The sequence below is a fragment of the Sporosarcina sp. P34 genome, from assembly GCF_002743375.1.
Classification (GTDB): Bacteria; Bacillota; Bacilli; order Bacillales_A; family Planococcaceae; genus Sporosarcina.
The window spans coordinates 57,672-519,044 of record NZ_PDZC01000001.1 but is presented as its reverse complement, the minus strand read 5'-3'; the positions used below and the strand labels follow the sequence as shown (position 1 = coordinate 519,044).

463 protein-coding genes, 1 other RNA gene, 1 pseudogene, 2 riboswitches and 1 other annotated feature (2 of these 468 running past the window's edge) are annotated in these 461,373 nt (G+C 41.1%); of the genes and pseudogenes, 53 read left to right on the top strand and 412 right to left on the bottom strand.

Features of this window, described 5'->3' with window-relative positions; genetic code table 11:
• Window positions 1-18, bottom strand: the start of a protein-coding gene (locus tag CSV63_RS02615) for a DEAD/DEAH box helicase (RefSeq protein WP_099694414.1). It extends 1,278 nt beyond the left edge of the window; only the first 18 of its 1,296 coding nucleotides appear in the window; it begins with the start codon at window positions 16-18; its stop codon lies beyond the left edge, outside the window.
• Window positions 19-127: 109 nt separating this feature from the next.
• Between CSV63_RS02615 and vrrA the strand changes: the two genes are divergently transcribed.
• Window positions 128-577 (top strand): VrrA/YqfQ family protein, encoded by a 450-nt coding sequence (vrrA, locus tag CSV63_RS02610; protein WP_099694413.1) that lies wholly within the window; start codon window positions 128-130, stop codon window positions 575-577.
• A 69-nt stretch (window positions 578-646) separates the two neighbouring features.
• Window positions 647-1,612: a 4-hydroxy-3-methylbut-2-enyl diphosphate reductase gene (locus tag CSV63_RS02605; protein WP_099694412.1), complete on the top strand. Its 966-nt coding sequence runs from the start codon at window positions 647-649 to the stop codon at window positions 1,610-1,612.
• A gap of 40 nt (window positions 1,613-1,652) precedes the next feature.
• Here the strand turns inward: CSV63_RS02605 and CSV63_RS02600 are convergent, their stop codons facing one another.
• The 9 genes from CSV63_RS02600 to ccpN form a co-directional block, all read right to left on the bottom strand.
• Complete coding sequence (locus CSV63_RS02600) at window positions 1,653-2,774, bottom strand: Nif3-like dinuclear metal center hexameric protein (protein ID WP_099694411.1); 1,122 nt, start codon at window positions 2,772-2,774, stop codon at window positions 1,653-1,655.
• Window positions 2,761-3,468 (bottom strand): tRNA (adenine(22)-N(1))-methyltransferase, encoded by a 708-nt coding sequence (locus CSV63_RS02595; RefSeq protein WP_099694410.1) that lies wholly within the window; start codon window positions 3,466-3,468, stop codon window positions 2,761-2,763. Before CSV63_RS02595 ends, CSV63_RS02600 begins: the two co-directional genes overlap by 14 nt.
• Before the next feature lie 117 nt (window positions 3,469-3,585).
• Window positions 3,586-3,960 carry a c-type cytochrome gene (locus CSV63_RS02590; RefSeq protein WP_199203583.1) on the bottom strand — a complete coding sequence of 125 codons (375 nt, stop codon included), beginning with the start codon at window positions 3,958-3,960 and terminating at the stop codon, window positions 3,586-3,588.
• Window positions 3,961-4,098: 138 nt separating this feature from the next.
• A complete protein-coding gene (locus tag CSV63_RS02585; RefSeq protein WP_099694641.1) occupies window positions 4,099-5,238 on the bottom strand; it encodes an acyl-CoA dehydrogenase family protein in 1,140 nt (379 codons plus the stop codon).
• Window positions 5,239-5,349: 111 nt separating this feature from the next.
• On the bottom strand, window positions 5,350-5,916 hold the full coding sequence (locus tag CSV63_RS02580) for a hypothetical protein (protein ID WP_099694408.1): 567 nt from the start codon (window positions 5,914-5,916) through the stop codon (window positions 5,350-5,352).
• An 80-nt stretch (window positions 5,917-5,996) separates the two neighbouring features.
• On the bottom strand, window positions 5,997-7,166 hold the full coding sequence (gene rpoD, locus CSV63_RS02575; protein WP_099694407.1) for an RNA polymerase sigma factor RpoD: 1,170 nt from the start codon (window positions 7,164-7,166) through the stop codon (window positions 5,997-5,999).
• A gap of 15 nt (window positions 7,167-7,181) precedes the next feature.
• Window positions 7,182-8,999 (bottom strand): DNA primase, encoded by a 1,818-nt coding sequence (dnaG, locus tag CSV63_RS02570; protein ID WP_099694406.1) that lies wholly within the window; start codon window positions 8,997-8,999, stop codon window positions 7,182-7,184.
• 167 nt (window positions 9,000-9,166) lie between these two features.
• Window positions 9,167-9,985, bottom strand: a complete 819-nt coding sequence (locus CSV63_RS02565; RefSeq protein ID WP_099694405.1) for a pyruvate, water dikinase regulatory protein — start codon at window positions 9,983-9,985, stop codon at window positions 9,167-9,169.
• An 11-nt stretch (window positions 9,986-9,996) separates the two neighbouring features.
• The gene (ccpN, locus tag CSV63_RS02560) at window positions 9,997-10,635 is read right to left on the bottom strand and encodes a transcriptional regulator CcpN (protein WP_099630211.1); all 639 of its coding nucleotides are present in this window, start codon (window positions 10,633-10,635) and stop codon (window positions 9,997-9,999) included.
• Between the two features lie 314 nt (window positions 10,636-10,949).
• Between ccpN and CSV63_RS02555 the strand changes: the two genes are divergently transcribed.
• Window positions 10,950-12,329, top strand: a complete 1,380-nt coding sequence (locus CSV63_RS02555) for a glycine--tRNA ligase (RefSeq protein WP_099694404.1) — start codon at window positions 10,950-10,952, stop codon at window positions 12,327-12,329.
• Window positions 12,330-12,357: 28 nt separating this feature from the next.
• Here CSV63_RS02555 and recO read toward each other — a convergent pair whose 3' ends face one another.
• The 18 genes from recO to CSV63_RS02465 form a co-directional block, all read right to left on the bottom strand.
• Window positions 12,358-13,152 (bottom strand): DNA repair protein RecO, encoded by a 795-nt coding sequence (gene recO, locus CSV63_RS02550; RefSeq protein WP_099694403.1) that lies wholly within the window; start codon window positions 13,150-13,152, stop codon window positions 12,358-12,360.
• A 30-nt stretch (window positions 13,153-13,182) separates the two neighbouring features.
• On the bottom strand, window positions 13,183-14,091 hold the full coding sequence (gene era / locus CSV63_RS02545) for a GTPase Era (RefSeq protein WP_099694402.1): 909 nt from the start codon (window positions 14,089-14,091) through the stop codon (window positions 13,183-13,185).
• Window positions 14,072-14,485: a cytidine deaminase gene (locus CSV63_RS02540; protein WP_099694401.1), complete on the bottom strand. Its 414-nt coding sequence runs from the start codon at window positions 14,483-14,485 to the stop codon at window positions 14,072-14,074. The genes era and CSV63_RS02540 overlap by 20 nt, the downstream gene beginning before the upstream one ends.
• A gap of 28 nt (window positions 14,486-14,513) precedes the next feature.
• A complete protein-coding gene (locus tag CSV63_RS02535) occupies window positions 14,514-14,864 on the bottom strand; it encodes a diacylglycerol kinase family protein (protein ID WP_099694400.1) in 351 nt (116 codons plus the stop codon).
• Window positions 14,865-14,868: 4 nt separating this feature from the next.
• Window positions 14,869-15,342, bottom strand: a complete 474-nt coding sequence (gene ybeY, locus CSV63_RS02530; protein ID WP_099694399.1) for an rRNA maturation RNase YbeY — start codon at window positions 15,340-15,342, stop codon at window positions 14,869-14,871.
• A 15-nt stretch (window positions 15,343-15,357) separates the two neighbouring features.
• Window positions 15,358-17,475 (bottom strand): HD family phosphohydrolase, encoded by a 2,118-nt coding sequence (locus CSV63_RS02525; protein ID WP_099694398.1) that lies wholly within the window; start codon window positions 17,473-17,475, stop codon window positions 15,358-15,360.
• A 79-nt stretch (window positions 17,476-17,554) separates the two neighbouring features.
• Window positions 17,555-18,517: a PhoH family protein gene (locus tag CSV63_RS02520; protein ID WP_199203582.1), complete on the bottom strand. Its 963-nt coding sequence runs from the start codon at window positions 18,515-18,517 to the stop codon at window positions 17,555-17,557.
• Between the two features lie 5 nt (window positions 18,518-18,522).
• Window positions 18,523-19,614, bottom strand: a complete 1,092-nt coding sequence (locus CSV63_RS02515; protein ID WP_099694396.1) for a sporulation protein YqfD — start codon at window positions 19,612-19,614, stop codon at window positions 18,523-18,525.
• The gene (locus tag CSV63_RS02510) at window positions 19,604-19,861 is read right to left on the bottom strand and encodes a YabP/YqfC family sporulation protein (protein WP_099637309.1); all 258 of its coding nucleotides are present in this window, start codon (window positions 19,859-19,861) and stop codon (window positions 19,604-19,606) included. Before CSV63_RS02510 ends, CSV63_RS02515 begins: the two co-directional genes overlap by 11 nt.
• A gap of 47 nt (window positions 19,862-19,908) precedes the next feature.
• The gene (locus tag CSV63_RS02505; protein ID WP_099694395.1) at window positions 19,909-20,427 is read right to left on the bottom strand and encodes a hypothetical protein; all 519 of its coding nucleotides are present in this window, start codon (window positions 20,425-20,427) and stop codon (window positions 19,909-19,911) included.
• A gap of 30 nt (window positions 20,428-20,457) precedes the next feature.
• Window positions 20,458-21,453, bottom strand: coding sequence for a flotillin-like protein FloA (gene floA / locus CSV63_RS02500; RefSeq protein WP_099694640.1), 996 nt, complete (start codon window positions 21,451-21,453; stop codon window positions 20,458-20,460).
• Window positions 21,453-22,787: an NfeD family protein gene (locus CSV63_RS02495; protein WP_099694394.1), complete on the bottom strand. Its 1,335-nt coding sequence runs from the start codon at window positions 22,785-22,787 to the stop codon at window positions 21,453-21,455. Before CSV63_RS02495 ends, floA begins: the two co-directional genes overlap by 1 nt.
• A gap of 689 nt (window positions 22,788-23,476) precedes the next feature.
• Window positions 23,477-23,650 (bottom strand): 30S ribosomal protein S21, encoded by a 174-nt coding sequence (gene rpsU, locus CSV63_RS02490; RefSeq protein WP_029054680.1) that lies wholly within the window; start codon window positions 23,648-23,650, stop codon window positions 23,477-23,479.
• Between the two features lie 144 nt (window positions 23,651-23,794).
• Complete coding sequence (gene deoC, locus CSV63_RS02485; RefSeq protein WP_099694639.1) at window positions 23,795-24,466, bottom strand: deoxyribose-phosphate aldolase; 672 nt, start codon at window positions 24,464-24,466, stop codon at window positions 23,795-23,797.
• Between the two features lie 94 nt (window positions 24,467-24,560).
• On the bottom strand, window positions 24,561-25,919 hold the full coding sequence (gene mtaB / locus CSV63_RS02480; protein ID WP_099694393.1) for a tRNA (N(6)-L-threonylcarbamoyladenosine(37)-C(2))-methylthiotransferase MtaB: 1,359 nt from the start codon (window positions 25,917-25,919) through the stop codon (window positions 24,561-24,563).
• Window positions 25,920-26,530: 611 nt separating this feature from the next.
• Window positions 26,531-27,826 carry a hypothetical protein gene (locus tag CSV63_RS02475; RefSeq protein ID WP_099626500.1) on the bottom strand — a complete coding sequence of 432 codons (1,296 nt, stop codon included), beginning with the start codon at window positions 27,824-27,826 and terminating at the stop codon, window positions 26,531-26,533.
• Window positions 27,827-27,964: 138 nt separating this feature from the next.
• On the bottom strand, window positions 27,965-29,371 hold the full coding sequence (locus tag CSV63_RS02470) for a M20 family metallopeptidase (protein ID WP_099626499.1): 1,407 nt from the start codon (window positions 29,369-29,371) through the stop codon (window positions 27,965-27,967).
• A 39-nt stretch (window positions 29,372-29,410) separates the two neighbouring features.
• Window positions 29,411-30,628 carry an MFS transporter gene (locus tag CSV63_RS02465; protein WP_099694392.1) on the bottom strand — a complete coding sequence of 406 codons (1,218 nt, stop codon included), beginning with the start codon at window positions 30,626-30,628 and terminating at the stop codon, window positions 29,411-29,413.
• A 276-nt stretch (window positions 30,629-30,904) separates the two neighbouring features.
• Here CSV63_RS02465 and CSV63_RS16400 point away from each other — a divergent pair, with 276 nt between their 5' ends.
• Both CSV63_RS16400 and CSV63_RS02460 read left to right on the top strand, forming a co-directional pair.
• Complete coding sequence (locus CSV63_RS16400) at window positions 30,905-31,060, top strand: hypothetical protein (protein ID WP_158233891.1); 156 nt, start codon at window positions 30,905-30,907, stop codon at window positions 31,058-31,060.
• 11 nt (window positions 31,061-31,071) lie between these two features.
• Window positions 31,072-31,554, top strand: coding sequence for a hypothetical protein (locus tag CSV63_RS02460; RefSeq protein ID WP_099694391.1), 483 nt, complete (start codon window positions 31,072-31,074; stop codon window positions 31,552-31,554).
• A gap of 154 nt (window positions 31,555-31,708) precedes the next feature.
• Here CSV63_RS02460 and CSV63_RS02455 read toward each other — a convergent pair whose 3' ends face one another.
• The 10 genes from CSV63_RS02455 to gpr form a co-directional block, all read right to left on the bottom strand.
• Window positions 31,709-32,449 (bottom strand): 16S rRNA (uracil(1498)-N(3))-methyltransferase, encoded by a 741-nt coding sequence (locus tag CSV63_RS02455; RefSeq protein WP_099694390.1) that lies wholly within the window; start codon window positions 32,447-32,449, stop codon window positions 31,709-31,711.
• Window positions 32,450-32,451: 2 nt separating this feature from the next.
• A complete protein-coding gene (gene prmA / locus CSV63_RS02450) occupies window positions 32,452-33,396 on the bottom strand; it encodes a 50S ribosomal protein L11 methyltransferase (protein ID WP_099694389.1) in 945 nt (314 codons plus the stop codon).
• A 15-nt stretch (window positions 33,397-33,411) separates the two neighbouring features.
• Entirely contained in the window at window positions 33,412-34,533 is a 1,122-nt protein-coding gene (dnaJ, locus tag CSV63_RS02445) for a molecular chaperone DnaJ (RefSeq protein WP_099694388.1), read from the bottom strand.
• 136 nt (window positions 34,534-34,669) lie between these two features.
• A complete protein-coding gene (gene dnaK, locus CSV63_RS02440; protein ID WP_099694387.1) occupies window positions 34,670-36,505 on the bottom strand; it encodes a molecular chaperone DnaK in 1,836 nt (611 codons plus the stop codon).
• Between the two features lie 38 nt (window positions 36,506-36,543).
• Window positions 36,544-37,125 (bottom strand): nucleotide exchange factor GrpE, encoded by a 582-nt coding sequence (grpE, locus tag CSV63_RS02435; RefSeq protein ID WP_099694386.1) that lies wholly within the window; start codon window positions 37,123-37,125, stop codon window positions 36,544-36,546.
• A complete protein-coding gene (gene hrcA, locus CSV63_RS02430; protein ID WP_099694385.1) occupies window positions 37,122-38,177 on the bottom strand; it encodes a heat-inducible transcriptional repressor HrcA in 1,056 nt (351 codons plus the stop codon). Before hrcA ends, grpE begins: the two co-directional genes overlap by 4 nt.
• Before the next feature lie 90 nt (window positions 38,178-38,267).
• On the bottom strand, window positions 38,268-39,407 hold the full coding sequence (gene hemW, locus CSV63_RS02425) for a radical SAM family heme chaperone HemW (protein ID WP_099694384.1): 1,140 nt from the start codon (window positions 39,405-39,407) through the stop codon (window positions 38,268-38,270).
• A gap of 71 nt (window positions 39,408-39,478) precedes the next feature.
• Window positions 39,479-41,302: a translation elongation factor 4 gene (gene lepA, locus CSV63_RS02420; protein WP_099694383.1), complete on the bottom strand. Its 1,824-nt coding sequence runs from the start codon at window positions 41,300-41,302 to the stop codon at window positions 39,479-39,481.
• A gap of 83 nt (window positions 41,303-41,385) precedes the next feature.
• Window positions 41,386-42,186 carry a stage II sporulation protein P gene (gene spoIIP, locus CSV63_RS02415; protein ID WP_233191929.1) on the bottom strand — a complete coding sequence of 267 codons (801 nt, stop codon included), beginning with the start codon at window positions 42,184-42,186 and terminating at the stop codon, window positions 41,386-41,388.
• Between the two features lie 53 nt (window positions 42,187-42,239).
• Window positions 42,240-43,277, bottom strand: a complete 1,038-nt coding sequence (gene gpr, locus CSV63_RS02410; protein ID WP_099694382.1) for a GPR endopeptidase — start codon at window positions 43,275-43,277, stop codon at window positions 42,240-42,242.
• A 194-nt stretch (window positions 43,278-43,471) separates the two neighbouring features.
• Between gpr and rpsT the strand changes: the two genes are divergently transcribed.
• Window positions 43,472-43,723: a 30S ribosomal protein S20 gene (rpsT, locus tag CSV63_RS02405; protein WP_099694381.1), complete on the top strand. Its 252-nt coding sequence runs from the start codon at window positions 43,472-43,474 to the stop codon at window positions 43,721-43,723.
• A 50-nt stretch (window positions 43,724-43,773) separates the two neighbouring features.
• Here the strand turns inward: rpsT and holA are convergent, their stop codons facing one another.
• Complete coding sequence (gene holA / locus CSV63_RS02400) at window positions 43,774-44,781, bottom strand: DNA polymerase III subunit delta (RefSeq protein WP_099694380.1); 1,008 nt, start codon at window positions 44,779-44,781, stop codon at window positions 43,774-43,776.
• 102 nt (window positions 44,782-44,883) lie between these two features.
• Between holA and CSV63_RS16395 the strand changes: the two genes are divergently transcribed.
• Entirely contained in the window at window positions 44,884-45,048 is a 165-nt protein-coding gene (locus CSV63_RS16395; RefSeq protein ID WP_158233890.1) for a hypothetical protein, read from the top strand.
• A gap of 174 nt (window positions 45,049-45,222) precedes the next feature.
• Window positions 45,223-45,357, top strand: coding sequence for a YqzM family protein (locus CSV63_RS02395; RefSeq protein ID WP_099694379.1), 135 nt, complete (start codon window positions 45,223-45,225; stop codon window positions 45,355-45,357).
• 59 nt (window positions 45,358-45,416) lie between these two features.
• Here CSV63_RS02395 and CSV63_RS02390 read toward each other — a convergent pair whose 3' ends face one another.
• The 11 genes from CSV63_RS02390 to CSV63_RS02340 all read right to left on the bottom strand — a co-directional run bounded on the left by CSV63_RS02390 (window position 45,417) and on the right by CSV63_RS02340 (window position 53,988).
• Window positions 45,417-47,453: a DNA internalization-related competence protein ComEC/Rec2 gene (locus CSV63_RS02390; protein WP_158233889.1), complete on the bottom strand. Its 2,037-nt coding sequence runs from the start codon at window positions 47,451-47,453 to the stop codon at window positions 45,417-45,419.
• Window positions 47,454-47,695: 242 nt separating this feature from the next.
• The gene (locus tag CSV63_RS02385) at window positions 47,696-48,259 is read right to left on the bottom strand and encodes a ComE operon protein 2 (RefSeq protein ID WP_099637325.1); all 564 of its coding nucleotides are present in this window, start codon (window positions 48,257-48,259) and stop codon (window positions 47,696-47,698) included.
• Between the two features lie 13 nt (window positions 48,260-48,272).
• Window positions 48,273-48,938 (bottom strand): helix-hairpin-helix domain-containing protein, encoded by a 666-nt coding sequence (locus CSV63_RS02380; RefSeq protein WP_233191928.1) that lies wholly within the window; start codon window positions 48,936-48,938, stop codon window positions 48,273-48,275.
• 68 nt (window positions 48,939-49,006) lie between these two features.
• Window positions 49,007-49,747, bottom strand: coding sequence for a class I SAM-dependent DNA methyltransferase (locus CSV63_RS02375; RefSeq protein WP_099694377.1), 741 nt, complete (start codon window positions 49,745-49,747; stop codon window positions 49,007-49,009).
• Window positions 49,744-50,088 (bottom strand): ribosome silencing factor, encoded by a 345-nt coding sequence (gene rsfS, locus CSV63_RS02370; protein ID WP_099694376.1) that lies wholly within the window; start codon window positions 50,086-50,088, stop codon window positions 49,744-49,746. Before rsfS ends, CSV63_RS02375 begins: the two co-directional genes overlap by 4 nt.
• Window positions 50,089-50,091: 3 nt before the next feature.
• Window positions 50,092-50,664 carry a bis(5'-nucleosyl)-tetraphosphatase (symmetrical) YqeK gene (gene yqeK, locus CSV63_RS02365; protein ID WP_099694375.1) on the bottom strand — a complete coding sequence of 191 codons (573 nt, stop codon included), beginning with the start codon at window positions 50,662-50,664 and terminating at the stop codon, window positions 50,092-50,094.
• Window positions 50,639-51,223: a nicotinate-nucleotide adenylyltransferase gene (locus CSV63_RS02360; protein WP_099694374.1), complete on the bottom strand. Its 585-nt coding sequence runs from the start codon at window positions 51,221-51,223 to the stop codon at window positions 50,639-50,641. Before CSV63_RS02360 ends, yqeK begins: the two co-directional genes overlap by 26 nt.
• Before the next feature lie 10 nt (window positions 51,224-51,233).
• A complete protein-coding gene (yhbY, locus tag CSV63_RS02355) occupies window positions 51,234-51,524 on the bottom strand; it encodes a ribosome assembly RNA-binding protein YhbY (RefSeq protein WP_099694373.1) in 291 nt (96 codons plus the stop codon).
• 2 nt (window positions 51,525-51,526) lie between these two features.
• Complete coding sequence (gene aroE / locus CSV63_RS02350) at window positions 51,527-52,348, bottom strand: shikimate dehydrogenase (protein WP_099694372.1); 822 nt, start codon at window positions 52,346-52,348, stop codon at window positions 51,527-51,529.
• Between the two features lie 21 nt (window positions 52,349-52,369).
• The gene (yqeH, locus tag CSV63_RS02345; RefSeq protein ID WP_199203580.1) at window positions 52,370-53,470 is read right to left on the bottom strand and encodes a ribosome biogenesis GTPase YqeH; all 1,101 of its coding nucleotides are present in this window, start codon (window positions 53,468-53,470) and stop codon (window positions 52,370-52,372) included.
• A 2-nt stretch (window positions 53,471-53,472) separates the two neighbouring features.
• Window positions 53,473-53,988: a YqeG family HAD IIIA-type phosphatase gene (locus tag CSV63_RS02340; protein ID WP_099694370.1), complete on the bottom strand. Its 516-nt coding sequence runs from the start codon at window positions 53,986-53,988 to the stop codon at window positions 53,473-53,475.
• A gap of 155 nt (window positions 53,989-54,143) precedes the next feature.
• Here CSV63_RS02340 and sigK point away from each other — a divergent pair, with 155 nt between their 5' ends.
• Entirely contained in the window at window positions 54,144-54,842 is a 699-nt protein-coding gene (sigK, locus tag CSV63_RS02335; RefSeq protein WP_099694369.1) for an RNA polymerase sporulation sigma factor SigK, read from the top strand.
• A gap of 220 nt (window positions 54,843-55,062) precedes the next feature.
• Here the strand turns inward: sigK and mtnN are convergent, their stop codons facing one another.
• From mtnN to cymR, 15 genes are all read right to left on the bottom strand, one after another.
• Window positions 55,063-55,755: a 5'-methylthioadenosine/S-adenosylhomocysteine nucleosidase gene (gene mtnN, locus CSV63_RS02330; RefSeq protein ID WP_099694368.1), complete on the bottom strand. Its 693-nt coding sequence runs from the start codon at window positions 55,753-55,755 to the stop codon at window positions 55,063-55,065.
• 72 nt (window positions 55,756-55,827) lie between these two features.
• The gene (locus CSV63_RS02325) at window positions 55,828-56,559 is read right to left on the bottom strand and encodes a DUF1510 family protein (protein ID WP_158233888.1); all 732 of its coding nucleotides are present in this window, start codon (window positions 56,557-56,559) and stop codon (window positions 55,828-55,830) included.
• 98 nt (window positions 56,560-56,657) lie between these two features.
• The gene (gene greA / locus CSV63_RS02320) at window positions 56,658-57,134 is read right to left on the bottom strand and encodes a transcription elongation factor GreA (RefSeq protein ID WP_099694366.1); all 477 of its coding nucleotides are present in this window, start codon (window positions 57,132-57,134) and stop codon (window positions 56,658-56,660) included.
• A 217-nt stretch (window positions 57,135-57,351) separates the two neighbouring features.
• On the bottom strand, window positions 57,352-57,987 hold the full coding sequence (udk, locus tag CSV63_RS02315) for a uridine kinase (RefSeq protein ID WP_099694365.1): 636 nt from the start codon (window positions 57,985-57,987) through the stop codon (window positions 57,352-57,354).
• A 30-nt stretch (window positions 57,988-58,017) separates the two neighbouring features.
• On the bottom strand, window positions 58,018-58,653 hold the full coding sequence (locus CSV63_RS02310) for an O-methyltransferase (RefSeq protein WP_099694364.1): 636 nt from the start codon (window positions 58,651-58,653) through the stop codon (window positions 58,018-58,020).
• A 23-nt stretch (window positions 58,654-58,676) separates the two neighbouring features.
• On the bottom strand, window positions 58,677-59,855 hold the full coding sequence (mltG, locus tag CSV63_RS02305) for an endolytic transglycosylase MltG (RefSeq protein ID WP_099694363.1): 1,179 nt from the start codon (window positions 59,853-59,855) through the stop codon (window positions 58,677-58,679).
• A 51-nt stretch (window positions 59,856-59,906) separates the two neighbouring features.
• Window positions 59,907-60,197 (bottom strand): DUF1292 domain-containing protein, encoded by a 291-nt coding sequence (locus CSV63_RS02300; RefSeq protein ID WP_099694362.1) that lies wholly within the window; start codon window positions 60,195-60,197, stop codon window positions 59,907-59,909.
• A 13-nt stretch (window positions 60,198-60,210) separates the two neighbouring features.
• Complete coding sequence (gene ruvX / locus CSV63_RS02295; RefSeq protein ID WP_099694361.1) at window positions 60,211-60,630, bottom strand: Holliday junction resolvase RuvX; 420 nt, start codon at window positions 60,628-60,630, stop codon at window positions 60,211-60,213.
• Entirely contained in the window at window positions 60,627-60,899 is a 273-nt protein-coding gene (locus CSV63_RS02290; protein WP_099694360.1) for an IreB family regulatory phosphoprotein, read from the bottom strand. The genes ruvX and CSV63_RS02290 overlap by 4 nt, the downstream gene beginning before the upstream one ends.
• Window positions 60,900-61,098: 199 nt before the next feature.
• Window positions 61,099-63,732, bottom strand: a complete 2,634-nt coding sequence (alaS, locus tag CSV63_RS02285; RefSeq protein WP_099694359.1) for an alanine--tRNA ligase — start codon at window positions 63,730-63,732, stop codon at window positions 61,099-61,101.
• A 288-nt stretch (window positions 63,733-64,020) separates the two neighbouring features.
• A complete protein-coding gene (gene recD2 / locus CSV63_RS02280) occupies window positions 64,021-66,447 on the bottom strand; it encodes an SF1B family DNA helicase RecD2 (RefSeq protein ID WP_099694358.1) in 2,427 nt (808 codons plus the stop codon).
• 31 nt (window positions 66,448-66,478) lie between these two features.
• A complete protein-coding gene (locus CSV63_RS02275) occupies window positions 66,479-67,144 on the bottom strand; it encodes a tetratricopeptide repeat protein (RefSeq protein ID WP_099694357.1) in 666 nt (221 codons plus the stop codon).
• A 12-nt stretch (window positions 67,145-67,156) separates the two neighbouring features.
• The gene (gene mnmA, locus CSV63_RS02270; RefSeq protein WP_099694356.1) at window positions 67,157-68,275 is read right to left on the bottom strand and encodes a tRNA 2-thiouridine(34) synthase MnmA; all 1,119 of its coding nucleotides are present in this window, start codon (window positions 68,273-68,275) and stop codon (window positions 67,157-67,159) included.
• Between the two features lie 21 nt (window positions 68,276-68,296).
• Window positions 68,297-69,445 (bottom strand): cysteine desulfurase family protein, encoded by a 1,149-nt coding sequence (locus CSV63_RS02265; protein ID WP_099694355.1) that lies wholly within the window; start codon window positions 69,443-69,445, stop codon window positions 68,297-68,299.
• Between the two features lie 12 nt (window positions 69,446-69,457).
• Window positions 69,458-69,877 (bottom strand): cysteine metabolism transcriptional regulator CymR, encoded by a 420-nt coding sequence (cymR, locus tag CSV63_RS02260; RefSeq protein WP_099694354.1) that lies wholly within the window; start codon window positions 69,875-69,877, stop codon window positions 69,458-69,460.
• Window positions 69,878-70,003: 126 nt separating this feature from the next.
• Between cymR and CSV63_RS02255 the strand changes: the two genes are divergently transcribed.
• Window positions 70,004-71,299 (top strand): replication-associated recombination protein A, encoded by a 1,296-nt coding sequence (locus CSV63_RS02255; RefSeq protein ID WP_099694353.1) that lies wholly within the window; start codon window positions 70,004-70,006, stop codon window positions 71,297-71,299.
• Between the two features lie 64 nt (window positions 71,300-71,363).
• Here CSV63_RS02255 and CSV63_RS02250 read toward each other — a convergent pair whose 3' ends face one another.
• From CSV63_RS02250 to nadC, 6 genes are all read right to left on the bottom strand, one after another.
• Window positions 71,364-72,164 (bottom strand): DUF6612 family protein, encoded by an 801-nt coding sequence (locus tag CSV63_RS02250; protein ID WP_099694352.1) that lies wholly within the window; start codon window positions 72,162-72,164, stop codon window positions 71,364-71,366.
• Between the two features lie 90 nt (window positions 72,165-72,254).
• The gene (locus tag CSV63_RS02245; protein WP_099694351.1) at window positions 72,255-73,334 is read right to left on the bottom strand and encodes a branched-chain amino acid aminotransferase; all 1,080 of its coding nucleotides are present in this window, start codon (window positions 73,332-73,334) and stop codon (window positions 72,255-72,257) included.
• Between the two features lie 19 nt (window positions 73,335-73,353).
• Complete coding sequence (locus CSV63_RS02240) at window positions 73,354-74,598, bottom strand: glutamate-5-semialdehyde dehydrogenase (protein ID WP_099694350.1); 1,245 nt, start codon at window positions 74,596-74,598, stop codon at window positions 73,354-73,356.
• Between the two features lie 19 nt (window positions 74,599-74,617).
• Window positions 74,618-75,709, bottom strand: coding sequence for a glutamate 5-kinase (gene proB / locus CSV63_RS02235; protein WP_099694349.1), 1,092 nt, complete (start codon window positions 75,707-75,709; stop codon window positions 74,618-74,620).
• 332 nt (window positions 75,710-76,041) lie between these two features.
• On the bottom strand, window positions 76,042-77,151 hold the full coding sequence (gene nadA / locus CSV63_RS02230; protein WP_099694348.1) for a quinolinate synthase NadA: 1,110 nt from the start codon (window positions 77,149-77,151) through the stop codon (window positions 76,042-76,044).
• Window positions 77,142-78,005 carry a carboxylating nicotinate-nucleotide diphosphorylase gene (gene nadC / locus CSV63_RS02225; RefSeq protein WP_099694347.1) on the bottom strand — a complete coding sequence of 288 codons (864 nt, stop codon included), beginning with the start codon at window positions 78,003-78,005 and terminating at the stop codon, window positions 77,142-77,144. Before nadC ends, nadA begins: the two co-directional genes overlap by 10 nt.
• Before the next feature lie 108 nt (window positions 78,006-78,113).
• Between nadC and CSV63_RS02220 the strand changes: the two genes are divergently transcribed.
• On the top strand, window positions 78,114-79,265 hold the full coding sequence (locus CSV63_RS02220) for an IscS subfamily cysteine desulfurase (protein ID WP_099694346.1): 1,152 nt from the start codon (window positions 78,114-78,116) through the stop codon (window positions 79,263-79,265).
• A 16-nt stretch (window positions 79,266-79,281) separates the two neighbouring features.
• Window positions 79,282-79,821: a transcription repressor NadR gene (locus tag CSV63_RS02215; protein ID WP_099694345.1), complete on the top strand. Its 540-nt coding sequence runs from the start codon at window positions 79,282-79,284 to the stop codon at window positions 79,819-79,821.
• A 13-nt stretch (window positions 79,822-79,834) separates the two neighbouring features.
• Here the strand turns inward: CSV63_RS02215 and CSV63_RS02210 are convergent, their stop codons facing one another.
• Complete coding sequence (locus CSV63_RS02210) at window positions 79,835-80,527, bottom strand: LrgB family protein (protein ID WP_099694344.1); 693 nt, start codon at window positions 80,525-80,527, stop codon at window positions 79,835-79,837.
• Window positions 80,524-80,901 (bottom strand): CidA/LrgA family holin-like protein, encoded by a 378-nt coding sequence (locus tag CSV63_RS02205; RefSeq protein ID WP_099694343.1) that lies wholly within the window; start codon window positions 80,899-80,901, stop codon window positions 80,524-80,526. The genes CSV63_RS02210 and CSV63_RS02205 overlap by 4 nt, the downstream gene beginning before the upstream one ends.
• Before the next feature lie 245 nt (window positions 80,902-81,146).
• Between CSV63_RS02205 and CSV63_RS02200 the strand changes: the two genes are divergently transcribed.
• Window positions 81,147-81,359, top strand: a complete 213-nt coding sequence (locus CSV63_RS02200; RefSeq protein WP_083035681.1) for a cold-shock protein — start codon at window positions 81,147-81,149, stop codon at window positions 81,357-81,359.
• Window positions 81,360-81,435: 76 nt separating this feature from the next.
• On the opposite strand, the gene CSV63_RS02195 is transcribed toward CSV63_RS02200, so the two are convergent.
• On the bottom strand, window positions 81,436-81,633 hold the full coding sequence (locus tag CSV63_RS02195; RefSeq protein ID WP_085133446.1) for a zinc-finger domain-containing protein: 198 nt from the start codon (window positions 81,631-81,633) through the stop codon (window positions 81,436-81,438).
• 109 nt (window positions 81,634-81,742) lie between these two features.
• Between CSV63_RS02195 and CSV63_RS02190 the strand changes: the two genes are divergently transcribed.
• The gene (locus CSV63_RS02190) at window positions 81,743-82,144 is read left to right on the top strand and encodes a reverse transcriptase-like protein (RefSeq protein WP_099694636.1); all 402 of its coding nucleotides are present in this window, start codon (window positions 81,743-81,745) and stop codon (window positions 82,142-82,144) included.
• A gap of 665 nt (window positions 82,145-82,809) precedes the next feature.
• Here the strand turns inward: CSV63_RS02190 and CSV63_RS02185 are convergent.
• From CSV63_RS02185 to CSV63_RS02125, 11 genes are all read right to left on the bottom strand, one after another.
• Window positions 82,810-83,580: an ABC transporter permease gene (locus CSV63_RS02185; protein WP_099694342.1), complete on the bottom strand. Its 771-nt coding sequence runs from the start codon at window positions 83,578-83,580 to the stop codon at window positions 82,810-82,812.
• Between the two features lie 12 nt (window positions 83,581-83,592).
• Window positions 83,593-84,507 carry an ABC transporter ATP-binding protein gene (locus CSV63_RS02180; protein ID WP_099694341.1) on the bottom strand — a complete coding sequence of 305 codons (915 nt, stop codon included), beginning with the start codon at window positions 84,505-84,507 and terminating at the stop codon, window positions 83,593-83,595.
• Between the two features lie 923 nt (window positions 84,508-85,430).
• A complete protein-coding gene (gene yghU, locus CSV63_RS02170; RefSeq protein ID WP_099694339.1) occupies window positions 85,431-86,219 on the bottom strand; it encodes a glutathione-dependent disulfide-bond oxidoreductase in 789 nt (262 codons plus the stop codon).
• Between the two features lie 786 nt (window positions 86,220-87,005).
• Window positions 87,006-87,476, bottom strand: a complete 471-nt coding sequence (locus CSV63_RS02160; protein WP_099694337.1) for a hypothetical protein — start codon at window positions 87,474-87,476, stop codon at window positions 87,006-87,008.
• Between the two features lie 435 nt (window positions 87,477-87,911).
• Window positions 87,912-88,445 carry an RDD family protein gene (locus tag CSV63_RS02155; RefSeq protein WP_099694336.1) on the bottom strand — a complete coding sequence of 178 codons (534 nt, stop codon included), beginning with the start codon at window positions 88,443-88,445 and terminating at the stop codon, window positions 87,912-87,914.
• Between the two features lie 88 nt (window positions 88,446-88,533).
• Window positions 88,534-88,764, bottom strand: a complete 231-nt coding sequence (locus tag CSV63_RS02150) for a hypothetical protein (protein ID WP_099694335.1) — start codon at window positions 88,762-88,764, stop codon at window positions 88,534-88,536.
• A 471-nt stretch (window positions 88,765-89,235) separates the two neighbouring features.
• Window positions 89,236-89,676: a terpene synthase gene (locus tag CSV63_RS02145; protein WP_099694334.1), complete on the bottom strand. Its 441-nt coding sequence runs from the start codon at window positions 89,674-89,676 to the stop codon at window positions 89,236-89,238.
• An 86-nt stretch (window positions 89,677-89,762) separates the two neighbouring features.
• Window positions 89,763-89,954 carry a hypothetical protein gene (locus tag CSV63_RS02140; protein ID WP_099694333.1) on the bottom strand — a complete coding sequence of 64 codons (192 nt, stop codon included), beginning with the start codon at window positions 89,952-89,954 and terminating at the stop codon, window positions 89,763-89,765.
• A 192-nt stretch (window positions 89,955-90,146) separates the two neighbouring features.
• On the bottom strand, window positions 90,147-90,746 hold the full coding sequence (locus CSV63_RS02135) for a metallophosphoesterase family protein (RefSeq protein ID WP_099694332.1): 600 nt from the start codon (window positions 90,744-90,746) through the stop codon (window positions 90,147-90,149).
• 6 nt (window positions 90,747-90,752) lie between these two features.
• The gene (locus CSV63_RS02130) at window positions 90,753-91,577 is read right to left on the bottom strand and encodes a sulfurtransferase (RefSeq protein ID WP_099694331.1); all 825 of its coding nucleotides are present in this window, start codon (window positions 91,575-91,577) and stop codon (window positions 90,753-90,755) included.
• On the bottom strand, window positions 91,574-95,167 hold the full coding sequence (locus CSV63_RS02125) for a dynamin family protein (RefSeq protein ID WP_099694330.1): 3,594 nt from the start codon (window positions 95,165-95,167) through the stop codon (window positions 91,574-91,576). The genes CSV63_RS02130 and CSV63_RS02125 overlap by 4 nt, the downstream gene beginning before the upstream one ends.
• Before the next feature lie 234 nt (window positions 95,168-95,401).
• Here CSV63_RS02125 and CSV63_RS02120 point away from each other — a divergent pair, with 234 nt between their 5' ends.
• A complete protein-coding gene (locus CSV63_RS02120) occupies window positions 95,402-95,860 on the top strand; it encodes a chemotaxis protein CheX (protein ID WP_099694329.1) in 459 nt (152 codons plus the stop codon).
• A gap of 60 nt (window positions 95,861-95,920) precedes the next feature.
• On the opposite strand, the gene CSV63_RS02115 is transcribed toward CSV63_RS02120, so the two are convergent.
• The 3 genes from CSV63_RS02115 to rnpB all read right to left on the bottom strand — a co-directional run bounded on the left by CSV63_RS02115 (window position 95,921) and on the right by rnpB (window position 99,529).
• Window positions 95,921-97,822 (bottom strand): ATP-dependent DNA helicase, encoded by a 1,902-nt coding sequence (locus CSV63_RS02115; RefSeq protein ID WP_099694328.1) that lies wholly within the window; start codon window positions 97,820-97,822, stop codon window positions 95,921-95,923.
• A gap of 62 nt (window positions 97,823-97,884) precedes the next feature.
• Window positions 97,885-99,012, bottom strand: a complete 1,128-nt coding sequence (locus CSV63_RS02110) for a THUMP domain-containing class I SAM-dependent RNA methyltransferase (protein ID WP_099694327.1) — start codon at window positions 99,010-99,012, stop codon at window positions 97,885-97,887.
• 141 nt (window positions 99,013-99,153) lie between these two features.
• Window positions 99,154-99,529, bottom strand: an RNA gene (gene rnpB, locus CSV63_RS02105) — RNase P RNA component class B.
• A 412-nt stretch (window positions 99,530-99,941) separates the two neighbouring features.
• On the opposite strand from rnpB, the gene CSV63_RS02100 reads away from it, so the two are divergent.
• Together CSV63_RS02100 and CSV63_RS02095 are read left to right on the top strand one after the other, a co-directional pair.
• Window positions 99,942-102,206 (top strand): ATP-binding cassette domain-containing protein, encoded by a 2,265-nt coding sequence (locus CSV63_RS02100; RefSeq protein ID WP_099694326.1) that lies wholly within the window; start codon window positions 99,942-99,944, stop codon window positions 102,204-102,206.
• Window positions 102,207-102,244: 38 nt separating this feature from the next.
• Window positions 102,245-102,919 (top strand): DNA-3-methyladenine glycosylase family protein, encoded by a 675-nt coding sequence (locus tag CSV63_RS02095; protein WP_158233887.1) that lies wholly within the window; start codon window positions 102,245-102,247, stop codon window positions 102,917-102,919.
• A 57-nt stretch (window positions 102,920-102,976) separates the two neighbouring features.
• Here the strand turns inward: CSV63_RS02095 and gpsB are convergent, their stop codons facing one another.
• From gpsB to CSV63_RS02080, 3 genes are all read right to left on the bottom strand, one after another.
• The gene (gpsB, locus tag CSV63_RS02090) at window positions 102,977-103,276 is read right to left on the bottom strand and encodes a cell division regulator GpsB (protein WP_099631597.1); all 300 of its coding nucleotides are present in this window, start codon (window positions 103,274-103,276) and stop codon (window positions 102,977-102,979) included.
• Between the two features lie 77 nt (window positions 103,277-103,353).
• On the bottom strand, window positions 103,354-104,628 hold the full coding sequence (locus CSV63_RS02085) for a ribonuclease H-like domain-containing protein (RefSeq protein WP_099694324.1): 1,275 nt from the start codon (window positions 104,626-104,628) through the stop codon (window positions 103,354-103,356).
• A 281-nt stretch (window positions 104,629-104,909) separates the two neighbouring features.
• A complete protein-coding gene (locus CSV63_RS02080) occupies window positions 104,910-105,131 on the bottom strand; it encodes a transcriptional regulator (RefSeq protein WP_099694323.1) in 222 nt (73 codons plus the stop codon).
• Window positions 105,132-105,257: 126 nt separating this feature from the next.
• Here CSV63_RS02080 and CSV63_RS02075 point away from each other — a divergent pair, with 126 nt between their 5' ends.
• Window positions 105,258-105,704 (top strand): DUF4385 domain-containing protein, encoded by a 447-nt coding sequence (locus tag CSV63_RS02075; RefSeq protein WP_099694322.1) that lies wholly within the window; start codon window positions 105,258-105,260, stop codon window positions 105,702-105,704.
• Between the two features lie 111 nt (window positions 105,705-105,815).
• Here CSV63_RS02075 and CSV63_RS02070 read toward each other — a convergent pair whose 3' ends face one another.
• The 4 genes from CSV63_RS02070 to CSV63_RS02055 all read right to left on the bottom strand — a co-directional run bounded on the left by CSV63_RS02070 (window position 105,816) and on the right by CSV63_RS02055 (window position 111,474).
• On the bottom strand, window positions 105,816-106,175 hold the full coding sequence (locus CSV63_RS02070) for a DUF488 domain-containing protein (RefSeq protein WP_483315654.1): 360 nt from the start codon (window positions 106,173-106,175) through the stop codon (window positions 105,816-105,818).
• Between the two features lie 296 nt (window positions 106,176-106,471).
• Window positions 106,472-108,667 carry a 5'-nucleotidase C-terminal domain-containing protein gene (locus CSV63_RS02065; RefSeq protein ID WP_099694320.1) on the bottom strand — a complete coding sequence of 732 codons (2,196 nt, stop codon included), beginning with the start codon at window positions 108,665-108,667 and terminating at the stop codon, window positions 106,472-106,474.
• A 172-nt stretch (window positions 108,668-108,839) separates the two neighbouring features.
• Window positions 108,840-111,104 carry a DEAD/DEAH box helicase gene (locus CSV63_RS02060; protein ID WP_099694319.1) on the bottom strand — a complete coding sequence of 755 codons (2,265 nt, stop codon included), beginning with the start codon at window positions 111,102-111,104 and terminating at the stop codon, window positions 108,840-108,842.
• Window positions 111,097-111,474 carry a YppE family protein gene (locus tag CSV63_RS02055; protein WP_099694318.1) on the bottom strand — a complete coding sequence of 126 codons (378 nt, stop codon included), beginning with the start codon at window positions 111,472-111,474 and terminating at the stop codon, window positions 111,097-111,099. The genes CSV63_RS02060 and CSV63_RS02055 overlap by 8 nt, the downstream gene beginning before the upstream one ends.
• 198 nt (window positions 111,475-111,672) lie before the next feature.
• On the opposite strand from CSV63_RS02055, the gene recU reads away from it, so the two are divergent.
• Together recU and CSV63_RS02045 are read left to right on the top strand one after the other, a co-directional pair.
• The gene (gene recU / locus CSV63_RS02050) at window positions 111,673-112,284 is read left to right on the top strand and encodes a Holliday junction resolvase RecU (RefSeq protein ID WP_099694317.1); all 612 of its coding nucleotides are present in this window, start codon (window positions 111,673-111,675) and stop codon (window positions 112,282-112,284) included.
• Between the two features lie 24 nt (window positions 112,285-112,308).
• The gene (locus CSV63_RS02045; protein ID WP_099694316.1) at window positions 112,309-115,032 is read left to right on the top strand and encodes a transglycosylase domain-containing protein; all 2,724 of its coding nucleotides are present in this window, start codon (window positions 112,309-112,311) and stop codon (window positions 115,030-115,032) included.
• Window positions 115,033-115,076: 44 nt separating this feature from the next.
• Here CSV63_RS02045 and CSV63_RS02040 read toward each other — a convergent pair whose 3' ends face one another.
• The 14 genes from CSV63_RS02040 to CSV63_RS01975 form a co-directional block, all read right to left on the bottom strand.
• On the bottom strand, window positions 115,077-115,412 hold the full coding sequence (locus tag CSV63_RS02040; RefSeq protein WP_099694315.1) for a YpoC family protein: 336 nt from the start codon (window positions 115,410-115,412) through the stop codon (window positions 115,077-115,079).
• On the bottom strand, window positions 115,409-116,056 hold the full coding sequence (gene nth, locus CSV63_RS02035) for an endonuclease III (protein WP_099694314.1): 648 nt from the start codon (window positions 116,054-116,056) through the stop codon (window positions 115,409-115,411). Before nth ends, CSV63_RS02040 begins: the two co-directional genes overlap by 4 nt.
• A gap of 9 nt (window positions 116,057-116,065) precedes the next feature.
• Window positions 116,066-116,773 carry a DnaD domain-containing protein gene (locus CSV63_RS02030; RefSeq protein ID WP_099694313.1) on the bottom strand — a complete coding sequence of 236 codons (708 nt, stop codon included), beginning with the start codon at window positions 116,771-116,773 and terminating at the stop codon, window positions 116,066-116,068.
• A gap of 44 nt (window positions 116,774-116,817) precedes the next feature.
• Window positions 116,818-118,011: a pyridoxal phosphate-dependent aminotransferase gene (locus CSV63_RS02025; protein ID WP_099694312.1), complete on the bottom strand. Its 1,194-nt coding sequence runs from the start codon at window positions 118,009-118,011 to the stop codon at window positions 116,818-116,820.
• A 37-nt stretch (window positions 118,012-118,048) separates the two neighbouring features.
• Window positions 118,049-118,528 carry a cell wall elongation regulator TseB-like domain-containing protein gene (locus CSV63_RS02020; RefSeq protein ID WP_099694311.1) on the bottom strand — a complete coding sequence of 160 codons (480 nt, stop codon included), beginning with the start codon at window positions 118,526-118,528 and terminating at the stop codon, window positions 118,049-118,051.
• A gap of 72 nt (window positions 118,529-118,600) precedes the next feature.
• The gene (gene dinG, locus CSV63_RS02015) at window positions 118,601-121,372 is read right to left on the bottom strand and encodes an ATP-dependent DNA helicase DinG (protein WP_099694310.1); all 2,772 of its coding nucleotides are present in this window, start codon (window positions 121,370-121,372) and stop codon (window positions 118,601-118,603) included.
• A 317-nt stretch (window positions 121,373-121,689) separates the two neighbouring features.
• Window positions 121,690-122,073, bottom strand: coding sequence for an aspartate 1-decarboxylase (gene panD, locus CSV63_RS02010; protein ID WP_099694309.1), 384 nt, complete (start codon window positions 122,071-122,073; stop codon window positions 121,690-121,692).
• Entirely contained in the window at window positions 122,066-122,947 is an 882-nt protein-coding gene (gene panC, locus CSV63_RS02005; protein WP_369823772.1) for a pantoate--beta-alanine ligase, read from the bottom strand. The genes panD and panC overlap by 8 nt, the downstream gene beginning before the upstream one ends.
• A complete protein-coding gene (gene panB, locus CSV63_RS02000; protein ID WP_099694308.1) occupies window positions 122,944-123,783 on the bottom strand; it encodes a 3-methyl-2-oxobutanoate hydroxymethyltransferase in 840 nt (279 codons plus the stop codon). The genes panC and panB overlap by 4 nt, the downstream gene beginning before the upstream one ends.
• Before the next feature lie 246 nt (window positions 123,784-124,029).
• Entirely contained in the window at window positions 124,030-125,013 is a 984-nt protein-coding gene (locus tag CSV63_RS01995) for a biotin--[acetyl-CoA-carboxylase] ligase (RefSeq protein WP_099694307.1), read from the bottom strand.
• On the bottom strand, window positions 124,991-126,160 hold the full coding sequence (locus CSV63_RS01990; RefSeq protein WP_099694306.1) for a CCA tRNA nucleotidyltransferase: 1,170 nt from the start codon (window positions 126,158-126,160) through the stop codon (window positions 124,991-124,993). The genes CSV63_RS01995 and CSV63_RS01990 overlap by 23 nt, the downstream gene beginning before the upstream one ends.
• A complete protein-coding gene (gene bshA / locus CSV63_RS01985) occupies window positions 126,157-127,296 on the bottom strand; it encodes an N-acetyl-alpha-D-glucosaminyl L-malate synthase BshA (protein WP_099694305.1) in 1,140 nt (379 codons plus the stop codon). The genes CSV63_RS01990 and bshA overlap by 4 nt, the downstream gene beginning before the upstream one ends.
• A 25-nt stretch (window positions 127,297-127,321) precedes the next feature.
• Window positions 127,322-128,122, bottom strand: coding sequence for a 4-hydroxy-tetrahydrodipicolinate reductase (gene dapB, locus CSV63_RS01980; protein ID WP_099694304.1), 801 nt, complete (start codon window positions 128,120-128,122; stop codon window positions 127,322-127,324).
• Window positions 128,112-128,438: a nucleotide pyrophosphohydrolase gene (locus CSV63_RS01975; RefSeq protein WP_099694634.1), complete on the bottom strand. Its 327-nt coding sequence runs from the start codon at window positions 128,436-128,438 to the stop codon at window positions 128,112-128,114. The genes dapB and CSV63_RS01975 overlap by 11 nt, the downstream gene beginning before the upstream one ends.
• Window positions 128,439-128,630: 192 nt before the next feature.
• On the opposite strand from CSV63_RS01975, the gene CSV63_RS01970 reads away from it, so the two are divergent.
• A complete protein-coding gene (locus CSV63_RS01970) occupies window positions 128,631-129,503 on the top strand; it encodes a YitT family protein (protein WP_099694303.1) in 873 nt (290 codons plus the stop codon).
• A 38-nt stretch (window positions 129,504-129,541) separates the two neighbouring features.
• On the opposite strand, the gene CSV63_RS01965 is transcribed toward CSV63_RS01970, so the two are convergent.
• The 39 genes from CSV63_RS01965 to CSV63_RS01775 all read right to left on the bottom strand — a co-directional run bounded on the left by CSV63_RS01965 (window position 129,542) and on the right by CSV63_RS01775 (window position 163,698).
• Entirely contained in the window at window positions 129,542-130,210 is a 669-nt protein-coding gene (locus CSV63_RS01965; protein ID WP_369823771.1) for a zinc metallopeptidase, read from the bottom strand.
• A gap of 65 nt (window positions 130,211-130,275) precedes the next feature.
• Window positions 130,276-130,881 carry a lipoprotein heptaprenylglyceryl N-acetyltransferase LhaT gene (gene lhaT, locus CSV63_RS01960; protein WP_369823770.1) on the bottom strand — a complete coding sequence of 202 codons (606 nt, stop codon included), beginning with the start codon at window positions 130,879-130,881 and terminating at the stop codon, window positions 130,276-130,278.
• A gap of 96 nt (window positions 130,882-130,977) precedes the next feature.
• On the bottom strand, window positions 130,978-131,745 hold the full coding sequence (locus CSV63_RS01955; RefSeq protein ID WP_099694300.1) for a menaquinol-cytochrome c reductase cytochrome b/c subunit: 768 nt from the start codon (window positions 131,743-131,745) through the stop codon (window positions 130,978-130,980).
• Between the two features lie 51 nt (window positions 131,746-131,796).
• Entirely contained in the window at window positions 131,797-132,471 is a 675-nt protein-coding gene (qcrB, locus tag CSV63_RS01950; RefSeq protein WP_099694299.1) for a menaquinol-cytochrome c reductase cytochrome b subunit, read from the bottom strand.
• Between the two features lie 22 nt (window positions 132,472-132,493).
• The gene (locus CSV63_RS01945) at window positions 132,494-132,997 is read right to left on the bottom strand and encodes a QcrA and Rieske domain-containing protein (RefSeq protein ID WP_099694298.1); all 504 of its coding nucleotides are present in this window, start codon (window positions 132,995-132,997) and stop codon (window positions 132,494-132,496) included.
• A 318-nt stretch (window positions 132,998-133,315) separates the two neighbouring features.
• Window positions 133,316-133,765: a DUF2487 family protein gene (locus CSV63_RS01940; RefSeq protein WP_158233886.1), complete on the bottom strand. Its 450-nt coding sequence runs from the start codon at window positions 133,763-133,765 to the stop codon at window positions 133,316-133,318.
• A gap of 85 nt (window positions 133,766-133,850) precedes the next feature.
• Window positions 133,851-134,411 (bottom strand): ReoY family proteolytic degradation factor, encoded by a 561-nt coding sequence (locus tag CSV63_RS01935; protein WP_099694296.1) that lies wholly within the window; start codon window positions 134,409-134,411, stop codon window positions 133,851-133,853.
• A gap of 1 nt (window position 134,412) precedes the next feature.
• Window positions 134,413-135,675 carry a tetratricopeptide repeat protein gene (locus CSV63_RS01930; RefSeq protein ID WP_099694295.1) on the bottom strand — a complete coding sequence of 421 codons (1,263 nt, stop codon included), beginning with the start codon at window positions 135,673-135,675 and terminating at the stop codon, window positions 134,413-134,415.
• 27 nt (window positions 135,676-135,702) lie between these two features.
• Window positions 135,703-136,998 carry a 3-phosphoshikimate 1-carboxyvinyltransferase gene (aroA, locus tag CSV63_RS01925; protein WP_099694294.1) on the bottom strand — a complete coding sequence of 432 codons (1,296 nt, stop codon included), beginning with the start codon at window positions 136,996-136,998 and terminating at the stop codon, window positions 135,703-135,705.
• 15 nt (window positions 136,999-137,013) lie between these two features.
• Complete coding sequence (locus tag CSV63_RS01920; protein ID WP_099694293.1) at window positions 137,014-138,126, bottom strand: prephenate dehydrogenase; 1,113 nt, start codon at window positions 138,124-138,126, stop codon at window positions 137,014-137,016.
• A 12-nt stretch (window positions 138,127-138,138) separates the two neighbouring features.
• Entirely contained in the window at window positions 138,139-139,230 is a 1,092-nt protein-coding gene (gene hisC, locus CSV63_RS01915; RefSeq protein ID WP_099694292.1) for a histidinol-phosphate transaminase, read from the bottom strand.
• Between the two features lie 24 nt (window positions 139,231-139,254).
• Entirely contained in the window at window positions 139,255-139,620 is a 366-nt protein-coding gene (aroH, locus tag CSV63_RS01910; protein WP_099694291.1) for a chorismate mutase, read from the bottom strand.
• The gene (gene aroB / locus CSV63_RS01905; protein WP_099694290.1) at window positions 139,617-140,723 is read right to left on the bottom strand and encodes a 3-dehydroquinate synthase; all 1,107 of its coding nucleotides are present in this window, start codon (window positions 140,721-140,723) and stop codon (window positions 139,617-139,619) included. Before aroB ends, aroH begins: the two co-directional genes overlap by 4 nt.
• Window position 140,724: 1 nt before the next feature.
• Entirely contained in the window at window positions 140,725-141,906 is a 1,182-nt protein-coding gene (gene aroC, locus CSV63_RS01900; RefSeq protein ID WP_099694289.1) for a chorismate synthase, read from the bottom strand.
• A gap of 26 nt (window positions 141,907-141,932) precedes the next feature.
• Window positions 141,933-142,703, bottom strand: coding sequence for a CheR family methyltransferase (locus tag CSV63_RS01895; protein WP_099694288.1), 771 nt, complete (start codon window positions 142,701-142,703; stop codon window positions 141,933-141,935).
• A 115-nt stretch (window positions 142,704-142,818) separates the two neighbouring features.
• The gene (gene ndk / locus CSV63_RS01890) at window positions 142,819-143,265 is read right to left on the bottom strand and encodes a nucleoside-diphosphate kinase (RefSeq protein ID WP_099631561.1); all 447 of its coding nucleotides are present in this window, start codon (window positions 143,263-143,265) and stop codon (window positions 142,819-142,821) included.
• 90 nt (window positions 143,266-143,355) lie between these two features.
• On the bottom strand, window positions 143,356-144,330 hold the full coding sequence (locus tag CSV63_RS01885; protein ID WP_099694633.1) for a polyprenyl synthetase family protein: 975 nt from the start codon (window positions 144,328-144,330) through the stop codon (window positions 143,356-143,358).
• A 26-nt stretch (window positions 144,331-144,356) separates the two neighbouring features.
• Window positions 144,357-145,052 carry a demethylmenaquinone methyltransferase gene (locus CSV63_RS01880; protein WP_099694287.1) on the bottom strand — a complete coding sequence of 232 codons (696 nt, stop codon included), beginning with the start codon at window positions 145,050-145,052 and terminating at the stop codon, window positions 144,357-144,359.
• Between the two features lie 36 nt (window positions 145,053-145,088).
• The gene (locus CSV63_RS01875; protein WP_099694286.1) at window positions 145,089-145,835 is read right to left on the bottom strand and encodes a heptaprenyl diphosphate synthase component 1; all 747 of its coding nucleotides are present in this window, start codon (window positions 145,833-145,835) and stop codon (window positions 145,089-145,091) included.
• The gene (gene mtrB / locus CSV63_RS01870) at window positions 145,832-146,053 is read right to left on the bottom strand and encodes a trp RNA-binding attenuation protein MtrB (protein ID WP_029053045.1); all 222 of its coding nucleotides are present in this window, start codon (window positions 146,051-146,053) and stop codon (window positions 145,832-145,834) included. The genes CSV63_RS01875 and mtrB overlap by 4 nt, the downstream gene beginning before the upstream one ends.
• A gap of 65 nt (window positions 146,054-146,118) precedes the next feature.
• Window positions 146,119-146,688 carry a GTP cyclohydrolase I FolE gene (gene folE / locus CSV63_RS01865; protein WP_099694285.1) on the bottom strand — a complete coding sequence of 190 codons (570 nt, stop codon included), beginning with the start codon at window positions 146,686-146,688 and terminating at the stop codon, window positions 146,119-146,121.
• Between the two features lie 179 nt (window positions 146,689-146,867).
• Complete coding sequence (locus CSV63_RS01860) at window positions 146,868-147,140, bottom strand: HU family DNA-binding protein (protein WP_037561579.1); 273 nt, start codon at window positions 147,138-147,140, stop codon at window positions 146,868-146,870.
• 216 nt (window positions 147,141-147,356) lie between these two features.
• Window positions 147,357-148,835: a stage IV sporulation protein A gene (gene spoIVA, locus CSV63_RS01855; RefSeq protein ID WP_099694284.1), complete on the bottom strand. Its 1,479-nt coding sequence runs from the start codon at window positions 148,833-148,835 to the stop codon at window positions 147,357-147,359.
• A gap of 428 nt (window positions 148,836-149,263) precedes the next feature.
• Window positions 149,264-149,974 carry an LptM family lipoprotein gene (locus CSV63_RS01850; RefSeq protein ID WP_099694283.1) on the bottom strand — a complete coding sequence of 237 codons (711 nt, stop codon included), beginning with the start codon at window positions 149,972-149,974 and terminating at the stop codon, window positions 149,264-149,266.
• Window positions 149,975-149,977: 3 nt separating this feature from the next.
• A complete protein-coding gene (locus CSV63_RS01845; RefSeq protein ID WP_099694282.1) occupies window positions 149,978-150,181 on the bottom strand; it encodes a DUF2768 domain-containing protein in 204 nt (67 codons plus the stop codon).
• Window positions 150,182-150,201: 20 nt separating this feature from the next.
• Window positions 150,202-151,221 (bottom strand): NAD(P)H-dependent glycerol-3-phosphate dehydrogenase, encoded by a 1,020-nt coding sequence (locus CSV63_RS01840; RefSeq protein ID WP_099694281.1) that lies wholly within the window; start codon window positions 151,219-151,221, stop codon window positions 150,202-150,204.
• Between the two features lie 26 nt (window positions 151,222-151,247).
• A complete protein-coding gene (der, locus tag CSV63_RS01835; RefSeq protein ID WP_099631554.1) occupies window positions 151,248-152,558 on the bottom strand; it encodes a ribosome biogenesis GTPase Der in 1,311 nt (436 codons plus the stop codon).
• 130 nt (window positions 152,559-152,688) lie between these two features.
• Window positions 152,689-153,831, bottom strand: coding sequence for a 30S ribosomal protein S1 (gene rpsA / locus CSV63_RS01830; RefSeq protein WP_099694280.1), 1,143 nt, complete (start codon window positions 153,829-153,831; stop codon window positions 152,689-152,691).
• A 79-nt stretch (window positions 153,832-153,910) separates the two neighbouring features.
• Window positions 153,911-154,495 (bottom strand): lysophospholipid acyltransferase family protein, encoded by a 585-nt coding sequence (locus tag CSV63_RS01825; protein WP_099694279.1) that lies wholly within the window; start codon window positions 154,493-154,495, stop codon window positions 153,911-153,913.
• Complete coding sequence (gene cmk / locus CSV63_RS01820) at window positions 154,492-155,169, bottom strand: (d)CMP kinase (protein ID WP_099694278.1); 678 nt, start codon at window positions 155,167-155,169, stop codon at window positions 154,492-154,494. The genes CSV63_RS01825 and cmk overlap by 4 nt, the downstream gene beginning before the upstream one ends.
• Before the next feature lie 76 nt (window positions 155,170-155,245).
• A complete protein-coding gene (locus tag CSV63_RS01815) occupies window positions 155,246-155,887 on the bottom strand; it encodes a flagellar brake protein (RefSeq protein ID WP_158233885.1) in 642 nt (213 codons plus the stop codon).
• A 64-nt stretch (window positions 155,888-155,951) separates the two neighbouring features.
• Window positions 155,952-157,235: a PepSY1/2 domain-containing protein gene (locus tag CSV63_RS01810; protein WP_099694276.1), complete on the bottom strand. Its 1,284-nt coding sequence runs from the start codon at window positions 157,233-157,235 to the stop codon at window positions 155,952-155,954.
• 22 nt (window positions 157,236-157,257) lie between these two features.
• Complete coding sequence (gene sleB / locus CSV63_RS01805) at window positions 157,258-158,055, bottom strand: spore cortex-lytic enzyme (RefSeq protein WP_099694275.1); 798 nt, start codon at window positions 158,053-158,055, stop codon at window positions 157,258-157,260.
• Between the two features lie 98 nt (window positions 158,056-158,153).
• Window positions 158,154-158,834 (bottom strand): glutamic-type intramembrane protease PrsW, encoded by a 681-nt coding sequence (gene prsW / locus CSV63_RS01800; RefSeq protein WP_099694274.1) that lies wholly within the window; start codon window positions 158,832-158,834, stop codon window positions 158,154-158,156.
• Between the two features lie 79 nt (window positions 158,835-158,913).
• Window positions 158,914-159,876 carry a YpdA family putative bacillithiol disulfide reductase gene (locus CSV63_RS01795; protein ID WP_099694273.1) on the bottom strand — a complete coding sequence of 321 codons (963 nt, stop codon included), beginning with the start codon at window positions 159,874-159,876 and terminating at the stop codon, window positions 158,914-158,916.
• A 28-nt stretch (window positions 159,877-159,904) separates the two neighbouring features.
• Window positions 159,905-160,669: a metallophosphoesterase gene (locus CSV63_RS01790; protein WP_099694272.1), complete on the bottom strand. Its 765-nt coding sequence runs from the start codon at window positions 160,667-160,669 to the stop codon at window positions 159,905-159,907.
• A gap of 107 nt (window positions 160,670-160,776) precedes the next feature.
• Window positions 160,777-161,082 (bottom strand): hypothetical protein, encoded by a 306-nt coding sequence (locus CSV63_RS01785; RefSeq protein ID WP_099694271.1) that lies wholly within the window; start codon window positions 161,080-161,082, stop codon window positions 160,777-160,779.
• A 148-nt stretch (window positions 161,083-161,230) separates the two neighbouring features.
• Window positions 161,231-162,670 (bottom strand): RecQ family ATP-dependent DNA helicase, encoded by a 1,440-nt coding sequence (locus CSV63_RS01780; RefSeq protein WP_158233884.1) that lies wholly within the window; start codon window positions 162,668-162,670, stop codon window positions 161,231-161,233.
• Window positions 162,670-163,698 (bottom strand): YpbB family protein, encoded by a 1,029-nt coding sequence (locus CSV63_RS01775; RefSeq protein ID WP_099694269.1) that lies wholly within the window; start codon window positions 163,696-163,698, stop codon window positions 162,670-162,672. Before CSV63_RS01775 ends, CSV63_RS01780 begins: the two co-directional genes overlap by 1 nt.
• Window positions 163,699-163,811: 113 nt before the next feature.
• Between CSV63_RS01775 and CSV63_RS01770 the strand changes: the two genes are divergently transcribed.
• Window positions 163,812-164,069: a ferredoxin gene (locus tag CSV63_RS01770; protein WP_099631542.1), complete on the top strand. Its 258-nt coding sequence runs from the start codon at window positions 163,812-163,814 to the stop codon at window positions 164,067-164,069.
• Window positions 164,070-164,174: 105 nt separating this feature from the next.
• Here CSV63_RS01770 and CSV63_RS01765 read toward each other — a convergent pair whose 3' ends face one another.
• The 12 genes from CSV63_RS01765 to CSV63_RS01710 form a co-directional block, all read right to left on the bottom strand.
• Window positions 164,175-164,756 (bottom strand): ECF transporter S component, encoded by a 582-nt coding sequence (locus tag CSV63_RS01765; protein ID WP_099694268.1) that lies wholly within the window; start codon window positions 164,754-164,756, stop codon window positions 164,175-164,177.
• Window positions 164,757-164,946: 190 nt separating this feature from the next.
• A riboswitch (FMN riboswitch) is annotated at window positions 164,947-165,081 on the bottom strand.
• 72 nt (window positions 165,082-165,153) lie between these two features.
• Entirely contained in the window at window positions 165,154-166,353 is a 1,200-nt protein-coding gene (locus CSV63_RS01760; protein ID WP_099694267.1) for a hypothetical protein, read from the bottom strand.
• A gap of 1 nt (window position 166,354) precedes the next feature.
• Window positions 166,355-166,882, bottom strand: coding sequence for a sigma-70 family RNA polymerase sigma factor (locus tag CSV63_RS01755; protein WP_099694266.1), 528 nt, complete (start codon window positions 166,880-166,882; stop codon window positions 166,355-166,357).
• A 45-nt stretch (window positions 166,883-166,927) separates the two neighbouring features.
• On the bottom strand, window positions 166,928-168,718 hold the full coding sequence (locus CSV63_RS01750; RefSeq protein WP_099694265.1) for an ATP-binding protein: 1,791 nt from the start codon (window positions 168,716-168,718) through the stop codon (window positions 166,928-166,930).
• The gene (locus CSV63_RS01745; protein ID WP_099694264.1) at window positions 168,715-169,434 is read right to left on the bottom strand and encodes a response regulator transcription factor; all 720 of its coding nucleotides are present in this window, start codon (window positions 169,432-169,434) and stop codon (window positions 168,715-168,717) included. Before CSV63_RS01745 ends, CSV63_RS01750 begins: the two co-directional genes overlap by 4 nt.
• A gap of 104 nt (window positions 169,435-169,538) precedes the next feature.
• The gene (ccsB, locus tag CSV63_RS01740; RefSeq protein ID WP_099694263.1) at window positions 169,539-170,723 is read right to left on the bottom strand and encodes a c-type cytochrome biogenesis protein CcsB; all 1,185 of its coding nucleotides are present in this window, start codon (window positions 170,721-170,723) and stop codon (window positions 169,539-169,541) included.
• Complete coding sequence (gene resB / locus CSV63_RS01735) at window positions 170,714-172,372, bottom strand: cytochrome c biogenesis protein ResB (RefSeq protein ID WP_099694262.1); 1,659 nt, start codon at window positions 172,370-172,372, stop codon at window positions 170,714-170,716. Before resB ends, ccsB begins: the two co-directional genes overlap by 10 nt.
• A gap of 15 nt (window positions 172,373-172,387) precedes the next feature.
• Window positions 172,388-172,918: a thiol-disulfide oxidoreductase ResA gene (gene resA / locus CSV63_RS01730; RefSeq protein WP_099694261.1), complete on the bottom strand. Its 531-nt coding sequence runs from the start codon at window positions 172,916-172,918 to the stop codon at window positions 172,388-172,390.
• A 104-nt stretch (window positions 172,919-173,022) separates the two neighbouring features.
• Window positions 173,023-173,754: a pseudouridine synthase gene (locus tag CSV63_RS01725; protein ID WP_099694260.1), complete on the bottom strand. Its 732-nt coding sequence runs from the start codon at window positions 173,752-173,754 to the stop codon at window positions 173,023-173,025.
• A 107-nt stretch (window positions 173,755-173,861) separates the two neighbouring features.
• Window positions 173,862-174,866, bottom strand: coding sequence for a D-alanyl-D-alanine carboxypeptidase family protein (locus CSV63_RS01720; RefSeq protein ID WP_199203578.1), 1,005 nt, complete (start codon window positions 174,864-174,866; stop codon window positions 173,862-173,864).
• Window positions 174,863-175,474: an SMC-Scp complex subunit ScpB gene (scpB, locus tag CSV63_RS01715; protein WP_099694259.1), complete on the bottom strand. Its 612-nt coding sequence runs from the start codon at window positions 175,472-175,474 to the stop codon at window positions 174,863-174,865. Before scpB ends, CSV63_RS01720 begins: the two co-directional genes overlap by 4 nt.
• Before the next feature lie 13 nt (window positions 175,475-175,487).
• Window positions 175,488-176,219: a segregation/condensation protein A gene (locus CSV63_RS01710; protein ID WP_099694258.1), complete on the bottom strand. Its 732-nt coding sequence runs from the start codon at window positions 176,217-176,219 to the stop codon at window positions 175,488-175,490.
• Window positions 176,220-176,256: 37 nt separating this feature from the next.
• Between CSV63_RS01710 and CSV63_RS01705 the strand changes: the two genes are divergently transcribed.
• Window positions 176,257-176,766, top strand: a complete 510-nt coding sequence (locus CSV63_RS01705; protein WP_099694257.1) for a DUF309 domain-containing protein — start codon at window positions 176,257-176,259, stop codon at window positions 176,764-176,766.
• Here CSV63_RS01705 and CSV63_RS01700 read toward each other — a convergent pair.
• The 12 genes from CSV63_RS01700 to CSV63_RS01645 all read right to left on the bottom strand — a co-directional run bounded on the left by CSV63_RS01700 (window position 176,763) and on the right by CSV63_RS01645 (window position 187,419).
• On the bottom strand, window positions 176,763-177,137 hold the full coding sequence (locus tag CSV63_RS01700; protein ID WP_099675057.1) for a GNAT family N-acetyltransferase: 375 nt from the start codon (window positions 177,135-177,137) through the stop codon (window positions 176,763-176,765). The two genes, CSV63_RS01705 and CSV63_RS01700, sit on opposite strands and share 4 nt — an antisense overlap.
• Window positions 177,138-177,317: 180 nt before the next feature.
• The gene (gene lysA / locus CSV63_RS01695) at window positions 177,318-178,643 is read right to left on the bottom strand and encodes a diaminopimelate decarboxylase (protein ID WP_099694256.1); all 1,326 of its coding nucleotides are present in this window, start codon (window positions 178,641-178,643) and stop codon (window positions 177,318-177,320) included.
• 86 nt (window positions 178,644-178,729) lie between these two features.
• Window positions 178,730-180,187, bottom strand: a complete 1,458-nt coding sequence (locus CSV63_RS01690; protein WP_099694255.1) for a spore germination protein — start codon at window positions 180,185-180,187, stop codon at window positions 178,730-178,732.
• 1 nt (window position 180,188) lies between these two features.
• Complete coding sequence (locus tag CSV63_RS01685) at window positions 180,189-180,977, bottom strand: SigF/SigG family RNA polymerase sporulation sigma factor (protein ID WP_099631528.1); 789 nt, start codon at window positions 180,975-180,977, stop codon at window positions 180,189-180,191.
• Window positions 180,978-180,980: 3 nt separating this feature from the next.
• Window positions 180,981-181,427: an anti-sigma F factor gene (gene spoIIAB, locus CSV63_RS01680; RefSeq protein WP_099631527.1), complete on the bottom strand. Its 447-nt coding sequence runs from the start codon at window positions 181,425-181,427 to the stop codon at window positions 180,981-180,983.
• A complete protein-coding gene (locus CSV63_RS01675) occupies window positions 181,417-181,770 on the bottom strand; it encodes an STAS domain-containing protein (protein WP_233191927.1) in 354 nt (117 codons plus the stop codon). The genes spoIIAB and CSV63_RS01675 overlap by 11 nt, the downstream gene beginning before the upstream one ends.
• Before the next feature lie 507 nt (window positions 181,771-182,277).
• A complete protein-coding gene (locus tag CSV63_RS01670; RefSeq protein ID WP_099694631.1) occupies window positions 182,278-183,573 on the bottom strand; it encodes a pyrimidine-nucleoside phosphorylase in 1,296 nt (431 codons plus the stop codon).
• Between the two features lie 7 nt (window positions 183,574-183,580).
• A complete protein-coding gene (deoB, locus tag CSV63_RS01665) occupies window positions 183,581-184,774 on the bottom strand; it encodes a phosphopentomutase (RefSeq protein ID WP_099694253.1) in 1,194 nt (397 codons plus the stop codon).
• 24 nt (window positions 184,775-184,798) lie between these two features.
• Window positions 184,799-185,689, bottom strand: a complete 891-nt coding sequence (gene xerD, locus CSV63_RS01660) for a site-specific tyrosine recombinase XerD (protein WP_099694252.1) — start codon at window positions 185,687-185,689, stop codon at window positions 184,799-184,801.
• A gap of 44 nt (window positions 185,690-185,733) precedes the next feature.
• The gene (gene fur / locus CSV63_RS01655) at window positions 185,734-186,210 is read right to left on the bottom strand and encodes a ferric iron uptake transcriptional regulator (RefSeq protein ID WP_099631523.1); all 477 of its coding nucleotides are present in this window, start codon (window positions 186,208-186,210) and stop codon (window positions 185,734-185,736) included.
• Between the two features lie 98 nt (window positions 186,211-186,308).
• Entirely contained in the window at window positions 186,309-186,821 is a 513-nt protein-coding gene (locus tag CSV63_RS01650) for a hypothetical protein (protein ID WP_099694251.1), read from the bottom strand.
• 64 nt (window positions 186,822-186,885) lie between these two features.
• Window positions 186,886-187,419 (bottom strand): NUDIX hydrolase, encoded by a 534-nt coding sequence (locus tag CSV63_RS01645; protein WP_099631521.1) that lies wholly within the window; start codon window positions 187,417-187,419, stop codon window positions 186,886-186,888.
• A gap of 72 nt (window positions 187,420-187,491) precedes the next feature.
• Between CSV63_RS01645 and CSV63_RS01640 the strand changes: the two genes are divergently transcribed.
• The gene (locus tag CSV63_RS01640) at window positions 187,492-188,391 is read left to right on the top strand and encodes an aldo/keto reductase (protein ID WP_099694250.1); all 900 of its coding nucleotides are present in this window, start codon (window positions 187,492-187,494) and stop codon (window positions 188,389-188,391) included.
• 44 nt (window positions 188,392-188,435) lie between these two features.
• Here the strand turns inward: CSV63_RS01640 and CSV63_RS01635 are convergent, their stop codons facing one another.
• The 3 genes from CSV63_RS01635 to CSV63_RS01625 all read right to left on the bottom strand — a co-directional run bounded on the left by CSV63_RS01635 (window position 188,436) and on the right by CSV63_RS01625 (window position 191,740).
• Window positions 188,436-189,791 (bottom strand): nucleobase:cation symporter-2 family protein, encoded by a 1,356-nt coding sequence (locus CSV63_RS01635; RefSeq protein ID WP_099694249.1) that lies wholly within the window; start codon window positions 189,789-189,791, stop codon window positions 188,436-188,438.
• Window positions 189,788-190,375, bottom strand: coding sequence for a xanthine phosphoribosyltransferase (locus CSV63_RS01630; RefSeq protein ID WP_029053093.1), 588 nt, complete (start codon window positions 190,373-190,375; stop codon window positions 189,788-189,790). Before CSV63_RS01630 ends, CSV63_RS01635 begins: the two co-directional genes overlap by 4 nt.
• Window positions 190,376-190,505: 130 nt before the next feature.
• Window positions 190,506-190,607, bottom strand: a riboswitch (purine riboswitch).
• Between the two features lie 203 nt (window positions 190,608-190,810).
• Window positions 190,811-191,740 (bottom strand): AEC family transporter, encoded by a 930-nt coding sequence (locus tag CSV63_RS01625; RefSeq protein ID WP_099694248.1) that lies wholly within the window; start codon window positions 191,738-191,740, stop codon window positions 190,811-190,813.
• Window positions 191,741-191,813: 73 nt separating this feature from the next.
• Here CSV63_RS01625 and CSV63_RS01620 point away from each other — a divergent pair, with 73 nt between their 5' ends.
• Window positions 191,814-193,043, top strand: a complete 1,230-nt coding sequence (locus tag CSV63_RS01620; protein ID WP_199203577.1) for a CynX/NimT family MFS transporter — start codon at window positions 191,814-191,816, stop codon at window positions 193,041-193,043.
• Window positions 193,044-193,169: 126 nt separating this feature from the next.
• Here the strand turns inward: CSV63_RS01620 and CSV63_RS01615 are convergent, their stop codons facing one another.
• On the bottom strand, window positions 193,170-194,015 hold the full coding sequence (locus tag CSV63_RS01615) for a VOC family protein (RefSeq protein ID WP_099694246.1): 846 nt from the start codon (window positions 194,013-194,015) through the stop codon (window positions 193,170-193,172).
• 502 nt (window positions 194,016-194,517) lie between these two features.
• Between CSV63_RS01615 and CSV63_RS01610 the strand changes: the two genes are divergently transcribed.
• The gene (locus CSV63_RS01610; RefSeq protein WP_099694245.1) at window positions 194,518-195,048 is read left to right on the top strand and encodes a helix-turn-helix domain-containing protein; all 531 of its coding nucleotides are present in this window, start codon (window positions 194,518-194,520) and stop codon (window positions 195,046-195,048) included.
• A 170-nt stretch (window positions 195,049-195,218) separates the two neighbouring features.
• On the opposite strand, the gene CSV63_RS01605 is transcribed toward CSV63_RS01610, so the two are convergent.
• From CSV63_RS01605 to CSV63_RS01595, 3 genes are all read right to left on the bottom strand, one after another.
• A complete protein-coding gene (locus CSV63_RS01605; protein ID WP_099694244.1) occupies window positions 195,219-195,977 on the bottom strand; it encodes an exodeoxyribonuclease III in 759 nt (252 codons plus the stop codon).
• A gap of 20 nt (window positions 195,978-195,997) precedes the next feature.
• Entirely contained in the window at window positions 195,998-196,909 is a 912-nt protein-coding gene (locus CSV63_RS01600) for a pseudouridine-5'-phosphate glycosidase (protein ID WP_099694243.1), read from the bottom strand.
• 64 nt (window positions 196,910-196,973) lie between these two features.
• The gene (locus CSV63_RS01595; protein WP_099694242.1) at window positions 196,974-198,098 is read right to left on the bottom strand and encodes an NAD(P)/FAD-dependent oxidoreductase; all 1,125 of its coding nucleotides are present in this window, start codon (window positions 198,096-198,098) and stop codon (window positions 196,974-196,976) included.
• A 130-nt stretch (window positions 198,099-198,228) separates the two neighbouring features.
• Between CSV63_RS01595 and CSV63_RS01590 the strand changes: the two genes are divergently transcribed.
• Window positions 198,229-199,329 (top strand): branched-chain amino acid aminotransferase, encoded by a 1,101-nt coding sequence (locus CSV63_RS01590; RefSeq protein ID WP_369823769.1) that lies wholly within the window; start codon window positions 198,229-198,231, stop codon window positions 199,327-199,329.
• Between the two features lie 49 nt (window positions 199,330-199,378).
• Here CSV63_RS01590 and CSV63_RS01585 read toward each other — a convergent pair whose 3' ends face one another.
• The 9 genes from CSV63_RS01585 to CSV63_RS01545 all read right to left on the bottom strand — a co-directional run bounded on the left by CSV63_RS01585 (window position 199,379) and on the right by CSV63_RS01545 (window position 209,675).
• On the bottom strand, window positions 199,379-200,176 hold the full coding sequence (locus tag CSV63_RS01585; protein ID WP_099694240.1) for an ABC transporter ATP-binding protein: 798 nt from the start codon (window positions 200,174-200,176) through the stop codon (window positions 199,379-199,381).
• Window positions 200,151-201,194: an ABC transporter permease gene (locus CSV63_RS01580; RefSeq protein WP_099694239.1), complete on the bottom strand. Its 1,044-nt coding sequence runs from the start codon at window positions 201,192-201,194 to the stop codon at window positions 200,151-200,153. Before CSV63_RS01580 ends, CSV63_RS01585 begins: the two co-directional genes overlap by 26 nt.
• Window positions 201,195-201,217: 23 nt before the next feature.
• A complete protein-coding gene (locus CSV63_RS01575) occupies window positions 201,218-202,228 on the bottom strand; it encodes an ABC transporter substrate-binding protein (protein ID WP_099631015.1) in 1,011 nt (336 codons plus the stop codon).
• 243 nt (window positions 202,229-202,471) lie between these two features.
• Window positions 202,472-203,221 carry an amino acid ABC transporter ATP-binding protein gene (locus CSV63_RS01570; protein WP_099694238.1) on the bottom strand — a complete coding sequence of 250 codons (750 nt, stop codon included), beginning with the start codon at window positions 203,219-203,221 and terminating at the stop codon, window positions 202,472-202,474.
• Window positions 203,222-203,233: 12 nt separating this feature from the next.
• Window positions 203,234-203,893, bottom strand: coding sequence for an amino acid ABC transporter permease (locus tag CSV63_RS01565; RefSeq protein WP_099694237.1), 660 nt, complete (start codon window positions 203,891-203,893; stop codon window positions 203,234-203,236).
• A gap of 109 nt (window positions 203,894-204,002) precedes the next feature.
• On the bottom strand, window positions 204,003-204,806 hold the full coding sequence (locus tag CSV63_RS01560) for an amino acid ABC transporter substrate-binding protein (RefSeq protein ID WP_099694236.1): 804 nt from the start codon (window positions 204,804-204,806) through the stop codon (window positions 204,003-204,005).
• A 168-nt stretch (window positions 204,807-204,974) separates the two neighbouring features.
• A complete protein-coding gene (locus CSV63_RS01555; RefSeq protein WP_099694235.1) occupies window positions 204,975-206,366 on the bottom strand; it encodes a SpoVR family protein in 1,392 nt (463 codons plus the stop codon).
• A complete protein-coding gene (yhbH, locus tag CSV63_RS01550; RefSeq protein ID WP_099694234.1) occupies window positions 206,363-207,523 on the bottom strand; it encodes a sporulation protein YhbH in 1,161 nt (386 codons plus the stop codon). The genes CSV63_RS01555 and yhbH overlap by 4 nt, the downstream gene beginning before the upstream one ends.
• A gap of 253 nt (window positions 207,524-207,776) precedes the next feature.
• Window positions 207,777-209,675 (bottom strand): PrkA family serine protein kinase, encoded by a 1,899-nt coding sequence (locus CSV63_RS01545; RefSeq protein ID WP_369823768.1) that lies wholly within the window; start codon window positions 209,673-209,675, stop codon window positions 207,777-207,779.
• Window positions 209,676-209,835: 160 nt separating this feature from the next.
• Here CSV63_RS01545 and CSV63_RS01540 point away from each other — a divergent pair, with 160 nt between their 5' ends.
• Window positions 209,836-210,699 carry a YitT family protein gene (locus CSV63_RS01540; RefSeq protein ID WP_099694232.1) on the top strand — a complete coding sequence of 288 codons (864 nt, stop codon included), beginning with the start codon at window positions 209,836-209,838 and terminating at the stop codon, window positions 210,697-210,699.
• A gap of 39 nt (window positions 210,700-210,738) precedes the next feature.
• Here the strand turns inward: CSV63_RS01540 and purU are convergent, their stop codons facing one another.
• From purU to fdhF, 3 genes are all read right to left on the bottom strand, one after another.
• Complete coding sequence (gene purU, locus CSV63_RS01535) at window positions 210,739-211,647, bottom strand: formyltetrahydrofolate deformylase (protein WP_099694231.1); 909 nt, start codon at window positions 211,645-211,647, stop codon at window positions 210,739-210,741.
• 118 nt (window positions 211,648-211,765) lie between these two features.
• Window positions 211,766-212,254, bottom strand: a complete 489-nt coding sequence (locus CSV63_RS01530; RefSeq protein WP_099694230.1) for a helical membrane plugin domain-containing protein — start codon at window positions 212,252-212,254, stop codon at window positions 211,766-211,768.
• Window positions 212,255-212,272: 18 nt separating this feature from the next.
• Window positions 212,273-215,197 (bottom strand): formate dehydrogenase subunit alpha, encoded by a 2,925-nt coding sequence (fdhF, locus tag CSV63_RS01525; RefSeq protein ID WP_099694229.1) that lies wholly within the window; start codon window positions 215,195-215,197, stop codon window positions 212,273-212,275.
• Between the two features lie 261 nt (window positions 215,198-215,458).
• Here fdhF and CSV63_RS01520 point away from each other — a divergent pair, with 261 nt between their 5' ends.
• The 3 genes from CSV63_RS01520 to CSV63_RS01510 all read left to right on the top strand — a co-directional run bounded on the left by CSV63_RS01520 (window position 215,459) and on the right by CSV63_RS01510 (window position 218,117).
• Window positions 215,459-215,800 (top strand): Na-translocating system protein MpsC family protein, encoded by a 342-nt coding sequence (locus CSV63_RS01520; protein WP_099631004.1) that lies wholly within the window; start codon window positions 215,459-215,461, stop codon window positions 215,798-215,800.
• Between the two features lie 14 nt (window positions 215,801-215,814).
• A complete protein-coding gene (fdhD, locus tag CSV63_RS01515; protein WP_099694228.1) occupies window positions 215,815-216,630 on the top strand; it encodes a formate dehydrogenase accessory sulfurtransferase FdhD in 816 nt (271 codons plus the stop codon).
• 206 nt (window positions 216,631-216,836) lie between these two features.
• Window positions 216,837-218,117, top strand: a complete 1,281-nt coding sequence (locus tag CSV63_RS01510) for an L-lactate MFS transporter (protein ID WP_099694227.1) — start codon at window positions 216,837-216,839, stop codon at window positions 218,115-218,117.
• A 43-nt stretch (window positions 218,118-218,160) separates the two neighbouring features.
• Here CSV63_RS01510 and ypfJ read toward each other — a convergent pair whose 3' ends face one another.
• Window positions 218,161-219,003 (bottom strand): KPN_02809 family neutral zinc metallopeptidase, encoded by an 843-nt coding sequence (gene ypfJ / locus CSV63_RS01505; protein WP_099694226.1) that lies wholly within the window; start codon window positions 219,001-219,003, stop codon window positions 218,161-218,163.
• A 217-nt stretch (window positions 219,004-219,220) separates the two neighbouring features.
• Here ypfJ and serC point away from each other — a divergent pair, with 217 nt between their 5' ends.
• Window positions 219,221-220,315 (top strand): 3-phosphoserine/phosphohydroxythreonine transaminase, encoded by a 1,095-nt coding sequence (gene serC, locus CSV63_RS01500; protein WP_369823767.1) that lies wholly within the window; start codon window positions 219,221-219,223, stop codon window positions 220,313-220,315.
• A 37-nt stretch (window positions 220,316-220,352) separates the two neighbouring features.
• Here serC and CSV63_RS01495 read toward each other — a convergent pair whose 3' ends face one another.
• The 3 genes from CSV63_RS01495 to CSV63_RS01485 form a co-directional block, all read right to left on the bottom strand.
• On the bottom strand, window positions 220,353-221,204 hold the full coding sequence (locus tag CSV63_RS01495; RefSeq protein ID WP_099694225.1) for an STAS domain-containing protein: 852 nt from the start codon (window positions 221,202-221,204) through the stop codon (window positions 220,353-220,355).
• Between the two features lie 30 nt (window positions 221,205-221,234).
• On the bottom strand, window positions 221,235-221,660 hold the full coding sequence (locus CSV63_RS01490; protein WP_099694224.1) for a hypothetical protein: 426 nt from the start codon (window positions 221,658-221,660) through the stop codon (window positions 221,235-221,237).
• A gap of 85 nt (window positions 221,661-221,745) precedes the next feature.
• Entirely contained in the window at window positions 221,746-222,003 is a 258-nt protein-coding gene (locus CSV63_RS01485) for a YqkE family protein (RefSeq protein WP_099694223.1), read from the bottom strand.
• A gap of 128 nt (window positions 222,004-222,131) precedes the next feature.
• On the opposite strand from CSV63_RS01485, the pseudogene CSV63_RS01480 reads away from it, so the two are divergent.
• Window positions 222,132-223,027 (top strand): annotated as a pseudogene (locus CSV63_RS01480) (hydroxymethylglutaryl-CoA lyase).
• A 14-nt stretch (window positions 223,028-223,041) separates the two neighbouring features.
• A complete protein-coding gene (locus CSV63_RS01475) occupies window positions 223,042-223,968 on the top strand; it encodes an alpha/beta hydrolase (RefSeq protein ID WP_099694222.1) in 927 nt (308 codons plus the stop codon).
• A 61-nt stretch (window positions 223,969-224,029) separates the two neighbouring features.
• On the opposite strand, the gene CSV63_RS01470 is transcribed toward CSV63_RS01475, so the two are convergent.
• The 6 genes from CSV63_RS01470 to yneA all read right to left on the bottom strand — a co-directional run bounded on the left by CSV63_RS01470 (window position 224,030) and on the right by yneA (window position 228,355).
• The gene (locus CSV63_RS01470; RefSeq protein ID WP_029053123.1) at window positions 224,030-224,266 is read right to left on the bottom strand and encodes a YneF family protein; all 237 of its coding nucleotides are present in this window, start codon (window positions 224,264-224,266) and stop codon (window positions 224,030-224,032) included.
• Window positions 224,267-224,376: 110 nt separating this feature from the next.
• Window positions 224,377-224,817 carry a sporulation inhibitor of replication protein SirA gene (sirA, locus tag CSV63_RS01465; RefSeq protein ID WP_099694221.1) on the bottom strand — a complete coding sequence of 147 codons (441 nt, stop codon included), beginning with the start codon at window positions 224,815-224,817 and terminating at the stop codon, window positions 224,377-224,379.
• 142 nt (window positions 224,818-224,959) lie between these two features.
• On the bottom strand, window positions 224,960-226,966 hold the full coding sequence (gene tkt / locus CSV63_RS01460; RefSeq protein WP_099694220.1) for a transketolase: 2,007 nt from the start codon (window positions 226,964-226,966) through the stop codon (window positions 224,960-224,962).
• Window positions 226,967-227,074: 108 nt separating this feature from the next.
• Window positions 227,075-227,311, bottom strand: a complete 237-nt coding sequence (locus CSV63_RS01455) for a DUF896 domain-containing protein (protein ID WP_099630993.1) — start codon at window positions 227,309-227,311, stop codon at window positions 227,075-227,077.
• A 67-nt stretch (window positions 227,312-227,378) separates the two neighbouring features.
• Window positions 227,379-228,032 carry a YneB family resolvase-like protein gene (locus tag CSV63_RS01450; protein ID WP_099694219.1) on the bottom strand — a complete coding sequence of 218 codons (654 nt, stop codon included), beginning with the start codon at window positions 228,030-228,032 and terminating at the stop codon, window positions 227,379-227,381.
• The gene (gene yneA, locus CSV63_RS01445; RefSeq protein ID WP_099694218.1) at window positions 228,029-228,355 is read right to left on the bottom strand and encodes a cell division suppressor protein YneA; all 327 of its coding nucleotides are present in this window, start codon (window positions 228,353-228,355) and stop codon (window positions 228,029-228,031) included. The genes CSV63_RS01450 and yneA overlap by 4 nt, the downstream gene beginning before the upstream one ends.
• A gap of 195 nt (window positions 228,356-228,550) precedes the next feature.
• Here yneA and lexA point away from each other — a divergent pair, with 195 nt between their 5' ends.
• Window positions 228,551-229,171 (top strand): transcriptional repressor LexA, encoded by a 621-nt coding sequence (gene lexA, locus CSV63_RS01440; RefSeq protein ID WP_099630991.1) that lies wholly within the window; start codon window positions 228,551-228,553, stop codon window positions 229,169-229,171.
• A 54-nt stretch (window positions 229,172-229,225) separates the two neighbouring features.
• Here the strand turns inward: lexA and CSV63_RS01435 are convergent, their stop codons facing one another.
• The 121 genes from CSV63_RS01435 to CSV63_RS00830 all read right to left on the bottom strand — a co-directional run bounded on the left by CSV63_RS01435 (window position 229,226) and on the right by CSV63_RS00830 (window position 354,164).
• Window positions 229,226-230,485 carry a methionine gamma-lyase family protein gene (locus CSV63_RS01435; protein ID WP_099694217.1) on the bottom strand — a complete coding sequence of 420 codons (1,260 nt, stop codon included), beginning with the start codon at window positions 230,483-230,485 and terminating at the stop codon, window positions 229,226-229,228.
• 95 nt (window positions 230,486-230,580) lie between these two features.
• Entirely contained in the window at window positions 230,581-230,805 is a 225-nt protein-coding gene (gene hfq / locus CSV63_RS01430; RefSeq protein WP_099630989.1) for an RNA chaperone Hfq, read from the bottom strand.
• Between the two features lie 40 nt (window positions 230,806-230,845).
• Entirely contained in the window at window positions 230,846-231,778 is a 933-nt protein-coding gene (miaA, locus tag CSV63_RS01425) for a tRNA (adenosine(37)-N6)-dimethylallyltransferase MiaA (protein WP_099694216.1), read from the bottom strand.
• Complete coding sequence (locus tag CSV63_RS01420; RefSeq protein ID WP_099694215.1) at window positions 231,762-232,688, bottom strand: alpha/beta hydrolase; 927 nt, start codon at window positions 232,686-232,688, stop codon at window positions 231,762-231,764. Before CSV63_RS01420 ends, miaA begins: the two co-directional genes overlap by 17 nt.
• Window positions 232,685-234,325: a glycerol-3-phosphate dehydrogenase/oxidase gene (locus CSV63_RS01415; protein WP_099694214.1), complete on the bottom strand. Its 1,641-nt coding sequence runs from the start codon at window positions 234,323-234,325 to the stop codon at window positions 232,685-232,687. Before CSV63_RS01415 ends, CSV63_RS01420 begins: the two co-directional genes overlap by 4 nt.
• A 27-nt stretch (window positions 234,326-234,352) precedes the next feature.
• Window positions 234,353-236,176 carry a DNA mismatch repair endonuclease MutL gene (gene mutL / locus CSV63_RS01410; protein ID WP_099694213.1) on the bottom strand — a complete coding sequence of 608 codons (1,824 nt, stop codon included), beginning with the start codon at window positions 236,174-236,176 and terminating at the stop codon, window positions 234,353-234,355.
• Between the two features lie 5 nt (window positions 236,177-236,181).
• Window positions 236,182-238,749 (bottom strand): DNA mismatch repair protein MutS, encoded by a 2,568-nt coding sequence (mutS, locus tag CSV63_RS01405; protein ID WP_099694212.1) that lies wholly within the window; start codon window positions 238,747-238,749, stop codon window positions 236,182-236,184.
• 195 nt (window positions 238,750-238,944) lie between these two features.
• On the bottom strand, window positions 238,945-239,445 hold the full coding sequence (locus tag CSV63_RS01400; protein ID WP_099694211.1) for an immunoglobulin-like domain-containing protein: 501 nt from the start codon (window positions 239,443-239,445) through the stop codon (window positions 238,945-238,947).
• A gap of 116 nt (window positions 239,446-239,561) precedes the next feature.
• Window positions 239,562-240,122 carry an outer spore coat protein CotE gene (cotE, locus tag CSV63_RS01395; protein WP_255397300.1) on the bottom strand — a complete coding sequence of 187 codons (561 nt, stop codon included), beginning with the start codon at window positions 240,120-240,122 and terminating at the stop codon, window positions 239,562-239,564.
• A gap of 117 nt (window positions 240,123-240,239) precedes the next feature.
• Window positions 240,240-240,674, bottom strand: a complete 435-nt coding sequence (locus tag CSV63_RS01390) for a YlbF/YmcA family competence regulator (RefSeq protein ID WP_199203576.1) — start codon at window positions 240,672-240,674, stop codon at window positions 240,240-240,242.
• Window positions 240,674-242,221, bottom strand: coding sequence for a tRNA (N6-isopentenyl adenosine(37)-C2)-methylthiotransferase MiaB (gene miaB / locus CSV63_RS01385; protein ID WP_099694209.1), 1,548 nt, complete (start codon window positions 242,219-242,221; stop codon window positions 240,674-240,676). Before miaB ends, CSV63_RS01390 begins: the two co-directional genes overlap by 1 nt.
• Window positions 242,222-242,370: 149 nt before the next feature.
• Entirely contained in the window at window positions 242,371-242,640 is a 270-nt protein-coding gene (locus CSV63_RS01380) for a stage V sporulation protein S (protein ID WP_099630978.1), read from the bottom strand.
• 92 nt (window positions 242,641-242,732) lie between these two features.
• Window positions 242,733-243,530, bottom strand: coding sequence for a TIGR00282 family metallophosphoesterase (locus CSV63_RS01375; RefSeq protein ID WP_099694208.1), 798 nt, complete (start codon window positions 243,528-243,530; stop codon window positions 242,733-242,735).
• Window positions 243,531-243,597: 67 nt separating this feature from the next.
• Window positions 243,598-245,157 carry a ribonuclease Y gene (gene rny, locus CSV63_RS01370; protein ID WP_099694207.1) on the bottom strand — a complete coding sequence of 520 codons (1,560 nt, stop codon included), beginning with the start codon at window positions 245,155-245,157 and terminating at the stop codon, window positions 243,598-243,600.
• Between the two features lie 549 nt (window positions 245,158-245,706).
• Window positions 245,707-246,768 (bottom strand): recombinase RecA, encoded by a 1,062-nt coding sequence (recA, locus tag CSV63_RS01365; RefSeq protein WP_099694206.1) that lies wholly within the window; start codon window positions 246,766-246,768, stop codon window positions 245,707-245,709.
• A gap of 166 nt (window positions 246,769-246,934) precedes the next feature.
• Complete coding sequence (locus tag CSV63_RS01360; RefSeq protein ID WP_099694205.1) at window positions 246,935-248,191, bottom strand: competence/damage-inducible protein A; 1,257 nt, start codon at window positions 248,189-248,191, stop codon at window positions 246,935-246,937.
• Window positions 248,192-248,207: 16 nt separating this feature from the next.
• Window positions 248,208-248,786, bottom strand: coding sequence for a CDP-diacylglycerol--glycerol-3-phosphate 3-phosphatidyltransferase (pgsA, locus tag CSV63_RS01355; protein WP_099694204.1), 579 nt, complete (start codon window positions 248,784-248,786; stop codon window positions 248,208-248,210).
• A 74-nt stretch (window positions 248,787-248,860) separates the two neighbouring features.
• A complete protein-coding gene (locus tag CSV63_RS01350) occupies window positions 248,861-249,670 on the bottom strand; it encodes a helix-turn-helix domain-containing protein (protein WP_099694203.1) in 810 nt (269 codons plus the stop codon).
• Between the two features lie 27 nt (window positions 249,671-249,697).
• Window positions 249,698-250,492: a DUF3388 domain-containing protein gene (locus CSV63_RS01345; RefSeq protein ID WP_099675104.1), complete on the bottom strand. Its 795-nt coding sequence runs from the start codon at window positions 250,490-250,492 to the stop codon at window positions 249,698-249,700.
• 132 nt (window positions 250,493-250,624) lie between these two features.
• On the bottom strand, window positions 250,625-251,353 hold the full coding sequence (gene ymfI / locus CSV63_RS01340) for an elongation factor P 5-aminopentanone reductase (protein ID WP_099694202.1): 729 nt from the start codon (window positions 251,351-251,353) through the stop codon (window positions 250,625-250,627).
• Between the two features lie 2 nt (window positions 251,354-251,355).
• Complete coding sequence (gene yfmH / locus CSV63_RS01335) at window positions 251,356-252,651, bottom strand: EF-P 5-aminopentanol modification-associated protein YfmH (RefSeq protein WP_099694201.1); 1,296 nt, start codon at window positions 252,649-252,651, stop codon at window positions 251,356-251,358.
• A complete protein-coding gene (gene yfmF / locus CSV63_RS01330; RefSeq protein ID WP_099694200.1) occupies window positions 252,648-253,922 on the bottom strand; it encodes an EF-P 5-aminopentanol modification-associated protein YfmF in 1,275 nt (424 codons plus the stop codon). The genes yfmH and yfmF overlap by 4 nt, the downstream gene beginning before the upstream one ends.
• 207 nt (window positions 253,923-254,129) lie before the next feature.
• On the bottom strand, window positions 254,130-255,083 hold the full coding sequence (locus CSV63_RS01325) for an ABC transporter permease (RefSeq protein WP_099694199.1): 954 nt from the start codon (window positions 255,081-255,083) through the stop codon (window positions 254,130-254,132).
• A 1-nt stretch (window position 255,084) separates the two neighbouring features.
• Entirely contained in the window at window positions 255,085-256,131 is a 1,047-nt protein-coding gene (locus tag CSV63_RS01320) for an ABC transporter permease (protein WP_099694198.1), read from the bottom strand.
• Window positions 256,121-257,689 carry an ABC transporter ATP-binding protein gene (locus CSV63_RS01315; RefSeq protein ID WP_099694197.1) on the bottom strand — a complete coding sequence of 523 codons (1,569 nt, stop codon included), beginning with the start codon at window positions 257,687-257,689 and terminating at the stop codon, window positions 256,121-256,123. Before CSV63_RS01315 ends, CSV63_RS01320 begins: the two co-directional genes overlap by 11 nt.
• 260 nt (window positions 257,690-257,949) lie before the next feature.
• Entirely contained in the window at window positions 257,950-259,038 is a 1,089-nt protein-coding gene (locus CSV63_RS01310) for a BMP family lipoprotein (RefSeq protein WP_099694196.1), read from the bottom strand.
• Window positions 259,039-259,388: 350 nt separating this feature from the next.
• Entirely contained in the window at window positions 259,389-261,731 is a 2,343-nt protein-coding gene (locus CSV63_RS01305) for a DNA translocase FtsK (protein WP_099694195.1), read from the bottom strand.
• Between the two features lie 88 nt (window positions 261,732-261,819).
• Window positions 261,820-263,487 carry a ribonuclease J gene (locus CSV63_RS01300; RefSeq protein WP_099694194.1) on the bottom strand — a complete coding sequence of 556 codons (1,668 nt, stop codon included), beginning with the start codon at window positions 263,485-263,487 and terminating at the stop codon, window positions 261,820-261,822.
• Between the two features lie 113 nt (window positions 263,488-263,600).
• The gene (dapA, locus tag CSV63_RS01295) at window positions 263,601-264,491 is read right to left on the bottom strand and encodes a 4-hydroxy-tetrahydrodipicolinate synthase (protein WP_233191926.1); all 891 of its coding nucleotides are present in this window, start codon (window positions 264,489-264,491) and stop codon (window positions 263,601-263,603) included.
• A 310-nt stretch (window positions 264,492-264,801) separates the two neighbouring features.
• Window positions 264,802-265,827, bottom strand: a complete 1,026-nt coding sequence (gene asd / locus CSV63_RS01285; protein ID WP_099694191.1) for an aspartate-semialdehyde dehydrogenase — start codon at window positions 265,825-265,827, stop codon at window positions 264,802-264,804.
• 116 nt (window positions 265,828-265,943) lie between these two features.
• On the bottom strand, window positions 265,944-266,534 hold the full coding sequence (locus CSV63_RS01280) for a dipicolinate synthase subunit B (protein ID WP_099694190.1): 591 nt from the start codon (window positions 266,532-266,534) through the stop codon (window positions 265,944-265,946).
• Window positions 266,507-267,313: a hypothetical protein gene (locus tag CSV63_RS01275; protein WP_099694189.1), complete on the bottom strand. Its 807-nt coding sequence runs from the start codon at window positions 267,311-267,313 to the stop codon at window positions 266,507-266,509. The genes CSV63_RS01280 and CSV63_RS01275 overlap by 28 nt, the downstream gene beginning before the upstream one ends.
• Window positions 267,306-267,584, bottom strand: coding sequence for a YlmC/YmxH family sporulation protein (locus tag CSV63_RS01270; protein WP_099630958.1), 279 nt, complete (start codon window positions 267,582-267,584; stop codon window positions 267,306-267,308). Before CSV63_RS01270 ends, CSV63_RS01275 begins: the two co-directional genes overlap by 8 nt.
• A gap of 57 nt (window positions 267,585-267,641) precedes the next feature.
• Window positions 267,642-268,901, bottom strand: a complete 1,260-nt coding sequence (locus CSV63_RS01265) for a M16 family metallopeptidase (RefSeq protein ID WP_099694188.1) — start codon at window positions 268,899-268,901, stop codon at window positions 267,642-267,644.
• 79 nt (window positions 268,902-268,980) lie between these two features.
• Window positions 268,981-271,101: a polyribonucleotide nucleotidyltransferase gene (gene pnp, locus CSV63_RS01260; RefSeq protein ID WP_099694187.1), complete on the bottom strand. Its 2,121-nt coding sequence runs from the start codon at window positions 271,099-271,101 to the stop codon at window positions 268,981-268,983.
• Between the two features lie 140 nt (window positions 271,102-271,241).
• Entirely contained in the window at window positions 271,242-271,511 is a 270-nt protein-coding gene (rpsO, locus tag CSV63_RS01255; RefSeq protein ID WP_099694186.1) for a 30S ribosomal protein S15, read from the bottom strand.
• A gap of 131 nt (window positions 271,512-271,642) precedes the next feature.
• Entirely contained in the window at window positions 271,643-272,581 is a 939-nt protein-coding gene (gene ribF / locus CSV63_RS01250) for a riboflavin biosynthesis protein RibF (RefSeq protein ID WP_099694185.1), read from the bottom strand.
• A 12-nt stretch (window positions 272,582-272,593) separates the two neighbouring features.
• Entirely contained in the window at window positions 272,594-273,505 is a 912-nt protein-coding gene (truB, locus tag CSV63_RS01245; RefSeq protein WP_099694184.1) for a tRNA pseudouridine(55) synthase TruB, read from the bottom strand.
• A gap of 97 nt (window positions 273,506-273,602) precedes the next feature.
• The gene (rbfA, locus tag CSV63_RS01240; protein ID WP_029053165.1) at window positions 273,603-273,953 is read right to left on the bottom strand and encodes a 30S ribosome-binding factor RbfA; all 351 of its coding nucleotides are present in this window, start codon (window positions 273,951-273,953) and stop codon (window positions 273,603-273,605) included.
• Between the two features lie 22 nt (window positions 273,954-273,975).
• Window positions 273,976-274,254, bottom strand: coding sequence for a DUF503 domain-containing protein (locus CSV63_RS01235; RefSeq protein ID WP_099630952.1), 279 nt, complete (start codon window positions 274,252-274,254; stop codon window positions 273,976-273,978).
• Entirely contained in the window at window positions 274,251-276,536 is a 2,286-nt protein-coding gene (gene infB, locus CSV63_RS01230; protein ID WP_099694183.1) for a translation initiation factor IF-2, read from the bottom strand. The genes CSV63_RS01235 and infB overlap by 4 nt, the downstream gene beginning before the upstream one ends.
• Entirely contained in the window at window positions 276,514-276,864 is a 351-nt protein-coding gene (locus CSV63_RS01225) for a YlxQ family RNA-binding protein (RefSeq protein ID WP_099694182.1), read from the bottom strand. Before CSV63_RS01225 ends, infB begins: the two co-directional genes overlap by 23 nt.
• A complete protein-coding gene (rnpM, locus tag CSV63_RS01220) occupies window positions 276,861-277,139 on the bottom strand; it encodes an RNase P modulator RnpM (RefSeq protein ID WP_099631034.1) in 279 nt (92 codons plus the stop codon). The genes CSV63_RS01225 and rnpM overlap by 4 nt, the downstream gene beginning before the upstream one ends.
• 21 nt (window positions 277,140-277,160) lie before the next feature.
• The gene (gene nusA / locus CSV63_RS01215; RefSeq protein ID WP_099694181.1) at window positions 277,161-278,354 is read right to left on the bottom strand and encodes a transcription termination factor NusA; all 1,194 of its coding nucleotides are present in this window, start codon (window positions 278,352-278,354) and stop codon (window positions 277,161-277,163) included.
• An 83-nt stretch (window positions 278,355-278,437) separates the two neighbouring features.
• Window positions 278,438-278,908, bottom strand: a complete 471-nt coding sequence (gene rimP / locus CSV63_RS01210; protein ID WP_099694180.1) for a ribosome maturation factor RimP — start codon at window positions 278,906-278,908, stop codon at window positions 278,438-278,440.
• A 141-nt stretch (window positions 278,909-279,049) separates the two neighbouring features.
• Complete coding sequence (locus CSV63_RS01205; protein ID WP_099694179.1) at window positions 279,050-283,357, bottom strand: PolC-type DNA polymerase III; 4,308 nt, start codon at window positions 283,355-283,357, stop codon at window positions 279,050-279,052.
• A 64-nt stretch (window positions 283,358-283,421) separates the two neighbouring features.
• Window positions 283,422-285,116, bottom strand: coding sequence for a proline--tRNA ligase (locus tag CSV63_RS01200; RefSeq protein WP_099694629.1), 1,695 nt, complete (start codon window positions 285,114-285,116; stop codon window positions 283,422-283,424).
• Window positions 285,117-285,134: 18 nt separating this feature from the next.
• Window positions 285,135-286,394, bottom strand: coding sequence for an RIP metalloprotease RseP (rseP, locus tag CSV63_RS01195; protein WP_099694178.1), 1,260 nt, complete (start codon window positions 286,392-286,394; stop codon window positions 285,135-285,137).
• A gap of 36 nt (window positions 286,395-286,430) precedes the next feature.
• On the bottom strand, window positions 286,431-287,585 hold the full coding sequence (dxr, locus tag CSV63_RS01190; RefSeq protein WP_099694177.1) for a 1-deoxy-D-xylulose-5-phosphate reductoisomerase: 1,155 nt from the start codon (window positions 287,583-287,585) through the stop codon (window positions 286,431-286,433).
• Between the two features lie 19 nt (window positions 287,586-287,604).
• Window positions 287,605-288,399 (bottom strand): phosphatidate cytidylyltransferase, encoded by a 795-nt coding sequence (locus CSV63_RS01185; protein ID WP_099694176.1) that lies wholly within the window; start codon window positions 288,397-288,399, stop codon window positions 287,605-287,607.
• A complete protein-coding gene (locus CSV63_RS01180; RefSeq protein WP_099694175.1) occupies window positions 288,396-289,187 on the bottom strand; it encodes an undecaprenyl pyrophosphate synthase in 792 nt (263 codons plus the stop codon). The genes CSV63_RS01185 and CSV63_RS01180 overlap by 4 nt, the downstream gene beginning before the upstream one ends.
• A 132-nt stretch (window positions 289,188-289,319) precedes the next feature.
• On the bottom strand, window positions 289,320-289,877 hold the full coding sequence (gene frr / locus CSV63_RS01175) for a ribosome recycling factor (RefSeq protein WP_099694174.1): 558 nt from the start codon (window positions 289,875-289,877) through the stop codon (window positions 289,320-289,322).
• Window positions 289,874-290,602: a UMP kinase gene (gene pyrH / locus CSV63_RS01170; RefSeq protein ID WP_099694173.1), complete on the bottom strand. Its 729-nt coding sequence runs from the start codon at window positions 290,600-290,602 to the stop codon at window positions 289,874-289,876. The genes frr and pyrH overlap by 4 nt, the downstream gene beginning before the upstream one ends.
• A 79-nt stretch (window positions 290,603-290,681) precedes the next feature.
• Complete coding sequence (tsf, locus tag CSV63_RS01165) at window positions 290,682-291,569, bottom strand: translation elongation factor Ts (RefSeq protein ID WP_099694172.1); 888 nt, start codon at window positions 291,567-291,569, stop codon at window positions 290,682-290,684.
• A 98-nt stretch (window positions 291,570-291,667) separates the two neighbouring features.
• Entirely contained in the window at window positions 291,668-292,405 is a 738-nt protein-coding gene (rpsB, locus tag CSV63_RS01160) for a 30S ribosomal protein S2 (protein WP_099630940.1), read from the bottom strand.
• A 153-nt stretch (window positions 292,406-292,558) separates the two neighbouring features.
• Window positions 292,559-293,071 (bottom strand): hypothetical protein, encoded by a 513-nt coding sequence (locus CSV63_RS01155; RefSeq protein WP_099694171.1) that lies wholly within the window; start codon window positions 293,069-293,071, stop codon window positions 292,559-292,561.
• A gap of 4 nt (window positions 293,072-293,075) precedes the next feature.
• The gene (locus CSV63_RS16695; protein WP_233191925.1) at window positions 293,076-293,366 is read right to left on the bottom strand and encodes an RNA polymerase subunit sigma; all 291 of its coding nucleotides are present in this window, start codon (window positions 293,364-293,366) and stop codon (window positions 293,076-293,078) included.
• Entirely contained in the window at window positions 293,363-294,139 is a 777-nt protein-coding gene (locus tag CSV63_RS01145) for a FliA/WhiG family RNA polymerase sigma factor (protein ID WP_099694170.1), read from the bottom strand. The genes CSV63_RS16695 and CSV63_RS01145 overlap by 4 nt, the downstream gene beginning before the upstream one ends.
• Before the next feature lie 115 nt (window positions 294,140-294,254).
• Complete coding sequence (locus CSV63_RS01140) at window positions 294,255-294,749, bottom strand: chemotaxis protein CheD (protein ID WP_099694169.1); 495 nt, start codon at window positions 294,747-294,749, stop codon at window positions 294,255-294,257.
• Window positions 294,750-295,382 carry a chemotaxis protein CheC gene (locus CSV63_RS01135; RefSeq protein WP_099694168.1) on the bottom strand — a complete coding sequence of 211 codons (633 nt, stop codon included), beginning with the start codon at window positions 295,380-295,382 and terminating at the stop codon, window positions 294,750-294,752.
• Entirely contained in the window at window positions 295,372-295,839 is a 468-nt protein-coding gene (locus CSV63_RS01130) for a chemotaxis protein CheW (protein ID WP_099635957.1), read from the bottom strand. The genes CSV63_RS01135 and CSV63_RS01130 overlap by 11 nt, the downstream gene beginning before the upstream one ends.
• 13 nt (window positions 295,840-295,852) lie before the next feature.
• Window positions 295,853-297,922, bottom strand: a complete 2,070-nt coding sequence (locus tag CSV63_RS01125) for a chemotaxis protein CheA (protein WP_099694167.1) — start codon at window positions 297,920-297,922, stop codon at window positions 295,853-295,855.
• A gap of 15 nt (window positions 297,923-297,937) precedes the next feature.
• A complete protein-coding gene (locus tag CSV63_RS01120) occupies window positions 297,938-299,017 on the bottom strand; it encodes a protein-glutamate methylesterase/protein-glutamine glutaminase (protein WP_369823778.1) in 1,080 nt (359 codons plus the stop codon).
• Between the two features lie 52 nt (window positions 299,018-299,069).
• The gene (locus tag CSV63_RS01115) at window positions 299,070-299,936 is read right to left on the bottom strand and encodes a MinD/ParA family protein (RefSeq protein WP_099694165.1); all 867 of its coding nucleotides are present in this window, start codon (window positions 299,934-299,936) and stop codon (window positions 299,070-299,072) included.
• Window positions 299,929-301,041, bottom strand: coding sequence for a flagellar biosynthesis GTPase FlhF (gene flhF, locus CSV63_RS01110; protein ID WP_099694164.1), 1,113 nt, complete (start codon window positions 301,039-301,041; stop codon window positions 299,929-299,931). The genes CSV63_RS01115 and flhF overlap by 8 nt, the downstream gene beginning before the upstream one ends.
• Entirely contained in the window at window positions 301,041-303,071 is a 2,031-nt protein-coding gene (gene flhA / locus CSV63_RS01105; RefSeq protein WP_099694163.1) for a flagellar biosynthesis protein FlhA, read from the bottom strand. The genes flhF and flhA overlap by 1 nt, the downstream gene beginning before the upstream one ends.
• Window positions 303,072-303,095: 24 nt before the next feature.
• Complete coding sequence (gene flhB / locus CSV63_RS01100; protein ID WP_099694162.1) at window positions 303,096-304,187, bottom strand: flagellar biosynthesis protein FlhB; 1,092 nt, start codon at window positions 304,185-304,187, stop codon at window positions 303,096-303,098.
• Window positions 304,180-304,956 carry a flagellar biosynthetic protein FliR gene (fliR, locus tag CSV63_RS01095; protein ID WP_099675129.1) on the bottom strand — a complete coding sequence of 259 codons (777 nt, stop codon included), beginning with the start codon at window positions 304,954-304,956 and terminating at the stop codon, window positions 304,180-304,182. Before fliR ends, flhB begins: the two co-directional genes overlap by 8 nt.
• Window positions 304,957-304,960: 4 nt before the next feature.
• On the bottom strand, window positions 304,961-305,230 hold the full coding sequence (gene fliQ, locus CSV63_RS01090; protein ID WP_099694161.1) for a flagellar biosynthesis protein FliQ: 270 nt from the start codon (window positions 305,228-305,230) through the stop codon (window positions 304,961-304,963).
• A gap of 12 nt (window positions 305,231-305,242) precedes the next feature.
• Window positions 305,243-305,908, bottom strand: coding sequence for a flagellar type III secretion system pore protein FliP (fliP, locus tag CSV63_RS01085; RefSeq protein ID WP_099694160.1), 666 nt, complete (start codon window positions 305,906-305,908; stop codon window positions 305,243-305,245).
• On the bottom strand, window positions 305,901-306,566 hold the full coding sequence (locus tag CSV63_RS01080; RefSeq protein WP_099694159.1) for a flagellar biosynthetic protein FliO: 666 nt from the start codon (window positions 306,564-306,566) through the stop codon (window positions 305,901-305,903). Before CSV63_RS01080 ends, fliP begins: the two co-directional genes overlap by 8 nt.
• Window positions 306,567-306,575: 9 nt before the next feature.
• Window positions 306,576-306,938 (bottom strand): response regulator, encoded by a 363-nt coding sequence (locus tag CSV63_RS01075; RefSeq protein WP_099630924.1) that lies wholly within the window; start codon window positions 306,936-306,938, stop codon window positions 306,576-306,578.
• 22 nt (window positions 306,939-306,960) lie between these two features.
• Window positions 306,961-308,139: a flagellar motor switch phosphatase FliY gene (fliY, locus tag CSV63_RS01070; RefSeq protein ID WP_099694628.1), complete on the bottom strand. Its 1,179-nt coding sequence runs from the start codon at window positions 308,137-308,139 to the stop codon at window positions 306,961-306,963.
• Window positions 308,132-309,133, bottom strand: coding sequence for a flagellar motor switch protein FliM (gene fliM / locus CSV63_RS01065; protein ID WP_099694158.1), 1,002 nt, complete (start codon window positions 309,131-309,133; stop codon window positions 308,132-308,134). The genes fliY and fliM overlap by 8 nt, the downstream gene beginning before the upstream one ends.
• A gap of 48 nt (window positions 309,134-309,181) precedes the next feature.
• Window positions 309,182-309,613, bottom strand: a complete 432-nt coding sequence (fliL, locus tag CSV63_RS01060; RefSeq protein WP_099630922.1) for a flagellar basal body-associated protein FliL — start codon at window positions 309,611-309,613, stop codon at window positions 309,182-309,184.
• Window positions 309,603-309,827 carry a flagellar FlbD family protein gene (locus tag CSV63_RS01055; protein WP_085133241.1) on the bottom strand — a complete coding sequence of 75 codons (225 nt, stop codon included), beginning with the start codon at window positions 309,825-309,827 and terminating at the stop codon, window positions 309,603-309,605. Before CSV63_RS01055 ends, fliL begins: the two co-directional genes overlap by 11 nt.
• A gap of 54 nt (window positions 309,828-309,881) precedes the next feature.
• On the bottom strand, window positions 309,882-310,697 hold the full coding sequence (gene flgG, locus CSV63_RS01050; RefSeq protein WP_099694157.1) for a flagellar basal body rod protein FlgG: 816 nt from the start codon (window positions 310,695-310,697) through the stop codon (window positions 309,882-309,884).
• Between the two features lie 84 nt (window positions 310,698-310,781).
• Window positions 310,782-311,153, bottom strand: a complete 372-nt coding sequence (locus tag CSV63_RS01045; RefSeq protein ID WP_099694156.1) for a TIGR02530 family flagellar biosynthesis protein — start codon at window positions 311,151-311,153, stop codon at window positions 310,782-310,784.
• Window positions 311,154-311,170: 17 nt separating this feature from the next.
• Window positions 311,171-311,860 carry a flagellar hook assembly protein FlgD gene (gene flgD / locus CSV63_RS01040; protein ID WP_099694155.1) on the bottom strand — a complete coding sequence of 230 codons (690 nt, stop codon included), beginning with the start codon at window positions 311,858-311,860 and terminating at the stop codon, window positions 311,171-311,173.
• 3 nt (window positions 311,861-311,863) lie between these two features.
• Window positions 311,864-313,270: a flagellar hook-length control protein FliK gene (locus CSV63_RS01035; RefSeq protein WP_158233883.1), complete on the bottom strand. Its 1,407-nt coding sequence runs from the start codon at window positions 313,268-313,270 to the stop codon at window positions 311,864-311,866.
• 28 nt (window positions 313,271-313,298) lie between these two features.
• Window positions 313,299-313,910, bottom strand: a complete 612-nt coding sequence (locus CSV63_RS01030; RefSeq protein WP_099694153.1) for a MotE family protein — start codon at window positions 313,908-313,910, stop codon at window positions 313,299-313,301.
• A gap of 1 nt (window position 313,911) precedes the next feature.
• The gene (gene fliJ / locus CSV63_RS01025; protein ID WP_099694152.1) at window positions 313,912-314,364 is read right to left on the bottom strand and encodes a flagellar export protein FliJ; all 453 of its coding nucleotides are present in this window, start codon (window positions 314,362-314,364) and stop codon (window positions 313,912-313,914) included.
• Window positions 314,361-315,701 carry a flagellar protein export ATPase FliI gene (gene fliI / locus CSV63_RS01020; RefSeq protein WP_099694151.1) on the bottom strand — a complete coding sequence of 447 codons (1,341 nt, stop codon included), beginning with the start codon at window positions 315,699-315,701 and terminating at the stop codon, window positions 314,361-314,363. Before fliI ends, fliJ begins: the two co-directional genes overlap by 4 nt.
• Complete coding sequence (gene fliH, locus CSV63_RS01015) at window positions 315,698-316,471, bottom strand: flagellar assembly protein FliH (protein WP_158233882.1); 774 nt, start codon at window positions 316,469-316,471, stop codon at window positions 315,698-315,700. The genes fliI and fliH overlap by 4 nt, the downstream gene beginning before the upstream one ends.
• Window positions 316,464-317,477: a flagellar motor switch protein FliG gene (gene fliG / locus CSV63_RS01010; RefSeq protein ID WP_085133234.1), complete on the bottom strand. Its 1,014-nt coding sequence runs from the start codon at window positions 317,475-317,477 to the stop codon at window positions 316,464-316,466. The genes fliH and fliG overlap by 8 nt, the downstream gene beginning before the upstream one ends.
• Before the next feature lie 13 nt (window positions 317,478-317,490).
• Window positions 317,491-319,092: a flagellar basal-body MS-ring/collar protein FliF gene (fliF, locus tag CSV63_RS01005; protein ID WP_099694149.1), complete on the bottom strand. Its 1,602-nt coding sequence runs from the start codon at window positions 319,090-319,092 to the stop codon at window positions 317,491-317,493.
• A gap of 61 nt (window positions 319,093-319,153) precedes the next feature.
• On the bottom strand, window positions 319,154-319,462 hold the full coding sequence (fliE, locus tag CSV63_RS01000) for a flagellar hook-basal body complex protein FliE (RefSeq protein WP_099694148.1): 309 nt from the start codon (window positions 319,460-319,462) through the stop codon (window positions 319,154-319,156).
• A 30-nt stretch (window positions 319,463-319,492) separates the two neighbouring features.
• Entirely contained in the window at window positions 319,493-319,954 is a 462-nt protein-coding gene (gene flgC / locus CSV63_RS00995; protein ID WP_099694147.1) for a flagellar basal body rod protein FlgC, read from the bottom strand.
• Between the two features lie 2 nt (window positions 319,955-319,956).
• Window positions 319,957-320,346: a flagellar basal body rod protein FlgB gene (gene flgB, locus CSV63_RS00990; RefSeq protein WP_099675140.1), complete on the bottom strand. Its 390-nt coding sequence runs from the start codon at window positions 320,344-320,346 to the stop codon at window positions 319,957-319,959.
• 535 nt (window positions 320,347-320,881) lie between these two features.
• Entirely contained in the window at window positions 320,882-321,658 is a 777-nt protein-coding gene (codY, locus tag CSV63_RS00985) for a GTP-sensing pleiotropic transcriptional regulator CodY (protein ID WP_099694146.1), read from the bottom strand.
• Window positions 321,659-321,744: 86 nt separating this feature from the next.
• Complete coding sequence (gene hslU, locus CSV63_RS00980; protein ID WP_369823766.1) at window positions 321,745-323,136, bottom strand: ATP-dependent protease ATPase subunit HslU; 1,392 nt, start codon at window positions 323,134-323,136, stop codon at window positions 321,745-321,747.
• The gene (hslV, locus tag CSV63_RS00975) at window positions 323,137-323,676 is read right to left on the bottom strand and encodes an ATP-dependent protease subunit HslV (RefSeq protein WP_099694145.1); all 540 of its coding nucleotides are present in this window, start codon (window positions 323,674-323,676) and stop codon (window positions 323,137-323,139) included. It lies immediately after the preceding gene.
• Window positions 323,677-323,684: 8 nt separating this feature from the next.
• A complete protein-coding gene (gene xerC / locus CSV63_RS00970) occupies window positions 323,685-324,584 on the bottom strand; it encodes a tyrosine recombinase XerC (protein WP_099694144.1) in 900 nt (299 codons plus the stop codon).
• 381 nt (window positions 324,585-324,965) lie between these two features.
• The gene (gene trmFO / locus CSV63_RS00965) at window positions 324,966-326,276 is read right to left on the bottom strand and encodes an FADH(2)-oxidizing methylenetetrahydrofolate--tRNA-(uracil(54)-C(5))-methyltransferase TrmFO (RefSeq protein ID WP_099694143.1); all 1,311 of its coding nucleotides are present in this window, start codon (window positions 326,274-326,276) and stop codon (window positions 324,966-324,968) included.
• A gap of 43 nt (window positions 326,277-326,319) precedes the next feature.
• Window positions 326,320-328,395: a type I DNA topoisomerase gene (gene topA, locus CSV63_RS00960; RefSeq protein ID WP_099694142.1), complete on the bottom strand. Its 2,076-nt coding sequence runs from the start codon at window positions 328,393-328,395 to the stop codon at window positions 326,320-326,322.
• A 122-nt stretch (window positions 328,396-328,517) separates the two neighbouring features.
• Window positions 328,518-329,399: a DNA-processing protein DprA gene (gene dprA / locus CSV63_RS00955; protein ID WP_099694141.1), complete on the bottom strand. Its 882-nt coding sequence runs from the start codon at window positions 329,397-329,399 to the stop codon at window positions 328,518-328,520.
• 73 nt (window positions 329,400-329,472) lie between these two features.
• Window positions 329,473-330,375 (bottom strand): succinate--CoA ligase subunit alpha, encoded by a 903-nt coding sequence (gene sucD / locus CSV63_RS00950; protein ID WP_099694140.1) that lies wholly within the window; start codon window positions 330,373-330,375, stop codon window positions 329,473-329,475.
• Window positions 330,376-330,393: 18 nt separating this feature from the next.
• On the bottom strand, window positions 330,394-331,554 hold the full coding sequence (sucC, locus tag CSV63_RS00945) for an ADP-forming succinate--CoA ligase subunit beta (RefSeq protein WP_099694139.1): 1,161 nt from the start codon (window positions 331,552-331,554) through the stop codon (window positions 330,394-330,396).
• Window positions 331,555-331,688: 134 nt separating this feature from the next.
• Window positions 331,689-331,976 carry an EscU/YscU/HrcU family type III secretion system export apparatus switch protein gene (locus CSV63_RS00940; RefSeq protein ID WP_099694138.1) on the bottom strand — a complete coding sequence of 96 codons (288 nt, stop codon included), beginning with the start codon at window positions 331,974-331,976 and terminating at the stop codon, window positions 331,689-331,691.
• A complete protein-coding gene (locus CSV63_RS00935; protein ID WP_099694137.1) occupies window positions 331,973-334,189 on the bottom strand; it encodes a hypothetical protein in 2,217 nt (738 codons plus the stop codon). The genes CSV63_RS00940 and CSV63_RS00935 overlap by 4 nt, the downstream gene beginning before the upstream one ends.
• The gene (locus CSV63_RS00930) at window positions 334,186-334,959 is read right to left on the bottom strand and encodes a ribonuclease HII (RefSeq protein WP_099694136.1); all 774 of its coding nucleotides are present in this window, start codon (window positions 334,957-334,959) and stop codon (window positions 334,186-334,188) included. Before CSV63_RS00930 ends, CSV63_RS00935 begins: the two co-directional genes overlap by 4 nt.
• A 115-nt stretch (window positions 334,960-335,074) precedes the next feature.
• Window positions 335,075-335,929, bottom strand: a complete 855-nt coding sequence (ylqF, locus tag CSV63_RS00925) for a ribosome biogenesis GTPase YlqF (protein ID WP_099635937.1) — start codon at window positions 335,927-335,929, stop codon at window positions 335,075-335,077.
• An 18-nt stretch (window positions 335,930-335,947) separates the two neighbouring features.
• Window positions 335,948-336,514: a signal peptidase I gene (gene lepB / locus CSV63_RS00920; RefSeq protein ID WP_369823765.1), complete on the bottom strand. Its 567-nt coding sequence runs from the start codon at window positions 336,512-336,514 to the stop codon at window positions 335,948-335,950.
• Between the two features lie 103 nt (window positions 336,515-336,617).
• Window positions 336,618-336,962, bottom strand: coding sequence for a 50S ribosomal protein L19 (gene rplS / locus CSV63_RS00915; protein ID WP_099630898.1), 345 nt, complete (start codon window positions 336,960-336,962; stop codon window positions 336,618-336,620).
• A 127-nt stretch (window positions 336,963-337,089) separates the two neighbouring features.
• Window positions 337,090-337,827: a tRNA (guanosine(37)-N1)-methyltransferase TrmD gene (gene trmD / locus CSV63_RS00910; RefSeq protein ID WP_099694626.1), complete on the bottom strand. Its 738-nt coding sequence runs from the start codon at window positions 337,825-337,827 to the stop codon at window positions 337,090-337,092.
• On the bottom strand, window positions 337,827-338,342 hold the full coding sequence (gene rimM / locus CSV63_RS00905; protein WP_099675148.1) for a ribosome maturation factor RimM: 516 nt from the start codon (window positions 338,340-338,342) through the stop codon (window positions 337,827-337,829). Before rimM ends, trmD begins: the two co-directional genes overlap by 1 nt.
• 76 nt (window positions 338,343-338,418) lie before the next feature.
• Window positions 338,419-338,652, bottom strand: coding sequence for a KH domain-containing protein (locus CSV63_RS00900; RefSeq protein WP_099630895.1), 234 nt, complete (start codon window positions 338,650-338,652; stop codon window positions 338,419-338,421).
• 15 nt (window positions 338,653-338,667) lie between these two features.
• A complete protein-coding gene (gene rpsP / locus CSV63_RS00895; RefSeq protein ID WP_029052320.1) occupies window positions 338,668-338,940 on the bottom strand; it encodes a 30S ribosomal protein S16 in 273 nt (90 codons plus the stop codon).
• A gap of 92 nt (window positions 338,941-339,032) precedes the next feature.
• A complete protein-coding gene (gene ffh, locus CSV63_RS00890) occupies window positions 339,033-340,388 on the bottom strand; it encodes a signal recognition particle protein (RefSeq protein ID WP_099694134.1) in 1,356 nt (451 codons plus the stop codon).
• Between the two features lie 12 nt (window positions 340,389-340,400).
• Entirely contained in the window at window positions 340,401-340,730 is a 330-nt protein-coding gene (locus CSV63_RS00885; RefSeq protein ID WP_099694625.1) for a putative DNA-binding protein, read from the bottom strand.
• 60 nt (window positions 340,731-340,790) lie between these two features.
• Window positions 340,791-341,813 (bottom strand): signal recognition particle-docking protein FtsY, encoded by a 1,023-nt coding sequence (gene ftsY / locus CSV63_RS00880; RefSeq protein WP_099694133.1) that lies wholly within the window; start codon window positions 341,811-341,813, stop codon window positions 340,791-340,793.
• A 12-nt stretch (window positions 341,814-341,825) separates the two neighbouring features.
• Complete coding sequence (gene smc, locus CSV63_RS00875) at window positions 341,826-345,383, bottom strand: chromosome segregation protein SMC (protein WP_158233881.1); 3,558 nt, start codon at window positions 345,381-345,383, stop codon at window positions 341,826-341,828.
• A 2-nt stretch (window positions 345,384-345,385) separates the two neighbouring features.
• Window positions 345,386-346,153: a ribonuclease III gene (rnc, locus tag CSV63_RS00870; RefSeq protein ID WP_099694131.1), complete on the bottom strand. Its 768-nt coding sequence runs from the start codon at window positions 346,151-346,153 to the stop codon at window positions 345,386-345,388.
• A 106-nt stretch (window positions 346,154-346,259) separates the two neighbouring features.
• Window positions 346,260-346,499, bottom strand: coding sequence for an acyl carrier protein (locus CSV63_RS00865; protein ID WP_085133672.1), 240 nt, complete (start codon window positions 346,497-346,499; stop codon window positions 346,260-346,262).
• 111 nt (window positions 346,500-346,610) lie between these two features.
• Entirely contained in the window at window positions 346,611-347,357 is a 747-nt protein-coding gene (gene fabG, locus CSV63_RS00860; protein ID WP_099694130.1) for a 3-oxoacyl-[acyl-carrier-protein] reductase, read from the bottom strand.
• A complete protein-coding gene (gene fabD / locus CSV63_RS00855) occupies window positions 347,357-348,301 on the bottom strand; it encodes an ACP S-malonyltransferase (RefSeq protein WP_099694129.1) in 945 nt (314 codons plus the stop codon). The genes fabG and fabD overlap by 1 nt, the downstream gene beginning before the upstream one ends.
• Window positions 348,298-349,290, bottom strand: coding sequence for a phosphate acyltransferase PlsX (plsX, locus tag CSV63_RS00850; RefSeq protein ID WP_099694128.1), 993 nt, complete (start codon window positions 349,288-349,290; stop codon window positions 348,298-348,300). The genes fabD and plsX overlap by 4 nt, the downstream gene beginning before the upstream one ends.
• Window positions 349,291-349,296: 6 nt before the next feature.
• Complete coding sequence (fapR, locus tag CSV63_RS00845) at window positions 349,297-349,869, bottom strand: transcription factor FapR (RefSeq protein ID WP_099694127.1); 573 nt, start codon at window positions 349,867-349,869, stop codon at window positions 349,297-349,299.
• A 100-nt stretch (window positions 349,870-349,969) separates the two neighbouring features.
• Complete coding sequence (gene recG / locus CSV63_RS00840) at window positions 349,970-352,009, bottom strand: ATP-dependent DNA helicase RecG (RefSeq protein WP_099694126.1); 2,040 nt, start codon at window positions 352,007-352,009, stop codon at window positions 349,970-349,972.
• A 118-nt stretch (window positions 352,010-352,127) separates the two neighbouring features.
• Entirely contained in the window at window positions 352,128-353,783 is a 1,656-nt protein-coding gene (locus CSV63_RS00835; RefSeq protein WP_099694125.1) for a DAK2 domain-containing protein, read from the bottom strand.
• An 18-nt stretch (window positions 353,784-353,801) separates the two neighbouring features.
• Entirely contained in the window at window positions 353,802-354,164 is a 363-nt protein-coding gene (locus CSV63_RS00830) for an Asp23/Gls24 family envelope stress response protein (RefSeq protein ID WP_099630885.1), read from the bottom strand.
• A 214-nt stretch (window positions 354,165-354,378) separates the two neighbouring features.
• Between CSV63_RS00830 and rpmB the strand changes: the two genes are divergently transcribed.
• Entirely contained in the window at window positions 354,379-354,567 is a 189-nt protein-coding gene (gene rpmB / locus CSV63_RS00825) for a 50S ribosomal protein L28 (RefSeq protein ID WP_029052334.1), read from the top strand.
• A gap of 106 nt (window positions 354,568-354,673) precedes the next feature.
• On the opposite strand, the gene spoVM is transcribed toward rpmB, so the two are convergent.
• The 13 genes from spoVM to gmk form a co-directional block, all read right to left on the bottom strand.
• Complete coding sequence (gene spoVM, locus CSV63_RS00820; protein ID WP_099626352.1) at window positions 354,674-354,835, bottom strand: stage V sporulation protein SpoVM; 162 nt, start codon at window positions 354,833-354,835, stop codon at window positions 354,674-354,676.
• Window positions 354,836-354,850: 15 nt separating this feature from the next.
• A complete protein-coding gene (locus CSV63_RS00815; RefSeq protein WP_099694124.1) occupies window positions 354,851-355,504 on the bottom strand; it encodes a thiamine diphosphokinase in 654 nt (217 codons plus the stop codon).
• Window positions 355,501-356,169 (bottom strand): ribulose-phosphate 3-epimerase, encoded by a 669-nt coding sequence (gene rpe / locus CSV63_RS00810; protein WP_099694123.1) that lies wholly within the window; start codon window positions 356,167-356,169, stop codon window positions 355,501-355,503. The genes CSV63_RS00815 and rpe overlap by 4 nt, the downstream gene beginning before the upstream one ends.
• Window positions 356,170-356,171: 2 nt before the next feature.
• On the bottom strand, window positions 356,172-357,053 hold the full coding sequence (rsgA, locus tag CSV63_RS00805; RefSeq protein ID WP_099694122.1) for a ribosome small subunit-dependent GTPase A: 882 nt from the start codon (window positions 357,051-357,053) through the stop codon (window positions 356,172-356,174).
• 12 nt (window positions 357,054-357,065) lie between these two features.
• Complete coding sequence (pknB, locus tag CSV63_RS00800; RefSeq protein WP_099694121.1) at window positions 357,066-359,060, bottom strand: Stk1 family PASTA domain-containing Ser/Thr kinase; 1,995 nt, start codon at window positions 359,058-359,060, stop codon at window positions 357,066-357,068.
• The gene (locus tag CSV63_RS00795; protein WP_099694120.1) at window positions 359,057-359,815 is read right to left on the bottom strand and encodes a Stp1/IreP family PP2C-type Ser/Thr phosphatase; all 759 of its coding nucleotides are present in this window, start codon (window positions 359,813-359,815) and stop codon (window positions 359,057-359,059) included. Before CSV63_RS00795 ends, pknB begins: the two co-directional genes overlap by 4 nt.
• Before the next feature lie 28 nt (window positions 359,816-359,843).
• On the bottom strand, window positions 359,844-361,184 hold the full coding sequence (gene rsmB / locus CSV63_RS00790; RefSeq protein ID WP_099694119.1) for a 16S rRNA (cytosine(967)-C(5))-methyltransferase RsmB: 1,341 nt from the start codon (window positions 361,182-361,184) through the stop codon (window positions 359,844-359,846).
• Entirely contained in the window at window positions 361,181-362,119 is a 939-nt protein-coding gene (gene fmt, locus CSV63_RS00785) for a methionyl-tRNA formyltransferase (RefSeq protein WP_099694118.1), read from the bottom strand. The genes rsmB and fmt overlap by 4 nt, the downstream gene beginning before the upstream one ends.
• Window positions 362,116-362,607, bottom strand: a complete 492-nt coding sequence (gene def, locus CSV63_RS00780; RefSeq protein WP_099694117.1) for a peptide deformylase — start codon at window positions 362,605-362,607, stop codon at window positions 362,116-362,118. Before def (CSV63_RS00780) ends, fmt begins: the two co-directional genes overlap by 4 nt.
• Before the next feature lie 29 nt (window positions 362,608-362,636).
• The gene (gene priA, locus CSV63_RS00775; RefSeq protein ID WP_099694116.1) at window positions 362,637-365,045 is read right to left on the bottom strand and encodes a primosomal protein N'; all 2,409 of its coding nucleotides are present in this window, start codon (window positions 365,043-365,045) and stop codon (window positions 362,637-362,639) included.
• Window positions 365,035-366,255, bottom strand: coding sequence for a bifunctional phosphopantothenoylcysteine decarboxylase/phosphopantothenate--cysteine ligase CoaBC (gene coaBC / locus CSV63_RS00770; RefSeq protein WP_099635924.1), 1,221 nt, complete (start codon window positions 366,253-366,255; stop codon window positions 365,035-365,037). The genes priA and coaBC overlap by 11 nt, the downstream gene beginning before the upstream one ends.
• A gap of 77 nt (window positions 366,256-366,332) precedes the next feature.
• Entirely contained in the window at window positions 366,333-366,557 is a 225-nt protein-coding gene (rpoZ, locus tag CSV63_RS00765) for a DNA-directed RNA polymerase subunit omega (protein WP_099635923.1), read from the bottom strand.
• Between the two features lie 3 nt (window positions 366,558-366,560).
• A complete protein-coding gene (gene gmk / locus CSV63_RS00760; RefSeq protein WP_085133192.1) occupies window positions 366,561-367,178 on the bottom strand; it encodes a guanylate kinase in 618 nt (205 codons plus the stop codon).
• A gap of 427 nt (window positions 367,179-367,605) precedes the next feature.
• Between gmk and CSV63_RS00755 the strand changes: the two genes are divergently transcribed.
• Entirely contained in the window at window positions 367,606-369,291 is a 1,686-nt protein-coding gene (locus CSV63_RS00755; RefSeq protein WP_099694115.1) for an Rqc2 family fibronectin-binding protein, read from the top strand.
• Between the two features lie 326 nt (window positions 369,292-369,617).
• Here the strand turns inward: CSV63_RS00755 and pyrE are convergent, their stop codons facing one another.
• The 44 genes from pyrE to CSV63_RS00535 all read right to left on the bottom strand — a co-directional run bounded on the left by pyrE (window position 369,618) and on the right by CSV63_RS00535 (window position 413,927).
• Entirely contained in the window at window positions 369,618-370,247 is a 630-nt protein-coding gene (gene pyrE, locus CSV63_RS00750) for an orotate phosphoribosyltransferase (protein WP_099694114.1), read from the bottom strand.
• Window positions 370,244-370,957 (bottom strand): orotidine-5'-phosphate decarboxylase, encoded by a 714-nt coding sequence (gene pyrF / locus CSV63_RS00745; RefSeq protein ID WP_099694113.1) that lies wholly within the window; start codon window positions 370,955-370,957, stop codon window positions 370,244-370,246. Before pyrF ends, pyrE begins: the two co-directional genes overlap by 4 nt.
• Window positions 370,954-371,868, bottom strand: coding sequence for a dihydroorotate dehydrogenase (locus CSV63_RS00740; RefSeq protein ID WP_099694112.1), 915 nt, complete (start codon window positions 371,866-371,868; stop codon window positions 370,954-370,956). The genes pyrF and CSV63_RS00740 overlap by 4 nt, the downstream gene beginning before the upstream one ends.
• A complete protein-coding gene (locus tag CSV63_RS00735) occupies window positions 371,865-372,644 on the bottom strand; it encodes a dihydroorotate dehydrogenase electron transfer subunit (RefSeq protein ID WP_099694111.1) in 780 nt (259 codons plus the stop codon). The genes CSV63_RS00740 and CSV63_RS00735 overlap by 4 nt, the downstream gene beginning before the upstream one ends.
• Window positions 372,641-375,838, bottom strand: a complete 3,198-nt coding sequence (carB, locus tag CSV63_RS00730; protein WP_099694110.1) for a carbamoyl-phosphate synthase large subunit — start codon at window positions 375,836-375,838, stop codon at window positions 372,641-372,643. The genes CSV63_RS00735 and carB overlap by 4 nt, the downstream gene beginning before the upstream one ends.
• Window positions 375,831-376,931 carry a carbamoyl phosphate synthase small subunit gene (locus CSV63_RS00725; RefSeq protein WP_099694109.1) on the bottom strand — a complete coding sequence of 367 codons (1,101 nt, stop codon included), beginning with the start codon at window positions 376,929-376,931 and terminating at the stop codon, window positions 375,831-375,833. The genes carB and CSV63_RS00725 overlap by 8 nt, the downstream gene beginning before the upstream one ends.
• Complete coding sequence (locus CSV63_RS00720) at window positions 376,931-378,208, bottom strand: dihydroorotase (RefSeq protein ID WP_099694108.1); 1,278 nt, start codon at window positions 378,206-378,208, stop codon at window positions 376,931-376,933. Before CSV63_RS00720 ends, CSV63_RS00725 begins: the two co-directional genes overlap by 1 nt.
• 1 nt (window position 378,209) lies before the next feature.
• On the bottom strand, window positions 378,210-379,088 hold the full coding sequence (locus CSV63_RS00715; RefSeq protein WP_099694107.1) for an aspartate carbamoyltransferase catalytic subunit: 879 nt from the start codon (window positions 379,086-379,088) through the stop codon (window positions 378,210-378,212).
• A gap of 54 nt (window positions 379,089-379,142) precedes the next feature.
• Entirely contained in the window at window positions 379,143-380,429 is a 1,287-nt protein-coding gene (locus tag CSV63_RS00710; RefSeq protein WP_099694106.1) for a uracil-xanthine permease family protein, read from the bottom strand.
• Window positions 380,430-380,449: 20 nt separating this feature from the next.
• Window positions 380,450-380,998 (bottom strand): bifunctional pyr operon transcriptional regulator/uracil phosphoribosyltransferase PyrR, encoded by a 549-nt coding sequence (gene pyrR / locus CSV63_RS00705; protein ID WP_099694105.1) that lies wholly within the window; start codon window positions 380,996-380,998, stop codon window positions 380,450-380,452.
• Between the two features lie 226 nt (window positions 380,999-381,224).
• Complete coding sequence (locus CSV63_RS00700) at window positions 381,225-382,130, bottom strand: RluA family pseudouridine synthase (RefSeq protein ID WP_099694104.1); 906 nt, start codon at window positions 382,128-382,130, stop codon at window positions 381,225-381,227.
• Window positions 382,130-382,606 carry a signal peptidase II gene (gene lspA, locus CSV63_RS00695; RefSeq protein WP_099694103.1) on the bottom strand — a complete coding sequence of 159 codons (477 nt, stop codon included), beginning with the start codon at window positions 382,604-382,606 and terminating at the stop codon, window positions 382,130-382,132. The genes CSV63_RS00700 and lspA overlap by 1 nt, the downstream gene beginning before the upstream one ends.
• 138 nt (window positions 382,607-382,744) lie before the next feature.
• Window positions 382,745-385,504, bottom strand: a complete 2,760-nt coding sequence (gene ileS, locus CSV63_RS00690) for an isoleucine--tRNA ligase (RefSeq protein ID WP_099694102.1) — start codon at window positions 385,502-385,504, stop codon at window positions 382,745-382,747.
• A gap of 105 nt (window positions 385,505-385,609) precedes the next feature.
• Window positions 385,610-385,830 (bottom strand) — a binding site (T-box leader).
• 42 nt (window positions 385,831-385,872) lie between these two features.
• Entirely contained in the window at window positions 385,873-386,439 is a 567-nt protein-coding gene (locus tag CSV63_RS00685; RefSeq protein ID WP_099635912.1) for a DivIVA domain-containing protein, read from the bottom strand.
• Between the two features lie 99 nt (window positions 386,440-386,538).
• On the bottom strand, window positions 386,539-387,315 hold the full coding sequence (locus CSV63_RS00680; protein WP_099694101.1) for a YlmH family RNA-binding protein: 777 nt from the start codon (window positions 387,313-387,315) through the stop codon (window positions 386,539-386,541).
• A 69-nt stretch (window positions 387,316-387,384) separates the two neighbouring features.
• Entirely contained in the window at window positions 387,385-387,675 is a 291-nt protein-coding gene (locus tag CSV63_RS00675; RefSeq protein WP_099635910.1) for a YggT family protein, read from the bottom strand.
• A gap of 65 nt (window positions 387,676-387,740) precedes the next feature.
• Entirely contained in the window at window positions 387,741-388,238 is a 498-nt protein-coding gene (locus CSV63_RS00670; protein WP_099694100.1) for a cell division protein SepF, read from the bottom strand.
• Window positions 388,235-388,945, bottom strand: coding sequence for a YggS family pyridoxal phosphate-dependent enzyme (locus tag CSV63_RS00665; protein WP_099694099.1), 711 nt, complete (start codon window positions 388,943-388,945; stop codon window positions 388,235-388,237). The genes CSV63_RS00670 and CSV63_RS00665 overlap by 4 nt, the downstream gene beginning before the upstream one ends.
• A 48-nt stretch (window positions 388,946-388,993) precedes the next feature.
• Entirely contained in the window at window positions 388,994-389,239 is a 246-nt protein-coding gene (locus CSV63_RS00660) for a PRC-barrel domain-containing protein (RefSeq protein WP_158233880.1), read from the bottom strand.
• 226 nt (window positions 389,240-389,465) lie between these two features.
• Window positions 389,466-390,251, bottom strand: a complete 786-nt coding sequence (gene sigG, locus CSV63_RS00655; RefSeq protein WP_099694097.1) for an RNA polymerase sporulation sigma factor SigG — start codon at window positions 390,249-390,251, stop codon at window positions 389,466-389,468.
• A 104-nt stretch (window positions 390,252-390,355) separates the two neighbouring features.
• Complete coding sequence (gene sigE / locus CSV63_RS00650; protein WP_099694096.1) at window positions 390,356-391,066, bottom strand: RNA polymerase sporulation sigma factor SigE; 711 nt, start codon at window positions 391,064-391,066, stop codon at window positions 390,356-390,358.
• Window positions 391,060-391,908, bottom strand: a complete 849-nt coding sequence (locus CSV63_RS00645) for a sigma-E processing peptidase SpoIIGA (RefSeq protein WP_099694095.1) — start codon at window positions 391,906-391,908, stop codon at window positions 391,060-391,062. Before CSV63_RS00645 ends, sigE begins: the two co-directional genes overlap by 7 nt.
• 179 nt (window positions 391,909-392,087) lie before the next feature.
• Complete coding sequence (gene ftsZ, locus CSV63_RS00640) at window positions 392,088-393,260, bottom strand: cell division protein FtsZ (protein WP_099694094.1); 1,173 nt, start codon at window positions 393,258-393,260, stop codon at window positions 392,088-392,090.
• Window positions 393,261-393,309: 49 nt separating this feature from the next.
• Window positions 393,310-394,596 carry a cell division protein FtsA gene (ftsA, locus tag CSV63_RS00635; RefSeq protein WP_099694093.1) on the bottom strand — a complete coding sequence of 429 codons (1,287 nt, stop codon included), beginning with the start codon at window positions 394,594-394,596 and terminating at the stop codon, window positions 393,310-393,312.
• Between the two features lie 100 nt (window positions 394,597-394,696).
• Window positions 394,697-395,062 carry a small basic family protein gene (locus CSV63_RS00630; RefSeq protein WP_099630850.1) on the bottom strand — a complete coding sequence of 122 codons (366 nt, stop codon included), beginning with the start codon at window positions 395,060-395,062 and terminating at the stop codon, window positions 394,697-394,699.
• Window positions 395,063-395,069: 7 nt separating this feature from the next.
• Window positions 395,070-395,786: a DUF881 domain-containing protein gene (locus tag CSV63_RS00625; RefSeq protein WP_158233879.1), complete on the bottom strand. Its 717-nt coding sequence runs from the start codon at window positions 395,784-395,786 to the stop codon at window positions 395,070-395,072.
• Window positions 395,787-395,806: 20 nt separating this feature from the next.
• Complete coding sequence (locus CSV63_RS00620; RefSeq protein ID WP_233191924.1) at window positions 395,807-396,532, bottom strand: DUF881 domain-containing protein; 726 nt, start codon at window positions 396,530-396,532, stop codon at window positions 395,807-395,809.
• On the bottom strand, window positions 396,507-397,367 hold the full coding sequence (locus CSV63_RS00615) for a cell division protein FtsQ/DivIB (RefSeq protein ID WP_099694090.1): 861 nt from the start codon (window positions 397,365-397,367) through the stop codon (window positions 396,507-396,509). Before CSV63_RS00615 ends, CSV63_RS00620 begins: the two co-directional genes overlap by 26 nt.
• Before the next feature lie 14 nt (window positions 397,368-397,381).
• Complete coding sequence (gene ftsW, locus CSV63_RS00610) at window positions 397,382-398,470, bottom strand: putative lipid II flippase FtsW (RefSeq protein ID WP_099694089.1); 1,089 nt, start codon at window positions 398,468-398,470, stop codon at window positions 397,382-397,384.
• Window positions 398,471-398,527: 57 nt separating this feature from the next.
• On the bottom strand, window positions 398,528-399,877 hold the full coding sequence (gene murD, locus CSV63_RS00605; protein ID WP_099694088.1) for a UDP-N-acetylmuramoyl-L-alanine--D-glutamate ligase: 1,350 nt from the start codon (window positions 399,875-399,877) through the stop codon (window positions 398,528-398,530).
• Complete coding sequence (gene mraY / locus CSV63_RS00600) at window positions 399,878-400,849, bottom strand: phospho-N-acetylmuramoyl-pentapeptide-transferase (RefSeq protein WP_099694087.1); 972 nt, start codon at window positions 400,847-400,849, stop codon at window positions 399,878-399,880.
• Window positions 400,850-400,895: 46 nt separating this feature from the next.
• Entirely contained in the window at window positions 400,896-402,791 is a 1,896-nt protein-coding gene (locus tag CSV63_RS00595; RefSeq protein WP_099694624.1) for a penicillin-binding transpeptidase domain-containing protein, read from the bottom strand.
• A 71-nt stretch (window positions 402,792-402,862) separates the two neighbouring features.
• Entirely contained in the window at window positions 402,863-405,052 is a 2,190-nt protein-coding gene (locus CSV63_RS00590) for a penicillin-binding protein (protein WP_233191923.1), read from the bottom strand.
• A gap of 32 nt (window positions 405,053-405,084) precedes the next feature.
• Window positions 405,085-405,456: a cell division protein FtsL gene (ftsL, locus tag CSV63_RS00585; protein WP_099694085.1), complete on the bottom strand. Its 372-nt coding sequence runs from the start codon at window positions 405,454-405,456 to the stop codon at window positions 405,085-405,087.
• Window positions 405,457-405,473: 17 nt separating this feature from the next.
• Window positions 405,474-406,406, bottom strand: coding sequence for a 16S rRNA (cytosine(1402)-N(4))-methyltransferase RsmH (gene rsmH / locus CSV63_RS00580; RefSeq protein WP_099694084.1), 933 nt, complete (start codon window positions 406,404-406,406; stop codon window positions 405,474-405,476).
• A 17-nt stretch (window positions 406,407-406,423) separates the two neighbouring features.
• The gene (gene mraZ, locus CSV63_RS00575) at window positions 406,424-406,855 is read right to left on the bottom strand and encodes a division/cell wall cluster transcriptional repressor MraZ (RefSeq protein ID WP_099694623.1); all 432 of its coding nucleotides are present in this window, start codon (window positions 406,853-406,855) and stop codon (window positions 406,424-406,426) included.
• 530 nt (window positions 406,856-407,385) lie between these two features.
• Window positions 407,386-409,002, bottom strand: coding sequence for a bacillithiol biosynthesis cysteine-adding enzyme BshC (gene bshC / locus CSV63_RS00570; RefSeq protein ID WP_158233878.1), 1,617 nt, complete (start codon window positions 409,000-409,002; stop codon window positions 407,386-407,388).
• Window positions 409,003-409,086: 84 nt separating this feature from the next.
• On the bottom strand, window positions 409,087-409,467 hold the full coding sequence (locus CSV63_RS00565) for a DUF3397 domain-containing protein (protein WP_158233877.1): 381 nt from the start codon (window positions 409,465-409,467) through the stop codon (window positions 409,087-409,089).
• Complete coding sequence (locus CSV63_RS00560; RefSeq protein WP_158233876.1) at window positions 409,461-410,354, bottom strand: ketopantoate reductase family protein; 894 nt, start codon at window positions 410,352-410,354, stop codon at window positions 409,461-409,463. The genes CSV63_RS00565 and CSV63_RS00560 overlap by 7 nt, the downstream gene beginning before the upstream one ends.
• 55 nt (window positions 410,355-410,409) lie before the next feature.
• Window positions 410,410-411,897 carry an acyl-CoA carboxylase subunit beta gene (locus tag CSV63_RS00555; protein ID WP_099694622.1) on the bottom strand — a complete coding sequence of 496 codons (1,488 nt, stop codon included), beginning with the start codon at window positions 411,895-411,897 and terminating at the stop codon, window positions 410,410-410,412.
• Between the two features lie 81 nt (window positions 411,898-411,978).
• A complete protein-coding gene (locus CSV63_RS00550) occupies window positions 411,979-412,194 on the bottom strand; it encodes an acetyl-CoA carboxylase biotin carboxyl carrier protein subunit (protein ID WP_099694080.1) in 216 nt (71 codons plus the stop codon).
• 136 nt (window positions 412,195-412,330) lie between these two features.
• The gene (locus CSV63_RS00545; RefSeq protein WP_099694079.1) at window positions 412,331-413,092 is read right to left on the bottom strand and encodes an enoyl-CoA hydratase/isomerase family protein; all 762 of its coding nucleotides are present in this window, start codon (window positions 413,090-413,092) and stop codon (window positions 412,331-412,333) included.
• Window positions 413,093-413,198: 106 nt separating this feature from the next.
• A complete protein-coding gene (gene rpmF / locus CSV63_RS00540) occupies window positions 413,199-413,372 on the bottom strand; it encodes a 50S ribosomal protein L32 (protein ID WP_099630836.1) in 174 nt (57 codons plus the stop codon).
• A gap of 24 nt (window positions 413,373-413,396) precedes the next feature.
• On the bottom strand, window positions 413,397-413,927 hold the full coding sequence (locus CSV63_RS00535) for a YceD family protein (protein ID WP_099694078.1): 531 nt from the start codon (window positions 413,925-413,927) through the stop codon (window positions 413,397-413,399).
• A 126-nt stretch (window positions 413,928-414,053) separates the two neighbouring features.
• Between CSV63_RS00535 and CSV63_RS00530 the strand changes: the two genes are divergently transcribed.
• Window positions 414,054-415,232, top strand: a complete 1,179-nt coding sequence (locus tag CSV63_RS00530) for a nucleotidyltransferase (protein ID WP_099694077.1) — start codon at window positions 414,054-414,056, stop codon at window positions 415,230-415,232.
• Between the two features lie 4 nt (window positions 415,233-415,236).
• Here the strand turns inward: CSV63_RS00530 and CSV63_RS00525 are convergent, their stop codons facing one another.
• The gene (locus CSV63_RS00525; RefSeq protein WP_099694076.1) at window positions 415,237-416,283 is read right to left on the bottom strand and encodes a SepM family pheromone-processing serine protease; all 1,047 of its coding nucleotides are present in this window, start codon (window positions 416,281-416,283) and stop codon (window positions 415,237-415,239) included.
• 127 nt (window positions 416,284-416,410) lie between these two features.
• Here CSV63_RS00525 and CSV63_RS00520 point away from each other — a divergent pair, with 127 nt between their 5' ends.
• On the top strand, window positions 416,411-417,292 hold the full coding sequence (locus CSV63_RS00520) for a hypothetical protein (protein WP_099694075.1): 882 nt from the start codon (window positions 416,411-416,413) through the stop codon (window positions 417,290-417,292).
• Between the two features lie 385 nt (window positions 417,293-417,677).
• Here CSV63_RS00520 and coaD read toward each other — a convergent pair whose 3' ends face one another.
• From coaD to CSV63_RS00505, 3 genes are read right to left on the bottom strand one after another with little or no spacing between them, the layout of a single operon-like run.
• On the bottom strand, window positions 417,678-418,160 hold the full coding sequence (gene coaD, locus CSV63_RS00515) for a pantetheine-phosphate adenylyltransferase (RefSeq protein ID WP_099694074.1): 483 nt from the start codon (window positions 418,158-418,160) through the stop codon (window positions 417,678-417,680).
• 4 nt (window positions 418,161-418,164) lie between these two features.
• A complete protein-coding gene (gene rsmD / locus CSV63_RS00510; protein ID WP_099694073.1) occupies window positions 418,165-418,719 on the bottom strand; it encodes a 16S rRNA (guanine(966)-N(2))-methyltransferase RsmD in 555 nt (184 codons plus the stop codon).
• Window positions 418,716-420,158 carry a hypothetical protein gene (locus CSV63_RS00505; RefSeq protein ID WP_099694072.1) on the bottom strand — a complete coding sequence of 481 codons (1,443 nt, stop codon included), beginning with the start codon at window positions 420,156-420,158 and terminating at the stop codon, window positions 418,716-418,718. Before CSV63_RS00505 ends, rsmD begins: the two co-directional genes overlap by 4 nt.
• 71 nt (window positions 420,159-420,229) lie before the next feature.
• On the opposite strand from CSV63_RS00505, the gene CSV63_RS00500 reads away from it, so the two are divergent.
• Window positions 420,230-420,625, top strand: a complete 396-nt coding sequence (locus tag CSV63_RS00500) for a DUF7147 family protein (RefSeq protein ID WP_369823764.1) — start codon at window positions 420,230-420,232, stop codon at window positions 420,623-420,625.
• Between the two features lie 14 nt (window positions 420,626-420,639).
• Here the strand turns inward: CSV63_RS00500 and CSV63_RS00495 are convergent, their stop codons facing one another.
• Entirely contained in the window at window positions 420,640-420,912 is a 273-nt protein-coding gene (locus CSV63_RS00495; protein ID WP_029052395.1) for a YlbG family protein, read from the bottom strand.
• Window positions 420,913-421,189: 277 nt separating this feature from the next.
• Between CSV63_RS00495 and CSV63_RS00490 the strand changes: the two genes are divergently transcribed.
• The gene (locus CSV63_RS00490; RefSeq protein WP_099694071.1) at window positions 421,190-422,059 is read left to right on the top strand and encodes a glycerophosphodiester phosphodiesterase; all 870 of its coding nucleotides are present in this window, start codon (window positions 421,190-421,192) and stop codon (window positions 422,057-422,059) included.
• A 151-nt stretch (window positions 422,060-422,210) separates the two neighbouring features.
• Here the strand turns inward: CSV63_RS00490 and CSV63_RS00485 are convergent, their stop codons facing one another.
• Together CSV63_RS00485 and CSV63_RS00480 are read right to left on the bottom strand one after the other, a co-directional pair.
• Window positions 422,211-422,654: a YlbF/YmcA family competence regulator gene (locus CSV63_RS00485; RefSeq protein ID WP_099694620.1), complete on the bottom strand. Its 444-nt coding sequence runs from the start codon at window positions 422,652-422,654 to the stop codon at window positions 422,211-422,213.
• 68 nt (window positions 422,655-422,722) lie between these two features.
• The gene (locus tag CSV63_RS00480; protein ID WP_158233875.1) at window positions 422,723-424,135 is read right to left on the bottom strand and encodes a Mur ligase family protein; all 1,413 of its coding nucleotides are present in this window, start codon (window positions 424,133-424,135) and stop codon (window positions 422,723-422,725) included.
• 111 nt (window positions 424,136-424,246) lie between these two features.
• On the opposite strand from CSV63_RS00480, the gene CSV63_RS00475 reads away from it, so the two are divergent.
• Window positions 424,247-424,978, top strand: a complete 732-nt coding sequence (locus CSV63_RS00475) for an amino acid kinase family protein (protein ID WP_099694069.1) — start codon at window positions 424,247-424,249, stop codon at window positions 424,976-424,978.
• On the opposite strand, the gene CSV63_RS00470 is transcribed toward CSV63_RS00475, so the two are convergent.
• Complete coding sequence (locus tag CSV63_RS00470) at window positions 424,975-425,991, bottom strand: CAP domain-containing protein (protein WP_158233874.1); 1,017 nt, start codon at window positions 425,989-425,991, stop codon at window positions 424,975-424,977. The two genes, CSV63_RS00475 and CSV63_RS00470, sit on opposite strands and share 4 nt — an antisense overlap.
• A 332-nt stretch (window positions 425,992-426,323) precedes the next feature.
• On the opposite strand from CSV63_RS00470, the gene CSV63_RS00465 reads away from it, so the two are divergent.
• Together CSV63_RS00465 and ytvI are read left to right on the top strand one after the other, a co-directional pair.
• A complete protein-coding gene (locus CSV63_RS00465) occupies window positions 426,324-426,683 on the top strand; it encodes a YugN family protein (protein ID WP_099633075.1) in 360 nt (119 codons plus the stop codon).
• Between the two features lie 104 nt (window positions 426,684-426,787).
• Complete coding sequence (ytvI, locus tag CSV63_RS00460; RefSeq protein ID WP_099694067.1) at window positions 426,788-427,843, top strand: sporulation integral membrane protein YtvI; 1,056 nt, start codon at window positions 426,788-426,790, stop codon at window positions 427,841-427,843.
• Between the two features lie 386 nt (window positions 427,844-428,229).
• On the opposite strand, the gene ctaG is transcribed toward ytvI, so the two are convergent.
• From ctaG to cyoE, 6 genes are all read right to left on the bottom strand, one after another.
• The gene (ctaG, locus tag CSV63_RS00455) at window positions 428,230-429,153 is read right to left on the bottom strand and encodes a cytochrome c oxidase assembly factor CtaG (RefSeq protein WP_099694066.1); all 924 of its coding nucleotides are present in this window, start codon (window positions 429,151-429,153) and stop codon (window positions 428,230-428,232) included.
• 223 nt (window positions 429,154-429,376) lie between these two features.
• Entirely contained in the window at window positions 429,377-429,724 is a 348-nt protein-coding gene (locus CSV63_RS00450; protein ID WP_099632354.1) for a cytochrome C oxidase subunit IV family protein, read from the bottom strand.
• Window positions 429,724-430,350 (bottom strand): cytochrome c oxidase subunit 3, encoded by a 627-nt coding sequence (locus CSV63_RS00445; protein WP_099632355.1) that lies wholly within the window; start codon window positions 430,348-430,350, stop codon window positions 429,724-429,726. Before CSV63_RS00445 ends, CSV63_RS00450 begins: the two co-directional genes overlap by 1 nt.
• A complete protein-coding gene (locus tag CSV63_RS00440; protein ID WP_099694065.1) occupies window positions 430,350-432,227 on the bottom strand; it encodes a cytochrome c oxidase subunit I in 1,878 nt (625 codons plus the stop codon). Before CSV63_RS00440 ends, CSV63_RS00445 begins: the two co-directional genes overlap by 1 nt.
• 33 nt (window positions 432,228-432,260) lie before the next feature.
• Window positions 432,261-433,328 carry a cytochrome c oxidase subunit II gene (gene coxB / locus CSV63_RS00435; RefSeq protein WP_099694064.1) on the bottom strand — a complete coding sequence of 356 codons (1,068 nt, stop codon included), beginning with the start codon at window positions 433,326-433,328 and terminating at the stop codon, window positions 432,261-432,263.
• Window positions 433,329-433,430: 102 nt separating this feature from the next.
• Window positions 433,431-434,348: a heme o synthase gene (gene cyoE, locus CSV63_RS00430; RefSeq protein ID WP_099694063.1), complete on the bottom strand. Its 918-nt coding sequence runs from the start codon at window positions 434,346-434,348 to the stop codon at window positions 433,431-433,433.
• Between the two features lie 374 nt (window positions 434,349-434,722).
• Here cyoE and CSV63_RS00425 point away from each other — a divergent pair, with 374 nt between their 5' ends.
• Window positions 434,723-435,667 (top strand): COX15/CtaA family protein, encoded by a 945-nt coding sequence (locus tag CSV63_RS00425; protein ID WP_099694062.1) that lies wholly within the window; start codon window positions 434,723-434,725, stop codon window positions 435,665-435,667.
• 102 nt (window positions 435,668-435,769) lie between these two features.
• Here CSV63_RS00425 and pyc read toward each other — a convergent pair whose 3' ends face one another.
• The 3 genes from pyc to CSV63_RS00410 form a co-directional block, all read right to left on the bottom strand.
• Window positions 435,770-439,213: a pyruvate carboxylase gene (pyc, locus tag CSV63_RS00420; protein WP_099694061.1), complete on the bottom strand. Its 3,444-nt coding sequence runs from the start codon at window positions 439,211-439,213 to the stop codon at window positions 435,770-435,772.
• Window positions 439,214-439,230: 17 nt separating this feature from the next.
• Window positions 439,231-440,400 (bottom strand): FtsW/RodA/SpoVE family cell cycle protein, encoded by a 1,170-nt coding sequence (locus CSV63_RS00415; RefSeq protein WP_099694060.1) that lies wholly within the window; start codon window positions 440,398-440,400, stop codon window positions 439,231-439,233.
• 64 nt (window positions 440,401-440,464) lie between these two features.
• Window positions 440,465-440,746 carry an Fpa/YlaN family protein gene (locus tag CSV63_RS00410; RefSeq protein ID WP_099694059.1) on the bottom strand — a complete coding sequence of 94 codons (282 nt, stop codon included), beginning with the start codon at window positions 440,744-440,746 and terminating at the stop codon, window positions 440,465-440,467.
• Between the two features lie 176 nt (window positions 440,747-440,922).
• Here CSV63_RS00410 and CSV63_RS00405 point away from each other — a divergent pair, with 176 nt between their 5' ends.
• On the top strand, window positions 440,923-441,420 hold the full coding sequence (locus tag CSV63_RS00405; protein WP_099694058.1) for a hypothetical protein: 498 nt from the start codon (window positions 440,923-440,925) through the stop codon (window positions 441,418-441,420).
• 13 nt (window positions 441,421-441,433) lie between these two features.
• Window positions 441,434-441,637, top strand: a complete 204-nt coding sequence (locus CSV63_RS00400; RefSeq protein ID WP_085133126.1) for a YlaI family protein — start codon at window positions 441,434-441,436, stop codon at window positions 441,635-441,637.
• 19 nt (window positions 441,638-441,656) lie between these two features.
• Here the strand turns inward: CSV63_RS00400 and CSV63_RS00395 are convergent, their stop codons facing one another.
• Both CSV63_RS00395 and typA read right to left on the bottom strand, forming a co-directional pair.
• Window positions 441,657-441,992: a YlaH-like family protein gene (locus tag CSV63_RS00395; protein WP_369802560.1), complete on the bottom strand. Its 336-nt coding sequence runs from the start codon at window positions 441,990-441,992 to the stop codon at window positions 441,657-441,659.
• Window positions 441,993-442,016: 24 nt separating this feature from the next.
• The gene (typA, locus tag CSV63_RS00390; protein WP_099694057.1) at window positions 442,017-443,858 is read right to left on the bottom strand and encodes a translational GTPase TypA; all 1,842 of its coding nucleotides are present in this window, start codon (window positions 443,856-443,858) and stop codon (window positions 442,017-442,019) included.
• A 100-nt stretch (window positions 443,859-443,958) separates the two neighbouring features.
• On the opposite strand from typA, the gene CSV63_RS00385 reads away from it, so the two are divergent.
• Complete coding sequence (locus CSV63_RS00385; protein ID WP_099671901.1) at window positions 443,959-444,144, top strand: YlaF family protein; 186 nt, start codon at window positions 443,959-443,961, stop codon at window positions 444,142-444,144.
• Window positions 444,145-444,199: 55 nt separating this feature from the next.
• On the opposite strand, the gene CSV63_RS00380 is transcribed toward CSV63_RS00385, so the two are convergent.
• Window positions 444,200-444,991 carry an inositol monophosphatase family protein gene (locus CSV63_RS00380; protein ID WP_099694056.1) on the bottom strand — a complete coding sequence of 264 codons (792 nt, stop codon included), beginning with the start codon at window positions 444,989-444,991 and terminating at the stop codon, window positions 444,200-444,202.
• Window positions 444,992-445,144: 153 nt separating this feature from the next.
• Window positions 445,145-445,345 carry a hypothetical protein gene (locus CSV63_RS00375; protein WP_099694055.1) on the bottom strand — a complete coding sequence of 67 codons (201 nt, stop codon included), beginning with the start codon at window positions 445,343-445,345 and terminating at the stop codon, window positions 445,145-445,147.
• A 158-nt stretch (window positions 445,346-445,503) separates the two neighbouring features.
• Here CSV63_RS00375 and CSV63_RS00370 point away from each other — a divergent pair, with 158 nt between their 5' ends.
• On the top strand, window positions 445,504-446,136 hold the full coding sequence (locus CSV63_RS00370) for a YktB family protein (protein WP_099694054.1): 633 nt from the start codon (window positions 445,504-445,506) through the stop codon (window positions 446,134-446,136).
• A gap of 271 nt (window positions 446,137-446,407) precedes the next feature.
• Here the strand turns inward: CSV63_RS00370 and CSV63_RS00365 are convergent, their stop codons facing one another.
• From CSV63_RS00365 to CSV63_RS00335, 7 genes are all read right to left on the bottom strand, one after another.
• On the bottom strand, window positions 446,408-446,686 hold the full coding sequence (locus CSV63_RS00365; RefSeq protein WP_099694053.1) for a UPF0223 family protein: 279 nt from the start codon (window positions 446,684-446,686) through the stop codon (window positions 446,408-446,410).
• 12 nt (window positions 446,687-446,698) lie between these two features.
• Window positions 446,699-447,658, bottom strand: coding sequence for an NAD(P)H-dependent flavin oxidoreductase (locus tag CSV63_RS00360; protein ID WP_099694052.1), 960 nt, complete (start codon window positions 447,656-447,658; stop codon window positions 446,699-446,701).
• Between the two features lie 76 nt (window positions 447,659-447,734).
• Entirely contained in the window at window positions 447,735-449,147 is a 1,413-nt protein-coding gene (gene lpdA / locus CSV63_RS00355; RefSeq protein WP_099694051.1) for a dihydrolipoyl dehydrogenase, read from the bottom strand.
• 4 nt (window positions 449,148-449,151) lie between these two features.
• A complete protein-coding gene (locus CSV63_RS00350) occupies window positions 449,152-450,522 on the bottom strand; it encodes a dihydrolipoamide acetyltransferase family protein (protein WP_099694050.1) in 1,371 nt (456 codons plus the stop codon).
• Window positions 450,523-450,557: 35 nt separating this feature from the next.
• The gene (locus tag CSV63_RS00345; protein ID WP_099694049.1) at window positions 450,558-451,535 is read right to left on the bottom strand and encodes an alpha-ketoacid dehydrogenase subunit beta; all 978 of its coding nucleotides are present in this window, start codon (window positions 451,533-451,535) and stop codon (window positions 450,558-450,560) included.
• 3 nt (window positions 451,536-451,538) lie between these two features.
• On the bottom strand, window positions 451,539-452,654 hold the full coding sequence (gene pdhA / locus CSV63_RS00340; RefSeq protein ID WP_099694048.1) for a pyruvate dehydrogenase (acetyl-transferring) E1 component subunit alpha: 1,116 nt from the start codon (window positions 452,652-452,654) through the stop codon (window positions 451,539-451,541).
• A gap of 327 nt (window positions 452,655-452,981) precedes the next feature.
• The gene (locus tag CSV63_RS00335) at window positions 452,982-453,620 is read right to left on the bottom strand and encodes a YkyA family protein (RefSeq protein ID WP_099694047.1); all 639 of its coding nucleotides are present in this window, start codon (window positions 453,618-453,620) and stop codon (window positions 452,982-452,984) included.
• Between the two features lie 169 nt (window positions 453,621-453,789).
• Between CSV63_RS00335 and def (CSV63_RS00330) the strand changes: the two genes are divergently transcribed.
• The 3 genes from def (CSV63_RS00330) to rnjA all read left to right on the top strand — a co-directional run bounded on the left by def (CSV63_RS00330) (window position 453,790) and on the right by rnjA (window position 456,469).
• Window positions 453,790-454,347 (top strand): peptide deformylase, encoded by a 558-nt coding sequence (def, locus tag CSV63_RS00330; RefSeq protein ID WP_099632375.1) that lies wholly within the window; start codon window positions 453,790-453,792, stop codon window positions 454,345-454,347.
• A gap of 241 nt (window positions 454,348-454,588) precedes the next feature.
• Complete coding sequence (locus CSV63_RS00325; protein WP_099694046.1) at window positions 454,589-454,798, top strand: DNA-dependent RNA polymerase subunit epsilon; 210 nt, start codon at window positions 454,589-454,591, stop codon at window positions 454,796-454,798.
• 3 nt (window positions 454,799-454,801) lie between these two features.
• Complete coding sequence (gene rnjA, locus CSV63_RS00320; RefSeq protein WP_099671891.1) at window positions 454,802-456,469, top strand: ribonuclease J1; 1,668 nt, start codon at window positions 454,802-454,804, stop codon at window positions 456,467-456,469.
• Window positions 456,470-456,622: 153 nt separating this feature from the next.
• Here rnjA and CSV63_RS00315 read toward each other — a convergent pair whose 3' ends face one another.
• The 5 genes from CSV63_RS00315 to CSV63_RS00295 are packed head-to-tail and all read right to left on the bottom strand — an operon-like array spanning window position 456,623 to window position 461,091.
• Window positions 456,623-457,282, bottom strand: coding sequence for a potassium channel family protein (locus CSV63_RS00315; protein ID WP_085428510.1), 660 nt, complete (start codon window positions 457,280-457,282; stop codon window positions 456,623-456,625).
• A 36-nt stretch (window positions 457,283-457,318) separates the two neighbouring features.
• A complete protein-coding gene (locus CSV63_RS00310; RefSeq protein ID WP_099694045.1) occupies window positions 457,319-458,392 on the bottom strand; it encodes an ABC transporter substrate-binding protein in 1,074 nt (357 codons plus the stop codon).
• Window positions 458,389-459,186, bottom strand: a complete 798-nt coding sequence (locus CSV63_RS00305) for an ABC transporter permease (RefSeq protein WP_099694044.1) — start codon at window positions 459,184-459,186, stop codon at window positions 458,389-458,391. The genes CSV63_RS00310 and CSV63_RS00305 overlap by 4 nt, the downstream gene beginning before the upstream one ends.
• Entirely contained in the window at window positions 459,183-459,995 is an 813-nt protein-coding gene (locus CSV63_RS00300) for an ABC transporter permease (RefSeq protein ID WP_099635691.1), read from the bottom strand. The genes CSV63_RS00305 and CSV63_RS00300 overlap by 4 nt, the downstream gene beginning before the upstream one ends.
• Window positions 459,985-461,091 carry an ABC transporter ATP-binding protein gene (locus CSV63_RS00295; protein ID WP_199175222.1) on the bottom strand — a complete coding sequence of 369 codons (1,107 nt, stop codon included), beginning with the start codon at window positions 461,089-461,091 and terminating at the stop codon, window positions 459,985-459,987. Before CSV63_RS00295 ends, CSV63_RS00300 begins: the two co-directional genes overlap by 11 nt.
• A 201-nt stretch (window positions 461,092-461,292) precedes the next feature.
• On the opposite strand from CSV63_RS00295, the gene CSV63_RS00290 reads away from it, so the two are divergent.
• On the top strand, window positions 461,293-461,373 hold the start of the coding sequence (locus CSV63_RS00290; RefSeq protein WP_099635693.1) for a hypothetical protein. 222 nt of this gene lie beyond the right edge of the window; the window shows 81 of its 303 coding nt (coding positions 1-81); its start codon is at window positions 461,293-461,295; its stop codon lies beyond the right edge, outside the window.

The window sequence follows — 461,373 nt, the reverse complement described above, 5'->3', positions numbered from 1 at the left end:
ATCAGTAAATTTAGACATATCGTTCCTCCTCTAGATAAATCTTATTGTACCATGATTCGGTGCCATCAGTGGTTTTTTTCGCATAGGATATAGGGGAAACAACTAAAAAATTAGAAAGGAGTTCGTGATGAGATATCAATCATTTTATCCGTTCAGCAATCAGCCACCTCAGTCTAGGATGACACCTAACACTCCGCCTATTCAACAAAGGGCGCCCATGCCTTTCCCTCAAGGCATGCAAGGGAATCCCAGGGGTCCGCGGGAAATGCGTGGCGGTGCTCCGCAACAGCAAGCAGGCATGCAAGAAAACGGTCCTTCACGGGCTGAACAATATATGCAAACCGCCAATCGTTTTTTCAATACCGCCCAACAATTTGCACCATTAGTTCAGCAGTTTGCACCACTTGTCCAGAATTTACCGGCTATGTGGCGATTATATAAAGGGGTACAATCTATGCCGGACGCACCGACAGCCTCTTCCGCTCCACGTCCAAGTGGTCCGCGAACGTCAAGTCCTGTACCTCCTCAAGCCACTAATCAGCCATCTTTACCGCGAATTTTTCAACCTCCCTTCTGAACTCTTTGAATCGTCCATGAATCTCCGCTATAATGAAAGAGAAGTTAGTAGAGGAGTGGAGTGGAATAAATGAAAGTACTCAAGATATCACCAAGAGGTTATTGTTATGGTGTAGTTGATGCGATGGTCATTGCGAGGAATGCTGCGCTAGATCCTACCCTGCCGAGACCCATTTATATATTAGGCATGATCGTCCACAACAAACATGTAACAGATGCATTCGAAGAAGACGGAATTATCACGTTGGACGGCGAAAACCGCCTGGAAATTTTACGCAAAGTAGATAAGGGAACTGTAATCTACACAGCACACGGTGTTTCACCTGAAGTTCGCCAATTAGCAAAAGAAAAAGGATTGGTCGCAATCGATGCAACATGTCCTGACGTTTCCGTTACACACGACTTAATTGAAGAAAAAGTAGCTGAAGGCTATGACATTCTTTATATTGGTAAAAAGCACCATCCAGAACCCGAAGGCGCGATTGGCGTTGCCCCAGATTCTGTTCACTTAATTGAACGTCTTGAAGATATTGATAACTTAGAGATTACCAATGACAAACTACTGGTTACAAATCAAACAACCATGAGTCAATGGGATGTTGCACATCTCATGGAAGAGTTGCAACGTAAATTCCCTCACATTGAAGTACATCAAGAAATTTGTCTAGCTACACAAGTTCGTCAAGAAGCTGTAGCAGAACAAGCCGGCGAGGCAGAGTTGCTGATCGTTGTCGGAGATCCGAAAAGTAATAACTCCAACCGTTTAACGCAAGTATCGGTAGAAATTGCAAATACACCTTCATACCGCGTCTCAGACGTCTCAGAAATTGATCCTGCATGGTTAATGGACATTGAGACAGTAGCGGTCACGGCAGGTGCTTCTACCCCTACAATAATCGTTAGAGAAGTTATAGAGTTCCTAAACAAATTTGACCAAGAAGATCCTACAACACATCATCCGGAGAGAAAGTTTAAACTTGAAAAAATCTTGCCAAAAGTCAAGAATCCGTCTCCTGTTATCCGGATCGAACCATAAATAACAAAAAAACCGTCGAGTTTGTGCTCGACGGTTTTTTTTACGATAGGAATTGAAAAGGCTCAGTAATGACTTTCGATTCAATAAATTCAACAGGTAATTTATTTTCTTTACACAGTTCTGTCATTTTATTCGCAACGCCAGCAATCATAATTTTTTCGATATTATGCCCTGGATCTACAATGGCAAGATCGAGTGCTTGCGCGTCTTGCGCGACGTGATAATACATATCCCCTGTCACGAATACATCGGCTCCTTTTCTCTTCGCAGCCGTAATGTACTTATTCCCATCGCCACCGAGAACCGCCACTTTACGAATTTTTCTCTCCGGATCACCTACGAAACGTAATGCGGGAACTTCGAATATATTTTTTACATGTTGTGCGAATTCCTTTAGTGTCATCTCTTCAGCGATTTGTCCGATACGCCCGATCCCTTGTTCATTCGTTTTCTGCTCCATTTTCACTAAATCAAATGCCGGTTCTTCATAAGGATGCGCGGCAAACATCGCTTTGATGACTTTAACTTGCTGACTTTCCGCAAAAACGACTTCAATTCGCTCTTCATCCACAAGTGTCGGTTCGCCTACTTCTCCGATTGCCGGATTTGCCCCTGCAACCGGTGTAAATCGTCCAGTACCTTGCGAGCTAAAACTGCATGCCTGGTAATCGCCAATCGCACCCGCTCCAGCAGATGCTAATTTCTGACGCAATGCATCAGCATCTTCTAACGGGCAAAATACCGCAAGTTTCATCAAATGTTCAGAGTTTGTCATATCGATCGGCTCCGTCTGCTGTATACCAAGACGTTCCGCTAACATATCATTGACGCCACCTGCTGCAATGTCCAGATTGGTATGAGCAGCGTAGACCGCAATATTATGCTTGATACATTTCTCAATCATTTTTCCTTGTGGTGTATCGGTTAGAATAGATTTAACGGGACGGAATAATGGAGGGTGATGTGCAATCACGAGAGTTGCCCCATTTTCAATTGCCTCATCAATCACTTGTTCATTGACGTCTAGCGTAACTAGAACTTTATCAATGGGACGATTCAATTGGCCGATGTGCAGTCCAATTGGGTCTCCTTCAAATGCAAGTCGCTTCGGTGACCACTTTTCAAATAGTTCAATGATCTGATATCCATTACTTTTCTTCATGTGCTAACACCTTCCTGACTAATTCTATATTTTCTTGTATGTTTGCTTTTTTTTGCTTAATTTCTTCTGTTGGTTCTGCGTTATCCAGGGCTTTTATGACCCGCTGCCATTCCAGCATCTCCCGCTCCCACTTCGCGCGGAATACCGTAGATAATTTACGTCGTAAAACTGGCCCAACGAGCAAATCCGTTCTCGTGTAATCAGCCGTTCCTCTTTCTAACACTAAGACTTCATAAATTTTACTGTCTTCTTGTAAAATCTCTTCGTCTACAATAATAAATCCATTTGCTACAGCCCATTCCCGAATCGCGATCGCATGCAGATTAGGTTGTGCGATGATCCGCTGTACATGCTTCAGACGATTCTTACCCGCTTCTAAGATGGATGTAATCAATGTTCCACCCATTCCAGCAATCGTTACGGTTTCGACATGATCAGCATCTTCTATCGCTTGTAAACCATTTGCTAGACGCACTTCAATACGATCCGCAAAACCATGAAGATCTACATTGCGTGTCGCCGCTTCAAAGGGACCTGTCACCACTTCTCCTGCGATAGCCTTCCGTATCTTGCCTTTATTCATCAAATAGCATGGGAGATAGGCATGATCACTACCAATATCCGCAAGCACAGTTTGATTCGGTACAAAACTGGCCACCATCGCCAGACGTTCCGATAATTGATTGGTATTCATGGTTCCCCGCCTTTCATTCTTATCTATTGTATAATCGCTACTCATTTCATGCAATGCAAAAGAGCCAGTAAACCAAGAGTTACTCCGGTTTACTGGCTCTTTAAATTAAGTAGACAATCAGTCTAATGATAAAATGTAATCAACCATTTCATCTATGTTCTCATCAGGAACTAGTCCAGCTGGCATTGCAGTTCCAGCAACACCGTCTTTGATTGCATCATGTGCTTCTTTTGCGTCAAGTGAGCTATTTAAAGCCGGCCCCATTCCGCCTGCCAAGCCATCGCCGTGACAACTAATACACTTCTGTTGAGCAACTGCTTCTGCATCAAATTCGCCAGTGTTTGCACTTTCTTCAGTTGTTTGCTCAGTGCCTTCTTCGTTAGCTCCAGCAATTTCCTTTTTTTGATCTAAGCCATAAAGTGACATGAAGAAAACCAGTCCAATTCCGAGTGCGAAAATTAGGAAAAATGGTACAACAGGATTTTTATTCATTGGATTACCCTCCTTCACCAGAATCTATTCTGTAAAAGATACAGTATACAATTAACATTGTACTGTATCTATAAGAAAACTGAAAGTGTTATTGGACGACTTTTCGTCTTTTGTGACAGAATCGCCATAATTCGCAATTCAGCAACCTAGTTGTCTAGCAATGACCATCCGCTGTACTTCTGAAGTACCTTCTCCAATTTCAAGAAGCTTGGCATCACGTAAATAACGTTCGACTTCATACTCGCGCATATAGCCATAGCCACCGTGTATTTGGATCGCTTCATTGGCAACTTCCATAGCAATTTCGGAAGCATATAATTTACACATCGAAGCTTCTTTTGTAAACTTTCTACCTTGGTCTTTCAGCCAGGCCGCTTTATACACCATAGTCCTTGCAAGTTCGATCTTCATCGCCATATCAGCCAGTTTGAATTGTGTAATTTGGAAAGAGGATAACGTCTTTCCGAATTGCTTACGTTCTTTTGAGTACTTCAAAGCCCTCTCATATGCTGCCTGCGCAATACCTACTGCCATCGCACCGATACCGATACGACCACCGTCAAGCGTTACAAGGAATTGCTGAAGCCCTTTTCCACTCTCGCCAAGTAGATTCTCTTCTGGAACTACTACATCTTCAAGCAATAATTCTGTTGTATTGGAAGCATGCAAGCCCATCTTTTCATAATTATCAATAATTTTAAAGCCTTTTAAATCTGTCGGTACGATAATTGCGCTAATCTCTTTCTTGCCGTCTTCACGACCCGTCACAGCAGTCAATGCTAGGTGTTTAGCATAGCTTGCATTGGTAATATAGACCTTTGAGCCGTTGATCGTATACTGCCCATTAGAAAGCACAGCAGACGTCTCTGTTCCACCAGCATCAGACCCAGCATTAGGCTCTGTCAAACCAAAAGCCCCAAAGGATTCGCCAGTACAGATCGGCGTTAGATACTTCTGCTTTTGTTCTTTTGTTCCAAATAAGTTGAGAGGTGCACCACCTAGTGAAATATGAGCGGAATACGTAATACCCGTCGATGCACATGCACGGCTCAATTCTTCCGTCACAATAGCAAAACTGATCGTGTCTGCTCCACCACCCCCGTATTTCTCGGGAAATGGTAAGCCCATCATCCCCATTTCTGAAAGTTTTTGAAAAATTTCCACCGGGAACTTTCCCGTGCGATCACGATCTACTGCACCTGGCGCTACTTCCTCATTCGAAAAATCTCTCATCAGTTTTTTCACCATTTGCTGTTCTTGAGTTAAATCAAAATTCATCATGATCATCCTCTCTACACTTATACCATTCTATTACATTTGTAAGCCCTTACATTACAGTATATAGAAAACGGACGGAATATAACAATACCTTCATCACATTCCGTCCGTTTATATAGATAATAGTAAAAATGCGACTACTGTTAATAGACCTAGTGAGCCTGAAATAGTAAAGTATAGCAACTTTAATATTCTTCCAGTAAATAACCATAAACCACAATTCAACACGAGAAGTCCGACCAATAATGTCGTGTCCCCATCAAAAAATGCAGTCCAAATCTTCAATGACATCATCAATAAAAGAAAAGCCATCGATATGTAGAGAAATGGTGCAAAACCTTTCTTAATGAATGTTTTTCTTGATACGAACGTGAGGAAAGTCAAAGCCAATACAGCTGCAACAGTCAATGTGGCGACTGGATATTCCGTCAGTACAAACATAGCAATGGATGCTACACCTGCCAGCAATAAGCTAATAAGCAAAATCATAAATTGTTTGGCTCGCAACTTTCTGCGTTCCCTTTGAAGGGTGGAAGATTCTTTCTCTGCCACTTCGTCGGGATCTTCTCCTTGTGCATACAAGGTTATGAGGAAATCACAATAATGCTCAGGCAAGAGTTTATTGGCTTTCCAATACCGGATTTCAGAAATGATGATCTGTTTCTTATCTATAGCCATCCTTTCTCCTCCAATAGTATCAATCTTCTTTTTTTAAATAAAGAATAAAAAGCATCGGCTATTTCCAGCCGATGCACCTATTATTCTAAGAAGTCTTTAAGTCGTTTGCTGCGTGATGGGTGGCGTAACTTTCTAAGTGCTTTTGCTTCAATCTGACGAATACGCTCACGCGTAACACCAAATACTTTGCCCACTTCTTCAAGCGTACGTGTGCGGCCATCGTCTAGACCAAAACGTAAACGTAATACATTTTCTTCACGATCTGTTAACGTATCTAAAACATCTTCAAGTTGTTCCTTTAACAATTCATAAGCTGCATGGTCTGAAGGAGACTGCGCTTCTGAGTCTTCGATAAAATCACCAAGATGGGAGTCGTCTTCTTCACCAATTGGCGTTTCCAATGAAACAGGCTCTTGAGCAATCTTCAATATTTCACGAACTTTTTCTGGAGTCAAGTCCATTTCTTCTCCGATTTCTTCAGGGGAAGGCTCTCGTCCTAAATCTTGGAGTAATTGACGCTGAACACGAATCAATTTATTGATCGTTTCCACCATATGCACAGGAATACGAATGGTACGTGCTTGATCTGCAATTGCGCGTGTGATTGCCTGACGGATCCACCAAGTTGCATACGTACTGAATTTAAAGCCTTTCGTATGGTCAAATTTCTCTACAGCTTTAATAAGACCCATATTTCCTTCTTGAATCAAATCTAGGAATAGCATACCGCGACCGACATAGCGTTTTGCAATACTGACAACTAAACGTAAGTTCGCTTCAGCCAATTTCTTTTTGGCATTCTCACCACGAATAATAGTAGCATCTAATGCAGGAGTCATTTTCCCTGTTTCCTCAAGCTCTTTTTCAGCAGCTAAACCATCGATAATCCGAATCGCTAACTCTACTTCTTCTTTACCCGTCAATAAATCTACTCGTCCTATTTCTTTTAAATACATACGGACTGGATCGTTGATTCTTACGCCAGGTGGTACACTTAAATCATTTAAATCAAATTGCTCTTCTTTTTCAGCCTTGGGATCAGCTTCTTCTTTTCTATCCATTTCGATTTCTTGCGCTTCAATCTGATCTAAAAACTCCTCAAATTGGTCTGGCTCCATTTCGAAAGAAGCCAATTTTTCTGTTACATCCTCTAATGTTAGTTCACCTGTTTTTTTACCTGCTTCAATAATTGCTGCTTTTGCTTCTTCAAGAGTCAATTCTACTTCTCCCGTTTGTTCTTCTTTTGTCATAGTGACTATACCTCCTTACAGAACCTTTAACGATCTCACAAGCTGGATTACTTCCGAGGCCAACTCCATTGCTTTCAGTAGGTCGTTCCTTTTTTCTGCTTCTTTAGATTCGTGCCGCTTTTGATCAATTAGACGTTTCATTTGATTTCTTTTTAAATGACGGATACAGTCATTTACTTCTTGTGTGGTATGCTCTTTTGAACGTTCAGTTAAGATGGCTTCCATGACGACTTTCTTCAGTTGCCGGTCTTCCAACATTTCTGCAAATCGCTGATAGTTTGGCAAATCATATTGTTCATAAAACGCTGCCAACTTAAAGAATATTTTAATGACATCATCTCTTACAAATAAATCTTGAAGTTCCAGTCGTTTTTCCTCGAATAGATCTGCGTCCATCAGCAGATGTGCAAGAAGTAATTGTTCCGCGCGATCTGTTTCTGTACGATTCGCCGGGACTCTCGTTACTTGTACAGTTCTGCTTTCATCAGGACTTGAATCATGCGATTGTTTCGATTGTTTTGCCTTTTTCGCAATCGACTTAGTAAATTCTTGTTCAAGTGACTCTTTTGAAGCATGGGTTTCATTGTGGAGTTGCTGGATCAATAAATCTTTCTCGATAGGAGAACAACGGTGAGCCAGTTCGTCAAATACTTCGTGTACGTATTGCTTGATATCATGATCGACAGATAAATTCTTATCTCTTCTATAGTAGGCCGCTACAAAAGAAATATAGGACAACGCCTGATCAAGCACTTTTTCCGAAAACACTTCTGAACCATGCTGACTGATATAATCATCAGGGTCCATTTTGTCAGGCAATGTGGCAACGAGTACATCCATTGCGCTATCCATCAATTGGTCAGCAAATCGTTTGGCAGCCCCCCAGCCAGCTGAGTCACCATCACAGCAAATGACGATTTTTTTTGCCATTCGCTTTAATTTCACGATATGATGCGCGGATAATGCAGTACCCATAACAGCCACTGTATTTCCTATTCCGCCACGATCTGCTGCAATCGTATCCATGAAACCTTCGAATAATACTACTTTACCCGTTTTTCGAACATTAAGACGTGCTCGGTGAAAATTAAACAAAACCTTGCTTTTTTCAAAGACGGGAGTTTCTGGACTATTGATATATTTAGCGTCAGAAGAAGAATCCTCCAACCTTCTGCCGGAGAATGCGATGGTTGCGCCATTATCATCCTGAATTGGAAACATGATCCTTCCCCTGAAACGGTCAAAATAACCTGAGCCATCTTCTTTATGGAAACAAAGTCCTGCCGTTTCCATTTCTTGCATATCAAAACCTTGTCTCTTTAGCAGTGCCGATAAGGCATCTGACTGAACAGGAGACCATCCTATTTCATACTGTTCTATCTCATCACGCGTAAATCCTCTTTTTTCTAGATATTCTAATGCTTTTTCGCCTTCTATGGTGTTTAAGAGCAGATGGCTATAAAAATTAGCAGCCAGTGTGTAGGCTTTCAGCATTTTTTGATTAGACGAGGATTTTGACGCTTGGTTGTCTGTTTGGGAACTTTCCAACTCTACTCCCATTCGACTGCCTAGTTTGACGATGGAGTCAATGAATGATCGATTTTCCATATCCATCATGAACGTGATGGCATTACCGCTTGCGCCGCAACCAAAACAATGGAATAATTGCTTGTCTTCGGAAACAGAGAAAGACGGGCTACCTTCTTCATGGAATGGGCAGAGTCCAAACCAGTTTTTACCTCTTTTTGCTAATTGGACATATTCGCTGATTAAATCGACAATGTCAGTTCCTGAACGGATTTCCTCAATTGTTTCGTCAGATATTCTTGTCATTCTATCACCATTTCCACTCTATATACATAAATTCTAGACGTTTTCCAAAAATCCTTCTTTATCGACATTTTTTGCTATAATTATTTTCAGTATCTGCAATTATGTCACATTTATGACATATTAGCCGAGTAGAGACACACAGAAAAAAGAAGACCCAACTAAATCGTTCAGTTGGCCTTCCTTGCAGAAAATGCTTTTAGAATCGTATTGGCTGTCTCTTCTACCGCGCGATTCGTCACATCGATGACTTTACAACCGACACGTGTAGTAATTTCATTGAAATAGTCCATCTCCTGTTGAATACGTGCTATTTTCGCATAGTTTGCATCATCTTTCAAGCCTAATGCCTCCAAGCGAGATTTCCGAATCGAATTTAATTGCTCAATGGAAATACATAGACCAAAGCACTTTGTAGGGTCAATGGAGAAAAGTTCTGATGGTGGGTCTACTTCTGGCATAAGGGGCACATTGGCCACTTTAAAACCTTTATTCGCGAGATATTGAGATAATGGGGTTTTGGATGTTCGCGACACACCGATTAGAACCATGTCTGCTTCCAATATGCCACGCGTGTCTCTTCCGTCATCATAGCGAACTGCAAACTCGATTGCTTCGATTTTTTTGAAATAGTCGTCATCCAACTTCCTGACAAGACCCGGCTCTTCAAATGGTTGTTGTTTCAATTGGTTCCCCATCTTCTCAATCAATGGACCGAGTAAGTCTACGAAAGGAACTTCCAATTCTTCACAAAGGACATATAGCTGTTCCCTCATCTGGCTTTTGACCAAAGTAAAGACAATCAACGCTTGCTGTTGCTTTGCCAAGAATACAATTTCTTCTAATTGTGAATTCTCTTCTATATATGAAAATCTTTTTATTGAAACCGTCTCTAAATCGTGACGAAACTGACTCGCAGCCGCTTTCGTCACAAGACCTGCAGTTTCCCCGACGGAATCAGAGACAATGAATAATGTGAATTTTGTCATGTAGTCACTCCTCACACATCTTGATCTTCCACTAATGAAAGAAAAGCGGCAGTAATATTTGTTTTTGTCACTCGTCCCATAACTTCAAGTCCGTTTTTACGCTCTTGAACTATAGGTAATGAATCGATTTGGCTGTCCATCATTTTTTTGGCAACGGAAATGAGTGTATCTTCTTTTTTGCAATATGTGACATTCGGCATTCTTGTCATAATGACATGCACGGGTATCTTTTCTAGTTCTGTTCTTCCGATGCTCGTTCTCAACAGATCCTTACGTGATACAACGCCTGTCAATAATGACTGCTGGTCCACTACGAATAGCGTTCCAACATCCTCTAAAAACAGTTGGCAAATCGCGTCATATACTGATAGATTTTCAGTGATGACGACTGGCCTCGATTGATAATTAGCTACAATCATATCCACCATGCCATCCGCAACGGATTTAATAGGTTTCTTACCAGAATAGAAATAACCTACACGCGGTCGTGCATCCAAAAATCCAGCCATCGTCAAGATTGCTAAATCTGGTCGGATCGTAGCGCGTGCCAAATGTAAACGTTCAGCAATTTGCTCTCCTGTAATCGGACCGTTTCCTTTGACGATGTCGAGGATTTCATTCTGACGTGTATTTAATTCCAAACATGTCACCGCCTTCAGACTTCAAAGTTGTATTTACTGTCTAATTATATATCAACACGCTCGCTATTGCGAAGAAAGGAGAAGCATGCTAAACTAATTTTGAATCAAGTAAACGAAGAACGGTCAATAAGTAGTGTATATTTTGAGCGAACAGGGATAGTGAAAGCCTGTACCTACACGAAACGGCAGCCGGGAGTTGAAACATTCATTATGAAAGTGGGTTGAAAAACCAATCGGGGTGGAACCGCGGGTTATCATGCACTCGTCCCCGGACATGATCTATGTCCGGAGACGTGTGCTTATTTTAATTGGAGGCGTTTAGAATGTTATCTATGGAACAAGTAGTCAATCTTTCAAAACAACGGGGATTCGTATTCCCAGGGTCTGATATTTATGGCGGTTTAGCGAACACTTGGGATTACGGTCCACTAGGTGTCGAACTAAAAAATAATATCAAGCGTGCTTGGTGGCAGAAATTCATCCAGGAATCACCTTATAACGTAGGTCTTGATTCCGCAATCTTAATGAACCCAAAAGTTTGGGAAGCATCCGGTCATATTGGAAACTTCAATGATCCGATGATCGATTGTAAAAAATGTAAAACCCGCCACCGTGCAGACAAATTAATTGAAGAAGCTTTGGATGCAAAGGGAATTGAAATGGTCGTTGATGGCCTTCCGTTTGATAAAATGTTCGATTTGATTCAAGAACACGAAATCAAATGTCCTACATGTGATGCGTTGGATTATACTGAAATCCGTCAATTCAACTTAATGTTCAAAACAAGCCAAGGTGTAACAGATTCTTCTGCTAACCAAATCTTCCTACGTCCTGAAACAGCACAAGGTATCTTCGTGAACTTCAAAAATGTTCAACGCTCTATGAGAAAGAAAGTACCTTTTGGTATTGCACAAGTAGGAAAAAGTTTCCGTAACGAAATCACACCAGGTAACTTCACATTCCGTACTCGTGAGTTCGAACAAATGGAACTTGAATTCTTCTGTAAGCCAGGCGACGATGAGCAGTGGTATAAGTACTGGATTGACCAGTCTGAAGGATTATTATTGAAACTTGGTTTGAAGAAAGATAATATTCGTCTTCGCGAACACAATGAAGATGAGCTATCCCACTATTCTAAAGGAACTGTGGACATCGAATACAAATTCCCATTCGGCTGGGGAGAGCTATGGGGAATCGCTAACCGTACCGACTTCGACTTGAAGCGTCATATGGAATATTCAGGCGAGGACTTCCATTACCAAGATCCAATTACGAATGAAAAATACGTACCATACTGTATCGAGCCTTCCGTTGGTGCGGACCGCGTAACGTTGGCTTTCCTATGTGACGCATTTGATACGGAGGAACTTGAAGACGGCGATACACGTACCGTTCTTCGTTTCCACCCAGCATTAGCACCAATCAAAGCAGCAGTCCTTCCATTGTCTAAAAAACTTGCGGACGATGCAGAAAAAGTATATGCAGAGCTTTCAAAGCATTTCCCAGTACAATATGATGATTCCCAATCTATCGGACGCCGTTACCGTCGTCAAGATGAAATCGGAACTCCATTCTGTATTACATTTGACTTTGATTCACTAGAAGACCAACAAGTGACTGTTCGTCACCGTGATTCTATGGAACAAGAACGTATGCCTATTGCAGACGTTACAGCATATATCCAAAAACACCTACAATTCTAATTATAGGAAAGCCCAGGAGAAGTTGGCATCAGCCTTCCTCTTCTGGGCTTTCTTTAGTTCGTTCTTTTGGTTTTTGCAATTCAGGTGTACGTTCCAATTGCTCAATGAACTTTCTGGATTTTAAATAGATTCCGGTTTGCTCTTGATAAATCGTCGAAACCAGCTTCGCCATAAATGTTTTCGTCTGTTTCTTCAACGTCAGCTTACCAATCTGATCTAGCGGAACATTATAAAACATTCGAATCAATTTAATTTGTGTAGGTGACAGCCGAATGATATACGGATCGATATGAAAACAGCGATGACAGAGAAAACCAATCTGCTGAAAAGAAAATGCGAATTCACCTTCTGTAGCGCCACAACTTGCACACTCGTGAAGTATAGGATGTATTCCAGCAACCGGCAGCATCTTCCACTGAACGAACAGTGTGATGGCTTCTGCGTCATAGCCTTCTTCCATAGCATGAAATGACTCGTCAAGCAAACGAAATATGCTTGCATTCGGCTGTTCAGATTCCGTTAGGCGATCAAGCAACTCTACAATCAAACCCGCATATGCAGTCGTCTCTAAATCAGAGCGAATGTGACGGACGCTGCTGATAAGCTCGCCTTGCTCAAGCGATCCCATGCCCCTGCTTGCACGAACAAGAAAATAGCCGTGCGTAAAGGTTTGTGTAATAGCCGCTAAGCGACTCGCGGGCTTTTTCGCACCTCTTGCCATCGTCGTGATCTTTCCCGCTTCTTTCGTATAGATCGTCACGATTTTATTGGATTCTCCGTAAGGGATACTTTTGATAATGTAGCCTTCCAACTTATTCAGCAACACGTTCTCTCCTTTAGCAGGACAGACAGCTTAGTAGTCTTCCTCGTTAAATCCGAATTCTTTCAAACGACTTGGACGGTTACGCCAGTCTTTTTGGACTTTCACCCATAGCTCTAAATATACTTTATGTCCAAGCAACATTTCGATATCTTTTCTTGCCTTCACACCGATTTCTTTTAAGAGCTTACCACCTTTACCGATGACAATCCCTTTTTGTGAATCACGTTCCACAATGATGGTCGCGCGGATATGCGTTTTGTCAGTTACAGGGTCTTGCTCGATGCTTTCAATCGCCACCGCAATCGAGTGCGGAATTTCTTCGCGTGTAGTATGCAACACTTTTTCACGAATCATTTCGGAAATGATGAAACGTTCTGGGTGATCCGTCACTTGCTCTGCATCATAAAATTGTGGGCCTTCTTCTAGATAACTTTCTAGCGTTTCCACCAATCGTTCAATATTGTTACCATTTAGCGCGGAGATTGGAACTACTTCCGCAAAGTTCATTTCATTTGTATACGATGTAATGATCTCGAATAATTGATCAGGATGCACAAGATCGATTTTATTGATGACCAAAAATACAGGAGTCTTGGATTTCTCGAGCCATTCCATAATATATCTATCACCTGTACCGATTTTTTCATCCGCATTGACCATAAACATGATGACGTCGACTTCGCTTAACGTACTGCGTGTCACTTTCAACATGAAGTCGCCTAGGCGGTGTTTCGGTTTGTGAACACCTGGTGTATCGATGAAAATCATCTGAGATGTATCGGTTGTCACAATTCCCTGGACTTTATTTCGTGTAGTTTGCGGCTTGTCGCTCATAATCGCAATTTTTTGACCGACCATGCGGTTAATAAATGTAGATTTCCCTACATTGGGACGTCCGATAATGGAAATGAAGCCTGACTTAAAGTTGTTCTTCTGCATAATCTAAATCCTCCTTGGAAAAAGCACCCGGCAATAGCTGGTCTACTGTTGTTTCGTGTATATCACCTTTCACATTCGTCAAGTATACAGGCATGTTCGGTGCGCAAAATTCCGCAATGACTTGGCGGCAAGAACCGCACGGCGCGATTGGACCTTCCGTATCGCCAATTACTGTGATTGACTTGAACGATGTAACACCTTCAGATACCGCTTTAAAAATAGCTGTTCTCTCTGCACAATTGGATAAACCATACGCAGAGTTTTCAATATTGCATCCACGATATATCGTACCGTCACTAGCCTCTAGTGCAGCACCTACTGGAAATTTCGAATAGGGAACATAGGCCGTTTTCATCGCTTGCTTTGCTTCATTCATTAATTGTTCTACTTGCATCTACATACCATCCCTTCATTCGATCAATTTATCCAAACCATTTTGGAAAGAAAATTATACAGCCGACAATCGCGCTGGCTATGGCAAACACGAAAACGGATCCGGCTGCAATATCTTTTGCTTTTTTCGCTAGTGGATGGAATTCCGTTGTGACAAGATCCACTACATATTCCACTGCTGTATTCATTAATTCAAGCGCCATCACTCCTGCAATGACGATAAAAATAATCATCCATTCTGTTTGTGACAGACCGGTGAACCAACCCGCAATCAACACGATCATTGCGGATACACCATGAGATTTCATATTCCGACCTTGCCTAAAGCCGTCTTTAATGCCTTCCCACGCATAGATGAATGATTTCAAGAATTTCTGCATAGACTCACTGCCGTTCCAAACCGAATGCAGTTAAAATTTCCGTCTGTCTACCGAACATTTCACGTTCTTCCTCTTCATCGAGATGGTCATATCCGAGTAAATGCAAGAATCCGTGTAATGCAAGAAATCCCAGTTCCCGCTCGAACGAGTGATTGTATTCAAGAGCCTGACGTTTTGCTGTATCGATGGAAATCACGATATCCCCCAGTACAACAGGCATATCGCTTTCTTGAACAATTGCCACTTCTCCTTCCGACAATTCTTCTAGTGCAAATGAAATAACGTCGGTTGGACGGTCTTTGCCTCTGTACTCAGCATTCACAGCTTGAATGGATTCATCATCCATAAACGTAATAGACAACTCATACAGACCTTCCATTTTCTCCATTTTTGATGCGTGAGTCAACAAATCCTTGATCAAAGCTTCCGAACTCGGTTCCACGATTTCTGTTTCATCTTCGAAATAAAAATCTATCATAGTTGCTCTGCTCCTTTACTTATCGGGATATTCAATCCGATTATGGAAGATCCCGTTTAACGTTTCATTAATGGCTTGTTTCACTAGTTTAATTTCTTTTAACGACAAATCACATTCATCAAATTGATCATCTTCTAATTTCCCACGCACAATCGCGTTGACGAGCGTGGCAATTTTTTCAGGTGTCGGTTCTTTCATAGAACGCACCGCAGCTTCTACACTGTCTGCAATCATGATCACTGCATTTTCTTTCGTTTGCGGTTTTGGTCCAGGATAACGGAAATCGTCTTCCTTCACAACTGGATTGGTTTCTTTCGCTTTCAGATAAAAGAATCTGACGCTACTCGTTCCATGGTGCTGTCTCGCAATAGCTATAAGCTCTTTTGGCATACGGTGCTTTTCCAAAATTTTCGCTCCATCTTCCGCGTGGGCTATAATCATATCACGACTTTTCTCGGGTGTCAGTGCATCATGTAGATTACGGCCATTATGTTGATTTTCAATGAAGAATCCTGGGTGTATAGTCTTCCCGATATCATGATAATAGCTGCCAACACGCGCGAGCAACCCATTGGCTCCAATTGCCTCACACGCCGCATCCGCTATATTCGCAACCATAATGCTGTGATGATAGGTTCCCGGCGTCTCCACTAAGATTTTCTTTAGGAGCGGATGATTAGGATTTGAGAGCTCCACTAATCGCATATTAGAAAGCAAATGAAAACTCGATTCGAAAAATGGCAATAACCCCATCGTCAAAGCCCCAGACAACAAACCTGATGAGATGGCTGCCCCCGCATAGAAAATCAGCTCGGGTGTTGTATAACTAGTCTGTGTCATCAATAAATAAAATATGATGAACATCATGTTTGATCCTGCCACACCGAGACTTGTCTGTAGAATCGTTGAGCGTCTCCCATGTTCACTTAGTAAATAAATACTCACAATCCCACCGAATAGAATATACAGCGCTACTTCCATTTGCATAATTGCCGCCAAGCCTTCTTGCATCATGATACCGGCTGTCGCAGACGTAATAATCGTCGCAAGTACTGCTGAACGCTCGTTAATTAATAGCTTGATCAACATCGGCACGAGAGCCGTCGGAAATAAAAACGCAATGAGGACATCAAACTCACGATCGATATAGCCGACGATTTTCATTAAAACAACGGATAGTAGTAAAATACAATAGAAAATAACTAGTGCTTTCTTTTTGAATGCTTCATCTCTTTTGGACTTGCCGAAGTGTATGGCAATCAAACCTGATACGAACAAAATAAACAAAATAATGCCGAACATCGGTTTAAGTGAAGACTGATTAGTAAGGACTCCAGAAAGCTTGAGCTGGTGATACACATCACGATCGATCAACTGTCCTTCACGTACGATGACTTGTCCTTGTAAAATACGAATGGCTTCAACTGAAGCTCGCGCATCCGTCCGATTCTTAACAGTCAATTCTTCATCGACAACCTCTGTTTCCACCACTGCCATTCGCCCGAGGGATAGCGCAACATCAAGCAAATCTCTCGGTAGGGTAGTAGTTTCACGAATTCTGCGCTCCACTTCATAGCGATGAATCGGCACTTGTTCAGCTTTAAACGGCTTTGATAACTCTCTTCCCACTACAAGTGTCAGTAATTCATGCAAATTATTTAGATCATTTTGTTCAGCCGTAAGTAGCTGCTTAAGCTGATCATGTGTAACGGGTAATAAAGTTTGTTCTTTTTCCAGCCCTTCCAATTTCTCTTGAAGTAGCTTCATTTTTGAACTTGACGTCATATCAGGATCTTCTGTCGCTTCGACTTTGACATCACTGACTGCAGTAAAGATGGAACCGAGGATCGCTTGGCGGTTTTTCATAACATCCTCTGAGAAACGATAGGAATTAGGTACCGCCTGTTCTGCCCGTACACGTTCAAGTTCGGTTTTTTCGATATCTTCTATTGTTTTAGGTGAACGTATAGTTTTCGGTGAAATTTCAAAAGCCGAAATTTCGTACGTTTCGTTTTGTGTACTGCCATACATTAGAAAAAACAATGGGATACTGGAAAGAGAGACGACAAGAAGCAAAAGAAAGGTAAATTTCACTTTTCTTAGTTGTGAAAATAGTTCCTTTAAAGCTGTCATGCAATTGCCTCCTTTTCGGCAAATGGTCCGCACATGAATGGGTAACTATGTATATTCATCATTCAAAAAAAGCAGTCAATTAATTAGTTGACTGCTCTTTCTCATATGCATCAATGATCTTCGCAACAATCGGATGTCGGACTACGTCACCTTGTTCCAAATACATGAATTGGATATCTTGCACGTTCTTCAAAATATGTTCTGCAACATTTAGACCAGAATCTACACCACGAGGTAAATCAATTTGCGTTTTATCACCTGTGATGACCATTTTCGATCCAAAACCGAGACGAGTCAAAAACATTTTCATCTGAGCTTTCGTGGTGTTTTGTGCTTCGTCTAAAATAACGAATGCATCGTCAAGCGTTCTTCCACGCATGTACGCAAGTGGTGCAATTTCAATGACTCCACGTTCCATAAGACGTTCTGTATGTTCGGCTCCTAGCACGTCGTGTAACGCGTCGTAAAGAGGACGAAGGTACGGGTCAACTTTTTCTTTCAAGTCGCCTGGAAGGAATCCTAAGCTCTCTCCAGCTTCAACGGCAGGTCGGGTCAACACAATTCGTTTTACTGAACCCGTTTTCATTGCCTGCACCGCCATCACGACAGCGAGATACGTCTTTCCTGTTCCGGCAGGTCCGATACAAAACACTAGATCTCTTGAACGAATTGCCTGGACATATTCTCTTTGTCCAATGGTTTTTGCACGAATAACTTTCCCTTTTGTATTGCGTGCAATTTCTTCATCGTATAAAGAAGAGAAATATTCAATCGTGCCATTTCTCGCCATTTCTATCGCTGTGGCCACATCGCGTAAATTAATATTAATACCTTTACGGATCACTTTCAATAACTGCTCGAGCAATGTTTTCGCAGCTACCGCTTGTTCTTCTGCTCCACTGATCGAGATATTTTCACCTCTAGTGTGGATTGAAACTTTCAATTCCTCTTCAATTAAATTCATGTTCTGATCGGAAATGCCAAGAAGCATAATCGCTTCGTTCGGTTCTTCAATATGAAGTTGAAGTAAATGTTCGCTCAATATTTTCAGTCTCCTTGAGTTATAGGTCGTTTTTCAGCAATGTTTTCATTAAGTAAAAATAGTATAGTCCCACTCACTTTATCATTAGTAAAGGATACATGTAAAATGTTTTCTTCTTTAATTATGCGTTCATTTGTTTTCTTTGACAATAAATCATACTTGATCAACGGCAATATGATGGTCTCTTCCATTCCTTTCTTCAAAAACACTTCCTGAATATGCGTTTCTTTCAACTTATCCATCACAATAGGGTTTCTAAAACGTATATCTTTTATCTGGTTACCTGTCCATGGCTTTTGCCAACTGATATTCACATTTTCTTCTCCTTGAATCGAATAACTAATCGTCCGGGGTAATTCAAAATGACATTCTAACCAGTAGTCAGCAAAGACTTCTCCATCTGCCCCTACTACTGTCGTTTTCTCTCCTTGTTCTAGAATACCTGTTGCTAGCATATCACCTTTTTTTACGGTTTGATGAATGATACTCGCTCTTTCTCCTCTCGTTAACGCAAAGTGTGTAATGACTCCTCCTGTTTTTGCTACTAGATGGGAGGGCTTTTCTTTCACTTCTTCTTTCACTTCAGTGGAAAGTGGAGCAAGCATCGGTGAAACAGTTAACGAAGTACCTGTCTTTGAGAACCGGATCCACGATAGAGAGGGTTCATCTTGCATCAGCAGTCGACGAATTTCATCTTCTTCCGGTAATTTGGATAATAAAGTAGGCGCTGTAATTCGCGCTTTCTGCATCTTGTTTTCCATTCGTTGCGCAATTTCCGGTACATCACTTTCCACTGTGATATTCCACAGAAACAATGATGCAACTAGCGGGATGACACAGACGATTAAGAACAATGAAGATGCGAATAGTCGATGCTGAACTGTATCCTGACCTTTACGCCTGATTTGTACTTTCACACGGTATTTTCTTCTATAACGACGGATAATTTGAATTCCTTTTGAATCCGTCTCAAAAAACATTGCACTTCCAGAGACATACAAGCTGCTGATCTTGACATGCTCTCTTTGTAACCTACTTAGAAAAACAGAACCGTTACGAACATCTTTCACCTGAACTTCAAATCGTTTAGTACTCATGGCTGTTTCCTTCTTCAGGCGTAAAACGCACCGTTACTTCCTGCAGTTCGTCGATCGATATATGGGCGTGTTGTTCAGTCAGCATTAGAACTGTTACATCTTCTCCTTTGACAGTCATGACATAGTCATTCGTTTGAAAGGATACGGATTGTTCGCTTAATGCAAGCAAGCGATAGTTGCCGGTAATCCGCAATGAGTTGAATTCATCTAGAATAATGGATGGATGAAGTGCGAATAATTTTTTCATGAAAAAACCCCCTGTCTCATCCTATGAAAAGACAGGGGGCGGCATGATTACCGTTTTGATTTTGGTGGACCTAAAATTTCTGCATAGACAATCCCTTGCATGATCTGCTGCGGAGTTTTCGGAATTAAGTCTTCCTGCAAGATGGGTTCATCTTCTAACATGATCTTCCCTCCATGTAGTCTACCTCTTCCCGTTTGACGTTCTGAACGTGACGCAGAAGCAGACTTAGCTGGCTTTTTAGGCTCTGCATAGAAAATTTCCGACTGAGGCGCCTGCGTCTTTACAGGCTGTTCAGGTTCTTTCGTTTCTTGTTGGAGATCTTGGAATTCCTTTTGAATATCTTCGAATAGGTTCCTAGATAATTCCTTCAACGAACGCGGCTTCTCTTCAGGAGTTGCATAGGTCCGCTGCGTTTCTCTCTGCTTCATTTGACGTTGAGTTGGTTGTGCTGGCCATTGCTGGCTAGGCGGTCGCTTCGGTTTTCCATCTGGTTTCTCTTGGTCTTTCTTTTTACCGAATAGAGAACCCAAAGCCAGCATAATGACAAAAATTATCAGTTGTTCCATTATGCATCCCCTTCCCGGGAATTCATCTCGTTATGATTGATCTTTCTTTGGTTGTTGATCCGAACCTGTTTTACTGATAGAATCCCGCATGCTTGTATCTGCTTGGATATTTTTATAATTCATATAATCCATGATTCCGATATTTCCTGAACGCAAAGCTTCTGCCATAGCTAAAGGTACTTCGGCTTCCGCACCCACAACTTTCGAGCGCATCTCCTGCGTTTTTGCCTTCATCTCTTGTTCACTCGCAACAGCCATCGCACGGCGTTCTTCCGCTTTTGCTTGGGCAATATTTTTATCTGCCATCGCTTGTTCAGTCTGAAGTTCCGCTCCGATGTTTTTACCGATATCCACGTCAGCAATATCAATCGAGAGAATTTCAAACGCTGTACCTGAATCCAAACCTTTTTTTAGAACAGTTTGGGAAATCATATCCGGATTTTCCAGTACTTTTGCGTGGCTGATAGAAGAACCAATTGTCGATACGATACCTTCACCAACACGCGCAACGACTGTTTCTTCACCTGCTCCACCGACTAGTCGGTCGATGTTTGCACGGACTGTAATACGAGCTTTCGCTTTCACTTCGATACCGTTCATCGCAACACCTGCGATAAATGGTGTTTCGATTACTTTCGGGTTAACGGACATTTGAACTGCTTCCAAAACGTCACGTCCTGCCAAGTCAATCGCTTGTGCTCTTTCGAAAGTCAAGTCGATGTTCGCACGTTGCGCAGCAATCAATGCATTTACAACGCGGTCAACATTACCACCTGCTAAGTAATGGCTTTCCAACTGGTTGATCGATACTGTTAGACCCGCTTTATGTGCTTTAATTAACGGGTTAACTACCCTGCTCGGGATAACCCGACGTAAACGCATACCGACTAACGTGAAGATACTTACCCGTACGCCTGCCGCCATTGCGGAAATCCATAGTGTGACTGGCACAAATGTAAAGAATACCGCCAGTACGATGATGATAATGAAGACTGCAGCTACCAGTCCGATTGTTCCTAGTCCCATCATAAGCCTTGTTCCTCCTCTTTCTTCTCTCTTACTACAATTCTGAAACCTTCTACTGCTACGACAACTACTTGTTTACCACTCTCGATATAACGACCTTCTGATACTACATCGATTCGTTCACCGTCCAACTCGGCGACACCCGATGGATAAAGTGGTGTAATGGTTGTAGCAACTTTCTGCAACAATTCATTACGATTTTTGTTGGAGACGTAACCGCTTTCCGTATCCATCGTATCCATTAAAATGATTTTGTTCAACAGATGAAGTTTTTTACCGAAGAATTTCATAATAACCACTACTCCTATACATGCTACGGCTATCGCAATTAGCACCGAGATTGCCATGAATGCCAAGTTTGTGCCTGCCATTAAAATACTTCCTATGATAGCCAAGACTCCGAAGATACCCGCTATCCCCCCTGCAACAAAGAATTCGGCAATAATAAGGGCGACGCCGAGCAGGAATAATAACAATGTTTCATAACCTGCAAGACCCGCTACTGTGTGTCCGTAGAAGAATAAAAACAGAGCGGTTAACCCCATGCTTCCCGGCACACCAAAGCCCGGTGAATATAATTCAACAATCAGTCCGAGACTTGCAACAGAAAGTAAAATCGGTACTACGACCGGGTGGGTGATGAATCGCGCCATTTTCTCTGCAAACGTTTCCGTTGTAGAAATAACTTGCGCGCCTTCCAAATCTAGCTTCTTAAGTAACTCATCAAATGTAGCCACTGTACCTTCACTGTACTTCACTTGTTCAGCTTCGTCAGCAGTAAGAGTCAGAAGTTCCCCTTTTTGTGCACGCAAGTCTGGCAGATCGATTTCAGGATTTGCCATGGCAAGTGCATATTGTGGGTCACGGCCTGAGTGCTTTGCGGCATTTTTCATTTGCGCCAACCAATAACTATTGGCTTTCGTTTCTGCTGCATTTCCAGATCCATCGATGACTTGTGCAGCACCGATTGAACCGTTTGGTGTCATGTAGATTTCATCTGCATAGAGCGCAAGGAAAGCTCCCGCAGATAGTGCTCGGTCGTTGATGAAAGCGATAATTTTTACATCATCAGTCGTTTTCATCAGCTTGGCGATTTGATCAGCGGCGTCTACAAACCCTCCAGGAGTGTCTATATCCAACACAATCGTCTCTGCACCTTCAGCTTTAGCTTCTTTGAATGAACGCTGTAGGAAGGCATGCAGCCCCTTTTCTACTTCTTGGTGAAGGGGTACGCGATATACTTTTGTTTCAGCTGCGTCTGAGTGTATAAAAGGCAACGCGATTGTACCGATGAATAAAATGAGCAGAAAAACTGACCTAATCATTTTAGACATTATTTTCTCACCTCTCTCTACTGCCTATTATACTTACTATTTACGTTTGAAGAAGCATTTGGTTTCATTTAATCGCAATTAAATAAAAGTTTTTCTTGCTGTGTGTCATAGCTCGTTAGTATATGGATAAAATAAGCAGAATAGTTGAAGCCTTGTTTAAAGTTGTAGTGGATGAAGGTTAAATTAGAAGACTGAATTAGTATCTATGAGGGGATGGAGTGGAGATACTTAGAATATTCATCGGAGCAAGTAAGTGAAGTATTTTTGTATCTAAACTTAATTAAGTTAAAGTTCAAAATAGATTATGAACATAATTTCAATGCACATCAAAAAGTATCATCCATTCACATTGTATGGGATTGCCGCGTAGGAGGGGCGACTCCCAAAGGATCAGTTCGACAGGCGAGACAACCAAAGAGAGCGAGAGCCGTAACGAAGAACGGCTTTTGCGAGTAAAAGCGAAGCGTTAGGAGCACATCTTTGCATTTGCGACTGGTTGGCTCGCCGCGAACCCTCAGGAAAGCGTCCCCTCCGAAGTACCAATCCCCACCCCTACACTTTCGCCAACTACTCCTATAAATGGCTTAGTTAATTCCAGACAATAAAATAAACCGAAAATCCATGGAAGGATTTTCGGTTTATAAGAAATTACATTAGTAGGTAATATCAAAATTCAATGTAGGCAGAGATTAGAACTTGCGCTTACGTGCAGCTTCTGATTTCTTTTTACGTTTTACACTTGGCTTATCATAGAATTCACGCTTTCTACTCTCTTGTATTGTACCACTCTTGGATACAGTACGTTTGAAGCGGCGAAGAGCGTCTTCAAGTGATTCATTTTTGCGAACGACTGTCTTAGTCATATCTCTTGTCCCTCCCTCCAAACACACACTTCGAAACATAGCACTTTGCTATGTACTATAAAATTATATCGTATATTTTCTGATTGGTCAATAAAAACTATTAGAATATCATGAGAAGTTTTACGAATTACTCTATTGCAGTGATCAATAATCGGCTGATGATGATAGGCCTTCCATGATGGAAACACCCGAACTCGCACCAATGCGTGTTGCACCCGACTCCATCATACGATCTACGTCTTCTACACTGCGCACACCGCCACTCGCCTTGACTCCAATTGACGGTCCTACTACAGCACGCATCAGCTTCACGTCTTCTGAAGTTGCACCGCCAGTAGAGAACCCAGTCGATGTTTTAACGAAGTCTGCTCCTGCGAGCACTGCCAGTTCACATGCTGTACGTTTTTGGATATCGTCCAGCAAAGATGTTTCAATTATCACTTTTACTAAAGCCTGACCTTTTGCCGCTTCTACAACAGCTGCAATGTCATTTTGTACTTGTTCAAGCAATCCACTTTGTAATGCACCAATATTGATGACCATATCTACTTCCGTGGCCCCGTTAGCAATCGCATCTTTTGTCTCGAACGCTTTCACTTCAGATGTGCTTGCACCTAAAGGGAAGCCAATCACAGTGCATACTTTTACTTCCGTGTTTTGAAGAGCTTCTGCAGCTGTTTTGACCCAAGTCGGATTAACACATACCGAAGCGAAAGTATATTTCTTAGCCTCTTCACACAATTCCAGTACTTGCTGTTTTGTTGCTTCTGCCTTTAACAGCGTATGATCGATATAAGCGGCATAGTTTGTAGTCAATAAAAGCGCTCCTTTTTTACGTACCGTTTTTTTCAGTATAACAAAGCTTACATTTTGTTGCACGAAAAAGACCACCCATTACAGGTGGTCCATATTAAGCCATGATTTTTTCTTCTGTAAGTACACGAACAGGTTGACCTTCACTGTAAGGATAGCCCGCTTTTGTAATTTTCACTTTTACAATTTGTCCGATCATCGTTTCATCTGCCGGCAAGACTACTTTCAAATAATTATCTGTATAGCCTACATAGAGATTTTGATCCGCGTCGTCTTTAAAGCTTTCTTCCGGAATAACTTCGAGTACTTCACCTTCAAAACGAGCAGCGTAATTTTTTGCTAATTGATCGTTCAATGTTAATAAACGGTGGACGCGTTCGTTTTTCACATTTTCGTCGACTTGATCTTCCATTCGAGCAGCAGGTGTGCCAGTTCTCTTCGAATAAGGGAACACATGGAGTTCAGAAAACTTATGGTCACGAATAAAGTTATAGGTTTCCATAAATTCCTCTTCCGTTTCACCCGGGAAACCTACGATGACGTCAGATGTAATAGCGAGATCCGGCAACGCTTCATTCAGACGCTGTAGACGATCAGAGAAAAATTCCATTGTGTATTTACGGCGCATACGTTTGAGTACAGTATCTGAACCTGACTGAATAGGAATATGCAAGTGGCGTACAACAATATCAGAATCGCGTAATACGTCGATTACTTCATCTGTTAATTGGCTCGCTTCGATTGAACTAATACGTAAACGTTTCAATCCTTTTACTTGCTGTTCCAAGTCACGTAACAGACGAGCTAAGTTATAGCCTTTTAGATCTTCACCGTAACCACCTGTATGAATACCTGTTAGGACAATTTCAAGATAGCCTGCGTCGACAAGTTGCTGTGCTTGATGGATCACTTCTTCAGGATCACGTGAGCGCATTAATCCTCTAGCCCACGGAATGATACAGAATGTACAGAAGTTATTACAACCTTCTTGTATTTTTAACGAAGCACGTGTGCGATCAGTGAATGACGGTACGTCGAGTTCTTCGTAGACACGGTTTTTCATAATGTTGCGCACCGCATTAATCGGTTGGCGCTCTTCACGGAATTGGTCAATCAGCCCAAGTAGTTTTGAACGATCTTGTGTACCTACCACAATATCCACACCTGGAATCGCCATAATTTCTGCTGGTGATGTTTGCGCATAACAACCCGTTACACAGATTACTGCGTCTGGATTTTTACGAATAGCACGTCGGATCACTTGTCGGCTCTTTTTATCACCGGTATTCGTAACGGTACATGTATTAATAACATAGACATCAGAATTCTGATCAAACTCTGCTCTTTCATAGTCTGCTTCTTGGAACAGTTGCCAAATAGCTTCTGTTTCATAATGATTCACTTTACAACCTAGCGTATGAAAAGCTACGGTTTTCGTAAGCTCATTGTTACTCATATTTATTTTTCATCCTTTCATTACACTCAATAAAAAACACGACTTAAACTATAATATCACAATCGTGCATAAGGGGCATAATGCAACCTTACTAGAAAGAAAAAACGGTCTGCAAACTTCAAAAAATTCCTGCTTGTTAGTCGATACGAAAAGGAATGTTTTTAACAAGCCCAAATTAATACATAAAAATTGATTCATTGACTAATACATCGCCCTTTTTCAACAAATCAAAAAAACAGGGAGCATGTTAACGTGCGCTTCCTGCTTTGTCTTTTAAAAGGACCTTTCTTCTTTAAACTGCAATAACTAACGAACAATCTATTTTGGGTGCAATACTATTTTAGCTTAAAAGCATATCCAATGGAGTATCTGTTTTTTAAAATGATGAGGATAGACGTTGAAAACTATGATCTTGAATAGAAAAAGATTGTCCAGGTAGTGTTGCGCACAGACTACTACTCTAAAAAAGACTGACCTGCCATCGAATAAATAATGAATCAACTTATTTCGGGCCGCTGCATGGACGCTTTTTCCTTTGAATTCGAAGCGCGCGTAGCAACCAACAACGTCACCACGTTCTAACGCTATCCTTTAGAACATGGTGACGTTAATCATGTCAACTGGTACACTTTCACCGGTCTTCCCCTTGAATAATGGGATTCTTCCCCGACGCATACAGCTAAATCTACTTTACACAAATCGGAAACAATCCGCTGGGCATTACGCTCACTCATGTTCAAGTGGGTCGCCAAATCCTTCGTTGTGAAATGGGCCCAATCCATTTTCCGAATGAGCGACTCAATTCGTTTAAATGTCTTAACACTGATTTTTCCTTCTTGTAGTTTCTTCACGAATTCATTATCGTCCGTACGGTAGGAATAAAAGAGTTCTTCATCCTTCCCCACTGCATCAATCATCGTGCCATCTTCTTGAATAATGACAATTTCTTGCTTCCCTTTATCCTTCGACTCCCGAATGGCACGTTTTGCATTTACCTCAGCTGTAAAGACAGTTTGGCCAAAACCAATTCCGACTGCAACAGTCGAGTCCGCTTCAAGCGAGAGATAATTCACTTTTTCCTTCAGTGTTCCGATTTCCCGCTCCACTGCTCCTCTTGTACTAAAGATCATATACCGTCCATTTCCTTGTTCAATTAGCAAGCCATTCAACGTTTCACACAGTTGGATAAGTGTTTTCTTTAAATGCAGCTCCAAATATTCCAGTTGGTAGGATTCCTTCATTTTTTCCTTTATCGCATCATACTTCACGATTTCAATCATTTTGACACTAGTTTGTGTGTCTTTGTAGTATGATGTTTTAATCTTTTCGAAGAACATCCGGATGGTCTGATAGATTTCATTGCGTGAAGGTGATAGCCAATATGACGGTACACCTGCTTCCCGCAAGGATTCATAGACAGTCGGATAGCATGTTAACGCCACTTCAATTTCATTCTTTTTCCACAACCCGTAATGAAAATCAAACAATTCTTCCGCCTTAATCTCCACATCGAATTGTTTAATAAATGCCTTCCCCAGCTCTTTTTCCAACTGGGTAAATTCTTCATCAAAATGATATGACGAAACCATATCTACGCTAATCCGTTCTGGAATTTTACCAATCTCATTGGAAAGCTTCAAGATTCCCTTATAAATACTCAATTCGCTTGAATCGATAAACACAAATGTTTCGTTCGTCCCCGTCGCATTGACTGCAATTTGATACGGGATATAGCCTGAAAACAACCAAAAGTCCACCGGTATGTCCGGATTCAGTACGAAGTCTTTTACTTCGTTCGTTTTCGAATAAATATACGGAACGAACTCTAATTCCTCCTCAATCTCTCTTGCCAACGTTAGAATTCTGTCGACCGATTGATTCGGACCAACAACCGCTACTTTGTACATACAATTACCTACTTTCTCAACGCCAATACGCCCATTCTATCGGTAAGCTTCAAATGAAGGAAATTTTTCGTAATTTCAGCCGAAATAAAATAACAAAAAGTCTCGAAAGTGTGTCCACTTGAGACTTTTGTCAATAATTTATTTTACTGATTTAGGAATTAAAGAATTATAAGATTTACCGTCCAAGCGGTCTGCCAACTCGTTCTTCGCTTGTTCAATGATTGTCGGGTTTTCCATAACTTGCAGCGCGGTGGATGCGATTATTTTCGCCGCCTGTAGCATTCCTTTATGCGCAATCGGCGTCGCTCCTTGCGACACGACCTGCCATGTATGGAGCGGAGTGCCCAAAGCAAAACAAGTTGTGAGACATTGCATCGTTGGCACGACCCAGCTGACATCCCCTACGTCCGTTGAGCCTGATAAAGTGGCTTCCGTAGAGGAATGGGGCGGAATCAGATCGGCAATAACCTTTTCCTTCAGCTTTTTCACTGTTTCCCGGTCTCGTCCTGCATAGGCATTGTTCAGATCTTCTGCTGACAACGTATTCCGGATCTCCTTCGCAAATTCCATATCCGTTTCATCATAGGAAGGAACCCCGACATTCACTAAGTTTTCATACATTACATCAGCAAGGACAGAATTAGGAATCAGATTGGACGCAGTTCCTACAAATTCAACGTCAAACGTCGTCCCCGTCATCAATGCAGCGCCGCGTGCAATGTCATGAACCCTTTCGTAAAGCGATTCCACTTCATCCTTTTCCGATGCCCGGATCAAATAGACGACTTCGGCATTCGCCTGCACCACGTTCGGCGAAGTGCCACCTGTATCCGTAACCGCATAATGAATTCTTGCGTCCGGCACCATATGCTCCCGTAAATAATTGACACCGACATTCATTAACTCCACTGCATCGAGCGCACTTCTACCTAAATGAGGCGTTGCTGCTGCGTGAGCGCTCTTCCCTTTGAACTTGAAGCGCGCAGAGTAATTGGCAAGTGTCTTCATATTCATGAGTCCTGGTACATCCCAAGGGTGCCAAGATAACGCGACATCTACATCGTCAAACAGACCAGCCCGCGACATGAAGGCTTTACCAGATCCATTTTCTTCTGCAGGGCAACCATAATAACGGACCGTCCCTTGCAAACCGTTCTGTTCCATATACTCTTTAACAGCGACAGCAGCTGCAAAGGCGCCTGTCCCAAGAAGATTATGGCCGCAGCCATGCCCATTTCCGTCCTCAACGACCGGATCATGATGGGAAAGTCCTTTTTTCTGACTGAGACCTGGCAAAGCGTCAAATTCACCTAAAATCGCGACGACCGGCTTCCCCGTTCCAAAACTCCCGACAAAAGCGGTGCTAAGACCCGCGACTCCCTGCTCGACTTGAAACCCTTCTTCTTCTAACGCCCCAATTAAGTAGGCGGATGATTGATGTTCTTCGAAATACAATTCGGGTACTTCCCAAATTTTATCGCTTAACGCAATGAACTTATCCCTTTTTTGTTCAATTAAATCTGAAATCGTTTTCATTGGTTCCATCATTTTCCTCTCCTTATCTACAAGAATGGCTGTTAGCGTTTATGCGTCAGCTTGAACTAGCTCGCCCTTCCGAAAATTCAACGTTAAAAGTGAAATCATACAGATGATGGCGAAAATGATCAGCATCCAAAAAGCCGCATTATACGAACCGTTAAATGTCTGCACAATAAACCCGATAGCAAGCGGGGTAATAAAACCGGCTAGCTGACCTCCTGTATTCGCAATACCCATGCTTGTCCCCGTCACGGAGGATGGAAGCCTTTTCAAAATAATTGCCGGCAACAGAAGCATAACAAAGGAAATAAAGATAATCACAATCGTCTGATATGCAACGAACATTGTCACACTTGGCGCATTGTACATGAGATATAGGAGGATACCGACAACAATACAAGAAATTGCGCCAACCACTTTTTCCTTGCCAAGCGGAAGTCTGTCGATGACATATCCAGCTAAAAACATCGCAAAAATCATCGCGAAACCTGGAATTGTTTGCGCCCATCCAAGTGAAATTAAGTCAAGTCCTCTGACATTCACGAGGTACGTCGGCAACCATGTCGCCAAGCCCCAGTTAATGGCGTAAATGCTGTAATAGGCGATAAACAGATTCAACATGAGTGGCGTCTTTATTATTTGCTTGAAAATTCCTGCCTGGGAATTCCCTACCGGTTTCGTCTCCTCATCATTAAGATCAGCAGGCGGTTTGATGAAGATCCAGAAGAGGATCGTGATGAGAATTCCAATACCACCGAGGATCAAGAACGATATACGCCAACCTATCGTCGTCAGCATATAGGCGGAAAGAAGCGGTACGATCAGCGCCACAATTCCTCCCGATGACAGCATGATCGACATAGCCCAAGCTCTTTTGTCGATGGGAAACGTTTGTGATATCAATTTCGAGCTTGATGGCTGAAATCCACCTTCCCCAATTCCGAATAAGAAACGGATGATCATCATCGAAGTCAATGACCAAACTGCCCCAGTCAAAGCCGTAAAGATCGACCACATTAGAACGGAGACAATAAGGACCCTTCTTGACCCCAATCTATCAGCCAACCAGCCGCCGGGAATTTGCATGAGCGCATACCCTGCAAAAAAACTACTAAGAATCAATCCCGTACTGGTAGGATTTAATTGTAAATCCTCTGTTATGGACAGTACTGCATAGTTAATAAAATACCGATCGAAATTCCCAATCGCCCATCCAATGAAAAGTAATAACAAAATTATATTCCTCTGTTTCACAGAAACCATAGAGAAACCTCCTTTTTCAGAACTTCCTGTTTCATTTTACGTATATTTAACGAAATATACGTTATATCAATTACTATAAATGAGATTTAAAAGCGACGCAATACTTTTTTATTCTCTGTATTTGAAAAGTTTACTTCTTTCCTTTTATATGAATCCATTTCATATCTCCGAGCTCTTACGGCTCTAAGTGTAAATCAACAATAAAATAGAGCACCGCTCCAAATCTTGTATAATGGGAGTTACGACACACACATTAACAGACTGGAGAAATGCTCAATGACTAGTACACGACAAGAAAGCCTGATTGACATACAGGTTTTATTTGACTTGGAACCTATCCAACGATTTAATTTCATTTTATCGGTTATCGATTTCCATCCTATCCTAGATGTGGTAATGAACAACCCCGTTTTGGTACTAAACAATCACTGAATTACTCAGCCATGATTTATTCATTGATTATCCGTATGTGTTTAGAAGGTTTGTATCTATTCAGTGAGGATGCAATCAGTCAGAAGAATGATTTTTTCGGAAAACGTGATATTCAAGTGCGTTTGGAGGAAATCGAGATAGATATCAATGCGCTACAACAAACAGGCGAAGTGAAAACAAGCGATGCATTCGTCGATAATATCATTTTCATGGACAAGTGTGTACCATCCATCACTTTTGTTAACGGCATCACGCACACTTTCGCTTACAAGTTACTCACAGATAGTAAGAGCGCTGCACCGGCCAAGATGCAGTGTGGAGAATACAAGGACGCTGTACTTGAGCAGTTAACACAAAATGGACTTACTTCACGTGCTGATTTGCAGAGGACGACCAACATTACGCGCGAGGGCACTTACTCTTTATTGGCCGAATTAATCGAGCGTCAGCTTGGTATAAAAACAGACCAGTCTACTCTAACCCGCTGTGAATAAAGAGAAAAACTCACCTGAAATCGTCATTTCAGATGAGTTTTGCCAAGCAGTTGAAGCCTTGGTGCTATTGAGTTCCTACGCAATCATATATATGTGTACAGTCCCACAGCCCGGTGTATGAAAAGCAACTGAAGACATAAGTTGTTCAGTTCTTTTATTCAAATTCATAAGACATAGCGGACAATACATATAAAGGAGCTGTTTCCGTGCGTAAGATTCTAGGTCCTAACGACACGGGAAGGAAACCTGCATCTTCGAGTAGAGCGGCTTCTTCCCGCTCTAATCCGCCTTCCGGACCAAAAACAACTACTATTGATTGTCCATGATACACGTTTTTCAGACGGTCCGCAATCTTATGCGGCATTTCACTTTTCGCATCTTCTTCATCCGCAAACAATTTTACATTAAAGGAATCTGTATACGTAATCAGTTGCTTGACGCTTTGGACGGATAAAATTTCGGGTACTTGGTTACGATGACTTTGTTCAGCGGCTTCCTTGGCAATTTTTTGTAAACGTTCAATACGTTTATCGCCTTTTTTAGCATCCCATTTGACGATAGACCGACTCGCAGCAAAAGGAATCAATCGACTCATACCGAGTTCAGTACCTTTTTGCGTTATCAAATCCAGTTTATCGCCTTTAGGCAATCCACAAGCAATCGTTACGGATATCGGTAACTCATTATTTTTATCCAGTTGTCTCTGCTGAGAAACGGTAACGATATCTTCAGATATACTGTCGATCACTGCTACCGAAGCTACACCCTCATAAACAGTCAGTATTTCCTGTCCTGGCGTCATGCGCATCACTTTGACGATATGCTTATAATCATCTCCGCCGATCGCTACTTGACGTTGCTCATTAAATGGTTGATTCAGAAAATAACGTTGCATGATTATTCACTGCCCTTACGCGCAATGATCGCTACCCAATCTTCCATGAGAACCGTTTCCAAAATCTCAAAACCTTGCGCCATCAAGTCGTTGCGCACTTCGTCCCGTTTCGCACCGATGATACCGGATGTAATGAATAATCCGCCTGGTTTAACGAGTTGATATGCATCTTGGGAAAACGACATGATCACTTCTGCCAATATATTCGCAATAATCATGTCGGGCGGTTCTTCTATCGAATCGAGAAGATTACCTTTCAAGACGGTAATGCGATCATCTGCATCGTTATACGTCACATTTTCCTGTGCAGCACGTACAGCGACTTCATCCAAGTCTAGCGCGGTAATATGTTTTGCCCCAAGTAAAGCAGCACCGATTGCTAGTACTCCTGAGCCTGTTCCTACATCCACAATCACCTGATCAGGTTTAAGGTATTTTTCCAACGCTTGTAAACAAAGGACTGTCGTAGGGTGTGTACCCGTACCGAATGCCATACCTGGATCCAGTTCGATGATCAACTCATCAGATTCCACTGGTGTATACTCTTCCCATGTAGGAACAATTGTAAAACGCTTCGATATTTTTACCGGATGGAAGTATTGTTTCCACGAGTTAGCCCAATCTTCTTCATCCACTTCTGTAATGCCTATAGTAAAGCGTCCAGGATTTAATGAAAACTGACGGAGACTTTCAATTTCCAATTCAAGATTTTCAACTGTTTCATTGATGAAACTAGTGACAGGCAAATAAGCTTTTATAATGACACCCTCGATTGGGAAGTCCTCTCTATCTAATGCATATATTTCACCGTATTGGTCTACTCGTTCTTTTCCAGGTTCTTCGGAATCTTCAATTACGACTCCGCTCGCGCCAGCTTCATGCAAGATGTTCGCTACTGCCTCAGTTGCTTCATGTGTCGTGTGCACGGAAACTTCAGACCATTTCACAGTCAGTCAATCCTTTCATTCACCTTTAAAAGTGCGTTTGATTTTATCGAAGAATGAGCTGGAATACTCATCAGGTGATTCCCCTTCAATTGATGCAAACTCACGCAATAATTCCTTTTGTCGCTCTGTCATCTTTTTCGGAGTCAACACTTTGACGATCACATGTTGGTCGCCTGTTCCATGACCGTGTACGTTTGGAACTCCTTTGCCACGAAGGCGGAAAGTTGTGCCGTTTTGTGTACCAGCTGGAATCTTTAACTTCACTTTTCCATGCACTGTTTGCACTTCGAGTTCGTCTCCTAATGATGCTTGTGGGAACGTCAAGTTCAATTCCAATATAATATCATCTTCTTCACGAATGAAACGTTTATGTGGACGGACATTAAAGACGATGTACAAGTCTCCAGGAGGTCCTCCATTTATTCCTGCTTCACCTTGTCCACCTACCCGTAGACGTTGTCCTTGGTCTACTCCAGCCGGAATCGTTATTTTGATGACTTTGTTTTTCGTTACGCGACCTTTACCACGACAAACTTCACATTTTTCAGGAATAATTTTTCCTGTGCCCTGACATGTAGGGCATGTTCTGCGGTTCACAACTTGACCAAATGGTGTGTTTTGAGCGAATGAAACCTCGCCTGAACCATTACATTCCGTACATGTTTTAACGCTTGTGCCTTTTTTAGCACCCGTGCCATCACATGTATCACATTCTTCCTCGCGAGGAATATCAATTTCTGTTTCTTTACCGAAAATGGCATCCATAAAGTCGACTGTCATTGTATATTGCAAGTCATTACCTTTTTGTGGAGCATTTGGATCTCTTCTTCTTGCACTTCCGCCGAAGAACGTGCTGAAAATATCCTCAAAGCCAAAGCCATCTGCCCCTCCACCGCCAAATCCACCGAAGCCTGCACCTGGCCCATTGTGACCATATTGATCATACTCGGCTCTTTTGTTCTCATCGCTCAACACTTCAAATGCTTCTGTTACTTCTTTAAATTTCACTTCCGCATCCGCTTCTTTGTTCAAGTCTGGATGGTACTTTTTAGAAAGTGTACGGTATGCTTTGCGGATCTCTTCCTTCGTAGCGGATTTAGAAACGCCCAGCACCTCATAGTAATCTCGTTTACTCATCATTGCACCCCTCATCGCATTTTACCTGTTGTTCATTGTAACACGTTAATATCGAATTTTGTTAAGTTAACAAACGAAAAAGTCAAAGCCGGAATTTCGGACTTTGACTTTTCCGTCAATAGCTATTTTAATTTACTTATTTTTTGTCTTTGTCGTCTTCTACTTCTTCGAAATCTGCGTCCACTACACTGTCATCTTCTTGACCAGGTTGTGCATCGCCTTGAGCCGCTTGCGCTTCTGCAGCAGCTTGCTCATATAGTTTTACAGATAAAGCTTGGACTAATTCGTCAAGTTTTTCTTTCTTCGAACGAATTTCCTCAAGATCTCCAGATTCATTGGCAGCCTTCAATTCTTCTAATGCCGCTTCTGCTTCTTTAACTTCTGCTTCATCCACTTTGCCTTCTATATCTTTCAGTGTCTTTTCAGCCATAAATACTAATTGATCTGCTTCGTTGCGAAGTTCTGCTTCTTCTTTACGCTTTTTATCTTCTTCAGCGTGTGCTTCCGCATCTTTCACCATTTGATCAATTTCTTCATCAGATAGGCCTGAACTAGATTGGATCGTGATGTTCTGTTCTTTCTGTGTACCCATATCTTTCGCTTTAACATTAACGATACCGTTTTTGTCGATGTCGAATGTTACTTCGATTTGAGGAACGCCACGTGGTGCTGGTGGAATATCCGTCAATTGGAAACGACCTAATGTTTTATTGTCAGTTGCCATCGGACGCTCACCTTGCAATACATGGATGTCTACTGCTGGCTGGTTGTCAGCTGCTGTAGAGAACACTTGTGACTTGCTCGTAGGGATTGTCGTGTTACGGTCAATTAGTTTTGTGAAAACAGAGCCCATGGTTTCAATACCTAATGAAAGAGGTGTTACGTCAAGAAGTACAACGTCTTTTACGTCTCCAGCTAAGATTGAACCTTGAACTGCTGCACCCATCGCTACTACTTCGTCCGGGTTTACACCTTTGAACGGCTCTTTGCCCGTTACCTTTTTGATTGCTTCTTGTACTGCTGGAATACGTGTAGAACCACCAACTAAGATGACACGGTCGATGTCCGAAGCTGTTAGATCTGCGTCTTTTAGTGCTTGACGAGTTGGAATCATGGAACGTTCTACAAGGCTTGCTGTTAATTCATCGAATTTAGCGCGAGTCAACGTAACTTCCAAGTGTAGCGGTCCTGCTTCCCCAGCCGTGATGAATGGAAGAGAGATGGAAGTGGATGTAACACCAGACAAATCTTTCTTCGCTTTCTCAGCTGCATCTTTTAGACGTTGCATAGCCATTTTATCTTTTGAAAGATCAATGGAGTTTTCTTTACGGAATTCTTGTACCAAGTAATCCATGATAATATCATCAAAGTCGTCTCCGCCAAGTTTATTGTCACCAGCTGTTGAACGTACTTGGAATACTCCGTCGCCAAGTTCTAGAATGGACACGTCAAATGTACCGCCACCTAGGTCATAGACTAGAATGGTTTGATCTTCATCCGTTTTATCCATACCATAAGCTAATGCTGCTGCTGTTGGCTCGTTGATAATACGCTCTACTTCAAGACCAGCGATTGTACCAGCATCTTTTGTTGCTTGACGTTGTGCATCGTTAAAGTACGCAGGAACTGTAACAACAGCCTTCGTTACTTTTTCGCCCAAGTATTCTTCAGCATAACCCTTCATGTATTGAAGAATCATAGCAGAAACTTCTTGTGGAGAATATTCTTGGCCATCCACTTCTACTTTGTAGTCCGTACCCATATGTCTTTTCACAGACATGATCGTGTTAGGGTTTGTGATGGATTGACGTTTCGCTACTTCCCCTACTTGTCGTTCGCCGTTTTTGAATGCAACTACGGACGGTGATGTTCTATTGCCTTCAGGGTTCGGAATTACTTTCGCTTCTCCGCCTTCATATACTGCTACTACTGAGTTTGTTGTACCTAAATCAATACCGATAATTTTGCTCATGTGTAATTTTCCTCCTAAAATGTGAATGCTGTAATTTTTTATTCGTTTACTTTAACCATGGATGGTCGTAGTACACGTTCTTTCAGTTTATATCCTTTTTGCAGTTCTTCCAAAACAATTCCAGATTCTTTTCCTTCTTCATTGCCTGTCATTACTGCTTGATGGAAGTTTGGATCAAACTCTTGATCAAGCGCTTCGATTTCTTCCAGGCCGTCAGACTTTAAAGCTTCTAGTAATGAACGATAAACCATTTCCATCCCTGTTAAGAGGGCCTTCGTCTCTTCCTCTTTTGCTTCAACAGAAAGTGCACGTTGGAAGTTATCAAGTACAGGCAGTATATTAACCATTACATTTTGCGAACGGTATGTTTGCAACGTTTGATAGTCGAGTGAAGCTCGTCTCTTAACGTTTTCCATATCTGCCATTACGCGTAATTTCTTACCTTCTTCTTCTTCAAGAGCTTTTGTTAACTCGTCTATCTTTTTCTCAAGCTCTTGTTCTAAAGTGAGCTCTTCGACGATTTCTTCTACATCTTGCTGTTCTGTCGCGTTAGTTTGCTCTTGCTCATCTTCGGAAAGATTTTCATCTAGTTGCTCTTCAAACTCTTGATTTTCTTTCACGTGTCTTGCCTCCCGTTTCCGTCTTTTCCGATAGTTAACTGATGAAGCGCGGAAGATAAATCACTGCTTAGTATATCGAGCAATGTAATAACTCTTCCGTAATCCATCCGCTTCGGACCGATAATTGCGATGGAACCTTCCATATTCTCTCCTGCCGAGTACGTGGAAGTAATCACGCTGTAGTCTTCCATTTCAATCACTTTGTTTTCAGAACCAATACGAACTTGGATCCCTTGTTCGTTTTTTTGGAAAAGCCCCATGGCAGGATTACCTTTCTCTATTAGTTCGAAAAATGACTGCATCTTCTGGAAATCGTGAAATTCCGGTTGTTTCCACATATTCAACTTCCCGCCAAAATACAATCGCTCTTCCGGCTCCACTGCCATTGCTTGCTGCAAAGAGCTGAATAGTTGTTCAGCTTGGTGAATATGTTGTTCAAATACATGCTTCGCTTCGAGTTGCAATTTTTGCTGCAACTGCACTAGCGATGTGCCGATTAGGCGTTCATTTAAAATATTTACCGTCTTCTCAATCTCCGAAGCAGTAAGACCAAGTGGCACATCAAAGATCCGATTTTCCACATGTCCATTATCCGTTACGATAATCGCCACTGCTCGTTGTTGATCTAGTGGAACAATAGAGAATTTCTTGACGGCGTGCGTAGAGGTATCAGGTCCAAGTAAGATGGACGTATAATTCGTTAAGTCAGATAGAATGGTTGCGGATTTCCGAATTAATTCTTCTGATTCTCCAACTTTCTCCTGAAACATCGTACGTAACTGCAAGCTGTCTTCCAGGGCCAAAGCTTGTGGTTGCAATAAATGGTCCACAAAGAACCGATAGCCTTTTTCGGAAGGCACTCTTCCAGATGATGTGTGAGTCTTCTCTAAATAACCCATATCCTCCAGATCCGCCATGTCATTCCGAATCGTTGCCGAACTAAATGGCGCTTCCGGCTTTTTCGACAGTTGTCTCGAACCAACCGGTTGGGCAGACTCGATGAAATCTTTCACTGTCAATTGTAGTATGAGCAATTGTCTGTTTGTCAACATGATCATCACTCCTGTTAGCACTCATTAACCTCGAGTGCTAATACTACTCATAATTTATCAAATTCTATTTTATATGTCAACGAATCAAACTCAATCTCCCAATAAAAATTCCTGAAATACAGAATTTCCTTGAAAAACACCCTGTCTAGTTAAGCGAAGCTGGTCTCCATCGATTTCTAAAAGTCCTTGTTGTTGCATTTTTTCTATCGGTTTACTGAATACTTGATGAATCGGGCGCTGGAATTTCTGCTCGAATTCTTGCATCGATACTCCTTCAATGATTCGTAGACCAAGAAACATTTCTTCCTCCATTGATTCGGCAAGAGTTACTTCATGCACTTCTTTACGAGGTAACTTTCCTTCCTCCAATAGATTAATGTAGTGTGTCAACGGTCCGACGTTCGCATAACGTTCTTTTCCTATATAACCGTGGGCGCCTGCACCAATACCTGCATAGTTGGAGTTTTCCCAATAAATCAGGTTATGAAACGAAGGATGTTCAGGTTTAGCAAAATTACTGATTTCATATTGATTGCGACCTGCTGCATGCATGCGATCCATTACCATGGAGAACATCTCTGCTTCCATGTCTTCTCCTGGCAATGGCAACTTCCCTTTGACCATTCGATTATAAAAGACGGTTTTCGGTTCTACGATCAATGAATAGGCGGAGTAATGAGGCAGATCTAGCGCTAATGCACGATCAAGTGTCTCTTCCCATTCTTTCAGTGTTTGAGTCGGTAGGCTGTACATTAAATCAATGCTAATGTTCTCGAAACCGACTTTACGAGCGGCCTGAATCACGTTCTCCACGTCTTCATTCGAATGCGTACGCCCAATTTGTTTCAGTAATCGCTCATTGAAAGTTTGCACACCGATCGACAAGCGATTTACGCCACCTGCCTTCAATATAGAAAGTTGTCCTTCCGATAAATCATCAGGATTTGCTTCTGTTGTGAATTCTTTCAATGCCGTAACGTCGATATACTGTGAAACAATTGTCAGTAACCGATCGAGCTGGGGAACGTTGAGTGCTGTCGGTGTGCCACCGCCTAAAAAAACGGTTTCCACTTCTTGAAATGAAAAGCCGGCTTCTTTCATATAATAAAACTCTTTGCCAATCGATTCGACGTATTGATCGACGGGTTGATTTTTTAGAAATACTTTATTGAAATCGCAATAATGACAAATTTGCTGGCAAAACGGTATATGGATATACACTCCCCGCATGCTGTCACATCCTTTGTTTGAGTATGTAAACAGCAAAAAGAGGGCGCTTTGCCCCCTTTCGCTGAATTTAATTATTCTTCATCCATCTTAAGAACCGCCATGAACGCTTCTTGTGGAACTTCTACTGAGCCAACTTGCTTCATCTTTTTCTTACCTTCTTTTTGTTTCTCAAGCAATTTACGCTTACGAGAAATATCTCCACCGTAACATTTTGCTAAGACGTTTTTACCTATAGATTTAATGGTTGAACGTGCGACGATTTTCTGCCCGATTGCCGCTTGGACAGGCACTTCAAACTGTTGTCTTGGTATTAACGACTTCAGTTTTTCAACAATCGCCTTCCCACGTTCGTAGCTAAAGTCACTGTGCACGATAAAGCTTAACGCATCAACAGTTTCACCATTTAACAAAATATCCATTTTGACGAGTTTCGAACGCTTATAGCCAATTAATTCATAATCCAATGATGCGTACCCTTTTGTACTAGACTTTAATTGGTCAAAGAAGTCGTAAACGATTTCAGCTAATGGCAGTTCATAGATAATGTTGACACGGGATGCGTCCATATAATCCATCGTCAAGAAATCTCCACGTTTACGCTGACAAAGTTCCATAACAGACCCTACGTAATCATTCGGTACCATAATCGAAGCTTTAACATATGGTTCTTCGACAAAGTCTACTTTTTGTGCACTAGGCATCATCGATGGATTATCGACGTTCATCGTCGAGCCATCCGTTAAGTTTACTTTATAAATAACGCTAGGTGCTGTCGTGATCAAATCGATCTTAAATTCACGTTCGATTCGTTCCTGAATGATCTCCATGTGCAACAGTCCTAGGAAACCGCAACGATAACCGAAGCCTAGCGCTTGAGATGTCTCTGGCTCATATTCAAGTGCAGAGTCATTTAGTTCAAGCTTTTCAAGCGCTTCACGCAAATCGTTGTATTTGGATGTATCAATTGGATACAGTCCGCAGAAGACCATCGGATTCATACGACGGTAACCCGGCAATGCTTCCTCGGCAGGATCATTGACAAGTGTAATCGTATCCCCTACTTGCGTATCGCCTACTGTTTTAATGGAGGCAGATAAGAATCCTACATCTCCTACAGTCAATTCGTCACGTGGGGAAATACCTGGAGTGAAGACACCTAATTCCAGTACTTCAAATTCTTTACCCGTTGCCATCATTCGAATCATATCACCGGGTTTTACTTTTCCTTCTACGATACGAATATTGACGATAACACCTTTATATTGATCATAGTGAGAGTCAAAGATCAACGCTTTTAGTGGCGCATCCGGATCTCCTTGAGGTGCTGGAACTTTTTCTACGATCTGTTCCAGGATTTCGTCAATCCCAATTCCGGCTTTCGCGGAAGCTAAAACTGCTTCAGATGCGTCTAGTCCAATCACATCTTCAATTTCTTTTTTCACACGGTCTGGGTCAGCCGCCGGTAGGTCGATTTTATTAATAACAGGTAATATTTCTAAATCATTGTCTAGCGCTAGATAAACGTTCGCCAATGTTTGCGCTTCGATGCCTTGCGCAGAATCTACTACAAGAATAGCGCCTTCACAAGCAGCTAAACTTCTTGAAACTTCATATGTGAAGTCGACGTGTCCTGGTGTATCGATCAAGTGGAACGTATAGTCTTCACCATTCTTTGCTGTATAAACTAACTGAACAGCATTCAATTTAATGGTGATACCGCGCTCACGTTCTAGCTCCATCGAATCCAATGATTGGGCTTTCATGTTACGTGTTTTCACTATTTCTGTTTTTTCTAGTATCCGATCCGCCAGCGTTGATTTCCCGTGGTCGATATGGGCAATGATAGAAAAATTTCGAATGTTTTTTTGACGTGTTGCTCTCTGCTCTTGATTCATCACTGTTCACTCCTACATGTACGTACCTATTTAAGCTACTTGAATTATAGCAGTGAACGGTTCAGACTTCAATATTTGAAAGATTATTGCACAATCATCATAGCGGAAATAGCTTCACCAACGACAGATACTGTTTGATTGATCTCCGTTTCTGTATTACCCACACCACCCATTTCAATTAAAATGATGCTGGTATTTAGATCTTGATTGTATTTACCATCTACTCCGCGGCCACCTTTAATAATGATTTCCCGCGTAATGCCAGGCACTAATTTTTCCATCTCATTTTTCAATTGCTTCGCTTTGGCCAGGTTTCGTTCGTAATACGGATGGTCTCTTCCAATGACAAATGCCACTTTCGCATAGCGTTGACCGGCGTGTGTGAGCGTCGTTTTTGAAGGGCCTAGAGAATCTCTATGCATATCGATGACTAAGTCATAAGATTGCTCGTTAACCTTCTTTTCCACATAGGGTCTAATCGCAGCATACGAACGGTGATACGGTATCTTTTTTTGTTGCATAATTTTCACAATATCGATATCGAGCTGTTCTGCTGCTAAACCATGTGAAATTAAATTTTCTTTTAGTCGCTCGCCCACTTTTAAAATATTCTCCGAATGATGGGATACCGCCACTTTTCCGTTCGCTGCTTGCGTAATCGGTTCATACGCTTCATGTGAGTGGGTCGAATAAATCAACACATTCCCTTCTATCTTCGGTCGAATATCTTCCTCCAACACATTGGATGCGTAGACAATTGTGCTCGGTTCCTTTAACGAGAGGGCAGTGGATATGGTTGGCTGTTTGGGAATGTATTGCAAGACGACAGGAAAGATGAACAATACAAAAATAACGCTCATCCAAATTTGCAAAGTTTTTTTCATAGTAATCCCTCCATCTTCCACACTATGCGGAAGAAAAAAGGTCAATGACTAGTTCATTCATTTACTTTGTGAATCCACGTAATTAATGAAGAAGATAATGCAATGGCGTAATTTGCGACCCATGAATCAATTTCTTTTGGAGAAATAAATGTCGCCAATTCCTGATTGGTCAGCACTTCTTCAAATAATTGGATTCGTTCTTCATGCGTCCACGATGACCAGTCACCAAATATGGGGCCAAGCGCTGTGCGATCCGCATCCTTTGTGGAACGTTGAGGGAACCGACCTGTAGAAAGTTTTGACGAAGGCATGCCATCTTCTTCTATTTTCGCTGCGATATAGCCGAACATCGTGTCAATAGCATCTGCCACTAGTACAGGTCCGTCCACCACTGTCGGTACACCTATGGCAATAACAGGGATGCCGAGACTTTTTTCCGATAACTCTTTGCGGCTATTTCCTACACCTGAGCCTGGATGAATACCAGTATCCGTTAGCTGAACCGTGCGGCAAAGCCTTGCGCTACTCCTTGCAGCAAGTGCATCAACGACAAGTAATAGATCCGGCTTACTATGATCTACAATCGCTTTAACGAAGGAAGCAGTTTCCAAACCAGTCTGAATGGTTACACCCGGCGCATACACCATGACACCACTCTCATCTGCTTCGTAGTAATCTGGTATAACTTCTTTCACATAATCCATAACAGCCGGTCCCACAGCGTCTGGCGTAATTTCTCGGTTGCCAAGACCAACACACAACACTTTTTTTACGCCGCCCGGTAACTTTTCTTTAATTAATGTGTCCATTTTTTCTACCACAACTTTACATAATACTTGGAGTTCCTCGGTCTCGTGAACAGCAAGTGTCGGAATCGTCAGCGTAATATATGTACCTTTCGCTTTTCCGATTTCCTCTTCCCCTTCTGCTGTCACTTTAACTGTGGTCGCCTTAATTCGACCGATTGTTTGTTCTTCGACATGTATTCCGGACATTTCCTTCAATTTCTTTTCTTCTTGCTTGGTCTGATGTCTGACAAACTCATCACTTTCATCAATTAAATCCGTACGGTAGTAATTGATTTCACTCATTTTCTTCACCTCTATTAACAAGTTTGTGCAATTTACCGGTGTTTATTCTCAAATAGATTACTGTAAAGTTGAATCACTTTACTTTTTTTCTTGCAATCTGTCGGTAGCTTTGATAAAATAATGCTTGTTGTAAAGAGATATCCGGATGATTGTGGAAACACTCTTGCCTTACCTGAAAGCTGGAGGTGAATGAAATGCCAAACATTAAAGGTGCTATTAAACGCGTGAAGCAAAGTGCTGCTGCTAACGAGCAAAACTCTCACGTAAAAGCTTCTATGCGTACTGCAATCCGTAAAGCGGATGCGGCTCTTACGAATAAAGAAGAGAACGCTGAAGAACTTTTGAGAGATGCTGTGAAACAATTGGATACTGCTGCCCGTAAAGGTCTTATCCCAAAAAACACTGCTGCTCGTCAAAAATCACGTCTAACTAAAAAAGCTCAATAATGATATGTTAAAAGACTGCCTCATCGTGACGGCAGTCTTTTTTTGCGTTCTTATAGTCCATTCATTAAAAATAATTCCAATTTCCGCTTACGATTACCACTCGTAGTTTTAAGTTGCAGATCAATAGTCGCCAAATTATCCAATGCTTTAAGCAACACTTCTAGAGAAGGTAGCTTTCGTTGCATCATCAATTTAACACGATATGGATGGATCCGAAGCGTTGTAGCGATTTGTTGTTGCTGATAACCTTTTTTTCGTAAATTTGACACATGAATCATTAAACGCACTTGACTCGCAACGAGTGACGCCAGCATGATCGGCTCTTCCCCATTACGTATTAAATCATGATAGACAACGATGGATTCTGCCCGTTTATTATTGACAAATAAATCCGTTAGGCGAAATACGTCCATCTCAGGTGTCCTAGTTACTAGCTGCTCAATTGTATTGCTATCCACGGTGCCCTTAAACGCTAAGAAGCCAGCCAGCTTATCAATTTCAGTTGACAATGTCAGTAAGTCGGTTCCAGACATTTCCATAAGAAATTCAGCTGTTCTTTTATCGAATTCAATACCTTTATCTTTACCTTGCTGCATAATCCACGTAGATACATCTTGTCCTTGTAACGCAACCGCTTCTACGACAATAGCATGTTTCTTTATTTTTTTCGTGATTTTCTTTCGTGCATCAAGCTTTTCATAAGGTGCGACAAACACTACGGTAGCCGTAGGAGAGGGATTTTCTAGCCACTTTTCCAACAGTTCAAGTTGATGATTTTGCTTTTCTTTCGAATGATCCGTCGCTTTTAAGAATGAACAGTTTTTTGCGATTATTAATTTATGGTCGACTAAAAACGGAAATTCATCCGCCACTTCGAGCACAGCCTGGACTGGAATCTCCTCTAAATCAAATCGATTCACGTCAGATGATGTCATACCAGGCACTGCTTTAATTAATCTCTTAATTGTTTCGTCCAGTAAGTGTTGCTCGGTGCCTGTCAGAAGATAAACTGGCTGCACATCGCCTTTTTCAATTTGACTCCAAATTTTTGTAACCACTTTCTTCACCTCAATTACCGATTGCTTGCTACTAAAAACCTGTGATAACTATACATGAAAATCAATCATTTCTCCATACTAGCATGTAAAGGAGGTTTTTTGATGAAAAAGTCTGACCGTCCACGAGTAAATTCCCGAAAACAATCGAAGCCTGTAGTAAAAGAAGAAATATCCCTAGAGTTAACAGAGCTCGAACATTTAGCGCCGAAACAGGAACCGATGACTCCGAACCATCGGGAGACAGCAGAAAAGGATAAATATTATTGATTCTAAAAAGACAGGGCGGAATTTGCTAGAAGCAATTCCGCTCTTGTAACGAATCATCTACTTACTCTATGAACAATTTGTGTCAACGTACGTTGCAACTCCTAAAAACTGCGATTTTAATGGATTTTTCTTTCACTTTCATCTATACTTAGTATGGAATTAGGAGGTGTAGCAATGAATGAATTTGAACATGATGTCCAATCCAAACGTAATGATGCGATTGACAGCGGCATCGGCTTTATAGTAGCGTTTATCGGTTTTTCTGCAATTTTTGTTATTGCTACGATCATCGATATCGTCGCTCTCTAATCAACTGTTGTATAAAATAGACACATCCACCAACTTAGCGGATGTGTCTATTTGTTTTTTTAACGACTCGAAGTGGCGGAATACACTCCGTCTTTCACTCGTACTTCAATAGTTCCCTGCTCAGCAGTCGACCAAAAAGGAATACCATGTTCACGGAAGCGGTCGATTACTTCTTCATGTGGATGTCCATAACGACTATTTCTCCCTGCCGATACAATAATAAACTCCGGTTGAAGAAAATTGATAAACGACTCGATGCTCGACGTTTTACTCCCATGGTGGCCAGCTTTCAATACGACACGTTGAAAATCAGCAGAACTATATCGTTGCAAAAACCGCTGCTCCCCCTCTTTTTCGAGATCTCCTGGAAAGATGAAATGAAGATCTTTTTCCTTCATTACAAGTACTAGTGAACTATCATTACCGTCATATATACGCTCTTCGGGTGCTACATATTGAAATTCATAGTCTCCCACTTTCCAATTCATGCCTTCCCCGACTAGTTGCACAGAAATGCTCTGTTTTTTTGCCAGTTGTAACACTTCATCCATTGCTTCCTCTTGTTCACTTCCAGGCGGCAAATGAATTTCCTTTACTTTTAACTCTTCCAATACTTCATCGGCACCTTCCATATGATCCAGATCAGCATGAGATATGATCAGCCGGTCGATTTTTGTGATCCCTTTCGCTTTTAAGTACGGCACAACGATATTTCGGCCAATTTCAAAAGGCTGCTCGGGTGTCTTCCAATCCGTTTCGCCAAAACGAACCACTCCACCTGTATCAATCACATACACTGCTTTCCGATAAGGCATTTCGATTATCGTGCTGTCCCCTTGCCCGACGTCTACATAGGAAATGATCGCATCATGGTGAAGTATCGGCTTAATTTCCAAGTAGAGTGCTGGGAGTAATAAACAAATAAGGCCGACCAGTACGAACTTCTTTTTTTCCAGACAGACTAGGAAAATGAGAATGCCAACAACGGCAAGCGCTGAACCCACTCCATCCGGTTGTCCGGGCGTCCACATTTGGTAGGGGAAGGAAGCAAACCAAGTTGTCATACTACCCATCCACAGCCTCACAGGCTCGTATATTATAAAAAGGATAGTTGCCAGCGGTGGTGTGACAAATGTGCAGATGAGCAACAGTAAATTAGCTGGCAAAATACATATAGAATACAACGGAACATAGAACAAATTCGCAATAAAAGAAGATAGTGATAACTCGTAGAAATGATACAGTAAAATAGGATAAAGCGCGACTTGCGTAATGACAGTAACAAAAAAAGAAACGACCATCCCATTTTTCGCTTGGCTAAGAATAGCTGACGAATACAATAAAGAACACGCAGCTAAATACGAGAGCTGAAATCCCGGTTGAAAGACGATATAAGGGTGCATGACGATAAAAAATAATGCGCTCAAAGCAAGAGCATCGTCCAGACGCAATTTAAAGTTACCTGAAACAGCAAGCAATACAATCATTGTCACCGTTGATGCACGCCAGACAGACGGTGCTCCGCCCGCAATACATGCATAGATTGGTAAGAACATGAGTAATCCGTAGGTCACCCATTCTTTGCGAAAACCGACACGCAACAAAATCGTGCGAATGAAAAACGTCAATAGACCGACATGCAACCCCGATATCGCAAAGAGATGCGTAATACCAAGCGTCTGATACTCTTTTTGCAAGATACGATCCATTCCGGAACGGTCACCAATCAATAATGCTTCAGCTTCTGTAACAAGTGAAGGTGGAAATTGATCATGAATATGTTGTTTGATCGCAGAACGATAGTGAGAGAGTCGTGAACGCAGTGTTGTGAGGGGGACGCTCGATATGATCTCGGTGGCTTCTAGAATTCCCGCCGCGCCATTCATTCGTAAATAGCGTGCCATATCGAATGAATAGTCATGGGCCGCTGGTTCCAGTTCTTTCGGCTCTACTTCAGCCGTGAACTGATAGGTTGCTAATCGCGCAGATTGAAATTGACTTTTTTGTAGCTCAGAAGTGAATGCATACATCATATAGACGACCGTGCCATCACGCAGAGTAGCGAAACCTTTCACTTTAGCACCATCGATTTTCACTTGGTCTTTCCAATGAAAGGTCACCACTGAGTCGTCAGGGAGTGATGTAAATTGACTTGAGAAATAGAAAAAGGAGAGACTTGCAATAAGTGTGCAAAGAAGAAGGTGTAGATAATCTTTGCGTAAAAAGTAGAACGGTATGAGGAATACTACATTCAAACATAAAAGCGATCCTGAAAGCTCAGCTGCAAACGCAGATATCGCAACAGGAATCGCTATATACATCCATCGTATCGATCGGATTAATTGCCAAATAAATGATTCACCCTTTGCAAAAGGGTATCCAGTTCTTCAGGTTCAGCGCCAAGCTCCTGCATTTTCGTCAACATTTCGTTGAATAATGAAAATTTCTCTTCACTGGCGAAGTCAATAGAACGCTCGTCAAACGGTACTTTTTCAATTTCCACACCCGCTTGCGCAAATAGCTCAAGTGCATACTCACTGTTTCGATAATCCGCGGCATATTTAACGCGTTCAATACCCGCTTGAATCAATGCTTTACTACACTGTAAACACGGGAAGTGCGTGACATAAATGGTCGCCTTTGCTACCGGTATGCCATATTTAGCACATTGGAGTAATGCATTCATTTCTGAGTGTATCGTTCGAACACAATGATTATCTACGACATAACAGCCGTGTTCAATACAGTGATCTCCACCCGATATCGAGCCATTGTAGCCGCCAGCAATAATGCGTTGATCGCGTACTAAAATGGATCCTACCGAGAGTCGCGTGCATGTGCTGCGCATCGCCAGCAAATGACTTTGCGCCATGAAGAACTGATCCCAAGTAATTCGCTCCATACGGTTGCCTCCATCAGTTAAGAATAATATGTGGTTCTAATTTTTCAAATGTCTTGTCGCCAATACCTGACACGCTTTTTATTCCGTCCAATTGCGAAAAAGGTCCATGTTCTTCCCGATATTGGACAATCGCCATCGCTTTGGCTGGGCCGATGCCAGGAAGCGTCTGAAAATCGCTTTCATTTGCGGTATTAATATTTACTTTTCCTGTGGAACTGTCAGTTGAGGAAGATGACGCTGGAGCCGGTTGCTCGTATACAGGTGGCTCTTCTCCTGCGATTGGCACATAGATGACAGATTCATCCTGCAGTCTTTGGGCGTGATTCAACAACCTAGTGTCGGCGGCCTCTGTGTAGCCTCCTGCTTTATCGACCGCATCAAGTAATCGGTCACCATCTTGCATCGAATAAAGTCCAGGATGTTTCACAGCACCTTTAACATCTACCAGAATCGCAACAGAGACAGCTTCCGCGACTAATTCAATAGGCGCTTCCAGTTCTTTATTTTGCTCAGTATTTTCCATAGATTCGATTGGTTCAAATAGGGTTTGTCCACGTTCTTCGGATAGTTGATCCGGCTGTTCTCGGGGAAAGAACAAAACAGTGGAAAGTACAGCGAATGCTGCAATAGGAATGATCAATGTACGCCATTTTTCGGTAAGGAACGAACGGATAAGCAACCATCCTTTCTTTCAGCACCGTATGGAGTCTTATTCACTATACCTGATTCCGAAATACTATGGTAGTCCTATTTTCGAACTTGGAAGAATATTCTTTCGCTCTCCTCTTCAGGTGCTTCATCTTCCCAGTCTGCAAAAACCCGTTCAATACGAAATCCAACTTCTTCAAGCATTCGAACGTATTCCGGCACTGCGAACGTTCGTTGCATATGTACTTCGTCAAAACGCTGATAAGAATCATCTTGTTGTTTTACGAAAAACGCCAGTTCGGAATAAATTGAATGCTTCTCTTCTCCAGGGGTAGTTTGCCAAATGTATGCAATACGTCTATTATCATAAACAAACGGTCCTTCAAGGAAAATTTCATCCATTTTGTATAATGAATGCACATCAAACAGCAACACGCCACCTGTAGCAAGCACACCGTAAATTCGGCGGAACGTGTCCACGACATCATGCTGCTGGATGACATAATTTAATGAATCGATTGAGATGATGGCAGCATCAAACGTATCTTCCACCTGTAATTGCTGCATAGGTTGTTCAATAAACTGAATATCGAGTGAAAGTGACTGCGCACGATGTGAAGCGACCTCGAGCATTTCAGCAGAGAGATCAACACCCGTTACGTATGCCCCTTTTTTTGCAAGCTTCGCAGAAAGTACACCCGTTCCGCAACCTATATCCAATACTTTTTTTCCGAAAACGCCAGCAGACGCCAAATCGAGTAACTCGACATAGGCGTCATACGGGATATCATTCATTAGTTCGTCATAAATGGATGCGAACGCTGAATAGGAAGAACTCATACTTCATCCTCAACGTTTAGTAGCTGTGCGTCTCCCCATAACTTTTCCAAGTTGTAGAATCCGCGTTCATCTCTGTGGAATACATGCACGACTACATCGAGAAGATCGATTAGAACCCAACGACCCGCATCGAATCCTTCCAAACGTTTCACTGTGTACCCTTCTTTTGAGGCCGCATCCGCTACTTCGCGCGCGATGGCTTGTACTTGTCTTTCAGAGTTAGCATGACAAATGATGAATTGATCAGCAATTAGTGAAATGCCCTCCATGTTTAATACTACGATGTCTTCTGCTTTCTTACTATCTACTGCTTCATAAGCTACTTCCAATAATGTTGGCATATTTCACTGTTCCTTTCTTCTACGTACCTGTTCATTATAGCAATCAAATGAATGTGGAAAAATGACTGCGTATCGCTGAACTAAAAATTTAAATGTATGCTGGATGCATTCTGTCATTTGATCTTCGAGCGGTTCCCCGTCTATACGTTGGCGTAGCTCTTCGATACCCGGAAACTTTCTTCCTGGTTCGATTAAATCTGCGATATAGATCACTTTCTCTAGCTCGCTCATTTCTGCACGTCCCGTCGTATGAAAACGGATAGCCTGCAAGATATCTTGGTCTTCTACACCATATCGCTCTTTCGCAAGCATAGCTCCAACCGGCGCATGCCATAATTCAGAGTGATATTGTGCATAGAGTTCATACTCTTCATCTCGTTTTAGTAATTCGTGTAATTCATCTTTATCCATAAATTTGGCATAATCATGAAATAAGCCAGCAATTTCAGCCTTTTCTACTGACACACCTACTTCTTCAGCTAATTTCATTGCGGTTTCCGTGACTCGCAGTACGTGTTCATACCGCGCTTTAGGTAAGCGTTGTTCTAGGTCATTTCGAACTTGTTGAAGATCCATATAATCTCTCCTCTCGAATGTAAGCTTCGACAGCCGGGGGAATCAATAGTTGCACGGTTCCACCTTCTACAAAACGTTGGCGGATCAATGTGGATGACAAATCAAGTTGTGGTGTTTCTACTAATTGTACCGGGATTGCAGAAGTATTATCAGCACCTGGACGTTTTACACCGATAAACGTAACCATTTCGAGTAAATCCTCAATTCGGTACCATGTCGGTAACTGATCAATCATATCTCCGCCAATAATGAAATGAAAATGAACATTTGTTTCATCTTGTAGTAACTGCGATACCGTATCATACGTATAAGATACTCCACCGCGCTCAATTTCAAATGATGACGCACGCAAGCCTTCCACTTCATCTACCGCAAGTTTCACCATTTGCAAGCGTTGTTCAGCTGACGCATCGCCTGTCGCAATCTTGTGAGGCGGGACTGCGGTAGGCATCAACCATACTTCATCTAACTGTAGTGCATAGCGCACTTCATTGGCAATTAATAAATGTCCAGTGTGTGGCGGATTGAAAGTTCCGCCCAAAATGCCGATTTGTTTCATCTGATTCTCCTTACGGTAATTGTATGCGCTTCTTCTCTGTCGATTCTCTGTATAAAACAATGGTGTTACCGATGATTTGAACTACGTGGATACCTTTGTACGCGCCAATCTTTTCAGCAATTTCCTTCTTATCTTCCTCACAATTTTGAAGGACACTCACTTTTAGTAATTCACGTGCTTCGAGTGCTTCGTCGATTTGCACGAGGATTGCGTCAGTCAAACCACTTTTCCCAATTTGGAATAACGCGTCCAAATGATGTGCTTCGCTGCGTAAAAATCTTTTTTGTTTACCTGTTAACATGTTTACCCGCCAACTTTCATTGTAATCATATCGTTCATCTTTTTCGTGTCAGGATAGACGCCTGTCCACTTTTCAAAAGCAAGAGCACCTTGATGGACGAACATTCCTATGCCGTTCATCGTCTGGGCACCTGCTTGTTTTGCTTGTCGTAAAAATTCTGTTTCAAGCGGATTGTAAATGATGTCCGCTACTATTGCACCATTTGCAATATTCTTTGGATCGAGCGGTAATCCTTCTTGTGCAAAGTTCATACCGACGGATGTCGTTTGCACTACAAGTCCAAACTCACCGAGACGATCTTTGGCATCTTCAATGGAAAGCGCATGACCATCCTTCATATCTGCCGCTAGTTCTGCAGCTCGTGAAGCGGTACGATTCGTGAAATAGAGAGGTCCATAGCCAGCTGATTGCAACGCAAAGGCGATACCCCTAGCCGCACCGCCAGCTCCAATAAGTAATACCGGTCCTTTTACTGAATCCGAAAACTCTTCTAACGACTTCACGAACCCCGCTCCGTCCGTATTGGCACCGATTAGTTCACCATCATCTGTTTGATATACTGTGTTGACCGCATTCATGACCATTGCCGACTCGTCCACTTCGTCAAGGAAAGGGAGAATCGCCTGCTTATGGGGTACTGTCACATTGAAGCCACTGCAACCGAGAGAACGCAAGCTGTTTATCGTTTGCTCTAGGCTTCCCGCTGTTGCATGAATCGGTATATACGTTGCGTCCAAGGCATTTTCTTTAAACCACTGATCATGCATGACCGGTGACATAGATTGCGCGATTGGATCGCCTATAACCGCATACCATTTTTTCATCTGGTCTTCCTCCTGTCCCTCTTAAATCAATGAAGGTCTAATTTCAACATTCACACCTTTTGGCGCGTGTACAGCCACTTTTACATTAGCGTGCTGAATCGTAATCCAGCCAAGGCCTGAAATCACTAAGTCCGTCTTCGCTTCCTTAATAGAAAATTCATGACGCACAAGTGACGGCAACTTCTCAAGTGATGCAGGTCCTGGTGGAGATAGCATGTCACCCAGATGATTTTTGTACAATTCATCCGCATTTTCCAACTTCGTGCGGTGAATTGGCAAACTGTTTGCTGCATAAATGTTGAAAGAAGAGCGACCACCTTGAATGAAGTCAAAACGTGCAAGTCCGCCAATGAATAATGTCTGTTCAGCATTCAGCTGATAGACTTTCGGTTTTAGTTCTTTCTTCGGCGTAATCAACTTCAAATCATGAGGATCCAAGTGATGAGCCATTTGATGATCGTTGATAATACCCGGTGTATCCATCAGCATTTTTCCGTCATCCAAGGGAATTTCCACTACATCCAGTGTAGTACCCGGGAAATAAGACGTCGTAATTACATCGTCCATGCCTGTCGCATCTTTAATGATCCGGTTAATAAAGGTAGATTTGCCTACATTCGTACAGCCAACTACATAAACATCCTTACCCTTACGATAGTTCTCAATCGCGTCAAGTGCTTCACTCATGCCATTGCCTTTTACAGCGGACACAAGCAGTACGTCAATTGGTTTGAGGCCTAACTTTGCAGCTTCTGTTTTCATCCAATTTTTCACTCGTTGCGGATTGATCGCTTTCGGTAGGATATCTGCCTTGTTACCAATTAATAAAATATCTTTCTTGCCTACAAAGCGATGTAATCCATTGATCCAACTACCGTTGAAATCAAAAATATCCACCACTTTCACAATCAAGCCTTGTTTTTCACCAATTCCGTTTAAAATCGCTAAAAAGTCGTCTCCTGATAAGGATACAGGCTGTAATTCGTTATAGTTTCGTAATTTAAAACAACGTTGGCATATGACATCTTCTTTTTCCAATGAAGCCGGTGGCGCATAGCCTTCCATTGTTTTATCCGTCGTTTGGATCGTAATACCGCATCCAATACACTTAATCAATTCCAAATTTAGTCCTCCCACGTAAGTAATCCTTTTCTTTTAAACCTTGCCATAATCCGTCGTTCTATCGCACGGTTAAACTTCGTAATTGTCGCATCGGAACTTGCGACAGGGACAACTAATATCGACTGCAGTCCCACTCGATTCGCACCTAAGATATCCGTTAACAATTGATCGCCAATCATGACGACTTCTTTTTTGGGCAAGCCCAATGTAGCAAGTGCCTGATGAAATGATTTTTTCATCGGCTTACGCGCTTCGCAAATATACGGAATGCCTAATGGATCACAAAAGTGACTGACGCGTTCAATATGGTTATTGGATACAACTGTAATTTGCAAACCGGCATCGCGCATGGACTTAAACCACGCCATAATATCTTGCGTAGCATCCGCGCGATCCCATTCAACGAGTGTGTTATCTAAATCTGTAATGATCCCTTTAAAACCATTTTCAAGAAGGTCTTCCGGTTTAATCAACAAAACGGATTTTACATAAGCACTCGGTAAAAAATGATTTAACACATTATCCTCTCCGCCCTACAACAAATTCTTGTCTGATTATAACATAGTTGTGCGGCATGCACGCACAACTATGTCTGATTTTATCGCATTTCTTGTCAGTGATAGACCTTCCGTCGTTTGCATAGAGTAAACTACTAATAATCGGAGGTGGTCACATGAGCGGGTTTTTCCTGGCCGTCATGCAATTATGGTTAGAGATCCCCGCGCTAATCGGTTATATCAGAGGGCAAGCTTTCCTTCGTCCGTTGTCCAAGAAAGAAGAAGCAGAGTGCCTGAGACGATTAGCTGATGGTGATGAAAGTGCACGTAATGAACTTATTGAACACAATATGCGTTTGGTCGCCCACATCGTCAAAAAGTTCCAGCCAAAGCATGAACTTCTTGACGATTATATTTCCATAGGAGCGATCGGTCTGATGAAAGCTGTCAACAGCTTTACACCAGATCGAAAAACCAAGCTCGCAACGTACGCTGCTCGCTGTATAGAAAATGAAATTCTTATGTATTTACGAACACAGAAAAAGGTGCAAAAAGATGTTTCTCTCTACGAACCAATCGGCATGGATAAAGATGGCCAATCCCTAGAAATTGCGGACCTCCTTCAAACAAACGACATACCTCCACAAACAACCGTAGAACAAAATGAACAAAAAGAGCGACTCTACCGTCATTTGGATAAATTAGACTCACGCGAGTTGGAAATCATTCAAAGACGCTATGGCTTGCTGGATGATCAGCCGATGACACAAAAAGAAATTGCCGAGCAACTGAATATTTCCAGGAGCTATGTTTCACGTATCGAGAAACGGGCAATCGTCAAATTATATCAATCATTCAAACATGAATATCAATAACACAAAAAGCGTTTCCGATTGTGCAACAGAGGCCCACAGCCCCCGCACATCGGAAACGCTTTGTTTCTTTACTCAGTCAGCTTTAACCTCGCGTAAAATAACTGCTGCTAATAATGCTGTGACAATAAACACTCCACCCATTAAGAATCCCATTGTATATCCCTCCTATCAACCTAATGAACTGCTAGTCTGTTTACTTAGACATTTTATCATAGAACGATCAAAGTTTCGAGATGACTCGCAAAACAATCTGTGACGAGTGTTTGGCAGCTAGCGGTAAAAACTCATCAAAACTAACTGTTGATTCTTTTCCGGCAATATCAGAAAGTGCGCGGATGACAACACATGGCGTGTTAAACTGATAACATACTTGCGCAACAGCCGCTGCTTCCATCTCTACAGCAATTACGCGTGGAAATCTGTTTTTAACTTGTAGAACTTTTTCAGCGTCAGCCATGAAAGTATCAGCTGAAGCGATGGTCCCTACAGCATGTTCATATGTATCTAACTCCATAACAGCTTCTCTAGCAAATTCGATTAGTTTAGGATCTGAAGGAAAGCTTGCAGGAAGTTGAGGTACTTGGCCAAGCTCATAGCCGAATGCAGTTACATCGACATCATGATGCAGCACATAATCAGATATTACAATCGTTCCTACTTCAAGTTCAGGATTAGTTCCACCCGCAGAACCTGTATTCAACACTATGTCAGGTTTAAAGTTTTGCAAAAGGATTGCGGTTGCCATGGCAGCGTTTACTTTTCCGATACCACTCTTCGTCACAATCACTTGATGCTTGCCTACTTTCCCTTCAATAAACTCACAGCTTCCAATAGTCGTGATTTTCCCAAGTCCAATTTCTCTGCGTAGGATTTGGACTTCTTCCTCCATCGCACCAACAATTGCTATTTTCATTTAGGTCCTCTCCTCATTTTTACTTACTAGAATGTGCTGCACGGAAGGCAGCACATTGATAGTTCGATAAATTTACTTCAATACTTCCATTCTCACAGGTTTCCAACCTTGTCCATCAACCCATTCAAGATATACTTTGTATTTTTTGGAATTGTCCTTGCTTCTTACAATACCTTCTGATTTTTGAGGACTACCACCATTTTGAATACGCTCAAAATACATTTGATCTTCAGACATTCCGGTTGCATAGGCTATGGCTTTCTTCTTCTCATACCAGTCATCGGACTGACCATCGTATTTCGAGACGTGCTCGCCTGTTTGTTTCGTTCCGATAGGTTTCCAGTCAGGATTCACAACAACTTTCTTGGCCGAATCCGATGAAGTTTCTCTCTTCGGTTTTTCCTTTTTAGGTTCTACCTTTTTCGGTTCTTCTACTTTAGGCGCTTCAACTACTGGCGCTTCCGGTTCTTCAACCACTTCATTTATCACTTCGTTTTCTTCTTCTTGGGTTTGAGCTTCTGGTTCCTCTGTCTCAATCGGCTCATTTGCTTCAGGCTTGTCCAACTCGTCCTCATCGTCTAAAACGATAGGTTCAATTGGAGCCGTTTCGGACTGTGTGGATTGCTTGGGCTCATCAATTGCTATTTCTTTTTGATCGTCATTACCATTGAGGAAAATTATGGCAACGACCGCAATGAGGAAAACTACTACACCAATTGAAATATTCAATGCTTTATTCACTTTGCTCGCTTTATTGCCTTGTTTTCTTGACGTTCTCGAATATTTTGGATCTTGATCTGCCATTTCAGACATCTCCCTCACTAAGAAATGAAATACATATACCGCGGTGGGAATAAAAATTAGCAATACCGTCTTCTGTTAGCCAGAAGACGGTACGTGTATCATTTTATCTCAAGTATTTCTACTGACATTTCACCGCCGGGAGTCTGGATCTTTACTTTGTCATCTTTTTTTCGACCAATTAACGCTTTCGCAATCGGCGAGTCGTTTGAGATCAGACCTTCTAGTGGATTAGCTTCAGCTGAACCAACGATCGTATATGTCTCTTTTTCACCATCAGGAATTTCTTTGAATGTAACTGTTTTTCCTAATTGGACTTCATCGGTATTCAATTCATCTTCAGTAATAATGACCGCATTTCGAATCATTCCTTCAATAGAAGAAATTTTCCCTTCGACAAATGCTTGATCTTCTTTCGCTGAATCGTACTCGGAGTTTTCCGATAGATCACCGTAGCTACGTGCAATTTTGATGCGCTCTACTACTTCCACACGTTTAACCGTTTTCAAATACTCTAGTTCTTCTTCTAACTTCGCTTTACCTGCAGCCGTCATTGGGAATTTCTTTTCTGAAACCATGTAATAACACTCCTTAAATGTCTGTTCATAAAAATACTATGTCACACTAACTTCAATTATGTGACATAGCGGAACTATTGTAGTTTTGATTATACTTTTTTTCTGTTTCGTATTCTAATCTAGACGAATAAACTCTTGCTAGCCTTGCATGCATCCTAGTTTACCTATAGCAACTCTCGCGGATGCAGAATTAATTTAAAATTATGTCATCATCATATTATACTTCGTCAACAGAAGCAAGAATTGTTTTTATCTTCGTTACCATCAAATCGATGGCGACCGCGTTTTCGCCGCCTTCGGGAATGATTATATCAGCATACTTTTTTGTCGGTTCAATAAACTGATTATGCATCGGACGCACAACCTTTACGTATTGCTCGACGACTGAATCTACTGTACGTCCACGATCGTGAATATCCCGTAAAATACGACGAATAATGCGAATATCAGAATCCGTATCAACAAACAGCTTGATATCCATGAGATCTCGCAATCGTTCATCTTCCAACACTAAGATTCCTTCAAGAATGATGACATCTTGTGAATCCACAATCACTTTTTCAGTAGAACGTGTATGCAATGTGTAATCATACGTGGGCTTTTCGATTGCCTGTCTGTTAATCAGCTGATGAATATGCTGGATCAGAAGGTCGGTATCAAATGCTAATGGATGATCATAATTTGTTGTTAATCTTTCTTCAAATACTAAATGTGATTGGTCTTTATAATAATCGTCTTGTTCAATGACGACGACTGAATGACCCTGGAATACTTCATGTATCTTCTTTGTGACACTTGTCTTACCGGAGCCAGAACCACCGGTAATACCAATCACGACAGGTTTTTTCTTCACAGCGATTCCCCTTTTGTGGCCTACTGTTTACTACTTTTTCACAGCTATTAAAATGCCGTCACCTATTGGTACTAGAGACGTGTCATAGTGATCGTTCTGCATCGCCCAGCTCGTGAATTGTTGCAAATTACGTATCATTGTGCGGTTGCGTTTTGGTATGTCTGCATCTTCCAACAGCACCATACCATGCATGAACATATTATCACAATAGATTACACCTGCAGGACCGACGAGCGGGCTATATTTGTCGAAAAACTTTCGATATTGCCCTTTTGCTGCGTCGATGAACAGTGCATCAAATGGTTCTTGTGGTAACTTGGTTTCATCTAACTCGAGCGCATCGTCATGAATAATGATAATACGCTCCTGTAGTCCACTGCGCTCAATATACTCGACCGCTTTCTCATATCGCTCTGTATCGCGCTCGACTGTATAAATGACAGCCTCAGGAAAAGCTTTCGCCAATCGAATAGCCGAATAGCCGATCGCGCTTCCAATTTCTAGAATACGTTTCGGCTGCTGGATTTGTAGTAGTCCGATTAGCGTATACAAGCCTGTATCATCCATGATAGGCACACGATGCTCTGCAGCGTAGTGCTCCATCTCTAGGATGAGCGGCTCTTTTACTTCTACAAAGCGGCTAATGTACGTGTTGTAATCCGTCATATCTACTTCCCCTTTACGACGTGTTATTTATATTGGCTGTCGATATACTTTGCTTTGTTTTTCAAATGGGCTTCATATGTTTTAGCAAAATGATTCACGCCATCTTTATCTGCCAAGAAGAACAAGTAGCCTGTCTTAGAAGGTTCTACAGTTGCCTGGAGAGAAGCAGTTCCGGCATTCGAAATGGGCCCTGGTGGTAATCCTTTATTTTTGTACGTATTATAGACATTTTCCACTTTCAAATCTTCATTCATGACGCGGGCTTTATGTTCTCCTAATGCATATAAAACCGTCGGATCTGTTTGCAGCGGCATACCTTGTTCAAGACGATTATTGAAGACACTCGCAATCGTTTCACGATCTGCTTGTCCCGTTGCTTCTTTTTCTAGCAAAGAGGCAAATGTTAGCATTTTATGAACAGAACGATTTTTGCCTTCTTCCGCCCAATACGCTTTATACGGTATGACGTTTTGCACAGTGGCATCCACCATCGTATCAACCACTTCTTTGACAGTAGGCTTTTCCTCATAGAACGGATACGTAGCTGGGAATAAATAACCTTCCAGTGCATAGCGTATATTCTCGTTAAGAACTTCCTTTGTTATAACATCTGGATACTTGGCCATATATTCTTGAATGACTTGTTCATTTGTCACATACTCCATAAACTGCTCTTTGGTAATCGATGTTTTTTTGCTTGTTCTATCTGCAATTTGATCAATCGTCAATCCTTCTGGAATCGTTAATGTAAATACTGGTGTGCGATACACTACACCGGTTTTCAGACTCTTTATCAATTCATCTGGCGTCATGGACTGTGTTAATCCATACGTGCCAGCCTGGAATTCTGCTTCATTGTTTACTTTTGCATAGTATTTGAATATCCGCGCATTTTTAATGATACCCGACTCTTCCAGTTTTTCTGAAATTGTATCTAAACCTGAACCGATCGGAATTTCTACTTCTATGACTTTTTCCGAATCGGGATCAACAGGCTCCAACGCACTTTTTATGTATGTATAGACTGAAAAACCTCCAACTATCCCTACAACCAATACGATCGCCACAATCCAAAGCACTATTTTTCTGACGGTTCTCACTTCTTCCTTCTGTTCTAACATACGTTCAAACATGACTTCCTTTTTTCTTTGGGGCTCTTTTCCCACAAGCCTCACCTCTTCTTTCGCAATAGATAAATCCATTAAAAAGACGGAACGGTCAGCACCATTCCGCCCGTCACATGAGATTATCGCTTACTCTTCTTCTTCATCAAGGAATGTGTTCAATACTTCTTCAATCATATCCCATTCTTCATCGGATTCGATTTCAAGCAGTTCTCCGCCATCTTCTCCCTCTTCAGTCGGGATAAATGCGGATGCATGAATTTCAACTTCCTCCTCATCATCTGTCTGTTCGCCATCTAAAATATGGTAAAGCACATACGATCTTTCATATTCTTTTGAATCAAATGTTAAAATCACTTCACATACGTGCTCTTCGCCGTTCTCATCTACGATTGTCATTGTTTCTTGTCCGTGTTCCATTGTTTAATCACCTCTAGTTTTTTTGTGAATCTAAATAACCTTGTAAAATCATGACAGCTGCCATTTTGTCAATGACCGATTTGCGCTTTTTACGGCTGACATCCGCTTCAATCAACACGCGTTCAGCAGCCATGGTAGTTAATCGTTCATCCCACAAAATGACAGGCAAACCGAACTTCTCGCGTAACTTCTCAGCGTACTGTTCAGATGCTTCTCCACGGGGTCCTATTGTATTATTCATATTCTTAGGATACCCGACGACAAACTCCGTCACTTCGTATTCTTCTATCAATTGTTTGACCCGTTTCATCCCGAGGGAACCTACCGCTTCATCAATTTTGATGGTTTCGATTCCTTGGGCTGTCCAACCGAGACTATCGCTTATGGCAATACCCACGGTTTTTGTGCCAACGTCCAACCCCATAGTTCTCATTCTGCTGTACCTCTGTTTTCTCGGATATAGAACTTAACCAATTCTTCTAGAATTTCGTCTCGTTCCAGTTTCCTTATCAAACTACGAGCGTCTTCATGGCGCGGAATATAGGCTGGATCTCCAGATAGTAAATAGCCAACCATCTGGTTAATTGGATTATAACCTTTTTCTTCTAATGATTTGTAAACGTGGAGCATGACTGTTTTGACTTCTTCCTCCATTGATTCTTCAGGAAAGTTAAACTTCATCGTTTCATCGGACGAATTCATACTCGACACCCCGCTTTCCGATTTCCATTTATGTGTATAACGATTTACCGTCATAATATATATAGTAAATAGATTTGTGGATTTACCACCGTTCGTATTCATTCCAGTTCAATCATCAAGGTAGACACTTTCGCTACCCCAATGAAATGTAACTAGTAACATGTATCTATATTTTATGATGAATCGCTCTTCAAAATGGTTAAACAGATTTTACATAATCATACACGGATTGAAGCGCATCATCAAGTTTTGACGCATCTTTCGCCCCTGCCATTGCCATATCCGGACGTCCGCCACCTTTTCCGCCACAAAGTGACGCAACATGGTTGACGATTTTACCTGCGTGGTAGTTTCCGCCTTTTAGATCATCCGTAACGCCAGCCGCTAGCATCACTTTCCCGTCCGTAACTGTACCCAGTACAATGACGCCTTTGGAAGTTTTTTGTTTCATTTCATCGATCAATTGACGTAAACCGTTATTGTCTTTTACTTCTACATTTGCAGAAATGACTGTGACGTCTTCTATCTGCTGAGCCGTTTCCATAATACTAGCCAATTGACTGTTGCCCATTTTCGCTTGCAATGATTCGTTTTCACGTTGAAGTTCTTTAAAGTCGGCAAGAATCGATTCGACTTTTGCGACAACTGTTTTCGGCGTAGCTTTAGCCGTTGCTGCTACTTGATCGATGACTGCTTGATCTTCTTTAAATGAACGGAATGCTTGTCCACCCGTGAAGGCCTCAATACGGCGTGTGCCCGCTCCAATACCGCTTTCAGAAACGATTTTGAATACGTTGATGTCAGATGTGTTGAGAACGTGACATCCGCCACACAGCTCGACAGAGTAATCACCGACTTTGACCACGCGAACGATATCGCCGTATTTTTCACCGAACAATGCCATCGCACCCATTTCTTTTGCTTCTGCAATTGGTGAAATGAGGGTATTGACGGGAATACCCGCCCAAACCTGTTCATTGACCTGGAATTCAATGCGCTCAAGTTCTTCTTTCGTGACTTGTCCAAAATGAGAGAAGTCAAAGCGAAGACGATCTGGACCAACATATGAACCTGCTTGATTGACATGTTCACCAAGAACATCTTTCAATGCGCGGTGCAATAAGTGTGTAGCCGTGTGATTCTTGACCGTCAGATTGCGTGAGAACTCGTCCACTTTTGTATGAACTGAAACCCCTTCATTCAATTCACCTGAACTGATGAAGACTGTGTGCAAGTTCTGTCCATTAGGCGCTTTTTTTACGTCGCGAACTTCCGCTGTGAATGATTCATTTGAGATCGTACCTTTATCAGCTACTTGACCGCCACTTTCTGCATAAAACGGAGTCCGATCCAAAATGATTTGTACCGTTTCTCCTTCAGATGCATGTGTGATGCGTTGACCATCTTGAACCAGAACACTAACGATCGCATTGGTTTCTAGTTGACCATAGCCAATGAATTCACTTGCTTCGTGCACTTCACCGAGAATACCCGACTGAATATGCATGGAGTCCGATGTCGCACGCGCAGCACGTGCACGGTTTCGTTGTGCAGCCATTTCTTCGTCAAATCCGATACGGTCAACTGCTACATCTTCCTCAAGGGCAAATTCCTCCGTTAATTCAAACGGGAAACCATATGTGTCATAGAGCTTGAACGCATCACTGCCTGAGACGATTGGCAAGCCTGAAGCTTTTGCCTTTTCAATGATCGTCGATAGGATCGCCATACCGTCATTCAATGTTTCATGGAAACGGTCTTCTTCGTTTTTCACGACTTTCATAATGAACGCTTGTTTATCGTGGACTTCAGGATAGAAGTCTTTCATGATATCCCCAACAATAGGCACCAGCATGTACATAAATGGCTTATCAATACCTAATTGTTTCGCAAAACGAACGGCTCTTCTTAATAGACGACGCAGGACATAGCCACGGCCTTCATTGGAAGGAAGTGCTCCGTCCCCAATAGCGAATGCTACAGTGCGGATATGATCTGAAATCACCTTAAACGCCGTGTCTGCTTGCGTAGTATGGCCGTATTTTCTGCCTGAAACATTTTCTACAGCTTCAATGATCGGTAAGAACAAGTCCGTATCGAAGTTTGTAGGTACGTCCTGGATCACGGATGCCATGCGCTCAAGACCCATTCCTGTATCGATGTTTTTCTTTGGAAGCGGTGTGTAAGTGTTATCGGGATTATGATTGAACTCAGAGAATACTAAGTTCCAAATTTCCAAATAACGTTCGTTTTCTCCACCTGGATACAATTCAGGATCCGAGAAGTCGTCACCGTAACTTGGTCCGCGATCGTAGAAGATTTCGGAGTTTGGACCACTTGGACCTTCACCGATATCCCAGAAGTTTCCTTCAAGTCGAATGATACGCTCTTCTGGAATACCAATCTGATCTTTCCAAATGGTGTACGCTTCTTCATCTTCTGGATGAATCGTAATGGACAGGCGTTCTGGATCAAAGCCGATCCATTGTTCATTTGTCAGAAAGTCCCACGCACGAATAATTGCTTCTTCTTTGAAATAATCACCAATAGAAAAGTTGCCAAGCATTTCAAAGAACGTATGATGACGCGCTGTATAGCCGACATTTTCAATATCGTTTGTGCGGATCGATTTTTGTGCATTCGCAATCCGCGGATTTTCAGGAATCACTCGCCCATCAAAATATTTCTTCAATGTAGCGACTCCACTGTTGATCCATAATAGTGATGCATCATCAACTGGCACTAATGCAGCTGATGGTTCTACAGTATGCCCATGCTCTTTAAAATAGTCTAAAAACATTTGGCGAATTTCAGATGCTGTAAGTTTTCTCATCGTTTTGCTCCTCCTAAAATTAAAAAAACTCCACCCCTTGTATAAAGGGGCGAAGGTTTCATTGATCGCGGTACCACCCTAATTACCGCATGACGCGGTATCTCGAGTTGCCTTAACGCGGCAAGACGGCAGGGATTAGCCTGCAACTTCGGAATAGCGTTCGCTGTAGATCTGAGAGAGCTTTTTCAGCCAAGAAGCTCTTTTCTATGACACAGAATAAACAGGTACTTGTTCCTTCAACGTTTTTGCTTATTTCTAAACGAATTATAGGAAAGTTCTCTTGCTTTGTCAATCAGTCACTTCAAGAAAGTCAAATGGCGACGCATTGTTCATGCCAATGAGCGGGTCGATGCCAGAAAAATTGTCCATTGTTAACTTTGCTTGCGATGAATCTTGCGGTTCAACTGTCACTTTCGCAGGTCCAGCGTCGAGTGCAATGGTTTCCTCGCGAGGTGCTGTCTGATTTTCTTGAGTTTCCCCCGTTATACGTTCTTTTAGCGTCGTCTGCCGTTCCGTTTCTTCAGTACGTGCAATACCCGCTTTAAATTCTTCCGCTTCACCGCACAGTATTAAGAAGTTCTTTGCGCGCGTAATCCCTGTGTATAGTAAATTACGTCGCAACATTTTCCGCTGACTTCTCACGATCGGCATGACAACAATCGGAAATTCACTTCCTTGGGATTTATGGATAGAACAACAATACGCAAGTGTCAGCTGATTCAAATCACTTCGCTCGTACTGCACTTCATTGCCGTCATAGGAGACCACCATGATCGCTTTCTTGTCAGTAGTTTCTTTCGCTAACATGATCGCAACGACTTCGCCCATATCTCCGTTAAAGACATTACTTTCCGGTTGGTTGACAAGTTGCAGCACTTTATCTCCGACGCGATACGTCGTTTCACCGAAAACCATTTCTTTTCTTCCTTCTGCAGGCGGATTCGTGACTTCTTGGATCATTTTATTCAAGCCATCTATGCCTGCTGGACCTTTATACATCGGTGCCAAAACTTGAATGTCTTTAATAGAATGTCCTTTTGATGTTGCATTTTGGACGATTTGTTTGACCGCAGGCAAAATTTGATCACTGGATGCTTTGATAAATGAACGATCCGATGTCTTCTTTGTGACATCCATTGTCCATTCCTTTTGCTTGATCATATGCGCCATTTCGATAATGGTCGAGCCTTCACTTTGTCGAAAAATATCCGTCAGTTCAACAACTGGAATTTTCCCTGATTGCATGAAGTCACGCAACACTTGTCCAGGTCCAACGGAAGGTAGTTGATCTTGGTCTCCAACGAATAATAACTGTGCATCGTTGCGAACAGCTTTTAACAGCTGATGCATGAGCCAAGTATCTACCATGGATGTTTCATCAATGATGATGAGATTGCCATCCACTTCGCGTTCTGTCTCCTCTTCGTCGTCTTGACCCGTAAATCCGAGTAGACGATGGATCGTCATGGCAGGTAATCCCGTCGATTCGGACATGCGTTTCGCAGCGCGTCCAGTAGGTGCTGCCAAAATGATTGGAAACGGTTCTTTTTTTCGTGCATACTCGTCGAGGTCGAGTGAGATGCCATGCAGTTCTGCATATGCCTCAACCAATCCTCTAATTACCGTCGTCTTCCCTGTCCCTGGTCCCCCCGTTAATACGAGCAGTGAAGAATGAAGGGCGCGCTCGATGGCTTCGACTTGCGTTTCGGCATATTGCACTTCCAAGCGTTCTTCAATTTCACCTATAGCTTTTCTAATTTCTGAAGCAGGAAATTGTTCAGCGACTTCATTTTCAAGAATTTTATTTACTTTAGCAGCAATACCGATTTCTGAAAAATAAAGAGAAGGTAAGTAGAGACGTTGCATTTCAGCAGACAATGCGCCTTCTTCGACGAGTTCAATCACTGCTTGGGTAATCGATTCGTAGGAGATTATATGCGCCTGACTCGATTCAAGCAACTGCTTCGCTTGTGGTAAGATCACCTCAGACTCTACGTAGACATGTCCTGCTGACTGTACTTCACTATGTACGCTGTAATAAACTGCTGCCTTAATACGCGCAGGATGATCTCCGACGAGCCCCAGTTGCTTCGCTAGATCGTCTGCACGTTGAAAACCGATTCCTTCGATTTCCTGAATTAAACGGTATGGATTTTCTGTCAGAATCGTGATGGCATCATCTTGATACGCTTGATAGATTCGCATGGCCACTTGTGGACCGAAGCCCCATTCATTCAGTTGCACCATCGTCCGTTCAAGACCTAGATTCTCCTGCAACACGGAAACAAGCGTATCTTTCCGTTCGTCACTTAAACGTGGGATTTGGTCAAGGACGCTGCGGTCTTCAAGAACTTTCTGAATGACGTTATTGCCAAGTGTCTTGACAATATCACTAGCTGTTTTCTTCCCAATTCCGGGAAATAAATCACCCGAAAGGTAATGGATCAGACCCGCCTCTGTTGCAGGCAATTCTTTCGAGAACGTCTGCACATCGAACTGCTGTCCATGTACCGGATGCGTAACAAGTCGCCCCGTAAACTTATACTCTTCTTCCGCAACTAAAGGAGGGAATGACCCTTTGATCACTATTTCACTGTCGCGGTAGTCGGTATTGGTGGATGTGACTTTCAACTTGACGATGGAAAATAGATTCGTCGTATTATGAAAAATTGTCACGACCGGCCTACCGATTACATATTGTCCATTTTCACTCATCGCTAGGTCTCCCTCCTTTTCACCTACTGTATTACTCGCTCTGTTCTCCAAGCTTGATCATATCGAATAAGTAACGCGCCTGGGTATGGTCAGGTTCCGCAGTGAAGGCTTGTTCTAAGTGTGATAGCGCACTTGTTTTGTCTTCCGTTGAAACTGCATATAAAACGCCCAAATTATAATGGCTATCTGCATGATCAGGAGCCACTGCCAAAATGGATTCGAATACGGGCTTAGCTTCTTTAAATAGTTCGAGCTTAGCTAGTAAAATCCCATACGACAATGCCACTTCCTGATCGTCAGGATTTAATTCAACGGCACGCTGCAAATAAGGCAATGCTAAGCGGTCATTACCTGTTTGTTCTATACTTTTACCGAGCATGAAATAGGCATCGGCAGAATCCAATCCTGTATTGATGGCTTTTTCATATAATTTTGCCGCTTCTTCAAAGCGCTCTTGATTGTAATACAGATTCGCCAATCCATAAAAAGCGGTTCCTGCTTTTTCATCAAGCGTTAACGCTTTTTGGAAAAATGGTTCCGCCTGCTCGGCGTCACCAAGCGATGCAAAAATATTTCCAATATTGATATAGCCTGTAGGTTCTTCCGGATTTTCTTCTACAGCTTTCATGAAAAGCTCAATCGCTTTTTCATAATTGCCTTCTTGCATTTCTGTAATCGCATCTTGATGTATTGACATGCTGTTGCCTCCTTATCCGACGTACGTCAGTTTCTTGCCATCTTTATATACTTCATTGATTGTCCCGCCACCTAGGCACTCATCACCGTCATACAACACGACAGCTTGTCCTGGCGTGACTGCGCGAACTGGTTCATCGAACGTGACGATCGCTTCATCACCAACTAATTGCACAGTTACTTTCGTATCCGGCTGACGATATCGGAATTTAGCTGTACACGTGAACGTCTGCGGTAATTCTTTTGGTGTACAAATATTCATATCGGTTGCCTGTAAACTAGTTGAGAATAATGTGTCATGATAGAAGCCTTGTTCAACTAGCAACACATTGCGTTCCAAGTCTTTACCAACCGCAAACCAAGGTTCTCCAGCTCCGCCAATGCCTAGACCGTGACGCTGTCCAATTGTGTGATACATGAGTCCGTCATGCGTGCCCATCTTCACTCCGGCCATTGTCTGCATCTCGCCTGGACGTGCAGGTAAGTACTCCCCAAGGAATTCCTTAAAATTGCGTTCACCAATAAAGCAAATGCCAGTTGAATCTTTTTTCTTTGCAGTTGCGAGACCTGCTTGTTCCGCGATTTCACGGACTTCACTTTTCTCCATATGACCTAGAGGAAATAGTACTTGCTGAAGTTGTTCTTGTGTCAATTGATTTAAGAAGTAGGTTTGGTCTTTGTTATTGTCTACACCACGGAGCATCGCTACACCGTTTTCGCGTTTTACGACTTGTGCATAATGTCCAGTTGCCAAATAATCGGCACCTAGACTCTTTGCGTGTTCGAGGAATGCTTTGAATTTGATTTCTTTATTACACATTACATCTGGATTTGGTGTGCGGCCTTTTTTATATTCATCAAGAAAATACGTGAATACTTTATCCCAATATTGTTTTTCAAAATTCACAGAGTAATACGGAATGCCGATCTGATCACAGACACTGCGTACGTCTTCGAAATCTTCTGTCGCGGTACAATGTCCCGATTCGTCCGTGTCATCCCAGTTTTTCATGAAGATTCCAATCACTTCATAACCTTGTTGTTTTAAGAGTAATGCCGCAACCGAAGAGTCTACTCCGCCAGACATTCCAATGACTACACGTGTATCGGCAGGTGCTTTTTTCGTTGTCATATTGTTCATCCTTTACTTAATTCATTTCACTAGTCGTTTGACTACACTTGCGATTCGATTTGCTGCTTCTTCTATAATGGACTCATCCAAGTCATAGCCGAAACTAATGCGGATCGAGTTTCGCGCTTTATCTGATTCTGTCCCAAACATAGCCGTTACGACATGTGACGGTTCAAATGATCCTGCAGTACAAGCAGAACCACTTGATACAGCTATGCCTTCCAGATCCAAACTCATCAAAAATGTCTCCACGTCGGTGCCCGGAAACGATACATGATAAATATGCGGTAGAGATGCTACTTCGTGGGGAATGGTCGGTCGGAAATCGATTTGCTGTTTCTCAAAGACTTCCGCCATTTTTTGTTTATACGTAGAATAGTTTTTTTGTTTAACTAGTTTTGATTGCTCGGCAATGGAGACCGCCTCTGCAAATGCAACTGCAGCGGGTACGTTTTCTGTACCTGCGCGGCGTTTCTTCTCTTGTGAACCTCCGAGTACTTGGCTCGACAGCACCTTGCCATTTCGTTGATAAAGAAAACCGATGCCTTTGGGTCCATTCAGTTTATGTGCCGAAACGGACAATAAATCGACTTGCAACTCTTCGACGTCAAGGTGGCACGTACCGTAAGCTTGCACCGCATCTGTATGGAAGACGGCCGGATGTGTCGAGAGTAGCTGACCGATCTCCGCAATTGGCTGGATCGTTCCCACTTCATTGTTTCCATACATAATAGAGACTAAAATGGTTTCTTCTGTTAGCGCGTGCTGAACTTGCTCTGCTGTAATGACCCCATTGCGGTCAGGTGAAAGATATGTCACGTTATAGCCTTGTGACTCCAGTTGTTTACACGGGTTTAACACCGCATGATGTTCGATTTCCGTTGTGATAATATGTTTGCCTTCTGTTTTCACTGATTGTACGTACCCAAAAATTGCTAAGTTATCCGCTTCTGTTCCTCCAGAAGTCAGAATAATCTCATTTGGTGACGCATTGATCGAGGATGCTAACGTTTTGCGAGCATCTTCTAGCACTTTCTTCGCGTGACGACCCAATTGATGCGTACTGGAAGGATTACCATACGTATCTTGCAATGCAGTCGTAAATCGCTCCAATACGACTGGATGCATCGGTGTCGTTGCAGCATAATCTAAATATATAGCTGGTTTCATAGCTAAACTCCTTTAAATATAGAACATGTATTCATCGATAGTGGACGTATCTTCAAATTCAATTAAATCCTTGATCGTCGTATGATCTAACACCCCTCGGATGGCATCCCCGATTCGTTTCCATAGTTCTCGTTGCGGAATATCATCTTCATCAAGTCCTTCGACTAATTGGATCGGTCCTTCAAGCAAACGGATAATGTCACCCGCCATAATTTCCGAAGGATCTTTTGCGAGTTTATAGCCACCGTATGCCCCGCGGACACTCTTCACCATTCCACTGTTGCGCAAAGGCGGGATGAGTTGTTCCAAATATGCTTCGGAGAGATTTTGCTCTTCTGCGATTTTACGCAAAGGCACAGGACCTTCTCCATATTTTCGTCCTAATTCTACTATTACTGTAAGTCCGTATCGGCCTTTAGTGGATATTTTCATTGGGCATCGTCCTTTACTAAAATTGCTGAAATCAGTATAGCATAATTGTATCATTGGTTCTTGCAAATGACTTCACTAATGTTTTACAGTATAATGAAAGAACAAACGTACGCTAGGAGGATATACATGCATAATGAACCTTTGGCTTTTCGTATGCGGCCCGAGACGATTGATGAAGTGATCGGACAAGACCACGTCATCGGCAACCATACTCCCTTATATCGAATGATCAAGAACGGGCATGTTCCGTCTCTTTTATTATATGGCGAACCAGGCATTGGAAAAACGTCTCTAGCCTACGCGATCGCGGGTACGTCGAAACTACCTTTCATTGCGTTGAATGCGACAGTTGCAGGCAAAAAAGATGTTGAAGATGTAGTGAAAGAAGCGCGGATGACAGGTAAAGTATTGCTATTCTTAGATGAAATCCATCGTTTTAATAAATTGCAACAAGATACGCTACTTCCTCACGTAGAAAGCGGTTCGATTGTCTTAATCGGCGCGACAACGGAAAATCCATTCCATGACGTCAATCCCGCTATTCGTTCACGTTGTAATGAAATCGTTCAATTGAAGCGATTACAACCTAAAGACTTACTCAAACTACTAGAGCGTACGTTAACAGACGAGAAAAAAGGACTTGGTAAAGAAACGATCGACATCACGACAGAACAACTAGAGAAAATCTCAGAAGGCGTGAATGGCGATGCGCGAAAAGCATTAACTTTCCTTGAATCATTACTGGCTGCAAGTGATGAAGAGGATGGCAAAATTATTATTGAAGATACATTGCTTGATCAATTATTAACGAGGATTAGTTTACTAGGTGACAAAAAGGGCTCACATCATTTTAATTTATTATCTGCTTTGCAAAAAAGTGTACGCGGCAGCGATGTTGATGCGGCGCTTTATTATTTGGCCCAATTACTTGAAATTGGAGATCTAACTGCCGTTACAAGACGCATGCTCGTCATGAGTTATGAAGATATCGGATTGGCAGCGCCGAATGTAGGGAGCCGAGTTCTCGCGGCTACAGACGCCGCACAGCGTCTCGGCATGCCAGAAGCCCGTATTCCACTTGCCACGGCTATTATAGAAATGTGTTTAGCATCTAAATCAAACTCCGCTTATAAAGCGATCGATGCCGCTACAAAAACCTTACATGAAAAACCAACAGGTGAAATTCCCATGCATTTACGAGACACACACTACAGCGGATCAGCTGCACTCGGTCATGGAAGCTACGTGTATCCCCATGCAACGCCAGTAGGGACATTTGGCGGTTGGACAGACCAACAATACATGCCTGACAGTTTAGTAAACTCCAAGTTCTACACCCCTGTAGAAGCAGGTGAAGAAACTAGAATGGCCGCTATTCACAAACGGCTTCAGTCATTCAAAGGTAAAAAGAATCCACGTTAACTATTTAACTAGATATAGAAAAAATCCACGCCAACCTTTAGTAGGTCGGTGTGGATTTTTTCATTTACTTGAACATTTCCGCATCTTTCGATGTGGAAATCGCATCGATATCATTGAAATAACTATACTTTGCATCGAGTTTCTGCTTATATCGAATATAATCCCGGCCAAAATAACTGGTGACATTCGCTGACATCTTCATGCCCGTCACAAACATCGTTTTTTCATTTACCGTTAGCTCGACATCCAGTTTCTCCACTACAGGAAACCCGCCATGCGTATGGACAAACTTTGCTGGTTGTGGACTATTCACTGATACCACTTCCATCAACTGACGATAATCAGCCGGGGATAGTGAAAACTGCAATGCATAGCCATAATCAATCTTTTCTATTTCCGCATCATGCAAGAAAGGTTTTAACAGCGAAAAGTCCATTACAGGCGAAACAAACGGCACCCACACACCAAGCAATTCCGTGCGTTGCTTTTCTGTTAGCTCTTGCCATTCACTTTTTTCTGCTTCAACTGTCTCTTGCATAGCTAATTCATCACCCTGGCGAAATAGTTGAACATTTTTCGCGCCTTGTTTTGGAATTTTCCAGACGACTTCCTCTGAAATTTTCAATGGGTTCTGTTCAATATCCGCCTGAACTTGTACATTTTTACTTGTTCGTTTTGCAGGATCGGATGTGACGCTACTTTCGTCGTACGCGATATTGGCATGGACAGATTCCAATTCATTCATCGCTTGTTCCGCTTTCTTCAATAAATCTTCCGCGCTCGACGGAGCGGAAGACGTTTTTCCGCATCCTGTCACTGTAAATAGCATCACTGCCAGGAATAGAACGATCAAACTTTTGTTCATCAGGAAACTCCCCTTCAATCAAAACTATTAACAGTGTACTTCACAGCAACGCAGTTGTCACGGAACATTCTATCTTATTTGTGAAGGAAATTAGTCTACCGGCACAACCCAGTTAAATGGATCTTCTACTTTTCCTGTCTGGATGCCTGTAATCGTCTCATAAAGTTTTAATGAAAGCTCACCGATTTCATTCTGATTGATCTCGCATTTTTCGCCATCAAAGAACAGTTCGCCTATCGGAGAAATAACAGCGGCCGTTCCTGTCCCGAATGCCTCTTCCAACGTGCCTGCCCGATTGGCTTCCATAATTTCCTCGATAGACACTTTACGTTCTGTTACTGGAATATCCCAAGCTATTAATAACTCAATAACGGACTTGCGCGTGATGCCTTCTAAAATGCTACCATTGAGGCTTGGCGTGATAATCTCTCCATTGATTTTGAAGAATACATTCATCGCGCCTACTTCTTCGATATAGCGATGTTCTTTTGCATCAAGCCATAGAACTTGCGAATACCCTTCTGCCTCCGCAACTTCTTGAGCTTTCATCGCCCCAGCATAGTTACCGGCTGTTTTCGCAGAGCCTGTACCGCCCACTGCCGCACGGACATACTGTGATTCAACAGCAATTTTGACAGGGTTCACTCCTTCTTTATAATACGGACCTACCGGCGATAAAATGATCATAAGGCGGTACGTTTTAGAAGGGGCTACACCTAAATAAGGTTGTGTAGCGAAAATGAACGGACGCACGTAAAGTGATGTCCCTGCTCTATCCGGAATCCAATCTTTTTCAAGAGAGATCAATTCCTTTAGTGCACTTAATACGAATTTCTCATCGAACATCGGCATGCATAATCTATCACTAGAACGGTTCAGCCGTTTCATGTTTTCCTCCGGCCGGAATAAAACGACTTCTTTGTCTTCATTTACATAAGCTTTCAAACCTTCGAAAACAGTTTGTCCATAATGCAACACGATAGCGGCTGGATCCAAAAGAAACGGCTTATACGGCTCAATACGTGGATCATGCCATCCCGTTCCATCTGTATAGTCCATCACGAACATGTGATCAGTGAAAATTGTTCCGAAAGCAAGTGGATCATCCGCTGCCGGCTTGTCTTTTGGTGCGGAAGTTTCAAAATGTAAAATATGTTTTTCATTTGCCATACATAAACCCTCCTACATATTATCTGATTTGTCCGGTTCCTCGAATAACAAATTTTGAAGAAGTCAATGCCTCTAATCCCATTGGTCCTCTTGCGTGAAGCTTTTGTGTACTGATACCTATTTCTGCACCATAACCGAATTCAAAGCCATCCGTAAAGCGTGTGGAAGCATTAACGTAAACAGCTGCCGCATCGACGCTATTCAAAAATTGCTCGGCATGTGCATCCGTCTGTGTAATAATACTTTCCGAATGCTTCGTGCTGTATGTGGCAATATGATCGAGTGCTTGCTGTACATTTTCCACGCTCTTTACGCGTAATGTCAAGTCCAGGTATTCACTTGACCAATCATTTTCTTCAACGGCAGTGATATCCGAATCAAACGCCTGAAGTTTCTCGTCACCTTGCAGTTGAACGTCATGGTCTTGCAATGCGCGGATTAAACTCTTTCCATATTTCGCCAACCAGTTCGTATCGATCAGCACAGTTTCGATCGCGTTACACACTGACGGACGCTGTGTTTTGGCATTGACTACTATATCGATCGCCATTTTCTCATCTGCAGATTCATCAATAAATACATGACAGTTCCCCGCCCCTGTTTCAATCACCGGTACAGTAGATTCACGGATAACAGTCTGGATCAACTTCGCACCGCCACGTGGAATCAACACATCTAAATAGTCGTTGAGTGTGAACAACTCTTTTGCTGTTTCTCGACTCGTGTCTTCGATTAATTGAACAGAATCAACGGGTAATGAACTTTTTTCGAGTCCGCGTTGAATAACACGCCATAGAGCCAAATTGGAATATTTCGCTGATGAGCTACCGCGTAACACGACCGCATTGCCGGTTTTTAGCGCCAACGACGCAGCATCTATCGTAACATTCGGACGTGCTTCATAAATCATGGCAATGACACCAATCGGCACGCGCTTCTTGACAATATGTAATCCGTTCTCCTTATGGATTTCTTCTAGCGTTTCTCCAATTGGATCTTGTAAATCAATCAGCAGACGAACACCTTCCGCCATAGCTTCAATGCGTTCAGGTGTCAATAAAATACGATCGAGAACCGCTGCGTCAATTCCTTTTTCGCGACCTTCTTCAATATCTTTTTTATTCTCCGCGAGCAATTGATCCTGTTCTTTCATTAATTGATCAGCAATTAACTGTAATGCATCATTTTTCTCTTCTGTCGTTGCTACGTTCAGCACAATACTCGCTTCTTTTGCCGCCTTGCCTTTATCTCTAATTTCACTCATACTATTTTCTCTCCTCTAATTATACTTGTACCCAGCGGTCACGGTGGATGACTTCTAGCATTGGTTTGGATTCTTCCAGTTTATCCTTGTCGGATATCGTTTGCTTTAATTGCTCAGACGAATACGTGACTTCACCTTTACCGATCAAACCATCTAAACCAAACACTTCCACCACTTCTCCAATACCAAAATCACCCTGTACTTTAAAGACACCTGCTGGTAATAAACTGCGTCCGTTATGCATAATGGCTTCTTCAGCCCCTTTATCCACGTACAGACGTCCAGTTGATTCGGAATGAAGGGCAATCCATTGGCGGTTCGTATTGATCGTATGGGCAACAGGACTGGAAATATATGTGCCGTCTCCATGACCTTTTAAAATATCTAGCAATTTTGATGGGCCGCGTCCTGTTCCAATGAAGACCGGAACTGCCAACGTGTGAGCGGTTTTTGCAGCTAGTATCTTCGAACGCATGCCCCCTGTACCGACTTTTGAGCCAACATCATCAGCACCACCCAATAATTCATCCGTGATTTCATCCAACTTAGTCAATCGTACAGCGTCTGGATCTGTTCGTGGATTACTTGTGTAGATCCCGTCGACATCGGTTAAGATAATCAACTGATCCGCATGTAGAAAACCACTGACCAATGCGGATAACATATCATTATCACCGAACGTTAACTCGTCAATGGATACTGTATCATTTTCGTTAATGATCGGCATAATACCACGATCAAGTAATTCAGACATCGCTGCAAATGCGTTGCGGTATCGATCGCGATCGGCAAAGTCATGACGCGTCAATAAGATCTGTGCTGGAATGACTTGATGTGCGCTAAACCTCTCGATATAGGACTGTATCAATAAACTCTGCCCGACTGCCGCTGCGGCTTGTTTACCTTTTATGGTCTGGGGACGGGTAGGATATCCGAGACGGGCAAAGCCTGCCGCCACCGCTCCTGAAGAGACGACAATGACTTCATGCCCGACGTTTTTTAGCATCGCCAAGGCATCCACATGATCATTGAATTTTACCTGATCGATTTCTCCATTATCATTCGTTAACGAGCTGCTACCGATTTTCACAACTATTCGTTGTCTTTTCATATGAATTCGCCTTCCATTTCTCCATATCATCTATCTTTATAAAATAAAAAAGCCCAATCGTCCCGATATAATCAGGACGAAAGGACGTAACTTCCGCGGTGCCACCATCATTGGACTCGTCTTCACGAATCCCACTTTCCTTTTAACGCCAAGGTCCGCGCCTGTTTTTTTACAGGACTCAAAAGGCAGGTTCGACAAGGCATTGCGACGGAAACTTTCAGCCGATGGATTCCGCTCTCTAACACATGCTATTTATCTACTGGTCCTTCTTCAACATTCACTATCATTTTCCCAATCATACAATATTCAGAGTAATTGTCAAGCGCGCTACGTTAGTTTCGTTGCAACATACGGTTAAGCGCATCAATCGCTTCAGCGGAAGTCACTGCATCCACTTTGATGATATTTTGCTCTGCGCCTTCCATAATACTTTCAAGACTCCATAGTAGATGTGGTAAATCGATACGATTCATTGTCAAACAAGGACACATTAAAGGGTTTAAGGAAATGATATCTTGCTCGGGATGATTTTCCATCAGACGGTTGACCAAATTCATTTCCGTGCCGATCGCCCATTTCGTACCAGGAGCGGCGGCTTCAATTTGATCAATAATATACTTCGTAGAACCAGCGTCATCAGACTTCATCACGACTTCATGTGAACATTCCGGGTGGACGATAATACGCCGATCAGGATCATTTTCACTTAACTGACGAATGTTTTCTACCGTGAAGTTCTCATGAACCGAGCAATGCCCTTTCCATAATATCACTTGACACTCTTCGTTTTGTCCATCGTATTCGAGTGTATCCGTGATCGGATTCCATACAGCCATGTGATCAAGAGGCACACCGAGTCCATACGCTGTATTGCGTCCTAAATGCTGATCGGGTAAGAATAGAATTCGTTTTTTCTGTGTAAATGCCCATTGAACGATTTCTTTCGCATTTGACGAAGTCACAGTCGCGCCACCATTACGGCCGACGAATGCTTTAATTGCCGCCGTTGAATTGACGTACGTCAATGGCAGAATTGTATCTCCAAAACGCGCTTGCAAGTCCTTCCATGCGCGTTCCGTTTGGAAAATGTCCGCCATATCAGCCATCGAACAACCGGCACGCATATCAGGCAAATAGACTTTTTGATTTTCTGTTGTTAGAATGTCCGCTGTTTCCGCCATGAAGTGCACGCCGCAAAACACAATATGTTCCGCTTTTTCGTTTGCTGCGCAAATTTGTGCTAATTGCAAAGAATCTCCTGTAGCATCCGCGAATTGAATGACTTCATTTTTCTGGTAGTGATGGCCAGGAATAAATAACTTGTTTCCCATTGTTTGTTTAATGGTTCGAATTTTTTCTTCCATTTCATTCACCGTATACTGTTTATACTGTTCAGGCAACATAGCGTTTGCCTGTCCTTTTAGAAGTTCCATCATCGACATATTCTCTTATCCTCCTGTGTAGTAAGTTGTATAGTAGCACTAATGTCAGCTGCAATTACGGAATGTGTCAGTGCGCCAACCGATATGTAATCAATTCCCGTCTCACCATACGAAGCGATGGTGTCTTCTGTAATCATGCCGGAAGCTTCAGTTATGATATCCGGGGGGACTAATGGCAACCAGTCGGTAATTTGTTGTGGCGTCCGGTTATCGAACATTATAATATCCACGTTTGCCTCAATAGCTTCTTGTAGTTGCGCTAGTGATTCGATTTCTACTTCTATTTTCACCGTATGCCCTAATTGTGTTCTCAGTAGTTGCACGGCATTCGTGATAGAACCTGCATAAGCCAAGTGATTATCTTTTAGCATCACCGCATCATATAAACCGTTGCGGTGATTAAATCCACCACCTGTACGAACTGCATATTTATCTAGCATGCGGAGTCCGGGTGCTGTCTTGCGTGTATCACAAACTCTTGTATTTGTTCCCGACAATAATGCGGTTAGGTCAGCAGTCTTCGTTGCAATCGCAGTCATTCGCTGGATACAATTCAACACTACTCGTTCCGCGGTCAATAGACTCCTAACAGACCCTTTTACCGTCGCAAGTATTTGCTTACCCGTTATTCTTTCACCATCTTCTACGAGACATGTGACTTCTATAGAAGGATCCATCACTTGAAAGCCTGTCGTGATGACATCTACCCCGCAAAATACTCCCGGAGTTTTCGTGACGATTTGCATTTCACCTACCGCGTCTGCAGGAAATAATGAATTAGCAGACAAATCACCATCTCCCACGTCTTCTATGAAAAACTGTTCAAGCATTGAGACCAATTTGATTCTATTCATCTGTATTCCTACGACCCTTCTCTTTTCATAGTGTCTTTACATCTATCTTTACATATATACAGTTGTATGACAAGATGAATATATTAATTTTTGCAGGAGGTCATTCATTTGCATTACTTTGATTACGCAGCCACGACGCCTCTTCGTGAAGAAGCTGCCTCGGTCTATGTGTCAGTCTCTCAACAACAGTTTGGCAACACGACGAGCCTCCACGATGCGGGAGGAGCTGCGCAAAACATCTTGACCCACAGCAGACAACACCTATCTGCACTTCTTGGTGTATGTCCTGAAGGAATATACTTCACTTCAGGCGGTACGGAAAGTAACACGCTTGCACTACTATCATTAGCTGAGTCCGCAAAGAAAAGAGGACAACATATTATTCTTTCTGCCGCGGAACACCCTTCTCTGCATTCAGCTGCTGCATACCTTGAAGAGCAAGGCTTCCATATCACCATGATCCCTTTTACATCGAAAGGCATTATCGATTTACACGCACTGGAAAATGCTATTACTGAACAAACGACGGTCGTATCTGTGCAACACTGCAATCCAGAAATCGGTACCATTCAACCGATCCAATCTATATCTGAATTAGTAAAAACTAAAGGGATTTATTTGCACAGTGACTGTGTACAATCATTCGGTAAATTATCTGTGCGTGATATCTCTCCCTATGTAGACAGCTTATCTGTATCCAGCCATAAAGTGCACGGTCCAAAAGGGGTTGGCGCGGTCTATATTAATCCACACATCCGTGCAGTTCCGTTATTTCCAGGGGCCACACAAGAGAAGGGATTCAGGGGTGGAACGGTGAATGTACCAGGAATTGCTGCATTCGTTGCGGCAGCTGAACTAGCAAAACTCAATGAGGTAAAGTATGCTGCATTACGCTCTCTCTTTATGGATATACTCTCTACCCGGCAAGATGTATTCACTTTCTATGGCAGTCTAGAGACATCTGAACAACTTCCGCACATTATAGGTCTATGCACCAAACATTCAGAAGGACAACTCATTATGTTAGAATTAAATAGAAGAGGTTTTGCGGTGTCGACAGGCAGTGCTTGCCAAGTTGGTCAGCAACAGTCATCTATGACGATGAGCGCAATGAATATACCCGCCCACTTGGCGAAAGGATTCATTCGGATTTCATTTGGCGAGACATCAACGCGAGCAAATGTCACTCAATTGGCAAACGCGTTACTTGAAGTCGCGGTATTCCCACATACAGCACAAACCCCGATAGATATTTTATAGATAGAAGGTGAAAAATTTGCGACCAAAAGCAAAAGTGGCAGGAGAACAGCGTCGAAATTTGATTCTCCAAACGTTAAAAGAAGCTAATCATCCCGTTACGGGTGCAGAACTAGGTGACTTAACAAAAGTCAGCAGACAAGTAATCGTCAGTGATATTAATTTATTGAAAGCAAAAGACGAACCCATCATGGCGACGAATCAAGGATATTTATACACACAGTCAACTAAAAAAATAAAAGACATAGAAAAAATCATCGTCTGTAAACATGCTCCTGAACAAACTGAGGAAGAGTTGAATATTTTAGTCGACCACGGCGTAACCGTAAGAGATGTCCGTGTTGAACATCCTGTGTATGGCGATGTGCGCGCATCGATCATGGTATCGAACCGGCAAGAAGTCAAGACGTTCATCGAACAGATCCAGCAAGCACAAGCGCCTTATCTATTGAATTTGGATGATAGCGGGATTCATTTACACGCTATTTCCGCTCCACGAATAGAACAGCTACACGATGCAGAAGAAGCATTAAAAAAAGCGGGATTCCTAATTGAATAGGAATTCCGCTTTTCTATGGAAATAACCAAATACCGAATAGAGGGCCTGCAAGCGCGCCGATAATTGCTGACAACGTCATGGCAACTGAACTCATGGAAGACGTTTGTTCACCGTACTCTAGGGATTTAGAGGTTCCAATTGCATGTGCACCCACTCCAAGACCGATGCCCTGACCAATCGCTGTGTCAATCTTAAACCAGCGATTGATCCAAGGACCCATAAGGATTCCAGCAAGACCAGCGATAATAACGAATACCGTCGCCAGTGAAGGAATACCGCCGAGCTCTTCTGCTATTTGCATGGCAATTGGGGATGTAATGGATTTCGGTAAAATACTCGCTAGAAGTTCAGTCGAAAATCCGACCCATCTTGCCGCTAGGACACCTGTTAACATTCCGACAATACCACCCACAACGACTCCACCAAAGATAGGCAACACATTTTTTTTGATGACATCCCGTTGTTTATAGAGTGGAATACAAAGAGAGACAATGGCAGGGCCGAGCAACGCGTCAATCCATTTACCACCTACCATATACGTTTCATAAGATGCGTCGAATAACGATAACAATCCAATGACTGCGATAGTCGTTGTCAAGATGGGTACTAAAAACGGCGAACGTAACCTTACATAGACCGCGTTCATCACAAAATAAAGAATAACCGTTAATAAGATCATCGTGAAGGCAAGTACTACTGTATTCATGAAAGAGTCCCCTCCTCTTTCACATTGCGCTTGGCCATAAATTGGCTGACCAGACTGGCGACGACCATCGTAATAAATGTACTACCGATTGTGATTAAGATCAGTAGACTTCCTTTCCCTGCGAACACGTGACCATAATCCATCACGCCAACCGTTGCGGGAATCAGATACAGCGGCAAAGTCGATAGAAATACATATGCACCTTTTTCCACCCAGCGAAGTGGGATGATTTTGATCGATAACAGTCCCCATAACAACAGCAAACCGATAATACTACCTGGCAATGGAATGGAGAGTTTCTCGTGTAAAAATTTTCCTGTTAGAAAGAGTATGTATAAAAACCCTGCTTGCAAAAGCGTGATGACAATTTTCACTCCAACACTTCCTTACCTAATCCATAAGTATAGTAAAAATGAATCTTTCTTCATTATAGATACTATTCAGAAAAAAACCAATACTTTCCTTGCTATTTTCGAATAGTAATCAGAGTATTCCGTCTAACATTGACACGCTTGGTCTACTCGTGTATAGTGTAAGAAGCCGTATTGTGTAAGTTGTCCTTAGTACACTTGCACGTTACGTGTGGAGATGGATTTCTAATTGCCGAGGAGGAATTATTATGCACCAAGGTAAAGTGAAGTGGTTCAGCAGTGACAAAGGGTATGGATTTATCGAAGCAGATGATGGTGAAGATGTATTTGTGCATTTCACAGGAATTGCTACAGATGGATTTAAAACACTGGCTGAAGGTCAAACAGTTTCTTTTGAAGTAATTGAAGGAAATCGTGGTCCACAGGCGGCTAACGTATCGACTCTTGAGGATGAAGTGTAACCTCATCTCGACATAGACAGCTGAATATATAACATAAACAAAGCATCCACGCAGTTGCGGGATGCTTTTTCATTATTTATTTGGAGGCAGTACTGATCTTGTTAATTTCTCTCCCAAGGAATTGTAGCTGGTCTCCTACTGTACAGTCAGAAATACAAAATTGGTGAGCGCCTGTTTTGCCGCGTTCGTTTGTAAGTTGTTTTTTAACATAACAACCTTCACAATATATATCGAGCAATTGATTAATTTCTTTCATGACAACGACTTTATTCATTGGAAAAGAACTCCCACCTTTCTTTTATCTATTTTAAGTCGGCCGACGGGATGTTGCAAGTGTTTCCATGTTTTTTACAATTCATTACCAGATTGGAGCGGAAAATCTTATGTTGGAAGTGTACATAGATGGTGCAAGTGCAGGTAATCCGGGGTTGAGCGGAATTGGTGTGTATATTAAAGGTGAAGGTCAGGACGTGCGGATTAGTGAGCCGATTGAGCCGACGAATAATCATCACGCGGAGTTTCAAGCGCTTGTGAGAGGTCTTGAGGAGGCTTCAAAGCTGACAACAGGCATGGTGTCGATGCGCTCGGATTCGACGGTAGTCGTGCAGTCGATGGAAAAGGAATTTGTGAAGAACGAGCAATATGCACCTTATTTGAAAGAGGCATTGAGACTCGCAGCGATGTTTGACATGTTCTTTATTAAGTGGATTGCCGACAGTACAAACAAGACGGCAGATATGCTTGCGCGACAAGCGATTTTGATGCAGAAGAAGCAAAAAGGATAAGCTAGGCGAGATGTTTTATTATTTGAAAACCTGCGACTAAAAGAGTGTACTTCTACCGCTTTATTTTTATTCGTAAAGGTCGTACTTTATGACGACCTTATATGCAGGAGTTTCAGCCTGATTGAGTGGTAGCCCTGATGCGAGAAATGCACCCGTGATGAGACAACGGTTGGATACCTGTTGATCAGCGCTTCACTCGTAAAAGTAGTTCTTCGTTACGGCTCTCGAAAGTCGCTAGCTGTAGCGAAGTTCAACTAAGTGACTACGAATAAACCATGTTATACAAATGCACTCGATTGTTTATATCTATTAGTTTTTCATTTCTCAATCTTTTATTTTGCACTCACTTACTTTCATAGCAGTCTCCTTCCATTTTAAAGGTTTAATAACGTCTTACTAAATGTACCCCTTGAATACACGCTTAGAAAAAGCGCAAAGTCTCGGCACTAATTAGTTGAGTTTCGAAAGTTAGTGTACGAAATAATCATAAAAAACCTGTGCGAGAAACTTTCATGAATGTTTAAATATTCAAGAAAGTTTGACGCACAGGCAGATATTTTTACTTGCTAGACACTTCTTTCATCGATTGTAAACGTATCAAGTCTAGATAGGATTAAGAATTGTTCCTAGGCTGTATGATGCATAGTTGAACGCGATAACAGATGTTAACTTCTTAGTCCACGGCCTTTTTCAATCAAATACCAGTTGATTACATAAAGCACAATGACAAAGGTAATCGAAATAAGTATAGAGAATAAAATCGGAACATCGATTACACCAAGAATCCCAAATCGGAATCCAGATATCATATAAACAATCGGGTTGAACTGAGATACTACCTGCCAAAAGGGTGGCAACATAGAGATGGCAAAGAACACGCCACCTAAGTAAGTCAATGGCTGAAGAACAAACGTAGGAACAATAGACACATCGTCAAATGATTTTGCAAAAATGCCGTTCAACAGTCCTGCCAAAGAGAACAAAATAGATGTCATCAAAAACGTCAAGATGACAATGCTCCACGAGTGAACTTGCAACGGAACGAAAAACAGCGAGATCATCGTAACCAGTATCCCTACGAGAACACTTCTTCCTATCCCTCCAATTACAAAGCCCCAGATAATAATATGAGTCGGTACGGGAGCGACTAATAGTTCTTCAATGTTCTTTTGAAACTTTTGTGAGAAAAATGATGACGAGACATTTGAGTAGGAACTGGTGATGACTGACATCATAATCAATCCAGGAACTATAAACTCCATGTAGGAGAAACCTTCCATCTCTCCAATTCGTTCACCAATCAAATTTCCAAAAATGATAAAGTACAAAGAAGTTGTAATAACTGGCGGAACCAGTGTTTGGATCCAGATTCTAAGATAGCGGTTCGTTTCTTTGAGCGCTAAACCTTTTAATGCTGTTAGATATAATTTAAACATATGTATCCTCCACTACGCAGTTTCTTCTGTAAGTTTTAAAAATAACTCTTCTAATCGATTGGACTTGTTGCGCATAGATAACACTTTAATCCCTTGTTCTGTCAATTGGTTAAACACTTCGTTGATCCCTTGATTACGTGCTACCTCTACAGAAAGAGATCCATCGTCCATGAGTTCACTAGTATAACCTTTGATCACTGGTGCTTGTCCTGAAGAATCGATATCTAAAATAATGGTTTCATACTGGAGCTTAGCGAGCAATGATTTCATACTAGTATCTTCAATCAGCTGCCCTTTTTGAATAATTCCGATGTTCCGACACAACATTTCTGCTTCTTCCAAGTAATGTGTTGTCAAAATAATCGTCGTGCCATTTTCATTCAACTCTTTCAGAAAAGTCCACATCTCTCGTCTCAATTCAATGTCTACACCGGCAGTCGGCTCATCAAGGATAAGTAGACGCGGTTCGTGCATCAAAGCACGTGAGATCATCAGTCGGCGTTTCATCCCTCCAGAAAGCATCTGTGCCTGAACATTTCGTTTCTCCCATAAATCAGACTGCTTCAAGTATTTTTCGCTACGCTTTAGTGCCTCTTTCCTCGATACGCCGTAATAACCCGCCTGATTCAACACAATTTGCCGGACTGTTTCAAAAGGACTAAAATTGAACTCTTGGGGAACTAGACCGATCTGTAGCTTGGCTTGCATTAACTGCGTGTCCATATCATAGCCGAAGACATTCACTTTTCCTGATGTCTTATTGACGAGTGACGTCACAATCCCGATAGTCGTAGATTTGCCGGCACCATTAGGACCCAAAAGAGCATAAAAGTCCCCTTCTTCCACTTTCAAATCAATGCCACGCAAAGCCTCGACACCACCAGCATAGACTTTTTTTAAGTCTTTAATTTCTAATGCGTATGTCATCCTATTTATCTCCTCACGATCTTTTTAATCAGCTGCATGTAATTATCCATTTGCCAGTATACCACTCCTATATTAAAGGTACCAGGTTCCAACACCAGTCTGAATAGTCTTGGAACTTGGCATTTCCCAATAGTTTCGTGTGGGCGTAAATAGTAGTATAGAATTCGATTAAGTGGTGAATCACTCTTACAAAAACACAAAAAACTCCTAATGTGGGTAGGGATGACGGCTAAATCCGTTCCCTACACTATCAAAAGGAGCCTTTCTCATAAAAGATAAACCATAATTTAGTCTTTCGTCAATATCTATTGAACCTAACGAATAATGTTTCGGCCTACCCGCTCTTCCATTATGATGCCCGAAAACTTCAGATCTTGACGTTTTAACCTAGATGAAAGTATGAAATTTGTGCCACAATCACGCCCGTTAGTCACGTATTTTAAACTCTTCTCGAATCAGTTTTAAATCTTATACGATAACTGCAGCTTTTGATGAATAAAGTGATAAGAGTTACAATTCACTTCCGAAATTTACTCGGGTCTTCAATCCTTGTAGAGACAACCTCTCCACAATTCAGACAGAAGGTAAATATTTTATTCGATCCAACTGATAACTTTTTGTCCAGTGGCTTAACTGCCATAAAATCCGTACCTTCACCAAACTCAGTACCGTTACACTTTGGACATTCGTTTTTATTCATTCGTAATATCTCCCTCATTTTTAACTATACGACCGAACTCACTGATCCAATCTAGAGAACGATTCTTCTTCAAGAATTTGGCTTATAACTAAATAAGGCGCAAAACTCTTATACGAGAATTGCACCCTTCTTGTTGAATCAACCAATCTTCTTATTCACGATATCGTTGTCCTGGACATGTCTATATTAAAGAAGAAAAGTATCAACACATGTCTTTTTGAAACTACTCTCCAATCGACTGATACTCTGCTGCAAGACCTTTTTGAACGCCTGGTCGTTTTGCAATGCGATGAGACCATTCCAAGAGATGGGTATATTCATCCATGTTTAAAAATTCATAAGAGCCTTCATACAATTTTCCTAAAGCTAAACGTCCGTACCAAGACCATATCGCAATGTCTGCAATCGTATAGGTATCACCAGCGATGTAAGAACGCTGCGCTAATATTTTATCCAGTAAGTCTAATTGACGTTTCGTTTCCATAGTAAAACGGTCAATTGGGTATTTCATAGGTTCTGGCGCATAAGCAAAAAAGTGACCAAATCCTCCACCAATATATGGACCCGACCCAATTTGCCAGAATAGCCAATTAAGGGTTTCTGTCCGTCCATGAATATCTGTCGGGATCAGTTTGTTGAATTTCTCAGCCAAGTAAAGCAAAATCGATCCTGATTCAAAAATTTCCACACGTGGACTTTGACTTTGATCGACTAAGGCTGGGATCTTAGAATTAGGATTGATCTTGACGAAATCTGAACCAAATTGTTCTTCGGCTCCAATATTGATTTCATACAAATCATAATCTGCACCATCGACATCCAACTCTTTTAATTCTTCCAGCATAATCGTCACTTTAATTCCGTTCGGTGTTCCCAGTGAATAGAGTTGGAACGGTGCCTCTCCGACCGGTAGTTTTTGTTCAAAACGTTCACCAGCTGTCGGACGATTCCCCCATCTATTTGAATTCTCTTCTTCCCACTTCCACACGTTTGATAATTCATATTTTGTCATCTGAACATTCCTCCTACTATCTATTTAGTAACTCCATCATACTAACAGTAGAGAAACATTCCTAATATTTAGTTTATCAGCTTCTCGTTATGAATCTTAAACTTTGCTCAGAAATAGGTCACTAGGTAAACTTCTTCAACAATCTTAATGACAAGTTGACCGTTTTCTACCTATGGAATTGCTACTGATATAAAATATTGTCAGGATGATCGCACTAATACTTGGATACCCTATATAAACTGCCAGACTCATATGTTCAACTAAAGTTACTTCTCCCGATTCAAGCCATAAACGCCAACCCATTCCTAGACTGATCAAAATTATACAAATCGTAAAAACAAACCATACTCTATCTTTAAATAAGTCGACGAATATGTTTGCTACAATAAAATACATTAGTAATGTCAAAACTACAAAAAACAAATTAAACCCTCTCAGACCTGGAATTACAAACGTAAATGATATTCCCGATAGGATGAGAAGGTTTAAAGCCGCGAATAGTAGAAATGTATTTCGCGATTTTCCTACTTGGTTATAGAACTGTTCTGCTAACAAGGGCTTACCTCCATTCACTTCATTTCGTTTTATTGTAGTGAATACTATGTTTGAAGATTGTTTAACAAACGCGCTCAATTATAGATTTATGGTTGGAAACCGTTGATCTACTTTGCAGCCGGATGCGTGTCCTATCGGGCGGTGAACCACACCCTTTCGCGCTGGGTGTGGTTCACTTGTCGAAAGCGAAGATATGCTACCTCTCGCTAGGCTTCACTCGCAAACGTCCGCTTAAAGAACTTCATTTTTCAATTGATGCTCGGATTCAAGTACAATACATTTTGTCAAGGAAGTTCGGGTAATGTCTTTTATATTATCTCCGTACAAAAGGTCATCTATCATTTCACTTATTTCATACCAAATATCTTGCTCTTCATCGAGGAAATGTTCACGAACAATTTTATAAATATCATATGCATTATCAATTGCTTTACTAGGATCGTCGATAGTTTCTCTTAATAAATATCGGACATAATGTCTCGCACTTTCCTCGGAAGAAGGTATTGCAATGTTTAGCTCAGTTATAGCCCTGTTGAAATATTCTTCTACTTCAAAAGTATTCAGAGGTTTTGATAGTGAAACAAGTACATTCAGAGAGGGGGTAGATTTTCCATTATGCAACATATAAAAAGCCCACTCAATATAATCAGTAGCCAGTACTTTTCTTTCAAAAATTTTATAATACAAAACTCCAGTATTCATATACATACTCCTCATGTTGTTGAACGACTTATAGATCATACACTGTGGACTATTTCTGTTCTTCGGCCCAATAGAGGCACTAACTTTCGACCGTTAAAGCCTTCGTTAGTTTAGTGAGGGAGTTCTTAGAATCTGTTGCGTTTAAAGCTTATCTTCAGTTTGTTTTCTAGTAATATATCCAATAACTATTCCTATGATTAGAATCGTAAGCCCCTCCTGATCCCAATCTTTCAAAATAAAGCTAAGAACTATCCAAGCAAAGACTGCCCCCAAAATTGTCAAGAACAAATATTTCATATAGTATCCACACTCTCTTAATTTATTTACTGTAAATCACAGCTGAAAACCCTAGTTTCTTATTGGAAATTCTTTAATTTCCTATTGAACTAACATGGCACGATTGATGCACCCTTTTGTGGAAGTGTCACTATTTTATTAAGGGCTACTCGACTTATGCCAATGAATCACTTCTGTGCCTGCAGCCCAATCATAAACATTTTTCTTTTTTTTATTTGTGAAGGGAATTATTAGATATGTTAATATTGCTAGATTGACAACGTTTAGGATTATATAAACAGTAATTTCAGAAAGGCTTGATGGAAGCATTAATCGCCATACACCAAAGTGGGCAATCTCCCAAGGAAGAAACTTAACAGCTGTTCGAACAGCAGAACGGCTAATTCTAATACGCTGGCCGAAACGGTCAACAACGCAGATGCCCATTTTCCTCTTTCCAAATGTTCCTTGCCATTTAGAACACTCACACAAAATGAAATAGAGAGAAATCGGCAATGTGACCATAAAAAAACCTGTAAGTTCAGCTGTTACTGGCGAACCTGAAAATAGCGATTCAATATATGGACGGAATACAAACGAAATGGTACCTACAACAAATATTCCATATACAGCGATAACAAGATAATCTAAAAGGAACGCATATATACGTTTTTTAAATGGCGCATAAGACACAATATTTGCCTCCTTTATCACTAACCTTTAATTAAATAATCTGGCCTGTTAATAGCATAAAGTTTGTGCCACAATCGCACCCGATTGTTTAATCCGTGAAGTTATCAAACAAATATTTTATAGCTTCTTCTCCTTCTACGTCTCCTACACTCTTAAATCGCTCAACAACAATATCACCATCTTCAGCAGCAAACTCAACTTCCCATCTTTCACCAGGAACCGAAATATCAACCCTTACATACTCGTCTCTAGTTTTGTCTAAAGTGTAGTAAATCTTATTACTTTCTAGTTTTTCTAAAAAGCTTATAAACTTTTCCATTGTTACACCTCTTTCACAGACTTCCTACGCTTAATGGCCCGTTTACGTGATCTAAATGCAATCTTTTTTTAAGCGATCGCACTAAAAGTATTAGGTGATTTGTTGAAACTTTTAATCTTCTAGCTTGTTAGTAGATGTTTTTAATGATTGTGCTGACTCATCGAGATAGATGTCTAAATACGTCTTATCTGTAAACTTTATAACTACAGCGTTGAGAGTAACCGCAATATCGGACACTATCTTACCTTTCAGCTTTTCTGGTGTAACTTGAAAATCGTTTATTTCCACTTCTTTCGCATCCCTTTACTTAAATTTTGTTTTAACTTCATTTTTAAAAATAACTTTCACAAAATGGCCCTATTGTGGCACCAGCACGACTACTCAAGATACAATCGCACCCTTTTGCAGCGGTATCAGTGACTGAAGGACTTGATAGTTTCAGTAAAATTTGGTAATCATGTCTTCCACGGATTAGTCTTGAGATAAATGCAACCAACATCCAGTATGGATATTTCGGATTTTGTATGAAGATCCCACGACCTCCAACATTCTTTGATAAGTTTCAGTGTTGCAAATATCGTCTGCATACTCGTATAGTTTTTCATCTACATATTCTTTTGTAATGTAATTTGTAAAATAACTATTGTTAACTAATTCCACGAAAAACTCTCTTAACATTACCGAATCATCTCTTTTTAAAGGTTCATCACTTAAAAAATAAATTTCAAACACATTAACTATTTTATTCAAGTCTTCTTCATCTAAGAAACAAAGAGGATCTAGCTTTTTGTCTTCCGCTGTATAAGGTTTCCTAGTATCTTCGATGATGACATAAGCTAATACTACATTATCTTTTAAAAAGCGAAAAATCTCCAAATCCCTTAATCTTAATTTTCTATCAATCGAAATCATTTTCCACCTATCCTAGTATAAATTTAGACCGTATATGGTCCGTTTCGTGAACAATTCAACTTCCACAACTGCAACTATATGCTTTATTAATTCTTTATTGTTGCAATATCATTTTCAATTTCAAAAATCAAAAATTCTTCATCTTCTTCAACTACTACTTTTTCATATCTAATCTCTTTGTCGATTATCATTTCAAAGTAGTTTGTTTCGTTATTCAATTCAAAAACTGGGCATTGATCAAATCTAACATCACCAATAAAAATCGCTCTTATTCTCATTGGACCTTCCTCCTCACGGTTTATATTACAAAATGCCACATTTATTTAACGCTAAAAACTCACTACACTTCAACAACATTATACCAAGGATATCCAAATATATTTCGAAATAAAAAAGCACCGCAACATGCGGTGCTTCACTTGTTAGTTTACTATTCACTACTCAACTAAACGGGACAGACATCAAACCTTTTAGCCTCTTAACGCTTTCATAAATCTAACATTTTGTTTTTCAGAATCATATAGCACCCATTCTCGAAAGCCTACTACGGCACCTACATTGACAACAGTTCGAGTTCCCACAATCAGCAGCTCGTTATTCCAGCTAATCGGCACAGATTGTCCATCACTTGTGAAGCCTGATTGGTGGGTATGTCCATGAAAGACCAATTGTGCTTCAGGTAGATGCTCAGCTAGCCATGCTTCAGCTTCGTTATGCGGCCACTGGTGACCATGAATGATGGTCGCTTCATCAGCGACTAGCGTTTCAGGCAAGCCATTCAAGAAGTCCCGTATAGGTTCCGGTTGCTTTGTCAGCAACAGAATACGTTCTTCTTGATTACCATAGATCGATGGAAAGGTTAACAGCTCATCGACGCCTTCCGGATATTTAATCACTTCTTCAACAGTAGGATAAATCTGCCCATGAAGGTCTTTTTTACTGACCGTGCATTCGTACAAATCACCTGTCCCGATGATAGTTGCGTCAGGTGCTTGATCAGTAATATGTGCCAGTACGGCTTGCAAATCTTCTTTAGATGAATGAATATCCCCTAGCAACGCAAATAGCATCGTCTATCAACCCCTTATTGCGGTTTCAATTGGCGCGTCATCTCGGGAAATCCAGTCGCTGAAACTGCCGACATATAGTTTTACATTTGGATAATCCAGTTCTTTAAGTGCCGCGAATAAAGGGGAAGCCGTAACACCGCTGCCACAGTAGACGATCACATCGTCTTCAGGCGTGACGATCTTTTGTAATTGTTCTTTTGCGTGCTGCACATCATACTGTCCGTCTCTCTTCAATTGTTCCCAATCGAAGTTTCGCGCTGTCGGTATATGGCCTGCTTTATGATAGAGCGGCTCTTTTTCCCCGCGGTAGCGAACTTCAGAGCGTGCGTCGACAAGTTGAGACGGTCGATTACCCGCCACAACTTCTTCGACTTCACTTCTGCTAGCGTATAGATGCTTTTGCCAATCTGGTTCTACCGTCGACCGCACAGGCGTAGCAGGATCAGATGTTACATCTACTATTTTGCGTAATTCTGTATAACTTTCCGTTACGACATGTACATTCGTAAAACCTCCATACTGCAACATCCACCAAGCGCGTGTTGCGAATGGACCGCCACCCTCGTCATAGATCAAAATCGTATCTGTACGTTCCAGTCCACTATTACGAAACAGTTCAGTCAGTTGTTCAGCAGAAGGCAATGGATGACGTCCACCTTCTACAGAAGTCCCGGATAGGTCTTCTTCTAAATCCCAATGAACCGCGCCTTTTACATGTTCTTTTTGATAATCGAGTTTCCCCTGCTTTTCATCTTGCAATGAAAAGCGCGCATCGATCCATTTCGCGTGACTTGTCTCTATATCGTGAATAGATACAAATACTTGTGTCATTGAACCAACTCCTCTTGACGGATTTGTTCATAGATTTTCTGCCATTGTTCCAGCTGCTCCGAACCATCGAGCAATGTACGCTCTGATTCAATTTGCACAAGACTTTCCTGTAATAAATGAACGCGTAACGCTTCTGCTTCGTCTTCAATCCATAAGTCTGCCCACTTTTCAATACGTTCTTTCTGATCGCCAAGATAGCTGGATGCATCTTTTTTCAATATTTCTTCTAGCTTCACTTTCAAGATATCCCGATCGCCACGTTCAAAGAACGACTTTTGATTTTTGAACGATTTATTCACTGCGCTGTACACCATGGGATCTTCATATGGTGTTTCAAATGACAACATATCTTTATCGTTCGGCTCGTATGGCGAAGGCACGATGGACTGGTCCATATCGGATAATGAACGAACTTCCATACGCTGACGTTCTAGCAATTGTTTCTTCATGTATTGAAGAATACGCAAATTCGTTACTTTCAATTCCTGTGTCAAGTCAAAGCCTACCATATTGACTGTTTCCGCCAACGCGATTTTCAATGCTTTATCCGATGAATTTTTCGCAAAAGTGGACGGACTGTATCCTTCTTTGAAGAAATCACCGAAACGTAAGAATACACGTTGTAAAATATAGTAGACGAGTTCACTTAATTCATCTTGAGTAGATTTCACTAAGATCTTCCTAGCACTCTTTTCAAAGCGCTCTTTTATTGCTACTTCAGCAGCCGCAAGCTCTTCCAGTCTTTCCGCCTTACGTGAGCGGTTTTGGATCGTTCTGTCGATTAATGAAGCTAGACGATCGATCGTTTTCGTCGTTTCTTCTTCCAATGCCTGTACGACTTGCGCACGCAAATCATGCTCAAGGAATGAATAAAATTTCTCTTCAAAATCGACCATTAATGCATTCGGTTGTTGTGTTAACTTGCCTTCCAGTGCCTCAAGGCTTGAAATACCGTGAACGCGCGGATTGCGGATTCCAAATTTCTGCAATTCATTGGCAACAAAGCCTTTTACTTCTTCACCTTCTTCTTCATTTGAAGCAAGATCGATCGCATTGACGATAAAGAACATTTTATCGAGTTCGAATGCGTCTTTCACACGGCCCAGCTGGATAAGGAATTCACGATCAGCACGTGCGAATGCATGATTATAGTATGTTACGAAAAGAATCGCATCGGCATTACGAATATATTCAAACGCTACGTCGGTATGACGCGCGTTGATGGAATCTGCTCCCGGTGTATCCACCAATGTGATACCGTGACGAGTCAATGGGCAGTCATAGAAGAAATCAATGGAATCGACGAAACAGCTACGTTCTTCTTGTGCAACGAATTTCGTAAACTCTTCACGCTCTACCGTCAACGTCGTTCCTAGTGCAGGCGTATAAAGAGGGTATCCTCTTTGGAATGCGCTGATGAACGATTTATGGATGTGCAAGTTCTCGTCTTCAAGTGGTTGCTTCATAGCAACATCTGTTTTATTGAAGGCATCTTCTAGTGAAGAAATCGTGATACCGAGTGCACCGAAAGACAACGCTACGTCTTCAGTCATCGTTGCTTCATCTTTCAAGTGAATATCCGCAGTATTATGCAAATGGGTTTCACTTACTGGGCGAATTCGGTTGATTGCAGCCGTTGTAGGGTTTGGTGATACGGGTAACACTTTTTCGCCAATCAACGCGTTAGAGAATGAAGATTTCCCCGCACTGAATGCGCCAAACAATGCAACTGTGAATTCCTGTCCTTTTAGGCGGTCTGCTTTCGTCATCAAATACGATGCTGTTTCTGCAAATCCAGGAATCGCCTCGACCGATTCGGCGATGTGCTGTGCATGTATAATGGCTTTATCTGAATCGACCAATTGATGTTCTTCTTCCACTACTTCTTCTACTTCTTCAACAATCGCTTCTTGCTCTTCTACTTTTGCTACATAATCAATAGTTTCGATTTTCTTAGGCTTTTCCCACTCCGTAACCAGTTGATCGCGGCCCATACGTGTCGGCGCAGATGGATTGGCGATTTCTTTATCGACCCACTCCATACGTTCTTGCCACTTATTCATTTCTTTTAGTGCGTCTACTTTCTCTTGCAGTACAGCAATTGTTTCAACGAGAGGTCCCGATTGCTCACTCCCCGATTCTTTCGCGATGACGGACATCTCTTGTTTCCACTTATCCGTTTTACGTTTATACACTAAATGTATGGCACGCTTCATTTGCTCTGCATAATTCAAAATGGTTTCGCCAGTGATCACTTCTTGCACATGCAGTTGCTCATCCACTTCGTCAAACGGTAGTGTCAGATCCATATTATCAATCGCTAGTGAACGCTCATCGGTTAAGATGCCGGCTTGCTTTAATGAACTCTTCATCAACGCTTTCATATAAATTTCGATTTGTGTATGCGCCAGACCTGAAATGTTGTCATCTAGCTTTTGACGACGTCTTTCGCGCTCTTCCGCTGTCTTCTTTGCACCAAATAGTAAACCTACTTTGAATTTTGGTGACTTGGCTTCCAAATGGTCTTTCAGTAATTCTCTCGTTTCAAACGGCGCCAGTCCTGCGTTCGACAATAATTCATTGCGTTCTTTCTCGAAATTCACATAGAATTCGTCACCCGAAACTAATTCTAGTCGTTTTTTCGCATCTTTCAAATCTTGATTTAACTCTTCAAACTGCCCCCACTCGGATTCGCTGAGGATTTCCGAATAATTCTCCTTCAAGTCATCGACTTGCTGTTGAAGATATTTCATATGCTCATCTTTTAGTTTCAATAAAGATTGCTCGATATTTTGTTCAAAATTCTCTTCTCGGTGTTCGATCGAACCATCAACGATCGCTTTGACTTTTTCAAAATCATTATGTGGGTGATCCAGTTGTTTTAATGACGTGTAGAAAATCCCTTTTGGTTCTACCCCCCATAACTTGAACGAATCTTCGACGGATTTTTTGAACTCATCAAATGATAATTCACTGTCGCGGTGCTTATCGATCTGATTAATAATTAAATAAACGTTACGATTATAGCGCATTAATTCTTTTGTGAATCGGAAGTTCATTTCAGATTGTACATGGTTGTAATCCATCGTATAGAAGACAAGATCCGCTAAGTGCAATGAAGACTCTGTCGATAGTCTATGTGCATCATCTGTCGAGTCGACGCCTGGTGTATCCATTACCGTAATCCCTTCCGGTAACTTGGATTCTGTGTGGCCGATTTCAACCAATGAAACTTCAGCCCCGTCCTTACTGTACGCTTTCACACCTTCAGAGAACCCATGGCCGCTGAATTTCACAGCACTTCCATCCACACGGTGGATAATAGCATAATCTTCATCCGCCTTATGTACCTTCACAATATTCGCACTTGTCGGAATAGGGCTTGACGGTAAGAGATCGTCGCCTGTTAATGCATTAATTGTCGAAGACTTTCCCGCTGAAAAGTGTCCAGCAAAAGCAATCGTATATTCTTTATCGATTATTTTATTAGCAAGTAATGTCGTCTTTGCTTTGCGTTCATCATCTTCATTGTTGGAAAAAATTTGTCCATATGTAGCAGATTGCTGTAAAAATTCATTGTTTGTAGACATAATCGTCGTCCTTTCAATTTTAACTCATCCCATCATACCATTAATGCGTGAAAAAATAGATAGTTACTTTATAAGTATTACTTTTTAAATAGAAGAACCAGTATACAGCTAACCTTGAAGAAATCGAATAAATAGTGAGGAACTGGCTACTTTCATAAAATTTGTCTAGTCTTTTAGATACTCCTAGTGATATGATTGCACTACCAAACTATTCGTGAAAGGGTGTTTCTTTAGATGGATACAGCAGCAAATGTACAAAAAGTTTTAAATGCAACGATTGCTTCACTCACTACTGTAGTTCCATTGAAATTCCAAGTACTATCCCCCGCCCTCATACAACAGCCGTACGAACAACGCGAAATCAGTGTGTTGATCGGTCTAATTGGAGATATTAAAGGTCGTTTAATTGTAGAGCCTACGCATTCCATTATTAGTGAAATTGGCCTCGCCATGTTCGGTATGCAAATCGAAGGGGAAATGGCTGAGTCTTTCACTGGGGAACTCGGAAATATGATTGCCGGAAATCTATGTACAGTATTGGAAAAAGCAGATTTGACGCTAGATATTTCACCACCTACTGTCATGACGGGGCAAACAAAGTTTTATGGCTTCAAGCAAGCATTTAAAATTCCCGTAAAATTTGAAGATGGCCAAATGTTAAATTTATTGCTCACCATTGACGAAGAACGATGACAGCCAAAAAGGCGTGCAGCTGTCGAAATTCCGACGTCAGCACGCTTTCTTCTTTACTGTTTACGAAAATGGTACAGGCAACACACGTTCAATAACCGGCAGTAATTCTAGATTCTCTGGCTTTACAAATAAATGAATCGAACCGTAATCATCGCTCGTTCGAATCAATCGGCCAATTCCCTGTCGTAAACGCAATAACATAAATGGTAGATCTACTTCGTCAAACGGATCTTCCGCAAATTCCCTTCTCGCTTGGAATAGCGGATCATGCGGTGGGAACGGCAAGTCAAAAATGATGACACGAGTCAACGCTTCATTCGGTAAATCCAGACCTTCCCACAAATGATAGGAGAAGAAGACATTCACTTTACGTTGCTGGAAATCTTTTACCAATGATGACAGTGAACGCTCCCCTTCATACGTCACCATAACGCTTTGTTCAAGGGGTAATTGGTCGTAGGCTTCCATCATGGATTGCTTGGAACCGAACAATACCAATGTCTGTTCCTCTTCCTCAAGCAGTTCGGAGAGACGTGTGATGTTTTCATTGGTATTCCCTTGTTCCAAATGAATTTTCATGACATTTTCATAGTCGAATGGTGATGCGATAGAAAATGATTGATAATCTACAATTCCTAAACTGTACGCTAAGTAATCAAATGATTTCTCAACTGATAAAGTAGCCGAAGAGAAGATAATCGGCATCGTCCCCGTAAATAATTTCTCTTTCAAGATAGACGTTACAAGTCTTGGCATAATTAGCAATGTGCTTTCTTCACGACGATTTTCAAGCCAATCTACTGCATCGTTGTCACCGGCAAATAGCTCCATTGAATAAATGTACTGTTCCAAATACTCTTCGACAATTTTCAAGTCGTATTCAGGGATTACATATAACTCACCTTCAAAAACAAATTCTTCCAGAAGTTCATGAGACAATGCAACCGCTGTTTTCGCTAACTTCATCATTTCTTCGTTCTTATCAATTGTCAGGCGCTCATTGTCATTTTGAATGGCATTACTTTTTAGCTGTTTGAAAAATAATTCATGCGTCTCGAGCAAATGTTCCATCAACTGCAAGGTTTTCTCTCGGATGCCATCCACCATAATCCGTTCAAGCAAGTTGATAATCGTTTGCTCTTGCACTTCATATGTCAATGCACGCTGAGCGGAATACTCCAGCAAATGTCCTTCATCAAAGACGACCATCGAAACTTCCGGTAATAAAGGCAGTTGCCCTTGTCTAGCACGTGATTCTTTTGTCCACAAATGCTCCATATAGAAGTCATGCGAGCAAATGATTAAGTCTGCAGCTTCCCGATAATGATTACGATGAATTGTTTGGCCACAACGATTGCGAATATCACAAGCCGCACATTGCATAATCGGGTGGTAATTAATCATTTCCCATTCTTCATCAGCCAAATATGGATAATCTGAACGTTCGCCATACGGATATACCGACTGTAATGAGCGCTCTGCATGCACGAATTCTGGCAACTGATCTTCCACTAAATCGACAAAATCTTCGTTCGTCTTCATGCTAGTATCTTCCAGACGTTTCAGACAAATATACTGATTACGCGCTTTCGCCAAACGAACATCTACTGTCATATTGAGTGCGGTACTCAACTTCTGAATATCGCCTTCTTCTTTGATCAATTGATCGATCAATGTTTCATCTGCACAGGAAATCACCGCTGGCTTTCCTGTATAACGTGCATACGCGATAGCCGGTAATAAGTACGCAATCGTTTTCCCCGTACCCACTCCCGCTTCCGCAAGCAAGACGCTTTTTTCTTTCAGTGCTTTTTCTATTTGAAATGCCATATAAATTTGCTCATCGCGACATTCGAAACCTTTTTCTGTTAAATCATCATATAACGTATCTCCGAGCCAATCGTTGAGAGATTCATAAAACGTTTGCCCTTTATCCAACTCAAATGGAATTTTTGTATTCATACTGACTCCTCCTGAATGCAAGCGAAAGGAAGAGGGATCTACTCCTCTTCCTGCCCGTCTAATTATGAACGCTGTCCCCAGAACTGATATAAATCAGTACGGATAAAGCCGTTAAATAGTTTACGTTTTTTTGTTGCACGTTTGCCATACATCGTTTCATAGTTTTCCAGTGAAGATAAAATATATACTGACCATGACGGATACTGTTTCATAATCTCACCAAGTACTTGCGCAATATCTTCTGCTTCTTCCACTTCACCAAGTCGTTCACCATATGGCGGATTAGCGATCAAGACTCCATTTTCACCTTCGAGCCTCAAATCACGCACATCTCGCTGTTCGAATGAAATCAAATCTGTAAATCCTGCTTCCATAGCGTTACGCTGTGCAACAGCGATCATATTGTGATCGACATCAAACCCACGTATGTCAAGCTCCAAATCATATTTCGCCACGTCTTCCACTTCTTCTCGGATACGATCCCACACATCCGCTTTCATCCAAGGCCATTCTTCACTTAAGAACGAACGGTTATAACCCGGCGCCAAATTTTGTCCAATCATAGCCGCTTCGATAGCAATCGTACCAGAACCACAGAATGGATCAACGAATGGACGATTCGGGCTCCACTTAGAAAGTTTAACGAGTGCAGCTGCCATCGTTTCTTTTAATGGTGCATCCCCTTGAGCCATACGATAGCCACGTTTATGCAAGCCCTGGCCACTTGAGTCTATTGTCAATGTTACGTGATCTTTCAATATAGAAACTTCTAATTTAAATAGTGGTCCTGATTCACTTAGGAATCCACTTCGTTTATACGCACTATTCAATCGTTCGACAATCGCTTTTTTCACAATCGCCTGACAGTCAGGAACACTGAATAATTTTGATTTGACCGATTTACCTGAAACAGGGAACGCCGCATCTACCGGCAAAAACTCCTCCCACGGCAAAGCTTTCGTCCGTTCGAATAACTCATCAAATGTAAAAGCTTTGAATTCGCCCACAATGATGCGTACACGATCACCTACACGTAACCACATATTCGTTCTCGCAATGGCTTCTTCGTCACCCGTAAAATAAACTTTTCCGTTTTCTGTTTGGCATGCATAGCCAAGATCTTTGATTTCAGATGCGACAATGGATTCAAGACCCATCGCAGCAGTTGCTACTAGTTTGTATTCACTCATGTTACAACACTCCATTCTTTGCTTCTGGTCAATATGTCCTTTCTGTCAGTTGAAAGGTATATGTATTTGTTCGCTTCTATAAAAAGAAAAACTCTCCCAAAACTGTAGGAGAGCTAATTGTAAGATAAATGCCATAGAGTATTCTGTAAGCCATGTTTTGTTCTTCGGTACTCAAACGGCTCGCGCCTCGTACGTGAAGTGGTAATCATCTATCTACAGACAACTGTCTGTTCCTTCCTCCATTGAATTCTTTCGGAAGAACGCCCCTACCATAATTTGGGTTTCTCACTCGTGGGGTTTACCCGTTCCACTCGACATGTTTCCATGCCGACTACGTCACTGTGGCACTTTCAGAGAATCTAGTCCATATCCGAAGACTTAGGAGTTATTCCCGCCATCAATGCAAATGCATTGCCCCGGCTTATTTTTTCACCGAGCACGAACACTACGGTCATCTCAGATCCGTGTGAGCATGGACTTTCCTCTACAACCGAAGTTGCAGCGATTACCTGAATACTCTCTATGGCACTCCTGAGTATACACCAAATTCATTCGTTATACAATGAATTCGTTTGGAATGAAGTAGATTAAATAGTTTGCGTGATGTGATGAGTGCATTAGTGCAGATCTTTTGGGTTTTGAGCGGGGACGGTGGGGCTATGAGCGCTTTCCGACTGGGATAGAGCGGGAACGACGTGACTTTGAGCGGATTCCAACTGGCATAGAGCGAGGACGGCAGGGCTATGAGCGGATTTGGATGAGGTATGATCATTTCAAAAAAGAATGAGCGCTGACAAGTTTGCATCCAGTAATTATTTATTTTTTCCAACTAACAACGACACAAAAAATGATTGTATGGTGTAACTTCCTCAAAACAGGGAAATCATCTAGCAAGACTAGTATGTAAGGTTTGAAGGAGGACTATGCTTATGAAGGAAGTCAGAGATGAGATGGTTTTACGAGGACTTCGGGAAAATAATTTGAAAAATATAGATATAAACTTGCCAAAAGAAAAAATTACGGTATTTACCGGCTTATCAGGATCAGGAAAGAGCTCCGTTGTATTTGACACAATTGCCGCGGAAAGTAGACGACAGATGACGTTGAATTACCCGCTATACGTCCGAAACCAAATGCCTCGTTATGAAAGGCCACGTGCAGATTTAATGCATCATTTAAGTCCTGTCATTGTGGTGGAACAAAAACCTATTGGTGGAAATACACGCTCCACTGTAGGGACATACATGGATATTCATCCATTGATCCGTCTACTGTTCTCCCGCATCGGTACACCCGCGATCGGTTCTGCTACCGATTTCTCGAGCCAAAGTTCATTTGGCAAATGTCCAGACTGTAATGGATTCGGCGAAGTTGTGTACCCTGATTTACATAAACTGATCGATCTGGACCAATCACTACGAGAATATGCAGTAAAATTCAAGCCTCTGTCTCCTTCTGGTTGGCAAGGGAGATGGATGATGACAGGCGGATTATTCGATCCTGATCTGCCAATTAAAGATTACCCAAAAGATCAGTATAATTTATTGATCTATGGACCTCCTGAAGGTGAAAGAGTGTTTGCGCCATTCCATACGAAAGATGGCCCACATGATCATGAGTGGGATGGTTTGTTACCTAGGTTTGTACGTCTATATATTAATCGTGATATAACGAAACTTAAACAAACTTCGCAAGAGGATGTACTGGCAGTATCCACCCATACACTATGCCCTACTTGTGATGGTTCAGGGTTAAATCCCGAAGTATTGAAGTGTAAAATTAACGGGTGTAATATTGCGGAATACGATAAGTTGGAACTGACAGAGCTTCTGCTAGAACTGAAAAATATACATGATCCCTTAGGTGAGTCCATTGCGCAACAGGCGATCCCAAATGTACAGCAATTGATAGATTTGGGACTCGGCTATTTAAGCCTTTCAAGAAAAATGGGAACACTTTCTGGCGGTGAAGCGCAACGAGTGAAAATAGCTCGACATTTAGGTAGCAGCTTAAACAATATTACGTATATATTCGATGAGCCAAGTGCGGGTCTTCATCCTGAAGAAGTAGATATGCTCATTCAAATGCTAAAGAGTCTGAAAGCTAATCATAATACTGTTATCGTCATTGAACACGATCTATCCGTTATAAAAGTAGCGGATGAAATTGTGGAAATGGGACCGGGTGCAGGTGCTGCAGGTGGAGAAATTATCTATCAGGGAGAGCCTGACGGATTAAAAGTTACTTCTGCATTAACGAAACTCGATCACAAATTGGAAATTAATCAGCAACCACGTCAATCAAGCGATTATTTTTCTGTTACTAGGGCTAATACTAACAATCTACAGGATGTGTCGATTGATATCCCTAAAAACGTTCTCGTCTCCGTCTGCGGCGTTTCAGGTTCCGGTAAGAGTTCCCTACTATTTGAAGCGTTCGCGGCAAAATATCCCGATATCATTAAAGTGAGCCAAGGCCGCATCGGAATTTCTAGCCGTTCCACATTGGCTACCTATATGGGAATTATGGATGACATTCGACAGATCTTTGCGAAAGAAACAGGTCAGCCGGCCGGCTTATTCAGCTTTAATTCGTTGGGGGCTTGCCCAATATGTGATGGGAAAGGAGTCACTACTCCAGATGTGGCTTTTGCAGATCCCGTAACGGTTGTATGCGAATCGTGTGGTGGATTACGTTATTCGGATGAGGCTCTCTCTTTTGTATACCGTGGAAAAAACATCGCAGAAATCTTGGCGTTGACAGTAGACGAATGTAAGGAATATTTTGTTATGCCGAAGATCGTAAAAAGAATGGAAATGCTGGATGAAGTCGGTTTAAATTATCTCACGTTAGGCCAAACGACGAGTTCATTAAGCGGTGGGGAAATTCAGCGACTTAAACTGGCGAGTCACTTACAAAACGAAGGGAAAATCTATTTGTTAGACGAACCTTCATTAGGACTGCATATGAGCGATAACGACAAGCTACTTGAGTTGTTCCAAAAACTCGTTCACAAAGGAAACTCGGTGATGATCATCGAACATAATTTAGACTTTATTGCAGCGAGTGATTGGATAATCGAGCTAGGTCCAGGCGGTGGCAAACGTGGCGGCACCATACTTTTTGAAGGAACACCACAAGAAATGTTGTCTGCAGACACGCTAACAGCGAAATGGATGAGGGAAAGTGTCTGAAACTTTTCTTTCTAACTTTAAAATAAGAGGTGAGCGACTTGGAAACACTTCATATTCGTACACAAGATCCAGCAGTTCAGTCACTTTGCGCTAAAGATTCTACACTTAAACAGTTGATTTCACTCATTGGGGATATCGAAGTTCCGTTACGATCCGATTATTTGTCTTCCATCGTACGTTCCATCATCGGTCAGCAAATCTCAGTCAGTGCTGCAAGTGCCATCTACGCACGCTTGCTCGATTTGCTTGGGGGTCATATAACGGTTGACGGGTTGCTCGTTGCTTCTACAGAAGATTTGCGGGAAGTTGGCCTGACTAGGAGAAAAGCGGAATATGTAAAAGATCTTGTGGACAAGATCGTGAATCATGAACTGGATCTCAAGAATATTGAAGCATATAATGATGACGCGATTCTCAAGCAATTAACCCAAGTTAAAGGCATCGGTAAATGGACAGCTGAAATGTTTTTAATTTTATCACTCGGCCGACAAGACGTGCTCGCAATCGATGATGTAGGAATCCAACGTTCTGCACAGTGGCTGTATGGCGTTGAAAAATCGGAGCGGCGTCAACTACTTATGGAGAAATCGTTACTTTTTGCACCCGAGCGTTCGATGGCGTCCCACTATCTATGGGAAGCCATTCATCTCGGCTTTGTTCAGGATTTTGATTCAATAGAAGAATTAATCAAATCGAGAAATGAACTTCACTAAACCAAAAAGAACCGCCACATTTTACCGTGGCGGTTCTTCTATTTCATATGGAGAGTTTTACTCTTCAGGCTGAACCAGTTTATCGCCAAATACTTCTCTTTCAAGATTCGCGATCCGCTGAATGATATCAATATTCGTCGTTTGGGGAGCTGGTGTGGCAGAGCGTCTTTGAGAAGAGTTGACTTCCGACTTCAATCTAGTGTTCTCTTCTTGTAGACGTGCAATTTCTTTTTTAAAAGTTTCATAGTCTTGAATGACATCATCCAAAAACCAGTCTACTTCTTCTTGCTTATAGCCTCGAATGGCTTGCTTAAATTCTTTTTCCAAAATCGTTTTCGTATCTAGCTTTAATTCCATGACAAAACGTCCTTCCGTCTGTGATTCCATAAGGTCATTATAGCATATGTTGTCATTCCTTGTCTTACTGAAAAAGACTATTGTTCTTCATGCGTCGCTTCTTGCGCTTGCCCAGGAAATAATTTTCTATTTACTCGCATTTCCCGTTTTGCTAATGATTTCTTCATCCGATTGCTAAAACGCGGTGTAAATTCATTGGATTGCTGTAATAGTTTATCCGCACTTAGTATGTGCTCATATGCGAGCGAATAATCCTTTACTTGGTGCTCATATAATTTTGCCAATTCCTCATAAGCAAGTACCTGTTCTCTGCCAGTACCGTGCGTTGCAACGATTTCGAATGACTGAATCGCTCGATCGAATTCTTTATGACGCTTGAGTAAAAAGCCTAGATGATAATGCGTCATAGGATAACTCGTCCCGTATACTTCCGCAATTCGCTGAAGTTCTGTAAAACTATGATCTGTCAAACCAAGATCTTGGAACCATTTGGCGATATTCGTTGCGATTTGAGCATTTTGCTGACTATCTTCTTCCATGACGATATCGGTAGAAAGACTAAAGAGTGTCACAAGCGATAGGATATCCCATTCATTATGCCACATGACTTTCATTAAAATTTCTGCACGACCGTTTTTCACTGCATCTTGATAAATTATAGGCGCCATATGGCCTGGTATATCGTCTTTGCGATGAAAGCCTAGCTGTGTTCGCTCCACTTCGGTCAACTTGAAAGACTCCATCTGCCCTTTCCAAATTCGGCGTGATCCATGCAACAAATCGATTTGATGTGGGACAGGCAGTGGCGGCAACAACTTTCGATGCAATGACCAACGTGTTTGTAGTTGAGGGAAATCAAAGCTCTTGCCGTTATATGTGACGAGTGTCAGATCTTCTCTCCATAATTCCGATGCATAAAGAAATGCCGCCTCATGATCTGGGTTCGGCAACACGTACTGCGTCATAACGAATTCATTAGATTTTAATTCTAGTAGTCCAATTAAAAAAATGACAGCTCCAGCGCCCTTTAAACCTGTTGTCTCTGTATCAAAAAATAGGAGCTTACCGGCACTTGGAGATAATGGGTGCATGTATTCAGCTTTAGACCATTTCATCAACTTCTGCTTGACATCACCTAAACGAAAATCACCGTGCATCGTATCGAGTGGATAATGAATAACTCGAGTATAGACGACACCGAATTCATTTTCGATTTTCTTCATACCTGTCGTCAGCCAGCGTTTTTCATAGCTTGGTGCTGGCGGCGCGTTAAATGTCTCTTCCACTTCTTGAACAACAGCGGTCTTCTTCAAAAGTGATTTCATCGCCATCAGTTTTTGCTCATATGACATGACGTTTCAACTCATCTATCTGTTCCTGTATTTGTTGGCTATCCACTATATGTTGAACTCCTGTTTTATAGTACTGAGTAAATTTTACTTTAGTTACATACTGGCCTATCATAACTTCACCTCAGAAATGATTGTAATGCTCTAAATTATACATGATATGTGTAGATTTATATGTTATTTGATTTTCTGACGTTCCATTACATTGTTTTCTTGAGAACAAAAAAGCGATATATCCTAGAAAATCGGATAGATCACTTGAGTTCCATCTATATTGAATTCGATCAAATTGTAACCTTTTCTCTCACTCTTACAGGAGCGACTGCCAATACATGATCGATCAGGAAAGTTCTTTTGGAGTTCCGCAGGAAACAGTAGGCAGTAAACGTTTTGCCGTGTATATTCAGTACACGTATTTTTCGTTTGCTAATGGAGCCATCTTTAGCTTCATACATTACTTCAAGAATATCACCGTATCTTAATGCCTTTTCTAATGAATACCGCACATTCGTTCCCTCCCTTTGTTCCATTATAAAGAATGTACGTTCTGTTGTAAAGTAATTCACATGAATGTTTCCCACGTTTCTAACCGTTCTTTCAGGGGTACAGTAAAGGTAAAAGGATGTGAGTACATGCCATTTGATTATGATGTAGATTACAGTACATTAGATTTACGCAAACAGCCTGAATTATATAGAGTAGGACGAGGTGAACAAGGCGTGTTATTAGTCGAGCCTTACAAAAGTGAAATTTTACCTCATTGGCGCTTTAAGACACCTGAAATTGCAAAAGAGTCTGCCGATAAGATTTGCGAGCTCTTTGAAGAATATCGAAAGCATGATGACTTCGTTGGAATGGATATGGCACGCAAATTCATTCAAATGGGATATACACGTGCACGTCGTTATGCAAATCATAAAAGTGGACGGAAGTATAATGAAGATGGAACGGTAAAAGAGCGCGATATGGACCCAGTCAAAGCAAAGTCTGCACAAATTTTCAAAGAGCGATGGGACGTTATTCGAGAAGATGAAGATTATATTAAGCGAAAAAAAGCACATCAGAAAGTATATGGGTAATCTACATGATAGGAATGCATAGTATTCCTTTCATATTAGTGAAAGTTCAACCGATGTATGAATCATCGCAGTTCAAGTGTGCATACTATTGAACTGCGCTTTTGTATTCAACTATTCCACGTGCTGACGATCCAAGATTTCTTTTAATACTACAGCTTGATTATTCTTTTCATCCTTCGCACCAAATATTAACGTTATATTCTTCTTATATTCTTTCGTCCAGTTTTTCAGCTTCTCTAACTCTTCCTGCTGTGCTTTATTATTCTTCAATTCTTCTTTGTACTTCTTTTTAAAATCATCAAACTTACCGGGTTCATGATTAAACCATTGGCGGAGTTCTGTGCTCGGCCCTATCTCTTTCAACCATTCATTCACTTGCGCAACTTGCTTGCTCACCCCACGTGGCCACACTCGATCCACTAGCACACGCAATCCATCTGCTTTCTCCGCATCATCATAAATTCGCTTTATCTGAACGACTATGTCGATCTCCTCCTAATCCGTTTTCTTTATTCTTCTACCCACTTCCATGAATGAACATGCTTTTAGAAGTATACAAAAAATACAATGTTGAGATTCATCTCGACAATATCTTTATTCTTAAGTTATTTAAAGTACAATACAAAGTATTACTATTAGATGAAATCGATTGAAGGAGAAATCCTTTCATCTCCTCACTTACTGTATAGAAGCATTATGTAAAAAAATGCGTCTATTTAAAAAAGAGTCGAAGCTTTTAAGCTCCAACTCTTTTACATTTGTCTAGATCACTTATTTAAATCAATAATTCGACCTTCAATTTCAGGTTTAACTGTTCCAAGCTTAATCATGTGATCTCGCAAGTTCACCCAGTCATCCAAACCTAGATCGGTCACACGGCCATTTTCGTATGCTTCACCAAGCACTTTAAAGCCATCTCCGCCTCTTGCTGTAAAGGCATTTGTCGTGATCACATACTCTTTATCCATCTCTACATCAACGAACTGGTCATTCATTTGTACTTGCATGCTCTGAACTCGATTGCCAGCTTCTTTACTGCTATCGAATGTCATTTTCATGCCTGACATATGCAAGAAACCGCCCTCTTCGTTAGGTGCATTTCGCACACTATGCTCAAGCGTATTTTTTATTTCTTCACCCGTAAGCGTAACGAGAGATAATGTATTACCGAATGGTAGTACTTCAATTACTGCTCCGACCGTGACTTGCCCTTTAATCAATTGGTTGCGGATTCCTCCACCGTTTTGTAGAGCAATTACCGTTTTCGGATCGTATTCTTTTGCTTTTTCTAGCATTCCGTCCGTTATTAAATTACCGAGTGCTGTTTCATTCGCACGGACGCTATCTGTCGAATTCTCACCTTCGCGACTTCTCGGGTTTGGCAAATCCACTTCTAATGTCGCTCCGATTTCTTTACCAAACGTTTCATCGATTTTTCCAGAATACTTAAGAAGTGCTTCCGCTGCTTCTGCATCATTCGCTTTGTCTTTTAAGTTAATTAATTCACCAGCATGTCCTGTAATGACACCTTTATCATCAAATTCTACGTCCAGTGTTCCAAGATGCGTCAAGTATTGATCTGCTTGAACTATGACTGTAGGATCTTTGCGTTCTCCATTGGCTTTTTTATCAACAATCACTGGTTCCGACAATTTCGTATGTGAATGCCCACCTACAATAATATCGATGCCTTCCACCGCTTGGGCTAGAAGCAAATCATTACCTACAGATGGATCACTATCAAACCCAAGATGATTTAGCGAAATAATTTTATTGACGCCTTGACTCTCAAAGTAGGCCACGGCTTTTTCAGCTGACTCTTTATAATCCAAAAACTCTACTGCCCCTGGACTCGCGACAAACGCTGTACTTTCTGTAGTCAAACCGAAGATTCCAACCTTTTCACCATTCACTTCCTTGATCAAGCCTTTATGAATTTCTCCCAATGCCGGCGTGCTAGTAAATTCTGTTTTGCTTACTAGTTTTTTCAATTCAGGATCTTTGGAGAAATCTATGTTTGCACCGATTACAGGGAAATTAGCACCTTTCACAAAACTTGCCAGTGACTTGTGGCCATTCTTACTGTCGCCCAAATCAAATTCATGATTACCAAAAACCATTGCATCCAGACCCATTAAATTCATTAGTTCTAGGTCGGCTTGTCCTTCAAACTCTGAGAAATATAATGTGCCCGAGAAAACATCTCCTCCATGGAGAAGTAAAGCATCTGGCTTTTCAGTTCGCACTTCTTTAATAGCGGTAATGGCTTTCGGCATTTCTGCAACACGTGCATGTGTGTCATTCATATGCATCAATGATAAGGTGAAGTCGCTTGATTGTAGCTGGTTTGCACGGTGAATGAATGAGGAGAACGCGCCTCGCGTGACGGGCTCATTCGGTCTGAAATTACTCAGTTGATCCGTTAAACCAAGATTCGCAAGGATTTGCACGCCTCTTCTATGTGACTCTCCTACATTCGATAAGTTGATGGCCACTTTCTTACCTGTATCGTATTTCTCAAGATCCAATGCATTCACTAGTACATTCGCCATTTGTTGACGTGTAAGGGCTGCTGTCGGATTAAAATTCCCGTTTGAGTCCCCTTTAAATACATTGGCGTTCGCTAAAGTTGCCATTTCTTTCGCATAGAAACTCTTTGCTGAAATATCTTTAAACTTTTTTAACGCTTCCGCCACATTAGTTGGTTCTTCAAAGTCCCCTAACTTTGCCAAAATTAATGCCGCGTGACGACGCTCAATGGAATTCCCAGGCTTGAACTGATTTTCGGAATAGCCACGAATGATATGTTGTTCCGTCAACGCTTTAATCGCTTCATAATGAGTGTTGTCCTTTGATACGTCGGTATACCATGGCTCTGCTGCACTGACAGAGCCTCCCGCCAATACAATAGCGCTAGCCACAGCAAATGTAGCACCAAACCTATGAACTTTTCTTTTATTCATCTGTTTCCCCTCCTCGTTTTAGTAGTCTGACAGTTATACATATCCATATTATCAGAATACACTGCCGTTTAGATAGAGGGGCGATGTTTTTTTGGGTTTTTAAATGGATCTATCTTGCTTTTTGTCTATAAAAAAAGAGAGTCAAAGCTATTCGCTTCAACTCTCTTTCTACTCACTTCGCCAACTCTGCTAGCAAGCTATGTGCACGGTGTTTGTTATTCTTTTGTCCTGCTTCTTGCGCTCCAATACAAACGGGACAGCCGTATTCACAACGGCACTCTGCCACATGATCCGCTGCAAGCATCAACAATTCTTTCCAACGACTATAAATATTTTCACTTAAACCAATTCCACCTGGATAACTGTCGTAAATAAAGAAGGTTGGTTGCTCCATGTGAATCGCCTTCACTTGTGGTACGACATGAATATCATTTCGATCACATTTGATGAATAGCGGTACCAACGATTGAATCACATATGCTGCAGCTGTCATCGCGTCGGTTAAGTCGGATTTCTCCCAGTCTTCGGGAACATCAAACGTTAACCACGTACCTGACGTATGCATTTCTTCTGCAGGCAACGAGATCGGACCTGAACCAATATTGTCATGTGTATCAAATTTAATCTTCTTAAAAATTGTTGGAATGGCGAGTACTGCTAAGTCCCCGTACGCTAGTATACGCTCCCCGTCGTTCATCCGCTTGTCTTCACTGATGACTTTTAATTCTACCGCTAGATTTGCATCGGTGAAATAATCGACATCGACGACTGTAACGTAAGCTTTCTTTTCTTCCCAATCCAGTTTCTCTACTTGATACTGCGTTCCTTGATGTAAATAAATCGCTTCTTCATGCAATAACGTCATGGCACTGAACCGGTCCATTTCTCCAATGACTCGAGTCTCTTTTGGAAACGACTGGTCAATGATGATGACGTTTTCTTGTGATGCGGAACGCAAACTGATTTCTCCAGCGGGAAAACGATCGGTCATCCAATGCCATTTATCCGATGTTTGTAACAAGACGCCTTCACTTTGCAAAAACGCTAATAATTCCTGTACTTCAAATTCACCATACGTCTCCGTAGAGCTAAATGGCAGTTCAAATGAAGCACATTTTAAATGATCCATCAGTATCAGCATATTGTCCGGATGAATATGGATTTCTTCCGGCTGCCGTCCAAGTAAGTATTGCGGATGTTGAATAATATATTGATCGAGCGGCATCGATTGCGCAACATAAATAATTAGCGCATCTTCTTGACGTCTTCCCGCACGACCCGCTTGTTGCAACGCACTGGCAATATTTCCCGGGTAACCTGTCATAATACATGCTTGTAATTGGCCGATATCAATACCGAGTTCCAAGGCATTTGTACTGACTACGGTGCGAATATCACCATTTTTCAAACCACTTTCGATCGTTCTACGTTCTGAAGGCAAATAACCGCCACGATAACCCATTACCGTCTTATCGAATAACTTTTTCTTTGTTAGTTCTTTCATATACGTCACGAGCATTTCTACGCGTACTCGACTTCGCGCAAAAATGATTGTCTGAATATGTTTTTGATAAAGAAATGCGCCGAGATCACGGACTTCAAGCACTGCACTTCTCCGTATGCCAAAGACATCGTGGACAATTGGCGGGTTATAAAAAACGAAATGTTTTTTGCCGCGTGGTGCCCCGTTTTGATCGATCAGCGCCATATCTTTATTCGTCAGATTATCTGCCAATTCTTTGGCATTTGAAATCGTTGCGGATGTACAAATAAAAATTGGATCACTGCCATAAAATCGGCAAATGCGCTGTAATCTTCTTAATACATGCGCCACATGGCTACCGAATACACCTTTATACGTATGAAGTTCATCTACCACGATATATTTCAAGTTCTCGAACAATGATATCCATTTTGTATGGTGAGGCAATATGGCTGAGTGAAGCATATCCGGGTTCGTCAAAATAATATGTCCCGATTTTCTAACTTTGGTTCGCAAGCCAGGTGCTGTATCTCCGTCATAGGTGTGACTTAAAATCGTTTCGCCACTTGCTTCAATCAACTCATGCAAATCTGCTAGCTGATCTTGAGCCAATGCTTTAGTTGGGAATAAATACAATGCCCGTGAAGATGGATCATCCAAAATCGACTGCAATACCGGCAAATGATAGCATAGTGATTTCCCCGAGGCAGTCGGAGTAATGGCGGTAATCGAGTGTCCTTCACGCACTTTGTCAAATGCTTGGCGCTGGTGACTGTATAACTGTGTGATCCCTTTCGTTGCTAACGCTTTACGAATCGACGAGTGCAACGTAGGAGGAAACTCCGCTAAGATGGCCTCTTGCTCTTTTAGCGTTTCGATGTACGCAATATTCGGTCCAAAGCGTGAGTCAGCGAATAGCTCCTTAATTGTTTCCGGTATACTTTGTTTATTCATTCATCTGGTCCTCTCCTCGCTCCGCGTTCATTGCGTCCAAAACCGTTTGCAATGTATAGCGTGCTGCACGGATAGAAAGAATAAAACGCTTTTTTCCAGTCGCTTTATAGAAAGACTGTACAACGAATTGAGTCATCGAGTCTTTCAATGAATCCACTTGCACTTCATGTACATAGCGCGGCTTTTCTTTCTGTATCCACACTTTCATCTCTTCGGCCCACCGTGCAATTGCCTGGTGGCTACTATCAGCATACGGCTTCACTTCTACAAAAAAATCTGGTTCACGATCTGTTTCTCTCATATGATAAAACCGCTGTTCGCATTCGTCACAAATAGTTAGCAATAACTTCGTGTCTTCCATCTTGCTCATTTATATATAACTCCTTTAAGATCCAATATAAAACATACTTTCTTTCATTTTATCAGATATTCCACTACAGCTCCACTTTCTACGAACAAACATTCCAAGCTGTCACCAATTCGACTACTTTCAATTCGATGGAAACTTTCTTTTTGGTAACTCGTCTAATAGTCGGTATGATATGATGTAGAGTACGAGGTGGTCACATTGGCGATACGTTATCCAAACGGAAAAAAGTTCAATCCTACTGCATCTTCTGCGAAAAAGAAAACCTATGACTACTCTTTCAGTAATCGGGGTAAATCATTAGAAGACGAACTGAACGACACAAATGAATACTATCTGGCGCATGGTCTAGCCGTCATCCATAAAAAGCCGGTCCCCATACAAATCGTCAATGTCCGCTATCCTGCAAGAAGTGCTGCAGTGATAACAGAAGCGTATTTCCGTACTCCTTCGACAACTGACTATAATGGTGTTTGGAATGGATTGTATGTGGATTTTGAAGCAAAGGAAACGAAAAATAAAACTTCTTTGCCACTGCAAAACATTCATTTACATCAAGTGCAGCATATGAAGCAAGTAATCGACCAATCCGGACTCGCTTTTTTTATTGTCAATTTTACATTGTTGGATCGATATTTCTTATTACCATTCGAGGAATTTTATCCTTTGTGGCAACGCATGGAAGATGGCGGAAGAAAATCTATTACATTATCTGAAATAGAGGAACGATCTATCGAAATCAACACCGGTTTTCATCCGCGGCTTGATTACATACAAGCCGTGGCGGATTGGATCGAGCGCAAGAAAGATTAATGAAAGCGAAAGGCAGGAAATATGATGAGTGATAATATAAACTCGAGAACGGCAAGAAGACAGAAACACGTGACGGAGCAACCAAAGCGGCCACAGAAAAAGCTTCCAGATCAATTATGGAAGAAAATCCTCCTAGGTATTGCAGCACTTTTCCTTCTGGTGCTAGTTGGTGGAGCTTCATTATTTGCTTATTATGCAAGTACAGCTCCGGAATTAGATGAAGAACTGTTGAAAGATCCCCTCACCTCTAACTTCTTGACAAAAGACGGCGATGTGTTCATGAAGTTCGGTGCAGAAAAAAGGGATTTCGTACCGTACGATGAAATTCCTGAAAAACTGAAAGATGCCATTCTAGCCACGGAAGACATTCGTTTCTTTAAGCATGGTGGGATCGATTTTTATCGTCTTGGAGGAGCCGTAGTCGCGAACTTCCGTAGTGGATTTGGATCACAAGGTGCTTCGACATTGACACAGCAAGTCATCAAAAACTCGTTTCTGCAGAATGAAAAAACATTGAAGCGTAAAGCACAGGAAGCTTGGCTTGCCCACAAACTAGAAAAAGAATATACAAAAGAAGAAATCTTCGAGATGTACTTCAATAAAATTCTCATGTCAGGTACACGCTACGGCATCGGTACAGGCGCAAATTACTTCTACGGAAAAAAAGTAAGCGAACTGGACTTACCTGAAATGGCCATGTTAGCCGGGATGCCACAATCTCCAAACGGCTATAATCCATTTAAACATCCGGAACGTGCAGAAAAGCGCCGAAATATAGTCCTAACACTTATGGAGCGTCACGGCAAAATTACGACATCGGAAATGAATGAAGCAAAGAAGGTACCAGTCACTTCTACTCTATTAGCAGAAGAAGATCGTGAAGTGTTCGGTAAATACCCAGCTTATGTAGATGCGGTACTGGATGAAATCGAGGCAGCTGGATTTACCGATCTTTTATCTGAAGGCGTCACCGTACAAACTGCTTTAGATCCAAAAGTACAAGAAACAGTAGAAGCCGCAATCAATAATTCAAGCTATTATGAATCAGATGAAATGCAAGCCGGCATGACCGTGCTGGATACGAAAACAAGTGCCATTGTAGCGATTGGCGGCGGACGGAATTATTCGGGGCGCAACTTGAATTTTGCTGAAGTCAAACGTGCACCAGGTTCTAGTATTAAGCCGATTTTATCGTATGGTCCAGCAATTGAAGAACTCGATTGGTCTACAGGTCAAAAGGTAGTAGATGAACCTTACAGCTATAAAGGTTCAGGTGTAGCCATCGGTAACGCTGATGGTAAATTCCTTGGTACATTGACTATGCGGCAGGCATTGTACTGGTCGAGAAACATACCCGCTGTCCAGACATTTGAAAAAGTAGGACCAAAGAAAGCAGAAGCCTTTGCTAATAAACTTGGATTTACGTATAAAAGTATAGATTCATCCAACGCACTTGGGGGTGGAGATGAGTTCTCTACAGTTCAAATGGCAGGCGCATATGCCGCTTTCGGTAATGGCGGTATTTATACCAAACCCCATACTGTAAATAAGCTTATATTGCGTGACGGGAAGACAGAAAAGAATTTACGACCTGACCCCGTAACCGCAATGAAAGATTCTACTGCTTATATGATTACGGATGTATTGCGTGATGTCTTAACCGAGTATGGAGCAACTGGAACGCGAGCAAACATCGGAAATATGGATATTGCCGGAAAGACAGGTACAACAAATTATTCTGCTGAAAAAATGAAAAAAGATAATATGGAAAGTCACTTTGTACCCGACACGTGGTTCACGGGCTATACAACGGAGTACACCATTTCTACATGGGGCGGTTATGGCGATTTCTCACCGATTAAAACCTATGATCACGGACGTTACGTACCGCAGAATCTATTTAGAGATGTCATGAGCAGTATCGCAAAAGACCCGGGTACGTTCGTTCAACCGGACTCAGTCGAAGAAGCCGCAATCGTCAAAGGCAGCGACCCTATTATGCTTGCTAGTTCATTCGTCTCACGTAATCTCATCAGTAATGAATTATTTGTCAGAGGAACATTACCAAAAAAAGCATCGGTTCCTGAAAAGATTTCCATTCCAAGTCCCGATGGATTAACTGCACAATTCGATGCGAATTCCAATACGATTCAATTACAATGGAATTATGATGTACCGAATAAATACAGCAGTCTTGGAAGTCCTACATTCAACGTCAGTGTTTCTATTGATGGCGGTGGTGCACAAAGTATCACGACGACTTCCGATAAACAGACCACTTACTCTGGTGTGGAATACGGTAAAAGCTACACATTCTATGTCAGTGCCACTATGGGCGGTTATACGAGCGGTTCGGCTACAGCTTCCCTTTCAATAAAAGGCGCTGATGAACCGGTCATTGAAGATGAACCTATCGTTGAGCCTGATGACAATCATGATGATCAAAACAATACTGGAGATGATCCATCAGACAACGACTCAGGTAACAACAATGATGCCAATAATGAAAATCCGAACCAATCGAATCCAGATGGCTCGAACGATCAAGATGACAATAACTCACCTAACGATCAGAATAACCTAGACCAAAATACAGATCAAAATCAGGGTCAAGGTCAGTCCAACCAAGGACAAGGAAACCAAGGGAACCCAGGCAACCAGGGCAATCCAGGGCAAGGGCAAGGACAAGGACAAGGACAAAAACCTAACGATGCGGGCGATACATCATCCGATGCCTCCGCCAATTAAAAAAGAGCGATTCCACACTTCACATGTGGAATCGCTCTTTTTATTTATTGTTGAACGCGTAATCGTGCTGCTTTCTTTTTCATCTCATCATATAGCATAGTCAATTGAATTAATGCATAATGGCTGCTTTTTTGAAGTTTGATGAACTCGATTCGTTCCTCATAATTATTTGGCGCAAGTGCGTGATGCATTTTACCTGTATGGGGATTCTCCAATTGTTCACTTTGCCCAATTAACCATTCCAGCTGATCGATTGCCGGCTGTATGAACTCCAATTTACGTGAATCATTTATGGCATATGCCTCTTCTAATTCCGGCTTTTGCTGTTGCCATATATCGAGTATTTGTTTCACGTTTTCCTTTAATTGTTCGTATGTCATTTCGCTTTCATCCTTTTTCGTCCTTCGCGGCATAAATCCAATAATGGACATTCTGGACAGTTGGGATTTTGCGCTTTGCAATGATAGCGACCAAAGAAAATCACTTGATGATGGGTCTGTGTCCATAGTTCCATCGGTGTCCAACGCATGATTTTTTCTTCAACATCAATCGGTCGGTCTTTCCAGCGATTCATACCTAGCCTTTTCGCTACACGTTCAACATGTGTATCGACAGCTAATGCCGGCACACCGAACGCATTCGACACGACGACATTGGCTGTTTTCCTACCTACACCTGGTAACGTCATCATGATATCTCGGTTAGGAGGTACTTCCCCACCGAACTCTTCTATTAACCGGAGGCTAAGCGCTTGGATATTTTTTGATTTATTACGGAATAAACCAATCGAACGTATATCTTGCTGTAATTCCTCAATAGGTACAGCAAGATAATCTTCTGGTGTCTTATATTTTTTAAATAATTCTGCCGTCACTCGATTGACTAATACGTCCGTACATTGTGCAGATAAGAGTGTCGCAATCAACAATTCAAAAGCGTTCTCATGAACGAGTTCACAATGCGCTTCAGGAAACATCTCTTCAAACGTTTGCAGGCATGTATGCCACTCTTTTTTTGTCAGCACCGTTATCACCTACTCCCGTTCTTCAAGCCAATTGTAAAAAGGCACATCTTTAATTGCTGTTTGCACTAGCGGTGTTGTGGCTACTGTTGTTGGACGAAATGCTTTTGTCTGCTTTTCTACATCGCGCATCGTTTTCACGTTTTTCTTTTTCCATTCAAATAAAATTCGGTCGATATAGCGTAAACTCATTTTTTGTGCAAGGACTGCTTCTCTTAATGCCGCACGAATGATTTCCGTTGAATGACCATCTTTGTCAATCCACATTCCAATTGTTTCAAATTCCATAGGAGATAGGAAGCGACCGAATTCCTGCTCGAAAAGCGAGAAGATTTCTCCCTCTTCCTGCTTGATCACTTCTTCTTCTGTTTTCATCGATTGTTTTTCGACTTCTTCTATCAATCGTTTCCATAGAGGATAAAATGAAAATTTTTCATGCAACACTTTATTTTCATCGGTACTTTGCTCAATTGAAAACAATCCTTTTTGCATCATACGCTGCAGACAATTCGTTACTTCTTTTTCTTGCAGTTGCATACGATTCGCGATATCAGTAGGAGTTGGGAAATGGTTCCCCACTCCTTGAAATGCAAGTAAATGCAATAATACCATGGCGTCAGTATCCGTAATCAACAATTGTTTATAATGTTGAAAAAAGAGCTGGGAAATAGAAACATTTCCCTGCTCCATCCAAATTTTCAGCCGTTCATCTTGTTGCATATTTGAAACTTCCTCTCATCAGCAACTTGTCAGTCGCTTCTGTTTTACTCTTTCCAATGATCTCGTACAAACTGATCGATACGTGCAATTCCTTCTTCCAATAGATCGATTGACGTGGCATAAGAAAGACGAATCGTAGTGTCAGAACCGAATCCTGTGCCCGGAATGACAGCTACTTTGGCTTCCGTCAATAACGCATGGGCAAAATCATCTACGTTTGCATAGCCCGTCTTCTTTACTGCTTCCTGTACATCCGGCAATAAATAGAATGCGCCTTGTGGCTTCAATACATGGAAACCTGGAATAGCAGAAAGTTTAGGGTACGCTTGATTCAAGCGGGACTCGAAATCTTTTCGCATAACTTCTACAGTATCTTGCGTTCCGTTATATGCTTCGATTGCTGCGTATTGCGAAGTCGTCGTCGGATTGGATGTGGAATGGCTAGCGAGATTCGTCATTGCGCTTACTACTTCCTCATCCCCCGCGATATATCCTATTCTCCATCCAGTCATTGAATGGGATTTCGATACACCATTAATAATGAATGTACGATCTTTCGCGTCTTCTGAAAGCTGTGCGATCGATACATGCTCCTTATCATCATAAACAAGCTTCTCATAAATTTCATCTGAAATGATCCACACATCTTTTTCACGGCAAACTTCCGCAATCGCTGTGAGTTCTTCTTTTGAGTAAATCATACCTGTTGGATTACCCGGTGAATTAATAATGAGCGCTTTTGTCTGATCCGTGATGGCATCACGGATTTGTTGGGCTGATACTTTGAACTGCTCAGCTGCTGTCCCTTCAACGAACACGGGAGTGCCTTCTGCAAGCTTCACTTGTTCAGGATAACTCACCCAGAATGGCGAAGGTATGATGACCTCGTCGCCTTTATTAAGCAACACTTGGAAAAGTGTATAAAGCACATGCTTCGCTCCAATACCGACTAATACTTCATTGCGCGTATAAGTCAATCCTTGGTCTCTTTTCAATTTGTCAATTATGGCATCCTTTAATTGAGGAAGACCACCGGCCGGAGTATATTTCGTCTTGCCATCCTTCATAGATTGATATGCTGCATCCAAAATGTTCTTAGGTGTATTATAATCCGGTTCGCCAGCTCCGAGTCCAATCACATCGATGCCTGATGCCTTCATTTCTTTTGCCTTCGCTGTAATCGCTAATGTTGTAGATGGTGATAAAGTATTTACTCTGGACGCTAATTGCTTTCTCAAATTGACCGCTCTCCTTTTGTTCTAATTCCATTTTTCTCTATAATTTCGAAATACGCTTTAACCATTTTCCATCTGCAAAATTCAGATACGCATAGTTTAAGAAATCCTCATCATCCAGATAACTAACTTCCCAAAACGGGGTATCATTTTCTAAGCCCAATGAGGCGTTGAGGACTTTTTTGACGTTCTTTTCTTTTTTTACGATGTCCGTGGCTATTCGCTTTGTGATACCATCTTTAATTGATATAGCTTTCAAAATTTTTGTCGTCTCTTCTTCCACGAAGATGATTTTTTCATGATGGTTTTTATCCGTACCATAGACGGTAATCCATGACGTTTTACCATGATAGTGATCCATCTTATCTACTTTTTCAAGTACGTTATGTGCCAATATGGCTTCTTTAACTTTGTTTTCCGATACAGCAAACGGTTTCTCTGCTTGATAGAAAACGATAATCGTAACCGTGAACCCGAGCGCGAGTAAAAATAGGAATAGAAACTTAATCCAGTTGAGCATAACTGTCACTTCCTATTGAATGAACCGCAGATTTTTTTCGATTCATTTTCCAACCTGCTTTCTATTTGTACATCAATTATTATAACAATTTTCGATCTCGTTAACTAGACCTTCCAAAGATACTTTTTTCACAAATGACTTAGGTAAAGCTTGTAAAAAGGATTTGCCGTAGGATTTAGTGTCAATACGTCGATCCAATATGATGAAAAATCCCTGTTCATCGGTTGAACGAATCAATCTGCCGAACCCCTGTCTGAAACGCAGTATTGCTTCAGGCAAACCAAGATGGGTAAATGCATTTTTATGGGCCGCTACTAAAGCTTCTGACCGTGCTTTAAATAGTGGCTCTTCAGGTGAAGTAAACGGCAAACGAACGATGACCACTGCAGATAATTGCTCACCTGGCACATCTACACCTTCCCAGAAGCTTGTCGTGCCGAATAACACTGCTTTCTTTTGCTGTTTAAACGTCTTCAGCAATTTATGACGGCTTCCGGAGCTGACTCCTTGTGCGATTAGCATGTACTCTTCTTGTAAGGACTCGCTGTCTATCACTGCTTGATGTGTCTTCTTCAACATATCATGAGACAAGAACAATGCAAAGACGCGTCCTTCAATCGCAACGGCTGTTTGGATTAATGCATCTGCTACTGCTTCGATGTACTCTTCATTTGAAACTTGCTGGATATCCGGCATATCTTCCACAATCAATGTATGCGCACCTTCATAGAAGTTCGCTGGGGCATCAAATGTGTAAAGCGGTACGCTAGAAGGCAATCCTGCTTGGTCCAGCACGAAACGGTCCTGTTGTCCCGCTGTTAATGTGCCGGATGTCCAGACGACGCCTGCCTCCCCTTCAAACGTACCTATAAAATCACGGATCACTTCTGAACCATTTACCGGACTTTTCTTAATTTGTAAACTGCCAGGTAAACTTCGACTGTCTTTCTCCATCCAAATGGTCGTGCTTGTGTTTGGCTTTTCCAAAAACAATTCAATCCACTCGCCAGCTTTAATTTTCATTTCATTGATCCAATAATACCATTCACTTAGCGCTGCTTGCTCATGTACCGTCAATTCATTCGACAGATTTTGGATTGGCATTGCATAGTTCTCGGTCACACTGATATATTCATTCATCTTACGCAAAACTTTGTCGAAGATTTCATTCGTCCGCACACGTTTGGATAATGGTTTCACTGTTCTCGTTGTCGACTTACTGTCGTTAATTGAATTGGAGTTCGCCAGTATAAGCATGGATTCATCGAATGCGAACAGGAATTCATTGAATGAATATTGAAGCCGTGCTGTAGACATTTTATGATTGAAATGAAATCGCCTTAAGATATCCTGAATATCAAACAATAGTTGGCAGCTACTTAAACCGTTCAACTGACTCATTACATACTTCCACTTCGTATAAGAAAACACTTGTTGGTGCGTTCGTATTGCCGCTTGGTTCATTTGATGGGCTTCATCAATCACCAATCCACTGATGGAATGGAATAATGGATCATAACGTTGCTGATCGTTCACTAACATGGAATGATTTGTTAATATTATCATCGATTGCTGACAGTTTTTTACTGTATGTGTATAGAAATCTGCCACCCGTTCATCTTTCTTTACTCGCATGGAACGCTTACGAATACGGTCGATAAACAGCTGACCGCCACCTGAAACATTGACTTCATCCAAATCGCCCGTTGTGGTTTCCGTTAACCAAACTAATAATTGCATAATCGTGATGGAATCATCGTAAACCTCATCGTTAAAATGTAAAAGTTCTTCAAATTTCCCCAATGAAATATAATTCGCCATGCCTTTCACAACAGTCGTCGGAATCGTCATGTGCAAAGCTTTCTCAAGCTTCTGGACTTCTTCAGCGAGCGTATCGACCAAGTGATTCGTATACGTACTAATGACAACAGGCTGTTTCGTTTCAAATGCGCGAATCAAAGCAGGCACTAAGTAGCCAATCGTCTTACCAACGCCCGTTGGAATTTCCACTGCGATTTGCTTCTTTTCAACAAAGGCTTGCCATGTCAAATCCATCAAATGTGCCTGACTTTCCCTCACGTGATAAGATGGATGAATTTTCTGCATGACTCGTTCTTTCGCCATAGTGTCGATCGGAAATTCTATTGGCTGTGGCCACGATGCAGGGGTTGGTGTTGAGTTTAAATAGGGAATCCCACGAAATAGCGCATAGTCGCTCGACGTTTCCTTTCCACGTGCCTGCTTAAGCGCTTCATAAAACAATGTCGAAACATCCGATTTCATTGCAAATGAACGCTCATGCATATGATTTAGCGTCTCTTTAGGCAAAGTGCTAATTTTCTCAATAGCCTTCAACAAAAACAACGCTGTCGCTTCTGCATCATCATCTGCTCGATGCGCTTGCTTTAATGATATATTTAATGATTCAGCAATATCTTGCAAACGAAAGCCTGGTAAAGTGGGATACATAATTTTCGCTAGTTCCACGGTATCGATCGTCTTACCATGCCATTTTGATATCCCACAGCGAACCAATTCTTTTTGTAGAAACGATACATCAAAGTCTGTGTTATGCGCGACAAAAATACATCCCGTAAGTAAATCAGCCACTTCTTGTGCAATCTTTTCAAAAGGGGCAGCGTCTTTTACATCCTCATCACCAATGGATGTTAGTTGGTGAATGAAAGGTGGAATCGGGCGCTTTGGATGTACGTAACGCATATATGTATCTATTATTTTATTGTTCTCTATAAAAACAATTGCAATTTGAATGATCCGATCACCATTTAAAGGCGAATGACCGGTCGTTTCCAAATCGACAACTGCATATTTGCTTGTAGACATACCATCATCAACTTCCTATTTGGTTTCTAATGCAAATTGTATCACATATACCATGACGACTCACGTCTTGCATCAGCCAAAAAGAAACTCCATAGTTTGAACAAATATAAAGGAAAATTTTGGTGACGGTTCGGGATTGTAGCGGAAGCGGAGGCTACTCAGAGGAACAAACCCATGTAAGACAACTAAAGTGAAGTGACCACAAAAAAGCGTAAATCCCACGTTCTAGCCTCCTGCATGCAAACCTGTTTTGGTTTCAATGTATTACAAAAGAACCCCCCATTCAAATAATTATCAAATGGAGGGTTCAATACTTTTTAGAATATAGCGACACCTGGTTTTTCCGTGATGACTTCCTTCACATGATTCTGTTCATCCATAATCAACACAGTCGGCTGATGAGTACGTGCCTCTTCGTCCGAAACATACGCATAGGATAGAATGATCACGATGTCGCCCGGCTGCACAAGACGAGCTGCAGCTCCATTGACACAAATGACTCCGCTGCCTGGCTCCCCTTCGATAATATACGTCTCAAAGCGCGCACCGTTATTATTGTTGACAATCTGCACTTTCTCATTCGGTAACATACCCGCAGCCTCTAATAGCGCACCATCGATCGTAATGCTCCCTACGTAATTTAAATTGGCTTCCGTAACAGTCGCGCGATGTAATTTTCCATTCATCATCATTCTAAACATTTTTCTCATCCTTTATAGTTGACATAATAATATTATCTATTAGTCTCGCGGAAGTAAATTGTACCGCAGCGGCCAAGATGACTTCTTCGGTATCAGTAAGGTTCTCTTCCAACGATGGATACGCAAGCACTTCGACGTAATCAATCGTGCCAGATGTTTCTTCTTCAATCACTTTGCGCACGATCTTCGCTACTTCTTGCAGTGGAACACCTTCGTAATAGCTACGTTTCCCTTGGCATAGTGCACGGTAGATTGCACTCGCTTCATTTCGTTCATGTTCAAGCAAACGAACATTACGCGAACTTTTGGCCAGTCCGTCTTCTTCACGCACAGTAGGTACACGTGAGATCGATGTGCGAAGATTGAAATCACAAACAAACGTTTCAATAATCGCTAGTTGCTGCGCATCCTTCATTCCAAAATACGATTCATCTGGATCGACGATGCTAAATAATTTCAAGAGTACTTTCAACACTCCGTCGAAATGTCCTGGTCTTGAAGCTCCACAAAGACGTGATGCTTGTTCTCCAGGCAAAATTCTGATGCCGCTCTTGCGCGGATACATGTCCTCAACAGAAGGAATAAATAAATAGTCGACTCCTGCTGTCGAAGCGAGTTCTGCATCATGTTGCTCATCGCGTGGATATGCTTCGTAATCCTCTCCTGGCCCAAACTGCGCTGGATTAACGAAAATACTCATAACGACAATATCATGGTCTCTTCTGGCTTCTTTTACCAACTCCAAATGACCTTCATGAAGAAAGCCCATGGTCGGTACGAAACCTACTGTGCGTCCTTCACGTTTTCTCGGATTTAGGATATTTTGCAATTCCGCAATCGACCGAACAATTTGCATGGTGGCACTAGTACTCATAGTGTTTTGCCTCCGTATAATGCTTCAAGTTCTTCTTCCCTCATCGTAAAGCGATGGCTTTCAGAAGGGAATGTTCCGTTTTTCACTGCCAAATTATATAACCTCATAGCACCTTCGATATCTTTACCGACTTCTGCGTAACTTTCGACGAATTTTGGTAGTTTATGATTACCGTAGCGCACCATGTCATGGAATACGAGTACTTGCCCATCTGCTTCAGCACCCGCACCTATTCCAATAACAGGAATAGAAACTGCTTGCGCAACTTCTTTCGCCAATTGGAAAGGAATACATTCCACTACAATCATAAACGCACCCGCTGCTTCACACGCTTTGGCATCTTCAATTAACTGTTTAGCTGCAGCTGCCGTTTTCCCTTGTACTTTGTATCCACCACTGACTCCGGCAGACTGCGGCAACAATCCTAAGTGCGCACATACTGGTATGCCAGCTGTCGTCAATAATTGGATTTTTTCGATGACCGCACCACCGCCTTCTACTTTCAAAGCATTTGCAGACGTTTCCTGGAATAAACGTAAAGCATTCTGTAATGTCATGTCAGCGGAACCATGATACGTACCAAATGGCATATCTACAATCACGAATGTATCTTTTGCACCCCGTCGAACTGCTTTACCATGATGACTCATTTCATCAAGTGTTACATGTGCTGTCGAATCATAGCCGAGCACAACCATGCCAAGAGAATCTCCGACAAGAAGTACATCAATCTCTGCTTGTTCTGCAATTTGTGCTGTCGGATAATCGTATGCTGTCAACATACTGATTTTTTCACCATTTGCTTTCATTTTTGAAAAATCTGTTGTGGATTTCACTGTTAATCTTCTCCTTTACGTCTGATTTCAGCAGGCGTTTGGTAGGCAAAAAAACCAAAATTAAAACCCTACTGATCCAAATATGGACAGAAGGGTTGCGTAAGCGTTTGATCATGCTTCCTCCGTCCCTGTCTAAATAGATCAAGGCAGATTTCTTATATAATTCATTTGCCAAACTGGTGCAGCTCCAAAATCGATACCGCCCTATGCGTACACTATATCAAAACAGTAAGATTCTGTATAGTTTTAATTCTTAACTTCGATATCTGCAGAATAAATTCCACGCACCGTGCCGTTTGCCAATTGAAGTTCTAGCATGCCATCATGGGAAATACCAAGTGCAATACCTTCAACCGTTTCATGAACCATATTCGCTTTGATTTTCTTACCCGTTATCGCAGCATAGCTCTCCCATAAAATTTTAATCGGTGCGAATCCTTTTTCTACATATAAGTCTGTATATTGCTCCAGGTACTTTAGAATGGTTGCCACTAATTGTGCACGATCAATCATTTCTCCTTTTTCAATGCGTAATGAAGTCGCAATCATTTGCAATTCTTCCGGAAAATCAGCTAGCTGCTGATTGGCGTTAATTCCCATCCCTAAAATAATGGCTTTGACACGGTCAGGATCGGCCTGAAGCTCTGTTAGGATACCTGTGACTTTTTTTCCATTGATTAATATATCATTTGGCCACTTAATAACCGGTTGAATATCCGTCACTTCTTCAATTGCACGAACGATAGCCACCGCTGCAACGAGTGTCAGTTGCGGCGCTTGTTGAGGTGGCAAATCAGGCCGAATGATCAAACTCATCCAAATACCGCGATTGGCTTTTGATGTCCAAGGCCTTGCCAAACGCCCTTTACCCGCCGTCTGCTCTTCTGAAATAATTAATGTGCCATCTTCTGCTCCATTTTGCGCATCCTCATGTGCGATTGTCTGTGTAGTGGGCACTGTTGTGAAATATTTAATGTTTCGACCGTAGCGTTCTGTCGTTAAATATTCTGTGATATTCCCTTGGTTAACCAAATCGGGTGCTTCGATTAAATAATAGCCTTTTTTACGTTGTGACCCGATTTCGTAGCCCTCTTCCTCAAGTTCTTTAATATATTTCCAGATTGCTGTGCGCGAAAGACCGAACTCATCGGCAATATCTTGGCCTGATATAGGCTCACCTTGTGCAGCAAATAGTCGTTTCAATAATTCACTTTTCACGGGAGATTTCATTTATAAACCATTCCTTTATCGCCTGTGCGTCATTTTCAATTTGTCCGTAGACAACTGCTCGTTCAATTTTCATAATCCAATCACTTGTCCATTTCCCACCATTTTTCCCAGACCATTTTACTAAATCTTTCCCAGTGAATGATAGGTCTGTGCGTTGCAGAATCGGTAGTTGTTGTTTATACTCTTCAATTTGCTGTTTGCTTACAATAAAATCCTCATGATTTACGTTAAAGACCTTTCCCACTACTTCTAGTATATCGGTTGGAAAGCTATAGAAATCCCATAGATCAAACGCTCGTTGTGTGCGTATCGCATAGGCATCTTCAAATTGTTTCAAGAAGCGTTTTTCCTTATTGGATAATTTGAAGAGCCGGGCCAGGTCTGTTGCGTTCATATCCGTTATAGCAAGCATCGCAGCAAAGCCATGAAGCGCGTCAAGAAATGGTGTATAGCGATCCAGTGATTCAAACGCTATAAATAATTCGGGATAAAGTTCCGGCAATCCAATTTCACATCCGTAATGAAAAGCTTGTGAAGGATTTTGACCTTGAAACAGTTTATCCATTTCTGTTTTGATCCGTTCAATCGCAACACCGTGCAATGAAGGAGCCAGTGTTCTCATCGCATGTAATGTTTCCAATTCTATAGTAAAGTCCAATACGGACGAAAAACGCAGAGCACGGAAAATTCGCAGTGGATCTTCTTGAAAGCGTTCTTCAGGCTTTCCAACAGCACGGATGGTTTTTCGCTTCATATCTTCAAGTCCATCAAATAAATCGATGAGTTCCCCGTCTACTGTCATAGCGAGCGCATTGATTGTAAAATCACGATGTTGCAAGTCTTCTCGCAACGTTGTTACATAGACGGAATCACTCGTTGTAGTTTCTGAGCGGTATGTCGTCACTTCAATAGGCTCTCCATGCATCAGCACAAGAATCGTACCGTGTTCAATGCCCACATCAATTGTACGTCTAAACACTTCTTTGACTTGAGACGGTGTAGCGGAAGTTGTAATGTCAATATCTAGTGGTTTTTTACCAAGCTCGGCATCACGTACTGCACCACCGACAAAGACAGCTTCATAACCTGCTGCCTGCAATTCTTTAATTACTTGCCGACTTGCTGCTGAACCGAAAGAAATGGTCATTTCATCGCCGCCACTTCATAATATAAATCCTCATATTGCGCTACAATTGATTCGGAACTGAATTCTTCCTGCACTGTGCGCAAAGCATTGCTTTTCATTTGTTGATGCAAGTTGGAATCACTTAGCAACTGTGTCAGACGATCAGCAACGGCTTGTACATCTCCTAGTTCTACTAAGAATCCGTTGACACCGTCTTGAACCACTTCCGGAATGCCACCGATCGCATTTGCTACAGCGGGCACACCACAAGCAAAAGCCTCAAGCAGCACGAGACCGAATGCTTCTTTCTCTGAAAGCAACAACATCGCTTCACTAATAGACAATAATTCGGGCAGATCGTTACGCTTACCTAAGAAGAAAATATCGTCTTGCAATCCATGGGTCTTAACGAATTCTTCCAAATAAAATTTCTCTGGACCTTCACCCACTAACAGCAATTTCGCTTTATGTTGCTTATCAAGCAAACGGAAGCTTTCAATAATATCCGGAATGCGCTTCACTTTTCGAAAGTTGGATATGTGGATAAGAACTTTTTCATCGGACGCAATACCAAGTTCTTCCCGAAGATGTTTCACTTCACGTGGATAATACTTTTCTTCATCAATGAAATTATAAATCGTTTGTATTTCTGTCGTTGGCTGCAGCAACTCGATCGTTTCATTGCGCAATGAACGAGATACAGCGGTCACACGGTCGGACTTATTCATACCATACGACAATGTGTTTTTTAACGCAGGGTCGTGACCGAGAATCGTCACATCGGTGCCATGTAGGGTCGTGATGATGCCAATAGATGATTGCGCCATATCTTTCGCCAAAATAGCAGAAATCGCGTGTGGTACGGCGTAGTGAACATGAAGCAAATCCAGCTGTTCCGATTCTATGACTTGCGCAATGCGATTGGCAAGGGCAATGTCGTATGGAGGATATTTAAAAACTGCATACCCTTCAATCGTCACTTCATGAAAATGGATATTCGGATGGATATCTAAAAACCGAAACGGTCTACTTGATGTAATATAATGCATCTCATGCCCTTTAGCAGCCATTTTGAGTCCTAACTCCGTCGCCACTACACCTGAACCACCGAGAGATGGATAACAAATGACACCTACTTTTAATTTTCTTTGTTGCATACGTTAACCGCCTCACCGCAAAAATTTAATCTATAATTTTTTCAAGCCCATAAATGAATCGTGGAGTTGAAACTGCTTCACGAATCGAAAGTAATATACCCGGCATAAAGGACTTCCGGTCGAAAGAGTCGTGACGGATCTTGAGCAATTCCCCTTCACCGCCAAGTAATACTTCTTGATGTGCGAGTAATCCCGGTAAACGAATACTGTGAATCTTCATTCCTTCGATATCGGCACCACGTGCACCTGTAAGCTTCTCTTGTTCTTCTGGATGGCCTTGGATATGTGCTGCACGTACTTCACGGATCATCTCTGCCGTTTTCACAGCTGTTCCGGACGGTGCATCCAATTTTCGATCATGGTGCATTTCAAGTATTTCAACATCTCCTAAGTAACGGGCAGCTTGTTGAGCAAATTTCATCATGAGAACAGCACCAATCGAGAAGTTCGGTGCGATAATACAGCTTTTTTGCTGTTCATTAGACAAACTTTCTAAGTCTTTGAGCATTTCAGCCGTCAATCCAGATGTTCCAATTACTACATCCATGCCTAGTGACAATGCTTTACTTGCGTTTGAAAATACTGCATCGGGATCTGTGACATCGAGTAATACATCAGGATGGTGCGTAGCATGCAACGCTTCAAGCGATGTGAAGATCGGTATTCCACCTTCAGCATCCGATACTGTTCCATTATGTAAATATTCCCCATCATGTTTATAATCGAGTACTGCTACAATCTCTATATCCGCCGCTTCCGTTCCTGCGACTATAGCAGTCCCACCCATTCTTCCACGTGCACCTGCTATTGCTAATTTAATCATCATTCTTTTCCTCCTTTTTGGTCCAGCGATCTTTATCTCTTGTGTTGAATTTTGTCAATACGGTATCTAGCGCTTCGGATAAATCGATTTGTTGAGAGTTAGCAAAACAAATTAAGACGAATAATAGATCGCCCGTTTCTTCCTCCAACGTTCGGATGGCTTCAGTAGACTTTTTCTTCTTCATCCCGTAGCGATCCTGTACTTCACGGGATAATTCCCCCAACTCTTCCGTCAGTCGTGCGATGAGTTCCATTGGAGGAAAGTATCCTTCTTTAAAACCTGTTATGTATGTATCAACATCTCGTTGCAATTGTTCCATCGTTTTAGTCAACGCTATCAACTCCCCTTCCTATCGTATGCATTCTTCTGGCTATTGTCAAAATATAATATTTAGCACATACTATGAATAGTGGACGTATCACTAAATGATTATAAGTGCGTACGTAGGACAAGCTACATAAACAAGAAGTTCGATTACATCCAGAATCAATTAACAGGAGGAGTGGTGTGTTTGTTCGCTGGAATTCGTGTACGGAATATTTTATTGATTATGTTAGGTGCAGCGCTATTTAGTTTTGGACTCGTGAACTTTACGATTCAGCATGAACTTGCAGAAGGTGGATTTACCGGAATTACATTAATTCTACTGTTTGCTTTCAACTGGGATCCTGCTTTACTAAACTTATTACTGAATATCCCTATGTTTTTAATTGGCTGGAAAATGCTTGGCAGGCGTTCCTTCATCTATACTGTCATCGGTACGGTGGCAGTGTCGATTTTTATTAAAGTGTTCATGCAGTATCAAGTGAATATCCATATGGAAGGTGATCTGTTCCTAGTCGCGCTATTTGCTGGTGTATTCATCGGTGTAGGACTAGGTATTATATTTAGAAGCGGTGGTACGACAGGCGGCTCCGATATCATAGCAAGACTCGTACATAAAAAATATGGAATTACGATGGGTAAAACAATGTTTGTGTTCGATGCTGCTATCATTTTGTTATCATGGGCTGTCTATTTAGATTACCGCTCGATGATGTATACATTGGTTGCGCTTTTCGTTGGAGCACGCGTCATTGATTTCGTGCAAGAAGGAGCGTACTCCGCGAGAGGTGCATTCATTGTAACGAACTTCCCGGATGAAATCGCTACGAACATAGCAAATTCCATGGAGAGAGGCGTGACGGTGTTCAAAGGTTACGGTCATTTTTCAAAAGAAAACCGTGAAATACTCTACTGCGTGGTCGGGAAAAATGAAATGATTCGTTTGAAAAACCTCATCACTGCTGTAGATCCCGAAGCATTCGTCTCCATGATGGAAGTACATGATGTAATGGGTGAAGGATTTACATTGGATGAACAAAAAAGGCCAATCAGTGATTAAAAAAATCCTTCTGCTATAGCAGAAGGATTTTGTATTTATTAGTCACGGTTGGTAAAGATTAAAATCAAACGAACTAGCTCCAGTACAGCTACTGCAGTTGCAGCAACATATGTCATCGCGGCTGCGCTCAGTACTTTTTTCGCTTGTGGTTCTTCTTCATTACGGATGATGCCAAGTTGCACGATTTGATCCATCGCACGTGATGATGCATTAAACTCTACTGGCAATGTAACAATTTGGAATAGCACCCCAACTGCCATCAACAGAATTCCGATACCTAGCAAAGAGTTCATGCTAGAGAAAATAATCCCAATCATGATGAATACCCAGGATGCGTTTGAAGTCAAACTTGCGACTGGCGCCAATCTGTGGCGGAAACGTAAGAATGAGTAAGCCTCTTTGTCTTGAATAGCGTGACCGACTTCGTGCGCTGCTACTGCAGTACCTGCTACAGATGATTCGTGATAGTTACTTGTCGATAGTGCCACGATCTTTGTCAATGGATTATAATGATCCGTTAAGAATCCTTGGCTTTCCACAACTTTTACATCATGTAAACCATTTTGATCCAGAATAAGTCTCGCTACTTGAGCACCCGTCATTCCAGAAGTAGAACGAATCTTTGAATACTTTTTATATGTGCTTTTCACTTTAAATTGCGCATAGATAGGAAGCAATAAAATGATACCAAAGTAAATCCAGAACACGTCTATCTCTCCCCTTTCTCTCTGCCTTAATTTTATAATGTTTACGTGCTTACTGCAACTATTAACTACGCTTTCAATACTTGTATGTCCAGTCTCGACTTATAATTCCACATAGCCAAAGCAATACAAGCTATGGATAACCAAAATGTGAAATAGCCAATTTGAGGACTAAATTGCGAAAGGTCGTGATAAATTGGCATTTGTCCGAAGACATAGTCGATTACATCATTATGAAGTGTCCAAATAGCCGCAATGGCAATATGCCAAGCTGTAAATTTATATTTGGGAGAGTATAAGATGCCTTGCAATGCCATTGCGAAATGGGAGCCTATCAACATCCAACCTACCCAACCAATTGAACCGGTTACAACGAGCGTCAACACATTCATAATGACCGCCCATAAGCCATACTTTACTAAAGTGATGAATGCGAGTGCTTCCATCAATTTGAAGTTTCGATTCAGTAGCCAGCCTATTATAGCTATACAAAAGAACAAAGTAGCTGTAGGACTATCCGGTACGAAAATCCAGTATTTCGGTTCTGTGATTTCCAGTTGCCACATATACCAATCATATCCGTAGACCGAACCTACTATATTAATAAAAAGAAGAATCCATAAGAATGATTTATGGGAAAGGGTCATCCAGATTTGTGGCCATAACATTCGCAAAAACATCACCACTTCCATTGGAATATAGTAGTTTTATGTAAAGTTTAATGAAAGATCAATATATAAAAAAAAGAGTCAGTTTCCTGACTCTTTTTCTTACTTCGATTCTAGCTCAGCTATAAATTCAGCAAGTACTTGAAGATCTTCATCTGAACCTTCCCATGTGCCAGCAGGCATTGTACCTCGGCCATCATGAGCGATTTCAACAATTTCTTCAGCTGTCATACCTGTGTTAGTTAACGGTAATCCCAGTCCACCTTGGAATGAGTCACCATGACAACCAATACAGGAAGAGCCTTGATAAATCTCATACCCTTCAGCCGTTTCATCAAATTCTACTTCGTCCACAATAGCACCTTGAACTTTTGCTGCTTCCCAGTCGTGGTTTTCGACTGATTCCCAAGTCAAGTAGAAGATAGCTAAGAATGAAAGAATCATGAAGGCTGTTGGCAACGGACGTTTAAACGGACGTCTTTCCTTTGTTGTATCCATGAAAGGAACTAGCATTAATGCCATAAACGCCAATCCTGGAATGACGATCGCACCGATCACGTTATAAGGACCGGATGCGAATTCATATTTCAATAGCTGATACATGAATAGGAAATACCAGTCTGGTATCGGTATATACATTGTATCCGTCGGGTCCGCTTGACGCTCAAGCGGTGACGGGTGTGCGAGTGTAACGATTAGATAGCCGATTAAGAAAACTGCTCCAACCATCCACTCTTTCAATAGAAAGTTTGGCCAGAATGCCTCGGTTTTACCCGGATATTCTGAGTAATCTTTGGGTGTGTTCGACATCTTGCCTGAAGCCTTGATGCGCGAATCCCCGACAAATTTCATCCCTTTTCCGCGGTGCATGTTATTCCCTCCTTCTTAAATTTCAGATGACCCTAACCAAAAAATTGGTTCTTATAGTGGTCCGGAAATACCTTGTCTTCTGATCATGATAAAGTGTGCTGCGAGCAACCCAAGCAAAGCAGCCGGTAGGAAAAATACATGAATCGCGAAGAATCTCGTTAACGTCTGTGCACCTAGAATCGTGGAATCACCCGCGAGAAGAATTTTAATCTGCTCTCCGATGAAAGGTACTGACGCGGCAATCTCAATCCCAACTTTTGTTGCAAATAGAGCTTTCATATCCCAAGGTAATAGATATCCTGTGAAACCTAGACCTAGCATGACGCCAAAAATCATTACGCCGACGATCCAGTTCAATTCACGAGGCTTCTTATAAGACCCTGTAAAGAATACACGTAAAGTATGTAGGAACATCATTACGATAACTAACGAAGCTCCCCAGTGGTGCATCCCACGCACAAGTTCACCGAATGCAACATCGTTCTGAAGGTAGAAAACTGATTTCCATGCGTTTTCAATATCCGGTGTGTAATACATTGTCAGGAACATACCAGACAAGATTTGGATAACCGTTACGAAAAACGTCAAACCTCCGAAACAATAGATGAATGCAGAAAAATGATGTGCAGGGTTTACGTGCTCAGGTACTTCGTGGTCAGCGATATCTCGCCAAATTGGTGTGATATCTAACCGTTCATCCACCCAATCATAAATTTTATTTAACACTGCGGTCGTACCCCCTTACCCTTTAGACTAATGTGTTCGGTATTACTCCACCAAGATAGACAAATCCGTCGATGATTTCAACTTCAAACTCATCAAGCGGTCCAAGTGGCGGTGATCCTGGAATGTTGGCACCATTTTTCTTATAACGTCCAGCGTGACATGGGCAGAAAAATTCGTTTTTATGCTCGTCGCCTTCCCAGTTTACTGTACACCCTAAGTGTTTACAGACCGGTGAAAGTGCTATGACTTTGTCGCCTTCTTTGTAGACCCAAGCCGTATTAGACTCGTCAGAAGTATACCATCCATCTTGTCGATCTTTGATTGTATAGTCGACACGAACTGGTACTTCCGAGAGATCAGCTTCTTTTTGCGGTGTTGGAATCATGTCGGAACCGCCGGCACTAGCCAGAACGGGATCAATTGCGAAACGAATCATCGGCATCAGCATTGCAGAGGCCATGAACCCACCAGTTCCCATTAATGTATAGCTTAGGAACGTGCGTCTTGACACTTTATTGCTCATCAGTAATTTCCCTCCTCTTACTCCAAAGTCAGTCCCACGGACATTCTTTTGCTAATTGTAATACTAGGACATATCTATGATATATCAATATGAAACTAAATTCAATAATGCTTTTAGTAGGTACTTAAGTTTGTGGACAAATATTAAGATTTGGTGACAAACGGCAATCAACCTTTAAATACGTCCCGATTAGTGCTTGTACTCTTCTGAGGACGGTGTTTAGGTATGACTGTACTGATAATGACACTAAAATTCATTTAGTTCAAGTTCTATATCAAAAGAGCGTGACAATCCTGAACTCTGTCTTCACTATTTATCACCCTACTGCACATTCCAACTCTCCATAAAGTGTGTCAGTACTTGACGTAGCTGATCCTCCATGATGGTCTGTCGAAGATGGTTGTCCATCGTCTCGAGCGGAATGGACGGAAGCCAGACGACCTTACCTTCTACCGCCACGCTCGTCCACTTAGAATCCGTGGTAAGATAGAAGACATGCGTAAAGGAAGACTTCTTCAAATCTTGTGATAACGTGTTCGCCATTTGTTGCAAGTCTGTTGACTGCGTGTATGAAACGGGCGGTAAGAACATCATACGTCCTTTAAATTGCTTCTCTATGAACATAGATAGATTCATTAAAAACTCAGAAGAGGATGCACTGTTTTTCATCATTTCAGGCCGTGTGTCTATCGTTATTAAAGGTACTACGACGGTATCAATATATTCTTTTTGAGTTATATATGTATCCATATCTTTTGGAACCCAGTTCATTGTCATTCCTCCTTATATTACTCAGTAAAGTTTAGCTTATATTTTTCCACAACGCAAACCAATGATTCCACCGCGGAGGGCGAAATCATTGGCTGATGTCTTTATCTTTTTTCATCTCGTTCAACATAGCTGTCAAGCTAATGAACAGCTCACGGTCGCCGTTGTCCAGCGCTTCGTCGATTCTCTTCAATAACATGTCATTGGTCGTTAACGTGAAACTTTCTTCCAATAGCTTTTCAGCTATTTGTTGGTCTTTCTTTTTCTTCAGCAGATCCTCCGGCAGATACGGATTCTCTTCCGCCACACTTGCATACTCAGGACATTTGTTGCTGTTTTTGAAATTCAGTTGGATGAACATATCCTCGTCTGGATGCAGTCTAAGGTCGTGAAATGACTTTTCCGCATCAGCCGTCATCAAATTTCCCTTGTAGAAGCGAAACGGAATACTATCCACCTCTGTTGTGGAAATAATCATGGCGCGTGGACAGTGATGTGCCTCATTTGTAAAATGAACATTCATTAATAAATGTTCGTTGCTGAGAAGATAATTTAAAATCCATACACATTCCCGGCGCTTTAATCGATAGCGCTTTAAAAACCACCTTAAAAATTCTTTTTTAGCAGCTACAGGAACCACGGCCTTCATCCTATCCCTCCTCTTCAGATTGCGCGATGTATGCGATCCATTCCTCATCATGCGGAGCGATTCTTACTAGCTGCTGAATTACTGGTAACGCTTCATCGCGCTTACCTTCCTCCAGCAAGAATCGTGCATATTGATCTAAGAAAGCAGCATCCTCGTTCATCCCATCATATGCTTTGAAATACATTTCATACGCTTTTTCGTAATCTTCTGTACGTTCATAGGCATATGCAAGGAAAGCATGAAGTAAAGGGATTTCTAATTGATCGACTTCAGAGTACGTCAGCAGATCAATTAACGCTTCGTCATCTTCCTGATTTTCATATACTGAAGCAAGTGTGACAATTGCATCAATATACTCCGGATCTAAAACGAGAGCTTCTTTTAAGTGCTCTTCTGCCTGTTCTGGCATTTGCAGTTTCAACGCAGATTTCCCTGCGGCCAGCTGCAACTCTTTATCGAACTCATCTCGTTCAATACCTTTTTTAAAAAACTCCAACGCTTTTTCATCTTCATTTTGTTGCGCGTAGCTTTGACCTGCAAGCATATAAGCGGAGAAATAATCTGGATCCATTTCTAGCAACTGCTCAAGACGTGTGACCGCTTCCGAGTAACGAGCAGTTTGATAGTAAGCCAACCCTAATCCAAACAACTCTTCAGGATTTACTTCCTTGTCCAGTAATGCCTCGTAGAACGGAATGGCTTCCTCGTACGCAGCACCTGCACTGTATGCTTCTGCAAGTCGCGAAGATAGACGAACGCCTGCGATCTCTTCAGTTGTCTCATTAAGCTTCCCGTAAATTCTCACAGCCTCACTGTATCTACCTGACTCCAATAGAAGTTCTGCTTGCGCAAGTTGGATTACCGGTTCATGCGGGGCCAATGTTGCGGCTTCACGCACTTTAGATAATGCCGTTTCGGCAAGTCCGAGCATTTGATAATAATCCGCTTGTGCAAGCAATGCTTGGACATACTCTTCTTCGTCTGGCGAGACGTCCGTCAGTAATAGTAAGGCTTCATCCTCTTCACCAAGTTCAAGTAAAGCCGCAGCGCGATCTATTTTCAACTGCGCTTCATCAGGGAATACGAGCAACAACTGAGAAAAAATATCGTCAGCTTGTCTGACGAATCCATATTCGATCAATAGATTTGCGACATTGTATAATGTGTCATACTCATTGGTAGCTTGCAGTTTCTGTATTTCATCATGAAGTACATCTAAATCTCCATTCAGTACTGTTTGCTCCAATTCCTGCAATATCTTCATTTTTTCACCCGAGCTTTCTACTCTACTTTATTGATTAACTAGCTGCGAAAGATCTTCGAAAAAGCGCGGATAGGAAATCGCGATACAAGATGGGTTATCAATCTGAACAGGACTTGATGTAATCAATCCCGCTACCGCTGCCATCATGCCTAGACGATGATCACCGTAGGATTGAAGTGTGGCACCTGTGAGTGGTGTCGGACCATGAATAATCATACCGTCCGACGTAGTCTCAATATCCGCTCCGAGCTTCCGTAATTCCGTAGCAACTGCCTCAATACGGTCCGTCTCTTTGACACGAAGTTCTTCAGCATTTTTTATAATGGTTTTTCCATCTGCCTGTGTTGCTAATAAAGCAAGTACAGGAAGTTCATCGATTAATCTTGGAATCAAATCACCACCGATTTCAGTTCCTCGCAGGCGCGAATGCTTAATTCGTACAGTGCCATAACGCTCACCCGAAAAGCCTTTTTCATCTGATAGTTCGATTTCCACGCCCATCGCTTCTAGTACATCTAGTATACCTGTACGAGTAGGGTTCAATCCAACTTTTAGGAACGATACATCACTGTTTTCAACCAATGCCGTGGCTACCATGAAAAAAGCCGCAGAAGAGATGTCTCCTGGTACGACGACATCAGTCCCTGTTAGTTGTTGCCCACCTTCGATCCGGATTACTTTGTCTTGTTGTTCCAGCTTCGCACCAAATTGTACTAACATACGTTCCGTGTGATCCCGCGATACAGTAATTTCTGTAACAGACGTAGTCCCCTTGGCTTGAAGACCTGCAAGTAATACAGCAGACTTTACTTGCGCGCTAGCAACTGGCATCAAATAATCGATTGCCTGCAATGTTTTACCAGTAATTGTAAGTGGTAAGTAATCCGCTGATCCTTTGCTTTTGATATCTGCACCCATTTGCTCCAAAGGATTCGTCACACGTTTCATCGGACGCTTAGATAAATATTGATCTCCACACATTTCAGACGTCACGGAAGAACCGGATAAAATACCTAGCATTAAGCGCGCAGTCGTTCCTGAGTTACCCGCGTCAAGTGCTCCAACTGGCGTCTGCCACTCCGCGATGCCAGGACTTTCAATCGTCACAGAAGTTCCGTTGCGCGTAATCTTTACGCCAAGCTGTTTGAACATTTCAATTGTGCTCAGACAATCTTCACCATCCAAAAAACCACTGATCGTAGTTTTGCCTTTTGCAATTGAACCCAACATCACCGCGCGGTGGGAAATTGATTTATCTCCAGGTACTTGTAAAGCACCGCGAAGAACTGGCTTTTCGAATGAAACCGTTTGTTGTTCTGACATTACGCTCTCCTCCTCTTAAAGTACATGCATAGAATAGTCCGTTTTTGCTGTCAATACTTGACGAGCTTTCCTGCGTTCAGCAGCTGATTGGAAGCTGACAACTAAAATGCCGTACACATCGGTACGGGTTTCCACAATACGTATATTGGTCAAACTAATATTGGCATCTGCTAGAATTTTCGTGATCTCGGAAATGATACCCGGATGATCTGGTATGTCGATGTGTAGATCAAATGTCATGTATAGCGCACCTTGAACTGCGCCTTCATTTGTAGAAGGAAGTTGATCGCGATACGTTTTCGCCTGAGCAAAGAAATCGAAAATACGCTCAGGATTATTGTCTTCTAGCATAACGCGAATTGTATTCATTTCATCGAGCCAACCGTCTACTTGTGACAACAACTCTTCCCGATTTTGAATTGTAATATCACGCCACATGACAGGATCTGCCGAAGCGATACGTGTTAAATCACGGAAACCCCCTGCAGCTAATTTTTTCACGAATGGTTGTTGTGCTTCCTGTGCAGCTAAGCGGCCGACTAATGAAGAGGCTACAATATGTGGGAAATGACTGATGATAGCTGTCATACGATCATGTTCTTCCGCTTGCAGAACAATCAATTTCGCTTTGGTGGAGGAAAGCAATTTCTCTATATCATCGATTTGTTTTTCCGTCGTTGTGTCATTCGGTGTCAGGATGTAATAGGCGTTCTCAAAGAGATGTTCCATCGCAGCGGATACACCACTTTTATGGGATCCCGCCATTGGATGGCCACCTATAAAGGTGATTCCTCTTTCTTGTAAGATCTTCGCGGCATCCATAATCGGCTTTTTCGTACTCCCTGTATCGGAGACGATTACATGTTCTTTGAAGTCCCAGTCTTGTGCTTCTTTAAAGAGAGCAACCGTTGTATTGACGGGCGTCGCAAAAACAACAAAGTCAGCCTGTTCACAGGCTGATTTTGCAGAAGGTGCGACCGTGTCAATGATTCCTCTTCGAAATGCTTCATCAGCAGTTGCATAGGAGCGGTCAAAACCTACAATATGAATTTCTGGATTTCGTTTTAATGCTAGACCTAGTGATCCACCGATCAATCCGAGTCCAATTATAGCTACTGTTGTTTTCATTGTCATCTATCCTTATTGGTTAATTAATAGTTGATCGAATGCTTTTAAGAAGCCCGTATTTTGTTCATGCGTTCCAATTGTTACGCGAACGAATCCTGGTGTGCCTAGCAGATTTCCGCTACGAACAATATATCCATTTTGCATGAAAATCTCGCATGCAGCATCCGCGTCTAGAGGGACGGCGATTAATACAAAATTCGTTTCTGACGGATAGATGGCCAATGCGTGCTGTTGCGCATAGTCTACATATCGTTTTCGTTCTTCGGCATTTTTCGTAACACAATCTTGGAGGAATCGCTGATCCGCAAGAGCAACTTCCGCTACTGCTAATGCAAGCGAGCTGTTGTTGAATGGGTTCCGCACTTTATTAAGCTCAGATACTATATCCGCGTTAGCAACGCCATAACCGATGCGGAAACTTGCCAGTCCGTATGCTTTAGAGAACGTACGCAGTACAATCAAGTTTTCATAGTCATGAATCCACGTCATAGCGTCGTGTTGTGTCGGATCTGTAACAAAATCAAAGTATGCTTCATCAAGAACAACAAGTGCCGTTTTAGGTACCCGATCCAAGAACTTTTTAATGGAGTCACTTGACAACAGATTACCTGTTGGATTATTCGGATTACACACCCAAATGACAGCCGTTTCTTCATCAGCGGCTTTTAAAAAGCCTTCTAAATCATGATCACCATTTTCAAGCATAGCCACTTCACGAATTTCGGCACCTTCTATTTTTGCATTATGTGCGTATTGTGGGAATGTAGTAGAAGCCATTACCGTATTCGTTCCTGTTTGCAGTAAGGCGCGGGAAATGATGGAAACAATTTCATCTGAGCCATTCCCGAAAATAATTTCATTTGGATCGATTTGATGGAATTCTGCCAGTTTCCCCCGTAATCCTGCGGTGTAAGAATCTGGATACATTTCAAATTGAGCTGCCTTTGAACGTAAATATTCTGCGACTTCAGGTGATGAACCATAAGGGTTTTCATTTGAAGCGAGCTTATGTACTTCTTGCAGGCCGTATGTACGTTTTACTTCCGCTAATGAACGACCGGGTGTATAAGGTTTCATCGTGCGTAATATTGGTTTCCACTTCATTAGATCGCTCCCCTTCACGTTGTATTATTTTTGTAAATCAGGTCGTAATTGAACTGCATTATTTTGATAGATATGTTGAATTTCCTCTTGTTTTTTGGAAGTATTGACGTTCATCATGACGCGTATACACTTACGCATAGAGCCAGGCACATCAATTTCATGTGTACACATGACCGGTACATAAGTCCACCCTTCAATCGAACGGATCGCTTTTGCGGGGAATGCCGCTTTGACATCCACTGTAGTTGAAACAATTACAGAACCGATATCTTCCGGTTTGAATTGATTCGCCTCCGCCATTTCGAGTACAAGAGATTCTGTCGCTTGTAACACTTCGAATGCATCATCATTTTCAACTGTTGTCGCACCCCTAATTCCCCTAACACTCATACGATTCCCTCGCTTTTCAATTTTACTTTAAATTCCTCAAATGCAGTCTGACACTCTTCTGAACTAATTTCTTTCACAAAAGGTTCACCGATTTTTTGTAATAAAACGAAATTCATCTTACCAAATGAAGCTTTCTTATCCTTTTGCATATAGGATAACAACTCTTCGAAACTATAAGAGAATACTGGCTTAAATGTATAGCCATTGTTGTTAGCAAAATGAAGATAGCGATTCGTGAATCCTTCAGGGATATTACCATATTTCTCACTTAGCAAGAAGGCATACCCCATACCAATCATGACACACTCTCCATGGCTGAGGCTGCCGAATCCAGAAGCCGCTTCCACTGCATGTCCCAATGTATGACCGAAGTTTAAAAACTTACGCGTGGAATTCTCAAACTCATCTTCTCCAACGATATCCGCTTTTACCTTGATGCCACGAAGTAATTCCTTTTCAAGCCACTTTATAGAAGGTGTAGAAAACTGTTCTTGTTCCAGTAATTGCTCCGTCCATAATGGATCCGAAATAAAGGCATGCTTGACCAATTCCGCCAAACCTGAACGCATTTCGGACGCAGGTAACGTGTTGAATACATCAGTATCAAACAATACGGCTGAGGGTTGATGAAATGACCCCACCATATTTTTTCCTTCCGGCATATTGATGGCTGTTTTCCCACCGACTGCACTGTCATGCGCAAGTACAGTGGTCGGGCATTGGATGAAGCGAATACCACGCATAAATGTAGCGGCTACAAAACCTGTTAAATCCCCACATGCCCCTCCGCCAAATGCGATAAGGAGGGAATTTCGCGTAAATCCTTCAGTCAATAAGAAAGACTGACAATCCACGTAAACTTCTGGCATTTTACACTTCTCGCCGCCAGGTACGATTTTCACCGATACCTCGCGACCAGATCGTAGTAAAGCTTCTTGCAATAAAGGGAGATGAAATTCTGCCACACGAGCATCGGCAATAATTCCAATTTTATCTGTCGTACTTAGCAATTCTGCATAGTCAGTCGAAAATAATTCATAAGTATTCGAACCTACATAGACATCGTATTGGTGATCTCGGACGGAAACAGTTAACTTATCCATCTTAAAACTCCTTTACATATTGTCTGTATTGTTCAATATCCTTCTGTAAGGCGTCCATTGTATCCGAACGGAATTCTTCCATAATTGCTTTAGCCATCTCTGTTGCGATGACATGTTCAGCTACTACAGATGCAGCAGGAACGGCACAAGGATCGGAACGTTCAATCGTTGCTACGAAAGATTCCTTTGTATCAATATCTACGCTTTCTAGTGGCTTGTAAAGTGTTGGAATTGGTTTCATTACACCGCGGACTACGATCGGCATACCTGTTGTCATTCCACCTTCCAGTCCACCTAAACGATTGGATTTCCGGTAATATCCTCGCTCTTTATTCCAGCTAATTTCATCATGCACTTCACTGCCTGGCATTTTTGCCATATCGAACCCTAGACCGACTTCAACACCCTTGAAAGCATTGATGCTCATCATAGCACCTGCAAGCTTGCCATCCATTTTGCGATCGAATTGTACATAACTACCGATTCCTGGAGGACATCCTTCAATGATGACTTCCACTACGCCCCCTAGTGTATCACCGCGCTTTTTAATATCGTCTATGGCTTCGGTCATTTTGACAGACGCTTCTTTGTCCGCACAATATACTGCATCTTCTTCTACGATAGCGCGTAGTTCTTCAATGGAAAGATCAGCATAGGTAGCAGAATCTGTTTCGATGCCACCAATTTCCGTAACATGCGCTACAGTTTCAATCCCAAGCTGACGCAAAAATTGTTTTGCTACCGCCCCGATTGCTACACGCATCGTCGTTTCACGTGCCGATGAACGTTCCAACACATTTCGCAAGTCACGATGGCCATATTTCATGCCGCCGACTAGATCCGCATGTCCGGGACGAGGGCGTGTGATTTGGCGTTTTACATCTTCTGGCTTCACGTCTTCCGGAAGGGGTTCTACGCCCATGATACCTGTCCAGTGTTTCCAATCATCGTTCACCACCGTTAGCGTAACGGGTGAGCCAATTGTTTTACCATGGCGTACACCTGATGAGATTTCTACCCGATCCTTCTCTATTTGCATTCTACGTCCTCTACCATGTCCACCTTGTCTTCTCTTCAATTCTTTATTGATCATCTCAGCAGTTAGCTCCATCTGTGCAGGTAATCCTTCAATGATGGCAGTAAGCTGTGGACCATGGGATTCACCAGCTGTAATAAAGCGCATATTCCATTCCTCCGTAACGTGGTTTATTATTTTTTTCTATAAAAGAATGTATCTACTGATTCAAAATTATATTTTTCAGGATTGAATATTTGTTCTGTACTTCCAACGAACAACACACCACCTGGTTTAAGTGCTTTGGAGAAGTTGGTATAAATCTGATCTTTCGCTTCTTCTGTGAAATAAATCATCACATTACGGCAGACGATCAAGTCGTAGTTCGTATCATAGCGATCTTCCAGCAAGTTTTGCTGTTTGAATGTAACAGTCTTCTTGATATCTTCTACTACTTGATAAGAAGCACCTTCTTTTATAAAGAATTTATCGACGATCGGTTTTGGCACTTCTTTTATTGCACGATCATTGTATAAACCAACTTTGGCACGATTCAATACGCCCACATCTAAGTCTGTTGCATAAATAGAAATATCACGCAAAGGAAGATAGGATGATAGAACCATTGCAAGCGAATAAGGCTCTTCTCCGGTAGAACAAGCCGCGCTCCAAATTTTCAATCGTTTATTTTTCTCCAATAATTGAGGGAAAATTTTCTTCTCTAAGACCTCCCAACGCAAGGCGTTGCGGTAAAATTCTGACACATTAATCGTCATGCGGTCCAGGAATTCATCCAATAAGTCTTGATCCGTTTGAATAGCTAGAGAATAATCTTTAAAATTACGAAAACCTTTCTTTTCGTATAGAGAAGTGAGTCTCCTCTTCATCTGAGCTTCTTTGTACAAAGACAAATCGATCCCGGTTTTCTTCTTTACTCCTTGAATTAACATCGAATAATCAGACATTTAACAACCCCCTGTTGCCTCTTCTCTCTTATGTACGTTCTTAGTATAACGGAAAAAGTAGGTCATATGTATAAGAAAAACAGCCATGCGAAATTCGCTCGGCTGTTTTTGGCGATTAATTAATCCAGTTGTTCACTGTTTTGTCATAAGTCACAAGCTCTTCTTCTTTAAAGAATAAGTTGATCTCGCGGCTTGCTGACTCAGATGAGTCTGAACCATGAATAATATTCTTGCCTACTGTTACAGCAAAATCTCCACGAATAGTTCCAGGAGCTGATTCTTTTGGATTCGTTGCACCCATCATTAAGCGAGCAGTAGAGATAACGTTTTCGCCTTCCCATACCATTGCGAAAACTGGTCCAGATGTAATGAATTCTACAAGTTCTCCGAAGAATGGACGTTCTTTATGCTCTCCGTAATGTTGTTCAGCAAGTTCTTGAGAAATGTTCATTAATTTCCCACCAACTAATTGATATCCTTTGTCTTCGAAACGACCAACGATTTCACCTACAAGGTTACGTTGTACGCCGTCAGGCTTTACCATTAAAAATGTTCTTTCCATCTCTAAAACACTCCTTCGATCTTCTATAGGGATTATCCCTTTTAAATCGTACCATTGACGCCTTTTTCTTTCAACTATTAACAAACTCCGTCAATATTTTCGTTGGCCGATAAAATCAGCAATTTGAGTCAGTGCTTTCTTCGACTTACCATTGGGCAAATCTTCTAATTCCTTTAGTGCCTTGGTTAAGTACAGATCACTTACATGCTGTGCTTTTTCAATCGCACCACTTTGTCGAATATAGCGAAGCATCGATTGTCTATCGGACTCTTTCATCTTACCGGTAAACGCACGTTCCATGTAGGGCTTGAATTGTTCATCATCTTTTATGTATAAAACAGGTAATGTAATATGACCATTTAACAAGTCACTTCCTGCCGGCTTTCCAAGTTCCGCATCCGTTGACGTAATATCCAAAATATCGTCGATGATTTGAAATGCCATTCCAGTGAAATACCCATATCTCTTTAGTTTCCGTACAGTCTGAGCATCTGCATCTGCACTAAGTGCGCCAAGTTCACAACTAGAGGACAGCAGTAAAGCAGTCTTTCGCTTAATACGTTTTAAATAGTCGCGCAAACCTTGATCCGTTTGTTGTTGGAAATCAAACTGAATAATTTCCCCTTTGCATATTTCCAGCATGGTTTCAGCGAGAATCTGATGGATAGGTGCTTTTTCGATAGTACCGATAGATGTCAGCGCGCGCGAAAAGATGAAGTCCCCTGCATACATTGCCACTCGATTGTTCCACTTCGCTTTAACGGTTTGTAAACCTCGCCGCATATCAGAATCATCAATTACGTCATCGTGGACGAGTGATGCCATGTGGATTAATTCAAGGGATACCGCAATTTTCGCAGCGTTTTCTAGCGAATACGTTCCGAATTGAGCAGCCATTATCACGAAAATCGGCCGAATCCTTTTTCCACCGGCTTTCAATAAATGCAAGGAAGCTTGACGAACAATGGGAGAAGAGGATTGCACGGAACGCTCAAGCTCTTTTTCAATATAGGACATATCTTTGCGGAAATCCGTATAAAGCGACATCAACTTAATTTTTTCCAACCCCATTACCTTCTCCCGTGTATTCATTATTTGTAAGCGATATGACCTGCCGCCGCACCGCCACTGTAAGACTTATAGGATACTTCTTGATATCCTGCATCAACAAAGAGCTGTGCTAGCTCTTTCATGTCTGGGAAATCATTTGCTGATTCCTGTAGCCAAGAATATTCTTTATAGCTCTTTGCGAAAAGTTTACCAAATAGCGGCATAATATATTTGAAATAGAAGCGAAACCCTTGACGATAGACAGGTATTTTAGGTTGAGATGTTTCCAAACACACTGCCATTCCACCCGGCTTCAACACGCGTCGCATTTCTTTTAATACAGTCAAGTAATCGGGAACATTGCGTAGACCGAACCCGATCGTCACATAATCAAATGAATTGTCTGGAAAAGGAAGTGACATTGCGTTACCTTGAACTAACGTAAGGTTCGGGTAAGGGGCTACTTTGTCTCTACCCGAATCCAGCATATTGGCACTGAAGTCCAAACCGATAACTTCACCAGTAGGGCCTGCAGCTTGGGCCAATGCGATCGTCCAATCTGCAGTACCACAGCAAACGTCAAGTGCTTTAGCGCCTGGCTGTACATTCATGCGTGCCATGATATCACTCCGCCATTTAATATGTTGATTGAAACTGATCACGGAATTCATTTTATCATAGTCTGTCGAAATTTTTTCAAAGACGTCATGAACTCTTTCTTCTTTTGAGACCGCCACAGTTTGTCCCTTCTTTCTTCACTTCAGTTTTCTTTCTCATAGTTTCGTCATTTTCTGCAACTCTGCTAGCACTTCAGTATGTAAATAAGAGCTGTTCTTTAATCTGTTGTTCAGCTGTAGTTGTAATTGATCGATCCAATCTTCTGTATCATTCGTATTCGGCACTAGATGCGGAAATTTCATCCGATTCAAGTCACGCTCTGTGCTGTCGAGCAGCCAAACGAGTGGAAAGACTGTTTCTACGATATGTGTGTAGTGACTAAAGCCGAATGCCTCGAAGAATTTCACAATACATGCACTTTCCACTTCAGAAATTAACTGCAACCGATCTTCAAGAGTGGAGGGCGGTGCTTGAAACAATGTCGTTTTGCATTCATTTATCCTGCCGACGGCCAATGACAAAGAACGAATGAGATGGAAGTTTGGAATTGACGCCAATAGCTTATAGTGGATACCGCTGAAGTGATCGCCCGCAAGAACCATCAATTGCTGTTCTTTGGATGAAGCATCTACGATATCGATTTGATCATGGACATCAAAAGCCGTATGGATGGCACCAATCGCTAGCGCTGCAGTTTGCATCTCATCTGTCCACTGCTCACCGTTAAGTAAAGGCAGCAGGAGCAACGAAGCTTTTCGCCTGTCAATCGGAGCATGCCCCGCATCTCGTTCGACCACTGGCTGATAAATTGCCCGTCGCAAATGGTGTATGTAATTGTCGACTTGGTCAGTGAATCCTTTTGTTTCCATCAATAAGCTCCATTCCCGTAAGGATACGGTCATTCTTTTTCTTCACTCGCAATTACGCCGTGGGCTGTATGAATTTCAGCTTCCCCCCGAATCTTAATAGCGGAGGTATGCTCGGTAAACTGCGCGATCATGACTTCTCCTCTATCCAGCTTTTCGGTATGGTGAAACTTGGTGTCATTGCCTCTCGTGAGTCCAATGACATTCACTCCATCTTTTTTCGCTTTGATAATCAGATAATCTGGTTGTGTCATTTTCGCATCTCCAGTCTATATATAATTCTAATGATAGCATATACAGCAAGCGCTCGGCAAAGACCTTAGTTCGTTCGAATAAGAGATAAAATTTCCGCACGCTTCACGTCATCATGTTCATAGACTCCTCTAGCGACGGTCGTGATGGTTTTAGCTCCTGGCTTTTTAATTCCTCGCATCGTCATACACATGTGTTCTGCTTCGATAATGATATAGACACCATGGGGATTCAACTTTTCCATCATGGCATCTGCCACACTGGATGTAATGCGTTCTTGCAATTGTGGACGACGTGCTGCTGTTTCGACAGCTCTTGCCAACTTGCTCAAACCTGCAACTACTCCATTACGCGGAATATATGCTACGTGGGCTACACCGAAAAACGGAACTAAGTGATGCTCGCACATGGAATAAAATGGAATATCTTTCACTAATACGACTTCATCATGATTCTCATGGAATACTGTATCGAAATACTCTCCTGGATCTTTATTTAATCCTTCAAATACCTCTTGATACATTTTAGCAACACGTTTCGGTGTCTCCAGTAATCCTTCACGAGTCGGATCTTCACCGATTGCTTCTAAGATCATCGTAACTGCCTGTTCTAATTTATTTATATCTTGCTCTTTCATAACAGCATGTCCTCCTTGTAAGAACTAAACCTATTTCCCCAAAATATTAGCACATTCCATTCGTTCCGTATAGTTACTTGTACTTCCTTATGTATACCAACTAAAAAAACGGAAAGGAGTCCATCCATGGCCATCTGACGAACAGATTTGTTGGACGGACTCCTATGTAAAATCTCAAATTATTTTACTGCGTCTTTAAGTGCTTTACCTGCTTTGAAAGCTGGAACTTTACTTGCAGCGATTTCGATTTCTTCGCCTGATTGTGGGTTACGTCCTTTACGAGCAGCACGCTCGCGTACTTCGAAGTTTCCGAAACCAATCAATTGAACTTTATCACCGTTAGCAAGAGTTGATTGAATTGTATCGAATACAGCTTCAACAGCTTTAGTTGCGTCTTTTTTTGTTAGACCTGCCGCTTCTGCCACAGAGTTAATTAATTCTGTTTTATTCACACCGTTCACCTCCTCTCAAAGGGGATGCTATTGCTGTTAACACTGTAAAAAGAGTAACATAAGAAAAACTACGGTGCAACAATATTATCGCGCTTTTCCTTTATTCACGGCATTTCAAGCGATTTTGATAGAAAAGCATAGAAAAAAGACCCGTTTTTGACGGATCTCTCTTCATTTCAAACTATAGTTGTTACGTGATTTCCTTATTTATTCACCTTATACAATGAAGGTAATCATACCTTTATTCCCGTCATTCACCATTTGTTCAATTGTTTCACGCAAGCGTTTTCTAGCTCGATCTGGAACTGCCGCGGTCTTATATCGGATACTTTCTTTCATGACTTCATGTAATGGTGTGCCAAATAATTGTGTTTCCCATAATGCTTCACGATCATGTAAATACGCATTTTTTAATTCTTTCAACAAGTGATGACTATGGAATTCAGAGCCGATTAATGGAGCGAATTCCGCTTCCATATCGATTCGAATAATGTGAAGTGAAGGTGCTTTCGCTTTCATTTTCACACCATAAAACGTATCTTGTTTAATTAATTCAGGAGCAGTTGGCTGAAAATCTTCGATCGATGGCAACGCTACGCCATAACCTGATTTTTTTGCCGTATCAATTGCTTCCGCATACATATCATACGATTTTTTCGCTTTAACCGCTTCTTGAATGAAAATTAACCAATCTTTTTTGGAGCGCATTTCTGTTCCCATGAACTCCTCACACACATTCACAAAAGCTTGCTCATCCATATCAATCTTCACGATGGCGCGGCCTTTACCTGCATCGACTTCCACTACTTCTGCTTGTCTAACAAACTCTTCTTCTTGCAATAACTCCGCAATCTCCTGAACTTTACGAATCTTCGAGACGCCTAGGAATCCATCTGTGATTAGCTGATCGATACGTGCATTGAGCTTATGGCTATCCCCAAGCTCCTCCATCCAATCCGGACGTTGCAGTTCGATATCCGTGATAGGGAATTCATACAATGCCTCTTTGAGAATAAGCTGGATCTCTGCTGCATTGAGCTGATCCGCACTGATAGCAATGACAGGAACACCATACTTTTCATGTAATTGCTGTTTTAGTTCCAATGCTTTTTCATGAGCAGGCATTTTAGAATTTAATACAATGACGAATGGTTTACCGATTTCCTGCAATTTCGAAACGATTTCTTTTTCAGCAACTTCCGCGGCCGCGCGCGAAATATTGTTCACCGTACCGTCTGTCGTCAGCAAAATTCCAATAGTCGAGTGATCACGAATCACTTTGTCCGTTCCGATACGTGCCGCTTCTTGGAACGGGATCGGTTCATTGTGCCATGGTGTATGGACATATTTCGGCCCATCCTCGTCCTCATATCCTTTAACACCATCAATAACGTAGCCTACACAGTCTGCTAGGCGAATTTGGAATTCCAGTTCGCCGTCCCCTATTGAAACGCTTGTGCCTTGGGCAGGTACGAATTTAGGTTCTGCAGTCATGATTACGGGACCTGGTGAACTTTGGGGAAGTTCGTCTTGTGCACGTATTCGATCATTGGCATCCGTCATGTTGGGAATTACAACTTCCTCCATGACTCGTTTGACAAAAGTGGATTTCCCTACTCGAACAGGGCCTACCACACCTATATAAATATCGCCGTCTGTTCTTCTAGCTAAGTTTTCGTATAGTTCTTCTTTCATCATTAGCCCTCCTTTTTCTCCGCATTGTAGCTTATGAAACAGAAAAACGTTTCATGCATAAATGCATGAAACGTTTTTGAGTAATGGTATGAAATTTTCTTCTAATATGTTACAAAACACGGATTGCGATTTGGGATTTCCGTTCCAGGCGGACGCTTTCCTGCGGGCATGGCTTGAGCTAAGCGAAAAACGGAGAGTTCGCTTGGCCGCATCTCTGTGTACTTTGCAGAAATTAAGGCCCCTTGTCCAGGGTTTCAAGCTCATGGTCATAACGCTTCGCTATTAATCGCAGAAGTAATTGCTATTCCCGCGGGAGTCGCCGCCTTCCACTACAATCCTAGTTATATGATGGTGACAGTTTGTTTCACTCTTTGAAATATGTAAAGTTCAAGTGCTACTACATGAGGTCACCTACAAATTAGAGAATGTCATTTCTTCATAAACACAGGTTCGTTGTTTTCATTCACTGTGTACGGCAAGGAATATGCCGGAAGGACTAAGGAGTCTTCATATAGCAGATAACGAATATCTGTGCCTGCTTTTATTTCTGGCTTTTGTTCCATTAAGATTTTGTTAAGGTCGATGGAATAGTCTACGTAAAAGTTTCCGTCGCCGCCTACTACGATAGGTAAGTGAGCATCAGAGTATGGACTTTGAACGGTTAATGGTTCTTTGAAGCCCATTTTCTTGAAGTCCACTTTATAGACGTTGTCGCCAACTGGATCTAAGAATGGTAATTCTCCGTTGATAAATTTGCGCAAGTTTAAGTCGCGTAGTTTTTCAGTTATACGCAAATCGACTAGCTTAACTGTAGGATTTTCTTCTACATCTACGAGAACATACTGGAAGATACCACCGTTTTCGAATGCGTTAGACGGGATCTTTTCAGTAAAATCCGGAACGATTTTTGAGAACTCGATTGGATATTTGATGAATTGATCGGTTTCTTTATCGCGTGTTTTGATAGGTAATAGACCGCCTGATTGTTCTTGATAGCGCTCTACAGCTTTTTGGATAGTTTCTTGAAGTTCAGGATAAGGTGTTTCACTTGCTTGTTTTTCTTCAGGTGGACGGCCGCCGCAAGCAGACAATAAAAGTCCACTGATTATAACTAAAAATAGTAGTATTCGTTTATTCATAAATTACGCTCCTCCAGTCGGTCCGTTGAAGACCAAATAGACCATTGCGAAGAACGATGTAATTAATAATGTATAGGCAATAATCGCAAATAGAATTCGTATGACACGGTTTTTTATTTTATAGCGGCTCAAATAAATCAAGCCCATTGAAATCACCATGAATCCCATCGCGTAAAAAGATAGCCACATTTTATCTAACGAGGACAAAATTGTCACCCTCCTACTGTTTAAATACCGAAAAATGTATCGATTTCCTGTTTCTTACCGCGAGTCATTAATTGATCCACTGCTTGCTTGGGTGGAATTTTTTCAAATAGGATAGAATACAGTGCTTCTGTCAACGGCATGTTGACATGAAACTGTTGCGCCAACTGAAATGAAGCCTTCGTAGTACGTACCCCTTCTATGACCATGCCCATTTCTTCAGTTACTCTCTCCAAAGACTGTCCTTTACCAAGTAAGTTTCCTGCCCGCCAGTTTCTAGAGTGAACACTTGTACATGTAACGACCAAATCGCCGAGTCCCGTTAATCCGGAAAATGTTTGCTGGTCCGCACCCATTTCAACACCGAGACGTGTAATTTCTGCTAGACCTCTCGTTATAAGAGCGGCCTTTGCATTATCACCATAACCTAGTCCATCAGAAATTCCAGCAGCCAATGCGATAACATTTTTCAATGCCCCGCCAAGCTCCACACCGATTACATCTTTATTTGTATAGACACGGAAATAATTGCTCATAAACAAATCTTGTATCCGTTCTGCCGCTTCCATGTTGCTTGAAGCGACCGCTACTGTTGTCGGATGTCTATGTACGACTTCTTCCGCATGACTCGGTCCAGAAAGCACCACGATGGCTTCGCGAAGTGTTTCATCGATTTCATCCGCAATGATTTCAGAAATCCGTTCCAATGAATCTGGATCAATTCCTTTGGAGACATGGACAAATGTAGCAGGTTCTGTTAGTAATTCCTGAATATGGCGACACGTTTCACGCATCGCAGCAGTCGGTACGGCAAGTATAATTGTTTTCGCATGTTGGACTGCCACTTGTAGTTCACTGGTAGAGTTAAGGTTATCGGGCAGTTTTACATCTGGTAAATACCGGTTGTTCGTGTGCTGATTGTGGATTTCATCTGCTTGTTCTGCACGTCTCGTCCAAATTAAGCTATCATGTCCGTTTTCAGCTAGCACAACAGCAAGTGCGGTTCCCCAACTGCCTGCCCCGATTATAGAGACTTTTTCCATTACCTCCACCCTTTCTATTTACGTAGTTAAGTTCTTGCTCTTGTAATTAAGCGGATTGGTGTTCCTTCAAATCCAAAGGCTTCACGTAATCTGTTCTGTAGAAAACGTTCATAAGAAAAGTGCATAAGTTCGGGTTCGTTGACAAAGACCACGAATGTCGGTGGCTTCACAGCAACTTGTGTTGCATAATAAATCCGCAAACGGCGTCCTTTGTCCGCAGGTGCAGGATTTCTCGCTACTGCATCTTCCACTACCTCATTCAAGACACTCGACTGAATACGCATCGCATGATTTTCACTGATCAATTGGATATTGGAGAATAATGTATGCACACGTTGCTTTGTTTTAGCTGAAACAAAGAAAATAGGTGCATAGTCAAGAAATCTAAACTGATCACGAATATCATCGATGAAATTATTCATCGTCTTATCGTCTTTTTCAAGCGTATCCCACTTATTGACGACAAACATGACACCTTTTCCTGCTTCTTCAGCAAAACCAGCTACACGTTTATCCTGTTCACGAATACCTTCTTCTGCGTTCATGACAATCAATACGACATCGGAGCGGTCTATTGCTTTTAAGGCACGTAATACACTATATTTCTCTGTATTTTCATATACCTTCCCTTTTTTACGCATTCCCGCAGTGTCGATAATTTTAAATTCTTGTCCATCAACTACTTTTGTAGAGTCAATCGCATCAGTTGTCGTTCCGGCGATATCACTTACGATGACACGCTCTTCACCAAGTAAAGCGTTAACAAGTGACGACTTTCCAACATTCGGACGTCCAATTAAACAGAACTTGATGGAATCGTCTTCCTCTTCCTCTAAGTTCATATCTTTAAAGCTTTCTGCGACTGCATCCAATAAATCACCAAGTCCTAGACCGTGTGATCCTGAGAGTGGATACGGTTCGCCAAATCCAAGCGAGTAAAAATCATAGACCATATCTCTCATCTCTGGATTATCTACTTTATTCACTGCCAATACGACTGGCTTGTTCGTTTTATACAGCATACGTGCTACTTGTTCATCTGAATCTGTCACACCATCTCTGCCATTCGTCAAAAAGATGATGACATCTGCTTCCTCAATGGCGATTTCAGCCTGCATGCGAATTTGGTCAAGTAATGGTTCATTACTCAGTTCAATACCGCCTGTATCAATTAAGTTAAATTCATAATTCAACCATTCGGCTGCGCTGTATATACGATCCCGCGTTACACCGGCAACGTCTTCTACGATAGAAATTCGTTCGCCTACGATCCGGTTAAAGATTGTCGACTTACCGACGTTTGGTCTTCCTACAATTGCTACTGTTGGTTTTTTCATTTTCTTTCATAACACCCTTCCGACCTATCTTTGAATATTATACACAAAAAGAATGATGATGCATATGAAAGCATCATCATTCCCGTTAAGCTTATTTATCATTTGTGGCTAGCTTTTCACATTCTGACGTTTATTTTTGGAATTTCTTCAGTTGATCACCGATGACATCTCCTAAAGAGAAGCCAGTTGTTTCTTCAGGCATTTCATAACTAAAGTTTTCTTCACGAGCTTCTTGCGGTTTTTCAATAAGATCTTTAATGCTCAATGAAATACGTTTTTCCTGTGGATTCACGTCTAATACTTTTACTTGGATAGTCTGGCCTTCTTCAAGCACTTCTTGTGGTGTTCCGATATGCTCATGTGCAATACGTGAGATGTGAACAAGCCCTTCCACGCCAGGCAAAATCTCGACGAATGCACCATAGGCTACTAGACGTTTTACCGTGCCATCCAGTACAGAGCCGACTTCTGCTTTTTCTTCAATATTTTCCCATGGTCCAGGCAACGTATCTTTAATGGATAAAGATACGCGTTCCGCATCACGGTCAACAGACAACACTTTGACTTGGATCTCATCTCCTTCTTTCAACACATCTGACACGCTTTCAATATGTCCGTGTGAAATTTGCGAAATGTGTACCAAACCATCTACGCCGCCGATATCAACGAATGCACCAAATGAAGCGATGCGTTGTACTGTACCGTCGAGAATGTCACCTTCTTGAATTTCAGAAAGTGCCGCTTCCTTTTTCTGCTCATTTTGTGCTTGAACAACCGCACGGTGAGACAAGATTAAGCGGTTCTTTTCTTTATCCATTTCCACAATTTTAAATGTCATTGTGCGTCCTTTATAATCATCAAACGATTCAACGAAGTGATCTTCTACTAATGAAGCTGGAATAAAACCGCGAACGCCAAGGTCGACAACCAGTCCGCCCTTTACTACGTCCTTTACTTCTGTCTCGATGATTTCGCCACTTTCAAATTTCTCTTCAAGCGAATCCCATGCATTTTCTGCATCTACTTGACGCTTGGACAAGACATACATCTCATCCTCTACCTTAGTAATCGCCAATTCATCACCGATCGAGACTGCATCCGCTGCTTTTTCAATATGCAAGCTGGAAAGTTCACTGATCGGAATCACACCATCAAACGGAGCGCCAGCGATTTCAACAGTCACTGATTTCTCTTCAACCTTTGTCACTACACCCGTTACGTGTGTACCTTCACCGTATTCTTTAACTTCATCCATATTCATCTCTTCAGTCATATGTAGTCCTCCTCCATAATGATCCTATCTCTATATTATGCGAATTGAGACTTAAAAACAAAAAATTACACTTATTCTTTTATTTATACTGTTCAATCAACTTGGATATCTCTGCCATAATTGCATCCGTTACCTCTTCGGCAGATGCTTTCCTTTCACGATAAGGTGTCATATCCATAGCTTCCCCGTACACGACTTTCAGTTGCGAAAAGGCTTTATACGGACCGATGATTGCGCAAGGGACGACTTTAGCATCTCCACCTTTTAACGCAAAGAAGCCTGCACCTGCCAAACCTTTTCCAATCTCCCCTGTTTTGCTTCTTGTTCCTTCAGGGAATAAGCCTACTACTTTGTCTTCACGTAATAGTTTAATGGTTTTCCGGAATGCTTCTCGGTCACTCATACCGCGCTTTACAGGATATGCCTGTACTTTTGGTAACACCGTTTTAAGAATCGGCATATCAAACAGCTCTTCTTTGGCCATAAAATGAACCGTTCTTGGGCTTGTAATTCCAACTATAGGGGGATCTAGATTATCGATATGATTCGTGCATAATAGCACTCCACCCTCCTTAGGAAAGTTTTCTTTTCCAATTACTTTGATTCGATAAAGTGGAAAGCAAACAGTACTAATCAAAAATTTGCCAAGTGGATATAAATTCATTGAGCTAACCTCTTTTCGGCACATTCGACAATACTATTTGTCACTTCTTCTATTGTCTTCCCTGTTGTATCAATTGTAATCGCATCTTCTGCTTTTTTTAATGGAGAAATTTCACGTTCACTATCTGCTTGATCTCTCTCGCTAATTTCTCTTTTCAACGTTTCATAATCCGATTTCATTCCACGCTTTTGTTCTTCTAGTAAACGACGCTGTGCACGCTCTTCTACAGAAGCTGTCATGAAGATTTTTAGTTCAGCTTCAGGTAAAACGGCAGTACCGATATCTCTACCATCCATTACAACGGAGGATTCCGCTGCAAGACTCTGTTGTTTAGCTACCAAGAGTTCACGGACAGTTGTCAACGCCGCTATCGCTGAAACATTTGTCGTCACTTCGTGTGAACGGATCGCATCGGTTACTTCAATCCCATCGAGCAACACTTTTTGCACGTGTTCGTCCGGTTGTAATTCAATTTCCGTTTGGGCGATCAACTTTGAAATATCTTCCTCATTATGTAGATCTATGTTGTTTTGAAGTACTTTGTAAGTAATCGCACGATACATGGCTCCTGTATCGATATACGTATATCCTAATTTTTTGGCTACTAATTTAGCAATTGTACTTTTACCTGCAGCTGCAGGACCATCAATTGCAATTCTCATTCCAGCTGTCATGATGAAAACCCCTCCATTTACGCCTTTATTGTACCATAAGCAAAAAGGAAAAGTCTGCTCTCGACAGACTTTTCCTTTAGCTGTTTCGTAATTCTAATTGTCTTTCAAAGCAATAACGAATAATGTGTTGTCGATCTTTATCGTCTATTTCATCAAACGTGAAAGAGCTTAATCTCCGCTTCTCACTTTCCCAGTTTCGTACTACTCTTGCTTTACATGATACATATTTGATTTCTGTTTTGGAGAAAAACAAAACGATCAATAATTTCACTTCAGTATTTCGCGGGAAATAATCATGACTTTTCATATTGACTGCCAATCCGCCAGCACTAATATCCAATGACACCAATTGCAACGTTGAGGAGTCCGCCTGTAATGCCACGTCTAATGACGTATCAACACGAACAAATTCCCTTCTTTGGATTTTAATCAATTGCTTATCACCGGGATATTTCAGTTTAAGCATAGGTATCGTTTGATTAACCCGGCTATGCACTTCCGTACGAAAGGCATAAGACATCTTATACTCATCTACAAATGTCACGAGAAGCTGCGTACCATCTATGAAGAACGCTGTTTTACCCGTCATTATATTAATAGGATAATCCATCATGAAGTGCTCGTCATCTTCAATATCCACTACACGACATTTGAATTTTTCCGATTCCTCCGTATAATCTTTCTCTAATGTTAATACTGTCCCGATACTTAGTCTCATTTCTCCACCTGCCATTCGTCCTATTCTTTCATTATGTCATGTGGAGTAAATTTTTCCAATCTTTTTATTGTTTTTCCGTCGTAATCACTTCTAATGTCTCTGTGTCAACGAGAATCTTATATGTCTCCAAGTTCTCTTTTCCTGAAACGACTGTTAAATAATGCGCAAGACGTTGCTCCAACTGACTATTTTCTACGTAGGCAAGCTCTTGGGCCATTACGGTAACATCTGGTCTGAAGAACGTGTGCCACTCCGCTGTACGAATAGGCTGTGGTTTCGGTTGCTCTTTACGAATGTATTCCGATGCATCCAAACCAATTACTTCGCCGTTGTCTTTCGCTAATTTTATATGAATTGGATCGGAGAATACTTTGGCTTCATTTTCAGGATGCACCCGAACGAAAACAAAATGCCACGCGTTATCATTCTCTCTAGCCTCTTCTAAAACCAAATCTGTATAATCTGCCTTCTTTAAAAATTCATTAGCCAACTTCTCTAACTCTTCATACGATACTGTAGACTTACCCATGCGACGCTCCATAAGGTACGACAGTACATGCCCGCCTTTTTCAGTGATATCTATATAACCGATTGAAGAATTTTCTGCATAACGGATATGATAAAATGGATATGGAGCACCTTTTCTACTTCTTTCTGCCGCAATGATATCATTTGAAACAGCGGGTAGAAGCTTTTTAAATTTCTGAATTGCCTCGTCCTCGCTAATTTTCTTTTCTTTAATATCACGCAACTCTTTTTTCTTCTGGGCATCAGACTCACTAGCCGTTAAAGGAAATACCGCTTCTGTATAACTCATGACAGACTCTCCCATTTTTGACCAATTCGCCTTACCATCAGGTGAGTCACGCAACTTTTTTTCCCAGTTACTAATTGACATTTTACTTGAAAACATATCCTTCGTTGCCAACTGCCATTCACTCGTTAGCTCATCCAGATTTTCTGAAGCGCGTTGCATCACACCGTAGTATTTGTCAGGGTCTCCATTCTCTGTAGATTCCTTTGCAAAATTCCCTAACCTTCCTAAATAGTTCATCCAGGAAGTAGAGAAACTTTCATCTACAGGAAGTGCGGAAATGGATGACTTAATATCTGAAGATAAACGCCAAATATCTTCTCTTTCTTTTGCGGAACTTTTTTGATCCTCAAAAAGCAATGACTTGTTTACCGCTTCTTCCAATTCACCAAGCTTTTGTGAGGCATCTGTCATACTCTTGGAATACTGGCCATTCAACGCGATAGATAATTCTTCATTTTCACGTACCGTTCCAAACGTATATATTCCCAATACAATAAATGAATAGGTCAGAATGAAAATCATTCGTTTCATAATAAGTTAGGTCTCCTTTCTATTATTCACAAAATATGTGTAAACCGATTTTCTTAATTTGTGGCCTTGACCAAATCCATTTACTAGTAGCTGTGATTGGATTGAAATAGTAAATTGCATTTTCAGAAGGATCCCAACCGTTGATTGCATCGATAACTGCTTCTTTCGCACGCTGATTCGGTGTCAACCAAATCTGTCCATCCGCCACTGCAGTAAACGCCCCTGGTTGAAAGATGACACCACCAATTGAATCAGGAAAGTCTGGATGTTCGACACGGTTTAAAATAACTGCCGCTACCGCTACTTGTCCTTCGTATGGCTCGCCACGGGCTTCACCATACACTGCATTGGCTAATAAATTAATGTCTTGATCAGTATATTTAGGCGGTGCTTGCATTTGGGTTTGGGACTGCTTGTGTGGAGCACTTCCCTTTTTCACTTGGGATTCTAGCGACTGACCGCCATAATAGGTAAATTGGTTTCCTTTCGCAATCTGTCCTTTTACATACTTTTCATCGTAATCTGTAATTCCTGCCAACTTTTTTTGAGTGCTTTTACCAGCTATCCCGTCTATTGGTAAACCGTATTGCTCTTGGAAATTACGTAATGCCCAGTAAGTCCCAAAACCGAAATTACCATCAATCTCCCCATGATAGAAACCGATATATTGAAGTCTTGCTTGCAATTCAATGACGTCATCTCCTTTTGCGCCTTTTGCCAAATCGCGTCCACTGAACGCTTCACTATGACTCGCAAAGAAAGAACACATCATGATGCCTGCCAGTAATAAAAATAGGAAGCGTTTTGTAATTCGCTTCATAGACATCCACCTCCATAAAATTGTGCTTCCTCGTAGTTTGTCCAATTTCGAGTATTTTATAAGGCAAAAAATCCATCTGAAGAACTCAGATGGATTTCTTAAAAGTTTGATTGATTTCGTTTTCTAAATTGTTGCATCGCAAACGTATGCGCGTACTTCACTCGGGTCAGCCCAAACCACCATAGGAATAGCATAAATGGGATCATTAGATACAACCAATAATCATTCGTAAATAAAATGGAATTGTATAGTACATGAAGCAACAATGGCGCCAAACATGCAATAGCTATCCATTTTGCTTTTTCTGACATAGCTGAAAACTTAGCTTTACCAAAATAATAACCCATGACGACTCCAAATAATGCGTGACTTGAAACAGGCAGTAATGCACGCAGAAACGCTGTATCCAAACCGAAAGATAGTAAATATAAAATATTTTCTACTGTAGCGAATCCGAGTGAGACACTCGCTCCATATAAAATTCCATCATAAGCATCTTCAAACTCTATAGTTTTATATACGAGAATAAAAATAATAATCCACTTAAAAAATTCCTCTAAACTGCTCGTAAATAAAACATTGCGGAAAAATTCATTAGAAAATACATGCTCTTCTTCAAATACATGCTGGATAAACAAAATAGGAAATGTCATGATTGCACCGTAAACGAATGCACGGAATAGCGTCTTGGATGGCTCTTTGGCAATTTGCTTACGTAAATACAAATAACTAAAAAGGGCCAGCGCCGGCGCTATTGCGACTGTCAGTAAAATTAACATAGGCGCCTCCTCACGTCGCTAGTATATCACATCATAAATGAGAAAAGTCGCCTACCTGTAAAGTAAGCGACTTATCCATTCACGTATTTTGAGCAATATGCTGTGCAATCATTCCACCATGGAAACGTCCATTTTCGATGAAAATTTCATTGGCATTATTCCCCGCTGCAATAACACCCGCGATGAATAAATTCTCAATGTTTGTTTCCATCGACTCTTCATTGAAAACAGGCCGTCCAGATTGTTCATTTACTTCAATTCCTATTTTACGTAAAAATGCATGATCAGGATGATAGCCGATCATCGCAAATACATAGTCACTTTCAAGTTCAAATAGGGTACCTTGTTTATGAACGGTGACATGTTTTTCAGTGATTTTCGTTACATTTGCGTTAAAATGCATTTCGATTTGACCGTTACAGACCAAACTATCAAAGCCAGGAAGTATCCATGGTTTGACACTTTTCGAATACGTTTCGTTTCGATAAACGACAGTTACATGAGCACCTGCCCGGTGTAATTCAAGTGCTGCGTCAACAGCAGAGTTTTTCCCACCAATGACCGTCACTTTTTTATTGAAGTACGGATGCGCTTCTTTAAAGTAGTGATAGACAGTAGGCAAATCCTCTCCTTCGACATGTAAACGATTAGGTTGATCATAATAGCCTGTCGCCACCACGACATATTGCGCATCATAGACCGCTTTATCCGTCGTCACGATAAATTTATCATGCTGCTTATTTATATCTTCCACTCGCTCATGACTGTTGATCCGCAAGTTTTCGATTTGTGCGACGGTTCTATAATACACGAGGGCATCATTACGTTTTGGTTTATCTACAGCTGTAATAAATGGTGTCTTGCCTATCGATAATTTCATGCTGGAACTAAAAAAAGTTTGGTGGGTCGGATAATTATAAATCGAATGTACGATATTTCCTTTTTCGATTACCACTACCGACAAACCGATATTTTGCAATTCGATTGCTGCTGACAAGCCACATGGACCGCCACCGACAATTACTGCATCTACAGAATTCATGACATCTACTCTCCTAATTTCTCGCGTTCTAGTAATGAACTTCCACTACATGACATTCAGGTTTCGCACCGAAACGCAACGGCACCATTGTCGTTCCATAGCCGTTACTAATTAATTTCGCGCAATTTCCCACTGTCTCGAAGCGACCAAGGTCTTGCATACCAAAAGGTCCAAGTCTAATTTGGCCTCCATGTGTATGACCAGCAACAGATAAATCCGGTTGTCGCTTCTCTTCAAACTTTCTAAAAAATGATGGATTATGTACAGCTAAGATCAGATGATCATAATCGCTTGCAGAATCCACTGCCTTATCAATCTCTACTATTCCGTTATTCGGATCTTGCAATCCACATATGCCGAAAGCCGGATGGTTCGGTATCGATGTAGTACTGTTAACTAACACTTTTCCGCCAACTTGTTTCATCACACGTAGTATATTTTCCGTACCTACCTCTTGGTCATTATTTCCGAAAATATAAAAAATCGGTCCTATTGAGGCGAGTAAGCGTATATTGCGTTCAATTCGCCCAATCGGCACGCCACCTTCCGCCACATCCCCACCTACGATAACTGCGTCAATAGAACGCGTACGCAATTCATCTATCAATCGCTTTGGAATACTGCGTTTATGGATATCTGAAATAAAGAACACGTTCAATTTATTAGTTGGGGTCGATGTACTATATAATGTATGGGTAAGCACACGATTCCGATGGGCTAGGGCGTACATGTAAGTCAGCATAGCCATCGCTGATAATAAAATTGATAATCCCGCTATTCGAACCTTTTTCATTTGTCAACTCCCATAAAAAAAAGCAAAGCGTCTACTTTGCTTTTGTGTAGTAATTTTCATTAGTAGTATAGCAAGATTTCAAAAAACCTCAAACTATTGTACTGCGCTTAAGAAACGGCATGTATGGAATGTGTTACGGACGGATAAAATCCAACCGACAACTCGACTTTTTCTATAGGTACTTGATCTGGAACATCAGGGGAATAAAGATCCGATAATACATAGAGTAGTATAATTATAGGTATCAAAGTAAATATCGCTAGAAAAATATTGATGACTTTCACATGACCATATTTCTCTTCTTTCTTCTTTCCATGTACTTCTGCACGGGAAGGAAGTTTATCGACAGTCACTTTTTCTTTAATCTCTTTTCGCTGCTGTTCAAAATCCACTTTATACTGATCGTTTAACATATCTAATTTCTCCTTCACACCGCATAATGTCTGTTGCTATTATATGATGCAATTCCTCTATTAATCCGTGAAAAGTACGTTCGTTCACAAACTCATCTTCCTCTATTATGCCGAATTTTGTCTAGAATGTAAATACACACCCCCTGCTTCAACCTAATAACTGGTGCAGACGTTCATGCCATTGTAACGTTTCAGTTTCTTGTTTAGTTGATGCTTCTGACTTAATTAGCCAGTCATCATCCAGATTTTGACAGTTTGAACAGCAATCCGTTTCTGCCGGCAAAATATTTTCGCCGAAAAACTGCATCAATTTCTCACGTAAACAACTATCACTTTTTACATAGCTCTCCATTTCCGCAATGTGCTTCTCTTTTACTTGATATATTTGTTGGATTTGTCGAATAACATTTTCCACCTCATATTGTTCCAAATAATAATCAAGTAAACGACTAGCTATTTCCGATAGTCCAGCTTGCTCGGCAGCCAAGAGAGTCGCCGTACCTGATTGCAGTAAAGAATGATAATACAGAATTTGCTGTTCATCTGGCAGATCTTCATAAACTATGAACTTCACTTTCTGACTATCACGCTCACTATACAAAAGAGTGACCGCGGCTTTATCCCCATCACGTCCTGCACGTCCTACTTCCTGAATGTATGCGCTTGGCGTAGCAGGTAGATGTTCATGAATAACTTGTCGGATATCATCTTTATGGATTCCCATACCAAATGCATTGGTAGCACAAATCCACTCGAGTTCACCTTGTATAAATTGTTCTTGAATTATAGATCGTTCATCCTGTTCTTTGCCGCCATGATAACTTGCTGTCGGGATTCCTCTTTGTCGAATTATAGCCGCAAGTTCATCCGCACGTTTTCGTGATGCCACATAAATAACGCCAGGTCCAATTGTCGTAGCTAACCTTTCACTTATCCACTCAGTTTTTGCCGATTCATTATCTACATGCACAATACGATAGGATATAGCAGGACGATCCATCGGCTGTCGTTGTATGTGAGGATTTCTTAAGCGTAAGTAAGTGATGATGTCTTCTACTACTTTTTTATTCGCAGTAGCAGTTAATGCCAATACAGGTGCTCTTTCTGTAAAAGAGAACAGTTCTTTTAGCCGTAAATAGTCTGGCCGAAAGTCAAACCCCCACTCCGAAATACAATGGGCCTCATCTACTACAAAAAAGGCAATAGGTAGTTGTTGAACTAATTGCCGGACATGTTGTTGCATCATCATTTCAGGCGATAAGAAAATGAACTTATACTGCGCCATAGTGGAGAGCGCCAACTCCTTTTCCTTCCTAGATAAAAATGAATTGATAGCGACTACACGTTTTTCTTTATGTTTTCTTAGATTGGCCACTTGATCTTCCATCAACGCAACGAGCGGAGAGATGATGATCACTACCCCATCAAGCATGTAGGCGGGTAATTGATAGCAAAGTGACTTCCCCATACCCGTCGGAAAAATTGCCACCGTATCTCGTCCAGCCAGTAACTCTGTAATCACTTCTTGTTGGCCAGGTCGAAAGGATTCATAACCAAACTTTTGATGCAATACTTTCTGAAGTTCCATCAACTCTCTCTCCTTTCCATAATGATGATTAATCGTAGTTGAAAATACGACAATTCCGGGCATTGCTCTTTCAACAAACGCAATCGTTTAGTCTGCATCTGTTCAACATGACGCCAAACCGTAACCATTTGTTCTTTCGTTACAAATTCTTCATATGGAAAGTTATCCATATTCGCCGCTAGTTCAATGAAATGATCCTCTATAGTACTCAATTTCAAATTTCGTAGTGAAGCAATTTGCTCCAGTGAATAGCCCCGCTCGAATAGTTTCTGTGTCCGTTCAGCAGATTGTGTCAAATATGTGTCCACTCTACAGCCTACTGCTAATTCTGTCAGCAAAGGCATGTTCGGTTGCTGGGGTAGGTAATCGAGCAATATATGTAATGCTTCTAAATAGTAAAGTTGTATAGTCTTAGCCGACACGTTTAGACTCTCCGCCAGCTGTTCCCAAGTAGATGCAGTAAACCCATATCCCGTCAAACGACTGGTCACTATCGTACGCTGCAAATCTGATAATGAGGATTGAATTAGCGCTTGCTCCAATTCTTTTCGCAATGACGTGGATAGATTAGTCATGTTACTTAATTGATTACGTAAAAGGCTTTTGATAAATTGCTGGGTAGGCAACTCCTTTTGGATTGGCATGAACATCGTCTCACCACTGCGTAAATTGGACAACGTCTGTACTAGCAAGGCCAACCGTCTTCCGAACTCTCTTTCACGTCCTCGGTAATTCCAGCCATTAAATCGCCACATTTCACTGCCTGTCGCCATCTGACCTTTTGCTGTCACGTAGACGAGTTCATTTATTAAGATCAGTCCGTCAGCTTGCATTCGCTCTAACGTTTGCTGGAATTCGCTTGCCGTCAATTGTGGCAACAATGCATAGTATGATTTAACTTGATAATATTCCACGTCTTGTAACGTCTGTCCTGACCGTTTTCCGCGAAGTATATGATAGACACCTTGCGCTGAACGCTCACCATGGAGGCGTTGAAAGATCGTCAATAAGATTGAATCCAAACTCATTTGCGGGTCCTCCTTGAAGAAATTGCGTATTTTTGTTGAAAAGTGATGAAAACAGCTTTAGAATAGAGTAGATACAAAATAGGTTGAGTGAATGGAAGAAGGGAGAAAGACAAATGTCTAGCAAAAAGTTTACGATTGTCGATCAGGATACGTGTATAGCCTGCGGGGCCTGCGGGGCTGCTGCGCCGGATATCTATGATTATGACGATGAGGGAATTGCATTTGTTATTTTAGATGATAACATGGGAAACACTGAAGTTCCAGAAGAACTGATGGAGGATCTCGAGGATGCATACGATGGCTGCCCTACAGATTCAATTAAAATTGCGGATGAAGCCTTCGAAGGCGATCCATTAAAATATGAAGATTGATTCAGTCCTCACAGCACTTCCTACTACTCGGAAGTGTTGTTTTTTATTTGTTGAATTAAATAACGCCAGCCTCCCGTAGATTCAGGATGACTGGCGTTTATTTGTTTAGAACAATAATTTCTTTTGTTGCTGATTAATCCACTTTTCCATGCTTCTATATAACATCAACGTGATGACTAATAGCATTACACCTTTGATTAAGTTGAACGGTAAGATCCCCAATACGATCATCTGATACAGCGAATCTCCTGTAACTGCTGGCATACCTAGGAAATAGGTGTACATCGGCAAGAACACTAAGTAATTTAATATACTCATACCTACTGCCATAGCTACTGTACCTGCGATCAAACCTGATGCAAGTCCTTTAGCTGAACGATACTTCGTAAAGATCCAGTAGATTGGCATGATAAATAATACACCTGTCACAAAGTTCGCGACTTCCCCTACCGGTACACCTGTTGGGCTTCCTGATAAGAACCAATGCATGATGTTCTTCAATAACTCTACGCCTATACCTGCAACAGGTCCCATGGTCATGATAGCCAGTACAGCAGGAATCTCACTGAAATCAATCTTCAAAAATCCAGGCATTGCCGGGATTGGAAAGTTGAACTGCATTAACACAGTTGAAATACTTCCCAAAATAGCCACCAAAATTAGCTTACGTAACTTCTTATTATTCACTTGTTCCTCTCTCCTTTTGCGATTCACTTCAAAAGAGGAAAGGCTTGCTCATCCATTGTTCCGCTAAAAATCCCTAAAGCAAACGATGCTTTAGGGAGAATAAAATGCACTGTTAAGAACAGATAAATTACATAAACATATCCGTCAGGTAACAAGCACCACTTTTGCGTACACAAAAAGATGGCTGCACCTTCACCTTCTCCCATCCAGACTATACTGTCGGCTCCGGAATCTCACCAGAATCAGCTGTTAAGCTCGCGGGCTAAAAGTAGTATTCTACTTCATTTCCGCCGGTCGGGAATTACACCCTGCCCCGAAGATGAATCAATATTTAATTATGAACCTATTATAACGCAAAAAAACTGTTTTGTAAACTTCACAAGTTTACAAAACAGAATTATTCGTTAATTAAATACTTTGGATTTACACCAATGGGCTTTTCCAATGGCTGAGTGAAATCAAATCCCATCCATTGTTCTTGTGCGATTCGTTCGAATTCTACATATTTATCGAAACTTGCTGCTGTCATCAAGATCCCTTCTATCAATTGTAGTGCTTCATCGCGTTGCATCTTCTCTAAATCAAGTACTGTTGTGAATTTCACGTTGACACTATCTTTTTCTACTTTAACCGCGAAGTCAATTCCTTCAGGGACCACAGTCGAATACATATCATTTGGTGACTTTTTCATGTCAATCAATGCTTGCTCTACCGTATTGGAAGTTTTGCCGAAATTAGTGGACAGTACTACTTCTCCGTCTGACTTCATGTATCGATAGTATGCTTGATGTGAAACTGTACCTAACAAAGCAATCGGTTCTTCTACTTGACCTACTTGATCCAATGTAATTGCGGAAGCATCCTCTTGTAGCCACACGATTTCATCATATCCTTGAAACGTATCTTGTAGAGACAAATGTAACATCTCAAGTGTCGCACTTGACACGTCATAGGTATGATCTGAAGCAAACTTCATTTGAACTTGATGACCATGTGAAGAAATGATCGCTTTATAAGGATGATACTCTGTAAATCCAAGCGCTTCTTCATCTATTTTATTTGCATACTCGTTATAAAGTGTCACTGCATCCGAAGTGCCTCCTAAGCGTTCATGCAAGCTTTCATTCGGTAGTAGGAACGTCACTGGAACAACGGTCGCCTGATCGGTAACCAGGCCAATATGAAACGCGGTGTGATCCACGACATTGGCAGGATAGGCCGCGTACGACAGTGGCGCTGTGACCTGTCTCGTAAACACAGATGCATCACTTGCTTCGCTCGATTGAATTTCATCATTACTCTCCATCTTGATAGCATCAGCTGACTCTTCCGTCGTTGCTTTATCCATTGATACTTCATTATTTTGTTGAATCAATATCGGCAGGATGATGGTGAGCAATAAAATCGCTGCAACAATAGCAATAAGTGAAGACCATTTAGGTTTGAAAGACTTTTTTATAAGCTGATTCGCTCCAGAAAGTCTTGAATCACTTTTCAACCGTTGCATAATCTCCTCTTTAGAACGCTGATCTTTCACGACCGGCATGTCACGTAATCGTTTCTCGAGATTATCTTCATTCCATTTATCTCTGCTCATGTCATCTATCCTCCCTGACCGAACGTGCTTCCAATTTCGCCTTTAACGCTTTGATCGCCCGATGTTGCGTCGTTTTCACTTTGCTTTCGGTCCAGCTTAAAACCTCAGCCGTTTCAGCAATCGATAGATCCTGGAAGAACCGCATAAGGATGACCATTTTCTGGTCACCCGTACATGTGTGTAACGCTTCAAGCACTTGTTTCTGCTCTTCGCCTACTTCAACTACATGTTCGGGTGAGTGGTCTACTGAAATTAGTTGCTCTGTTTCCCAATTGAAATGAATATTTGTATGTTTCATACTGGTCGATTGTTTTCGGAAAAAGTCGATGGAGACATTTTTCGCAATCGCAAATAACCAGGTTTTCTCAGAACTCTTCCCTTCAAAACGGCCGTATGATTTGAGAACACGCACATATACCTCGTGCATCAAATCTTCCGCTACCTCCCGATTGCGAGTCAAATAAGTGAGGAAGTTGAAAACGTCACGGTTATAGTCTTCATATAATCGTAGAAAAAAGGAGTCATCCATTCAATCCCCTCGCTCTATAGTAGTCGTTTCAATCTTAGAGAAGTTTCATGTGTTTAATACATCAAATGGTAGAGAACAAATAAAGATGGTTCCTCTTTCATCACCACGTGTCGCTAAAATCGAACCGTTATGGGCTTCCATAATATTTTTTGCGATTGCCAAACCAAGTCCTGTACCGCCTTTTCCTCTTGTTCTAGCTTTATCCGCCTTGTAGAAACGCTCAAAAACAAATGGCAAATCTTTTTCAGGAATACCGACACCTGTATCAGCTACTGTTATATCAAGCATCCCCGCAGATCGGTAGACAGATAGCGTTACGGCTCCACCGTCCGGAGTATGACGAATGGCATTATCAATCAAATTAGTGAATACTTGCTCCAGCCGATCTTCATCAGCCGATATCATTAGTGTATTCAATTCATCGGTTTTCAAAGACAAGTCCACTTTCGCGTCTCTTGCCACTTGTGAGAACTTCGTCACTATACGTTCTAAAAAATCCACAATAGATAGGGGAGTTTTATTCAATTGAATGTAGCCTGACTCCATTCTTGCTAGATTCAACAAGTCCGTGACGAGGCGGCTCATACGCTTGGATTCATCATGAATAATCTGGACCATTTCCATACGTTCTTCTTCAGTGCTCACTACATCATCAATGATGGCTTCACTGTATCCTTGCAACATCGAAATAGGTGTTCGTAATTCATGCGATACGTTAGCGATGAAATCCGAACGTAATTTATCCAGTTTATGTTGTTCCGTCATATCACGAAATACTGCCACCGCTCCACGGATACTATTTTCACTGTATAAAGGACTGATAGAAATCACATAAAACTGTCCACCCAATTCCAACTCGTCTTCCACTTCCTCTGCGAATGAAATGGCATGCTCAAGCATATGGAAAACTTCTTTAGGCAATGGATGATGATTTTTTTGGTTGTACCCATACCATTTTTTCAACAGTAACTCAGCTTGTGGGTTTTTCAAGAGAATTGAATAATCTTGATTAAACGTCACGACTGCATCTGTCATAGACGTAAGAATGCTGGAAAGCTGTTCTTTCTCCTGCTTAATTAATTCAATATTATATTTCAGTTGACGTCCCATCTGATTGAATGCAGTTGCCAACTGACCAATTTCGTCTTTTTGCGCAACAGGTAAATGTGTATCGAAATTTCCTTTAGACAACTCAAACGCCGCTTGTTTCATCTTACGCAATGGCAATGTAATCCGCGTAGATAAGAAAAATGCAAAAAATGTAGTCAAAATAAATGCGATGAATGCGGATAGAAAGACAATATTGGTTGTACTTTTCGTCGTACGGTGCACGGCTTCGAGGCTTTGATACATGAGTACGCTCGCTTGTTCACCGTTAACTTGTTCGAATGGATAGGATAGAATCAAAAATTGCTCCATGACATCTTGCTCAGTCAATGAAGGCAGTATCATTTCTTTCACTTTTTGCTTACCCAGTTCTGGTGACTCATATAAACTGCTTTCGGACAGCAATTTATCTTCAATTTCCCCTTTACTTGAGGAGGTATGGAATGAATACAAAATATCGCCTTGTTGATCCACTACAATGGCATTCGTCTCCATGTCGAGGATATCCTCTATAATCTGGTGCATGGAATGGGCCGTTTGTCCGCTCTGATCATTAACGATTTTGCTGATGGTGGCTGCTTCTCTTTGCAAAGATTCTTCTGCTTGTTTCGTATGGAAATTATCTAGAAACTCGAGTAGGAACAGTGTCACGATAAACAAGACAAAGGAAACGAGAAGCAATATGGTGGCCCATAGCTTCCCGACAATTGAATTCCATATTCTCATCATTCGTGTGGAACCTCGAACTTATATCCGACACCCCAAACGGTGACAATCATTTTCGCTGCTCTTTCTGAAACACGGCTCAATTTTTCACGTAGCCGTTTGACATGTGTATCCACTGTACGCAAATCTCCAAAGAATTCGTAATGCCATACTTCTTTTAGTAATTGTTCACGATCGAATACTTTGTCTGGTGATTTCGCTAAGAAATACAATAACTCATATTCCTTCGGTGTTAAATTAACTTCTTTACCTTCAGCTGTTACACGGTGTGCATCATGATCAATCGTCAGCTGCGGGAAGACAACTAAATCTTTCGATGTCGTGTTAGACGATACATTCGGAAATGCAACTGAACGTCTGAGCATAGCTTTTACGCGTAAGACTACTTCTCTTGGGCTGAATGGTTTCACGATATAATCGTCTGCACCACTCTCAAACCCGCTTACACGGTCTGCTTCTTCACCTTTTGCTGTCAATAAAATAACAGGTGTCATAATTTTATTTTCACGCAGCTCAGCTAATACTTCCATGCCGTCTTTTTCAGGCATCATTACGTCGAGTAGTATACAATCGTATTGTCCAGCAAACACTTTTTCTAACGCTTCGGCTCCATCAACCGCTTCTTCAATTTCATAACCTTCCCTAGATAAATACATATTCAACAGGCGACGAATGCGATCCTCGTCATCCACCACTAAGAGCTTCACAGTTTCTTCCACAGTTTATTACCCCTTTCGACAACCTTCTAACACCATTGTACAGTTTCTGACCTATAAAAAGAAATAAAAAGACTGCATGACAAGTAATGTCATGCAGTCGAGGTTTATGCGTATGAGTGTAAACCTGCAATAATTAAATTTACAGCAATTAAGTTGAACATGATGATAACAAACCCGATGACAGCAAGCCATGCAGACTTTTTACCTTCCCAACCTTTTGATAAACGCAAGTGAAGGAATGCAGCATAGAACAACCAAGTAATGAGTGCCCACACTTCTTTCGGATCCCAACCCCAGAATCGTGACCAAGCTTCATGTGCCCAAATCATGGCGAATATCAACGCACCGAGCGTGAAGACTGGAAAGCCAATCAATACAGCACGATAGCCAATTTCATCCATCAGTTGAGAATTCGCCTTCTTCGCTAACGGTTGGAATACCGCGGCAAGAGGCTTGCGTGCGATTAGGCGTAATAATACGTAAAGCACTGATCCTATGGCTATAGACCATACAAGTGAAGATAGTTTTTGCGCATTGATAATCGGAGGCAACTCAACCCAAGGTGTCATTTTCTCCGGTGTCATAGCTTCATACTCGTTCATTCCGAATAATGGAGGTATGTGATACGTAATTTCCGCTGGTGCTTGATCTTTGTCTATATACGTGAATTCTGCTTCATAGTTCATGACGTTGAAAGTCGTAGAAGATACAACAAAACCAAGAACTAGAACTAACGTATACATAACCGCTTCTATCCAAAAGCGTGATTTAGATTTTTTCGTCAAATCGATATTCTTCACTAAGAATACAAGACCCGCTATCGCACTGATCGCCAGGATCGATTCACCAATAACCGTCGTGATTACGTGAATAAACAACCATTTACTTTGAAGTGCGGGAATTAGTGGGGTGACTTCCGTTGGGAACATCGTTGCATATGAAATAATGATAATCGCAACTGGCAACGCGAACAATCCAAGTGATGGTGTTCGGTAAATAATATATAACATGATGAATGCCCCTACGAGCATCATGCCGAACGCAGTTGTAAACTCGAACATATTACTAAGTGGTGCATGACCTGATGCAGCCCATCTTGTAATGAAATAGCCCAAGTGAGAAAGGAACCCGATGATAGTAATAACTAAACCGATCGTCCCCCACTTACTATTATGATAAGCTTTTTCTGTTTTCGACTTTTTTATAGCGCCCCCAAAAAAGAGCGTCGCTACTAAATAAGCAACAAATGAAACAAATAATAAGTTACTACTAATGGTAACTAAGTCCATATTTCCTCGTCCCCTTCCTGTTCTGGCTTGTCCAACTCAGGATCCTGACGATCTATATAAGCAGGCAAGTCTGCTGTTTCTCGTAATGTATCCAGCTCTTTACGCAATGAGAACCAGTTTTTATTCGTATGTGCAGCAATCAATAGATGTCCTTCTGTATCTTCTTGGATCCATACTCTGCGGTGTTGCCAGTACATACCTTGAATAACACCAATCATAAATACTAGACCACCGAGTAAGAGGATATATAAAGTTTTATCTTTGCGGATGGTTAAACCGGAAATGTTTCGAGTCTCGGCAGCTGCAAACTTAATCGCATAGTCGTTCTCTTCCACTTCTAGTGTTTGACGAATTGCAACGAAACTCTTTTCACCTTCTGGCTTATCCGGTGTGTTCATCTGAAAAATGAATGCTGGATTATTGGGAACAGGTGACTTTGAATAGGGTTCTCCGTCTTTAATTCCATCATAATCTGGATAAAAACCGAGCATATTGACAGTAGATCCATTTCCAAGATCATATACTTTCGCCGGATCACTTAAATTTACCGTGAATTCTCCCAGTGATTCTTCAGAAGATTTATTCACCAAATGAAATGTCATGTTTTTAAGCTCGTCCAGTTTATAATCCATCTGGAAAACATTGTATCCATCAAACTTCAATGGTTTGTTGACATTGATAGCGTAATCTTTCACTTTTTTTAGACTTTCACTACCAGGTAGCGCTCCCTCATCTTGTTTATACAATGTAACGTCTGTTGTATACGATTTAGCAATCATGCCATTTTTATCCAACGCCTCACCGAATACTTCTTCCGCTTCTTCTTTTGTATAATTCTCTAACGTGAACTTTTTATTTTCCAGCACATAACCCGGTGCTCCGACGATATTACGTGTTTCCCCTTCACGAAGCCACATCGCTTCATCAACATAAAAACCAGGAATTCCTCTTAGCAAAACACCAGAAATGAAAATAATTAATCCGACGTGGTTAACATATGGGCCCCAGCGTGAAAAACGATTTTTTTCAGCTAAAATCGCACCATTTTCCGTCTTCACATTGTAACGCATTGCTTTTAGTTTCTCTTCTGCTTTTGCAAGTGATTCTTTCGTATTTCGGACATCGCCTTCCCCGAAAATCCGTTGACGCTTCATAAAGGAAGGATGACGACGTGTACGTTGCTTTTTAAGTGATTTATAAAGCGGAATCACACGGTCAATACTTGCGATGATAATCGATGTTGCAAGCATACCGACCAGTACTTTAAACCACCAGCTATTATACATATCATAAAATCCTAGCTCATAATACAGCTTTCCTACCGTACCATACAGACGCTCATAGTATTCCAAATAGCCTTCCGGCGTAGTGGCAGGTACATAGAACTTCTGCGGAAAGATCGTTCCAATTGCTGACGCGATTAATACGGCCGCAATAATACTGACACCAATCTTCACACTGGAGAAGAAGTTCCAAATTTTATCGACAATGGAACTCTTATAGGTTTGAGATCTCCTAGAAGATCCCTCGTAGCGCATATCTACAATATCACTTTTCTTTGCTTTTTCAGATAAGGGACGACCACACTTCTCACAAAGCTCTGTACCATAAGGATTTTCATGCCCGCATTGGCATTTGATTTTGCTCATTGAGTAACAATCTCCTTACTTTGGTTGTATGCTTTCTAAATACTCGTAAATTTGTTGCTCTGTCATTCCCTGTTTAATGACTTTCGTGATCTTTCCTTCTGGATTGATGAGGAAAGTTGTAGGTAATGGTTTGATATTATACAAATCCATAACGGTTTTGTTCTTATCCCATAACATCGGGAATGAAAGGTTCATGTCGTCTCTAAAAAGTTCAATTTTCACTTTCGGTTCTCCTACGTTGACAGTCAGGATATGTACACCCTTCGCTTCAAATTCTTTATAGAGATCCTCCATGTGTGGCATTTCCTTTTTACAAGGTGGACACCAGGTGCCCCAGAAGTTCAGGAATACGCCTTGTCCTTTGTAATCCGACAACTGATGTTTATTTCCTTCTAAATCTATAAGCTCAAAATCAGGCGCTGTATCTCCTTCCGCCAAGACTTTCACTTTATCTTTTGAAGTAATTGCGTAGATCATAATCGCAGCTAAAATTAATAGAAGGGCTGTTCTGCTAATTAGCCTGACAGTCTTTTTATTTTTGGCCAATCATGTAACCTCCTGTCTAATTTATATTCCAACTGCTATTATAGCAAAACATAAAATCAGTTGGCCCGGCACTAGTGATAGGTTTGTGAACTTTTGACACTTTCTTAGCCGATCTTTCCTGTTTCTGCTAACACGCGTAGTTGTTTCAATTCATGCGTTGTTAGTTCACGCGCTTCTCCGGCATTCAATCCGCGTGTTGTCAAGTTAGCGAACTCTTCACGCTTTAATTTTTGCACGGGACAATTAATTGCATCGAACATTCTTCGAACTTGTCGGTTACGTCCTTCATGGATTGTGATCTCGACAATCGCAGAATTCGTTTTTTTATCTGAGCTCGTCATTTTCACACGCGCAGGAGCAGTACTACCGTCTTCTAATTCAATTCCCGTCTCCAACTTCTTAAGATCGTCACGGGTTGGGATTCCTTTTACTTTAGCCACATATTTCTTTTTAATTTCGAATTTTGGATGCGTCATTAAATACGAGAAATCTCCGTCGTTTGTCATCAGCAATACGCCTGATGTATCATAGTCCAGTCTACCAACCGGGAATATTCTCTGGCTGACTTCAGGTATTAGATCCATTACGGTTTTACGACCTTTTTCATCATCTACAGTCGAGATATAACCGCGTGGTTTATAAAGTAGATAATAGACAGGTGTTTCTTTTGTCAGTTGAACGCCTTCTACTTCAATTGTGTCCATTCTGCTAACTTTTGTGCCTAGTTCCGTTATGACTTTACCATTCACTTTAACTAAACCGTCCAATATTAGTTTTTCTGACTTTCTTCTTGATGCTACGCCGGCTTGTGCTAATACCTTTTGTAATCTTTCCATGGGTTCCTCCTTGATGTTACATACTGAAAAAATTATGTCACACTTTGGGGCAAATGAAAAGAAGACTGACCTGTGTAGGACAATCTTCGAAATAGTGTGTTTTCTATTCACTTTTCGGTCATGATATCTACCGCTACCGTCTTAATGGGTTCTGTACCTAAATAAATAGACCAATAACCTTTTTTCTGTTGTTCATCCGCTTGTGGAATCTGTAACACATTGGACAACATTTTTTTCTCTTTTTTCGTTAGAAGTACTTTAACAGAGTGATCCAACTTTGCGGTCATATGAGGAAACACTTGATACTTTCCTTTTTTCACTGCTGTATACGATTGATATTCGGAAAACACTTGCTGGGATAACTGTTTATGGACTTGCCAATCGTCTCCATTATTTAGCGTAACCACAATGACAGACTTTCCATCCTTTTCGAAATAAGTAGCCAATGTACGTCCCGCTGCTTTTGTGAAACCGGTTTTGCCCGCAACAGCAGTAGGTTCAGATAGCACTAGGCGATGTTTGTTTTGCCAACTGTTTTTACCATGTTCCGTTTCAAAAGGATAGTTCTTTGTTGAAGCTATTTTACGGAATTCCGGATTCTTCATGGCAAAGTACAACATTTTAGCCGTGTCATATGCAGACGCCAGATGATGCTCACCATGCAAACCGGACGGATTCATAAAATGCGTCTGCTCCAAGCCGTGACTTTGCGCCAATTCATTCATTAAATAGACGAATCCTTCAAATGAGCCACCCGCATGTTCAGCCAGTGCCGACGCTGCATCATTACCTGAACGCAGCATGAGGCCGTATAACAGATCTTTCGTCTTCATTACTTGACCCGCTTCGAGATAAATGGATGATCCTTCTGCCGTGGCGGCATCTGAGGAAATGACTGTCTCTTCTTCATGGGGCGATAACTCCAAAAAAGTATAAGCCGTCCACATTTTAGTTAAACTTGCGATGGGTAGTGGTTCATGTTCATTTGATCCCATCAACAACCTACCATTCTCTCCATCTATCACTGCAAAAGACGAACCTGCCGCCTGACTACTTACAGGATTTATCAATAATCCGACTATCAGTAGAACGATGATCAACGTCTTTCTCAAGCATCATGTCCTCCTTCTTCTGTAATGGAAAATGCCTCTTGGAATTTTGTCATGAATAAATCCGTTTCCTCCGATGTTTCCTGTTCTTCTTCAAGTGACAGTGGAGGCATGTCTTCGAGCGACGTCAGTCCAAAACGATCTAGGAAAAAAGTTGTCGTACCATATAAAATAGGCCGACCAGGCCCATCCATGCGCCCTACTTCCTCTACGAAGCCTTTACCTGCCAATGAAGACAATGCGCGCTCAGACTTTACACCACGCAAGTCATCGATCTCTACGCGCGTTACAGGTTGCTTATATGCAATGATAGCAAGCACCTCGAGTGCCGCTTGTGTAAACGTAGAAGGTTTTGGATCTTCTAACATTCTTTTGATGTCATCTGCCCATTCGCTCTTCGTCATTAAGCGGAAACTTCCGCCATAACTTCTCAACGTTATGCCACGTGTGTCATCTTCGTCATATGCCTCTCGTAACAAATTCAGTACTTGTTCTGCTTTTTGCTCTCCGCAGTTTAACAATGTGGCTAACTGCGCAAGAGTTAACCCCTCTTCACCCGCAACGAATAAAAAACTTTCCGTCATCCCGACGTAACGAGTTTCGATGTCCATTCCTATCATCCCTTCAGATCAACGAGATTCGTAATTCTTCAAAATTATTATTTTGTCGTACTTTCACTTCTTGCAATTTCATTAGTTCGAGCAATGATAAGAATGTTAATACGAGCTCAGGTACAGTTGTCGTTTCAAAAAGTGCATGGAAATCACATTCTCCACCACATAGTTCTAACTTACTCATGATCGATGACATCTTATCCCCGACAGATTGCTCAGATTTTGTTATACTCGCTGTAAGAGGCAGCTTGAGTTTCTTTCGGTGTAGCATTTTCTGAAATGCACCAATCAAATCAAAAACATTTAGCTGATCTTCCGTCTCGGTTACAAGCGGTTCACCATAATCCGTTAAGTCTTCAGGCTCTTTAGTGAAATGCTCATCACGATATGCTGCAGATTCACGAAGAGAGTTGGCCGCTTCTTTAAACTTTCGATATTCCATTAATCGGGCAATCAATTCTTCACGCGGGTCTTCCTCATAACCGAATTCTTCGATGAACGCTTCTTCTTCATTGACCGGCAACAGCATTTTGCTTTTTACTTCAAGCAACGTCGCTGCCAGTACAAGGTATTCACTTAATTCATCCAATCGAAGAACGCGCATGGCATGCAAATGTTCTATGTACTGCTGTGTTAGCTCCGCCATGGGGATATCATAAATATCAATTTCGAGCCGATTGATCAAATGCAGTAACAAATCAAGCGGTCCTTCGAAGACTTCGAGTTTTACACTATAACTCATTTTCACCAACCTACCTAACCAGAAAGGAATGATTCGGATGCACCCTTACTACCATCCTCTTTTTCTACAGTTTATTGTGTATTTCAATGACAATCAAGATTATTTCGAGTGCCATGAAGTGCTGGAGGAATATTGGAAAGAACAAGAGAACTTTTCAAAAGACCATCCGCTAACAGGCTATATTCTTATGGCTACTGGATTATATCATTGGCGCAGAGGAAATACAGCAGGTGCTTCGCGTACTTTAAACAAAGCCATCACACGTTTCCGCGAGATGCCTGTACAATTTGATAGCTATCAAGAAGAAGTGTCTATTGACGAACTTATCATGCAGCTAGAGCATTGCCTTACACGCATTGAATCAGGTAAAGATTTCTATACATTCCCACTTCCCATCTCACAACAGTTGGAAATTGAAGCAGAGAAATACAAGCCACAGATTGTATTACTACCTAAAAACAGTGCGTCAGTTATTCATAAGCATATGCATCGAGACAGGTCAGATATTCTATTACAACGTGAAGAAAAGAAGAAGGGCAGCCGTTAAAGATCTGCGCCTTCTTCTTTTCTTAAACAACTTTGTATAAATGGCTCTGTAAAGTCCGTACTTTTACAGCCGTATCCTGGATAGATCTCCTGCAATTCCTTCACCATCTTAGAGGCAATTCCTTCTCCACGAAAAGATGGGTTGACGGAAATATGCTGAACAGTGTACATCTTGTCATTGTCGTTGACTTCTACCCCTATTAATCCGATGTAATCTTCTGCTTCTTTATATAGAAATAGCTGCCACTGCTCATCACATAGGTATTGCTGAACAGTCTCTTGCAATTTGCATAACATCTTCTCACTAGGGATATAAGATAAAAAGCCCATAGCAATTTTTTCTTGTGCCTTCTTAAAACGAATAAGATTCAATAGTAACCCCTTCTTTTCAGAAATCCTTTGTACAGTTTACACCATTACACGGTTTTCTTCAACTTGCGCATTATTTATAGCGCGGATCAATTACAGGAACAACAAAATACCAATAGATGACTCCCCAAATTATTGCCATCGCAACAATTGAAATGAAGAGAATGATATTTTTCTTTTTCATCAGAAACTCTCCTTCTCATCTAACTGCAACGGAAGGTCTAACTTCATGATGTCTTCATACGTTTCGCGTCTTACCACTAATTGATGTTGCCCATTTTCTACAAACACAACGGCTGGTCGAGGCAAACGGTTATAATTGCTAGCCATGGAGTACGTGTAGGCTCCTGTACAAAAGACAGCTAGTAAATCACCGGTTTCCACTTTGGGCAAATGGGCTTTTTCAATTAATTTATCACCTGACTCACAGCACTTTCCTGCAACTGTCCATTGCTGGTCATGTGGTTCGTTCATCCGGTTAGCAAGTGCACTGGAATAGTGCGCGTCATATAAAGCCGGGCGAATATTATCAGACATTCCGCCATCTACTGCTACGTATGTACGGACACCCGGCACAACCTTCGTGCTGCCAGCAGAATAAATGGTCGTTCCTGCATCTCCGACAAGCGAGCGGCCGGGTTCAATCCAAATTTCAGGAATTGGATATTCATATTCCTCTGCCATCTTTTTCACTACATCCGCCATTTCCTCTACATAGACAGCTGGCTCAAGCGGCGTATCTTCTTCAGTATAGCGAATACCAAATCCTCCACCCAGATTTAAGACCGGACAGATAAATTGATAATTTTTTCGCCACTCAACCATTCTTTCCATCAACACTTCTGCTGCAAATTTAAATGCATCGGTCTCAAAAATCTGCGAGCCTATATGACAATGCATGCCAAGGAAATGAATGTATTCATGATCGTGCAAAGCGAGGAATGCTTGATTCGTTTGACCATTTTTCAAATCAAAACCAAACTTTGAATCTTCCTGGCCTGTCGTAATATAGTCATGTGTATGTGCTTCAATACCCGGTGTTACACGGATTAAGACATTCATTGTTTGCTTTCGCTCGTCCGCAATTTCTTTGATCATGTCGATTTCCAAGAAATTGTCGACTACGATGCATCCAATTTTCTCTTCAAATGCATATACTAGTTCTTCTTTGCTTTTATTATTGCCATGGAAATGAATCCGCTCACGTGGGAATCCTGCGGCTACAGCCGTATACAATTCCCCGCCTGAAACAACATCAAGGGACAATCCTTGCTGTTCTGCCAGTTGATAAATCGCGATTGAAGAAAAGGCTTTACTCGCATACGCAACTTGTGCTTTAATATCTTTTTTCTCAAACATTTCTTTAAATGCCTGCGCACGCTCTTTGAATAACTCTGTATCATAGACCATAACCGGTGTTCCGTATTGTGTAGCCAGTTCTGACACGTCCACTCCACCGATTGTCAAATGACCGTTTTCATTCACTGCCTGTGTTCCATAAAGATGCATGTCCAATACCCCTCCCGAATTCTCTCAGATAACTTTATCACAAGAAGACGGGAAGTGGCAACGACATGCGGAATATCTTAATAGTCCTATGACATTCTATCACGGTTCGGCGATTCCGTAATAAACGGCCGTGGATCGTCAATTGTCATAGGGAAACGAATCAACACACGCAACAAAGCTTTCGGGAAGAATGGAGTGAACGGCCACAAATACGGCACATCCATCGGTTTTAATGAACATAAATAATAGTAAATTGCAGCAAGTGCTATGAAAAAGCCCGGCGCCCCTAGTAACGCTGTGAAAACTAACAAGAAAACCCTGAACACTTTTGTCGTAATACTTAATTCAAATGACGGAATGGCAAATGTTAAAATAGCACTAACCGCTACGTATAACACAACTTCCGAAGAGAACAATCCTACATCAATCGCCACTTGCCCGATGACGATAGCAGCAACGAGTCCCATCGCGGTTGACAGCGGTGTAGGTGTATGGATTGCGGCCATCCGTAACACTTCTATACCGACATCCGCTATTAACAATTGGACAAATAACGGAACTTCGCCCCATTCATTCGGACCGATATACTTGATTGCCTCCGGAACGAATTGATTTTCGACTGACATCAAATACCAAAACGGCAACATCACTAGACTTAAAAATGTCCCTAAGAAGCGTACCATCCGGATAACAGTACCGATCAAAGGCGCTTGTCTATATTCTTCCGCATGTTGCAGATGATGCACAAGCGTAACAGGTACTAAAATGACGGAAGGAGACGTATCGACGATGATCGCAATATGCCCTTCGAGTAAATGCGCCGCACAAATATCCGCACGTTCCGTATACCGAACAAACGGCATCGGATGAAATCCTTGTTTAAATAGAAATTCCTCGAGTGATTTATCGGTCATCGTCAAGCCATCTGTTTTCAATGCATCCAGTCGCTCCCGCACGAAATTCAAATGTTCTTCATTAGCGGCGCCTTTCATGAAGGCAATGGCAATGTCCGTTTTGCCTTTTACGGACGTTTCATGCATTTCAAATCGTAGTTCCGTTGTACGTAAACGTCTTCGAACTAACGCGGTGTTCGTCAGGATGTTTTCCGTAAAACCGTCTCTTGAGCCTCGTATGACTTTTTCCGTATCAGGTTCTTCAGGATTTCTGCCTGGGTATGACCGCACATCAAGTGCAAATGTGAAACCATCTTTCATAATGAATACAGCTAACCCACTTAAAATAACTTTTGCGAGTTGATCTTCATCCTTGACGATTTCCACCGAATGGTACGGAAAATAATCCATCATTGCACGGTCAATGTTTTCCACATCTTCACTTGTATATAGATCATTACGATACTGCATTTCTGTCATTAAGGTTGTTAAGACCTCTCCATCCACTAAACCGTTCATATACAGAAGAAGTATTTCTTTATCCCATAGGTGGATCAATCGTTTAGTCGCATCATATGTTTCGTCTTCGCCAAACTGGTTGATGAACCACCTTTCCCCTTCTCGTATGGACGTAAATAGTGTATCGGTCAAATTACGGTCTCCTCACCTTCTCGAGCGCTTCTTCGGCATCTGCGCCCATCCATGTTTTCATTTGAGCTAGAATTTTCTTTTCCAACCGTGATACTTGCACTTGTGATATTCCAATACGTTTCGCAATATCACTTTGTGTGTAATCTAAATAATAGCGCATGTAAATGATCGTCTGATCACGTTTATTCAACCGAGTAATGACATCCCGTAACGGAATATGGTCGAATACCCTCTCTGATCTATCGTCTCGAAGTTGATCCATTAACGTCAGGCTATCTCCGTCACTCTCATACAATTGTTCATGCAACGAGGCTGGATCACGAAGCGCATCAGAGGCTAGGATTATATCTTCTTGTTTTACTTCCAATATTTCCGCCATTTCTGAAATGGAGGGTGAACGTCCATTTTTCTTAAAGAAATCATCGGTTGCATGACGAATTTTATAACTTAACTCACGAATGGTACGTCCTACTTTCACCATTCCATCATCACGTAAATAACGTTGTATTTCTCCCACAATCATCGGTACCGCATACGTTGAAAACTTCACCTCATAGGATAAATCGAACTTATCTATTGATTTCATCAAGCCAATGCAGCCTATTTGAAATAAATCTTCTAAATCCGCACCACGCGAAGCAAAGCGTTGAACGATGGACCACACAAGTCTTGTATTGCCTTCTACCATCATTCGCCTAGCTTCTTTGTCACCCGCTTGTGATTCTTTGATGAGTTCTCGCATTTTTTCTTGTGACAATAGAGCGTGTTGCTTCTCAACAGATGCTTCCATACGTCACCTCATTCTACTTACTTCTGTGACCGGAGAAAAATTTTTCTCAAATGTCACGATTGTCCCATTTCCAAGGGTAGAATCTACACGGATACCGTCCGAGAAACTTTCCATAATCGTAAAGCCCATACCGGAGCGCTCCATTTGTGGTTTGGTCGTAAACATCGGCTCCATTGCTTGCTCAATGTCAAAGATACCCATCCCCTCATCTGTGACCGTCATTTTAACTGAGCGGTCATCAATTGACGCATGGATCTTCACCATACTTTTACCATCACATTCGTAACCGTGGATAATGGCATTCGTAACAGCTTCCGAAACAATAGTTTTAAATTCTGAAATTTCTTCCAGTGTCGGATCCAATGGCGCAATAAAACAGGTGAGTGCCATTCTGGCAAGTGCTTCATTTTGTTCTATCGCTAGAAACGACAAGGTCATTTCATTTTTCATGTACAACCCCTCCGATTTCGTCGATTGCTTCTTCGACTGTACATATTCTGACGACATCACCAAGACCCGAAAATTGAAATAGTTTCTGCATTGTCGGAGATGGATTCAATATGAGCGTTTCTCCGTTAACAGGAACTAGATCGCGCATTCTCCCGAGAATAAGTCCAATCCCTGCGCTGTCCATAAAGCCTAGTTGGTAGAGGTCCCAGATGATTGCACGCGTCTTTCCCGTGAATATAGCGGTAGATACTTCTTCTCTAATTTGATTGGCTTGGTGGTTATCGAGTTCTCCTGCTAGCGTGATTAAGACAATGCCATTTTCCAATTGTGTAATAGTTGACATGTGTAGATACGCCTCCTTCATGAAGGCATTGTCGCACATTTAGAACGGTTATCCTTTAGTTTTGACAAAACTAGTCAGCTGTCCCTAAAACTTCTTACGTTGTGACAGAAATTAATTGGGTCATAAAGTATCAATTAACGTTCCAAGCGAACCCTTCCAGAGTTTCACGGCTTTCAAGCTAACCTCTCTAAAACGCTGTCACAAAGAACGGCATTTTGGAAAAAAGCGAAGCAGTTAGATCTTTTCTACGAACTAGCTGCCTTTCACTTATTAGCAACTAAAGTGCCGTGTTTAATCGGGATAACACGAATATACATTCTTCATTCACTAGCTAAAGATACCCGTTTGCCTTGCACTGAATTCACGGCTAGCCACTCTTTCGCTCCTACCTAGAGCTACACAAGAGTATGTACAGTTGAATTTGTTTTTACACATGAACGACAAAAAAGCCATGCGCCCTGTAAGAACCAATTTCTTGGTGTGCTACAGGCACATGGCTTTTATTCATTATAAGGAATGTATAAGCGGTGGTGCTTCAGTTTTTTCCTTTGTGATATGCATATGAGTTTGCAGTAATTTGATCGAGTCATCCACTTGTTCCGTGTTTGAATGGAGAATAGCAAGTGTCTCCCCAACTTCTACAAAGTCACCTATTTTCTTGCGCAGTACAATCCCAACCGCAAGATCTATAATGTCTTCTTTTGTTGCACGACCGGCGCCAAGAAGCATGGCAGCTACGCCTATTTCATCGGCATCGATCATGGATACATAGCCGCTTTTACTAGCCGGAACTTCTATTTGATACCGTGCTTGCGGCAATAGATTGGTATTCTCTATAATTTTTTCGTTGCCGCCTTGTGCTTTGATTAACTCGCCGAACAAGCGCAGTGCATCACCATTTTCTATGACGTTCTGTAGTTGTTTGCGTGCGTCTTCGTCACTTGCTGCTTTGTTCGCTGCAAGAAGCATCTTGCTACCAAGTACTAAACACAACTCTGTTAGATCGGCTGGACCTTTTCCTCGTAGTGTATCAATAGCTTCCCTTACTTCAAGTGCATTACCTATCGCCAATCCTAGTGGTTGGCTCATATCCGAAATAACAGCACTTGTGTTTCTTCCCACTTCATTTCCGATCGCAGTCATGGCATCTGCCAGTCGTTTTGATTCTTCTACTGTTTTCATGAAGGCTCCCGCGCCTGTCTTGACGTCTAATACGATAGCATCTGCGCCCGCCGCTAGCTTTTTACTCATAATAGAGCTTGCAATCAGCGGAATGCTATTGACGGTCGCTGTGACATCTCTTAACGCATATAGTTTTTTATCGGCTGGTGTCAAATTACCACTTTGACCGATTACAGCGATCTTCAACTCATTGACCTGTTGAATAAATTGTTCCGTAGAAATCTCTACGTGAAAGCCGTCAATTGCTTCTAGTTTATCAAGTGTGCCACCTGTATGGCCTAGTCCTCGACCACTCATTTTAGCAACTGGTACACCGCACGCTGCGACAAGTGGTGCTAAGATCAGTGTCGTAGTATCTCCTACTCCGCCCGTTGAGTGTTTGTCTACCTTCACTCCTTCAATTGCAGATAAATCGATTTGATCTCCAGACTCCGCCATGGCCATCGTTAAATAGCCTTGTTCTTCTGTAGTCATCCCCTTAAAGTAAATGGCCATCAAGAAAGCACTCGCCTGATAATCGGGGATTGAGCCATCCGTATAACCCGTCACAAAAAACTCAATCTGTTCTTTAGTTAGTTCTTCTCCGTCTCGCTTGTTTTCAATTATATCTACCATGCGCAGCATACGATTAGTCCTCCTTCACCAATGCAGACAAGAAACTTTCTCCATGTTCAGGCATTTCTACTTGGAAGTTCTCGGCAATTGTCGCTCCGACGTCAGAGAACGTTTTACGGATGGGCAATTGCCCTGCTCCTTTATTTGAAGGGGAATAGACGAGTAACGGTACATATTCTCTTGTATGATCCGTTCCTTCATGAACCGGGTCATTCCCGTGGTCTGCTGTTATGATCAGTAAATCGTCTGGCTGCATTGCATCAATGATTTCAGGCAAACGTGCATCAAATTCTTCAAGTGCCTTACCGTAACCAATCGGATCGCGACGGTGACCATATAATGCATCAAAGTCTACGAGATTAACGAAACTGAGGCCTTCAAACTCTTTTTCCATCACCGCAACTAGCTTATCTACACCGTCCATGTTTCCTGTTGTCCGGACGGCTTCCGTCACGCCCTCACCATTGTAAATATCGGCAATTTTACCGATGGCGATTACGTCAAAGCCTATATCCTGCAATTCATTCATTACCGTTTTCCCAAATGGTTTCAATGCATAATCATGACGATTTGTAGTTCGAGTGAATGTACCTGGTTCCCCAATAAACGGACGCGCAATCACGCGACCTACTAAAAATTCAGGTTGCAACGTAAGTTCTCTGGCGATTTCACAAATACGATATTGCTCTTCAATTGGAATAATTTCTTCATGTGCAGCAATTTGCAGGACAGGGTCACCAGAAGTATAAACGATGAGAGCGCCTGTCTTCATATGCTCTTCGCCTAGTTCTTCGATAATTTCCGTACCGCTTGCCGGTTTATTTCCGATAACTTTTCTACCCGTTTTCAATTCCAATTCATCTATTAATTCTTTTGGAAAACCATTCGGATACACTTTGAATGCATCATCTATACGCAAGCCCATGATTTCCCAGTGACCTGTCATCGTATCTTTACCGACAGATGCTTCTTGCATTTTTGTGTAATATCCTTGTGCTTCTTTTTGAGGTGCAAGTCCTTTGATCGGTGCAATATTCGCAAGACCGAGACGTTCCAAGTTTGGTAGGTTCAGTCCATCCATCTCTTCACCGATATGTCCAAGCGTATTAGACCCTACATCACCAAAAGCTTCAGCATCGGGTGCTTCGCCGATCCCTACTGAATCAAGTACGATTAAATGAATTCGATTATAACGAAATTTCTCCATATGAAAACCTCCAGTAATAGTAGTTTACGCTCTCGGATGATATTGACTGTAAACATCTTTCAAGCGTTTTTTGCTGACATGCGTGTAAAGTTGCGTTGTGGAAATATCGGCATGTCCGAGCATTTCCTGAACAGCGCGCAAGTCAGCCCCATTTTCAATCAAATGTGTGGCAAATGAGTGACGCAATAAATGCGGGGAAATAACTTTTTGAATTCCTGCCTTTACTCCTGCTTCTTTCAAGATCTTCCAACAGCCTTGTCTCGTCAGCCGTCTGCCATGCATGTTGAGGAACAAGGCTTCCGTATCACTGATGAGCTTAGGACGCCCCTCATTTAAATACAACGTACAGGCATCGATTGCAGAACGTCCAAGTGGTACTATTCGTTCTTTGCTACCTTTTCCAAATACGCGCACAAAACCCATGGTCAAATGAAGATCAGCCAAATCAATCGCTATCAATTCACTTACCCGCATTCCAGTCCCATATAACAATTCAAGCAATGCAATATCACGCATGCCTTGTGAAGTATTCCCATCAACGGCCTGGATCAATCGTTCAATTTCTGGTATAGAGAGGACGTCCGGCAACTTTTGTTCGATTTTAGGCAATTCGATATGAATCGTACAATCATGTGTCGTGATTTGTTCTCTCACTAAAAATTGATGGAATGAACGAATGGAGGAAATGTGTCGGGAAAGGGTACGACTAGATTTACCACTATCTTTCAATTTCTGCAGATACTGTAGAACCATCGCGCGTTCGATAGAATTAACAGTTTCTAAGTTTAAGCTTGTGAGGAAACGTATATAAGCTATCAGGTCGCGTTGATACGACTTCACCGTATTTTGGGCTAATTGTCTCTCAACTGTTAAAAAGTGAACATAATCTTCTAACGCAAACTCCGCATCTTTCATAGACTTTCCTCCTTTCTTTTGTAAAAAGTAAAAAAGGACAGCGCTTAGGCCATCCCATTGTCTTCTTGTTCTTTCTCTTCGTCTTTCGTTTTACAACGTTTACAAATTCCATGGAACGTCAGCCAATGATCTTTGACTGTAAAACCATAACGACCTTCCACGACCTTTTCTACTTCGCCAAGCAAATCCTCTTGAATTTCATCAACCGTTCCACATTCCAGACAAATTAAGTGATGGTGGAACCTTGCAGCACCTTCTTCACGTAAATCATAACGTGCTACCCCATCGCCAAAATTAATTTTATCGACAACTTTTAGTTCAGTTAATAATTCTAATGTACGATATACAGTCGCCAGACCAATATCTGGAGCTTTTTCTTTTACTAGCAAAAATACATCTTCTGCACTTAAGTGGTCTTCTTCATTTTCCAGAAGAACTGCTACAGTCGCTTCACGCTGAGGCGTCAACTTGTAGCTGGCCCCGTGCAATTGCTTCTTGATTCGTTCGATTCGGCTTTCCATACGACGCCCCCCTCAAATTGTTTCCATTATACCAAACTGTCGTTCCAGATGACAATAGAAAGGAAAGGTTCAGTTCATTATAGTGTGTGTAGTAGATATTACTTTATAAAATGAAAGATCGATAGTTCCAGTATCTGTGTGATGAACAATAATGCAATTAATGGAGGCACAGCAGTTAATGGACGATCTTTCTTGCTGGCCGGTGTAGCGAAAAATGGCGGGTTCAAAACCGAACATAAAATCAAAAACAACAAACAGCTGATTAATTGAAATGGAAACCACCAAATCGTATAGGATACCATTTTTAAGCCTGTCGACAATAAATAGGTGGATGACAGACCAAAAAAAGCACATTTAATTGCACCAAGAAACATAGTGATAAAACGGATTCTTTTATATTTAGACAGAATGATGGCTAACAGAATAAAGCTCAATGTCACCACAACAGGCGACCACAAAGCCGCTTCAGATCCCTTCACTACGCGTTGATCATATAAACCAATGATCTGCTCTAGTGACGTGATCGGCCACTCTCTAAATAATAAAGCCCCTCCTATATAACTAATTGCGAGTATAACGAATAAATATACAAAAGACAATGATCGAGCCATAAATAGGACACCTCCGCATCGTTTCTATAACATATGCTTGTCCGTCCAGAAATAGCTCAATCCTTTATAGGTTTTTTACATACCAGACTGCCGCAACCGTCTTGGCGTCATAAATCCGTTCATTCGCAATCAATTCCTCTGCCTCTTCAACGGTTACTTCAAGTACTTCAATGAATTCATCTTCATCCCCTGTCGCAGGCTGTTCCACTTTCTCAAGCTCTTTTGCCACATATAAGTGAATGATTTCATCGGCAAAGCCCGGCGAAGTTGAGAAAGTCTGCAAATATTCGAATGAATTAGCACGGTAACCTGTCTCTTCTTCCAGTTCACGAATTGCCGTCAGTTTAGGTTCTTCGCCAAGCTCAATCTTTCCTGCAGGTATTTCCAGCATCGTTCGTTCCAAAGGCTTTCTGTACTGTTCAACTAACACGAGCTTTTTATCTTCAGTCAAGGCGATAATCGCCACGGCTCCTGGATGTTTTACTAATTCTCTTTTTGCTAGTTTTCCATCAGGCAATTCTACTTCGTCTACTTGCACCGAAATGATTTTACCTGTAAAGATTTGTTCTGTTGAGAGGGTAATTTCTTCAAACTTCATCCAGTACTCAACCCTTTCCATTGGTTTTATATCCCGTTTTCATTGTACCATGAAACGAAAGGAGTGAAGCACATGAAGAAGCGTACAATAGGTTCTAGTAATTTACTTGTTTCCGAACTTGGATTAGGGTGCATGTCATTACCAACTGATCTTGAATCGGCTCGTTCCGTACTCGATGAAGCAGTGGAACATGGCATCAACTATTTCGATACAGCCGATCTGTATGATAAAGGAATAAATGAAGAACTTATAGGAAAAGTATTGAAAGAAAAACGTCAAGAGTTGATCATCGCAACGAAAGTCGGTAACAAGTGGAATGGGGAAGATTCCTGGACATGGGATCCTTCAAAAACCCATATAATGAACGCTGTCAAACAAAGTTTACGACGTTTACAACTCGATTATATCGACTTGTACCAACTTCACGGTGGTACGATGGAAGATGATGCTGAAGAGACAATCGAGGCATTCGAAACATTAAAAAAAGAAGGCATCATACGTGAATACGGTATCTCAAGTATCCGCCCCACTGTCATCGAACGATTCCTGAATACTAGCCATGCAGTTTCTGTCATGATGCAGTATAGCTTGCTCGATCGACGTCCTGAAGAATATTTTTCTATGATTACGGAAAAAGGTGCATCTGTTGTCACGAGAGGAACATTAGCAAAAGGTCTACTGACGAATGAAGGCGTGGACCGTGCGAAGAAAATGAGTGGCTTCGTTTCTTACACACCGTCTGAGTTACAGCAGATCATTCAATCGCTTTCGGAGGAAACAAACGACCTGCATGCCTACGCTCTTGCTTTCGCACTAAAAGAGCCTGCTGTGGCCTCTACTTTGATAGGTGCAAGAACACAACAACAGCTTCAAGAGTCATTAAGAGCTTATGACACGCCAATCGATCCACAATTGCTGACGATACTAACAAACAAAACAGAGCAACATTCATATGATCAGCATCGCGTATAAAATAAGCAAAAAGAGCAACTGCATTTTCGCAGTTGCTCTTTTTGTTATTTATGATTAGCTGTCGCACTTACTAAGACAGATGATGGTCCTTCCTTAATGCCAGGTGACGTAGTCTCCGCTTGACGTGCTTGTTCTGCCGCTTGTTTCTTCTTTGAAGGCAGCATATTGAAAATGATATTTAAGAAGATAGCCGTCATACTTCCGAGTACAATCCCATTACTTGTTAAGATCTGGACACTTTCTGGTAATTCCTTGAATAGATCCGGTACAACCGAAACGCCAAGACCAATTCCGATAGAACACGCAACGATCATTGCATTATCTTGAGTTTTTGAAATAACTGGACTCAACATCTTAATTCCTTGCGAAACAACCATTCCGAACATAGCAACCATTGCCCCTCCAAGTACTGCCGTAGGAATTATCGTTGCCAGAGCGGCTACTTTCGGCAAGAATCCTAAAGAAATCAGCATGATCGCGGTAACCAATATTACACGGCGTGACTTCACACCAGATAATTGCATTAAACCCACGTTTTGTGAAAATGTCGTGTAAGGAAATGCGTTGAAAATACCACCAATAATGGAAGCTAAACCTTCCGCACGATAGCCGCTTTCCAACATTTTTTGATCGATTTCTTTTTCACAAATATCACCGAGTGCAAAGTATACTCCAGTGGATTCTACGAGTGACACCATCGCAACCAAGGTCATAATGGCAATCGGTAGCAAATGGAACGTAGGTGTTGCTAGATAAAACGGCATGACCATATGAACATAAGAAGCATCTTGTACGTTGGAAAAATCTACGATACCGAGGAATATCGCTGCGATCGTACCAACGACTAATCCTAACAAAATAGCGATAGACTGCATAAAACCTGAAGTGAATCGGAACAGTAAAACAATGAATAATAACGTTCCAAACGAGAGTAAAATATTTATCATTGAGCCAAAATCTTCAGCCCCTTGTCCGCCACCCATATTATTGATCGCAACAGGAATCAATGTGATTCCAATAATTGTGACAACAGAACCGGTAACGATTGGAGGGAAGAATTTCACGAGACTCCCGAAGAAGCGGCTAATGAAGAAAATGATTACGCCCGAAGCAATAACCGCGCCGTAAATGGCCGAAATTCCATAATCATTGCCGATTAAAATCATAGGGCCTACAGCTGTGAACGTACACCCTAGAACGACAGGTAGACCAACACCGAAATATTTATTACGTGAAATTTGCAACAACGTAGCGATACCACACATTAATATATCAATTGAAACAAGATAGGTTAGCTGTGTGGGAGTTAACCCGATAGCATTCCCCACAATGAGCGGTACCAATACTGCGCCTGCATACATAGCTAGTAAATGCTGAAAGCCTAGCAGTGTTGTTTTCATCCGTTATTTTCCTCCCCGACGAATTGGACTTGTCCGTTTTTCAGTGACTGAAGCTCAGCCAGTGACTCTAAACGTACGCCTTCTTTACGAATCAAATCTCCACCTGGTTGGAAGCATTTTTCGATGACAATTCCAACACCGGCAATAGTAGCACCTGCTTGTTTTGCGATATCTATGAGTCCGAGTGCAGCTTGTCCATTCGCAAGGAAATCATCAATGAGCAAAACCGTATCTTCATTTGAAATAAAATCTTTAGAAACCGAAATATCATTCGATTCTTTCTTAGTGAAAGAATACACTTTCGCGGAGTATAAATGATCCGTCAATGTAAGTGATTTACGTTTTCTGGCAAACACTACCGGAACGCCCAATATCATTCCCGCCATTGTCGCAGGAGCAATACCTGAAGATTCAATCGTGATGATTCTCGTGATGTTTTGATCGCTAAATCGTTTAACAAACTCTTTTCCGATTTCCTGCATCAGTAATGGATCGATTTGATGATTCAAAAACGAATCTACTTTCAATACCTCTTCCGATAATACTTTACCTTCTTGTCGAATCTTGTTTTTTAACAACTCCACGCCGTTGTGCTCCCTTCATTTTTCCGAATAAAAAAAGCGTATATGCCATCCTCCCATATAACAACTATGAGAGAGCGGCATGTACGCTTTTAAATATGAAAAAGCAATTTCTTGTCGAACGACAAAGAAAGCTGCTTTTCATTCTCCCCATAGTCGGTCTATTTTCGGTAAACCGGTAGAAACTTACGGGCCATATCCCCGTGATTATATGAGTCTTATTTAACTGAATGCTAACAGTATAGCATGATTCGACAAATTTTCAACACGAATATTTGCCAATTAGTTTGATAGCTTCAAGCTATCAAGCACATGGACATATTCTCGACAAAAAGTTGGCGTGAATTGGGATTAAGAGTAATCTTAAGAGAATGCATTGGATTGAAGCGTCCCCTCAGTAGTTCCAGACTTTATTTTAATAAATTCCCCGTTTTTTACTTACCCGAAAAATAGTGAGGAAAGATAAATCACTACGCCTACTGTAAAGCTGCTTGCTACAGTGTTGAACAGAACGATTTGGGCTGCTAGCTCAGACTCTACATCATATTCCAAAGCCAGCGTTGAGCTGTTTCTTGACGTTGGAAATGAGCTGGCGATCCAGAGTGACTGAGCCGTGACACCGTCTATCCTCAACAGTAAAATCAACAGCAACGCCACAGTTGGTGAAATAATAAGTCTGCCAATAGCGCTTAGGTAGATCAAACGGTTCCATAGCGTTTTCACCTTAATCTGCGCTAACTGCGCGCCTAGTGTAATGAGCGCAATGGCGATAAAAGCATCCGATAAATGACTAATTGGCAGCTCGATAAATTGTGGCAACTGGATATTTGCTAAATTAAGCACAGCACCTAGCCACAATGCATGAATAATCGGCATTCGAAGAAATTGCTTCACGATGTCTTTTCCCGATTGCGTGGAAGACACGAGATTATACAATCCATACGAGTACGTTAGTAAGTTCTGATAGACAATCAACACGATCTGAATGGACACACCGAGTGGATTGGCATGAAAGACTAGTTGACTAACGGGTAAGCCATAGTTTCCAGAGTTGATCAACACAATACTGTTTTTCATTACGGCGGTTTGCTGGCGGTTTAAACGCAAGAATTTACTAAATAAATGGCCGGTAATGATTAAAGCGGATGTGAATAATACGACAAACATTAATACATCGAGTAGGATGTCTATATCAATAACAGTATGATATAAGTTCATGAACACAGCGGCAGGAATTAGACAGTATGTAAGAATATTCCCTAACGCCTTAACATTAAAAGTAAACTTTATTTGTAAAAACACGCCAATTGCTAATAAAATAAGCATCGGTGTGATAACATTTACAAAGACTATGAGTAAGTACTCCATAAAGGAATCTCCTTTCTGCTGATTCAGCGATATACTTCTCAGAACAATCTTCAAGGATATAGGAGGCTTCATGATGGAAACAGAACGACCAAGCAAACATTTACATTTCCCTAAAAGTCAATGGATGCTGTTAGTGGGTATTTTATTTTTAGCCGCTACCATCCGTTCTCCACTCACTTCTGTCGGACCTATTATTGGAAATATTCGCGATCAACTGCAAATCTCCAATTCATTGGCCGGATTTCTAACGACTATTCCACTGCTGGCATTTGCCATTGTATCACCTTTTACACCACGCATCGCAAAACGGTTTGGCATGTCACGAACACTTTTCTATGCAATGATTATTTTACTAATTGGAATCGTCATGCGTTCTGTCGGCAATAGTATCTTGCTACTGATCGGCACATTTTTAATTGGCGTCGGAATTGCATTTGCTAACGTCTTATTACCAAGCCTGCTAAAACTGAGCTTTCCCTTCCATATCGGATTAATGACAGGGCTGTACTCCGTTTCTATGAGTATATCTGCATCGCTAGCTTCTGGAATTGCTTCTCCAATCGCCAATGAAACTGTCTACGGTTGGCAAGGTGCTCTAGGAATTTGGGGAGTCATTACATTGTTAGCTATTATCGTATGGATTCCTCAAATACGTAAAAAGAAAGAGGTTATCAAAACCGTTCAGAAAAACAGGAAGACAAACCCTGCTCGGCCTATTTGGCGTTCGCCACTAGCCTGGAGCATCACAGTTTTCATGGGACTACAATCGTTCCTATTTTATACGACAGCTTCATGGATTCCAGTTGTATTGCAAACAAATGGCATGACTGCTGATGCTGCTGGATGGATGTTAGCGCTTGTCCAACTCGCACAATTGCCTATGATGTTTATCATACCAGTGGTTGCGGATAAAGTACGTGATCAACGTGTTCTGGTCGTAGCTGTTTTCGCTTGTTATGTAATTGGCTATGGTGGTGTACAATTCGGAAGCGAAAGCCTGACTGCACTTTGGATGATTTTCATCGGACTAGGAGGCGGTTCAGCATTCGGACTCGCTATGATGTTCTTCACTTTACGTACCCATACACCAGACCAAGCGGCTTCCATTTCCGGAATGGCGCAGTCGATCGGCTATTTACTCGCATCGATTGGTCCTGTGTTGTTCGGTATTCTTCATGACTTTACTGGTTCTTGGACAGCGCCACTATATACCTTCATCGTTGTCGCAACAATACTATTTATAAGTGGAATGTACGCAGGCAAAGAGCGTTTAATTTCGCTTGAACCAACAAAGCATGCGTAAAAGAAAGTGTGTTCGAGGTACATATCTAGGTGTATGAGTACAAAATGCCTTTCAATAATAAAACGAAGAGCCCCAATTCATCTGCGAATTGGGGCTCTTCGTTTGAGGCGGGATAAGTGGAGAAATTTAGACAGTTAATTGAATCTTATTTCCTGATGGATCTTCAATCACAAACACTTCACCTTCAACCGTATACGAAACATTCAGGTTCTGTAATTTTCCAATTACTTTCGATCTTTCAGCTTCATCTGGGAAAACAAGCGAGTACCAATTTATCCCCACACTATTTTTGGGTGGTTTAGGAGCACCTACTCCTTGCCATGTATTTAAGGCAATATGATGATGATAATCCCCCGTCGAAACAAAAATTGCTTGAGGATAATGGCTTACAACTGTAAAGCCAAGTCCTTTTGTGTAAAATTCTTCTGCTTTCTGAAGATCAGCTACATGCAAATGAATATGGCCCATTATCGTATCGGCCGGCAACCCGTTCCATTCCTCATCGCTTACCGCTAGTAGACTTTCTCCATCTAATGGGTCAGACACCATCTTGACTTCTCCATTAGACCAACTCCATTCAGAAGATGGCCGATCTATATACACTTCAATGCCGTTTCCGTCTGGATCCGTAATGTAGAGTGCTTCACTAACCAGGTGATCCGATGCTCCGAATCGAGAACCCGTCTTAGATAAATGGCGTAAAAAGGCAGATAAGTCAGCTCTTGTCGGTAACAAAAGTGCAAAGTGGAATAAACCAGATCTCCTTTCCTCCTTTGGTAGTACATCAACCGGCTGTTCAATCGTTAATAATCCCGTTTTCCCGTCTGCTGTTAAAATCGCTTTTCGATTTGTTTGCTCCAAAACTTGGAATCCGATCACTTGTTGGTAAAATTCAAGAGCTACATCCAAACTCATTACATTTATATTAACGTGTCCAACAAATGTATTAGGTTTTTTATGAAAGTTTTTCATCTTTATACTCTCCCTTTTCTATCTTGTATCGTTTCTACTGTGCGTAATCTATATTTTTATTCGCTTCTTATGACATATCACTCGATCAAATACCAAAGTTTACTTCAATGAGTTTGGACTTTAAAGACCATATTTAAACTGTCCGGCATCTTTTCAAGTTACCGTTATACTAATGAGAATATTATATCTCTATGGGTGAACACCAAGTGTAAAAAAAATGAGTCTCTATCTTATTTCATCTGACTTACAGCATCATTACATACTTGGTTTACAATACCTCCTCACTTCTCTAAAACAAATATATCTATAAACATATAGTTGCTTCTTACCACTTACTATTCTTTCTTGCATCATATCAATATATTTATTGTGAGTATTTAATTCAGTCCTTAATATTCATATGTGAATATTAATTCTCTCTATGATAACATCAAATAATAGATAGCGTCAAGATAGTTGTGCTATTATATACATACATCACAATATTCTTGGAGGGATCCATGTGGAAATCGGCTCAAAAATACGGGATATACGGAAGAGAAAGAAAATAACCATCGCTCAGATGAGCGAACAAATCGGACTCTCAAAAGGGTTTATAAGCAACATCGAAAATGATAATACATCCCCCTCCCTTAATACGTTGCAAGAAATCGCTCGCTTTTTAGACGTTCCGCTTCCTTATTTGCTACTAGAGAAAAAGAAGCATATGAAAGTCATTAGGAAAGCTGATCGGATATATACAACGTTTAACGGAATAAAAATTGAACATATTACTTCGCAAAGTGGTCTGCGAATGATGCACGTTGAATTACCGCCTGGTACATCGACCGGTGAAGCGATTGCCCACGAAGGTGAAGAGAGCCATGTCGTACTAAAAGGTACAGTCCTTGCTGAACAAGGCGAAGATTCTGTTATTGCAAAGGAAGGCGATTCATTTAGTTGGAATGCTAGTGTGCCTCACTTTGTAAAAAACATCGGAGAAGAAGAGGCAGTCTTACTCATCGCCGTCTACTCCGAGGATAAAAATTTATGACACATTCCTTTTTGCTCCCAAGCGCACTATCCATAAATCAATCTTGTGCTGGTAACTGGAATGGATTCAATTAATAAATCGCATCACAACGTAAACTTGTGATGCGATTTTTATTTATTTCAGCTATTGTACCTCTCAACTGAACAACTTAAACTAAGTGGTACTTACTATCAATATAGATCTAATTCTGTAGAAATCGGACAATGATCACTGCCCATGATTTCTGAATGAATGGCTGTTGTTTGCAGGGCTGACTGGAGGCGCTCTGAAATAATAATGTAATCGATACGCCAGCCGATATTTCGTGCCCGTACATCGCGCATATAAGACCACCATGTGTAGTGATCTTGTAGATCGGGATTCATAAAGCGAAACGTATCAATGAATCCGGCATCTAACAACCGCGTCATTTTCCCGCGTTCTTCATTCGTAAATCCCGAATTGCCAATATTAGATTTAACGTTACGAATATCAATTTCTTCATGTGCTACGTTCAAATCTCCGCAATAGATGACGGGTTTGATAGCATCCAATGACTGCAGATGCTCAAGTAAATTATCTTCCCATGCCAATCGAAATGATAATCGAGCTAAGTCCCGTTGTGAATTGGGCGTATAACAATTAACGAGAAAGAACTCTTCAAATTCTAGCGTTAGCACTCGCCCTTCTGCTTCGTGGTCTAGATCATTCAATCCATAGCGTACAGAAAGAGGTGTTTTCTTCGTGAAGACTGCCGTACCTGAATATCCCTTTTTCTCCGCATAGTTCCAATAGGATTCATACCCATCGAAAGAAAGGTCGATTTGTCCTTCTTGACATTTGATCTCTTGGACACAGAATATATCTGCCTGTACTTGTTCAAAAAAGTCACTAAAGCCTTTTTTCACGCATGCCCTAATACCGTTCACGTTCCAAGATACTACTTTCAATTTTCCACAACCTGTCTCTATTAATTGCCGTTAAAACTCACTGCCAGTTTCGCTGCAAGTTCAGCGTTTGACTTCACTAAGGCGATATTGGCCTCCAGACTTTTACCGTCTGTCATTTCCTGAACCTTTTTTAACATATGTGGTGTAAGATACTTTCCACTAATACCCATTTGTTCGGCTTCTTTAAGAGCATCTGAAACCAATCCATCCATATACTCCTGATCCATGGCATGTTCTTCCGGTATCGGATTCGCGATAATTGCGCTACCCTCCAAGCCTAAATTCCATTTAACGCGCAACATTTCTGCCATCATATCAATTTCATCTATCCGGTAGTCTACATGATGTGCGCTGCTTCTTGTGTAAAAAGCGGGGAATATATCTGTTTGATACCCCATGACTGGAACACCTTTTGTTTCCAAGTACTCAAGTGTTTTACCGAGATCCAAAATGGATTTTGCTCCTGAACAAACAACAGCTACACTTGTGCGTGCGAACTCTTCAAGATCTGCAGAAATATCCATCGTTTGTTCCACACCTCTATGCACACCGCCAATGGCCCCAGTCGTGAATACGCGGATTCTCGCTAAGTCAGCAAAGAACATCGATGCAGCAACCGTCGTTGCACCCGGTTTTTTAGTAGCAATTAAGTAACTGATATCGCGTCTAGAAGCTTTGACAACACCCTTGCTATCTCCGAATCGTTCTAGCTCTTCATCAGATAGACCTATTTTTATTTTACCGTCCATAATGGCAATGGTTGCCGGAACTGCGCCATGATCACGCACAATCTGCTGAACTTCACGTGCAGCTTTCACATTTTCAGGATATGGCATGCCGTACGTAATAATTGTGGATTCCAATGCGACTAGCGGCTTGCCGTATTTCATCGCTTCTTTCACTTCTTCTGAATACGAAACATATCTTCTCATTATGAATCTTCCCCTTTACCGTTCAATCGCTATATATTCATAATAATCATTATACGCACTTTATTCAATGTTCGTCGGCAATTATTTGGTCAATAGAGTAGCTTTCTAAGTCCCATCCCGTCTCCTCGCCTAGTACGAGCTGGGATAAGAGCTTGCCGAGAAGAGGTCCTACTGTTAAGCCAGATGAACCAAGGCCATTAGCGATCCAAACCTGCGGATGATCAGGTAGTTGACCGATGACCGGCATAAAATTCGGTGTATGTGGACGAACACCTACACGTACTTCAGCCAATACCGCCTCGTTCAGTATAGGTGCAATGGGTAAAGCATTCGATAATACCTCAAGAATTCCACCAGTTGTCGGTTGAATATCGAAATCATCTGTATCCTCGTGTGTTGCGCCCGCAACGAATCTGCCATCTTGGAATGGTACGAGGTACTGAGTCCCAGGCGGCATAATGACTGGCCATTCCCCTGACGCTACATGTTTTGATTGTAAATGAAGGATTTGTGCTTTCTGTCCTGTTACTTGTAGCTTCTTACCTAATGGCTCTGTAAATTTACTAGCCCAGGCTCCTGCCGCTACGATGATTTGATCTCCCTCAATAACTTGCCCATCGACCATAACACCACAGACTTTTCCTTCTCTTATGTACGGCGATGCAGAGCCTTTTATACTTTGAACACCACGTTGAACTGCCACACGTTCCAATGCTTTAAGTAGTTGATCTCCTTCTACTTTGGCAGCACCTGAAATACGAACAGCTGAGTATTCGTCAGATAAAATCGGAAAATAGCTAGCGATCTGCGCCGCATTCAGTAATTCCACTTCCCCGATCTCAGGAGATTGTTCTTTCCTCATATTTAATAAATCGACTTTCTTCTCCAAACGATTTAGCTCCGTATGAATCGCCAAGGCACCTACTTTCTTATATCCTGTTTCCATTTCGCCATGCTTTTCTAATGAGCGAATGAATTCAGGATAATACGCAGCACCAGCTGATGCTAGGGCATACCAAGCTTTATTTCGTCTTTGAGATGCCCATGGACAAATAATGCCCGCTGCGGCTTTGGTAGCCTGTCCTGGCTCTTGCCTATCGATTAGTACGACTTCCGCTTGTTCGTCGGATAAATGATAAGCAGCGGAAGCACCAACGATTCCCCCGCCTATAATTAATACTTTTCTCATGAAAATTTGCTCCTTTATATAATAGTTTTGAAAATCGACAAACTTTTCACTTTATTTTTTCTAAAAAAGCAGTATAATTACACTATTCGGAATTGAACTTTCGGAATATTCTATATCTTGAGGAGTTTTGATGATTATGACGAGATTACCTATGCAAATTCAACTAGCACAAAATAAAAAAGAAAAGCCAGATCCTAGCACATTAGTTTTTGGGAAAACATTTACAGACCACATGCTCATTATAGACTATGAGGAAGGCAAAGGATGGCATAATCATCGCATTACTCCGTACGCACCTTTAACACTCGATCCAGCTGCAATCGTTCTACATTACGGTCAAACGGTTTTTGAAGGAATGAAGGCATATCGTTCAGATGATGGAACCATTCGTTTATTCCGTCCAGATCAAAATATGAAGCGTCTGAATTATTCGCTCGATCGTCTATGTATGCCACGGATCGATGAAAAGAACGCATTGTACGCGCTGAACCAACTGTTGCAGATCGAGCAGGATTGGATTCCTACACTAGAAGGAACATCATTATATATCCGCCCATTTGTCATTGCAACAGAAGCCTTCCTAGGTGTAGCACCAGCTAAAAAATATCAATTTTTCATGATTCTGTCCCCTGTTGGCTCATACTATAAAGAAGGGATTCACCCAGTTAAAATCCTGGTCGAAAATGAATTCGTCCGTGCTGCAAAAGGCGGAACGGGTAGCGCTAAAACGGCTGGCAACTACGCAGCGGCTTTAAAGGCTCAGGAGACAGCAGACAAACAAGGCTACTCCCAAGTTTTATGGCTCGATAGCGTCGAGCGTAAATACGTGGAAGAAGTAGGAAGTATGAATATCTTTTTCAAGATCAACGGTGAAATTGTAACGCCTGCAATCAACGGCAGTATTCTGGAGGGAATTACACGAAAATCCATTTTGCAGTTGCTACGACATTGGAATATGCCAGTTGCAGAGCGTCAAATTTCAATGGATGAAATCCGGTCTGCCTATGAAAGCGGTGAACTTGAAGAAGTATTCGGTACAGGCACAGCAGCTGTTATTTCTCCAGTCGGTGAACTGAATTGGGATGGTTATAAAATGATCATTGGCAACGGTGAAACAGGTGAACTATCCACTCGTCTTTATAACACGTTAACGAATATCCAAACAGGCAAAGAACTAGATCCATTTGCTTGGGTATATGAAATTAAGAAACGTATAGCAAAACTTGCTTAAGACATCGAAAAGCCCCCGCTTTCCACAACTGGAAAGCGGGGGCTGTTGTTTATACAGATAGTAAAGCTGCATCACTCGTAAGTTGTTCTCCACGAATACGCTGAAATTCATCCATCAATTTCGCAATAGTTAAATGCTTTTTCTGTTCTTCTTCTACCTCAAGAATAATTTGACCTTTATCCATCATAATTAAGCGATTTCCAAGGTCAAGTGCTTGTTGCATGTTATGCGTTACCATCAACGTCGTTAGCCGATCCTTCTCAACTAATCGTTTCGTTAAATCGGTGATCAACTCTGCGCGGGACGGATCCAGTGCTGCGGTATGCTCATCCAACAACAAAATAGAAGGTTGCGTAAAAGTCGCCATCAACAATGACAACGCTTGACGTTCACCACCGGACAATAGTCCAACATTCGCTGTCATCCGATTTTCAAGATTTAAATGCAATGTTTCAAGTGAAGTTCGGAATAAGTCTTTCCGTTTCTTATCTACTCCGCGATGCAATGAACGCCGTCGATTACGAGAATAAGCCATCGCCAAATTTTCTTCAATCGTCATCGTCGGTGCTGTACCTGACATCGGATCTTGGAATACTCGTCCTATCATTTTGGAACGTTTGAACTCTGCCAAACGTGTAACATCTTTGTTGTTGATATAAATAGAACCAAAATCCGGTGTCAATGCGCCGGATATCATATTCATCATGGTAGATTTTCCTGCACCGTTACTCCCTATGACTGTTACGAAATCACCCGGTTGCAAATGTAAGTTAATTTGGTCCAGCGCTACTTTCTCATCCGGAGTCGATTCATTAAAAACTTTATTGACTTGATCCAGTTTCAACAACGCTATGACCTCCTTGTGATGACTTCATCGCCATTCGTTCAGATTGCCTTTTCGCTTTACGCGCTTTTTCCCGTCTTTTTTCGAGAATCTGCGGAATAATTAGTGCCGCAATTACGATGACTGCAGTAATTAATTTCATATCACCTGAATCGAGAATCTTCACTTTCAATGACAGCCCGAGTACGATTCTGTAAATTACAGCACCAATGACGACGGCCATTGTTGTACGGAAAATGGTTTTCGTCCCAAATATCGCTTCACCGATAATAACAGAAGCCAATCCAATGATGATCATACCAATTCCCATTCCATTGTCAGCGAATTTTCCATACTGTGCAATCAATGAACCCGCGAAAGCAACTAGTGCATTGGAAATTCCTAATCCGAGAATAACAAGAGTATCTGTATTGGCAGAGAAACTCCGAATCATTTTTTTATTATCACCAGTTGCACGGATGGCTAAACCAACTTCGGTTTGCAAAAACCAGTCCGCTATGAATTTAATGAGAACCACAACTAGGATCATCAAAACTAATGTTCCCCAAGTCGATGGTAAATGTTCCAAGCCAAGTCCCAATAGGAAACCATTGATGGTTTCATCAATTCCAAGATTACTCCAGAAACCTTGGAACTTACTGAAAATCGTTTCTGAATTTAAAAGCGGAATATTTGGACGACCTACTGAATTTTCTGTCGTCAGTCCCATTATCCGAAGGTTTATCGAGTAAAGAGCTATCATCATGAGGATTCCGGATAGAAGTGGATTGATTTTTCCTTTGGTATGTAATAAACCAGTTATACATCCAGCAAAAAAGCCAACCAGGATTGCGGTAAGTGTTGCAACAAGTGGATGATAATCAAATACAATCATCGTAGCCGCTACTGCTGCGCCTGTTACAAAACTTCCGTCCACTGTTAAATCTGGAAAATCAAGCACCCGGAATGTTAGATACACTCCGAGTGCCATGATCGCATAGATGATACCCTGCTCAACTGAGCCAAATACAGCTGAAAACATGCAAGATCATCTCCTAATTTTATTTATTTTGCAATCTCGGCATTCCACTCATCTTGAATCTTCAAACCGATTGCGTCTGCAGTCTCTTCATTCATCACTAGCTTCAAATTCTGTGGTAATTGGACAGGTAATGATTCAGGCGTTTCTTCACCTTTAAGAATCTTTACTGCCATTTCACCCGCCTCATATCCGATATCATAGTACTCAAAGCCATATGCTCCAAGTCCACCACGCTTCACAGAATCAAATTCACCCACCATCATTGGAATCTTATTATCATTCGCGACAGAAATGACTGATTCAAGTGCTGATACTACAGTGTTATCCGTAATAATATAAAATGAATCTACTGAACCGATCAAAGATTCGGCTGCTTGTTTTACATCTGCTGAAGTTGCAACGGATGCTTCTACAACTTCCATATCCATATCTGCAAGAATTCCTTTTACATGATCCACTTGTAGGCGAGAGTTTTGCTCCCCTGAGTTAAATATCATTCCTACTTTTTTTGCACCCACGTTTTCTTTCAAAAACTTCATTGTGTTTGGAATGGCATCAGGATGATTATCAGTAGTACCTGTAACATTGCCGCCTGGCTCTTCATTGGATGCAACAAGTTCCGCTGCTACAGCATCTGTAACTGATGTAAAGATGATCGGAATGTCTTGTGTCGCGCTAGCTGCCGCTTGTGCACTTGGTGTAGAGTTAGCAAATATCAAATCGACGCCTGCGCCTGCCAAGTTGTTTGCAATGGTTGAGTTGGAACTATTATCATTTTGCGCATTTTGCTTATCGTATTCTACATTCAATCCAGCATCTTCAATTGCCTTTTGAAACCCTTCAAACGCCGCATCTAAAGACGGGTGTTCAACAATTTGTGTCACACCAATTATGTATTTTTCTTCAGTGCTTGCTTTGTCATTATTCTTATCATCTGCTACTGGATCAGATGACTCCCCTTTTCCACCACACGCAGCGAGAATGAGCACAATACTAAATAGTGCTACTGCATAAGTCACCCAATGTTTCTTCATGTAAATCCCCCTCGACTATTATCTATTACCTTTTCGATGTATGTAGAAAAGATAATAATTATACGTAATCGTACCCTTTACAATGTTATTCGTCAATGCATTATTCAATATTTTGTGTGAATTCTCATAAGTTAATGAACTACCTGGTAGAATTCTCCGTATATTAAGATAACTCAAAGGAAAAACATTAATCTACATAAAAAATAGTGATGCGATTATAACAATCGCATCACTATTTTTGGGTTATTTATTTAACTCGTAATTCAGGAATCTTTTTGTACGTAATTCTTTCGGTGATTTGATTACTTCATCCGGAGTACCCGCTTCAACGATCTTTCCGTCGTCCATAAAGATCACATGATTAGCCACATTGCTCGCGAATTCCATCTCATGCGTCACCACAATCATCGTCATATGCTCTTCCGCAAGATTTTTCATCACTTCCAATACTTCTTTCGTCAATTGCGGGTCTAAAGCAGAAGTCGGTTCATCGAATAATAAAATATCCGGATTCATCATTAACGCTCTCGCAATCGCAACACGTTGTTTCTGACCACCCGAAAGTCTCGAAGGTAATTCATTAGCCTTCGAAGCCAACCCCACTTTTTCTAGCAATTCGATACTTCTATGCCCATAATCTTCGGTTTTTTCTTTCTTCACCAGTTTCGGTGCTAGTTCCAAGTTCTGCTTTACCGTTAAATGTGGAAATAGGTTAAATTGTTGAAATACCATTCCCATCTTGGAGTTGATCATTTTACTATCGGTAGGATTTGTGTAAATACCATCTTTAACTAGGTAATCTCCATCCACGATAATACTACCGCCACCAACTTGTTCCAATTTAATTAGACTTCTTAACATTGTACTCTTTCCAGAACCCGAAGGTCCAATAATTGCCATGACATCATTTTTTTGAACATCAAACGATATATCCTTCAATACTTCCAATGGACCGAATGATTTCTGTAAGTTGCGTACTTCTATGAAAGACATAATTTCCTCTCCTCATTCGTATTGCAGCTTTCTCTCTAAATACTTGAAGACTACAGTCAACCCGAATGCAATCAGCAGGTAGATCCCAGCTGCAATGAAGAACGGTATGATTGTGAAGTCTCTGTTTACGACTGTTTGCGCATAGTGTAGAAGTTCTGGAACCGCTACCGCGTATAAAAGCGCCGTATCCTTTACTAAAGATACCGATTCATTCGCAATAGGTGGTAGCGTTACACGAAACATCTGTGGTAGGATGACGCGCACAGTCGTTTGCCATTTCGATAATCCAAGTACTTGCGCAGCTTCGTATTGCCCTTTATCGATGGAGATCAAACCACCTCGGAATATTTCAGCAAAGTATGCTGAATAATTCAAAATGAACGCTAGTGTAGCTGCTACAAAACGATCAAGAACTAAATACTCACCAATTACCGGCAGAAGTGGTAAACCAAAAACGAAAAACAATAGCTGTAATAACAAAGGAGTCCCACGCATGACGTATATAAAAGTCTGCGCCAAATAAGAAATTGGTTTAATACTACTTCTTACGGCAAGTGTCAGCAAGAATCCGAGTGGAATAGATAAGACAATCGCTATTACAAATAATAGTACAGTCGCTTTAGCCCCTTCCAACATAGGAATCAGCATAGACATAAAATATTCATAACTCATTAGTGAATTCCTCCGAAAAACCATTCAAGGCTATATGTACTTCTCTTACAATACGCATACCAACGGAAGTCGCAAATACAACTTCCGTTGACATAACTTATTCTACAACTTAACGAAGAACTTTGTCTTCTCCAAACCATTCTGTGGAGATTTCAGCTGAAGTACCATCTTCATTCATCGTATCCAATGCGTTTTGAAGATTCTCAAGCAATTCTTCATTGCCTTTCTTCACTCCAACGCCATATTCTTCCACTGCCAATGATCCGTCAAGTTTCGTAAAGACCCCTTCTTCAGTTGTCATATAGTAATCAATGACGACTTCATCAAGTACTACTGCATCTAGACGACCCGTTTTCAAATCTGTTAACGCCAGAACATTGTCTGCAAATTCTGTGATATTTTTTATTTTTTCGTGGATTGGGTGACTTTCTAATGCCGGTCCAGCAGATGATAATGCTTGGACACCTACAGTTTTTCCATCTAGGTCTTCAATTGTTTTCACGTCAGAATCTACTAACGTCACAACGACTTGATTATTATCCAAATAAGGCTTCGTGAATAATACTTTTTCTTGACGCTCTTTTGTGATGGTATAGCCGTTCCAGATTAAATCAATTCTTCCACTGCTAAGTTCCGTTTCCTTCGTTTTCCAGTCTATAGGTTGGAATTTTGCAGTAGCGCCCATATGCTCAGCCGCTGCAGTTGCCATGTCAATATCGAAACCTACTAAATTATTTTTATCGTCCCGGAATCCCATAGGTGCAAATTTGTCATCCACACCGATGATAATTTCTTTCGTTTCTTTGTTACCTCCATCCGTGGGTGATTTGTCTCCCTCAGATGACTTGTCCGAACATCCAGCCAGCAGTAGGAATAATGCTGCGAATAATAAAGCAATGGTTGTCTTTTTCATTAATTTTCCTCTTTTCTTAATTCTTTAGTACGTTAATGAGTTAGTATACTATAAAAATAGCATTAGATGCACAAAATGAAAAGTAGTAAAATGAAAAAACTGAAGGTAATCTCCATATGTCTGGAGTTATCTTCAGTCTACGAATAATCTGTGTCTATTCTTTTTCCGCTATTTACTTCTCCTAAACACTTTGTGGCCATCGTATGAGAAGACCAAAGGTTTGTTCTCAAGTACTGTTTCGATATGCACGATGCGTCCCCAGAGTTGATGAATATGCGGTAAAACATGCTCCAAGTACGGGAGATCAAGTTCAGTGTCTTCATAGCGGTGAATAAGATACAATTCCCCATTTCGCATATAATCTCCATCGTCTACCACTATATAAGGAAAGCCACCGTTCACTCTCTGTCCAATTAGTTGATTCCGAACGGCATCGGTCTGTTTGTCAGAGATTTTGTATTGGTCTGCCTGCTTTTGGAACACGTACAAATCTTCTTGTTTGATCAGGTCATCGGTCAAATAATTTCGAATGAAGGATGTGTCATTTTCAATTTCGCGCGCTTCAAATATTTTTTCACGTCCCGTCATCATCTCTTCACCACGTGAAATAGCTTCCTTAGCTAGTATATCGTACCGTTTCTCTATATCCTCATATATTTTGACGCCGAGGTAATATGGATTAATTGAAGTCTTGGAAGGCTGCAAAACACTAGCATTAAGTTTTGCGAACTCAATTGTCTCTGAAGGCGTTAAATCCATTTGTCGAAGAATCGTTTGATGCCAATAAGATGCCCACCCTTCATTCATGATTTTTGTTTCCAACTGTGGCCAAAAATAAAGCATCTCTTCGCGCAACATCGTCAGAATATCCGCTTGCCATTCCGTTAGATTACGACTGTTTTCAAGAATAAATAATAGGATGTCTTTTTCTGGTTCTTTTGGATTCTTTTTATGCATTTCAATCGCTTGTTGTCCAGGAATTTTCCGTTGATCCAGGTCCCATAAATCTTCATATTCGCTTCTTTGAGGTTGTTGGTCAATAAAAGATGACGGAATGATATCCCGCATCAGACTTGGATCCACATGTTCTTGAATGGCTAATACCGCGTCAAGAAATGTCTCCACACATTTCTTACCGTAGCGTACTTCATAGTCCGCAATTCGTTCGGCTGTAGCTGCCATGCTTTCCACCATGTCTTTACGCGTTTTTGAAAAATAGGTATTATTCTTGAAAAAATCACAATGCGCCAATACATGCGCGATGATTAATTTATTTTGAATTAAACTATTCGTATTCAATAAAAATGCGTAACACGGATTTGAATTGATAACGAGCTCATATATCTTGCTTAATCCGATATCATATTGCAACTTCATCTTATGGAACTGCTTACCAAAACTCCAATGTGTAAAACGCGTAGGCATTCCATAGGCACCAAATGTATACAGTATATCTGCTGGACAAATTTCATATCTCATCGGATAAAAGTCGAGTCCAAATCCACTGGCAATCTCCGTAATTTCATCAATTGCATAATATAACGCCCGTTGATCAGTCAGCGTAATCCCTCCGTTCGCTTTTCGAAGAACTTTTTGAGCGCAAAGTAGACATCGCGGTTTTTTTGCAAAATATAATAATTGAATTTGGGATGTTCAATTGATTTATACGCAGACATCAATGTGGACATTCTACGATGCTCATTGACTTCGGCATAACCAAACATATTCGATATCGCCAATAATTCATCCACGTGTTCCAAACATTTCTTATTGTCACTTGTCATATTTTCCCCGTCTGAAAAGTGGACAGGATAGATATTATAACGAGAGGGTGGATAAAATTCTTTAATAACTTCCAATGCTTTACTATAGGCTGATGAACATCTGGTTCCGCCACTTTCCCCTTTGTTGAAGAAGTTTTCCTCAGATACTACTTTCGCTTCTGTATGGTGCGCAATGAATTCAATTTCTACCGTTTCATACTTTGTCCGTAAAAACTTCGTCATCCAAAAGAAGAAACTTCTTGCCATATATTTCTCAAATTTGCCCATTGAACCACTCGTGTCCATCATGGCGATGACAACCGCTTTAGATTGTGGCTTCTCCACGGGATTCCATGTTTTAAATCGTAGATCATCTTCCAGAATCGGTGCGACCTCAGCTTTTCCATTTATTGCATTACGCTTAATGGCTGATAACAACGTCCGTTTTTTATCAATATTACCGATTAATCCTTTTTTACGAATGTCTGTGAAATCAATGTCTTCAATCGTTGTTACCGAGTGTTCTTTCTGCTCCAAGTCCGGTAACTCTAATTCTTTAAAGAACATCTCTTCCAACTCTTCTATCGAGACCTCTGTTTCATAGATATCTTGCCCTGGTTGATCGCCCGCTTCTTTTCCTTCACCTGGCTGTGCTTTCTTTTCTCCTTGCGCCACTACGTCCCCTACCGCACTATCGCCATCACCTTGGCCAACATGCTTGGACTTGTCATGATTGTAGCGAATTTTAAATTCATCTAATGAGCGAATTGGTATTTTGACCATGTCTTTTCCATTTGATAGTATAATGTTCTCTTCACTGATTAAATCAGGTAAGTTACTTTTTAGTACTTCATTTATTTTATCTAGGTGGCGTTGCTGATCTTGGTGGCCTTTGCGATGGAGAGACCAATTTTCTTCAGTGACAACGAATCGACTTTTCTGGTTTTCTTCCACTCGTATCCCCGCCTATCTCTCGAACAATTTGTTTCCTTATCATATGCGGCAGCTGATTGAATATTTACAAAACAGCAACAAAACTAAAAAGAGACCTCGTGTATCGAGGTCTCTGAATTCAATATTCACTAGCTGGGATTCATCTTAGGCAGTGGATTTGTGTAATAATTTATTAATGTGTAGTAAAGCTAGGCTTGTGCTCGTTTTCCAACTTGAACTTAGACATTTATTCTATTCATATATCCCATTCGGCTTACCGATTCAACAAACTTCCAACGTAACGCAGAAGCTCATTTGCTGAAACGGAATTGTAGCCATGTTCATCTACTAGGCGCGCTACGACTTCATTCATTTTCTTCAATTGTGTCTCATCGGGCGTAGTAGATGTTGTAGTGATCTTCACAACGTCCTTTAGATCGGTGAATAATTTTTTCTGAATTGCTTCACGCAAGCGGTCATGGGAACGGTAGTCGAAGCGCTGGTGTTTTCTAGCGTATGCAGAGATACGAATAAGGATTTCTTCACGGAATGCCTTTTTCGCATTTTCTGAAATTCCTATCTGCTCTTCTAACGAACGCATCAACTTTTCATCAGGGTTAATTTCCTCTCCCGTCAGCGTGTCGCGTAGTTTATTTTTATTGCAGTATGCTTCGACGTTATCCAAGTAATTATCCATTAAAGTTTTTGCAGACTCTTCATAAGAATAAACAAAAGCTTTCTGAACTTCTTTTTTCGCAATTTCGTCATACTCTTTACGCGCCATTGAAATATAATTCATATACGTGTCACGGTCCTCACTTGAAATGGAGGCGTGTTGATCGAAGCCGTCTTTTAACGCACGTAATACGTCTAGTGCATTGATACTTGGGACTTCTTTTCGGATAATGGCTGAAGAAATACGATTGATAACGTAGCGTGGATCGATTCCGTCCATACCTTCATCTATAAATTCGTTCTTCAGTTCTTCCGCATCTGCATCGTTAAACCCTTCAACATTCTGTCCATCATACAGGCGCAATTTCTTTAATCGATCGATGCCTTGTTTTTTCGAAGCTTTCAAACGTGTCAAAACAGAAAAAATAGCAGCCACTCGCAATGCATGCGGCGCAATGTGGACGTGAGCCATATCACTTTCACGAATCATTTTTTCATAGATCTTTTCTTCTGCACTTACTTTCAGATTGTATGGAACTGGAATGACAATCAATCTTGAATGAAGTGCTTCGTTCTTTTTATTACTAATAAATGAACGATATTCCGTTTCATTTGTATGGGCAACGATTAGTTCATCTGCACTAATTAGCGCAAATCTTCCTGCTTTAAAATTCCCTTCTTGTGTTAAGGATAATAAGTGCCAAAGAAACTTTTCATCAAGCTTCAACATCTCTTGGAATTCCATCATGCCACGATTCGCTTTATTCAATTCCCCATCAAATCGGTATGCACGTGGATCTGACTCTGAACCATATTCAGCAATTGTGGAGAAATCTATACTTCCGGTTAAATCAGCAATGTCTTGTGACTTCGGATCGGATGGTGTAAATGTTCCAATTCCAACACGGCGATCTTCCGAGAACAGAATGCGTTCCACTAGTACATTTTCAATTTTACCTTCAAATTCTTCTTCCAGTCGCAATTGATTTAGAGGTGATAAACTGCCTTCGATTCGTATACCATACTCTTCAAAGAATGACTTCCTTAAAGCTTCCGGAATCAAGTGTAAAGGATCTTCATGCATTGGACACCCCTTGATGGCATAAACCGCTCCTTCATCCGTTCGAGAATAGGCTTCTAATCCACGTTTTAACATCGTAACGATAGTAGATTTACCACCACTAACAGGCCCCATCAATAACAATACGCGCTTCTTTACATCCAAACGCTTTGCTGCTGGATGAAAATATTCTTCAACTAAACGTTCGATAGACTCCTCTAGACCAAACAACTCTTCATCAAAGAAATTATAAATTTTCTTGCCGTCTTTTTTTTCAATACCTGCATTTTTTATCATTTCATAAATACGAGAATGAGCGGTCTGTGCCACTTCTTTACGCTCTTTTACTAATTCTAGATACTCCAAAAATGTACCTTCCCACTTCAACTCATTTTCTTCTTTGCGATAATTATGCAACTGACGTATGATATCCAACATATCTCCTCCAATTAGGCTATGATGTATCATCTTATGTTCAGGAAGTGTAAAAGATTCATCACGTACGTTGGAAGAAAAACTGAAAAGCTTATATTGCCACTACTTTCTTTTTTAAAATTCCGTTAAGATAGAATAAACTTGTTTGAAAAAGGGGATTTTTATGAGCAAACAGCATAAAAAGGAAACTGTAGGACATTTACTTAGACGTTACTTATTCATTTCAATTGGTGTCGTAATTACAGCAGTTGCGTTAGATTTATTTTTAATCCCTAACTCCGTAATTGACGGTGGCATCATCGGGATCGCACTCATATTGAATTTCATCTCTGGAGTACCTTTTGGAATTTTGATTTTGATCTTAAACTTGCCCTTCTTGTTTTTCGGCTATAAACATATCGGCAAGAACTTCTTCTTCTCCTCTTCCTATTCAATTGCTTTACTTGCCATTGTGGAATTCCCACTTAAAAATCTAGGTCCATTCGTAACGGACTCACTGTTAGCTACAGTCTTTGGAGGATTGTTGCTAGGTGCGGGTGTCGGAACGATTATACGTAATGGTGGGGCGCTTGACGGAACGGAGATTCTTGGCATTTTACTTACTAAAAAAATCCCCTACAGTGTTGGGGAATTCGTGATGTTCTTCAACCTCTTCATCTTTGGATGGGCAGGCTTTGTACTCGGACCAGAAAAAGCGATGTACTCGATCATTACATACTATATCGCTTCAAAAGCGATCGATATTGTGATCCAAGGCTTAGACGAAACTAAGGCGGTCTTTATTATCTCCGACGAATACGATGAGCTCAAGGAGGCAATTCGTTTGCGACTAGGCCGCAGCACTACCATGTTGCACGGTCGCGGCGGCTATACCGACAATGAAAAAGACGTAATCTATGTAGTCGTGACAAGGCTAGAAATTTCCAAGCTGAAACAAATCACTACTGATGTAGACCCCAATGCTTTTCTAACCATCATGAATACACATGAAACGCATGGGGCGACCTTCAAATCACCTATACATTAAAAGAAACCGCCACTCATTCGAGTGGCGGTTTCTTTTCCCTTAATGGAAGACAATGGTTTTATTGTTTTCTACAATCACTCGATCTTCAAGATGCCACTTTACTGCACGTGCAAGAACACGTCGTTCGATAGTGCGGCCAATCTTCTTCAATTGAACAATATCGTCCCGGTGATCCACTCGCTCGATATCTTGTTCAATGATTGGGCCTTCATCTAAATCATTCGTTACATAATGTGACGTTGCCCCAATTAGTTTTACACCGCGTCCAAATGCTCTTTCATAAGGACGTGCACCGATGAAGGCTGGTAGGAAGGAATGATGAATATTGATGATCTGATTCGGGAAATGCTTGACGAATTCAGGTGTCAGTATCTGCATATAGCGTGCCAACACAAGTACATCTACGTCGTATTCTTCCATTAACTTTATTTGCTGCCTCTCTACATCTTGACGTATGTCCTTGTTCGCCGGGATGTAGTGGAAAGGTATACCGAGTGCTTCAACCATTCCGCGCGCATCTTCATGGTTACTGATCACTACAACAATATCGGTATTTAAATCACCATTCTGCCATTCCCATAGCAATTCCATTAAACAGTATGGTTCTTTGGAAACGAAAATAGCCGTTCGTTTTAGTTCCACTGCGTATGAAAAGCGATAGTCCATCTCATGTTGTTTCGCAATGTACTTGAAGTCCTCTTCTATTTCTTCTTTTTTATCCAATAAATTGTCTAAATGGAATGCGATACGTAGATAGAACGTGCCACCTTCCGGATCCGTTGAGTATTGGCTAGATTCTACGATATTGGCTTCGTATTGAAGCAAAAATGTTGAGACTGCGGATACGATTCCTGGTTTATCGGGGCATTTTATAAGCAGTCTTCCGATATTTTTCTGTGCTGTTGATTGTTCTTCTAAATGTGTTGCAATTTTACTTTGGGCTGACATGTTTTCATCTCCTACAAATAATGTTACTGAAAGAATAAGTTCCCCAGCCAGAATGGCTAGGGATCGGTTGAACTCTCCTAATACAGTATGAAGCAAAGTGACGCTTTTCGCAAAAATCTTATTCCACTGGTTTTTCTAAACCTCTGCCCATCCCTTTTAGAAAGTTCATACCGAATGTTAACGCCCGATTGATATCAGGATCGTGAATGGATTTCATCAATTGTAAAACGCCTGTTTTCTGCCCTTCTTCATTTGCTTGCTCGGCTTCAGATAATCCTTTTTGAACACTTTTTGATAGTTGCTGAATTGTTGCTGGATCTAATGCCGTTAGAATTCCTGCACCCGCCATCAAATTATTGAGCATGTTTGTAACAGGTTCTCTTGATACTTGATCTAACGCTATGCCCGTAATCTTTTCCTTTGAATGAAGCATTGCTTGTAGTGCGTCCAACGCACCAATCTTATGCAATTCACCCGTGATCTCCATAATTTTCTGCAAAGACTCTTCCTGTTCAGCAATTTTTTTCTGTAGTTCATCCAACTTAGCTTGCTGTATTTCCAGTTCGGATCGTTCTGTTCTTTTAATAGAAGTTATAGGTGCCGCCATTGATCTTCACCTCACTAATTATTGATCTGTTAATTGGACATATCCCGGTCGATTCCATTTCCGCTCCACTTCTACACCGTTTTGAGGATGACGCTTCTTATCACGGTGGTTACTCTTAGGTAGTGGATTATCTCCTTGCTTCTCAAGTACTTCCATACGAACCTTTGTCTGCTTGTAAGCCGGTGTATTCGTGCGCTCATCTGTAGCAGGCCCTGTTAAGAAGTTGATCGCAGATTGCTTCTCTACTGAGTTCATCGGTAAGAATAATTCATTTTTTCGTACTCTGTCGGTGACAAGTGCGGGCAATTTCAATGCACCATACGGAGAAATGAGTCTTACATAAGTACCTGTGACTACCCCACGTTCTTTTGCTAATTCAGGAGAAATCTCTACAAATATATTGGGGACTTTCTCTTGAATACCATCTGATTTATTCGTCATATTTCCTTCATGGAAATGTTCAAGCATACGACCATTATTAATATGAAGATCAAACTCTTCAGGGAATTTTACTGGTTCAACCCAATCCGATAATGCAAAGCGCGCTTTCTTATCAGGGAAGTTAAAGCCGTCTGTATAAAGAAGTGGTGTACTAATCCCTTCTAGACTTCCCCAAAGGAAACTACCCCAACCTTCCAACACGTCGTAAGAAGCTCCGCTAAAAATAGGACTCAAACTTGACATCTCAGCAAATATGTCACCTGGGTGTGTGTAATTCCAATTAGCACCTAACCGATTTGCAACTTCTTGGATGATCCACCAATCTTGACGGGAGTCACCTTTATTTGGCAATGCCTTATAAAGTCGTTGAACACGACGTTCTGTATTTGTGAACGTACCATCTTTTTCAAGTGAAGGCACTGCAGGTAAAATGACGTCTGCGTATTGTGCTGTACGTGAGAAGAAAATATCTTGGACAACTAGGAAATCGAGCTTCGACAGTACATCATGTACATAGTTTGCATTCGAGTCCACTAGTGCCATATCTTCCCCTACAATATACATACCCTTCATAACCCCATTATCAATCGAATGAAGCATTTGAATATTATCGAGACCCGGCTTCCCTTCTATCTCTACACCATAAGCGCGCTCAAATTTTTCACGTGCTGCATTGTCTGTAATATGCTGATAGCCAGGTAACCACCCCGGCAAGCTTCCCATATCGCATGCACCTTGTACGTTGTTATGACCACGTAATGGATAAGCACCTGCGCCTGGACGGCGGTAATTTCCTGATGCCAGTAATAAATTGGATATGGCCGCTGAAGTGTCGGAACCTCCTGTATTTTGTGTAACTCCCATCCCCCATAAGATACATGTACCATCCGCATCACGAATCATTTCAGCTGTTTGAATCAATACTTCTTTTGAAACACCTGTTACTTCTTCTGCATATTCGAGTGTATAGCGTTTCAATACTTCATTAAAATCATCAAAATGATGGACATTTTCCTCAATGAACTGCTGATCATGCCAACCTTGGTCGATTAAGTATTTGGTCACTGCCATAAGCCATACTTGATCCGTTCCTTGTTGTGGTGTCATAAAGATATCTGCACGTTCAGCCATTTCATGCTTTCTGAGATCAGCTACGATTAACTTTTGACCATGTAGCTTATGTGCGCGCTTTACACGCGTCGCGAGAACGGGATGACCTTCTGCGGGATTGGCACCTACAATGATGACCAATCCTGCTTCAGCAATATCTTTAATCGTTCCAGCGTCACCACCCATTCCAACAGTACGGAATAACCCATCTGTCGCAGGGGACTGGCAGTAGCGGGAACAATTGTCCACGTTATTTGTACCGAACACTTGTCGAGCAAATTTTTGAATGACATAGTTCTCTTCATTGGTAATTTTGGATGAGGAAATAACACCAATTCCATCTTTGCCATGTTCGTCACGGATTTCACCTAGTTTTTTCGCGACTAGATCTAACGCTTCTTGCCATGATGCTTCAACAAAGTTGTCACCTTTACGAATAAGAGGCGTTGTAATGCGTTCTTCACTGTTGACGAAATCCCAACCGAACTTCCCTTTGACACAAGTAGAAATCTGGTTGACAGGTGCCTCGGAAACCGGTTGAATTTTTAATATCGTACGATCTTTTGTCCAGACTTCAAATGAACAACCTACTCCACAAAATGTGCAGACGGTTTTAGTTTTATTAATTGTGGATTCTCTCATCGCGGATTCTACATCGGAAATCGCCATGATACTGCTATAACCTGGTTCTACATCCTTAATTAAATCAATCATAGGCTCCATCAACTCGTCACTTATCTTCGTCATAAATCCAGCTTCACCTAGCATTGTTTTCTCCATCAAGGCATTGCATGGACAAACCGTAATACAATGACCGCAGCCTACGCAAGAAGAATCATTAATCTTCGCACCGCCATCCCATAGAACAATCGGACGATCCCGTTCCCAGTCGATGGAAAGCGTCTCATTTACTTGTAAGTTTTGACATACTTCCACGCACTGTCCGCATGCGATGCATTGATTGGGATCATAACGATAGAATGGATGTGTAAAATCCACCGCATCTTTTGAACATTTCGGTTCGTAGGGATATTTTTGTTCTTCTACTTCCAAAAGTGCCACGGTATTATGTACTTTGCAGTTTCCATTATTGTTATCGCAAACCGTACAATATAGTAAATGATTTTCTAAAATCCGATCCATTGCTTCCGTCTGCGCTTCCTTTGCACGTGGGGACGCTAATTTGACATCCATGCCGTCGATGGCTTGTGTTGAACAAGCACGTGTTAATTGGCCATTCACTTCGACAATGCACGTATCACACGTTTGTATCGGGTCGACTTCCGGCAAATAACATATTTGAGGGTGCTCAATCTTATTTGCATTGATGATTTGAATGAGCGTCGAACCTTGTTCGAAGTTATACATCTTATCATTGATTGAAATTGACATACAGGCGTCCTCCTTCTCAAATAAAAAAATCCACCATAAAAAAACCGTCAAAACGGTATTTTCTATGGTGGAATAGTTTCTTAACAGGACTTGCTAAAGAACCAATCCATACTTACTATTACATGTAGGTTAATGAACTCCTAGCAATCACATACTAGATTTCCATCGATTATGTATTTAGTATAGAGTAATAAAGCGTATAATACAATGACCACATTAAAATAATTTAATTATTCTGTAAATGAAAAGAGGAAGTGCCTTATGAAAAAAGTTCATGAGTTTAATGATATCATTCGTAAATTACGAAAAGACTTATTTGGTAAAGGTCCCGAACGAATTCACACGATATTTATAGATAATATGGTGGTCTCTACCCTCTATGGTAATTTGACGCCCACTGAAAAGTTCATAGCGGGAACGCCAGAAGGAAAAGAGATGGTGCATCGTGCACGAACTAGCATGATTCAGGCAGTATATGCAAAAGAACCACCTGTAGCATTGGAAGAATTAGTCGAGGCCAAGTTTCTGCATTTATTCAGCGATTTTAAAATTGATGATGATATTGCAGTTTCAGTATTTTTATTCGATCGATCGATTGACTGAAGGGAGAACAGATCATGAAACAGCAACAACAACGATCCATTATTCGATTTCAGGATGGTAAAGTTTTTGAAAAAGCAGATCAAGTCGCTGTTGAATATGCAGTCACAATTAAACTAAACCACAAAGAATTTGCGACGATCGTATGTACACCGGAATATATTGAGGATATGATTGTTGGTTTCTTGGCATCAGAAGGAATCGTGCCTAAGTGGGAACAAATCACAGATATTCGACTTGATCTTGAAAATGGCTTCATTTATGTCAATACGGGTAAAGTCTACCCTTTCTTTGAACAATTGCAAAATAAACGGTATATCACATCTTGTTGCGGCATGAGCAGACAAGGGTACATCTTTGCAAATGATGCACTGACAGCGAAAAAGATGGATAGTATTTCTGTTCAACTGATCCCTGCACAAATATTTTCCTTGATGCATCAAATGGAAGAACAAGCGGAAATGTTCCGCCATACTGGTGGAGTACACAATGCTGCTTTGTGCGCTCCAGATCAATTATTACTATCCCGTATGGATATCGGCCGCCATAATGCGTTAGATAAAATTTATGGACACTGTCTGAGGAATGATATTTCTGTACGAGATAAAATCATTGTGTTCAGCGGAAGAATCTCCTCCGAAATATTACTTAAAGTCGCTAAAATTGGTTGTGAAATTGTATTATCAAAGTCCGCACCTACTGAATTAGCTTTACGTTTAGCAGATGATCTAGGCATAACGACGATCGGATTCATTCGCGGAAGATCTTTTAACGTGTACACACATCCTGAAAGAATCGTCATGGATGCTACGACTCTTTTATCGACTACATGAAAAAGAGATATTGACAATTCTGTGAATTGTTACTATTATACTCCTTAATCCTAACTTACATTCCAGTAATTGTTTAATCGATTTCCTTTGATTGTCGTGTCATGACGGAATAGTGTATCAACTATTCTTTTACATTACCAATTAGTCAAGGTCTTTGGGTACTCGAATTGGAGTTATGGAAAAGTTTTCAAAATGGAGGATTACGGATGAAAAAAACGAAGAACCGATGGCTGATTGCATTATCTGCAGTAGGCATTCACATTTCTATCGGATCTGTTTATGCCTGGAGTAACTTCACTAATCCACTCATTGAAGAGTTTGGATGGACCACAAGCCAAGTACAGTTGACATTTAGTATTGCTATTTTATTTCTTGGTTTATCAGCTGCTTTTTTAGGTCACTTTGTAGAGAGATACGGTCCAAGAAAAGCAGGGTTACTTGCAGCTGTGTTTTTCGGAGTGGGCGTGACAGGTTCGGGACTCGCAGTAGAAATGTCTTCATTACCGTTGTTGTATATTTTTTACGGTATGCTAGGTGGAATTGGTTTAGGGGTAGGTTATATCGCACCCGTTTCTACACTCGTCAAATGGTTCCCTGATCGCAGGGGGCTAGCAACGGGACTGGCCATCATGGGATTTGGGTTTGCTGCAGCCATCAGTAGCCCGATCATGGAATACTTGATCAGCAATGTCGGATTACAGAACACTTTTTATATTCTCGGTATATCGTATTTCTTAATTATGTTACTTTCTTCCCTGTATCTAGAAAAACCAGAAGATGGATGGGCACCGCCTGGATTTATTGAAAAAGTTCGTTTAGGTAAAACGGAAGTTAAAGAAGATCTTTCTCAATTGACAGCAAATCAAGCAGTTAAAACAAAACGCTTTTATTATTTATGGCTAATGTTGTTTATTAATGTTACTTGCGGTATCGCCATTCTCTCGGCTGCCAAACCAATGGCGATTGATAGTATTGGCATGACGACTATTCAGGCAGCCGCATTAGTTGGTGTGCTAGGCATCTTTAACGGGGCCGGCAGACTTGGCTGGGCTGCGATTTCGGATTATATCGGTCGTCCCAATACGTATACCACGTTCTTTATCATTCAACTAGTTCTATTTTCCATTTTACCATTCACCACGAACGCAATTATATTCCAAGTAATTCTAGCCGTAATCTATACATGTTACGGAGGGGGGTTCGCCTCTATTCCGGCATATATTGGTGATATTTTTGGAACGAGACAACTTGGAGCCATCCACGGTTATATTTTGACTGCATGGTCTGCAGCTGGAGTGGCTGGACCGATGTTTGCTGCCTGGATGAAAGATACAACAGGCAGTTACGAAAGCAGCTTATTATTCTTCGCCGGCTTATTCGCTGTGGCTCTACTAATTTCCTTGCTCATTCGAGTGGATATTAAAAGATTACGCAATGAAAAAGAAGGAATTATTCCAGCTGAACCCGCTATAGCCGCAACAAAATAAAAACTCGTGAACGTCACTTCGAAAAGAATGACGTTCGCGAGTTTTATTTTTCTGTTTGATTAAACGTGTCTCCACCCTCAATAGTGCCTAATTCAAAACCACGTTCGAACCAATACATTCGTTGTTTTGCTGTACCGTGTGTGAAACTCTCCGGTACAACATACCCTCTCGCGCGTTTTTGAATCGTATCGTCACCAACCGCACTCGCGGCAGTAATTGCTTCCTGTAAATCCCCTTGCTCCAAGTATCCTCGTCCTTTCGCATGATGTGCCCAGACTCCCGCAAAATAATCTGCTTGCAATTCAAATCTCACTAAATATTTATTGAATTCCTTTTCACTCAGTTTTTGACGTAGTGGCATCACTTGATCTGAAATTCCAAGGAGCGTTTGCACATGATGTCCTACTTCATGAGCTACTACATAGGCCATGGCAAAGTCACCTGGCGCTTTAAATGAACTTTGTAATTCATTATAAAATGCTAAGTCAATATATAGTTTTTGATCACCCGGGCAATAAAATGGCCCTGCAGCTGCACTTCCGTAGCCACACGCTGTATCCACTTGGCCTGTATAAAGAACTAGCTTAGGGTTCTCATATTGAATTCCTTGTTGCGCAAATAATTCCGACCAAATATCTTCTGTATCCGCAAGCACAACCGAAACAAAATCCGCCAATTCTTTATCTTGTGCAGTTTCCACGTATGGTTGATCAGGGACTGCTGAACTATTATCTAATAAGTCAGTTGGATTTCCACCTAGAAGGAGAAATAATATAATACCAACAATTCCTAGACCACCCCCGCCTAATGCAATCGCACCGCCTCCGCCACTCCTTCCTCTTCGATCCTCTACGTTTGAACTTTTTCTGCGTCCATCTGTTTTCATACTCTCTCCCTCGTTTCGGCTTTATGTAGGCTGAACTTTACATCACTATGTAGTTGCTACTTGATTTCAATTTACCCTATTTCTCACTGAAACAAACAAGACACCCCTCTTAATTGATTGGAAGATTTATTGCGAATTGGCAGTTATCTATTCCCCATGTATGATTTTTCGTATATACTTTACTTTATAGTTGTAAACTAATGAAGGAGTGATTCTTTTGATTGATCAAAAGTCTGTCTATAATTTTAACGCGGGTCCATCCGCACTTCCACGCGAAGTTCTTGAAAAAGCACAAGCCGAACTAGTGGATTTTAAAGAATCTGGAATGTCTATTATGGAAATGAGTCACCGCAGTGCTACTTATGAACAAGTACATAATCAAGCAATTGAGCGTTTGCGTTCTTTATTCTCAATTCCTGAAAACTATGAAGTACTATTCTTGCAGGGCGGAGCCAGTCTACAATTTGCAATGGTGCCAATGAATTTCTTACCAGATGGAAAAAAAGCTAGCTACATTATGTCTGGTGCATGGTCTGATAAAGCACTTAAAGAAGCCAAGACAATTGGAGAAGTATACGAGGCAGCTTCTACAAAAAACACAAATTATAATCGCGTCCCATCTTCTGATGAAATTACATTTGAAGAGACGGATGCATATGTGCATATCACTTCAAATAACACAATTTTCGGCACCCAATTCCATGAGTTCCCTTCCACTGGAAATGTCCCGTTAATAGCAGATATGTCTAGTGATATTCTGTCAAGACCACTTGACGTTAGTCAATTCGGAATGATTTATGCAGGTGCACAAAAAAATCTCGGACCTTCGGGCGTTACAGTTGCGATTATACGCAAAGACTTGTTGGACAAAGCGAATAGTGAGATTCCAGCTATTTTGAAATACCAAACACATTCATCAAATAACTCTCTATATAACACCCCTCCATCATTCGGTATTTACATGTTGGGTGAAGTTCTTGGTTGGATGCAACAACAAGGCGGCATAGAAAAAATTGCAAAACGCAATGAAGAAAAAGCGAATCTGATCTATGACGCGATCGACAACAGCAACGGTTTCTATACAGGACATGCTGAAAAAGGAAGTCGTTCATTCATGAACATCACGTTCCGTGTAGCGGATGAAGAGTTGGAAAAGCAATTCTTGGAAGAAGCTAAAGAGGCGGGATTCGTTGGGCTAAATGGTCACCGTTCCGTAGGCGGATGTCGTGCTTCTACTTACAACGCAGTACCATATGAAGCTTGTCTGGCTTTACAGAAATTCATGCTGGATTTCCAAGAAAAGCATAAATAAAATCTAAAAACCAAGTCACATAAGTGACTTGGTTTTTTTACTGTTCTACAATAAAAAATTCTTTTTGAAATGCTAGTTGTAACGAACTAAATGTTTGGATATTTTTAAAGTCTAAACCAAGCTCTGTCGATGCTTGAGCAATTGCCGGTAAAATCCCCGTAATTGTGCATCGCGTCCCTAATAGAGATAACACTTTTGTCACTTGAAAAATCTGCTGGGCTACATGTGTATCAATAACGGTCACACCCGATAAATCAATAAATAAGTGTTCAATACCAGACTCTAAACTTTTCTCTGGTATGCTTTCCAACATAACTTGTGCACGCAGTTCATCCAACTCTCCAATTAGCGGTACCACGCCAATTTCGTCGGTAATTTTGATGACGGGAGAGCTTAATTCATTAATTAAGCTTTGTTGGATATCGAACTTGCCACTAATATATTCATTATAGGCTTCAGCGAAACTAATGTAGATCCGATCAAATGCATTATTAATGGTTTCACTCCAGCGCATATAATCATCAAGTGTAATTTCTTCTTTATAGGCCAAATAAAATTCTTTTATGAAGCGCCAATATGTTAAACGAACATTACTCAAAGCTTGAATTACATCTTCTATCGGTGTATTACTTTTCACTCTGCTAAGAGCGACAACCGCTGCCCATTTTATTTTGTTCTTCTCAAAGATTTCAGGATCATCAAGTAAACTGCTGATGACTGTTAAATTCGTAAGTTTATTTTGTTCCCGAAGTGTTTCTTCCATTTCTGGATGAGCAGTTATCGAATAAATAGAGTCTTTTTCTACTTTTCTCATTGCCAGCCAAGAAGTTGTAATTTCAGGTAGTTTTGCTAGTAAATACTCATAAAGCTTGACATCAAGCTGTTTCATCTTACATCCCCCTGGATACATTCCTCTATGTTATCGAATGTATATAATTAATTGATTAGATTCAAAGTCAAATATATTTAAAATGACCCCGAAAACCGTTATGTATTTGTATATAGATTCATAATACGTGATTCCGTATTCTTTTTCATATTGTGCAACCGGAAACATATACTGTTCGTCAGTTGGGTTCGGCAGAAATTTCCAGGGTCTCGGAGACTCCTTAGATTTTTCCGCATGCGCTTTTGATAATGTAGTATAAAAATTTTCTACCATTTCTTTTGGTAAATCATAAGATATAACAGAATCCACTATTTCAACAGTTTCTAGATTACTTTGCAACCAATAAACAATCGCGTGCTCAATAGGTGCTGAATGAACACGTTTCAAAAGGCTCTCGGATATAAGTTCTTTTTGAAGATGTTGTTTCTTATGATACGTAATATACAAAAACTTCATTTCTTCATCTCCCGTGTAAAAGACCTTTTTATCAAACCTTTATATGACTAGTATACCTATTCTCACACCTACTGTTCTAGTATTCTTAATACTTTGTTCCGTCGTATCCGTATTCCTCCAGTAATTCTTCAAAACTCTTATTTTTTTCACGTTCTTTTCGCTCTTGAATGCGTTTTTCTTTTTCTTGTTCTAGTTTTATTTCTTCTTCCACTTTCATCTCCCGTTTCATTCCTTTTAATTTAGCTAACATATCATCACTCACGAAATCTGATAGTGAAGTTGCAGAATCCTCTGCGATATGGTTCCTCTGATTATTTGATACTTTTCGTTGTTTTTTTGACATACTAATCACTACTTTCTATTTGATAAAGAGTTGCATATTATTATTATTATTACCAAGTTAATTGACAAGGTTTTTACATTGCCCTTATTCACTTATTTTACGTACAATAGATTGAAGGAGGGATGTTTATGTATAGTTTACCAAAGAACGTAACGTTAATCGAGGTTGGACCAAGCGATGGTTTACAAAATGAAAAAAATAGTATCCCAACTGATCAAAAATTAGCTTTTATACACGCTTTACAGTGAGCGTCTATACATTAAATGGAAGTTACTTCTTTTGTATTGCCTTAGTGGGTTCCTCAAATGTCAGACTTCAAAGAAGTTATGAGTCGGGTAAGTAAACAGAGCAGGCAATTTGTTCTTACACCGAATGCAAATGGTGTGGAGTATGCCTTCAAAGCTGGTGCAGAAAGTATGGCGGTGTTTGTAGGCGTAAGTGATACATTCACCCAACATAATATCAATCAAACTACTACAGAAAGCATGTAGACACTACGGCCAATTATCAATCGGCTCAAAAATAATCATCAGTTTGTTAGAGCCTGTATTTCTACAGCTTTCACTGTCCGTATGAAGGTTTCATTCCACTTGAAAAAACTCTAGCTCTTTGTAAGAAGTTTGTCGATATGGGTGTAGATGAATTAAGTGTGGCAGATACTGATGGTATGGCAAATCCTTTAGCCAGTTTTACTTTGTTTCATGAACTGAAAAAGCAGTTTCCAAACATTTTGATCACAGCACATTTCCATAATACCTATAAATTAGGATTGGCTAATATTTACGCCTCTATGCAAGCAGCGATTGATCGATTCGATATATCTGCAGGCGGTCTCGGCGGCTGTCCTTTTGCGCCTGGCGCTACAGGTAATGTCGCAACAGAAGATGTCCTATACCTATTGCAATCAGTCGGTATAGAAACAGGGATTGACATGGACAAAATATGCGCAGCAGTGGATGAAGTTGCACCTTATCTATCACGTCCTATTGAAACAGCCATGTATAACTTATATATAAGGAAATAGGAAGGAGGATTTTGTTGAGACGTAGAGTAATGTATATTGTCGGTATCACGTCAAGTGTTTTTACAGCGCTTCTTACATTTTTCGGGATACTTGTCACTAATCGTCTAATGTATTTAAAAACCAAAGACTCAGAAGTTATTTTGCAGCGCGAGATGATTGCTAAACGCTTTGATCGTCAGTGGTTTGAAACCATAAGAAAAGATGATATTTGGATACCTTCACCTAACGGCTATAACTTACGCGCAGTTTTCTTGCGGCCTTTGGATACAACGCGAACGGTTGTCATTTGCCATGGCGTAACAGAAAACAAAGTGAATTCCATCAAATATGCACGTCTGTTTGAACGTTTAGGATTTAATTCTGTTATTTTTGATCATCGGCGGCATGGTGATTCTGGTGGAAAAACAACAAGTTTTGGATTTTATGAAAAAATGGATCTGAAAGAAGTTGTAACAGCTGTTCGTAAACGTGTAGGTAAGCGCGCTTTAATTGGCATACACGGTGAATCGATGGGAGCCGCCACTACGCTTTTGTACGCAGGTACCTATGAAGATGAGGCAGATTTCTATATAGCCGATTGTCCATTCTCGGACTTCTCAGAGCAACTATTGCATATCATTCGTACAGAGATGCCGTTTAAGACTTCTATGAGTTTGCGAATCGCCAATTTATTTTTAAAAATTCGTGATGGCTATACTTCAGCAGCGGTTTCCCCCCGCGAAGTAATGAAGTTTATTGATAAACCTGTGTTATTCATTCACAGCATGGAAGACACGTTTATTTTGCCTCAGATGACAGAAGAATTATATGAATTAAAAGAAGGCGATAAAATGATGAAGCTTTTTGCGAAAGGAGCACATGCCAAATCGTATAATGATAATCCTGATGAATATTTACAAACGGTACAAAGGTTTTTGAATCGCTTCCGTTTATATTCATGACAATATAGCAGAAAACAAAAAATCTCCGTGTTAGCGAATTTGCTACTCACGGAGTTTTACTTTATTTTTTTTTGGCTGGCTTGTCTTGAACCTTGTTCATCTGAGCCATCATTTGGTTAATTTTCTTTTGTGAAGGTTTCTGTCCCATTTGCATCATCATCATACGTAACATTTGTTCATTAATTGGCGGATTGTCCTTCAAATAATTCATCATATATTTACGTGCTATGAAAAAGCCGAGAGCTACTCCGCCGATCAAAGCGACGACGATCAATAAAATTGCTATCCATAAAGTCATTACTGCCAAACCTCCCTCATAAAAATAGTTCGATTACATACTACCAAGAAGGATTATACAACATAGCAGCAGTGAATAGCAATGACTCTATGCAAATTGTACGGAAGTTTTTACATCATTGAATTTTCTAGTATCATGCGCTCAGAGTGTTTAAGTGGTTTGAGCCACCCACATTCTTCTTGTTCATTCATCACGGCAAAAAAACGATCTGTTGAAGTGGATAGCGCTACAAATAAGTCTAAATCCAACATCCGTGATCCTTGACAATACACTTGTATACTATGCGTACCCATTTTGATGAAGACCTCTCCTTTGATTAAGTGTGTCAATCGGTATTCATTATGATAGGAATCCAGTTCATCAAAACTTTTCGCCAAGTTATTCTGAATGATATGATCTAGTTCTCTTTGATTTAATTGATCACATAAATATTCAATTTCATGATAGTTCGTAGAAGGACCTACTGTTAGTAGCTCAAATAATAAACGTTCACGCCCCATTATGAAGGATTGATACGCTGACTTAATCTTAAAAATTTCATACTTCCTCATAACGAACACCTCCTACTATCTATCATAGAACTTGTCCTTAGTAAATCGTGTCAGTTTGCGGAAAACTTCCTCACTATTATTGTCGTAAAGCTGCGCAAAAAAAACACACGGCTCTTTAATAAAGGCCGTGTGTTAGGTCTGTTTACTTATTCACTAAATTTGTCATTTCTTTCACAACATTCTCAACCGTAAAGCCATACTTTTCAATGACTAAGTCGCCTGGTGCACTTGCACCGAATGTATCAATTGCCATGACAGTTCCTTCATCGCCTGAGTATTTATGCCACCCAAGAGAAGCGCCCATCTCAATCGCCACTCTTTTCTTAATGTTCTTTGGCAGAACAGAATCTTTATATGCTTGATCCTGCTTCTCAAATAGATCCCAGGAAGGCATGGAGATAACACTAACGTCGATGCCTTGCTCTTTTAGAGCTTTCTGCGCATCAACCGCAAGACTTACTTCCGAGCCACTTGCAAGAAGCAAACCGTCCGCTTGCTCTTTAGTAGCTGGTGATATGACATACGCACCTTTAGATACATATTCCATCGCAAGTTCTTGTGATTTAGGCAATACTTCAAGATTTTGTCTAGACAATACTAGGACAGTTGGCGTGTCTTGTGAAGTCGTAGCAATATGCCATGCAGCGGATGTTTCATTTCCATCAGCAGGTCGGATGATAGACAATCCAGGCATTGCACGTAATGAAGCCAATTGCTCCACAGGTTCATGAGTAGGTCCGTCTTCACCGACCGCCACGCTGTCATGTGTGAAGACATAAGTCACAGGTAAGCCCATCAATGCGGATAGACGAATAGCAGGACGTACATAATCACTAAACACAAAGAATGTTCCGCCAAAGACTTTCACACCGCCATGGAGAGCCATACCGTTTAAAGCTGTTCCCATCGCGAATTCCCGAACGCCAAACCATATATTACGGCCCGCATAGTTGTCTACAGTAAAGTCACCTGCATTCTTAATCGTCGTCTTGTTTGAACCAGCAAGGTCCGCACTACCGCCGAATAAAGCTGGAACTGCTTTCGCTAATGCATTGATTGACTCACCGGATGCTGAACGAGTCGCTACAGAAGCACCCGCTTCATAAACTGGCATTTGTTCTTTCAAATCAGTTGGCAGTTCATTTGCAATTGCTTGTTTAAACTGTGCAGCCAATTCTTTATGCTCGTTTTCGTAGCTTGCGAATAAATCATTCCATTGTTGCTCTGACTGAACACCCAGTTGATCCGTTGCTGAATTAAAACGTTCATAGACTTCTTCAGGAACGTGGAAGTCCTCTTCGAATGTCCACTTGTAATACTCTTTCGTAAGTGCCATTTCATCTTCACCTAATGGCGCACCGTGTGCATCTGCTTTACCAGATTTGTTTGGTGAACCATAGCCGATCACGGTTTTCACTTCAATGATTGTTGGACCACCGGTATTGCCTTTTGCTTTTTCGATTGCATCAGAAACAGATTTTGTATCATTGCCGTCTTCTACTCGCGCATAGTTCCAGCCATATGATTCAAAGCGTTTTCTAATGTTCTCAGAGAATGACATGTCCAAATCGCCATCTAAAGAAATATCATTACTATCATATAGTACGATCAGTTTGTTTAACTGAAGGTGACCTGCCATCGAGATTGCCTCTGCTGCTACACCTTCCATTAAATCACCATCTCCACAAAGTGCATATGTGTAGTGATCCACAATATCGAAACCTGGCTTGTTATATGTTGCTGCAAGATGTTTTTCAGCCATTGCCATACCTACAGACATACCAATTCCTTGTCCAAGTGGTCCAGTCGTTGCTTCAACTCCCACTGTATGTCCATATTCTGGATGTCCTGGTGTCTTTGAATCCCATTGTCTGAAATTTTTCAAGTCATCAATCGTCAGACCATAGCCACTTAAATGCAACAAGCTATAGAGTAACATCGAGCCGTGTCCTGCTGAAAGTACAAAGCGATCACGATTGAACCATTGGGGGTTTGATGGATTGTGGTGTAAATGTTGCGTCCAGAGTGTATAAGCCATCGGCGCTGCGCCCATCGGTAATCCGGGGTGACCAGAATTTGCTTTTTCAATCGCATCGATTGATAATGTTCGGATTGTTGTTATTGCCAGTTGATCGATTTTTTCGGTCATGCTGTACATCCTTTCCGTCCTGTCTCATATGAGTGTTTTATAGTACATATTCCTTCTATAGTGTAGTCAATTCCACGGTTAATTACAATGTTAATCCTTTACCTATCATCAATTTAGTGGTTTTTGATTCGCTCTAGCTTGTTTGACTTTTTCAGGTGTAACGTCATTTCCTTCCGGATCCATTACTTTGACCGATTCGATAGTTTCACGCATGCTGGAACGGAAGGTTTCCAAGTATTCCTTTCTGAGCTGGGTCTGTTCTTTTGCTTCCTCGATTGATAATCCTGTTGTTTTCTTTTTATTTGCCAATTCATTAATACGTTTTATTTTCTTTTCTGAGAGCATCTTTAAAAACCTCCATAAGTTAGTCGTTTAATAAAATGTAAACAACCTGGAGGAAAAGTGCAACCTATTAGTGTTCTTGTGCCATAAACTCTTTATATCTTCTATGAACCGTGGCCTTGCTGACAGCATGACCTAATCCATTTAACACGTTTGCAATTTCTTCATATGTAAGACCTTTGTTACGTAGTGAGACAATTTCTTCTATCGGAAGCTCAAGTCTTTCACGTCCCACTCCTTGGTCAATATTTCGCAAATTCTTCGATGGATCATAGCCCCTGTCAACAGCACGCTTCATCCCTCTACGTATTTTTGCATTATGTAGTTTACGTTGGTATTCTTCTACGATTGCCAGAATTTCCAACAACATCGAGTCCATTTCATTCAGTTCTATCGTACCGTTTGAATGATTGGTAATCACGATCGTTTCACTTTTGGCAATTACATGCAATATCGCGACTCTTGCATTGCCCCGCCCTAATCGTGTTTCGTCTTGAATGAATACTGCGTCCACTGAACCGTTTTGAATTCGATCTAACATGGACAGAAGACCTTCACGATCCATGTCATATCCACTCTGACGATCTGTATAGATGCCAATGCAATTATATGACAATTCAGCAGCTAATTTTTCAAGTTCTTCTTGCTGCCTTACAATAGATTGTTCTTGTGTTTCTTTTTCCGTACTCACTCGGCAGTATATTACGCATTTCTTTTGTATCATTTAGATCCCACTCCTATTTCAGCTACTCGAATATCTGTTTGTTTGTTAATTTTAACAGGCACACGCAGTAATTCACCTGAAACGATTTCATCTGTAGGTAATTCATTTAAAGAACGTACCTGTTCGATCCAGTGGGTGGTTGGTATATCTTCCGAGTAATTGGAAGCCAGTTGCCACAGTGTATCTCCTTCATTAATAACGATTTCCATATAGTGATCTTCCTCAGCCATTTTATCGAATTGAACCCAAGCAAATGATACACAAACTACTAATAATACAGCAAAATAATAATTATTTTTAATAAATTCTTTAATAATCTCCATTATAACTCCTCCTCCAATTTACGCTTTTAGAATGCATGTTCGGAATACCTGTTCCTAATTATAAGAGAACATACGATTCTATGTCAAGTAAAATTAGAACCTTTGTTTGATTAGTAATCGAACACATGTTATACTATATTCAAAATAGTGGTTCAGTATTCCATTGCTCGCAAACTAGTAGAAGAGGTGAATCTGTTGAAGAAAATATCAAAAAGACAAGAAGAAATACTTGCGTTTATAAAAGAAGAAGTACGTTTAAAAGGGTATCCCCCTTCCGTTCGTGAAATTGGAGAAGCTGTCGGTCTTGCATCAAGTTCCACGGTCCACGGTCACTTATCACGACTCGAAAGTAAAGGTTTCATACGGAGGGACCCGACCAAACCTCGCGCCATTGAAATATTGGATCCTGAGGGATTGGACGAGTTAAAAAGCGGTGTTATGCATGTACCGTTGATCGGTAAAGTTACAGCAGGTAATCCAATTACAACGATTGAAAATATTGAAGAGTACTTTCCTCTGCCGGATACATTCGGTTCATCTGAGGATGAAGTCTTCATGTTGGAGATTGTTGGGGATAGCATGATCGAAGCCGGCATCTTAAACGGAGACCGCGTGATTGTCAGACAAACGCACTCTGCAAGTAATGGTGAAATTGTCGTGGCTATGACAGAAGAAGATGAGGCAACAGTCAAACGTTTCTTTAAAGAGAAAGACTATTTCCGACTCCAACCAGAAAACTCCTCTATGGAGCCAATCATTGTAGATCAAGTTTCTATATTAGGAAAAGTGATCGGTGTATTCCGTATGATTCATTAAAGATCAAAAAAGTGTATCGAGAAACCTCAATAGGTTCTCGATACACTTTTTTCTTTATACCAATTTCTTTTCAAGTAATTGTTCCATAGAATCTAGTACTGCGGATTTTATATGCTCGTAAGTCAATCCGCCTTGGATATATGCCGTATAGGGTGGTCTAATCGGACCGTCAGCTGTCAATTCAATACTAGAGCCTTGAATGAATGTTCCCGCGGCCATGATGACGTCATCGGCATAACCAGGCATATAGGACGGCTCCGGTGCATATTGGGCATTGATTGGTGAATTTTGCTGAATCAATTGGCAGAATGCAATCATTTGTTCAGCGTTCTTGAAATTCACGGATTGAATTAAATCTGTTCGAAGCTCACTGTAATGCGGAGTCGTGTCCATACCAAAGCTGCCTAAAAATGCAGATGTGAATAGTGCACCTTTAACGGCCTGACTGACTACGTGCGGTGCCAAGAAGAAACCTTGATACATCTCCAGTAACGTATCAAGAGAGGCTCCTGCTTCAGCCCCAAGACCGGGAGATGTCATTCGATATGCACACTTCTCAACCAAGTCTTTCTTACCGGCTATATAACCACCTGTTCTGGCAAGTCCACCACCTGGATTTTTAATGAGTGAGCCCGCCATAAGATCTGCCCCAACTTCAACAGGCTCTTTCATTTCCACGAATTCTCCATAGCAATTATCTACAAAGATTACAACGTCCTCTTTCATGTTGCGGATTTCCTTAATAATCGCTTCAATTTCATGGATTCTGAATGATGGATTGCTTGAATAGCCTTTAGAACGTTGAATCGCCACGATTTTCGTCTTCGATAAAATCATTTCTTTTGCTTTTTCAAAATCAACAGAGCCATCTTCTTTCAAATCAATATGCTGATAAGAAATTTGAAAATCTTCTAGTGAACCTGTATCTTTGCCATTTCCGGAAACGATAGATTCTAACGTATCGTATGGTTTACCTGTGATATACAGAAGTTCATCACCCGGGCGCAATATTCCAAACAAGCTAATTGTTATTGCATGTGTTCCGGAGATGATTTGATTTCTAACGAGACAGTCTTCCGCGCCGAATACATCTGAATATACTTGTTCCAATACATCACGACCACTGTCATCATAGCCATAACCTGTTGAGCCCGTTAAATGAAAGTCGCTTACATGATTTTGTTTGAATGCTTGTAAGACTTTTCTTTGGTTAAAAAACGCAATTTCTTCTACCGTCTTCACATACGGAGCGATTAGTTCTTCCGCTTCTCGTGATCTAGTTAGTAATTCTTCATTAATGGGAGTAATTTGCATGTGTAGTACCTCATTTCATTTTGTCATATCCTATTTTAGCAGATGGAGTCTATATACCAAACGAAAGACAACAAAAAAAACAGGCAAGCGCCTGTTTATAGTTCATCTTTTAAAATTACTGGTTTTGCAGGAGAATATGTGGAAATCGCATGCTTATAAATAAGTTGTTGCTTACCTTCCGTTTCCAGTAGAACCGTATAATTATCATACGACTTGATTAGACCTTTTAACTGAAAACCATTTAATAAAAAAATCGTAACAAATGTGTTATTCTTTCGCAAAGTATTTAAAAACGTATCTTGCATATTTCCTTGTGCCATTCAATTGCCTCCTTGTCACTGTAATGTAGTTATTCCATACTCACTTCTTAAAATCCTTTATTATCTTACAGGTTGTTTGAAAAATTTCTTCCTCTGACTGATTAGCATCTACCCACTGGACAGGCAACTTATTACGGAAGTATGTTAGTTGCCTCTTTGCGTAATTACGTGTGTTTTTCATGACCGCCTCAATTGCCTGCTCTTTTGTCAATAGGCCGTCGAAATAAGAGATGAGTTCTTTATAACCTATCGCTTGTACGGATTGAGTTTGACGAATTCCTTTATTCCAGAGTTGCTGCACTTCATTGAACAATCCCGCCTGAACCATTTGTTCCACACGCAAATCGATTCGTTTATACAGTAATTCTCGCGGAAGATCTAATCCAATAATTAAGGAATGATACATGGGTTGACTTCCTTGCTGCTGTTCATGATCTTGTTTTGTTTGACCCGTCACTTCAAGGATTTCTAGCGCACGTACTAGACGTCTATGATTATTTGGATGTATTTTCCCCGAACTTTTCGGATCCAATTCTGTAAGTCGTGCATGTAATACATCTGCGCCTTCTAATTCAAGTTCCCGTTCTAAACGCGCTCGCACTGCAGGATCAGCCGCTTGTTCTGTAAATCGATAATCAAACAAAACGGACTGAACATACATTCCACTACCACCGACAATAATAGGTAGTTTTCCGCGAGATTGAATATCCGCTATCCATTGTCTGACTGCTTGTTGATATTCCGCTACGGAAAACGATTCTGTTGGTTCTTTCACATCAAAGAAATGGTGCGGGATTCCTTGCATTTCAGAACGATGTATTTTTGCTGTACCAATATCTAATTCTTTGTAAACTTGCATGGCATCTCCATTAATGATTTCCCCATTAAACGAATTTGCAAGTGCTATGCTAAGTGCTGTCTTTCCTGAAGCAGTCGGTCCTACTACTGCTAGTACATCAACGGGTAGGTTCATGTCGTTTCATCCATTCTACGATAGTCGTATACACATGTTTATAGTTGGTTTCCTGAAGCATTTCATGTCTTCCGCCTTCATAGAGCACAACAGTTACTTGCTGTTGATTCGCTTTATCAAATTGTTTGGCTACTTTCCAAACACCTTTCGCACGGTCTCCTACTAAATCATCTGTACCTGAGAGTAATAATATCGGCAATTCATTTGGAATGTTCGATAAAAATTCGGGCGCTTCCAACGAATTCAATCCTTCTAGCAATACACGAAACATTTGGGCAGTAGGCACGAATCCACATGCTTCATCTGCTTGATATTCCATTACACTTTCCACATTGCGTGATAACCATGCAAATTCCCCTTCCCCAGGAAATTGTTTTGAGTAATTGCCAAAGACCAAACCATTCAAAAACTCATCTGGTTGCTCTTTAGGTAACGTATTTTCTCTGTACATAGCTAGTGCAATCGCAGCATGTGCCATGAGTTCGGAATTGCTCCCAGTACCCAATAAAACCACTTTACTAACCGTTGAACCGTATAGCTGTATATAACGTCTTGCAACGAACGAACCCATACTGTGTCCAATTAGTACGACCGGAAGCGCTGGGTATTGCAGTTGATAGAATTGATTCACTTCAAACACATCGTCTACCAATTGGTCAAATGAAGCAGAGTCACCGAGATAGCCGTATACATTGCCATTTTCTACAGCTGTCTTCCCGTGCCCCCTCTGGTCATGCAACGTCACGACATATCCTTGTGATAGCAAGTACTGTGCAAATCGTTCATAGCGGAGGCAATGTTCAGCCAATCCGTGAATGATATGCACACGGCCAATCGGTTTTGTTTTAGGCGTATATCTAACACTATACACTTTAGTGCCGTCACGCATTTCTATCCACTGATTTGTCATGAACTTGCACTCCCTTTCGCTTCCGCAATCGCATTTTTCAAATCATTTTCATATTTGATTTTCTCGCTGTCCGTATAATGCAATAACTTTGCCATGTAGTTTGTTACTTGTGTCGCTAATGATTCCACCACATCGATTTGGAAATATAAATCTCCTTTTCTACGGATAAAGAAATCACTTGGCGATGTCACCATCTCGCAATGAATACTATATAAAATCTCAGCACGTAAACTTACTGGCAAATTATTTTTTTTCGCTGAAATCGCATGGGCGAAGTGAAACACTTGGTCACTATTTCTTCCATAAAATGAAGCAAGACGCGCTCCTTGCTGTGATGTTAAGCCGAACAATGGTGCTCTTTTAGCTTGCAGATCAATAAACTGCTTCAAAGCTTCATCGTCTATGAATTCGCTTCCTGAAACGGCGATATTCTTCGTTTCACATTGCTTGATAGATGGCTTTCCTAGCTGTTCATCAATTCGATCCACTACGACTTCCGCCATCTGCCGGTAGCCGGTTAACTTTCCTCCTGCAATCGTCAGCAATCCAGGAACTGTTTCCCACAGTTCATCTCTTCGTGAGATTTCAGAAGCATCCTTGCCTTCTTGTGCAATCAATGGACGGATTCCAGCCCATGTAGACTCCACATGTTGACGTTGCAGATGAATACTTGGGAAGGTTTCGCGAACCGCGTCGATGATGTAGTGTATGTCATCTTCTGTCGCTATCGGATGCTGTTTATTATCCGTATAAAATGTATCCGTCGTACCAATATACGTTTTATAATCCCGTGGAATGGCGAATAACATCCGGCCATCTGAGTTATCAAAATATACTGCTTGCTGTAACGGAAAGATCGTTTGATCTACTACGATATGGACGCCTTTTGTAATATGCAATTGTTTGGTTTGCTTGCTGTTGATTTTCCTCTGCAACTCGTCAACCCATGGACCTGCTGCGTTGACCACTATAGAAGCCGCTACGGAGAATCGTTCACCGGTTAGTTGATCACTTAAGACCGCTCCCACGACACGATTCTTCTCAAAGTTGAATTGTTCGCACTTCATATAATTTAGGCAAAGTGCTCCTTTTTCTGCCGCTTTCTTTAGTACCTCAATCGTCAAACGCGCATCATCAGTCTGATATTCCACATAATGCCCGCCACCTTTTAACCGTTCCTTTTTCAATAATGGTTCAAGTACGGACGTTTCTTTTTTCGTTAGCATTTCACGTCGTTCAGTGGGCTTTACACCTGCTAGTAAATCGTAAATAAGAAGTCCAGCAGAAGTAGAGTACTTTCCATACGTTCCTCTCTGATAGATCGGCAATAGCATCGGTCTGGACTTCGTGATATTGCGAGAATTACGGAAGACGATTTCCCGTTCCCTTCCCGTTTCTGCTACTATTTTCACTTCTAGTTGTTTTAAATAACGCAAACCACCATGTATCAGCTTTGTTGAACGGCTAGATGTACCCGCCGCAAAATCTTGCATATCAATTAGGGCAACCGAAAATCCTCTAGCAGCCGCATCTAATGCGATACCCGCACCTGTAATTCCTCCACCGATAACTAAAACATCGAATGAAAAGGTCTTCAAGTCCTGAATTCTGCTTGATCTTTCTAATGTAGAAAACATATAATTGCTCCTCTCTGATAGGCTGTGTTACATCACTCTTTTAAACATTTTCTCTAATTCATACGTTGTAAAATGAATCAATACCGGACGACCATGTGGACATGTATAAGGATTATGACAAGCCCCTAGATCAGTGAGCAAACGTTCCATGTCTTCTTGTCTTAAGTAATAATTTGCTTTAATAGATTTTTTACAACTCATCATAATTGCACTTTCTTCACGCAATTTCTCGATATCTACTTTGCGTTTCTCGAGTACTTGCTCAATCATTTCTTCTATAATCGAAGTAGCTTGTCCTTCAGGAAACCATGCGGGATACTCTTTCACTGTATATGTCGCTGGCCCGAACGCTTCCAAAAACACCCCGACTTCTTCTAGTGCACTCTTACACTCTTCGATCTTCACTTGCTCATCAGCCGAGTAGTGAAAAACAAGTGGTAAAAGCAATTGCTGACGTTCACTCGCATCCACCTGACCGAGCTTCACTTTAAAATATTCATATTTGATTCGCTCTTGCGCAGCATGCTGATCAATCAAATAAAATCCATCTTCATTTTGTGCCACTATATATGTCCCATGAACTTGTCCTACAGGTACAATGGAAGGAAAATGATTCCTCTCCTGCTGTTTCTGCGCAACGACAGGCTCTTCGGGCACTGAGTCTTCTTGTGACTCAAAAATCGCTTCAGGGAAGACAGGTGAAGGTTGTTCTATAATAGGTTCTTCAACAGGCGTACTGGTTGGCTGAGTTTCATGTTCATGTAATGGAATCGTTACTTCCGGCCGGCGATAAGGTGGCGTCCAAATTGTCTGCTGCTCTGAGTCTCTTGTTATAGGCTTTTCTTTTTTTACAGCGTCGGGAATAATAGTGACCCCTTGAATAGCCTCTTTGATGGCTTCCTTTATCAAAGAAAATAATTCGCCTTCTTTACTGATACGGATATGGCGCTTCGCAGGATGGACGTTGACATCTGTTAAAATGGGATCTGCTGTAATGTCAATGACTGCAATCGGAAACCTTCCAATCGGCAAGTACGTATGCATCGCATCAATAGCTGCCTGAGTCCCTGCATAGCTTTTAATCCAACGGCCATTCATTAGAAGTGAAATATAATTTTTTGATGCGCGTGTCATCTCAGGAAGTGTAATAAAGCCCTTCACCTTGAAATCAGCATCTTCTTTTTGAAACGGTATCATTTTACGTGCAACCGCCACACCATATATATCTGATAATACCCGTAATATGTCTCCTGAACCCGATGTTCTAAGAATTTCATGATGATCGTGAGTTAACGTAAAGGATATATTTGGATGACTTAGTGCTAATCGATTTACTAAATCTATCGTATGTCCTAGTTCTGTCTGAATTGTTTTCATATATTTTAAACGGGCCGGTGTATTGAAGAATACATGTTGTATGTGAAAGTCTGTACCTTTTCGTAATGCTCCGGGTTCATATTTCAGTACTTTACCGCCCTCAATTTCCACTACCGCTCCTTCAACACCATCCGAGGTCCATAACGATACTTTTGATACTGCAGCGATACTTGCCAATGCTTCTCCACGAAAGCCAAGTGTACGGATTCGAAATAGATCATGCTCATTAGTTATTTTACTGGTAGCATGCCTTTCAAAACAGCGGATCGCGTCTGCTTCAGACATCCCTTTGCCATTATCGGTCACACGAATCGAAGTTAAACCTGCCTCAATAAGAGATACTTCTATCTTGGTACTTTGCGCATCAATCGCATTCTCCACTAACTCCTTGACGATAGAAGCTGGACGTTCTACCACTTCCCCCGCCGCAATTTTATTGGCCAGGGTGTCTTCCATGATGTGAATTTGATTCATCCGCTTCACCCCTTCTTCTCTGTTGTCAAGCGTTCTTTCCATTCCATTATTTTTTGCATAGTTTGCATAGGTGTCATATTCATTAAATCGACTGCTTCAATTTCATCCAGTAATTTTTGAGTTTCCGCTGAAAGTGTCGGTTCACTATCTGTCTCAAACAAAGCCAACTGCTCCGAAACCGAAGACAGACCTTGTGTTGTGCTGTCTTCCTCAAGTCGTTGTAATAAGGTTTTTGCACGTCCAACCACGTCTGCAGGAAGACCCGCAAGTTCAGCTACATGAATCCCGTAGCTTCGATCAGCTGCACCTGGTAATACTTTGTGCAAAAACACGACTTTACCATTTTGCTCTTTCGCCGCGACATGGACATTCAACAACCGATCCAAAACGTCTTCTAGTTGTGTCAGTTCATGATAATGCGTAGAAAACAATGTGTTAGCACCGATTTCTTCGTGAATATACTCCATCATCGCTTGTGCAAGTGCCATTCCGTCATACGTGGATGTCCCGCGCCCAATTTCGTCAAACAACAATAAGCTATGGGACGACGCATGGGCCAATGCATATTGAGACTCCATCATTTCCATCATGAATGTACTCTGTCCAGACGCTACATCATCTGCGGCCCCAATCCGTGTAAAGATTTGATCTGTAATAGGCAGTATAGCCTTTTCACAAGGGACGAAACAACCGATTTGAGCCATCACTACGGTCAAAGCGACTTGGCGCATATACGTACTTTTACCGGACATATTCGGACCTGTAATAAGTAACATATTTTCCTCTTCAGCTAGCGTACAAGAATTCGGAGTATATAATGAATGGCTCATCATTTTCTCAACGACTGGATGTCGGCCATTTTGAATGTCGACAGCCTTTCCTGTATGAAATTCTGGTCGGACATATTGATTCTTTTCGGATACTTTAGCAAATGACAGCAAAACATCTAGTTCACTAATAACGGAGGCCAGTTCTTGAATTCTTTGCACATCGCCCTTCACTTGGTCACGAATCGACTGAAACAAGTCAAGTTCCAATGTCTGGCTATCTGCTTCCGCATTTAGAATCAGTTCTTCTTTTTCTTTTAGTTCCGTTGTTATATATCGCTCCGCATTCGCGAGTGTCTGCTTACGCTCATAGCGTGATAAGTCAGCTAAATGAATATTGGACTTGGTTATTTCAATATAATATCCAAAAATCCGATTATAACCGATCTTCAACGTTTTAATTCCTGTTAGCTGCCGCTCTTTTTGCTCGAGCTGCGCTAGCCATGTCTTTCCGTTACGAGATGCATTACGAAGTTCGTCCAGCTTTTCATGATAACCGTCTAGAATGAGTCCACCTTCTTTACTAGATATCGGTGGGTTTACTGCAATAGCATCCGTCAACAATTGGAATGTTTCCCCGCAAGGATCCATTCGCTCAGCAAATCGCTGTAACATCGGTCGCTTTGATTCTTCAAGCAATTGTTTTAGTTTCGGTATATGCGACAGTGAGTTTCGTAACTGTGCAAGATCACGTGCACTTGCATTGCCCATGGAAATTCTCCCCGCAAGCCGTTCTACATCATATACATCCTGCAATTCTTCCAGTAATTCTTCACGCAAAAAATACTCATCCAGCAAGTTGTTAACCGTTTCTAGACGTTCTTCAATCGCTTGGCGCTGGGCCAAAGGCTGGTGAATCCACATCCGTAATTTCCTCGCACCCATCGCTGTAACGGTTTCATCAAGCACCCAGAACAACGTGCCTTCTTTTTTACCCGAACGAATAGTTTGCACGAGTTCTAAATTCCGCATCGAGTTCGCATCAATCGATAACTTCGCATCTTTCTCAATATAAGTGAAAGGTCGAATATGACCAAAAACCATCTTTTGCATACGGAGTAGATATGATTGCAATTTACGGCAAGCTTCCTGTAACTCATCTGGCAGATGCTCATATGTATCGTGAGCAATGGATCCTGAACGCTCCGTATCTTCTATTGAGAGCATGATTTCGCGACTTTCAAATAGTTCCGCCAACATCACATGAAGTTGTTGATCCACAACAATTTCCTTCATGCTAAGTGCTTCTATTTCTGCTAGTAACGTGCGCTCGCTTCCTTTAATCAACTCTACTTTTCCTTCTCCAGTGCCAACATCGAGGTATGCTAATGCATAACATTGATTTCCCAAGCTATCGATTGCACCGATAAAATGATTGGCTTCGACATCAATTGTTTTACCTTCTGTTAATGTCCCAGGTGTAATCACTTTCACGACTTCACGTTTCACAATTCCCTTTACGTTACGCGGATCTTCCATCTGTTCACATATCGCTACTTTATGACCTTTATGGATTAATGTTTCAATATATCCAGTTGCGGAGTGATAGGGTATGCCGCACATGGGTATCCGTTCCCTTGCACCAGAATCCCTACTCGTTAAGGTGATTTCTAATAGTGCAGATGCGTTGACGGCATCTTCAAAAAACATTTCATAGAAGTCCCCTAAACGAAAGAATAAAAATGCGTCTGTATGTTGCTCTTTAATTTTTAAATATTGTTTCATCATTGGTGTATGTTCAGACATGGTAAACCCTCTTTTTCTCGCTCATTTTCTATACATTATACCAAACACCCTAGGAGTTAACGAATCAAAAGGGGTTGAAGTAATTTTAAAAGGAGAATAGACATAGGTAATCAACTAAGTATTTCTTTTTTGAAAACAATCCTAACTTTTGCTTAGCTGAGATAGTTTATAATTATCTATATCTGTCTTCCACATTCATTCTGATTCGTGTTTAGAAGTCACTGTAAATGGCACAGCAAGTGTTACTGTATAATACGGAGCGACAGGTTTTAAAAAGATTTTCACTAAGCGATACTGACCGGGGATGAGTGTCACTCCAATGGTTTCTACAGAAAAGGAATGTTGAGTTTCTTTTCCTGGCGCAAGCAAATTACCCAAATTAGTAAATTTCGGATTTTCATAGAATACGGAATCAGAATGTGTCAGAGTGTACCATTTGTCATTTTTCCGTACTTCTATTTGATAGTATTCACCATACTCATAAACGGTTTGACTGTCATTCTTTAATAACGTGTGGAACAACGGCGTTCCTTCCACGTATTGATGTTCTACCATTAAGAATGTCAGACCTCGCTCGTTCGCCATTAATTTCTGTTCGGGTGAGGGAGCGGTAAGAGTATGAATTTCACTTCCTTTCGCGCATCCTGTCAGTAGTGTCATTACAGATAGAAGTGTAAGCCATTTTATCTTTACCATAAGATCTCCTCCTATCTATAGACTACATTTATTGTTACAAAATTCACTTGACCTGCATCATATTCTTCTACTCAAAGTAAAAAAACAAATAAAAAAAGCCGGTGAATTCCCGGCTTTTAGAATGGTGAATCTTTACGTTGTGGCGGTTGGTGTGGTCTCTCTTTATTCGGCACTTCATTATTCTTCTTTTCCTCCATCACAATAGATGAAGATTCTGATTCTAGTATCGGCCAATCTTCATCATATGGATGAGGATGGATGGTTACAGAGACTTTTGTTTCACCAATCATCTCAACCAATAATTCTCTTTCTATGGAAATTGAGAAGTTTTGACCGCATTCAGAAATACTTGCCTCTGTACAGTTCGGATGCTGTAATACCGTGACAATCGTTTCTTCTTTAGCAGATGTCGGCTCATCGCGGTAATGCAATGCGATTTTATCCTTATAAGGAATCGATTCAGTAAAGACGGACGTTTTAGAATGATCATGATGTGAGTACCAAACATTCACGTCGAAACTACCTGTTACTTCCACATGCGAGCCGACTTTCTTTGCTTGTTGCGTGTGATTGATCACCCAGCAACCCAATATGCTGGAAGGACGATTAGGTGGCTTTAGCAGCTCAGTTGTTTCCGATCGATGCTTCCCTTTGGCAATAACAGCTTTCGTTACAATTTGTCGTAAGTTTTTCAGTTTTCTTCCTCCTTCTTTGGCTTCTATCCATCCTATGCAACAGCTGCCCAGAAATTGAAAAAAATCGGCAAGGAATTTTATCCTTAACCGATTTTTTATTTAAGAAAGTGATTTTTTTTGAGTATTCTCTACGTATGATCCTGTTTCTCCACGTAATAGATCGCCGCCAGTAGACTTGATAATCTCATCTGTCACGCTGTTTGCAATCGTATTTGAAACCAATTGAAGCAAGTTATTCACTTCGTCTTGTGACTGTTTAAATTCTTGTACTAATGGAATCGCATCAATTTCACCTTGAACTTGTTCGATTTTCTTTTCGATCGCTTTTAATGCTCGTTCTTTTTCGTAGTTTTGGAAATTCACTGCTTGAGTTTGAAGAGATTTCATACTAGCAATTTTCTCACGTACTTTTTGGTTTTCATTGATTTGTGCTTCTGCACGTTTATAAAACTCTACTTCTTCCGTGTTTGCCAACATATGTGCCAAATCGCGTGCTTTTTCTATAATTTCTTCTTTCGTAAACTTCTTCTCCATTATCCCATCACCTTTTCTTGTTGGACTACTCCAATGAATTCACCATTGAGTGACCAAGATTTTGCTTCTTTAATACGAACTTCTACAATTTCACCAATTACAGAACGCGGCGCTACAAAATTCACTAGTTTACTTTTTTCTGTATAGCCCGCCAGTACATCGGGATTTCTTTTACTCTCCCCTTCAACTAGCACTTTAACAATTTGTCCTTCGTAAGGCTTCATTGCTTCAGCAGACATATCGTTCACTAGCTTGTTAAGACGTTGCAGGCGTTCCTTCTTCACTTCCATTGGTATAGTATCTTGCATCTTAGCCGCTGGCGTACCTTCGCGTGGTGAATAAATGTATGTAAACGCCATATCAAAACCAACTTCACGATACAGAGACATCGTTTCCTGAAATTGTTCTTCTGTTTCATTTGGGAAGCCTACGATAATATCCGTTGTGAGTGATAGATTAGGTATTGCGGTTCTAATTTTATCCACCAGTTCTAAATAACTTTCCCGCGTGTATTTACGGGCCATAATCTTCAGCATTTCAGATGAGCCTGATTGTACGGGCAAATGAATATGATCTACCAAGTTCCCACCCTTTGCTAGGACTTCAATCAAATGGTCGTCAAAGTCGCGAGGATGACTTGTAGTAAAGCGAATTCTCGGGATATCAATTAATCGTAACTCATCCATCAGATCACCTAGACGGTACGTAATATCATCGAAATCTTTTCCGTATGCATTTACATTTTGCCCTAGTAAGGTAACTTCTTTATACCCTTGTGCAGCTAATTGGCGAACTTCTTGAATGATATCTGCTGGGCGTCTACTACGCTCTTTACCGCGCGTATATGGCACGATACAGTACGTACAGAACTTATCGCATCCATACATGATATTCACCCACGCTTTAATCTTACCGTGACGGACTTTTGGCAAATCCTCGATCACGTCGCCTTCTTTGGACCACACTTCAATGACCATCTCTTTAGACATATACGCTTCATGTAAGATATTCGGCAAGCGATGGATGTTATGTGTTCCGAAAATCAAATCCACTTGATCATACGTTTTTAAGATTTTATTAACAACAGATTCTTCTTGTGACATGCAGCCACATACTCCGATTAGTAGATCTGGGTTTGTCAGTTTGAGTGGTTTATAATGCCCTAATTCTCCAAACACTTTGTTTTCCGCATTTTCACGAATTGCACATGTATTAAGCAGTATGACATCAGCTTCTTTTACATTTTCAGTAGCATCATATCCTAATGCCATAAGAATACCAGCTATCACTTCCGTATCATGTTCGTTCATTTGACAACCAAATGTTCGAATAAAGAATTTACGACCTTGTCCCATTCCTTTAAAGCGCTGATCTATTTGAAAGTTATCGTGATATTCCACTTCTTCTTTCCCGCGTTTTTTTGCGTCTTTAAGGGAAGGTCCGCTATACACAGACTCGAAATATTTGCTATAGTCTTTTTTTATAATGTCTTGTTTCGATTTGTCATTTGTTACGAGTCCAGCTTGCAAGCGCTGTTCTTCATTCATTGCAGAAGCCCCTTTCTATTACTTATCGGGAAATAAGCATACCTGATGTTATTATACTGAACTTTTGTATGATATGACAGCAAAGTGGGAAAATGTCGCTGGTTTGTCATGAAAAAAAGACCACAGATGAATTCGTGGTCTTTTGTATTCTACTTACGTTCCTTTTTTTCTACGAAAAGTTTGAGCGCTGTTCTAGCTTCACCGTTGATTTCGATATCGGTAAAGGCAGGTGCGCAAACTAGATCGCCTCCACTTGGTGCTACGAATCCTCTTGCGATAGCAATTGCTTTTACTGCTTGATTTAATGCACCAGCACCGACCGCTTGGATCTCGGCAAAGCCTTGTTCACGGATAACTGCAACCAATGCTCCTGCTACTGAGTTCGGATTTGAGCGAGATGATACTTTCAAGGGACTCACGATATTTCCTCCTTATTTTGCAATGTCTATGGAACGAGTATATTCCATACGACATCCTATGATAGGCAAGGAGGATTTAGACACCTAGATAATTAGTTTTTGAACGGATGATCTTCGTTAATTCGGATTCTTTCAATCTTGAGCGCATTACCGGTTTTGTCATCCAATTCCACAAACATGCCGTTTAGCTGTGGTCTTCCACTTTTCGGTACTTCAAAGCGGGTTGGCAAGTTAGTATAGAAACGGTACAATACGTCCTCTTTTTTCATTCCCAAAATTTCATCATACGGACCGGTCATCCCCGCATCTGTTAAATATGCAGTACCCCCTGGCAAAATTCGTTCGTCTGCAGTTTGGACATGTGTATGTGTCCCCACAACGACAGATACTTTTCCGTCCAAATGCCATCCCATTGCAATCTTTTCACTTGTTGCTTCTGCATGAAAGTCTACAAAAATCAAAGGTGATGTTTGCAAGGCTTCTTCTACTAGTTCATCTGCTTTAGCAAATGGATCATCATGCGGTGGTAAAAATGTGCGACCATGTAAGTTTATTACAGATAGAGTAACTCCATTTTTCGTAATGGACGTCATGCCTTTACCAGGTGCTTGTTCTGAGAAGTTGGCAGGACGAATCAAGTAATCCACTTCGTCAATAAAATCATAGATTTCACGTTGATCCCATGTATGGTTGCCCATCGTAATGACATCTACTCCCGCATGCAATAAATCATGATAAATGGATTTTGTAATCCCTCTGCCTGAAGCTGCATTTTCACCATTCGCGATAATTACGTCCGCTTGATATTTTCGCTTCAAACGCGATACATAATCCATTACCATTTCTCTTCCCATTGATCCTACAATATCTCCAATAAATAGTACTTTCATTTGTAATAACCTCTTTCCAAAATGAAAACAGCTTCCAAACGAATCGGAAGCTGTTTTGTGTTAGGTATTATTTAGCATACTCTACTGCGCGGGTCTCCCGTATGACCGTCACTTTGATATGCCCTGGGTAGTTTAATTCTTCCTCGATTTGTTTTCGTATATCACGTGCTAAGCGATGTGCGGTAATATCATCAATTTGTTCAGGACGAACAATAATTCGTACTTCCCGTCCTGCCTGAATGGCAAATGATTTCTCCACACCTTCGTATGATTCCGAAATTTCTTCGAGCTTTTGCAGACGTTTAATATAGTTTTCCAATGTTTCACTGCGAGCACCTGGTCTTGCTGCAGATAATGCATCTGCCGCAGCTACAAGCACTGCAATAACAGAGGTAGCCTCTTCATCACCGTGATGGGAAGCTATACTGTTAATAACAACTGGATGTTCTTTATATTTCACTGCCAACTCTTTACCGATCTGCACGTGACTGCCTTCTACTTCATGGTCAATCGCTTTACCGATGTCATGTAGTAAACCAGCACGTCTAGCAAGTGTTACGTCTTCGCCAAGCTCTGCTGCCAGTAAACCTGTTAAATAGGCTACTTCAATAGAGTGTTTCAAGACGTTCTGTCCGTAACTCGTACGGAAGTGCAAACGACCAAGAATTTTAATCAAATCCGGATGCAAGTTGTGGACATTTACATCAAATGTAGTTTGTTCTCCTTTTTCCCGGATTAACTCGTCCACTTCTCTTCTGGATTTGTCGACCATTTCTTCGATACGTGCAGGATGAATTCGTCCATCCTGAACCAGTTTCTCCAAGGCCAATCTTGCCGTTTCTCTTCGAACCGGATCAAAACCAGACAGAATAACGGCTTCTGGCGTATCGTCAATAATCAAATCAATACCCGTTAGCGTCTCAAGTGTACGAATATTTCGTCCTTCACGACCAATGATGCGACCTTTCATCTCATCATTCGGCAAATTAACAACGGAAACTGTAGTTTCTGCTACATGATCTGCCGCAAATCGTTGCAATGCCAGTGATAGAATTTCACGAGCTTTACGCTCGGATTCCTCTTTAGCCCGTTGCTCAGATTCTTTTGTCATAACAGCAATATCCGTAGAAAGCTCTTCTTCTACATCTTCCAAGATGATTCGCTTTGCCTCATCTCTTGTTAAAGAAGAAATTCTTTCCAATTCGGTCTTCTGTGTAGTAACGAGTTGTTCCGCTTTGCGTTCCATCTCTTCAATATGCTGTTGTCTTTCTAATAGCGCATCTTCTTTGCGCTCTAGACCTGCTTCTCTTTTATTGAGCGCATCATCCTTGCGATCAAGGTTTTCTTCACGCTGTAAGAGACGGTTTTCCTGTTTCTGTAATTCCGTCCTTCTCTCACGGACTTCTGTTTCTGCTTCAATCCGCAGTTCGTGAGTTTCATCTTTCGCTTCTAACAGTGCCTCTTTCTTTACTGACTCCGCTTCACGCTTCGCCTCTTCGACGAGTTGGTTGGCAGTATGTTTGGCACCAGTTACTTTTGAATCATTCACATTTTTCAATATAAAAAAGCTAACAACTGCACCGACGATGAGACTTAGCAAAACGGAGATGAGTATTTCAATACCCATTGAGGTCACCTCCTCCTGCTTATTCTTTTCTTTTCAGTCGGCTCGTATAATCAATTTTGCCTCGGCGAATACATTCACTTTACTAGTTACCGAATCCTATCGGTAATATCCCGATGATCTGTGAAAACGCCTGAGGCTTAACTTAATCCAACGGGTAGTAGAAAACCTGCTGTTTCGGGACTAATTTTCTATTGATGTCACTACTTTTTGCTTAACTTTTCATTTTGCTGAATTAAGTTAAAATCAACATACCGCCAAAAACAATTGATTGGTTTGTTAAATATAGGACGTATATAATACGCCACTTTAATTGTATAGTTGTATTTTTATTGTGTCAAGGAATGATAAAGGAAAATTCATTCCTATAGTTACTTTTTATTTTGTTTGCACGAGTCTTTCCACTTTATATTTCACTTATTCATTCAAAAATGTTTTAGTTCCATAAAGGCAAAAAGTATGTCATTCCCAAGCTCATGATGTATACACGTCGTCGAAAATAATTTTTATAAAAAAACCGCCAAAAAATTGGCGGTTTTGCTAACATATGACTTACTTCTCTTCGGAGAGTGTAAGTAAATCATCGAGCTCGTCTTCTTCATCATGGGCTGCAATCACATAGTTTGTTGCATTTAAACCGTATGATTCACGAATTTTGGACGCAATTTCATCACGCATTTTCAAGTTTTCCTTCAAGAATTGTTTCGCGTTTTCACGACCTTGACCTAAGCGCTCGCCTTCATAAGAATACCAAGCACCACTCTTTTGGACTACTTCCAATTCAGATCCCAAATCTAGAATTTCACCTTCTTTTGAAATCCCTTCACCATACATGATGTCTACTTCCGCAGTACGGAAAGGTGGAGCCACCTTGTTTTTGACGACGCGAATCCTTGTTTTATTCCCCATAATATCATTGGCTTGCTTGATCGCCTCACCTCTACGTACTTCTAGACGAACAGACGCATAGAACTTCAATGCTCGTCCACCTGGCGTTACTTCTGGATTACCAAACATGACGCCTACTTTTTCACGAATTTGGTTAATGAAGACCGCAATAGTATTTGACTTATTAATAGCGCCAGAAAGTTTACGCAATGCTTGAGACATCAAACGAGCTTGCAAACCAACGTGCGCGTCACCCATCTCGCCTTCAATTTCAGCTTTCGGTACAAGTGCTGCTACCGAGTCCACTACCACGATATCTACAGCACCTGAACGAACAAGTGCCTCCGCAATTTCCAATGCTTGCTCACCTGTATCTGGCTGTGATAATAGCAACTCGTCAATATTGACACCTAGCTTTTGTGCATAGACAGGATCTAGTGCGTGTTCTGCATCAATAAATGCCGCAGTACCACCGCTTGCTTGCACTTCTGCAATTGCATGCAACGAAACGGTTGTTTTACCGGAACTTTCCGGTCCATATATTTCAATTACACGTCCACGTGGATATCCGCCTATTCCTAGCGCCGCGTCCAAAGCTAATGAACCTGATGATGATGTATCAATTTGAAGATCTGTTTTTTCTCCTAATTTCATGACAGAACCTTTACCGAATTGTTTCTCTATTTGTTTTAATGCCATATCTAATGCCGCTTTACGATTGCTCAATTACAATTCCTCCTCAAACTCTTTTTCTACTCTTATTATACCTTTTCCCGACAGAATACACAAGAATTAAACGAACGGGTATTCGATAAATTGGTTTTAGAAATTGAAAAACAAGCGTAAAAAGCTAGGTAGAATTGATTTTTGCTAGCTAATTCACTAGCAAAATTCAATACTTTAGTTCTTTTTTCTCTTTGATTGTCTGAATGAGATAATGTAAAGCAAATTGAACAGAACGTTTACGATTTACATTACGGGAACCTGACAGCTGAAGTTTATAAGACGCTGTCTTCATACCTTCTGCTGCAATGCCAATCCAAACTGTACCGGCTGGTTGACCGTCATGTGATTCAGGGCCTGCAGCGCCAGTCAGACTCACTCCAAATGTTGTGGTGAATCTCTCTCGAACACTTTCGGCCATCGATTCAGCGCACTCTGCACTGACAATGCCATGGTAGTCAAGTAATGATGGTAGAATACCCAATTGCTCAATTTTCATCTCTTTATTGTATACCACAAGGCCACCTTTAAGTGAATTGCCTATTCCCGCTTCCGAACCTAGTTCCGCCATAAACATTCCGGTTGTGAGACTTTCTGCGGCAGAAATAGTCCAGTCATTTTGAAGTAATAATTCGGTTGTTTTGGAAGCCAGCGTATCATCATTCACACCATAGATAAACTCTCCCACAATAGAACGGATTTCTTGTTCAACAGGTGCTATCAATTTCTGGGCTTCTTCTTCTGTTTTGGCTTTTGCGGTAATACGGAGGTTAACCATGCCCGGTGAAGCAAGTGGTGCAATTGTTGGATTGGTCTGCTTTTCAAGAATAGACTGAATACGAACTTCTAATTCCGACTCGCCAATTCCTTGCAACTTCAATACCTTTGAAGAGATTACATCTTGTTTACCGTATACACCAAGTAAGTAGGGAATTGCCTCTTGTTCAAACATGGGCTCCATTTCGTGAGGTGGCCCCGGTAGCAATATATACTGTTTACCGTCTTTCCCTATCGCTATACCTGGTGCCATACCATTTCGATTTGGCAATACTGTAGAACCTTTTAAAACAAGAGCTTGCTGTTTATTATTTTCGGTCATCACTTTTCCCACACGGGTAAAATAATCCTCAATCGTTTTCATCGCATCGTCATCAGATATAAGCGTACAACCCAATTCACTTGCAATAGTTTGCTTTGTTAAGTCATCCTTTGTCGGCCCGAGACCGCCACTAAAGATCAGGATGTCAGCACGTTGCTGAGCTAACTGAATGGCTTGTGACAAGCGTTTAGGATTATCCCCTACAACGGTGTGGCAATATACATCTATTCCGGCTTCAGCTAATTTAGCCGATATGAACCTAGCGTTGGTATTCGTGATTTGTCCCAGAAGAAGTTCAGATCCTACAGCAATAATTTCCGCTTTCATGAATACACTCCACCCCTCACATTGACTCCACTAAAATTTTACGATTTTTAACAAAGTAATCGACACCTGACCATACGGTAAATACTAATGCGATGTACAACATGATAGTTCCGAATGGAATACCAATCGCTTCGAAGAAAATATTATGCAGTAAAAGAAATGATATCGCTAGTAGTTGCGTAACTGTTTTAATTTTACCTAACTGGTTTGCTGCTACTACTTCCCCACCACCCGCTAAAATCAAACGTAATCCTGTAACTGCAAATTCTCTACTAATAATTACGATGACGATCCATGCAGGAGCCGCCCCCATCTCCACTAATAAAATAAAAGCGGCCGAGACTAGTAGCTTATCTGCTAACGGATCCAAAAACTTCCCCATATTTGTTACCAAGTTGTGTTTCCTTGCTAAGTATCCATCTAGCCAGTCAGTTGTAGAAGCTATGATGAAGATCATCGCACCCACCAAATGTTCAACAGGCATTTCTACTCCACCTAGCCGAATCATTCCCCATCCAAAATCCACTGTAAGAAACAGGATGAAGACAGGGATCATAAATACTCTAGAGAGTGTAATTTTATTTGGTAAATTCATTACTTGTCCGCCTTTCTAACGGTAAAATCTATATGTAAAGAATAAAATAGCCACCTTATTAGATGACTATTTTATTATGGTTTTTTTAACACAATATTTTGTGGTACAAGGTCTGTTGGGTAATCTACTCGTTGTCCATTAACAGTCAGTTCTGCATTTTTGTAATTACCAACTCGGATTCTCAAACTTTCTGCATCGTTCGCTTGTATTTCGATCGTTTCGCCTTCTTGTACTACTCGGGCACCACTAGGTTTCGGCATTCGTTCGTTCCCATCTTGATCCGTTACGGAAATCCAAGATGTTCCCGTCGTCTTGATAACCAATGTGATGTTTTCAGAGTCTGATAATTTGAATGTAGACGTTTCACCTACAGTAGAAGCGTGTTCAACTGGTTGCCTAGATTGGCCAATTTCAACTGAATCCTCTTGTGGATCAGCTATTTCCGAAGAACCTGGCTCTGTTGATTCATGACCTATCTCTGGCTCTGTGGCTTTGTCTCTTAGTAAAGTATAAACAATTACAAAAATCATAATAATTAATAGTGCTACAAGTATTTTTGGCATTGCTTCTTTTAATTGGCCACTTTGCTTTGAAACCGCACTACGTTGCATAGTCGCTGGGATAACTTTTTCCTGTTTTTCTTGCACTGCAGGTTCATACTCATCCTGATAAAGACTCAGAATTTCATTCGCATCCAAGTCAACCGCTTCCGCATACTCTTTAATAAAAACACGTACGTAAAAAGCACCAGGAATAATTTGAAAATCCTCGTTTTCAATTGCTGACAGATAACGTTGTTGGATTTTCGTACTGTCTTGCAGATCTTCTAGAGTCAATCCTTTTAAAATCCTCGCTTCTTTTAAACGAGCACCTATTCCGATCATATTCAACACCCACCTAACTCATTTCAATCAATTAAACATATTAAAGCCACCCATAGGGTTACGGTTGGATAGCGGATCATTTTTCTCTAAAATATCATAAGTGATTTCTTGGTCTACAGTTGTCCGCAACTCTATAATAATATCAAAATCTTCAATTGTATATTCGGATTGTTTCACAAACATATCCGGATGCTCAACCACTTTAATTGTCGGCAAGCCCATAATCTCACGCACTAATTGCATATGACGTTCGTCAGATGTTTTTCGAGTCACGATCCCATCAAGTATAAAAATGTTATCGTCCGAGAATTCATCCCCCATCATGCTCGTTCTAATTGTTTGTTTAATCATCGTAGAAGATAAGAAGACCCATTTTTTATTGGCACAAACACTCGCCGCTACTACGGATTCTGTTTTCCCTACGCGCGGCATTCCACGGACACCGATTAGTTTGTGGCCATCTTGTTTGAAGATCTCAGCTAAAAAGTCCACTAAGATTCCAAGCTCACTTCTTATGAACTGATACGTTCTTCGGTCATCAGTACCCCGCTGAATATAATGTCCGTGCCGAACAGCCAATACATCACGCAATTTAGGTTCTCTGATCTTATGGATGACAATCGCATCCATAGTAGAAGCGATCAACTCAAAACGTTTAATCTGCTGGTCATGATCAGTGTGAACAAGCATACCACGGTATCTGCCATCTACCCCATTAATCGTCACAATATCTACACGCAACATTCCAAGTAAGGAAGCAATATCTCCGAGTAATCCAGGCCGATTGACTTGCAACTCATATTCGACATACCATTCTCCCATTCAACACACTCCTTCATAAAACTACTTTTTCCAGAATGCACAAGTATGCACTTAATTCTATAATAGCGGATAGCCAAAGTGAATAAAAGAAAAAAAGAAAAGGACAACAGGCATTGTCCTTTTCCAAAGGCTTTACATATACCAACCACCATTGATTTGAATTATTTCACCTGTCATATAATCTGCTTTGCCACTCAACATAAATTCGACCATATTTGCTATTTCCTGCGGTGTCCCCACTGACAAAAGCGGAATCTGTTCAAGCACCATTTGACGTTCCTCCGCAGTAAACTCTTGATTCATGCGGGTGTCGATCCAACCTGGGGCAATTGCATTTACCCGTATGCCAGAAAAGGCGGATTCCTTTGCATATGCTTTGACAAAGGCATGTTGGGCACCTTTGACTGCAGAATACATGACTTCACCTGCAGCGCCTGTACTTCCCCATATCGATCCGATAAATACAATATACGAGACATCTTGCTTACGCAGTTTTTCAGATAACAGTGCGATTAAACGAGCTGGATTCTGCACATGGACTTGCCATAATTCCGACATTTCCATTTCGCTTGTCTCCGATAACAGTTTGACAACTGCCTGACCGTTGGCTACAACAATTGCTTGAACGCTTTGTATGCTATCCGTCAATTTCTCTGCCGCTAATTCTACCCTGAAATCAGCTTGCACACTACGGAATTGCTGGTTGGGATAATTCTCTTCTAACTCATAACGCAATAGATCGAGCTGATTTTTATTTGCATTATAGTGCATATACAAAGACCAGCCCGCTTTTGCTAGTTGTTTGCAGATCACTTCCCCAACTCCCCCGGAAGCCCCTAAAACGAGTGCGAAACGCGTCATACTCATTGCGTCTTCGGTGGCATGACTTTGAAGATTGTATAGCTATTGTCATCGGAAAACATTGCAAATGCTTCTTTTAGTTTATCCATCGATAACTTCTCTAAAGTCGGCACGACATCGAATAAATTCATTTCATTAAATTCATATCGCGTGTATTGATTGGCGATAAATTCAATGGAATTCAATGAACGCATAAATTGACCAATTTTTTTCCTACGCATTCTATTCAAATCTTCTTCAAGCACCGGCCAATTTGATTTTGCGTCTTTAATCGTATGACGAATCAGTTTTTCTAAGCGCTCTGGTTCATCTGTATCGGAACCGACCATCGCAAAACCATAGCCTTCTTCCATGGTAAATTCATATGAGAACGATTCATCAACTAAGCCTTCTGCATTTGCTTTTTCATAAAATGCAGATGTGCGACCGAATAGACTATCTAATACAAGGTTTGCTGACAATTCCGCTTCAAGCATCTCTTGCCCCTGTAAATCTACCTTGTTACATTTCATTCCGATATTCAGTTTAGGTTTTGAAACATCCATCGTCAATGTACGTTCAGATACATCAACCTCTGTTGACTCGTTTGGAAATTGGCGTTCAATCGCCTCTGGTTTATCAAATGTTTTCTTCGCTTGATCATCTTTGATAAATTCCATCATTTCCTTTGGCTTCACTGCTCCAACGATAAACAGTAGCATGTTGGACGGATGGTAGAACGTCTCATAACATGTATATAAATGTTCCGCTGTGATGTCCTGAATCGACTCAACAGTTCCCGCGATGTCGATTTTCACTGGGTGGTTTTCATAGAGATTTTCAATTGTGCCGAAATATAGGCGCCAGTCAGGCTGGTCGTCATACATGGTAATTTCCTGGGCAATGATCCCCTTCTCTTTATCAACAGTTTCCTTAGTGAAATATGGTTGTTGAACAAAGTCGAGTAATATTTTGGTGTTTTCTTTTAGTTTATTGGTTGCAGAAAAAAGATATGCCGTCCTTCCGAATGTTGTATAGGCATTGGCGGAAGCACCATTTAAACTAAACTTCTGAAAAACGTCTCCATCTTCTTTCTCAAACATTTTGTGCTCTAGAAAATGGGCAATCCCATCAGGTACTGTGATAAGTTCATCTTTGCCATGTGGTTTGAACGTACGATCAATAGAACCGTATTTTGTCGTAAATGTTACAAATGTTTTAGAAAATCCACGTTTCGGTAATATAACAACTTTCAACCCATTATCTAGCGTTTCAGTATAAATCTTCTCTTGTAGTTGATCAAAATTTACTTCTTTCATTCGGAAACATCCTCCTTACCTGACAGCAAATAAACAATTTCCAATTGAATTGTATTTGCCATTTCCTTTACGTCTTCCAATGTGACCGATTCCCACTTTTCAATTAATCGTTCAGCCGTGAAGTTCTCATCCAATTCTTTATATTGATCATAAATTTCAATCTGGCTGCGGGCTGAATCGTTTGCGCTCAAGATGCTGTTTTCTAGAAGTGCGACTGTCTGACTTAACTCGATTTCAGTACTCTCACCTTTTTGTAATGCCGTAAGTTGCTCAAGAATTAGCTTGACAGCCTTTTCTTCTAAGTCCGCATCAATACCTGCTGTGACATAGACGATACCGTAATGCGAAGCAAATGCACTATTCGCATAGTATGCCATACTTTCCTTTTCTCGCACATTCATGAATAGCTTACTGTGGGCAAAGCCTCCGAAAACACCATTGGTTACTTGCATCTTATGGTAATCCGGATGATGGAAAAATACCGGTGTGTGGAAACCAAGATGAAGTTTACCTTGTTTCATGTCTTGTTTTTCTCTCACTGTATTCACAGTATCTGAAACTTTCACATCCGGTGATCCATTTTGTTTCACTGCATCTCTAGCCGCAAATGGTAGGAACTGCTTAATTTGCTTAATGATATCATTTTCATCTATATCGCCTACTACATAAATATCAATCAAATCATTGTTCATCATATCTTCGTATGTAGCATAAAGACTTTCATTAGTAATTTCCGATACCGCAGTTTCTGTGCCATAAGCCGAAATGGATGCTGGGTGATCTGGTCTCATGATTTCAAGCATGCGTTTTTGTGCAAAACGTGTTTTGTCGTCATAAATAGAACGAATCCGATCACGGACATTACGTTTTTCCCTCTCTGTAACGTCAGGATCAAATGCTTTATTCGTTACATTCGGATCAAACACTACAGAACGAATTAATTGCCATAACTGTTTAAAAATATCTTCCCCTGCAAAAAATTCATCATTTACACATTCCGTATAAAGTGAAACCATGTGTTGGGAACTTCTTTTGGAGACGTCCGTAAATAATACTGTACCGTATAGCTCGTCAAGCGCCTTGCGCATGGAACCTAGTGTTGGATACTGCTTCGTTGAATCCTCCATTACATTCGCCAACACCGCACGTTCAGAGGCTTTCTTTTGATCCAGTGGTGCTTTCCACTTAATTGTCACATTCACTGTTTTAAACTGTTCCGTTTTACGTATATACAAATGTACACCATTTTGTAATTTTGTTTTATTGAACATACAAACACCTCGTTTACCTTATTATATGTATTCCTAGTCTCACTATACATTTTAGCCTGTCATTTGGAAAATGATACAACTTTCGCGCGCTGCAGATGGAGTTTAGCTAAGACTAAAACGGAAGTTGAAAGTAATTCCGACTATTATCGCTGCAACCTTAGAAAAGCCACCTGAAGAATTCGTATCTCCAGATAGCTTTTCTAACATTTATCTATTTCCTTTAACGTAAGGTTTACCAAGTGCTTTTGGGGCTTTCGCTTTTCCAAGGAATCCAGCAAGAGCTAGGATAGTTAAAACATAAGGGAATATGTGGAAGTACACTGACGGGATATCTGCTAGTAACTTAATACTGGAAGAACTGATTGCTAGCGCCTGCGCAAATCCGAAGAATAGAGCAGCACCTAGAGCTCCCAGTGGATGCCATTTCCCAAAGATCATGGCTGCTAAAGCCATAAATCCTTGTCCATTAATTGTTGCATGCCCGAAATCATTCGTGATGGTCTGTGAATAAACTGCTCCACCAATTCCAGCTAGACCACCAGAAATGAGTACTGCAATATAGCGGATTTTTGTTACTTTAATGCCCATTGTGTCTGCCGCCATAGGATGTTCTCCTACTGAGCGAAGACGCAAACCAAATGGTGTCTTATAAATAACAAACCATGCGATAAACGCTACGGCGATCGCCATAATTGAAGAACCATATACTAACTTAAAGAACATGGGTCCAATGATTGGAATATCTTCCAAAAACGGCACGTTGAATCTTGGGATTTTTTGTTGGATAAAATCAGTTTGACCTTTGCCAAAAATCATTTTTACCGAAAATAGCGCGATAGCCAGACCTAACATGTTAATTGCAACACCTGACACTACTTGATCCGCCCGGAACGAAATAGATGCTACAGCGTGAAGCGTTGCAAATAGAGCGGAAACGAACATTGCCACAAGTAACGCAAGCCATGGCGTCCAGGCGCCAAAGGTATCAGCGAAAAACAGATTGAATAAGATACCAATGAATGCCCCCATAATCATAAGGCCTTCCAAACCGATATTAATCACACCGGATCGCTCAGAGAATACACCGCCAATTGCTGTAAAAATAAGAGGAGCTGCAGAAGCAATTGTTATAGGTATAATAAAATATAATACATCTAACATGTTACTTCTCCTCCTTCTTATTACGTAAACGTATGAGTCCTACACGGATGATGTATCCACAGGCAACAAAGAAAATAACCAATGCTATAATAATTGAAACAATTTCTACTGGAATTCCTGCTTCGTTTGGCATATTATTCGCACCATATTTCAATGAGCCGAATAATGTGGCTCCGAAGATGACACCAAGTGGCGTATTCGCACCAAGCAAGGCTACGGCGATTCCATCAAAACCAATTCCTGTAAAGCCACCCATGGAGGACATATTACCAAACGTACCAAGTGCCTCCATTGCGCCTCCAAGTCCAGCAAAAGCACCCGAAATGACCATTGCAAGAACAATATTCTTGTTTGCACTCATACCCGCGTAGCGAGCAGCATTATCGTTATATCCAACAGACTTTAACTCAAATCCAGTCTTGGTTTTCTCTAAAATGAACCACATGACAACAACCATTGCCAATGCTACGAATATTCCGTAGTGCAATGTAGAATAATCCGTTAGATTAGATAAGAACTCTGACCGAAGCGAAGCCGATTGATGGATACGCTCCAATTTGAATCCACCACCGGAGAGTGTTTTAATTAATGCGTTCACCACGTGTAAGGCAATATAGTTCATCATGATCGTGACAATCACTTCATGCACTTTCAATGTCGCCTTTAAAATACCCGGCACAAGCCCCCACAGTGCCCCAGCGGCAGCTGCTGCTATAAGTGCGAAAGGTAAATGAATAATTTTTGGTAGATCGAATGCTATCCCTACATAAGCTGCAGCAAACCAGCCAACGATCAATTGTCCTTCAACACCAATATTGAATAGTCCAGTTCTGAATGCAAATGCCACTGCAAGCCCGGCAAGTAAGTATGGACTAATTTGACGAATGGTTTCACCAATTGCATAAGAATCACCGAAAATACCATTCCATAATGCTATATAGCCTGTGATTGGATTATAGTCACTGATCAACATCACGACAGCGCCTACTAAAAGTCCTAGAAGGATCGAAATTATTGGGACGAGTATATTGATCATTCTATTCGACATGATGTTCATCACCATCTTTCTCAGCGGCTAGCACTTTTTTCTCAGCAACATCTTTTGAATGGCCTGCCATCATTAATCCTAGGGCTTGTTCCGTTGTTTCTTTGGGATTTACAGTACCTACAATAGTCCCATCATACATAACAGCGATTTTATCAGAAACGTTCATAACTTCATCTAACTCAAACGTAATGAGTAAAACTGCTTTTCCCTTATCCCGTTGTTCAATCAAACGGCGATGAATAAACTCGATTGCTCCCACATCCAAACCACGTGTAGGTAATGCCGCAATTAATAAATCCGGATTTCTCATAATTTCTCGTCCGATGATGAGCTTTTGCTGATTTCCTCCGGATAACGCCCTCGCTAATTCGTGTGCACCTTGGGTTCTGACATCGTACTCTTTGATTATTTCTCCTGCTCTTTCATTGATCTCTTTATAATTCATGATTCCACCTTTTGATAATGGTTCATGATAATACGATTGCAACGCGCTATTGTACGCCACTGAAAAATCTAAAATAAGTCCATGTTTATGGCGGTCTTGTGGAATATGTCCAATACCGGTTTCAGTAATTTTTCGCGGTTTTTTATTTGTAACATCTTCATCATTGATAAAAATCTTACCGCTCTTCACTTTAGTTAAGCCCGTGATTGCTTCGATTAATTCCGATTGACCGTTACCATCAATGCCAGCAATCCCAATAATTTCGCCGCGTCGTACGGAAAGGTTAAGGCCTTTTAATTTAGCAACACCCCGATAGTCATTCACTTGTAGATTTTCAATCTTCAATACTTCTTCAGTCGGTTGGGATGGACCTTTTTCTGTTTTAAATGTGACTTGACGTCCTACCATCAACGTTGCTAACTCTTCGGGATTCGTTTCCGATGTAATGACAGTACCAATTCCTTTACCTTTTCGTATGACAGTAACTTTGTCTGAGACGTTCATGATTTCCGCCAGTTTATGGGTGATCAAGATGATGGATTTTCCTTCTGCAACGAGCTTTTTCATGATATTCAATAATTCATCAATTTCCTGGGGCGTGAGTGATGCAGTGGGTTCATCAAATATTAGGATATCTGCTCCACGATAAAGCGTCTTAAGAATTTCGACACGTTGTTGCATACCTACTGAAATATCTTCTATTTTGGCGTAAGGATCCACATCGAGACCATACATCCTAGAAATTTCTGCAACTTTTTTTGCAGAATCCTTGATGTTAATAATTCCAGATTTAGTTGGCTCACTACCTAAAATAATGTTTTCGGTTACAGTTAAATTCTCCACCAACATAAAGTGTTGATGCACCATCCCGATTCCGAGATCGTTCGCCACGTTCGGGTCAGTGATTGCTACATTTTCGCCACGGACACGAATTTCTCCACCATCCGGTTGATACAAACCAAATAACACATTCATTAAGGTAGATTTCCCCGCACCGTTTTCACCTAGCAATGCGTGAATTTCGCCTTTCTCAAGTTGTAATGTAATATGATCATTTGCATAGAAATTTCCAAACCTTTTTGAAACATCTAGCATCTCAATTACATAATTCATCCCCATCACTTCCTTGCCTATAATTGAATTCCATAGAATTAAATAGCATAACACTTATCTTCAATAATACGTGATAAAGCTCCTATATGAAAAGTTGAAAGCTTTGCCATTTTTTATAAGTAGCCTGCCGATATTTTTTATTATTAATCTTAAAAATTAATAAAATAAAAGTTCCAGAACACACCTCAAGGAACCTTTATTTTATTAACTTAATGAAATGAAGGCCGGATATAAAACCGGCCTTCAGTTGTTTAATGACCTTACTTCTTCTTTTCTACGAACTCTGGTACTTCAATTTCACCATTTGCAATCTTTTGTGCATGTTCATCAATTTGATCCAAAACGTCTTGTGGAATAGCACCACGTGAATCAGCAAGACCTAAACCATCATCTGCAAGGCCATATACTTTTGTTTCCCCACCAGGGAAATTACCAGCCATTGATAAATCAGCAATGTCTTTAACTGCTACGTCAACACGCTTCAACATAGATGTAAGTGTTACGTTGGCATCTCCCACTTTACCTTCTTCATACTGGTCAGAGTCAACACCGATTACCCAAACGTATGCATCTTTATCTGCTTGCTTACGTTCTTTCGCTTCTGAGAATACACCGTTACCTGTTCCGCCAGCAGCGTGGAAAATAATGTCTACGCCTGAAGAATACATACGGCCCGCTTCAGCTTTACCAAGTTCTGCTTTATCAAATGCACCTACATATTTTGAATCTACTTTGATTTCAGGCTTAACTGATTTGACACCTTCAAGGAATCCAGCTTCAAAACGCTCGATTACAGGATTGTCCATACCACCAATGAAACCGATCTTATTTGATTTTGTCATTAATCCAGCTGCTACTCCAGCTAAGTATCCGCCTTCTTGTTCTTTAAAGAGGATGCTAGCTACGTTTGGAGCATCTACTTCGCCATCAATAATTGAGAACTGGGTATCTTTTTGTTGCGCTGCAATATCTTCAATTGCATCTTCCATCAAGAAACCTACTCCGTAAATTAAGTTAAAGTCACGACGAGCCAAGTTGTTAAGGTTTGTTGTATAATCTTCTGGGCCAGTTGACTGAAGGTAATCGTATCCGCCAGTTCCCTTTTCCCATCCTTGTTCTTCTCCAAACTCTTTAACGCCTTTCCATGCTGATTGGTTGAATGATTTATCATCAATTCCTCCAACATCAGTTACCATAGCAATTGAAAATTCGCTTTTCTCACCGCTGTCCCCGGTTGCCGGCTTTTCACCCGCATTGTTTTTGCCTTTATCGTCAGAGCCACATGCTGCTAACATTGTACCTGCGGCTAACACTAAAGACATCGCTAGACCAAATTTTCTTTTTTTCATCAATAATGACCTCCCTTGGCTAATTTTGGTATTATGTTAGGACGTTGTACGTCTTATACCCCTATCGACATTACTTTTTACTTAAAAACAGAATAGGAAAAGCATATTGTTAGTAAAATATTCGGTAACTTTTTACTCGGCTTGTAGATGATGTTCATGATAACAGTAATGAAGTTACATTACATGGTAGCGCTTTCGGTACCACTACATATCAGATGGCAGACTTAATTTTAATCGACTGCACTGATAATTTCCTTCTACCTTCACTATAACATTTACTTAGGTAGAAGGAAATATCTAGCCAAAATCACGAATAACTTCGACTTATCAAAATAAGAATGAAAGAAGACTTATATTTCCAGCTCAGATTTATTGAGTAGTACATGTCTTGGCTTACTACCTTCAGGTGGTCCAACCACACCCCGCGCTTCCATTTGATCCACTATACGTGCAGCTCTAGCATAACCGACTCGGAAACGACGCTGGATCATCGATACGGACGCGGTTTGCATCTCTACTACCATTTGTACCGCTTCATCATATAACTCATCGGTTTCTTCATGCGGTGCTACTACTTCAACCTCAGTTGGAATCATCTCTTCTTGATACTGAGCTTTTTGCTGTTCGATAACAAAATCTACTACAGCTTCGACCTCTTCATCCGAGACAAATGCGCCTTGAATACGCGTAGGTTTTGAAGCGCCAGCAGGCAGGAACAACATATCTCCTCTTCCCAATAACTTCTCGGCACCGCCACCGTCCAAAATAGTTCGAGAATCAATTGCTGAAGATACAGCAAATGCAATTCGTGAAGGAATATTTGCCTTAATGATCCCTGTAATGACATCAACACTTGGACGTTGAGTAGCGATAATTAAGTGAATACCAGCGGCCCTCGCCATCTGAGCAAGACGTGTGATGGAATCTTCTACGTCGCTTGATGCCACCATCATTAAGTCTGCCAATTCATCGACGATCACAACAATATACGGCATGCGTGGATGTTTCTCATCATGTTCTTCATTCCACTGTTCAATATGGTTATTATACCCTTCAATGTTCCGTGTGCCGGTATGCGAGAATAACTCATATCTGCGCTCCATCTCCGATACCACACGTTGCAACGCTTGCGCTGCTTTTCTCGGATCCGTAACGACAGGCGCCAACAAATGCGGGATACCATTAAAGACATTCAACTCTACCATTTTCGGATCGATCATCATCATTTTCACTTCATGTGGTTTCGCCCGCATGATAATACTCATAATGATACCGTTGACACAAACACTTTTACCACTGCCTGTGGCACCCGCAACTAATACGTGAGGCATTTTATTGAGCTCTGTCATCATGGCCTGTCCTGTTACATCACGGCCCAAACCTACTAGCAACTTGGATTCATGTGAATTATTCTCTTTAGATTCCAACACTTCACGTAAACTTACCATCGCCACTGCATTGTTCGGTACTTCGATTCCAACTGCTGACTTACCAGGGATCGGTGCTTCAATACGAATACCACTAGCTGCCAATGCCAATGCAATATCATCCGCCAAACTAACAATACGACTTACTTTTACACCTGTATCAGGTAGGATTTCATATTTAGTGACTGCTGGTCCTAAGTGGACTTGTGTCACTCGTGCTTTGACACCAAAGCTTAGGAACGTTTTCTCTAGTTTCTTGGCGTTTGCCTGGATTAAGTTATATTCTCCAGACTGATCACTTGCTACAGGTGGTTCCAATAGATTGGTGGATGGCAAAATATACGACTCGTTTTCTTGTTCTCCGCCCATTACTGGATAATCAACCGCGGGATCTTTAGGGTCAAGGGTTGTGTCTACTTTATCTATCGATTCCCTTTCTTGTACAACTTCGGGTTGTACAGCCTGTTCGATTTTTGCCGTGAAACTAGAGATAATTGGTTCACTCACCGGTTCTGGATGTTCTTGTACCGATTCCGTTTCAGCTTTGTTTACCTGTTTCGGCTTACTCTTTCTATTACTGCGCGCACTCTCTTTACGTTTTTCTTCAGGTGACTTGACAGGTTTCTTTTCTCTCGCCATCCATTTGTGCTTGATACTATTCATCAAGATAGGTGTTTGTTCGACTAAGATCGGAATCAAAGCCTTTCCCGTCAACAAGATCATGCCAATGAGCAGTAACAGTACACCAGCCACTGTAGCGCCTGATGAATCAACCAGTGAATAAAACATCGCGAATAGTACAGCGCCTATCATACCGCCACCCAGCGTCCCTGTTTGGTCATGTATACCATCATTGGTGATGAGAACTTTCCATGTTTCCTTGAGTGCGGAATTTGACATCAGAACTTTGCTTTCATACAATGTCTGAAATAAATGAACATGACTGAACAACAACATACTACCTAAAATGAATAAACAACCGATGACAATTCGGTGCTTATATCCGCCGATTTGTCTCTTGATCATGAAAATCAATGCTTGCACAATAATCAAAAATGGCAATGCAACATACCAATTACCTAATAAGAATCTAGAGAAAGCCGATAACCCTCGACCGATTACACCGTATTCGAAGATCATGATAATTGCGATACCGATTAAAATGACACCTAAAATTTCAAACCAGAGCGGTTGCATTTGACTTTGCTGTTTTTTCTGTTGTCTTTTCTTCGCTGGCGCTCTCTTTTTAGCACGTTTCTTCGCCATTTGCTAACCCCCTTTCTGAAAAAAAGATTTCCAGCCATAAAGGCATGGAAATCCAATTGTTCTTTAATTAGTCAACAAACAATGTGGATCAGTATTCCATGATAATTGGGATAATCATTGGGCGACGTTTTGTTTGTTGATATAAATACGAACTCAATGTCTCACGGATCTCTTGTTTAATGTTTGTCCATTCAAATGTTTCTTTATTCACGTACTTCTCGACAATTTTAGTAATCAATTTTGTCGCTTCTTCAAATAATTCCTCTGATTCACGTACATAGACAAACCCTCGTGAGACGACTTCAGGACCTGCAGCGATTCGTTTTTGCTTTCTGTTCAATGTCACAACGACTGTAAAGATTCCGTCCTGCGATAACAGCTTACGGTCACGCAACACGATGTTTCCTACATCTCCTACACCAATACCATCGATCAAGACGTTACCAGCCTGGACTCTACCCGCCATGCGAAGCTTTTCATTCTTGAATTCAACAATGTCGCCTTTATCCGCAATGAAGATACGGCTTTTAGGTAGACCAACTTCTTGAGCGAGCTTGGAGTGTGCAATCAGCATACGATATTCCCCTTGAATCGGAATAAAATATTGAGGTCGCATTAAGTTTAACATCATTTTCAAATCTTCAGCAGAACCGTGACCGGAGACGTGTACATTTCGTGTGGATGTCAGTACAGTCGCACCAGCCTTTGCCAATTCATTCATCATCTTGTACATGGAAGTTTCCATAACGGGTGACGGTGTGAATGTAATTAAGACCGTATCAGAACTTTTGATATTAATTTCTCTATGATGTTTACGGACGATTTTTTCCAAAGCTTCTAGTGGCTCACCTTGGTTACCTGTTACAATGATTACGATATCCTGGTCATCATAGCGCTCCATGTCTTTAACTGGAATTACAATCTCTTCTTCCACTTGTAAATATCCTAATTTTAACCCGACCTCAAAGTAGCTCTCTAAACTTTTACCAACAACTGCAACTTTCTTCTTCTGTGCTGCTGCCTGATCTAGTACTTGCTGAATACGAATGAAGTTTGATGCATACAACGCTACTAAAATTCTTCCTTGTGCTTCGTGGAAAGTTTTAAAAAGACGTTTTTCAATTACAGACTCAGATGTCGTATAACCTGGACGCTCTGCTTCTGTAGAGTCGGACATCAAGATAAAGACTCCTTCTTCACCAATTGTAGCCATTTTCGCAATATCAGGGCGATATTTGCCTTTTGCTGCTTGGTCGAATTTGAACTCTCCTGTATTGACGATTGCACCTTCACTTGTATGGAAGACAATTCCTAAAGAATCCGGAATACTATGCGTTGTGTAAAAGAATGTCACATGCGTACGCTTGAAGTTCATCCGGCTTTTGCTTGTCACCTCGAAGAAGCGGACAGTTGATGGTGCCGGCATTTTTTTCAAATGTTCTTTCGCCAAAGCCAATGTCAACTTTGTACCGTAGACAGGAGCTTGTACTTTCTGTAATAAATACGCAATCGACCCAATTGCATCCTCATGACCATGAGTTAAGAATATTCCTTTGATCCGATCTTTATTCTCTTCAAGATACGTCATGTCAGGTATGACAAAGTCAATACCTAGCATTTCCGTTTCTGGAAACATTAACCCTGAATCCATAACAAATAGTTCGTCGTCAATTTCAACGACATACATAGACTTTCCAATTTCCCCTACTCCACCTAGTGGAATCACTCTAATTAATTCATTTTGTATTTTCGTCACATTATTTCCTCCTATAATATATTCCCGCCCACAACGACTAAACACCATTATACGAGATAGTAGGCGTTCAGTACAAACAAAAAAAGCCGGAATGGTCGTCCGGCTTTTGTTTATTACAGAATCCGTGTTCTTTTTTCAAATTTTTCAAGCGCCTCATCAATGATCATCGCTTCTTTTTCGTCCATTTCCACTAGGGGTAAACGAACGCCGCCTGTTGGCACACCTGCTTTTTCCAGTGCATATTTCACAGGCACTGGATTCGGCTTAGAGAACAATGCGCCGAATACTGGTAATAATGAACGATGAAGATCAGCGGCTTCTTTTATTTTGCCATTTTGGAAAGCTTGAATCATTTCTTGCATTTCATTTCCTACGATGTGTGAAGAAACTGAAATAATTCCTCTACCGCCAATTGCAAGCAATGGCAAAGTCAATCCGTCGTCCCCACTGTACACTTCAAAATCGTCCGCGGTTCCTTCAATGATTTCTGCCATCTGCTCCAAATTTCCACTTGCTTCTTTGATTGCTTTAATATTATCGATTTTCGATAATGCAATAACGGTTTCTGGAAGCAAGTTGACGATGGAACGACTTGGAATATTATATAACAATACAGGCAATGTTGTAACGTTAGCAATTTTTGAAAAGTGTGCATACATACCTTTTTGGTCTGGCTTATTATAATAAGGTGTCACGAGCATGATTCCGTCAGCCCCTGAACGCTCGGCAGCCTTAGTCAGCTCTATGGATTCCGCAGTATTGTTTGTCCCTGTACCTGCAATCACTGGAATACGCTTATTCACAACCTTTATTACAAAATCCAGTAATTCCTTCTTCTCCGTGACAGTTAGCGTCGGTGATTCACCAGTTGTACCGCTTACGATGACAGAATCTGTCCCATTTGCGATCAAATGCTCAAGCAAGCTGGTTGTTTGGGCGTAATCAATCATACCGTCAGGAGAAAAAGGAGTGACCATTGCTGTCCCTACGTTTCCAAGTTGCACATTGACCATCCCTTTTCGTTATTATTCTTAATTCTACCTAAATAAGTTGAACTTAAGAAGTAATCCTCTCATGGGAACCGTTGATTTCCGTTCCAGGCGGACGCGTTCCGCGGGCACGGCCTCAATCTCCTCGTCCGCTACGCTACCTGCGGGGCTTTCAGCTCGTGCTGTTCCCGCTGGAAGAGCCGTCACGAAGAACGGCTTTTGCGAGTAAAAGCGAAGCGTTAGGAGCACATCTTTGCACACGCCGCCTTCCTCTCCAATCAACTTAGTGTATCCTAAAATCTTTAATTCAATTTATATAATTAATTTATTTGATAAGTGCCTCGGCGATTTGCACGGAGTTTAATGCAGCACCTTTTAATAAGTTATCCGATACAATCCATAGGTGGAATCCTTTGCTGTTATCTAAATCTTTACGGATTCTTCCTACAAATACTTCATCTTTATCTTCTGCATAAAGTGGCATTGGATAGAGTTGTGAAGCCGGATCATCTTGCAAGACAATTCCTGGGGCCTTTTCGATCAATGCCTGGATATCTTTCACTGTGACATCATCTTGATCAATTTCGATGTAAACGGATTCTGAATGTCCGGATACAACTGGTAATCTAACACAAGTTGCGGCTACTGCCATGTTTTGATCACCGAATATTTTCTTTGTTTCATTGATCATTTTCAGTTCTTCCAATGTATAGCCTGACTCATCAAATGAATCAATTTGTGGAATCGCATTGAATGCGATCGGATAATGACGTTTTGCAGAAGCGGATGGTAATACTTCTGCTTCTATTTCACTGCGATCCGTGAATTGCTTACTTTGTTCTGCTAATTCATCAATCGCTTCCACTCCGGCCCCTGAGACTGCCTGGTAAGTAGATACGATGAGCTTACTTAGTCCATATTGATCTTTAATAGGCTTAAGTGCTGCTACCATCTGAATGGTAGAACAATTCGGATTCGCAATAATTCCTGAATGGTTCTCTAACTCCTGTGGATTCACTTCTGGAACGACAAGCGGTGTGTTTGGGTCCATGCGGAACGCGCTTGTGTTATCAATTACAACCGCTCCGCTTCTCACTGCGTCTTGTGCAAACTTCTCAGAAATACTTCCACCGGCACTAAAGAATGCAATGTCGATGCCTTCAAAAGCTTCCGGTGTTGTTTCTTGTACAACATACGTTTTTCCACCCGCTATGATTTCATTGCCCGCTGAACGTTTAGATGCAAGTAATTTAATAGAAGTGGCAGGGAAATTACGTTCCACCAATTTCTCAAGTATTTTTGTACCTACCGCTCCGGTCGCGCCAACAATTGCAACAGTAACACTCTTCATCTATATCTTCCTTTCAATTATTAACAAGCAATAGTAAGGACATATTGTATGTCCTCGTCTCGTTAATTGTGATTGAACGAATTATAACATATGTTGAAGAATTTAAAAATCTATTTTCATGCATTATTATGAATTATTAGTAACGGTTGTAATTGTTTACTATCTATTGCGGAAGCAACGGTAGCAGGTAATAATGAGAAATCCGATATTAAGGAGTTCGGTTTTTTTATGCAATCATCTTGACCGAATGGAATAAAAAAGACGTGTTTCATATTCAATAACTTCATGAGGTTCATTCCGTTAAGTCCTAGTGCGTCATTTGTAGAAATACCAAGTACTACAGGTTTACCATTACGCAATGTTGCTTTAGCTGCCATCAAAACAGGTGAATCAGTAGCAGCATTTGCGAACCTACTCATAGAATTACCTGTAAGCGGTGAAATTACCATGCAGTCAAGCGGATTGGATGGTCCGAATGGTTCTGCTTCAACAATACTTGTCACTACCTTCTCGCCTGTCGCTTCTTCTATTCGTTTAATCCACTCTTCACCTGTACCAAAACGCGTTGCAGCATGAAGAACTGAATGTGTAATAATTGGAACGACAATCGCTCCCTCTTTTTGCAACGAAGTGATCATCGGAAGCAGTTGGTCGTATGTGCAGTGTGAAGCAGTGATGCCTAATCCGATTCGTTTTCCTTTGAGCATTTAGTTCCCCTTTCGTCTATACTTATTCTCAAAATCGCGTCAACTAATACAGCAGCCGCATCCTCGGGAAAATGCTTCCCGGGCAATTTGAGGTGTATCGTATAGTATTCAGCGGAATTGGAATGCTTTAGGCACCCAGGTGTGGAAGAGACATCAAATACATGTACAGTACCGCTTTGATTTGTATCGAGCCATGGAGCTGGAATAGTGTTAACTAAGTAGCCATGTGTGAATGTTGTGGTATCGTGGAGTTTCAGAGTGTTATATCCAAACACCTCTGCTTCCGCCAATTGTCCGTCAGCACGTGCAACGATGGTGACAGTGGCCTGCAATTGATACAATGTATGGGCAATTGCTTTTCCTACTCTGCCAAATCCAGCAATATAAAAATGCTTGCCTGCAATCTGTCTTTTGGTATGTTCATAAAAGACATGAACGAATGCTTCTGCAGTCAATTGAGCATTTCTCCAAATAAATTGTTCATTTTCTAGATAATTCGTATGCGTTATACCTTTGTCAGCAAGCTCTTGTCTCCATTCCGCTGAAGTATTACCGGAATAAACTGAAGAGCCTTTTTTCAAATAGTCTATGGGTATGCTTTGTTCCATCATCAACAAAGGAAGTAGAAGATGATCAGGCTTTGTATCTATCAAAGTTTGCTTTAACTGTTCATCAAACGTATCAGAACATATATATTCACTGTCAATTCCTGATTCCACCAAGAGTTCATTTGCGATGCGCAACCGTTGATCAGTGCCTACTACTAGCCATTTAGTCATACTCTTCCACTTCCTTTCTATTCAGTTCATGCGTTTTGCCAAATAAAATCCGATCTTCGCCCACTAGCACAATTTCATGCCAAGGAATATATTCAATTATATCTTGGTCTTTTTGCCTAAAAAGAGTTTTACCTAATTTTTTCCGTATTTCAAATCCAATGATTGCTCCTGTTTTTCGGTCGAACAGTAAATCTGTTTCTGCTAAGAAACCATACCTCATACCTTCTTCTACTTGAATCAGCTCTTTTTGTGCCAGTTCTGATAATTTCATGAAAGCCCTCCCCTATAAAGATCTCTTTCATCATATGTATCAGAGGCGAGAAGTCGACTAGTTCTGCAATTTTTTTAATTGCTGAATACTTGATTTAGGCGCGATAATGGATAGTGCACGATCACTTTCTAACATTTGCTGTCCTAGTCGATAGACATTTCGTTTTTCAACATTCTCAATATGTTTAACGACGTCATGGATCATCTGATGTTTTCCTAGCACTAATTCATTGCGTCCGTTCCTATACATACGCGATTCCGAGCTTTCCAAACCAAGAACAAAACTACCTTTAAGTTGCTCTTTGGCATTTCGCAACTCTTTATCTGTTAGACCGTCATGAAGTACTTCCGCAATGACCTGATCAATTGTACGATACGTCTCTAAAAAGTTTTCCGGTGAGGTTCCACAATAAATCACAAAGGAGCCAGCATTTTTATATGCGGCGTAGTATGTGTGAATCGAATAGGCTAGACCGCGATTCTCTCGAACTTCCTGAAATAACCTAGAGGACGTCGTTCCACCAAGGATACTATCGAATAAGCTTAACTCGTAAATTTTATCGTGAGTCGAAGGCAGAGATGGATAACCAAAGCATACATGAACTTGTTCAATATTTTTTGCTTTGATGATTTGTTGTGCTGTAAAATTCGGTACTTTTTCGTCTTGTATCGAAACAGGAGCTTGGTCTTTAGCTTGATAGCTTCCGAAGTTTGCTTCAATCAGCTTGATTAAACGTTCATCATAATTTCCTGCAATAGAAATAACCACATTTTCGGGGCGATAATGTTTCACCATGAATTCTTCAACCATTTCTTTCGTAAATGACTTGATGGTTTCAATCCGTCCACCTACAGGCTTTCCAATTGCATCTTCTGAGAACATTCCGGCCCATAATCTTTCATCCACATCTTCATCGGGCATGTCTTCAACAGAAGATATCTCATCCAGAATGACAGACTTTTCTTTTTCCATCTCCTCTTCTTTAAATTGGGAATGGAAAAACATGTCGGATAGGATTGTTAATGCGTATGAAGCATGATGACTTAAGACTGTAGTGTAATAGCAAGTCATTTCTTTAGAAGTAAAGGCATTTAGATCGCCCCCAATCTGATCAAACTGCTCGGCAATCATTCGTGCACTTCGTGTATCCGTTCCCTTGAACAACATATGTTCAATAAAGTGGGCAATGCCCTCTTGCTCTTTTGTTTCATTGGCTGAACCTGCATGCACCCAGACACCGATCGCCACGGACTGTAAATGCGGCATCTTTTCATGGATAATACGTACACCATTTGAACAATTATATTTTTGAATCACAGACTTCACTCCTTATTATAAGAACAAAAAGCCTCCTTCGCCGCAACTTGTGCAGGAAGAGGCTTTTTTTACGATTTGATTACTCTTTGTTAGCTTGTTCTTTTTCTTTTTCTTCTTGAATGACTACTTTTCGTGAAAGATTTACCCGACCTTGTCTGTCGATTTCAATTACTTTTACAAATAGTTCATCATCCAATTTCAATACATCTTCTACTTCTTTCGTACGTGCTTCCTGAATCTCAGAAATATGAAGTAAGCCATCTTTGCCCGGGAAGATTTCTAAGAATGCACCGAACTTCTCAATACGCTTAACTTTTGCCAAGTAGTACTCGCCCACTTTTGCTTCACGTACGATATTTTCGATCATGTTCTTAGCTTTTTCATTCATTTCAGAGTTTGGCGACGAGATATAAATCGTTCCATCTTGTTCTGTATCGATTTTCACTTGAGTTTCTTCGATAATTTTATTAATTACTTTTCCGCCTGGTCCGATCACGTCGCGAATCTTATCCGGTTTGATATGGATAACTATAATTTTCGGTGCGTACTCAGATAGCTCTTCACGAGTTGAAGATATTGTCGTCAACATATGATCAAGAATTTTGATACGACCAATTTTCGCTTGCTCAAGAGATTCTTCTAAAATCTGACGAGATAAACCGTCAATTTTGATATCCATTTGAAGAGCAGTAATACCATTAGTAGTACCTGCCACTTTAAAGTCCATATCGCCTAAATGGTCTTCCATTCCTTGAATATCTGACAGAATGGAATAGTCTTCTTCTTTTTTAATTAATCCCATAGCAATTCCAGCTACAGGCGCTTTGAGTGGTACACCAGCGTCCATCATAGCCATTGTAGAGGCACAAATTGATGCTTGTGAAGAGGAACCATTAGACTCCAATACTTCCGCCACGAGACGCATTGTGTAAGGGAATTCCACTTCATCGGGAAGCATAGGCTGTAATGCCCGCTCTCCCAATGCACCGTGACCAATTTCACGACGACCCGGAGCACGAATCGGACCTGTTTCACCTACACTGAAGTTCGGGAAATTATAGTGATGCATGAAGCGCTTAGACTCTTCTGCACCTAGACCATCAATAATCTGATTTTCACCAAGCGCACCTAATGTACATACACTTAGTACTTGTGTTTGTCCACGTGTGAATAATGCAGAACCATGCGTACGAGGTAAGATTCCAGTTTCGGATGATAGTGGACGAATTTCGTCAAGCGAACGGCCATCCGGACGAACTTTGTCGACTGTAATCAGACGACGTACTTCATCTTTCACCATTTGCTCAAGAACCGCTTTCACTTGCTTGATAGTCTCTTCGTCAGCTTCGGCTTCTGTGTACTGCTCAAGTACAGCTGCCTTCACTTCGTTGATCGCTTCCTCACGTGCATGCTTTTCTTCGGTTTGGATTGCTGTCATTAGTTCGCTTTCACAACGATCTTTTACTTCTTTACTGATGTCAGCATCCAATGTGAATAATTCAATTTCAAACTTTGATTTGCCAATTTCAGCTACAATTTCCTCTTGGAATTCGACTAATTTCTTAATTTGATCGTGACCAAACATAATTGCTTCCAACATGATCTCTTCAGAAACTTCTTTAGCTCCTGCTTCTACCATATTGATTGCATGTTTTGTTCCTGCAACGACTAAATCAAGTTCTGATGTTTCCAGCTGACTCGGTGTAGGATTGATGATGAATTCTCCATCTATACGACCTATTTGAACGCCTGCGATTGGTCCATCAAATGGAATATCTGAGATAGATAAAGCTAAAGAAGAACCAATCATAGCTGAAATTTCAGATGAACAATCCTGATCCACTGACATAACAAGTGAAATTACTTGGACGTCGTTACGGAAGCCTTCAGGGAATAAAGGTCTTATCGGACGGTCAATCAACCGACTAGTCAATACTGCATTTTCTGAAGGACGTCCCTCGCGCTTGATAAATCCTCCTGGGATCTTACCAACCGAGTACATGCGTTCTTCATAATTCACTGTAAGTGGGAAGAAATCTAGAGGTTTTGGTTTCTTAGAAGCTGTCACCGTGGAAAGTACTGTTGTTTCGCCATAGCGAACAAGCACCGCACCGTTAGCTTGCTTTGCAAGTTGGCCGGCTTCGATTGTAAGCGTACGTCCTGCCCAATCGAGTGTATAAACTTTTTTCTGTTCTGACATTGTAGAACTCCTCTCTATTCTAAAAACTGTATACATCTTGTATGTAATTAGTAATAGTGTATCAAACGTGATACATATATGCGAAATATTTCATCTTAATTCCATAGAAAAAAGCGGGCAAAGCCCGCTTCTCAGTCTTATTAACGGCGTAAGCCAAGTGATGCAATAAGATCACGGTAACGTTGAACGTTAGTTTCACGTAGATATCTCAATAGACGACGACGTGTACCAACCATTTTGTACAAACCACGACGTGAGTGGTGATCTTTCTTGTGAGTACGTAAGTGGTTGTTCAGGTTATTGATCTCTTCAGTAAGGATAGCAATCTGAACATCAGCAGATCCAGTATCATTTTCATGAGTCTTGAATTCGTTAATCAATTCAGCTTTGCGCTCTTGTGTAATAGCCATCCTTTTCACCTCCTAAATAAAAGTATCCCCGTCTCCCGAGCAAACGTTGGTGATTCGTTTTGCCAAGAAGAGGTTCGTGTAATGAACACTATTGTATCATATCACGGCATTATGTCAGTTGCAACAACCAACTAGTCGGATAATAAGTCCTTTGCTGTTTGCTTGTCTTTTCCAATTTGCAATTTTAATGCATCAAGTGAATCGAATTTTTGTTCCGAACGTATACGGTACAGCCATTCAATTGCCATTTTTTGTCCGTACAGATCCATATTGACGTCTAGCAGATGTACTTCAGCTGTAGGAATTCGATGTTCTGGATCATGAAATGTTGGCTTTACACCCATATTGCAGACACCGCGATACCATGTATCTCCAATCAGGCAACGCACGGCATACACACCACTGGCGGGAACTACATGTTCTTCGGCAGTTTGGATATTAGCCGTAGGGAAACCTAACTGACGTCCCCGTTTTTCTCCATGTATTACTTCACCCACTGTACGAAATGGACGACCGAGAAGTACCGCTGCCGCTTCTACATCACCATTAGATAATAGTTGGCGAATTTCCGTGGAAGATACTTTGTTCTCTTGATCGAAAGTCACTTTGGAAATAACTGTTGTCCCATACTCACCTTCTGATAGCTCTTGCATATCTTTCATCGTTCCAGAACCCTTTGAACCAAACGTAAAATCGAAGCCTGCCGTAACATGTTTAACACCAAGTCCTTTGATAAAGATATCGATAAATCTTTGCGGTGAAAGACTAGCCAATTCCCAATCAAAATTGACGATGAATAGTGTATCCACACCAAGAGATTCAAGCACCCTGACTTTTTCTTCAATCGGTGTAATATATCCAACGTTTTTCCCTGAAAACAACTGTGATGGATGGGGGTCGAATGTCATGACAGCTGTCTCGATTGATAAATCATCTGCAACTTTCTTTGCACTGCGAATGACTTCCTGATGTCCTTTATGTACACCATCAAAAAATCCAATAGCTAACGAAGAAGCAAGATGTTGTCGAATATTTATCGAATCCGGATACCGTAATCTATAGATTTTCATTTTTATCTCTCCTTACTCACTAGCTAGCAGCATTTTTTCCGGTTTCATTAAACCGGGCTTTGTTGGATGTTTTTGATAGATTGCCAACACGCGACCTTCGAACATCATCATGATAGAAGGATGATCAGTTAGCAGTGGTACCGCGGGAAGCACTTGACCATTTCGTATAGATTCCAATGATGCTGCGTCGATTTCAAATTGTGGAAAATCGGTCAATACATCTTCGATAGGCCGCAAAATTGTCTGTACTTGATCTAACTCCATCACTTGTGCTACTTCTTCGAGAGTTTTACAATGTGACTCGTCAAAATTACCCGAAACAGTTCGGACTAAGGATTCCATATGTGCTGGATATCCAAGTAGTTCGCCAATTTGCACAGCTAACGTTCGGATATAAGTTCCTTTACCGCATCGTACTCTAATGGAAAACATCACTTCTTCGCCACTGAAAAGTTGATCTTCATTCAATAAATCCATTTGATAGATTTGTACTTTACGCACAGGACGTTCTACATCAATGCCTTTCCTCGCATATTCATACAGACGTCTGCCGTTTACTTTTACCGCTGAATACATAGGTGGGATTTGAGTGATTTCACCTGTTAGTTGCTCTAATGCTTCTACAATTTGATTCCTTGTAAATTCCTTCTGTGTCAAATCACTTATTACAGTCTCGCCTTGCGCGTCTTCGGTTTCCGTTGAGCGCCCTACAGAAACGGTTGCGATATACTCTTTACCTGCATCTGTAATATATGAAGCGACTTTTGTGGCTCTTCCTATACAAATAGGCAAGACACCTTCTACTTCTGGATCCAACGTGCCTGTATGACCGACTTTTTTTGTCCGTAATATCTTTCGTAGCTTAAAGACACAGTCATGCGACGTCATACCTTTCTCTTTCCATAAAGGTAGAATACCGTTCATCTTACCCCTTCTTCCTAAATTCATTCAGAAAAACTTGCTCTATGTAAGAAGGGAGGAAGTCATGCCGCCTAAGCGACTATGAACTTCCTCCTCGTGTTTATTGTTCATTTTCGTCATTTACTTTGCGGATCAAGCTTTCAATCCGATTACCGTAAGCGACTGATTCATCGATTTCGAATTCAATTTCAGGTGTTTTGCGAAGGCGGATTCTTTGACCAATTTCTGATCGAATGAAACCTTTTGCTTTGGAAAGCCCAAGTAACGAATCTTCCTTTTCTTTATCCGTTCCTAGAACAGAAATAAAGATTTTCGCTTGTTGTAAATCTCCAGTTACGTCAACACCGGTCACCGTCACAAATCCGATACGTGGATCTTTCAGTTTTTGGCCGATAATATCGCCCAATTCCTTCTTCATTTGCTCTGCTATACGATTAGCACGCACTGACATGGCAATTCACCTCGTTCTTCGCTCATAAGTAGTCAACTGTACACGTAGTCATTTCCCAATCAGGATTGGATTCAAACAGACGAATCGCACGTCTCACTTCCCGTTCCGCAGCGTCTTTGGAAGATGCCACAGCAACTAATGCGAATGTAGTACGTTGCCATAGATCTTGATGATCGATTTCTGCAACCGATACATTATAGGAGTTTTTCACCCGATCCCTCATCCTATTCAAAACGGCTCGCTTTTCTTTTAAAGAAGCCGCCGCTGGGATGTAGAAAGAACATTCCGCGTAAACAATCATACTCTTTTAATTTCTTCCATAACGTACGCTTCGATGATATCTCCTTCTTTGACATCATTGAATTTTTTAATTGTAATACCACATTCATAGCCTTTTGCAACTTCTTTTGCATCATCTTTGAAACGCTTCAATGTATCCAATTCGCCTTCAAAGACTACAATGTTATCGCGCAAAACACGAACGCCAGCATCTCTTGTGATTTTACCATCGATTACATAGCTTCCTGCAATCGTTCCGATCTTAGATACTTTAAATGTTTCACGAACTTCTGCCTGACCTATTACTTTTTCTTCGTACTCCGGATCAAGTAAGCCTGTCATAGCTGATTCGATTTCTTCAATTACTTTATAAATAACACGGTGCAGGCGTATATCTACGCCTTCTGCTTCAGCAGCACGTTTTGCATTGGTATCTGGACGTACGTTAAATCCAATAACGATCGCGTTAGAGGCAGCTGCCAAAGATATATCGGACTCATTGATAGCTCCTGCGCCAGTGTGGATAATTTTTACATTAACGCCTTCTACTTCAATCTTCATTAGAGAAGCCGCCATTGCCTCAACAGCACCTTGTACGTCTGCTTTAACAATTAAGTTCAATTCTTTCATTTCGCCTTGTTTCATTTGATCAAACAAGTTATCGAGTGTTACACGTGTTTTCTCCACACGCTGTTCTTGAAGCGCTTCTCCAGCACGTGATTCAGCGATTTGACGAGCCGTTTTTTCATCCTTAAATACGACGAAACGATCTCCTGCAAATGGAACATCACTCAACCCAGTAATTTCTACTGGTGTTGAAGGACCTGCCTCTTTTACGCGACGACCAAGGTCACTGACCATTGCACGAACACGACCGTACGTATTTCCGACAACAATTGGATCTCCTACATGCAATGTACCATTTTGCACAAGCAAAGTAGCTACAGAACCTTTTCCTTTGTCGAGTTGCGCTTCAATTACAGTACCTCTAGCTCTAATGGAAGTATCAGCAGTAAATTCGCCTACTTCTGCAACTAATAGAACCATTTCGAGTAACTGATCAATTCCCTCACCTTTTAGTGCAGAAATTGGTACGAAAATCGTATCGCCACCCCAGTCTTCCGCGACTAAACCGTGTTCAGTTAATTCCTGCATAACGCGGTCAGGATTTGCAGAAGGTTTATCCATTTTGTTAACTGCAACAATGATTGGAACTTCTGCTGCTTTTGCATGGTTGATCGCTTCAATTGTTTGTGGCATAACACCGTCATCGGCTGCTACAACTAAGATTGTCAAGTCCGTAACTTTCGCACCGCGCGCTCTCATCGTTGTGAAAGCTTCGTGGCCTGGTGTATCAAGGAATGTGATTTTCTTGTCGTTAGCTGTAATTTGGTATGCACCAATATGCTGAGTAATGCCACCCGCTTCACCTTGCGTTACTTTAGTGTTACGAATAGAGTCAAGCAACGTCGTTTTACCATGGTCAACGTGACCCATAATTGTGACAACTGGTGGTCTTTCTGTTAGTTCACCTTGTACTTCTTCTTCCTCTTCAGGATCTTCGAAGTAGATCTCCAAGTCTGTTACGTCAATGCGTATCTCTTCTTCTACTTCCACGTCGTATTCCGCACAAATTAACTCAATTGCATCTTTATCTAATTCTTGGTTAATGGTTGCCATTACACCAAGCATGAACAACTTTTTGATGATTTCAGAAGGTTCTTTACCTAATTTTTTAGCTAGCTCACCCACTGATAATGACTCATAAAAAGTAATTTTATCCGGTAATGGTACTTCAACCTTTTGTGCAGGTACCGCCGGACGGTATCTACGGCGACCTTGATTAATCCCACGTGCTGGTGGTCTACCACCGCGACCGCCGCCTGGACGTCCGCCTCCGCCAGCTGGACGTGGTGAACCTGCACCCTGCTGACGTGGTGGTTGTGTGCTACCCGCTTTCGGAGCGGATGCAGATTGTCCTTGAGGACGAGTGGAAGCTGGACGGTTAGATCCGCCTTGGCCACTTGCAGGTCGGTTAGAACCTTGCGCACCAGTTGGTTTATTTGTGTTGTTTGGACGATCTGTTCTCTGGTTTGCTGGTTTGCTCGCTGGCTTAACTGTAGCAGTTTTCGCCTCTGGCTTTTTCAGATCACCAAACTTCTCATCTAATTTTGCAATAGATACAGGATCCAGTTCTTCCATATGGCTCTTTATTACTATATTACTTTTACTTAATTCAGCAGCAATATCTCGACTTGTTTTGCCTATTGATCTGGCATATTCATGTACTTTCATTTTCGTCATTAGCCCACCTCCGATTAAATTCATTGAGAAGCTCGGATAACTTTTTTGCAAATCCTTTATCTGTTAGTGCCAAAACGACTCGAGCTTCTTTTCCAATTGCATGCCCGAGTTCTTCACGGCTTCCAAATACATGCTTCTCAACGTTGTACGTATTACATTTATTCGTTAATTTTTTCATTGTGTTCTTTGATGCATCACCTGATAGGATAACCAGATGCGCTTCACCTGCACGAACTGCCTGTACGACTAAATCTTCACCCGTTACAATTTTACGTGCACGTGCCGCCATACCGAGCAATTGATAAATAGGTGTCGGATCTTTTATCATTTAATTGCCTCTCGACGAATTGCATGCAAGAGGTCTTCGTATACTTCTTCCGGTACTTTGACATTCAATTGATGTTCAATCGAGTGTTGCTTCCGTGCTTTTTCTACAGCATCTTCCGTTTTGGAAACGTATGTACCGCGGCCTGACTTCTTTCCCGTCAAATCCACGGATACTTCGCCTTCTTTCGTACGGACAATTCGAATCATTTCTTTTTTAGGTAACATGTCACCAGTCGCTGCACATTTACGCAAAGGGATTTTTCGATTGTTCGCCATCAGCATGCAATCCTTTCCAAATCAATCTTCTTTGTCTTCATCTGCGTATAAATCAAAATCTTCAGCTGATTCAGCTGGTGTTTCATCTTCATACTCATACGCTTCTAGGTAGTCATCTGCACTACCATCTACCTTTTCTACTGGTATTGCAAGAGATTCCTCACGGGGATAAATCCCTAATTCTCTGGCATCCGTTTCACTTTTGATATCAATTTTCCAACCCGTTAATTTAGCAGCCAATCTTGCATTCTGGCCTCTTTTCCCAATCGCCAAGGAGAGTTGGTAATCTGGTACAACAACAGTAGTAGAACGCTCTTCTTCATTTACTTGTACATCAATTACTTTTGAAGGGCTTAAAGCATTTGCGACGAAGATTACCGGATCTTCAGACCACTCTACGATATCTACTTTTTCACCATTCAATTCGTTCGAAATAGTTTGGACACGTGCTCCTCTTGAACCTACACAGGAACCTACTGGATCCACTTCTTCGTTTGTTGTATAGACAGAGATTTTTGAGCGATCGCCCGCTTCACGTGCAATCGATTTGATTTCTACTGTACCATCATATATTTCAGGCACTTCTAGTTCAAATAAACGCCGTAAGAGACCTGGATGTGTTCTGGAAACAAAGACTTGAGGTCCTCGTGCTGTTCTTTCCACTTTTGTAATGTATACTTTGATGCGATCGTGGGGTGCATATGATTCTGTTTGAATTTGTTCGCTTGACGGTAACACCGCTTCCACTTTTCCTAATCCAACGAATAAGTTTTTTGGATCCATACGCTCTACAATTCCGTTGACGATATCTTCTTCACGATCGATATACTCTTCATAGATCAAACCGCGTTCGGCTTCACGAACACGCTGGGTTACAACTTGCTTAGCAGTCTGGGCAGCAATTCGTCCAAAATCACGCGGAGTGACTTCTTCCTCAACGACATCATGTAGTTCATATACAGGATTGATGAGTTGTGCATCTTCCAATGAAATTTGCAATCGCTCGTCTTCTACTTCTTCTACTACATCTTTACGTGAATAGACAGCCATTGTGCCTTTGTTTAAATTCAAGTCCACACGCACGTTTTGTGCTTGGTTAAAATTTCGTTTGTACGCTGTCACAAGCGCTGCTTCAATTGCATCGACTATTACGTCTCTTGAAATACCTTTTTGCTGTTCAAGAGCTGTCAGTGCGTCGAGTAGCTCACTACTCATGTTCATCACTCCTACATTCCAATTGTTGTTGCTCTTGGTTCCTCGGACACTAGCGCAAGGCTAGACAGAGGTTGTTTTTCGCTTTAAAAATCAATTGCCAGTCGTGCGAATGCAATTTTCGTTTTGTCAATTTCCACTAGCACTTTTCTCGTCTTGATCCGTATTTCCACTTTTGCCTGTTCCGGTCCGTACCCGAGTAAATACCCTTCGAATTCTTTCATTCCATCAATCGGTTCATACGTTTTGATGAATACGTATTGGCCCACGGCTTTTTCAAAATCTTCATCTTTTTTCAAAGGTCTTTCCGCCCCGGGAGAAGACACTTCAAGGAAGTAATTTTGCGAAATCGGATCCACAACGTCTAGTTCCTCGCTAAGTTTATTACTAACTATCGCACATTGATCTATGTCAATATTCCCTTCAGGTGTATCGATGTAGACGCGTAAAAACCAATCGCGACCTTCTTTCAAGAACTCAACATCAACCAGTTCAAGACCCAATTCTTCAACGATCGGCCTCGCTAACTGTTCGACTTCCTCTATAATTTTACTCATATGGTATCCCTCCCGAAATTCAAAATAACAACAGAAAAGAGCGGGAAGCCCCACTCTTTTCCGCAAGACGTATAGCAAAAGTTGTTTTAATCGTATCACAAGGCCTTTTACAATGCAACTGAAGCAACCGTTGCAAGCCCATTAGAATAGGGATAGTTGGTTCGCTTCAGGCATCCCTTCCAAGCAACCGAGGTTATCCAAATACTCCACAACCGTTTTAGAAACTCGACCTCTCTTTTGGAAGTCTTCCTTCGATAAAAATTCACCGTCTTTTCTCGCTTCAACAATCGTCTTTGCAACGTTTGTTCCTAGTGAAGGAATCGAGTTAAATGGCGGAATCAGTTTATTGTCTTCAATAAGAAACTGTGTCGCATCCGATTTATAGAGATCAGGTTTCGCAAATGTAAATCCTCGCTCCACCATTTCCAACGCTATTTCCAAAACAACTACTAAGCTTTTCTCTTTCGGAAGTGCGTCCAATCCTTTGGCGTTGATCTCTTTAACTTTTGCTCGAATACTTGCAGAACCTTTACACATCGTCACCAAATCGAAGTCGGTCGCTCGAACGGTGAAATACGTCGCATAATACATAATTGGATGATGCACTTTGAAGTATGCGATTCGTAGTGCCATTAATACATATGCTGCGGCGTGAGCTTTCGGGAACATGTACTTGATTTTTTTACATGATCCGATATACCAAGCTGGCACTTTATTCTCTTTCATCGCTTCTTCAAATTCAGGAGTCAATCCTTTTCCTTTTCGTACTGATTCCATAATCTTAAATGCAAGAGAAGGTTCAAGTCCCTGATAGATCAAATAAACCATAATATCATCACGACAGCCAATCACTTCTGATAACTGACATGTTTTATTCTGGATTAATTCCTGTGCATTGCCAAGCCAAACATCCGTACCGTGTGATAGACCGGAAATCTGTATTAATTCAGAGAAAGTAGACGGCTTCGTTTCTTCTAACATCTGTCGCACAAATCGCGTTCCGAATTCTGGCACGCCAAGAGTTCCTGTTTTACAATCAATTTGTTCTTCTGTTACACCAAGAGAAGACGTACCACTAAACAGTGCCATAACACCTTTATCATCGGGCGGAATGGACATCGCATCGATGCCTGATAAATCTTCCAACATTTTAATCATCGTCGGATCATCATGCCCTAGAATATCTAATTTCAATAAATTATTATCGATGGAGTGGAAATCAAAGTGTGTTGTCTTCCAGCTAGATTCTAGATCATTCGCCGGGAATTGAATCGGTGTAAAATCAAAGATGTCCATTGTATCAGGCACTACAATGATCCCACCAGGGTGTTGTCCCGTATTTCGTTTTACGCCTGTGCATCCTTGTACAAGTCGGTCAATTTCCGCACCACGCATTTGGATATCGTTATCATTCATATACCCTCGAACATATCCATAAGCAGTTTTTTCAGCTACTGTTCCTATTGTTCCTGCACGAAACACATAATCTTCTCCGAACAGCTCTTTTGTATAGTTATGCGCATGCGCCTGATACTCACCACTGAAGTTCAAATCGATATCTGGAACCTTATCACCCGCGAACCCAAGGAAGGTTTCGAACGGGATATCCTGACCATCTTTTTTAAACATCGTCTGGCAATTTGGGCATGCTTTATCTGGTAAATCATATCCTGAACCAACTGAACCATCATCAAAAAATTCATATGTTTTACATGACGGACAAACATAATGTGGCGCCAACGGATTCACTTCAGTGATTTCCATCATGGTTGCAACAAATGAGGAGCCGACAGATCCCCGCGATCCAACTAAATAGCCATCGTCTAATGACTTTTTCACCAGCTTATGTGAAATTAGATAAATAACTGAGAAACCATTATCAATAATAGACGTTAATTCTTTTATGATTCGCGCTTCAACTATCTCTGGCAATGTTTCGCCGTATATTTGATGTGCCATAGAATACGTCAGATCACGTACTTCGTCTTCCGCCCCTTCAATTGTAGGTGTATACAGGTCATCTTTAATTGGTTTCACCTCACCAATACGTTCAACAATTTTCAATGGATTGTCTACTACAATTTCTTTCGCTACGTCTTCACCTAAAAACTCAAATTCTTTCAACATTTCATCTGTCGTACGGAAGTGAACTTCAGGTAGCGAGTGTCGATTTAACGGATTTGCTCCACCTTGTGAACGAACAAGAACTTTCCGGTAGGTCGCATCCGTCTCATTTAAGTAATGCACATTCCCTGTTGCACAAACTGGCAATCCCGTTTTTTTACCAAGCTTGATCATCTTACGCATAATATCCTCGAGGTTCCACTCATCTCGTATTAAATCGAGTTCAAGTAAATGCGAGTAGACAGGCTTTGGATGAAGTTCCAGGTAGTCATAAAAGCTTGCGATTTCTTCTACTTCTTCCATCGGCTTTTGCATTAACCCTTCAAATACTTCACCTTTATCACAGCCTGAACCAACGATTATTCCCTTTCTATATTTCACAAGTAACGAACGCGGTATACGAGGCACGCGATAGAAAAAGTCCATATGCGAAATAGATACGAGCTTAAATAAGTTTTTCAGCCCTTCATCATCTGTTGCAAGTAAAGTACAATGTGAAGGTCGTGAGCGTTTATACGCATCCCCTTCACCAATATTCTTATTTAGATCATCCAGCCACTTGATCCCTTTTTCTTGTGTCTCCGATAGCAGGCGCAAAAACAGATATGCAGTAGCTTCTGTATCGTAAATGGCGCGGTGATGCTGTGTTAATTCAATATCGAATTTTTTAGCCAATGTGTTCAAACGGTGATTTCGGAGTTCGGGATAAAGGAAACGAGATAGCTCCAATGTATCGATGACCGGATAAGCGATTGTTTCTATTTTTGCTCGCTTACATGAAGCATAAAAGAAGCCCATATCAAACGAAGCATTATGTGCAATCAACACTGCATCCCCGATAAACTCTATAAACTCTGCCATTACGTCTTCAACTTCTGGTGCATTTGCTACCATGTCATCTGTAATACCTGTCAGATTCGTCGTCACGGAAGACAACGGATGATGCGGATTGGCAAAGCGTTCAAACCGATCAATGATTTCTCCATCTCTCACTCGTACAGCTGCTAGCTCGATAATCGTGTCGTACACAGCTGACAAGCCTGTAGTCTCAACGTCAAAAACAACGTACGTATCTGTTTCAAGCAGACGGTGTTGCTCTTCATAGACAATCGGAACACCGTCATCTACCAGATTAATTTCCAAGCCAAACAACACTTTAATACCATGTTTTTTCCCAGCGTTATAAGCATCAGGGAAAGACTGAACGTTCGCATGATCTGTAATGGCAATCGCTGGATGTCCCCATTTAGCTGCTTGTGCCACTAATGCTGGCGCTGAAACGACTGCATCCATTTGACTCATGGATGTGTGCGCATGTAATTCCACACGTTTCTGTCCATCAGGTGCTTTGTCTATTCGTTCAATAGTAGGAATAACGGCAATATCTTGCGCCATCATGATTAAGTCACGTACGAATGTATCGTTCTGTATACCACCGCGAGCTCTTACCCACATACCCTTTTTAAAGGATTTCATAATTTCTGCATCTTCATTATCACGCGAAAACATTTTAACTAAGATGGAATCGGTGTAGTCTGTTACTTTCAGTGTCAATAATGAACGGCCACTTCGCAACTCTCGTACTTCCACATCAAATACAAAGCCTTCAATAATCAAACGTCTTTCTTCATCTTGTATTTCATGGATCGGCATCACTGGCTCGCCTGCTTTGATCGGTGTACCAAGAGATAATACTCTGTCAGAATCACCTTGCTCGCTTTTCATCGTTTCACGTTGTTGCAACTGACGATACGCTTGCTTGGATAACAGATCTTCTTCCTGCTGCTTTTGCGAAAGAAATTGCTGACGTTCTTCTTCTGCGTTATGGCATTCAACAATCGATACATCGAACATATACTTTGGAAAACCGAATTGCTGATAGAGAGATGATAATATATCCACATATTTATTTTTTAATGTCTGACACTCCAAATCGTTTGAGCAAGTAAGCAATAATTTCTCGCCGTGTATCTGAGGCTTTTGTTCCACTAAACACTGTCGTATAGGAGGAGATATATCCGCTAGCTCATCTACGATTAGTGGCCAATAATCTATAATTAATTGTTCATTCACTTCATTTTTTCTTACTTCCATTTCAATATGGACATTCGCAATAGCTGCGAACGATTCATGAACACGTTGTTGCATAATTTGGAATACCTCGATAGGTAACACTTCATCGAGTGTGATATTGAATTTCCACACTCTTGATTTCTTCTGTATAGTCACACGGTTTAACTCACCGTTTCGAAAATAGGTCATGAACTGATCATCTGTCAGTCCGGTCTGTTGCAGTAAAGTTAAAAACTTTTGAGCGGCATCCATCTAAATTTCCTCCATTCTATCGCGAAAAGAAGGGAAGTTCCGTTAACGGACTCCCCTTCTTGGATTAATCTGCACTAAAGAAGGATTGTAGCTTTTCCAACACTTCTTCTTTTTGCCAATCTATTGACTCGCCACTGTGGCGGTACATAACCTCGACAATGCCTTCATTTGCTTTCTTGCCAATTATAATGCGTACTGGTAAACCAATCAAGTCAGCATCTGCGAATTTCACACCCGCACGCTCAGCACGATCGTCATATAACACATCGTATCGATACGATTCTAGAACAGCATATAACTCATCCGCCAGCTGCGTTTGCACTTCATCCTTCACATTCGTTGTAATCAAATGAATATCAAATGGTGCTAAATGCTTCGGCCACTTTAATCCTTTTTCATCATTGAACTGCTCGGCAATTGTAGCCAGTAAACGAGAGATTCCGAGACTATAACTTCCCATAATGAAAGGCTTTTTTCTGCCATGTTCATTGAGGAATGTTCCTTTCATCTGTTCACTGAAGACGGTGCCTAATTTTCGTAAATGTCCCACACCAATTCCTTCAGTGAATTTAATCGTACCTATTCCATCAGGAGAACTGTCCCCTTCTTGAACGAAACGAATATCTACATAATCATCAATAGCAAAATCACGTTCAGGATTGACATTCAATAAGTGATAGTCGTCCATATTCGCTCCTGCCACTACGTTCACCATTGCTTTGATTGCATGATCTGCATATACCCTTACACCAATCGGTAGTTTCACAGGCCCAATCGAACCGGCATGACATCCTAATAATTCTTCAATCTGTTGTTCTGTTGCCAGCTCCATATGTTTCCCATGTAGAAACCGCTTCAATTTATATTCATTGACGCTATGATCGCCTCGGCAAATGACCATAACAAAATCATCGTCCACTTTATACACCAATGATTTAATTATACGCTCCGGACTAACTGATAAAAATGAAGCAAGATCATCAATCGTTCGTTGATTCGGAGTCGAGATTTTTATCATCTCTAACTGTTTTTCATCGGACAGCTCGTAATCTTCATGGACTTCGGCAAACTCCATATTCGCAGCGTAAGAAGAACTATCGCTATATGCGATTTGATCTTCTCCGTTTTCGGTTAACGCTATGAACTCATGGGAATCTGTTCCACCATCCGATATTACCATGCGGAAATGCATACCAAGACGGGTTAGCATATTGGTGTATGCCTGCATGACTTCTAAATACTTTTCATCTAAACTCTCTTGCGTTGAATGGAATGAATAGGCATCTTTTCTTATGAATTCCCTGCTATGAAGTAAACCTGCACGCGGCTTTATTTCATCACGGAATTTTGTTTTGATTTGAAAAATTGTTAATGGTAACTTTTTATACGATCGAATTTCATCACGGAGTAGGTCAATGATTGCTTCTTCATCGCTTGAGCTCAATGCCAATTGATTAGTCTGTCTGTCGGCGACATGGAACATCTCCTTGCCGTATGAATCCCATCGTTCAGTTTCCTTTAGAATACTTGAGCTCTGCAGTGCAGGCAAAGAAATCTCTATGCCTTCAATAGCTTCCATTTCCTGCCGGATAATCGATTCGATTTTTCTAAATACTTTTTGTGCAAGAGTTAAATATGTGTAAACACCATTGGCATTCTGTCTAATATAACCTGCCCGCAATAATAACTGATGCGAACGCATCTCTATTTCAGAGGGATTTTCACGCATTGTGGGTATAAACGTTTTCGATTGTTTCATCATATACTTCCACCTTTTTTAGAAGAAAAATCGTTGTATGTCATTCCATGTCACAACAAGCATCAAAACCATTAATAACATAATACCTACAAAATGCACCATACCTTCTTTTTGTTTATCAATCGGTTTGCCCCTTAAGCCTTCAAACAAGAAGAACAATAGTCTTCCACCGTCCAACGCAGGTAATGGCAGTAAGTTCATGATCCCTAGATTAATACTTAGTACAGCGCCCCAATTCATTAAATTGAAAATACCATGTTGAGCCACTTCTTCTGTCGCTTTATAGATTCCTACCGGACCCGACAGTGCATCTATTGTGAACTGACCCGTAATGAGCATACCTAATAATTCAAAAATCTTCACAGTCCATGAATAAGTCTGCTCAGCGCCGAACATTATGGATTTAATAAATCCTTTTTCTAACGGACTTGAATACATAACACCAATTTGACCGAATTCCTGTCCAGCGTCTTCCACCGTATCAGGTACTACATCCAAAACCACTTGCTTACCCGCACGATCCACTTCAATTGACATCGGGACTCCGGCGCTTTTTTGGATTGCTTCGGAAAACTTCATCCAGGAATCAATCGACTTACCGTCGACTCCTGTGATTAAGTCACCTTTTTTCATACCAGCCATCTCCGCCGGCGTATCCGACTTCACTTCCGAAATAATCGGTTCATTGGTTGGTACACCATTCATTAAACCAAGAGCTAGGAAGATGAAAAATGCCAAGATGAAATTAAAAAGCGGCCCTGCAAATATTGCCAATGCTCTGCTACCCAATGATTTGGATTCGAATTGACGATCGTAAGGAGCGATTAATGTCTCCTGCCCTTTTTCTATAATCAAAGCTGTTCTGGAAATTTTCAGATGAACCAATTGTCCATCTTCGTCATATCCTTCAATATATAATTTTTTATCGAGATCGGATGACTCCACTTCCACGTTTAAAATATTCGGATTGGAAACATTTCGATTTAAGTAAATCTTTTCTATTTCGTCTTGAGCATTCAATAATAAGCCTACACGGTAACCTGGCTGTAACTCGACTGTATCGAAATCTTCACCAGCCATCCGAACATATCCCCCTATAGGTAATAAGCGGATAGTGTATTGCGTTTCACCTTTGCGAATCGCTAAAATTTTAGGTCCCATTCCAATAGCGAACTCTCGAACCATGATGCCAGCTCTCTTGGCAAACAAGAAATGACCAAACTCATGAAATGCTACAAGTGTCCCGAATATTACTATAAACGCAATAACCGTTTCCATTCAGTAACCACCTTCACCGGCTATGATAGCCTGAAATTAATCTTGATACTTCACTATACCATAGACTTTTTTACGCGTATTGCGATCTGTCTCCAAAATTTCTTCCAAATTAGGATTTTTAATAGTTAGATGCTGCTGCATCATGTCCTCAATGATTTCTTCGATTTGCAAGAAAGGAATATGACCTTCCATGAACAGTTGAACCGCCACTTCGTTTGCCGCATTCATCGCTGTAGGCATAGTGCCTCCTTCCCTACCTGCATCATATGCAAGTGACAAGGCTTTAAATCGTTGATAATCCATTTTTTCGAAATGTAATTTGCCAATTTCATCTAGACGAAGACGTTTAGCATCAGCCATTTGAATACGATCCGGATAGGTAAGTGCGTATTGAATCGGAACACGCATATCAGGTGAACCTAGTTGCGCCATGACACTTGTATCTTCAAACTCCACCATCGAATGGATAATACTTTCTTTATGTAGTAGACATTCTATTTGATCATATGGCATCGCAAATAAATGATGGGCTTCTATCACTTCCAAACCTTTGTTCATCATCGTTGCTGAGTCGATAGTTAATTTATTACCCATCGACCAGTTTGGATGCGCGAGTGCTTGTTCTACTGTAACGTGCTGAAGTTGATCCCGCGTGTAGTCCCTAAAACTTCCACCGGATGCTGTTAATATCAAATTTGTGACTCTCTTCGGATTCTCACCATTTAACGACTGGAATAATGCAGAGTGTTCACTGTCTACTGGAACAAGTGGGACATTATGACGTTGTGCTGCTTCTACTACAAGATTGCCGGCTGCTACCAGTGTTTCTTTATTCGCAATGGCAATCGTCATGCCCGCTTTGATCGCCGCAAGTGTCGGTCTTAAGCCTACACTACCGATTACTGAGTTTAGCAAGACATCTGCTTCCAGTCCAACCGCCGCTTCAATTAATCCTTCATCACCATGAACGAATTGAATCTTGGGAAATTCTTTTTTTAAGCGCTCTGCATCCGCCTCTTCTAAAACAGAAACTAATTTAGGTTGAAATCTTGTAATGATTTCACTTGTTTTTTGTATATTTCTTCCTGCCGACATCGCTGTTAATTCAAAACGATCAGGATGAGCTGCAATAATGCTTAATGTTTGAGTCCCGATTGAACCCGTGGCACCAAGCAAATTGATTTTCTTCATATTATGAACTTCCTTTCCATTACCCTATGAATTGAACAAAGTGAAGCAACGGGAGTACAAACAGTAAACTGTCAAATCGGTCCAAAACGCCTCCATGTCCAGGCAGCAGCTTCCCTGAATCTTTCACGTTATAGAAACGTTTTAGTGCTGATTCTACTAAGTCACCCATTTGTCCTACAATTGATGCCACTATTGTAATGATAATAAACGACACGAATGACGTGGCGATAGGGTAGAACATATTATAAATCAACGTAATCACGACCGCAGAAATTATCCCTCCAATAAATCCTTCAATCGTTTTATTAGGTGAAATATCCGGCCATAATTTTCGTTTTCCTATTTTACGTCCAACAAAGTACGCACCTGAATCTGTTGACCAGATAATGAGTAATGCGTAGCCTATGTACTCTAAACCGAATAATCGAGTTTCGATCAAATAATAAAAACCAATACCAACATACAGCGCACTAATTGCACTGAATGCAATATCTTCGAATGTCCATTTATTTTTCATTATTACAGTATAAACCAATAACAATAATATCAATACATAGATCATTTCAAGCTTTTCTAAACTCAGGAAACTTTCAACCTGTTCTGTCCACCTTGATGGTAGTAAAATGACGAGCAGAAGTAACCATGAGAGTAATCCGCCGATAGAAAAAAGTGACATATTACGCATACGCAGTAGTTCGTATAAACCAATCGTAGATATCGCAAAAATCATCATGATAAACGGTAAGCCACCGATGATAATTAATGGCACAAAAAATACGAGAGCTACAATAGCAGTGATGATTCTTTGCTTCATCTTTTCTGATCTCCTTCCAAGCTTCCAAAGCGTCGATTTCTTTTTTGGAAATCTTCTATTGCTTGTAAAAAGCAGTCTTCATCATAATCTGGCCATAATACATCCGTAAAAATGAATTCCGCATAGGCAAGTTGCCATAGCATAAAATTAGACAAACGGACTTCACCACTTGTGCGAATTAGTAGATCAGGTTCTGGCAAGTGGGCTGTCATTAGCTTGGATTCAATTAAACCTTCATCAATTTCCTCCACTTTCAATGTTCCGGAAGCCACTTCTTCTGCCATCTCTTTCATTGCATGAACCAGTTCTACTCTACTCCCATAATTCATTGCAAAATTCAAAATTAACCCTTTATTTTCTTTCGTTTGTTCTATGGCTTTCTTAATCGCTTTTTCTGTATGACTCGGAAGCGCATCCATGTCTCCGATCATTTCCACTTTGATGCCTTTTTCCATTAACTCAGGCAAATACGTATTAAGAAACTCGCCCGGAAGGTTCATCAAAAAGTCAATTTCCATCCTGGGCCGCTTCCAATTTTCGGTTGAAAATGCATAGAGTGTGAGTGCTTTTACACCCATCGCATTTGCAAAATTGGTAATTTGCCGAACGGTTTTCATTCCTTCATGGTGGCCTGCAATTCGTGGCATTTTACGTTGCTTCGCCCATCTACCATTTCCATCCATGATAATCGCCACATGGTTAGGAATTTGTCTATTTTTAACGGCTTCTATCCGTTCGTCCAGCAACTGAATATCTGCCGTTTTTTTTCGCATTAGTTTTCTAAGCATAGCGTTCCCCCACTTGGCTCAATTCGGATACTCCTACTGACTATCCTACCAAATTGCATGGTAAATAGCATGCAAAAGAAAGAAAAGAGCGTCCTAAAAGTAGGACGCTCCTCCTTATAGAAAGTTCTGTACTCAGATTTCCAAGATTTCATTTTCTTTATCTTTTGCAGTTTGGTCAATCTTTTCGATAAATTCATCTGTCATCTTTTGTACTTGTTCATTGTAACGGCGCAACTCATCTTCAGTAATTTCTGCATCTTTTTCAAGCTTCTTCAAATCTTCATTGCTGTCACGACGAACATTACGAATCGCTACTTTTGCATCTTCTGCTTCACGTTTTACATCTTTCACTAAATCTTTACGACGCTCTTCCGTAAGTGCAGGTACAGCTAGGCGAATAACTGACCCATCGTTAGACGGTGTGATCCCGATGTCTGATTTCATGATGGCTTTTTCGATTTCACTAATTGTAGTCTTATCATAAGGCTGAACTACTAACAAACGTGGTTCTGGCACAGAAATTCCAGCCATTTGGTTTAACGGTGTAGGTGCTCCATAATAAATAACAGAAATTCTGTCTAATAAGCTCGCGTTAGCTCTTCCAGCACGGATAGAAGCCAACTGTCTTGAAAAGGCGCTATGCGCTTTATCCATACGTTCTCTCGTCTGATCCATTACTTCTTTTGTCATTGCTTATTCCTCCTGACGACCGTCCCGATGTTATCACCTAGTACGGCTTTTTTAATATTACCATTATCCATAATTGAGAATACTACGAGCGGGATATCATTGTCCATACATAGAGTCGATGCAGTGGAATCCATCACTTCAAGTCCTTGACTAATCACTTCAAGATAGGACAGTTCTAAGTATTTAGTAGCTGTGGAGTCCTTCATCGGATCAGCAGAATACACACCGTCAACGTTGTTCTTTGCCATTAAAATGACATCCGCTTCGATTTCAGCAGCACGCAGAGCAGCCGTTGTGTCTGTAGAGAAATAAGGATTACCCGTTCCTGCCGCAAATATTACGACACGTTTTTTCTCTAGATGACGGATTGCTTTGCGACGTATGTAAGGTTCAGCTACTTGTCTCATGTCAATGGAAGACATTACTCGTGTTTCTGGTCCTAGCTTTTCAAGAGCATCCTGAAGAGCAAGTGAGTTCATAACCGTTGCAAGCATTCCCATGTAGTCAGCTGTTGTACGGTCCATTCCCATTTCACTTCCGACTTTCCCACGCCAAATGTTTCCGCCGCCTACTACTACTGCTACTTCTACACCAAGTTCTACTACTTCTTTCACTTGGCTTGCAACTGATTTAACAACTTCCGGAGACAATCCGAAGCCTTGGTCTCCAGCTAATGCTTCCCCACTTAATTTTAACACGATGCGCTTATATTTTGGAATACTCATGTTGGCCCTCCTGCAATTTCCTATTCTCAAAAAAGAGGAACACATGATGGATGTGCCCCTCTGTACGATTGGATTATACTTAGTTACCTTTTACTTGGCTCATTACTTCGTCAGCAAAGTTGTCTTCACGCTTCTCAATACCTTCGCCTACTTCGTAACGAATAAACTCTACTAATGTTCCGCCAGTTGTTTTCACGAAATCGCGAACTTTTTGATCAGAATTCTTAACGAAAGCTTGATCCAAGACACAGATTTCCTCGAAATATTTCCCAAGACGGCCTTCTACCATTTTCGCTACGATATTTTCTGGTTTACCTTCGTTTAAAGCTTGCTCAGTCAATACGTTACGCTCTTTTTCTACTTCGTCAGCAGATACTTCGTCGCGTGAAATGTATTTCGGATTCATTGCTGCGATATGCATTGCGACATCTTTCGCTGCCTCAGAATCTGTTGAACCTTCAAGTACAGTCAACACGGCAATACGACCGCCCATGTGTAGGTAAGGACCGAAAGCGTCTTGATCTGTTTTCTCACGGATTTCAAAACGGCGAAGAGTAATTTTCTCTCCAATTTTAGCTACTGCGTTTGAAATGTGTTCAGATACTGTCAAACCGTTATCTAATTTCGCTGCGTTAGCTTCTTCTACTGAAGCAGGTTTCGTTGCAAGTAAGAACTCAGAAATTTCTTTAACAAGAGTTTGGAAGCCTTCGTTTTTTGCTACGAAGTCTGTCTCAGCATTCACTTCAAGTATAACTGCATCATTACCTTGAACTAAAATGTTTGCAACACCTTCAGCTGCAATACGATCTGCTTTTTTCGCTGCACTTGAAAGGCCTTTTTCACGCATATACTCCATTGCTGCAGTCATGTCACCGTCTACTTTAGTTAATGCCTTTTTGCAGTCCATCATACCTGCGCCTGTTTTTTCACGAAGTTCTTTAACCATTTGGGCTGTAATTGTTGCCATTTGAAAATTCCTCCTATTAGATATCATTTGAAATTTCTTATTGCTTTAAAAAGAGACGATAAGGGGTACGCCACTTATCGTCTCATCATGTACTCATTTCAGTCTGCAGTAACAGTTGCTGTTTCGTTTACTGTTTCAGCTACTTCGTCGTCTTCACCTTGACGGGATTCAATCAAAGCATCTGCCATTTTGCTTGTAAGTAAACGTACTGCGCGGATTGCATCGTCGTTCGCAGGGATGACATAGTCGATTTCGTCCGGATCACAGTTAGTATCAACGATTCCAACGAGTGGAATATTCAATTTGATTGCTTCAGCTACCGCAATACGCTCTTTACGTGGATCTACGATAAAGATTACATCAGGCAAGCCTTTCATGTCACGGATACCGCCTAGGAATTTCACAAGACGCTCGTGTTCTTTATTTAATTGAGAAACTTCTTTTTTAGGAAGTACGTCGAACGTGCCATCCTCTTCCATTTTCTCAATAGCTTTCATACGTGCTACACGTTTTTGAATAGTACCGAAGTTCGTCAATGTTCCACCCAACCAACGTTGGTTGATGTAATACATTCCAGCACGTTCTGCTTCTTCTTTGATTGCTTCTTGTGCTTGTTTCTTCGTACCTACGAAAAGAACTTTACCACCATCAGCACCGACTTGGCGCATGAAGTTGTAAGCTTCCTCTAATTTTTTGACCGTTTTTTGAAGGTCAATGATATAGATGCCGTTACGCTCCACGAAGATAAATTTCTTCATTTTTGGATTCCAACGACGTGTTTGGTGTCCGAAATGTACACCAGCTTCTAGCAATTGTTTCATTGAGATTACTGACATGTTTAATTCCTCCTATTGGTTTTTTGTCCTCCGCGTACTTCCTACGAATAAGTGACCATAATGGCACCCACTCATTCATCCGCACGCGTGTGTAGTAATACCATCTATTAAATTAACACAACTCTAAGTTGTTTGCAACTACTGTGTTTAACTTCAGTCAAACTTAATTATCAATTCGATTTCCGTTTTACCTTTTTTCAATTTTCTTGCAATATCCTCTATTGATTTACCTTCGGCATAAAGCTTTTTTGCTTTTTCTTTGTCATCCAGGTCGTCAAATGATTTTGAATGTAGTTCTGAATTCTTTTCTTTCTCATTCTTTTCAGTTTCCACCGTCTTTTGGTAGGAACGTAAAGCGAAATGTAAAGGAACCGGATGTGGCTTCTGTCTCGAACCAGACACTTCTGTTATTGACTGTTCGCTTGAAGCTGTATTTGTAGTAGGCTTCATTTGAGCATCTGTTTGTTGATTCAATTGATGGATTAACCGATCGTTTTCTTCTTTGATTTCCCCTAGATAAGCTAATATGGATTGATCCATTTCTTTCATAAGACGTTGTTGCTTTTTCTCCAAATTGTCAAATTTTGTGATTTTTAAGTACATCAACGTCATTACCATAAATCCGATGATTTGTAAGATGAATAAAAGAGCTAGTAGAATTCCCATAAAATTATCCACTGTAATCAACGAACGAACCTTTAAACGGATGCTTGGCTTGCTGTTGTTCTTTCTCATTTTTTTCTTGTTGTGACTCTTCGCTAGGCTGCTGACGATCTCCATCCATCTTTGCATATGGAGATGATTTTAGGACCGTTTCTTTGCTCTTTAAGGCTTGTTTTTCTGTTTGCAAATTGGCACTGTCTTGAGCAAGTTGAGACTGTTGCTGCTTTTGCTCCGCTATTTTGCCTGCCTCAAATGTCTTCGGGATAGCAATTTGAAGTTCGATAGCTTTCAAACTCATAAAATCCCTCCGTCGGTAATTTCAGCCGCCAACAGCGACCGTAACTTAAATAATGCTTTTGAATGTATTTGTGAGATTCTCGATGTAGATAAGCTTAAAATTTCTCCGATTTCTGTTAGCGTCATATCTTCCTGGTAAAACAAACTAAGTACCAATTGTTCATTTTCATTTAGTTCTTTGATTTTCGTTATTAAGTCTTCAATCAATTCGCCTTTGACCACTTGTTGTTCAGGTGTTTTCGTTTGATCATCCTGCAATACAAAGGTTTGATCGTGATCATCTTCATCATTCATTTTTTCATCAATGGACAAAACATTGGCAAAATACTGTTCATGCATAGTTTGATAGACTTGATCTGTTGTAACGCCTAAGTGATCTGCTACTTCCTCGGGTGTCACCGTTCGCAAGTAGGACTGTTCGAGCTTACTAATTTCTTCATCCATTTTCTTAGTTTTTTCTCTTAGGGAACGTGATAACCAATCTTCTTTTCTTAAACCATCTATAATCGTACCCCGAATCCGGAATGAAGCGTATGTGTCGAATTTCAAATCACGTGAAGGATCAAATTTCGTTAACGCGTCGAAAAGCCCTTGATAACCAAGAGATTTGATTTCATCACGTGATACGTTTTTCGGCAGTCCAGCACTGATTCGTTGGACGTGATAATTCACAAGAGGTGTATACATTCGTACTAGCGTATCACCTGCATCAGGATCACGGTTTTCGATCCATAACTTCCACTGATGTCGTTCAGTTACATCTTGATTTGTCATCGAATTCACGCCTTTCCTGTCAGGTTCCTTCTACCGATTTTATGTCTTATGTATAAGTATAGCAAAATACAATAGATAAAGGCGACTAATGTATTAGCCGCCTTCCTTTGTACTGTTAAATTTCCTGCGTTCCAGCATTGACGGTACGAACAAATAGGATACTCGTAGCAGGATCAAATTCAATTGTACGTCCACTGGATCCGCCTGTGTCTTCTGCGACAATCGGAATTGAATATCTTTTCAATTCTTTTTTTACCGCTTCTACATTGCGAGGACCTATACGGATCGTATCATTCGAACCGAACTGAAACATTTGTGCTCCACCAGCAATTTTCGCTTTGATGCTGAAAGGTCTAACTCCTTCAGATTTTAAAAGTTCCAACATTGCATGAATGCCCGTATCTGCGAATTTTGCTACATTCAATTTTGTTGACTTACCCAACTCGCTATCAGGCAACATGACATGCACCATACCTGCTATTTTTTTTGAAGAATCATACAGTACTACGCCAACACACGAACCCAGTCCTGATGTGCGAATCGTATGAGGGGATTTTGCGATATTCATATCCGCAATCCCTACACGCACTACTGTTTGAACGCCTGCCATCTATAAGACACCCAACGAACTAAATATCGTACGATATGACGGTGGATCAGGTAGTAAAAAGAAGTGCCCCGCTAAACTTGACACACCCTGTTCCCCTTCTTGTAATATTTCCGTCTCAATGACGATAACTTCATCACTGTACTGGGATACTTCGATCAGGCCGAAGCTAACAATGGCACCCACCATGTCAATACTTAATGAAGGTACAGTTGGATAGATATTTAATGATGTAAAATCAGAGAGCGCCGACAAATAGGAACCTGACAATATATTCCCCAACTCTTGTAGCGCAGAAGCACCCATTCCCAAATCATCTACATCCGTAAATGTAAACGTTGCGTCCCCTGTCAATTTGCGAATAAATTGTGTAGCAGATTTAATAGTCAGTACAAAAAACATCGTGCCCGTCAAATCACCTTCAATACGTAAAAAGATACCCGCCACGACTTTTTCCGTACCACCTGCTAAATCAAACATTTCATCAAATGTAACTAGTTCCACGTTAGGTACACGCATGTCAATTTTCTGACCTAACAATTGAGATAATGAAGTTGCAGCATGTGCTGCTCCAATATTCCCGATTTCCTTTAAGACATCCAGATGCATCTCGGTGATGTCATTTTTAGAATTCATCCGTATTCCCCTTCTTTATCGGTTGCAGTACTTTTTCCAGATTTAGCATAACCAATAATCGCTTATCAACTTTCGCCACTCCTGAAATAAATTCGGATTCTACAGACCCCACTACTTCCGGCTGAGGGCCTATTGCGCTTGTCGGAACATCCATTACATCATTCGCATCGTCCACAATTAATCCTACTTCTGCACCCGCATGCGAAACGATAATAATGCAGCTTGTCTCATCAAACTCTTTATACTCCATATCAAAACGTTCACGTAAATCCACCACTGGCGTCACTACACCACGTAAATTTAACACTCCTTTAACATAAGAAGGCATACGAGGAACACGTGTAATCGATAGCGATTTCTCAATGGATTCAACTACATCTAAGCCAATCGCATATTCCTTATTCATCAACTGAAAGACAATCACTTTCATTTCGCTTACTTCCGTTACTTTTGTCATGTCATCACCTCGATTATTTAATCAATGCATTACAGTCAACAATTAATGCGACTTGACCATTTCCTAGAATCGTAGCACCAGATATCGCAAAGACACTCTGCAAGTATTCACCGAGAGATTTTAGAACAATTTCTTGTTGACCAATAAATGAATCTACGACTAACCCAGCTAAACTGTCACCTTTACGAACGATCACAATAGATTGGAACTCATCTTCTTCATTACTTCTATTCTTCATTTCAAATATATCCTTTAAGTCTACCAAAGGTACAATGGTTCCACGGAAATCGATGACTGGCTGATTGTGAGCATTTAAAATATCTGACTTCTGAATAATGGCAGTTTCAATTATAGACGACAGCGGAATTGCATAAATTTCTTCATCCAACTCTACTAACATTACAGAAATAATAGAAAGAGTTAGAGGTAATTGCACCTGGAATAATGATCCTTTTCCTTCAGTGGAATCAATCGAAATATGTCCACCGAGAGATTCAATAGTGTTTTTCACAACGTCCAAACCGACGCCGCGACCTGATACATCTGTAATGGAAGCCGCGGTGGAAAACCCTGAAGCTAATATCAATTCCGCTACTTGCTTATTTGTCAATGTATCCGCAGCTTCCGGACTGATAATGCCCCGTTCAATCGCTTTACTAACTACGCGTTCACGATTTACACCCGCTCCATCATCCTCAAGCTCAATAAATACATGGTTACCCGAATGATAGGCACGTAATGTTACAGTTCCAGTCTCTGGCTTGCCATTCGCGATTCGCTCTTCCGGCATTTCAATACCGTGATCTAAGGCATTTCGAATCAAATGAACAAGGGGGTCTCCTATTTCGTCGATTACGGTACGGTCCAGCTCTGTTTCAGCGCCGACAATTTCTAAATCAATTTTCTTATTCAGGTCACGCGCCAATTGCCGAACCATTTTGGGGAATCTATTGAAGACCGTTTCTACAGGTACCATTCGCATGTTTAAAATAATGTTTTGCAAGTCTCCTGATACCCGAGTCATTCTTTCTACTGATTCATTCAATTCGGGGTTATGCAATTCACTGGCAATCGATTGGAGGCGTCCACGGTCAATAACCAGTTCTTCAAATAAATTCATTAAAATATCAAGTCGATCAATATTGACCCGTATAGTTTTATTGGAATTGGAAGTAGTGGTCTTTTTGGTCTTTATAGTTTCTTTAGGCGTTTCGTTGGTTGTTGCGGCTTTAGTAACAGGTACGATTGTCGTTTCTACTACACTAGGTTCTGGGTCACAAGTATTCAATGAGGCTTGCTTGTACTTCTGCACGTATTCATCCGTGATATGTGTAATATGTACATCTTCTATTTCAGAAACTTTCAGTACTTTCGCCTTTAAATCTGCAGCGTCTTCTTGCGTCAACAAGACAATCGTAAATTTCTGATCAAAATCCTCATTTTCTAATTGTTCTACTGTAGGAACCGTTTTGATGACTTCGCCTGACTTTTCCAAAATTTCAAAAGTCATGAAGACACGAGCTACTTTCAACAAGCAATCATCACGTAATGTAACAGTGATCTCCAATGCATTAAAGCCTTGTTCAGCGGATTGAGAAATAACCGTTAATTCAAACTCATCATAAGAAATTCCAGCCGAAGTGACGACCTCCATTGAAACTTCCTCAGCTGTTGCTGCAGGCTCGTTCGTTACATCTACTGGTTGTCCAGCTTCAATGCGATTAAGAGTATCTACTAACTTACTCACGTCTTTTTTTCCATCGCCACCTGATTCAATGTCTTGTACCATTAGTTCAAGATCATCTACTGCTTCAAATACCACGTCTAAAATCTCCGTTGAAACATGGATCTTTGAGTTTCGAATCGCATCAAGGACATTCTCCATCTTATGTGTTAAATCTGCAATATCTTCATATCCCATTGTCGCCGACATTCCTTTAAGCGTGTGTGCAGCTCTAAAGACTTCATTGACAATTGCAAGATCATCCGGATTATTTTCTAACGCTAGCAACTGTTCACTACAAGCTTGCAAGTGTTCTTTACTTTCTTCTATGAACATATCCAAATATTGACTTACATCCATTGTAAGGCCCCCTAGTTACTTCAAATTTCCTATTATCGCATCAGCGATTTGTTGTATATCTTTGATTTCGTCACTGAGACCTGCATCAATTATAGCTTTGGGCATGCCATATACAACGGACGTGTTTTTAGATTCCGCTATTGTAAACGTTTTACATGAAGCACGTAATAACTCCATACCTTCTTTACCGTCATACCCCATACCTGTCATGATCGCCGTTATATACCCAAGTTCTTTATGTGTTGCTGCTGATTCTAATAACACATTTACCGCTGGGCGATGTCCTGAACGCGGTGCTGCGTCTCCGTCTAATACGATCTTATAGCCCGTTCTAGATTTCTCAAACTTCAGATGCAAGCCGCCTGGTGCAATATAGGCTGTTCCATTTTCGATCGGTTCACCATGTTCAGCTTCTTTAACGGTTATTTCACTCAAATTATTCAGTCGTTCAGCCAATGACTTGGTGAAGCCAGGTGGCATATGCTGGACAATGAGAATTGGATGTGGAAAGTTCGCTGGAAACTTTGTAATGACTTCCTGCAAGGCCCTTGGTCCTCCGGTCGATGTACCTATTATAACAAACTGTTTAGCAATAAGTGTATTTTTTTTAGGTATGTTTACTATTTTAATAGGGAGTGTCGAAGTGCTTCTACTTTCATTTGCGATATTTTGTTTGCTTGGCGTTGGTGTATGACGGTTATTTTTGGATGTTATTTGACGCGTTAGTGTGTGAATCACCACATTTGAAGCAGCAAATACTTTCTCCACAATTTCTTGTTCAATTTCATGAAGATTTAACGAAATTGCGCCGCCGGGTTTTGCTATTACGTCGACAGCACCGTATTCTATCGCTAGAACTGCATTTTCTGTATTATGTTTTGTCGTACTTGATAATATCACTACAGGGATTGGCATGTGATCCATAATAAACTTTAAAGCTTCCAGTCCATTCATCACAGGCATTTCAATATCCATTGTAAGAACGTCTGGTTGAAGATCACGAACTTTTTCTATCGCATCTTTGCCATTTCTAGCGATGCCAATGACTTCCATCATGGGGTGTTTATTCAACATATCGGAGATTAACTTCCGCATAAAAGCCGAGTCGTCTACAACAAGAATGCGTTTTTTCTTTGCAGTAATCAAATTAGACACGCCCCTTTAGGAAAACACCTTTGATTTTATCTATGAATCCAGAAGTTTCAACAGAAGTGTTCGGTTTGTTGCTGTGTAAAAATGTATCAGTTATTGCCAGCATTCGCTTGCTAACTTTTGAATTAGGATATAATTTGACGAAAGGGATTTGAGCTATTACTGCATTACGTACATGAATGTCATCCGGCAAAAAGCCTAAAACATGAGTATCTATAAATAAAAACTTCCGCATAGCCAACTGAAGCCGTGCGACGGAGTCTCGTCCATCTTGCTCTTTTAGAACACGATTACTCACTATGTGAATAGATTTATTCGCATCTTGCAGACATATAAACTTAATCATCGAATACGCATCCGTAATAGAAGTTGGCTCCGGTGTCGCTATTAAAATAATTTCATCCATCGCCAAGATTAAATCAATTGAACTCTTCGTTGCTCCTGCACCCATATCAAATAAAATAACATCATATTCCATCTGTAAAATAGAAAATGCCTCAATCAATCGATCAAACATTTCACCTGACCACTCCACCACATTTTCCAGCCCAGAACCACCCGCTATAAACGCAAGATTGTCTTCAATAGGAGTCACAACGCTCTGCAATTGTTGCTTATCAGACAAGTAATCTTTTAGATGAAACATTGGGGTAGCCCCAAATAATATATGAATATTCCCCATCCCAATATCCATGTCCACAATTAATACTTTCTTACCTTTCGCTACGAGTCCGTAAGAGAAATTAGCGGTGAAATTCGATTTGCCTACTCCGCCTTTTCCACTAACGACGGCAATTGAGCGAGCTACTTGTCTTTGACTTTTCATCATTTTTAGTCGAAGTGCTTCAGCCTGATCATGCATGTGAATCACCTGCTAATAGAAGGTCCACTATCTTTTCCGAACTGGCTTCTGTTAAATCTTCAGGTACCTCTTGTCCATCTGTGTAGTAGGATACACCTATACCATATTTCAGAATTAAATTAATTATAGATCCGACTGAATCGGTTTCATCTGTCTTGGTAAATATAAATTTCTCAATTGGGAAATTAGTAAATTGTCTAATGATGGTATCCATATCCTGTTCCTTTGATGTGGTAGATAACACAAGAAATGTTTCCATATCCAATGAGAAATCAATGAGTTTCGATAAATCATCGACAAATTTTGCTTCTTTATAATTTCGGCCCGCTGTATCGATAAATATGAGATCTAAATCTTTTAACTTTTCAATTGCGGTACGGAAATCTTCTTCACTATAAGCGATTTCAACCGGCGCCTGAAGTAAATTGGCATATGTGCGCAATTGTTCGATTGCTGCAATTCGATACGTATCGGTCGTAATGAAACCAACTTTCTTTTTTTCTTCCAGTAAGGCACGTGCGGCAATTTTCGCAATGGTCGTGGTTTTTCCTACACCAGTCGGCCCTAGTACATTTATAAACTGTTTCTGATAAGTGATTCCACCGAAAGGTATGTCGTGAAGTTGATCGCTGAACCATGTTCTAATCAATTCCATTTGCTGTCCTTCAGTGAAATCGATCTTATCTTGCTTCATTCGATTGAATACTAGATTACCAATCTCTGTAATATATTTACTATCCACACCTTGCTTCTGTAACTTCTTCAATATAGGTAATAGTTCATCGGGATACTTTTCAAATGTACGATCTACTGGCTGAATATCTTTCAGCATTTGTTTGATCTCTCGCATTTCTTGTTCAATTTGTTCAACAGACTCTGGCTCTGCAATGGGTTGCACAGAATGAACTCGTGATTCATAGATACGTTCTGCATTCGTTTCGTCATAGCTTGCAACTACTTCTACTGACCGTTTACGAAACAGACCAAAAAAACTTTTTGTTTTCGTGACGTTTGAACTGAGGATGATCGCGTCTTCCCCAAAATCTTCACGGACTTTCGCCATAGCATCAACCATTGTAGATGCTGTATACTTTTTCATTTTCATTAAATATCCACCACCCCTACACTTTGCACTTCCACTGATGCTTCCAATTCATTATAAGATAGTATAGGTATCTGTGGGAAATACCGCTCCGTGATTTGACGTAAGTACATACGAATGGCAGGTGAACATAAAATGACAGGAGATTGGTCCAGCATAGCTACCCGTTCGACTTCTTGCGCAATTCGTTCCAAGATCATTTGAGATTGTGATGGGTCTATTGAAAGAAAGTTTCCTTGTTCTGTTTGTTGAATACTATCCGCAATGAGTTTCTCTACCTTCCCAGCGACTGTTAATACTTTTAACGCCCCGTTACCTACAACAAATTGACCAGTGATCTGACGTGCCAATGATTGTCTGACGTATTCAGTCAGGACATCTACATCGGATGTGTACTTCGAATAGTCTGCAAGTGTCTCAAAAATGATAGGTAAATTACGGACGGAAACTTGTTCGTTCAATAATTTAGCAAGCACTTTTTGAATCTCGCCAATTGATAATGGAGTTGGTGTAAGTTCATCAACCAAAATCGGATATGTTTCATGTACGTGATCGACCAGTTGTTTGGTTTCCTGACGTCCAAGTAAGTCGGATGCATTGGCACGAATGACTTCAGTCAAATGAGTAGATACAACACTTGGTGGATCCACGACTGTGTAACCCATGATTTCTGCTTCTTCTTTCGCTTCTTCAGTAATCCATTTCGCTGGCAATCCAAACGAAGGTTCAATAGTATCTATTCCTTCTATTAAATCTTCACCGCCTGGACTCATAGCTAGATAATGATCTAACAATAGTTCACCCCTAGCCATTTCATTCCCTTTGATTTTGATTCTGTATTCGTTCGGTTGTAATTGTATATTATCTCGAATGCGAACGACTGGAATGACGAGACCAAGTTCTATCGCTAACTGACGACGAATCATAACGACTCGATCCAGCAAATCCCCACCCTGTGTGGCATCTACAAGAGGGATGAGACCATAACCAAATTCAAACTCAATCGGGTCGACATTCAAGAGGTCAACAACATTTTCAGGCCGTTTCAACCCTTCAGTCTCAACATTTTCTTCTATTTCTAATAATTCGTTTGGATCTTCATCTTTTTTACGTGACATCATAAATGCACCCATTGCCAATGCACCCGCAATCGGAATGGTTAAGATGTCATTAATCGGTGTAGCAAGACCTAGTAAAAAAATTGTAATAGATGCTACATAAAGTAATTTTGGTTGTCCTAATAATTGATTCGTAATATCCGTGCCTAAGTTTCCTTCTGATGCAGCACGGGTAACTACAATACCCGTTGCCGTGGAAATCAATAGTGCAGGTATTTGTGAAACAATACCATCCCCGACAGTGAGTGTAGAGAATTGAACTGCTGCTTCAGCAAACGGCAACCCCATCTGTACGACGCCAATAATCATACCGACCAATAAGTTGATCATAACGATGATAATTCCGGCAATGGCATCCCCTTTAACAAATTTTGTTGCACCGTCCATCGCACCATAGAAATCTGCTTCGTTACTTACTTTTTCACGACGTGTGCGAGCTTCTATATCGGAGATCATCCCTGCGTTTAAGTCGGCATCAATACTCATTTGCTTACCTGGCATTGCATCAAGAGTAAAACGTGCAGCAACTTCGGAAACACGCTCCGAACCTTTTGTTATAACAATAAACTGAATAATGATTAAAATAACAAAAACTACTAATCCTACAACAATATTTCCGCCCGTAACGAACGTACCAAACGTGTCTACTACTCCACCCGCATCACCTTCCGAAAGAATCGCACGTGTTGTAGAAACGTTAAGACCTAGACGGAATAATGTAAGTAATAATAACAATGATGGAAAGATAGAGAATTGCAGTGCTTCCTGCATATTCATCGCAGTTAGTAAAACCATCAGCCCAAGTGTAATATTGATAATAATCAAGAAACTTAATAACCAAGGTGGTAATGGGATGACAAGCATCGCAATGATCATAATAACCGCCGCGAGTACTCCTATATCTCTAAACTGCATGCCATCCCTACTTTCTTCTATAACTTATATTTTCTTTTGAATACGATATACATACGCTAGAATTTCTGCGATTGCTTTAAAGAATTGCTCCGGTATTCGATCCCCAATCTCTACCTCATCATACATAGCACGTGCTAGAGGTCGATTTTCTACCATTACAATATCGTGCTCTGACGCAATCATTTTAATTTTTTGTGCGACAAAATCTGCACCTTTCCCAACGACGATTGGCGAATCCATCTGATCTTCATCGTACTTTAGCGCAATGGCATAGTGAGTAGGATTGGTGATTACTACGTCCGCTTCAGGGATCTCTTGCATCATCCGACGCATGGCCATTTCACGCTGACGCTGTCTAATACGGGATTTGATAAGCGGGTCACCGTCCATATTTTTACTTTCATCTTTAATATCTTGTTTAGACATTTTAAGGTTTTTTTCATAGTCAAATTTCTGATAAAGAAAGTCCAAGATAGAAATAAACAATAATACCATTGATGCGATGATCCCCATCATTCCGACTAACTTTGCTACAGTCACCAATGTTACTTGCGGTGTCTTAAATGCCAAGTCCAGCACTTGGTCCAGATTACTCCATACAATAAGGGTGGTAACAGTCCCAATAAAAGAAATTTTTAATATGGATTTCAATAACTCTACAATCGCACGAATAGAAAAGATTCGCTTTAATCCTTTAATTGGATCTATTTTCTTTAAATCAAACTTCAATGTCTCTGCAGTAAATAAGAGACCGAATTGTAGCAAATTCGCTGCAACACTGGCAACAACTGCTATTAACATAATCGGCAATAAAATGATTGCCATTTGTTTAATAACGCTTATGTATACTAACATGACTTGTTCTTCATCCAGCGATTTGATCGGGATAAAGTGTGTAAAAGATTCCCGGAAAAACACAAAGAAATTATCCCGCATAAAACCTGCGGCAAAGAACATAAATGTAAAAATAGAAAAAAGTACAATAGCTGCTGTTACGTCTTGACTTTTTAGTACTTGGCCTTTCTTCCTGGAATCTTCCCGCTTTTTGGGGGTAGCTTTTTCCGTCTTCTCACCGGCAAAGAATTGTAAATCTAGCCTTAGTAACAAGTTAGCCACCCCCAAGCAGTATCATCAGATTTCTCATCGTCACAATCATAATTTCAAACATTTTCTTCATGACGATGATGAAGACACTAGACATCGTAACGATTACCAAGAAACTGACACCAATTTTAATTGGAAACCCCACTACAAAAATATTTAATTGTGGTACAGCACGTGCAGTAATCCCGAGTGCCAAATCGACAAGAAATAACGTAGCTACAACTGGAATCGCCATTTGAAACGCAATCGCAAAGGATTTCGCAAAGGTCAAAACGATAAATTCTGCCATGTTCGGACTACCAAAAGGCGGCCACATAGACGTGATCGGAACAAACTCATAGCTGTAAAATATCCCATCCAAAAGCAAATGATGACCATTGACCACTAATAACAATAACATCGCTAACGAATTAAGAAACTGTCCTAGCAATGGTGACTGCGCACCCGTTTGAGGATCAATAACGTTCGCAATAGCAAATCCCATCTGAAAATCAATAAATCCACCAGCTACTTGAATAGCTGACATAATAATAAAAGCGGCAATGCCGATTGATAAGCCGACTACCGCTTCCTTAAGTACAAGTAATATGTATTGACCATCGATTACCAGTTCGGGCATCGTGATGGAGTAAGACATCATCCAGGCTAGTATTGCCCCAAATAATAATCGTTGCGTAGCTGGAATGGTCTTGTAAGAGAATAATGGCAGTGTTACGAAGAAAGAAGTAACACGGGTTAGTATAAGTAAAAATGCGGGTAACGACGGAATCAGTTCATTCATTTAATCACCCAATGTACCTAGAGAGATTGGAAAAGATTTCACTAGCATATCCGGTGACATAGGATAACATCCAAGGTCCAAAAAATATAATAGCAACCATAACCGCTATGATTTTCGGCACAAATGCCAATGTTTGCTCTTGAATTTGTGTAGTTGCCTGAAAGATACTCACGGCAAGCCCCGTTACTAACGCTACGATTAAGAGAGGTCCCGAAGCGAGGAGAATCACCCAAACTGACCGTTCTGCAATGGATATAACAAATTCACTCGTCATTCAAATCCCCTCCTAAAAGCTTTGTAGCAATGACTGGATAATGAGATACCAACCGTCAACTAGTACAAATAATAATATTTTGAATGGTAATGAAATCATAACGGGTGGAAGCATCATCATCCCCATAGACATAAGCACACTTGCTACGATCATATCGATGACAAGAAAGGGAATGAAAATCATAAAGCCCATTTGAAATGCTGTCTTAATTTCACTGAGGGCGAAAGCCGGTACCATCATAGTTAGCGGAATATCTTCAATTGTTTCCGGTCGCTCCATCTGGTTATAGCGCATGAATAATTCTAAATCTTTCTGTCTTGTATGTTGGCTCATAAATTCTTTGAATGGCACACTGGCCCGCTCGTATGCCTCGTCCAAACTGATTTCTTCATCAAACAAAGGGGTCAATGCTTCTTCATTCACTTGAGATAGCACAGGCGACATGATGAAAAACGTCAGAAATAATGCTAACCCAACCAAAACTTGGTTAGGAGGCATTTGCTGTGTAGCTAGCGCCGTCCGAACAAATGACAGGACAATAATGATCCTAGCAAACGAAGTCATCAAAATTAAAATTGCTGGTGCAAGTGACAATACCGTAAGTAAAAGCAACATCTTAATGGAAGTTGAGACATTGGTGGGATCACTGTCAGAAAATGTGCCCAGAAAATCAACCATCGCGGTCGCTCTCCTTCCGATGTAAATGTTTTAATTGCTCTTTTCTATCAGATTTGATCTCATTCATTTTGGTAGAAAACAATTGACTAAAAGTGGTTTCTTCTGAAGGTGTTTGTTTAGCCTTTGAAGAAAATCTAGTATACAGTTTTGAAACTAGTCCCTTCTGAACTTCATCATTTTGGTCATAACGTGCCAGTAATTCAGCAATTTCATCAGGATCTTCAATTTCCTTTAACAACTGTACATTTTCTCCAACACCGACCACAAAATAGTGATTACCCATTTTCACTAGTTGAATGGACTTATTTTGACCTAACGGTACGCCGCCCATATTCGTCATGAGTCGATTCGAGTCGAAGTTTCTATTACGTTTGTTCATGAAACGCAGTAACCACACGAGCAAACCAATGACAAATACAAAAGCAAAAAGTGTTCGGATATAATCTTTCACCGTGAGACCTTTTGGCTTGTCCAATTCATTATGGGTTACTAGTTTTTTATCACTCTCTGTAGCAGGAGATTTCTCTTCGCAGTCTTTATTTTTTCCAATACAGTCTGATACGCTGACATTAGGATTAGTTTCTGCATGTGCAAATGGTGTGATAGTGAAGCACAGAAAGAATAGTAGTATACAATAGATTACCAGTTTTACTTTCATCTGTTGCTGTTAGCTCAACGCTTTGTCGATCGCTTCAATCACACGGTCTGCCTGAAATGGTTTAACGATAAAGTCTTTTGCTCCAGCTTGGATTGCATCAATGACCATTGCTTGTTGGCCCATTGCAGAACACATGATGATGGTTGCAGATGGATTGGTACTTTTAATTGCTTTTAATGCCGCTATGCCATCCATTTCAGGCATCGTGATATCCATTGTAACCAAATCCGGCTTCAATTCATTATACTTTTCAATAGCTTGAGCACCGTCTGCTGCCTCTCCTACTACTTCATAATTATTCTTTGTTAAAATATCCTTGATCATCATGCGCATAAACGCCGCGTCATCTACTACTAAAATTCGTTTTCCCATTCATATTCCCTCCAAGTATCTTCTATCGTAAATTATTTAATCGATCCATTTGACTTAAAATGTCCGTAATACGGACTCCGAAGTTTTCGTCAATGACGACGACTTCTCCTTTTGCAATATAGCGATTATTGACTAATATATCGACCGGCTCCCCTGCCAATTTATCTAGTTCAATAATTGAACCACCAGACATTTCTAGTATTTCTTTAACAGAACGTTTCGTACGTCCTAATTCTACTGTTACTTGAAGCGGTATATCAAGTAGCAAATTTAAATTATTTGATTCTTCTTTTTTTAAAGAAGGTGCTTGGAAACTCGCAAACTCTGCTTGCTGAACATGCACTGGCTCCTGAGTCTGACGTGGTGTTGCGGTTTGTTGACTTGGCGGTGCTTGATATGCAGGTTGCGGCTGTTGCATAGGTGTAGGCTCTTGTGCATATGTCGGTTCTGGTTCCGAATATTGTGGTGCCTGCGGACTAGGTGGTGTTTCTATCATAGTCGCCGCTTCTTCTTCCCCCATTAGTGATGAGACTAATTTTTTACCGAACTCCAATGGGAACAATTGCATAATATCTGAATCAATCAACTCACCAACTTTCAAATTGAAAGACACACGAATCAATAAATTATGCGCAGGAATATTTTCGGTTCCCTGATCTATTTGAATATTCATCAAGTCAATAGTAGGCGGTGAAATATCTACTTTTTTATTGAAGATGGTAGACATCGAAGTCGCTGAAGATCCCATCATTTGATTCATCGCTTCTTGCACTGCACTCAAATGGATTTCACTTAACTCTTGGTTTGGAGTAATACCGTCTCCTCCAAGCATTAAATCTGCAATGATTGCCGCATCACTTTGTTTGATCACCAACAGATTGACGCCGCTTAATCCTTCAGTATATTCCACCTTGATTGCTACATATGGATGGACAAAATCCCCCTCCAAATTATCACGTTGGATTAGCGATAGCTGTGGTGTAGTGATTTCCACCTTTTGACCCAATAAAGCAGAAAGTGCTGTTGCCGAACTACCGAACGAGATATTACCAATTTCCCCTAAAGCATCTTGCTCCATTTCGGTCAAGTAATCGCTAATATCGATAGTTTCCGATACAGGTTCTTCTGCTTGGATAGGTTCTAGAGTTTCACCCCGTAACAACGCTTCAATCTCTTCCTGTGAGAGAATATTATCACTCATCATCGTCATCCTCTCCCGTAGTCAATATTTCCAGTATTTGAACAGCCATACGATTACGTAATTTCCCTGGCTGTGCTGTGAATTTAGGCTTTTCCCCTATTCTTATTGTCAAAGGTTCTTCAATGCTTGTATCCAATGAAATCACATCACCAAGCTGTAGATGCAAGAAATCTTCAATAGATATCTGGCCTTTTCCAAGTTCAGCAACTATAGGGAGTGTTGCGTTTTTAATTCTTCTTTCCAATTCGACACTTTGCTCAGCGGTAGGTTCTTTCTTATTCGTCTGCATCCAGTACTGCACAGAAAGATTCGGAATAATAGGTTCCAACACAACGTGCGGGATACACATGTTGATCATACCGCTAGATTCACCAATCATAATATTGAATGAAATCACGACCACGGTTTCGTTCGGTGAAATCATTTGAAGAAATTGGGGGTTGACTTCCATTTCCGCTAAATACGGATCGATATCAATTAACCCGGACCAAGCTTCACGTAAGCTATCAAATGAACGTTCAAACAAATTCGTCAAGATCTTCGTTTCAATTTCCGTCATATTATCCGTTTTTCCTGAACTCGATCCAAAACCACCCATCAATCGTTCCAACATCGAGTAAGCGACATTGGGATTGACTTCCATCAAAATATTCCCTTCAAGGGGGGATACATCAAATATATTGATCAATGTCATATTGGGTATCGAGCTGATGAATTCTTCAAACGGTATCTGGTCTACCGACATCACATTAATTTGTACATACGTACGCAGCTGAGCGGAGAAGTACGTCGTCAGTAATCTGGCGAAGTTTTCATGAATCCTAGTCAAACTCCGAATCTGATCTTTAGAGAAACGAAGTGCACGCTTAAAGTCATAGACACGTACTTTTCTTGTTTCTTCTTCTTTCTTCATTTCTTCTGCTGACATTTCACCCGTCGATAAAGCTGACAGCAGCGCATCTATTTCATTTTGGGACAGTACATCTCCCGACATAGGCCCACCTCCCATCGCGCACATTTCTCTTGTAGATCCTTCCGGCCGTCACTGGATGATATATGAGACAATATACACCTTCTGTATTTCACCATCTTGCATCAGCTCGTTTAGCTTCGCTTTTATAGTATCTTCAAATTGCTGTTTCCCTGCTTTCCCTTCAAGGTCTTTCGCTGTCATTTCAGACAGTTCTTGAATAGCTAGGTTCTTCACTTGAAAATCACGCTTCGTTAATTCCTCCGCTGCCTTTTTACTGTCTGTCTGGATTTTCAGGGATATACGGACAAAATTACGGCCAGACAAATTCGTTGTAATTTCTTCCATATCCACTGATGCCTCAATAATTTCATCAATTGACGGTGCTTTTTCCTCTCCGTCACTATCTTTATTGAAATTCAATATCAATACGACCGCCACGACACCGATCAACGTAATACTCACTAAGATAATCAATGAAATCGTCAATAATTTATTCTTCATCTTCTTCATCACCCCGGATATGCGGATTGGATAGCAGCTGGACCGCTTGATAAAATTCAATGATTCGGTTATTTACTTCGTCAGCTGAATCAAGCACGACATATTTTGAACCAGTCGTCAACGTGATTGTCGTGTCTGGAAACGACTCGACTCTTTCTATGTACAATGCGTTTAACGTAAAAGTCGTTCGATTCAATCTCGTCACTTTAATCATATGTAAGGGGCCAGGCCAAGGCCGGCCCGACCCTCCTTCTCAAACTATACTATGTTATCGTTTCAAGTTTACTAGTTCTTGTAAAATTTCGTCCGAAGTCGTGATAATCCGTGTGTTGGCTTGGAAACCACGTTGTGCAACAATCATTTCCGTGAATTCCTCGGATAGGTCTACGTTAGACATTTCTAGGGAGCCGGATTTGATTGCGCCACGGCCTTCTTCAAGAGGAGTTAAATTTTCGGATGGTGCGCCTGAGTTTGCAGATTCTTGATACATATTCCCACCCACTTTTGTAAGTCCACCTGGGTTATTGAATTTGGCTATCGCAATTATTTGGTTTCCGTCCAATCCATCAGCTTCAGTTACGTATTTAACCGCGCCATTCTGTCCAATAGAAAGAGATGTAGCTTCTAATGGTACGGTTATGTACTCACCCTGATCGTCTAAAACAAATCTTCCATCGCCATCTACTAAAGTTCCTTCTGCAGCTCCAGCATCTGCACCTGCATCTAAATAAAAATTACCCGCTCTTGTATAAAATCTTTGCGCTCCATCCTCCACTACAAAAAAACCATCGCCTTCAATCGCTAAATCTAGCGTATTGCCTGTAGTTTGCATTGAGCCCCCAGAGTGAATTGTATCAATAGTAGCTAACTGTGATCCTAATCCTACTTGCTTTGGATTCACACCACCTCTAACATCTCCAGGTGCAGAAGCCCCCGCAATATTCTGTGAATACAAATCCTTAAACACCGTACGCCCTTTCTTAAAGCCATAAGTATTAACATTAGCAATATTATTACCAATTACATCCAACTTAGTTTGAAAGTTTTTTAGTCCAGAAATTCCTGAGTACATTGAGCGAATCATAAATAGTTTCCCCTCTCGGTTTTAGAGTGCACCGCGTCATTCAGTCGGCGGTGCAATTGGCATCCTGTTAAGGTCCTGCCGTATTTAGCTGAGTAGTATCGTGCCGTCAATATTCGTAAATAGTTGGTCCTTCGCTTCCATGCGGTTCATCGCGGTGATGACGGTTGAGTTCTTTGCACTGACAATGAGTGCGGCTTGATCGGTCAACACGAGTGAATCGCGGATTCCCTTCCTCTTCGCCTCGTCTACTTTCTCTGAGATGTGTGCCCATTCTGCATCGGTCATTTGAATGCCTCGTTCTTGCAGCCGATCGTTAGCATGTTTACTAATCTTTAGTGTTTCAGGCCGTGTCGCTTGCTGTAAATGTTCGAGAAATGACTGCTTTGACTGTGCTTGTATTTGTCCTTGACGTATGGGTGGTGGTGATGGAATGCGATGGATATCGATCTTGTTCATGATATCGCCCCATTCAATTATTCACTAATAGTAGTAAATTGATTTCCTTCAATTTTCTTGCCGTCTTGCAACACATAATGCAGACTACCTTCCTTATTTGTAACCGATACGACTTTCCCTGTACGTTCTTCTTCGCCTTCCATATAGCCTACTGTCTTACCAATTAACATACTGGCTTGTACTAGACTGTTCGGTTGACCGACTGCTCCAGTCCCTGAACTAGATCCATATCCCATTACTTCCGAAATGTTACCAGGCGACAGTTCTTTGCCATCCGCCATCGTAAAGATTACTGAACCATTCATATACTTGATAGACTGTATAACGCCAGTCCCTTCATTAATAATCGGCTTGTCGTCTTGACCTGTTTTATCTGATACTTCATGCCAACGAATTTCTTTACCTACAAAGCTATTGTACTGAATTAACTGACTCTGGTTTTGTGAATCCGCGAACTTTTCAAATGCCTTTGCTAAGTTCATGGTTTGTTCCAATGATGAAAACTGGGCCATTTGTGCGACAAACTCTGTGTCTTTCATCGGATTGGTTGGATCTTGGTTAGCCATCTGTGCAATTAAAATTTTCATAAAAGCGTCTTTCCCCATTGTATCGGGTCCGGTTTTCCGTTGATCTCGTTGCTTGTTGACTAAATACATCGATTCAGTAATCGCATTTTTCGTGGTTGCTGAATTTGTTGCTTCTGGCAATTTTTACGCCTCCAATTCAATCATGAATTCTTGGAATGTTTGTTCTGGTTCATTTGCATTTTCATTTTGTTCGGTAGCCTGCTCTTTTTGTTGTTGATTTTGTTTATTAAACGCTTGTTCTCTATCACTCTTCGACAGATCTTGCAGAGTTTGTGATAGGTCAATTCGGTCTACTTGCAAGTTCTGTTGATTGAAAGCTTGACGCAACTGATGCATCTGGCTATCCAGCATTTCACGTGCTATCGCAGTAGATGCCAAGATTCTCGCAGTCATTACACCGTTTACTTCCAATAATTCAATACGAATTTGTCCGAGATGTTCCGGGTACAGTTTGACTGAAATACGATTTATTCCATTCGTTTGGCCAAAGTTTGCTCGGTTTAATATGGCTTGGAATTCCCGCATCAATGCTTCACTTCGGCTTTCCGGTACTTTCTCTGTAGCATTCAGTTGGAATACTGGTCTAGTTTCAGTAGTAGTGACAGCTGACAATGGAGCCACTGTTTCACTAGGCTTTGACTGTTGATTTTGCTGCTCGGTATCTGCGCTCATTTGTTCCGTCGAAATTCGAATGACGTGTTGCATAGTCGGTGGAATTTGTACTGTGTGTTTCACTTCAGGCTGTATGGCCTTTTGTTCTAACTGATTTGCAAATTGTGAAAGAATTGGCTGGATCGTTTTCACGAGATCTACTTGCTTTGTAAACAAATCAAGCTTAGGTGCTACCAATTCAACTGCTTTAAGCAATGCGATCACTTCTACAGCTGATTTTGGCGGTACTTGTCCCATCGCCTCTTTAATGTTCGCAGTTGGTAATTGTTGTAACACATCGAGCACAAACCATATGTCTCCTGTTGCTGCTAACTGGTCAAATTGTTCTTTGGTCATACCGGCATCTTCTAGGACGTTTGTAATCGTTTCTATTAGTTTATCAGGTTCTCCGCTAATTTGATGTGCTAATTGTTGCAGACTAGGAAACTTCTGCAGATTTACTATATTCGTTAACTTCATTTCAACATCTTCATTTAACAAAACTGGAATGTTTTGAAGCGGTTCTTCTTCTACTATTCCAGATAACATTTTTTTGACAGTCGCTTCATTTACTAACTGTGTTTGAAGCAGTCTAGCCTCTTTTACTAGTTGCGCTACAACGGGTGACTGAACAGACTGCTTCAACTCCTCAACAATTCCTTCTAACTTCTCTAAGGAATCGGTGTTGAGAACATTACCTACTAATGTAGTTAGCTCTGATATAGAACCCACTAATTGTTGCTTAGCCGGAACAGAACTAGCGGACATGATGCCCTGAAACATACTTCCAAATCCTCCACTCTCACTATTAACTGTAGAAATAGATGATTTCAACGGCATCCCTGAGGAACTTACGTTCATTAATAGTCCTAAGTTCACTTTTTCACCTCCCTCAATTACTATTATACTACTTTGTAAGCATAGAAGTATATTTAGCTGCATCTTCAGGGGACATTTTCTCTAGGATAGCTGCTAAAGTAGCGGGCTTTAGACTAGATAATATTTGGACAGCTTCCGCATCTCCCATTTTTGTAATAACAGGGGCTGATGATTTGGCGGACATTTGCTCGTAAGTCGTTATAATTTCTTTAAAATCACGCGTAGATTCACTTTGCGCTAGTTTTAATTTCTCGATTTCTTCATTCAATTTTTCTTTTTCAATTACTAGCGTTTCGTTCGAATCTTTCACTTGTGTAAGTTCGTCTTGAACTTCGAATAATTGTGCTTCTTTTTCTTGAATTTCTGCTTGAAGTGAAATAACACGATCTTCTAATATTAGATCTCCTTCGACCTTTTCATCAGGTGCTTTTTGTTCAAGGAATGGAATTTTGGATGTCCACTCTTTCGCCTGATCGAAGACGTTTACATCAGCTACTTTGGCTATGATTAAAACGACAGCCGTTGTGAACATAAGAGGTATGATAACCCATGCGAGCAATATTTGGAAAAACCCAATAGACTTTTTGCTCTGCTCTCCAACTGATTCCCCAGCCTCTTTTTTCTTTTTCAATTTAGCCACTCTACCACCCGTCTTCTCTTGAACGGAACTTCATCGTCGATAGTTCGTCAATTCGATTTATCTCTACATGTTCCATTTCAGCATCATATTGTTCTTTCCCAATTTCCTTCATTTTTTCAAACTTCTTCACTTCGATATTTTTCTCCAGCAACTGCGATTCATACCAATTCATTTTCGAACGGGACTTGATCACTTCTTGCTGCATATGATCAATCGTTAGGTCAAGCGTATTTATGAATCGGGAATAACTGTGCAAATCATCGATGGAAAAACCAGTAGTCATTCGTTGTTGCTGTTCTTCTAAGATCGTTTCTTTCTTTTTCATATGGTCATACAGCTGTGTTGCGATTTTTTCAAATTCTTCAATCGCCTCTTTATAAGCCATTTCTGTTTCATCACGTTCTTGTTCCCGTAAATTCAGTACTTTATCAAAACGATAACGGAAAGAAGTCATCTCCGTTCTCCTCCTCCAGAAGCTAACGCAATCATTTCATTTACCGTATCTTCTAATTGAATATTCTCATTAAACTTCTGTTTTAGAAAGTCGGTAATGATTGGTTCATATTCAATCGCTTCATCGATTTCGCGTGACGTCCCTTTTTTATATGCACCAATATTAATTAAATCCTCAGATTTGTCATAGGCATAATACAGTTCGCGTAATTTTGCCGCCGCTTTCAAATGATCAGGATCTGCAATGTGATTCATCAGACGACTGACACTTTTCAAAATATTGATCGCGGGATACTGACCTTTATTAGCAAGTGTACGATCCAAGACTATATGACCATCAAGAATGCCTCGCACGGCATCCGCTATCGGCTCATTCATATCGTCACCATCAACTAGCACTGTGTAGAATGCAGTGATCGCTCCGTTTTCGTTAGTTCCACTACGTTCCAATAGTTTAGGAAGAATAGCGAAAACAGAGGGCGTGTATCCTCGCGTTGCAGGCGGTTCACCTACCGCTAGACCAATCTCACGCTGCGCCATGGCTACACGTGTGACTGAGTCCATCATCAACATAACGTTCAGACCTTTATCCCGGAAGTACTCTGCAATGGCTGTTGCTGTCATGGCACCTTTAATTCGCATAAGCGCGGGCTGATCAGATGTCGCTGCAACTACAATTGTTCTTTTTAGACCTTCTGGCCCTAAGTCTCTATCGATAAACTCACGGACTTCACGGCCACGTTCTCCTATAAGGGCGATGACGTTAATATCCGCTTCTGTATTGCGTGCAATCATCCCTAACAATGTACTTTTACCAACACCCGAACCTGCGAAAATCCCTACACGCTGACCGCTACCTACCGTTAACATTCCATCGATGGCTTTCACCCCTACAGCTAACTTGTCGTTAATAGTAGGGCGTGTCAAAACGTTCGGTGGACTGTTTTCTGTACGAACAGTTGCCAAACCTTTAGGTAACACGCTTGAATCAATAGGTTTCCCTAGAGAATCAAGGACCTTTCCTAGTAGATTCATGCCTACTTTCACTTCAAGGGGCTTACCTAATGTTTCAACTAAACAGCCACTTGAAATGTTGCGTATATCGGTGTATGGCATTAACATGACAATCTCTGCCCTAAATCCTACAACTTCTGCTTGAATTAGAGAACGTCCCCCTTCAGGAACATTCAAATGGATGAAACATACATCTCCTATCGACGATTCAGGACCTTCAGATTCTATTAGTAAACCCACAACTCGTATTACCCGACCATACTTTTTCAATGTGTTGATGTTTGGAATGATCGGAATTAAATCTTCAGCTTTTTTCAAATTCAAACACCATCTTCCATGATTTTCACCAATTGCTCTTTCAGCTCATTCAGTTGCTCATCTACACTCACTACGATTCGACCATGGTTCGTTTCGATAAAACAATCTGTTGCATTGAAATCTTCATTGACGAAAATAAGGAATGGGGTTTCGGGCGGAAAGATTGAAGCCAGTTCAGAGCGATGTGTCGTCACCATTTTAAACTGTTCAATCGGTACGAATAATTTTACCTCTTTACTCTCTTGCGCTTCCTTAATCCCTTTACGCACGATGGATAAATACGTCTCGTCGTCGTCTTCTAACGCTTTATTAATTATTCGTTCTGCCGAGTGAATTCCGATATTCAGAATTACTCGTTCTTGATTGATTAAATATTGCGTTGCGTTCTCGTAAGATAATGTAGTAGTTTCGTTCGCAGCCTCTACCATTTCACGCATTTCCGCAAGTGCTTTATTGCGCCCATCATCGAATCCGACTTGAAACCCTTCGTCATATGCCCGTTGTTGCAGTTCTTCTTTTTCATTCTTCCAAGCTGCATGCATCGATTCGATATCCGCTGCTGCTTGATCCAATCGCTGTTTAATTTCGGTATCTACAATGTTCTTTCGTTGCTCCATCTCCTGCAACATACGATTGCGTTCCATGAACATCTCGCCTGTGCTAACTGGCTCCTCCACTGTCTCTGTAGCGTCCATCGATTGCAAATTGCGTATAGATATGGCTTTTGTAGGACGTTGATTCATTACAGTTCGCTCGGAACGAAACAGATTAGACAATGATGTCATCTCCTCCACCACGCGCTATGATGATTTCTCCGGCATCTTCAAGTCTGCGAATGATTCCTACAATTCGAGACTGCGCTTCCTCCACGTCACGAAGTCGAACAGGACCCATTACATCCATTTCTTCCTTGAAAGATTCTGCCATACGTTGTGACATGTTCTTGAATAATATATCTTTCACTTCTTCACTGGATACTTTCATCGCTAAAATCAAGTCTTCATTTTCACAGTCACGGATGACACGTTGAATTGAGCGGTTATCCAACGTGATAATATCTTCGAAAACAAACATTCTTTTGCGAATTTCTTCGGCTAGCTCAGGATCTTGAATTTCAAGAGCATCGAGAATCGTTTTCTCTGTCGAACGATCTACGCCATTTAACACTTCAACGACTGCGTCTACGCCACCTGTTTCGGTAAAGTCTTGAGTTACAGTAGATGATAATTTTCGTTCAAGTACTGCTTCTATCTCACTGATTACTTCCGGTGAGGTTGATTCCATAGTAGCTATTCGTTTGGCAATATCCGCTTGCATTTCTTGCGGAAGCTGCGACAAGATTAATCCCGCTTGCTCCGCTTCCAAATAAGACAAAATTAATGCAATTGTCTGCGGATGTTCATTTTGGATAAAGTTTAGTATTTGCGATGGTTCCGCGCGTCTTGCAAAATCAAACGGGCGCACTTGGAGTGAAGATGTCAGACGGTTAATGATTGCTTGGGCATGTTCTTTTCCGAGTGCTTTTTCAAGTACAGTCTTGGCATAGCCAATCCCACCCTGAGAAATATAATCCTGCGCAAGAGCGATATTATGAAATTCTTCAATAATTTCTTCTTTTACAGAGGATTCCACTTTTTTCACACCGGAAATCTCCAACGTCAGTTGCTCAATCTCTTCTTCATTCAAATGCTTATAGACTGAAGCCGACACCTCAGGCCCCAATGAGATAAGCAACAGAGCAGCTTTTTGTTTTCCTGACATGTCTTTATCTTTCTTAACCAACTAAACCCCTCCGTTACTCCTTGGTGATCCATGTTCGCAATAATTTTGCAAACTCTTCTGGTTTATCTTTAGCCATTTTTTCTAGTTGTTTTCTACGAGCTGTCGCTTCTGTCTCTTGTTCCATATTGATGTCATCGACTTGTACTGAATCAAATTGAGTCTGAGCTTGTTCCATTGCCAACTCTTCTTCCATTTCTGCTTCGTTGCGTCTCTTGCGCACGAACAATACAACAAGAACAATGACTGCAAGTAGCAAGACACCGCCAATCAAATATACCCACCAAGGGATGACAGTCTTAGTATCTTCAAACGCAACGTTTTTCCCTCTTAATGGTTGAACCGAAACTGCTATTTTCTCAGCTAGTATTTCATCGGTTAATTCTCCAGCTACTTCTGTATCCAATGAAGTACGTACTATGGTCTCTAAAATTCGTTCAACATCTTGTCGCACTTCTGGAGCCAATGAAGTTGGATCATCAGCAGTAGGAGGTTCAATCATAACTTGTATACCGATATTACTTATTTTGTATGGGCTCTCTACTATATCTTTTCTAATTCTATTTACTTCATTATTAATTGTTTCTTCTAGACGTTCGTAATCACCGTTTCCGCCTTCACCTTCAACATACGTAGTACGACTATCAGTCGGATCTTCCGCTTCAGGTGTACCGCCTACTGCAGGATTCGTACCCGAGAATGATTCAGTTATCCGTTGTACACTTAATGCAATACCTTCCATGTTTTCTGGATCGACAGGCGTCACAAGGTTCTCTTCACGTTGTTCTTTCTTAAAGTCGATATCTGTCGTAACAGACACAACTACTTTATCTTGTCCCATCAATGTACCGAGCATCATTTGAACCTGTCGTTGTAAGTCACGCTCGATCGTCTTTTTCACGCCCATTTGATCCGTCACATTAGCCCCGTAAGAATTTCCTGAATCTTTTAGATCAAAGTACTCAAAATATTGGTTTTGGATGACGATATTGTCATTAGACAGATTAGGCAAGCTCTTTGATACTAAATTATAAAGTGATGTAATTTGTTGTTCGGTAAATCTTTGTCCGGGATTCGTCTTCAACATGATCGCTGCACTTGCTTCTGATGTTGTGTCATTTACGAAGATTCCCTCTGTCGGTAAAGTAAGCATGACTTTTGCGTCCTTAATACCTTCTATACCCTTTATTAGATTAGCTAATTCTGTTTGCATCGCAGCAAGCTTAATCATATTAAATTCATTATCGGTAGTACCAAACCCCGCATTATCCGAGAAGAATGAATAATCGATTAGACCGGAATCTGGAAATCCTTCTGCCGCTAGTGATACACGTAGATTATCCAGTTGTTTTTCAGGTACCGAAATTGCAGTACCGCCCGGTTCCACCAGGTAAGGTACTCCTTGTCCATCTAGGACTTCTTTTATACGTCCAATCTCAGATGGCGACACTTCTGAATAAAGCGTTACATACGTAGTACGGGACATAATCATTGTTAAAAAAACCGCCAGCGCAATAATGCCAGCCGCTATCGTTATATATATAATTTTTTGATTCTTTGTTCGACTTCCCCAGAAAGCTTTGAGATCCGCCCTGAGCTTTGTCAATCTTTCTTTCATTCTAATCCCCCGGTCAGCCTCACTAGGCGCAATTCCATTTACGCCTAGTGCTTTCTATCAATTAGACAGGCATTCTAATGATTTCTTGGTATGCTTCTACCACTTTATTGCGCACTTCCATTGTTGCATTGAATGCAATACTCGCTTTTTGTGCCGAGATCATCACATTATGCAAATCGACATCTTCACCTTTAACAAGTTTTGTCGTCATAGCATCTGAGACATTTTGTGTTTGGTTTACTTGATGAATCGCGTCGTTTAACATTGCCGAGAAATTCTGTTGAGCTTCGAAAGGTGTTTTTTGTGCTTTAACTTCAGGTTGCTGGATTGACATAGCAGGCATAGCACCTGTAATTGATTGTATCGCCATTCAGTTCACTCCCAATAGAATACTAGTATATTATTTTCCGATCTCCAATGCTTTCATTAGCATAGATTTATTTGCATTCAACGCTGTTACATTCGCTTCATATGATCTTGTTGCAGACATTAAATCAATCATTTCGCGTAAAGGGTCGATATTTGGCATTTCCACATATCCTTCTTCATTCGCATCTGGATGAGAAGGATCAAATACCAATTTGAATGGAGTCTCACGATCTTCTTTCACACGTGTTACAGCCACTCCATTTCCTGCATTCCCCCGTGAGTGAACTCCCTTCGCCGCTTCCAAAAATGAAGAAAACTGCCCTTCCTTCGGTTGTAACGTGACGGTTTTCCTTCTATACGGCTGCCACTCGCCATCTACTTGCTTGGCCCGAGTTGAATCAACATTCGCCATATTGGAAGAAATGACATCCATACGCAAACGTTGAGCCGTCAATGCAGAAGCCGATGAATTCAGACTATGAAATATACCCATCATCAACGTCCCCCTTTAATAACACTTTGTAATGAATTAAATTTCCCATTTAATCGTTCTATTAACGCGGAGTTATAAATTTGATTTGCCGCTAAGTCTGCTTGTTGTTTGTCCATATCCACGCCATTGCGATCTTGCCGGTAACGGAAATTTGATATGTCGAATGTTTTACTTGGCGTGGAATGTGTAAAGTCTAAATGCTTGGAGTCGGTCTTATATGCCTCTAGGACTTTACTATTCTCATTAGAAAACACTTCTTTAAAGTTAACATTTTTAGTTTTATAGTTGGGTGTGTCTACATTCGCTATATTTTGCGAAATTGCTTTACCTTTCGCAGATGAGTAATTCAATCCTTTTTCAAGCAGGTTGATGGTACCACCATAAATCTCCATCGTTCCCCCACCCTTCCCTCATTTAGTTCATTTTTCGCGTTTTTTTTAGAATTCTACTTATACCATACTACTCTTTAATACTATTTTCGATAAAATTCTTCCTTATTTTTCTACTACTCTATTGTAGCGGAGACTAATGATTTTTGTCCAATGTTTTCTAAATGATTTTATAGTACAAAGTAACCATTCAGATGAGTTCAGATTATTCTATACATTATAACTAATCACTAAGCATCATATGGATTTCCCAACAAAATAAGTAGTAAGTGGTATTCTATTCCTGTCCGAGTTTTTTGGTATGATTTGTCGCATTATGTAAAACAGTTATGCTATATAAGCTGATAAAATTTCTTCACTCCTCTATCTTTCTACTCAATATTAAGTTCTTAATTAAAATTTCCTATGTAGTATAAAACGCAACATGAATTCTAGTCCATAAACAGGATAGTAAATTAATAAAAATAAAAAACTGAAGAAAATCCGTAATAACGGAAGTTCCTTCAGTTTCTAAACATTTCTCTTTCAAGCAGTAGTATTATGAATTGTGTTTTTCAAGCTCTTCTAGGAATTTATCGTTCAATACTTTAATATACGTACCTTTCATTCCCAAAGAACGCGATTCAATAACGCCAGCACTTTCAAGTTTACGAAGTGCATTGACGATTACTGAACGTGTAATTCCCACACGATCAGCAATTTTAGACGCTACAAGTAATCCTTCGTTTCCGTCTAACTCTTTGAAAATATGCTCAATTGCTTCATGCTCGCTGTAAGACAACGAGTTGATAGCCATTTGTACAACCGCTTTGCTACGCGCTTCATGTTCAATTTCCTCAGACTTTTCACGTAAGATCTCCATACCTACTACTGTTGCACCATATTCAGCAAGAATTAGATCATCTTCTGTAAAACCATCTTTTAATCGCGCAAGAATCAAAGTACCCAAGCGTTCGCCACCGCCAATGATCGGTACGATTGTAGTTAAACCTTCTTGGAATAGTTCTTTGTTTTCGATAGGGAATACTGTATGTTCGCTTTCGATATCAATATTTGGAGACGTTTCATTAATCTGGAACAAACGATTTGTATACTCTTCAGGAAATTTACGTTCCTCAAACATTTTTTTCATGCGATCATTATCAATTTGGTGATGGATTTCTAAACCAAGTAATTTACCTCTTCTGCTCACGATAAACGCATTACAATCAATTACGTTGCTCAGCTCTTCTGCCATCTCTTTAAAGTTAACAGGACCACCTGCACCCTGTTGTAACATTGCATTGATTTTTCTTGTTTTGACTAATAAACTCATTTCTATTGTTCCTCCTCAAGGACTTATTCTGACTTTAATGAATATTCTAAAGCTTTTCAATCATTAAATAAACTATTACGTCTTCATTATAAAATAAAATGTGACAAATCTTTGTTCTTTACAATGCCATCAAGCTTTTCATCTACATATGCCAGTGTAATCTTGATGGAAGCAGGTCCGATTTCTGCCGCTTCGAATGATAAATCTTCTAGCAACTTCTCCAAAATCGTATGCAATCTTCTTGCGCCAATATTTTCTGTTTCATTATTTACTTCAAATGCGATTTCAGCCAGTTTACTGATGGCTTCATCGGTAAATTCAATTTCTACATCTTCTGTTGCAAGAAGACGTTCATATTGTTTTAATAAAGAAAAATCGGGTTCACGTAGTATGCGTTCAAAATCCTCTTTTTTCAATTTGTCTAATTCTACACGAATTGGGAATCTACCTTGTAACTCAGGAATAATATCGGAAGGCTTTGACATATGGAACGCTCCAGCAGCAATGAACAATATATAATCTGTCTTAACTGCACCATACTTTGTTGTGACTGTGGAACCTTCAACAATCGGCAAAATATCACGTTGTACACCTTCGCGGGACACTTCCCCAGAAGACTTTTGATTGCTACTTGCTATTTTATCCATCTCGTCTAGGAAAATAATTCCCGCCTGTTCAGTTAATTCGATTCCCTTACGTGCTACTTCATCTTGATCAATTAACTTATCCGCTTCTTCCGCTTCCAGTACAATTCTTGCATCTTTTACTTTCATGCGACGCTGAATTTTCTTCTTCGGCATGAGCGAAGATAAAGCGTCTTGCATACCCGACATTTGATCCATACCGGACCCTTGCAACGCATCGAATAAAGAGGGTTGTTGCGCTTGCACTTCTACCGTCACCATTTTTTCTTCGATTCTACCGCTCGCAAGTTGTTCAGCGATTTCTGAACGCTTTCGTCTAATTTCGGATTGATTTTCTTTTTGTTCGGGTTCAGGCTGTGTTTTTTGCCCGAAAAACATTTCGAAAGGGTTTTGACCTTCGGTATTCTTTTTCGCCTCAGGGACCAATAGCTTTACTAAACGTTCTTCCGCTAACTTTTGGGACTGCTCTTTTACGGCTTCACGCATATCTTCTTTTACCATTCGTACTCCGACTTCGGTTAAATCTCGAATCATTGACTCAACATCTCGTCCTACATAGCCGACTTCCGTAAACTTTGTTGCTTCGACTTTTACGAAAGGAGCATGAATTAACTTGGCAATTCTTCGAGCAATTTCAGTCTTCCCGACACCAGTAGGTCCAATCATCAAAATGTTTTTCGGAATGATCTCTTCTTGTTCTTCAGCAGACAATTGCATACGACGATAACGATTACGCATAGCAACCGCAACTGCCTTTTTAGCTTTTTCCTGCCCAATAATATAACGATTTAAATACGCTGTTAGCGCTTTAGGAGTCATTTCTTGCTTCATCACTTAAAGCACCTCCACGATAATGTTATGATTGGTAAACACACAAATATCGGCAGCTGTCTCAAGTGAAATCTTAGCAATTTCTTCTGCCGTTAATTTATGGCTGTGCTTCTTCAGTGCACGCCCAGCCGCTAATGCATAATTGCCTCCAGAACCGATTGCCAATACTCCATCATCCGGCTCTATTACTTCACCAGTACCTGAAACAAGTAATAGTGTATGTTCATCCATAACGAGTAACAATGCTTCTAACTTACGTAAGATCCGATCTCCACGCCATTCTTTAGCAAGTTCAACTGACGCGCGTTGAAGATTTCCATCGTATTCATTGAGTTTAGCCTCAAATAAGTCAAATAGCGTAAATGCATCCGCTACGGAACCAGCAAAACCAGCTAAGACTTTGCCGTTGAATAATCTACGAACTTTCTTCGCTGTGTGTTTCATGACGACCGACTCGCCCATCGTCACTTGCCCATCACCTGACATGGCACATTGCCCATCATGATGAATAGCAAATATCGTTGTTGCATGAAATTTCATTATAGTTCCTCCTAAGCACGAGGGTGCGTTTGTAAATAAGTTTGGCGTAAGTGTTCATTTGTGACATGGGTATAGACTTGAGTTGAAGATAAATGACTATGTCCTAGTAACTCTTGTACTGACCGAAGATCCGCACCTGCGCCAAGCAAATGTGTCGCAAACGTATGGCGGATCATATGTGGCGTAATATTAGTATGTAAGGATGCTCTCTTCATTAAGTCATCTAATACATAGCGCACGCCTCGATCCGTCAAAGGATCTCCACGTAAATTGACAAACAGTTTTGTATGCTTCTTTTGCTTTATCAATTGTGGTCGACTACTGTCTATATAGTTCCGCAATGCTTCCCCTGCAAAACTTCCAAATGGCACAAAACGTTCTTTCCGTCCTTTACCCATTACTTTTACAATTCCTAAATAATGATCCACATCTTGCACTTCGATTTCTACTAGTTCCCCAACACGGATTCCCGTCGCATAAAGCAACTCGAGTAAAGCACGATCACGCAAGGAGCGAAAATCCTCACCCACCGTAACTTCAAAAAGCTTTTCCAACTCTTGCTGATAGAAAAATGCAGGAAGACGTTCTTCTTGCTTCGGATGATACAATAATCGAAATGCTTGATCTTCAATCCCGTAACGAGCATTAATGAATGTAAAAAATGACCGAATGGCTGATATTTTCCTAGAAATGCTTGTTCTTGCATACGAACGATCATATAAACGTGTAATATATAATCTAGCTACAGGATAGTCGACGTCTTCCAACTTCCCAATGCCCTCTTCTTGCAGAAACAATAAAAAATCCCGAAGGTCTTTTTCATACTCTGCGACCGTGTAGGATGAGTAGTTTTTCTCTAGTCGAATATAGGATACATATTCTTCTGCCAATTGTTTTATTTCAGGGATCATTTTATCACCTCAATACGAATTTATCATCGTACAACGTGCACCTGAAAATACGAAAGTGTGTTGATTATATATAGTGCGATATATACTATCAAAGCCGAATGTAGTCCATTAAACACTATACATTAGCAAGGATTATTGGGCAACTTTGAAAAACTGATTCTTTATCATTTTTAAATTAAAGAACCTTTTCCGTCACATAACAGTCAAATTACTTTAATACTAAGTAATTATTTATCATACTGTTCATCATTTCCCTAATTGTAAGACGTTATACCAACTAGAAAGTTGCACAAAGCGACAACAACAAAAAAACTGAAGATCAAACTCCGATTAAATGGAGTTCGATCTTCAGTTCGTCTTTAAGTTGTTAAAGTAAAGTTTTTATAATTTTGTCGTTGATTTAAATTCTTGTAATGCATCCAATGCGCGTGTCGCATGTTTGTCCGCTCGTTCGGCTTTTGTTCTATAGCGCCTATTCAACTCAGGAAATAATCCAAAGTTGATGTTAATCGGCTGGAAGTTATTTGGGTCAGCTTCCGTGATATAACGCGCCATGCTGCCAAGTGCCGTTTCTCTTGGAAATCGGACCGGTCTCTCGCCCTTTGCCAATTGCGCTGCATTAATGCCTGCAATCAATCCTGATCCTGCTGATTCAACATAGCCTTCTACACCTGTTACTTGACCCGCAAATAGAATGGTTGGTTGTGATTTCAGTTGGTATGTGCAGTTCAATACTCTAGGAGAGTTGATGAATGTATTACGATGCATCACGCCGTAACGTACGATATCCACATTTTCTAATCCAGGTATCAGTTTTAATACTTCTTTCTGGGCTCCCCATTTTAGATGCGTCTGAAATCCTACTAGGTTATATAATGTTCCCGCTGCGTTGTCTTGGCGTAACTGAACAACTGCTATTGGTTCTTTACCTGTTTTAGGGTCTTCAAGTCCAACCGGTTTTAAAGGGCCGAATAACATCGTTTTCACACCACGCTTCGCCATCTCTTCAATTGGCATACATCCTTCAAAATAAAGTTCTTTCTCAAAATCTTTTAAAGGCGCTACTTCAGCAGATGTTAAAGCCTCATAGAAACGCTCGAATTCCTCCGCGTTCATAGGGCAGTTTAAATAGGCTGCTTCCCCTTTATCATAACGTGATTTCAAATAAACTTTATCCATATCAATGGAATCAGCCTCTACGATGGGAGCCGCAGCATCATAGAAATATAAATAATCCTCACCAGTTAGCTGTCTAATTTCTTCAGCTAATGCTGGAGATGTGAGTGGACCAGATGCGATTACCGTAATTCCTTCCGGTACTTTTATCACTTCTTCATTGATCACTTCTATATTCGGATGATTACGGACCTTGTCCGTGACGTTGCCAGCGAATTCGTGCCGATCTACTGCAAGCGCTCCACCAGCCGGTACCGCACAATCATCCGCCGCTTGAATAATCAATGAATTTAATTGGCGCATCTCTTCTTTGATGACACCTACTGCGTTTGTCAGATTATTCGCACGTAACGAGTTACTGCATACTAACTCCGCAAATTTATCTGTATGATGGGCAGGGGTTTGCTTCACAGGACGCATTTCGAATAATTTCACTTGGACTCCCCTATTAGCTAATTGCCAAGCAGCCTCACTTCCAGCTAACCCTGCACCGATCACATTTACAATTTGCGTCATTTTCACTACCTCTTTCTCATTATGTTGAATTATTTCTAACTTACTAGTTTTGTGGTTCTTCTTTATAATCACATTCCGTACATTGGATTTGAACACCTTTTTTCAATCGTTTTTCGACCATTGTGTGCTGACATTTCGGACACGGTCTCGAGATTGGTTTATCCCATGAAACGTAATCACATTCAGGATATTGATCACAACCAAAGAAAATTCTCTTCGTCTTACTTTTTCGCTCGACGACTTCGCCCTCTTTACACTTCGGACATTTGACACCGATTGGTTTGATAATGGCCTTCGTATTACGACAATCTGGGAAGTTGGAGCATGCCATGAATTTTCCGTAGCGGCCCATCTTATAGACCATTGGAGAACTACATTTTTCACAATCTTCACCCGCTGGCTCATCTTTAATTTCAATCTTTTCCATTTCGGCATCCGCTACTTCTACGTGCTTTTCAAAATCACGGTAGAAATCATCGATCACTGTACGCCATTCAATTGTACCTTCTTCCACATGGTCAAGACGTTGTTCCATCTGCCTCGTAAATTCGATGTCAATGATATCAGGGAAGTATTGATTAACTGCCTGATGGACGATGACTCCAAGTTCTGTCGGGATAAACCGCTTGGCATCTAGTGTGACATAGCCACGCTTTTGAATGGTGTCAAGAGTAGGTGCATACGTAGAAGGTCTCCCTATACCTAGCTCCTCAAGCGTCTTCACTAAACGCGCCTCCGAATATCTTGGCGGCGGCTGTGTGAAATGCTGTTTCGGATCTACGTCTGCATATTTAATACGCTCACCTTCTTCAAGTGGCGGTAATATATTTTCTTTTTCTTCTTGTTGGTCATCATTGCCTTCAATATATACTTTCATAAACCCCGGAAATTTCACTTGAGATCCCGATGCTCTAAAACGAATATCTCCATTTAAGAAATCTGCAGTCACTGTATCCAAAACAGCTGGTGCCATTTGACTAGCGATGAGACGTTCCCAAATTAGTTTATAAAGACGATGTTGGTCTCTTGTTAAGAACGCTTTCATGGCATCTGGGGGACGCATAGCTGAAGTAGGTCTCACCGCTTCGTGCGCATCTTGCGTCTTCGCTGTAGCTTTCGTTTTTTTCGTACTAGTTGAAATAAACTCTTCACCGTACATCGTTTGGATGAATGACTTCACTTCTTCTTTTGCAGTATCAGAGATTCTCGTCGAGTCGGTACGCATATAAGTAATTAAACCAACTGTACCTTCTTTTCCAATCGCAATTCCTTCATATAATTGTTGCGCTAGCATCATCGTCTTCCTTGCGCGGAAGTTCAGCTTGCGTGCTGCCTCTTGCTGAAGGGATGAGGTAGTGAACGGCAACGCTGGGTTACGTTTACGTTCTTTCTTCACTACTGTGGATACTTCGAATTCGTCCGGTTTTATTGAATTCACTATTTTTTCCACTTGTTCTTGATTCGTTAGTTTCACTTTTTCATTCGCATCGCCGTAAAATTGCCCTTCAAACGTTTTATCATCTTTAGTGAATTGTGCAGTGATGGACCAATACTCTTCAGGCTCAAATGCATTGATTTCATTTTCCCGATCGATGATCAAACGCAAAGCAACTGATTGCACACGTCCCGCGGATAATCCTTTCTTAACTTTCTTCCAAAGGATCGGACTGATGTTATAGCCTACTAGTCTATCCAAAATCCTTCTTGCTTGCTGCGCATCCACTAAATCCATATCAATCGGACGGGGGTGTTTAAATGATTCTTTGATTGCATCTTTTGTAATTTCATTGAACACCACGCGGCAGTCTGATTCTATATCTACACCTAATTGATGTGATAAATGCCAAGCTATTGCTTCCCCTTCACGATCCGGGTCAGCTGCGAGGAAAACTTTCTTCGCTTTTTTCGCTTCTTTTTTCAAATCTTGAAGTATCGGTCCTTTACCTCGGATTGTAATATACTTCGGTTCATAATTATTTTCGGTATCTACACCCATTTGACTGCGGGGTAAATCGCGTAAATGACCGAGTGATGCACTAACTTTATACTTCTTTCCTAAGTAACGTTCAATCGTTTTCGCTTTAGCAGGCGATTCCACTATTACTAAGTAATCTGCCATATCGTTCCCTCCTCAGAGAGATTTCTTTATATTTATTCAGCAAAAGAATATCTGTTGCAAAATGTATAACAGTTTTTCAAATAAAGCAACCTTTTAAACATTTTACAAGAAGAGGAAATGCCTCATGATAGTAAAGAATCAATAATCTGATAACCACTCCACAACGGCTTGGCCCCTTCATCCAACAGCTTATTTGGACCCACGGAAAGAGGAGAATCTATGGCACCAGGTACTGCAAATATTTCTTTTCCATGATCGAGAGCATGTTCAACAGTACTCATTGTTCCGCTTCTTTCGACAGATTCTGTAATGACTAGCGCGTTAGATAAACCACTGATAATTCGATTACGCATAGGAAATGTCCATTTGGCTGGTGGAAAGTATGGTGGATACTCCGTCACAAGTAAATGATTTCGCGCCATTTCTTCAGCTATTTTTTGATTCTTTTTCGGATACATGTGAGAAAATCCATGACCTAATACGCCAATGGTTTCTCCGCCATAGTCAATCGCAGCTTGATGAGCCATCGTGTCAGCTCCAGCTGCTAAGCCTGAAACAATTGGGATCTGACGGTCGACGAGTGGTGGCACAATGAATTCCAGCGCCATTTTGGAATAGCTCGTCGCTGTACGAGAGCCAATTATTCCAACTCGGGGATGTTTTTTCAATAAAAGTTTATTCCCTTTCGTATAAAGAACCGATGGCGGATCACATAATTGCTTTAATTCTTTGGGATAATTCGAATGAAAGTACGTGATGGGTACCACATGGTTTTTCTTCAGCATATCTACTATAGGGAGACAGGAAATCTCTCTGTATTTCTCTGGGAATTGATTCATTCTCTCTATCGGCAAATTAAAAATATACGACCATTGAAGAGCCGAGTAAGAATGTAGATTCTCTAATAAAGGGTTCTCCTGCAATAGCCTCGTAAAACGATTAAAAGGTACGGGATGGATATAATGTACGTACAGTAAATGTAGTTGTTGACTGGTATAGAGCATCGAATTCTCCTCTGTTCGACACTACAAGCGAGAGCACGAAAAAAGGAGTAGCGATTAAGCTACTCCTTTTAGTTTACTTCGTTTTACATTTCTCGTATAGTCCTTTTTCTTTTAGGACTTTGATTAACGTTTCACCTATGACTGAAGGTGTATCTGCAACTTGAACATCAGCTTCTTGTAGTGCTTTGATTTTATCAGCAGCAGTACCTTTACCACCGGAAATTATAGCACCTGCGTGTCCCATACGCTTGCCTTCAGGTGCAGTTTGACCACCGATAAAGCCTACTACAGGCTTCGTCATATTTTCTTTGATCCAAGCGGCTGCTTCTTCCTCTGCAGTACCACCAATTTCACCGATCATGACGACTGCATAGGTTTCTGGATCTTCATTGAATGCTTTCAAGACATCGATAAAGTTTGTACCATTTACCGGGTCTCCACCAATTCCGACAGCTGTAGTTTGACCAATGCCTTCTTGAGTTAACTGGTGAACCGCTTCATAAGTTAGTGTACCTGAACGAGAAACTACGCCCACATGCCCTTTAGTATGAATATAGCCTGGCATAATACCGATTTTAGTCTCGTCTGCCGTAATAACACCCGGACAGTTTGGACCAATCAATCGTGTCTTTTTGCCTTCCATATAACGTTTCACTTTGATCATATCTAGGACTGGAATATGCTCCGTAATACAGATTGTCATGTCTAGTCCTGCGTCGACGCCTTCCATAATGGCATCTGCCGCATACGGTGCAGGTACATAAATAATAGAAACCGTCGCACCTGTTTCTTTTACTGCTTCTTCCACAGTGTTAAATACCGGCACACCTTCCACCGTCTGACCGCCTTTACCAGGCGTTACGCCAGCGACAATTTTCGTACCATATTCCAACATTTGCTGTGTGTGGAACAGGGCAGTGGAACCTGTAATTCCTTGTACAATTACTTTTGTATCTTTATTCACATAAATACTCATGATTTGTACCTGCCTTTCTTATCCTATCAACTCAACGATTTTTTTCGCGCCCTCTGCCATGGAATCCGCTGCAACGATATTGATGCCGGATTCTTGTAGCAAGGCTTTCCCGCGTTCTACATTCGTTCCTTCAAGACGTACGACAAGAGGTACTTGAAGCCCCACTTCTTTAGCTGCCTCAATAACACCTTCAGCAATTACGTCACATTTCATTATTCCACCAAAGATATTAACAAAAATGCCTTTAACTTTTGGATCGGATAAAATGATTTTGAAAGCGGCTGCTACTTTTTCTTTCTTTGCACCGCCCCCAACATCTAAGAAGTTAGCGGGTTCTCCGCCGTAGTAATGGATCGTATCCATTGTAGCCATTGCTAAACCGGCTCCATTTACCATGCAGCCAATATTTCCGTCAAGAGAAATATAGCTCAGGTCATACTTAGATGCTTCAATTTCTTTCGGATCCTCTTCATCAAAGTCACGTAATTCCATAATATCTTTATGACGGAATGTAGCATTGTCATCAAAGTTGAATTTTGCATCCAATGCAAGTACACGCTGGTCTTTTGTAACAACCAAAGGATTAATTTCGACAATAGATGCATCTTTTTCGCTGAACACTTTATATAAACCTAAGAAAAAGCTGACTGCTTTATTGATTAAGTTGCTAGGAATTTCCATATTAAACGCCATACGACGTGCTTGGAAAGGAACCAATCCAACTACTGGGTCGATTACTTCATAGAAAATCTTTTCGGGATTATTTTCTGCCACTTCTTCGATTTCTACGCCGCCTTCTGCAGATCCCATCAACGTTACTCGATCTGTTGCGCGGTCAACGACAAGACCAATATAAAATTCTTTTTCGATATCAATTCCTTCTTCAACAAGAAGACGCTTAATTTCTTGTCCTTTAGGACCTGTTTGGTGTGTTACGAGTTGCTTGCCAATTAAGTCGGCTGCTACTGCACGCACTTCGTCAAGAGATTTTACAATTTTGACTCCGCCTGCTTTACCTCGTCCACCTGCATGTATTTGGGCCTTTACCACAATAGGTAATGTACCGATTTCTTTTGCTACTGCCATTGCTTCTTTTGGAGAAAACGCGACACGGCCTTTTGAAACAGCTACTCCGTAATCTCTCAATAACTGCTTCCCTTGATATTCATGGATGTTCATACGTACTGCCTCCATTCGTTTTACAATTGCTTGATGTTCAACTACTGCTTTATTGTAATCAAACTGTCACACATTGTCCAAGAATCGCTATTGCAAATTAAAATTCTTTAATTTCCAACAATTTAAATACACTCTTACTTCACACTATCTTTTTGACGATCTAAACGATAGATATAGGCAAATACTTCCGATACCGCTAGATATAGTTCTTCAGGTATCGTTTCGTTGACATTTAATTGACCAAGCAATTCCAGCAGACTCGGATCGTGTTGTACAGGAATTGCATGTTCTTGCGCACGCTCAAGAATATTCTCCGCAATTTTCCCTTTTCCTTTGGCTATTACTTTCGGAGCATCTGAAACTTCAGGGTCATAGGATAGTGCAACGGCCTCTTTTCTAGTAAAACGTTGTTCTTCTTTCATATCCTGAAATCTACTCCTCCCTCATCTGATTGGAAGGTGCTAGCTGATAATTTGACCTCTTGCTGTTTTTCCATGAATGGTTTAAAAGTTATACCCGACAGTTTATAGCCGACTCCTTCAAGACCTTCTTTTAATGGATCTTGAAAATCGGCTCCCACTACTTTTAAAGAAGGTATATCATTAAAAATCGTCAAGTTTACCACTTTGTCTTGCACATTCATATCAACCAAAGTCGTCGACAGTGATTCCAATTCCAGATAAAATATTATTCGCGCAAAAGCCGGGTCAATTTTTCCATTTTCTTTCATTCGACTATTCCATTGCAACGTAGCATCGATTTTCTTGCCGAACATCTCGAGTGGTAGTTGCATAATCAGCTGTTGTTGCGCACCTAAATCCCCTGACTGTAGTAAAGTTCCATTCATGCGAAGCACCATTGCTTCCGCTGCATCCCGCAGTGGCGGGGATAATAGAGGTTCCTGTAGCATGCTCAGTAACTGTGGTTTTAATGTGCTAGCCAAATGTGCTATATCAGGTTCTTCCCCTCCGAGTATAGCTTCGTAATTCACGCCTAGTGTACTTAATACATGTTGTATAGCCTCTTTCATGACCACACCATTCATCGTCTGTGACACTTGAGCTTCAGCTGTCTGGATCAGTTGTTTTACTAAATTATTTCCTGATTTTTCGGCCATTTGCATTAATGCACGAATCGCCTCATCCGCTTGATCAAATGGCAGTAAGAGCGACTGGACTGACCGTTGTACTTCTTTCATGACCGTTTGCTGCTGAACTGACACATCCTGCCTACTCGCTTGTTGGATCAATGTGTGACTAAGTTGTTCAACTAGTGCTGTTTTTGCTCCCTCTGTCACTGGTTGTTGCACAAATTGATTCAATATATGTTGCAATGCCTGTTTCATCGATTCAGGTAAAGCAGAGTTACTACTCAGCTGTTGTGTCAGGTGTTGCATATTCATTTTAATTGTTTCTTGGTCAGATACTGGCGATTGGCTTATTTGACTTATGGCCGCTTGGACCGTTTGCACAGTTGCAGGGACAACTGCAGCTTGTTGCGCAATGCTACTTGGTACTAACGGAGCGGTTGTAGGTGTTGCAGTGGCTTGAGTCAATACGTTAGTAAATTGCTCAACGATAGTAGCTTTAGTACTAGCTGTCAGCGGCTGTTGGTTAAACTGATTAATTACAGTCCGCAACGTGTTTTTCACATGTTCTGGGAGTGCTACGTCGAATAGTTGTTGTGTGATATTTTGCACAAGCGCTTTTATTGTTTGTTGATTTATAAAAGGTGTTTGACTCAGTTGACTCACTAAAGAATGTATAGCTTTAGTAGAATCTCTTTGATTTATCATGTCGTCAGTAGCATAGGCAGTTTGTGTATTCGCTTTCGTGACCAGCTCAGCCATCACTTGTGGCAAATTGGCCAAAGATGTTTGAGCCGGCAATATAGCGGCATCTTTCAATAACTGTAGCGCGGTAAATCGATCTGCTTGAGTCGCTTGTGGATTTAGCAGTTGGGCTACACTTTGATTCAGCAGTTCTTTCCCTATCACTGTGTTTAAAGGAGAAGAAAGAGATTGAATGGTCGCCAGAAGCTGCTCACGCGTCGCTGATGGGAGATTAGCTTCGCTTTGTATGCTAGCTAGCAAAGTCGTCAATTGCTGCGCAATCGTGCTTGTCTGAACTTGTAAGAGAGATTGAAATATAGCTGGCGTGAAAGGTAGTTTTGCTTCAGCGATTTTACCGAGCGTCGCTAGTGCCTCTGCTTTCATTCCATCCGGTAACGATTTCAGTAGACTGACAGCCTCCAGTATATTTTCTTTTGTCATAGGAATTTTTTGCTTCATAATCGTCGCGAGTATATCTTTCATTTCCTGTGTTTTCGGTACATGTAATGATTCCATTAACTGAGTTAGTTGTGATGACTGGCTTTCTCCACGCATCGGACCAGAAATGACCTGTAACCGTAAATCAGGTTCAGTGCCATTGACCTTGAAGTAATAATGATCTCCAGCTTGCATCGGCACTTCCAATTTAGCATATAACTGCTGCTTTCCAACCTGCACTTGTGCCATTTGACCAGGAAATAATTGTGTAACCTTTCCGTGTATCATTTGCCCTTCTTTTAGAGATAACGGTTGGGTTTCCGTAATAGCCCTTGCAGATGTAGCAGATAATGAATGCAAATTCATTGTCGATCCCTCCACATCGTTTTAATCGGTTCAAAAGATTTGCGATGATGTTCACAAAGTCCATGCATTTCAAGTCCTTGTAGATGTTTCGCCGTTCCATATCCGGCATTTTCATTAAATCCATACCAAGGGAACTCCTCGTGTAATTCATTCATCAGAGCGTCACGAGTTGTTTTCGCTAATATCGAAGCTGCTGCGATAGTTAAGCTTTTTTCATCTCCTTTTACGACGGAGTAACACAGGCATGCTGTCTGTAGATTCATTGCGTCTGCTATCACTACATGTGGCACTACTGGAAGTTCACTTATCGCTCTCTCCATCGATTCTTTTGTTGCTTGGTATATATTCAATTCATCAATCACTTTCACAGGCTGCACGTGTATAGCGTACGCTACAGCCTGTTCCTTAATCAGTCGGGCGAATTGCTCTCTTTTCTCCTTAGAAACTTTTTTTGAGTCGTCTAATCCAATTAGGGCAGTGCAATCCTCAGGTAGTATAACGGCGGCTGTAACTACCGGCCCCGCTAAAGGCCCTCTTCCCGCTTCGTCAATTCCTGCAACCAATACAACGCGTGAAGATCTATATGAATCGTCAAAAGCTATTTTCTTTTGAAATTCTTGAACAATCGCTTGTTTTTTTTCGTATCGAGTGCGCCATTGACTAATTGCTTGCTGGACGCCTTTTCTACTGTCCGCTTCAAGTTCTGTAAGCCAATCATTCGGTTCTTGTAATTCTGCTAATTGATTTTTTATTTGTTGTATCGTTGTCATTTTCTTCACCTGTCCATCCAAAATATGATTGTCTAAGTAGTATATCGGTTTCTACATGATTTTTTCGACAAAAAAGCAACGGTTCGGAAACAGAGTTCCAAGCCGTTGCTTCTAGTCATTCGAATTCTTCAGGGAAATCGAATGTTAATTTACCTACTTGTTGGTCACGGATGTCTTGTACGATCATTTCCGCTACTTTGTCGTAATCAATTTCTCCACCAACCGTATAGACTTTTCGACGTTCACCGATTTTATTAAACAATGATTGAATATTATCGCCCACCGTTGTCATTTCATAACGCTGTGCTAGTCTTTCAGGATAATGCGACTCTAAAAATCGAAGTCCATATACTGCAAGCTCTTCCATATTTAATACCGAGTCCTTAATGGCACCTGTTAACGCTAACTTATACCCTACATTCTGGTCTTCGAACTTCGGCCATAAGACTCCCGGTGTATCAAGAAGTTCTAATTCTTTCTCAAATTTAATCCATTGTTGCGCTTTGGTTACACCTGGCTTATTTCCTGTTTTAGCGATATTTTTCTTCGCTAATCGGTTAATCAAAGTAGATTTCCCGACATTGGGAATGCCGACAATCATTGCCCGGATTGCTCCAGGACGTATGCCTCGTTGCTTCATGCGGTCATATTTCGGCTGCAGGATTTCTTTAGCGGCTTTGGTGACTGTTTGAAGACCTTTCCCTTCAAATGAATTGATCGCCACTGTGCGTAAGCCTTGATTTTCAAAGTAGGCAATCCAACGTTTAGTTTGAACTTCATCCGCCAAGTCCATTTTATTCAAGATAAGCAATCTTGGTTTTTGCTGGGTTACTTCGTCTATCATAGGATTACGTGAGGAAAGTGGTAGTCTAGCGTCAATTAATTCAAATACGATATCAACTAACTTAAGTTTCTCTGAGACTTCTCGTCTCGCTTTCGCCATATGGCCCGGAAACCATTGAATAGTCATTCGAATCGTCTCCTTTCATTATTTCACAAGACCAAAATCTTTAATCGGCCAGAATACCACATTGGTACTACCGATGACTTCATCGATGGAGACTGCGCCTATATGTCTAGAATCTTTACTTTTCCGACGATTATCACCCATTACAAATATGTGATCTTCAGGCACTGTTTGTGCATCGATTTGCGGCACATCCTGTAGTGTAAAATCTTCCGTCAGCGTACCATCTTGTACTTCCGATTTATATTGATCAAGGTACGGCTCTTCATATGCTTTACCATTTACATAGAGTACATCATCTTTATACTCCACTGTATCGCCAGGCAGTCCAATTACACGTTTAATATAATCTTTCTGCTCGGGTGCATGGAATACTACGATATCAAAACGATGCGGTTCACCAATCGTATAACCGATTTTATTAACGATCATGCGGTCACCATGTTCCAATGTTGGCATCATAGAAATACCGTCAACGACGATTGGTGTGAATAAAAATATACGAATAATGGCGGCTAATCCAAATGCGATCAATAATGCTTTAATCCATTCCAGTCCTTCACTTCTCGTTTTTTTCTCTTCCATCAATCCAGCCTCCTGCCCTGTCTGTTTTTATTGTACAGCCAATTGTCTTTCCGAGCAAAAAGAAAAGAGGCCAAATGCAAGGCCCCCTTCGTTTCTGTTTATCTTATTAGCGGAGTTCTTTGATACGCGCTGCTTTACCACGTAGTTTACGTAGGTAGTACAACTTCGCACGACGAACTTTACCGCGACGAGTTACTTCAATTTGAGCTAGCTTAGGCGTGTGTAATGGGAATGTACGTTCCACTCCAACACCATTTGAAATTTTACGTACAGTGAAAGTTTCGCTGATTCCGCCACCGCGACGTTTGATAACAATACCTTCGAATAACTGGATACGCTCACGAGTTCCCTCGATGATCTTCACGTGCAAGCGAAGTGTATCGCCAGGACGGAATGAAGGGTGTTCAGTGCGCAACTGCTCTTTTGTAATATCTGCAATAAGTTTTTGCATGTTTTTTCTCTCCTTCTTTTCTGATGCTCTTGCACGTTTTGCATTGCAGCGGAACAACAGTAAAATAGACGCTCTTAAAAAGCGCTTAATAAATCATAGCACACGCCTGTTAACGAATCAAGCAAATTTAGTCTCTTTTTTGTAGCCATTGCTGATAAAGTTTTTTCTGATAATCTGTTAAAGGTGCTTCTTGCAATAATTCTGGACGACGCTGTGCGGTGCGAAGGAATGCCTGCTCTTCCCTCCACTTATCAATCTCTGCATGATTGCCCGACAACAGCACAGGAGGCACTTCAAAGCCGTTGAATGTAGCGGGTCGAGTGTATTGAGGATGTTCTAGCATGCCCGTTGAAAAGGAATCGTGGACAGCCGATTGATCGTTTCCTAGAACATCAGGAAGTAACCTCACTACACTATCTATGATGGCCATAGAAGCTACTTCGCCGCCTGTTAATACAAAATCGCCAAGTGAGAGTTCATCCGTAACCAAATGTTCACGAACTCTTTCATCGTATCCTTCATAGTGACCACAAATGAAAACAAGATGTTGCTCTTTTGCAAGTTCTTCCGCTTTCTTCTGCGTGAACCGTTCGCCTTGCGGACACATTAAGATAACGCGCGGCCTACTATTGCTCGAACTTGTGACAGCATCTACTGCCGCAAAGAGAGGTTCGGGTTTTAGTACCATTCCCGCGCCACCCCCGTACGGATAATCATCCACTTTTCTATGTTTATTTGTTGCATAGTCACGAAAATCCGTAACCTTAAACGATGCGGCCTGTTGTTCTTGCGCTTTTTTCATGATTGAAGAATGAAGTACACCTTCAAACATCTCGGGGAACAATGAAAGCACATCGATTTTCATCATGAAAGCAACCCATCCATCAATTCGATCTGGATAATTCGCTTATCTATATCCACATCTTTAACCACATCTTCGATATACGGGATATAATGCGGCTTGCCTTCAGCAGGCGTTACCTCCCATACATCATTTGCGCCTGTTTCGATAATTTCGGAAACCGTACCGATCTCGTCTCCAGTTTCTGTAATCACGCGGCACCCAATGATTTCATGATGGTAAAATTCATTTTCTCCGAGTTCTGTCAATTCCTTCTCTGAGACCTTGATTACGCCGTCTCGGAATTTCTCGACGTCATTGATATTCGGATAGCCTTCAAACATAAGTAAATCAAAGTTTTTATGTTTCCGATGACTGATCACCTTCACAAACGTAGGTGTTTTGCTTTTCGGCATGAAGATCGCGAGTTCACTTCCCACTTCATATCGCTCATCTGGGAAATCTGTTTTGGACATTACACGAACTTCACCTTTAATACCATGTGTATTTACAATTGTGCCTACATTAAACCATTCCATTATTTCGCCTCCATTATATGAGTAAAAGTATTTATAGGTGCAAAAAAGGAAGGAACCGAGGCTCCTTCCTTTTGGATCAATCCAAGATATCCAAATACACTTTTTTACCGTGGTGGCTGCCTGCTGCTGAATAAACAATCGTACGGATCGCTTTTGCCACACGACCTTGTTTCCCGATCACTTTACCCATATCTTCCGCATTCACTGATAACTGATAAACGACTCGTTGAGACTGTTCTTCAGATACCACTTTCACGTCGTCCGGGTAATCGACTAACGGTTTTACAACTGTTTCAATCAGCTGCTTCATGTCCACCCCTCCAAATTACTTGCTGTATTTAGCGTTATGGAATTTTTCCATGATACCTTGTTCTGAGAACAAGTTACGAACTGTATCAGATGGTTTAGCTCCATCTTGAAGCCATTTCAAAGCCAATTCTTCGTTAATTTCAACTGTTGCTGGCTTTGTAAGCGGGTTGTATGTACCAACCTGATCGATTTGACGGCCGTCACGTGGTGCACGTGCATCAGCTACTACAATACGATAAAAAGGAGATCTCTTAGCTCCCATACGTTTTAGACGAATTTTAACTGCCATTATTATCTACACCTCCGAATAGTTTCACACAAGATAGTATATTACCAAGTTTTTATTTGTTTGTAAAGGGTTTTTTCTTAACACCCTCAATTTTATTTAAAAAACGCATCAAAACCAGGCATTCTACCTTTTTTCTTACCTTTTTGTTGCATGTTGGTCATTTGCTTAACCATTTTTTTCATTTCTTCAAACTGCTTTAGCAAACGGTTGACTTCCTGGGTAGAAGTTCCAGATCCTGTAGCAATTCTTTTTTTTCGGCTCGCATTAATAATTTCTGGGTTTTCCCGTTCTGCAAGCGTCATGGAATAAATGACGGCTTCTACGCGCCCCATTTGACTCTCATCCACTTTGGCATTGTCGAGTCCTTTGATCTTGTTCGCACCCGGCATCATTTTTAAAATTTCATCGAGTGGTCCCATCTTTTTTACTTGTTGCATTTGGTCAAGAAAATCGTCAAGTGTAAAGCTTTGAGTGCGCAATTTCTGCTCTAACTCTTTCGCTTTATCCTCATCCACGTTTTCTTGTGCTTTTTCAATCAATGACATGACATCGCCCATGCCAAGTATTCGGGAAGCCATACGTTCCGGATGGAATGGTTCAAGTGCATCCATCTTCTCACCCATACCGACAAATTTGATAGGCTTTTCAGTAACGGTACGAATAGATAGCGCCGCACCACCACGTGTATCCCCATCAAGTTTTGTCAAAATGACGCCAGTGATTCCGATGGTATCATCGAAACTTTTTGCCACGTTGACAGCGTCTTGACCTGTCATGGCATCCACTACGAGGAATACTTCATCAGGATTCGTTAACTCTCGAATATCTTTCAATTCTTGCATGAGTTCTTCATCTACGTGGAGTCTACCTGCAGTATCAATGATTACGACGTCATGATGCTCACGTTCTGCCTCTTCCATTGCTTTGCGAGCAATTTCAACAGGAGACTGATCGGTACCCATAGAAAATACGGGCACAGTGATCTGTTTACCTAATGTTTCGAGTTGTTGGATCGCTGCTGGCCGATATATATCTGCCGCTACAAGCAAAGGTTTCTTATTATGTTTTTTACGTAAAACTGTAGCCAATTTACCGGTAGTTGTTGTTTTACCAGCACCTTGTAACCCTACCATCATGATGACCGTAGGTGATTTACGCGCGAATTGAATGGGATTTTGTTCTCCACCCATTAGATTCGTTAATTCATCTTTTACGATTTTTACCACTTGCTGACCAGGTGTCAAACTCTTCATTACATCCTGACCTACTGAGCGCTCGCTGACCGTCTTGACAAATTGTTTAACGACTTTCAAGTTAACGTCTGCTTCAATTAGTGCAAAACGTACTTCACGCATCATTTCTTTTACGTCAGCTTCGTTAATTTTACCTTTGCCCGTAATTTTGTTCATTGTTACTTGCAGGCGTTCAGCTAGACCTTCAAATGCCAAAGACAATCCCCCCTATTCAAAGTCTTTTAAGGTATGTAGCAATTTCATGAAGCGATTTGAATTTTCGGTAGGCACCATTTCTTCTAGCAACTCTACAATTTCAAGTCGTCCTTCATGCTTTTCAAACAGATTGAGTTTATTCTCGTAATCTTCGAGCATTGCCTCAGTCCGCTTCACATTGTCATACACAGCCTGTCTCGATACACCGTATTGTTCAGCGATTTCACCGAGAGAAAGATCATCTAAATAATACAATTGCATATATAAACGTTGTTTGTCAGTTAATAATGATTGATAAAAATCAAAGAGGAAGTTCACTCTTGTCGTTTTTTCAAGCAAGATCACGACCCCCTTCAGTCACTATTATATAGTATCGCGCATGAGTATTGCCGTCAAGTGTTTTTACTTGTCTTCTTCAGTTTCAGCTTCATGATCATCCGTTTCTTCCATTTCTAATCCGTTCGCAAATAAACCATAGACATATTTCTCCGGGTCGAAAGGTTGTAAATCATCGATGCCTTCACCAAGGCCAACAAACTTCACTGGAATATCGAGCTTATTGCGAATCGCGAGCACGATACCACCTTTCGCTGTACCGTCCAGTTTCGTCAATACAATGCCCGTAACATTCGTTACTTCGTTAAATGTCTGCGCTTGGATTAATGCGTTCTGTCCAGTCGTCGCATCCAATGCCAACAATACTTCATGAGGAGCCCCCTCAATTTCGCGGCCAATGACGCGATGTACTTTTTCCAGCTCATTCATCAAGTTCACTTTATTTTGTAAGCGACCTGCTGTATCACAGATTAAAACATCCACGTTACGCTTCTTAGCTGCTTTCACCGCATCAAAAATAACGGCAGCTGGGTCGGAACCTTCCGCCTGGCGTACAACTACTACGCCTGTACGCTCTCCCCACACAACTAGTTGGTCAATGGCCCCTGCGCGGAATGTATCTCCAGCAGCCAACATAACGGTTTTCCCTTCTTTTTTAAGGCGGGCAGCCATTTTACCAATCGTTGTCGTTTTACCTACACCATTCACGCCAACCATCAAAATTACGTTTAGTCTACCTTCTTCGATATTCAATTCATTGGTATCTGCTTCACCTGAATTATAAATTTCTACAAGCTTCTCGGAAATCAATGACTGCATACCTGTCGTGTTTTTAATATTCTTACGTTGCACTTCTTCTTTTAGTAAATCAATCAATTCCATGACAGTTTCAAAACCAACATCCGCTTGAAGTAATAATTCTTCCAGTTCTTCGAAAAATTCTTCATCGACGACACGGAATCTAAACACTAAATCGTTAACTTTTGATGTAAATGAATCGCGTGTCTTGGTCAGTCCATCTTTAAATTTTTCCGCTACCGCTTCGTTTGTTCCTGATATTTTATCTTTAATCTTCTTGAAGAAAGACATTCATTTCACTCCTTAGCTACTGATTTCTTCTGCCACTTCAGAAAGTTTAACAGAAAGCAATTTCGAAACACCCGATTCTTGCATCGTAATGCCGTATAGGACGTCCGCACCTTCCATCGTGCCTTTTCGATGTGTGATCACGATGAATTGCGTCTGATCCGAAACTTTCTTTAAATAATTACTATATCGTACCACATTCGCTTCATCCAGTGCTGCTTCCACTTCATCTAATATGCAAAAGGGTACAGGACGAACTTCTAGAATAGAGAATAGCAAGGAAATCACAGTTAATGCGCGTTCCCCACCAGATAACAAACGCAAATTCTGCAACTTTTTCCCTGGAGGTCGTGCCATGATATCAATTCCGGTAGTCAGTAAGTTGGTTGGATCCGTTAACACAAGATCTGCTTCTCCCCCACCGAACATATCCTTAAACACGCGGCGAAAATGGCTGCGGATTGCTTCAAACGTTGTCTCGAAGCGACTTTTCATTTCCTGATCCATTTCTGCCATAGCTTCTTGTAACGTATTTTTAGCTTCGACCAAGTCATTGCGCTGTGATTGTAAAAACTCATGACGTTCAGATACTTCTTCAAATTCCTGAATTGCATTCGGGTTGACAGGTCCTATTATAACTAGTTGTTGCTTACAATCTTCTACTGTCTTGCGTAGTAGCGGAATATCCAATGATTCAAAGTGCAATTCATTCGGTCGTAAACCATACTCTTCATCCAGTCGATTTTTGACCGTTTCAAACTGTGTTTCAAGCCTGGATAACTGAATCCTCAGTGTGTTCAAGCGTTCGGAAATCATACTTACTTGTTGTCTGATCATTTTTATGCGTTCTTCATGATCACGAACACGTTTAGCTTGCTGAACACGCTTAGCTTTTTCTATCTCAATCGTTTGTTGCAAGTGTTTTTTTGTATCATTTGCCTGCTGACTCTGCTTCTCTATTTCTTCAGGTGTTAATTCCTTACCGATCACGAACTCCTGCACATAGTGCTGTTCTTCTTGCAAGCGGCTAATTGTCAACTCCAACTCATCTAGTTGATTGATGGTTTCCAAAATACTGCTTGAATGATAGGCGTTCTGCTCTTTCAATACAGCACTTTTTTGCTGTAAGTCATGCAATCTCTTTTGCAATGACTGTTGTTCTTCACGTCTATTCTCTACTAGTCTCTCTAAACCTTCTAGCTTTTCTAACGTCTCCTGAAGTTCACTTTTCAATACTTCATGCCGAGTTTGTAAATTTCGTTTTTTGGTCGATAACTGCTTTTCTGCAGATACTGTGTCAGTACGTCCTATTTCAATTGTGGATATTTCCATTTCGACAGAACGCAATTCCATTTCGGTTTCTTGTAATGACGCATGAATGAGGGATTTTTTCTGTTGAGTTTCCTCTAACTTTACGCGCAATTGATCACGAAGATGTAAACTCGCACCAACTAAATTACGAGTTTCAGAAGTTTGTGCAGTAGCCTGTTGAATAGATTCATCCATTTTTTGCAGTTGATTGGAAAGAGTCTCCAGCTCAGCCTTGCGGGAAAATAACGTAGTCTGTCCTTTCGCACCGCCACCGGTCAACGAACCGCCTGTGTTTATAATATCCCCATCAAGTGTCACTATGCGATAACGGTGTCCTATCGTTTTGGCTAAACTTGATGCAACTTCTAGATCATTGGCAATAATCGTCTGACCTAATAAGTTTTTGGCAACCGACTCATATGCTGCAGACGTTTGAATGAGTTCAAATGCCGTGCCGATGAAGCCCCGCTGTTGAGAGAGTACGTGTCGGCTATTTATAGGAAGTTCACGCGGCTTCAAGATATCCATAGGAAGAAACGTAGCGCGACCGAAGTTTTTCGTTTTTAAATAACCGATGGCTCGTCTTGCATCGTGCTCAGTCGTAGTAATGATATGTTGCATAGCACCGCCAAGAGCTGTTTCAATTGCCTTTGTATAGGCTGGCTCCGTCTTAATGAGTTCCACTACAGCTCCTTCGATCCCTTGTATACGTTGTTGTTTCTTTGCATGAAGTACTTCTTTGACGCCAGAATAGAACCCTGAAAAATCTTTTTCAAGACTTTCTAGGGCACGGAGTCTTCCTTGCATTTCGGATTGTTTACGCAATGCTTTCTGCAGAATTTGCTGTTGTGTAGTTAGACGTTGCTCTTCTTCTGTCAATTGTTGCTGACAAGCCCTAGCTGACTTTTCTAGCTCATCTAGCTGTTTCTGAACAGTCTTTTTTTGCTCATTTTTTTCTTGCTGTTCTTTAGCTAATTGTCGTTTGCGTTCGGAAAGTAACGTAGTCTGAACTGTAATCTTTTCCGTAGAAGACTTTTCTCCCTGAAGCCGCTCCTCTACATGCCTGATTTCACTGCGCACAGTGGCTTCCTCATTGAGGCGCTCAATATAGACTGATTTCAACTGTTCAATTTGCTGTTCTGTTTCTTTTAATGAACTGTTTAACATGGCCGTGACTTGCTTACTTTCTTTCGTCACTTCTTCAAGTTCATGCTGAGCAGCTTTCTGCTTCATCTGCATAGCACGATGTTTATCTTTTGCCGTTCGGTGAGCGTCTTCTGCAGATTGCAGCTCTTGTCTAATACGCTCCACTTGCTGCTTCGTATTGCGTGTCTTTTCAACGGACAGCAATCTTCTACCTTCCCACTTTTCAGCTTCTGCTGTCTGTTTGATCAATTCATTTTGTAATTCATCCAGTTGAAGCTCTACTTTCATAAGAACCTTCTTGTCACTATCCAGATCGTTTTCATATTGTGTAAGGGTATCCGAAATCTGTCGCTGTTCAGCTTCATCACTTTTCACAACTGTCGCCTTTTCAGAAATCTGCTGTTGCAACGTAGAAGCGTCGTGATGGAGTAGACGAACATCTGCCTCTCGAAGTTCAGAACGCAAATTAGCCGCTTTACGAGCCGAATCTGCTTCTTTTTCAAGAGGAACAAGTCGATCATCAATTTCTTTTAATATATCCAGTACACGATCTAAATTATCAGTCGTCTCGAATAATTTATGCTCCGCTTGCTGTTTATGGGTTTTATACTTCAAGACACCTGCCGCTTCATCAAAGACATTGCGTCTTTCATCAGCACGGCTATTCAAGATCTCATCTACCCGACCTTGCGAAATAATGGAAAATGCTTCTTTACCCAATCCCGAATCCATAAATAGCGTGATAATATCTTTTAACCTACAAGTCTGGCCGTTCAGAAGATATGCACTATCTCCAGATCGGAAAACCCTTCTAGCTACACTGATTTCGGTGTAATCAAGCGGAAATAGATTTTGTGTATTATCCAAAATGAGTGTGACTTCTGCAAAATTAACTGCCTTCCGAGAGTCACTGCCTGCAAAAATAACGTCTTCCATTTTACTGCCACGCAATGATTTTGCAGATTGTTCACCGAGCACCCAACGAATCGCATCGATAATATTACTCTTCCCACTTCCGTTAGGTCCTACGATGGCTGTTACTCCCGGTACAAAGTCTATATGGATTTTTTCCGCGAAAGATTTAAAGCCTGCGATTTCCAGCCTCTTCAAAAACACGATTAGTTCTCCCCTTCGGTTGTCTGCATCAATAAATGTTCTATCGCACGACGGGCAGCTTCCTGTTCCGCTTCTTTCTTGGATTTGCCAATTCCTTTTCCAAGTGGTTGTTCATTCAGATTCACTACTGTAACAAACTTTTTCGCATGTGCAGGACCTTTTTCTTCAATGACTTCATACTGAAGGGGTCCGTTATTTTTTTGTTGCACTAATTCTTGCAGGCGACTCTTATAATCTGTCACATGCGAAAAAGCTCCGATACTAATTTTCGGAAAAACGATTCGCTTTAGAAACTCTTCAACGACTTCCATGCCTTGATCCAAATAAAGCGCGCCGATATACGCTTCAAATACATCTGCTAATAACGCAGGACGCATTCTCCCACCAGTTAGTTCTTCACCCTTACCAAGAAGAATATAGTCTCCAAAGTTCAATTCATTTGAAAACTTAACAAGTGATGGTTCACAAACAATCGCCGCACGAAGTTTCGTCAGCTCCCCTTCGCTTTTTGCCGGTTCTGTACGGAATAAAAATTTAGATACTCCAAGTTCTAAGACAGCATCACCAAGAAATTCCAATCGTTCATTATCGGAAAACTTCTTGCGACGATGTTCATTGACATAGGATGAATGGGTAAATGCATTATACAATAGATTTTCATCGTGAAATTGAACATCTAGTTTCTGCTGGAGTGTACTAAACTTCTCGCGTACAGCTTGTGGCAATGTAGGGTGTGATACGGTTTCTTTCGAAGTTCTTTTATTTTTCATAAACTACTCTGCCTCTCGTCTATTAATAGTCTGTACACACGTATAAAGCGAAAAGAGACGCTTTCTCCTTTTCAGATGAAAGGAAGAAAGTGTCTCACCAAAAAGGTCATTCGCCTACTTTTGCTGTAATGTACGTTACTGCATCTCCGACAGTTGCAATTTTCTCTGCATCATCATCAGAAATTTCCGTTTCAAACTCATCTTCAAATTCCATAACAAGTTCTACTACATCTAGTGAATCAGCTCCAAGATCCTCACGGAAAGAAGCTTCAGGTTTTACTTCGCTTTCATCGACACCTAGACGGTCGACAACTACTTTTGTTACGCGCTCAAGTACTGTTGACAACATAGTCACCTCCTCTCAAGGCCAAAGTCGGCTCATTAGCTACTATTGAATTATAGAGGTTAGTCCCCTCGTAACGCAACCATAAATAGCGCTTTCATAGAAGTAGTTCTTTTACATCACCATGCCGCCATCTACATTGATAGTCTGACCCGTAATATATTTTGCATCGTCGGATAGTAAGAATGCCACAACGCTCGCTACATCTTCCGCACTTCCAAGCTTGCCTAAAGGAATCGTTGACAATAATTGCTCTTTCATGTCATCGCCCAACTCATCTGTCATATCCGTTGTGATGAATCCTGGAGCAACAGCATTTACTAAAATATTACGTGCCGCTAATTCTTTTGCAGTTGTTTTCGTCAATCCAATAACCCCTGCTTTTGCTGCCACGTAATTTGCTTGCCCTGCATTACCTGCAACTCCTACAACAGAAGCCAGATTGACGATTCTTCCTGCACGCTGACGCATCATTTGGCGCGTTACAGCCTTAGTGCAAAGGAAAACACCCTTTAAATTAATGGCCAATACATCATCCCACTCGTCTTCTTTCATGCGCATCAATAAATTGTCTCGCGTGATGCCAGCATTATTGACGAGGAGATCAATGCTACCGAATTGTTTAATCGTCTCATCCATCATAGCTTTCACTTGATCAGCATTGGAGACATTTGCTTGAAATACGAGCGCTTCTCCACCCGCAGAGCGAATTTCGGCTGCTACAGTTTCTGCTCGATCTTGGCTACCGCTATAATTGACGACTACTTTAGCACCTTCAGACGCTAAGCGCAAAGCGACAGTGCGCCCAATCCCTCTGGATGCTCCTGTGACTACTGCTGTTTTTCCATCGAATCTTCCCATCATGACCATCCTTTCGCTTCTTCAAGCAACTTTTCAAGCGTTTCTTCATCATATACTGGGTATACTTTCGCTGTACGGTCTATTTTTCGGATTAATCCACTCAACACTTTTCCAGGTCCACACTCTATGAAACGAGTAACACCCAGTTCAAGTAATTTTTCAACAGACTCTTCCCAGCGTACCGGTGAGTACAATTGTTCAACCAGTAATTTTTTTATTTCGTCTTGTTTCGTTACTTCATCTGCCGTAACGTTTGCGATGATAGGAATTTCAGCATCCTTCATTTCGATACCTTCAAGCGTCTTTTGTAATTCTCCAGCTGCTGGTTGCATTAGAACTGAGTGGAAAGGTCCGCTTACATTCAATGGCAATGCACGTTTCGCACCCGCTTCCTTCAAGGCTGTACAGGCCTTATCCACACCCTCTTTTGCACCGGAAATAACAATTTGGCCGGGGCAGTTTAAGTTGGCTGGTTGTACAGGGTGTCCGGACTCTGTGATGTTCGATGTAATTGACTCCAAAACATCACGATCCATTCCAAGTATGGCCGCCATAGCACCTTTACCTGCAGGTACGGCTTCATTCATATACAGACCTCTTTTATGAACAGCAACTACCGCATCTTCAAATGAAAGAACCTTGGATTCAACAAGAGCGGTATACTCACCCAGACTGTGTCCTGCTGTATAATCCGGCATAATGCCTTCTTCTTCCAAACGTGCAGCAATCATGGCACCCACCGTGAGTAGAGCCGGTTGAGCATTATACGTCAACGTCAATTCATCTTGAGGGCCTTCTAGCATCAATGCGCTCAGTTCAAATCCAAGAGCTTCGTCAGCCTTTCGCATGAATTCCTTACACGCTTCGTTCTTCTCTGTAAATACTTTCCCCATCCCTACAGCTTGTGAGCCTTGTCCCGGGAAAACAAATGCGAGTTTACTCAAGATTCCTCTTCCTCTCCGATTGTTTTTTTAATTGTTTCGCATACTTGGTATTGTACCATGGTTCTCGCTTGGCGAACTGCATTAAAAAATGCAGTGGCATTCGATGAACCGTGCGCTTTGATGACAGGATGATTCAAACCAAATAAACCTGCTCCACCATACTCCGAGTAATCCATCTTATTTTTTAAACCTTTTAGATCATCTTTCACTAATCCAGCCGCAAGCTTAGTTTTTAACGAAGACATAAACACTTCTTTGATCATGGAAAACACATTCATTGCCGTACCTTCAATAGTTTTCAATACCATATTACCCGTAAAGCCATCTGTGACCACGACATCTGCCACGCCATTCAATAAATCACGCGACTCCACATTCCCGATAAAGTTTATGGATGCAGCTTGTAACTCTTCATAGGCATATTTTGTAAGCTCATTCCCTTTTCCTGCTTCTGTTCCGATATTTAATAAGCCTACACGCGGCTTGTCAATTCCGCGCACTTTCTCCGCGTAGATACTCCCCATGACGGCAAACTGCGCCAACTGTGAAGGTTTACTATCTGAATTTGCTCCAGCATCCAACAACACGAAGCCACTGCCGTCAATCGTCGGTAACGTCGGTGCTAGCGCTGGTCTTTGAATACCTTCCAAGCGACCTACGATAAAGAGTCCCGCCGACATGAGAGCACCTGTATTACCGGCTGATACACATGCCTGTGCTTCTCCATCTTTTACGGCTTGCGCCATACGGACCATGGAAGCATCTTTTTTCTTTCGAATTGCACGCACAGGCTCATCATCAGGTTCAATAACTTCGGAGCAATGTACTACTTGAAGGCGTGGATGTGTTTCGAGAAATGGTGCCATTTTTTGCTCATCACCAAATATATGTATTCTAATGTCATCAAATGCATGAAGGCTCTGTAATACACCCTTCACAATCTCCCCGGGTGCGTTGTCTCCACCCATTGCATCTACTGCAATAATCATATGTAATTACCCACCTTTTTTTGTTGTACGATACATCTGAAACTCTCCCGAGAAAACAGGCTCACTTTCTACTGTTGACAGGACGTCGACAACCGTACTTTTATCTTTCAAGGTTTCCTTACGCACAGTAGCACGACACACTACGCGATCACCGGCTCTAACTGGTTTTTGAAAGTGCAGTGAGGAACGAACCGTCAAAGCCAAGTCATCATCTAAGACTGCTACAGCTAATGAATTCGCCTGCGCAAATAAATGATGACCTCTGGCAATTCCATTTCGTTTAAACACATCCACTTCTTTTACATCAAAAATTGAAATGGCTTTGTTATCCAATTCCACATCAATAATTTCTCCAAATATTTCTTCAGCTTGCATAGACTTCACTGTACCTAACATTTGTTGCGACGCTACGGATTTCAATCGCTCTCGCAATTCAGGAATACGACATTCCAGCCGATCTAGCCGTACGGTTTGAATGCTCACAGAAAAATGCCTGGCAATGTCTTCATCTGTCAGGAATGGATCTTCTTCAAGCAGCGTTACGAGTAATTGTTGCCTCTCCTGTTTAGGAACTCTCAATTACTACACCCCTTTAGATTAGCACTTGGTATTAATACTAAGTATATAAAGAGGTAAATCAGATTGCAAGAGGTTATCGAATATACTCCGTTCACATCTATCAATCTATCCGCTTATCAGTGAGTGCGCCCGATTGCTCAAGACGTCCACGTAACGTTGCGTACTCATCATTTGTCCAAAACGCATCCGAATTCAATAAGCGTTCCGCATCATCACGCGCTATAGAGAGTGCCTTGAAATCATGGACCAAGTCAGCCATTTTAAATTCTGGCATTCCACTCTGTTTCTTGCCAAAAATATCTCCTGCTCCGCGTAACTCCAAATCTTTTTCAGCTAAAATAAATCCGTCGTTCGTTTCCGTCATCGATTGCATGCGCATCTTACCTTCTTCTGTTGACGGATTAGCAAGCAATACACAATATGACTGATCTGACCCCCGCCCTACACGTCCCCTTAATTGGTGTAACTGGGCTAGACCGAATCTTGTTGCATCATAAATCAGCATGAAAGTGGCGTTCGGCACATTGACACCTACCTCTACTACTGTCGTGGAAACAAGAACGTTTAACAGTCCTTCACTGAATTCCCTCATGACCTGATCCTTTTCGACTGGAGATAATCGACCATGCATCAAACCTACTTTATAGCGACCACCAAAATAATTACTTAATTCTGCATGTACTTCGACTGCGTTTTGGACATCCAATTTATCCGATTCCTCGATTAACGGACAAATGACATACGCCTGTCTTCCTGCACGTAACTCTTTCTCCATCTTCTGTAACACAGGTAATAAGGAGTCTTCTTTCAACCAATGGGTTTCAATTTCTTTTCGTCCTGCCGGTAGTTCGTCTAAGATCGAAACGTCCATTTCACCAAATACCGTAATCGCCAATGTTCTTGGAATAGGAGTCGCAGTCATAAATAGTACATCGGGGTTTAAGCCCTTATCTCGCAAAACACGACGTTGTTGCACTCCAAAACGATGTTGTTCATCTGTCACAACAAAGCCTAGTTTATGAAATTGTACTTCAGGTTGGATGAGCGCATGCGTTCCGATCAGCAAATCTATATCCCCAGCTTCTAAGCGTTCCAACAACTCTTTTCTTGCTTTTGCTTTTGTAGATCCAGCAAGAAATGCAACAGTCACACCGAATGGTTCGAACCAGTTGGCTAATAATTCAGCGTGTTGTTCAGCCAATATTTCCGTTGGTGCCATCAATGCGCCTTGGAATCCTGCAGTAACGGCTGCATATAGCGCTATGGCTGCGACAGCTGTCTTACCTGATCCCACATCCCCTTGCAGTAAACGATTCATGCGGAGTGGTGATTTCAACTCTGCACATAATTCATTCACCACACGTTTTTGCGCGTTTGTTAATTCGAACGGCAATGTACTGATGAACTTCTTCAATAAATTCAAATCATATTGAATGACAAGTCCTTTTTCCTGTTCTTTGCGCAACTTTTTCATTCCTTGAATTTTCAACTGAAACAGCAATAATTCTTCATAAACAAAACGTCTACGGGCATGCTTAACGTCTTCAGCTTTAGTTGGGAAGTGGACCATTTCCAATGCTTCAGCTATAGATGGTAGCTTGTATACTTCCAGCATCTCACGCGGTAGTGTCTCTTCTATATCTTGGGCAGTTAAGTCTATGACTGTACGCATATAACGACGAAACGTTTTTTGATGCATAATTCCCTTCAAACTATAAACCGGCTCAAAATCAGTCTGTTCACCGGTATGTAAACGATTCACCGTAATCGTCTGACGACCACGGTCCCATGCACCGGTAACATTTATTTGCATTCCTGTGAGCAGACGATCTTTTAAGTAATGTTGATTGAAAAATACAGCTTTCACCAAATGATGACCGACCAATAAACGGACTTGCATTCTGGAGCGATTTTTCCCAGAGAAAAATACTGTCGGTTCGGACTCTACCCGACCTTCTACTGTGACACGTTCGCCATGTGGTGTTTCAGTCAAATCTGTCATACGAAAATCTTCATGGCGATAAGGGAAAGTATATAATAAATCCTCAATCGTCAGAATTCCTAGCTTTCCGAATTGTTCAGTTGTTGTTTTGCCTATTCCTTTTACTGTACCTACACTGTTTTTTAAAATGTTCCCCACGTGAAAATGACCTCCTTTCCATACCTTGTTGGAAAACGAATGTTCCTCTTTTTTAGTTTACCATGAAAAGACAGGATAATAAAAACGTTGCCCCCACTTACGGGACAACGTAATGTATTTATTCAACAGAGATAATATATGGATAGAGCGGCTGTTTTCCAGCGTACACTTCTATATCCACATGCTCAAATTGTTCTTCGATATAGCTACTGATCATTTCTGCTTCTTCATGCGTCACATCTTCACCATAAATAATTGTGACAATCTCATCCACTTCATCGATCATGGAAGAAATGAGGTTCTTCGTTACATCTTCTAATGAAGAATTAGAGCTAGTGATTTTCCCTTGTGCGATTCCCATGAAGTCATCCTTATGAATCGTTACACCATCAATCGATGTGTCACGAACAGCATAAGTGACCTGACCAGTTTTAATAGTAGAAGCCGCTTGTAACATTGCTTTCGCGTTCTTCTCAACTGAAGCTTCGGGGTTGAATGCCAAAATAGCCGCCAAGCCTTCCGGAACAGATTTCGTTGCCACAACTGCCGCTTCAATTTCCAACACTTCAGCCGCTTGTTCAGCCGCCATAATGATATTTTTATTATTTGGCAAGATCAATACGCGTTCTGCACCGATTTCCTGAATCGCTTTGACGATATCTTCCGTAGATGGATTCATCGTCTGACCGCCCTCAATCACGGCAGATGCTCCAATACTTTTCAGTAGTTCTGCGATACCTTCACCCATAGAAACCGTCACAATTGCGTATTTATGCTGAACCGGCTTTGTTGTTGATACTTGATCCCGACTCATAATATCACTGTGTTGCTCACGCATATTATCGATCTTCATCTTCGTCAATGAACCATATTTCTGTCCATAAGATAAAGCATCTCCAGGTTCTTCAGTGTGAATATGTACTTTTACTACTTCATCATCTGAAATGACGAGCAGTGAGTCACCTAGTTCGCTCAAGTCTTGACGGAATGTTGCCTCGTCAAATGGTTTGTCGAGCAACTTACCCGAATCCAATTTGACCATGAATTCCGTACAGTAGCCGAACTCGATGTCTTCTGAGTTCATGAAACCTTGTATACTGCGGTGATGCTCTTTCATCACTAGGTCATCCATTGAATGCATAACTACCTTCTCAGGTAAATCCTCACCTTTTAGGCATGCCAAAAATCCTTCATATACATATACGAGACCTTGTCCACCACTGTCTACTACTCCTACCTCTTTTAGAACTGGCAGTAGATCAGGCGTCCGTTTCAGCGATTCCTTGGCCTCTTCTACAATAATTTCTAGTAACGCTGTTAAATCCGCTGACACTTCTATATGCTCAACAGCAGCCTTTGCTGCATCTTTAGCGACTGTCAAAATGGTTCCTTCTACAGGTTTCATAACCGCTTTATAAGCTGTATCTACACCATATTTAAGTGCTTCCGCAAATTGTTTTACGTTTACTTCTGCTTCATTCTCAATTTGCTTGCTGAATCCTCTGAATAGCTGGGATAAAATCACTCCAGAATTCCCACGGGCACCCATTAGCAATCCTTTTGAAAATGCCTGTGCCGTCAAGCCAATATGTTGTTGCGCATTTCTTTCTGTTTCTTTCGCACCGGATGTCATGGATAAATTCATATTCGTTCCCGTATCACCGTCTGGCACCGGGAATACATTTAAAGAATCCACATAATCCGCATTTTGATGAAGATGATGCGCACCCATTTCTACCATCTTCGCAAATTGCAATCCATTGATTGAAGTCATTGACTTAAAGGCCTCCTTTTACACGTTCGTCACACGAACTCCCTGAACAAAAATATTGATTGAACTTACTGATAAACCTAACGTGGTTTTCACTATATATTGCACTTTAGATTGTACTTGATAGGCCACTTCAGTAATTTTCGTGCCATAGCTCATGATGACGTAGATATCGATATGGAATGCATCTCCCTCGTTACGAACAATCACGCCACGAGAATAGTTTTCTTTGCGAAGAATTTCTGTAAGCCCATCGCGAATTTGGTGCTGAGAAGCCATCCCCACAATTCCATAACATTCGACCGCAGCCTCTCCGACCACTTGCGCAATTACATCATTTGTAATATCTATCGTACCATGCTCATTTCTCAGTTCGATTGACATTCCTCTTCTCCTCCCATCTCTAGACACATCATACGTACATTATACGGGAATTCATCAGGAATGAAAGTATTGAAACCGTTAAAATATAGTGTAAAGGAAAAAACCTTGAAAGTATCAAAAAAAATTGTTGCATCGATACGTAGCTTATGATAAAGTACTATGGTATGCGAATTGTAACGTGAATCGCTAAATAAATTCACGAGGAGGAACTAAAATGGCTAAACAATGTGTTATTACTGGACGTAAAGCTCGTTCTGGAAACACTCGTTCTCACGCTTTGAACTCTAGCAAGCGCACTTGGGGCGCTAACCTTCAAAAAGTTAGAATCCTAATCGATGGCAAACCTAAACGCGTTTGGGTATCTGCAAGAGCTTTGAAATCAGGCAAAGTACAACGAGTATAATAATCTAAAGCTGAAAGCGCCTGGGTAGCCTCGACAGATGTTGGAGGAATTGCCATAAAGGCGCTTTTTTGCCTTACTAAAAAAGAAAAAAACACAAAGCACCTTCTTAGGCGCTTTGTGATTTTTCTTTTTTGCGTTTTTTTGTCTTGGCGGCTTTTGGATTGGCAGCAACGGTTGTTTTCGTACGGCTGTCCTTTTGGAAAGCTACTGCGCACTTTCTTACAATGTTACTGACAAACTTCGGAAGCGTGAATGTGTATACTCGCAAATCCCCCAACTCCTTTCAGGAATCTGAACTCCTTACCATTAAGCATATGCCTTCACGGAAAGATATAGTACAAACATCCGCCACTGTTTCATTACTTGTAAAACGTGTTACACCCATTTCTAATCGTTCATTCACCGTTTCATATTTGAATCCTGTCAACGTCAACCCTGTCACGACGGGGCCAAACGAGAAAAAGGAAGTGTATGGATAGCGCGCGTCTTTCTTTACACGTCTCACGCCAGGAAGCATGACACGGATATCATTCGTCGTATTGTGTATCTTGAATTTCACTTTACGATTTTCCGCTTGCATACGATACAATAAATGCAATGCAGACTGTAAGTGATCCAAGCGACCACCCGTCACGCCAGTCAAAATAATATAATCAGGTTCATATGCAAGCGCTCGCTGTACAGCCAGTTCTGTGTCTGTCTCATCTTTGTCTTCATTCGCACGATGGACAATTTCTACGTTCGAGTTAATTTGTTTTAACTGTTCGTCCGTCACAGAATCGAAGTCACCAACTGCTTCATTGGGCTGAATGCCTTTTTCCAATAAATACAACGCACCGCGATCTACACCGATGTACACAGTATCTTCTTGAATATATTCATCTAGATCAACTACTTCCTCTATAGGACCTGCTGCACACACGATAGCATATTTCATTTCGCCATCACACTCTCACCTGCCGACTTAATAGCTTGGAGTGCTTTTGCCCGGTCTTCTTTACCATAGATTGCTGAACCTGCAACAAAAATAGTCGCACCCGCTTCCACACAAGGTTTGATTGTTTCTTCGTTGATCCCCCCATCAATCTCGATTTCGATGGAAAGATTTCGTTCTTTGATAATATCAGAGAGTTGCTTCACTTTTGGTAAGACGGAATGGATAAACGACTGCCCACCAAAACCTGGATTGACTGTCATAAACAATACCATATCAATTTCTTCAAGGACATGCAGGATTTGCTCAATCGGTGTATGAGGATTCAATACAACGCCTGGTTTCGCACCTGTCGATTTAATCAATTGTAGTGTTCTATGCAAGTGAGGGCATGCTTCTACGTGTACAGTAATATAATCTGCACCCGCCGTCGCAAAATCCTCGATATAAGCATCCGGATTTTCAATCATCAAATGAACATCAAGCGGTAACTCCGTCAATGGACGCAACGCTTCGACGACAATGGGACCCATCGTAATATTTGGCACAAAATGTCCGTCCATTACATCGATGTGAATTAGTTCGGCTCCTGCTTTTTCTACTTCGTTCACTTCTTCACCAAGTTTAGCAAAGTCTGCGGCTAAAATAGATGGTGCAATTTTTATCATAATCAATACCTCGGCTTTCTATCGGTAATTTCTTGCAAGAACAGTAAGTAATTTTCGTAGCGACCTTCCAAAATGATTCCTTCTTCAACTTGTGCTTTAACTGCACAACCCGGTTCTTTGACATGAAGACATCCTCTAAATTTACAACCTTCACCCGCTTCTGAGATTTCCACAAAATAATCCCGCAGTTCTTCTTTTTCGATATGTTCGAAATCGAGAGAACTAAACCCAGGTGTATCGGCTACTAAGCCATCTGCCACTTCCAATAACTCTACATGGCGTGTAGTGTGTTTCCCCCGTCCAAGCGCATCGGAGATCACACCGGTTTTTAGTTGTAATTCAGGTAATAACGTATTTAATAACGTGGATTTGCCCACTCCGGACTGACCTGCTAGTACAGTAGTTTTACCACTAACATACGGGCGAAGTGTTTCGAGTAATGAATGCTTATTCTCCACATTACGCAAAACAGTGTAACCGATATGTTGATAATACGCGAGATTTTTTTCATTTTCTTCTAGTGTATTAGGGTTGGCAAGATCTTCTTTAGAAATATACAAAATGGGTTCTAATTGATGTGATTCAATGACTGTCAAGAAACGATCGAGTAAACGAAGACTCATATTGGGTTCCACGACTGAAAAGACCAATAACACTTGATCTACATTGGCAATGGGCGGTCTGACTAACTCGCTTTTCCTCTCATGGACATCTGTAATCGTCGCATCATTGGCTCCGTCAGGTACATACGTAACGAAGTCTCCTACCAAGGGATTAATTTTCTTTAATCGAAAAACGCCCCGGCTTTTACATTGAATTAAATTCCCTTTATGTTCTACGTAATAAAAGCCACTGATTGCTTTACGAATTTGGCCTTCAGCCATCGAACTCCTCCTCTATTCTAAATCTGTATAGTTGAATTTATCCTCTTCAATCACCGTTTGATCACGCATGATTTTATATCCACCGCGCTCGCCTTCAAGAAGTTCGATTGTAATCTTGCGTGTCGTATCATCTGTAATCTCAAATTCCTCGACAGGATCATTCATCGTGTGTGTGCGGTCCTGTATATAAATCTGGACTTTCTGAGGAACGGGCTCCAATTGGGGTTTCGAGTCTGTTTCTGAATCTATTTCCCCTTCATCATCTTCATCTGTTGATTCTTCAGGAGAGTCATACGGGATCATTACGGTCTTCACCAACAATTTAATCGGCTTGGATGCAGGCCCTTTCGAAACTACGACATCCACCCGTTCCCCTTTCTCCATTTTTTCTCCTTTGGAAGGTTTCTGAGAAACGACATATCCTTTATCCACTTTATCTGAATGTTCCTCACTGACAATGTGAATCTTTAGGCCAGATTTCTTCGCGTAGTCTTCTAGTTGTTTTGCAGACATACCCGATAAATCATCAAGAGATTGTAACTCTTTGCCTTTACTTACCGTGAAGATTAACTCTGTTTCCTCGGGAATAACAGACTGATCTGCTTCAGGTTGCTGGCTAAGAATTGTTCCTTTTGGCTCATCCGAATAGACTTCCACTGATTCAATAGGTAAAAATCCATAGCCATCTAAAAAGCGTTTAGTCGCTTCAAAGTTCCGGCCCGTGTAATCACTAAGTACCATAGGATCTTTCCCGGCACTAATAAATAATTTCACACCGTCTCCCTCTTTACGTTTCTTTCCCGCCTGAGGTACTGTTTTAATGACTTGCCCCACCGTGAATTCGTCGGACGTCTCTTCAAAACGTTCATCTATAACAAAGCCCTCTTTTTCGAGTATCTCTGTCGCAACAAGCTCTTCTTCGCCTACTACTTCAGGTACGACAATCTCTTTTGGTTTCATCATCATAACCAAAATGAATGCCAGTAACGCAAGTAGCAGAATACTACTCACTACTACATACGGCCACTTCTTCTTTTTCTTTTTCACAGGTACTACTGATTCGGGTTTTACAGGATCTATTTTCATTGTATCTGCCACAACAGCGGATTTCGCAACGTCTTTAATAACAGGAATAGCCATTGTCTTGTCATCATCAAACGGCAAGGCAAATTTGCTTTCATTCAATCGTTCCGGAGATAAAACAGTTAGTAAATCATCATACATGTCATCTGCAGTCGTGTAGCGATAGAATGAATCTTTAGCTGTTGCCTTTAAAATGACGTTTTCTACACTTTGAGGTATTTCAGGATACTGCTCACGGACGGATGGTGTTTCTTCTTGCAGATGCTTTAACGCAATCGCTACCGCTGTCTCCGCTGAAAACGGCAACTCCCCTGTCAGTAATTCATAAAATACAATACCGAGTGAATAGATATCTGATCGTTTCGTAGCCATACCGCCTCTGGCTTGTTCAGGAGACAGATAATGGACAGTTCCAATAACAGAGTTTGTCTTCGTATGTGCCGTTGAATTTAAAGCCATGGCAATTCCAAAGTCTGTTATTTTTACGTCATCTTCACCGTTCATCAAAATATTTTGAGGTTTAATATCACGATGAATAATACCGTTATGATGAGCGTGTGAGATGGCAGATACAAGCTGCTTCATAATAGACACAGCATGGTCAGCCGATAATGCACCATGGGTATGGATATAGTCTTTTAGTGTTTTGCCGGCTATGTATTCCATCACTAAGTAATGGAGTTCGTCTTCTTGACCGACATCGAAAATATTTACAATATTGGGGTGTGTCAGGCTCGTAGCAGAAAGTGCTTCGCGCTGAAACCGTTTTTTTAATTCATCTTCATTGGAAAAATCATAATGCAATACCTTGATCGCTACATCGCGGTCGAGAATGATATCATGCGCCATGTAAACTCTGGACATACCTCCGTCACCGATCACCCGAATAATTTCGTATCGCTTACCGATTCGTTTTCCAATCATACCGGGGTCACCTCAATTTCGGGTATAGCCAGCAAGATTACTGTAATATTGTCTTCCCCACCACGCTGGTTCGCCAAGGCAATGAACTCATCTGCTTTGTCTGCTAAAGAACTTTGCTTCGACATAATATCGAGCATAGTTTCCTTTTCGATTTTATTGCTTAAACCATCTGTACAAAGTAATACATACGACTGCGACAATAACGAAAATTTGTAGCGATCAGGTACAATAGATTTCTCTGAACCGACCGCTTTCATAATCCAATTCCGTTGCGGATGGACTTCGGCTTCTTGTTCCGTAATTTCTCCGCTATCGATCAACACATTAACAAAAGAATGGTCCTTTGTTATTTGGCGAATCGCTTTGCCTGTCACTTGATATATTCGGCTGTCGCCCACATGAAAAACTACACAGTGATCATCCAACAGTAGTGCAAGGTCTAGCGTAGTTCCCATGCCTTTATACGTAGCATCTGCTTGGGCAGTTGTATACAATAACTGGTTAATATCGACTACCGCATCATACAACAAGTCAATCCAATCCTGCTCCGTTACGACTTCTTCGTCAGCGGACATGAATCGCTCGCCTATCATACGCACTGCTGTGGAACTGGCGTAATCTCCGCCTTTATGACCGCCCATTCCGTCAGCAATGACTGCAAGTACTGTCTGCCTTTCAGGATGAACGAATACGGCGGCTTCATCTTCATTGACAGTTCGCTTTCGTCCTGTATCTGACCGTATTTCATATTCCATAGGCTACCCTCCCTTCCACTTGGTCTGACTAGTTTATTCGTTGTAACGTCGCTACAAAGAAACCGTCAGTTTGATGGTCGTGCGGTAATATTTGCAAATATCGAGGCTCATTGTCATCTTCCTGAATATGGTGCGGGACGAGTGCAAAGTCTGGCTGCTCTCTCAGGAACCATTCCACTATCTCTTCGTTTTCTGACTTATCAATCGTGCATGTACTGTATACTAAGAGACCGTCTTTTTTGACCAACTGACAAGCAACTTCAAGTAGTTCTTTTTGAATGACTGTCAGATTTTCAATATCTTGTAAAGTTTTTTTATATTTAATTTCAGGCTTTCTGCGAATAACCCCTAGCCCGCTACACGGCGCATCCACTAACACCCGGTCGAAAGATTGAGGTTCATAAGTTTTCAATAACTCTCGGCTATCTCCACTATTTGTATGAATGGAAGTCAACCCGAGACGCTCTGCATTTTGTTCAATTAATCGTAATTTATGGGGGTGCAGATCATGAGCTTGAATTTCCCCATCGTTTTTCATACGTTCTGCAATATGTGTGGTCTTACCACCGGGAGCTGCACACATGTCCAATACACGCATACCTGGCTCCACTTGTAATGCGATAGCCGGAAGCATAGAACTCTCGTCTTGAATGGTCAGCAAACCTTGTTTGAACACTTCTGTGGAAGCGAGGTTACCTGACTCTACTTGGATACTGCTGTCAGAAAGAGTACCAGCTATTGCAGTGATCCCTTCTTTTTTCAGCAAGCCGATAACTTCACCTATATTGGTTTTCGTTCTATTGATTCGAGCAGTCGTGATGGGTGGCTGATTATTGACAACTGCCGCAGCGGTAGCTTCTTCCATGCCGTATTGCTCAATCCATCTTCGGATCAACCATTCAGGGTGACTTGTCTCTATAGATAAACGAGTAACAGGGTCTTCTATTTCATCTAAAGAAGGTACGCCTTCACGCAAAATCGAGCGCAGTATACCATTGACCATGGATGAAACACCTTTGTGTCCACGCTTATTCGCAATCTTCACTGCTTCATTGACAACGGCGTGCTCAGGAATTTTAGATAAGTAAATGATTTGATAAACGGACAGACGAAGTAACTGTCGTACCCATGGTTGTAGTTTCCCTCTAACAAATGGGGCTAAATAATAATCCAAAGTCATTTGTTGTTGTAATGTACCGTAAGTTAATTCCGTCAATAACGCACGGTCTTTTGGTTGAAGATCATAAATTTCAATCGTTTTATGAAGCAATAAATTACTATACGCTTGCTCTTCTTCAATTTGCATCAACATGGATAATGCCGCGTCACGTACGTTACCGCGCCAAATTTTCTTTTTATAATTTGTCATTCAAACCTGTCTCCCACTTGCCATTTGGATCCGATTCCATTTAAGAATACGGTAGCTGTCATTCGTTTTTTTCCTGCTGGTTGTAAATCGGTAATTGCTAATGCTCCTTCACCTGTCTGCACAATAATACGGTCCTTTTCCAAACCGATGATTTCTCCAGGTTGTGCATCTGAAACTAGTTCTTCCAACTGGGTCCACCAAATTTTCACTTGATCACCAGCAAAATTTGTATAGGCGACAGGCCAAGGGTGCAACCCCCGTACTTGGTTATAGATGGATCTAGCTGAACTTGTCCAATCAATTCGTTCCTGTTCTCTCGAGATGTTTCTAGCAAACGTTACTTGCGTCTCATCCTGTACTATACGTTCGTTCGTGCCTTCAATGATCGATGGTAATGTTTCTTTTAATAATGTTGTTCCTGCTACAGACAGTTTTGCAAACATCGTTCCCGTATCATCTGTTTCATCAATCGGAGTGGTAACTTGTGAAATGATATCACCTGCATCCAGTTTCTCCGCCATGTACATGATCGTGACACCCGTTTCCTTTTGGCCATCGATAACAGCCTGATGAATCGGTGCGCCTCCACGATAGTTAGGTAATAAAGAAGCATGGACATTTATACAACCGAGTTTAGGCGCCTCGAGAAGATCATTCGGAAGCAATTGACCGAATGCAGCGGTTATTATTAAATCAGGTTGTAGTTCGAGGATTTCTTGCAACTCTACGGAGCCTTTTAGCTTCTCAGGCTGAATGATAGGAAGTCCTAAACGCACTGCTTCTTCCTTTACAGGGGGTGGAGTCAACACGCGCTTACGACCAACCGGACGATCTGGTTGTGTCACGACGGCAAGAATCTCATATCCTTCATTATATAGCATCTTCAGAACACCTACAGAAAATTCAGGCGTCCCCATAAAAATGATTTTTGTCATTCGTCATCCTCCTCTTCATCTTCGAATTCAGATGGATCGACGACACGTTGAATCTTCTTATCAAATAGAACGCCGTTCAAATGATCGATCTCATGTAAGATTGCACGCGCTTCATAGCCTTCTGCTTCTAATTCATATAACTTACCGCTACGTTCTTGTGCTTCAATCCTAACGTGGAAAGGGCGCTCTACTTCTCCGAACAATCCAGGGAAACTTAAGCATCCTTCCACTTCTACTTCAGATCCACCAGTTGCTGTGACGACAGGATTGATCATTTCGATAATATCTTGTCCTTCATCGAAGTCTACTATTGCCACACGAATCGATTTACCAACTTGTGGAGCAGCTATACCCACACCGTCATGTTCCATCATCGTTTCATGCATATTATCTAGTAAGATACCCAATTCATCATCAAATACAGTCACTTCCTCACATGGAGTCGTGAGAATAGATGATGGGTGCTTAACAATATTTAATATAGTCAAAATTATTTCCTCATTTCTTCGTAGCAAGGTCAAAAGATCGATGTTGGTTCACGGTTAATCGACATGGCCAAGCCATCTTTTGCCCAACTTGTTTTGTAGTGTTTCAAAAGTTGTTGCAGAACCGGTATAAGTGCGGGTTCCCGTTTGTATTTTATCAAACTTTGGTACCGATATCTATTGTTGAGACGACTGATAGCAGCTGCTGTCGGTCCAATGATGACTGTACCTTGTGATAGTCGCTCCGCCATAAATTCAGTGCCTTTGTGTGCATAGTCAGCTGCTTTTAATACATCTTCATGACTAAACTGTACAACCGTCACGTAATAGTACGGTGGATAACCCAGTTGTCTTCTTCTATCCATTTCCATTTCGTAAAAAGGTACATAATCTTGTGTTTTGGATAATTCAATCGCGTAGTGCTCAGGGTCATATGTCTGAATGACCACTTCACCAGGTAATTGATCACGACCGGCTCTACCACTCACCTGTGTCAATAATTGGAATGTTTTCTCGGCAGCGCGGAAATCGGCCAAATGGAGCGATGTGTCAGCTGCCAATACGCCTACTAAAGTTATTCGCGGAAAATCGAGTCCTTTAGCTATCATTTGTGTTCCAAGTAAAATATCTGCTTTTCCTTCACCAAAATCATATAGCAAACGTTCATGGGCGCCTTTTGTATTCGTCGTATCAATATCCATCCGAATTACGCGGGCTTCAGGTACCAATTTATATAATTCTTCTTGCGCTTTTTGGGTTCCAGTTCCAAAGAATCGAATATGCTCGCTTGTACATTCCGGACATTCGGAAGGTACTCGTTCTTCATGGCCACAATAATGGCATTTTAAACTTTCACTGGCACGATGGTATGTCAATGAAATATCACAGTTTGGACATTCGACAACTGTTCCACAATCACGGCAGAGAACGAAGCTCGAAAACCCACGTTTATTAAGTAGCAGGACAATTTGTTCTTTCCTTGCTAATCGTTCGCGAATCCCTTCAGCAAGCGCTACAGAAAACATTGAACGGTTTCCTACTTTTAGTTCTTCTCGCATATCTACCACTTCAACACTTGGCAAAGACTGGTTATTGGCTCGTTTGGATAATGTTAATAATGAATACACCCCTTTGGAAGCTCTAGCATATGACTCCAATGACGGTGTCGCACTACCTAATATAACAGGACATTGATAGTATTCAGCACGCCAAATCGCTACATCACGTGCATGATATCTGGGTGACTCTTCTTGTTTATAGGTAGTCTCGTGTTCTTCATCGAGAATTAGTAATCCTAAATTCGTGAAGGGAGCAAATACCGCTGAACGTGCACCAATTGCAACTTTCACTTCACCACGATGGATTCGGCGCCATTCATCATACTTTTCACCCGCAGATAAACCGCTATGCAAAACCGCAACTAATTCCCCAAACCGCCCTTTAAATCTAGCCGTCATTTGAGGCGTCAATGCGATCTCAGGCACTAGCACAATTGCTTCTTTCCCTTGCTTCAACACGTGATCAATAGCCTGTAAATAAACTTCTGTCTTACCGCTTCCTGTAATACCATGAAGTAAAAAGGTTTCCTGAATGTTGTTGTCACTCGACTGTTCAATAGCGGAAAGAGCTACTTGCTGTTCGTCTGTTAGTTGTTCCGGCTTGCCACTATCTTGCATTTTGGGTGTTTCTAATTCTCGGTACACTTCCACTTGTGATTGTTCCACTATCTTTTTATCTACAAGTGATTTCAACACAGTAGCGGTAACGCCGGATTCATTGAGGATTTTACTCGCTTCTATTGATTCTGTCGGATGCTGCAACAGCCAACTAAGTAGTTCTTGTTGTTTTTTTGCATTTGGATGTACTTCTTCTAACGCCATTTCAAGTTGCTTCGCATCCGGCACATGAATCATTCGCACTTTTTTCATTTTGGTTTTCTGTTTGATTGCCGTATCAATTTCGACAATCCCTAGTTCATTATATTTCTTTACTTCATTTAATAAATTCGCATCTTGAAGTGCCTTTAAGGTGACTTGTTTGCGATTGCCTAAAAACGCGCGGAATGATTCATCAAGCTCATCTGGTTTGATCACAGTCATAATCTTTTCATATTTGGCACGCATAGCTGCAGGTAGCATGACTTGCAGTGCATCGATTTCATAGGCGATCGTTTCCGTTGCCAACCACTTCGACAAAGCTAATAATTCCGCAGACAGCACTGGCTCTAAATCTATAATCTCCGCAAGCGGTTTAATTTTATTTGGGTCTAGTTCGCTTTCTTCTTTGATCCCCGTTACATAGCCTGCTACTTTTCGTGGACCAAAAGGTACTTTTACTCGTAAACCTGGCTCCATCACATGTTCCCAATCAATAGGTACTACATAATCAAATGGCCGGTCAATCGGGTAGGCCGCTACATCTACAATAACTTCAGCGATCATGCAGTTTACTACTTTCATGCTGAAGAATGGTTTCAAATAACCGTTCGGCCAGTTGAGTTTTTGGCATGGCGGCAAAAGGAATAGTTTCTCCTTCTCTAGAAATCAATGTCACAACATTTGTTTCACTACCAAAACCGCCACCAGGATCCGTGACATCGTTGACGATAATATAATCTAGATTTTTAGATTCTAATTTTTTCTGTCCGTAGGCAATCGCATCCGTCGTTTCAGCTGCAAAGCCAATTAGTAATTGATTTTCTTTGCGCTTCCCAAGTGTTTTTAGGATGTCGGTCGTCCGCTCTAATTCAAGTACATCATCGCCATCTTTTTTCTTCATTTTTTGATCATGTATGTTTTTCGGTCGATAATCTGCAACAGCTGCTGATTTTACTACAATGGACGCATCATCATACTGACTGATTACAGCATCGAACATTTCAGCAGCACTTTCTACATGGATCACATCGACACCTGATGGAACCGATAGCTCGACCGGTCCTGAAATGAGTACTGTATGTGCACCTAGCTTTTGTGCTGCCTCTGCCATTGCGTAGCCCATTTTGCCACTTGAAAAATTAGATACATAGCGGACAGGATCTATACGTTCACGAGTTGGACCAGCTGTAATCACAACTTTTTTACCACGTAAAGGTTGGTAAGATGCTTCATTGAAATGCTTGCAAATTAACTCCGTAATTTTTTCGGGTTCTTCCAATCGACCCTTACCTACATAACCGCAAGCTAAAAAGCCTTCTGACGGTTCGATAAACTGATAGCCATCCCTATGCAATTGATCAATATTACGCATGACAGCGGGATGGGCATACATATGTACATTCATTGCAGGCGCAATCCAAACGTCTGCTTGTGTTGCAAGTAAAATAGTCGTCACCATATCATCTGCAATTCCGTGTGCAAGCTTGCCAATTACATTAGCTGTAGCAGGCGCAACGACCACTAAATCTGCCCAGTCTGCTAAATCAATGTGCGCAATGACACGGGAATCTTTTTCATCAAATGTATCAAAGTACACATCATTGCGTGACATTACTTGAAAGGATAGGGGTTGAACAAATTCTTTCGCGGAATCAGTCATCACGACTTTTACATTCGCGCCTGCTTGACTTAATTTGCTGACGAGTGCAACAGCTTTATAAACCGCAATCCCACCTGTTACGCAGAGTAAAATGTTTTTATTATCTATCTTCATGGAACCCTCGTCCTTTCTAAAAATAATAAACTCCCTGAGAACGGTTGAATTCTAAGGGAGTTGTTTTTTATTTCAAATCAAACTTCATCATCATAAATAATTGATTCATCTGCTGCTACGTTGATTAAGACGCCCGCTGCCACTTCTTCAAGAGCCCTACCAACACTTTTTACTGAACGGTATGAATGAAGTGATTCGTCCTGTTTTTCTTGTAGTTCACGTGCACGCTTTGCTGCCAGTGTAACCAGAGTGTATTTTGAATCAACTTTTCCTTTTAGTGAATCAACTGATGGATATAACATAGTTTATTCTCCCTCCAACATTTGTAAGTATCTCTTTTCCACACGTTCTCTTCTACAATGCTCTGCCGTGACGATTGCATTGATTCGATCACATGCTTTGGAGACCTCGTCGTTCTCTACTACATAATCGTAAAGATGCATCATTTCGAGTTCTTCTCTTGCTTTTAATACACGGTCTGCAATAATGTCAGATGCTTCCGTACCTCTCCCAATCAAACGAGTTTCTAGATCACTTAAACTTGGAGGTGCCAAGAAAATAAATAAGCCGTTTGGTACTTTTTCACGTACTTGGGCTGCACCGACTACTTCAATTTCAAGGAATACGTCACGGCCAGCGTCGAGCGTTGCGTTAACGTAATCGAGTGGAGTTCCGTAGTAGTTCCCTACATATTCCGCATATTCGAGAAGCTTTCCTTCTCCGATCATTTCTTCAAATACTTCTTTTGATCGGAAGAAGTAGTCAACGCCGTCCACTTCGCCTTCGCGCGGGTTTCTGGTAGTCATGGATATGGAGTATTCGTAGTTGGTGTCCGGACTTGAAAATAGTTCTTTTCGTACGGTTCCTTTTCCGACGCCGGATGGACCAGAAAGGACGATTAGGAGTCCTCGATGTTTGTACATGTAATCCCTCTTTGTTATGTATTCATTAACACGTCAAACCTAACTATAACCTATACTCCAGACAATTAAAGTAGATAGCACCGTTGATTTTCGTTCCAGGTGGGACGCTTTCCGCGGGCATGGCTTGAGCCTCCTCGTCCGCTAAGTGCAAAGACGTGCTCCTACGCTTCGCTTTTACTCGCAAAAGCCGTCCTTCGTAACGGCTCTCGCTACCTGCGGGGTCTCAAGGCTCATGCTATTCCCGCAGGAGTCGCCCACCTAAAACGAAAATCAACTAGAGATCCTATATTTCTAAAATCGAAAGAAGAATTCATACAAAATTGTCTGATTAGACTACGTAGGCCCATGTGTGCAATCTGTTCATATTATACCATAATCATACGATGAGTGCTAAAATGGAACAAAACGAAATGAAAGAGGAATCCGTATGGCATTTGATGGTTTATTTACAAAAGCAATAGTAAGCGAATTGCAGCAACTGAAGACGGGTCGGATTTCGAAGATTCATCAGCCGAATTCACAGGAAATCATTTTTCAAATCCGAGCTAATAATAAAAATCATAAATTATTAGTATCACTACACCCTTCATTTTCACGATTACAGTTGACTGATGAAGTGTTAACGAATCCTGCTGAGCCACCGTTGTTTTGTATGGTATTACGCAAACAACTTGAAGGTGGAATGATCACCTCAATTGAACAGCATGAGAATGATCGGATTGTGAATATTCACGTCCAAGCTCGAAACGAATTGGGGGACCAAATCGAACGGAAGCTAGTCATTGAAATCATGGGGCGACACAGTAATTTAATTTTACTCGACGCTTCACGAGATATGATTATTGACAGTATGAAACATTTACCGCCTTCCGTTAATAGTTACCGGACTGTTTTACCTGGACAGCCTTATATTCCAGCACCGCCACAAGACAAACTAGACCCATTCAAAGTAACAGAGACGGAATTCAATACATTAGTTGGTGCTTTACAAGAACCAAAGGATATAGTACAGCATTTCGCAGGCTTTTCTCCATTAACAGCAGCGGAATTATTATATCGTTTAGGGGATAATAACCAATCATTTACTGTGTGGCAATCATTTCTTGAAAGTTTCAGCTTATGTACAATGAAACCCACTACCGTGGAAAATGACGGGAAAACTTTGTTTTCCGCAATTGAATTAACCCATGCACAAGGAATCACTCAATCGTTCTCCACTTTAGGTGAGTTGCTGGATAAAGTCTATTTTGCCAGGGCGGAACGAGAACGCGTAAAATCCCAAGCTATCGATTTGGAACGTTGGTTAGCAAATGAGATTGCTAAATTGGAAAACAAAACAAAGAAACTTCAAAAAGAACAAGAGACAGCGCAAGACTTGGATACATTGAAATTATATGGTGAATTATTGACTGCGAACAGCTACATGCTGCATAAAGGCGATAAAGAAGTGACTGTAGAAAATTATTATGAACAAGGCACAACCATCACAATTCCACTCGATCCAAGAAAATCACCAATTGATAACGCACAACGCTACTTCTCGCGTTACTCAAAAGCAAAAACAGCACTGATTCGGATTGCAGAACAACTTGAAAAAACGAAAGACGACATCGAATACTTCGAAATGGTCAGACAGCAAGTATATCAAGCTTCACCAATCGATATTGAAGAAATTCGTCAAGAATTAGTAGAACTTGGATTTATGCGTGCTCGTAGAAGTAAAAAGAAAGTAAAACTCCAGAAACCAAAACCGGAAGCATTCGTTTCTTCCACAGGGATTCCGATCTCAGTAGGGAAAAATAACAAACAAAACGACTACCTGACATTCAAACTTGCTGCTCGAGATCACATATGGCTTCACACAAAAGACATACCAGGCTCACACGTCGTCATTCACGACACTGATCCAGACGCCAAAACAATCGAAGAAGCAGCCGCACTCTCTGCATACTTCAGCAAAGCCCGGGAATCATCTTCCGTCCCAGTCGATTACACACAAATTCGTCACGTTAAAAAACCTTCAGGTGCAAAACCAGGCTTCGTCATCTACTTTGAACAGAAAACTGTATTCGTTACACCTGACGAAGATTTAGTACGTAAACTAAGTAAATAAGGTACTGTCTTGGTATAAGTTTTAAACAAATTAAGATAAAAGAGAATTCCTGCTATTATAGGTTTCACATCTATCTTTTTTAAAAAAATTATGCATCATAGTTCTATGTTTTAAAATAGACACCAGTTGATCGTAAGTGCAAGGCGGTGTCTCCTGCAGGATCAGCGTGCGCCTTGAGACCCTGGACCGAACGAAGTGAGGGGAGCGGCTTAAGCCACGCCCTCGGGAAAGCGTCCGCCTGGAACGTCGATCAACGATGCTCACCCCTATCTCACTCACTACTTCAGAACCAAAAAACGGCTCCCATTTCGGGAACCGTTTTTTCATTATAGAGTACCAAGCTTCAACTTCGTATGCCATTCCATCAATTCTTTCATAGACTCTTCCTTAACCGCGCCTTCTTCCTTCGCTACTTCAGCAAGCGCTGCAAAGTTTGTTAAGCTGTGATAAGAAAGTTTCGCTTCCGCAAACTTCTCGTCAGCCTTTTGCAACTCATATGTAAAGATCGAGACGATTCCACATACTTCTACGTCCTCTGCAATCAACGCATTCGCTGCATTTAAACTACTTCCGCCAGTTGAGATTAAATCCTCAATAATAACAGCCTTCGCATTCGACTCGATTTTCCCCTCGATTTGACGGCTCTTGCCATGTGCTTTAGCAGTAGATCGGATATAGACCATAGGCAACTTCAGAATATCTGCCACCCATGCTGCGTGCGGAATGCCTGCCGTCGCAGTCCCTGCAATTACAGTAGCCTCAGGATAATGAACGCGGATCAATGCCGCAAGCCCTTCAGCAATTTCTTTACGCCCTACCGGATCTGCCATTGTCAAGCGGTTATCACAGTAGATAGGTGACTCGATCCCAGAGGCCCAAATGAACGGCTCTTCTGGATTAATTGCTACCGCTCCTACATTTAATAGGATTTGTGCAACTTCTTTTTCTCTTGTCATGATGTCATTCCCTCCCACAAAGTCTTTACATGTTCATATGCTTCAAGCGGATTATCGGCTCCTGTAATGGCACGGCCCACTACGATATGTGTTGAGCCTTCCTGTCTTGCTTTTGCTGGGGTGGCCACTCGTTTTTGATCGTGGACATCACCTTGTGCCAAGCGAATACCAGGCGTCACTTTGAAGAAATCCTTGCCGCATACTTCTTCAATAATCTTCGCTTCCTGTACTGAACAAACCACGCCGTCCAACTGTGCGGATGAAGCCAATTTTGCGTAATGCTCCACGGATTCACGAAGCGGTACACGAATTAATTGTTCTTCTTTTACTTGACGGTCATCTGTTGATGTCAATTGAGTCACTGCGATTAGTGCAGGACGTTGAACGCCCATAGCAGTTCCAGCGTCAAGTCCTTCAAGTGCCGCTTCCATCATTGTCTTCCCGCCAGCCGCATGTACGTTGACCATATCCACTTCAAGTGAAGCCAATACTTTCATTGCTGATTTTACCGTATTCGGAATATCATGCAATTTCAAGTCTAAAAAGATGGAATACCCTTCTTCTTTCAATCGTGCAATCATAGCAGCGTCTTCTTTATAATACAATTCCATTCCTACTTTGACATTGACCGAGTGATCAAAGGCTTGTAAGAAATCGAATGTCCTTTTTGCTGAATCAAAATCTAATGCGATAATTGGGGAGTGGTTCATACACGATGGCTCCTTCCTACTAATTCAGAAATATGATCGACTCCTAGTTCATCCAATTTAGCAGGTAGCTGCTCGATAATTGTTGGACAAATAAATGGGTCAACGAAGTTTGCTGTGCCAACAGCTACTGCACTTGCGCCGGCAGACATAAAGTCCACAACATCTTGTACACATGTCACGCCACCCATTCCAATGATCGGAATATTAATCACTTGGCTTACCTCATAGACCATGCGAATCGCAACTGGCTTAATAGCAGGCCCTGATAAACCACCTGTTTTATTCGCAATAACCGGCTTACCTGTCTTTTCATCCAGACGCATGCCGACCAATGTATTAATCATCGTAATTCCATCTGCCCCACCTGCCTCTACTGCCAATGCCATCGCTTTAATATCCGTGACATTCGGTGATAGTTTCACATAAACAGGAACAGAAGAAACAGCTTTTACAGCAGCCGTCAGTTCTTTTGCTATTTCAGGATCCGTTCCAAACAGGATCCCGCCACATTTGACGTTTGGACAAGAGATGTTCAATTCGAGCGCATGCACGTTTGATGCTTTTGAAATTTGTTTCGCCACTTCAACGTAATCTGCAGTTTCAGATCCGGCAACGTTGGCAATAATCGGCACATCAAATTTCTCTAACCATGGTAATTCATTAGTCAACACGCCTTGTAACCCGGGGTTTTGAAGACCGATAGCATTTAACATACCCGAAGATGTTTCAGCTACACGTGGCGTCGGGTTACCATAACGCATTTCTTCTGTAGTCGCTTTAATCATGATGGCTCCGAGTTGGGACAAATCGTACAGATTACCGTACTCCTTACCAAAACCGAAACAGCCAGATGCGGGCATAATGGGATTTTTCAATTCAAGTCCTGGCAATGTAACCGCTAATCTATTCATATCTGCACCACCCCTGCTGGAAATACTGGTCCATCCGAACATACTTTGACATATGCTTGATCTGTCGCATTTTCGTTCGTATGACAGACGCAAGCAAAACAAGCACCGATACCGCATCCCATACGTTGTTCAAAAGATAAAAATCCTTTTTTATGCACATACGCTTTTTGTACAGCATCAAGCATCGGCATAGGTCCACAACTATAAAACGTTTCGAAGTCATGAGATAATTCACTCATGACGTTCGTAACAAATCCTTGTGTACCGTTACTGCCATCCACTGTCGCTATATATGTTTCGCCTAGAGCAGCAAATTTTTCTTCATAGAAAACTACTTGATCTGATTCGAAACCAAGTATATGAATGCATTTCACGCCTTTTGCTGTTAGCTGTTTTGACAATTCATAGAGTGGAGGCACACCGATACCGCCACCAATCAATACAGCTGTTTGACCAACCAATGTTTCTTCAACTGGGAAGCCATTTCCTAGAGGTCCTAGTACATTTACTGTATCTCCTTCACGTTTTTCAGATAAGAGCGATGTACCTCGACCCTCTGCGCGATAAATGATGGTCATTTCATTTTTCTCGGGATTAATTTCAGCAATTGAAATTGGACGTCGCAATAACGGTTCGAATGAATCCGACACTCGGATGTGGACAAACTGGCCAGGAGAAGTAATTTCTCCGACCAACTTGCCTGTTAACTTCATTTCAAAAATATTTTTCGCGATTTCCTGTTGCGATTCGACAGTCATCAAGTCTTGGATGATCATTGAACCACCTGCGGCTGTGGCATTGCATCCGTCTGGAATGTCATGGACTCGATGACGGACAACATCGCTGCAGCTGTATCAATTGAAGTTAAACAAGGCACACCATTTTCTACTGTTTCGCGGCGAATTCTAAAGCCGTCACGTGCCGGTTGTTTTCCTTTAGTCAATGTATTGATAACTAATTGTGCTTGTCCTTTTTGGATCACATCGATCAACGTTGGACCTTCTGTGCCAATTTTACCTACAGTTTTCACTTCGATATTTTCTGCCTCAAGTACTTTAGCAGTACCTTCTGTTGCCACAATACGATATCCAGTTTCAATGAAACGCTTCGCGATATCTACAATTTCTTCTTTATCTTTATCAGAAACTGTCATTAACACAGTACCGTATTCTTTTACTTCCATTCCAGCTGCTACTAAGCCTTTATACAATGCTTTTTCTAATGTTACATCTTTACCCATTACTTCACCTGTTGATTTCATTTCAGGCCCGAGTGTAATGTCTACACGACGAAGCTTTGCGAAAGAGAAGACCGGTACTTTGACATAAACACCTGCTGGAACTTCTGCAAGTCCGTCTGTATAGCCTTGTTCTAAGATGGATTTCCCTAAGATTGCTTGAGTTGCGACATTTGCCATCGGAATATTCGTGATTTTGCTTAAGAATGGTACTGTACGGCTAGAACGCGGGTTCACTTCGATTACATAAACCTGTCCTTCTGAAATAACGAACTGGATATTCATTAAACCACGGATTTTAAGCCCAAGAGCCAAACGTTTCGTATAGTCAGCAATCGTCTCGATCATGGACTGTGAAAGGTTTTGCGGAGGATAGACTGCAATCGAGTCCCCCGAGTGAACGCCTGCACGTTCGATATGCTCCATGATGCCAGGAATCAAAACTGTTTCACCGTCGCAAATTGCATCGACTTCAATTTCCGTTCCTGTTAGATAACGGTCGATCAATACCGGATGTTCAGGGCTAGCTTTTACCGCGTTCTCCATGTATTGAAGTAATTCTTCTTCATAGTAGACGATTTCCATTGCACGGCCACCTAATACATACGACGGACGGACTAAGACTGGATAGCCGATTTCATTTGCAATAACGACTGCTTCTGGAACTGATAAAGCGGTCTTTCCAAGTGGTTGTGGCACACCAATTTCATGCAAAGCACTCTCAAATTTATCGCGATTTTCCGCACGGTCGATATCTTCAAGTGTTGTACCCAGAATTTTCACTCCGCGTGCTTCCAATTCATCAGCCAAGTTGATCGCTGTCTGGCCACCGAACTGTACGATGACACCTTCTGGTTGCTCAAGATCCACGATATGCATGACGTCTTCAATTGTTAACGGTTCGAAGTATAGTTTATCGGAAATAGAGAAGTCGGTCGAAACGGTTTCAGGATTGTTATTGACGATGATCGCTTCATAACCTGACTGCTGTATAGCCCATACACAATGCACTGTCGCATAATCGAACTCCACACCTTGCCCAATTCGGATTGGGCCTGAACCTAAAACGATCACGCTCTTCTTATCCGTTCTTACAGATTCATTTTCGTCTTCGTACGCACCATAGAAATACGGTGTATCCGATTCATATTCCCCAGCGCATGTATCCACTTTCTTATAGACAGGAACTAGCCCTTGTTCTTGTCTCCAGTCGTATACTTCACGCTCTGTTGTATTCCATAACTTCGCAATCGTCATGTCCGGGAATCCAAGACGTTTTGCCTTATAACCAATAGCTTTATCGTATGGATTATCTGTCAATATCTCTTCATAACGTACAATGTTTTCGAATTTACGTAAGAAGAATAAATCGATTGCACTCCATTCGTGTAATGTTTCGATTGTTACACCACGACGCAATGCTTCTCCGATGAAGAATAGACGCTCGTCGCCTGCTTTGCGAATTCGTTGTTCGATCCATTCATCAGACATCTCACCACCGCCTGGAAGTGACAAATCGAATTGACCTGTTTCTAATGAACGGACAGCTTTCATAATGGACTCTTCAAATGTACGGCCCATCGCCATTACTTCCCCTGTGGCTTTCATCTGTGTACCCAAGTTACGCTTCGCTGATTCAAACTTATCGAAAGGCCAACGTGGAATTTTCGTGACTACATAGTCCAGTGTCGGCTCAAAGCAAGCATACGTATTACCTGTTACTGGATTCATCATTTCATCCAACGTTAATCCGACAGCAATTTTCGCCGCTAGTTTTGCAATTGGATAACCCGTTGCTTTCGAAGCTAACGCTGATGAACGACTAACACGCGGGTTCACTTCAATAATGTAATAATCAAAGCTATGTGGATCAAGTGCCAGCTGTACGTTACAGCCACCTTCGATTTTTAACTCGCGAATGATGTTTAGAGATACGTTACGGAGCATCTGATTTTCACGGTCTGTCAATGTTTGGCATGGCGCCGTTACGATAGAGTCTCCTGTATGAATACCGACAGCATCGACGTTCTCCATATTACATACGACAATTGCATTATCTGCTGAGTCACGCATTACCTCATATTCGATTTCTTTAAAGCCTGCAATAGATTTTTCTAGAAGACACTGTGTAACTGGGCTGTATTTCAAACCACTTGCTACGATTTCTTCTAAATCTTCATCAGTATGACAAATCCCTCCGCCTGTACCACCTAGCGTGAATGCAGGACGAACGATCACTGGATAACCAATCTTTTCGACGAATGCATAGGCTTCATCAATATTATGGATAATCTCACTGTCTGGAACAGGTTCCCCCATTTCATTCATTAATGTACGGAACAAATCACGGTCTTCCGCTTTATGAATCGCATCCAGCTTAGTACCCAAAATCTCAATCCCTAATTCGTCCAGGATCCCTGATTCATGTAATTCAATAGCCATATTTAAACCAGTTTGTCCGCCTAACGTCGCAAGTAGTGCATCCGGGCGTTCTTTACGAATGATGCGGCTAACGAATTCAAGTGTGATGGGCTCGATATATACTTTATCTGCCATTTCCGTGTCAGTCATAATGGTTGCAGGGTTAGAGTTGATAAGAATAACTCGGTATCCTTCTTCTTTAAGAGATAAACAGGCTTGTGTACCTGCATAGTCAAATTCTGCTGCTTGTCCAATTACAATCGGACCTGAACCAATCACGAGGATGGATTTTATGTCAGTACGTTTAGGCATTAGTATTCTCCTTTCGGTTGCTTGCAGTCATCAATTGAATAAAACGTTCGAATATATAGCTAGAATCTTGTGGCCCTGGTGAAGCTTCGGGGTGGAACTGAACAGTAAATGCTTCTAGCTTCTCACTTCGAAGCCCTTCAATACACTTATCATTCAATGCAATATGTGTCACTTCAAGACCCGTTCCTGCTAAAGAGTCTTCAAGTACTTCATATCCATGACTTTGTGATGTGAGATCGGTACGATTCGTAATCAAGTCTTTTACAGGATAGTTGCCGCCAATATGACTGTTCTTCATCTTCGCCGTTTTAGCACCGCATGCTAGTGCGAATAATTGATGACCAAGTCCGATACCGAAGATAGGCTTCTTACCTAGTAATTCTTTGATAGTTTCGACAGCCCCTTCTACGTCCTCAGGGTTTCCTGGTCCATTTGATAATAAAATGCCATCTGGGAACAATGCTAATATTTCTTTTGCCGATGTATCATAAGGTACAACGATGACATCGCAATCTTTTTTATTTAATTCGCGTAAAATGCCATGTTTAATGCCATAGTCAATAACGACGACACGCTTCCCTAAGCCTGGGGATGGATATGGACGTTTTGTAGATACTTTCGCAACCAAATCTTTTGGCAGTTCGTATTGTTGAAGTTCTGCAACCGTTGAATCGGTATTGATCTCTTCTCCTGCAGCTGTCAATTTACCGCGCAGCGCACCTTTTTCACGTAATAGACGCGTTAGTTTACGAGTATCAATCTCCTGGATACCTGGGATTCCTTTTAATATTAGCAAGTCTCCTAGTGACATGCCGCTCCGGAAATTTGAAGGCTCTTCTGTTAGCTCTCTAACGACTAGGCCGTTGATTGCTAAGTCGATAGATTCATAATCGTCTCGGTTAATTCCGTAGTTACCGATCAATGGATACGTCATTACGATAATTTGTCCACAACCTGAAGGACTTGAAATTGTCTCCTGATAGCCTGTCATACCTGTTGCAAATACCGTTTCTCCTATTGAAGCATTTTCTGCTCCGAATGCTTTTCCTTCGAAAATGGAACCGTCTTCCAATACTAAGTATCTTTTTGTCATCATTGACCATCCTTCCATACGATGTTCCCACCGAAAATTGTCATTACAGGCCATCCAGCGCATTCTACTCCGTCAAATGGCGTGTTCTTACCTTTTGAAACAAATGTCGTACGGTCGATTTTTTGCTGCTTCTCCAGATCAAGTAATACGAGATCTGCTTCAGCTCCTACCTCAAGCTTACCGTAAGGCAAGTTGAACACTTCCGCAGGTTTTACTGTCATCCAGTCAAGAAGTTGTTTGAGTGTCCAATATCCTGGCTTTACGAAGTTTGTATATAGTAAGGGAAATGCTGTTTCTAATCCTGTGATGCCGAACGGTGCTTTTGCAATGCCTACTGCTTTTTCATTTGCTGTATGCGGTGCGTGATCGGTTGCGATACAGTCCAATGTCCCATCCATCAAGCCTTCACGTAACGCATCGCGGTCTTCGATGGCACGTAGTGGCGGATTCATCTTCCAGTCCGCATCGTCTCCAGGTACATCATCTTCTGTTAACAACAAATGGTGAGGGCTGACTTCTGCTGTCACATGAATACCAGCTTTTTTTGCATCACGGATTACGCGTACTGATTCTTTCGTGCTGACATGGCATACGTGGTAATGTGCGCCTGCCGCTTCCGCAAGTAAAATGTCGCGTGCAATATGTACAGATTCTGCAATAGAAGGAATTCCTGGTAGGCCAAGTTCTTTATTACGTTTTCCTTCATGCATTGCTCCACCATAGATTAGTGTGTTGTCTTCGCAGTGTGCCACAATAGCCATATCGATCTTCGCTGCTTCTTGCATTGCTTCGTACATCATGCCTGCTTCTTGTACACCTACGCCATCGTCCGTGAACGCAAATGCGCCGTGTTCTTTTAATTCAGTTAGATTGGTGCGTTCTTTTCCCGCTTCTCTGATGGTGATGGACGCATAAGGGAGCACACGAATCTTAGCATGTTCTTTAATTAATGTGTTGATTTTTTCAAGATTTTCTTTTGTGTCTGGTACTGGACGTGTATTCGGCATTGGACAAATAGTAGTATATCCGCCTTTTGCAGCTGAATGTGTACCTGTTTCAATGGTTTCTTTATGCTCACCGCCTGGCTCGCGCAAATGAACGTGTACATCGATGAACCCTGGTGATACAAGTAATCCTTTTCCTTCAATCACTTTACATCCGGCTGTAACTAGTTGATTACCAATTTCCAGAATCTTTCCGTCTGCAATTTTAATATCCGTTTCGACGATCTTGCCTTCCTCGTTTACCATTTGCACTTGTTGAATTAACGTGTTCATATTACTTCCGCCCCTTCAAAATAAGTTCTAGAACAGCTGCCCGAATATAGACGCCGTTTTCTACCTGTTTAAAAATTCGTGATTGCGGACTCTCTATTAAACTATCCGCTATTTCTACATCACGATTCACTGGAGCTGGATGCATGATGATTGCACCTTTTTTCATTCTTGCAGCCCGTTCTATAGTGAGACCATATTGCTCATGATAAGCAGATTTCGTATAAGCCATCTCTGTATTGTGGCGCTCGTGTTGTACGCGAAGCAGCATGACGACATCACTCGTTTCAATCACTTCATCCCAGTTGTCAACACTGTCGAATTCTCCCGCCCATTCCGGTGGGCAAAGGAATGTGACTTCAGCTCCGAGCTTCCGCAAAGCTTCCGCATTTGAGCGAGCTACCCTGCTGTGGGCGATATCCCCCGCAATCAATACTTTCAGTCCTTCAAAATGTCCGAATTCTTCTTGAATCGTGAAGATGTCGAGCAAAGATTGTGTCGGATGCTGACCTGATCCATCTCCTGCATTAATGATGGCAACATTCGTACGTTTTATCAATTCTTCATAGAAACCATCGGCTGGATGACGAATGACTAGAGCATCCAACCCAATTGCTTCCAACGTCCTAATCGTATCATACAAGGATTCTCCCTTTAAAGTACTCGAGAAACTCGTCTCAAAAGGAATGATTTGCGCGCCTACTTTACGTTCTGCCATTTCAAAACTCGTTTTCGTTCTCGTACTAGGTTCAAAAAACAAGTTGCAGACGGTATATGTTCCAGGCAATTCCCTGAAGCCCAGCCGCTTAAAAATCGCTGCCCTATCGAGTATGAGCATGATCTCTTCAACTGTCAGGTCTTTCATTGAAACTAAATGTTCCATTAGATGTTCCTCCTTCACGAACTGCAAGTAATTCATGCACTGAATGCTTTTTTTCTATTCTTCCCGATCCATTAACGTATCATCTGTTTTACCTGGCAACACGAGATTTAACAGAACGCCTATAATTGCTGACAGGGCCATACCGCCGATTTGGAATGTTTCACTTATATTGATAGTCGCTCCACCGATTCCGATGACTAGGATGATGGACGCGATAACTAAATTTCGTTGATTATCAAAATCGATCTTGTGGTCGATAAGCATCCGTATTCCTGATGAAGCGATAATACCGAACAACAGAATGGATATCCCCCCAAGTACTGCTGTAGGAATCGTAGCGATCAACGCCATAATTTTGCCTATGAAAGAGAAGAGTATTGCAAATAGCGCAGCACCCATGATCACATACACACTATAAACCCGCGTGATAGCAAGTACACCGATATTTTCTCCATATGTAGTTTTAGGTGGTCCTCCGACTAGTCCACTCATAAGCGTTCCCAGTCCATCACCAAGTAGTGATCTGTGTAATCCAGGACTTTCAATATAATTGCGATCTACTACTTTACCTAGTACCAACTGGTGTCCTATATGCTCAGAGATCGTGACAATCGCTATTGGCACCATAATGATCAGAAGTGTCGGTGTTACGACAAATTCGTAATCCACACCGGGAATCAGCATCTCCGGTACCGCAAACCACTTGGCTTCCACAACTTTGCTAAAATCTAGAATACCGATGAACGCAGAGTAGATGTACCCCACTACGATTCCAATAAGAACTGGCATCAAACTGATAATTCCTTTAAAGAACATTAAGCAAAATACTGCAGAAGCAAGTGTTACTAGAGCCGCGGAAAAGTGTAAGCCGCTATAAACATCCGCTCCGTCAACATTGATCGTGCTCGCCATATTTACGGCTGTCGGTGCGAGCGCCAATCCAATTACCATGATGACCGGTCCCACTACGATGGGTGGCAATAACTTCATGATCCAGTTATAGCCTGTTTTATAAATTAGTAACGATATAATCGCATAGATCAACGCTACGAACATACTACCTATCATTGCACTGCCAATACCGCCAGATTGGGTCGCCATCTGAATGGGTACAATAAAAGCGAATGAAGAGCCTAGATAGGCCGGAACTTGAAACTTCGTTACGATAATAAATACGATGGTTGCGACCCCACTCGTTAATAGCGCAATGGCTGGGCTTAAGCCTACTAATTGTGGTACTAAAATGGTTGCGCCAAACATGGCGAACATATGTTGCAAACTCAATACAAGCCAACGAATAGGTTGCGGCTTTTCATGTACATCCAATACTTTTACACTCATCTATCATTTCTCCCAGCTATTTATAATGTGCGTGTGTGAATCTTGACTCCATCTTTTCCATCTTTTTCGATCATACTGACTACTACTCGTTCTTCATTTGAAGTCGGGATATTCTTCCCAACAAAATCTGGACGAATCGGTAGTTCTCGATGACCTCGATCTACTAAGACAGCCAGCTGTATGGAAGAAGGTCTTCCGAGGTCCATAATGGCATCGAGTGCAGCCCGAACCGTTCTGCCTGTATAAAGAACGTCGTCGACCAAGATGACTTTTTGATTCGCTACATTATGTTCGATATCGACTTGTTGTACAAAGGCTTCTCCTTGCTGATTCTTTAATTGAAGATCATCCCTGTACAATGTGATATCCAATTCACCGGTTTTGATAGGTTTACCTTCGATTAGTTCAATCTTATCTGCTAAGCGTTTCGCTAAGATTGCTCCTCTTGTCTTGATGCCAACTAGGATACAGTGATCAATACCTCGGTTTTTTTCGATAATTTCATGGGCAATACGTGTGACCGCCCGCGTGATGGCTTGTTCGTCTAGTATTTCTGCTTTTTCCGTCATATCTATAAGTCCCCTTTCTCTCTAACCTTTTTCCATAAAAAAAACCTCCAGTCAGAGTAGACTGGAGGGTGGACGTGCAGAAAAAAGCATACATCGATACTTACCGCAGTAAGCTATCATGTAATTCCGTGCAACCTTCCCAGCCTCACAGGACTGACGTTAAAGGTATCGCTATTCAATTGCTTATTGTAGTATACATCCCTTACTAAACGTTTGTCAACGCCTATTAAGAACGTAATTCATTAAGTAATTGTTGGTAATTTTCAGGCAACGGTGCAGTGAACTCCATATATTCATCTGTCGTTGGGTGATTAAAACCAACAGTTCCCGCATGTAGAACTTGTCCGCCAAAATCGATAGTTTTTCTTTGACCATATTTCGGATCTCCTACAAGAGGGTACCCAATATATTTCATATGCACACGAATCTGATGAGTTCTACCTGTTTCAAGACGGCATTCAACCAATGTATACGCGCCAAAACGTTCTAGAACCTTAAAATGTGTAACAGCATTTTTCCCGTCATCCACGACCGCCATTCGTTGACGATCACGCTTGTCACGTCCGATCGGTGCATCTATTGTGCCGTGATCATGCGGAATATGTCCGTGAACTAAAGCAGTATATACACGATTAACCGATTTAGCGACGAGCTGATTAACTAATGAAACATGCGCTTTATCATTTTTTGCTACCATTAATAACCCCGAAGTATCTTTATCAATACGGTGTACGATACCCGGTCGCATAATACCATTGATGCCTGACAAATCTGTCACTTGGTACATCAATCCATTAACTAGAGTACCACTTACATGCCCCGCCGACGGATGAACCACCATACCTACAGGTTTGTTAACAACCAATACATCTTGATCTTCATAAATGATTTCGAGGCGTAAATTTTCGGCTTTTACATCATACTCTTCGATTTCCGGCTGCTCGACAGTAACCTTATCGTCTGTCTTGACTTTATAGTTCGGCTTAACTGCACTATCATTTACCTTAACATGTTCTTCTTTCACCCATTGCTGGATTTGCGTACGGGACCAGTCCGGTTGAAGAGTAGCCAATGCTTTGTCTATTCGATTGCCTGTAAGTTCTTCAGTTATTTCATATTCAATTCTTTCCATTACGACACCTTTTTCTTTTTCTTTTTTTCGTCAAGCATAACGTGTAACAAAATAAGTATGACAGCAATTGTCAGTGCGGCATCCGCCACATTAAATATCGGAAAATCATAATGTATAACAGGAATCAAGACGCTGATGAAATCCACTACTTCTCCCCTTACTAATCGATCGATAAAGTTCCCGATCGCACCGCCTAGCAATAGCATCAGACTCGTACCTAGTAGTCGGTCCTTTTTACCTTCTGTATGGAAGAAGTAAATAATAACTGCTACTACTACAATGGTCACTATAAAAAATAGCCACATCTTTCCTTCAAGCATCCCCCATGCAGCACCACGGTTACGGTGAGATAGCAATGCAATATAAGGATCTAGAACAGGGATATGTTCACCTAACTCCATATTTTTCACGACTAGCCATTTCGTCCATTGATCCAAGCCAATGACCAGTGCTGCAATTGCATAATAAACGATCAAATCATTACCCTCCGTCCAGCTAATTTCTTCTTTAGTTTACCACAAAAACACGTCTTCCATTATGTTTGTTAGTTCAACGATTCAAAAAAGCCATCATCATCCACGAATGAATGATGATGGCTGCGACATCAAAATTACTTACGCATAATTTTCTTTCACAACAGTCGCGCATCGTGTACATAGTGTTGAATGTTCTGCATCTTCTCCAACCGTTTCAGAAATTGTCCAGCAACGCTCACATTTTTCACCTTCAGCAGGTTCTACCAAGACCGTTGCATGCTCTAGTTTCAAAGCATTCGGTAAATCTGCATCTGTACTCTCCTCAAATTCTGAGACAATGAAGAATTGTGCAAAATCAATATCCTCTGCTTGCAAAATGCCTTGTTGACCTTCTGGCAACACAACGGTCACTTTTGCCTCCAAAGATTTCCCAATTACTTTCGCGTTTCGTGCTTCTTCGAGAGCTTTCAAGACATCATCACGAATGTCCATTAAGTTATCGAAACGCTCACGAAGCTTGTCCGCAACTTCACCTTTATGATCAGCTTCAGGCATATCCGTCAATTGGACACTGTCTTCATCAACGTACTGTATATTTTTCCACATTTCATCTGCAGTGTGTGGCAAGATTGGCGTGATGAGCTTGACAAGTGTAAGCAATGTTTCATACATCACTGACTGCATTGCACGACGGTCTGGATGATTCGCAGCTTCGATATACACTACATCTTTCGCAATATCCAAGTAAAGCGAACTTAGTACACCTGTACAGAAATTATTGATTGCGTGGTAAACCGTAGGGAACGCATACTGATCGTACGCTGTAAGAACTTCCTCGATCAAATCCTGCAACTTCACGTAGACATACTGATCAATTGCACGCATATCATCAAACGCTACACGATTTGTAGCCGGATTAAAGTCCGCTACGTTACCATGCAAGAAGCGAATTGTATTACGGATCTTACGATAGACTTCCGAAACTTGCTTAAAGTTCGAATCAGATACACGAACATCAGCTGTATAATCTACAGACGATACCCATAAGCGTACGATATCCGCACCAAGCTGATTGATTACTTTCGAAGGGAGGATGACATTCCCTAGAGACTTGCTCATCTTCCGGCCATTTTTGTCCAATGTGAAACCATGGCTCAAGATGCCTTTATATGGTGCAATCCCATTGATAGCTACACTCGTCGTCAATGAAGAGTTGAACCAACCACGATACTGATCGGAACCTTCAAGATACAAATCTGCTGGGTAACGGAGATCGTCACGTTCTTCCAGTACACCTTGATGTGTAGTACCCGAGTCGAACCAGACATCCATAATATCGGTTTCTTTCGTGAATTCGCCATTCGGACTTCCTTCATGTGTATAACCTTCTGGCAATAATTCTTTTGCAGAACGTTCGAACCAGACATTCGATCCATTCTCCCGGAATAAATCTGCTACATGACTGACTGTTTCATCTGTAAGAATTGCCTCACCATTTTCTGCATAGAATACCGGAATCGGAACACCCCATACGCGCTGACGAGAAATACACCAGTCGCCACGGTCGCGGACCATATTGAATAAACGTGTTTCTCCCCAAGCTGGCGTAAACGAAGTAGTTTGGATGGCTTCGAGTAAATCGCTTCTGAAAGATTCAATAGAAGCGAACCATTGTGCAGTCGCACGGTAGATAACTGGCTTCTTCGTACGCCAATCATGCGGATACGAGTGAGTGAAGAATGACAATTTTTGAAGCGCTCCGACTTCTTCCAGCTTTTCAGTCACTGCTTTATTTGCATCCTCATAGAACATGCCTGTGAAAAATGGTGCTTCTTCTGTCATGACACCGCGGTCATCAACCGGAGATAATGCATCGATTCCATATTGCTTGCTCACGTAGAAGTCATCTTCACCATGACCTGGTGCTGTGTGGACACAGCCTGTACCTGCATCTGCCGTAACATGCTCACCTAACATGATTAATGAATCACGATCATAAAAAGGATGTCTTGCAACAATTCGGTCTAGTTCTACACCTTGAATTTCTTTTTCAATCGTGTATTCTTCCCATTCAAGCTCATTCGCCAAGTACTCGACTAAGTCTTTTGCAATGACAAACTTCTCATTCTGTACGTTTACTACAACATACGTAAATTTAGGATGAACGGAAATTCCTAGGTTTGCAGGAATGGTCCAAGGTGTCGTTGTCCAGATCAGGAACTTCACATCATGCTCCAGTACACCTTTTCCATCCGAGATTGGGAAGCTGACATATATAGACGGAGACTTTTTATCTTGATATTCAATTTCCGCTTCCGCCAAAGCTGTTTCACTTGAAGGAGACCAGTAGACAGGCTTTAGTCCTTTATAGATGTATCCTTTTTTAGCCATTTCACCAAACACTTGGATTTGACGTGATTCAAATTCAGGCTTCAGTGTGATGTATGGATTCTCCCAATCGCCTCGAACCCCTAAACGCTTAAACTGCGTTCGCTGATTGTCGATTTGTTGTAGGGCATACTCTTCACACATTTTACGGAATTCAGCGGTACTCATTTTTTTACGATCAATCTTTTTATTTACAAGTGCTTGCTCAATCGGCAAACCATGCGTATCCCAACCTGGAACATATGGTGCGTGGAATCCAGACATCGATTTATAACGAATGATAAAGTCTTTTAACACTTTGTTCAGTGCGTGACCCATGTGTAAGTCACCGTTCGCATAAGGCGGTCCATCATGCAATATGAAGAACGGGCGGCCTGCGGTACGTTCTTGAACTTGCTGATAGATATTCTTCTCATTCCACTCTTCCTGTATTTTCGGCTCATTATTTGGCAAATTTCCTCGCATAGGGAAATCAGTTTTCGGCATAAGCAATGTATCTTTATATTCCATTATAATTCCTCCTTAAAATATGGGTGATTCTCTTTGTTGCTATAGAAATGAATTGTGCTAGCTTAAGCGCTCAACAGCTTAAGAAATCAGAAAAACCCCATCCCAAAAAGGGACGAGGTTCATTCTCGCGGTACCACCCTACTTGCAATCGCATAAAGCAATTGCCGCTTAGACACTAGTAACGGCAGTGTGAGACCGAGAACCAAGATCTATGTAAAGGTTCTAGCTCAGGAGTGATTTTCGTTTATGATTCACCACCAGGCTTACACCATCCCCGGCTCGCTATGGGCAAAATCAGAAAGTACTGTTTCCGTCAACGCTTCTTCGTTTCAATTTACTTTTCATTATAAAAATGTGTTTGAAAGTTGTCAAGCTTCTTTCGTCTGCTTCACTAGTTCTTCATCTAAACTGTCTACATTCGGAATATCCAACTCTTGCTCAGCTACACTTTCGACGCTGGATGTATCCAATTCATACTTCAACAGATCATCCCAGTCTTCAGTATTGATCATATCTAGCTGTGCTTCTACCATCATCTTGAAACGGCTTTTGAATACTTTTGACTGTTTCTTCAACACTTCAACTTCTAATGCAATCTTTCTCGCCTGCGCAAGTGCGTCGTTAACGAGACGGTCCGCATTCTTTTCTGCTTCAGAAATGATTAACTTTGATTCTTGAATAGCATTTTTCCGAACGTCTTCTGCAGCCTCTTGTGCAATCAGAATGGATTTTTGCATCGTTTCTTCTATTAAATTAAAGTGAGTAATCTTCACTTCGTTATCAGAAACCGTTTTTTCAAGTTCTTCATTTTTTTTCAGGACGTTTTCATAATCCTTCATCAATTGTTCTAAAAATGCATTCACTTCATCTTCATCATAGCCACGAAATTTCGTATTAAACGTTTTGTTATGTATATCCGTAGGGGTTAAAGCCATAATTCGCTTTCTCCTTTCAGTATGCTTACATAGTTTACTGTGTGATTGTGTATACTACTTGATTAAACACTACTTTTCTTAATTTATCAAGGATTCAATTCAGACTAGTGCACCAATCATCACTCGTATTTTATCTTTCTTTGTACGTCCTTCTATACTCGTGATTCTAAAGCGGCCATACCCTCTAACTGACAGGACATCATATTCTTCTACTTCAAACGCTTGTTGATCAATCATAGCCCAATTCACTTTAACTTTCTCCGCCTTAATAAGTGATGAAGCTTTAGCTCTTGAACTGTTTGTTAATGTTGCGACAATGGTATCCAAACGCAATGAACTAACGATATGCAGATCTTCTGTCCACTCTTCTCTTACATTAATAAAATCTTCCGTGTTCAGAACTGGCTCTACTGAAATTTTCACTTTACCTACTTGCGTGAAATGGACGTGGATGTATTCAGATACTTCCTGAGCAACCGCAAACTGCACTGTTTCTTCCGTTAGTCGAATATCACCAAATCGTGAACGCTCAATTCCAACAGACAGTAAGGAACCAAGGAGCTCGGAATGTTTTATTGTCACGAATTTTTGCGGATAATTTACTTTAAATACACTGATTTGAAAATCCTCTTTGGTTGGAGTGTAATAATCGGGATAGATTAGCACACGCTGTCGTTCAGCCTCGTTAAAGCCACCTTCTGCTGTCAAAGTAAGATCTGAATTCCTCACTATGGATTCGGTTATGAACCGCTGACGTGGATCCATAAACTCCGTTAGCTTGGGTGCATACGTATCTTCCACTTCTTTCACCCAACTATTCACTTTTTCAATAAACGGTTGTTCTTCTTTACGAAAATGCTGAAATATTGAATCCATTTTATTTCTTCTCCTTATATAAAAAAATCCTCACCTTGTGAGGATTTCCAAATTCAGTTTAGGATATACTTAACTAACTAATGCTTGGAAGATCATCAAATATATCTGTCCAATCCCTCTGCTGATTAATTGTAATGACAGCAATGCGACAATCGGTGAAAAATCAATCATACCAAATGGAGGTATGAACTTACGGAAAAAGCCTAAATAGGGTTCAGCCAGTTTTCCTATAAGCTGCCCAAATTTTGTTTCTCTTGTGGAAGGAACCCATGACATTAAAATATAAATGACCAACAGAATAGAATATAATTGCAAGGCTCCAGAAATAAATAAATACGAGTTGTTTAATAATGCGATCATAATAACATGTACACCTCATTCAAATTGTTCAACTTTCATTGGTGGAAAGCTCTAAGTTGCGTAGCCTATCGTTCTTGTTGTTCAGATAGAAACTCTGTAATTTTACCGGCTACTTCTACGTTGTCAGGTGCACATAGGAATATATCTGCGCCAATTCGTTGAATGTCGCCACCGAGGGCATAAACTGTACCACTTAAGAAATCAATGATACGAAATCCTTGATCACGCTCTATCTGCTGTAAGTTCACGACGACAGAACGGCGATTCTTCAGATGTTCTGCAATGTCTTCTACTTCTGCATAAGAACGCGGCTCCAGTAGAATGACTTTTGACGATTTTTGAAGACTTTGTAGACTAATCACTGGAGCTTGGGTAGACGAAGGTTTTTGCGGAGAGGCTTGAGGACGACTATTGACAGCTCGTTTCTTACCTCCTAGCTTCTTCATCTCTTTACGAGCCATTGCTTGTTCACCTTTTGTAAGTTTACTTTGTGGTTTCGGTTGTTGAATTAAATCTTCTTCCTGTACCCAAAACATTTTTTCCAATCGTTTTTTAAGGCTCATTCAGTTTCCTCGCTTTCTGATCCGGCCAATGCAGTGCCGATGCGTATATGAGTTGCACCTTCTTCTATTGCGATTGTAAAGTCATTGGACATACCCATGGACAGTTTTGTACACGGTGCATAGGGTAATCCTTTTGATGCGATTCTATCTCGTAGTTCACGTAGAGAACGAAATGTGTTGCGAACTATTGATTCATCATCCGTATTTGGTGCCATCGTCATCAGTCCAATTACATGAATGTTTTCGTAAGTCGCCAATTGTTCGAAAAACACATCCACTTCGTCCGGTGTAATACCCGATTTAGATTTTTCACCTGAAACATTAACTTGTACAAAACAATCCAGCGGCTTACTTGCCCGCTTATTCACTTCTTTCGCAAGGCTTATACGGTCAAGCGAATGAAGGCAGTCAATCGTGTCGATTAATTCTTTTACTTTGCGCGTCTGCAAGTTACCAATAAAGTGCCAATTGACTGGATCTTCAATCGTTTTTTGTTTATCAAGTAATCCTTCGAGGCGATTTTCTCCTAAGTTTTTAATCCCAATATCTAGCAGCGATTGCGCTCTAGCGGAAGATACTTGCTTCGTGACGGCTATTAACGTGATGTCATCCGAGCTGCGATTTGACGTTTCACATGCTTCGTTTATTTGATTTTGTATTGTTTCTAGTCGTTGCTCTATTTGTCCCATATTATCACTACTTTTCATCAACTTTATTTCATTGTATCAATTTGAGCACTATATATCAATGATAAGTCATTTATTGAGCCGTTTGTTCTCAACCAAGATAATATCTTTACCAATCGTCATGACGTCATTGTAATCGATTTTTTGAACACCTTTTGACTTGCTGTCTGAGAAAAAGGAGCGTTCAAGTTCGCCTATATGAAGTTGCGCAATTTCTCCTTTTTCGATGTCAATTGTGGCATCTTGAACAAAGCCGAGGAAAGACCCTTTTTTCAGTTCAATCACTTCTTTTTTCTGTAAGCTGGAAAAACGCATAGTTTCCCCTCCTTCTTTCATACTATGCATAGGGCGTTTTATTGAGAACGTGAAAATTTTCTTAACCAATTAGCAAATATACGGAGAAATAAGGCTAGTGGGTTGGGATTTCCATTGCAGAGGTGGACGCTTTCTGGGGGGCACAATCTTGAGCCGCTAAAAAAACAAAAACTGCCCTCCCCACTCTCAAGTGGAAAGGACAGTCTCTGTATATTAATTGCTATTACTATTTATTCTGCTCAATTCCAAGCCGGATCTGTTCCATCGCATGCTTTTCGATTCTCGAGATTTGCGCTTGTGAGATCCCGAGCTCCTTGGCAATTTCAGTTTGCGTCTGACCGAGGTAAAATCGTTTGGAAACGATTAGCTGTTGACGTTCGTCCAGCTCGCTCATTTTATCTTTAATGGACACGTAGTTCATCCAGCGATCCTCTGATACTCTTTGATCATGTAGCTGATCCATCATATAGATCGGATCACCGCCATCGCTGTTCATTGGCTCATGTAACGACATGGGGTCTTGTATGGCATCTAAGGCGAAGAGTATATCTTCTTCCGGTATGCCGGTGATTTTCTCGAGATCTGAAATTTTTGGTTCGTGTTGATGTTCGTTGACATATTGTTCTTTAGCCCTGATGGCTTTATAAGCGATATCACGCAACGATCTGGATACACGAACGGCATGATGATCGCGAAGATGTCGCTTGATTTCTCCAATGATCATCGGCACAGCATAGGTGGAAAACCGGACATTATGTTTTAAATCAAAATTGTCTATGGCTTTCAACAACCCAATACAACCAACTTGGAATAAATCATCAGCCTGCTCTCCACGATAGTTAAAGCGTTGAACAAGGCTAAGTACGAGACGTAAATTCGCAAATACCAATTCATCTCTAGCAAATTCGTCACCGCTTTGCAAACGGATGAATGTCTCTTTCATCACATCTGCAGTTAATAAAGGTAGCTCGGACGTATTGATGCCACAAATTTCTACTCTTGTACGTACCATTGGCTCTTCCTCCGCATTCTATAGGTGAGTGTACAGAGTAGTGTGTCCTCAACTCTTTAGAATATGCGAATTCTAGAATCGCCAATTTCTGCCGATACGCCCAGTTATGAAATTGGCTGATTTAGTCGATCTCGAAGCTCGGAGATAATTTTCTTTTCCAATCTAGATATATAAGACTGTGAAATGCCGAGAAGATCTGCCACTTCTTTTTGTGTCATTTCATTGGTCCCCATCAATCCGAATCGTTGTTCCATAATATAACGTTCTCTTTCATCTAAAATGGAAATAGCATCGATCATATACTGCCGCTCCAACTTTTTCTCAACATCGTCTATAATAATATCTTCATCCGTCCCCAAGATATCCGATAGAAGTAACTCATTACCATCGGCATCTGAATTTAATGGCTCATCGAATGAGATCTCTGAACGAATTCGATTCGTTTTACGCAAATGCATTAAAATTTCATTTTCAATACAACGAGAAGCATATGTCGCAAGCTTAATATTTTTATCCGCTTTAAATGTTTCGATTGCTTTGATCAATCCGATAGTTCCTATACTAATAAGATCTTCAATATTTGTGTTCGTATTATCAAAGCGCCTTGCAATATAAACAACGAGACGTAAATTCTTTTCGATCAATGTATCCCGTGCCGCAGCATCTCCATTCATTAATGCCGCGATCATTTTAGCTTCTTGCTCTTTATCGAGAGGCTTAGGAAGAGATTCATGTCCACCAATATAAAATACGCCGCCTTTTCGTCTGAAGAATCCCGCAATATAAGAAACCCACTTTTTTACTTCTGTCAACATATAGCCGTTCTCCCTTCTTCTTTTAGTACATCCATCGCACTCATTTGCAAAATAGCCGCTGCACCTTGAGGGTATTGATGCTGTTCTTTTGTCAAGACGATATATCCTACGGGCAATAACTTTCCTTCGAGCAACCAGCTATCGTACTTGATTCCGACAGCCCACGAAGCACCTTGAACAGTCTGCAATCGTATTAACCGAAGACTCTTTTGATAAGTAGCAGGGAAACTGGCCAAGTCTGGAGATTTTTCAGGATTCCAGGACACTAGTGCTGAAGCGAAGTCGACTGGTAGCTGTTCTTTGATTGCCGAAAAGCCGATAAAATGTACAGGATCTCCTGACAATGGTTCTACGCAATGATTACCCGTATCGATAAATACCTTAAGTGGAATCGATTGTCCCCATAAATTCAATTCTGAGTCAAGCGTGAAACTCATTAACTTATTCATCATGCGTGTGTCAATCCATTTATGCTTCACGATGTATAATGAAAGATATGTTAGACCAATCGCTACAAATAAAAAGCTCTGATTTACGCTGACACTTATCTGAGCATAGATCAAGGTCAACATTCCCCCTGCGAAGAAAGCCGCGATCAGTACAGCGAGGATCGAACTTTTCCAACTACTAAACGTTTGTCCAAATGCAATATACGTCATTCCTAAAAAAGTGAAGATCATCGCTAGCAAAGAATACGGGAACAATGTAATAAAGAAGGCACCGAGAAATGCCGCACTCCATAACCTCCTTTTGCTCGTTTGATGATTTCCCACTTTATTAGTGAACGATAGGATGGCGTAGTTAAAGAGCATATTGATCCCTATCATCAGTTCTCCATACATATGCCGGCCTCCTTACAAACAGATTATCATGGCTTTCATGAAAAACCTGTCGGGCTTTGGTTTGTTTCCAATAAAAACTTCGACATATTTTTAAATGCGTAGAGTCATCATGGGGTGTTGAAATCAAAAAAGCTTCCTGCATGAGAATTTCATCTCTTGCGGGAAGCTAGGTCTATTTATTATTTACGACGCGTACGATTACGTAAGAACGTAGGGATATCCAGTTGTTCTTCGTGCTGATGCTGATTAACCTGTGGCTGTCTTGGCTCAGCTTGTTGTTCGTAACGTGGTGGTTGCTCTTCATACCTGTTTTGTGTTGGCGGTTGCTGTTGTACAGGTCGTTGTGAACGAACGCCTCCCGTTACACCAGCACCACGTTGTCTTGATGGCGCTAATTGTTCTTCGTTAAATCCTGTCGCGATGACTGTTACGATGATTTCATCTTTCAAATCATCGTTGATGACAGAACCGAAGATCATGTTAACGTTTTCGTCTGAAGCAGTGGCAACAATATCAGCTGCTTCCTGTACTTCAAACAAGCTCAAGTTCGAGCCACCTGTAATATTCATTAGGACACCTTTGGCTCCATCGATTGATGTTTCAAGCAATGGACTAGAAATAGCTTTTTTCGCTGCTTCTGCTGCCCGATTTTCACCGGTAGACATACCGATACCCATCAATGCAGAACCTTTATTGTACATGATGGTTTTCACGTCAGCAAAGTCGAGGTTGATCAATCCAGGTACGGCAATCAAATCCGAGATACCTTGAACACCTTGGCGCAATACATTGTCAGCTTCTCTAAACGCTTCAAGCATAGGAGTGTTTTTATCTACAATCTCTAGCAACTTGTCATTCGGAATAACAATTAGCGTATCGATTGCTTCTTTCATGCTTGCAATACCGCCAGCTGCCGAAGTAGATCTTTTTCTTCCCTCAAAAGTGAACGGACGTGTGACCACGCCTACTGTCAATGCACCAATATCTTTGGCGATTTGAGCAATAACTGGTGCTGCCCCCGTACCCGTTCCGCCTCCCATACCAGCTGTAACGAAGACCATATCTGCCCCACGTAAAGCTTCTTCGATCTGCTCTTTACTTTCTTCAGCTGCTTTTTTACCTACTTCAGGGTTAGCGCCAGCGCCTAGTCCTCTAGTCAGCTTTTCACCGATTTGTAGTTTGATTTCAGCCGACGATAATTGCAATGCTTGAGCATCCGTGTTAACCGCGATAAACTCTACGCCTTGCACTCCATGTTCAATCATACGGTTTACCGCATTGTTTCCGCCGCCGCCCACTCCAATAACTTTAATTACCGCTAATGCATCTATGTTCGTCTCAAATTCAAGCATTGATTTTCCTCCTCTAAATTATCTGCAATTCCCCGTCTAACATACTGTTTTACTCAAAGAAATTGTCGAATACTTTTTTAGCGCGTTTCATGAATCCTTGACCTTTTTCTTTCTTCGGTTTAACTGGCCGAGCTACAGGTTCCGCAACTTCATAAATGGACTCTGGCGATTGAGTTACCCCAACCGGCTCTTCTTCATAACCAAAGAACACATCTTCCATATATGCATAGCGAATCAAGCCAACCGCAGTAGAATACATTGGCTCACGGACACCAATATATTCTGGTGTGTACAATCTAGCTCTTGTTTTAAAGACATCACGAGCCAACTGCAAAATTCCGTCCAGTTTAGCCGTACCGCCTGTGATGACGATACCTCCAGGCAAGTCACGGATGCCTGTTGCATACAAATCTTCGAGAATCAATTCGAACAATTCTTCAAGACGTGAACCGATAACATCAGAGATATATCGCTGGCTATATTGATCTTTTGCATCTGAACCTACTACTGGTACTTCAAATAATTCTTCGTCTGAAGCATCGTCATAATAGGCATGTCCATACTGATGCTTAATCATTCTTGCTTGTTCTGTAGGTGTTTTTAAGACGATTGACAGGTCTTTTGTAATATGGTCTCCGCCAACAGGTAATACAGATGTACTAATCAAACGATTTTCGGCAAATACTGAAACCGTAGTTGATCCTCCGCCAATATCAATAAAGGCAGTTCCATGATACATTTCATCTTCAGATAATGCGAATGTACCTGCCGCTAATGGCTGCAAATAAATTTCGCGTATTTGTAAACCAGCTTTTTCTACACAGCGTAAAATGTTATGTAGTTGAGTTTTGGACGTCGTAATTAACGTTGCGTCCATTTCCAATCTTACTCCCATCATACCACGGGGATCTGTGATTTCATCATAATCATCGACAATAAATTGCTTTGGCACTAAATTGACGAATTCTCTTTCGGGTGGAACATTCATTACTTGTGATGATTTCATAACTCTTTCTAGGTCATCATCTGTGATTTCACGATTTTCAGAGTTCACTGCCACAACGCCTTTGACGTTTTGGAACTGGACGCCATTTGCAGGTATGCCAAGAACTACTTCTTCAATTTTCAAGCCTGTCATTCTTTCAGCCTGTTCAATCGCTTTACGGATTGACTGGACAGTGGCATCAATATCAATAATTGTTCCTTTGCGAATTCCAGCAGATTGAACATTTCCTACACCGATTACATGCAGGGCATTTTGATCCATCTCTCCAATTAAAACTTTAATTGTGGATGATCCTATATCAAGTGATACGTAATGATTTGATTTACTCAATTATTGACACCTCCTTAATGTAACTAGTAACTTCCATTCTATTGTATTATGACTGCTTTGTCTAAATATTTTCAACACCCTCTTCTAAAAACATGTAATATTACGTATTTGTGTCGGAATTTTTGTTTCTCCCTGTCCATTTCGCGAGCAGGATTCTTCTGATGACCGCGATGTTTTGGAATAATCGTACACCAAAAGCGAAAACTGCTGCCAAATATAAATCAACACCTAAGTGTACACCAATAAAAGCAAGTGCTGCTGCCAAAAGTATATTGAAGAAAAATCCGCTGACGAATATTCGATCGTCATACACTTGCTGAAGATAGGCCCTGATTCCACCAAATAGTGTATCAAATGCAGCGAGAATCGCAATAGTTAAATAGTTATTATAAACTTGCGGAATCTGTATATCTGAGAGCAAACCTAGTGAAACGCCAAGGAGGAGCCCAAGTAAGGGTAGCCACATATTGTCATTACTCCTTTGTTTGTTCTTTTAAAAATCGATTTTCAAAACCGCCCGTCCAGCCCTGTAACGTAATACGGTCCGTTGGTTCACTAATGGTCAAAATTAAGTCGTCTAAATAGAATTCGTCTTGAATAGTAGTTGTCAATAATTGATTATACAACTCATCACTTGCTTCCTTCGAAGGAGAAACGACTTTAATATTGAAAGGTGGTGTAGAAACCACTTCCCCACTGACTGTCAGATTACCATTGATATCCCGAATCCAACTCAATGTAGTAAAGCGTTTTCCGTCAATCTCCAACTCATTACCTTGTTGTTGATTCACCACGTTAATAAACCATGCCAGCAGTTCAGATGATACTGGCTTTATTTCATAGCCAAGCGCAATACTTTCAGGCGATGGCGCAACTTCTATTACAAATCCCGGACCAGTGGTCGGCATGAATCCCGCTTGTTTATACAATTTATCCAATGTATCTTGCAACACATTTGCTGCATTCGTTTCGGGTGATGCGTTATAAGCAGCAAGCGTCTGGTCAATTCCTCTAATTTCTTCTAAAAGTTCAGAGTGGATTTTCTTTTCACTTGATAATTCTTTACGTATAGCCCATAAATCTCGTGTGTCTCGTGGAGATGTGGTATTCATCGTGTTATATTGTAAAGCCAATACAAATCCCACTATACCGAGAATCAACGTGAACTTCCAGTGTATTTTTTGCTTCACTCTACCCCCCCCACAATCCCTCATACTTCGTCACGAATCGCAGGTAGTTGAACTTCCTTCATTTCTTCTAATGTGACGACGATATTATCTCTCAACAAGCCATCTATAACACTGCCTTTTAAATGTAGCGCTGGTAATAGCACTTTCGGATCTCCTACTGCTTCTATAATAAAAGGTGCTGGAAACGTTCTACCATCAACCATAATAACAGGGCCTGTACACTTTATGTACGAATTCGAATTAATCCGTTGCCCGTTGATTGTCATTCCTTGCGCACCTGCGATTTTCAATTCATTGATTACACGTAAAACGTGACTCTCATGGACTATATAATCATTCGGATTTTGTATGGAAGGATCATAGTCCGCATCTTCCAATGTCACTTTTATCCCCGCACCTTTTGACGGAATATCGCCAAGCAATAATCTTAAATCTCGTGCTTTTTCTACAAGGACCGCATGATTTTTTTCTTTGTCGGAGAAATCCTGTTCAAACGAATGTACTTTTTTCTGTTTCTCTAGTAATTCATTCGTCAATTCCTTATTTCTTTCTTGCTGTTCGATTAAATCTGCCCGATATTGTTCTTCTTGCTGAAATAAATTGGTTTGCTCTAAATTTAGCATTTGTTGCTTACTGCCAACTGTACGATAGGAAAACGCAAGCATGAAGCCTAGGACTAGAAATACGATGGATAGCACTAATTGCTTGCCGCGTTTCTCTCTAGTTTTCTTCAGTTTTTTGCTCACTTTCTTCCTCCTTATTCGTTTCCACATCGAGCGGTTTATTTTTTGTTGTATTTGACTTTTCAGTAGGCTGTGGGATCTCTACATCTATCAGCACTGGCTCTTTGTAGAAATTTGTATAGGTTTTAAAGTACACACCAATTTCAATATCCAGCACGCCTTTTTCTTCTTTAGGCAATTGAGCGATGATATCCGGATAGTAGGACATTTTATCAGCGAAACCTAGAATTACCGCATGAACTTCGTATCCATCACTCATAAATACGTCAATTTTTTCTTCTCCTTGATAACGAAGCTCTGACAGGAGTTCAAAAACCGTGCTATCCATCACTTGTAGTTCATTGATCATTCGTTCCGTCACTTCAGGATCGGTAAAACCTGATAGAATGGGGGCATGCGAAAGGATATCTGGATCGGTCGTTTCTAAGCGTTCACCATTTTCCAACAATAGATCATATTGTCCTTTATTCTCTATAAAGGCAACCGGTTCCCATTCTGTAACACGAATAGACACATCATTGTAAAAATCACGGTTCACCTGAGCATCCTTCACGCCAGGAATCTTCTTGATATTTTTTTCTATATCTTTAGTACGGAACCCCCATAGTGATTGCCCCTTATACAATCCACTCTGATCTTTATACTCCTCACCTTCGTGTAAAACAGTCTCATTAATGGATATATTCGAAACATCACTTAATGAAGATTGGAAATACAACAAGGCAAGAAGAACAAGGACGAATATCACGACTAGCAAAAGAAAGCTCATATTGGCCTTTCTTCTGCGTTTTTTACGCATGGATGGAATCCGATCTTCAATATCTATTATTTTTTCCACATCCTATTCTCCTTTCATCCTGCCCTTTTATTTGCAGAGTAGTGTAATATTGTCCCAACAGCAAGCCAAGTGGTCAACAGCGAGGATCCTCCATAACTAATGAAAGGCAACGTCACCCCTGTCACAGGCAGCAACCCTGAAACGACTCCCATATTTAAAAACGTTTGGAAAGTTACCATGGACACCATACCAGTGACAATTAAAAAGGAATTCCAGTTGTTCAGCCGAATCGCTATGCCGAATGCAGAAGCGAATAACAAGATAAACAGCAATACGATAGACGCTGCACCAATAAAGCCAATTTCCTCCGCAATGATAGAAAAGATAAAGTCATTTTGAGGTTCAGGCAAGTACAAAAACTTTTGACGGCTATTTCCGAAGCCGTGACCGAATAATCCGCCAGGGGCAATTGCAAACAAGGATTGAATACTTTGAAATCCCGTACCGAGAGGGTCGTTCCACGGATCAATGTAGGATTTAATGCGGTCCAAACGATACGGTGCAGCTAGAATGAGTGCGATAAAAGCACCGACTCCTGAAACGAAAAGAAAGATAAAGAATGACAATGGATAGCCTGCCAAGAAAAGTATGACAAAAGCAGCTACGATCATGATGACGGCCGAGCCGAGATCTGGTTGCAACATGATCAAAGTGGCAGGTAATAAAATCCAAGCAAAATGTTGCCATTGCCAGGACTTTTCTTTATGCTTCTTCATACCGCTGGCTAATTTCCCAAGTAAAGCCACCTTCACGAATTCCGCCGGTTGTAAACTGATAGGACCGAACGCGATCCAGCTTTGAGAACCATTTCTCACCGCTCCAATACCTGGGATCAATACAGCTATCAACATAAGCACTGAACCGATATAGCAATACGTCCAGAATTTAGGATGAGATGTTAATGGGCTTTTGACTAGCACATAAGCAACAGCCAACGAAATAATCATATAAATGCCTTGCTTGACAATAAACGGAGAAGAATCTTGATAATGAACTTCTCCCCAATAAGATCCTGCCGATTGTACAAAAACTAATCCAATCAAAGACAATAGTAAGGCGGTTGTCAAAAAGATTATTCGGTAGGTTCTCTCCAGCGTTCGCATCCTTCCTCAAATTAATCAATCAGTTCTTCATCTTACTCAACGACCATTACAACGAATTTACAACTTCATAACAGCATCAATAAATTCGTCGCCCCGAATTTCAAAGTTCTTATATTGATCCCAACTCGCACAACTAGGCGACAATAAAATTACATCGTCTTCACAACTACACGCATATGCCTTCTCAACCGCCTCCTGCATAGTTGATGTCTGTATCGTCTCCGTTACACCACAAGACTTTGCAAACTCTGCAAAACGCTCTGCTGTCTCCCCTATCGTCACGGCAGCGCGAACATTTTTCATAAACGGTCGTAATTCTTCAAAGGAATGCCCTCTGTCAAGTCCACCCGCAATCAAAACGATTGGCTTCTTAAATGAGGAAAGTGCACTTTTTGTTGCTAATGTGTTCGTCGCTTTCGAATCATTGTATATGGTACGACTGTTCACTTCACGAACGAATTGCATACGGTGACGAACACCAGTGAAAGAACTTAAAACATTTTCTATCGCTGTTTTTTCACACCCTGACAATATGGCCGCAGCTGTTGCGGATAAGATATTCTCTAGATTATGGCGACCCGGTAATTTAATATATTTAATTTCTATGAAAGGTTCACCAAGCCAATAAATCCAGTCTTCGTCTGCCGAGATGCCCTCATTGGTTTTTCCAAGTACTGTGAAAGGTACTTTTTGAGCTTCAAATGATTCTACCGATTCTTTGATTACCATTTGATCTGCATTAAAAATCAAGTATTCTTCCGAAGTTTGATTGCGAGCCATTTGCAATTTTGCATCCAAATACTCTTGCATCGATCCATGATAATCCAAATGCGCTTCATATAAATTCGTAAATATTGCAATTCTCGGTGCAAAGCTTTCTGTTCCAGCTAATTGGAATGAAGAAGCTTCGAGTACAATTACTTCATTCGCATGGGCTTTTTCCGCCACCGTACATGAAACCGTTCCAATATTGCCGGCAATTAATGGTTTTTTCTTTGCTATATTCAGCATGTGATAAAGCAATGTGGTGGTGGTAGTTTTACCGTTTGAACCCGTAATCGCAATAATCGGTGCTTCACTAAGAATCCCTGCCAATTCCACTTCGGTCCAAATCGGGATATGTTGCTCAACAGCACTCGCTACTAACGAATTGCTATAAGGAATCCCCGGATTCTTCACGATGAAGTCGAAATTGCGGTCTAGTAAATCACTTGGATGTCCCCCACCAATAACTTCAATTCCTTCGTTTTGGAGTTCCATTGCCTCTACATTGCCTTCTAGCGGTTTTGAGTCATTAACCACAACTTCAGCACCTAGACGATGAAGCAAACCAGCTGCTGCCACTCCACTTTTCGCAAGTCCAATTACAAGTACTCTTTTTCCTATGAATTGTTCTGTATTCTTCATCTACATGACCTCCAAGAAGACCGGTACGAGGGCAGCAAGCAATGCCACACCCCAGAACACAATCACTACTTTCCATTCAGACCAGCCTGATAATTCAAAGTGATGATGAATAGGGCTCATTTTAAAGACGCGTTTTCCAGTCATTTTAAAGCTTATGACTTGAATGATGACAGATAGCGTTTCTACTACAAAGACAATTCCGATGATCAACAACAATAATTCTTGTTTGATCAATACCGAAATCATAGCGATTGCGCCACCTAGTGCCAATGAACCTGTGTCCCCCATAAATACTTTTGCTGGTTTGATATTGAATAATAAAAAGCCAAGCATCGCACCTGCTACTACAAATGCAAATAACGCGATATCGTTTTGCTCATATGCTAAAGCAAATACACCAAATGCAGAGAATGCTATAGTGGATGTACCACCAACGAGTCCGTCCAAGCCATCCGTTAAGTTTACGGCGTTTGAAAAACCTACAAGCCAAAAGACCAAAAATGCCACATAAAACACACCTAAATCTATTCCAATTTCTGTGAAAGGAATCATTACGGTAGTTTCGAATGGTCCTAGTTTCAGTAAGAAAAAGGCCACAATCGCAATGATGATCTGACCGATTAATTTCTGAAGTGATGTCAACCCTAAGTTGCGCTTCGCCACGATGATAATAAAGTCATCTAGGAAGCCGATGATTCCGAAACCAACCAGCACGATCAATAACACAATCGTATGAGTAGTTAATGTGTCGTTTATGTAAGATAAAGTGAGTGTTGAAATCAATATGGAAAGAAGGAAGATGAGCCCGCCCATCGTAGGCGTACCCGCTTTCTTTAAATGTGCTTGCGGGCCCTCTTCCCGTATGCTTTGACCAAATTTCAACCTTCTAAGTAATGGGATGATGATCACCCCGATAATCGCTGATACGAAAAATGCGACAGCGATTATCGTGACTGTGGTGCCGAGTGTCATGTCAAGTTCTCCTTCTACTATCAATTGCGTGTCAGTGAAGCACTGCTTATTCTGTGTACAAATGAATCGTGTCTTCCACGGTCATCAAAGTATGAGGAGCAGGCAACTGTCGAATGACTTTCTTGCCTTTTCCATGCCACTTCACTTTGAACGTGTAATTTTGTGACAGTAATTCTTTTTCATTCATTCCAAGTAAATCGGGTGAACGGAATGTGATCGCGTCTCCCCATCGATATTCTTTTTCCAACTGTTCTTTTCTTCTTTCAATATTAGCAATTGGAGCAATTTCTTCAATGATCCGTCCGACAATTGGTGCAGCGATGACTCCTCCGAATTGAATGGAATTCTTTGGACTATCAATAGCTAGATATACGAGCAGTTCTGGATCATCTGCAGGCGCAAAGCCAATGAAGGAGACGATATAATCACCATCCTTATAGCGACCATTCTCTACCTTCTGTGCTGTCCCTGTTTTACCACCGATCCGAAGTCCATCTGCAAATGCATTACGCCCCGATCCATTTGCTACAACCGATTCAAGCGCATGCCGCACTTTAGCTGATGTCTCCTCGCTAATTACTTGTCTTTTTAATTCAGGTTCGAATTCTTTTAACGTCTTGCCTTCAGAGTCCTTTATCGATTTGACGATATAGGGCTTATAGAGTTTACCGCCATTAATTGCTGCGGCAACTGCTTGCACTTGCTGGATGGGCGTGACTGAGATTCCTTGCCCGAACGCAGTGGTTGCCTGTTCTACCGGTCCAAATGCTTCTTTGGAAAACAAAATACCTTTCGATTCTCCAGCAATGCCTGACTCTGTCGAGCTACCAAAACCGAATTCACGAATATAGCGATCTAATCTTTCACTACCGAGTCGCTGACCCATCGTAATGAAACCAGGGTTGCATGAGTTTTCTACAACTTGTAAAAATGTTTGATCTTTATGACCTTCTCGTTTCCAACACCGTAATCTAGCGTTTGCAACGACTTTATAACCAGGGTCATAAAAGTTTTCATTCTCCAAATCGATGACGTCTTCTTCCAAACTCGCTGCCAACGTAAGAATTTTGAATGTGGAACCTGGCTCGTACGTCATCCATACAGGCAAGTTCCGGTTATAGATAGTGGAATCGGCTGATTGGTATTCCCGTGGATCAAAACCAGGTACGGAGGCCAGTGACAATAATTCCCCCGTTTTCGGATTCATTATGATAGCCAGTGCCTGTGCTGCATCATACTTCTCCATCGCTTGGATCAGTTCGCGTTCCACAATTTGGTGCATCTTCAAATCGATCGTCAGTTCCAAGGTGGATCCATTTTTTCCATGTTCAAAACTATCCTCGACATGAGGCAATGCAATTCCTTTAGCATCAGTGAACAGGCGCACTTTGTCCCCTGTTCCGTTCAAGATTTCATCATACGCATACTCAATACCCGCCAAGCCATTGCCATCATAGCCGGTAAAACCGATTAAACGTGCTAACAGATCGTCATATGGATAATGGCGGACGAAATCTACACCTACATACAAGCCGGCTACTTGTAGTTTAGTAATTTCATCTCCCTGCTCCTTCGTGATGTTTTTTCCTTCCGGAGCTAATTTCACCATATAGGTTTTTTTCTTCAGTTTTTCTTCCAACTTTTCTGGCGGCATGTTAAGGATTTTAGCAATTGCAGGTATGTCGCTAGAAATGTCAGGATTTTGAGCTGGCATGAAATACAGCGTGGGTGCTAGTTTATTACCAACAATCAACTTACCGCTTCGGTCCGTAATATTTCCACGCATGGCACCAAAAGGTACTTCAATGTCCCAATTCTCTTCTGCTTTTTCGGTCAGCCATTCATGCTTGACGATTTGGACATGAAATAGTTTTCCTATGACAAGTAATAGACAGATAAGAAAACCTAGGAAGACTGCACGTAAACGTTTTTTTGACTGCATATCAATAAATGAACGCAATGACTCACTACCTTTTTTCTATTAAGGTATGCTGTGAAATCATGCGCTATACATTAGCCTCCCATGATTTGCACTTCTTCATTCTGTTCTTTATCTTCATTACTTTTCTTTTTATTATACTGTTGTTCAGGCGTCCGAAGTTCAACAACAATCGGATCTTTTTTGTTTACTACTGTTCCTTCTGTTACGCTTTGTCCCACAACATAACCTTCTCCGTTGATTCGTATGTCTAACTTCGAAAGGTTCATAAATGAAAGCACCGCTTTTTTGGACCATCCTGTCATGTCTGGGAATGTCGTATCCCCTTTTGTTTCCAACAAAATAATTGAACCCTCCGGTAATTTCGTGTCGGCTTTTGGTATTTGTTTCGTTACTTTGCCACCTTCTCCGATTAACACAGTTTGGAAACCATCTTCCACGGCTAGAGAAGCCGCTGTTTCCGCATCTTCACTTTCATAATCCCCAACTTTTTTCACAGGAATCACTTGTTCATCATCAGGAGCAATGTTCAAATATTTCAAGCTGTTTTCCATAATCGGGTTAAACACTTTTGAAACAGGGTCAGACCCTGTTTCACCTGCTTTTAATTCAGGTTGCTGAACAGTTACATAAATCAGAAGCTGCGGATCATCAATCGGTGCCATCCCAAGGAACGAATATAAATAGTTCCCGTAGCCAGACATATACCCTTTTCCATCTGTTCTTGGAAGTTCCGCCGTACCCGTTTTACCACCTACTGCATAATTTTCAAGATGGTACTTTTGTGCAGTACCATTTTCTGAAGTCACTGTTGTCGCAAGGATTTCACGCACTTCTTTGGCTGTCGCTGCGGAAATCGGTGTGCCACTTTCTTCAGGCTCATGATTTTCCAGCACTTCTTGTGTATTCGGATCAATGATTTGGTCAATTACATATGGTTTCATCATGACACCGTTATTCGCAATAGCAGAAGCAGCCTGTATCATTTGTAATGGTGTAACTGTAGAACCTTGCCCATAGGAAGTCGTTAGTCGTTCAGCCGGATAATTGTCGAGCACTACACCTGCCGCTTCATTCGGCAAATCAATTCCAGTTTGTTTACCAAAACCAAATTTATGAACATATTCAATGAATTTCTGATCGCCGATTCTTTCCAGAAGGTATGCCATTCCCACGTTAGAGGAGCGTTGCAAACCTTCCATAAACGTAATCGTACCCCAACCGTCTACATTCACATCTCTGATCACCCGGTCATAGATTCGATAAGATCCAGATTTGAAGTAATCGTCCGGTGCCCATTTACCTTCTTCTACTGCAGCAGCCAATGTGAACATCTTCATAGGAGAACCTGGTTCAATCGTCTGTTCAACTGCATCATTCAACCAGTTTTCCGTCAGACCCTCTCGCGTCATCGGGTTAAATGTCGGTCGCTGACTCATTGCCAAGATTTCACCGGTTTTAGGATTAGATACGAGAACCATCATTTTCTTTGGAGAATACTCCTCTTCTACTTGATCCATCGCTTCTTCTACAAAGTTACTGATCGTCTTGTCCACAGTAAGCTTAATCGTCTGGCCATCTTTGGGTTCTGTAATTTGTTTGCTAGCTGTGGGCAATAAATATCCCCAACCATCCGATTGATAATTTACTTTTCCATCGATACCAGTTAGTTGCTCATTATATGTTTTCTCAAGCCCCATTTTCCCTTTGGTGACGGTTTGGTTGTTTTCCAATTCTTCTTTTTGGGCAAAGCCCACTAAGTAAGATGCGAATCGACCGTTAGGATAGAAACGTTTTTTACCTTCCACAAACAAAATACCCGATAATTTTTTTCTATCGAGTTCTTCCTTCATTTTCAAAACCGTTTCACGGTTCAGATCTTTACCCGCATGTCCAAACTCAATTTGCCATGCGCCTTCTCTGGCATTTTTCATTTTATCGTAAATTTCACGTTCTTTTAAAGGTAAATACTTAGCCAGTACTTTAGCCGTCTCTCTATAATCAACAACATGATATTTTCTTTTGCTGTTTTTACTAGCCGCTTCATTGAGGACAGCAACTACATGATAACTTAACGTATCTGATGCAATCGGCACATCGTTTCGATCTACAATTGCCCCGCGGCTTGCTTGTAAGACAGCATGTTTTTCATATTGGTTCGAGGCGATTTTCGCTAACTCTTTACCATCAACTTGGCCCGTCATTTGAATAAATAGGATTCTGCCGAATAATATGAAAAAGAGCCCTCCGAATACTACAAACATTAGAAAGGCTCCCCATTGAAAGCGAAACTTCTTCATCGTCCCGGTACGACCTTTACGTTACTTTCGTTAAGGTTCAAACCACTCTCTTGTGCTTTTTTCCAAATACGTTCGTACGTGGATTTGTCACTTACTTGAATGGACAATTCAGTATTCTGTTTTGCAGTATCTTCAATTTCGGAATTCATCAACTGCACTTCTTTATTTACAGCGTTTATATCTGAATGTGTCTGTAAAAGCATTGAAGAAGATCCAATTGTAAATGCCGCAAATAGAGTAAACAATATCTTTTCACCTTTAGAAAAACGTTTTTTTACACGACGGACAACCTGCGGCTGATTTGAGTCTGTATGTTGTTCTATCTCCGGTGTCAGTGACGTATTAAGGTTCCGTTGTTCTAGTCCCATTGCTCTATTCCCCTTTTCTAATTTCTCTCTATAATTCGTAATTTCGCTGATCTGGCACGTTTATTATGCTTGATTTCTTCATCTGTAGGAATGACTGGCTTTCGTGTAATGAGACGGAATTCCGGATCCATGCCCTCAGGTATAATTGGTAAGTTTGGCGGCAACTCCGGCATGGAAGATGCTTCCTTGAAAATATTTTTACATAAGCGGTCTTCAAGTGAATGGAAGGTAATTACGCTAATCCGACCATTTTCACGCAATAACGTGAGTGCATCGGTCAAAGATTGTTCAGCTGCTCCCAACTCATCATTTACCGCAATTCGTATAGCCTGGAACACACGTTTCGCGGGATGACCTCCGGTTCTTCTCGCAGCGGCCGGAATACCCATTTTTATAAGCTCAGCCAGTTCTCCTGTTGTACGTATAGGCGCATCAGCGCGTGCTTCTTCAATTTTACGAACGATTTGTTTCGAAAACTTTTCTTCACCATAGCGGAAGAATATTCTGACCAAATCTGAATAAGACCATTCATTGACGACTTCAAAAGCTGTCAATGATGCAGATGTATCCATACGCATATCTAGCGGTGCATCATGATGGTAACTGAAGCCTCGCTCCGGTGTATCCAATTGCGGAGATGAAACTCCTAGGTCATATAAAATCCCATCTACATGAGAAATCCCCAATTTCGCTAATTCACTTTTCAAGTCTTTAAAGTTTGCATGGACGAAGTGTACTTGTGCATCATAGTTCAATAGTTTTTTTCGTGCTGCTTCAATAGCTGTCATATCTTGGTCGAAGCAAATTAGTTGTCCTTCGGATGATAGAAGTTTGACAATTTCTTCACTATGACCTGCACCACCAAGTGTGCAATCCACGTAAATGCCATCTTCTTTTACATGTAAGCCTTCAACGGCTTCATGCAGTAATACTGTTGTGTGGTTAAACATTGTTATTCCGCCTGCTTTCAAAATTCAAAATCAATAAGGTTCTCTGCAATGTCATTGAATGATTCTTCAGATTCCTCGTAATACGCTTCCCATAGTTCTGTAGACCAGATTTCAATCCGGCTGGATACGCCGATAATCATACAGTCCTTTTCAATCTTCGCGAATTCAAGTAGGTTTGCAGGTATATTTACTCTCCCCTGCTTATCGAGATTCGCTTCGCTTGCTCCTGAGAAGAAAAAACGAGTGAATGCACGTGCATCTCTTTTTGTAACCGGCAATGCTTTCAATTTTTCTTCAAGCTTTTGCCATTCATCCAGTGGATATCCAAACAAGCAATTATCCAGTCCACGGGTTAAAATAAAGCCTTCTGCTAATCGCTCCCGAAATTTTGAAGGAACGATCAGTCGACCTTTTATATCGATTGAATGCTGATACTCACCCATGAACATATAATTCACCCCACTGTATGAAATAATGTACCACATCCCCCCACTTTCCTCCACCCACTACACCATTTTTTCTCGCATAATTTTTAAAATGTGTCAATAGTACTTCTTTCTGTTTTATATTCTCTTCCGTATCCCGAAAAAACTACTTTTTTCGCAATTTTCTCAAGTTAGCACCTTGAGAATGTTCAATAGGTAATGGAAAGTCTACGAGTGAGTACGAAGGGTGGAAGCTGTCGTTAGAGTTGCTTTCTGTCTGCTGAGAAAGTGGAGTGGACTACAAATCTTTTATTGAAGTTAGTATGGGGGATTGCGTTGCATTTAAACTTACCTACGTTCAATTTTACATTCAGTTCATCTGGAAAAAGCGAAACATAAGAGGAGCATCACTTAAACGATCAATTCCTTGCGACATTCTGGAAAGACATCACCTCAGAAACGACAATCCCTACCACAATAAATTGGTCAACCAATTTTTTACACGCAAACGAAACCCGCCATTCATAGAACGAATGACGGGTTTGAGTGGTTTCTTATAAAAAGACTAACTGATGTGATCCATTCCACGTATAAGGTTGTTTCAGTAACTCGTCAATCAACCCTTCACCGAACTGGTTCATATAAAAGTATGGTGAGTAGAGACGCTCTTGCAGGGAGCCTTCCGGAAATAGCTGTTCCGAAATAATGTGAAAACGTTCGTATTGCACGTGGTTCTTAAGCAAAATCGACTGCTCTTTTTTCCTCTGTAAATATTCAAACTGACTATTATGGAATTGCAGGTTTTTATCGAGCAATTGTAACAGTCCCGGATCTGTCGCTTCTAAACGTGACTGCAATTGTTCATACTGCAGTTGTAATTGATTCTTCGTTTCCGCCAACAAACGATCGAATTGCTCATCACGCTGTTGCTCTTGCCATTTTTCCAGTAGTTCCGGCAGTTCGTCATTCATTACTTGAGTCATTGTAGTACCTGTAAGCTTTAACGCTTCCTGAACTTGCCTAGTGACCAAAGTAATTGAAAGCCTCGGTACGACTACCGGCATATTGATTCCCATGATATGAAATGCCTCTTTCAGTAAAGACCAATATGCTATTTCGCCAGGTCCACCTACAAATGCCAATACCGGAAATACGAGATCTTGCATGATGGGTCTAGTGGCAACGTTGTTACTAAGCAACCACGGCTCATTTTTTGCAATAGTATGCAATTCTTGTTCTGTAAAGGATACTCCTACTTGTTCATTGATGAATTTACCATCTTTCCTTCGGAGTAGTACTCTGCCTGTATCGTGGACATAAAACAGATTGGCATCCTGTTCCTCCGATTCAATGGGCTTTGCATAGCCACATATGTGAAGCTGTTGTTCTGCACAGTAAATGCTTTTCGCCATTGCTGCCGTATTTTCAATCATCTGTGAGAAATAAGGTGATTCCAATTGACGCAACGGCTTATAAGCTGCGTCCATAAATAGTAATCCATGCGCAGTAAACAAGTCATTCATCAATGAAGTGAAGAAATCTGTGAAATTCTGTTGTTGTTCTACGGTTTGTAGCACATCACGCAACAATTTTTGCGTATAAGATGTCTCTCCATAGCTTTTAAAAATCTTCTTAATGTACATGGCCATTTCTTTTTGATCGTAATGCGTGTCTGAAGCCATCGTTTTTAAAATGGTCGGCTGTTTAAACTGCCGCTTAATCGCTTTTCCTGCCTCCGCAGTATATGTATGATTGATTTCGTTAATATCATGATCTTCCCCAGCAATCCAAAATACAGGAACTACGGGTTTGCCTAATTCTTTTCGTTGTTCTTGTGCCAATAAAATCACGGATATAGCTTTATGAACGGAATATAAAGGTCCTGTCAAAACCCCCGCTTGCTGTCCACCAATTACTACCAATGCATCTTCAGAAAGCTCTTGGATATATCGAGCAGCCAAGTCTGATATTCCAAATGGCTTCATATAGTTTTCTACAGTAGCGGCCAACTGTTCTCTTTGAAAAGAACGTCGTTGTAATTCTGCCGCTCTTTTTTCATATCCTATAGGTGTCATTTCATATTCAAAAAAATTATGGAAAAATTGTGAATCGTGACGATACGCTTCCATCAATTTATTCTTTTTCGGCAACTCCATCGTGTCCAAGTCCATCTCACAAACTCCTTTTTGTACCATACTACAGCCAGTATATCACCACATCCGATTAGGTTGAATAGATACGCTTATGAGGACTCATTAGTTCACGTAGCGGATGATCTGCACTGTAATTCCTGTAATGAACAGTATAAAGTATGCTGTCGTTAAGAGTAGAAAATACGCTCTCCACGTTCTGCGTAATACCCAAGACGTCCGAAATTCTTTTTCCCTTGAACGTTCTATTACTGCAAACCCGATAGCAACCAAACACAAAATCCCGATTAACAAAATGGGAAGCCAAGCATCCCAAATCGCACGAATCAAAATCAAAACGGTGAGTATCATAAAAGGCGTAGTCCAGTCTACTGCCCATCCGACCCTCTTCTTCTTAGGTAACCCTATTTTCTTTGCAACGATGATTAATACAACTAAAATTATAAAAGGGAACAATAATAACGCTCCAAGTATATTCGTCAACATCCGCCACATTCACTCCTGTTTATTCCAAGCAGTGTAGTCTCAAGCATTTGCAAAATGGGAGCACTGCCGCCTTTTTGATTAATTTCTTTCAACACTGCCGTTAAAATAGTTTCAATTTCCATATTCCGGCCCTTTATTCTATCTACAAGCATAGAAGATTGATTGTCGGCTGTTTTACGGCATACCCCTTCTATATCTTCATAACTCAATAGACCGCTATACTCTTCAAAGTTATTGAGCAACTCTTCACATAGCTGACGGAATACTAAATGGAAGTAGGGGTTTTCTAACAACTGTCCATTCCTAATCTTCAATAATGCCGTTAGTGGGTTGATCGCACAATTTATGAGGACTTTACGGAATAATAACTGTTTTGCATTTCGTTGCGTAGTAATGGGAAAGTTATGTGGATCTATTTCTTTCATCCACTGTATGGTGGGAGCAATCTTTTCATTTTCCACGATGTTAATAGGTCCAATACCATTATGCGATACTGTCCGATCATCTATTCTCTTTGCACCATGCTCGACAGTCGCGAACGACACATGTCCAAGTGGATACTGCTCAATCAGCGATAGATGCCCAATTCCATTTTGAATGAATAATACATCAGGTTGTATAGGTAGAGCGCTGATTTCGGATAATACATCATGTAACGCATCATACTTCACAGCAATAATCCATAATGCGTCTAACGGCAACTCTTTAATATGTATGGTTGAATCTACTTCATATGTAAAGTTTTCTGGCTCTCTTACTAGACCATTACGCAAGTGTTTTACTTGTTCTTCACGCCTTACCCAAAAGATGACATTTGCCTGGTGTTGAGCTAAATAGGAACCAATTAATAATCCAATAGATCCTGCTCCAACCACTACAAATCGCATAGTTTTCCTCCTTAAAAAAGAGACCCAGTGAAGGCGTCTCTGTTGGTACATTTTATTATACAGGATAGACAGGATGTTTTCTCGAAGAATTCACAATTTTTTTCGTCTTATAATATTCGAATCTTTCAGCAAGCACTGACCGTAGATTATGAGGTGCAACAATTTCATCAATGATCAGTTCCGAAGCCATTTTATAGACATCGATTTCTTCTTTATAGTCTAGCTGTTTCTTATTTATAAATGCAATACGCTCTTTTGGGTCCGCAATGGCTTCGATTTTATTCGAATATACCGCATTGACAGCAGCTTCAGGACCCATTACAGCGATTTGCGCAGTCGGCAACGCAATACAGACGTCTGGCTCGAACGCAGGACCTGCCATCGCGTACAGTCCCGCTCCGTATGCTTTACGTACAATAACTGAAATTTTTGGTACAGTGGCGGAACTCATTGCCATAATTAGCTTGGCTCCATGACGAATAATACCTTGTCGTTCCACTTTCGTCCCAATCATAAACCCTGGCACATCTGCAAGGAACAACAACGGAATAGAGAAAGCATCACATAATGTAATGAATTTCGTTACCTTATCCGCTGAGTCCACAAACAGCACGCCCCCCTTTACTTTGGGCTGATTGGCAATAATTCCTACAGGACGTCCGTCAATACGTGCAAGTGTAGTGATGACTTCTCGCGCAAACAACTTCTTGATTTCGAACAAGCTATCGTTATCCACTAATTGATCGATCGCCTCATGCATATCGAAAGGTGCATTTTGATTTTCGGGAATGATTTCTTCCAATGAACGGCCTTCCTTTACCCCACGGGGTTCCGCTATTCTAACAGGCTCTTCAAAGTTCGCTGGGAAGTAGGATAGATACCTACGCGCCTCTACAATCGCTTGCTCTTCAGTCTTTACTAGCACATCCCCACATCCACTTACCGTACAATGCATGCGTGCGCCACCCATTTCTTCTAGCGTCACTTTCTCACCTATAACTTTTTCAGCCATTCTTGGTGAACCTAAATACATCGAGGCATTGCCTTCTACCATGATGACAATATCACAGAACGCTGGAATATAGGCACCGCCTGCCGCAGAGGGCCCGAATAAAAGACATACTTGTGGGATGACACCCGACAAACGTACTTGATTATGGAAAATACGACCGGCTCCACGACGATTCGGGAACATGTCTAGCTGATCTGTAATACGTGCACCGGCAGAATCCACTAAATATAGTAATGGCACACGAAGCTTTTCAGCTGTTTCTTGAATGCGGATAATCTTCTCTACCGTTCTTGCACCCCAAGAACCCGCTTTAACTGTAGAATCGTTAGCCATAACGCAAACCGTTTGACCGTTAATTTTCCCAGTGGCTGTAACCACTCCATCAGCAGGTAAATCTTTCGCTTCACAGTTCGCAAATTTTCCGTCCTCTGCATACTTACCGTTATCAAATAAAAGGCGCAACCGTTCTCTGACGAATAACTTACCCTGTTCTTCCAATTTTTGATGATATTTTTCTGCACCACCCGCCATAACATCGGCGTTGGTTTTTTGAAGTTTTTCATTATACGTGGTCTTTGTTGATTCGTTTGTCAAGGAACTTCCCTCCTTTCATTACGATTGTATGGAAACTAACACTTCATCTTCATCTACGAAATCACCTTCAGCACCGTGGATCTTACTTACCGTTCCATCCACTTCAGCTTCTAGCGGAATCTCCATCTTCATGGATTCCAAAATGACGACAACTTGTCCCTTCGTCACAAGATCTCCTTCTTTTACTTCAATCTGAAATATCGTACCTGCCATAGTTGCTTTTACCTCTTGCATACAATCACTCCTCACATTCCGAATGCAAACGCTTGCTGCAAACAACTTCTTTATAGATAGTGTATCTTATTTATGAAACCGTTTTCAAGTACATTTTAAGCAGTCCCGATAGTGTATGCCTGTCGGGACTGAAAGTTTACTTACTTTTTTTTAAAAAGTTTTGGACAGCTTCATGATGCGCGTCACTTTCCCAAAGAATGGAACAGATGCGGGCTTCTTCCTGCATGGCATGTTCAAGCCCATTAGCCTCCCACTTCCTAGTGGCGATAGATTTATACGCACGGTGTACATTTCGATGTACTTTAAGCTGAGGGGCTAGAAATTGATCAAGGGCTGCTTGTGCATCCCCCTCATACACTTCAGTCGCCCAGCCAAGCTCTAATAGGTGTTCAGGTGAATGAATGCTAGCACCGCTTGTGAACTGAAGCAAACGGTCATGTGGGCCGTTTTTCTCGAATAATAATGTAGCTCCGCCCCAACCAGCCGTGATGGCCAAAGTACCTTGAATGAATCCAGCTCTTGCATGTGATGCAACCAATCGATAATCGCAAGCCGTTGCCAGTTCACAACCGCCACCAACAGCTGCCCCATTTACAAGCGCTATTGTAGGCATCGGTAATGTGGCGATACGATATAAAATACTTGCCCCCCTGCTAAGCATCGGAAACGCATCCTCCGCGCTTAAAAAACCGTGAAAATCGCTTAGATCTCCACCAGAACAGAATGCCAAGTCGCCTTCTCCTGTTATGACAGCGAAAGAAATTTCAGGGTCATCTTCGATTTTATCTAGAAAGAATTCAAGCCCCTCCATGACATCATAATTTACCGCATTTCGCATGCTAGGACGATTAATTGTAAAATAGGCAATTGATTGATCGATCTTTATAGAATAAGACAAAAAAATTCCCCCTTTTCTTTTAGCATACCATTTTTATGTAAAACAAAAAAGGCTACCTTGAGCCATGGTCTCAAGGTAGCCTTTCATTCGTTGTGCAGAATCTAAATTATTCGCCTACAACGTCTTTTCCTTTGTAGTGTCCGCATGATTTGCAAACGTGGTGTGCCAATTTCATTTCGCCACAGTTGTTACAAGTAGTCATACCTGGCGCTTCAATTTTGAAATGAGTTCGACGCAAATTTTTCTTCGTTTTAGAAGTTCTTCTCTTTGGTACTGCCATTGGGGGGCACCTCCTTATAAGGGTTTACTCTTTATCGGTTTCAAAAAAATTAGCCAATCCCGCTAAACGAGGATCCACTTTTTCTTCTGCTTCTTGTCGTTGCGCTTCCAATTCTTCATCGGTTGTATAGGACCAACCTTTACCTTCCACCTGTCGCATCTCATCTGCATTTTCACAGAATACTTGCAGCGGGATTTCAAGCAAAATTAGTTCTTCCAATACAGGAGTAAAATCAATTGTTTCCCCATCAACCGGATGAATTTCATCATCCATCTGAAGTGTCTCCTCGTCCCAGCTGAATTGCTCAACTGTTTCAATGGAGAATGGATAATCGACGTCTTCCCACGTACGTGCACAAGGCAAAATCATTGAACCTTCTAGCCGAAGCTGGCATGTTAACTTTTTCTCACCAATTGTACATGTTCCACTTACTCGAACAGGCTGAATTGCCCTAATTTCTTCATTCCGATTTTTCACGGAATCCAAATTTACTGCTTCGTCAAACAGTAGCGGGCCTTGCCTATGTTTCCGTAATTGATGAATGGACCATTTCATGTCTATCACCTCAAGACAACAATGTTGATTATAGTATTTTAAATAAGGGATGTCAAGATATTTTCTTGTCACCTTAACAAGTTTAACGGTATAATTCGATATACGCAAGTACAGAGGAGGATTTCATTGATAGCTACTGGTATTGTCGTCGAATATAATCCCTTTCATAACGGCCATTTGTTTCATCTCAATGAAGCTAAAAGGCTAACAGATGCAGATGTTATGATTGCTGTGATGAGTGGACATTTTCTTCAACGCGGTGAACCAGCGATTGTCGATAAATGGACACGAGCGCGCATGGCCCTTGCTAATGGTGCAGACCTGGTCATCGAGTTGCCCTATGCTTTTTCCACAGCCCATGCTCCTCAATTCGCGAAAGGAGCCGTACAAATCCTCGACGCTCTCCGCTGCGCGTATATTTGCTTCGGAAGTGAAGAAGGTCGCATCGCGCCATTTATGAATAGTTTGGACACAATGAATACACAGAAAGAACTTTATGAAAAAACTATAAAGAGTTCCATACAGGAAGGGATCAGTTATCCGAATGCATTGCGAATTGCATATGAAGCCATTTCACGCACCACTGAAGAACCACTCGCAGATTTATCAGAGCCAAATAATATTCTAGGATTTCATTATATGCAAGCCGTAAAAGAAATTCAATCGAAGATGATTGCCGTTACGCTAGAGCGAAGAGGAACACATTATCATGATACTGCATTACCTGCGGATACTATTGCTAGCGCAACGGGAATACGCAAACAATTGTTTGCGACCGATATCGCGCACGTTCAGTCTTTCATGCCTACAACTTCCTTTGAGCTTCTTCGTCAACAGCCTCATCAAAGCTGGGATCATCTCTATCCATTTCTTCGGTACACAATTCTTCGTGAAGGTCCTGAGCAACTAGCGTCCATTGCTGATATTACGGAAGGTATGGAGTTCGCTTTATGGCGCGCTGCAAAAGAGCATGCTACATTTCAAGAATTCATGCATGCCGTCAAATCCAAACGGTATACATGGACGCGCATACAACGAATGCTAGTACATGTTTTGACTGGTTATCGAAAATCAACCCGCGCACAAATTGCCAGTCCATCTTATTTACGGCTATTAGGTATGTCAGCAAACGGAAGAAGTTATTTACGCACAATGAAAAAAGAAATGACTTTGCCACTTATCACTCGGGTAGGTTCTCACAAAGATCCATCACTTTTGTTAGATAGTAAAAGTACGGATATTTATATGTGTGGTATACAAAAAGAGCCTGGTCTCGATTTTAAAACACCGCCCATATTGCTGTGATGACTCATTTTTCCTGTAGTTTTTCCAAGTAACTAAGTGCATCGTCAATCGTTTTGACCGGTACAACTTTCATATTTGTGCCAATTTTATCCGCAGTTGCTTTCGCTTCTTCATAATTTGAGAGAAGCTGCGGATTCTTCTTTTTCACTTCCTCCGGTAATTCATCGTCAGGCGCGAAAAATATCTCCATGTCTTGACGATCAGCTGCTATGATTTTAAAATCAATTCCACCAATTCGTCCTACTGACCCATCTTCATGCATCTCGCCAGTCCCTGCGATAGTATAGCCTTTCGTTAAATCGACATCCACTAGGCGATTCATCAATTCCAGTGTGAACATTAAACCTGCTGAAGGCCCACCGATTTCTTCTGTACGTATATCAACCTTTGGTTCTGTTTCCAATGTAACCTGTTCTTCAAACTCTATTCCAAGACCCACTCGTCCGTCCGTCTTCGGAAGTTCTTTTAATTCCACTGGAACATCCAACTGCTGTTGTCCACGTTGTACTTGCAGATGGACTTTCTGACCTACATGCATATCACTGATTTTACGCATAAATGCTTCTGTTGAAGCTAGCTTTAGTTGATCAATCGATTGAATGATATCCCCCACTTCGAGCTTTCCCGCAGAAGCTCCTGTCGGTAATACACCTGCAACAAAGACTCCTGTGAATTTTCTGTTGATTGGTAATCCTGCCTTCTCAAACGCTACCGATATGGCATGTGTTTTAGAATCAGCCATCATTTTTTTCTGACGTACTCCATACTCCGCATCACTTTCACCATGTCTTCTGACTTGCGTGGCCGGCAACAACTTCATTTTGTCCGACATTTTTGACCAAGCGTACGTTACAGGTGTCGCTTTGCCAATCGCAATTGTCATTAAACTAAAAGTTCCTACATCGTCAGTATCCCCGCCTACTACTTCTACGAGTGGTGCCAAATCATAAGCTCCACCCGGTCGAGAAATATACATATCTAACGGATAAAGTGCTAAAAAAGCCACTACTAGTAGGATTACCGCAGCGATTCCCCACTTACGCATTTTCATAAAAGCTCACCTCCATTAATAGCCTGTACGAATACTACATATATATTACGGTAGATTTTCTTGCATTTCAAAAATTAGGAAGGAGTGCGACAGATGCCTTTAATTTATGATCCTGCCGTATTGAACAATGAGTAACGTACTCTTCATCTGGGCGCTAATCATTTTATTTATTTTGCAACCAGATGTCGCACATGAAGGAGCCATTTCAGGCATCCAATTATTCACTCATGCGTTACTTCCCTATTTGCTACCATATATTATTTTAACGCAGTGGTTATTGAAAATGCCTAGCAAGCAAGGCACTAGTCAATGGAGCCGTTACATAAAAGCTTATGTGCTAGGTTCATTTGGAGGCTTTCCGGTAGGAGCTGTGACCGTTAGCGAAATGAAAAAAAATGGAGAAATCTCTGCCGCTGAAAGTTGTTTGCTTGTCGCATCCTGTCATGCACCAGGACCTATGTTCATTATTGGCTTTGTGGGTAACGAATTATTCGGCAGCACGACAATTGGTTGGAAATTGTTGCTTGCCATTCATCTGGCTAATATCGTGTTTTTCCTATTGGCCATGTCGCTTGTGGGAAGTCGGCATCAGCAGCCCTCTGTCCCAGTTATCCCCCAACAACATAAAACGTCACCTTTACTGCGCTCTATTAAAGACAGTTCATCCGTCATATTGTTAGTGGCCACCACGGTCATTTTCTTCTCTTCCCTCGGTAATGTGCTTTCGCATTCCATATCTTCTATCATCACGGTGGATATGGGCGTTACCAAGACTTTATTGCTCGCAGTGTTCGAGATGACTTCAGGTGTCCAGTCGGCTACCGAGCATTTTGCCGATGATGCGATTTATCCGATGCTCATTGCGGCTATCCTTTCGATTAACGGCATGAGTATTCATATGCAGGTTATGACGATCGCGAGGAGCGCTGGTATACGCATACTTCCTTACGTGTTTGCTAGGGTCTGGAATACGTTACTCGTCCCTATATTGTTCATTTGGATTTATTGAGCAAGTATTCAATCAACTGGTGTGACACGTCTAGTTGTTTGGGAGAGGATGTGCGCTTTTAAGGGAAGTGCTTGTTGGTACACTTACTGCTACGAAGGAGGCTGGGACATAACTTAAAAAACAGTCCGTTCCCCTACGCTACAAAAGGCGCGCTTTCCGCGGGGCGCGCTTGAGCCTCCTCGTCGCTAGGCTCCTGCGGGGTCTCAACATTCGCGCTGGATCCCGCAGGAGTCGGCCTTTTTCCGCTTCGGTACACTCTTGATTACTAACAAATTAAACTTTTTAAATAAGTTTCAGTGAATTAAAAAAGGTATGAAGGTGTCTTCTCCTTCATACCTTTTGAGGCTTTGTCCCAGCCTTTTTATCACTTTTTATATATTTATCCTTACTTTCCGAACTTCCTCATCAGAGCTACATGGACATGTGAGGGTACGAGCGTGGAGACATCTCCAGCGTAACGTGCCACTTCTTTAACCATACTAGAGCTAAGGAACGAATACTGACTCTTTGTCATCACGAAGAACGTTTCAATACTTTCATCCAATACCCGGTTCATTGACGTGATTTGCATTTCATACTCAAAATCCGAAATTGCGCGTAATCCACGAACTATGACCGATGCGTTAACTTCTTGTGCATAATCTATCAACAGTCCTGCAGACGTATCAATCTTGACATTGTCATATTTCGAAATCGCTTCCTGAATTAACACAACACGCTCCTCCACTGTAAATAACGGTTTTTTGGAAGAGTTATTCATTACGGCAACACGGACTTCTTGGAATGTTTTTGCTGCTCTTTCTATAATATCTAAATGTCCATTCGTGACCGGATCGAAACTTCCCGGTACGATTGCAATTTGTGTCATGTCGTTAGCCTCTTTTCTTGTAAATCGTAATAGCAGTACTTCCATAAACGGCGGAACTGATTTGACTATATGTATCGTAGTGTTCAGGCAAGTCTATATGTTTATCATGTTCACAAATAATGATTGCATCGTCCGCCAGCAACCCTTGCGTTATTACGTCTTTAATTACATCATAGTATTCAACTGTTGCATAGGGGGGATCTACAAATAGCAGATCAATAGAGACTTCTTTCTGCTTAAGAATCGCAGCTGCCTGTCGTGCATCTTTTTTCTCAATCCGCAGACATTCTTCCATTCGACACTTTTCTGTGTTTGCTTTGATAATAGCACACGCTTTAGGATTCTTTTCAAATACAATAGCCCGTTCCATCCCTCTTGATAACGCTTCAATGGCAACGGAGCCACTACCGCCAAATAACTCAACAATAGTTCCTCCATCGAAATAAGGACCGATTTTATTGAAAATAGACTCTTTTACCTTGTCTGATGTCGGTCGCGTTGACGTCCCGGGTAAGGATTTCAATGACGTGCCCTTTCTCGAACCGGAAATGACTCTCATTCTTTTTCCATCTCCTTTAGTAACTTTTCAATTTGTTCAATAGAAATAGTCTCATCCGATTTATCAATTAACACTAAGAAGATTCGGCGCAACCAATTTTCATCAAAGTATAATGTTTTATTGATTGTGGTATAAGGCTTTTCCGTATAATCATATTTGCTATTGTTCATGACGTAGAAAGGTTGTACTTTAGAAAAACGATAAGTACGATTTGGACTGTCGAAATAAATCGATTGCTCATTTGAACGAATTGAATAGCCCATTTTGGACAATAATTCTTCTGCAGGGTAAAAACTTTTGCCATCCTGTACTATTACCTTCACTTCTGGAACTTCTTCCCCATCAAGCAATACAGTCCGTGGATCCAATAACAAAAAAGGATAGTTATACCGCTGCTCTTTCATCGTTTTATGAAAATAGTGCGTGTCGAACGCTAGTATCTTTGATAACGACCGATCCAAATCGGATGAAGATATTTTTTTACCTATTGTCTCCTGAATATTTTGACGGAATTGTTGATATTGCTCTGCAGAGATGGATTCTTTCAAGCGAGTAAATGCTGCTTGTTCCGCCCTTGTACCGATTGGCTCGTCTACAAGTATAGAAGCTATCATACTGCTCATGGATGGCTCGTCCGTTTGGAAAGTGAAACGCGCCTGGACACTCATTCTGGCAATTTGTTTTATTACTTGCGACATATTGTCCGTTTTCTCTATAATAAAGCGTTCCGCATACAACGGCTGATTACTTGAAGCTAACACTACACTTATATGATTCCCACCGATAGCTTCTAGCATTTTAACCAGTCGGTCATTATACTTTTTATCAATACCTTCACCGAATATTGTCAGCTTGTTTGAAGAGTATGCAAGTGGCACGTCCTGTTTCTGCCAATACAGCTCATTAACAAATCCTACGCCACGATATAAACGATAAGTAATACGCTCTTTATTTGCCTTTCCTACACGTTCCAAGCCAGACACCCACATCCCACCAACACCTTGCTCATCTGTCACGTGAAGAACTGTCGTTAGTGGCTTTGCTTCCCGAAGAACCACAAATGGCTCCTTAAATAGTTTACGCTCGGTAAGCGGTGTCTTTTTCAGCAATTTATACTGAACGGATTGTTGACCGCTTTTTCCTTCTTCAAATGCCACAAGAGAATCATTGAGTCGAGCGCATGCGGAGGAGTCCTCAGCTTCGCATCCGTGCTCCACACTTCCTTTCGGCCAGATAATCTCGTGTCTACCATCTGACAAATTATAAAAGTGGTGACGAATGTACAATCCGTCCGCTCGATTGATGACTTCGATTTCCTGACGATACGTATTTGAATTCGCGCCTTCACCATTTGCATTGGCCGATTGGCTGTAATGCAAATAAACGAGTCCTCCGTTTACTGCCACCAAAAGAAATAAAATCCTTATAATAACTTTCAACGTACAACACCTCATCACATGGTATGATGGACACGAACCATTACTAATCGCCTGAAAGGAAGCGCTTGATTATGATCCAACAACGTTTTATTGAACTAGGGGAAGGCTATAGCGACATCTATGAATTACTCGAAATCATGTCTACAAACGCCGAACGAATTCATAAGTCCTATATTTTCTCCTCCAAATATAAATCTAATGAACAATTGTCATTAGCGGTTTCTCTTACTCCTGCAACTGAAAACAGTCACTTCATGCCGATCTATATTTGCAGGGAAGGAATTCGTTATTCTGCGGACAAACCATCGAAACGTTATGACTTGTTTGTTGAGCATGCAGAGTCGCTAAATAAAAAGCCCGTCAGAGTTGAAATAAAACATTCAACTGAATTTGCTGAGAACGAGCTGTTTTACCAATATATTACGGGTATCTTACGCTTAAACCACTTATTGCCGCCGCTAAATTAATAAGCGGCAGCAAGTTACAAACCTGTTTTATAATCGTATTCTTTTGCTTTATCCGGCTTTGCATTTTCATATATCGTGCTAACAAAGGGACGCTGTGAAGGCAATACTTTCCGTACAGCCGATAAACGCTCCAACTTAGTGATTGTCGTTTCCACGTCTTCCATGTCACAGTAAAGCACAACGTATTTCATTCGTTTAGAAATATAATGAACATGCCCAAATTTGCGCAATGATTTTGCTTGTTTTAAATGATGGAGATAGACAATTATGCCTTGTCGATCAATCATGATTCTCCCCCTCTTTCTTACTTCATACAATACCATAGGTGAGAAAAGTCCTGCAACCTTGCATATGAAATGTTTGCGTATACATGAAACCAGGTCCCGTCCTCAATCTTTGTTTGCACACCTTCTCTGGAATAGGTTACACTTAAGAAGACATATATCTGAATCCAATCTGTTTTTTTACAAGATGACTGGATACAAGTATTTTCTATTCAGTTGAAGTATAAACATCGCTAAACAAAAATGTGAAAACTCATTATATTATTGGGGAGGTTTTAGATTGGGAAGGAAAACAAACGTTGCATTAACTGTCGGAGCTGCAAGTGTGGCTGCATGGGCGGCTACAAAAGTAATAGCAAAACAAGAGCCACGTGACGAAAAGAAAGCGCTTAGTTTCTCTGAAGTAGCTATTTTAACCGATGCGCAACTTTGTCAAAAAACAGAAGTTGACTTACTTACCGCTTATACCGAGATTGCTGATTTAGGTGTTCACGGATTCGCGGTCGATATACAACTCACGAGAGATGAAGACATTATTTTAGTGCCTAAACGAGAACTTTTGCTTTCCAATGAAATAGCCGACTCTGCGGTAGATGAAATCCTGACAAAACATCATAATGCCCATGATCTTGATACTTTGCAAAGTGATGTATCTAGTGTGTCGTTACGCGAACTGTTAGAAAAGTTCCCCCAACTTTTACTTGTCGTCTCTATGAATGATTGCCCTACAACATATGAAGGAAGTTTAATTCCTTCTAAACTGTGGAGATTATTAAAAGAGATGGATGCTACTGAACGTGTCGTCGTGACGAGTCTATATGATGAACAAATCGATCGGTTTAATTTGTATGCGCAAAATTCTGTTGCTTTAGGTGCAGGAAGCGAAGAAATAAAAAAAGCATACATCGCTTACACGAGCAAGTTTGGTCATCTGTACCGACCAAACGCAGATCTATTCTGCCTGCCTGAAAAACTTGGTATGTTCCCACTTGCTTCAGAAGGCTTCGTCCGCTTTTTACAAGATCTCAATATAACTGTATTTTATGCATTGAATGAAACGGATGAACTTCCAAAACTAGCCAAATTGGACGTCGATGGTTTCATAACCAGTTATCCAAAACAATTATTGACATTCTTTAATGAAAACTAGAGACTCAAAGTGACTTGAATACTTACCGTGGACATGTTTTCACGCAAAACGCTGCTTACTGTTTGCTTGCTCCTTTGATACGAACTTTATGTAAAAAGTAACCCCCTGCAAATTAATTTCCGCAGGGGGTTACTCATTTTTATGAAATTCTCTATGCCGAACAAGAACAGCTACCGCCTGAACCACAACCTCCGCCACAAGAGCTGTTAGAGAATGTGCCGTCGCCTGCTGGTACTTTCACGGCTTCTGAAACAGACCGGCCAATCAAGATACCAATTTCGTCCAACAGATCCTGTACGTCATTTTCAGCCAGACGCAAGGCAGCCACTTCATCTTGCAAATCTAGTTCACGCTTTTGAAGTCGAATTTCTTTCATAATTACTTTATAGTCTGGATGATAGCGTCCAAAACGCTGCACATCCTCATATTGTTCTTTCATTTTAGTGAAATCCATGATCTTTTTTCGCAGATCGGCGTTTGAATATACACGGTTATGTGCGTCTTGATAGGTTTTCACCACTTCAGAACACAGCAGCATATCGGAAAGTTCTTCCGCCATATCGATGACTCGCATCCACTCATCTGTCATCATCACCAATTGCCGCACCTCCTATCACAACTATCATAACAAAAAACTAGTTCCTCGACTATTCATTAAGACTTTTACTTTTTGGTATTTCGATGACTAAATGATTTTTTAACTTCTTCCATATCGCAAAAGTGCGTCGTCTGATTTTCTATTTGCTGGATTTGTTCATGTCCTTTCCCTGCAATGAGCACTATCTCGCCAGGCTGTGCTTGTGTGACAGCGTATTGGATTGCCTGGTGACGGTCGATGAAGATTTCAACAGGCGTGGCAAATCCCGACATGCCTGCCAAAATATCCACAATAATTTGTGACGGATCTTCCATTCTTGGATTATCCGAAGTCAAAATTACGTGTGAACTGTAGTGTGCAGCTACCGCACCCATTTGTGGACGCTTCTGACGATCTCTCCCCCCACCACATCCAAACACAGTAATCAACCGTTTAGAGGACTCAGACAAGGCTTCCAACACCGCTTGCAAGGCGTCTGGCGTGTGAGCATAATCTACATACACTTCAACACCCGCTTCTTCGTATTTCTCCAGACGTCCAGTTGGAAGACGCAAAGCATGCAAATGGGGTTTTATTGCGTGTAATGAATAACCGAGTGCCATGAGTGCTCCTATAGCCGCTCTTGCATTCATTTCGTTATGATGACCTAGATTTGGAAGTAAAACCTCTTGTTGTTGCCTGCCACTAATATGTCGACTGCTAAAATAAATTGGTGGTGTAGATAATTCCTCTCCTATAGCCCGACACGTCTCGTCATCTTCATTCATCACAAGCTGTTCAGCCAATGGAATGAGTAGTTTTTTGGCGTCGATGTATGGCTGCCTACCTCCATGTTCTGCGTAATGATCCATCCCAATATTCAAAAAAACACCAACAGTTAACGGGCAGTGCGCTAAACGATTGGTGGATAACCCAATTGAAGAGGCTTCAAGAACAATATGGGTCACTTGTTGCTTAATACATTTACGTAAAATAGGATGTAATTGTTCAGCTGGCATCGTCGTCATAGAATCTTGAATTGTCTCTGTCAGCTTACCGTCAATATAAAGACCCGTCGTTCCTATAATAGCTGTTTTGTGTCCGAGTTCTTTTAATAATTGCCCGGTAAAGTGACTGACTGTAGTTTTACCGTTTGTTCCCGTAATGCCAATGATGCACAATTCTTCAGCCGGGTTTTCTGAAAACTTTGCACTTGCATAGGAAATAAATAGCGAACTATCAGGAACCAGAACGATCGTAATTTCTTCTGGTATGCGTGTTCGATCTATGTGATCCCGATCGATTACTAATGTTTTGGCTCCATTTGATATCGCTTTTTCAATAAATATGATGCCATCTGTCTTAACGCCTTTCTTTGCTACAAATACATAGTTTTTCTCGACCCTCTTTGATGATTCCGTGATCCCATCGATTGTTCGCCGAATTGAGCCCTGTAAAATAGTGCATGGCCAATCTTTTAGTAATTCAGATAAAAGCAAGGTCTCCCTCCCCTTCCCGAACATTTTATTCTTCAGAGAATATAATGAAACGAAGCATAAAGTATTCTATGAAAGGCATAAGAAGAATGTCACGAAGAAAGTTGGGATTCTATGATTATCCAAAAGTTTGGCGGAATTGCTATGCAGAATCAACAACAACGTACAAAGTGTATTCAGCATATTCGACAAGCGTTGTCGAAATACCGTGCCGTCATCGTTGTAGTCTCTGCAATGGGTAGAGGGGGCGACGCCTATTCCACAGACGATTTACTTACTCTTACGGACGCCTTCTCAAAATCCAGCGAAGCCAGAGACTTGGCCGCTGCATGCGGCGAATTAATCGCTTCAGCTGTATTGTCTGCAGAATTATCTACAGAAGGTATAGATAACACAATTGTCTATGGACAAAATACAGGCATTCGCACATCGGGAGATTTTTGTAACGCAACGATCGATAAAATTAACAGTACACATATTGTCAGTACACTTCAAACGCACTCCTGTATCATCGTCCCCGGTTTTCAAGGAATGAATGTACAAGGAAAGTTTATGACTCTTGGTAGAGGTGGCAGTGATTTGACAGCGATCGCATTAGCCTGTGCATTGCAAGCTCATCATGTAGAGTTTTTCAAAGATGTACCAGGCGTCATGTCAGCAGATCCTCATACTACTTCTGATTATAAGCGTTTTGATCGACTCACATTCGATGAATTTCTTCCGTTATTAAAATGTAATCGACCCATTATTCAGGAAAAAGCAGCAGTGTATGCAAAGCAAAATGCGATGCCTCTTCATATACGAGGCATCGCATCAAATGAGGAAGGTACATGGATTCTTCCTTAGTCGTCATGTATGGAGTTTTCCGATTCAGTCTGCGCCATAAATGACTGAGTATAGTATTTATTATAAACACCAATGCCGGTATGCGTGAAATTCGGATTCAGTAAGACATCCCGGTGTTTTGAAGAATTTAACCAACCATGTACAGTTTCAATGGCATCAATATAATTAAACGCTATGTTTTCGCCTGCTTTGCTTGGTGTTAGTCCAACATCTTTTAATCTATCAGCAAACACTTCCACAGGTCCTTCATCATGAGAACTATATTTACGGAATATCATTTCCTGGCTATGCTTTCTTGAAAGTGTGGCCAGCTTATCATTATATGATAAAAGAGGCAGTTGATGCCCTTCACGCAATTGGTTAGTCAATTCAAATGTCTGTCGCTCCATCGCGCGATCCACTTCAGTCTGAACAGTAGATGAAGGCTTTGGTGCTTCCATCATTTCTCCAAGATAGGTCATGTCGTAAGGCTGATGTTTCACCAAAGTAGTCGGATTGATGAACCGTACACCTTCGATCCCGCCATCTATTTGATCTATATATAATTGTACATACAAATTCTCATAGGGTATAAGAAGCCGATTCTTAATATCTTCACTATTTAACGAAAATGTATAAATATTTTCATTAATCGTCACGTCAATCTCGGATTCAATTGGCGTAAAGCGGTGAATATCCTGTACGTTTTGCCCGATTTTAAACGGAGCTAAATCTGTTGTATGATCAGCAGTATATATTTGGTTCACTTTGCCATTCAAAACCCCTGCCATAAAACGCGGCTCTTCCGTATAAACCCACCAATCGTACTGAAAACTCGATGGTTCAATCCTAGATGGTTTACCAAATTGTTCTTCCAGCTTATTAATTTTCTGCCCAACAAGTACTGACATGCCTTCATTAGGTCTCGGCATACCTTCTCCACCTATCGATGGACCTTTTTCAGGAACAGCAATTGGTGAACCATGCTGTACAGGTGACTCCAGGGGCAAATTTTCACTTATTTTATCCGTCATGAAATAAAAGACTCCCATTACAATCAAAAGTAAAACAAGAATCTTCCATCCTACTCTCCACATGTTATCTTCCTTTCCACTCTTTATATGCCACTCCTATAATACTATTACATACTACAAGAATTCATTTATCGGTGAACATTTATTCTAGATGAATATCTAGTCCGAATCGGTAACATTCTTATATTGTACAGAAGACACACACTATAGTCACCTATATCGGACAGGAAAGAAAGCGTTGACACAATGTTGTCATTGCAACTAAAAACGATTTGTTTTATGATATAATAGTATACGTATTCGTCAGGACGAACATAGAGGGGGATATACAGATGTACGTTGAAAATATTGGTCTTAAAGGCCTTGTAGCAGATTTACGAGTAATGGAAGAAATTATGAATAAGAATAATCTTGAAATTGATGGACAATGGGATTATGAGCGTGTAACTTTCGATAAGAAGTATATTGTTAAAGAAGGTACATACTACTTGCGCGTCTTCGGTGAACTTGTTGAAGGCGATATCGATGGTAGAAAAGCTACGGTTCGTCTAAAGCAACCCGTTCTAGGAAAGCACTACTACCCACACGGCGTTGAGTACGGTGAAGAAGAAGACTTCCCTGCTAGCTTAGTTAAGGATTGCGAACTAACGTTAAAGAAGGTATATGACGAGTTAAAGCAATATAGTTTGTAATGATATGTAAAAGCCGAAGAGCTAAATGTTCTTCGGCTTTTTCTACTATTACTCCACTAATTTGGTTATAATAAAAACAGTATCTATGTGGAGGACGATCACTTTTGAAATTGCTCACAAAACGTAATATCATGGTTGCATTCGGTATCATCGTACTTTTGGTTATTATATTCTTTATTTTACCCGTTTCCATTCCCATTATTTTGGCTTTGCTTACGGCACTATTCTTAGATCCACTTGTTAAATGGGTAGAAATACGATTTAAGTGGAAGCGTAAAGTTTCTGTCATTGTGAATTTTATCGTATTTGTGGGAATCAGTGTGCTTGTTCTTTTCTATACCGTCACTACACTCATTGGAAAAATAGTCAATTTTACAAAAGAGATTCCGAATCACTTAAATTCTCTCTCAAGTGTATGGATTAACACGCAAAGCAAGCTATTTCAGTACACAGTAGGAATGCCCGAAGATATTTTGGCTATGCTGGAGAACGAATTCAATGAAATTATCGAATCCATTCGGATTTCAATCATTACACTTTTAAGTTACGATCGAATTTTAGCCATAATCTCGGATATACCCAATTTCCTTGTTAGCTTTATTGTGTTCATGATTGCACTATTTTTGTTCATGTTGGAATTGCCAAACTTGAAGAAAACTTTTTACTTTCATTTAACAGAAGCTACTGCGGAAAAAGTCCACTATATGATGAACCGATTACGTTACGTCATAGTAGGATTCGCTAAAGCCCAATTGCTGGTCAGCTTAATTATCCTAGCCGTTTCCTTTATAGGCTTACTTGTAGTCATTCCTAAATATGCAGTAGTGATGGCTTTGGTGATCTGGATTATTGATATCATTCCGATACTCGGCTCTATTATAATTCTCGCGCCTTGGTCGATCTACCAGTATGTTTCAGGCGATATCGCAATGGGGACAAAATTAGCTATATTAGCTGTAATCCTTTTGATTATCAGAAGAACGGTCGAACCAAAAGTAATGGGCTCACAAATCGGATTGTCTCCTTTACCTACTTTGATTGCAATGTTTATCGGTTTGAAACTTTTCGGCATTCTCGGTTTCTTCATTGGACCATTGCTCGTCATACTTTTTAATACAGCAAGAGAAGCAGGCATCATTAAACTGAATTTCAAGATTTAAAACGAGAAGGGATATCTCCATGGAGGTATCCCTTTTCGTATGTATAACGTACGGCTTTATGAATTTGCTACATATAAAAGACTGAAGCCATCCCTTTTGGGTATGGCTTCAGTCTAAAAATGAAATATTGAATATCACGAAGCACTTTAAATACAGAAATTTTTACTTTACCCTTCTAGTAGACATATAACAACAACTACATGACAATCCTTGTAACGACTGTGAAAAATCAGATGACAGTTGTAACATGGTTTTTTGGTATCCTTCCATTTTTCTTTGCCGTATCAATTACCAAACAATCCCGATCAAAATAGCAAATAAGCTGATGAAAGAAGTACTGATGGCCTTCAGGGAGTCCTATTACTTGCTAACTTCCTTTTGCACAATCAGCCATGCATAGTTAGGTTATGGCGTTTGAGTAAATCTTTTCGTGTAATTTCATCTGCATTGTCTTTTTCATACTTTGACCAGCTATAAAAAATACGACCAATAACGACTACATAAACAAGTTCTTGAATGACTTTCATCAATATTCCACCTAATTGCTGATCATACAGCGTAGGCATATTTGTGAATAGTTCAGGTCCCGAGATACCAAGGCCTGACAGACCTGCTAAAGTTCCGCTTGGTACACAGAGTGCCATCGCTTGCAGCCATGCTTCACCACTGCTATATGTTTCATACACCGGCACGTCCACGAAGATGATTAACGAACAAGCAGGTGTAATGAGCAATGCACTCAATATTACATATCCTATTTTTTTCAAACCGTGTAGTTGCGGTTGTCCTTTTACTGTATTCACTACTGGCCACCAGAGACAAATAGCAGAGAAGAACAGTGTGATAGTGAAAAGCGTGTGTAGAGGCAAACTCAACTTCACCTGATCGAGTATGAGTGGATAGTGATACATCGAGAACATAAATGTAAACAGTAATAAACTAATAAGCGGTTTAGTTAATAGCATGAATACTTTCTTGAACATCGTGTATGATAAAAGTTTTTCCCATACCCAGTTCGGTATGCCAATTATGAAGAACGGTGCTACAACCAAAAGCAATAAAGCCATTTGAGCCATATGAACAGAAAATAGAATATGACCGATTAAATCCATGGGTGAGCCTTTGACAATATACAGTAACAGCATGGAAGCTAAAAAATACACGGCCTGTCGTTTCGTTAACGGCTGTGATCCCTCAAACCGATCTCGCCATTTAACAGTTATAAGATAATATAAAACGATTCCAAGTGCTATGGCTATTAAGAAGTAAGGACTCCACAAAGCCCTAAAACCAAAAATACTTAACGGCAAAACAATCACTCTCCTTTAATAATTAACCCACTACATCTATTCTGTGTGTAATACGGAGATATTTACAATTGATATTCGATCACAGCACGAAGTCGACACAGTTCTTACCTATGCCTATTATACGAGCATATAGCTCATAACTCAATGTACGAACTTTGACAATTTCATCTTAAAGTAAATAGAAAAAGAGCTTATGGAAGAATCCATAAGCCCTTTCTATTGCTTACCACCAAACGATAGTTACAAATGTTAGTGGGATCAAAAATCCTAACATTGCACCTGTAAACATAAACATTTGCGGTACGCCATGTCCTTTTTCATTCATATGCATGAAGTAGTAAAGTTGAAGACCAACTTGTACAGCTGCAAAGAGGAATAATGTTGGAATTACAAAGAATTTCGAGAAACCAGCAACGTCATTTAGATGAGCAAACACCATAGAAAATGATACAAGTGTTAAGAATATCATCAAAGCAAACATCGCAATTTGGCTGCGCATTGATTCTTTTGCTCGACGTTGAGACAGTGACTGTTCAGCAGGAGATCTTTTAATCATTTGAACTTCTGACATCAACCGACCACTCCCATCAAGTAGACTACAGTAAAGATGAATACCCAAACTACGTCAATGAAGTGCCAATAAAGTGAAAATGTATAATACTTCGTTGCGTTATACAAATTCAATCCACGCTTTGAGTTACGGAAGATCAACAAAGTAACCCATACTAAACCAATTGCTACGTGGAACCCGTGTGTTCCTACTAATGTATAAAACGCGGAACTGAACGCACTGTTACTGAAAGTAAATCCTTCTTGAACGTAATGAGAGAACTCATATACTTCTAACATCAAGAATCCAAGTCCTAATAATGCTGTAAGACCTAGCCATAGTTGCATTTTTTTGAAGTTGAAACTCTTCAGGTGATACATTGCGTAGACACTTGTAAGTGACGATGTTAGAAGAAGCATAGTCATCACAAATACTAACGGCAATGTGTATAGTTCTTGCGTTGTGAAACCAAAACCACTCGGGCCTTTGTTTTTCAGAGCCATATACGTTGCGAACAACGTAGCGAAGAGAATTGTCTCTCCGCCAAGGAATAGCCAGAAACCAACGAATTTATTCTTTGCTTCCAAAGTAGCTCTCTCTGGATGAGCGGGCCACGTTTCAGGGGTGAATTTTGTATTCAAATCCATTAGTTACGCCCCCTTTTTAAATTTTCTTGATCTTGTAAGATTTGCTCTTTTGTAACATAGTAACCAAGATCATCTTTCACTGAACGAGTTGCCATTGTTACGAATGTGAAGGCAAGACCAAAGATCAATACTCCTAGTCCCCATGAAGTTTCCTGGTGGAACATTGCACCGAATCCAGCGATGAATAATCCAAGGCTCATCAACATTGGGATAATTGAACCGTGTGGCATATGAATGTCCGTAATAGGTTCAGCTGGTGTAATCATTTCCTTACTACCTTCCATCTTCTCAACCCATAATGTGTCCAAACCACGAATTAATGGAGTTGCAGGGAAGTTATAGAACGGCGGTGGTGATGGAATCGCCCACTCAAGTGTACGTCCGTCGCCCCAAGGGTCATTTCCAACACGCTCATTTTTAACAGTTGTCATAATGATGTTGATTACCATGACTGTAAATCCAATTGCCATTAAAAGCGCACCGATTGTACTGATAAAGTTTGCAAGGTTCCAACCTTGTCCATCCATGAACGTCCAAACGCGACGTGGCATTCCCCAGAAACCTAACCAGTGTTGAATTAGGAATGTCAGGTGGAAACCGATAAAGAAGAATACGAAAGTGATTTTACCTAAAAACTCATTCAACATCGTACCGAACATTTTTGGCCACCAGTAGTGAAGGCCTGCAAAAATGGCGAGTACTACCCCACCTACAATTACGTAGTGGAAGTGAGCTACGATGAAATAAGAATCGTGTAACTGATAATCAAGTGGTGCTGCCCCTTGCATTACGCCTGTTACTCCACCCATTACGAATGAAGGAATAAAACCTAAAGCATAGAGCATTGGAGTTGTAACTTTAATACTACCGCCCCAAATTGTAAGCAACCAGTTAAAGATTTTAACACCTGTCGGTACAGCAATTGCCATTGTCGCTACTGCGAAGATTGCGTTTGCTGTCGGCCCAAGACCAACTGTAAACATATGGTGAGCCCATACCATGAAGCCTAGGAAACCAATTAACACTGTAGCGAATACCATCGCTGTGTAACCGAAAAGACGTTTCCTTGCAAATACAGAGAATACTTCAGAGAAAATACCGAATGCTGGCAAAATCAAGATATATACTTCAGGGTGACCGAAAATCCAGAAAATATGCTCCCAGATAATCGTGTTCCCGCCCATCGTATGATCAAAGAAGTTACCACTAAACATACGGTCAAACGTTAGGAAGAACAATCCAACAGTCAACGGAGGGAATGCGAATAAAATCATTGCAGACGCAACAAACGTAGTCCATGTAAACAAAGGCATACGCATATACGTCATCCCTGGTGCACGCATGTTAATAATTGTTACAAGGAAGTTAATCCCTGCCATTAACGTACCACCACCCGCGATTTGTAAACCGATTGCATAGAAATCTACACCATGTCCTGGTGAGTGAAGTGATAACGATGCATAAGATGTCCAACCAGCATCTGGAACTTCACCGAATAACCAAGAGATGTTAAGGAATAAACCACCAAATGCGAACATCCAAAAACCTAATGAGTTAATGAATGGGAACGCTACGTCACGTGCTCCGATTTGAAGCGGCATGATCGCGTTCATAAAGCCAAAGAGAATCGGCATTGCTGCCAAGAAAATCATGGTCGTTCCGTGCATTGTAATTAAATCATTAAAAAGCCCTGCGCTTACGAGATCGTTGTTTGGTGTTATCAACTGAAGACGAATGATCATCGCTTCAATACCACCTAGAACGAAGAAGAATAATCCCCCGAGGAGATACAGAATTCCGATCTTCTTATGGTCGACTGTTGTCAGCCAATCCCAAAGTGTTGCGCCAAAGCCACTTTTTTGAGCAACTGAACTCACTGTGTTACCTCCTATTCAATTTCCGTTTGAAAATTATTTTGCAACTTTTAAGCCCATTAAGTATTCAGCTAATGCATCTAAGTCTTCATCAGAAATTTGATCTTTACTGAATGAAGGCATCGTATTGCCAGGTTTAAGTTTCTGTGTATCACGAATCCACTCTTTCAAGTTCTCTTCATCGTGTTCAAGGTAACCTGCTACACGATTACGATCACCGAATGAAGCCAAGTTTGGTCCTTGTGCACCTGACTCACCTACACCTGAAACTGCGTGACAACCGATACAGCTTTGAGCGAAGACTTCTTCACCGTCAGCATTTGCAACAACAGGTTCTTCAGCTGTTTTTTGCATAGCTGCAACCCAGTTGTCAAATTGATCTCTCGGTAATGTTTTTACTTTAAAGTCCATTAATGCGTGTGAAGGTCCACATAGCTCAGCACATTTTCCGTAGAAAACGCCATCTTTCAAACCTTCGGATTCTTTCTCAAATGACAGATAGAATTTATTTACGTTTTCCACGTTCGTATCTAGCTTACCGCCAACTGACGGAATCCAGAATGAGTGCTTTACGTCCGCTGCGATCAAGTTAAAGTAAACTTTTTCATCAGTAGGTACTACTAGTTCCTGAGCCGTAACAATACCTAGATCAGGATACTCGAACTCCCACCAATATAACTTCGCAGTAACATCTACTACTAGATTCTCAGCATTGCCCTCATCATCAACTGCTTCCATTGCTTTCACATCACCTAATTTATACGTGTAGTGAACGGTAGGAATAGCAAGAATCAAAAGTAATACGATTGGAATGAATGTCCAAATCAGCTCAAGTGTGTGACTTCCTTCCACTTGCTCTGGTATATGATCTTCACCCAACTTGGAACGTCTGAAGCGCAATAATGCAACAGTGTAAATAATTACTACTACAATGATAACCAGTAACATAATTCCTGATGCTAATAGCAACAACTTAAACTGGTCATTAGCGACTTGTCCAGCTGGTTGGAAGGTTGAAATCTCTTCATTACCACAACCTGCCATGAACACAGCGAAAAGCGCTAGTAAAGAAAAGAGACGCCACTTTTTGAGTCCTTTAATCATCGCTAACTAATACCTCTCTTTCTAAAAAAATGTTTTTCTACTCTGGAGGACTGAGTGCCCCTTTATGATGAATTCCTGTTTTAAAGAAAGAATTCCGATACATTAGATGAATATAGAGAAAATAATCATGGATACAAACAAGATTGTCATATAGTTTAAAGAATATACGAACATTCCCGTCGCCCATTTCAAATCTTCTTTGGCCTTAAATCCTTTGATAGATAAATAAAGCCACCCAATATTCAATAGTGTTGCAAATACTATAAAGCCCATACCGAGCTGTGGTAATAAGAATGGCAGTGGAAATAGTAGCAATACCCACATAAGCATCGACTTCTTCGTCCGCTCAAACCCCTTAACTACTGGTAACATCGGAATGTTAGCCGCCCGATACTCTTCTGTTCTACGCATAGCCAACGCATAGAAATGCGGTGGTTGCCATATGAACATAATTAAAAATAACGCCCACGCTCCCATTGGCAGTGTAGGATCAACAGCTGCCCATCCGATTAGGGGTGGAATTGCTCCTGAAAGACTTCCTACTACAGTATTGCTTACATGCTTCCGTTTAGACCACATGGAATACAAAACAACATAAGCGAATACACCCAAGATACCAAGCCAACCTGCCATAGGTGATGCAGAGAATAGTAATATTTCTCCAGCTAGCAGGAATGTAACAGCTAGCGTCATCACAGCGGGAGCTTTAAATCTACCTGTTACTGTCGGTCTCGACTTCGTTCTCGACATGACGGGATCGATATCGCGATCAATCAAGTTATTCATAGCGCCCGAAGATGCGATGATCAATCCAGTACCTAGAATTGCAAATACCAGTAGATCCAAGTTATGGAGAAAACTTTTACCAGTGAATTGAAATGCCAAAAAAAGACCGGTGAACGTAGTGATCAAGTTCGAGTTAACAATACCTATTTTGATCAGCGCCAAAAAGTCTTTCCACAAGGTAATGGTTTCTACTTTTGGATCTGCAACTGTCGAAAGCGTTCGACCGTTTGACATAATAACCCTCCTTTCAAAGTTTTCAGCAAAGACCCTATCACCTACTATATCTAAAATCGTCCGGAATTTCCAGACCATTTCTCAATTTATAGCGGTTTATGCAACCTTTGTGTCTTTATCATTCACCTTCTATATAGTAATGCATTTCTGGCACTCATTTGTGAAGTTAAAGAGACTATTTTATGAACAATTTGTGAAAAGCCTTATACATCAGTGGTTTATTAGCTTCTTGCATTGTGTTTGTGTTATTTTTTCGTTATCATAAGGCTTGCAATAGATGCTTCAATTCCGCGGAAACCATCGAGATTTAGCTATACATCTCAATATGATTATTTTTGGAATTTAGGCAATTTTTTACGTAAATCGACCTTTTGATGGTCAATTCAATAGAAGAAGGTGTTTCGTACTTGCGATATAACAGATTTTTAAAATGGTTTGGGGTAGCTTCTACGATTGGAATGCTCGCGATCTTACTCGGCGGAGCGCTAGTTACCAAAACCGACAGCGGTATGGGGTGTGGAAGACATTGGCCTGGTTGTAATGGACAACTTATTCCTGACGACATCACAGCGGAAGTTTTAATTGAATTCTCACACCGGTTAGTTACAGGTTCAGTAGGTATTTTCATCGTCATACTGGCGATATGGTCGTGGAGGGCACTTGGTCACGTTCGTGAAACAAAGTTTTTAGCTTTCATGGCAGTATTTTTCTTGATTCTACAAGCATTGATTGGAGCAGCTCAAGTATTATGGGGACAAGGCGATTTTATCTTGGCCTTGCACTTTGGGATTTCACTCATTTCCTTTGCGTCCGTCTTCTTATTAACTTTATTGGTGTTTGAAGTAGACCAGAAGTTTGATACAGATAAAATACGCATTGACAAAACATTACGTTTCCACACAATTGGCGTAACTATTTATTCATACTTTGTTATATACACGGGTGCTCTTGTTCGTCATACTAGTTCGGGCCTTATATGTTCTGACTGGCCTTTATGCCGGAATAACGAATTTAGCTTACCGAACAATATGTATGAGTGGATACAGATGGGTCACCGTTTAGCCGCAGCATTGATTGTTGTTTGGATTGGGTTCATCGCAATTAAAGCCATTAAACATTATAGTGATCAACGTGTTATTTACTGGGGTTGGATTACCGCATTTGGCCTAGTACTCGCACAAGCGACCACAGGAATGATTGTCGTACTGACTAAATTAAATCTCTATTTCGCATTGCTACATTCCTTATTCATCACTTTACTATTTGGCTTATTAACGTATCTAGTTCTTCTAGTCTCTCGCAGCCGTCAGAAGAAGTAAGTAAGGAGCGTGTAACAACTGTTTTAAAGGTTGTTACACGCTTTTTGTATAAGTTATAGGAAAACAGCTTCCACAGTCTTAACGACATGTGGAAGCTGTTTTTTAATGGTCTAATTCTATCAACAAGTCTCCTGATGAGATGGAATCCCCAGGACCTGCATATATAGCTTTGACTACTCCTGCAAATGGAGCTTGAATCGTAGTTTCCATTTTCATAGCCTCTGTAATTAACAAGTGCTCGCCGCGTTTTACTTTAGCGCCAATTGAAACAGCAACTTGTAAAACAGTTCCCGGCATAGTAGCTGCAATGTGCGTTTCATTTGTCGGGTCGGCTTTTTGCTTTACATCTTCTCTTGTTTCCACTTGGAAATCTTGGATAATGATCTCACGTGACTGTCCGTTCAATTCGAAGTACAGCGTGCGTGTTCCGTCAGGATTGGGTTCACCAATCGACACCAATTTGACGATAAGTGTTTTACCGAACTCAATCTCAATCTCGATTTCTTCACCTAAACGTAAACCATATAAGAATTCTGGCGTATTGATGACAGAAACATCATCAAACTGCTTTCTCACTTCGATATATTCTTCAAAGACTTTCGGATACAAAACGTAAGCGAGTGCATCATGCATTGTAGCAGGCTTTTCCATTTTTTCCGTCAACTCTTTTAAAACGTCTTGGAAGTTTACTGGTTCTAGTAACTCACCCGGCCGTACAGTGATTGCCTTGCGCCCTTTCAATATTACTTCCTGTAACTCTTTCGGGAAACCACCATATGGCTGGCCAATTGAACCTTCGAAAAACTCAATAACGGATTCTGGGAAATCAATAGTTTGTCCTTTTTCAATGACTGTATGCTCGTCCAATTCATTTTGTACCATGAACAACGCCATATCCCCTACTACTTTCGATGACGGTGTCACTTTGACAATGTCACCAAAGAGGAAGTTCACGCGGGAATACATTTTTTTCACTTCTTCCCAGCGCTCTCCAAGACCTACCGCTTTTGACTGCTGTTGTAAATTCGAATATTGGCCACCAGGCATCTCATGAACATAAATTTCCGAGTGTGGACTGTTCATGCCACTTTCAAAAGGTTTGTAGTATTTTCGCACATCTTCCCAGTAATGCGAAAGTTTCTCTAACGACTCTGTATTTGCACGTACATGACGTTCACTGTTTTGCATTGCATACGCAAGTGAATTGGCCGAAGGTTGTGAAGTCATTCCCGCCATTGAACCAATAGCTGTATCGACAATATCCACTCCCGCTTCTATCGCTTTGGCATACATATAAATACCATTGCCGCTCGTATCGTGTGTATGCAAATGAATTGGCAGACTTGTTGACGCTTTCAATTCTGATACTAAACGATAAGCTGCTTCAGGCTTCAGCAATCCTGCCATATCTTTGATCGCCAATATATGAGCGCCAACTGATTCGAGTTCTTTGGCCATCTCTTTGTAGTAGTTGACTGTATATTTAGCTCGATTGTCGTCTAGAATATCTCCTGTATAACAAATTGTCGCTTCTGCAATCTTTCCTGTTGACCGAGTTTCGTCAATTGCAACTTCCATACCTTTGATCCAGTTCAAGCTATCGAAAATACGGAATACATCTATACCTGATGCAGCCGATTCTTTTATGAATTCGCGAATGACGTTATCTGGGTAGTTTGTATAACCGACTGCATTGGCTCCTCTGAAGAGCATCTGGAATAAGACATTAGGTACTTGCTTACGTAATTTCTCGAGTCGATCCCACGGACTCTCCTTCAAGAAGCGGTATGCTACATCGAATGTCGCGCCTCCCCACATCTCAAATGAGAAAAGGTCAGGTAATAAATGAGCACTTTCAGTTGCAATCTGCGTTAATTCCTTCGTTCTCATACGCGTAGCCAATAAAGACTGATGTGCATCCCGGAAAGTAGTATCTGTCAGCAGTACATCGTCTTGCTTTAACACCCACTCGACTAACCCATCTGCTCCTTGCTCATCCAAAATTTGTTTCGTTCCGTTTGGTATGGGCATACCGTCATCAATTTTGGGTATACGAACCGGATGCAACACAGGGCGCGTTGAGTCATCGATACCAGGGAATCCATTAATGGTAACGTTCCCAAGGTAGGATAAAACTTTCGTGCCTCTATCGTGTTTCTTAGCAAACGCGAATAATTCTGGAGTTTCATCGATAAAGCTCGTATTGTAATTGCCTGATAAAAAGTTTTCATGACATACGACATTTTCAAGGAAAGGTATATTCGTTTTAATTCCACGTATTCTGAACTCTTTCAAATTTCTGTGCATTTTACTTGCAGCATCCCCAAAGGTTGAACCCCACGTTGAAACCTTCACTAATAAAGAATCATAGTACGGGCTAATCACAGAACCTTGATACGCATTGCCTGTATCCAAACGAACACCAAATCCGCCACTCGAACGATAGACCATTACTTTTCCTGTGTCAGGCATAAAGTCATTCAACGGATCTTCCGTTGTAACACGTGATTGAATAGCATAACCAAATAACGGTACATTTTGTTGCTCTGGTATGTTCACTCGTTCAGAATGAAGGGATTCGCCTGCAGCGATTAGCACTTGTGACTGCACAATATCAATTCCTGTAATCATTTCAGTGATCGTGTGCTCCACTTGAATACGCGGATTGACTTCGATGAAATAGAAAGAATCATCAGCTACTAAAAACTCCACAGTACCCGCATTAATATAGGATACATTTTTTGATAATTTAACAGCAGCATTACAAATCTCATAGCGTAGTTCTTCAGTCAATGAAATAGAAGGAGCGATTTCCACTACCTTTTGGTGGCGACGCTGAATAGAGCAATCGCGTTCGTACAAATGGACGATCTCCCCATATGTATCACCTAGTATTTGTACTTCGATATGTTTTGGATTCGTAATGAATTTCTCTACATACACTTCATCAGAACCAAATGCTGATTTCGCTTCGGATTTCGCTCGGTTATAAGCCTCCTGCACTTCTTCGGCTGATTCGACGATTCGCATACCACGACCACCGCCACCTAAAGAAGCTTTAATAATAATCGGATAGCTATGCTGTTCGCCAAATGCCACAACTTCGTCAACTGAAGTAACCGGTCCATCGCTTCCTGGTATGACTGGGATATCAGCCAATATTGCTTGCTCTCTAGCTTTTACTTTATCACCGAACATTTCTAAATGTTTAGACGTCGGACCAATAAAGATAATTCCTTCTTCTTCTAGACGTGCCGCAAACTGAGCATTCTCCGCTAAGAATCCGTAGCCCGGATGAATGGCATCGACATTCGCTTTTTTCGCGATATCGATAATCCCTTCAATATCCAAGTATGCATCGATAGGCTTCTTACCTTCACCCACAATAAACGACTGATCAGATTTGTAACGATGTAGGGAGGCGCGATCTTCAGCTGAATAAATTCCAACCGTCGCGATCCCTAATTCAGTACATGCTCGAAATACACGAATTGCAATTTCGCCGCGGTTTGCGACTAGTACTTTCTTAATCTCTCTTCTCTCCACCGACAAATCAATCCCCTCTACTTTGTTCTCTCATACTTTACAAACATTGAAACGTTCATCAATATACCTAGCGCAATCGACAAGAACACAACAGATGTACCGCCATAACTTATAAACGGCAATGTAACGCCTGTTAACGGAATTAACCCTGTCAATCCACCCAAGTTTACTAGTGTTTGAATAGCAATCAAACTACCTACACCAGCTGCGAGCATTCTTGCATGTGCGTCTTTTGTACGCAGTGCAACCGTAAACGCTCTCATCACGATGAAAAAGAGACCTCCAAGAACAAGTGTCGTTCCAAGCAGTCCAGTTTCTTCAGAGATTACTGCCATGATAACATCAGTATGCGGCTCAGGTAAATAGCCAAGTTTCTGAATACTGTTTCCGAGGCCTACACCTTTGAGTCCTCCAGCACCAATTGCAATGTATCCATTAACAATTTGCAGGCCTGAACCTTGTATGTATTCAAAGGGGTCTGTAAACGCAAGAAAGCGTCCCATACGCGAGACAGTCATGACCGTATCCCACTTAATCCACAGAACAATCCCGATTAACACGCCTAGCAAAGCGAAGAAACGACTGATGATTAGATAATTCTTCACTTGCATTCCGCTGGCCATAATGACAGAAATAGCAACAAGGAATAAAATCATGGTGGCTCCAAAATCCGGTTCCAATAATACCAATAAAAGAGAAGCTGTTAAAACAGAAAATGTTGGGAAAATAGTAGTTTTGATTTCATCCAATGTACCTGCATAATATTTATTTGCAAATACACCTGAGAAATATACGATAAATGCAATTTTCGCTACTTCTGTTGGCTGTAAGTTTCCTATTCCAAACGGTAATGAAAGCCAACTCTTCGCCCCTACAGCATCACCAAATCCGATGAACTTTACAATAATCAACAAAGTAAACATGACGATTAGCGTACTATACAAAAACTTTTTATTTCTATAATGCCGGTAAGGAATAATGGACACCAACAGAAACGCTGGAATCGCAATGGCTAAGTTCGTTACTTGTTTCCTAAAGAAATGGGATGGTTCAAAGTTATAAATATTCATGGCCCACACCATACTTGCACTGTAAATCATAATCAGCCCAAATAAAGAGAGCAGTAAATAGACAAAAAATAATGGATAGTCAAAATTGCGTAAAATTCGATTCATATAAGTCTTCATTTTCATTGTACCTCATCGTTTTAAATAAAAAACTCAAACTGTTGGAGTAGTTTGAGTCTTCCATTTATTTATTTGTATACAGTTCGTGTAAAATATTTAACTCTTTTTCGAGAACAGAGATTATTTCACGGCCTTTATCTTGTTCGACTAGTCCGAGCTTAACAGCAAAATCAATCTCACGGGATAATCCGTACATTTGCGTATCAAGCACTTCCTCATATAGTGGACATTGCGGCATCGTTAAATTATCCATTTGAACTTTGATTAGCTTTGCAATTTTCTCTGCATCGATTTGCAGTTGTTTTAATGCCTGTTCTTTGTACGTATCTTGAACTTCTATTTCCATGGAGACGCCCCCATTATTCATTATTCCCGCAAGGTGTTAATGTCTAAATTGTATCTTTTGCTCTTACAAAATGCAAGCGTTACCCAATGAAAAAACGAACCGAAATGAAATCCTTTTCACTTCTTCTATGAAAAGGTATACTAAAACTAGTGACTATCGATTGAGGGGGATATATTTTGGAACTTATTATACCAATTACCGGAAACGTGAAACATGCAATTACATTAGATCCTACTGTTTGGATATTTGATGATCGTCGTATTGATCTGGATGAATTTTTCTCAGAGGATTTTATTGAAAAAGATGAAATGGAAGAGTATAAAGAAAAAATGGGTAAACACTGGTCTAGAGAAATTATGGAAGGTGCCACATACCCACCTACTTTAAAAAGTGAAAAAAGATATGAAAAAGATAAAATGTTGTCAAGCAGCTTCGGTATTGTATTGAAACCATTCATTCACAATGCTGTTCCATCTGCAAATGCAACAACATTTACACTCATTACAAAAGACGAAAAATACACGTATCCACTTGAGGAAGCAAACAACGTCATTTTCAAATTCAGTCATAATGGCAAACCTCTTCGAGAAGACGGTCCTGTACATGTACTGTTTAAAGACGGATCGAATCAAGATTCACCGATTCGTTATGTCCAAGCTATCCAAGTGGATTAAAGGAGAAATTCCAATGCGCGTTAAATGTGTCATATGTGACCAAAACGATCAATTAGAGGATGATAATCCGCTTGCCAAGAAATTACGAAACCGGCCTATTCATACGTATATGTGCCCTACGTGTAGAGAGCGGATCAGTAATTTAACAGAGAAGCGTATTGCAACTGGCAACTTTGTTTTCCATCGTAGCTCGGATCCGACTGAAAAAGATTTTTAATCGAACAAAAAAGACTCCGTTACTGAGTAACGGAGTCTTTTTTGTGTTCATTCATTCTTCGAACACGATAGATAATAAGGATAGCAGCAGCCACAAACAGTCCTTCTACAATTGGAAGAAAGAAAGCTAAGAATGTTAGTATGATACACCCAATAAATAGAAACGTATAAATGATAACGTTTCGACCAAAGCTAATCTTCCTTGCAAATCCAAGCTTATACACAATAGCAGACATGATGAAAACGAGCGCAAACAGAATATAGCCGGCTGTCGTGAAATTTGGCGCATATTCATAAATAATGCGAGCGGTTCCCGATAACCGATTGTAGACCATTTCTGAATCTTCTACTCTCATTCCATACATTCCCTTCTATCTTTATTATTCGCCAAGTTTCTTCTTTTTATTTATACGTTCGCGTTCATTTTTGTCTAACACTTTTTTACGTATACGAATCGATTCTGGTGTAACTTCACAGTACTCGTCATCAGCAATATATTGCAGTGCTTCTTCAAGCGACATAAGACGTGGCTTTTTCGTTGTAACAGTTTGGTCTTTCGAAGCTGAACGTACGTTAGTAGCATGTTTGATTTTCGTTAAGTTAATCGTCAAATCGCTATCACGGTTACTCTCTCCTACTACCTGACCAGCATAGATTTCTGCACCTGACTCTACAAACATAGTTCCACGGTCTTCAAGTTGCATCACACTATAACCGGTTACTGTCCCATTCTCCATAGACACAAGAACTCCGTGACGTCTGCCACCGATTTTACCAGTAGTAACGGGTTTATAGCTGTCAAATGTATGGTTTAAGATTCCGTATCCACGAGTCAATGTAAGGAAGTCTGTTGTATAACCGATCAATCCGCGAGCGGGTACCAAGAAAATTAAACGCACTTGGCCGTTACCATTATTGATCATATCCAACATTTCACCTTTACGTTCACCAATAGATTCGATGATTGATCCAGTATGTTCTTCCGGTACATCAATTTGAACGCGTTCAAAAGGCTCGCTACGCTTACCGTCGATTTCGCGAATGATTACTTGGGGCTTAGAAACTTGAAGTTCGAAACCTTCACGACGCATATTCTCGATAAGAATAGACAAGTGAAGTTCTCCCCGTCCAGATACGATCCATTCGTCTGGTGAATCTGTTTGTTCTACTCGTAATGAAACATCCGTCTCAAGCTGTTGATCTAAACGCTCTTGAATTTTTCGTGAAGTGACCCATTTCCCTTCACGTCCAGCGAACGGACTGTTATTAACTAAGAAACGCATTTGTAGCGTTGGCTCATCGATGTGGAGTTCAGGAAGCGCTTCTTGATGATCGGTTGGACAAACCGTCTCACCGACATCAATGTCACCCATTCCTGAAACAGCTACAAGGTCACCTGCATATGCTTCTTCTACTTCGACTCTTTTTAAGCCTAGGAAACCGTATAGTTTTGTTACCCGTAAAGTTTTCACAGATCCATCCCGCTTAAGAACTGCGACTTGTTCTCCTACTTTCATCGTTCCACGGAAAATACGTCCGATTCCGATACGACCAACGTAATCATTGTAGTCCAGTAGTGATACTTGGAACTGAAGTGGTTCGTTACGATTGTCGATTGGTGATGGAATGTTTTCCAGAATGGATTCATAAAGAACACGTAATGTGTCTTCTTGAGTTGCAGGATCTGGGGAAAGACTCGCAGTACCGTTAAATCCTGAAGCATAAACAACCGGGAATTCCAATTGTTCATCATTCGCATCAAGCTCGATAAATAACTCAAGTACTTCGTCTACTACTTCCTCTGGTCTTGCGAAATCACGGTCGATTTTATTTACAACGACAATTGGCTTCAAATTTGTTTCCAAAGCTTTTTTCAGTACGAAGCGAGTTTGTGGCATACAGCCTTCGAATGCATCAACAACTAAAATTACGCCGTCTACCATACGCAAGATTCTTTCTACTTCGCCACCAAAGTCAGCGTGTCCTGGTGTATCTAAGATGTTGATTTTTGTGTCATTATATTCAATAGCAGTGTTTTTAGCTAGGATCGTAATTCCTCGTTCACGCTCTAGTTCGTTTGAGTCCATTGCGCGGTCATCTACATGTTCATTCGACCGGAAAATACCGGATTGTTTAAGTAATTGGTCGACCAATGTCGTTTTACCATGGTCAACGTGGGCGATAATTGCAATATTTCTAAGATCAGTACGTTCGTTTGTCATTTTTTCACTCCGTTTATCTTTATTTCAGATGTTCAACTGTGTTATTATAGCACAAGATAGTCTAATTAAATAATATTTTAAATTATATGGAGGGATTTTTTTGAAAGACATTAAGTGGATTTTCGTAATTTATTCACTCGGTGCCGTACTTTCCATGTCCGCAATTGGTATTGGAGTAGGTATGCGTAGTCTATTCGTAGTCGTCCTTGCCATTGTCGCTCTAATTTTAATCATGGGTTACGGATTTAAAACGAAAGCACGTATGCGTAGAGAAGGCACGCTATAAATCACTCAAAGGGACTGTATATTAAACCATTTAGGTTTAACAAACAGCCCCTTTTTTATTTTAGTCGGATATATTTCGATAAAATCTCTTCATGTAATCCCGGACGTGTGACAATAAATGTGTCAGATCCGAGTAGATGTGGTGTCACACCTTCTAAGTTCGTTGCTACAGCTCCTACTTCTTGCGCAATGACGATTCCCCCAGCTATGTCCCAAGGTGCCAGTCGCATAGAAATATATGCGTCGATTCTTCCCGACGAAACATATGCTAGCTCAATCGCAGCCGAACCATATGATCGTGTTCCACGGCAACGTGTGACGAGCTCAATAATTTTCTCATTTTCCACACGGTGATTTGGCGCAACCCAGCTAGCATTGATGCCGATAATCGCTTCTTCTAGTGGTGTGATTTCCAGCTGTGGGAGACGCTCATCATTGAAATAAGCACCTTCACCTTTCGCTGCATGGTATAACTCATCCCGCATTACATCATATATGTAGCCCAGCATCCCCACGCCGTCTACATAAATCCCCAAAGAAATCGCAAAGTTTCTTCTCTGATGGATAAAATTCATCGTTCCGTCAATTGGATCAAGGAACCAAATTATTCCGTCAAGCGAAGATATCTTATCTCCAAATCCCTCTTCCGAAACCATTTTATGCTCCGGAAAGTCTTGTTTTACCCGTTCAACAAAAAAACTTTCCACTTCTTTATCGATATTGGTAACTAAATCATTAGCATCAGCCTTTGAATCGATGTCAATTGTACTAAAAAAAGACACTCGTATTTTGTGGCCAGCCTCTTTGATTAACGATTTCGCATATCGATCTATCGCATTAAGATTCATTCTGCCACCTCTTCCCATTCCGACTATCGCTAGTATAACACAGAGGCAACGGAACAAAAGAGATAACAGCGATAGGATGTTAAGTAAAAAGACACCCCGTCACATTTCCTTCAATTTCTGAAGTGAATGGGGATGTCTTTTATTAAACCATGCTTACACCGAGAAAACATTAAGTGTCTCCATTTCATTGTGAATTTCCGTCAATCGTAGTTTGCTTTTATCTACTTGAACTGTGTCTTGGTCTTGCAGTGCGTCGTATAGAGTAGCTAATTCATAATCCAATTCCAATTGTAAAGTTCTCACATATTCTCTCTCAACATCTTCTTTTCGGATAAAATGAACGACCTGTTTCATAAGTAGCACCCCTTTTAAGTTAATATTTGACTTCAACCGTCTTAATAGTAAGATATGCAAAAATTCTGACTTTTAGTGGTTAGAAGCCTTGTTATTTTAAATTATTCCCCAATTACTGATAAGATAAACGTAATCATTACAAACTGGAGGAGATTTTGTTGTTACAGTCTTATTGGTCATCAAATGATTTTGACGTTTTTACCGTTGATGGCTTGGATCATCGCATGAAAGCTTTACAGGAAAAAGTACAACCAAAATTCATAGAATTAGGTAATCATTTTGCACACCGCCTTTCCGCACACGGTACGGGTGAGTTTTTTCCACATGTTGCAAAACACGCGAGGCGAACTGTCAATCCGCCACGGGATAGCTGGGTAGCATTTGCTCCTGCTAAGAGAGGTTATAAAGCGTTACCTCACTTTCAGATTGGCTTGTGGAGCACTCATTTATTCATCATACTGGCAATTATTTATGAAAATCCCGATAAAAAAGGGATTGCTAAACGTTTAGAAAAAAATATGGAAGTACTGACTTCCTTACCAAAAGATTTTATAGTTTCCGGAGACCATATGAAGCCTGAAGCCGAGCACATTAATGAAATTGGTGTAGAAGGTCTCGAAAAATTACTGGATCGTCTACATACGGTGAAAAAAGCAGAGTTTTTAGTCGGTCGTCACCTTTCAAGAGATGAAGCATCCAAAATGAGTGAAGAGCAATTTTATGCGTATGCAGAGGATACGTTCACGAAGTTATTGCCTGTTTATGACGTAGTTATTCATTCTTTAGATTGAAATAAAAATTGAATATTGGAATACACCATGTATTGACGTACTAGTAAAACGCTTCCATATTTGATCAACGTAGCGCTTTAATAAGGGTCCTATTTAGGAGTGGAAACAAATAAGAGGCTGGACATAACTTAAAAAACAGTCCGTTCCCCTACGCTACACTCTTGATTACTAACGAATTAAACTTTATAAATAGGTTTCAGTGAATGAAAAAAGGTATGAAGGTGTCTTCTCCTTCATACCTTTTGAGGTTTTGTCCCAGCCTTTGCATTGATTATTTTTTCATCTTTAGCAGTTCGCCTGGTTGGCTCTCTTTTGCCGCTTTCACTACGCGAAATGCAACATAGTCACTGCTTTCCTCAAATTCCTTGCATAGCGTTTTTTCTTCAGCCATGGATGGAACCACACTTTTGAAAGCCCGATAATATCTCATGAATTCGTCTCGTTCGATAGTCGATTCATAGGCTTGCTCTACTTTTGTGAAAAAATCAATCACCTTCACGATTTCTTCTGTTGACCAATCCGCACGTAGTGGATATTGATAACCTGCCATTTACTTCTCTCCTTATCCGACACTCCATTTTTTTCGTATAGTTATTGCTTCTTTTTTCATTCGTTCAAACAATTCGGCAACGCTTGGAACATCTTCAATCATACCCGCTACTTGGCCACCCCAACCAAAGCCTTGATCATTCATACCATCGTGAATGAATTTACAATTTGCTTCCCCGCTAATAAATGCTTTCAGTCCTTCGTAACCGACATCTTCCGCTTCCAACTTCAGAATCTTCTCTGTCCATTCATTCGTCAATGCACGGGCAGGTGCACCGATCGTGCGTTTGATAATCGTTGTATCTTGTTCACTGCTCGCTAAAAGCGTTTCAAGATAAGCAGGTGATGCATCCACGCATTCTTTTGTTGCTATGAAACGAGTACCCATTTCGATTCCTTCTGCCCCTAGTGCTTGCGCTGCCACCCAGCCCCGTCCATCACCAATACCACCTGAACCAATGACCGGTATACTAACGGAATCTACAATCCTCGGGATTAACACCATCGTACCTATATCATCACGACCTAAATGCCCTCCGCCTTCTTGACCAACCGCTATGACTGCATCCGCACCGATCTCTTCGGCTTTTTGCGCTTGTCTTCTAGCGGCCACCAACACCATCTTCTTTACGTTAGTACCCGTTAACATATCAAACAGTGGCGCGGGATTTCCCCCGGTAACCGATATAATATCGATCTTTTCTTCTAACGCAGCTTCCACCATTGCTTCGTAAGATCTACCATGATTACCAATTGCAAAATTCACACTGAATGGTTTCTCTGTCTTTTCGCGAACTTTGCGAATCTCTTCTTTCAATGCGTCAGGAGAAGTCAAGCTCATCGCTGTAATTTGTCCAAGTCCACCCGCCTCCGAAACGGCAGCAGCCAGGTCTGAATAAGCCAGATACGCAAGTCCCCCTTGCACAATTGGATATTCAATACCAAACAGTTTTGTCACTCTAGTTTCCCACATGAAAATCCCCCATTTTTTTCATAATGTAAAAAGGCCCATGAGAAAAAATCCCATGGGCTGTTCAATTCTAGCTGTTTTATTTCGTCATCATGTGAATCGGCTTACCAAGAGCAACTTCTGCTGCTTCCATAGAAATTTCACCAAGTGTAGGGTGAGCATGAATAGTCATAGAAATATCTTCAAGAGTCATACCCGCTTCAATCGCTAGTCCGAGTTCTGCAATCATATCAGAAGCATTTTCCCCAACGATTTGAGCACCTAGTAATAAACCGTCTTCTTTGCGACCGACAAGCTTCACAAAACCTTCTGTAGCATCCAATGAAAGGGCACGGCCGTTAGCTGCAAACGGGAATTTACCGCTTACTACGTCATAACCTTCATCTTTTGCTTGTTGTTCGTTTAAGCCTACAGTTGCCAATTCCGGATCGGTGAAACATACAGCCGGAATCGCCATATAATCCACTTCAGATTTTTCTCCAGAAATAGCTTCCGCTGCAATTTTTGCCTCGTAAGACGCTTTGTGCGCAAGCTGAGGTCCTGCTACGATATCACCGATTGCATATACATTCGGTAGATTTGTACGGCATTGCTTGTCCACTTCGATCAAACCGCGGTCAGTCATGTTCAAGCCAAGACCTTCCAAACCGATTTCATCTGTATTCGGACGACGGCCCACTGTTACCAGAACGTAGTCCGCTTCAATTTTTACTTCTTCACCTTTAGCTTCGTATGTTACTACGACGCCGTCTTTCGTTTCTTCAACGCCTTTAGCAGATGCTTTCACAACTACCTCAACGCCTTTTTTCTTCAAGCCTTTTTTAACAATTTGCGTCATTTGTTTTTCGAAACCAGCAAGGATATCATCCGCACCTTCAAGAATAGTTACTTCAGATCCTAGATTAGCATAAGCAGATCCAAGTTCTGTACCAATATAGCCGCCACCAACAACGACAAGCTTTTTCGGTAATTCTTTCAAATTTAAAGCGCCCGTAGAATTGATTACACGGTCTGTAAATTTGAATGAAGGAATTTCAACTGGGCGTGCACCTGTTGCGATAATAACGTTGTTAAATTTATATGTTTGAGCAGAGTTATCTGTCATGACACGTACAGTGTTCGCGTCTACGAAATACGCTTCACCAGCAACTGTTTCAACTTTATTTCCCTTAAGCAAACCTGATACGCCGCCAGTTAACTTAGAAACAACACTTTCCTTAAATTTCATCGCTTTAGAAAAGTCTAGTTCGACAGATTTTGCAGTGATTCCCATACCATCTGCATTTTGTGCATCCACAAAGCGATGTCCAACAGAAATCATCGCTTTAGAAGGAATACATCCAACGTTTAAACAAACACCACCGATTGTATCTTTTTCAACGATGGTAACTTTTTGACCAAGTTGAGCTGCGCGTATTGCCGCTACATATCCTCCTGGACCTGAACCTACTACAAGTGTGTCAACTTCAATTGGAAAATCTCCTACTACCATTGCTTTACGCCTCCATTAATAAAAGTGATGGATTACTTATTAATTCCTTAAGATAGTTTAACGCTAATTGTCCCGTTACGCCATCAATCACTCTGTGATCAAATACTAATGATAATGCTAACATAGGTGCAGCTACAATTTCACCATTTTTTACAATTGGTTTTTCAGAAATTCTTCCGATACCTAAAATAGCTACTTCTGGATGGTTAATAATCGGTGTAAACCACTGTCCACCCGCGGAACCAATATTCGTGATCGTACATGATGCACCCTTCATTTCTGCCGCTTGAAGTTTTCCATCGCGCGCTTTTCCAGCGAGTTCATTCACTTCATTCGAAATGGCGAACATGGACTTGCGATCAGCATTCTTAACGACTGGTACCATTAGGCCGCGATCTGTATCTGCTGCAATTCCGATATTGTAGTAGTGTTTTTGAATTAATTCCTCTGTTGCATCGTCTAGTGACGTATTCAGTTGAGGGAACTCACGCAATGTAGCTACGAGCGCTTTTACTACATACGGAAGATATGTTAACTTCACATCTTTCTCTGCTGCAATCGCTTTGAATTCTTTTCGATGTGCAACAAGTGCTGTAACATCTACTTCATCCAACAGTGTAACATGTGCTGCTGTGTGTTTTGAATTGGACATCGCTTTTGAGATTGCTTTTCGCATAGGAGACAGCTTCTCACGAGTCTCTGGGAATTCACCTTCAAAAACAGGTGCTTTCTTTTCTGAAGTGCTAGGTGTTTTCTCAGACGGTTGCGACTCAGTCGTTTTCTCAACGGTTTGTTGTTGATCTCCCGCTTTAAATGAGTCTATGTCTTCCTTTAATACACGGCCGTTTTTTCCACTCCCAGCCACTTGCGCTATCGTTACATCTTGTTCGCGTGCATATTTACGAACGGATGGCATCGCAATTACTCGGCGATTTTCATCTACTTCACTAGTAGTTTTCTCGATAGTTTGTTCTTTTTGCGGTTCGGTCGATTGTTGCTCTTCGGATGCCTGTTGAGGTTTCTTGGAATCTACGCTACCAAGCGCTTCCCCTACTTGTTCATGAGATTTTTCCGCACTTGCTTCTTCAGAAGAGTCCGTACTTTCTTCATCGTCTTCATGATCTGGAATACCATGATCCGGTGCATCAAAACGCACTAATTTATCTCCAACAACTGCTACAGTGCCTTCAGTAACATAAAGTTCTTCCACTGTACCTGATACAGGTGATGGAATTTCAACTACTGATTTATCATTTTGTACTTCTAGTAATGTATCATCTTCTTGGATTTCATCGCCTGGTTTTACGAACCACTTAACGATCTCCCCTTCGTGTATACCTTCACCAATATCTGGTAATCGAAATTCATAAGTCACGTAATTCACCCTTCCTGGATTGTCCAACAGTTATTTTAGAATGTTAGAACTTCTCTTGCTTTCGCTGCAATGTCTTTGGCATTAGGCAACCATGTGTTTTCGCCTGCTGCAAAAGGATATACCGTGTCTGGTGCAGTCACACGCATCACTGGAGCTTCTAGACTCAAAATAGCGCGTTCAGTAATTTCAGCTACTACGTTAGCAGCAATTCCCGCTTGTCGCTGCGCTTCTTGTACGACGATTGCGCGGTTTGTTTTTTCAACAGATTGTATAATAGTTTCTATATCGAGTGGCTGAATCGTACGTAAATCGATTACTTCCACTGAGTAATTTTCTTTTTCAAGCGCTTCAGCAGCTTTTAAGCTTTCTTGCACCATTGCACCGTACGTGACAATGGTCAAATCTTTACCTTCACGCTTCACATCCGCTTTGCCTAAAGGAATAGTATATTCTTCTTCAGGAACTTCTTGTCTAAATGAACGATAGAGTTTCATATGTTCCAAGAAAATTACAGGGTCATCACTTTTGATTGCAGAGATCAGCAATCCTTTTGCATCATACGGAGTCGATGGGATCACTACTGTTAAACCAGGTTGTGCTGCTACTAGACCTTCTAGGCTGTCCGCGTGCATTTCCGGAGTGGCTACACCTCCACCAAATGGCGCACGGATCGTAATCGGCGCATTGAAATGGCCGCCTGTTCTAAAGTTCATTCTCGCAATTTGTCCACTCACTGAATCCATCACTTCAAATAAAAACCCAAAGAATTGAATTTCCATAATAGGACGAAAACCAGTAAGTGCTAGTCCAATTGCCAATCCACCAATACCAGATTCAGCTAGTGGTGTATCAAACACCCGCTCCTCGCCGAATTCTTTGTGGAGGCCTTCCGTCGCACGGAAGACACCTCCGTTTGCGCCTACGTCTTCACCGAATAGCAATACGTTTTCATCTGTCTTTAGCTCAGTACGAAGCGCATCTGTAATCGCTTGAATCATTGTTAATTCTGCCATGGATTAGTTCGACTCCTTTCCAGCATACGCATCCAATTGTTCTTGTAAGTTAAATGGCATTTCGCCTTTATACATAATTTTCATAAAGTCCGTCGCCTTTTGTTTAGGCTGTGCATCCGCTTTTTTGATAGCTTCTTTAATTTCTTCTTTCGCTCGTTCAATTACTTTTTCCTCTTGTTCTTTAGACCAAATACCTTTGGCTTCTAAGTACGTTCTAAAACGCACAATCGGGTCACGTTTTTCCCATTCATTGTCCACATCAGATGTACGATAGCGTGTTGGATCATCCCCAGCCATCGTATGAGGTCCGTAACGGTAACACATTGTTTCGATCAACGTTGGTCCATCTCCATTAACTGCACGTTCTCTTGCGTCACGTGTTGCAACGTATACCGCCAATGGATCCATTCCGTCTACGAGCACACTTGGCACGCCTGCTGCTACACCCTTTTGAGCGAGAGTTTTTGCTGCAGTCTGTACATCACGATGTGTAGAGATTGCATATTGGTTATTCTGAATGACGAAGATAGCAGGCACTTTATATGCCCCTGCAAAGTTCAATCCTTCGTAGAAATCACCTTGCGAAGTTCCGCCATCACCCGTGTACGTAATGACGACTGATTTTTGACCTTTTTTCTTAAAGCCTAGACCAACGCCAGCTGCCTGTATATATTGTGCACCAATAATGATTTGCGGCGGGAAAATATTCAGCCCATCTGGAATCACACTTCCTGCATAATGCCCTCTTGACCATAGAAATGCCATATGCAACGGCCAGCCATGGAATAATAATTGAGGTACGTCACGATATCCAGGGAGAATGAAATCATCTTTTTCCAACACATATTGAGAAGCTAACTGGGAAGCTTCTTGCCCTGCAGTAGGAGCGTAAAACCCAAGACGCCCTTGTCTATTTAAAGAAATAGATCGTTGATCAAGGATGCGTGTATAGACCATGCGATTCATCAATTCCACTAATTCCTCGTCGGGAAGTTTCGGATCTAAGTCCTTATCAACAATCTTTCCTTCTTCATTCAATATTTGCACCATATCAAATTGGCTTTCAATCAGTTGAAGCGCTTTCACCGGGTCATACTGATTACCTTTTTTAGCTACCATATCTTGATCTCTCCTTCGTATCTGTATTATATCTTTTCCAAATGAAATTAATACAACCTCTTATAAATACTAGTATACGCAAAACTGAGCGCACGGTCAACCATTGTGATTAAAGACTTTTAATCATTTTTATATTTTTCTAAAAACATTCTGTACTAACACAATATCGTTTCTGTATTGGTACAGAACTGTTTTTATTAGGTCATACTGGTCAATCTATATCTATGAAATTCACCAATGAACATTCATATAACAACTGCAACGATGAGCTCTTACAAATACCTATCGCGTACTAGTTGTCGCTATTAATCCTACCTACTCACTACTTTATATTTCCTTTTTATTGTTTTCTAAACTTTTCAAAGCGCGTGCCACTAACCTGTTTACTTCCCTAGTTGCTTCATTGAGTTCTGTAAGTGATTGTTGGCTAGAAGTGATTAAATCATTTACATGACGAACCTGCTTTTGAAGTTCATGCTCACGGATGGATGGATCTTCAATTTGTGTATATAATTGCGTTTGACTATCTATAAGTTTTTTATACTGCATAATGAATGTCTCTTGTATTTCAGAGCGTTCATACAATGCTTCAACTACTTCATCTAATGAATCATGTAATTCCATACGCTCTACCCACTCAGACATCCGGTCTATCGCTATCTTCGACTCACGTAAAGCACTTTCCTCTTTTTCTAACAGTCGAGCCCGTTCATGTGCAGACTTTTTCATCGCAACCACTTGCTTTTTCACTTCTTGATATTGCTGTTGAGTCAGTTCCATTGTCTTAACAAACAAGACTTGTTCACTCTGCTCCATCTCGTGTAACTCCTTTCCAAAGTTGTTCCCTTGTTTTTCTTTTTCATTCAGAACCGCAAGTAAATCTGTAAGTTGTTGAGTTACTTCAGTCTCTTTGGAACAACTAGTTAGTAGAAGGAAGACGAACAATACACAAATTACTTTCTTCATTAATAACCCTCCAGACACTTTATATACTTTTTTCTTTCACCATGTTTCTCATTCGTCTATACTGTATAAGAGGAAATTGGTTTTTACGATTATATACCCTTTATGCACAATAGTTACTATTTTATTGTAGATTGTACTATCCCTAATATATCCGAGAGGAAGAGTAGAAATGATTTTAATGAACGATATTATCCGGGAGGGTCACCCAACATTGCGATTAAAAGCAAAAGAGGTGAGCTTTCCTTTAAGTAATGAAGACCGCCAATTATGCGATGATCTGTTGGAATATGTCGTCAACAGCCAAAATGATGAGTTGAGTAAAAAATACGGTTTACGGTCTGGCATTGGTTTGGCCGCTCCACAAGTCAATGCCTCCAAAAGAATCTTCGCTCTGCATATCCCGGACGGCGAGGTTCTATTGGAAAACTTTATAGCTATTAACCCAAAAATCATTAGCCATTCCGTTGAAAAGACCTATATAGAAACCGGCGAAGGCTGTTTATCAGTAGATCGTGAAGTGCCGGGTTATGTTCCCCGGTATGCAAGAATCACCGTGAAGGCTTTTGATAAAGAAGGAAACGTAATCAAAAAACGTCTAAAGGGATTACCTGCCATTGCATTTCAACATGAACTCGATCATTTGAACGGCATTATGTTTTATGACCATATCGATGCGAATGCCCCTTACAAGGAAATTCCCGGCGCAACAGCATTCGACAGAGAGTAAAGCTCTTACACTTGACAGGATGAAGTTTTTCTGTTACAGTCTTGTCAAGGAGTGATGATGCCATGTACAAACGTCTAAAACGCAAACTGCTAAGACGACTTAATGGCCTGCTCGGTAAAAAGACAATTGCTTAGACATTTACGCCCGCCAACTAAATTGGTGGGCTTTTCTTTATTTTAGGGAAATTGCATGCTATTATTGATGATATGTATTATTAGGAACGTAAAAAGGAGAGTTAAACATGATTTTTAAAGTATATTACCATTTAAACGTACATGAAGTTCCAGTCCGCGAGAACACACTCAGCTTGTATGTAGAAGCTGAAACAGAAAAAGAAGTCCGTGATCAACTTAAAGATCGCGATCTTATGATTGAATACGTACAAAAGCTGGAAGGCGAACATTTAGCATATGAACAAGCCTCCCCAGACTTTCACGTTGAGCAGGTCTAATCAATGAAATCTATTAAAAACAATGAAACAGCCGTTTTCGCCCTAGGCGGACTAGGTGAAATCGGTAAAAATACGTATTGTGTACAATTCCAAGATGAAATCATCATTATCGATGCCGGAATTAAGTTTCCTGAAGATGAATTGCTTGGTATTGACTATGTAATTCCAGATTACACATACCTCGAACGCAATATCGATAAGATTAAAGGCCTTTTCATCACACATGGTCACGAAGACCATATCGGTGGAATTCCCTATCTATTACGTAAAGTGAACGTTCCCGTCTACGGCGGTAAACTAGCAATTGGTTTACTTCGCAACAAGTTGGAAGAACACGGTTTGTTGCGCACTACGGAAATTCATGAAATTGAAGAAGATGATTTTATCAAATTTCGTAAAACTGCCGTATCATTCTTCAGAACTACGCACAGTATTCCTGATGCATTCGGAGTAGTGGTGAAAACTCCTTCCGGAAACATCGTTCATACAGGTGACTTTAAGTTCGACTTTACGCCTGTCGGTGAACCTGCTAACTTGCATAAGATGGCCAAAATCGGTAGTGAAGGTGTACTTTGTTTGTTATCAGACAGTACAAATGCAGAAGTACCGAACTTCACGATGTCTGAACGTAAAGTTGGAGAAAGCTTAAATGATATTTTCCGTACTGTAGACGGTCGGATTATTTTCGCTACATTCGCTTCAAATATCCATAGATTACAACAAGTGATCGAATCAGCACAGATTTTCGGTCGGAAAATCGCTGTCTTCGGTCGTAGTATGGATAACGCCATCACGATTGGTCGCGAACTTGGTTATATTGATGCTCCGAAAGATTTATTCGTAGACGCTCAATCACTCAATCGACTTCCAGCTAACAAAGTGATGATTTTATGTACGGGTAGCCAAGGTGAACCGATGGCTGCACTCTCACGTATCGCAAACGGTACACATAGACAAGTTCAAATCCAACCTGGTGATACCGTTATTTTCTCATCTTCACCTATTCCAGGTAATACGCTAAGTGTCAACAAAGCGATTAATTCATTGTTCCGTGCAGGTGCAGAAGTTATTCACGGTCCATTAAACAACATCCACACATCCGGTCACGGGTCACAGGAAGAGCAAAAGCTGATGTTACGTTTAATCAAACCTAAATACTTCATGCCAATCCACGGTGAATACCGCATGATGAATATGCACTCCCAACTTGCTATAGACTGCGATGTTGAACCTGATAACATTTTCATTATGGGCAATGGTGATGTACTCGCACTGACTGACTCGACAGCAAGACTTGCCGGACGTGTACCTTCAGGCGATGTATACATCGATGGAAGCGGTATTGGGGATATTGGTAACGTTGTACTACGCGACAGACGAATTCTTTCTGAAGATGGTCTAGTCATCGTTGTAGCAACCATCGACACCAAAAAGAACCGGTTAGTATCTGGTCCCGACCTGATCTCACGTGGTTTCGTCTATATGCGTGAATCAGGCGCTATGATCAATGAAGCACAATATATGCTTTCGAAAACATTACAGCGCAAACTGGCGGCTAAACCTGATTCCGTCAACAACCTAAAGGGCGATATCATTGATACACTCGTTCCATATTTATACGAAAAAACGAAACGTAAACCGATGATCCTTCCTGTCATTATGGAACTCTAAAAAGCATACAAAAAAGCAAGTGCACATTAGCACTTGCTCCAGACTGAAGGTAACTCCTATAATTAAGGAGTATGCCTTCAGTTTTTTATTTAGTTTAGTCCGTCAAATAATGGGTCTTTGGGGCGGAACAACGGCGCAATCCCCCACTCACGCTTAATGCAATGCCTTCCGTTCAAATCGATGAATATCCAGATCAGAACCGATCACAATCAACACATCATTCACTTCTATTTGCTCAATCGCTTGCGGAGAGACCAGTATATGCGTTCCACGCTTGATCGCTACAATATTCACACCATACTTGGCACGGATATCCAAATCTATAAGCGAAGAGCCTGCAATGTGATTATTTGCTTGAATCTCCACGATGGAGTATTCATCGGATAACTCTAGATAATCTAGAATATTATTTGAAACCAAGTTATTCGCAATGCGCTTTCCCATATCTCGCTCAGGGTGAACAACTTGATCCGCTCCGATTTTCCGCAACACTTTTTCGTGGTAGTCATTTTGGGCTTTCACAGTAATTCGCTGTACGCCGATTTCCTTCAAAATCAACGTAGTCAAAATGCTCGCCTGAATGTTTTCTCCGATTGCGATTACAACATGTTCGAAATTTCGTATGCCTAACGAACGCAATGCTGCTTCATCGGTCGTATCGACAGCCACAGCTTGTGTAGCAATATTCGCAAATTCTTCCACGCGTTCTTGTGACTTATCGATCGCCATAACATCGGCTTCCAGTTCAATAAGTTCTTTAACGATACTACCACCAAAACGACCTAAGCCAATTACTACAAATTCCTTTTTCATCTCATTACTCCTCGCCATTGAGAATAGTCACATACCTTACCGCAATCCCATTTTAAATTTCAGGAATAACTCATTATACACTCCAAGTGTTTCTAAACCTAAATTTTCATACACTTCAAGGTTTTTCCTTGCCTCTTCATCAGGATAAAATCTTTCATCACCTGTAATCTCGTCATCCATAAAGGACAAAGCTGCGGTATTTGGCGTGGAATAGCCCACGTATTCTGCGTTTTGCGCTGCCACTTCAGGATCAAGCATGAAATTAATAAATTTATACGCACCTTCAACATTGGTCGAGGTTTTTGGGATGACAATATTATCAAACCATAAGTTTGAACCTTCGTTCGGCACGATATAATTAATGTCGTCGTTCTCGGAAATCATATCTGCCGCCTGACCAGACCAAGTCAACGCCACGGACGCTTCGTTATTGATCATCAGTTGCGTGACTTCATCGCCTATAACCGCTTTAACGTTCGGACCCATCGTTTCTAGCTTGTCTGTTGCCTCTTTTAGTTCCTGCAAACTAGTGGAATTCAATGAGTAGCCAAGTGAATTTAATGATACTCCCATCACTTCTCGCGCACTATCGACCAAAATGAGCTTCTGCCGCAATGATGCATCCCATAAACTCTCCCAACTCTCAAACGTCTGACCTTCCAATAAGGATGCATTATATGCGATACCCACAGTTCCCCAGAAATATGGAATCGAATAGTGATTGTTTGGATCAAACGGCAAATTCATGAAATATGGATCGATATGTTGAACGTTCGGGATTTTTGAGAAATCGAGTGGCAGTAAAAGATTCTTCTCTTCCATCATCTGCACCGCATATTCGGACGGAACGGTTACATCGTAAGCAGTTCCCCCTTGTTCAATTTTCCCCATCATTCCTTCATTCGAATCAAACGTCTCATAAATCACTTTGATGCCTTCTTTTTCTTCAAATTGCTTCAGAAGATCTGGGTCGATATATTCTCCCCAGTTGTATACTGTAATCGTGTCTTTACCTGCACGCCCCGCCTTATGCTCAAGCTGATAATTAGCGAACATCAAGAGTCCCGAAACGAGTAGGATCACAAACGCACTACTCATTAATCCTTTCATTTTTTCACCCCCTGAGGTGATTTTGCTTTATTGCCAATTATATAATAACCAAGCACCAGAATGATTGTTATTAAGAAGATCAATCCGGATAGCGCATTGATAGTCAACGTGATTCCCGTGCGTGCCATAGAATAAATTTCTACGGACAGTGTAGAAAATCCATTTCCTGTCACGAAAAATGTAACAGCAAAATCATCTAATGAATAGGTTAACGCAAGAAAGAACCCTGCGAAAATCCCTGGCTTAATATAGGGCAATATAACACGTGTAAGTATGTCTTTACGTGAAGCGCCTAAATCCCGTGCTGCATCGATTAACGTCGTACTCATCTCTAGCAATTTGGGCAGTACCATAATGACGACGATCGGTATACTAAAAGCGATATGAGAAATTAGCACCGAAGCAAAGCCCAATTTCACACCGATCAGCGTGAATAATATTAGGAAAGATGCACCGATAATTACATCTGGACTGACAATCAATATATTATTCAGCGACAATACCGCTTGACGCGCAGATTTATTTTTCATGAAGTAAATCATGAGCGCACCAATCACACCGATTGTTGTCGACAGTAGGGCCGATAATAATGCGATAATGACAGTATTTAAGACAATAATTAGAAGTCGCGTATCTTGAAATACCGCTTGGTAGTGATCCAAAGTGAATGATTCGAAATGCGACATTCCATCTCCCGAATTAAAGGAGTAGTATATGAGATAAAAAATAGGTGCATATAAAATTACAAAGACTGCTGCCAAATAAACTCTCGGCAAAATTCCCAGTTTCTTCATTTAATGATGCCCCCCTTTTTACCCGAAGTCAGTATCATAATTAAGAACATGAAGATGATGAGAAAGACAGCAATCGTAGAGCCCATTCCCCAGTTTTGTGTAACGAGGAATTGTTGCTCGATTGCGGTACCAAGTGTAATTACTTTATTGCCGGCAATTAAACGGGTAATCATAAATAGGGAGAGTGCCGGTATGAACACAACTTGTATACCTGATTTCACACCATCCGTAGTCATTGGCCAAATCACCCGTTTAAATGTCACCCATGCATTCGCTCCTAAATCTTTCGATGCATCCAATAAAGTAGGATTGATTTTATCCAAAGCATTAAAAATTGGCAATATCATAAATGGAATAAATATATACACGGAAACAAACACGAAACTGAAATCAGTGAATAAAATTTGCTGACTGCCTATCCCGACAGCCTCCAAAAAGGCATTAATCGGCCCATAAACGCCCATTAATCCGATAAATGCATAAGTCTTTAACAACAGATTAATCCATGAAGGTATGATAATGAGTAACAACCACAACTGCTTATGCCTTGTCTTCGTTAAAAAGTAGGCTGTCGGATAGGATATCAATAAAGCAAAAAAAGTTATAAGAAATGCATACCAAAACGAACTTATCGTTAATTTGAAATAGATCGATGAAAAGAAGTTTCGATAGTTAGCCAACGTTAAATGGCCTGATAAATCAAAAAATGAGTAATACACAATGACGGCAATCGGTGCTAGCACAAATAATACTAACCAGACTGCATACGGCGTGGCATATATAAAACGTAACGGATTTTTACTCCTCATCTTCCGCCACTCCAAACGATTCCAAACGTGCATCAAAGTCCGCTTCAGATTCATTCAAACGCATAACATGAATGTCTGCTGGTTCAAAATCTAAACCGATTAACGTGCCTACATCCGCTGGTTTCGTTGAATGGACTAGCCACTCATTCCCATCAGAATCGTACGTTGACAGTTCATAGTGTACACCCCGGAATAATTGCGTATCTACAGTGACACTTAATTTCCCCTTTTCAACGGTCGTCATTTCCAAATCCTCAGGACGAATGACGATATCAACTTTTTCATTGGGATAGAAACCCCCATCTACACACGGAAATTGTTTACCGGTAAATTCTACCAGATAATCTTCAATGATTCTTCCCGTTACTATATTCGATTCACCAATAAAGTCTGCCACAAAACGATTGATAGGCTCATCGTAAATATCTATTGGTGTCCCCGACTGTTGAATTTCTCCATTATTCATGACGAATATTTCATCGGACATCGCAAGTGCTTCTTCCTGGTCATGCGTAACAAAAACAAACGTTTTTCCTAGACGCTGCTGGAGCTCCCGCAATTCATATTGCATTTCAGAACGTAATTTCAAATCTAGCGCCGACAATGGCTCGTCCAGTAAAATCACTTCAGGATCATTGATGATCGCTCTAGCAATAGCCACGCGTTGACGCTGCCCACCCGACATTTCAGTAATTTCACGGGTTTCATACCCATCTAGATTTACGAACTTCAAGGCTTCTTTAACTCGGCGATCCACTTCATTCTTATTCACTTTTTTTATGCGTAAACCGAATGCAACATTTTCATACACATTCAAATGAGGAAACAATGCGTAATCTTGAAATACCGTGTTCACTTGGCGCTCATTTGCGGGTACGGAGTTGATCTTCTTTCCATTAAAGAAGATTCCCCCATCTGTCGCTTCCGTAAATCCGGCAATCAAACGTAAAATAGTCGTTTTTCCACAGCCTGAAGGTCCAAGTAATGTATAAAACTTACCGCGTTCCATTTCAAACGAAACACGATCGAGAACAGTTGTAGATTCATTATAACGTTTTGTAACATTCTCAAAACGAATAATTGGGTTAGTAGTCAATACGTTTCCTCCTTGCATAAACATATTATTTCTTGTAATGAATGAACAGTTGTAAACTCACTCATTATACACAAAATGTTGGTGAAATCAACTGTCTAGTATAAGTAGAATCAGAAAACAGCCTACAGGAAAATAGTCATGATTATTGTTTTTTCGCAGAGGACATAGTAGAATAAAACCATATATTGAGGAGGGATTCAGTTGGAAGACCATTTATTTTTTTATCTGGACTCTGATGCCAAGCGGAATCGAAAAAACGAACCCGCAACAAGAGAAAATCAT

What these genes read in the sequence shown, in the direction of transcription:
- mtnN (WP_099694368.1), bottom strand. Translation starts at nt 55,755, where the DNA reads ATGAAAATAGCAATTGTTGGTGCGATGGAGGAAGAAGTCCAAATCCTA.
- rpsU (WP_029054680.1), bottom strand. Translation starts at nt 23,650, where the DNA reads ATGACTAAGACAGTCGTTCGCAAAAATGAATCACTTGAAGACGCTCTT.
- CSV63_RS02100 (WP_099694326.1), top strand. Translation starts at nt 99,942, where the DNA reads ATGAAGGAAGTCAGAGATGAGATGGTTTTACGAGGACTTCGGGAAAAT.
- CSV63_RS01650 (WP_099694251.1), bottom strand. Translation starts at nt 186,821, where the DNA reads ATGGCTCGATCATTGTCTTTTGTATATTTATTCGTTATACTCGCAATT.
- scpB (WP_099694259.1), bottom strand. Translation starts at nt 175,474, where the DNA reads ATGGACATCGAAACTCGTTACGTCGGGATGACGGAAAGTTTTTTATTC.
- CSV63_RS02395 (WP_099694379.1), top strand. Translation starts at nt 45,223, where the DNA reads ATGAATGAATTTGAACATGATGTCCAATCCAAACGTAATGATGCGATT.
- CSV63_RS01750 (WP_099694265.1), bottom strand. Translation starts at nt 168,718, where the DNA reads ATGATGAGAATATGGAATTCAATTGTCGGGAAGCTATGGGCCACCATA.
- CSV63_RS16400 (WP_158233891.1), top strand. Translation starts at nt 30,905, where the DNA reads ATGACTAGTACACGACAAGAAAGCCTGATTGACATACAGGTTTTATTT.
- CSV63_RS01390 (WP_199203576.1), bottom strand. Translation starts at nt 240,674, where the DNA reads ATGGAGAAGAAGTTTACGAAAGAAGAAATTATAGAAAAAGCACGCGAT.
- CSV63_RS00425 (WP_099694062.1), top strand. Translation starts at nt 434,723, where the DNA reads ATGGTCAATTCAATAGAAGAAGGTGTTTCGTACTTGCGATATAACAGA.
- ymfI (WP_099694202.1), bottom strand. Translation starts at nt 251,353, where the DNA reads ATGACGCGTTTCGCACTCGTTTTAGGGGCTTCCGGGGGAGTTGGGGAA.
- CSV63_RS01310 (WP_099694196.1), bottom strand. Translation starts at nt 259,038, where the DNA reads ATGAAAAAAAGAAAATTTGGTCTAGCGATGTCTTTAGTGTTAGCCGCA.
- CSV63_RS02580 (WP_099694408.1), bottom strand. Translation starts at nt 5,916, where the DNA reads ATGGCTATAGATAAGAAACAGATCATCATTTCTGAAATCCGGTATTGG.
- CSV63_RS00710 (WP_099694106.1), bottom strand. Translation starts at nt 380,429, where the DNA reads ATGAGTGTAAAAGTATTGGATGTACATGAAAAGCCGCAACCTATTCGT.
- CSV63_RS01635 (WP_099694249.1), bottom strand. Translation starts at nt 189,791, where the DNA reads ATGAAAACAACACTGCTAGGCTTTCAGCATTTACTAGCTATGTATGCA.
- flhF (WP_099694164.1), bottom strand. Translation starts at nt 301,041, where the DNA reads ATGAAAATGAAAAAGTATACAGCATCTACAATGGTTGATGCTATGGCG.
- CSV63_RS01615 (WP_099694246.1), bottom strand. Translation starts at nt 194,015, where the DNA reads ATGAAAAACTTTCATAAAAAACCTAATACATTTGTTGGACACGTTAAT.
- CSV63_RS02245 (WP_099694351.1), bottom strand. Translation starts at nt 73,334, where the DNA reads ATGGCAAATGAAAAACATATTTTACATTTTGAAACTTCCGCACCAAAA.
- CSV63_RS00305 (WP_099694044.1), bottom strand. Translation starts at nt 459,186, where the DNA reads ATGAAGAAACTGGGAATTTTGCCGAGAGTTTATTTGGCAGCAGTCTTT.
- pyrE (WP_099694114.1), bottom strand. Translation starts at nt 370,247, where the DNA reads ATGACAAGAGAAAAAGAAGTTGCACAAATCCTATTAAATGTAGGAGCG.
- CSV63_RS01570 (WP_099694238.1), bottom strand. Translation starts at nt 203,221, where the DNA reads ATGTCTTTCATAGAAGTACGCAACTTACAGAAATCATTCGGTCCATTG.
- CSV63_RS02160 (WP_099694337.1), bottom strand. Translation starts at nt 87,476, where the DNA reads ATGAATACTGGAGTTTTGTATTATAAAATTTTTGAAAGAAAAGTACTG.
- CSV63_RS01590 (WP_369823769.1), top strand. Translation starts at nt 198,229, where the DNA reads ATGATTATGACGAGATTACCTATGCAAATTCAACTAGCACAAAATAAA.
- flgG (WP_099694157.1), bottom strand. Translation starts at nt 310,697, where the DNA reads ATGATTCGCTCAATGTACTCAGGAATTTCTGGACTAAAAAACTTTCAA.
- fliY (WP_099694628.1), bottom strand. Translation starts at nt 308,139, where the DNA reads ATGAGTGATAATATTCTCTCACAGGAAGAGATTGAAGCGTTGTTACGG.
- ypfJ (WP_099694226.1), bottom strand. Translation starts at nt 219,003, where the DNA reads ATGAAAACAGATGGACGCAGAAAAAGTTCAAACGTAGAGGATCGAAGA.
- CSV63_RS16395 (WP_158233890.1), top strand. Translation starts at nt 44,884, where the DNA reads ATGAAAAAGTCTGACCGTCCACGAGTAAATTCCCGAAAACAATCGAAG.
- CSV63_RS00400 (WP_085133126.1), top strand. Translation starts at nt 441,434, where the DNA reads ATGCGCGTTAAATGTGTCATATGTGACCAAAACGATCAATTAGAGGAT.
- rsmB (WP_099694119.1), bottom strand. Translation starts at nt 361,184, where the DNA reads ATGACAAATTATAAAAAGAAAATTTGGCGCGGTAACGTACGTGACGCG.
- proB (WP_099694349.1), bottom strand. Translation starts at nt 75,709, where the DNA reads ATGAAAAGACAACGAATAGTTGTGAAAATCGGTAGCAGCTCGTTAACG.
- yghU (WP_099694339.1), bottom strand. Translation starts at nt 86,219, where the DNA reads ATGACAAAATATGAATTATCAAACGTGTGGAAGTGGGAAGAAGAGAAT.
- fliL (WP_099630922.1), bottom strand. Translation starts at nt 309,613, where the DNA reads ATGAAGAATAAATTATTGACGATTTCATTGATTATCTTAGTGAGTATT.
- CSV63_RS01675 (WP_233191927.1), bottom strand. Translation starts at nt 181,770, where the DNA reads ATGTCAACTATTACACAATTGGAAAATGGCATTGTCTTAATCACGCTA.
- CSV63_RS00365 (WP_099694053.1), bottom strand. Translation starts at nt 446,686, where the DNA reads ATGGCAGGTTATCAATATCCACTACGTGCGGATTGGTCAACAGAAGAA.
- CSV63_RS00725 (WP_099694109.1), bottom strand. Translation starts at nt 376,931, where the DNA reads ATGACAAAAAGATACTTAGTATTGGAAGACGGTTCCATTTTCGAAGGA.
- CSV63_RS02140 (WP_099694333.1), bottom strand. Translation starts at nt 89,954, where the DNA reads ATGAGAATAAGAGCGATTTTTATTGGTGATGTTAGATTTGATCAATGC.
- mtaB (WP_099694393.1), bottom strand. Translation starts at nt 25,919, where the DNA reads ATGAGTAACAATGAGCTTACGAAAACCGTAGCTTTTCATACGCTAGGT.
- rpsA (WP_099694280.1), bottom strand. Translation starts at nt 153,831, where the DNA reads ATGACTGAAGAGATGAATATGGATGAAGTTAAAGAATACGGTGAAGGT.
- cymR (WP_099694354.1), bottom strand. Translation starts at nt 69,877, where the DNA reads ATGAAAATATCCACTAAAGGCCGATACGGACTTACAGTAATAGTAGAA.
- hisC (WP_099694292.1), bottom strand. Translation starts at nt 139,230, where the DNA reads ATGAAGTGGAAACCAATATTACGCACGATGAAACCTTATACACCCGGT.
- CSV63_RS01540 (WP_099694232.1), top strand. Translation starts at nt 209,836, where the DNA reads ATGAGCAAACAGCATAAAAAGGAAACTGTAGGACATTTACTTAGACGT.
- ylqF (WP_099635937.1), bottom strand. Translation starts at nt 335,929, where the DNA reads ATGACTATTCAATGGTTTCCGGGCCATATGGCGAAAGCGAGACGAGAA.
- pknB (WP_099694121.1), bottom strand. Translation starts at nt 359,060, where the DNA reads ATGATTGGAAAACGAATCGGTAAGCGATACGAAATTATTCGGGTGATC.
- CSV63_RS00935 (WP_099694137.1), bottom strand. Translation starts at nt 334,189, where the DNA reads ATGAATTTGCATTCATTATCTGCTACATCTGCAAGGGCTATTACGGAA.
- sleB (WP_099694275.1), bottom strand. Translation starts at nt 158,055, where the DNA reads ATGAAGCGAATTACAAAACGCTTCCTATTTTTATTACTGGCAGGCATC.
- CSV63_RS02495 (WP_099694394.1), bottom strand. Translation starts at nt 22,787, where the DNA reads ATGTCTAAAATGATTAGGTCAGTTTTTCTGCTCATTTTATTCATCGGT.
- CSV63_RS00495 (WP_029052395.1), bottom strand. Translation starts at nt 420,912, where the DNA reads ATGATTGATCGACAAGGCATAATTGTCTATCTCCATCATTTAAAACAA.
- aroE (WP_099694372.1), bottom strand. Translation starts at nt 52,348, where the DNA reads ATGAAAAAATGGTATGCGGTTATAGGCGATCCAATCGCGCAATCTATG.
- CSV63_RS02585 (WP_099694641.1), bottom strand. Translation starts at nt 5,238, where the DNA reads ATGAATTTTGATTTAACTCAAGAACAGCAAATGGTGAAAAAACTGATG.
- CSV63_RS01145 (WP_099694170.1), bottom strand. Translation starts at nt 294,139, where the DNA reads ATGACAAATCAAGATGTAACTGAACGACATCAGTGGAAGTTATGGATC.
- CSV63_RS00835 (WP_099694125.1), bottom strand. Translation starts at nt 353,783, where the DNA reads ATGACTTCAATCAATGGATTGCAATTTGCGAAGATGGTAGAAATGGGT.
- rsmD (WP_099694073.1), bottom strand. Translation starts at nt 418,719, where the DNA reads ATGAGAGTCATTTCCGGTTCGAGAAAGGGCACGTCATTGAAATCCTTA.
- rpsP (WP_029052320.1), bottom strand. Translation starts at nt 338,940, where the DNA reads ATGGCAGTTAAAATTCGTCTAAAACGTATGGGAGCTAAGAGATCTCCT.
- CSV63_RS01075 (WP_099630924.1), bottom strand. Translation starts at nt 306,938, where the DNA reads ATGGGAAAACGAATTTTAGTAGTAGATGACGCGGCGTTTATGCGCATG.
- CSV63_RS02195 (WP_085133446.1), bottom strand. Translation starts at nt 81,633, where the DNA reads ATGAATAAAGTCGTTGTCATGAAAGAAATTAATCAATTGCTCGATATA.
- CSV63_RS01580 (WP_099694239.1), bottom strand. Translation starts at nt 201,194, where the DNA reads ATGTTTTCAGCTGTATTTGGCTCAGTTGAGCAGGGTATCATCTATGCG.
- CSV63_RS01810 (WP_099694276.1), bottom strand. Translation starts at nt 157,235, where the DNA reads ATGAAACGAATGATTTTCATTCTGACCTATTCATTTATTGTATTGGGA.
- CSV63_RS01930 (WP_099694295.1), bottom strand. Translation starts at nt 135,675, where the DNA reads ATGAAGATATTGCAGGAATTGGAGCAAACAGTACTGAATGGAGATTTA.
- CSV63_RS01125 (WP_099694167.1), bottom strand. Translation starts at nt 297,922, where the DNA reads ATGGATGTAAGTCAATATTTGGATATGTTCATAGAAGAAAGTAAAGAA.
- CSV63_RS01760 (WP_099694267.1), bottom strand. Translation starts at nt 166,353, where the DNA reads ATGAGCAGAGATAAATGGAATGAAGATAATCTCGAGAAACGATTACGT.
- rpmF (WP_099630836.1), bottom strand. Translation starts at nt 413,372, where the DNA reads ATGGCAGTACCAAAGAGAAGAACTTCTAAAACGAAGAAAAATTTGCGT.
- pdhA (WP_099694048.1), bottom strand. Translation starts at nt 452,654, where the DNA reads ATGGTAGCTAAAAAAGGTAATCAGTATGACCCGGTGAAAGCGCTTCAA.
- CSV63_RS01205 (WP_099694179.1), bottom strand. Translation starts at nt 283,357, where the DNA reads ATGGATGCCGCTCAAAAGTTTTTAACTTTACTGCAACAGACCGGACTG.
- CSV63_RS00660 (WP_158233880.1), bottom strand. Translation starts at nt 389,239, where the DNA reads ATGCGTTTTTCCAGCTTACAGAAAAAAGAAGTGATTGAACTGAAAAAA.
- def (WP_099632375.1), top strand. Translation starts at nt 453,790, where the DNA reads ATGATTTTAATGAACGATATTATCCGGGAGGGTCACCCAACATTGCGA.
- rpsB (WP_099630940.1), bottom strand. Translation starts at nt 292,405, where the DNA reads ATGTCAGTAATCTCAATGAAACAATTGCTAGAAGCTGGTGTACATTTC.
- CSV63_RS02460 (WP_099694391.1), top strand. Translation starts at nt 31,072, where the DNA reads ATGATTTATTCATTGATTATCCGTATGTGTTTAGAAGGTTTGTATCTA.
- rpe (WP_099694123.1), bottom strand. Translation starts at nt 356,169, where the DNA reads ATGATAAAAATTGCACCATCTATTTTAGCCGCAGACTTTGCTAAACTT.
- rbfA (WP_029053165.1), bottom strand. Translation starts at nt 273,953, where the DNA reads ATGTCAGTGCGTGCTAATCGTATAGCAGAGCAAATGAAGAAGGAATTG.
- CSV63_RS00565 (WP_158233877.1), bottom strand. Translation starts at nt 409,467, where the DNA reads ATGTTGACGAATATACTTGGAGCGTTATTATTGTTCCCTTTTATAATT.
- fur (WP_099631523.1), bottom strand. Translation starts at nt 186,210, where the DNA reads ATGGAAAGCCGAATCGAACGAATCAAGAAGCAATTGCACGGGGCCAGC.
- CSV63_RS00630 (WP_099630850.1), bottom strand. Translation starts at nt 395,062, where the DNA reads ATGTGGCTACCCTTACTTGGGCTCCTCCTTGGCGTTTCACTAGGTTTG.
- coxB (WP_099694064.1), bottom strand. Translation starts at nt 433,328, where the DNA reads ATGATTAAAGGACTCAAAAAGTGGCGTCTCTTTTCTTTACTAGCGCTT.
- CSV63_RS01545 (WP_369823768.1), bottom strand. Translation starts at nt 209,675, where the DNA reads ATGTTGGATATCATACGTCAGTTGCATAATTATCGCAAAGAAGAAAAT.
- CSV63_RS16695 (WP_233191925.1), bottom strand. Translation starts at nt 293,366, where the DNA reads ATGAGTTTGAAAGCTATCGAACTTCAAATTGCTATCCCGAAGACATTT.
- ileS (WP_099694102.1), bottom strand. Translation starts at nt 385,504, where the DNA reads ATGGAATATAAAGATACATTGCTTATGCCGAAAACTGATTTCCCTATG.
- pyrH (WP_099694173.1), bottom strand. Translation starts at nt 290,602, where the DNA reads ATGAGTATTCCAAAATATAAGCGCATCGTGTTAAAATTAAGTGGGGAA.
- CSV63_RS00715 (WP_099694107.1), bottom strand. Translation starts at nt 379,088, where the DNA reads ATGGAACATTTAGTTTCAATGAAAGACCTGACAGTTGAAGAGATCATG.
- rpmB (WP_029052334.1), top strand. Translation starts at nt 354,379, where the DNA reads ATGGCTAAACAATGTGTTATTACTGGACGTAAAGCTCGTTCTGGAAAC.
- CSV63_RS01415 (WP_099694214.1), bottom strand. Translation starts at nt 234,325, where the DNA reads ATGTTTTCTACATTAGAAAGATCAAGCAGAATTCAGGACTTGAAGACC.
- CSV63_RS00735 (WP_099694111.1), bottom strand. Translation starts at nt 372,644, where the DNA reads ATGATCATCCAAGACTTGATGACTGTCGAATCGCAACAGGAAATCGCG.
- CSV63_RS02115 (WP_099694328.1), bottom strand. Translation starts at nt 97,822, where the DNA reads ATGAATACAAAAATTCCATTTGAGTTGGATAAAGGGCAAACGTTTTAT.
- trmD (WP_099694626.1), bottom strand. Translation starts at nt 337,827, where the DNA reads ATGAAAATCGATGTGCTTTCATTGTTCCCCGAGATGTTTGAAGGTGTA.
- yfmH (WP_099694201.1), bottom strand. Translation starts at nt 252,651, where the DNA reads ATGAAAGAAGTAAATTTTGATCAACTACAAGAGAAGATTTATACTGAA.
- CSV63_RS00310 (WP_099694045.1), bottom strand. Translation starts at nt 458,392, where the DNA reads ATGAAAGGATTAATGAGTAGTGCGTTTGTGATCCTACTCGTTTCGGGA.
- CSV63_RS00360 (WP_099694052.1), bottom strand. Translation starts at nt 447,658, where the DNA reads ATGTGGGAAACTAGAGTGACAAAACTGTTTGGTATTGAATATCCAATT.
- murD (WP_099694088.1), bottom strand. Translation starts at nt 399,877, where the DNA reads ATGAAGAATACAGAACAATTCATAGGAAAAAGAGTACTTGTAATTGGA.
- CSV63_RS01485 (WP_099694223.1), bottom strand. Translation starts at nt 222,003, where the DNA reads ATGTCAAAAAAACAACGAAAAGTATCAAATAATCAGAGGAACCATATC.
- CSV63_RS00815 (WP_099694124.1), bottom strand. Translation starts at nt 355,504, where the DNA reads ATGAAATATGCTATCGTGTGTGCAGCAGGTCCTATAGAGGAAGTAGTT.
- floA (WP_099694640.1), bottom strand. Translation starts at nt 21,453, where the DNA reads ATGGGACTAGGAACAATCGGACTGGTAGCTGCAGTCTTCATTATCATC.
- CSV63_RS02515 (WP_099694396.1), bottom strand. Translation starts at nt 19,614, where the DNA reads ATGAGTACTAAACGATTTGAAGTTCAGGTGAAAGATGTTCGTAACGGT.
- CSV63_RS02060 (WP_099694319.1), bottom strand. Translation starts at nt 111,104, where the DNA reads ATGAATAAACAAAGTATACCGGAAACAATTAAGGAGCTATTCGCTGAC.
- ftsZ (WP_099694094.1), bottom strand. Translation starts at nt 393,260, where the DNA reads ATGCTTGAATTTGAGACGAACATAGATGCATTAGCGGTAATTAAAGTT.
- CSV63_RS00520 (WP_099694075.1), top strand. Translation starts at nt 416,411, where the DNA reads ATGAGTAACGTACTCTTCATCTGGGCGCTAATCATTTTATTTATTTTG.
- alaS (WP_099694359.1), bottom strand. Translation starts at nt 63,732, where the DNA reads ATGAGAAAACTTACAGCATCTGAAATTCGCCAAATGTTTTTAGACTAT.
- CSV63_RS01955 (WP_099694300.1), bottom strand. Translation starts at nt 131,745, where the DNA reads ATGCACCGCGGAAAAGGGATGAAATTTGTCGGGGATTCGCGCATCAAG.
- CSV63_RS01640 (WP_099694250.1), top strand. Translation starts at nt 187,492, where the DNA reads ATGAAGAAGCGTACAATAGGTTCTAGTAATTTACTTGTTTCCGAACTT.
- CSV63_RS00500 (WP_369823764.1), top strand. Translation starts at nt 420,230, where the DNA reads ATGATCCAACAACGTTTTATTGAACTAGGGGAAGGCTATAGCGACATC.
- CSV63_RS01345 (WP_099675104.1), bottom strand. Translation starts at nt 250,492, where the DNA reads ATGGGAGAATGGTATGTCGAATATGAGTTGCAAGTCAATCGGCCTGGA.
- mutS (WP_099694212.1), bottom strand. Translation starts at nt 238,749, where the DNA reads ATGTCTGAACATACACCAATGATGAAACAATATTTAAAAATTAAAGAG.
- CSV63_RS02525 (WP_099694398.1), bottom strand. Translation starts at nt 17,475, where the DNA reads ATGACAGCTTTAAAGGAACTATTTTCACAACTAAGAAAAGTGAAATTT.
- CSV63_RS02595 (WP_099694410.1), bottom strand. Translation starts at nt 3,468, where the DNA reads ATGAATACCAATCAATTATCGGAACGTCTGGCGATGGTGGCCAGTTTT.
- trmFO (WP_099694143.1), bottom strand. Translation starts at nt 326,276, where the DNA reads ATGACGCAAATTGTAAATGTGATCGGTGCAGGGTTAGCTGGAAGTGAG.
- miaA (WP_099694216.1), bottom strand. Translation starts at nt 231,778, where the DNA reads ATGAACCTACCCGTTGATGTACTAGCAGTAGTAGGACCGACTGCTTCA.
- CSV63_RS02255 (WP_099694353.1), top strand. Translation starts at nt 70,004, where the DNA reads ATGCATAATGAACCTTTGGCTTTTCGTATGCGGCCCGAGACGATTGAT.
- CSV63_RS01140 (WP_099694169.1), bottom strand. Translation starts at nt 294,749, where the DNA reads ATGGCAGGCGTTCAAACAGTAGTGCGTGTAGGGATTGCGGATATGAAT.
- CSV63_RS01305 (WP_099694195.1), bottom strand. Translation starts at nt 261,731, where the DNA reads ATGGCGAAGAAACGTGCTAAAAAGAGAGCGCCAGCGAAGAAAAGACAA.
- CSV63_RS01130 (WP_099635957.1), bottom strand. Translation starts at nt 295,839, where the DNA reads ATGACAAAAGTAACGGAAGTAAGCGAAATGAAAGTGATTGTCTTTCAG.
- CSV63_RS02540 (WP_099694401.1), bottom strand. Translation starts at nt 14,485, where the DNA reads ATGCAAGTAGAACAATTAATGAATGAAGCAAAGCAAGCGATGAAAACG.
- CSV63_RS02310 (WP_099694364.1), bottom strand. Translation starts at nt 58,653, where the DNA reads ATGACGGATTACAACACGTACATTAGCCGCTTTGTAGAAGTAAAAGAG.
- CSV63_RS01225 (WP_099694182.1), bottom strand. Translation starts at nt 276,864, where the DNA reads ATGATAAAAGATCCGACACCTATTTATCAATTGCTCGGTATGGCGGCA.
- CSV63_RS01155 (WP_099694171.1), bottom strand. Translation starts at nt 293,071, where the DNA reads ATGGGAATTCTACTAGCTCTTTTATTCATCTTACAAATCATCGGATTT.
- CSV63_RS02505 (WP_099694395.1), bottom strand. Translation starts at nt 20,427, where the DNA reads ATGGAACAACTGATAATTTTTGTCATTATGCTGGCTTTGGGTTCTCTA.
- CSV63_RS02360 (WP_099694374.1), bottom strand. Translation starts at nt 51,223, where the DNA reads ATGAAACAAATCGGCATTTTGGGCGGAACTTTCAATCCGCCACACACT.
- spoIIP (WP_233191929.1), bottom strand. Translation starts at nt 42,186, where the DNA reads ATGAAAAAAACTTTGCAAATTTGGATGAGCGTTATTTTTGTATTGTTC.
- rnc (WP_099694131.1), bottom strand. Translation starts at nt 346,153, where the DNA reads ATGAAAAATAAAAGAACTTCGAAAGAAACCGTATCACACCCTACATTG.
- spoIVA (WP_099694284.1), bottom strand. Translation starts at nt 148,835, where the DNA reads ATGAAAGAAGAACTATACGAAAACTTAGCTAGAAGAACAGACGGCGAT.
- fmt (WP_099694118.1), bottom strand. Translation starts at nt 362,119, where the DNA reads ATGACAAAAATCATTTTTATGGGGACGCCTGAATTTTCTGTAGGTGTT.
- CSV63_RS01280 (WP_099694190.1), bottom strand. Translation starts at nt 266,534, where the DNA reads ATGCTCAAAGGAAAACGAATCGGATTAGGCATCACTGCTTCACACTGC.
- CSV63_RS00335 (WP_099694047.1), bottom strand. Translation starts at nt 453,620, where the DNA reads ATGAAGAAAGTAATTTGTGTATTGTTCGTCTTCCTTCTACTAACTAGT.
- mtrB (WP_029053045.1), bottom strand. Translation starts at nt 146,053, where the DNA reads ATGACACAACCAGATTATCTGATTATCAAAGCGAAAAAAGATGGAGTG.
- ftsL (WP_099694085.1), bottom strand. Translation starts at nt 405,456, where the DNA reads ATGGGACTAGAACAACGGAACCTTAATACGTCACTGACACCGGAGATA.
- CSV63_RS00470 (WP_158233874.1), bottom strand. Translation starts at nt 425,991, where the DNA reads ATGACGGATAAAATAAGTGAAAATTTGCCCCTGGAGTCACCTGTACAG.
- rpoZ (WP_099635923.1), bottom strand. Translation starts at nt 366,557, where the DNA reads ATGTTATATCCATCAGTTGATTCACTAAAAGGAAAAGTTGATTCAAAA.
- mraY (WP_099694087.1), bottom strand. Translation starts at nt 400,849, where the DNA reads ATGACACTCGGCACCACAGTCACGATAATCGCTGTCGCATTTTTCGTA.
- CSV63_RS02125 (WP_099694330.1), bottom strand. Translation starts at nt 95,167, where the DNA reads ATGTCTACAAACAATGAATTTTTACAGCAATCTGCTACATATGGACAA.
- CSV63_RS02590 (WP_199203583.1), bottom strand. Translation starts at nt 3,960, where the DNA reads ATGAATAAAAATCCTGTTGTACCATTTTTCCTAATTTTCGCACTCGGA.
- CSV63_RS02110 (WP_099694327.1), bottom strand. Translation starts at nt 99,012, where the DNA reads ATGAGTGAATACAAACTAGTAGCAACTGCTGCGATGGGTCTTGAATCC.
- yhbY (WP_099694373.1), bottom strand. Translation starts at nt 51,524, where the DNA reads ATGTTAACAGGTAAACAAAAAAGATTTTTACGCAGCGAAGCACATCAT.
- mnmA (WP_099694356.1), bottom strand. Translation starts at nt 68,275, where the DNA reads ATGACAACGAAAAAAGCACCTGCCGATACACGTGTAGTCATTGGAATG.
- asd (WP_099694191.1), bottom strand. Translation starts at nt 265,827, where the DNA reads ATGAAGAGTGTTACTGTTGCAATTGTTGGCGCGACCGGAGCGGTAGGT.
- CSV63_RS01045 (WP_099694156.1), bottom strand. Translation starts at nt 311,153, where the DNA reads ATGAACAAGATCGATATCCATCGCATTCCATCACCACCACCCATACGT.
- CSV63_RS00325 (WP_099694046.1), top strand. Translation starts at nt 454,589, where the DNA reads ATGATTTTTAAAGTATATTACCATTTAAACGTACATGAAGTTCCAGTC.
- CSV63_RS00535 (WP_099694078.1), bottom strand. Translation starts at nt 413,927, where the DNA reads ATGAAATGGTCCATTCATCAATTACGGAAACATAGGCAAGGCCCGCTA.
- CSV63_RS01530 (WP_099694230.1), bottom strand. Translation starts at nt 212,254, where the DNA reads ATGGCGGCACCTATAACTTCTATTAAAAGAACAGAACGATCCGAACTG.
- CSV63_RS02240 (WP_099694350.1), bottom strand. Translation starts at nt 74,598, where the DNA reads ATGAGTGAAATTAGAGATAAAGGCAAGGCGGCAAAAGAAGCGAGTATT.
- CSV63_RS01055 (WP_085133241.1), bottom strand. Translation starts at nt 309,827, where the DNA reads ATGATTAAAGTGACGAGATTGAATCGAACGACTTTTACGTTAAACGCA.
- CSV63_RS00315 (WP_085428510.1), bottom strand. Translation starts at nt 457,282, where the DNA reads ATGAAAAAGGAATTTGTAGTAATTGGCTTAGGTCGTTTTGGTGGTAGT.
- aroH (WP_099694291.1), bottom strand. Translation starts at nt 139,620, where the DNA reads ATGAGTGTTAGGGGAATTAGGGGTGCGACAACAGTTGAAAATGATGAT.
- flhA (WP_099694163.1), bottom strand. Translation starts at nt 303,071, where the DNA reads ATGCAGTTTAGAGATATAGGAGTACTCGCGGCGGTTATTATGATCATT.
- CSV63_RS02605 (WP_099694412.1), top strand. Translation starts at nt 647, where the DNA reads ATGAAAGTACTCAAGATATCACCAAGAGGTTATTGTTATGGTGTAGTT.
- fdhD (WP_099694228.1), top strand. Translation starts at nt 215,815, where the DNA reads ATGAAACAGCAACAACAACGATCCATTATTCGATTTCAGGATGGTAAA.
- CSV63_RS01520 (WP_099631004.1), top strand. Translation starts at nt 215,459, where the DNA reads ATGAAAAAAGTTCATGAGTTTAATGATATCATTCGTAAATTACGAAAA.
- rsmH (WP_099694084.1), bottom strand. Translation starts at nt 406,406, where the DNA reads ATGTTTAACCACACAACAGTATTACTGCATGAAGCCGTTGAAGGCTTA.
- CSV63_RS02275 (WP_099694357.1), bottom strand. Translation starts at nt 67,144, where the DNA reads ATGTCAATACATCAAGATGCGATTACAGAAATGCAAGAAGGCAATTAT.
- CSV63_RS02250 (WP_099694352.1), bottom strand. Translation starts at nt 72,164, where the DNA reads ATGAACAAAAGTTTGATCGTTCTATTCCTGGCAGTGATGCTATTTACA.
- miaB (WP_099694209.1), bottom strand. Translation starts at nt 242,221, where the DNA reads ATGAATGAAGAACAGCGCTTGCAAGCTGGACTCGTAACAAATGACAAA.
- CSV63_RS02555 (WP_099694404.1), top strand. Translation starts at nt 10,950, where the DNA reads ATGTTATCTATGGAACAAGTAGTCAATCTTTCAAAACAACGGGGATTC.
- CSV63_RS01495 (WP_099694225.1), bottom strand. Translation starts at nt 221,204, where the DNA reads ATGAAACAGCTTGATGTCAAGCTTTATGAGTATTTACTAGCAAAACTA.
- ruvX (WP_099694361.1), bottom strand. Translation starts at nt 60,630, where the DNA reads ATGAGAACTATGGGGTTGGACGTTGGCACAAAAACCGTGGGTATTGCC.
- fliR (WP_099675129.1), bottom strand. Translation starts at nt 304,956, where the DNA reads ATGAATGAACTGATTCCGTCGTTACCCGCATTTTTACTTATACTAACC.
- CSV63_RS01785 (WP_099694271.1), bottom strand. Translation starts at nt 161,082, where the DNA reads ATGTTAAACGATCAGTATAAAGTGGATTTTGAACAGCAGCGAAAAGAG.
- xerC (WP_099694144.1), bottom strand. Translation starts at nt 324,584, where the DNA reads ATGATCCCTGAAATAAAACAATTGGCAGAAGAATATGTATCCTATATT.
- CSV63_RS02190 (WP_099694636.1), top strand. Translation starts at nt 81,743, where the DNA reads ATGTTGGAAGTGTACATAGATGGTGCAAGTGCAGGTAATCCGGGGTTG.
- era (WP_099694402.1), bottom strand. Translation starts at nt 14,091, where the DNA reads ATGCAGAAGAACAACTTTAAGTCAGGCTTCATTTCCATTATCGGACGT.
- CSV63_RS02045 (WP_099694316.1), top strand. Translation starts at nt 112,309, where the DNA reads ATGAGTGATAATATAAACTCGAGAACGGCAAGAAGACAGAAACACGTG.
- dprA (WP_099694141.1), bottom strand. Translation starts at nt 329,399, where the DNA reads ATGCTCTATACCAGTCAACAACTACATTTACTGTACGTACATTATATC.
- CSV63_RS02040 (WP_099694315.1), bottom strand. Translation starts at nt 115,412, where the DNA reads ATGACATACGAACAATTAAAGGAAAACGTGAAACAAATACTCGATATA.
- bshC (WP_158233878.1), bottom strand. Translation starts at nt 409,002, where the DNA reads ATGGACTTGGACACGATGGAGTTGCCGAAAAAGAATAAATTGATGGAA.
- aroA (WP_099694294.1), bottom strand. Translation starts at nt 136,998, where the DNA reads ATGTCAGAACAACAAACGGTTTCATTCGAAAAGCCAGTTCTTCGCGGT.
- CSV63_RS01825 (WP_099694279.1), bottom strand. Translation starts at nt 154,495, where the DNA reads ATGAATTTATATCCACTTGGCAAATTTTTGATTAGTACTGTTTGCTTT.
- CSV63_RS00670 (WP_099694100.1), bottom strand. Translation starts at nt 388,238, where the DNA reads ATGAGCCTTAAAAAACGATTGGAAAAAATGTTTTGGGTACAGGAAGAA.
- pyrR (WP_099694105.1), bottom strand. Translation starts at nt 380,998, where the DNA reads ATGACGGAAAAAGCAGAAATACTAGACGAACAAGCCATCACGCGGGCG.
- CSV63_RS00560 (WP_158233876.1), bottom strand. Translation starts at nt 410,354, where the DNA reads ATGCGATTTGTAGTGGTTGGAGCAGGATCTATTGGATTATTAATTGGT.
- pyrF (WP_099694113.1), bottom strand. Translation starts at nt 370,957, where the DNA reads ATGAACCACTCCCCAATTATCGCATTAGATTTTGATTCAGCAAAAAGG.
- CSV63_RS02055 (WP_099694318.1), bottom strand. Translation starts at nt 111,474, where the DNA reads ATGAGCAAGATGGAAGACACGAAGTTATTGCTAACTATTTGTGACGAA.
- CSV63_RS02185 (WP_099694342.1), bottom strand. Translation starts at nt 83,580, where the DNA reads ATGTTTAAATTATATCTAACAGCATTAAAAGGTTTAGCGCTCAAAGAA.
- CSV63_RS02200 (WP_083035681.1), top strand. Translation starts at nt 81,147, where the DNA reads ATGCACCAAGGTAAAGTGAAGTGGTTCAGCAGTGACAAAGGGTATGGA.
- rpoD (WP_099694407.1), bottom strand. Translation starts at nt 7,166, where the DNA reads ATGACAAAAGAAGAACAAACGGGAGAAGTAGAATTGACTCTTGAAGAA.
- topA (WP_099694142.1), bottom strand. Translation starts at nt 328,395, where the DNA reads ATGGCAGATTACTTAGTAATAGTGGAATCGCCTGCTAAAGCGAAAACG.
- CSV63_RS02300 (WP_099694362.1), bottom strand. Translation starts at nt 60,197, where the DNA reads ATGGAACACGGACAAGAAACAATGACAATCGTAGATGAGAACGGCGAA.
- CSV63_RS00665 (WP_099694099.1), bottom strand. Translation starts at nt 388,945, where the DNA reads ATGAAAAGTAGTGATAATATGGGACAAATAGAGCAACGACTAGAAACA.
- CSV63_RS01895 (WP_099694288.1), bottom strand. Translation starts at nt 142,703, where the DNA reads ATGTCTGATTATTCGATGTTAATTCAAGGAGTAAAGAAGAAAACCGGG.
- sigG (WP_099694097.1), bottom strand. Translation starts at nt 390,251, where the DNA reads ATGGTACGTACAAGAGTAGAAATTTGTGGCATCAATACGTCCGAGCTA.
- dnaK (WP_099694387.1), bottom strand. Translation starts at nt 36,505, where the DNA reads ATGAGCAAAATTATCGGTATTGATTTAGGTACAACAAACTCAGTAGTA.
- CSV63_RS00555 (WP_099694622.1), bottom strand. Translation starts at nt 411,897, where the DNA reads ATGGCGGGTGGTGCAGAAAAATATCATCAAAAATTGGAAGAACAGGGT.
- CSV63_RS01725 (WP_099694260.1), bottom strand. Translation starts at nt 173,754, where the DNA reads ATGGAAAGATTACAAAAGGTATTAGCACAAGCCGGCGTAGCATCAAGA.
- rpsT (WP_099694381.1), top strand. Translation starts at nt 43,472, where the DNA reads ATGCCAAACATTAAAGGTGCTATTAAACGCGTGAAGCAAAGTGCTGCT.
- CSV63_RS00675 (WP_099635910.1), bottom strand. Translation starts at nt 387,675, where the DNA reads ATGATCGCATTATTAAACAACTCGTATTTATTTATTTCTGGAGCCTTG.
- CSV63_RS01375 (WP_099694208.1), bottom strand. Translation starts at nt 243,530, where the DNA reads ATGAAAGTACTATTTATTGGAGATATTGTAGGATCAATGGGAAGAGAA.
- CSV63_RS02290 (WP_099694360.1), bottom strand. Translation starts at nt 60,899, where the DNA reads ATGAATTCGTCCGATGAAACGATGAAGTTTAACTTTCCTGAAGAATCA.
- panC (WP_369823772.1), bottom strand. Translation starts at nt 122,947, where the DNA reads ATGAGTACTAGTGCCACCATGCAAATTGTTCGGTCGATTGCGGAATTG.
- fliE (WP_099694148.1), bottom strand. Translation starts at nt 319,462, where the DNA reads ATGGCGATACAATCAATTACAGGTGCTATGCCTGCTATGTCAATCCAG.
- rpsO (WP_099694186.1), bottom strand. Translation starts at nt 271,511, where the DNA reads ATGGCTATTACACAAGAGCGCAAAGCTGAATTGATTAACGAATTCAAG.
- gmk (WP_085133192.1), bottom strand. Translation starts at nt 367,178, where the DNA reads ATGTACAAACATCGAGGACTCCTAATCGTCCTTTCTGGTCCATCCGGC.
- CSV63_RS01180 (WP_099694175.1), bottom strand. Translation starts at nt 289,187, where the DNA reads ATGCTTAGAAAACTAATGCGAAAAAAAACGGCAGATATTCAGTTGCTG.
- CSV63_RS01490 (WP_099694224.1), bottom strand. Translation starts at nt 221,660, where the DNA reads ATGAAGTTTTTGTATATTACGTATCATAAGAAACAACATCTTCAAAAA.
- CSV63_RS01270 (WP_099630958.1), bottom strand. Translation starts at nt 267,584, where the DNA reads ATGAAATTATCAGAACTGGCACAAAAAGAGCTGATTCAAGTAGAAGAA.
- CSV63_RS00590 (WP_233191923.1), bottom strand. Translation starts at nt 405,052, where the DNA reads ATGTTTGTAGTATTCGGAGGGCTCTTTTTCATATTATTCGGCAGAATC.
- der (WP_099631554.1), bottom strand. Translation starts at nt 152,558, where the DNA reads ATGAAAAAACCAACAGTAGCAATTGTAGGAAGACCAAACGTCGGTAAG.
- CSV63_RS01940 (WP_158233886.1), bottom strand. Translation starts at nt 133,765, where the DNA reads ATGAACTGGGTTCCAAAAGATATGGATACATATATAACTCAAAAAGAA.
- CSV63_RS02265 (WP_099694355.1), bottom strand. Translation starts at nt 69,445, where the DNA reads ATGAAACCAGCTATATATTTAGATTATGCTGCAACGACACCGATGCAT.
- CSV63_RS02465 (WP_099694392.1), bottom strand. Translation starts at nt 30,628, where the DNA reads ATGGTTTCTGTGAAACAGAGGAATATAATTTTGTTATTACTTTTCATT.
- CSV63_RS01575 (WP_099631015.1), bottom strand. Translation starts at nt 202,228, where the DNA reads ATGAAGAAACATTGGGTGACTTATGCAGTAGCACTATTTAGTATTGTG.
- CSV63_RS00685 (WP_099635912.1), bottom strand. Translation starts at nt 386,439, where the DNA reads ATGGCTTTAACCCCTACGGATATACATAACAAAACGTTTAATACGAAA.
- CSV63_RS01400 (WP_099694211.1), bottom strand. Translation starts at nt 239,445, where the DNA reads ATGGTAAAGATAAAATGGCTTACACTTCTATCTGTAATGACACTACTG.
- rnjA (WP_099671891.1), top strand. Translation starts at nt 454,802, where the DNA reads ATGAAATCTATTAAAAACAATGAAACAGCCGTTTTCGCCCTAGGCGGA.
- CSV63_RS01185 (WP_099694176.1), bottom strand. Translation starts at nt 288,399, where the DNA reads ATGAAGCAAAGAATCATCACTGCTATTGTAGCTCTCGTATTTTTTGTG.
- ftsY (WP_099694133.1), bottom strand. Translation starts at nt 341,813, where the DNA reads ATGTCTTTCTTCAAGAAGATTAAAGATAAAATATCAGGAACAAACGAA.
- mutL (WP_099694213.1), bottom strand. Translation starts at nt 236,176, where the DNA reads ATGAATCAAATTCACATCATGGAAGACACCCTGGCCAATAAAATTGCG.
- nusA (WP_099694181.1), bottom strand. Translation starts at nt 278,354, where the DNA reads ATGAGTAGTGAGCTACTCGACGCACTGACAGCTCTTGAACAGCAAAAA.
- CSV63_RS01080 (WP_099694159.1), bottom strand. Translation starts at nt 306,566, where the DNA reads ATGAAAGTAAAACTGGTAATCTATTGTATACTACTATTCTTTCTGTGC.
- infB (WP_099694183.1), bottom strand. Translation starts at nt 276,536, where the DNA reads ATGACGAAAATGAAAGTACATGAATATGCCAGATCAATAGGCAAAACA.
- CSV63_RS00465 (WP_099633075.1), top strand. Translation starts at nt 426,324, where the DNA reads ATGTACGTTGAAAATATTGGTCTTAAAGGCCTTGTAGCAGATTTACGA.
- CSV63_RS00380 (WP_099694056.1), bottom strand. Translation starts at nt 444,991, where the DNA reads ATGAATCTTAATGCGATAGATCGATATGCGAAATCGTTAATCAAAGAG.
- vrrA (WP_099694413.1), top strand. Translation starts at nt 128, where the DNA reads ATGAGATATCAATCATTTTATCCGTTCAGCAATCAGCCACCTCAGTCT.
- CSV63_RS01115 (WP_099694165.1), bottom strand. Translation starts at nt 299,936, where the DNA reads ATGCATGATCAGGCTGAAGCACTTCGACTAAAAATGATGAAAAGTCAA.
- CSV63_RS01135 (WP_099694168.1), bottom strand. Translation starts at nt 295,382, where the DNA reads ATGAATTCTAAAAATGACATCACCGAGATGCATCTGGATGTCTTAAAG.
- CSV63_RS01360 (WP_099694205.1), bottom strand. Translation starts at nt 248,191, where the DNA reads ATGAAAGCGGAAATTATTGCTGTAGGATCTGAACTTCTTCTGGGACAA.
- ftsW (WP_099694089.1), bottom strand. Translation starts at nt 398,470, where the DNA reads ATGCGAACGCTGGAGAGAACCTACCGAATAATCTTTTTGACAACCGCC.
- rsgA (WP_099694122.1), bottom strand. Translation starts at nt 357,053, where the DNA reads ATGGCTGAAGGCCAAATTCGTAAAGCAATCAGTGGCTTTTATTACGTA.
- CSV63_RS02145 (WP_099694334.1), bottom strand. Translation starts at nt 89,676, where the DNA reads ATGATTTCGATTGATAGAAAATTAAGATTAAGGGATTTGGAGATTTTT.
- lysA (WP_099694256.1), bottom strand. Translation starts at nt 178,643, where the DNA reads ATGCATCTTTATGGAACACAGGCAGTGAATGAAAACGGTCATTTGACA.
- dnaG (WP_099694406.1), bottom strand. Translation starts at nt 8,999, where the DNA reads ATGACAAGAATATCTGACGAAACAATTGAGGAAATCCGTTCAGGAACT.
- CSV63_RS02150 (WP_099694335.1), bottom strand. Translation starts at nt 88,764, where the DNA reads ATGGAAAAGTTTATAAGCTTTTTAGAAAAACTAGAAAGTAATAAGATT.
- prsW (WP_099694274.1), bottom strand. Translation starts at nt 158,834, where the DNA reads ATGTTAATTTTACTGACAGTCGCAATAGCGCCGGCGCTGGCCCTTTTT.
- CSV63_RS01850 (WP_099694283.1), bottom strand. Translation starts at nt 149,974, where the DNA reads ATGAATAAACGAATACTACTATTTTTAGTTATAATCAGTGGACTTTTA.
- CSV63_RS00345 (WP_099694049.1), bottom strand. Translation starts at nt 451,535, where the DNA reads ATGGCAGAATTAACAATGATTCAAGCGATTACAGATGCGCTTCGTACT.
- fliJ (WP_099694152.1), bottom strand. Translation starts at nt 314,364, where the DNA reads ATGACTTCTTTCCGTTATCGTTTTGATAAAGTACTGAATTTACGGGAA.
- dnaJ (WP_099694388.1), bottom strand. Translation starts at nt 34,533, where the DNA reads ATGAGTAAACGAGATTACTATGAGGTGCTGGGCGTTTCTAAATCCGCT.
- fliF (WP_099694149.1), bottom strand. Translation starts at nt 319,092, where the DNA reads ATGAAAGAAAGATTGACAAAGCTCAGGGCGGATCTCAAAGCTTTCTGG.
- coaD (WP_099694074.1), bottom strand. Translation starts at nt 418,160, where the DNA reads ATGACACAAATTGCAATCGTACCGGGAAGTTTCGATCCGGTCACGAAT.
- rseP (WP_099694178.1), bottom strand. Translation starts at nt 286,394, where the DNA reads ATGGAAACGGTTATTGCGTTTATAGTAATATTCGGGACACTTGTAGCA.
- sirA (WP_099694221.1), bottom strand. Translation starts at nt 224,817, where the DNA reads ATGAGGAAGTATGAAATTTTTAAGATTAAGTCAGCGTATCAATCCTTC.
- CSV63_RS00375 (WP_099694055.1), bottom strand. Translation starts at nt 445,345, where the DNA reads ATGAAACAGGTCGTTCATTTTATCCGAAAAGAAGATGTTGAGAGAGAA.
- CSV63_RS00645 (WP_099694095.1), bottom strand. Translation starts at nt 391,908, where the DNA reads ATGTATGGAGAACTGATGATAGGGATCAATATGCTCTTTAACTACGCC.
- sucC (WP_099694139.1), bottom strand. Translation starts at nt 331,554, where the DNA reads ATGAACATCCATGAATATCAAGGGAAGCAGTTATTGAGAGATTACGGA.
- carB (WP_099694110.1), bottom strand. Translation starts at nt 375,838, where the DNA reads ATGCCTAAACGTACTGACATAAAATCCATCCTCGTGATTGGTTCAGGT.
- mltG (WP_099694363.1), bottom strand. Translation starts at nt 59,855, where the DNA reads ATGGATTTATCTATTGCGAAAGAAGAGGTGAGGCTTGTGGGAAAAGAG.
- CSV63_RS01840 (WP_099694281.1), bottom strand. Translation starts at nt 151,221, where the DNA reads ATGGAAAAAGTCTCTATAATCGGGGCAGGCAGTTGGGGAACCGCACTT.
- CSV63_RS01595 (WP_099694242.1), bottom strand. Translation starts at nt 198,098, where the DNA reads ATGAGAAAAGTATTAATTATAGGCGGGGGAATCGTTGGTGCTTCCGCT.
- spoIIAB (WP_099631527.1), bottom strand. Translation starts at nt 181,427, where the DNA reads ATGAAAAATGAAATGACCTTGTCGTTTCTAGCGATAGAACAAAATGAA.
- hrcA (WP_099694385.1), bottom strand. Translation starts at nt 38,177, where the DNA reads ATGTTGACAAACAGACAATTGCTCATACTACAATTGACAGTGAAAGAT.
- CSV63_RS00795 (WP_099694120.1), bottom strand. Translation starts at nt 359,815, where the DNA reads ATGGAATATGAAATACGGTCAGATACAGGACGAAAGCGAACTGTCAAT.
- lpdA (WP_099694051.1), bottom strand. Translation starts at nt 449,147, where the DNA reads ATGGTAGTAGGAGATTTTCCAATTGAAGTTGACACACTTGTAGTAGGT.
- fabG (WP_099694130.1), bottom strand. Translation starts at nt 347,357, where the DNA reads ATGGGAAGATTCGATGGAAAAACAGCAGTAGTCACAGGAGCATCCAGA.
- CSV63_RS02600 (WP_099694411.1), bottom strand. Translation starts at nt 2,774, where the DNA reads ATGAAGAAAAGTAATGGATATCAGATCATTGAACTATTTGAAAAGTGG.
- recD2 (WP_099694358.1), bottom strand. Translation starts at nt 66,447, where the DNA reads ATGAGTGAAAATGGACAATATGTAATCGGTAGGCCGGTCGTGACAATT.
- resB (WP_099694262.1), bottom strand. Translation starts at nt 172,372, where the DNA reads ATGAGCAAAATCAAATGCCAATGCGGGCATGAAAATCCTTATGGTACA.
- CSV63_RS02475 (WP_099626500.1), bottom strand. Translation starts at nt 27,826, where the DNA reads ATGTACAAAGTAGCGGTTGTTGGTCCGAATCAATCGGTCGACAGAATT.
- CSV63_RS01790 (WP_099694272.1), bottom strand. Translation starts at nt 160,669, where the DNA reads ATGAAAAAGGTTCGAATAGCGGGATTATCAATTTTATTATCAGCGATG.
- CSV63_RS01780 (WP_158233884.1), bottom strand. Translation starts at nt 162,670, where the DNA reads ATGGAACTTCAGAAAGTATTGCATCAAAAGTTTGGTTATGAATCCTTT.
- typA (WP_099694057.1), bottom strand. Translation starts at nt 443,858, where the DNA reads ATGACAAACGAACGTACTGATCTTAGAAATATTGCAATTATCGCCCAC.
- dinG (WP_099694310.1), bottom strand. Translation starts at nt 121,372, where the DNA reads ATGTCTACAAGCAAATATGCAGTTGTCGATTTGGAAACGACCGGTCAT.
- CSV63_RS01470 (WP_029053123.1), bottom strand. Translation starts at nt 224,266, where the DNA reads ATGACTTTATGGATAGCAATTTTATTGATCGTCGTCGCTTTGATCGGC.
- pgsA (WP_099694204.1), bottom strand. Translation starts at nt 248,786, where the DNA reads ATGAATTTACCAAATAAAATTACACTCTCTAGAGTATTTATGATCCCT.
- CSV63_RS01435 (WP_099694217.1), bottom strand. Translation starts at nt 230,485, where the DNA reads ATGCAAATTACTCCCATTAATGAAGAATTACTAACTAGATCACGAGAA.
- plsX (WP_099694128.1), bottom strand. Translation starts at nt 349,290, where the DNA reads ATGATTATTGCAGTAGATGCAATGGGTGGAGACAACGCACCCGGGGAG.
- CSV63_RS01455 (WP_099630993.1), bottom strand. Translation starts at nt 227,311, where the DNA reads ATGCTCTCAGAAAAGAAAATAAAACGTATTAATGAATTGGCAAATAAA.
- CSV63_RS01620 (WP_199203577.1), top strand. Translation starts at nt 191,814, where the DNA reads ATGGAAACAGAACGACCAAGCAAACATTTACATTTCCCTAAAAGTCAA.
- CSV63_RS00410 (WP_099694059.1), bottom strand. Translation starts at nt 440,746, where the DNA reads ATGGAAATAGAAGTTCAAGATACGTACAAAGAACAGGCATTAAAACAA.
- CSV63_RS01565 (WP_099694237.1), bottom strand. Translation starts at nt 203,893, where the DNA reads ATGAGTTATGAATATTTTATGTCTATGCTGATTCCTATGTTGGAAGGG.
- CSV63_RS01120 (WP_369823778.1), bottom strand. Translation starts at nt 299,017, where the DNA reads ATGCGGAAGTTAATCTCCGATATGTTGAATAAACACCCCATGATGGAA.
- fliQ (WP_099694161.1), bottom strand. Translation starts at nt 305,230, where the DNA reads ATGACGAGTGAATTTGTTATATCCATTGCAGAACGGTCAGTTTGGGTG.
- CSV63_RS02130 (WP_099694331.1), bottom strand. Translation starts at nt 91,577, where the DNA reads ATGACACAAGTATTTGTATCTATTCACGATATAGAGACAAGTCACGCG.
- CSV63_RS01775 (WP_099694269.1), bottom strand. Translation starts at nt 163,698, where the DNA reads ATGAGTTTGGATTCAATCTTATTGACGATCTTTCAACGCCTCCATGGT.
- aroC (WP_099694289.1), bottom strand. Translation starts at nt 141,906, where the DNA reads ATGCGCTTTATTACAGCTGGTGAATCCCATGGTCCACAGCTTACTGCC.
- CSV63_RS02075 (WP_099694322.1), top strand. Translation starts at nt 105,258, where the DNA reads ATGCCATTTGATTATGATGTAGATTACAGTACATTAGATTTACGCAAA.
- priA (WP_099694116.1), bottom strand. Translation starts at nt 365,045, where the DNA reads ATGATCGCTGAAGTTATTGTAGATGTAGCGGCCTACCCGATTGACCGG.
- rimM (WP_099675148.1), bottom strand. Translation starts at nt 338,342, where the DNA reads ATGGAATGGTTTAATGTAGGCACAATTGTAAATACACATGGTATTAAA.
- CSV63_RS02510 (WP_099637309.1), bottom strand. Translation starts at nt 19,861, where the DNA reads ATGAAAAAATTATTCGCACTTCATCCATCCATTATTCTAGATGAATTC.
- hemW (WP_099694384.1), bottom strand. Translation starts at nt 39,407, where the DNA reads ATGCGGGGAGTGTATATCCATATACCGTTTTGCCAGCAAATTTGTCAT.
- sigE (WP_099694096.1), bottom strand. Translation starts at nt 391,066, where the DNA reads ATGTTGACAGAAGTAAAAAAGTGGGTTTCTTATATTGCGGGATTCTTC.
- CSV63_RS02565 (WP_099694405.1), bottom strand. Translation starts at nt 9,985, where the DNA reads ATGACAAAATTCACATTATTCATTGTCTCTGATTCCGTCGGGGAAACT.
- yfmF (WP_099694200.1), bottom strand. Translation starts at nt 253,922, where the DNA reads ATGTTCAATAAAACAAAATTACAAAATGGTGTACATTTGTATATACGT.
- CSV63_RS01795 (WP_099694273.1), bottom strand. Translation starts at nt 159,876, where the DNA reads ATGAATTCTGTAGATGCAGTAATTGTCGGTGGCGGTCCATGTGGCTTG.
- CSV63_RS01625 (WP_099694248.1), bottom strand. Translation starts at nt 191,740, where the DNA reads ATGGAGTACTTACTCATAGTCTTTGTAAATGTTATCACACCGATGCTT.
- CSV63_RS02085 (WP_099694324.1), bottom strand. Translation starts at nt 104,628, where the DNA reads ATGTCATATGAGCAAAAACTGATGGCGATGAAATCACTTTTGAAGAAG.
- fdhF (WP_099694229.1), bottom strand. Translation starts at nt 215,197, where the DNA reads ATGTCAATTTCAATCAATGATAAGATGTATAACTTCGAACAAGGTTCG.
- CSV63_RS00300 (WP_099635691.1), bottom strand. Translation starts at nt 459,995, where the DNA reads ATGAGGAGTAAAAATCCGTTACGTTTTATATATGCCACGCCGTATGCA.
- CSV63_RS01275 (WP_099694189.1), bottom strand. Translation starts at nt 267,313, where the DNA reads ATGACTAAATGGCTAGTAGTAGGCACTGATCAACGGTTGCGCATCGCA.
- dxr (WP_099694177.1), bottom strand. Translation starts at nt 287,585, where the DNA reads ATGAAGAAAATCAATTTGCTTGGTGCCACGGGTTCAATCGGGACTCAA.
- CSV63_RS00445 (WP_099632355.1), bottom strand. Translation starts at nt 430,350, where the DNA reads ATGGATTTGAATACAAAATTCACCCCTGAAACGTGGCCCGCTCATCCA.
- lepA (WP_099694383.1), bottom strand. Translation starts at nt 41,302, where the DNA reads ATGAATCAAGAGCAGAGAGCAACACGTCAAAAAAACATTCGAAATTTT.
- CSV63_RS00755 (WP_099694115.1), top strand. Translation starts at nt 367,606, where the DNA reads ATGGCATTTGATGGTTTATTTACAAAAGCAATAGTAAGCGAATTGCAG.
- CSV63_RS00450 (WP_099632354.1), bottom strand. Translation starts at nt 429,724, where the DNA reads ATGTCAGAAGTTCAAATGATTAAAAGATCTCCTGCTGAACAGTCACTG.
- CSV63_RS02375 (WP_099694377.1), bottom strand. Translation starts at nt 49,747, where the DNA reads ATGAGTTCTTCCTATTCAGCGTTCGCATCCATTTATGACGAACTAATG.
- CSV63_RS01560 (WP_099694236.1), bottom strand. Translation starts at nt 204,806, where the DNA reads ATGAAAAAGACAACCATTGCTTTATTATTCGCAGCATTATTCCTACTG.
- CSV63_RS02135 (WP_099694332.1), bottom strand. Translation starts at nt 90,746, where the DNA reads ATGCTATTTGCGTTGCTAGGGGATATTCATTCATCTAAAGAAGATTTG.
- CSV63_RS01920 (WP_099694293.1), bottom strand. Translation starts at nt 138,126, where the DNA reads ATGAAAACAACAGTAGCTATAATTGGACTCGGATTGATCGGTGGATCA.
- coaBC (WP_099635924.1), bottom strand. Translation starts at nt 366,255, where the DNA reads ATGAAGATAGATAATAAAAACATTTTACTCTGCGTAACAGGTGGGATT.
- CSV63_RS01315 (WP_099694197.1), bottom strand. Translation starts at nt 257,689, where the DNA reads ATGAATTATGTAATTGAGATGCTAGATGTTTCAAAAAGGTTTGGAAAT.
- CSV63_RS02065 (WP_099694320.1), bottom strand. Translation starts at nt 108,667, where the DNA reads ATGAATAAAAGAAAAGTTCATAGGTTTGGTGCTACATTTGCTGTGGCT.
- CSV63_RS01995 (WP_099694307.1), bottom strand. Translation starts at nt 125,013, where the DNA reads ATGAAATCTCCCGTGAAAAGTGAATTATTGAAACGACTATTTGCTGCA.
- CSV63_RS01350 (WP_099694203.1), bottom strand. Translation starts at nt 249,670, where the DNA reads ATGATCGGAATAGGTGCTCGTTTAAAAGAAGCGAGGATTTTAAAAGGA.
- CSV63_RS00550 (WP_099694080.1), bottom strand. Translation starts at nt 412,194, where the DNA reads ATGCAAGAGGTAAAAGCAACTATGGCAGGTACGATATTTCAGATTGAA.
- CSV63_RS02455 (WP_099694390.1), bottom strand. Translation starts at nt 32,449, where the DNA reads ATGCAACGTTATTTTCTGAATCAACCATTTAATGAGCAACGTCAAGTA.
- CSV63_RS00720 (WP_099694108.1), bottom strand. Translation starts at nt 378,208, where the DNA reads ATGAACACGTTAATTCAACAAGTGCAAATGGTAAACGAGGAAGGCAAG.
- CSV63_RS00395 (WP_369802560.1), bottom strand. Translation starts at nt 441,992, where the DNA reads ATGAGAGTAGAAGATTCAGAAATGGTCTACAATCGGTTATCGGGAACC.
- rny (WP_099694207.1), bottom strand. Translation starts at nt 245,157, where the DNA reads ATGGGTATTGAAATACTCATCTCCGTTTTGCTAAGTCTCATCGTCGGT.
- dapB (WP_099694304.1), bottom strand. Translation starts at nt 128,122, where the DNA reads ATGATGATTAAATTAGCAATAGCAGGTGCACGTGGAAGAATGGGTGGG.
- folE (WP_099694285.1), bottom strand. Translation starts at nt 146,688, where the DNA reads ATGAAAGAGCAAGATATAAATAAATTAGAACAGGCAGTTACGATGATC.
- CSV63_RS01235 (WP_099630952.1), bottom strand. Translation starts at nt 274,254, where the DNA reads ATGATTGTTTACGCGGAATGTTCTTTCTACATCCCAGCGGCGGCTTCT.
- pnp (WP_099694187.1), bottom strand. Translation starts at nt 271,101, where the DNA reads ATGTCAGAACAGAAAAAAGTTTATACACTCGATTGGGCAGGACGTACG.
- CSV63_RS02020 (WP_099694311.1), bottom strand. Translation starts at nt 118,528, where the DNA reads ATGCTCAACTGGATTAAGTTTCTATTCCTATTTTTACTCGCGCTCGGG.
- CSV63_RS01200 (WP_099694629.1), bottom strand. Translation starts at nt 285,116, where the DNA reads ATGAAACAATCGAAAACGTTTATACCCACAATGCGTGAAAATCCCTCT.
- yqeK (WP_099694375.1), bottom strand. Translation starts at nt 50,664, where the DNA reads ATGGATCTTCAACAAGTTCGAAATGACCTAGAACAACGCTTACCTAAA.
- CSV63_RS01420 (WP_099694215.1), bottom strand. Translation starts at nt 232,688, where the DNA reads ATGACAAATCAGTGGATAGAAATGCGTGACGGCACTAAAGTGTATAGT.
- rsfS (WP_099694376.1), bottom strand. Translation starts at nt 50,088, where the DNA reads ATGCCAACATTATTGGAAGTAGCTTATGAAGCAGTAGATAGTAAGAAA.
- truB (WP_099694184.1), bottom strand. Translation starts at nt 273,505, where the DNA reads ATGAACGGTATTCTACCTTTATGGAAAGAGAAAGGTATGACGTCGCAT.
- CSV63_RS01770 (WP_099631542.1), top strand. Translation starts at nt 163,812, where the DNA reads ATGTCTAGCAAAAAGTTTACGATTGTCGATCAGGATACGTGTATAGCC.
- panD (WP_099694309.1), bottom strand. Translation starts at nt 122,073, where the DNA reads ATGTTTAGAATGATGATGAATGGAAAATTACATCGCGCGACTGTTACG.
- CSV63_RS01710 (WP_099694258.1), bottom strand. Translation starts at nt 176,219, where the DNA reads ATGAGTTATAGTGTAAAACTCGAAGTCTTCGAAGGACCGCTTGATTTG.
- nadA (WP_099694348.1), bottom strand. Translation starts at nt 77,151, where the DNA reads ATGTCGATGATGGAACTTCTAAAAGGACAGGCAAACGCTATGTTGCCT.
- CSV63_RS00940 (WP_099694138.1), bottom strand. Translation starts at nt 331,976, where the DNA reads ATGAAAGAAGAACAACGTTTTACTAGAAAAGAGGCCGTTGCACTATCC.
- yneA (WP_099694218.1), bottom strand. Translation starts at nt 228,355, where the DNA reads ATGGAGATTATTAAAGAATTTATTAAAAATAATTATTATTTTGCTGTA.
- gpr (WP_099694382.1), bottom strand. Translation starts at nt 43,277, where the DNA reads ATGAGTGAAATCAATTACTACCGTACGGATTTAATTGATGAAAGTGAT.
- fliP (WP_099694160.1), bottom strand. Translation starts at nt 305,908, where the DNA reads ATGGTTGATTTTCTGGGCACATTTTCTGACAGTGATCCCACCAATGTC.
- CSV63_RS02030 (WP_099694313.1), bottom strand. Translation starts at nt 116,773, where the DNA reads ATGCAACAAGATGAACGGCTGAAAATTTGGATGGAGCAGGGAAATGTT.
- CSV63_RS01645 (WP_099631521.1), bottom strand. Translation starts at nt 187,419, where the DNA reads ATGAAGTTTGAAGAAATTACCCTCTCAACAGAACAAATCTTTACAGGT.
- deoB (WP_099694253.1), bottom strand. Translation starts at nt 184,774, where the DNA reads ATGGAGAAATTTCGTTATAATCGAATTCATTTAATCGTACTTGATTCA.
- CSV63_RS02210 (WP_099694344.1), bottom strand. Translation starts at nt 80,527, where the DNA reads ATGAATACAGTAGTACTTGCCTTCACGATGATCTTATTAACGGTTATT.
- codY (WP_099694146.1), bottom strand. Translation starts at nt 321,658, where the DNA reads ATGAGTTTATTAGTCAAAACAAGAAAAATCAATGCAATGTTACAACAG.
- CSV63_RS02325 (WP_158233888.1), bottom strand. Translation starts at nt 56,559, where the DNA reads ATGGCAGATCAAGATCCAAAATATTCGAGAACGTCAAGAAAACAAGGC.
- sigK (WP_099694369.1), top strand. Translation starts at nt 54,144, where the DNA reads ATGAGCGGGTTTTTCCTGGCCGTCATGCAATTATGGTTAGAGATCCCC.
- ndk (WP_099631561.1), bottom strand. Translation starts at nt 143,265, where the DNA reads ATGGAAAGAACATTTTTAATGGTAAAGCCTGACGGCGTACAACGTAAC.
- CSV63_RS01320 (WP_099694198.1), bottom strand. Translation starts at nt 256,131, where the DNA reads ATGTCGAATAGAATGATCAATATACTCGTCCCAATAATTTCGATCCTT.
- CSV63_RS02385 (WP_099637325.1), bottom strand. Translation starts at nt 48,259, where the DNA reads ATGGAGCGAATTACTTGGGATCAGTTCTTCATGGCGCAAAGTCATTTG.
- greA (WP_099694366.1), bottom strand. Translation starts at nt 57,134, where the DNA reads ATGGTTTCAGAAAAGAAATTCCCAATGACGGCTGCAGGTAAAGCGAAG.
- CSV63_RS00740 (WP_099694112.1), bottom strand. Translation starts at nt 371,868, where the DNA reads ATGAATAGATTAGCGGTTACATTGCCAGGACTTGAATTGAAAAATCCC.
- CSV63_RS01875 (WP_099694286.1), bottom strand. Translation starts at nt 145,835, where the DNA reads ATGACCGTATCCTTACGGGAATGGAGCTTATTGATGGAAACAAAAGGA.
- CSV63_RS00700 (WP_099694104.1), bottom strand. Translation starts at nt 382,130, where the DNA reads ATGGAAAGAATTGAATATGAAATAACTGAAGAACTTACAGGCAATCGA.
- CSV63_RS00595 (WP_099694624.1), bottom strand. Translation starts at nt 402,791, where the DNA reads ATGCAGTCAAAAAAACGTTTACGTGCAGTCTTCCTAGGTTTTCTTATC.
- rnpM (WP_099631034.1), bottom strand. Translation starts at nt 277,139, where the DNA reads ATGGCGAACAATCGAAAAATCCCTTTGCGTAAATGTGCAGCGACTGGT.
- CSV63_RS00475 (WP_099694069.1), top strand. Translation starts at nt 424,247, where the DNA reads ATGATTATCCAAAAGTTTGGCGGAATTGCTATGCAGAATCAACAACAA.
- CSV63_RS00525 (WP_099694076.1), bottom strand. Translation starts at nt 416,283, where the DNA reads ATGAAAATGCGTAAGTGGGGAATCGCTGCGGTAATCCTACTAGTAGTG.
- CSV63_RS01685 (WP_099631528.1), bottom strand. Translation starts at nt 180,977, where the DNA reads ATGGAAGCATCTGTTGAGAAGCAACACGCTCTATTGTCACAAGAAAAA.
- fliM (WP_099694158.1), bottom strand. Translation starts at nt 309,133, where the DNA reads ATGTCGGGAGATGTACTGTCCCAAAATGAAATAGATGCGCTGCTGTCA.
- flgC (WP_099694147.1), bottom strand. Translation starts at nt 319,954, where the DNA reads ATGGGTATATTTCATAGTCTGAATTCATCGGCTTCTGCATTGACGGCT.
- rimP (WP_099694180.1), bottom strand. Translation starts at nt 278,908, where the DNA reads ATGAGTAAAATTATAGAGGAAGTCGAACAGTTAGCGAGGCCGATCGTT.
- hfq (WP_099630989.1), bottom strand. Translation starts at nt 230,805, where the DNA reads ATGGCACAAGGAAATATGCAAGATACGTTTTTAAATACTTTGCGAAAG.
- CSV63_RS02470 (WP_099626499.1), bottom strand. Translation starts at nt 29,371, where the DNA reads ATGGAACCAATGAAAACGATTTCAGATTTAATTGAACAAAAAAGGGAT.
- xerD (WP_099694252.1), bottom strand. Translation starts at nt 185,689, where the DNA reads ATGAAAGATGCGGAGTTTGCGTTAGAAGATTATGTTCACTTTTTAACA.
- ybeY (WP_099694399.1), bottom strand. Translation starts at nt 15,342, where the DNA reads ATGATAGATTTTTATTTCGAAGATGAAACAGAAATCGTGGAACCGAGT.
- mraZ (WP_099694623.1), bottom strand. Translation starts at nt 406,855, where the DNA reads ATGTTCATGGGTGAGTATCAGCATTCAATCGATATAAAAGGTCGACTG.
- CSV63_RS00680 (WP_099694101.1), bottom strand. Translation starts at nt 387,315, where the DNA reads ATGGATTCAATATTTCAGCATTTTCGTAAAGAAGAACAACCGTTTATT.
- CSV63_RS01975 (WP_099694634.1), bottom strand. Translation starts at nt 128,438, where the DNA reads ATGGAACAATTGCAACGAGATGTTGATACATACATAACAGGTTTTAAA.
- flgB (WP_099675140.1), bottom strand. Translation starts at nt 320,346, where the DNA reads ATGGAGATTTATGGTGGTACCATCAACCTGCTTGAAAAAGGATTGAAT.
- CSV63_RS00900 (WP_099630895.1), bottom strand. Translation starts at nt 338,652, where the DNA reads ATGAAGCAGCTGATTGAAACAGTTGTAAAACCGTTAGTCGATTACCCG.
- ccsB (WP_099694263.1), bottom strand. Translation starts at nt 170,723, where the DNA reads ATGGACTTAGTTACCATTAGTAGTAACTTATTATTTGTTTCATTTGTT.
- ribF (WP_099694185.1), bottom strand. Translation starts at nt 272,581, where the DNA reads ATGAAAATCTATAGATTACGGTATCCGGATTCGATAAATATTCGACAA.
- gpsB (WP_099631597.1), bottom strand. Translation starts at nt 103,276, where the DNA reads ATGGAATTAAAGCTAGATACGAAAACGATTTTGGAAAAAGAATTTAAG.
- aroB (WP_099694290.1), bottom strand. Translation starts at nt 140,723, where the DNA reads ATGGATAAGTTAACTGTTTCCGTCCGAGATCACCAATACGATGTCTAT.
- CSV63_RS01450 (WP_099694219.1), bottom strand. Translation starts at nt 228,032, where the DNA reads ATGATACAAAAGAAATGCGTAATATACTGCCGAGTGAGTACGGAAAAA.
- CSV63_RS02535 (WP_099694400.1), bottom strand. Translation starts at nt 14,864, where the DNA reads ATGCAGAAATTCTTGAAATCATTCATCTATGCGTGGGAAGGCATTAAA.
- CSV63_RS00830 (WP_099630885.1), bottom strand. Translation starts at nt 354,164, where the DNA reads ATGTCAATCGAACTGAGAAATGAGCATGGTACGATAGATATTACAAAT.
- cyoE (WP_099694063.1), bottom strand. Translation starts at nt 434,348, where the DNA reads ATGTCAAACGGTCGAACGCTTTCGACAGTTGCAGATCCAAAAGTAGAA.
- CSV63_RS01600 (WP_099694243.1), bottom strand. Translation starts at nt 196,909, where the DNA reads ATGAGAAGATATGTTTCGTATTCAGAAGAAGTGAAAGAAGCGATGAAA.
- CSV63_RS01935 (WP_099694296.1), bottom strand. Translation starts at nt 134,411, where the DNA reads ATGAAGGCCGTGGTTCCTGTAGCTGCTAAAAAAGAATTTTTAAGGTGG.
- CSV63_RS01325 (WP_099694199.1), bottom strand. Translation starts at nt 255,083, where the DNA reads ATGTTAGATGTATTATATTTTATTATACCTATAACAATTGCTTCTGCA.
- cmk (WP_099694278.1), bottom strand. Translation starts at nt 155,169, where the DNA reads ATGACAGCTGGAATGAGAATTGCAATTGATGGTCCTGCAGCTGCAGGT.
- nadC (WP_099694347.1), bottom strand. Translation starts at nt 78,005, where the DNA reads ATGAATAGAATCAAATTGGTCTCAATGCTTGAACAGTTTTTCATAGAA.
- rplS (WP_099630898.1), bottom strand. Translation starts at nt 336,962, where the DNA reads ATGCAAAAACTTATTGCAGATATTACAAAAGAGCAGTTGCGCACTGAA.
- tkt (WP_099694220.1), bottom strand. Translation starts at nt 226,966, where the DNA reads ATGACCGAAAAAATCGATCAACTGGCAATAACAACAATCCGAACATTA.
- purU (WP_099694231.1), bottom strand. Translation starts at nt 211,647, where the DNA reads ATGTCAGCCCAAAGTAAAATTGCAACACATTTAGAAGAACAATCAACA.
- CSV63_RS01990 (WP_099694306.1), bottom strand. Translation starts at nt 126,160, where the DNA reads ATGACCATTTCTTTCGGTTCAGCAGCAAGTCGGCAAGTAATTAAAGAA.
- CSV63_RS02180 (WP_099694341.1), bottom strand. Translation starts at nt 84,507, where the DNA reads ATGACATACGCATTAGAAATTAAAGACTTAAAAAAAGTCTATGCTGGT.
- sucD (WP_099694140.1), bottom strand. Translation starts at nt 330,375, where the DNA reads ATGAGTATTTATGTGAATAAAGATACAAAAGTAATTGTACAAGGAATT.
- frr (WP_099694174.1), bottom strand. Translation starts at nt 289,877, where the DNA reads ATGACAAAAGAAGTAATGGATCAGACGAGAGAACGTATGGATAAAGCG.
- tsf (WP_099694172.1), bottom strand. Translation starts at nt 291,569, where the DNA reads ATGGCAACAATTACAGCCCAAATGGTTAAAGAACTTCGTGAAAAAACA.
- CSV63_RS00415 (WP_099694060.1), bottom strand. Translation starts at nt 440,400, where the DNA reads ATGAAGACTTATATGAATCGAATTTTACGCAATTTTGACTATCCATTA.
- bshA (WP_099694305.1), bottom strand. Translation starts at nt 127,296, where the DNA reads ATGCAACAAAGAAAATTAAAAGTAGGTGTCATTTGTTATCCATCTCTC.
- CSV63_RS02120 (WP_099694329.1), top strand. Translation starts at nt 95,402, where the DNA reads ATGGATACAGCAGCAAATGTACAAAAAGTTTTAAATGCAACGATTGCT.
- CSV63_RS01815 (WP_158233885.1), bottom strand. Translation starts at nt 155,887, where the DNA reads ATGAGACTAAGTATCGGGACAGTATTAACATTAGAGAAAGATTATACG.
- CSV63_RS01705 (WP_099694257.1), top strand. Translation starts at nt 176,257, where the DNA reads ATGCACCCTTACTACCATCCTCTTTTTCTACAGTTTATTGTGTATTTC.
- CSV63_RS01755 (WP_099694266.1), bottom strand. Translation starts at nt 166,882, where the DNA reads ATGGATGACTCCTTTTTTCTACGATTATATGAAGACTATAACCGTGAC.
- CSV63_RS00930 (WP_099694136.1), bottom strand. Translation starts at nt 334,959, where the DNA reads ATGACAACGATACAACAAATAAAAAATCAATTAGCAGAATTACAAGAA.
- CSV63_RS01510 (WP_099694227.1), top strand. Translation starts at nt 216,837, where the DNA reads ATGAAAAAAACGAAGAACCGATGGCTGATTGCATTATCTGCAGTAGGC.